386 protein-coding genes, 7 tRNA genes, 3 rRNA genes, 1 other RNA gene and 7 pseudogenes (2 of these 404 running past the window's edge) are annotated in these 461,373 nt (G+C 59.0%); 233 read left to right on the top strand and 171 right to left on the bottom strand.

Annotated features, from left to right (window positions below; all coding sequences use genetic code 11):
• Positions 1-273 carry the 5' end (the start) of a GlxA family transcriptional regulator gene (locus tag ATI14_RS02625; protein WP_231124351.1) on the bottom strand. It extends 741 nt beyond the left edge of the window, so 273 of the gene's 1,014 nt are visible here — the first part of the coding sequence; it begins with the start codon at positions 271-273; its stop codon lies off the left edge, out of view.
• Between the two features lie 54 nt (positions 274-327).
• Here ATI14_RS02625 and ATI14_RS02620 point away from each other — a divergent pair, with 54 nt between their 5' ends.
• Positions 328-1,059 (top strand): DJ-1/PfpI family protein, encoded by a 732-nt coding sequence (locus ATI14_RS02620; protein WP_080520273.1) that lies wholly within the window; start codon positions 328-330, stop codon positions 1,057-1,059.
• A gap of 296 nt (positions 1,060-1,355) precedes the next feature.
• On the opposite strand, the gene ATI14_RS02615 is transcribed toward ATI14_RS02620, so the two are convergent.
• On the bottom strand, positions 1,356-2,315 hold the full coding sequence (locus tag ATI14_RS02615) for a GlxA family transcriptional regulator (protein ID WP_080520272.1): 960 nt from the start codon (positions 2,313-2,315) through the stop codon (positions 1,356-1,358).
• A gap of 442 nt (positions 2,316-2,757) precedes the next feature.
• Between ATI14_RS02615 and ATI14_RS02610 the strand changes: the two genes are divergently transcribed.
• A complete protein-coding gene (locus ATI14_RS02610) occupies positions 2,758-3,144 on the top strand; it encodes a nuclear transport factor 2 family protein (RefSeq protein ID WP_016973812.1) in 387 nt (128 codons plus the stop codon).
• A gap of 338 nt (positions 3,145-3,482) precedes the next feature.
• Here ATI14_RS02610 and ATI14_RS02605 read toward each other — a convergent pair whose 3' ends face one another.
• From ATI14_RS02605 to ATI14_RS02590, 4 genes are all read right to left on the bottom strand, one after another.
• A complete protein-coding gene (locus tag ATI14_RS02605; RefSeq protein WP_080520271.1) occupies positions 3,483-3,965 on the bottom strand; it encodes a copper chaperone PCu(A)C in 483 nt (160 codons plus the stop codon).
• Positions 3,965-4,570 carry an SCO family protein gene (locus ATI14_RS02600; RefSeq protein ID WP_016973810.1) on the bottom strand — a complete coding sequence of 202 codons (606 nt, stop codon included), beginning with the start codon at positions 4,568-4,570 and terminating at the stop codon, positions 3,965-3,967. Before ATI14_RS02600 ends, ATI14_RS02605 begins: the two co-directional genes overlap by 1 nt.
• A 367-nt stretch (positions 4,571-4,937) precedes the next feature.
• The gene (locus ATI14_RS02595) at positions 4,938-5,678 is read right to left on the bottom strand and encodes an SDR family oxidoreductase (protein WP_080520270.1); all 741 of its coding nucleotides are present in this window, start codon (positions 5,676-5,678) and stop codon (positions 4,938-4,940) included.
• Positions 5,679-5,942: 264 nt separating this feature from the next.
• Entirely contained in the window at positions 5,943-6,932 is a 990-nt protein-coding gene (locus ATI14_RS02590) for a GlxA family transcriptional regulator (RefSeq protein WP_016973808.1), read from the bottom strand.
• A 356-nt stretch (positions 6,933-7,288) separates the two neighbouring features.
• Between ATI14_RS02590 and ATI14_RS02585 the strand changes: the two genes are divergently transcribed.
• The 4 genes from ATI14_RS02585 (at position 7,289) to ATI14_RS02570 (ending at position 14,782) form a co-directional block, all read left to right on the top strand.
• Positions 7,289-8,563, top strand: coding sequence for an MFS transporter (locus tag ATI14_RS02585; RefSeq protein ID WP_080520269.1), 1,275 nt, complete (start codon positions 7,289-7,291; stop codon positions 8,561-8,563).
• A 162-nt stretch (positions 8,564-8,725) separates the two neighbouring features.
• Positions 8,726-9,901: an efflux RND transporter periplasmic adaptor subunit gene (locus ATI14_RS02580; protein WP_080520268.1), complete on the top strand. Its 1,176-nt coding sequence runs from the start codon at positions 8,726-8,728 to the stop codon at positions 9,899-9,901.
• A 175-nt stretch (positions 9,902-10,076) separates the two neighbouring features.
• Positions 10,077-13,262: an efflux RND transporter permease subunit gene (locus ATI14_RS02575; protein ID WP_080520267.1), complete on the top strand. Its 3,186-nt coding sequence runs from the start codon at positions 10,077-10,079 to the stop codon at positions 13,260-13,262.
• A gap of 14 nt (positions 13,263-13,276) precedes the next feature.
• Positions 13,277-14,782, top strand: a complete 1,506-nt coding sequence (locus tag ATI14_RS02570; RefSeq protein ID WP_080520782.1) for an efflux transporter outer membrane subunit — start codon at positions 13,277-13,279, stop codon at positions 14,780-14,782.
• 315 nt (positions 14,783-15,097) lie between these two features.
• Here ATI14_RS02570 and ATI14_RS02565 read toward each other — a convergent pair whose 3' ends face one another.
• Complete coding sequence (locus ATI14_RS02565) at positions 15,098-15,598, bottom strand: GNAT family N-acetyltransferase (protein WP_080520266.1); 501 nt, start codon at positions 15,596-15,598, stop codon at positions 15,098-15,100.
• A gap of 756 nt (positions 15,599-16,354) precedes the next feature.
• Here ATI14_RS02565 and ATI14_RS02560 point away from each other — a divergent pair.
• The 4 genes from ATI14_RS02560 to ATI14_RS02540 all read left to right on the top strand — a co-directional run bounded on the left by ATI14_RS02560 (position 16,355) and on the right by ATI14_RS02540 (position 21,023).
• Positions 16,355-17,086, top strand: a complete 732-nt coding sequence (locus ATI14_RS02560; protein WP_025110493.1) for an SDR family NAD(P)-dependent oxidoreductase — start codon at positions 16,355-16,357, stop codon at positions 17,084-17,086.
• A 610-nt stretch (positions 17,087-17,696) separates the two neighbouring features.
• Positions 17,697-18,335 carry a putative natural product biosynthesis protein gene (locus ATI14_RS02550; protein WP_080520265.1) on the top strand — a complete coding sequence of 213 codons (639 nt, stop codon included), beginning with the start codon at positions 17,697-17,699 and terminating at the stop codon, positions 18,333-18,335.
• The gene (locus ATI14_RS02545) at positions 18,335-18,748 is read left to right on the top strand and encodes a DUF2946 domain-containing protein (protein WP_080520264.1); all 414 of its coding nucleotides are present in this window, start codon (positions 18,335-18,337) and stop codon (positions 18,746-18,748) included. The genes ATI14_RS02550 and ATI14_RS02545 overlap by 1 nt, the downstream gene beginning before the upstream one ends.
• 97 nt (positions 18,749-18,845) lie before the next feature.
• Positions 18,846-21,023, top strand: coding sequence for a TonB-dependent siderophore receptor (locus ATI14_RS02540; RefSeq protein ID WP_080520263.1), 2,178 nt, complete (start codon positions 18,846-18,848; stop codon positions 21,021-21,023).
• A gap of 87 nt (positions 21,024-21,110) precedes the next feature.
• Here the strand turns inward: ATI14_RS02540 and ATI14_RS02535 are convergent, their stop codons facing one another.
• Positions 21,111-21,401 (bottom strand): c-type cytochrome, encoded by a 291-nt coding sequence (locus ATI14_RS02535; protein WP_080520262.1) that lies wholly within the window; start codon positions 21,399-21,401, stop codon positions 21,111-21,113.
• Between ATI14_RS02535 and ATI14_RS02530 the strand changes: the two are divergent.
• The 8 genes and pseudogenes from ATI14_RS02530 to ATI14_RS02495 form a co-directional block, all read left to right on the top strand.
• Positions 21,384-21,599 (top strand): annotated as a pseudogene (locus ATI14_RS02530) (IS3 family transposase); the annotation flags it as partial. The gene ATI14_RS02535 and the pseudogene ATI14_RS02530 overlap by 18 nt on opposite strands.
• Before the next feature lie 159 nt (positions 21,600-21,758).
• Positions 21,759-25,061 carry a site-specific DNA-methyltransferase gene (locus ATI14_RS02525; protein ID WP_080520261.1) on the top strand — a complete coding sequence of 1,101 codons (3,303 nt, stop codon included), beginning with the start codon at positions 21,759-21,761 and terminating at the stop codon, positions 25,059-25,061.
• Positions 25,062-25,238: 177 nt separating this feature from the next.
• On the top strand, positions 25,239-28,364 hold the full coding sequence (locus tag ATI14_RS02520) for a DEAD/DEAH box helicase family protein (RefSeq protein WP_080520260.1): 3,126 nt from the start codon (positions 25,239-25,241) through the stop codon (positions 28,362-28,364).
• Positions 28,365-28,775: 411 nt separating this feature from the next.
• On the top strand, positions 28,776-32,066 hold the full coding sequence (locus ATI14_RS02515) for a helicase-related protein (RefSeq protein ID WP_080520259.1): 3,291 nt from the start codon (positions 28,776-28,778) through the stop codon (positions 32,064-32,066).
• Complete coding sequence (locus tag ATI14_RS02510; protein ID WP_080520258.1) at positions 32,063-32,743, top strand: DUF4391 domain-containing protein; 681 nt, start codon at positions 32,063-32,065, stop codon at positions 32,741-32,743. The genes ATI14_RS02515 and ATI14_RS02510 overlap by 4 nt, the downstream gene beginning before the upstream one ends.
• Positions 32,744-32,786: 43 nt before the next feature.
• Positions 32,787-34,679: a site-specific DNA-methyltransferase gene (locus tag ATI14_RS02505; protein WP_080520257.1), complete on the top strand. Its 1,893-nt coding sequence runs from the start codon at positions 32,787-32,789 to the stop codon at positions 34,677-34,679.
• Positions 34,680-34,698: 19 nt separating this feature from the next.
• Complete coding sequence (locus tag ATI14_RS02500) at positions 34,699-35,076, top strand: hypothetical protein (protein WP_231124350.1); 378 nt, start codon at positions 34,699-34,701, stop codon at positions 35,074-35,076.
• The gene (locus ATI14_RS02495) at positions 35,073-38,132 is read left to right on the top strand and encodes a type III restriction-modification system endonuclease (protein ID WP_080520256.1); all 3,060 of its coding nucleotides are present in this window, start codon (positions 35,073-35,075) and stop codon (positions 38,130-38,132) included. The genes ATI14_RS02500 and ATI14_RS02495 overlap by 4 nt, the downstream gene beginning before the upstream one ends.
• Positions 38,133-38,839: 707 nt before the next feature.
• On the opposite strand, the pseudogene ATI14_RS31580 reads toward ATI14_RS02495, so the two are convergent.
• A pseudogene (locus ATI14_RS31580) lies at positions 38,840-39,076 on the bottom strand (hypothetical protein); the annotation flags it as partial.
• Between the two features lie 249 nt (positions 39,077-39,325).
• Here ATI14_RS31580 and ATI14_RS31575 point away from each other — a divergent pair.
• From ATI14_RS31575 to recD (ATI14_RS02465), 4 genes and pseudogenes are all read left to right on the top strand, one after another.
• Positions 39,326-39,565, top strand: a pseudogene (locus ATI14_RS31575) (ATP-binding domain-containing protein); the annotation flags it as partial.
• 458 nt (positions 39,566-40,023) lie between these two features.
• Positions 40,024-43,494: an exodeoxyribonuclease V subunit gamma gene (gene recC / locus ATI14_RS02475; protein WP_080520255.1), complete on the top strand. Its 3,471-nt coding sequence runs from the start codon at positions 40,024-40,026 to the stop codon at positions 43,492-43,494.
• Positions 43,491-47,165, top strand: coding sequence for an exodeoxyribonuclease V subunit beta (gene recB, locus ATI14_RS02470; RefSeq protein WP_080520254.1), 3,675 nt, complete (start codon positions 43,491-43,493; stop codon positions 47,163-47,165). Before recC (ATI14_RS02475) ends, recB (ATI14_RS02470) begins: the two co-directional genes overlap by 4 nt.
• Complete coding sequence (gene recD / locus ATI14_RS02465; RefSeq protein ID WP_080520253.1) at positions 47,162-49,255, top strand: exodeoxyribonuclease V subunit alpha; 2,094 nt, start codon at positions 47,162-47,164, stop codon at positions 49,253-49,255. Before recB (ATI14_RS02470) ends, recD (ATI14_RS02465) begins: the two co-directional genes overlap by 4 nt.
• Here the strand turns inward: recD (ATI14_RS02465) and ATI14_RS31360 are convergent.
• The 3 genes from ATI14_RS31360 to ATI14_RS02455 form a co-directional block, all read right to left on the bottom strand.
• Positions 49,243-49,407 (bottom strand): hypothetical protein, encoded by a 165-nt coding sequence (locus ATI14_RS31360; RefSeq protein WP_165448250.1) that lies wholly within the window; start codon positions 49,405-49,407, stop codon positions 49,243-49,245. The genes recD (ATI14_RS02465) and ATI14_RS31360 overlap by 13 nt on opposite strands.
• 25 nt (positions 49,408-49,432) lie before the next feature.
• Positions 49,433-50,107 carry a hypothetical protein gene (locus tag ATI14_RS02460; protein ID WP_080520252.1) on the bottom strand — a complete coding sequence of 225 codons (675 nt, stop codon included), beginning with the start codon at positions 50,105-50,107 and terminating at the stop codon, positions 49,433-49,435.
• Positions 50,108-50,252: 145 nt separating this feature from the next.
• On the bottom strand, positions 50,253-51,128 hold the full coding sequence (locus tag ATI14_RS02455) for a helix-turn-helix transcriptional regulator (protein ID WP_080520251.1): 876 nt from the start codon (positions 51,126-51,128) through the stop codon (positions 50,253-50,255).
• A gap of 102 nt (positions 51,129-51,230) precedes the next feature.
• Between ATI14_RS02455 and ATI14_RS02450 the strand changes: the two genes are divergently transcribed.
• The 6 genes from ATI14_RS02450 (at position 51,231) to ATI14_RS02425 (ending at position 57,541) form a co-directional block, all read left to right on the top strand.
• The gene (locus tag ATI14_RS02450) at positions 51,231-51,506 is read left to right on the top strand and encodes a hypothetical protein (RefSeq protein ID WP_080520250.1); all 276 of its coding nucleotides are present in this window, start codon (positions 51,231-51,233) and stop codon (positions 51,504-51,506) included.
• 74 nt (positions 51,507-51,580) lie between these two features.
• The gene (locus ATI14_RS02445) at positions 51,581-52,411 is read left to right on the top strand and encodes an HNH endonuclease (RefSeq protein WP_080520249.1); all 831 of its coding nucleotides are present in this window, start codon (positions 51,581-51,583) and stop codon (positions 52,409-52,411) included.
• Between the two features lie 154 nt (positions 52,412-52,565).
• Positions 52,566-54,830 carry an McrB family protein gene (locus tag ATI14_RS02440; RefSeq protein ID WP_080520248.1) on the top strand — a complete coding sequence of 755 codons (2,265 nt, stop codon included), beginning with the start codon at positions 52,566-52,568 and terminating at the stop codon, positions 54,828-54,830.
• Positions 54,831-54,833: 3 nt separating this feature from the next.
• On the top strand, positions 54,834-56,426 hold the full coding sequence (locus tag ATI14_RS02435; RefSeq protein ID WP_080520247.1) for a nuclease domain-containing protein: 1,593 nt from the start codon (positions 54,834-54,836) through the stop codon (positions 56,424-56,426).
• A gap of 42 nt (positions 56,427-56,468) precedes the next feature.
• The gene (locus tag ATI14_RS02430) at positions 56,469-56,984 is read left to right on the top strand and encodes a hypothetical protein (protein WP_231124349.1); all 516 of its coding nucleotides are present in this window, start codon (positions 56,469-56,471) and stop codon (positions 56,982-56,984) included.
• Complete coding sequence (locus ATI14_RS02425; RefSeq protein WP_080520246.1) at positions 56,981-57,541, top strand: hypothetical protein; 561 nt, start codon at positions 56,981-56,983, stop codon at positions 57,539-57,541. The genes ATI14_RS02430 and ATI14_RS02425 overlap by 4 nt, the downstream gene beginning before the upstream one ends.
• Positions 57,542-58,114: 573 nt before the next feature.
• On the opposite strand, the gene ATI14_RS02415 is transcribed toward ATI14_RS02425, so the two are convergent.
• Positions 58,115-59,146, bottom strand: coding sequence for a helix-turn-helix transcriptional regulator (locus ATI14_RS02415; protein WP_080520244.1), 1,032 nt, complete (start codon positions 59,144-59,146; stop codon positions 58,115-58,117).
• A 95-nt stretch (positions 59,147-59,241) separates the two neighbouring features.
• Positions 59,242-61,332 (bottom strand): AAA family ATPase, encoded by a 2,091-nt coding sequence (locus ATI14_RS02410; RefSeq protein ID WP_080520243.1) that lies wholly within the window; start codon positions 61,330-61,332, stop codon positions 59,242-59,244.
• A gap of 157 nt (positions 61,333-61,489) precedes the next feature.
• On the opposite strand from ATI14_RS02410, the gene ATI14_RS31820 reads away from it, so the two are divergent.
• Positions 61,490-61,621, top strand: a complete 132-nt coding sequence (locus ATI14_RS31820) for a hypothetical protein (RefSeq protein ID WP_257788443.1) — start codon at positions 61,490-61,492, stop codon at positions 61,619-61,621.
• Positions 61,622-61,633: 12 nt separating this feature from the next.
• Here ATI14_RS31820 and ATI14_RS02405 read toward each other — a convergent pair whose 3' ends face one another.
• The 6 genes from ATI14_RS02405 to ATI14_RS02380 all read right to left on the bottom strand — a co-directional run bounded on the left by ATI14_RS02405 (position 61,634) and on the right by ATI14_RS02380 (position 69,418).
• On the bottom strand, positions 61,634-62,284 hold the full coding sequence (locus ATI14_RS02405; RefSeq protein ID WP_080520242.1) for a HEPN domain-containing protein: 651 nt from the start codon (positions 62,282-62,284) through the stop codon (positions 61,634-61,636).
• 122 nt (positions 62,285-62,406) lie between these two features.
• A complete protein-coding gene (locus ATI14_RS02400; protein ID WP_080520241.1) occupies positions 62,407-62,745 on the bottom strand; it encodes a YkvA family protein in 339 nt (112 codons plus the stop codon).
• Between the two features lie 82 nt (positions 62,746-62,827).
• Positions 62,828-64,936 carry a dynamin family protein gene (locus tag ATI14_RS02395; RefSeq protein WP_080520240.1) on the bottom strand — a complete coding sequence of 703 codons (2,109 nt, stop codon included), beginning with the start codon at positions 64,934-64,936 and terminating at the stop codon, positions 62,828-62,830.
• Positions 64,933-67,170: a dynamin family protein gene (locus ATI14_RS02390; RefSeq protein ID WP_080520239.1), complete on the bottom strand. Its 2,238-nt coding sequence runs from the start codon at positions 67,168-67,170 to the stop codon at positions 64,933-64,935. Before ATI14_RS02390 ends, ATI14_RS02395 begins: the two co-directional genes overlap by 4 nt.
• Positions 67,167-68,924, bottom strand: coding sequence for a dynamin family protein (locus ATI14_RS02385; RefSeq protein WP_080520238.1), 1,758 nt, complete (start codon positions 68,922-68,924; stop codon positions 67,167-67,169). The genes ATI14_RS02390 and ATI14_RS02385 overlap by 4 nt, the downstream gene beginning before the upstream one ends.
• Before the next feature lie 71 nt (positions 68,925-68,995).
• Entirely contained in the window at positions 68,996-69,418 is a 423-nt protein-coding gene (locus tag ATI14_RS02380; RefSeq protein ID WP_058410007.1) for a hypothetical protein, read from the bottom strand.
• 429 nt (positions 69,419-69,847) lie between these two features.
• On the opposite strand from ATI14_RS02380, the gene ATI14_RS02375 reads away from it, so the two are divergent.
• Genes ATI14_RS02375 through ATI14_RS02365 form a run of 3 tightly spaced genes read left to right on the top strand, consistent with a single transcriptional unit; the run spans position 69,848 to position 75,767 of the window.
• Complete coding sequence (locus tag ATI14_RS02375) at positions 69,848-71,149, top strand: hypothetical protein (RefSeq protein WP_080520237.1); 1,302 nt, start codon at positions 69,848-69,850, stop codon at positions 71,147-71,149.
• Positions 71,146-73,137, top strand: a complete 1,992-nt coding sequence (locus tag ATI14_RS02370; RefSeq protein ID WP_080520236.1) for a phospholipase D-like domain-containing protein — start codon at positions 71,146-71,148, stop codon at positions 73,135-73,137. Before ATI14_RS02375 ends, ATI14_RS02370 begins: the two co-directional genes overlap by 4 nt.
• Positions 73,134-75,767 (top strand): DEAD/DEAH box helicase, encoded by a 2,634-nt coding sequence (locus ATI14_RS02365; protein ID WP_080520235.1) that lies wholly within the window; start codon positions 73,134-73,136, stop codon positions 75,765-75,767. Before ATI14_RS02370 ends, ATI14_RS02365 begins: the two co-directional genes overlap by 4 nt.
• Before the next feature lie 659 nt (positions 75,768-76,426).
• Here the strand turns inward: ATI14_RS02365 and ATI14_RS02355 are convergent.
• From ATI14_RS02355 to ATI14_RS02245, 22 genes are all read right to left on the bottom strand, one after another.
• A complete protein-coding gene (locus ATI14_RS02355; protein WP_080520234.1) occupies positions 76,427-77,641 on the bottom strand; it encodes a helix-turn-helix domain-containing protein in 1,215 nt (404 codons plus the stop codon).
• An 18-nt stretch (positions 77,642-77,659) separates the two neighbouring features.
• A complete protein-coding gene (locus tag ATI14_RS02350) occupies positions 77,660-78,337 on the bottom strand; it encodes a hypothetical protein (protein WP_080520233.1) in 678 nt (225 codons plus the stop codon).
• Between the two features lie 379 nt (positions 78,338-78,716).
• The gene (locus ATI14_RS02345) at positions 78,717-79,973 is read right to left on the bottom strand and encodes an integrase domain-containing protein (protein WP_080520232.1); all 1,257 of its coding nucleotides are present in this window, start codon (positions 79,971-79,973) and stop codon (positions 78,717-78,719) included.
• 752 nt (positions 79,974-80,725) lie between these two features.
• Positions 80,726-82,990: an nSTAND3 domain-containing NTPase gene (locus tag ATI14_RS02340; protein WP_080520780.1), complete on the bottom strand. Its 2,265-nt coding sequence runs from the start codon at positions 82,988-82,990 to the stop codon at positions 80,726-80,728.
• Between the two features lie 141 nt (positions 82,991-83,131).
• Complete coding sequence (locus ATI14_RS02335) at positions 83,132-83,977, bottom strand: hypothetical protein (RefSeq protein ID WP_165448249.1); 846 nt, start codon at positions 83,975-83,977, stop codon at positions 83,132-83,134.
• A gap of 304 nt (positions 83,978-84,281) precedes the next feature.
• The gene (locus ATI14_RS02330; RefSeq protein WP_080520230.1) at positions 84,282-85,424 is read right to left on the bottom strand and encodes a hypothetical protein; all 1,143 of its coding nucleotides are present in this window, start codon (positions 85,422-85,424) and stop codon (positions 84,282-84,284) included.
• A gap of 179 nt (positions 85,425-85,603) precedes the next feature.
• The gene (locus ATI14_RS02325) at positions 85,604-86,854 is read right to left on the bottom strand and encodes an AAA family ATPase (RefSeq protein WP_080520229.1); all 1,251 of its coding nucleotides are present in this window, start codon (positions 86,852-86,854) and stop codon (positions 85,604-85,606) included.
• 170 nt (positions 86,855-87,024) lie between these two features.
• On the bottom strand, positions 87,025-88,098 hold the full coding sequence (locus ATI14_RS02320) for a PIN domain-containing protein (RefSeq protein ID WP_080520228.1): 1,074 nt from the start codon (positions 88,096-88,098) through the stop codon (positions 87,025-87,027).
• A 1,071-nt stretch (positions 88,099-89,169) separates the two neighbouring features.
• Entirely contained in the window at positions 89,170-89,865 is a 696-nt protein-coding gene (locus tag ATI14_RS02310; RefSeq protein ID WP_080520227.1) for a hypothetical protein, read from the bottom strand.
• 16 nt (positions 89,866-89,881) lie between these two features.
• Positions 89,882-91,243 carry a tyrosine-type recombinase/integrase gene (locus ATI14_RS02305; RefSeq protein ID WP_080520226.1) on the bottom strand — a complete coding sequence of 454 codons (1,362 nt, stop codon included), beginning with the start codon at positions 91,241-91,243 and terminating at the stop codon, positions 89,882-89,884.
• 156 nt (positions 91,244-91,399) lie between these two features.
• On the bottom strand, positions 91,400-91,690 hold the full coding sequence (locus ATI14_RS02300) for a hypothetical protein (protein ID WP_080520225.1): 291 nt from the start codon (positions 91,688-91,690) through the stop codon (positions 91,400-91,402).
• A complete protein-coding gene (locus tag ATI14_RS02295) occupies positions 91,690-92,970 on the bottom strand; it encodes an AAA family ATPase (protein WP_080520224.1) in 1,281 nt (426 codons plus the stop codon). The genes ATI14_RS02300 and ATI14_RS02295 overlap by 1 nt, the downstream gene beginning before the upstream one ends.
• Positions 92,967-93,377, bottom strand: a complete 411-nt coding sequence (locus ATI14_RS02290; protein WP_080520223.1) for a virulence-associated protein E — start codon at positions 93,375-93,377, stop codon at positions 92,967-92,969. The genes ATI14_RS02295 and ATI14_RS02290 overlap by 4 nt, the downstream gene beginning before the upstream one ends.
• A 2-nt stretch (positions 93,378-93,379) precedes the next feature.
• On the bottom strand, positions 93,380-93,670 hold the full coding sequence (locus ATI14_RS02285; RefSeq protein ID WP_080520222.1) for a hypothetical protein: 291 nt from the start codon (positions 93,668-93,670) through the stop codon (positions 93,380-93,382).
• On the bottom strand, positions 93,667-93,849 hold the full coding sequence (locus ATI14_RS31115) for a hypothetical protein (protein ID WP_080520221.1): 183 nt from the start codon (positions 93,847-93,849) through the stop codon (positions 93,667-93,669). Before ATI14_RS31115 ends, ATI14_RS02285 begins: the two co-directional genes overlap by 4 nt.
• Positions 93,850-94,226: 377 nt before the next feature.
• Positions 94,227-94,481, bottom strand: a complete 255-nt coding sequence (locus tag ATI14_RS02275) for a helix-turn-helix transcriptional regulator (protein ID WP_080520220.1) — start codon at positions 94,479-94,481, stop codon at positions 94,227-94,229.
• Between the two features lie 112 nt (positions 94,482-94,593).
• The gene (locus ATI14_RS02270) at positions 94,594-95,463 is read right to left on the bottom strand and encodes a hypothetical protein (RefSeq protein ID WP_080520219.1); all 870 of its coding nucleotides are present in this window, start codon (positions 95,461-95,463) and stop codon (positions 94,594-94,596) included.
• Positions 95,464-95,527: 64 nt separating this feature from the next.
• Positions 95,528-96,769, bottom strand: a complete 1,242-nt coding sequence (locus ATI14_RS02265) for a tyrosine-type recombinase/integrase (RefSeq protein ID WP_080520218.1) — start codon at positions 96,767-96,769, stop codon at positions 95,528-95,530.
• Between the two features lie 165 nt (positions 96,770-96,934).
• Positions 96,935-97,331, bottom strand: a transfer-messenger RNA (tmRNA) gene (ssrA, locus tag ATI14_RS02260).
• 104 nt (positions 97,332-97,435) lie between these two features.
• Positions 97,436-97,714, bottom strand: a complete 279-nt coding sequence (locus ATI14_RS02255) for a hypothetical protein (RefSeq protein ID WP_016973785.1) — start codon at positions 97,712-97,714, stop codon at positions 97,436-97,438.
• Positions 97,715-97,850: 136 nt separating this feature from the next.
• A complete protein-coding gene (locus ATI14_RS02250) occupies positions 97,851-100,661 on the bottom strand; it encodes an FAD-binding and (Fe-S)-binding domain-containing protein (protein WP_016973784.1) in 2,811 nt (936 codons plus the stop codon).
• A 71-nt stretch (positions 100,662-100,732) separates the two neighbouring features.
• Positions 100,733-102,427, bottom strand: coding sequence for a lactate permease LctP family transporter (locus tag ATI14_RS02245; RefSeq protein WP_016973783.1), 1,695 nt, complete (start codon positions 102,425-102,427; stop codon positions 100,733-100,735).
• Between the two features lie 241 nt (positions 102,428-102,668).
• Between ATI14_RS02245 and ATI14_RS02240 the strand changes: the two genes are divergently transcribed.
• The gene (locus ATI14_RS02240; protein ID WP_016973782.1) at positions 102,669-103,436 is read left to right on the top strand and encodes a GntR family transcriptional regulator; all 768 of its coding nucleotides are present in this window, start codon (positions 102,669-102,671) and stop codon (positions 103,434-103,436) included.
• Between the two features lie 28 nt (positions 103,437-103,464).
• Here ATI14_RS02240 and smpB read toward each other — a convergent pair whose 3' ends face one another.
• Positions 103,465-103,947, bottom strand: coding sequence for an SsrA-binding protein SmpB (smpB, locus tag ATI14_RS02235; protein ID WP_016973781.1), 483 nt, complete (start codon positions 103,945-103,947; stop codon positions 103,465-103,467).
• Between the two features lie 167 nt (positions 103,948-104,114).
• Between smpB and ATI14_RS02230 the strand changes: the two genes are divergently transcribed.
• Positions 104,115-104,549, top strand: coding sequence for a type II toxin-antitoxin system RatA family toxin (locus ATI14_RS02230; protein ID WP_016973780.1), 435 nt, complete (start codon positions 104,115-104,117; stop codon positions 104,547-104,549).
• Entirely contained in the window at positions 104,542-104,844 is a 303-nt protein-coding gene (locus ATI14_RS02225; RefSeq protein WP_016973779.1) for an RnfH family protein, read from the top strand. The genes ATI14_RS02230 and ATI14_RS02225 overlap by 8 nt, the downstream gene beginning before the upstream one ends.
• Positions 104,845-104,907: 63 nt before the next feature.
• Here the strand turns inward: ATI14_RS02225 and ATI14_RS02220 are convergent, their stop codons facing one another.
• Positions 104,908-105,435 carry an outer membrane protein assembly factor BamE gene (locus ATI14_RS02220; RefSeq protein ID WP_016973778.1) on the bottom strand — a complete coding sequence of 176 codons (528 nt, stop codon included), beginning with the start codon at positions 105,433-105,435 and terminating at the stop codon, positions 104,908-104,910.
• Positions 105,436-105,533: 98 nt separating this feature from the next.
• Here ATI14_RS02220 and fur point away from each other — a divergent pair, with 98 nt between their 5' ends.
• A complete protein-coding gene (gene fur / locus ATI14_RS02215) occupies positions 105,534-105,938 on the top strand; it encodes a ferric iron uptake transcriptional regulator (protein WP_003194220.1) in 405 nt (134 codons plus the stop codon).
• 85 nt (positions 105,939-106,023) lie between these two features.
• Here fur and recN read toward each other — a convergent pair whose 3' ends face one another.
• Positions 106,024-107,697: a DNA repair protein RecN gene (recN, locus tag ATI14_RS02210; RefSeq protein WP_016973777.1), complete on the bottom strand. Its 1,674-nt coding sequence runs from the start codon at positions 107,695-107,697 to the stop codon at positions 106,024-106,026.
• A 254-nt stretch (positions 107,698-107,951) separates the two neighbouring features.
• Between recN and grpE the strand changes: the two genes are divergently transcribed.
• From grpE to ATI14_RS02170, 8 genes are all read left to right on the top strand, one after another.
• On the top strand, positions 107,952-108,512 hold the full coding sequence (gene grpE, locus ATI14_RS02205; protein WP_016973776.1) for a nucleotide exchange factor GrpE: 561 nt from the start codon (positions 107,952-107,954) through the stop codon (positions 108,510-108,512).
• 102 nt (positions 108,513-108,614) lie between these two features.
• A complete protein-coding gene (gene dnaK / locus ATI14_RS02200) occupies positions 108,615-110,531 on the top strand; it encodes a molecular chaperone DnaK (RefSeq protein ID WP_016973775.1) in 1,917 nt (638 codons plus the stop codon).
• 318 nt (positions 110,532-110,849) lie between these two features.
• Entirely contained in the window at positions 110,850-111,974 is a 1,125-nt protein-coding gene (gene dnaJ / locus ATI14_RS02195) for a molecular chaperone DnaJ (RefSeq protein ID WP_016973774.1), read from the top strand.
• A 9-nt stretch (positions 111,975-111,983) separates the two neighbouring features.
• Complete coding sequence (gene dapB / locus ATI14_RS02190) at positions 111,984-112,790, top strand: 4-hydroxy-tetrahydrodipicolinate reductase (RefSeq protein ID WP_016973773.1); 807 nt, start codon at positions 111,984-111,986, stop codon at positions 112,788-112,790.
• Positions 112,791-113,048: 258 nt separating this feature from the next.
• Positions 113,049-114,185, top strand: coding sequence for a glutamine-hydrolyzing carbamoyl-phosphate synthase small subunit (carA, locus tag ATI14_RS02185; RefSeq protein WP_016973772.1), 1,137 nt, complete (start codon positions 113,049-113,051; stop codon positions 114,183-114,185).
• A 105-nt stretch (positions 114,186-114,290) separates the two neighbouring features.
• Positions 114,291-117,512, top strand: a complete 3,222-nt coding sequence (gene carB, locus ATI14_RS02180; protein WP_016973771.1) for a carbamoyl-phosphate synthase large subunit — start codon at positions 114,291-114,293, stop codon at positions 117,510-117,512.
• Entirely contained in the window at positions 117,509-117,985 is a 477-nt protein-coding gene (gene greA / locus ATI14_RS02175; protein WP_016973770.1) for a transcription elongation factor GreA, read from the top strand. The genes carB and greA overlap by 4 nt, the downstream gene beginning before the upstream one ends.
• 28 nt (positions 117,986-118,013) lie before the next feature.
• On the top strand, positions 118,014-118,418 hold the full coding sequence (locus tag ATI14_RS02170; protein WP_026083148.1) for a hypothetical protein: 405 nt from the start codon (positions 118,014-118,016) through the stop codon (positions 118,416-118,418).
• A 9-nt stretch (positions 118,419-118,427) separates the two neighbouring features.
• On the opposite strand, the gene ATI14_RS02165 is transcribed toward ATI14_RS02170, so the two are convergent.
• Positions 118,428-118,736 carry a YhbY family RNA-binding protein gene (locus ATI14_RS02165; RefSeq protein ID WP_010206607.1) on the bottom strand — a complete coding sequence of 103 codons (309 nt, stop codon included), beginning with the start codon at positions 118,734-118,736 and terminating at the stop codon, positions 118,428-118,430.
• A gap of 106 nt (positions 118,737-118,842) precedes the next feature.
• Here ATI14_RS02165 and rlmE point away from each other — a divergent pair, with 106 nt between their 5' ends.
• The 16 genes from rlmE (at position 118,843) to ATI14_RS02085 (ending at position 135,065) form a co-directional block, all read left to right on the top strand.
• Positions 118,843-119,493 (top strand): 23S rRNA (uridine(2552)-2'-O)-methyltransferase RlmE, encoded by a 651-nt coding sequence (gene rlmE / locus ATI14_RS02160; protein ID WP_016973768.1) that lies wholly within the window; start codon positions 118,843-118,845, stop codon positions 119,491-119,493.
• A gap of 200 nt (positions 119,494-119,693) precedes the next feature.
• Positions 119,694-121,604 carry an ATP-dependent zinc metalloprotease FtsH gene (gene ftsH, locus ATI14_RS02155; RefSeq protein WP_026083147.1) on the top strand — a complete coding sequence of 637 codons (1,911 nt, stop codon included), beginning with the start codon at positions 119,694-119,696 and terminating at the stop codon, positions 121,602-121,604.
• A gap of 8 nt (positions 121,605-121,612) precedes the next feature.
• Positions 121,613-122,464 (top strand): dihydropteroate synthase, encoded by an 852-nt coding sequence (folP, locus tag ATI14_RS02150; protein ID WP_016973766.1) that lies wholly within the window; start codon positions 121,613-121,615, stop codon positions 122,462-122,464.
• 16 nt (positions 122,465-122,480) lie between these two features.
• Positions 122,481-123,818, top strand: coding sequence for a phosphoglucosamine mutase (glmM, locus tag ATI14_RS02145; protein WP_016973765.1), 1,338 nt, complete (start codon positions 122,481-122,483; stop codon positions 123,816-123,818).
• A gap of 66 nt (positions 123,819-123,884) precedes the next feature.
• A complete protein-coding gene (gene tpiA / locus ATI14_RS02140; protein WP_016973764.1) occupies positions 123,885-124,640 on the top strand; it encodes a triose-phosphate isomerase in 756 nt (251 codons plus the stop codon).
• Between the two features lie 4 nt (positions 124,641-124,644).
• Entirely contained in the window at positions 124,645-125,028 is a 384-nt protein-coding gene (secG, locus tag ATI14_RS02135) for a preprotein translocase subunit SecG (protein WP_080520217.1), read from the top strand.
• Between the two features lie 22 nt (positions 125,029-125,050).
• Positions 125,051-125,136: transfer RNA gene (locus ATI14_RS02130), tRNA-Leu, on the top strand.
• Between the two features lie 96 nt (positions 125,137-125,232).
• Positions 125,233-125,309: transfer RNA gene (locus ATI14_RS02125), tRNA-Met, on the top strand.
• 140 nt (positions 125,310-125,449) lie between these two features.
• Entirely contained in the window at positions 125,450-125,908 is a 459-nt protein-coding gene (gene rimP / locus ATI14_RS02120; protein ID WP_032806314.1) for a ribosome maturation factor RimP, read from the top strand.
• A 47-nt stretch (positions 125,909-125,955) separates the two neighbouring features.
• Positions 125,956-127,437 (top strand): transcription termination factor NusA, encoded by a 1,482-nt coding sequence (nusA, locus tag ATI14_RS02115; RefSeq protein WP_016973763.1) that lies wholly within the window; start codon positions 125,956-125,958, stop codon positions 127,435-127,437.
• Between the two features lie 27 nt (positions 127,438-127,464).
• On the top strand, positions 127,465-129,987 hold the full coding sequence (gene infB, locus ATI14_RS02110) for a translation initiation factor IF-2 (RefSeq protein ID WP_016973762.1): 2,523 nt from the start codon (positions 127,465-127,467) through the stop codon (positions 129,985-129,987).
• A gap of 159 nt (positions 129,988-130,146) precedes the next feature.
• Positions 130,147-130,542: a 30S ribosome-binding factor RbfA gene (gene rbfA, locus ATI14_RS02105; protein ID WP_016973761.1), complete on the top strand. Its 396-nt coding sequence runs from the start codon at positions 130,147-130,149 to the stop codon at positions 130,540-130,542.
• 3 nt (positions 130,543-130,545) lie between these two features.
• Entirely contained in the window at positions 130,546-131,463 is a 918-nt protein-coding gene (truB, locus tag ATI14_RS02100) for a tRNA pseudouridine(55) synthase TruB (RefSeq protein WP_016973760.1), read from the top strand.
• A gap of 115 nt (positions 131,464-131,578) precedes the next feature.
• The gene (gene rpsO / locus ATI14_RS02095; RefSeq protein WP_003177875.1) at positions 131,579-131,848 is read left to right on the top strand and encodes a 30S ribosomal protein S15; all 270 of its coding nucleotides are present in this window, start codon (positions 131,579-131,581) and stop codon (positions 131,846-131,848) included.
• A gap of 196 nt (positions 131,849-132,044) precedes the next feature.
• Entirely contained in the window at positions 132,045-134,150 is a 2,106-nt protein-coding gene (gene pnp, locus ATI14_RS02090) for a polyribonucleotide nucleotidyltransferase (protein WP_016973759.1), read from the top strand.
• 294 nt (positions 134,151-134,444) lie between these two features.
• A complete protein-coding gene (locus ATI14_RS02085) occupies positions 134,445-135,065 on the top strand; it encodes a BON domain-containing protein (protein ID WP_016973758.1) in 621 nt (206 codons plus the stop codon).
• 204 nt (positions 135,066-135,269) lie between these two features.
• Here the strand turns inward: ATI14_RS02085 and ATI14_RS02080 are convergent, their stop codons facing one another.
• From ATI14_RS02080 to dksA, 13 genes are all read right to left on the bottom strand, one after another.
• On the bottom strand, positions 135,270-138,206 hold the full coding sequence (locus ATI14_RS02080) for a DUF748 domain-containing protein (RefSeq protein WP_080520216.1): 2,937 nt from the start codon (positions 138,204-138,206) through the stop codon (positions 135,270-135,272).
• Between the two features lie 87 nt (positions 138,207-138,293).
• Entirely contained in the window at positions 138,294-139,310 is a 1,017-nt protein-coding gene (locus tag ATI14_RS02075) for a class I SAM-dependent rRNA methyltransferase (protein WP_016973756.1), read from the bottom strand.
• Positions 139,311-139,422: 112 nt separating this feature from the next.
• Positions 139,423-141,360 carry an acetate--CoA ligase gene (acs, locus tag ATI14_RS02070; RefSeq protein ID WP_016973755.1) on the bottom strand — a complete coding sequence of 646 codons (1,938 nt, stop codon included), beginning with the start codon at positions 141,358-141,360 and terminating at the stop codon, positions 139,423-139,425.
• Between the two features lie 105 nt (positions 141,361-141,465).
• Positions 141,466-143,130 carry a glucose-6-phosphate isomerase gene (gene pgi, locus ATI14_RS02065; protein WP_016973754.1) on the bottom strand — a complete coding sequence of 555 codons (1,665 nt, stop codon included), beginning with the start codon at positions 143,128-143,130 and terminating at the stop codon, positions 141,466-141,468.
• A gap of 239 nt (positions 143,131-143,369) precedes the next feature.
• The gene (gene panC, locus ATI14_RS02060) at positions 143,370-144,221 is read right to left on the bottom strand and encodes a pantoate--beta-alanine ligase (protein ID WP_016973753.1); all 852 of its coding nucleotides are present in this window, start codon (positions 144,219-144,221) and stop codon (positions 143,370-143,372) included.
• Positions 144,218-145,018 carry a 3-methyl-2-oxobutanoate hydroxymethyltransferase gene (gene panB / locus ATI14_RS02055; RefSeq protein WP_016973752.1) on the bottom strand — a complete coding sequence of 267 codons (801 nt, stop codon included), beginning with the start codon at positions 145,016-145,018 and terminating at the stop codon, positions 144,218-144,220. The genes panC and panB overlap by 4 nt, the downstream gene beginning before the upstream one ends.
• Positions 145,019-145,382: 364 nt before the next feature.
• A complete protein-coding gene (gene folK / locus ATI14_RS02050) occupies positions 145,383-145,868 on the bottom strand; it encodes a 2-amino-4-hydroxy-6-hydroxymethyldihydropteridine diphosphokinase (RefSeq protein ID WP_016973751.1) in 486 nt (161 codons plus the stop codon).
• A gap of 2 nt (positions 145,869-145,870) precedes the next feature.
• Complete coding sequence (locus ATI14_RS02045; RefSeq protein ID WP_016973750.1) at positions 145,871-147,274, bottom strand: polynucleotide adenylyltransferase PcnB; 1,404 nt, start codon at positions 147,272-147,274, stop codon at positions 145,871-145,873.
• Positions 147,275-147,984: 710 nt separating this feature from the next.
• Positions 147,985-149,415: a sigma-54-dependent transcriptional regulator gene (locus ATI14_RS02035; protein ID WP_016973749.1), complete on the bottom strand. Its 1,431-nt coding sequence runs from the start codon at positions 149,413-149,415 to the stop codon at positions 147,985-147,987.
• Positions 149,416-149,437: 22 nt separating this feature from the next.
• The gene (locus ATI14_RS02030) at positions 149,438-152,392 is read right to left on the bottom strand and encodes a sensor histidine kinase (RefSeq protein ID WP_016973748.1); all 2,955 of its coding nucleotides are present in this window, start codon (positions 152,390-152,392) and stop codon (positions 149,438-149,440) included.
• Positions 152,376-152,552 carry a hypothetical protein gene (locus ATI14_RS02025; RefSeq protein ID WP_003176118.1) on the bottom strand — a complete coding sequence of 59 codons (177 nt, stop codon included), beginning with the start codon at positions 152,550-152,552 and terminating at the stop codon, positions 152,376-152,378. Before ATI14_RS02025 ends, ATI14_RS02030 begins: the two co-directional genes overlap by 17 nt.
• Positions 152,553-152,614: 62 nt before the next feature.
• Positions 152,615-153,502 (bottom strand): tRNA glutamyl-Q(34) synthetase GluQRS, encoded by an 888-nt coding sequence (gluQRS, locus tag ATI14_RS02020; RefSeq protein WP_080520214.1) that lies wholly within the window; start codon positions 153,500-153,502, stop codon positions 152,615-152,617.
• 84 nt (positions 153,503-153,586) lie between these two features.
• Entirely contained in the window at positions 153,587-154,027 is a 441-nt protein-coding gene (dksA, locus tag ATI14_RS02015) for an RNA polymerase-binding protein DksA (RefSeq protein ID WP_026083092.1), read from the bottom strand.
• Positions 154,028-154,347: 320 nt separating this feature from the next.
• On the opposite strand from dksA, the gene ATI14_RS02010 reads away from it, so the two are divergent.
• Both ATI14_RS02010 and sfsA read left to right on the top strand, forming a co-directional pair.
• The gene (locus ATI14_RS02010) at positions 154,348-155,520 is read left to right on the top strand and encodes a pyridoxal phosphate-dependent aminotransferase (protein WP_016973745.1); all 1,173 of its coding nucleotides are present in this window, start codon (positions 154,348-154,350) and stop codon (positions 155,518-155,520) included.
• On the top strand, positions 155,520-156,233 hold the full coding sequence (gene sfsA, locus ATI14_RS02005; protein ID WP_016973744.1) for a DNA/RNA nuclease SfsA: 714 nt from the start codon (positions 155,520-155,522) through the stop codon (positions 156,231-156,233). Before ATI14_RS02010 ends, sfsA begins: the two co-directional genes overlap by 1 nt.
• Here the strand turns inward: sfsA and ATI14_RS02000 are convergent.
• A complete protein-coding gene (locus ATI14_RS02000; protein ID WP_016973743.1) occupies positions 156,230-156,547 on the bottom strand; it encodes a Rieske (2Fe-2S) protein in 318 nt (105 codons plus the stop codon). The genes sfsA and ATI14_RS02000 overlap by 4 nt on opposite strands.
• A 155-nt stretch (positions 156,548-156,702) precedes the next feature.
• On the opposite strand from ATI14_RS02000, the gene ATI14_RS01995 reads away from it, so the two are divergent.
• The 3 genes from ATI14_RS01995 to ATI14_RS01985 are packed head-to-tail and all read left to right on the top strand — an operon-like array spanning position 156,703 to position 159,382.
• Positions 156,703-157,581, top strand: a complete 879-nt coding sequence (locus tag ATI14_RS01995; protein ID WP_016973742.1) for a heme/hemin ABC transporter substrate-binding protein — start codon at positions 156,703-156,705, stop codon at positions 157,579-157,581.
• A complete protein-coding gene (locus tag ATI14_RS01990) occupies positions 157,578-158,615 on the top strand; it encodes a FecCD family ABC transporter permease (RefSeq protein WP_016973741.1) in 1,038 nt (345 codons plus the stop codon). Before ATI14_RS01995 ends, ATI14_RS01990 begins: the two co-directional genes overlap by 4 nt.
• Entirely contained in the window at positions 158,615-159,382 is a 768-nt protein-coding gene (locus ATI14_RS01985; protein ID WP_016973740.1) for a heme ABC transporter ATP-binding protein, read from the top strand. Before ATI14_RS01990 ends, ATI14_RS01985 begins: the two co-directional genes overlap by 1 nt.
• A 244-nt stretch (positions 159,383-159,626) precedes the next feature.
• Here the strand turns inward: ATI14_RS01985 and ATI14_RS01980 are convergent, their stop codons facing one another.
• From ATI14_RS01980 to ATI14_RS01970, 3 genes are all read right to left on the bottom strand, one after another.
• The gene (locus tag ATI14_RS01980; protein ID WP_016973739.1) at positions 159,627-159,899 is read right to left on the bottom strand and encodes a TfoX/Sxy family protein; all 273 of its coding nucleotides are present in this window, start codon (positions 159,897-159,899) and stop codon (positions 159,627-159,629) included.
• 204 nt (positions 159,900-160,103) lie between these two features.
• Positions 160,104-160,448 carry a pentapeptide repeat-containing protein gene (locus ATI14_RS01975; protein ID WP_016973738.1) on the bottom strand — a complete coding sequence of 115 codons (345 nt, stop codon included), beginning with the start codon at positions 160,446-160,448 and terminating at the stop codon, positions 160,104-160,106.
• A gap of 93 nt (positions 160,449-160,541) precedes the next feature.
• The gene (locus ATI14_RS01970) at positions 160,542-162,098 is read right to left on the bottom strand and encodes a bifunctional aminoglycoside phosphotransferase/ATP-binding protein (protein ID WP_016973737.1); all 1,557 of its coding nucleotides are present in this window, start codon (positions 162,096-162,098) and stop codon (positions 160,542-160,544) included.
• 118 nt (positions 162,099-162,216) lie between these two features.
• Between ATI14_RS01970 and mrcB the strand changes: the two genes are divergently transcribed.
• The 20 genes from mrcB to yfiB all read left to right on the top strand — a co-directional run bounded on the left by mrcB (position 162,217) and on the right by yfiB (position 189,591).
• The gene (mrcB, locus tag ATI14_RS01965) at positions 162,217-164,547 is read left to right on the top strand and encodes a penicillin-binding protein 1B (RefSeq protein WP_016973736.1); all 2,331 of its coding nucleotides are present in this window, start codon (positions 162,217-162,219) and stop codon (positions 164,545-164,547) included.
• A 16-nt stretch (positions 164,548-164,563) separates the two neighbouring features.
• A complete protein-coding gene (locus tag ATI14_RS01960; RefSeq protein WP_016973735.1) occupies positions 164,564-165,298 on the top strand; it encodes a tetratricopeptide repeat protein in 735 nt (244 codons plus the stop codon).
• Positions 165,298-165,627, top strand: a complete 330-nt coding sequence (locus ATI14_RS01955; RefSeq protein WP_016973734.1) for a YqcC family protein — start codon at positions 165,298-165,300, stop codon at positions 165,625-165,627. Before ATI14_RS01960 ends, ATI14_RS01955 begins: the two co-directional genes overlap by 1 nt.
• 431 nt (positions 165,628-166,058) lie before the next feature.
• Entirely contained in the window at positions 166,059-167,783 is a 1,725-nt protein-coding gene (locus ATI14_RS01950; RefSeq protein ID WP_031320339.1) for an acetolactate synthase 3 large subunit, read from the top strand.
• A gap of 2 nt (positions 167,784-167,785) precedes the next feature.
• Positions 167,786-168,277 carry an acetolactate synthase small subunit gene (gene ilvN, locus ATI14_RS01945; protein ID WP_003176102.1) on the top strand — a complete coding sequence of 164 codons (492 nt, stop codon included), beginning with the start codon at positions 167,786-167,788 and terminating at the stop codon, positions 168,275-168,277.
• 45 nt (positions 168,278-168,322) lie between these two features.
• Positions 168,323-169,339 carry a ketol-acid reductoisomerase gene (gene ilvC / locus ATI14_RS01940; RefSeq protein WP_003194132.1) on the top strand — a complete coding sequence of 339 codons (1,017 nt, stop codon included), beginning with the start codon at positions 168,323-168,325 and terminating at the stop codon, positions 169,337-169,339.
• A 144-nt stretch (positions 169,340-169,483) separates the two neighbouring features.
• The gene (gene pssA, locus ATI14_RS01935) at positions 169,484-170,341 is read left to right on the top strand and encodes a CDP-diacylglycerol--serine O-phosphatidyltransferase (protein WP_016973732.1); all 858 of its coding nucleotides are present in this window, start codon (positions 169,484-169,486) and stop codon (positions 170,339-170,341) included.
• 63 nt (positions 170,342-170,404) lie between these two features.
• A complete protein-coding gene (gene msrP, locus ATI14_RS01930) occupies positions 170,405-171,418 on the top strand; it encodes a protein-methionine-sulfoxide reductase catalytic subunit MsrP (protein WP_016973731.1) in 1,014 nt (337 codons plus the stop codon).
• Positions 171,418-172,038 carry a protein-methionine-sulfoxide reductase heme-binding subunit MsrQ gene (msrQ, locus tag ATI14_RS01925; protein ID WP_016973730.1) on the top strand — a complete coding sequence of 207 codons (621 nt, stop codon included), beginning with the start codon at positions 171,418-171,420 and terminating at the stop codon, positions 172,036-172,038. The genes msrP and msrQ overlap by 1 nt, the downstream gene beginning before the upstream one ends.
• Before the next feature lie 545 nt (positions 172,039-172,583).
• Positions 172,584-174,120, top strand: a 16S ribosomal RNA gene (locus tag ATI14_RS01915).
• 82 nt (positions 174,121-174,202) lie between these two features.
• Positions 174,203-174,279: transfer RNA gene (locus tag ATI14_RS01910), tRNA-Ile, on the top strand.
• 30 nt (positions 174,280-174,309) lie between these two features.
• Positions 174,310-174,385 (top strand) — tRNA-Ala (locus ATI14_RS01905).
• Between the two features lie 247 nt (positions 174,386-174,632).
• Positions 174,633-177,524: ribosomal RNA gene (locus ATI14_RS01900) — 23S ribosomal RNA — on the top strand.
• Between the two features lie 155 nt (positions 177,525-177,679).
• Positions 177,680-177,795: ribosomal RNA gene (gene rrf, locus ATI14_RS01895) — 5S ribosomal RNA — on the top strand.
• The 16S, 23S and 5S rRNA genes sit together here with 2 tRNA genes alongside, the layout of an rRNA operon.
• 143 nt (positions 177,796-177,938) lie before the next feature.
• Entirely contained in the window at positions 177,939-181,391 is a 3,453-nt protein-coding gene (gene recC, locus ATI14_RS01890; protein ID WP_080520596.1) for an exodeoxyribonuclease V subunit gamma, read from the top strand.
• Positions 181,388-185,062, top strand: a complete 3,675-nt coding sequence (gene recB, locus ATI14_RS01885) for an exodeoxyribonuclease V subunit beta (protein ID WP_016968851.1) — start codon at positions 181,388-181,390, stop codon at positions 185,060-185,062. Before recC (ATI14_RS01890) ends, recB (ATI14_RS01885) begins: the two co-directional genes overlap by 4 nt.
• Positions 185,059-187,128 carry an exodeoxyribonuclease V subunit alpha gene (gene recD / locus ATI14_RS01880; RefSeq protein WP_020372567.1) on the top strand — a complete coding sequence of 690 codons (2,070 nt, stop codon included), beginning with the start codon at positions 185,059-185,061 and terminating at the stop codon, positions 187,126-187,128. The genes recB (ATI14_RS01885) and recD (ATI14_RS01880) overlap by 4 nt, the downstream gene beginning before the upstream one ends.
• Before the next feature lie 141 nt (positions 187,129-187,269).
• A complete protein-coding gene (gene yfiR / locus ATI14_RS01875) occupies positions 187,270-187,836 on the top strand; it encodes a regulatory sequestration protein YfiR (protein ID WP_017255868.1) in 567 nt (188 codons plus the stop codon).
• Positions 187,833-189,095 (top strand): diguanylate cyclase DgcN/YfiN, encoded by a 1,263-nt coding sequence (gene dgcN, locus ATI14_RS01870; protein WP_080520595.1) that lies wholly within the window; start codon positions 187,833-187,835, stop codon positions 189,093-189,095. The genes yfiR and dgcN overlap by 4 nt, the downstream gene beginning before the upstream one ends.
• 4 nt (positions 189,096-189,099) lie before the next feature.
• Positions 189,100-189,591, top strand: a complete 492-nt coding sequence (gene yfiB / locus ATI14_RS01865; RefSeq protein WP_080520594.1) for an outer membrane lipoprotein YfiB — start codon at positions 189,100-189,102, stop codon at positions 189,589-189,591.
• Positions 189,592-189,707: 116 nt separating this feature from the next.
• Here the strand turns inward: yfiB and ATI14_RS01860 are convergent, their stop codons facing one another.
• Positions 189,708-190,655 (bottom strand): LysR family transcriptional regulator, encoded by a 948-nt coding sequence (locus tag ATI14_RS01860; protein WP_016971853.1) that lies wholly within the window; start codon positions 190,653-190,655, stop codon positions 189,708-189,710.
• A gap of 129 nt (positions 190,656-190,784) precedes the next feature.
• Between ATI14_RS01860 and ATI14_RS01855 the strand changes: the two genes are divergently transcribed.
• From ATI14_RS01855 to ATI14_RS01820, 7 genes are all read left to right on the top strand, one after another.
• Positions 190,785-192,302 (top strand): CoA-acylating methylmalonate-semialdehyde dehydrogenase, encoded by a 1,518-nt coding sequence (locus ATI14_RS01855; protein WP_016971852.1) that lies wholly within the window; start codon positions 190,785-190,787, stop codon positions 192,300-192,302.
• A 15-nt stretch (positions 192,303-192,317) separates the two neighbouring features.
• Complete coding sequence (mmsB, locus tag ATI14_RS01850) at positions 192,318-193,205, top strand: 3-hydroxyisobutyrate dehydrogenase (protein ID WP_016971851.1); 888 nt, start codon at positions 192,318-192,320, stop codon at positions 193,203-193,205.
• An 899-nt stretch (positions 193,206-194,104) separates the two neighbouring features.
• Entirely contained in the window at positions 194,105-198,619 is a 4,515-nt protein-coding gene (locus tag ATI14_RS31505; RefSeq protein ID WP_208634723.1) for a BapA/Bap/LapF family large adhesin, read from the top strand.
• 213 nt (positions 198,620-198,832) lie between these two features.
• On the top strand, positions 198,833-200,203 hold the full coding sequence (locus ATI14_RS01835; protein WP_100217175.1) for a TolC family outer membrane protein: 1,371 nt from the start codon (positions 198,833-198,835) through the stop codon (positions 200,201-200,203).
• On the top strand, positions 200,200-202,383 hold the full coding sequence (locus ATI14_RS01830; RefSeq protein WP_016973155.1) for a type I secretion system permease/ATPase: 2,184 nt from the start codon (positions 200,200-200,202) through the stop codon (positions 202,381-202,383). The genes ATI14_RS01835 and ATI14_RS01830 overlap by 4 nt, the downstream gene beginning before the upstream one ends.
• A 26-nt stretch (positions 202,384-202,409) precedes the next feature.
• Positions 202,410-203,600: a beta-barrel domain-containing protein gene (locus ATI14_RS01825; protein ID WP_051032804.1), complete on the top strand. Its 1,191-nt coding sequence runs from the start codon at positions 202,410-202,412 to the stop codon at positions 203,598-203,600.
• Positions 203,601-203,614: 14 nt separating this feature from the next.
• Entirely contained in the window at positions 203,615-204,499 is an 885-nt protein-coding gene (locus ATI14_RS01820; RefSeq protein WP_016973153.1) for an alpha/beta hydrolase family protein, read from the top strand.
• Here ATI14_RS01820 and ATI14_RS01815 read toward each other — a convergent pair.
• From ATI14_RS01815 to ATI14_RS01805, 3 genes are all read right to left on the bottom strand, one after another.
• Positions 204,496-207,546, bottom strand: coding sequence for a Mur ligase family protein (locus ATI14_RS01815; protein WP_177007938.1), 3,051 nt, complete (start codon positions 207,544-207,546; stop codon positions 204,496-204,498). The genes ATI14_RS01820 and ATI14_RS01815 overlap by 4 nt on opposite strands.
• A 224-nt stretch (positions 207,547-207,770) precedes the next feature.
• Positions 207,771-207,971, bottom strand: a complete 201-nt coding sequence (locus ATI14_RS01810; RefSeq protein ID WP_016971017.1) for a hypothetical protein — start codon at positions 207,969-207,971, stop codon at positions 207,771-207,773.
• A 556-nt stretch (positions 207,972-208,527) separates the two neighbouring features.
• Positions 208,528-208,872, bottom strand: coding sequence for a cupin domain-containing protein (locus ATI14_RS01805; protein ID WP_016971018.1), 345 nt, complete (start codon positions 208,870-208,872; stop codon positions 208,528-208,530).
• A 346-nt stretch (positions 208,873-209,218) separates the two neighbouring features.
• Here ATI14_RS01805 and kynB point away from each other — a divergent pair, with 346 nt between their 5' ends.
• The gene (gene kynB, locus ATI14_RS01800) at positions 209,219-209,869 is read left to right on the top strand and encodes an arylformamidase (protein ID WP_016971019.1); all 651 of its coding nucleotides are present in this window, start codon (positions 209,219-209,221) and stop codon (positions 209,867-209,869) included.
• Positions 209,866-210,723, top strand: a complete 858-nt coding sequence (gene kynA, locus ATI14_RS01795; RefSeq protein ID WP_016971020.1) for a tryptophan 2,3-dioxygenase — start codon at positions 209,866-209,868, stop codon at positions 210,721-210,723. Before kynB ends, kynA begins: the two co-directional genes overlap by 4 nt.
• Before the next feature lie 139 nt (positions 210,724-210,862).
• Here kynA and ATI14_RS01790 read toward each other — a convergent pair whose 3' ends face one another.
• The 4 genes from ATI14_RS01790 to antA form a co-directional block, all read right to left on the bottom strand.
• Positions 210,863-212,251, bottom strand: a complete 1,389-nt coding sequence (locus ATI14_RS01790) for an amino acid permease (RefSeq protein WP_017256007.1) — start codon at positions 212,249-212,251, stop codon at positions 210,863-210,865.
• Between the two features lie 71 nt (positions 212,252-212,322).
• The gene (gene antC, locus ATI14_RS01785; protein WP_080519985.1) at positions 212,323-213,330 is read right to left on the bottom strand and encodes an anthranilate 1,2-dioxygenase electron transfer component AntC; all 1,008 of its coding nucleotides are present in this window, start codon (positions 213,328-213,330) and stop codon (positions 212,323-212,325) included.
• Positions 213,331-213,368: 38 nt separating this feature from the next.
• Positions 213,369-213,860 (bottom strand): anthranilate 1,2-dioxygenase small subunit, encoded by a 492-nt coding sequence (gene antB / locus ATI14_RS01780; protein WP_016971023.1) that lies wholly within the window; start codon positions 213,858-213,860, stop codon positions 213,369-213,371.
• Complete coding sequence (gene antA, locus ATI14_RS01775) at positions 213,860-215,251, bottom strand: anthranilate 1,2-dioxygenase large subunit (RefSeq protein WP_080519984.1); 1,392 nt, start codon at positions 215,249-215,251, stop codon at positions 213,860-213,862. The genes antB and antA overlap by 1 nt, the downstream gene beginning before the upstream one ends.
• Positions 215,252-215,439: 188 nt before the next feature.
• Here antA and ATI14_RS01770 point away from each other — a divergent pair, with 188 nt between their 5' ends.
• The gene (locus tag ATI14_RS01770; RefSeq protein WP_016971025.1) at positions 215,440-216,432 is read left to right on the top strand and encodes an AraC family transcriptional regulator; all 993 of its coding nucleotides are present in this window, start codon (positions 215,440-215,442) and stop codon (positions 216,430-216,432) included.
• 44 nt (positions 216,433-216,476) lie between these two features.
• On the opposite strand, the gene ATI14_RS01765 is transcribed toward ATI14_RS01770, so the two are convergent.
• On the bottom strand, positions 216,477-217,352 hold the full coding sequence (locus tag ATI14_RS01765) for a LysR family transcriptional regulator (RefSeq protein WP_016971026.1): 876 nt from the start codon (positions 217,350-217,352) through the stop codon (positions 216,477-216,479).
• 114 nt (positions 217,353-217,466) lie between these two features.
• Here ATI14_RS01765 and ATI14_RS01760 point away from each other — a divergent pair, with 114 nt between their 5' ends.
• Genes ATI14_RS01760 through catA form a run of 3 tightly spaced genes read left to right on the top strand, consistent with a single transcriptional unit; the run spans position 217,467 to position 219,868 of the window.
• Positions 217,467-218,594 carry a muconate cycloisomerase family protein gene (locus ATI14_RS01760; protein ID WP_016971027.1) on the top strand — a complete coding sequence of 376 codons (1,128 nt, stop codon included), beginning with the start codon at positions 217,467-217,469 and terminating at the stop codon, positions 218,592-218,594.
• Between the two features lie 12 nt (positions 218,595-218,606).
• Positions 218,607-218,897, top strand: coding sequence for a muconolactone Delta-isomerase (gene catC / locus ATI14_RS01755; protein ID WP_016971028.1), 291 nt, complete (start codon positions 218,607-218,609; stop codon positions 218,895-218,897).
• A gap of 41 nt (positions 218,898-218,938) precedes the next feature.
• On the top strand, positions 218,939-219,868 hold the full coding sequence (gene catA / locus ATI14_RS01750) for a catechol 1,2-dioxygenase (protein ID WP_016971029.1): 930 nt from the start codon (positions 218,939-218,941) through the stop codon (positions 219,866-219,868).
• 126 nt (positions 219,869-219,994) lie between these two features.
• On the opposite strand, the gene ATI14_RS01745 is transcribed toward catA, so the two are convergent.
• Positions 219,995-220,468, bottom strand: a complete 474-nt coding sequence (locus ATI14_RS01745) for an Lrp/AsnC family transcriptional regulator (protein ID WP_016971030.1) — start codon at positions 220,466-220,468, stop codon at positions 219,995-219,997.
• Positions 220,469-220,612: 144 nt separating this feature from the next.
• Between ATI14_RS01745 and kynU the strand changes: the two genes are divergently transcribed.
• Together kynU and ATI14_RS01735 are read left to right on the top strand one after the other, a co-directional pair.
• The gene (gene kynU / locus ATI14_RS01740) at positions 220,613-221,863 is read left to right on the top strand and encodes a kynureninase (RefSeq protein ID WP_016971031.1); all 1,251 of its coding nucleotides are present in this window, start codon (positions 220,613-220,615) and stop codon (positions 221,861-221,863) included.
• A 138-nt stretch (positions 221,864-222,001) separates the two neighbouring features.
• Positions 222,002-223,408: an amino acid permease gene (locus ATI14_RS01735; protein WP_016971032.1), complete on the top strand. Its 1,407-nt coding sequence runs from the start codon at positions 222,002-222,004 to the stop codon at positions 223,406-223,408.
• On the opposite strand, the gene ATI14_RS01730 is transcribed toward ATI14_RS01735, so the two are convergent.
• Positions 223,354-224,244, bottom strand: coding sequence for a LysR substrate-binding domain-containing protein (locus ATI14_RS01730; protein ID WP_016971033.1), 891 nt, complete (start codon positions 224,242-224,244; stop codon positions 223,354-223,356). The two genes, ATI14_RS01735 and ATI14_RS01730, sit on opposite strands and share 55 nt — an antisense overlap.
• A 189-nt stretch (positions 224,245-224,433) precedes the next feature.
• On the opposite strand from ATI14_RS01730, the gene ATI14_RS01725 reads away from it, so the two are divergent.
• The 5 genes from ATI14_RS01725 to ATI14_RS01705 all read left to right on the top strand — a co-directional run bounded on the left by ATI14_RS01725 (position 224,434) and on the right by ATI14_RS01705 (position 229,476).
• Entirely contained in the window at positions 224,434-225,198 is a 765-nt protein-coding gene (locus tag ATI14_RS01725; RefSeq protein WP_016971034.1) for a sulfite exporter TauE/SafE family protein, read from the top strand.
• A gap of 123 nt (positions 225,199-225,321) precedes the next feature.
• A complete protein-coding gene (gene mdaB, locus ATI14_RS01720) occupies positions 225,322-225,912 on the top strand; it encodes an NADPH:quinone oxidoreductase MdaB (RefSeq protein ID WP_016971035.1) in 591 nt (196 codons plus the stop codon).
• Between the two features lie 30 nt (positions 225,913-225,942).
• A complete protein-coding gene (locus ATI14_RS01715) occupies positions 225,943-226,839 on the top strand; it encodes a LysR family transcriptional regulator (RefSeq protein ID WP_016971036.1) in 897 nt (298 codons plus the stop codon).
• A gap of 103 nt (positions 226,840-226,942) precedes the next feature.
• On the top strand, positions 226,943-227,836 hold the full coding sequence (locus ATI14_RS01710; protein ID WP_016971037.1) for an NAD-dependent epimerase/dehydratase family protein: 894 nt from the start codon (positions 226,943-226,945) through the stop codon (positions 227,834-227,836).
• Between the two features lie 194 nt (positions 227,837-228,030).
• Positions 228,031-229,476 (top strand): SulP family inorganic anion transporter, encoded by a 1,446-nt coding sequence (locus tag ATI14_RS01705; RefSeq protein ID WP_016971038.1) that lies wholly within the window; start codon positions 228,031-228,033, stop codon positions 229,474-229,476.
• Here ATI14_RS01705 and ATI14_RS01700 read toward each other — a convergent pair whose 3' ends face one another.
• Positions 229,477-229,869, bottom strand: a complete 393-nt coding sequence (locus ATI14_RS01700; RefSeq protein WP_016971039.1) for a lysozyme inhibitor LprI family protein — start codon at positions 229,867-229,869, stop codon at positions 229,477-229,479.
• A 257-nt stretch (positions 229,870-230,126) separates the two neighbouring features.
• Between ATI14_RS01700 and ATI14_RS01695 the strand changes: the two genes are divergently transcribed.
• The 4 genes from ATI14_RS01695 (at position 230,127) to ATI14_RS01680 (ending at position 234,361) form a co-directional block, all read left to right on the top strand.
• Complete coding sequence (locus ATI14_RS01695) at positions 230,127-231,476, top strand: GntT/GntP/DsdX family permease (protein WP_231124397.1); 1,350 nt, start codon at positions 230,127-230,129, stop codon at positions 231,474-231,476.
• Between the two features lie 12 nt (positions 231,477-231,488).
• Positions 231,489-232,349, top strand: coding sequence for a MurR/RpiR family transcriptional regulator (locus tag ATI14_RS01690; protein WP_016971041.1), 861 nt, complete (start codon positions 231,489-231,491; stop codon positions 232,347-232,349).
• A 1-nt stretch (position 232,350) separates the two neighbouring features.
• Positions 232,351-233,817, top strand: a complete 1,467-nt coding sequence (locus ATI14_RS01685) for an N-acyl-D-amino-acid deacylase family protein (RefSeq protein ID WP_016971042.1) — start codon at positions 232,351-232,353, stop codon at positions 233,815-233,817.
• A 175-nt stretch (positions 233,818-233,992) separates the two neighbouring features.
• A complete protein-coding gene (locus ATI14_RS01680) occupies positions 233,993-234,361 on the top strand; it encodes a glyoxalase superfamily protein (RefSeq protein WP_016971043.1) in 369 nt (122 codons plus the stop codon).
• Between the two features lie 199 nt (positions 234,362-234,560).
• Here ATI14_RS01680 and ATI14_RS31940 read toward each other — a convergent pair.
• The 3 genes and pseudogenes from ATI14_RS31940 to ATI14_RS01665 all read right to left on the bottom strand — a co-directional run.
• Positions 234,561-235,154 (bottom strand): annotated as a pseudogene (locus ATI14_RS31940) (methyl-accepting chemotaxis protein); the annotation flags it as partial.
• Positions 235,155-235,415: 261 nt separating this feature from the next.
• A pseudogene (locus ATI14_RS31935) lies at positions 235,416-236,480 on the bottom strand (methyl-accepting chemotaxis protein); the annotation flags it as partial.
• Positions 236,481-236,645: 165 nt separating this feature from the next.
• Positions 236,646-242,339, bottom strand: a complete 5,694-nt coding sequence (locus tag ATI14_RS01665; protein ID WP_080519983.1) for a membrane-targeted effector domain-containing toxin — start codon at positions 242,337-242,339, stop codon at positions 236,646-236,648.
• Between the two features lie 176 nt (positions 242,340-242,515).
• On the opposite strand from ATI14_RS01665, the gene bamJ reads away from it, so the two are divergent.
• Positions 242,516-243,133: a BamJ family beta-barrel-assembly machinery protein gene (bamJ, locus tag ATI14_RS01660; RefSeq protein WP_016971046.1), complete on the top strand. Its 618-nt coding sequence runs from the start codon at positions 242,516-242,518 to the stop codon at positions 243,131-243,133.
• Positions 243,134-243,263: 130 nt separating this feature from the next.
• On the opposite strand, the gene ATI14_RS01655 is transcribed toward bamJ, so the two are convergent.
• The 3 genes from ATI14_RS01655 to ATI14_RS01645 all read right to left on the bottom strand — a co-directional run bounded on the left by ATI14_RS01655 (position 243,264) and on the right by ATI14_RS01645 (position 245,161).
• Entirely contained in the window at positions 243,264-243,521 is a 258-nt protein-coding gene (locus ATI14_RS01655) for a PA4570 family protein (RefSeq protein ID WP_003194088.1), read from the bottom strand.
• Between the two features lie 161 nt (positions 243,522-243,682).
• Positions 243,683-244,024, bottom strand: coding sequence for a zinc ribbon domain-containing protein YjdM (locus tag ATI14_RS01650; RefSeq protein ID WP_016971047.1), 342 nt, complete (start codon positions 244,022-244,024; stop codon positions 243,683-243,685).
• A 168-nt stretch (positions 244,025-244,192) separates the two neighbouring features.
• On the bottom strand, positions 244,193-245,161 hold the full coding sequence (locus ATI14_RS01645) for a polyprenyl synthetase family protein (RefSeq protein WP_010206495.1): 969 nt from the start codon (positions 245,159-245,161) through the stop codon (positions 244,193-244,195).
• A 239-nt stretch (positions 245,162-245,400) separates the two neighbouring features.
• Between ATI14_RS01645 and rplU the strand changes: the two genes are divergently transcribed.
• From rplU to ATI14_RS01605, 7 genes are all read left to right on the top strand, one after another.
• Positions 245,401-245,715 (top strand): 50S ribosomal protein L21, encoded by a 315-nt coding sequence (rplU, locus tag ATI14_RS01640; RefSeq protein ID WP_007950961.1) that lies wholly within the window; start codon positions 245,401-245,403, stop codon positions 245,713-245,715.
• 34 nt (positions 245,716-245,749) lie between these two features.
• A complete protein-coding gene (rpmA, locus tag ATI14_RS01635; RefSeq protein ID WP_003176049.1) occupies positions 245,750-246,007 on the top strand; it encodes a 50S ribosomal protein L27 in 258 nt (85 codons plus the stop codon).
• A gap of 194 nt (positions 246,008-246,201) precedes the next feature.
• Positions 246,202-247,425, top strand: coding sequence for an Obg family GTPase CgtA (cgtA, locus tag ATI14_RS01630; protein WP_016971048.1), 1,224 nt, complete (start codon positions 246,202-246,204; stop codon positions 247,423-247,425).
• A gap of 111 nt (positions 247,426-247,536) precedes the next feature.
• Positions 247,537-248,655 (top strand): glutamate 5-kinase, encoded by a 1,119-nt coding sequence (proB, locus tag ATI14_RS01625; RefSeq protein WP_016971049.1) that lies wholly within the window; start codon positions 247,537-247,539, stop codon positions 248,653-248,655.
• Between the two features lie 16 nt (positions 248,656-248,671).
• Positions 248,672-249,136: a CreA family protein gene (locus ATI14_RS01620; protein ID WP_016971050.1), complete on the top strand. Its 465-nt coding sequence runs from the start codon at positions 248,672-248,674 to the stop codon at positions 249,134-249,136.
• 100 nt (positions 249,137-249,236) lie between these two features.
• Complete coding sequence (locus ATI14_RS01615) at positions 249,237-249,719, top strand: glutathione peroxidase (RefSeq protein WP_016971051.1); 483 nt, start codon at positions 249,237-249,239, stop codon at positions 249,717-249,719.
• A 291-nt stretch (positions 249,720-250,010) separates the two neighbouring features.
• Entirely contained in the window at positions 250,011-251,114 is a 1,104-nt protein-coding gene (locus ATI14_RS01605; protein ID WP_016971053.1) for an NADH:flavin oxidoreductase, read from the top strand.
• A 111-nt stretch (positions 251,115-251,225) separates the two neighbouring features.
• Here the strand turns inward: ATI14_RS01605 and ATI14_RS01600 are convergent, their stop codons facing one another.
• The gene (locus ATI14_RS01600) at positions 251,226-252,404 is read right to left on the bottom strand and encodes a glycosyltransferase family 4 protein (protein WP_016971054.1); all 1,179 of its coding nucleotides are present in this window, start codon (positions 252,402-252,404) and stop codon (positions 251,226-251,228) included.
• A gap of 54 nt (positions 252,405-252,458) precedes the next feature.
• Complete coding sequence (gene cysZ / locus ATI14_RS01595; protein ID WP_016971055.1) at positions 252,459-253,226, bottom strand: sulfate transporter CysZ; 768 nt, start codon at positions 253,224-253,226, stop codon at positions 252,459-252,461.
• Between cysZ and ATI14_RS31345 the strand changes: the two genes are divergently transcribed.
• Together ATI14_RS31345 and trxB are read left to right on the top strand one after the other, a co-directional pair.
• Positions 253,225-253,380 carry a hypothetical protein gene (locus tag ATI14_RS31345; protein ID WP_016971056.1) on the top strand — a complete coding sequence of 52 codons (156 nt, stop codon included), beginning with the start codon at positions 253,225-253,227 and terminating at the stop codon, positions 253,378-253,380. The two genes, cysZ and ATI14_RS31345, sit on opposite strands and share 2 nt — an antisense overlap.
• 127 nt (positions 253,381-253,507) lie before the next feature.
• Positions 253,508-254,470, top strand: a complete 963-nt coding sequence (gene trxB / locus ATI14_RS01585; protein ID WP_003194076.1) for a thioredoxin-disulfide reductase — start codon at positions 253,508-253,510, stop codon at positions 254,468-254,470.
• Positions 254,471-254,625: 155 nt separating this feature from the next.
• Here the strand turns inward: trxB and ATI14_RS01580 are convergent, their stop codons facing one another.
• From ATI14_RS01580 to ATI14_RS01555, 6 genes are read right to left on the bottom strand one after another with little or no spacing between them, the layout of a single operon-like run.
• Positions 254,626-254,964, bottom strand: a complete 339-nt coding sequence (locus tag ATI14_RS01580) for a HopJ type III effector protein (protein WP_016971057.1) — start codon at positions 254,962-254,964, stop codon at positions 254,626-254,628.
• Complete coding sequence (locus ATI14_RS01575) at positions 254,957-255,253, bottom strand: DUF1244 domain-containing protein (RefSeq protein WP_016971058.1); 297 nt, start codon at positions 255,251-255,253, stop codon at positions 254,957-254,959. The genes ATI14_RS01580 and ATI14_RS01575 overlap by 8 nt, the downstream gene beginning before the upstream one ends.
• Before the next feature lie 24 nt (positions 255,254-255,277).
• A complete protein-coding gene (gene folX, locus ATI14_RS01570) occupies positions 255,278-255,649 on the bottom strand; it encodes a dihydroneopterin triphosphate 2'-epimerase (protein WP_003194073.1) in 372 nt (123 codons plus the stop codon).
• Positions 255,650-255,651: 2 nt separating this feature from the next.
• Positions 255,652-256,212: a GTP cyclohydrolase I FolE gene (gene folE / locus ATI14_RS01565; protein ID WP_016971060.1), complete on the bottom strand. Its 561-nt coding sequence runs from the start codon at positions 256,210-256,212 to the stop codon at positions 255,652-255,654.
• Positions 256,213-256,232: 20 nt separating this feature from the next.
• Positions 256,233-256,943: a dihydromonapterin reductase gene (folM, locus tag ATI14_RS01560; protein ID WP_016971061.1), complete on the bottom strand. Its 711-nt coding sequence runs from the start codon at positions 256,941-256,943 to the stop codon at positions 256,233-256,235.
• A 57-nt stretch (positions 256,944-257,000) separates the two neighbouring features.
• Positions 257,001-257,561: a putative antibiotic biosynthesis monooxygenase gene (locus ATI14_RS01555; protein WP_080519982.1), complete on the bottom strand. Its 561-nt coding sequence runs from the start codon at positions 257,559-257,561 to the stop codon at positions 257,001-257,003.
• 215 nt (positions 257,562-257,776) lie between these two features.
• On the opposite strand from ATI14_RS01555, the gene ATI14_RS01550 reads away from it, so the two are divergent.
• The gene (locus tag ATI14_RS01550; RefSeq protein WP_016971063.1) at positions 257,777-258,733 is read left to right on the top strand and encodes a MerR family transcriptional regulator; all 957 of its coding nucleotides are present in this window, start codon (positions 257,777-257,779) and stop codon (positions 258,731-258,733) included.
• A 2-nt stretch (positions 258,734-258,735) separates the two neighbouring features.
• Here the strand turns inward: ATI14_RS01550 and ATI14_RS01545 are convergent, their stop codons facing one another.
• Positions 258,736-259,341: a hypothetical protein gene (locus ATI14_RS01545; RefSeq protein ID WP_016971064.1), complete on the bottom strand. Its 606-nt coding sequence runs from the start codon at positions 259,339-259,341 to the stop codon at positions 258,736-258,738.
• A gap of 58 nt (positions 259,342-259,399) precedes the next feature.
• On the bottom strand, positions 259,400-259,867 hold the full coding sequence (locus ATI14_RS01540; RefSeq protein ID WP_016971065.1) for a PAS domain-containing protein: 468 nt from the start codon (positions 259,865-259,867) through the stop codon (positions 259,400-259,402).
• Between the two features lie 130 nt (positions 259,868-259,997).
• On the opposite strand from ATI14_RS01540, the gene ATI14_RS01535 reads away from it, so the two are divergent.
• Entirely contained in the window at positions 259,998-260,453 is a 456-nt protein-coding gene (locus ATI14_RS01535; protein WP_016971066.1) for a flavodoxin, read from the top strand.
• Here ATI14_RS01535 and ATI14_RS01530 read toward each other — a convergent pair.
• Positions 260,434-261,330 (bottom strand): LysR family transcriptional regulator, encoded by an 897-nt coding sequence (locus ATI14_RS01530; RefSeq protein WP_016971067.1) that lies wholly within the window; start codon positions 261,328-261,330, stop codon positions 260,434-260,436. The genes ATI14_RS01535 and ATI14_RS01530 overlap by 20 nt on opposite strands.
• 98 nt (positions 261,331-261,428) lie before the next feature.
• On the opposite strand from ATI14_RS01530, the gene ATI14_RS01525 reads away from it, so the two are divergent.
• The 7 genes from ATI14_RS01525 (at position 261,429) to ATI14_RS01495 (ending at position 269,184) form a co-directional block, all read left to right on the top strand.
• On the top strand, positions 261,429-261,800 hold the full coding sequence (locus tag ATI14_RS01525; protein ID WP_016971068.1) for a CidA/LrgA family protein: 372 nt from the start codon (positions 261,429-261,431) through the stop codon (positions 261,798-261,800).
• On the top strand, positions 261,790-262,476 hold the full coding sequence (locus ATI14_RS01520) for an LrgB family protein (protein WP_016971069.1): 687 nt from the start codon (positions 261,790-261,792) through the stop codon (positions 262,474-262,476). Before ATI14_RS01525 ends, ATI14_RS01520 begins: the two co-directional genes overlap by 11 nt.
• A gap of 140 nt (positions 262,477-262,616) precedes the next feature.
• Complete coding sequence (locus ATI14_RS01515; protein ID WP_016971070.1) at positions 262,617-263,399, top strand: class II aldolase/adducin family protein; 783 nt, start codon at positions 262,617-262,619, stop codon at positions 263,397-263,399.
• Positions 263,399-264,304, top strand: a complete 906-nt coding sequence (locus ATI14_RS01510) for an alpha/beta fold hydrolase (protein ID WP_016971071.1) — start codon at positions 263,399-263,401, stop codon at positions 264,302-264,304. Before ATI14_RS01515 ends, ATI14_RS01510 begins: the two co-directional genes overlap by 1 nt.
• Positions 264,305-264,493: 189 nt before the next feature.
• Positions 264,494-265,405: an SDR family oxidoreductase gene (locus tag ATI14_RS01505; RefSeq protein ID WP_016971072.1), complete on the top strand. Its 912-nt coding sequence runs from the start codon at positions 264,494-264,496 to the stop codon at positions 265,403-265,405.
• Positions 265,406-266,023: 618 nt separating this feature from the next.
• A complete protein-coding gene (locus tag ATI14_RS01500; RefSeq protein ID WP_080519981.1) occupies positions 266,024-267,799 on the top strand; it encodes a DUF1302 domain-containing protein in 1,776 nt (591 codons plus the stop codon).
• Positions 267,800-267,825: 26 nt separating this feature from the next.
• Positions 267,826-269,184 carry a DUF1329 domain-containing protein gene (locus ATI14_RS01495; RefSeq protein WP_080519980.1) on the top strand — a complete coding sequence of 453 codons (1,359 nt, stop codon included), beginning with the start codon at positions 267,826-267,828 and terminating at the stop codon, positions 269,182-269,184.
• Positions 269,185-269,262: 78 nt separating this feature from the next.
• Here ATI14_RS01495 and ATI14_RS01490 read toward each other — a convergent pair whose 3' ends face one another.
• Entirely contained in the window at positions 269,263-269,451 is a 189-nt protein-coding gene (locus ATI14_RS01490) for a hypothetical protein (protein WP_016971075.1), read from the bottom strand.
• Between ATI14_RS01490 and ATI14_RS01485 the strand changes: the two genes are divergently transcribed.
• The gene (locus ATI14_RS01485) at positions 269,441-271,936 is read left to right on the top strand and encodes a LuxR C-terminal-related transcriptional regulator (protein ID WP_080519978.1); all 2,496 of its coding nucleotides are present in this window, start codon (positions 269,441-269,443) and stop codon (positions 271,934-271,936) included. The genes ATI14_RS01490 and ATI14_RS01485 overlap by 11 nt on opposite strands.
• Positions 271,937-272,016: 80 nt before the next feature.
• On the opposite strand, the gene ATI14_RS01480 is transcribed toward ATI14_RS01485, so the two are convergent.
• Positions 272,017-272,892, bottom strand: a complete 876-nt coding sequence (locus ATI14_RS01480; protein ID WP_080519977.1) for a helix-turn-helix domain-containing protein — start codon at positions 272,890-272,892, stop codon at positions 272,017-272,019.
• Positions 272,893-273,030: 138 nt separating this feature from the next.
• On the opposite strand from ATI14_RS01480, the gene ATI14_RS01475 reads away from it, so the two are divergent.
• Positions 273,031-273,933, top strand: coding sequence for a DMT family transporter (locus ATI14_RS01475; protein ID WP_016971078.1), 903 nt, complete (start codon positions 273,031-273,033; stop codon positions 273,931-273,933).
• Positions 273,934-274,053: 120 nt separating this feature from the next.
• Here ATI14_RS01475 and norR read toward each other — a convergent pair whose 3' ends face one another.
• Entirely contained in the window at positions 274,054-275,601 is a 1,548-nt protein-coding gene (norR, locus tag ATI14_RS01470) for a nitric oxide reductase transcriptional regulator NorR (protein ID WP_016971079.1), read from the bottom strand.
• 147 nt (positions 275,602-275,748) lie between these two features.
• Here norR and hmpA point away from each other — a divergent pair, with 147 nt between their 5' ends.
• Positions 275,749-276,930, top strand: coding sequence for an NO-inducible flavohemoprotein (hmpA, locus tag ATI14_RS01465; protein WP_016971080.1), 1,182 nt, complete (start codon positions 275,749-275,751; stop codon positions 276,928-276,930).
• 211 nt (positions 276,931-277,141) lie between these two features.
• A complete protein-coding gene (locus tag ATI14_RS01460; protein ID WP_016971081.1) occupies positions 277,142-277,648 on the top strand; it encodes a disulfide bond formation protein B in 507 nt (168 codons plus the stop codon).
• Between the two features lie 473 nt (positions 277,649-278,121).
• On the opposite strand, the pseudogene ATI14_RS31900 reads toward ATI14_RS01460, so the two are convergent.
• A pseudogene (locus tag ATI14_RS31900) lies at positions 278,122-278,412 on the bottom strand (hypothetical protein).
• Between the two features lie 27 nt (positions 278,413-278,439).
• Here ATI14_RS31900 and cyoA point away from each other — a divergent pair.
• The 6 genes from cyoA to queC all read left to right on the top strand — a co-directional run bounded on the left by cyoA (position 278,440) and on the right by queC (position 284,075).
• On the top strand, positions 278,440-279,381 hold the full coding sequence (cyoA, locus tag ATI14_RS01450; RefSeq protein ID WP_031319762.1) for a ubiquinol oxidase subunit II: 942 nt from the start codon (positions 278,440-278,442) through the stop codon (positions 279,379-279,381).
• A gap of 3 nt (positions 279,382-279,384) precedes the next feature.
• Complete coding sequence (gene cyoB / locus ATI14_RS01445) at positions 279,385-281,403, top strand: cytochrome o ubiquinol oxidase subunit I (protein ID WP_016971083.1); 2,019 nt, start codon at positions 279,385-279,387, stop codon at positions 281,401-281,403.
• Between the two features lie 3 nt (positions 281,404-281,406).
• Complete coding sequence (locus ATI14_RS01440; RefSeq protein WP_016971084.1) at positions 281,407-282,033, top strand: cytochrome o ubiquinol oxidase subunit III; 627 nt, start codon at positions 281,407-281,409, stop codon at positions 282,031-282,033.
• Entirely contained in the window at positions 282,033-282,374 is a 342-nt protein-coding gene (gene cyoD / locus ATI14_RS01435) for a cytochrome o ubiquinol oxidase subunit IV (protein WP_010206434.1), read from the top strand. Before ATI14_RS01440 ends, cyoD begins: the two co-directional genes overlap by 1 nt.
• A gap of 11 nt (positions 282,375-282,385) precedes the next feature.
• A complete protein-coding gene (cyoE, locus tag ATI14_RS01430) occupies positions 282,386-283,273 on the top strand; it encodes a heme o synthase (RefSeq protein WP_016971085.1) in 888 nt (295 codons plus the stop codon).
• A gap of 103 nt (positions 283,274-283,376) precedes the next feature.
• Entirely contained in the window at positions 283,377-284,075 is a 699-nt protein-coding gene (queC, locus tag ATI14_RS01425; protein ID WP_016971086.1) for a 7-cyano-7-deazaguanine synthase QueC, read from the top strand.
• Between the two features lie 128 nt (positions 284,076-284,203).
• Here queC and ATI14_RS01415 read toward each other — a convergent pair whose 3' ends face one another.
• Together ATI14_RS01415 and ATI14_RS01410 are read right to left on the bottom strand one after the other, a co-directional pair.
• Positions 284,204-285,082, bottom strand: a complete 879-nt coding sequence (locus ATI14_RS01415) for a queuosine precursor transporter (protein ID WP_016971087.1) — start codon at positions 285,080-285,082, stop codon at positions 284,204-284,206.
• Positions 285,069-285,674: a helix-turn-helix transcriptional regulator gene (locus tag ATI14_RS01410; protein ID WP_016971088.1), complete on the bottom strand. Its 606-nt coding sequence runs from the start codon at positions 285,672-285,674 to the stop codon at positions 285,069-285,071. Before ATI14_RS01410 ends, ATI14_RS01415 begins: the two co-directional genes overlap by 14 nt.
• A gap of 241 nt (positions 285,675-285,915) precedes the next feature.
• On the opposite strand from ATI14_RS01410, the gene ATI14_RS01405 reads away from it, so the two are divergent.
• The 4 genes from ATI14_RS01405 (at position 285,916) to ATI14_RS01390 (ending at position 290,569) form a co-directional block, all read left to right on the top strand.
• On the top strand, positions 285,916-287,271 hold the full coding sequence (locus tag ATI14_RS01405) for a serine hydroxymethyltransferase (RefSeq protein ID WP_016971089.1): 1,356 nt from the start codon (positions 285,916-285,918) through the stop codon (positions 287,269-287,271).
• A gap of 97 nt (positions 287,272-287,368) precedes the next feature.
• The gene (gene ptaA / locus ATI14_RS01400) at positions 287,369-288,460 is read left to right on the top strand and encodes a pyoverdine biosynthesis transaminase PtaA (RefSeq protein ID WP_016971090.1); all 1,092 of its coding nucleotides are present in this window, start codon (positions 287,369-287,371) and stop codon (positions 288,458-288,460) included.
• Positions 288,461-288,527: 67 nt separating this feature from the next.
• Positions 288,528-289,226 carry a helix-turn-helix transcriptional regulator gene (locus tag ATI14_RS01395; RefSeq protein WP_016971091.1) on the top strand — a complete coding sequence of 233 codons (699 nt, stop codon included), beginning with the start codon at positions 288,528-288,530 and terminating at the stop codon, positions 289,224-289,226.
• A gap of 143 nt (positions 289,227-289,369) precedes the next feature.
• Positions 289,370-290,569 carry an MFS transporter gene (locus ATI14_RS01390; protein WP_177007937.1) on the top strand — a complete coding sequence of 400 codons (1,200 nt, stop codon included), beginning with the start codon at positions 289,370-289,372 and terminating at the stop codon, positions 290,567-290,569.
• A 49-nt stretch (positions 290,570-290,618) separates the two neighbouring features.
• On the opposite strand, the gene ATI14_RS01385 is transcribed toward ATI14_RS01390, so the two are convergent.
• The 5 genes from ATI14_RS01385 to ATI14_RS01365 all read right to left on the bottom strand — a co-directional run bounded on the left by ATI14_RS01385 (position 290,619) and on the right by ATI14_RS01365 (position 294,381).
• A complete protein-coding gene (locus ATI14_RS01385; RefSeq protein WP_016971093.1) occupies positions 290,619-291,335 on the bottom strand; it encodes a hypothetical protein in 717 nt (238 codons plus the stop codon).
• A gap of 198 nt (positions 291,336-291,533) precedes the next feature.
• A complete protein-coding gene (locus ATI14_RS01380; protein WP_016971094.1) occupies positions 291,534-291,788 on the bottom strand; it encodes a Txe/YoeB family addiction module toxin in 255 nt (84 codons plus the stop codon).
• Positions 291,785-292,039, bottom strand: a complete 255-nt coding sequence (locus tag ATI14_RS01375; protein ID WP_016971095.1) for a type II toxin-antitoxin system prevent-host-death family antitoxin — start codon at positions 292,037-292,039, stop codon at positions 291,785-291,787. Before ATI14_RS01375 ends, ATI14_RS01380 begins: the two co-directional genes overlap by 4 nt.
• Positions 292,040-292,147: 108 nt before the next feature.
• Positions 292,148-293,398, bottom strand: coding sequence for a 2-aminoadipate transaminase (locus ATI14_RS01370; protein ID WP_016971096.1), 1,251 nt, complete (start codon positions 293,396-293,398; stop codon positions 292,148-292,150).
• An 89-nt stretch (positions 293,399-293,487) separates the two neighbouring features.
• Positions 293,488-294,381 (bottom strand): LysR substrate-binding domain-containing protein, encoded by an 894-nt coding sequence (locus ATI14_RS01365; RefSeq protein WP_016971097.1) that lies wholly within the window; start codon positions 294,379-294,381, stop codon positions 293,488-293,490.
• Positions 294,382-294,525: 144 nt separating this feature from the next.
• Here ATI14_RS01365 and ATI14_RS01360 point away from each other — a divergent pair, with 144 nt between their 5' ends.
• Positions 294,526-295,554, top strand: coding sequence for an amino acid ABC transporter substrate-binding protein (locus ATI14_RS01360; RefSeq protein ID WP_016971098.1), 1,029 nt, complete (start codon positions 294,526-294,528; stop codon positions 295,552-295,554).
• Here ATI14_RS01360 and ATI14_RS01355 read toward each other — a convergent pair whose 3' ends face one another.
• From ATI14_RS01355 to ATI14_RS01335, 5 genes are all read right to left on the bottom strand, one after another.
• Positions 295,555-296,568, bottom strand: coding sequence for a sensor domain-containing diguanylate cyclase (locus ATI14_RS01355; protein WP_026082903.1), 1,014 nt, complete (start codon positions 296,566-296,568; stop codon positions 295,555-295,557).
• A 189-nt stretch (positions 296,569-296,757) separates the two neighbouring features.
• Positions 296,758-297,066, bottom strand: coding sequence for a helix-turn-helix domain-containing protein (locus ATI14_RS01350; protein ID WP_031319764.1), 309 nt, complete (start codon positions 297,064-297,066; stop codon positions 296,758-296,760).
• 8 nt (positions 297,067-297,074) lie between these two features.
• Positions 297,075-297,416: a type II toxin-antitoxin system RelE/ParE family toxin gene (locus ATI14_RS01345; RefSeq protein WP_031319766.1), complete on the bottom strand. Its 342-nt coding sequence runs from the start codon at positions 297,414-297,416 to the stop codon at positions 297,075-297,077.
• A 189-nt stretch (positions 297,417-297,605) separates the two neighbouring features.
• On the bottom strand, positions 297,606-299,501 hold the full coding sequence (locus tag ATI14_RS01340; RefSeq protein WP_016971101.1) for an alkaline phosphatase D family protein: 1,896 nt from the start codon (positions 299,499-299,501) through the stop codon (positions 297,606-297,608).
• Between the two features lie 87 nt (positions 299,502-299,588).
• A complete protein-coding gene (locus ATI14_RS01335) occupies positions 299,589-300,374 on the bottom strand; it encodes an MlaA family lipoprotein (protein WP_016971102.1) in 786 nt (261 codons plus the stop codon).
• Between the two features lie 162 nt (positions 300,375-300,536).
• On the opposite strand from ATI14_RS01335, the gene ATI14_RS01330 reads away from it, so the two are divergent.
• Entirely contained in the window at positions 300,537-301,247 is a 711-nt protein-coding gene (locus tag ATI14_RS01330; protein WP_016971103.1) for a response regulator, read from the top strand.
• Complete coding sequence (locus tag ATI14_RS01325) at positions 301,244-302,563, top strand: ATP-binding protein (RefSeq protein ID WP_016971104.1); 1,320 nt, start codon at positions 301,244-301,246, stop codon at positions 302,561-302,563. Before ATI14_RS01330 ends, ATI14_RS01325 begins: the two co-directional genes overlap by 4 nt.
• Before the next feature lie 89 nt (positions 302,564-302,652).
• On the opposite strand, the gene ATI14_RS01320 is transcribed toward ATI14_RS01325, so the two are convergent.
• The 3 genes from ATI14_RS01320 to ATI14_RS01310 form a co-directional block, all read right to left on the bottom strand.
• Entirely contained in the window at positions 302,653-304,896 is a 2,244-nt protein-coding gene (locus ATI14_RS01320; RefSeq protein ID WP_080520105.1) for an ATP-binding protein, read from the bottom strand.
• Entirely contained in the window at positions 304,893-305,507 is a 615-nt protein-coding gene (locus ATI14_RS01315) for a biliverdin-producing heme oxygenase (protein WP_016972019.1), read from the bottom strand. The genes ATI14_RS01320 and ATI14_RS01315 overlap by 4 nt, the downstream gene beginning before the upstream one ends.
• 195 nt (positions 305,508-305,702) lie before the next feature.
• A complete protein-coding gene (locus tag ATI14_RS01310; protein ID WP_016972018.1) occupies positions 305,703-306,080 on the bottom strand; it encodes a response regulator in 378 nt (125 codons plus the stop codon).
• A gap of 255 nt (positions 306,081-306,335) precedes the next feature.
• On the opposite strand from ATI14_RS01310, the gene ATI14_RS01305 reads away from it, so the two are divergent.
• Both ATI14_RS01305 and ATI14_RS01300 read left to right on the top strand, forming a co-directional pair.
• Positions 306,336-307,277, top strand: coding sequence for a phosphoribosyltransferase (locus ATI14_RS01305; RefSeq protein WP_031320003.1), 942 nt, complete (start codon positions 306,336-306,338; stop codon positions 307,275-307,277).
• A 43-nt stretch (positions 307,278-307,320) separates the two neighbouring features.
• Entirely contained in the window at positions 307,321-307,695 is a 375-nt protein-coding gene (locus ATI14_RS01300; protein WP_016972016.1) for a c-type cytochrome, read from the top strand.
• A 6-nt stretch (positions 307,696-307,701) separates the two neighbouring features.
• On the opposite strand, the gene ATI14_RS01295 is transcribed toward ATI14_RS01300, so the two are convergent.
• On the bottom strand, positions 307,702-308,160 hold the full coding sequence (locus ATI14_RS01295) for a hypothetical protein (protein ID WP_026082906.1): 459 nt from the start codon (positions 308,158-308,160) through the stop codon (positions 307,702-307,704).
• 287 nt (positions 308,161-308,447) lie between these two features.
• On the opposite strand from ATI14_RS01295, the gene ATI14_RS01290 reads away from it, so the two are divergent.
• From ATI14_RS01290 to ATI14_RS01275, 3 genes are all read left to right on the top strand, one after another.
• Positions 308,448-309,656, top strand: a complete 1,209-nt coding sequence (locus tag ATI14_RS01290) for a DUF262 domain-containing protein (protein ID WP_196775082.1) — start codon at positions 308,448-308,450, stop codon at positions 309,654-309,656.
• Positions 309,657-309,660: 4 nt separating this feature from the next.
• Positions 309,661-310,188 (top strand): HEPN domain-containing protein, encoded by a 528-nt coding sequence (locus ATI14_RS01285; protein WP_016972012.1) that lies wholly within the window; start codon positions 309,661-309,663, stop codon positions 310,186-310,188.
• A 1,589-nt stretch (positions 310,189-311,777) separates the two neighbouring features.
• Positions 311,778-312,086, top strand: a complete 309-nt coding sequence (locus ATI14_RS01275) for a DUF3077 domain-containing protein (RefSeq protein ID WP_016972009.1) — start codon at positions 311,778-311,780, stop codon at positions 312,084-312,086.
• Positions 312,087-312,224: 138 nt separating this feature from the next.
• Here ATI14_RS01275 and ATI14_RS01270 read toward each other — a convergent pair whose 3' ends face one another.
• The gene (locus ATI14_RS01270; protein WP_016972008.1) at positions 312,225-312,596 is read right to left on the bottom strand and encodes a PH domain-containing protein; all 372 of its coding nucleotides are present in this window, start codon (positions 312,594-312,596) and stop codon (positions 312,225-312,227) included.
• Positions 312,597-312,704: 108 nt separating this feature from the next.
• Between ATI14_RS01270 and ATI14_RS01265 the strand changes: the two genes are divergently transcribed.
• A complete protein-coding gene (locus ATI14_RS01265; protein WP_016972007.1) occupies positions 312,705-313,340 on the top strand; it encodes a LysE family translocator in 636 nt (211 codons plus the stop codon).
• Here ATI14_RS01265 and ATI14_RS01260 read toward each other — a convergent pair.
• Together ATI14_RS01260 and ATI14_RS01255 are read right to left on the bottom strand one after the other, a co-directional pair.
• On the bottom strand, positions 313,337-313,666 hold the full coding sequence (locus ATI14_RS01260) for a hypothetical protein (protein WP_016972006.1): 330 nt from the start codon (positions 313,664-313,666) through the stop codon (positions 313,337-313,339). The genes ATI14_RS01265 and ATI14_RS01260 overlap by 4 nt on opposite strands.
• A gap of 83 nt (positions 313,667-313,749) precedes the next feature.
• Positions 313,750-313,834: transfer RNA gene (locus ATI14_RS01255), tRNA-Leu, on the bottom strand.
• A 108-nt stretch (positions 313,835-313,942) separates the two neighbouring features.
• Here ATI14_RS01255 and queA point away from each other — a divergent pair.
• The 6 genes from queA to ATI14_RS01225 all read left to right on the top strand — a co-directional run bounded on the left by queA (position 313,943) and on the right by ATI14_RS01225 (position 320,016).
• Complete coding sequence (gene queA / locus ATI14_RS01250; protein WP_016972005.1) at positions 313,943-314,992, top strand: tRNA preQ1(34) S-adenosylmethionine ribosyltransferase-isomerase QueA; 1,050 nt, start codon at positions 313,943-313,945, stop codon at positions 314,990-314,992.
• A gap of 5 nt (positions 314,993-314,997) precedes the next feature.
• Positions 314,998-316,113, top strand: coding sequence for a tRNA guanosine(34) transglycosylase Tgt (gene tgt / locus ATI14_RS01245; protein WP_003175976.1), 1,116 nt, complete (start codon positions 314,998-315,000; stop codon positions 316,111-316,113).
• Between the two features lie 43 nt (positions 316,114-316,156).
• Positions 316,157-316,495, top strand: a complete 339-nt coding sequence (gene yajC, locus ATI14_RS01240; RefSeq protein ID WP_003175975.1) for a preprotein translocase subunit YajC — start codon at positions 316,157-316,159, stop codon at positions 316,493-316,495.
• A gap of 62 nt (positions 316,496-316,557) precedes the next feature.
• Entirely contained in the window at positions 316,558-318,426 is a 1,869-nt protein-coding gene (secD, locus tag ATI14_RS01235; protein WP_016972004.1) for a protein translocase subunit SecD, read from the top strand.
• Between the two features lie 9 nt (positions 318,427-318,435).
• Entirely contained in the window at positions 318,436-319,350 is a 915-nt protein-coding gene (gene secF / locus ATI14_RS01230; protein WP_016972003.1) for a protein translocase subunit SecF, read from the top strand.
• A 123-nt stretch (positions 319,351-319,473) separates the two neighbouring features.
• Positions 319,474-320,016 (top strand): glycine zipper 2TM domain-containing protein, encoded by a 543-nt coding sequence (locus ATI14_RS01225; RefSeq protein ID WP_017253550.1) that lies wholly within the window; start codon positions 319,474-319,476, stop codon positions 320,014-320,016.
• 187 nt (positions 320,017-320,203) lie between these two features.
• On the opposite strand, the gene suhB is transcribed toward ATI14_RS01225, so the two are convergent.
• Entirely contained in the window at positions 320,204-321,019 is an 816-nt protein-coding gene (suhB, locus tag ATI14_RS01220; protein ID WP_003175971.1) for a type III secretion system regulator SuhB, read from the bottom strand.
• Between the two features lie 145 nt (positions 321,020-321,164).
• Between suhB and trmJ the strand changes: the two genes are divergently transcribed.
• The 20 genes from trmJ to ATI14_RS01120 all read left to right on the top strand — a co-directional run bounded on the left by trmJ (position 321,165) and on the right by ATI14_RS01120 (position 339,180).
• A complete protein-coding gene (gene trmJ / locus ATI14_RS01215; RefSeq protein ID WP_016972001.1) occupies positions 321,165-321,935 on the top strand; it encodes a tRNA (cytosine(32)/uridine(32)-2'-O)-methyltransferase TrmJ in 771 nt (256 codons plus the stop codon).
• Positions 321,936-321,937: 2 nt separating this feature from the next.
• Entirely contained in the window at positions 321,938-322,723 is a 786-nt protein-coding gene (gene cysE, locus ATI14_RS01210) for a serine O-acetyltransferase (protein ID WP_016972000.1), read from the top strand.
• Positions 322,724-323,011: 288 nt separating this feature from the next.
• Positions 323,012-323,503, top strand: coding sequence for a Fe-S cluster assembly transcriptional regulator IscR (iscR, locus tag ATI14_RS01205; protein WP_003194020.1), 492 nt, complete (start codon positions 323,012-323,014; stop codon positions 323,501-323,503).
• Between the two features lie 50 nt (positions 323,504-323,553).
• Positions 323,554-324,768, top strand: coding sequence for an IscS subfamily cysteine desulfurase (locus tag ATI14_RS01200; RefSeq protein ID WP_016971998.1), 1,215 nt, complete (start codon positions 323,554-323,556; stop codon positions 324,766-324,768).
• A gap of 99 nt (positions 324,769-324,867) precedes the next feature.
• Positions 324,868-325,254, top strand: a complete 387-nt coding sequence (iscU, locus tag ATI14_RS01195; protein WP_003175965.1) for a Fe-S cluster assembly scaffold IscU — start codon at positions 324,868-324,870, stop codon at positions 325,252-325,254.
• Positions 325,255-325,283: 29 nt separating this feature from the next.
• Positions 325,284-325,607, top strand: coding sequence for an iron-sulfur cluster assembly protein IscA (iscA, locus tag ATI14_RS01190; protein ID WP_003175963.1), 324 nt, complete (start codon positions 325,284-325,286; stop codon positions 325,605-325,607).
• A gap of 8 nt (positions 325,608-325,615) precedes the next feature.
• Positions 325,616-326,137: a co-chaperone HscB gene (gene hscB / locus ATI14_RS01185; RefSeq protein ID WP_016971997.1), complete on the top strand. Its 522-nt coding sequence runs from the start codon at positions 325,616-325,618 to the stop codon at positions 326,135-326,137.
• Between the two features lie 53 nt (positions 326,138-326,190).
• Entirely contained in the window at positions 326,191-328,053 is a 1,863-nt protein-coding gene (gene hscA / locus ATI14_RS01180) for a Fe-S protein assembly chaperone HscA (protein WP_016971996.1), read from the top strand.
• A gap of 3 nt (positions 328,054-328,056) precedes the next feature.
• Positions 328,057-328,398 (top strand): ISC system 2Fe-2S type ferredoxin, encoded by a 342-nt coding sequence (gene fdx, locus ATI14_RS01175; protein ID WP_016971995.1) that lies wholly within the window; start codon positions 328,057-328,059, stop codon positions 328,396-328,398.
• A gap of 14 nt (positions 328,399-328,412) precedes the next feature.
• Positions 328,413-328,616: a Fe-S cluster assembly protein IscX gene (iscX, locus tag ATI14_RS01170; protein ID WP_016971994.1), complete on the top strand. Its 204-nt coding sequence runs from the start codon at positions 328,413-328,415 to the stop codon at positions 328,614-328,616.
• A gap of 92 nt (positions 328,617-328,708) precedes the next feature.
• Positions 328,709-329,134, top strand: a complete 426-nt coding sequence (gene ndk / locus ATI14_RS01165) for a nucleoside-diphosphate kinase (protein ID WP_016971993.1) — start codon at positions 328,709-328,711, stop codon at positions 329,132-329,134.
• 29 nt (positions 329,135-329,163) lie between these two features.
• On the top strand, positions 329,164-330,312 hold the full coding sequence (gene rlmN / locus ATI14_RS01160) for a dual-specificity RNA methyltransferase RlmN (RefSeq protein WP_080520106.1): 1,149 nt from the start codon (positions 329,164-329,166) through the stop codon (positions 330,310-330,312).
• Between the two features lie 12 nt (positions 330,313-330,324).
• A complete protein-coding gene (pilW, locus tag ATI14_RS01155; RefSeq protein ID WP_016971991.1) occupies positions 330,325-331,083 on the top strand; it encodes a type IV pilus biogenesis/stability protein PilW in 759 nt (252 codons plus the stop codon).
• Positions 331,083-332,060: a RodZ domain-containing protein gene (locus ATI14_RS01150; RefSeq protein ID WP_016971990.1), complete on the top strand. Its 978-nt coding sequence runs from the start codon at positions 331,083-331,085 to the stop codon at positions 332,058-332,060. The genes pilW and ATI14_RS01150 overlap by 1 nt, the downstream gene beginning before the upstream one ends.
• Positions 332,061-332,062: 2 nt before the next feature.
• Positions 332,063-333,172, top strand: a complete 1,110-nt coding sequence (ispG, locus tag ATI14_RS01145) for a flavodoxin-dependent (E)-4-hydroxy-3-methylbut-2-enyl-diphosphate synthase (protein ID WP_016971989.1) — start codon at positions 332,063-332,065, stop codon at positions 333,170-333,172.
• Positions 333,173-333,195: 23 nt separating this feature from the next.
• Positions 333,196-334,485, top strand: coding sequence for a histidine--tRNA ligase (hisS, locus tag ATI14_RS01140; RefSeq protein WP_016971988.1), 1,290 nt, complete (start codon positions 333,196-333,198; stop codon positions 334,483-334,485).
• Between the two features lie 41 nt (positions 334,486-334,526).
• The gene (locus tag ATI14_RS01135; RefSeq protein WP_016971987.1) at positions 334,527-335,168 is read left to right on the top strand and encodes a YfgM family protein; all 642 of its coding nucleotides are present in this window, start codon (positions 334,527-334,529) and stop codon (positions 335,166-335,168) included.
• Entirely contained in the window at positions 335,161-336,312 is a 1,152-nt protein-coding gene (bamB, locus tag ATI14_RS01130) for an outer membrane protein assembly factor BamB (RefSeq protein ID WP_016971986.1), read from the top strand. The genes ATI14_RS01135 and bamB overlap by 8 nt, the downstream gene beginning before the upstream one ends.
• Before the next feature lie 134 nt (positions 336,313-336,446).
• Positions 336,447-337,916, top strand: a complete 1,470-nt coding sequence (gene der, locus ATI14_RS01125) for a ribosome biogenesis GTPase Der (RefSeq protein WP_016971985.1) — start codon at positions 336,447-336,449, stop codon at positions 337,914-337,916.
• A 115-nt stretch (positions 337,917-338,031) separates the two neighbouring features.
• Positions 338,032-339,180: a pyridoxal phosphate-dependent aminotransferase gene (locus ATI14_RS01120; RefSeq protein WP_016971984.1), complete on the top strand. Its 1,149-nt coding sequence runs from the start codon at positions 338,032-338,034 to the stop codon at positions 339,178-339,180.
• Positions 339,181-339,368: 188 nt separating this feature from the next.
• Here ATI14_RS01120 and leuA read toward each other — a convergent pair whose 3' ends face one another.
• The 4 genes from leuA to ATI14_RS01095 all read right to left on the bottom strand — a co-directional run bounded on the left by leuA (position 339,369) and on the right by ATI14_RS01095 (position 344,598).
• Positions 339,369-341,048 carry a 2-isopropylmalate synthase gene (gene leuA, locus ATI14_RS01115; protein WP_016971983.1) on the bottom strand — a complete coding sequence of 560 codons (1,680 nt, stop codon included), beginning with the start codon at positions 341,046-341,048 and terminating at the stop codon, positions 339,369-339,371.
• Positions 341,049-341,472: 424 nt separating this feature from the next.
• Positions 341,473-342,294, bottom strand: coding sequence for a M23 family metallopeptidase (locus tag ATI14_RS01105; protein ID WP_016971982.1), 822 nt, complete (start codon positions 342,292-342,294; stop codon positions 341,473-341,475).
• 3 nt (positions 342,295-342,297) lie between these two features.
• Complete coding sequence (gene xseA / locus ATI14_RS01100) at positions 342,298-343,677, bottom strand: exodeoxyribonuclease VII large subunit (RefSeq protein ID WP_016971981.1); 1,380 nt, start codon at positions 343,675-343,677, stop codon at positions 342,298-342,300.
• A gap of 30 nt (positions 343,678-343,707) precedes the next feature.
• The gene (locus ATI14_RS01095) at positions 343,708-344,598 is read right to left on the bottom strand and encodes a LysR family transcriptional regulator (protein WP_016971980.1); all 891 of its coding nucleotides are present in this window, start codon (positions 344,596-344,598) and stop codon (positions 343,708-343,710) included.
• Between the two features lie 99 nt (positions 344,599-344,697).
• On the opposite strand from ATI14_RS01095, the gene ATI14_RS01090 reads away from it, so the two are divergent.
• The 4 genes from ATI14_RS01090 to guaA all read left to right on the top strand — a co-directional run bounded on the left by ATI14_RS01090 (position 344,698) and on the right by guaA (position 349,458).
• Positions 344,698-345,465 (top strand): sulfite exporter TauE/SafE family protein, encoded by a 768-nt coding sequence (locus ATI14_RS01090; protein WP_016971979.1) that lies wholly within the window; start codon positions 344,698-344,700, stop codon positions 345,463-345,465.
• A gap of 75 nt (positions 345,466-345,540) precedes the next feature.
• Positions 345,541-346,089 (top strand): hypothetical protein, encoded by a 549-nt coding sequence (locus ATI14_RS01085; protein ID WP_016971978.1) that lies wholly within the window; start codon positions 345,541-345,543, stop codon positions 346,087-346,089.
• Between the two features lie 241 nt (positions 346,090-346,330).
• A complete protein-coding gene (gene guaB / locus ATI14_RS01080) occupies positions 346,331-347,800 on the top strand; it encodes an IMP dehydrogenase (RefSeq protein ID WP_016971977.1) in 1,470 nt (489 codons plus the stop codon).
• A gap of 80 nt (positions 347,801-347,880) precedes the next feature.
• Positions 347,881-349,458, top strand: coding sequence for a glutamine-hydrolyzing GMP synthase (gene guaA, locus ATI14_RS01075; RefSeq protein ID WP_016971976.1), 1,578 nt, complete (start codon positions 347,881-347,883; stop codon positions 349,456-349,458).
• A 202-nt stretch (positions 349,459-349,660) separates the two neighbouring features.
• Here the strand turns inward: guaA and treR are convergent, their stop codons facing one another.
• Entirely contained in the window at positions 349,661-350,365 is a 705-nt protein-coding gene (gene treR / locus ATI14_RS01070; protein ID WP_016971961.1) for a trehalose operon repressor, read from the bottom strand.
• A 218-nt stretch (positions 350,366-350,583) separates the two neighbouring features.
• Here treR and treP point away from each other — a divergent pair, with 218 nt between their 5' ends.
• From treP to ATI14_RS01045, 5 genes are all read left to right on the top strand, one after another.
• Positions 350,584-352,026 carry a PTS system trehalose-specific EIIBC component gene (gene treP, locus ATI14_RS01065; protein WP_017253556.1) on the top strand — a complete coding sequence of 481 codons (1,443 nt, stop codon included), beginning with the start codon at positions 350,584-350,586 and terminating at the stop codon, positions 352,024-352,026.
• A gap of 122 nt (positions 352,027-352,148) precedes the next feature.
• Positions 352,149-353,795, top strand: a complete 1,647-nt coding sequence (treC, locus tag ATI14_RS01060; protein WP_016971960.1) for an alpha,alpha-phosphotrehalase — start codon at positions 352,149-352,151, stop codon at positions 353,793-353,795.
• 72 nt (positions 353,796-353,867) lie between these two features.
• Entirely contained in the window at positions 353,868-355,088 is a 1,221-nt protein-coding gene (locus tag ATI14_RS01055; RefSeq protein ID WP_016971959.1) for a maltoporin, read from the top strand.
• Between the two features lie 163 nt (positions 355,089-355,251).
• Entirely contained in the window at positions 355,252-357,783 is a 2,532-nt protein-coding gene (gene ptsP / locus ATI14_RS01050; RefSeq protein ID WP_016971958.1) for a phosphoenolpyruvate--protein phosphotransferase, read from the top strand.
• Between the two features lie 2 nt (positions 357,784-357,785).
• The gene (locus tag ATI14_RS01045; RefSeq protein ID WP_016971957.1) at positions 357,786-358,064 is read left to right on the top strand and encodes a PTS sugar transporter subunit IIB; all 279 of its coding nucleotides are present in this window, start codon (positions 357,786-357,788) and stop codon (positions 358,062-358,064) included.
• Positions 358,065-358,232: 168 nt separating this feature from the next.
• Here ATI14_RS01045 and mltF read toward each other — a convergent pair whose 3' ends face one another.
• Positions 358,233-359,693, bottom strand: coding sequence for a membrane-bound lytic murein transglycosylase MltF (mltF, locus tag ATI14_RS01035; protein WP_016971956.1), 1,461 nt, complete (start codon positions 359,691-359,693; stop codon positions 358,233-358,235).
• A gap of 287 nt (positions 359,694-359,980) precedes the next feature.
• Between mltF and purL the strand changes: the two genes are divergently transcribed.
• From purL to ATI14_RS01015, 4 genes are all read left to right on the top strand, one after another.
• Positions 359,981-363,877 carry a phosphoribosylformylglycinamidine synthase gene (gene purL, locus ATI14_RS01030; RefSeq protein ID WP_016971955.1) on the top strand — a complete coding sequence of 1,299 codons (3,897 nt, stop codon included), beginning with the start codon at positions 359,981-359,983 and terminating at the stop codon, positions 363,875-363,877.
• Between the two features lie 4 nt (positions 363,878-363,881).
• On the top strand, positions 363,882-364,193 hold the full coding sequence (locus tag ATI14_RS01025; protein WP_016971954.1) for a YqfO family protein: 312 nt from the start codon (positions 363,882-363,884) through the stop codon (positions 364,191-364,193).
• 364 nt (positions 364,194-364,557) lie between these two features.
• The gene (locus tag ATI14_RS01020; RefSeq protein ID WP_016971953.1) at positions 364,558-365,127 is read left to right on the top strand and encodes a DUF6036 family nucleotidyltransferase; all 570 of its coding nucleotides are present in this window, start codon (positions 364,558-364,560) and stop codon (positions 365,125-365,127) included.
• Positions 365,111-365,563: a hypothetical protein gene (locus tag ATI14_RS01015; protein ID WP_016971952.1), complete on the top strand. Its 453-nt coding sequence runs from the start codon at positions 365,111-365,113 to the stop codon at positions 365,561-365,563. Before ATI14_RS01020 ends, ATI14_RS01015 begins: the two co-directional genes overlap by 17 nt.
• A gap of 177 nt (positions 365,564-365,740) precedes the next feature.
• Here ATI14_RS01015 and nagE read toward each other — a convergent pair whose 3' ends face one another.
• The 7 genes from nagE to ATI14_RS00980 form a co-directional block, all read right to left on the bottom strand.
• Complete coding sequence (gene nagE / locus ATI14_RS01010) at positions 365,741-367,447, bottom strand: N-acetylglucosamine-specific PTS transporter subunit IIBC (RefSeq protein WP_016971951.1); 1,707 nt, start codon at positions 367,445-367,447, stop codon at positions 365,741-365,743.
• 25 nt (positions 367,448-367,472) lie between these two features.
• The gene (gene ptsP, locus ATI14_RS01005; protein WP_016971950.1) at positions 367,473-369,983 is read right to left on the bottom strand and encodes a phosphoenolpyruvate--protein phosphotransferase; all 2,511 of its coding nucleotides are present in this window, start codon (positions 369,981-369,983) and stop codon (positions 367,473-367,475) included.
• A gap of 29 nt (positions 369,984-370,012) precedes the next feature.
• Entirely contained in the window at positions 370,013-371,023 is a 1,011-nt protein-coding gene (locus tag ATI14_RS01000; RefSeq protein WP_016971949.1) for an SIS domain-containing protein, read from the bottom strand.
• Positions 371,016-372,122, bottom strand: coding sequence for an N-acetylglucosamine-6-phosphate deacetylase (gene nagA, locus ATI14_RS00995; protein ID WP_016971948.1), 1,107 nt, complete (start codon positions 372,120-372,122; stop codon positions 371,016-371,018). The genes ATI14_RS01000 and nagA overlap by 8 nt, the downstream gene beginning before the upstream one ends.
• Before the next feature lie 10 nt (positions 372,123-372,132).
• Positions 372,133-372,891: a GntR family transcriptional regulator gene (locus ATI14_RS00990; protein WP_016971947.1), complete on the bottom strand. Its 759-nt coding sequence runs from the start codon at positions 372,889-372,891 to the stop codon at positions 372,133-372,135.
• A 261-nt stretch (positions 372,892-373,152) separates the two neighbouring features.
• Positions 373,153-373,656: a L,D-transpeptidase family protein gene (locus ATI14_RS00985; RefSeq protein ID WP_016971946.1), complete on the bottom strand. Its 504-nt coding sequence runs from the start codon at positions 373,654-373,656 to the stop codon at positions 373,153-373,155.
• A 35-nt stretch (positions 373,657-373,691) separates the two neighbouring features.
• Positions 373,692-374,240 carry an NUDIX hydrolase gene (locus ATI14_RS00980; RefSeq protein WP_016971945.1) on the bottom strand — a complete coding sequence of 183 codons (549 nt, stop codon included), beginning with the start codon at positions 374,238-374,240 and terminating at the stop codon, positions 373,692-373,694.
• A 146-nt stretch (positions 374,241-374,386) separates the two neighbouring features.
• On the opposite strand from ATI14_RS00980, the gene ATI14_RS00975 reads away from it, so the two are divergent.
• From ATI14_RS00975 to purT, 5 genes are all read left to right on the top strand, one after another.
• Positions 374,387-374,989 (top strand): CoA pyrophosphatase, encoded by a 603-nt coding sequence (locus tag ATI14_RS00975; RefSeq protein ID WP_016971944.1) that lies wholly within the window; start codon positions 374,387-374,389, stop codon positions 374,987-374,989.
• Positions 374,990-375,024: 35 nt separating this feature from the next.
• Entirely contained in the window at positions 375,025-375,549 is a 525-nt protein-coding gene (locus tag ATI14_RS00970) for a gamma carbonic anhydrase family protein (protein ID WP_016971943.1), read from the top strand.
• On the top strand, positions 375,546-375,761 hold the full coding sequence (locus ATI14_RS00965) for a DUF1289 domain-containing protein (protein WP_017255206.1): 216 nt from the start codon (positions 375,546-375,548) through the stop codon (positions 375,759-375,761). Before ATI14_RS00970 ends, ATI14_RS00965 begins: the two co-directional genes overlap by 4 nt.
• 149 nt (positions 375,762-375,910) lie before the next feature.
• Entirely contained in the window at positions 375,911-376,378 is a 468-nt protein-coding gene (locus tag ATI14_RS00960; RefSeq protein ID WP_016971941.1) for a VUT family protein, read from the top strand.
• Between the two features lie 69 nt (positions 376,379-376,447).
• Positions 376,448-377,629 carry a formate-dependent phosphoribosylglycinamide formyltransferase gene (purT, locus tag ATI14_RS00955; protein ID WP_016971940.1) on the top strand — a complete coding sequence of 394 codons (1,182 nt, stop codon included), beginning with the start codon at positions 376,448-376,450 and terminating at the stop codon, positions 377,627-377,629.
• Between the two features lie 45 nt (positions 377,630-377,674).
• Here the strand turns inward: purT and ATI14_RS00950 are convergent, their stop codons facing one another.
• From ATI14_RS00950 to ATI14_RS00935, 3 genes are all read right to left on the bottom strand, one after another.
• Positions 377,675-378,985, bottom strand: a complete 1,311-nt coding sequence (locus ATI14_RS00950; protein ID WP_016971939.1) for an MFS transporter — start codon at positions 378,983-378,985, stop codon at positions 377,675-377,677.
• A gap of 348 nt (positions 378,986-379,333) precedes the next feature.
• Positions 379,334-380,572 (bottom strand): transporter associated domain-containing protein, encoded by a 1,239-nt coding sequence (locus ATI14_RS00940; protein ID WP_016971938.1) that lies wholly within the window; start codon positions 380,570-380,572, stop codon positions 379,334-379,336.
• Between the two features lie 12 nt (positions 380,573-380,584).
• A complete protein-coding gene (locus ATI14_RS00935; protein ID WP_016971937.1) occupies positions 380,585-381,397 on the bottom strand; it encodes a cytochrome C assembly family protein in 813 nt (270 codons plus the stop codon).
• A 235-nt stretch (positions 381,398-381,632) separates the two neighbouring features.
• On the opposite strand from ATI14_RS00935, the gene ffh reads away from it, so the two are divergent.
• The 10 genes from ffh to thrC all read left to right on the top strand — a co-directional run bounded on the left by ffh (position 381,633) and on the right by thrC (position 390,531).
• Positions 381,633-383,009 (top strand): signal recognition particle protein, encoded by a 1,377-nt coding sequence (gene ffh, locus ATI14_RS00930; protein ID WP_016971936.1) that lies wholly within the window; start codon positions 381,633-381,635, stop codon positions 383,007-383,009.
• Between the two features lie 252 nt (positions 383,010-383,261).
• Positions 383,262-383,513 carry a 30S ribosomal protein S16 gene (rpsP, locus tag ATI14_RS00925; protein ID WP_016971935.1) on the top strand — a complete coding sequence of 84 codons (252 nt, stop codon included), beginning with the start codon at positions 383,262-383,264 and terminating at the stop codon, positions 383,511-383,513.
• A 5-nt stretch (positions 383,514-383,518) separates the two neighbouring features.
• A complete protein-coding gene (gene rimM / locus ATI14_RS00920) occupies positions 383,519-384,055 on the top strand; it encodes a ribosome maturation factor RimM (protein ID WP_016971934.1) in 537 nt (178 codons plus the stop codon).
• Positions 384,037-384,810, top strand: a complete 774-nt coding sequence (trmD, locus tag ATI14_RS00915) for a tRNA (guanosine(37)-N1)-methyltransferase TrmD (RefSeq protein WP_016971933.1) — start codon at positions 384,037-384,039, stop codon at positions 384,808-384,810. The genes rimM and trmD overlap by 19 nt, the downstream gene beginning before the upstream one ends.
• 45 nt (positions 384,811-384,855) lie before the next feature.
• Positions 384,856-385,206 (top strand): 50S ribosomal protein L19, encoded by a 351-nt coding sequence (rplS, locus tag ATI14_RS00910; protein ID WP_003175895.1) that lies wholly within the window; start codon positions 384,856-384,858, stop codon positions 385,204-385,206.
• An 81-nt stretch (positions 385,207-385,287) separates the two neighbouring features.
• Positions 385,288-385,701 carry an acyl-CoA thioesterase gene (locus ATI14_RS00905; protein ID WP_016971932.1) on the top strand — a complete coding sequence of 138 codons (414 nt, stop codon included), beginning with the start codon at positions 385,288-385,290 and terminating at the stop codon, positions 385,699-385,701.
• 127 nt (positions 385,702-385,828) lie between these two features.
• Positions 385,829-386,725 carry a site-specific tyrosine recombinase XerD gene (gene xerD, locus ATI14_RS00900; protein ID WP_016971931.1) on the top strand — a complete coding sequence of 299 codons (897 nt, stop codon included), beginning with the start codon at positions 385,829-385,831 and terminating at the stop codon, positions 386,723-386,725.
• Between the two features lie 163 nt (positions 386,726-386,888).
• A complete protein-coding gene (locus ATI14_RS00895; protein ID WP_016971930.1) occupies positions 386,889-387,620 on the top strand; it encodes a thioredoxin fold domain-containing protein in 732 nt (243 codons plus the stop codon).
• Between the two features lie 129 nt (positions 387,621-387,749).
• The gene (locus tag ATI14_RS00890) at positions 387,750-389,054 is read left to right on the top strand and encodes a homoserine dehydrogenase (RefSeq protein ID WP_080520108.1); all 1,305 of its coding nucleotides are present in this window, start codon (positions 387,750-387,752) and stop codon (positions 389,052-389,054) included.
• 67 nt (positions 389,055-389,121) lie between these two features.
• Complete coding sequence (gene thrC, locus ATI14_RS00885) at positions 389,122-390,531, top strand: threonine synthase (protein WP_016971928.1); 1,410 nt, start codon at positions 389,122-389,124, stop codon at positions 390,529-390,531.
• Positions 390,532-390,608: 77 nt separating this feature from the next.
• On the opposite strand, the gene ATI14_RS00880 is transcribed toward thrC, so the two are convergent.
• The gene (locus ATI14_RS00880) at positions 390,609-390,830 is read right to left on the bottom strand and encodes a hypothetical protein (protein WP_016971927.1); all 222 of its coding nucleotides are present in this window, start codon (positions 390,828-390,830) and stop codon (positions 390,609-390,611) included.
• Positions 390,831-391,135: 305 nt separating this feature from the next.
• On the opposite strand from ATI14_RS00880, the gene ATI14_RS00875 reads away from it, so the two are divergent.
• On the top strand, positions 391,136-391,420 hold the full coding sequence (locus ATI14_RS00875; protein ID WP_031319984.1) for a DUF3509 domain-containing protein: 285 nt from the start codon (positions 391,136-391,138) through the stop codon (positions 391,418-391,420).
• A 181-nt stretch (positions 391,421-391,601) separates the two neighbouring features.
• On the opposite strand, the gene ATI14_RS00870 is transcribed toward ATI14_RS00875, so the two are convergent.
• Both ATI14_RS00870 and ATI14_RS00865 read right to left on the bottom strand, forming a co-directional pair.
• Positions 391,602-392,486, bottom strand: coding sequence for a TIGR02285 family protein (locus ATI14_RS00870; protein ID WP_016971925.1), 885 nt, complete (start codon positions 392,484-392,486; stop codon positions 391,602-391,604).
• Positions 392,486-393,685 (bottom strand): CaiB/BaiF CoA transferase family protein, encoded by a 1,200-nt coding sequence (locus ATI14_RS00865; RefSeq protein ID WP_016971924.1) that lies wholly within the window; start codon positions 393,683-393,685, stop codon positions 392,486-392,488. Before ATI14_RS00865 ends, ATI14_RS00870 begins: the two co-directional genes overlap by 1 nt.
• Before the next feature lie 149 nt (positions 393,686-393,834).
• On the opposite strand from ATI14_RS00865, the gene ATI14_RS00860 reads away from it, so the two are divergent.
• Both ATI14_RS00860 and recJ read left to right on the top strand, forming a co-directional pair.
• Positions 393,835-394,377, top strand: coding sequence for a YaeQ family protein (locus ATI14_RS00860; RefSeq protein WP_016971923.1), 543 nt, complete (start codon positions 393,835-393,837; stop codon positions 394,375-394,377).
• 175 nt (positions 394,378-394,552) lie between these two features.
• Positions 394,553-396,262: a single-stranded-DNA-specific exonuclease RecJ gene (recJ, locus tag ATI14_RS00855; protein ID WP_016971922.1), complete on the top strand. Its 1,710-nt coding sequence runs from the start codon at positions 394,553-394,555 to the stop codon at positions 396,260-396,262.
• Between the two features lie 133 nt (positions 396,263-396,395).
• Here recJ and ATI14_RS00850 read toward each other — a convergent pair whose 3' ends face one another.
• From ATI14_RS00850 to ATI14_RS00835, 4 genes are all read right to left on the bottom strand, one after another.
• Complete coding sequence (locus ATI14_RS00850) at positions 396,396-397,682, bottom strand: virulence factor family protein (protein WP_016971921.1); 1,287 nt, start codon at positions 397,680-397,682, stop codon at positions 396,396-396,398.
• Entirely contained in the window at positions 397,682-400,324 is a 2,643-nt protein-coding gene (gene mprF, locus ATI14_RS00845; RefSeq protein WP_080520109.1) for a bifunctional lysylphosphatidylglycerol flippase/synthetase MprF, read from the bottom strand. The genes ATI14_RS00850 and mprF overlap by 1 nt, the downstream gene beginning before the upstream one ends.
• Before the next feature lie 279 nt (positions 400,325-400,603).
• A tRNA-Met gene (locus ATI14_RS00840) sits at positions 400,604-400,680 on the bottom strand.
• Between the two features lie 207 nt (positions 400,681-400,887).
• Positions 400,888-400,964 (bottom strand) — tRNA-Met (locus tag ATI14_RS00835).
• Between the two features lie 280 nt (positions 400,965-401,244).
• Between ATI14_RS00835 and dinB the strand changes: the two genes are divergently transcribed.
• A complete protein-coding gene (gene dinB, locus ATI14_RS00830) occupies positions 401,245-402,303 on the top strand; it encodes a DNA polymerase IV (protein WP_016971157.1) in 1,059 nt (352 codons plus the stop codon).
• A 130-nt stretch (positions 402,304-402,433) separates the two neighbouring features.
• On the opposite strand, the gene ATI14_RS00825 is transcribed toward dinB, so the two are convergent.
• From ATI14_RS00825 to ATI14_RS00810, 4 genes are all read right to left on the bottom strand, one after another.
• Positions 402,434-403,387 carry a hypothetical protein gene (locus ATI14_RS00825; RefSeq protein ID WP_016971156.1) on the bottom strand — a complete coding sequence of 318 codons (954 nt, stop codon included), beginning with the start codon at positions 403,385-403,387 and terminating at the stop codon, positions 402,434-402,436.
• Positions 403,388-403,407: 20 nt separating this feature from the next.
• On the bottom strand, positions 403,408-405,123 hold the full coding sequence (locus tag ATI14_RS00820; RefSeq protein ID WP_016971155.1) for a proline--tRNA ligase: 1,716 nt from the start codon (positions 405,121-405,123) through the stop codon (positions 403,408-403,410).
• A gap of 211 nt (positions 405,124-405,334) precedes the next feature.
• Positions 405,335-406,867 carry an AmpG family muropeptide MFS transporter gene (locus ATI14_RS00815; protein WP_016971154.1) on the bottom strand — a complete coding sequence of 511 codons (1,533 nt, stop codon included), beginning with the start codon at positions 406,865-406,867 and terminating at the stop codon, positions 405,335-405,337.
• A 43-nt stretch (positions 406,868-406,910) separates the two neighbouring features.
• Entirely contained in the window at positions 406,911-407,225 is a 315-nt protein-coding gene (locus ATI14_RS00810; RefSeq protein ID WP_231124429.1) for an MGMT family protein, read from the bottom strand.
• A 202-nt stretch (positions 407,226-407,427) separates the two neighbouring features.
• Between ATI14_RS00810 and ATI14_RS00805 the strand changes: the two genes are divergently transcribed.
• From ATI14_RS00805 to groL, 5 genes are all read left to right on the top strand, one after another.
• Positions 407,428-408,435, top strand: a complete 1,008-nt coding sequence (locus ATI14_RS00805; RefSeq protein ID WP_016971152.1) for a DUF481 domain-containing protein — start codon at positions 407,428-407,430, stop codon at positions 408,433-408,435.
• 127 nt (positions 408,436-408,562) lie between these two features.
• Positions 408,563-409,294: a HugZ family pyridoxamine 5'-phosphate oxidase gene (locus ATI14_RS00800; protein WP_016971151.1), complete on the top strand. Its 732-nt coding sequence runs from the start codon at positions 408,563-408,565 to the stop codon at positions 409,292-409,294.
• A gap of 66 nt (positions 409,295-409,360) precedes the next feature.
• Positions 409,361-409,837, top strand: a complete 477-nt coding sequence (locus ATI14_RS00795; protein WP_016971150.1) for an FxsA family protein — start codon at positions 409,361-409,363, stop codon at positions 409,835-409,837.
• A 247-nt stretch (positions 409,838-410,084) separates the two neighbouring features.
• Positions 410,085-410,381: a co-chaperone GroES gene (locus tag ATI14_RS00790; RefSeq protein ID WP_016971149.1), complete on the top strand. Its 297-nt coding sequence runs from the start codon at positions 410,085-410,087 to the stop codon at positions 410,379-410,381.
• A 50-nt stretch (positions 410,382-410,431) separates the two neighbouring features.
• Complete coding sequence (gene groL, locus ATI14_RS00785; RefSeq protein ID WP_016971148.1) at positions 410,432-412,081, top strand: chaperonin GroEL; 1,650 nt, start codon at positions 410,432-410,434, stop codon at positions 412,079-412,081.
• A gap of 75 nt (positions 412,082-412,156) precedes the next feature.
• Here the strand turns inward: groL and ATI14_RS00780 are convergent, their stop codons facing one another.
• The 3 genes from ATI14_RS00780 to ATI14_RS00770 form a co-directional block, all read right to left on the bottom strand.
• Positions 412,157-412,534 carry a hypothetical protein gene (locus ATI14_RS00780; RefSeq protein ID WP_231124410.1) on the bottom strand — a complete coding sequence of 126 codons (378 nt, stop codon included), beginning with the start codon at positions 412,532-412,534 and terminating at the stop codon, positions 412,157-412,159.
• 258 nt (positions 412,535-412,792) lie between these two features.
• Positions 412,793-414,091 (bottom strand): sensor histidine kinase, encoded by a 1,299-nt coding sequence (locus tag ATI14_RS00775; RefSeq protein ID WP_016971146.1) that lies wholly within the window; start codon positions 414,089-414,091, stop codon positions 412,793-412,795.
• A complete protein-coding gene (locus ATI14_RS00770; protein ID WP_016971145.1) occupies positions 414,081-414,779 on the bottom strand; it encodes a response regulator in 699 nt (232 codons plus the stop codon). The genes ATI14_RS00775 and ATI14_RS00770 overlap by 11 nt, the downstream gene beginning before the upstream one ends.
• 249 nt (positions 414,780-415,028) lie before the next feature.
• Here ATI14_RS00770 and colR point away from each other — a divergent pair, with 249 nt between their 5' ends.
• The 5 genes from colR to ATI14_RS00745 all read left to right on the top strand — a co-directional run bounded on the left by colR (position 415,029) and on the right by ATI14_RS00745 (position 418,799).
• Complete coding sequence (gene colR / locus ATI14_RS00765) at positions 415,029-415,712, top strand: two-component system response regulator ColR (protein WP_003175870.1); 684 nt, start codon at positions 415,029-415,031, stop codon at positions 415,710-415,712.
• Entirely contained in the window at positions 415,702-416,982 is a 1,281-nt protein-coding gene (locus ATI14_RS00760; RefSeq protein WP_016971144.1) for a sensor histidine kinase, read from the top strand. Before colR ends, ATI14_RS00760 begins: the two co-directional genes overlap by 11 nt.
• Before the next feature lie 188 nt (positions 416,983-417,170).
• Entirely contained in the window at positions 417,171-417,851 is a 681-nt protein-coding gene (locus ATI14_RS00755) for a class I SAM-dependent methyltransferase (RefSeq protein ID WP_016971143.1), read from the top strand.
• Positions 417,852-417,855: 4 nt separating this feature from the next.
• Positions 417,856-418,575 carry a lipopolysaccharide kinase InaA family protein gene (locus ATI14_RS00750; protein ID WP_016971142.1) on the top strand — a complete coding sequence of 240 codons (720 nt, stop codon included), beginning with the start codon at positions 417,856-417,858 and terminating at the stop codon, positions 418,573-418,575.
• Entirely contained in the window at positions 418,572-418,799 is a 228-nt protein-coding gene (locus ATI14_RS00745) for a hypothetical protein (RefSeq protein ID WP_016971141.1), read from the top strand. Before ATI14_RS00750 ends, ATI14_RS00745 begins: the two co-directional genes overlap by 4 nt.
• Before the next feature lie 205 nt (positions 418,800-419,004).
• Here ATI14_RS00745 and ATI14_RS00740 read toward each other — a convergent pair whose 3' ends face one another.
• From ATI14_RS00740 to ATI14_RS00730, 3 genes are read right to left on the bottom strand one after another with little or no spacing between them, the layout of a single operon-like run.
• Complete coding sequence (locus tag ATI14_RS00740; protein WP_026083001.1) at positions 419,005-420,102, bottom strand: DUF1513 domain-containing protein; 1,098 nt, start codon at positions 420,100-420,102, stop codon at positions 419,005-419,007.
• A gap of 2 nt (positions 420,103-420,104) precedes the next feature.
• Positions 420,105-421,169, bottom strand: a complete 1,065-nt coding sequence (locus ATI14_RS00735) for an imelysin family protein (protein WP_016971139.1) — start codon at positions 421,167-421,169, stop codon at positions 420,105-420,107.
• 31 nt (positions 421,170-421,200) lie between these two features.
• Positions 421,201-422,628: a di-heme oxidoreductase family protein gene (locus tag ATI14_RS00730; protein WP_016971138.1), complete on the bottom strand. Its 1,428-nt coding sequence runs from the start codon at positions 422,626-422,628 to the stop codon at positions 421,201-421,203.
• A 139-nt stretch (positions 422,629-422,767) separates the two neighbouring features.
• Here ATI14_RS00730 and ATI14_RS00725 point away from each other — a divergent pair, with 139 nt between their 5' ends.
• Positions 422,768-423,331, top strand: coding sequence for an NAD(P)H nitroreductase (locus tag ATI14_RS00725; protein ID WP_016971137.1), 564 nt, complete (start codon positions 422,768-422,770; stop codon positions 423,329-423,331).
• 126 nt (positions 423,332-423,457) lie between these two features.
• On the opposite strand, the gene ATI14_RS32100 is transcribed toward ATI14_RS00725, so the two are convergent.
• The 8 genes and pseudogenes from ATI14_RS32100 to gap form a co-directional block, all read right to left on the bottom strand.
• Positions 423,458-424,213: a methyl-accepting chemotaxis protein gene (locus tag ATI14_RS32100; RefSeq protein WP_370589126.1), complete on the bottom strand. Its 756-nt coding sequence runs from the start codon at positions 424,211-424,213 to the stop codon at positions 423,458-423,460.
• Positions 424,214-424,315: 102 nt separating this feature from the next.
• Positions 424,316-425,323 (bottom strand): annotated as a pseudogene (locus tag ATI14_RS32095) (methyl-accepting chemotaxis protein); the annotation flags it as partial.
• A 412-nt stretch (positions 425,324-425,735) separates the two neighbouring features.
• Positions 425,736-426,137 carry a YbaN family protein gene (locus tag ATI14_RS00715; protein WP_016971135.1) on the bottom strand — a complete coding sequence of 134 codons (402 nt, stop codon included), beginning with the start codon at positions 426,135-426,137 and terminating at the stop codon, positions 425,736-425,738.
• 160 nt (positions 426,138-426,297) lie between these two features.
• The gene (locus ATI14_RS00710) at positions 426,298-426,906 is read right to left on the bottom strand and encodes a biliverdin-producing heme oxygenase (RefSeq protein WP_016971134.1); all 609 of its coding nucleotides are present in this window, start codon (positions 426,904-426,906) and stop codon (positions 426,298-426,300) included.
• Between the two features lie 135 nt (positions 426,907-427,041).
• Entirely contained in the window at positions 427,042-429,606 is a 2,565-nt protein-coding gene (locus tag ATI14_RS00705) for a TonB-dependent receptor (protein WP_016971133.1), read from the bottom strand.
• A gap of 116 nt (positions 429,607-429,722) precedes the next feature.
• A complete protein-coding gene (locus tag ATI14_RS00700; RefSeq protein ID WP_016971132.1) occupies positions 429,723-430,691 on the bottom strand; it encodes a FecR family protein in 969 nt (322 codons plus the stop codon).
• A gap of 73 nt (positions 430,692-430,764) precedes the next feature.
• On the bottom strand, positions 430,765-431,283 hold the full coding sequence (locus tag ATI14_RS00695) for an RNA polymerase sigma factor (protein WP_016971131.1): 519 nt from the start codon (positions 431,281-431,283) through the stop codon (positions 430,765-430,767).
• A 212-nt stretch (positions 431,284-431,495) separates the two neighbouring features.
• On the bottom strand, positions 431,496-432,497 hold the full coding sequence (gap, locus tag ATI14_RS00685) for a type I glyceraldehyde-3-phosphate dehydrogenase (RefSeq protein WP_016971130.1): 1,002 nt from the start codon (positions 432,495-432,497) through the stop codon (positions 431,496-431,498).
• 221 nt (positions 432,498-432,718) lie between these two features.
• Between gap and edd the strand changes: the two genes are divergently transcribed.
• The 4 genes from edd to ATI14_RS00665 all read left to right on the top strand — a co-directional run bounded on the left by edd (position 432,719) and on the right by ATI14_RS00665 (position 437,838).
• Positions 432,719-434,545, top strand: coding sequence for a phosphogluconate dehydratase (edd, locus tag ATI14_RS00680; RefSeq protein ID WP_016971129.1), 1,827 nt, complete (start codon positions 432,719-432,721; stop codon positions 434,543-434,545).
• Positions 434,542-435,498, top strand: coding sequence for a glucokinase (locus ATI14_RS00675; RefSeq protein WP_080520092.1), 957 nt, complete (start codon positions 434,542-434,544; stop codon positions 435,496-435,498). Before edd ends, ATI14_RS00675 begins: the two co-directional genes overlap by 4 nt.
• Before the next feature lie 152 nt (positions 435,499-435,650).
• Positions 435,651-436,382, top strand: coding sequence for a response regulator (locus tag ATI14_RS00670; RefSeq protein WP_016971127.1), 732 nt, complete (start codon positions 435,651-435,653; stop codon positions 436,380-436,382).
• Complete coding sequence (locus ATI14_RS00665) at positions 436,372-437,838, top strand: ATP-binding protein (RefSeq protein ID WP_016971125.1); 1,467 nt, start codon at positions 436,372-436,374, stop codon at positions 437,836-437,838. Before ATI14_RS00670 ends, ATI14_RS00665 begins: the two co-directional genes overlap by 11 nt.
• Before the next feature lie 61 nt (positions 437,839-437,899).
• Here ATI14_RS00665 and ATI14_RS00660 read toward each other — a convergent pair whose 3' ends face one another.
• Positions 437,900-438,829, bottom strand: coding sequence for an AraC family transcriptional regulator (locus ATI14_RS00660; RefSeq protein WP_016971124.1), 930 nt, complete (start codon positions 438,827-438,829; stop codon positions 437,900-437,902).
• A 328-nt stretch (positions 438,830-439,157) separates the two neighbouring features.
• On the opposite strand from ATI14_RS00660, the gene ATI14_RS00655 reads away from it, so the two are divergent.
• Complete coding sequence (locus tag ATI14_RS00655; protein WP_010208042.1) at positions 439,158-439,499, top strand: antibiotic biosynthesis monooxygenase family protein; 342 nt, start codon at positions 439,158-439,160, stop codon at positions 439,497-439,499.
• Between the two features lie 41 nt (positions 439,500-439,540).
• Positions 439,541-439,786, top strand: a complete 246-nt coding sequence (locus tag ATI14_RS00650) for a hypothetical protein (protein WP_031319777.1) — start codon at positions 439,541-439,543, stop codon at positions 439,784-439,786.
• Between the two features lie 144 nt (positions 439,787-439,930).
• Here ATI14_RS00650 and ATI14_RS00645 read toward each other — a convergent pair whose 3' ends face one another.
• Positions 439,931-440,551, bottom strand: a complete 621-nt coding sequence (locus tag ATI14_RS00645) for a flavin reductase family protein (RefSeq protein WP_017255478.1) — start codon at positions 440,549-440,551, stop codon at positions 439,931-439,933.
• A 187-nt stretch (positions 440,552-440,738) separates the two neighbouring features.
• Here ATI14_RS00645 and ATI14_RS31815 point away from each other — a divergent pair, with 187 nt between their 5' ends.
• On the top strand, positions 440,739-440,867 hold the full coding sequence (locus tag ATI14_RS31815) for a hypothetical protein (protein ID WP_256346025.1): 129 nt from the start codon (positions 440,739-440,741) through the stop codon (positions 440,865-440,867).
• 100 nt (positions 440,868-440,967) lie between these two features.
• Here ATI14_RS31815 and ATI14_RS00640 read toward each other — a convergent pair whose 3' ends face one another.
• The 4 genes from ATI14_RS00640 to ATI14_RS00625 all read right to left on the bottom strand — a co-directional run bounded on the left by ATI14_RS00640 (position 440,968) and on the right by ATI14_RS00625 (position 447,418).
• Positions 440,968-442,287 carry an MFS transporter gene (locus ATI14_RS00640; RefSeq protein WP_016971121.1) on the bottom strand — a complete coding sequence of 440 codons (1,320 nt, stop codon included), beginning with the start codon at positions 442,285-442,287 and terminating at the stop codon, positions 440,968-440,970.
• Positions 442,288-442,558: 271 nt separating this feature from the next.
• Positions 442,559-443,884 carry a sigma-54-dependent transcriptional regulator gene (locus ATI14_RS00635; protein WP_016971120.1) on the bottom strand — a complete coding sequence of 442 codons (1,326 nt, stop codon included), beginning with the start codon at positions 443,882-443,884 and terminating at the stop codon, positions 442,559-442,561.
• On the bottom strand, positions 443,878-445,644 hold the full coding sequence (locus tag ATI14_RS00630) for an ATP-binding protein (RefSeq protein WP_016971119.1): 1,767 nt from the start codon (positions 445,642-445,644) through the stop codon (positions 443,878-443,880). The genes ATI14_RS00635 and ATI14_RS00630 overlap by 7 nt, the downstream gene beginning before the upstream one ends.
• A gap of 250 nt (positions 445,645-445,894) precedes the next feature.
• On the bottom strand, positions 445,895-447,418 hold the full coding sequence (locus tag ATI14_RS00625; RefSeq protein WP_016971118.1) for a fumarate hydratase: 1,524 nt from the start codon (positions 447,416-447,418) through the stop codon (positions 445,895-445,897).
• A 333-nt stretch (positions 447,419-447,751) separates the two neighbouring features.
• Between ATI14_RS00625 and ATI14_RS00620 the strand changes: the two genes are divergently transcribed.
• Together ATI14_RS00620 and ATI14_RS00615 are read left to right on the top strand one after the other, a co-directional pair.
• A complete protein-coding gene (locus tag ATI14_RS00620) occupies positions 447,752-448,684 on the top strand; it encodes an iron-sulfur-binding ferredoxin reductase (protein ID WP_016971117.1) in 933 nt (310 codons plus the stop codon).
• A 30-nt stretch (positions 448,685-448,714) separates the two neighbouring features.
• Positions 448,715-449,464 carry an enoyl-CoA hydratase-related protein gene (locus tag ATI14_RS00615; RefSeq protein ID WP_016971116.1) on the top strand — a complete coding sequence of 250 codons (750 nt, stop codon included), beginning with the start codon at positions 448,715-448,717 and terminating at the stop codon, positions 449,462-449,464.
• Between the two features lie 151 nt (positions 449,465-449,615).
• On the opposite strand, the gene pyk is transcribed toward ATI14_RS00615, so the two are convergent.
• Entirely contained in the window at positions 449,616-451,067 is a 1,452-nt protein-coding gene (pyk, locus tag ATI14_RS00610; RefSeq protein WP_016971115.1) for a pyruvate kinase, read from the bottom strand.
• 175 nt (positions 451,068-451,242) lie between these two features.
• On the opposite strand from pyk, the gene ATI14_RS00605 reads away from it, so the two are divergent.
• On the top strand, positions 451,243-451,617 hold the full coding sequence (locus ATI14_RS00605) for a tetratricopeptide repeat protein (protein ID WP_016971114.1): 375 nt from the start codon (positions 451,243-451,245) through the stop codon (positions 451,615-451,617).
• 220 nt (positions 451,618-451,837) lie between these two features.
• Positions 451,838-452,197, top strand: coding sequence for a PilZ domain-containing protein (locus ATI14_RS00600; protein ID WP_016971113.1), 360 nt, complete (start codon positions 451,838-451,840; stop codon positions 452,195-452,197).
• A gap of 61 nt (positions 452,198-452,258) precedes the next feature.
• On the opposite strand, the gene ATI14_RS00595 is transcribed toward ATI14_RS00600, so the two are convergent.
• The 6 genes from ATI14_RS00595 to ATI14_RS00570 are packed head-to-tail and all read right to left on the bottom strand — an operon-like array spanning position 452,259 to position 458,929.
• Positions 452,259-453,590: a DUF58 domain-containing protein gene (locus ATI14_RS00595; RefSeq protein WP_016971112.1), complete on the bottom strand. Its 1,332-nt coding sequence runs from the start codon at positions 453,588-453,590 to the stop codon at positions 452,259-452,261.
• Positions 453,591-453,597: 7 nt separating this feature from the next.
• Complete coding sequence (locus ATI14_RS00590; RefSeq protein ID WP_016971111.1) at positions 453,598-454,593, bottom strand: AAA family ATPase; 996 nt, start codon at positions 454,591-454,593, stop codon at positions 453,598-453,600.
• Positions 454,590-455,747, bottom strand: a complete 1,158-nt coding sequence (locus ATI14_RS00585) for a DUF4350 domain-containing protein (RefSeq protein WP_016971110.1) — start codon at positions 455,745-455,747, stop codon at positions 454,590-454,592. The genes ATI14_RS00590 and ATI14_RS00585 overlap by 4 nt, the downstream gene beginning before the upstream one ends.
• Positions 455,747-457,273 carry a DUF4129 domain-containing protein gene (locus tag ATI14_RS00580; protein ID WP_016971109.1) on the bottom strand — a complete coding sequence of 509 codons (1,527 nt, stop codon included), beginning with the start codon at positions 457,271-457,273 and terminating at the stop codon, positions 455,747-455,749. Before ATI14_RS00580 ends, ATI14_RS00585 begins: the two co-directional genes overlap by 1 nt.
• Positions 457,260-458,240: a stage II sporulation protein M gene (locus tag ATI14_RS00575; protein WP_016971108.1), complete on the bottom strand. Its 981-nt coding sequence runs from the start codon at positions 458,238-458,240 to the stop codon at positions 457,260-457,262. The genes ATI14_RS00580 and ATI14_RS00575 overlap by 14 nt, the downstream gene beginning before the upstream one ends.
• Positions 458,237-458,929: an RDD family protein gene (locus ATI14_RS00570; protein ID WP_031319775.1), complete on the bottom strand. Its 693-nt coding sequence runs from the start codon at positions 458,927-458,929 to the stop codon at positions 458,237-458,239. The genes ATI14_RS00575 and ATI14_RS00570 overlap by 4 nt, the downstream gene beginning before the upstream one ends.
• A 167-nt stretch (positions 458,930-459,096) precedes the next feature.
• On the opposite strand from ATI14_RS00570, the gene sbcB reads away from it, so the two are divergent.
• The gene (sbcB, locus tag ATI14_RS00565) at positions 459,097-460,524 is read left to right on the top strand and encodes an exodeoxyribonuclease I (RefSeq protein ID WP_016971106.1); all 1,428 of its coding nucleotides are present in this window, start codon (positions 459,097-459,099) and stop codon (positions 460,522-460,524) included.
• 93 nt (positions 460,525-460,617) lie between these two features.
• On the opposite strand, the gene mvaT is transcribed toward sbcB, so the two are convergent.
• Positions 460,618-460,992 (bottom strand): histone-like nucleoid-structuring protein MvaT, encoded by a 375-nt coding sequence (mvaT, locus tag ATI14_RS00560; protein ID WP_016970296.1) that lies wholly within the window; start codon positions 460,990-460,992, stop codon positions 460,618-460,620.
• Between the two features lie 349 nt (positions 460,993-461,341).
• Between mvaT and purU the strand changes: the two genes are divergently transcribed.
• A protein-coding gene (purU, locus tag ATI14_RS00555; RefSeq protein WP_005790961.1) for a formyltetrahydrofolate deformylase crosses the window boundary here: on the top strand, positions 461,342-461,373 show its 5' portion. 817 nt of this gene lie beyond the right edge of the window; the window shows 32 of its 849 coding nt (coding positions 1-32); its start codon is at positions 461,342-461,344; its stop codon lies off the right edge, out of view.

The raw sequence follows: 461,373 nt of genomic DNA, 5'->3' as shown, positions 1-461,373 counted from the left end.
GTGGGCTAGCTCAAGACGGTCGAGGCCGTACCGCACATGCATATCAAAGCTAGCGGCCCGAATTGTCCGCTCGGGTGCGCACACCTCCACCTCGTATGCGTTGCTGTTATCAACCTTAGAGGCCAAAGCGAAAACCTGATAGGCGATACCAAAGTCCAACGGCACCACGTCATTCAATACCAGAACCGCAATTTTATGCACGGCGTTGACTCCTGCTCTCAAAATTAAATAACTGGCAGAAAACGATCGTTTGATGTCGTTTAAGCCACTCACGTGTAGCGTCTTGCAGGAATACTCTTTAGTCAACTACGACGAGAGGAGACGGTAATGACTGATGAGCTGAGCAATAAGATTCAAGACCGCCAACTGCAGATTGGCATGGTAATTTTTCCTGGCTTTACTCTGCAGGATTTGGCTGGCCCACAGACGGCGTTCGGCCTTCATGCCAAAACTCACATAATCTGGAAGACCATGGAGCCCGTTCCCACGGACATGGGCGTCACCATGAATCCCACGATCACGATTGATGACGTTCCAGATAACCTAGACGTGCTGTTCGTCGCAGGTGGCGGAGGAACCCCTGAAATCATGAAGGACCGGGAGTTGCTCGATTTCATTGCTCGCGCAGGACAGACTGCCACCTATGTAACCGCCGTATGCACAGGCTCTGTACTTCTTGCTATGGCGGGCCTATTGGAGGGCTACCGTGCAGCGACCTACTGGCCTTTCTACGAACCCCTCATAGCACTGGGTATTGAGCCGAGCTACGAACGGGTATGCGTCGACAGGAACCGAATCACAGGTGGCGGTGTAACGGCAGGTATCGACTTTGCGCTGAAGGTCATCGCCGAGCTTAAAGGCCAGGACGCGGCAGAGTTTACTCAGCTTGTGCTCGAGTACGACCCGCAGCCGACAATGAACTCGGGGAATCCACGTACCGCGCGGCCGGAGATCGTCGCACAGATAAAGGGTCTGTGGGGGAGAACTGACGAGGCTGTGAGAGTCGCGAATGAGCATATGGAGCGTCGAGCGCAGTTATCAAAACTAGCTCCCGCGTGATCGTTGCTCTGTAACGTTGTTCTCGGTGGACCTTGATCAGTCATTTCTGCGCCATGCCGCGGTGTCGCTCTAGGGTCAGTTCCTAAGCTGGCGTCAAGTTCAAGCATATAGCCCCGCGCGTACCTACGCGCGGGGGTTTTACGTTTAGAGTTGGCTCATTAGTGGCCCATTTGTAAGCACCCACGTGAATGCCATCTTTACAGTCCGTCGCACGTTTCGGCTCCTTTTGAATGAATGGATTCAGCATTCTCAAGAGCCATAAGTCAGCGGGTGCATCCAGGATGAGTTCGGCTTCGCTATGTACCGCTATTGATTATCGAGCACTCAACACTCAACCGATTCTTGCGGCGGACATACTGCGGTGAATATCCATGCAGTCGAACGAACGCCCTACGCATCCGTTCTGGGTCAGTAAAACCGACCGCCTGAGCAATCTGCTCGATCGGCTCGCTGCCTTCTTGCAGACGTAAACACGCCGCTTCGACGCGCAAGCGTTCCACTGCTTTAGCTGGTGTTTCACCTGTCTCTCGGCGGAATGCTCGTCCGAATTGTCGCAGGCTCAATCTCGCCGCATCGGCGAGTCTCTCAATGGGCAACTCCTCGGCCAGATGCTCTCTCGCGAATTTCAACGCAATACGGATGCGATCTGACTTTGGCTCCATTTGTGACATCGCAGAAAACTGTGACTGGCCACCAGGCCGTCGATATGGAACGACCAGCAATCTGGAGACATCGCGCGCGACATTCACGCCCATATCTTTCTCAATCAGGGCGAGGGCCAGATCGATCCCGGAAGCGATGCCGGCCGACGTCCAGATGTGCCCGTCCTCAATAAAAATATTGTCCCCCTCAACCTTGATGCGGGGAAAACGCGATTGCAGTAGTGCGGTGTGATTCCAGTGCGTCGTGGCCCACCGATCGTTCAACAGCCCGATTTCCGCAAGCAAGAACGCCCCGGTGCACACGCTGGCGACTCGCGAAGCGTTGACGATCAATTGCCTTGCTGCGGCGAGATTCTCTGCTGTCAGCATTGGCTCGACTTCGCCACCCACAAAAATCACGGTGTCAAAGGTGTGCTGGCAAACTGGAGTAGTTTCGACCGGAAGGCCTGAATTACCAATAACCGATCCTCCGGAGTGCGATACGACACGAAGCTCATACGGCTTATGACCAACAGCCGTCGCCACTTGATTGAATGCAGACAGTGGCCCAGCAAGATCGAGGGCATCGTGACCAGGGCAGACAAAAAATCCAATTCGGTACGTCGCAGCTCAGCCCCAGCGTTTTAAGTCTCAGATTAACGGGAACCCTAGTGTAATACCACGGAGCTTGGCGCGCTTCATGGCTTTTAATAGCGAGATTTATTGGCTTAAAGTGAGGGATAAACGTCGTTTTCGTTTCCCATACTCCTACGTAAAGTTGGTGACACGAACATCATGAGCGACGGTTGTAATGCTCGCTTTTACAGGTTCGCAGGCGGCGCAGTAGAGCACTAAGAATCACCAATGTTTTAGTCCAATGCTCGTAAGGCAACGGCTTGAGTACGCTTACTCAGGAGTGGGCCCGCTAGGTATGAATGCATCGTTTCCAAGCCAGGGGAGGAGCACTCGTTGTAGCAAACATTTTGGTGATCGCGGTACGTGACTCTGCGAGGCCCATAAACACCCACATTTCGCTAGAAAGCTACGAGGGTTCAACATGACTTTGCATATAAAACCTGTCGCCACGACTGAATACGACGATGTAATTCAGGCAGCTCAAGCTTATATTGACGGTTATCGCTCTGGGGACATCGCTGGAATTGAGAAAGCCTTCCACGAAGACGCGATAATGTGGGGCTACACCGGCGATGAGCTGCTTCAAGGTCCAGCTGTTCCTGTATTTGCTAGTTTCTTCAAAGCACTGGGCGCTTCGCCGAACACCCGCAGTCGCCTGGATATCTTGGCTATCGCCCCCACAGCTGCAGTTGTCCGAGTGGACATGGAGAATGACGTTTTGGGCGCGAGCTTCCACGACTTTCTCTCGCTGCTCAAGATCGACGGTCAGTGGAAAATAATCTCGAAGATATTCCAACGATACGCCTAAGCAAGCGACGGAGCCGCATCGGATAAATTTAGCCCGTCAGATGCAAGATCCTCGTCCTCTAAGCCGATGCTAAAAGGCTTGAGCGCGCTAGCCTGAGGTGCATCGCAACCAGACGAGGGTCGCGCGCGAGGTCACCTGAGATAAGCCAGCAATTTTTTGTTGTGTTACACGCACGAAGGTAGCTAAGGCAAAAAACTCTTTGCCTTAGCTTCATGCCGAATCTACTCGATAAACGCGGCCAGCGAATCCGACAACGGGGCTGGCGGCGTCGCCCAGTTTGAACGCTCGTCACGGTCAGCCACTTTCATCTACTGGCGCTCGTCGTTGAAACTATCGATTCATTTTGCGTCATCAGCCATATTTAAAGCTCGCGCGGTGGCCTCAACCTTGATCGATTCCTTCTCGCCCTTGGCGTTCTCTACCGTAAGATTCACAAGCACCTGGTCACCTTCTTTTACCTGTTTCATCAGGTCAATAAGCATAATGTGATAGCTGTGGGGATCCAGGATGACTGCTTTGCCAGCAGGCAAGGCGACGAACTCTACTGGTTGCATGCGCATCACGTCGTTCTTGATTGTCGACTGGTGAACTTGCACGATTTTCGCCACCGGTGACTGGGCACTGAGCAGCTTGCTGTCGCTGCTTGCAGTTATTGTCATGAACGCACCAGTCGCTTGTTGTCCTGGCACTGTCGCGCGAACCCATGCGCCCTCTATGTACGTTTGGGCTGAAACCTGGAAAGCCAGCCCTAATAGAGAAAACCCAAGTACGATCTGTTTAACGTGTTGATTTATATTGGTCAAATTTGGACCTGAATACATTAGCAAATCTCCATGAGTGTAATCAGATCTTCTGCACATTGTTGTGCCGAAAGTGCTTGAGAAAATCCAAGGCGTAGCGTTCCTTGGTAGTCATACACATAGCTCGTCGATGAATGAGTAAGTGTATATGTTGATCCAATCGGTACTTTCTCGTAAAACACGCCAAACTCTTTGGCTGTAGCCGCTGTTTCTTCTAGTGTTCCGTAAAGAGCGATAAATGACGGATCAAAAGTTTTTACATAGGCGTCTAGGACGGCTGGTGAATCCCGCTCGGGATCGAGCGTAATAAAGATAACCTGAAGAAAGTAGCCGTCCTTATCCATCATTTTTTTGATTTTAACTGCACGAGCCAAGGCGGTGGGGCAGACTGCCGGACATTGAGTGAATCCAAAAAAAATCATGGGCATCACGCCTCGATAGCTTGAAAGCGTTCTTACCTCGCCGTCGGTGTCTTTTAGCCGGAATGTGCGCCCAAGAATTTTATTACTTAAGTCTTTGCCGTATTTGTACGATAGCTCACCTCGGGTATCGCATCCTGCCAGCATGCCGATACCTAGAAGTCCCATGCCTGAAATCACCTTACGGCGAGTCAACAAAACGCTCATTGATTCAAGCCTCTTTATACGAAAAAAACCACAAATTGGATTAACAAGTCTTCTTTGAATTATTACTTCATACATTGATCATGTGCTGCCGATGGATAATACATCGGTTCAGGTCGAGCTGATCACTAGTGCGATTGAATTGAGGGTGTTGTCTCTAATGCTTTTGACGGCGCCTCAACTGTAAAACGTGGTTCGTCTAACTGGGTGTTCGCGAAAAAAAGATTTAAGTTCCCCAGTCACCCAACTAGAATGACTGCTGGAAATCAGCCCGAACTACCAAGTTCTTTAGCCCCGTAATGGCGTTCAGTCTTACTAGCAAGGTGCCTGGGGTAACTAGTCAGAGAGTCTGTAGGTAGATAAATCAGGACTACGCGTTTACGCCCCCGTCCACGCTTAACCCGGTGCCGGTGATGTGTTTAGCGCTTGGGCTTGCGATGAACGCGACCGCCACTGCGACATCCTTCCCAGTACCGTATCGGCCTAATGCTGAATGAGCCCTCATCGCATCGGCACCATCACCATCGGCTGGGTTCATATCAGTGTCCGTAGGTCCAGGATGCACAGTATTAACGGTGATGCCACGCGGTCCTAGCTCACGAGCAAGTCCTCGTGTAAAGGAAAGTAGGGAGGACTTGGACATGGAATAGACTGTGACCGATTCAAAGGCCACACGCTCCGCCAGACAGGAACCGATATTGATGATTCTTCCGCCCTCTCCAAGATAGGTAATGGCTGCTTGAGACGCCAAGATCACTGCTCTAATGTTTACGGCGATGATCTGGTCTATCTGATCCAGCGGCATTGTCTCTAGCGGGCAAATAAAAGCGACGCCCGCATTGTTTACTAGTATGTCCAACCCTCCTAAAAGCCTAGCTGCCTCATGTACAGAACGCGTAGCTGCTTGGGGATCCGCACTATCGGCCTGGATAGGGAAGGCTTTAACGCCCAATCCCTCAATTTCTTTGGTCAGTTCCTCCGCCGCATCCCCAGAGCGAACATAGCTGAAAGCAATATCAGCTCCTTTTTCTGCCAACTCGATAGCGATAGCTGCGCCAATACCTCGTGCAGCGCCAGTGATGAATGCACGTTTGCCTGAAAGTTCTTTCATGACTGTCCCATTAGTAGATTTGAGATTTACCGCGACCATTCGGGGTCACTAAACCCAGAAGCTGAAGCTTAAGCGTCACTAGCGCTTTGCAAAACGACTTAGTCCCCTCGATTTACGCCATACGGTTTAGTCGAACTTGTTTCCCCTTCCGAAATTAGAATCTACTGATGAGGCGGCTTTAAGAGGAATAGACTTTCGGTACAGCGCTCAAATACGCCGTTGCAACGGGGATTGCGCCGAGCGCAATGAACCCTGAGCGGGCAGTTAAGACACTTCAGCCTCAACCGTAACCTCATAAGCGCTAACACCCTGATGTGCGGCCAGCCGTCTGATGCTTTGAGGAGGGTGCCCGATAACTCTGATGAAGGCTCTGCGCATCCGCTCCGGATCCTTGAAGCCAACCGAGTGTGCTATCAGTTCGATCGGTTCCGCCCCACGTTCAACGCGCAGCCTCGCGACCTCGACACGCAAACGCTCCACAGCTTTAGCGGGTGTTTCCCCCGTTTCCAGCAGAAAGGCTCGACCAAATTGGCGCAAGCTGAGGCAAGCAATTGATGCCAAATGCTCTGTTGATAGCTGTTCGTTTAGATGCTCTCGCATGTAGGAAAGCACCTCCCTCATGCGATCCGTCGTCGGCTCCATATCGGCCATGGCCGAAAATTGTGACTGCCCTCCTGGCCGACGGTGGTACACGACCATGGCGCGGGCGACCTCATGGGAAACAGCATTTCCCAGATCTTCCTCAATCATGGCCAGCGCCAGATCGATTCCCGCAGAGATGCCAGCAGACGTCCAGATGCCACCATCCTTCGTAAATATATGATTGGGCTGTACCCGCACCTTCGGAAAATTGCGTTGCAATCGCGCGGTCTGCCTCCAGTGTGTAGTAGCCCTGCGACCGTCTAACAGGCCCGCCGAAGCCAATAGAAAAGCCCCGGTGCAAACACTCGCAACTCGCCTAGTACCTTTCGCGGCCGCATTAGCGAGGTGGTCCGACACCATGGGGAGGTCATAGGGTTTGGAAAAAGCCTTACCGCCGACCACTATCAACGTATCGTACGGGCTTGATCTGATCTTCTGACTCCTTACTTCTAGACCAGACGAACTCATCACAGGACCGCCCGACAACGAAACCACCGAACAGCAGTAGGGATCTGGTACCCCAATCTCTTTAGCGATCTCAAAGGCCGCCAGCGGACCGCTGAGATCCAGAATCTGAAACTCGGGAAAGACCAGGAAAGCGATGTCACGCATGGAATTACCTTCTTAAAAAATCATAGATCCTGCTCGGAATTACTGTTCCCCGCCAGCGTCCTATTGGCCGATTTTCGTAACGCTGGCCCCAAATCATCCTCTAAAAATTTTATGGCGAAAAGAGCAAAAAACCCTCAAAAAACGTCATCGTTTTTGTTCGCCTCTCAGTCCCGCTTCGCTATCAGCCTTCCTGTTTGTGACACCTGCTCCTAATGCAACCCGACGACCAAAAAGGAGGGAACTAAGTCCTTTCTCCCGCCATAAGTGACGTAGAGAATGCTCCAGTTTCTCAACAGGAGAGTCGTCATGGTTGTAAGGGCAGACAGCTCGAACCGTCTTGACTGGAGGCGGACACAATGAGCACATCAAAATTATCGGAAGACATTTCAGCGTTAGAAAAGTCATCAAGCCCGCCGAATGTGGCTGTGCTGGCAATAGCCCAGGGTTTGTTCACGGCAGCCATCGCAATCGATCTCACGTTGACCGGTTTGACGGGATATCAGCTCGCACCCGATAAATCGCTTGCGACTCTGCCCTTTGCACTCATCACCGTAGCAGGCGCGATTGCGACATATTTCGCCTCTACTCTGATGCAGAAAATAGGTAGGCGGCGTGGATTTGTACTAGGTGCCCTCACCGGCGCGATAGGCGGATTGATTTCCGTATGGGCAGTTTTCCTAAACTCTTTCTGGCTGTTTTGCATGGGGACAGCCGCCGTAGGTATTTTTCAAGCGTTTGCCCAGTATTACCGATTGGCTGCGACAGATTCGGAACCTGACAATCGCAAAGCGCGCGCGATCTCGTTGGTGCTTGCGGGCGGAGTGATCGCCGCTTTTCTTGGGCCTTTGTTGGCGAGTTGGAGCACAGATTTGTTCCCAGTCCTATTCGCCGGCTCGTACTTGATGGTATGCCTGCTGGGCCTTGCCTCCGCAGCATTACTTTGGCTGGGTTACCAAGATGCACTTCCAGAACCATTGGAACTGCATGACCACGAACAGCCGCCACGCAAATTACTCACAATATTCAAGCAACCTATTTCACTAGCGGCACTCTCGAATAACGTTATTGGCGGCGTGGTGATGATGTTCATCATGACCGCGACACCGCTGGCTGCTGTCGCCAGCAATCACTCCATAAATGATGGCGCCAGCATTATTCAATGGCATTTAGTGGGTATGTACGCGCCGTCACTATTCGCTGGGCGCCTGATTGCCCTATTCGGATTGCCTCCGATTTTATTCCTGGGAATGGCACTAAGTGCAGCTTGCGGATTGATTGCACAGTTTTCGGACAGCTTGACCGCGTTCTATATCGCGCTTCTTTTTTTAGGCGTCGGGTGGAATTTTATGTTTGTTGGTGGCACAACCTTATTGACTTCCTCCTACTACCCCTCCGAAAAGGCCAGGGTGCAGGGAGTGGCAGAGTTTATTCAATATACATTCACTGCATTTTCCACTTTGGCCGCCGGCCCCATATTGCAATTACTTGGCTGGAAGGGCATGAATAATATTGTTTTTCCGCTAATCGCGGTATCCGCGGTTATTACCTTAAGGTGGATGCGTGCCGACCGCAGAACAAAAATCGCCAATGGCGAACGCGTTCTAGACAATGAAAACAGGTCGATGACGTGATTTTTCACGCATGCCGTGCACTGTAAAAAAGTCGCGGTGTTGCTGGAGAAGCAAAAACCTTGGCTTCCAAGAAGCGCCATTTCATATTTCATGCGAATTAGCCATCGGAAGTTGGCATTCACACAACAGTCAAGCTAGAACAGGAATAACTTCGGAGTAATTATGAGCGCTAATTCCAAACCCCGCATTAGGCTGGCACTTTATTCGGCAGGCATGCTTTGTATTTCCGGAGTCATTGCCTTTAGTGTGGTCGATAGCTCAGAGAAAGCTGTAGCACAGGAAGGCCCGCTCCCAATCCAAGAGGTAGATGTCGCGGTCGTTAAAAGAGAAACCGTTACCGACTGGCAAATCTATTCTGGCCGATTAGCAGCGGTGGAAAAAGTTGAGGTTAGGCCGCTGGTAGCAGGAACCATAACGGACGTCAACATACATGACGGCCAATTGGTTAAAAAAGGGGACACTCTGTTCGTCATCGATCCACGACCTTACCAAGCACAAGTCGAACGAGCTAAGGGGCAGGTTGCAGCAGCTCAGGCTCGCGCCGCGTATACGAAAAGCGACTGGGAGAGGGCACAGCGCCTAATTGCCGAAAATGCAATAGCGAAACGTGACTACGATGAAAAAAACAACGCAGCATTGGAGGCCAGTGCCAATCTTAAGACTGCTGAAGCGGCGCTGGATGCCGCTAAAATTGATCTCGGCCATACCCAGATTACAGCTCCAATTTCTGGTCGCGTATCGCGGGCAGAAATAACACTTGGAAACATCGTAAACGCCGGGGCAGGCGCGGCGCCTTTAACGATGCTTGTCTCTGTGAACCCCATTTACGCAGAGTTCAACGCTGATGAGCAGACTTATCTTAAGTACATCAACAGACTCGGCAATAAGGCTACTGTTCCGGTTGATCTAGGGCTTGCAGATGAGACAGGGTATTCGCGCCGGGGAGTCATCCAATCCGTAGACAATGAACTCGACACTACCTCAGGCACTATCCGCATGCGTGCACGGTTTGACAACGCTGATGGCACCATGGTCCCGGGGCTATATGCGCGTGTAAAAGTGGGCGGCAGTGAGCCATACGCGGCCCTCCTTATTGATGATGCGGCAATTGGCACCGATCAAGATAAGCGATTTGTCTTGGTCGTGGGCAAGGATGACCATATTGTTTATCGCCCGGTAGCGCTGGGAAATCTACAAGGCAATGATCGCATTATCACGTCCGGACTCGAAGAGGGCGAACGGGTGGTGGTAGGCGGTATTCAGCGAGTCCGTCCAGGGGAGCAGGTTCTAGGAAAGATAATTCCCCAAAGTGACGCTCAGGCTAGAAACGCTCACTGACCCACGACAGCACTAACTAAAATTCACCAATAAACAATGAATGCCCCTCAGGCACTTAGGATTTATTGGTCCGTGCATTGATTATAAAACAGAGTGCATCCTTAAGCGTCCTGTTGTCTTTTTAACCCTCAAGCAGCGCTGAGAGAAAGTAGCCGCCTCACTTAAAGAGTCATTAATGAACATATCAAAGTTCTTCATTGATCGTCCGATCTTTGCGGGCGTACTATCCGTGGTGATCCTGCTTGCAGGGTTGATAGCAATATTTAAACTGCCGATTTCTGAGTATCCAGAGGTCGTTCCGCCCTCGGTCACAATCAGCGCACAGTATCCTGGAGCGAACCCAAAAGTCATTGCCGAGACAGTTGCTGCGCCGCTTGAGGAAAAAATCAACGGCGTTGAGAATATGCTGTACATGCAGTCTCAAGCGAACAGTGACGGCAACCTGACCATCACTGTAACTTTCGCATTAGGAACTGACCCGGACTTGGCTACCCAGTTGGTACAGAATCGAGTCAATCAAGCATTGCCACGACTGCCCGAAGATGTACAACGATTGGGTGTTACTACGCTCAAAAGCTCTTCTTCATTAGTTCTTTTTCTGCACCTCGTGTCGCCGAATGATCGGTACGACACAACGTATTTGAGAAACTACGGCCTACGGAACGTCAAAACGCGCTTTGAGCGGATACCTGGCGTTGGCCGTGTCGATATGTGGGGGGCAGGTGACTACGCAATGCGTGTGTGGCTTGATCCGCAGAAGGTAGCACAGCGTAATCTCACCGCCTCGGAGATTGTCACTTCCATTCAAGAACAGAATATTCAGGTTGCTGCGGGTGCCGTTGGTGCTGCGCCCTCTTCGCCGGGTACTGCAGTACAGCTGACAATCAATGCCCAGGGTCGCTTGAAGACCGTCGACGAGTTCCGCGACATCGTTCTCAAAACTAGCCCGAATGGCGCAGTTACTCATCTGCGGGATGTCGCCCGAGTCGAACTCTCTGCGGCTGAATACGGATTGCGTGCGCTGCTGGACAACAAACCCGCCGTCTCCCTCGCCATCTACCAATTGCCTGGCGCTAACGCGCTGGAGATCTCTGATCAAATCCGCGCTGCACTCAAAGATCTCAGCGCTGATTTCCCTCCCGGCCTGGATTACAGGCTTATCTACGACCCCACTCGCTTCGTGAAGTCGAGCATTCAGGCGGTTATAGAAACACTGCTCGAAGCCATCGCACTGGTGGTCGTGGTCGTCATTGTGTTCCTCCAATCATGGCGTACAGCGATCATTCCTTTGATCGCTGTACCGGTGTCCATCATCGGTACCTTTGCGCTCTTGCTGGCCTTCGGCTTCTCGATCAATGCCCTGTCGCTTTTCGGAATGGTGTTAGCCATTGGTATCGTCGTTGACGATGCCATCGTTGTGGTTGAAAACGTGGAGAGGAACATAGCCAGCGGTCTGACCCCGAGGGACGCCACGTATAAAGCCATGCAAGAGGTCAGCGGCCCCATCATTGCTATCGCACTCACGTTGGTTGCTGTATTTGTACCGTTGGCATTTATGAGCGGTCTCACGGGCCAGTTCTACAAGCAGTTTGCAATGACCATTGCGATCTCTACGGTGATCTCTGCTTTCAACTCACTCACGCTCTCTCCAGCCCTCAGCGCACTACTTTTGCGTAGCCACGACGCTAAGCAAGACGCCTTAACGCGGGTGATGAATAAGCTACTGGGCGGTTTTTTTCGAGCATTCAACAAGGTTTTTAATCGTGGCTCGGAGCAATACTCGAAAGGCGTAACAGGCGTCCTTAAGCGCAAGGGCAGCATGCTGGTTGTTTATGTGGTTCTTCTGGGACTCACGGCGGTTATGGGGAACGTTGTGCCTGCTGGGTTCATTCCCATGCAGGACAAGGAGTACTTGGTCACCATCGCCCAGCTTCCCAATGGCGCTTCTCTTGACCGTACGGAAGAAGTGATTCGCCAGATGAGCGAAATAGTCATGAAGCAGCCGGGCGCAGCTCACGCAGTCGGCTTCCCTGGCATGTCCGTTAACGGATTCATGAACAGTTCTAGCGCAGGGATTGTCTTTGTCCCCCTCAAGCCTCTCAGCGAACGTACATCGAAAGATGAGTCCGCCGCGGCCATCGTCGCATCCCTTAACCAAAAGTTCGCCAGTATCAAAGGAGCCTATGTCGCAGCCTTTCCACCGCCTCCAATACTCGGGCTTGGCACACTGGGTGGCTTCAAAATGCAGCTGGAAGACCAAGGTAGCCTCGGGTATGAGGAGCTTAACAAGGCCGCTCAAGCATTCATGGCCAAGGCTGCAGTGACCCCGGAGCTTGGTGGGTCACTGACAAACTATCAGATCAACTTCCCGCAGCTAAACGTCGAGCTAGACCGTGTGAAAGCCAAACAGCTGGGCGTGTCCGTTACCGATGTATTCAAGACCATGCAGGTATACCTTGGCTCCTTGTATGTGAATGACTTCAACAGTTTTGGCCGTGTATATCAGGTACGAGTGCAGGCCGACGCACCGTTTCGTCAGCGAGCAGATGACATCCTTCAGCTGAAAACCAGAAACGACCGTGGAGAAATGGTGCCCCTATCGTCTCTGGTTCGTATCACCCCAACCTACGGTCCGGACATGGTGGTTCGGTATAACGGCTACACCGCAGCGGATATTAACGGCGGCCCAGCGCCGGGCTATTCGTCTGGCCAGGCCCAAGCAGCAGCAGAGCGCATTGCAGCCGAGGTGTTGCCTCAAGGCGTAAAATTCGAGTGGACTGAGCTGACTTACCAAAAGGTTTTGGCAGGTAATGCCGGTATGTGGGTCTTCCCTGTCAGCGTCCTGCTCGTATTCCTCGTACTGGCCGCACTGTACGAAAGCTTGACCCTCCCTTTGGCGGTAATCCTGATCGTTCCCATGAGCATCTTGTGCGCACTCACGGGGGTGTGGCTCACGCAGGGAGACAACAACATCTTTACCCAGATCGGGTTGATGGTATTGGTCGCATTGGCTTCCAAAAACGCCATCTTGATCGTCGAGTTCGCCAGAGAACTAGAGCACGACGGGTACACGCCGCTGAAGGCAGCCATTGAAGCGAGCCGCTTGCGTCTCCGACCAATTCTCATGACTTCGATCGCCTTCATCATGGGCGTTGTTCCACTGGTGTTTTCCACTGGTGCGGGCTCAGAAATGCGCCAAGCCATGGGGATCTCGGTGTTTTTCGGCATGTTGGGCGTGACCCTGTTCGGTCTCGCACTGACACCTGTCTTCTACGTGGTCCTGCGTACGCTGGCAGGTGGCAAAGTACACGTGGCTCAAAAAGACGCGCCTCACCTGACAACGGAAGCATTGGACGCATGATCGGAGCCAAACGAATGATCCAATTACCCAAAAAGTCTATTTTTGGACTGCTAACTTCCTCAGCGCTGCTATTCCTTCTATCAGCATGCTCTGTGGAGCCGACATACAACCGCCCCGACGTCCCGACTCCGCAGGCGTTCAAGGAAGCTTCGGCTGAACAGAAGCAAGCATCATTGCCCAAGGATAGCGCCTGGAAAAACGCTGAACCGGCCGATGCCGAGCATCGTGGGGAATGGTGGCTAGTCTTTGGCGATCCGGTGCTAAACGACCTGGAGCGGCATGCCGCAGAGGCTAATCAGAATCTGAAGGCGGCTGCCGCACGAGTCCAGCAATCGAGAGCCTTGACCCAATCAGCCCGAGCCGGATGGTTCCCATCTCTAGATGCGGGATTTGGTCCTACGCGTGAACGCCTGTCTCCTGCCTCACAATTGTTGTCTGACGATGCGAGTGGGTCCACGCAGACTCTTTGGCGGGCGCAGGCGACAGCCTCTTACGAGGTAGACCTGTTCGGGAAGGTGGATTCACAAGTGAACACCGCGCTCGCTAATCAAGCACAGAACGAGGCGCTGTATCGTTCTGTGCTGTTAGCCCTCCAAGCTGACGTGGCTAAAAATTATTTCGAGCTGCGTGAGTACGACAACCAACTTCGACTATTTCGTCGCACGGTCACCCTGCGTGAAAACACCCTGAAATTAGTAGAGGGGCGATTCAAAGAGGGCGACATAAGCGAACTTGACCTCTCGCGAGCGCGCAACGAACTATCGACCGCGAGGGCGGACTCGGTAGGGATCGCACGGTTGCGTGCGACGTCAGAACATAGTCTTGCAGTGTTGTTGGGTAAGTCTCCTGCCGACTTCGACTTCCCTGACTCACCTATAGAGCCCATCGCGACCCAGGTGCCTATCGGGTTACCATCAGCCCTACTGGAGCGCCGTCCAGATATTGCTGCCGCCGAGAGAGCTATGGCCGCGGCTAACGCACAAATCGGATTGGCGAAATCAGCATTTTTCCCGCGGCTTAACATAAATGCCGCCGCCGGCTTCGAGTCGTCATCGCTGGGGAATTTGTTCGACTGGTCGACTCGGTCTTTTCTACTAGGCCCCCTTGCGGGAACGGCGCTGACGTTACCGATATTTGATGGTGGTCGGAGGAAAGCAGATCTCGCCTCTGCAAGGGCTCGATACGACGAGCAGGTTGCGAAGTATCGGGAGCAAGTATTGGTGGCCTTTAGAGAGGTAGAAGACAACCTTGCAGATCTGAGGTTGCTCGATGATCAGAAAGGTAATCAAAGCGAAGCTGTTGCAGCATCAAGACGGACAGAGCGACTTTCTAAAACTCAGTATGAAGAGGGGCAAATTAGCTATTTGGAAGTTATCGATGCTCAGCGCCAGGTCTTACAAACCGAACTGCAACTGAGCCGTCTGACGGGCACTCAGGCCATTGCAACGGTGAGCCTGATTAGAGCCTTAGGTGGGGGGTGGGACCGAGCCGACGCTAACATTGCCTCCAATGAGCGTTAGCGGTGATCACGCAGCCTGAACGGCTTTGAATTGCTCATAAAAAGCGGGTCAACTTGACCCGCTTTCTATGCTTCAAACCCAACGGAAATTTCTCGGCCAGAGCCAAACCGCAGTAAGCATCCGCTCACACACCTTGCCTAATTAGACGGGCGCCTACCTGTCGCAAGGTTGCACTCCAGTTGACTACGCGTTTGCATTCGATTTGACCTTTCATTGTTAGCGTCCGGCGACCTGACCTAGGTACTTGGCACCGATCGCCTGAATGCAGGAGTCTCGCAATCTGTTTTCCCGGAACGCTTACGCAAAAACCGCAACCTACAGTTCACGTACCATCACCAAGTCTCGGTGGACATCATCGCCGCATTGAAAACTGGTTTCTCCTACTGTCAAAAATCCATTACGTTGGTAGAAGCCTATTGCGCGGGCATTCTGATCATTCACCGTGAGCCGGATACGATCTGAAATACCAGTAAGAGTCGCAGTTAAGAGGAGTTGTGCGGCACCGGTTCCATGGTGTTTTGAATCGACATAGCATCGCTTCAACTCAGGGATGCCATCCGCCAGTGGGATGTTTAATCGATCTGGTTTGTAGTCGACCAAACTGAAACCCACGATATCTCCGGCTTTCTCCAACACTCGCGCCTCTTGGCTTGACGTATCCAGCGCGATCTGAAAACAACGCGCGGTCAGATTTTCGCTGATGTAGCGCTCCAGTTCTTCTGCTGGAGTGTCTGCTGGGCACGCCAGTGAAAAGGTAGCCTTCGCGATTTTACTCATGCCCTCTGAGTCACCGATTACCGCTGGACGCACACGCATTCATCGCTCCTTGGATTGGTAGATATTAGCGCGTACCGACGACTGAGGAGGCAGCTACGCAACTCAAGTGTTACGAAATGAGCCTATGGAATGCAAGCTTGTCGAGAGTCCATGAGCACGAATAATGATCAAGCAAGGAGCCTCGGCCGGACTACAACAGAACTGTGAGGTCAGTTCGTATGCGTCCGCCGAAGGCACGTTGCATGCCTAAGCAGATATGCGTCGCCGATCCTCATTGCTTATATCCCGGGCGAGTAGCTCAACTTCGTACAAGCCGCCAATCGAGTGCCGTGCCTAACAAACCGCAGCCAGCCGGAACTGGTCTTGGACCCTTCGCGAACTTAGGATTCTGAGCTAGGGCTCAGCTCCTCGAAGCAGGGATTCTTGACGGAAGAAACCTGCAGTTTGGTGCCGCCGTAAGTGGGCCATCCCGTGACCGGTAATGAGGGAAAAATGTCGTTTCCGCCTCCTGCAGTCAGACGTAGAGTCGACGTTCGAACGGTAAGATTGACTCATCCTCATCCTGGAGAAGGACACTCATCACCGTTCAGGCGCTTCAACGCAAGGAAACGAGAAATGGCCAAAAAGTGCTTGGGATTCCAGCGGACCACCCGATGTTTGCAGCGATCAAAAGCGGCTATGAGAGTCATGGCCCCTCATGACGACCTGCCAAAAAGTAGCGCATCGAAGATTGCGATTTTTTTGACCTAGACCGCTTAAAAACAAAGCGAAACTTTCTAATAGGTAAATGCATGTATGAGCGAGAAGACATTGTTATTGACAGGTGCCAGTCGTGGCATCGGCCATGCCACCGTCAAACACTTTCAAGCCGCTGGGTGGAGGATTTTCACCGCCTCTCGCCAGGACTGGGTCGCTGAATGCCCATGGGCCGAGGGCTTACTCAACCACATTCATCTTGATCTCGAAGATATTGATAGCGTCAGTGACAGCCTGGCGGCCATCAGGGAAAAATTGGGCGGACGCTTGGATGCATTGGTAAACAATGCAGGAGTTTCGCCTAAGGGGCCTGAGGGGACACGACTTGGTGTTCTGGAGTCCGACTATGCAACCTGGATCAAGGTCTTCAATGTCAATCTGTTTTCTACGGCCCTCCTTGCGCGGGGGCTGTTTGATGAATTGAAAGCTGCAAAAGGCAGCATCATCAACGTTACCTCTATTGCAGGATCCAAGGTGCACCCGTTCGCAGGTGTCGCTTATTCCACATCTAAAGCTGCGCTCTCCGCCCTGACTCGGGAAATGGCCTTTGATTTTGGCCGACATGGCGTAAGGGTCAACGCTATCGCACCTGGAGAAATCGAAACCTCAATACTGTCCGCAGGCACTGCGGAAATCGTTGAACGGCTAGTGCCGATGAACCGGCTGGGCAAACCTGAAGAAGTTGCCTCGCTCGTCTACTTCCTTTGCACCGGTGGCGCTTCTTATGTAAACGGCGCAGAGATTCACGTTAACGGTGGCCAGCATGTCTAACGTTAATGGCCGGATCTGAGAGTGTTAAGCCATAGTGAAAAAAGGTCCTGTAGCAGCAGTTTTCCACGTGGCGATTCGGCTTAGGGCATGGCAGATGATAGGGCTCGAACTTGTTGGTGGCGGTCAGTTTGCTCTGCATCGGGCAGCCATAATCCGGCACAGAGCATGGACTTCACTGACCGTTCAACCCGTGGTTGGGCCGGTAGTCTTTGCTGCCTATTCTGTCCTGTGGCGAAGTTGAGCATCGCCTTACTTTTCTGCCTGACCTCGCTACTACGAATTGGACAAAAGCCGCGCTCTAGTCGCGAGATGCACTGCAAGGCAACCCTCTGGATACTCCTGATCCTCAGCCCATCCTCGAGCTTTCCCTCAGTTAACGCTTCCAAGGGGGCTGGCTCGATTTGTCTGCCACCGCTCGTTTTTTGTCGTCCGTTTACGCTAGGTCGTCGCTGCAGCGACTGCCGGTGAACGCCGCCCAATCGTCTTGTAGAGAAGGCAGTATGTCTCGCGTTATTAATCACTCCGGTTGCAGTTCTAGTGCTCCCGAAGGTCTGACTTTCAGTTTTCCTGCATTCAATAAATCGCAAGCGGCGATGGCATGGAGGCTGCTATGCGCTCTGTAGTTATTCCTTCAGGCGTTTCGCGGCTGGTTAGCAAAACGTCGCGCATAAACAGTCGTGGCGACTTCCTATTGCCGTTTCCAGACTATCCCTGCAACGCACGCAGCTTTGTTCAACTGGATGCCAGATTGCTGCCTTATTGGCATACGTTGTTCGATGTGTGTCCGGGGCTGCTCAAGCTAGATCCACCAGATGGCTTGAACATATTTCGCAGTTTTATGGCCTGGGCGTACCGCAATCATCCGTCGCTGAATTGGACTTACTACCTGAGTGTCTGCCGTTGGTTACTCACGTCGACCTATCGGGCGCACATCCACGAAGAACACATTGATGCCTTCATGACTGCGGCAGCGGCCCGGTGGATAAATACTGACGATAGCCAAGCACGAGGACTGGTGTTGGCTTGGCAAGGCTCGCCGATGAGGGTGTTTGACTGGAAAGTAGCGCCTCGTTCTATCGCTGGTGTTGACCCTGAAAAAGAGGATTTCCCACCGGCACTCTGGGATTTTTCCTGGTGTCCTCTGACGGGGAAAGGGGGTGCCGGGTTTCGACGGTGGTTGCCCATCCCCGAATACGAGCGGCAGACGCAGGTATCGAAGGCTGCGCGTGATGAGCAGAAGCCCTGCTAATGCGTAAGCGTCACATTATCGGAGCATGGCTGAGCCTGTTCGCCATACTGATGATTTTTGCCGGCCCCCTGATCAGTCAGGGGATCAGCCTTTCCCATGGCAAAAGTCAACCAATGAGCATGGCTGGCATGGAGTGCCACGACATGCTTGGCACGAGCCAGAAGTCTCAACATGCCTCTGCCGGCAAGACCCATGATCTGGTCGTGTGGGAAAAATGCGGATATTGCTCTCTTCTGTTCCAGCATCCCGCTCTCGCCGACTCAAACCTGTCCAGTTTTCAACTTAATGTTCCACCGTTACAGCTTTTTTATACTCACATAATTCCCCAGCAAGCAGCGCCACCGATATTCCTCGGTGCAAGAAGCCGAGCGCCACCGATTCGATCGTTGAACGTCATACCCACTTTTGGCTGAACGCGCATTGCCGACTCTGCATCGACCGGCTTTTGAGTCCGCCGACGCCGAATCCCTCTGCGCGTTCTGCTTCAAATGACTTTTATCGGAAGATCCCATGTACTCGGACAAGAACGGGCCGCTGTTTTACATTGATCCATCGCGTCTGCGTTGGCGCCATGCCTTTTGCGTGTTTCTGGGGCTAGCATTACCGGTCATTGCGCACCCACAAGACGGTGCCGTGGATGTACCCCCAACATCCGATCAATCACAGATTTTGACGTTGGAAACCATAAACGTTTCTGGGGCGCGTGAAGGCTACAGCGCACCCTCTTCTGCGTCGGCCACTCGCACCGACACGCCCCTGGTCGAAGTTCCGCAATCCGTGCAAGTTGTCACGCAAACGATGCTCAAGGAGCAGGATAGTCATTCGCTTGCTGACGCGCTGGTTAACGTCTCAGGGGTAAGAGCAACCAAGCCGCAAGAGGCACTGTTCGCTCAGCCAATCGTGCGTGGTTTTCCGGCGGAAATTTACATGAACGGGCTGCCTGCATTTGGCGGCACGGCAGCGAGCATCGACCCGACCAGCCTCATAGGCACCGAGCGCATTGAGGTACTCAAAGGCCCAACATCAGCGTTGTACGGCGGCGGTATCGGCGCACCGCTGGGTGGTTTGATCAACGTAGTGTCTAAACGGCCCGAGACCGAGCCAAGTGCACTGCTGTCGATGCGCACCGGTAGCTTCGGCACAGTGAATCCTTCGCTGGATCTCAACACACCCATCGGCGACAAGGTCGCCGCACGGATTACCGCCGACTATCAAGAAAACGACAGTTGGATTGATCATGTCAACGGCCATCAGTGGTCGATACAACCAAGCATCGCTTTCCAGCTATCGCCAGAGACTGAGTTGTTACTGCGCGGCCAATACGAGAATCGCAGCCAGGTCGAATATTCCGGCCTGCCAGCCGCTCAAGCATTGAGCGGGCAGATAGATCGCAACGCCTTCCCAGGAGCGACCAACGGACAGCCTCACACCACTATCGAGAATCGAACAACCACCGCCGAGCTCACGCATGAGCTTAATGACGACACACGACTGACCGTCACCGCTCAGTATTACGAGGGCAAAGTTCGTGATTATGGCAGCCTTGTATATCCGGACCTTCTGGGACCGAATCCCACGACACCCACGGTTTACCCGATATTCAAGCTCTACCTGCCCACGAACATCCGGGAAAGCACGCTGGATACCAACCTAGGTTCCAGAGTCGAATCACTGGGTGGAGATCATGAGTTGCTGGTTGGTATCAGTTACGACAACACTCACTTCAGCTCGGGGATGTCCGACATTGAACTCATCGGCGAGCTTGACCTTGCCAATCCGGGATATGGGATTTCCTACGGCGCGACGCCCGACACAATCGTGTCCCAGACCAACCGTTACGAGACGAAGGCTTTATACGTTCAGGATCAAGCGACCTATGGCCGTTTGCACTTGTTGGGGTCGTTGCGATTGACCCAGCTCGACATCAACCAACAAGAGCAAGGTGTAGATACTTCATATCATCGTGTGACACCACGTTTTGGCATCACTTATGACCTGACCGAAAGTCTTGCGCTCTACGCGGCGTATTCCACCGGTTTCAGGGGGGCGTTCAACTTTACTGGTAACGAGGCGCCCAAGCCTGAGCTGTCTCGCAATTATGAGGCGGGCGTCAAACTGGCGTTCAACGATCTGGGCATTTCTGGCACTCTCGCCATGTTCGAGCAGACGCGTCGTAATGTGTCCACCCCTGATCCTGACCCTACCTACGCGATTCTGGGTTATTCGGTGCAGAGCGGCGAACAACGCGCTCGCGGAGTAGAAGCTGATCTGGTTTGGGAACCGACCCCCGCTCTTTCATTGCTGGGCAACTACGCCTACACCCAGGCAGAAATCACAGAGGACAACTCGATTCCGGTCGGTGATGGACTGCCTCGCGTACCGCGGCACAGCGGTCGCCTCGCAGCCCGCTATCGGATACTTGACGGCGCCGCCAAGGGACTGGGCTTCGGTGCTGGTATTACAGCACTCAGCGCGCGTGAGTTAACCCTACCTAATACGGTATCCGTCCCAGGCTACGCACTGCTGGATGCGCAGACTTCCTACGATTTCGACCGCTACACGATCTCGGTTTCGGCGGTAAACCTGACAGGTCGCAAAGTCTTTGAGACCTATCAATATATGGGCTCTCCAGTGGTACTACCCACTCAACCACGTTCAGCTTACCTGACGCTAACGGCCCGCTTCTAAAGACACCGTCATGATCGATATGCCGTCGTTCCGCGGCCGTAGATAAGAGCGGGTGGGTGGCAGCAAGCTGCCATCCCTGCCGCAACCTTACTTAGACATCCAAGCAATCACGGCTTTGTAATCTTCTTCGCTACAGTCCATGCACAATCCCCGTGGCGGCATGGCCTTGAAGCCCTCGGTCACGTGCTTGACCAATGCGTCGGTGCCTTGCTCCAAGCGGGGTTTCCAAGCCACTTGATCACCTTTTTTTGGATCCATGGGTGACTGGCCGTTATGGCACATAATGCAGGAGTGGTTGAACCCCGCTTCAGGCTCTTTGGCGGCATAAACATTTGAGACTACGTGAATCGGCCCGGGTTTCGCCGAGGCAACTGTCATGACAATGCCGTGGTCGAGAGCTTTTTCCAGCTTCTAAAGCGGGAATGGATCAAGCGGAAAATTTACACCACGCGTGAAGATGCTCGTAGTGATGTGTTCGATTACATCGAGATGTTCTACAACGCACAACGTCGTCATGGTTTCAACAATCAGCTGTCGCCTGTAGAGTTTGAAAAGTGTTACTTGCAAGGTGTCTAGAGAGTCCGGGGCGATTCACCAGGCCAAACCGAGCGGCCCCAAAACATGGATATATAGTCAGTCAATCATTAGAATTTCAGCACTTCGCACAAGCGCGGCGAACCGCCTTGCCGGCTGCTGCCGCGGCGGTCTCGCCTAACCTATTTTCTCGGAATCACAATGACTCCCCCAAGTCCGTTTGATCAGCTACGACAGTTCCTCAAGGATATGTTCCAGTTCGAGGAGCACGACCTGGATTTTGGCATCTACCGTATCACCCGCATGAAGCGTCAGTTCATCCAGGCCTTCATCGATGGTGAGGACGAAAACAGCCTACGTAGCACGGTATCGCGCGCGCTGGGTAGCGTGCAGAACAGTCAGAGCACCACGGCCCGCAATTGGCTGGCAGCTTTCGCCGCACAGTTCGGCGACATGGGCAGGCCAACGTGGCAGGCCGTCGAAGCCGATCCTGCCGACGAAGCAGCGCTGGGGCGTTTGAAGAGCCTGTTCGGTATGCCAGTGCTCAGCGATGAGCAGCGCCAACAGGCAGAGGCACAGCTGCGTACTTTTCTGGAGACCCGCCAGCTCTCTGCCGAGCAGTTGGAAACGCGCATATACAACCACCTGCTGAATTTCTTCGAGCTGTACTACCAGAACGGCGATTTTGGCTACAACACCCGTGCCGCTAGCACCTTCAAGATGCCATACGAGGCCGATTACAACGGCTCCGACACCCTTTTCCATTGGAAGCACAAGGACAGTTACTACATTAAGACGGGCAACGGCTTTCACAGCGTGCGCTGCGAGGTCTATGGCAAGTGGCTGGAGTTTCGTCTGACCTCTAGTGGTGACAAAGTGGCAGAAAGCTCAACGCGAAATAACAACAAGGAAAGTGCCTGTAAGCACTACCGGCTACTGGATATCCAGCCGGTCGAGGAGCAGGGCGCCGACGGGAATGCGCGGACCATTTGGCAGTTGCGCTTTGCTTTGGCGGAAAGCTCCACGCCCAAGGTTGAGCTGTATCGCTCCATCTGGCAGAGCGTATTCGCGGGTGATGAAACTGATCTCACGCCCTACCTGTACAAAAAACCAGGCAAGGGCGAGGAAGAGCCGGACACACCGCTGTTCAACGATCTCAAAGATGATTTCGACAAGGCCGATGGTGGCCAAGTCAAGGGCATTGGCCAACTGAGGCTTACTTTTGACCAGTACATTCAGGAACTGGCCAAGCGAGGAGAGTTCGCTGACCTTGGCAGCAATGCCGGCGAGCGGAGCGAAGAGCTGAACAACGATTGGGTGGCCATCGCCCTCTGGCAACTGGACCGCAACCTCAACAAATTTTACGTCGGTAACGACGCCGACTACTTCATACACAAAGACCTGCAGGGCTTTTTGACCAGAGAGAAATCGCGCTTTATCAAACAGGTGGTCTTTTCTGATCTCAATGCTCTGCTGCATGCCGGCGAGGACAACGCTACGGTGTTGATCGCCCGTGCCTTTAACCAGGTGGCCGATACTCTGATTGGTTTCCTGGCAGCCATCGAGAGCTTCCAGAAAGGGCTGTTCGAGCTGAAGAAAAAAGTAGTGGACACCCACTACCTGATCTCCGTGGGCAAAATCCCAGTGCATTTTCATGCTCGGGTTTTTGCCAACCAGGACCAACGCGACGAGTGGCGCGACACTTTCAAGCTGGAAGTGGAAGCCGCTGCAGATCTAGTCGCCCATCCAACCTTGGTGGTAGATACCAGCCTCTACCTCGACAGCGATCTGGAATTTCAGGATGACCTGCTCAGCTTGCCGGAGTTCGACAACCTGGACGAGCAGATTAATGGGGTGCTGATCAACTCGGAGAACTGGCAAGCGCTGAATCTACTGCAGGAAAAGTTTCGCGAGCAGATTAAGTGCATCTATATCGATCCGCCCTACAACACGGGTGGTGATGGATTCCTATATAAGGACAGCTTTCGGCACTCGAGCTGGGCGTCGATGATGGGGCAAAATCTCGCTTTAGCTAAAGCGCTAATGCCGCGCGATGGTCTATTATTTTCATCTATTGACTCTAACGAAAAGTCATCTCTTCAGGCTGTCCTGAAGAGTGTGTTTTCTGAATTTCCAACGCTAGAAATTATCCGCTCTACTGGTACGCCAACTGCCCAAGGCACAACGGGGCTAAGCAACACTTACGACTCTATTCTTATCGCTGCAAAAGAAGAAAAAGCAAGTCTTCAAGGTCTTCCTCTCTCTGAGGAAGACCGGAGAATTTATAACAAGCAAGATTCAAAAGGTAGATACTTGACTCGATCTCTTCGAATGACGGGAGAAGAGGATCGACGTGAAGATCGTCCTGACATGTATTACGGGGTTGAGGCTCCTAACGGGGATATGGTTTACCCCATTGGTCCTGGCGGTTATGAAAGCCGCTGGAGGCTTAAAAAATCTGAATATCTTTCTAGATTAGAAGGGGATTTGGTCGAGTGGAAAAATACCTCTTCCAACGAGGACGATGGTGAGGAGGATGGAGATGGGAGCAGTTTGGAAATATCTAAAGACTCGACGGAGCCGTTCTCCTCTTGGAAGCCATATATAAAATTCTACATGCCTGAATCGAAAACTGTTCAAAATATATGGTCTGACATTGAGGGGAACAAGAAAGGAAAGCGAGATCTTAAAAACATAATGGGGCATATTGCTAGGCTTACTCCTAAGCCTATTGATCTTGTGAAGAGGGTTGCAGTTATATCTACGCAGCCCGGTGATTATGTTCTCGATTATTTTGGTGGAACAGGCACGACTGCATGCTCCATTCTTAAGCTGAATTCCGAAAGTAACGGTTCCGCACAGCGAAGGTGGATGCTTTGCGAAATGGGCAGTGTCTTCGATGTCGCGCGAAAAAGAGTGTGTCGTTCGCTTTTTTCCCAAAGCTGGGAATCTCAAAAACCTAAGGATAGCGGTCAAAGTGGCACGTTAGGTTGCGTGAAAGTCCAAACTTTCGAGCAATACGAAGACCTCCTCGACAACCTGCAGTCGGTCTGGGATGAAGCATCATTGCCCAAGCAGATTCCGGTAAAATACCTGTTCCGCCCCGAGCAGAATCAGTTGATCAGCACTCTGGATCTGTCGCGACCATTCGCCCAAACATTGTGCATTGGCAAGGATCGCCAGGAAAAGACTATCGATTTGATGGAGACCTGGTGCTATCTACAGGGCTACTGGGTGCGCTCGCGGCGGGTCTATCGAGAGTTTGATCGTACCTATCTGGTGTTGGAAACCACCCATGGCACCCTGGTGGTGTTCCGCGATATCGACCCGGCCGAGGACGACACAGCTAACCTGAGCGCCATCTTGGCCCGTTATATCGATGAGCAGGGCGCCAGCCTTATCCAGCAACTGGAGCTGAATTTCGATGCCGACTTGCGCCGGCTGGCTATCGATACCCGGCTGATCCAGGCTAGCGATTTTCTGCGAGGAGTGCACTGGCATTGAGCCGCGACCTGCTGAGGGCCTGCCCATCTGCTATAGCGCAATTTCCACAGCCTGCGTTTGCGTTTTCTGACTGTTGTGGTCAAGCAACGCCGCTGTGCATGCGTTACTCCGACACGCTGAGCTACAGCGACCAGACCGACAGCGCTGCATAAAGCAGGGAATTAACCGAGAATCCCGATGGAACTGAAACTATACAACCACCTCAAGCGCGCCCTGTTAGGCGAGTTCGCCGGCCGTGCGGAAAATCATGACAGAGGCTACCAAAAGCAGGTCGAGAACTTCGCTAGCAGTCAGGCCAGCGGTTTACGCCGGCCTGTCGCACGTAAGATCCAGAAATGGCTGGACGACTATAACCAGTTGCTGTCTCGCACTTTCAGTCTTCGTTACTACCAGATCTTGGCGCTGTACTTCACTGAGTGTGTGCTGGAGCAGAAACGCGCCGGAACGGACTTCGCTGAGCAGAAGGCTCTGGTGTACTGGATGGCTACCGGTAGCGGCAAGACGCTGTTGATGCACCTGAACGTGCTGCAGTTCATCGAGCATATAGGCGGCGGCTCGGCATTCGACGAACTGCAGATCATCCTAACCACTCCGAGTGTGAACCTCATCGAGCAGCACGAGCGTGAACTGGGAGAGGTAGTTCGCCAACTCAATCGGCTCTACAACAATCGTATTAAGTTGACCGTAGCAACCACTGGCGCGCTACTGAACAAGGAGCCGGGCTTCTTCAATTTGCCGGACAGCAGCCGGCTGTTTCGCCTAGTGCTGGTGGACGAGGGGCATATAGGTCTGGCCGGCGGAGGCAAAGATCTCGGCGCCTTCAAGCAATTACGCGAGGATTTGCTCAGGCCAGCCAACAGCTTTCTGTTTGAGTACTCAGCAACCTACCATGGCATCGCCGACAAACATATCCGCGATTACGAAGAGCAGATCGTCTACGACTACAACTATTACCGTTTCTTCAAGGACGGCTACGGTAAGGACTATGCGCTGCAGAGCTTGGCCGACGACCGTTTCGCCGATACCGGTAAGAGCGAGGCACCTTTCTTCACTGCGACGTTTGACAGCTTGCAGGACAAGTTGCGGGCCCATCAGCGCCTGAGCATAAGCCAGGCACAGGGGACCGGTGAACTGCCCTTTGGCGGGCAGTTTCCACACCGTCCTTTGCTGGCTTTCATGGGCAACACGGTGGAAGACCCGAAAAATGAGGGAAGGCTGGACAAGGGCGGCCAGGGTACTGACGAGGTGTCGGATATCCGCAAACTACTAGTCTGGCTGGCCCGTCTGACACAAGGTGAGCGGGAAAACTGTTCAGCGATATTCAATGGTCACTATCAGGGTAAGTTGACGCTGACTCGTTGTCCTGGCGTGAGCGACGAGATCTGGCTTTCGTGGGGTGAAGATGAATACTGGGGGCTGATCAACGTCGGCAACGGCGACAAGTTTTTCAACGACAGCGAAAAACACCCGCAGCTGCGCCATGGCAATGGCGATTCGTTGATCACGCTACGCAAGGCCCCCATTGTAAACATTCGCTATCACTTTACTTCGGTGGATGATCCGACATCACCGATTAACGTGCTGGTGGGCAGTCGAAAGTTCGCTGAGGGATGGAACTGCTATCGGGTTTCGATCATCGGATTGATCAACCTAGGCTCTAGTAAGGGCAACAAGATCATCCAGATATTCGGTCGTGGTGTGCGCTTACTGGGGTTGCAGGGTGACGGCAAGCGACAGAACCCGGGGCACTGCACTAGCTATGCTGAACTGCTCGCTGACGGCTCTCCCGAAAAGCTGCTGCGCCGGTTAGAGACCTTGAACGTCTTTAGCTTGAATCGTTCTTGGCTGGAAACCTTCCTGAAAGCGCTGGAGCAGGATCTGCCGGTTCTCTCTGGCCCCTACACTTTGGATGTAAGGCCAGCGGTGGTTCAGGTCGGCACGTCAAAGCAGAGGCGTCAACCTGTTGAGTTCTCTGAATATCAGAACAATCTGCAGGCCTTCAAAGTAGGTCGAAGCGAATTCGACTCGCCGCTCCGCATCCTGCTTGACGATGAGCATGCCTGGCATTGGGAATATATCAGTGACAGCCAAAGATGCAGCGGACATTTACGCCCGCAGCGCTTCAGCCTGGACTATCGATCAGACCCTTCCCGGCCTGGCGAGAATCTGGTGCGTGCACTGATTGACTGCCTGCACCAACGCAATGCCTTTTTATCGAGTGGCGATCTGCAAAGCCGCTTGCTAGGTTGGAGCCGCCAGCAGCGCGTGCAGCTGTATCGACGCAATATGGCGAACTGCAAACCGATGACGTTGATTGACCTATTACCGGCGGTTGAGAGCGTTCTGTACGAAAGCCACTTTGACGACCGAAGCTGGCCAGTGGTCGAGCGTCTGCTCGACGAGGTACAGCGTGACCTATTGGAAAAAATATTCCACAAAGTCCGTTATGACATCGACAAACGTCAGTACCGGTTCGGGCCGGTTCGCCAAAACTCTCCAGGTGTGCCGGGGGACTTTATCGACCGTTATACGGTGGTTTGCGAGTTTGATAGCAACGAAAAGAAGGAAGCATTCGAGCAAGATGCCAAAGCGCTCGAAAAGCTTCGGCTGGATTTGGGGGAGTCGCGCGGTCACTACCATATCTACGAGCCACTTCTCCACGACGCGACCGACAAGCTACTGCACAAATACAAGCTGAAGCGTATCGGCATATCCCCAGATAGTCTCAATGCTGGCGAACGCAAGTTCCTGCAGGACATCTTGGAGTTTATTGAGGTCAATTACCCTCGGGATCGTCGCGAGTTTTATCTAATGCGTAACGTCGAGTCTCTGCGCTCTATTGGGTTGTACCTTGATGGTGAAACACGCGTTTTCTATCCAGACTTTGCTCTATGGATCGTTGACGATAAGGCCAACAAAACCACTCTGGCTCTGTTCGATCCAAAAGGGCAGAGCGGCATCATGCGCGAGGATGATTTGGGTCTAAGTGGTGGTTCGGCCATGAATGATAAGGTGCGAGTAGCAACCGGCGTCCAGTTGCCTGAGCTCGCTCAGGAGCTGACAAATCGAACCAAGCGCAAGTGGGCCGTTCATTCGTTCGTTCTGTTGCGTGACTCATCCCCCTTGGGTAAGTGGCGTGGAGCCTCTCCCACGAACCAAGAGATGGTCTTTGCAGAGAGAATGATCCATCAAAATGTCCTGCGTTTGGACTGGCACCTTAAGAATGAGCTAGGTCAAGCGTCAAGCCCGCTAAGAAATGGGGATACGTACCTCAGTCGAATTTTTGAACGACTCGCGCAGTGAGATAGATAAAGGGATCGAAATTTCACTTTGAGGTGTGCTGACGGATCTGGTCGGCTTTGGCTGTAGAGCGCTATGCCACTGTGTCATCTGACAAAAAAAAGAGGGAGACTAGGCTCGCTCTTTTGGTAGTGCGGCTGCCGATGCAGGCGGGGTGAGATAACACGGTGGTTCAGTGGTGTTGATTAAGCCAGCGGGAATCAAGTCTGTCATGGGGTGGGGGCAGCCAGTGCTTGCCTGGCTGCTTACGAGCTACAGGGATGTAGGGTGATGTCTTCACAGCCTTCGTTAATGCAACGTTGCTACCATTTACCTGTAATTTTGCCTACGCGGCAATTGGCAGCCAGTAATCCGTGATATTCGTTGCAGGCTCCATGATAATCCCCCTCAGCTCGCATAAAGGGATTCCTTCATATGGAACTGATCGACAACATCAACACCCTCCTTGGGGAAAACCTCAAAGGTATGCTCAAGCCGGGCTCGAAGCTGAAGATTGCTGCTTCATGCTTTTCGATCTACGCCTATGTGGCGTTGAAGAAGGAGCTGGAGAGCATCGACTCCCTAGAGTTCATCTTCACCTCGCCAACCTTCGTCCCTAACGAGGCCAGCGACAAGATCAAGAAAGAGCAGCGTGAGTTCCATATTCCTAAGGCTGAGCGCGAGCGCAGCCTGACCGGCAGTGAGTTTGAGATCCAGCTGAAGAATCAGCTCACGCAAAAGGCCATCGCTAGGGAGTGCGCTGACTGGATACGCCGCAAGGCCACCTTCCGCTCCAACCGTGGCCAGGCTCCGATGCAGCCCTTTATCGGTACGCACTCTACGGCAGGGGACGCCGTCTTTATGCCCGTTCAGGGCTTTACCGCTGTCGATCTGGGTTACCAGAAGGGCAATGCGCTCTCGAACATCGTGACCCGTTTCGATGAGCCGGCCCATACCGGCATGTTTCTTAATTTGTTTGACCAAATCTGGAGTGACCCGGATAAGCTTGAAGATGTGACCGCGCGGCTCTGCGAGCACATCGCTTCGGTATATCGGGAGAATGCCCCGGAGCGCATCTACTTCTTGATGCTCTACAACATCTTCCGCGAGTTCCTAGAGGACGTAAACGAAGACGTGCTGCCCAACGACCGCACCGGTTACCAAGACAGCCTGATCTGGCAGAAGCTGTTCAACTTCCAGCGCGACGCGGCCACCGGTCTGATCAACAAGCTTGAAACCTACAGTGGCTGCATCCTGGCCGACAGTGTGGGTTTGGGGAAAACCTTCACTGCGTTGGCGGTGATCAAGTACTACGAGCTGCGCAACAAATCTGTCCTGGTGCTCTGTCCTAAGAAGCTCGCCGACAACTGGCTGAACTACAACCGCAACCTTAAAACCAACATTTTCGCCAAGGATCGCTTCAACTACGACGTGCTTTGCCATACCGACCTGACCCGCACCCGTGGAGAGTCGCTCGGCATTCCGCTGGATCGGGTCAACTGGGGCAACTATGACCTGGTGGTGATCGACGAATCACATAACTTCCGTAACAACGACGTCTACAAAGACAAGGAGACCCGTTACCAGCGGCTGATGAATCAGGTGATCCATCAGGGCGTGAAAACCAAGGTGCTGATGCTTTCGGCGACCCCGGTTAACAATCGTTTCAGCGATTTACGTAACCAGCTGGCCTTGGCCTACGAAGGCGACAGCGATAACCTCAACGATAAGCTGCGTACTGAGAAAGACATCGACGGCATATTTCGCCGCGCTCAGGCGGCCTTCAATGCTTGGTCGAACCTACCACCGGAAAAACGCACCGCTGCGGCAATCCTTAGTACTCTGGATTTCGATTTCTTCGAACTGCTCGACAGTGTGACCATTGCCCGCTCACGTCGGCATATCGAAACCTTCTACAACACCGCCGACATTGGCAGTTTTCCGGAGCGCCGCAAGCCGCTGTCCTTTCACTGCCCACTTACCCAACGTGAAGATGTCATCGGCTTCAACGAGATCTTCAATCAACTCTCGTTACTCAAGCTCGCCGTGTATGCCCCGGTCAGCTACATCCTACCCAGCCGGATGAAGAAATACGAAGAGATGTACGACACCGAAGTGGAGGGCGGCAGAGGCAAGCTCAAGCAGGTCGACCGTGAGAGAAGCTTGCAAGCTTTAATGACCACTAACCTGCTCAAACGCCTGGAAAGCTCAGTCGAATCCTTCCGTCTGACCCTGAAAAACCTACAGGTGACGCACCGCGCGGCATTAGACAAAATCGCCACCTTCAAGAAAACTGGCCTTGCCAGTGACTTCGCCGACGTTACTGCAGCCTTTGAAGATGCTGACTTTGATGATGATATCTTGCCATTGCCCGGGGACATCAGCATCGGCAAGAAAATACAGATCAGCCTGGAAGACATGGATGTGCCTTCCTGGGAGCAAGACCTTCAAAGCGATTTGTTGTTCATTGATGAGTTGCTCGCCGAGATGGCTAAGGTCACGCCTGCCGATGACGCCAAGCTGCAGCACCTTAAAACCCAGATCACCAGCAAGCTGGCCTCGCCGATTAACTCCGGCAATCGCAAAGTGCTGATCTTCACCGCCTTCTCCGATACCGCCAATTACCTCTACGACAACCTCGCCGAGTACTTATTGCGCACTCATCAGGTTCATTCGGGCAAGGTTACGGGGAGCGATGCCCCAAAATCCACCTTGGGCAACATGCAGGGCAGCCGACAGACCTATGACTTTCAAGGGTTGCTCACGCTGTTCTCGCCGCGCTCCAAAGAGAAGGCCGCCATCTATCCAGATGAGCCGCGAGAGATCGATATCTTGATCGGCACTGACTGCATCTCCGAAGGCCAGAACCTGCAGGACTGCGACTACCTGATAAATTACGACATTCACTGGAACCCGGTGCGGATTATCCAGCGCTTTGGGCGTGTGGATCGGATCGGTTCGCAGAATGCCAGCATTCAGCTGGTCAACTACTGGCCAGACATCAGCCTGGATGAGTACATCAACCTGAAGGAACGGGTTGAAAACCGCATGATGATCGCTGACGTCACTGCCACCGGCGATGATAACGTGCTCAATGCCCAGGCCAATGACGTGGCCTACCGCAAGGAGCAGCTGCGTCGCCTGCAAGATGACGTGATTGAGATGGAAGACATCAAGACAGGCGTCTCCATCACCGATCTTGGCCTCAATGACTTCCGTATGGATTTGCTCAACTACATCAAAACCAACGGCAGCCTTGAGCATGTTCCCAACGGCATGCACGCCGTTGTGCCTGCGCGGAAAGAGATTGGTCTACTGCCTGGCGTGATTTTCACCCTGCGTAATCGCAACAAGGGTTCCAGCCTTAATCAACAGAATCGCCTGCACCCCTTCTATTTGATCTACATCAGCCTGGCAGGGCAGATAATCAGCGATCAAACCGAAGCCAAGCGCTTATTGGATCTAGCTCGCAGCGCCTGTAAGGGCTACAGCCAGCCGATACCGGAGGCCTACCAGTTGTTCAACCAGGCCACGCAGGACGGGCGAAATATGCGGGTTTATTCTGACCTGCTTGACCAGGCCATTCGCTCGATGATCGACGTAAAGGAAGAGCGGGACATCGATAGCCTGTTCAGCGGCGGTAAAACCACGGCCTTGGTGGATACTATCTCCGGGTTGGATGATTTCGAGTTAATCAGCTTCATTGTTGTTCAGGGCGTGGTATGAGCCAGGCTGACATCCCTCCAGCACTATTCAGCTTCCCGGCCCAGGCCAGGGTTGCTCGCGTGGTGCCGAAGAACAAAATCTACGAGCACGGTCCGGTGAGTTCGGCGTTGCGCGATAAGTTTGTCGGCCAAGTCGAGCAGATAACCTGGGCCTACAAGCTGGCACCCGAAACCATTAACCTGCCAGCACGCGGTGGTGTGGCGGAAATCCAGATATTCGACATCGTGCAGAAAGTCTCCGAGCTGGATAAAGACGTACTGCGTGCAATTGACCGTGCCATCCCGCTTCCGATCATCTTTCAGTTGCACCATGAGCAACATACCCGCATGGTGGCGGCCTTTAAGCGCCCCAGCGAAGCCGATACCAGCAAGTGGGTGGTTGACGGCTACTTTGCGGGCAACTGGTTGCCCATCGACAGCCCTCGCCAGCCTCTGGCTGTAGCGTTAGATCTGCAGGGGCTTTACGAGCAGCTGCTGCGCTCTCTATTACCGAATTCGGCTAGATCGGGCGAGAGCCTGCCCGAGCAATTGGCGCGGCTAAACCGCTTGCGTAGCTTGCACAGTGAGCGTGCCAAGCTGGATGCCCGCATGCATAAAGAAAAGCAGTTCAACCGCAAGGTGGGTCTCAACGCCAAGCTGCGGGAAATCCAGAATGAAATCGCCGAGCTGAGTGCCTAAATTTCAGTTCGCGCCAAGCACTTATAGATATACAGGAAGTCCCATGGACAAGCTGAAAATGCACTCTTCCAACCTGACCGAAGCCAATATAGCCAAATTGGCCGAGCTGTTCCCCAATTGTATTACCGAGGCGCGCGATGCCAAGGGCAAGCTGAAACAAACGGTCGACTTTGATCTGCTGCGTCAGGAGTTGTCTTCGTCCATCGTCGAAGGGCCGCAGGAGCGTTATCAGTTAAATTGGCCGGGGAAGCGTGAGGCGTTGCTGACTGCCAATGCCCCGATTGCAAAGACGTTGCGTCCTTGCAGAGAGGACAGTGTTAATTTTGATACTACGCAAAACCTCTTTATTGAAGGGGATAATCTTGAAGCGTTAAAGCTTTTGCAGGAGGTTTACCTCAATAAAGTTTCTCTTATATATATCGATCCGCCCTATAATACTGGGGGGGATTTTATTTACGAGGATGACTTTGCAGAGGATGTTGATACTTATTTGTACCGGTCTAATCAGAGGAGTGAGATTGGCGATAGAATGATTGCTAATCCAGAAAGCAATGGCAGGATACATTCGGATTGGCTGAGTATGATTTATTCAAGATTGCGATTGGCTCGGAGCTTATTAAGGGATGATGGTTTAATATTCATTTCAATTGATGATAATGAGCAGGCAAACCTACAAAAGGTTTGTGATGAAATTTTTGGTGAAAGTAATTTTCGCGGTAAGGTTTCTCGCGCTACCGGTACGCCAAGTGGTCAGGGGCATGGGATTTTAGTAAATGAAGTTGATTTCATTCTGATTTACTCTAAATCTGAGGAGGCAACTTTATATGGTTTGCCTTTTACTGCCGACGACCAGAAAATTTATGATCAGCAAGATAAGTTCGGTCGCTACCTCACTCGAACCCTGAGGAAAACTGGTGGCGAGGATCGACGTGAAGATAGGCCTACAATGTATTACGGCGTTGAAGCCCCTGATGGAGAAAAAGTTTTTCCGATAGGACCTGGCGGATATGAAAGTAGGTGGCGCTGTGGCCCGAAAAGCTATGAGGAGCTTAAAAGTAATAACTTGATCGAGTGGAAGCAGGTTGTCGAGAGCGGGGTGCAGGTATGGAAGCCATATCAAAAGTTTTATTTGGAGGGACGCCTGAAGCAGCCGTCAAATCTCTGGCAAAACATAGAGGGCAATAAGAAGGCGTCGATAGATATAAAAGGTCTATTCGGGGCCAAGGTTTTTGACACTCCAAAGCCACTTGAGTTGATTAAGCGCTGTATTTCAATTGGAATGCAGTCGGATGGTATTGTTGTTGATTTTTTTGCCGGATCAGCTACAACGGCGCATGCGGTTATGGCTCTTAATGCTGAAGATCAAGGTACTCGTAGATATGTGATGATCCAGCTGCCAGAGGCGTGCCCTGAAGATAGTGAAGCTTATAAAAATGGATATTCCAAAATATCTGATATAGGAAAAGAGCGAATTCGGCGCGCAGGCACCAAAATTAAAGCCGCAAACGCTATGACTGTTCCAGACCTCGATACGGGGTTCCGGACTCTAAAAGTCGATACTTCCAATATGAAGGAGGTTTACTACAACCCGGATGCTGTCAGCCAAGACCTGCTTTCCGATCAAGTAGACAATATCCGCGAAGACCGCACCGCCGAAGATCTGCTGTTCCAGGTACTGCTGGACTGGGGCGTCGATCTGGCCCTTCCGATCAGCCAGCAAAGCATTTTTGGCAAGACCGTTTTCTTCGTCGACGGTAACACCCTGGTTGCTTGCTTCGACACCGGCATTGACGAGGACTTTGTTAAACAGCTCGCCGGACATCAGCCATTGCGCGTGGTGTTCCGTGACTCCGGGTTTGCTAGCGACAGCGTGAAGATTAACGTCGAGCAGGTATTCAAGCTACTGTCGCCGGCTACTGAAATCAAGACCCTTTGACCGACAGGGAGCCGCCGCTATGGACAATCAACCACTGACACAGTTGCAGCAACGTCTGGATGCGCTGGTGCAGTGTGTACCAGATGAGAGTATGGAGTTCTGGTTCGCTCGCGACCTGCTGGAACCTTTGGGTTATGCCAATTGGGAGAGCTTTCTCTCCGCGATCCAGCGTGCTATGACCTCATGTGAAAGCACAGGATACGAATCGTCTGATCATTTTCGTGGCGTCACGAAAATGATCGAGATCGGCAAGGGCGGTCAGCGCAGGATCAATCCTGAGGTGCTGCCGGCTGAAGAGGATATTCGCATGCTGGAGCGACGAGTGACGTCGGAAGAAAAGAAAATCGCCAAACAGGCTCCTAAATTGCTATCGGATTATTCGGGTGCTGACGTATGAAACTGAAATTTAAACAGCAGCCATACCAAACCCAAGCGGTAGACGCCTTTGCCGATTGCTTTGCTGGTCAGCCCAAAGCCTTGGGTGTGAGCTATCGCATTGACCCAGGTGTAAATCCTGCAAAACCCGTTACGTCACAGCAGATTGACCTCTATAGCGTGCAGAACTCTGCCGAGCCAACCGAAGTTGGCTTCAAGAATGCTGAGCTGGCTCTTAGTCCAGCTCAATTGTTGGAGAACGTTCAGGCTGTGCAGCGTCGGCAAAATTTGCCGCTGTCTTCTGCGTTGTTGAAAGACAACAAAACCGGTTGCCCGATCAACCTCGATGTCGAGATGGAGACTGGTACCGGCAAGACCTACTGCTATATCAAGAGCATGTTCGAGCTGAACAAACGCTTTGGCTGGAGCAAGTTCATCGTCGTGGTGCCGAGCATTGCTATCCGCGAGGGTGTGTACAAGTCGCTGCAGATTACCGCTGAGCACTTCCTGGAAAGCTACGGCAAGAAGGCGCGGTTTTTCATCTACAACTCCAAGCAGCTGCACAACCTGGAGAGCTTTTCCTCGGATGCTGGCATCAGCGTTATGGTTATCAACGTCCAGGCGTTTGCAGCCCGTGGTGCTGACCAGCGACGGATCTACGAAGAGCTGGACGACTTCCAGTCACGCCGCCCCATCGATGTGATCAAGGCCAACCGGCCGATCCTATTTCTCGATGAGCCGCAGAAGATGGAAGGGGCCAAGACGCTGGCTTCCTTCAGTGAGTTCAATCCGCTGATGATCGTGCGTTACTCGGCTACGCACAAAACCGAGTACAACAAAATCCACCGCCTCGATGCTTTGGACGCCTACAACCAGAAGCTGGTGAAGAAGATCAATGTGCGCGGCATTACGATCAAGAATCTGACCGGCACCAACGCTTACCTGTTTCTGCAGGACATCGAAGTCTCCACCAACAAGCCGCCAATGGCGCGAGTTGAGTTTGAGGTCAAGCAGAACAGCGGCATCAAGCGGGTGATGCGTAAGCTCGGTCGTAACGACAACCTGTATGACCTGTCCGGTGGGCTGGATCAGTACAAGGGATATGTAGTTGCCGACATCGATGCGCGTATCGATGCCTTGAGTTTTATCAATGGGGTAGAACTGTTCGCTGGCGATGCCGTGGGCAACGTGGATGAGGTTGCCATGCGACGTATCCAGATACGCGAGGCAGTCAAGGCACACTTCCAGAAGGAGATGATGCTTTTCAGTCGTGGCATCAAGGTGCTCTCGCTGTTCTTTATCGATGAAGTTGCTAAGTACCGGCAGTACGATGAAACCGGAGAGGTGACGGGGGAGTACGCGCAAATCTTCGAGGAGGAATATAACGCCTACCTGACCGAAGTGATGACGCTGGAAGACACGACTTATAACCGCTATCTAAAAGGTATCCAGGCCCGGCAGACGCACAACGGTTACTTCTCTATCGATAAGAAGAGTAAGCGCCTGGTCGATCCCTCGGTGGGCAAAAAGGCTACCGAGACCGATGACGTAGATGCCTACGACCTGATCCTCAAGGACAAAGAGCGACTGCTGTCATTTGCTGAGCCGGTGCGTTTTATTTTCTCGCACTCGGCATTACGCGAGGGTTGGGACAACCCCAATGTCTTCGTCATCTGCGCCCTGAAACACAGCGATAACACCGTCTCACGCCGGCAGGAAGTCGGGCGTGGCATGCGTTTGTCTGTGAATCAGCTGGGCGAGCGTATGGACAACCCGGCCACGGTGCACGAGATCAACGAGCTGACCGTGGTAGCCAGTGAAGGCTATAAGGAGTTCGTCAGTGCGCTGCAGAAAGATATCAGCGACTCCCTGTCTGCTCGTCCACGTATCGCTGATGAAAAATACTTCACCGGCAAGGTATTGCAGACCTCTGGTGGAGACATAGAAGTCACGCCGCAACTGGCCAAGCAGATCTACAAATACCTGTTGAAAAACGACTATACCGACGATAACGATCAGATCACCCAGACCTACCATGACGCCAAGCGTGAAGAGCAAGTGGCTGAACTGCCAGCCGAGCTGCAGCCTTATGCCGAGCAGGTTTTCCAACTGATCGATAGCGTGTTCAGCGCCGCGCAAATACCGGATATTGGTGACGACCGCAAAGCAAAGCTCAATCCGCTGAACTCGAATTTCGAGAAGAAAGAGTTTCAGGCGCTGTGGAACAAGATCAACCGCAAGGCGGCCTACACCGTTCACTTTGAAACTGATGAGCTGGTAGGTAAATGCGTGGGTTGGTTGGATAAGGAGCTACGGGTCAAGCCGATGCAGTACATCATCGAGCGTGGCGCCCAGCTGGAAAATGCCAGCTTCGACGATATGAAGACCGGCACTGCCTTCAAAATCGCCGAGAGTTCGACAGAGAAGTACACGCACTCCGTTCATTCGGTGGTGAAATATGACCTGATCGGCAACCTAGCGGAATCTACGCAGCTGACGCGCAGCACCATTGCCAGCATCCTCAAACGCTTGAATGTAGCCGTGTTCAGTCAGTACAAAACCAACCCTGAAGACTTCATTGCCAGGGCTGGTACGTTGATCAACGAGCAAAAGGCGACAGCCATCGTTGAGCACATTGCTTACGATCCGGTGGACGAAACTCATAGCTCCGATATCTTCAGCACCGAGAAGCTGCGTGACGACTTCAGTAAGGCGTTTGAAGCCAAGCATCACGTCTACGATTATGTGTTCACCGACTCCAACATCGAACGGAAATTCGTTCAGGAGCTGGATGCCAGCACCGAAGTTGCGGTGTACGCCAAGCTGCCGAAGAGCTTCTTCATCCCAACCCCTGTCGGCAACTACAACCCCGACTGGGCGATAGCCTTTCAGGAAGGCAAAGTGAAACACGTTTACTTCGTCGCCGAGACCAAGGGCTCGATGTCTTCACTTGAGCTGCGCGATATCGAAAAATCCAAAATCGCCTGCGCTCGAAAGTTCTTCGCCAAGATCACTTCGGATCAGGTGAAGTACCAGGTGGTCGACGGGTATGGGGCTTTGATGGACTTGGTGAAGTGATGAGTGAGGGATGCTTTGATGAATGATTTCGCACACAACAGGTAGTGCGTAAGGAGTTAGTTGTAGATATCTTCTGAGTTTTTAGAGCGGTAATGAAAAGCCACAGGGGGGGCGTGGAGGTGTGCTTTCTCGTGACTGGTGGTCTATGTCCAGTAGGATGCCACCCGCTGCAATCTTCGCTCACGAAACCCTGGATGATACGTCGCTGGCTCGGTTGTCATTGATGACAAAAAATAAGTGAGTGCCTGTATCGACGACCGCCAGGGGCGGTCTATCGGACGGAGTGAATCTAGGAATAAAAGGTAACCCCTTCAGCCAACGATACGCAGCCTTCACTGCCCACAACCACATAATCCAATATTTGGGTGCCTCTCATGCTGAGGGCGCCCTTGAGGATCGTGGTCAGCGTGTAAACGGCTTGGCTCGAGACTATGCGGCGCTTGGTCGACAGGGTTCACGCTGTTAAGATTGGCTCCACGCTTTTCCGTCTTAAAGGGGGCGGAGGAGAATAGAAGCCCCGGCGTTTACGAACCGTCGGGGTTTTGCTTTTTTAGCGCGTGCGGACCCGGGACTGTCCTTAAGGTTAGATCAGCCATTTCCTGATGCATCGGTACAACTGGATTCGGCCTCATCAATTTAACGATGGGGTGCCGCCAGCACAGGCCGAGAAAAAGCTTAACGTCGTGTCCGGGATCAGTTGACCACTACATCCCACCGGCGACCCCTCCGACCAGGCCACCTAAAATCGCTCCGGCAATACTGCCAATAGTGATCCCGACCGGCCCACCGACCACACCGATTACCGCACCGGCTTCCGCCGCCTATAATGCGCCGGCGGCTCCACTGGCGGCACCGCCGGCGACCCCAATTAATCCACCCGCTTGTTTACCGATATTTTTCGTGACGACACGTCCAGAGTTGCAGCTAGGGCAGGGGGCATACATACGCAAATCCTCCAATGATGAGCGTGCTCAGCCAAAAGCAGGCACGCCAAATTCCCTGCCGCAGTCAATACGGTAGGGTGTTCATCGAGGTGATAAAGGTTTGAAATTTTGTTGAACTGAATTCAGATCGAATTAGGGAGCGTCTCGTCTCGAAAAAACTGTCTTGGAGCAAGTGATTTGGTTTTTTCTAAGTCGAATCGCCCATACCGATGAAGAATTTGGTATCACGCGACAACCTGTCTGCAAGTTGCGATGAGGGTGCACAAGTCTCAAGGCTCGGAATTCAGCCATACCGCGTTGGAATTGCCTGATGTGCTGAATCCCGTGCTGACCAAGTAGCTTTTATACACCGTAATCACACGAGCCAAGGGCTGGTTCAGCCTGGTCGAGGCCAGGCCGAGGGAAGGTGCCGTGAGTCACAATGTGCAGCGTATCGGCGGGCTGGCGCCGCAATTGCAGGCTGAGCTGGAGAAGCGTCAGCGAACCTGAGTGGGGGCGTTGAAGCAATTGTAACCGGCATACTGCGCTTCGATAGTGACCTTGGCCAGCCATGGTCGAGCTCACTGCTTGTACGGTAATGGTGAAGTTGGCTTGAGGGCCGGCGGTAGTAACTACACGTTGCATGAAGGTTAGGTAGGTTTTTATGGGGGCAGGCTCAAGTGAGTGGTGATGAACCCCGTGGACTGTCAACAAACAGCACAGATTTTTACGCCTTTTCATTTATTTCTAACTGTCGTCTCAGCAGAAACGGTTGGGGATGTGCGTGAGTAGTTGACCTGTGCAAACCCCCAGCATTTGCTCTCCTCCTTGGGCAACCTATGCTCGGCCCATGTAGATGGTTGTGTTGACCTTCTTCAGGCTGGTGGCGTGTAACAATATCGTTTTAAAGTGATGGCCTTTTGCTGCTCTGTACCACAGAGCTGCGTATTCAGATCTGAGGGTGGCGTATGCAGGATGCGGACTCGTTGAAGCCCGGCTTCATGATTATTCACGGCAATCGCTTGGACGATTTGCGTGAGCTAGCGGTGAGCTGGATGCAGCGCTACCCGTTGGCCCCTCTGGAAAACGAAGTCGTGCTGGTGCACAGCAACGGCATTGCTCAATGGTTGAAGCTGGCGCTGGCTGAAGATCCGGATAACGGTGGCTGCGGTATTGCAGCAGCGTTGGATGTGCAACTTCCTGCGCGTTTCCTGTGGCAGGCTTACCGGTCTGTCTTGGGGGCCGAGACAACCCCCGAGTCTTCGCCGCTGGACAAGACTGCACTGAGTTGGCGTCTGATGCGCTTGCTGCCTCAATTGCTCAACAAAACCCATTTCAGCAGCTTGCAGCGTTTCCTTCAGGGGGATGACGATCAGCGCAAACTCTACCAACTCTCCGAGCGGCTGGCGGACCTGTTTGATCAGTATCAGGTCTATCGAGCCGATTGGCTGCAGGATTGGGCGGCCGGGCGTGATCAGCTAACGCACATCAAAGGTGGTGTGAGAGCGCTGGATCCCGACAACCTGTGGCAGGCGGAGCTGTGGCGCGAAATATTGGCGGATGTAGGCGAGGGCGCTCTTGAGCAGAGCCGTGCCGGTGTTCACAAGCGTTTTGTCGCACGCCTGCGTGAAGCAGGGCAGCCCCCTAATGGTTTACCTCGGCGTGTGGTGGTGTTTGGCATTTCATCTATGCCGGCACAGGTTTTGGAAGCCTTGGCCATACTCTCGCGCTACAGCCAAGTGTTGCTGTGTGTGCACAACCCTTGTCGCCATCACTGGGGCGATATCGTCGCTGACAAAGACTTGTTGGGCCATGCCTATCGCCGTCAGCCAAACAGAAGTGCCTCTATGGCGACGAGCCAACATGGCCAGCCTTTGCTCGCCGCGTGGGGTAAGCAAGGTCGCGACTACATCAATTTGCTCGACCACTATGACGAGCCGACGAGTTATCGACACCTGTTCGAGGGCCTAAACGGGGGGCGTATCGACCTGTTCAATGACGAGCCACCTTCAAGCCTCCTAGGTCAATTGCAAAGCGACATTCTTGAATTGCGTCCTTTGGCTGAAACTCGCGAAGTGTGGGGCCCTGTCGATGTTGCACAGGATCGTTCGGTACGCTTTCACGTGGTCCACAGTGCGCAGCGTGAAGTGGAAGTGTTGCACGATCAGTTGCTCGCTCGCTTCAGTGCCAATCCTGAGCTAAGCCCGCGTGATGTGATTGTGATGGTGCCGGACATCAATGCGTATGCACCGCATATCGAGGCCGTGTTCGGTCAGGTGCCGCGTCATGACCCTCGTTATCTGCCCTTTACCCTGGCCGACCAGGGGCAGCGTGGCCGCCAGCCATTGCTGATCGCCCTCGAACACTTGCTTAAACTGCCCCATAGCCGCTTCGCCGTCAGCGATATTCTCGACCTGCTGGATGTGCCGGCGCTGCGGGCGCGCTTCGGCATCAAGGAAGCGGATGTGCCGATCCTGCAGCGCTGGATCGACGGTGCCGGTGTGCGCTGGGGCCTCGATGCGCAGCAGCGCGAAAGCCTGGATATGCCTGCGGGCCTGGAGCAAAACACTTGGCGCTTTGGTATGCGCCGCATGCTGTTGGGCTACGCGGCCGGTCAAGGGCCTGAACTGAATGGAGTCGAGCCCTATGACGAGGTCTCTGGCCTGGAAGCCACACTGGCGGGACCTCTGTTGACCTTGCTCGATCACCTGGAAATTGCCCGTGAGGACCTGCAGCAGCCGGTCACGCCAGTACTCTGGGTCGAGCGCCTGCAATCGCTGTTGAAGGTGTTCTTCCGCCCGGTGGGGGATGCCGAAGAGTTGCTGGTCAACCAATTGCTCAAGCTGCTCGATGACTGGCTCCGCACTTGCGAGTCCGCGCAGTTCGCCGAGCCCTTGCCATTGAGCGTGATGCATGAGACCTGGCTTTCCGGCATAGAAGAGGGCGGCTTGTCGCAGCGGTTTCTCGCCGGTGCAGTGAACTTCTGCACGTTGATGCCGATGCGTGCGATCCCGTTCAAAGTGGTGTGCCTGCTGGGCATGAACGATGGTGACTACCCGCGTCAACAGTCTCCTGTCGACTTTGACCTGATGCGCAACGATTACCGCCCCGGTGACCGCTCCCGCCGTGAAGATGACCGCTACCTGTTGCTAGAGGCGCTGTTGTCGGCCCGAGAGCAGCTTTACATCAGCTGGGTTGGCCGCAACATCCGCGACAATAGCGAGCGTGTACCCTCGGTGCTGATCGGTCAGCTGCGTGATCACCTGGCCAGTGGCTGGCGATCGGCGCCGCCTGGGTCGCTGCTGCATGCCTTGACCCAGGAACATCCGCTACAGCCTTTCAGCGCGGCCTACTTTGCCGACCAGCCCGGGCCTGATGGACTGTTTACCTATTCCCATGAGTGGCGTGAGGTGCATGAGTCGCGGGCGGAGGAACTCTCGGTCGACGTATTGCCAAAGCTCGCGCAAGACACGCCATTGACCCTGCGCCAACTGGCTGGGTTTGTACGCGACCCCGTGGGGGCATTCTTCCAGCAGCGGCTCAAGGTCAATTTCGACAATGACGAATTGACCAGCCGTGACGACGAAACCTTTCAGCTCGACGGCCTTGAGAACTGGCAACACCAGGACCGACTCAGCCAGGCGCTCAAGCGTTGGGTAGAAGAGGACTACCGACCTGAGGACGCGGTGGCCGAGCTTGATCTGCATGTGCAGCGTTTACAGCGTGAAGGCAAGTTGCCTCTGGGCGGCTTCGGCACGTTGAGCGCATCGGCATTGGCCGAGCCACTGCCGGACATGCTGGAGCGTTATCACGCGCAGTTGCAGGCGTGGCCGGAAATCGAGGAGGGCCAGACCGCCGCAACGATCGCCGCGCACGAACCGCCCCCTGGATTGAGTGACTGGCTGGGTGGCATTCGCCGCAATGCCCAAGGTGAGCGAGCCTACTTGCAGCTGGACAGCAAGAAGCTATGCAACGACGACAGTTGGCGCTGGCACAACCTGGTTCGCCCCTGGGTGCGCCATCTGGCATTGCAACTGAGTGAACCTGGCTGCACCACGATTCTGGTCAGCTTGAACGGGGACGTAGTGTTCCGGCCAATGCCGGCGCAACAGGCGCAGGAACAGTTGCAGTCGCTGCTCGACGCCTGGGTGGCGGGCATGCGTGAGCCGCTGCCGGTCGCCTGCAAAAGCGCATTCGCCTGGCTCGAGGAAGCGGGGGAAGGCGGGAAAGACAGCGACGCGACTTCCGAGAAAGCCCGCGAGACGTTCGAGGGGGGCTACATGCGCACTGGAGAGGCGGACAGCTCTTTCGCCTTGCGCCGTGCGTACGCGGACTTCGACCAACTGTGCGCCTCCGGTCATTTCGCCTCATGGGCCACGCGCCTGTATGGAGGACTGTTCAATCATCTTTCTTCGAGCCGCGCAGGGAGCGACCAATGAAACCGCTAAATCTCAACCCCCTCGACTTTCCCTTGCATGGCAGCCGATTGATCGAGGCGAGTGCCGGTACTGGCAAAACCTTCACCATCGCCTTGTTGTACGTGCGTCTTGTGCTTGGTCATGGAGGTGAAGCCGCCTTCAAGGACCTGCTGACACCACCGCAGATTCTGGTCGTAACCTTTACTGATGCCGCGACCCAGGAACTGCGCGACCGTATTCGTGCGCGTTTGACCGAAGCGGCGCGGTGCTTTCTGGAACCTGAGCGCGAACACGACAAGCTGCTGCAGCAACTGCGTGCCGAATATCCGCCGCAGGAATGGCCCGATTGCGCGTGCCGGCTGCAACTGGCGGGTGAGTGGATGGATGAAGCAGCGGTCTCGACCATCCATGGTTGGTGCTATCGGATGTTGCGTGAGCATGCCTTCGACAGTGGCAGCCTGTTCACCCAGACACTGGAAACCGATCAGAGCGAATTGCTGGCCGAGGTTGTCAGGGATTATTGGCGTCGGCACTTCTATGAATTACCGGTGGAGCAAGCCCGAGCCATCGGTGATTGTTTCAAAAGCCCACAGGACCTGGGGGATGCACTCGGTTCGTTGCTGACGCGCCGGGACGCGACCTATCAATACAAAAACCAGCCCCTTAAAGCACCTGGCTCGTTGCAGGCGTTACTCAAGGAGCCTGGCGAATGGTACGCAACGGTCGGTGACCTGGAGCGTAACGCTCGCAAGCTTTGGCTTGAACATCAGAAAGAGCTCGAGGAGGTGTTGCGCAGCATTCGTCCTCACATGAATGGCAATACCTACAGAAAAATCGATCAGGATGACGTCTTCAACGGTCTCCTGAACAAGTTGGCACATTGGTCCAGAGGGCAACCTGCGCCGCATAACGTGCACGCCTTCGGCCAGGCCGGCATAAAACTCAAGGGCAAGGCCGTGGTGCCCAAGCATCAGGCGTTCGAGGCGATCGACCTGTGGGTCGAACAGCGCGACGCCAAAGTGGATATCCGCGCCCAACTGCTGCTGCACGCCTTGCATGAAGTGCGCGAGCGCTTCGATGAAGAAAAGCGCCGCGGTGCCGAAATCGGTTTCGACGACCTACTCAATCGTCTTGACCAGGCCTTGCAAGGCCCGTCGGGCCCGCGTCTGGCCGAGACCATTCGCAAGCAGTATCCGGTTGCCCTGATCGATGAATTCCAGGACACCGACCCGGTTCAATACCGGATCTTTGAAACCATTTACCGCATTCCCGACAACCTGAGTGAGTGCGGCCTGTTCATGATCGGCGACCCGAAACAGGCGATTTATTCCTTCCGTGGCGCGGACATCTACACGTACCTCCAGGCACGCGAGGCCACAGCTGGCCGTCATTACACACTGGGGACCAACTATCGTTCCACCAAGGCGATGGTCGACGCGGCCAACCACTGCTTCCGGTTCGCTGAAGCCCAGCCTCGCGGCGCCTTCCGGTTTGCCACAGAAGACCAGGGCAACCCGGTGCCGTTCAACACCGTCCAGGCCAATGGGCGCGACGATGTGTTGCAGATCAAGGGTACGGATCAACCTGCCTTGACGTTCTGGCAGCTGGAAACCGAGGGTGTGGTCAATAACGCCACCTACTTGCGTAAAGCCGCTGACGCCTCGGCATCGGCGATTCAGGCCTGGCTTGATCCCGCTGCAACCGAGTGTTCCGGTTTGCTGAAAGACAATGGTGAATTCGTCGCCTTGCGGCCCGCCGATATCGCCATTCTGGTGCGCAATCGCAAGGAGGCCGAAGCCATCCGCAAAGCCTTGGCGCATCGACAGCTGGCCAGCGTCTATCTCTCGGACAGGGACTCGGTCTTCGAAAGCGAAGAGGCCAAAGACCTGCTGTATATCCTGCGGGCTTGCGCTCAACCCACCAGCGATCGGCTGGTGCGTGCGGCAATGGCGACCCGCAGCGTCGGGCTGTCATGGCAAATCCTGGAACAATTGAACCAGGATGAGTTGTTCTGGGAGCAACAGGTGCTGCTGTTCCGCGATTTTCGGGTGTTGTGGCAACAACAAGGCGTGCTGCCGATGCTGCGCAAGCTGCTTGCCACGTTCAAGGTGCCGGCCCGTTTGCTTCTTGACGATCAGGGTGAGCGGCGCTTGACCAACCTGTTGCATCTGGCCGAATGGTTGCAACGCAGCGCCGCCGAACTCGATGGCGAGCATGCGTTGATCCGCCACCTGGCCGAGCAGGTCGATGGCCAGAGCGAAGAGGAAATTCTGCGCCTGGAAAGCGATTCGGACCTGATCAAGGTCATCACCGTGCACAAGTCCAAGGGCCTGGAATACCCATTGGTGCTGCTGCCGTTTGCCTGTAGCGCCAGGGCGATCGATGGCCGAAGCACTACACCGCCCATGTTCCACGACGACAAGGGGCTGGTGATCGAGCTGATCAAGGGCGATCTGGCCAAACCGGCTCAGGCGCTTGCCAACGATGAGCGTATGGGCGAAGAGATGCGCCTGCTCTACGTTGCCCTGACGCGAGCCCGTTATGCCACCTGGATCTGTGTGGCGCCTCAGGGCTCCAGGGCAGGAGGTACATCGACGGATCTGCACAAGGCCGGTTTGGGCTACATGCTGGCAGGCGAGAAGCCGATCGCCGCGGCGCAACTGCCCGGCGTGGTCGAGGCCTTGGCCAGCGGCTGCACGGACATCGCGGTGTGCGCAGCGCCGGTGCCGTCCTACGATGTGCATGCGGCGCCAGCGCCACCGTCGGTGGGGCCGGCATTGCGCCCTTTGCACAAGCTCGCGGCGAACTGGTGGATTGCCAGTTACTCCGCCTTGGCCATTGCTGACGGCAATGTCCTGATGGGGGCAGAACCGGGTGTCAGTCTTGAGCCTGCGACTGCGCTGGAAGCAAATTTGCAGGAGGAAGACGAAGCTGAAACCTTGCCAGCAGGGGTTGGGATTCACGGTTTTCCGCGGGGGGCGGGCCCGGGCACCTTTTTGCACGGGTTGTTCGAATGGGCCGGCCGCGAAGGCTTCGCCAAGACTGCTGGCGAAGCTGAAACCCTGCACAACACCGTTGCCCGACGCTGCAACCTGCGTGATTGGGAGACCTGGATCGAACCTCTGTCCGCTTGGCTGGGCAGCTATCTGAATGTGCCACTGCGATTCAACGGCACCCAGTGCAAACTCTCGACCCTGAGCACCTATCAGGTAGAAATGGAGTTCTGGTTTTCCAGCCGATCCGTAAACGTTCAGCGCCTTGATGCGCTGGTGCGGCAATACACGTTGGGCGGTGCGCCGCGTCCCGTGCTGGCCTCCAACGAGTTGAACGGCATGTTCAAAGGCTTCATCGACCTGACGTTTGAACATCAGGGTCGCTACTACGTGGCGGACTACAAATCCAACTGGCTGGGCAGCAACGACCAAGCCTACGACGCCGAGGCGATGGCCGAGACCATGCTGGACAAGCGTTACGACCTGCAGCTGTGTCTGTACCTGCTGGCCTTGCATCGCCAGCTCAAGCTGCGCCTTGCTGGGTATGACTACGAACAGCACATGGGCGGGGCGGTGTACCTGTTCGTCCGTGGACACCAGGCGCCCACCCATGGTGTGTATTTCGAACGACCGCCACGGCAGTTGATTGAACAACTGGACCAACTCTTCATGGGCCAACACGCGGAGGCCAGCGCATGAGCCAGACCCTTAAGCAACTGAGCAACAGCCAACGCAACGTTGGTCACCCGCCGTTGTTCGTTGGCGATGCCGACAGCAGCGAGCTGCTGCATCAACTCGACAATTGGGTGAACCGAGGCTGGTTGCGCGCACTGGATCGCTCATTCGCCACCTTCATACTTGAACAGGATCCCCAGGCCCAGGCCAGTGTGTTGCTGGCCGCCGCGATGACCAGTCATCAACTGGGTCGCGGGCATTCCTGCCTGGATCTGGTCGCTACCCTGCAAGCGCCTGACTTTGTGTTGTCGTTACCTCCTGAAGGGGAGGAGGGCGGCCAATTACCGTCGCAATGGTTGCTGGGCCTGGATGTCGCGCAATGGCGCCGGGCGTTGTGCTTGAGCACGATGGTGGAGGATCGGGACGAGCCGCAGCGATTCCCGGAGCGGCCGCTGGTGTTGACCGGACAGCGTCTGTACCTGCGTCGTTACTGGAACTATGAGCGCAGCATTGCCCAGGCGCTGAGCGCCCGTTTGAGCGTGGACGCGGTAACACCGGAAAAACTTTCCAGTCGGCTCGATGCCTTGTTCCCTGACACCTTCAAAGTCAACGATGAACGCCACAGCGACTGGCAAAAAATTGCTTGCGCACTGGCGGCGCGAGGCAATTTCAGTGTGATCACTGGCGGTCCGGGCACAGGCAAGACCACCTCGGTGGTGCGTCTGCTGGGGCTGCTGCAAACCCCCGCCGTAGAGGACGGAAAACCTCTGCGAATTCGTCTCGCCGCACCCACCGGCAAGGCCGCTGCGCGCTTGTCAGAATCCATCGGCAAAGCCGTCCGTGAGTTGCCTGTCAGCGCCGCGGTGCAGGAGGCGATCCCGACGGATGTTTCCACATTGCACCGTCTGTTGGGCAGTCGACCGGATTCGCGCAACTTCATTCACCACCGCGATAAACCGCTGGAACTGGATGTGTTGGTGGTCGATGAAGCATCGATGATTGACCTGGAAATGATGGCTTGCTTGCTCGATGCCTTGCCTCGGCAGGCGCGCTTGATTCTGTTGGGTGACAAGGATCAGCTGGCATCGGTGGATGCAGGCTCCGTGTTGGGCGACCTTTGTCGCAACGCTGAAGCCGGCGGCTATAGCGAGCAAACAGTTGCCTGGCTGGAAGCCCACAGTGGCGAGTCGGTCAGCGCTCCGGGGTTGCAAATGGCAGTCGGTGCTGGCGATCCGCTGGCCCAGCAAACCGTCATGCTGCGCTACTCCCGACGCTTCGACGCCCAGCAGGGCATTGGGCGTCTGGCCAAGCTGGTCAATGAGAAAAACGCCGCCGAAGCACGAAGCCTGCTTGATCAGCAATTGCCTCAGCTGTTCAACCTCAAGTTGCGAGGAGAGCATGATGCCGCACTCACCGAGTTGATTATCAATGGCAAAGGCGATGCTCCTGGTTATCGCCATTACCTTGAGCAGCTACGAGACCAGCGTCCTGCGAAAGACACTCCCTGGGATAGTGCCCTCTGGGCCGGTTGGGCTGGCAAAGTATTGAGCGCGTTTGATGAGTTCCGTCTGCTCTGTGCGCTGCGTCGCGGGCCTTGGGGTGTCGAGGGACTGAATCAACGAGTGGCCGCCGAACTGCGCCGCTGTGAGTTGTTGTCGGGGGACCAGGGTTGGTACGAAGGGCGACCTGTACTGGTCACCCGCAATGATTACAGCCTGAGCTTGATGAATGGTGACATCGGCATTGCCCTCTGGGTACGAGGTCCCTCCGCAGAAGGGGTTCTACGTGTGGCCTTCCCACGAAACGATGGCAGCGGCGGCGTACGTTTCGTGATGCCGAGTCGGTTGGTGGAGGTCGAGACGGTATTCGCCATGACGGTGCACAAGTCCCAGGGTTCGGAGTTCAACCATACGGCTCTGGTATTGCCCGACGCGTTGAACCCGGTGTTGACCAAGGAACTGTTATACACCGCCATCACCCGTGCCAAACAGTGGTTCAGCCTGGTCGAAAGCAGTCCGGGTGTGTTTGAAGGGGCGGTGAGTCGCAATGTGCAGCGCACCAGCGGCCTGGCGCTGCAACTGCAAGACGAACTGGGGAAACTTCAACGCACCTGAGTAGGTGCGTTCAGGCATTTGTAGCCTGGGTACTGAGCTTCAGCGGTGACCTTTGCCATGGCAGAGGTCACCGCCTGAACAGTAATTGTGAAGTTGGCTTGGGGGCCGGCGGTAGCAACCATACGTTGCATGAAGGCTTTGTAGGTTTTCATGGCGCTGTCCTTGATGGCGATGGGATTACGCTGCTTCACCGTTGCCGCGTTTGCTGGTGATCTTTACCGCTCGACCGAGCGCGAAGAGCACCATGTCGATGTTCACCACGAATCCAGGTTCGGCATCCTGACGCTCTTTGAAGTGCACGCAGAGCCAGCGTTTGTAGCGTTCGATGCAGGCGACATCCTTGTCCCAGTTGATCTTCTTGCGAATGGTCTTGACCTTGGAAAAGTTTGGGTCGTTGATCTGCTCATAGAGTTCGAAGGCTCGAAGCACGTGCTGATCGACAATGGATTCCGCGCGATCAGCCAGGTGCCGACCGAACTGTCTGAATACCTGGCCTGGGCCGTTAGTTAGCGATGTTGGTCTGACATCGGCTGCACCTTTGATGATGTGCGCCACCTTTTGCAGGTCGCCATTTTTCCAGACCAGGGCGTAGAGCAGCTTTTCCAGAGGAGTTTCCAGTTTGGCGCTGAGGTCCGCATGCAAGCGAAGATCGTTGCCAACCTTAGTCATGAGGGAACTGATGTCGTGGTCCGTCAACTTCAACTGCAATTCTGGGTACTTGTTGCGGTCCATCTGCCATTTTTCCAACAGGGGATCGGACGTCAGTATCTTTTGCAGGTCGGACAGTTTGTCGGCGTTCAGTATCTCGGTGAACGTAGTTTCCACCAGCTTCAGGGCTTCCAGATTATTCAATATCGCGTTCTCTCGTGGGGTCTGATACAGAGCTTGATTCACTCGTGCGACAGATCATGTCGCACTGCGTCAGGGCTCGGTATTTTTTGGAGTCGAGTGCCAGCGGCAAGGTTGTCGCGAACAGGGCAGTCGAAAGGGACCGGTATCAGTCATACAGCCAGGGTTTCAACTCCTTCAGGTTCTCCACCACGATCTGTTGCGCCTCTGGTTTCGGGTCCATGTTCTTTGGATCAATCTGATAGCGCTGCAACACATACTTGACCAACGCCTGGCGACAGGGAATCTGCAGTCGCCCATCGACCATCCCGAAATCCTCCTGGATTATCGCTTTTTGCATCACCGTCAGACGCTCATCGGGTTTGATGATGACGTTGACTTCGCTATTCCACTGGTCGTCGTCCGAGAAGCCATTCTCGGTCTCGCCGTCCATCAGTTCAGGAACCCCACGCAGTCGACTCAGTACAAAGTCTCGGTACTCGCGGTTTTTTTCGCAGTAAGCACGCACATGCCAGCGCATACCTGTGTAAACCAGCGTATGCGGCGCAATAGTTCGCCCTTCAGGCTCGGGACTGTTTAGTGAGACGTAGTCGATGTCCAGACGTAGATGCTCCCGGCAAGCCTTGAGCAGTGGTCGCAGTATCTCAGCCTTGATTGAGCGATCAGGCACCTCCAGTACTTTGGTGTGGGCGTAGGCTAACGCCAGCCCCTCAACGTGTGGCGCTCGAGCATTGTTCTGGTAAAGCAGGTGTAGGTAGGCGCTGGCGCTGTCATCGATGAACAGTGGCTTGAATTGTTTGCTCGGCACGTAACCCTTGATCTGTCGATCATATGTAAGGTTTTTAGGCGCATGCTCGGTGATGTAGGTGTTGATGTCCTTGGATGCTTGCTGACGGCTGATGCCGAAGCTCTGCGTCAAGTGCACCGTGGTCAGCCGGCCTTCCCACCACGCGACAGTTTCGATCAGTCGGTAGCGAAGGGCAAGGTCCCAACGGACCTGCGCGATGGTTTGCTTGCGTTTCATGTCGCCTCCATGTGAGTGAATACTTTACCTGTATAAGTCTACATTCTAGACGTGTCGTTTAACACTACATATCGTGACTCTGGCAAGTTTGGAGTTGACGACATGAGGGACATGTTTATGGATGGTTGGGATTGGACGGCGTCGGTAGCGATGCTGATGCTGTTGATGATCCTGCTGATGCTTTTGGTGCAGTATCTGCAGACTAACAAAGCCTGGAGATTGCTCGAGCATTGGCATGCGACCACGAAGGAGCGCCAGCAGCGGCTGAGCTGGCACACCGAAGAGAATCGCGAGTTGAAATCGGCGCTTCGGGCGGAGAAGGCTCATGTGGAGCAGTTGCAGCGCAAGGTGGAGATTCTGCAGGCTTTGCTGCCCTAGGTGTGAGGCACGAGGGCCTTGGTGCAAGGCCCCGTGATTTGGCTCCGATACGGTGTAGACATTAGGAGGAGTACATGCTCGATTCGCTGGAGATTTGCAGGCTTCTGGAAGGCAACGGTTACAGCAGGAAGTACGAAAGAGCCTATGCGCGGGGTTATGTGCACCCGGGGCTTGAGCATCCGCTATTCGTCAAGCATTACGCCACCGGCCGAAGCGTTGGGCGCCAGCCATTGGTGCTGCATCCGGCATACCGGAAATCGGCGCATTGGGCGCAAATCAAGGCGCTGACGCGGGGAGTACCCAATGAGACTTACAAAAGTACCAGCCTGGAAGCGTTTCCGTTTGCGCCGGGCTCGACCAGCAAAACCGGAATCGCAGTCAATGTGGCTAATGTAGACGACTTGCTCAGTTTGTTTGGCGTGCTTGGCGGTGAGTTGGTGAGCATCGAGAAGCAGGTGGAAGACGAAGTCAGCCTGATTGAGCTCTTCGAGCAATCACCTACTGGGCAGCAGATCGGTACGACTGAACGTGAGGCCATCATCCGAGCGCGAGTAGGACAAGGCGTCTATCGCCAGGCGCTGCTCGAACATTGGCAAGGTTGTGCTGTTAGTGGTTTTGCGCTCGCTTCCATGCTGCGCGCTTCACACATCAAACCATGGCGTGACGCCACGCATCTGGAGCGCCTCGATCCCTTTAACGGATTGCTTCTGACACCGAACCTGGATCAAGCCTTTGACCTGGGACTAATCAGCTTTACCGAAAAGGGCGATATTGTAATTGCGCAAGCCCTGACCACTGAACTGCACCTGGCGCTTGGTATTAACCCGCAATGCCGATTGCGTAGCCTTCATGACCGTCATTTGAGCTACTTGGCCTGGCATCGCGAGCACGTATTCTGCGGCTAGTGGCTCGTGTTAATCGTTTGCCTGAAAGGTGATGGGCCAGAAGCCAGTGTTACAGGCTGGATTCTCCTAGGAGGTGGTGTAACTCCGCATGCAAATATTTAGCAGATACGGTATTGGGCGCGGTCGCCCAACAAGACAATAAGGGGCATGACTGGTGGCGGTAGATCTGAAGGATAACGCAAATCTGAAGGCAGCCTGTGAGGCGGTATTGGCTCACAATCGTGAGCTGCCTTGGTATCAGAGCTGGCTGAAAAAGCTGTCGGAGTTCCTTCGTAAAGTACAAGACGCTGATCAGGAGGAGTTTTGTAGTACAGCGTTTCAAGAGCTGCTGTGGGAAAGTGAGGTCATTACAAAAACGGGTATGGGCACAGTCAATGTGTCAGAGGTGATCGCCGATCCTGGAGTCGCCAAATGCCTTTGGAGTATTCGGGCATCGCTCAAAGCTGGTGATGTTCACCTTCATGATCAGGTGCTCAAGGAAGGCTGGCGCGAGTTGAACCAACTAGTTGCTCCTCCCCTTGTGCGACGCAATCCGAGGCTTAAAAAGTATCGTCTTTTTGCAGCGTTGTGCCCAACTGAACTGACCACACTCGCTCACTACCCGAAGTTGCGTACTTTGGCTTCGTTGATAGGTGTGGGAGGCACGGAGCGTGAGCTTTCTCTGCATCGGAGTGTGCTTGAGCGCCTGGACGATGTTTTGGGTGAACGAGAAAAAGGACTATCAATACCGACGCTGGAGCGCATGACTCTGCCTTGGCTGCTCTACATGAAATTCGTAAGAGAGCAGGAAGCCGAGGCCACGGAAATCGCAGACCCCGCTACAGGTCAGGAGCGCTTGAATCCTTTACCAGCTGAGCGCCGACGTCGCGGCATGCTCGCCATCGGTGGTGGTATCGCGACCATCAGGGCGATTATTGAGTTCGCCAAAGAGGGATGCAAGCGAGAAGATTTGGTGGAGCACATGCGCTCGATCAACCCAAGTCACGCGACTTCGAGTATCCGAACACAACTCAATTCACTCATTGCCGAATGGGGTGTTCTGCGCGCTCAAGGCGACGAGATCCATCTGACGCCGCGAGGTGAGGGACTGCTGGAGACTGGCGAGCCTGATGAAGTCTCGGACTGGCTGCTGACCCGCGTTCTTGGGTTTGATCACATGCTCTATGCATTGCACAGCGGTCCAATGTCCGTCAGTGCGTTGAATGAAGCGTTGAGAAAGGTAAACACCGGATGGACCAGCGATCGGGCATTGACCAGTCTGACCTTTTGGCTGCGTGCCCTGCAATTGGTCGAAACCCGTGCAGACAAACTGCAGCACCTGACCGAGCTCGGTGAGGCCTGGGCAGCGCAAATCCACTGGGAGCCCCAATCACTTACTTCAGACCCTGGGGCTGTTTCAACCAGCGCGGTGCCATCCAGTGGCGAAGGTGTGCCGTTCGAGCGCCCTTCGCTGGAAACCATCCTGCGTAGTTTTCCCGAAGATATCGCCTTTCCGATCAGCCTGGTGGCTCGTCTTGATGCAGGACTCTGGAGTCATCCGCGCCGCCATTTTGCTGTCCTTACCGGGCTCAGTGGCGCCGGTAAAACGGTACTCGCTCGAGGTTATGCGCTGGCGTTGCACGAGGGGCAAAGCCAGCCATCAGAGGGACTGCTTACAGTCCCTGTCCAGCCTGGCTGGCATGATCCCTCTTGCCTGCTGGGTTACGTCAATCCATTGAATAGCGAGAGCTACGTACGCACGGCATTCGTCGATTTCCTGCTTAGGGCCAGTGCCGACTCCGAACGTCCATATACTGTTGTGCTGGACGAAATGAACCTGTCGCACCCGGAGCAATATCTGGCACCGCTGCTTTCGGCCATGGAGACAGGTGGCCACATTGAGCTCCATGCTCAGGATAATGACATCAGCGGCGTGCCGGCGACCATCACGTACCCGAGTAACCTGGTGATCATTGGTACCGTGAATATGGATGAAACGACACACGGCCTGAGCGACAAGGTGCTCGACCGGGCGGCAGTGATTGAGTTCTGGGAGATCGACGTTGAAGCGTTCCCCGGCTGGAAAACCAGTGCTTTGCCTGAGGCGAAAATTACCAAAGTCCGTGACACGCTCAAGGGGCTGGTCAAGGCCTTGCGCCCGGCACGCCTGCATTTCGGCTGGCGCACAATCCACGATGTCATTGGTTACATCGAGCAGGCCGGACGCGGCGGTGTGATTGATTTTGATGCGGCACTGGATCAAGCCATCTACGCCAAAGTCCTGCCCAAACTGCGCGGTGAAGACACACCTCGGGTTCAGGCTGCCTTCGCAGACTGCCGTACCTTGTTGCGGGATATGAAGCTGGAGGATTCGGCAACCAAAGTCGGCGAGTTGCTGGATGATTTGCGTTCTTTGGGTTCCGCCCGGTTCTGGCGCTGAAACATGGCGATTATCCGATGCGTTGACAAACAAGGCAGCATGTTTACCGTCAGCCCCGAAGCCTTGGCTTCGGGCTTCATGGAGCGCGGCACTTATTATTTCGAGATTGTCCCCGGGTCCCGCTTGTTTGTTGATGATGAACCGTTGGAAAGCTCGCGCCATGAGGCATTTGATGCATGGCGATGGGAGCCGGGTTTTTATGCGGGCAAAGTCGTCGCTGAGTTGATTGATACTGACGGCAAGGTTTTAGCGACCTACCACTTTGATGTGGCTCCGGATCAAAACAAGCTCGGCGAGACTTCGTTTGCCGCGATGTTCGACGAGCTCCTTGCCTTCGATATACGTTTGCTGATGGGCAACGAGTACGCCCGGTTGGAGGTGGGTCGGGAAGGTCTGACCAGCAACCCGCACCTGCAATATGCCCGACTGAAACGTTATGGCCCGGCGTTGTTGTCAGCGTTTACCGAAGTCTTGCGCAAGCCGCTGACACGGCTGCACCGAGAGCGAACATTACGGCCAGCGCATCAATTGCGTCGTATTGATCGCCAGACCCTGCGACGCGCCTTGCAAGACCCTGCGGCGACGGCGTTGCTCTATAACCTCGAACCGGCCAATACCAGCGGTGAGGTGTTGCACTTTGATGTGCCCACTGTGTTCGAGGACCTGGATAATCCGGCCAATCAGGCGTTGGCTGTTGTCCTTGGCGAAACCCTGCGACGCAGCCGATACGTCATTGCCGCCTTGCTAAAGATCATTGATGGAGAGGGCGATACGGGGGCTCGCTCCGCGTTGACTCCTCGGCTTGGACGGCGGATTGAGTTCCTCGAAGGCTTGCACAGTGACCTTCGTAGAATTCAACGCAGGGAGCCGTTCTGCTCTCTGCGCCAGCCTCGAATTTCCGCTGCCGGGCTCAACGCGGTTTCCGCTCATCCTGCTTACGCTCGGGCCTATCGTCATGGATGGTACGTGCTGCGCCCTGGTATTGACGGCAGTAGCGAGGGAGAGCGCTTATGGATCAGCCCGACATGGGAGATATACGAGCGTTGGTGCTACCTCCAGGTGGTGGCCATGATGAAGTCGATCTATCCCGACCTGCAGTGGCGTGATTTTTGGCCCGGTTCACGCGTGGACGTCGTACGTTGTGAAGGGAGGGGGGCTGAGACTCAGGTCGATGTCTGGCTACAGGTGTGCTGCCCGGCGTTCGACCAAAAAACCAGTCACGGTTTTTCCAGCATTTCTGGAGAGCGCCGTCCCGACATTGTCGTTACGGTGGAAAGCCCGGCGGGGAGCTCGTTCATTGTGATGGACGCCAAGTACCGAGTTGAGCGCAAGTGGGTACTGGAGGGCATGGTGTCGGCGCATTTGTACCGGGACTGCTTGCGCTGGAAGGGCCGCAAGCCGGATTTATCGATATTACTGGTGCCTCGCTCAGGAGGTGCGCCATTGTTGGAGACGATGACGTACCAGAAAGCCAATGGTGTTGGCGTCGCGGTGCTGAGCGTTGAACACAACGGATTGCAAACGGTGTTAAAACCCTTTGCAAGGGGCTGCACAGATTCAGAATCAGTGGAGCTTTTTATGGCTGCAACTCCTTAGCCACTGAACTGAAACTTACGTAACGCTCAAAAAGGAAGCGCAATGACAACAATAATTGCAAAGGCCCAAGCCGAGCTGGAGCTTGCACTAATGCAAGCCGAAAGTGATTCCATGGCCAGCAGCGATCTTTATATCTGGTTGCGCGAATGCGGTCTGTCGCCCGAAATCGCTGTACGAGTCAAAGAGCTGCTCAACGTGACTCAGCGCATCGGTAACAAGGTTGTTTCCATCGGCAAGCTGATCGTAATGAAGTTGCGCGACTTCATTACGGCGCATAAGAATCTGGCCATTGGCACCGTGTTGGGTGCTGCTATCGCTTCGCTGATCGCTGCGATTCCGTTGCTCGGTTCGATATTGGCGCCATTGGGGGCACTGCTTGGCGTGACGATCGCGGCCACCGGTCATCAACGCGATAAGCATCCGGACGGGAACGGCAGAGGGGTGAGCCTGGAGGAGCTTCCGCAGAACCTTATCGAAATGGCCCGGACGTACTTTGATCTGTTCATTGAGACGCTCCAGATCATCATGGCTGAATTTTCTTCGGCGAAAACATCATGAGTCGGCCATCGAAGATCAGCAAAAAGCAGCTGCTCAAGGTCATCGATGAGCTTGAGCGTGCCCCCCACGACCGTGTACGCATCCTGGGGGAGGTTGGCATCAGCACGCTCGGTATCGGCCTCGGTGCCGCCGCAGCTGGCACGGTGGCGAGTATCGCGGGTGCGACCAGTATTCCGGTCCTCACCGCCGCCGCCGGTTGGGTCGGTGTCACTGCCGTGGCGGCGACGCCACTTGGCTGGGCACTAGGCGCTGCGGCAGCCGGTGGTGTTCTGGCCTACGGCGTCTCGCGCTGGATTCGCGGCGGTGCGATGTCAGAGGGGCGCAAGCAGGAATTGTTGTTGGTCTACCAGGAGCGGTTGGCCGGGATGGAGGCCAAAGAGCGCATGGGGGCGGTCACGCTGTTGGACAAGTCCGGTTTTATTTCGTCACTTCGTGAGGTGATCGAGAAAGATGTCATCAGTGCCGATAAGGCGCTACGGCTGATCGAGGCGGTGGAAGGCGGAAAGTTGGCGTTGCCTGAGGCTTATCGATTGGTCAATGGGCTCTTGCTGGAGTAGTGCGCGCAGGGTGCAGTCCTCAGCAAAGCGCCGATGAGTCATCCGATCACGACACGTCTTGTCGCGCTTCGCCCTCATGCTCGCCTCATCAGCAGGACGAATGGTTTACACCGAACCGAACCGCTTGAGTCAGGCAACCATAAGGGACAGCAGCATGAAAAATCTGTTCGCAATTATTGGCGTCATCGTCGTTGTAAAAAAAGGCTACGAGTTCTTCCGTGAATACAACGAGATGAAACAGGAACTGGACAAACGCGCCGGTGATTCGGCCTGACGCCGTGCAGCGTCGACGATTTCATTTTTCTACGACTGACGGGTTATCTCCATGCCTTGGCCGCCCCATCCCTTCACATTCACCTGTCCCCAATGCCACTGGAAAAAAACAACGGTGCCGCCCAGCGATACGCTGCGTGAGGGGATCGACTGGTTTTCCATTTGCCCCTCATGCCGACACACTGCATTGGATGTACGGCCGGCTTCTCGGCTGGAAATTTTCAAGGCCAGGCTGGTGCGACCGTTTCGCTAGAACCCGCAAAGTGCATTGATCCGCCAGTCTGGAACCCTCCTGGCGAGTTACACCAGGCTCGCCTTGCCTTCCTCCTGTTCGTACGCTGCAGCCGCCCTCCGCAATGTGTCTCCCATTTGCTGGCGCAACTCCGGCGGTTCCCGCACGACCAACGAATCACCCAAAGACAAAATCCACCAGTGCAGCTGCCAGGTATTGTTGACGGTCGCCTGCACCTGAAAACCATCCGACAGCGCCTCTAGCACCATGTCCGTGCTCAAGGGCGTTTCACGAATCATCCTTGCCTGGTGTTCGCTCACCCAGGCCTTGAACCGGATCTTCTCCGGTTTGCCAAACTGCAAGGCGTCGGTGGCCAAGTAGGTTTGCAGTTCGAACGTCTCCAGCCCTTGGCACGGAGTTTCGAGTACCGTTACCGCGCGAAAGCGATGCACCGCGAACTGACGGACATCGGTATAGGGCGCAGCGGTGGCGATGAGATAGGTGATCAGCCCACGCTGGACAATCGCCAGGGGGTTGAGAGTCAGTTCACTGAGTTTGTCGGTGTGTGCCGAATAGTACTGACAATGGACTTGCTGTTCGCTGATCAGGGCGTGTTGCAGTGCTTCCAGCGTTTCTGCCTGGATTTCCGGCGCTCGAAGATTGAAATCCGGTCGAACGCTCGCCACTTTGTCGGGCCAGCGGGCAGCGGGGTTGCCGTCTTCGAGGCCTTTGAGTTTTTGCCGGGCATGTTCGAAACGCGGTTCCAGCACGCTCAACATGCTGCCCGGAAGGAGCGGGCGCACGGCATCTTCGACCAGCGCCAGACTTACGGCTTCAGTCAAGGTGATGCCCTGCAACTCGACGCTCACGCCCGGCTTCCAATACCAACCGAAGGGCGTTCCTCCATCGTTGCACTGCAACGGAAACACCAGGGACAGGTCACGCAGGTCGCGCTCGATGCTGCGGCGGCTGATGGAGTAGCCTGCGGTCGTCAGGCGGGTCAGCAACTCACTCACTGTGATACCAGGGGCGCGTTTGGGAAGCTGTTGCAACAACTCCCATTGACGACTCAACGCGGTATGGATCTTGGCTGATGGCAAGAGAAATCATCCTTGTAATATTGAAGCTGGCCTGTGGCTAGCGAATTTGCCGGGTTGTCTGCCTATCGGCGACAACCCGGCAACCTTTAGTCTGGTTAATGTATGAAACCGATTGGGCGCTGTTGCCCGGCGGATTTGAGTCGGCACTCGGCCAGCAACGCCCCCGCCAGCTCGTCGGCACTGGCGAATGGCTTGAAACGCCCTCGGCGCGCCACTGCCGCAAAGTCACCCGGGGTCAGATGCGCCTCACCTCGCAAGCGATTGGCTGCGCTGTGCTGCGGGTCTTTCAAGGCCAGCGCTTTCAAGTGTGCGGCAAACAACGCCAGGGCCTGGGCGGTGACCAGGTAACCGAAATGTACCTTCAGATCGAAGCGCCGCAAGGAAGCCTCGTCCAGGTCTCGGATCAGGTTGGTCGAGGCAATGAACAGCCCTTGATAGCTCTCCATTTGCGTGAGCATTTCATTGACCGCGGTCACCTCCCAGCTCTGCCGCGCCTTGCGTCGGTCCTGCAAAAAACTGTCAACCTCATCGAGCAGCAGCACTGCGTCTTCCTGATGCGCGCGCTCGAAGGCGCCCGCCAGATTCTGCTCCGTCATTCCGACATAGGGTGAAACCAGGTCGGAGACGCGCTTGACCATCAACGGCTTGCCCAACTCTTGCGCCAGCCATTGGCCAAAGGCAGTTTTACCGGTACCTGGCGGGCCGTAGAAGCACAGGCGTGCCTGGGGATGGACGCGCAGTCCGTCAACCAGACCGTCAAGAGCGTGGTCGGCGTTGATCCATTGCGGTGAGTAGAAGGTGGGCAAGCTGCTACCACCGTCTTGTTGCAGCTTCTCGAGGCCTTGTGCTTTCAGCGTGCCGTCGACGATGCAACGGATCGTCGTGTCCAGCGTCTTGCTGGCACGGTTTCCTACGCTGCGGCCTACTCGTACGGCTCGCTCCAGCACCGCCGGTGTCACCTGTTCATGGGCACTGAGATGCTCTATCAACTGATCACTCAACTTGCCCCCGCCACACTCACGCAGCATCTGCTTGCGCTGCGCCAAGGGCGGGTTGGGGATCTCGATCACCAGATCGAAGCGACGTATATGTGCAGCGTCGATAGCCTCAATGCTATTGCTCAACCAGAAACACGGCAGCGCATTCTCCTCCAGCATGCGATTGATCCAACCCTTCTGCGAGCGACTATGAGCGTCGGTGCTGGCGGTTTGAAAGATGTCTTCGATCTCATCCAGTACGAGCAGGGCCCGTTGCGAGCGCAGCACGCTATTGGCCGCGCGCAGGGAGCACAGACGCTGTTTTGCATGCACGGGGTCGCCATCGCTGTCCGTGCAGGCCACTTCATAAAGCGCGCTGCTCAGGCTCTTTGCGAGCAGTCGACTGAGCTGAGTCTTGCCGGTGCCTGGCGGACCATAAAGCAGAATGTTCACGCCTTGACGGCCCTGTGCCAAGGCTTTGGCCAAGTAGCGTTCGGCGATGTTCAGTGGCTGTTTGATGTGTCGGTAGTGCTCCAGGCTCAGGCTGCCTGGCGGACTCAGGCGGAAGGCATAAGCAAACAAATCCAGTGATGTGCCTTTGCTGAATCGCAGCAGGCCGGGAAGCTCCTGATTACTCACCGATAACATCGAACTCAGTGCTGTTGAGGCGCGGGAATTGCTCCCGACCTCCAGCAAGCCCGCCCGGATCAGGGGGCTATTACTCGCCAGGCAGGCCTCGACCTCGGGGAGTTGCAGGCCCAACAATACCGCGAGGACTTTCATGGCACGGTTGAATCCCACCATGCCCAACTGATCGGTAGCATCACAGAGCACCGGGTCGATATGCATCAGTACGCAGAAACCCAGTACCCGCAACTCTTCCTCTTCCAGTCCCAACAATGTCCCCAATGCCTCCAGATTGCTCCCCAGGCGATCCGGGTAAGGTGTATCCAGATTGCTTGCCTCGAAAGCGCGAGCGGCTCGACGCAGGGCCGACAAGGCTTGCGGTTGGCTGTACTCGTCTCGGTCTACCCATTTGGTCAGGCCAACCTCACGGGCCAGATCATCATCGTTGAACCCGTGTCGACTGATTAAATTCCGATGCCCCCCCAGGTCCAGCAGCAGTTGGAAACTCCACTTCAGCGAGAGTGCACAAGTGTCGGCAGCGCGACGGCTGTCGTGGGCGAAGGGGGTGAGTCGGGTACCCATGCTGAATCTCCTGATGCTGTGGAGGAGGCAGGATGGGATGAGGGCTGGTCAGAATGTGTCGTGGTAACAGTGGTCAGTGAGTGTTCAGGCTCGACACAATCTGTCGTGCCTGACTCTTAGTCTGGAATCCACAAAATGGACCAGAGAGGGATGAGCAATGCTGAAGAACGTGCTGGCAACAGTGGGTCTGGTCGTGGTGCTCAAAAAGAGCTTTGATCTGTACCAGAAGTACAAGCAAATGGAACGAGAGAGCGATATTTGGCGTAAGGCAGCCACTGGCGGGGATTGATTCACTTTCCACTCAAGCCTGCACGACCGGATAGCATGCGTCCCCCCAGAGCGTGTCGGGATTTTCCAGCATCAGATGGATGATTAACGGCACCAACTTGCCAAGCAGCTTCCCGCAATCGCGCAATTGTGGTCGGTTGATACTGCTATCCCAGGTCGCACCGCCGTGCATGATCTGATTGCGCAAGGTGTAGATGCGATTGAACAGCACCGCGAGTACATCGGCAGTATCGCGTTGTGCCAGAGCGGACTGTGCTCTGCGTCGGCCGTCGGCGAAACGTTCGCTCCATTGTTGCTCGGTGATCTTGCCATTCTGGTGATCCCAGAAGCTCTGAAAAACGTATGGGTTATCCAGCAGCACACGGATGCTTCCGGAAAACTCGGACCATACCAGCGTCTCTATCTGCCGCTCGCGATCTAGATCGCAAAGCTTGCGCAGAAAGGCACGGAAGGTTTCCTGTTCGGATAACCGATAGTTCTCGTCGATGTCAGTTGCGTAGGCGGCGTTGAAGGCAATCCACAGGAAAACGAAACGACCGTCGGGATCATCAGCTTGTTCGGCGCGTTGCAACCAGCTCAAGGACCGATGCACACGCAATGTCAGGTTGACGTGATGGTTGTCGCGTTCAAGTCGGTGGCGCGCCTTGAGGGTTTGGTAATCCATGAGATTGACTCTTCAGGAGAGATGGAATGGGGTGTGTCATGGTTTGTGGCCATGCCATGACGCTGACGGTTGCGCTGAAGCCTTACCCCAAGCGGGACCTGTAGTAAGGCTTCCCGGTCAGATCAGGAAAACCACTGCTTCAGTGTTTCCTTCGCCTTGGTCACGTGTTCTGCCTTGATATGAGTAGCGGTCGCTGCCAACGCTGCGCACAACACGCCGATGTCGTCGGTGTAGCCCACGATTGGCGTGATGTCGGGGATGACGTCGATCGGAGAGATGAAATAGCCGAGCGCACCATAAATGGTGGTTTTTGCCCAGGTGGGCGTGTCTGAGTCGGTTGCGGCGTAGTACATCTTCAGTGCGGGTTCTAGTGCCGCCTCGCCAGCGTATTTCGCATAGTTTTTAACTTTGTCCCAGAACGAGTCGTCTGAGTAATCCTTTTCAAATGCGTTGTCTGACATGGGTTTCTCTCTACGGTCATTGGTTTTGACGAGGGTTGTGTGATCAAGATGGACGGTGAAGTGGTTTTCGCCAAACCCGCCTCTATACCTCTGTTTCGGGCACTTCCGCAGTCAGCCGGACGGCATCGCTGAAGTCCTCGAACAGACGTCGTGACTCCTTGAGCCAGCGCTCCAATGGTGCTGTATCCAGTTTGCTGTCGAGTTTGTCGATGGGGCCGAGCATTCGCTCATAAACATCCTTGCCACCGATTTCCAGGCTGTCGAGTCGTAGTCCGTTGATGGCGGTTTTTTGTGTACGCATCGCGCTGATATCTGCCTGAATGGCATCGTCATACATCGAGAAAACTTCGCGCAGTCGCCCATCGAGGTGTTGCCGCGCATCACCTTGTAGGTTGATCCGGGAGAAATACTCCAGAAGTGGCACGTCTCGATAAGCCACTTCGTTGCGCAGGGTGGAGCTGTACGCACTGATCCCGACAACCACAATTCCCTCGGATTGCAGGATGTCCTGGACCTCATCCATGACGTACTCGATGTCGTCTTCGGACTTGAGGTCGGCCTTGGTCAGAACGACATAGACCGACCGCTGCTCGACGCCAATCTGTTGGATAAAGTCCAGGTCTGAGTCAGGCACCGTGCCGTTGGAGTCGAGGCCGATCAGCCAGATGATCGCGTCGGACTGCTGCGCAAACTGGATGGCAGTGCGTTTGTCACCCTGACTGTGTTCGGCCGCCGTCGCCGGTGGGTTGTAGCCGGGTGTGTCGATGAAGCAAATGTTGCTGAAGTAGTCAGGGTTCATCTGAACACCCACGCACATGAACGGCATCAGGCTCTTCAAGTCGAAACTGAACGAATTGATGAAGGCATGGGAGATGCTTTTGTAGAAGTCCACATCCAGTTTGATATGGCCACCGTTCGCGGAGTACCCGCGAATCATCCGTTCATCAGTCGCCAGCACGTAGCTGGGGATAGCGGTGACTGGCTGCATACCGACCGCCAGGCGCACCTCGGGGTCACGGATGAAACTGTTGATGAACTCGGACTTGCCGCTGCTGAAGCCACCGACAATGCCGACGATGGTGCGCTCATGAACGTCTGGAAAGCCTACGAGCAAGGCCAGTTCCTGCTGGATCGACTGCAACATTGTGAGGGCCTTGGCTTCGGCGGCCAGGGACGATTCATTGTCTGCGAACACCATGTAATCGTTCGCCAGCAATTCTCTGAAACGGGCCAGGCCAGCGCTTTCCCGAGGGCGAGCGGCGAGCAGCCGGGAGATGAGCTGGAAGCGCGTCCAGGTGTCCCCGTGGTGTTGATTCAACGCTTGAAATTCGTCCGCCAACTGAGCGTGCTGTTGTAGCTCATCTTCATGGATCTGTTGCAGTGTTTCGTGCGCCTTGATGCTGGCTTGCAGTTCCAGGCGAGTCTGTTCCAGTGTCTGCTCAAGAGCCTGACGTTGCGACTCGACGGTATTGCGTTCCTGTTCCAGTCGGGCATGTTGCATCGACAGACTGTCGAAGCGTTCGCGCGCCTGCTCCTGGTCGCGCTGATGCTGGTCGAGGGCCTCTTCCAGCGACTGCTGCACACCTTCGAGTGTCTGTCGGGTGCTGGTCAACTCGGCAGCGGTGTTGGCCTGGCGCTCGGTCAGTTGTCCATGTTCCGCTGTCAGGGTTTCAAGGCGCGCCAGGGTGTTCTGGTGCTCTTGGGTCAGCGTCTCATGACGTTCATCCGCCGCCTTGAGCGCTTCGGCACCGGCGTGCAATTCAAGTCGCGCTTGCTCGAGGTTTTGTTCGAGGACGTGGCGAGCGTCCTCAATGCTGTTACGTTCCTGCACCAGTTGCGCATGCCGCGTCGACAAGGTGTCGAAGCGCAGCCGCGCCGTCTGTTGAGCGTGCGTATGCTCAGTATTGGCCTGCTCCAGCGACTGCTGCACAGCGTGCAAGGCTTGCCGGGTGTCGGTCAGCTCGGCGGCGGTGCTGGCCTGGCGTTCGGTCAGTTGCCCATGGTCGGCAGTCAGCGTCTCAAGACGCGCCACTGCGCCCTGATATTCGCGGGTCAAGGCATAGTGCTGATCATCCGCAACCTTGAGAGTTTCGACCACACCGTCACGCAGCAGCTTGCGACGCCGGATGAACAACTGGCCGAGTTTATCCAGTTGGGTCATCAGCGCTGGAGGAAACAATTCAGTCTTCATGCCGCCTCCAGTTCCTTGGCCATGCGTTGCAGGCGGTCCAGGGTCAGAAGAGTATTTTCGACCTGTTCTTCCAGCTGTTCCATCCGCGCCTGCATATCCTGGAAAAATGCACTGCCGTAGGAGGGTGGAAGCTTTTCAGTCACGTCCTCCGCCAAATGACGGATTTGCTTTTTGGCCTGTCCCTTGAGGCCATCCAGAAGATGCCGGGCATTGTGCAGGAACTCTCGTGCCTCATCGTCCAGCAGGTAACTGCCAGTGCCTTTGAGTTTGCTCAGTTCCTGGCTGCTGAGTTCAAAAACGGGGAGCTTGAGGCGGGCAGCCAGACCTTGGTTGGTTCGGATGATCAACGCGGTGTCCAGGTCATCGCCAAGGTGACGCCTGGCGACCGCGGTCGATTCCTTGACTAGGTTGTCGCGAAACTTTTTAGTCAGGGCATCGCTTGTGCTTTTCAGGGTGCCTGTCAGACCTTCGGCAAACTCCTCCAGCTCGTTGCATACCTGGCGCCAGAACAACTTGAATACGGTGTAGTGGTGGGTTTCCTTGCCGCCACCCCAACCCCAGTTGGCAAATTTTGCCACGATGCTGTCGCGCACCACCTCTCTGGATTTCGACTCTTCACTAGCGGATGCACCGACCTCCTTAAGCGTGGAGCGATAAGCAGATTCAAGTTCCTTTGTGAGATCCTTTTTCAGATCCTCGCAAAACTCTTTTGCGCAATTGGTCAATACGTTATCGAGCTCGTAGGTGCCCACTACCATCAGGCTGTCCAGCTTGCGCCGCTGAGCCTTCAGGTCCTCAATATCGGCATTGCGGACTTCCTGATACTTGGCCTGGGTAAAGTTCAGCAAGTCGGCCCGGAACGCTTCCAGTGCCGAGGACTTGGCGCGAATGAGCTCCTCGCGCCGATCTTCGATAATGCGGTCCTTCTGCGCGCGGACACTGTCCAGCACCGCCCGCAGCGCTTCGGTGTTGGCCAGCAGGTCGAGATTGCCTCGGCAACGTTCGGCATGCTCTGGCGTAAAGAAGTCAGGGTAATTCGCTTGAAGGTTTTCCCACGCCTTCTGCTCGCCACTGTCCCAATCGTTCTGTTGGTCAAAACGAACCGAAAGGCTGTGGCACATGCCCGAGGTATGCAGGACCTTGCCGGCGCCTTTATCAATCAGATTGTCGAAAGTCGCACCGATCTCCGGATGCTGGACCTTCAAGCGTTGCAGGGTATCGACCATGTGCGCGCTGAGCGTCTGAGTGATCTTGTCCAGCGATCCCTGAAGCGTTGGCTGGCGGGTGTCGCTGCCATACAGCTGGTTGTCGACCTGGCTGGCGATCAACACCAGTTCCTGGACACCCTCTTTCTGAGTGATCCGGCTCATCATCTCGATGTCCTGCTCACTGAGGAACTGGCCGGCAGGGCTGACGATAAAGACCACATCGCAATTCTTGAGCAAGGCTGTCGTACGTTCTTCGCGGGACTGCACAGGGTCATTCAGGCCCGGGGTGTCAATGATGCGCACGTTACGCAACGAGTCCAGCGGCAGGAAGATATCGACGCTTTTGGTCAACGGCATGTAGTTGCCGCCGACGCCGACATAGTCCAGCAGCTTGTCGGCCAATGACTGAGCATCAGTTGCCTGCAGGCGGCCCAGGCTGTCGAGGGATCTGAAATCGACATTGGAGCTGCGAATGCTCTGCCACTGGTCATGGGCAGCCGCCAGCGCATGTTCCCCTTGCAGGGCTCGCCGGGCAGTTTTCTCGACGTCAGCATGGAACTGCGCGTCTTCTACGTGTCGGCCACTGCGCTGACGGCGCTGGCTCAGCGTTTCGTAGGCGCGAGACTTTTCTTCGCGAAGTCGTTGCTCGTAACGCAGGGCGTTTTGCTCGATATTTTCCCGATCAGCCGCGCTGTAGAACTGAACCTCGGCCCCGAAGGTGTCGCCATGGGTCAGGGTGGTCAGCGCAGCGGTCATCGGGGTGGCAGCCCTTGGCAGAATCGCATGACCGTCGAAGATCAGAGCGTTGAGCAATGAAGACTTGCCGGCTTTTACTCGACCCACGACGCCGATCTGCAGCAAACGATTCTCTTCGACTAATTGGCTGAAGGCTATGTCCAGGTCTTCGGTGCTGTCTATGGCGTGCTTGCGCAGCCATTGAGCGATGTCTTTTTCCAGCTCAGGGTTGTACTTTTCCATCCATTGATGGAGGCGTTGGTTTAGATCCAGGACGTGTTGTGCGTTCATTGCTGCGACTCGTAGAGGGCTTGTTTGGCGAGTTGTTGCAGTTGTTCTCTGGCGCGGGTCAGTAGCGCGATCTGATGCTCGGCCGCCTCGGCATCGTGATTGCGGCTGGCGACCAGTTCATCAATGAGCTTCTGTTTTTCACCGATTTCGCGCTCGAACTCCACGCTGACTTGAGTCACCAGCACTTCCATCTGTTCGGCGAGCAGGACCGGCAGTCGATCCCGCAACTCGCGTTTAACCGAAGGAATGATTTCATTGGTCACTTTCTGGCGGAGTTGGTCACGCTGACGCCCCTCATTAAGGAAGGACAGAATCTGCGGAAGAAAGATGATGGCCAGTTCGATCAGTGGATTGACTACGGACGTAGTGACTGCCAGCACGGTGGCCAGGCCTTGATAGCTCACTTTGGGTAGCGGGTTTCCGTCCTTCCAGCCACTTTCTTGTTTCAGTCTTTCCAGTTCGTTTGTATTGCGTGCGGCCAGCGATTTGCTCCAGTTGCCCAGGGCCTCTCCGGTTTTTTGCAGGGTGCGGTTGATCCTGTCGGTGATCTGGTCCAGCCAGTTGGGATCATTGCTGAACTGGCCCATGCTCTTGCCCAGGTCACCCACGGCTTGCGCAAAGTCGGTGACGACGGAGCGACTGAGAATGTCCATCTGCTCCTTAATGGTGCGGGTCATCGAGCTTCGGACCACTTCGGATACGATCCGCGAAAAAGCTTCCTGATTACCCGCCAGACCGGCGCTGACCAGTTCCGACTGTGCGTTATCAAGTTCACGGCCGACCGCGTTGAGGCAGCTGTCGACGGCGCGGTCCAGCTGCTTGTCGCGCAGGTCTTCAAGAATGCCGTCGCGCTTGCGCTCGATCTGCCGAATACCATTGGCCAGCTCGCTCAGGGCATGTTGATTTTCGGCCTGGTTCTTTTTCAGCGAGGTCAGCGCAAGGTTGATCTGGTTAAGCAGTGAATGGGTCAGATCTTTCAATCGATCTTCAAACACCTGGCGAACGATTTGTTCGGGTTGCAGGCGCGCAAGCACTTCGGCCAGTTGGATATCTCCGTCGAGTCCTACCTTGATCAGGGGGCGCGTGTCGACAAAGTTGATCCGGATCTGCTCGTCGATCAGTTCCGCGACTTCTTGCACTTGCTCGTCCGAGCGCAGGTTGACCTTGTTCAGCAGGAAGGTGAAATCACGCCCGTAAGTCTGCAGGTCATCCAGTTGACGCAACATCGACTGAGTGATGTTGCCGTCTTCCACGCTGGTCACCACGATGAAGTGCACGCCGCGGGGCAGGTAGTACGCGATTGCTTTGTTGTGGTTGGCCAATGAGGAGCCGAACCCGGGCATGTCAACCAGCACCAGTGAGGGCGAGGCTTTGAGTCGCGGGTTATCCAGGTACAACTGAAGGTGGGTGAATTCGTTGGCGCGAGTCTTGATACCGGCAAGAGCGCTGACGCCCAGGCGCTCACTGCTACCATCCAGGCGAATGGCCAGGAGATGCGGGTCATTGCTGTAGCGCAACTCAGTGGCCAACTCGGTTTCGGGCGTCAGGCCTATACCCAGGACGTTTTCGCCAAGGAAAGCGTTCAGCAAGCTGCTCTTGCCAGCGCTGAACGCACCAATGACGGGGACGAGCAGTTCGGTATGTTCGATATCGTTCTGCAGCTGCGTCACTTCATCGGGCTGGATCGAGGTTTCTACAATGAGCGGCAGGATAGATTTCAGATAGTTGAGGTAGGTACTTTGGGTTTTCAACATGATCAGTACGAATCCTTGCGTATATCAAAAAAGTTTATGGGCATCGTTGTGGGTGAGGGGCTCCAGTCGTTTCACAACTTGAGCTCCCTCCATTCATAGCCGTTGTATTTCTCCCAGACTGCGCCGTTCTCAAAGTGCAGGTACACCCGCCACTCATCCGGATTGACCTGGATTTCTCCACCAATACGGGCGCAGTTACCGAACTCTGAGCGTAGAAAGCTCTCCAGTTGCTGATAAAACGCATCGGGCAACCTGGAGCTGCCGGAGACGTAGCAAGACGATCCATTGGCAAAAAGGCTGCAGGGTTGAACGCTTGACCATAGCGTCGCCGTTGCCTGGTCTGGATGTTTCTTGCTCCAGTCCAGAGCGAACCTGTGAAGCAGGACATGCCAGTTTCCGTCGGCGTACTCACCTTCAATCCCCCACATGTCGATGGCCAGGAACAAAGTGGGCTGCTTCGAGCGTTTCTGCGACGGATAGAAGGACTCATGCATGGGAATATCTCTCGCTGGTTCAGAAGTAAAACAAGACGAGTAAATGTCGAACATGCCCGCGACATATTGTGTCGCGCGCGACGTCTGGATCGTATAAACAGCGGTGTGTAGCACTCACCGCGAAGTCAGCCGGGTTGTGGCCAGTCGTTCAGCGGCAGGGCAGCGGGGTACGAGAAGAGAGATGAGGCGTGGATAAATCAGAATGGCCACAGACATTCGCAACTTCCTTGTGCGTGTAAGCGTGAGTGCCTGCGAGAGAGATCTACTGCACGATATCGGCATGGGGCAGACAAGCTTTAGTTGAGACTTGTAATGTCGATCATGGAGTCCCTCCGAAGCTACATGGACGGGATTGTGGCATTTTGCTACCGTTGCCGGCGATGCGCCAGCTCAAATGCTGACTCGCTGCAAACGCAAAGGAAGCCTTTTATGAGCATGACCTGGGGACTCTCTGGTCCTGAACAATTGGACGGCGAGAGACGCACCCGCACGCTTGATATTGGCGCCGCAGTGCGTGAGTACAACGAGCGCGCTGTCCCTGGCATGGGCGGCGTGTGGTACGCCAAACAGCTGTTTTTGGCGATGCTGGGTATAGCGCTCGCGCAGAAGTTGTGCGAACGCAAGTCGAATGTCTCGAACATTAATGCGGCCAACGCCATTGAAGCGTTGGGCTGCTACTACGCGCTCAAACAGAACAAAGGCCAGGGTGATGCCCGGGTGCGGGGTTCGGAGAAACTGCGTGGCAAGGCGAATTTCGACTTCAAGACCCTGTGCAAGCCAGGGTTCTATGTCAGCCAACCGATGCGAATGGGGACCGGCCAGGCATTGTTGGCCCTGGGTCTGGTGCGCGCGCAGGGTGAACGATTCAATGCCTTTACCTGCACGGCCTTTGGTCATGAATTCGTTAACGCCTGCTGTGGGGATGACGGAGCGCTGTTAGAGGAGTTGGTGCAGTGGGCACTACGAGGCGATTCTGTAGATAGGTTGAAAGGCCCCGTTTCCGGGCTGCTCTCGCCTCTGCAAGTATTACCCGCACAGGCCCGTGCGCTGTTGTCTCGCCGTATCGATGCGGAACTCTCGCCAGCCAGCGGTGGCTTGCGACGTGCAGCCATACGTGGCTGGGTACGGGCTCGTCACGCCATGTCGGAAGCTGTGTTCGATTGGGCCGAGCGACCCGATGAAATCGACCCCGAACACTGGAACGACTTGCATTATGGCGCTCTGTTTTTTCAAGTGCAGGATGCCGCCTACGACGTGCTGAACGCGGTGGAGCAACACATGGCGGTGTTGAGCACGCAGCGGTTCGAGTTAGGGAGTGTCCTGCCCGAACGCATCTCGACGCACATCACTCACTTGCGCGAAATGGCCCGATTGTTCCTGGATAACCCTCAGCGGCAGCGAACCGATCCTGTCGCCTCGACCTTCTGCCATGAGTGTATAGATCCTGATAGTTCGATCCTGTTGGCCAGTCTGGTGAGCCGCGACGGTCGGGTTCTGCGCCTGCAAGGCAACGACATTCTGCCTGGCGGTGCGTTCCAGTATCAGGTTTTGGAGGTCGATACTGGCCAGGCTGTTATCGAGGCCCAAGGCGAGGCTTCCCAAGCCGCTCTGCCAGCCTGGATTTCCCATCGCGTAGGTCGCTTGCATCGATTGGACCTGGATCTCCAGGGCCAATTGAGCGCCTGGCTCACCCCGGCTCCAGCAGTAGCCATTGAAGAGGTAAGTCTATGAGTCATGCTCCTGCCTCTCTGGCCAAACACTTCGAAACGCCGGACGGTTTTACTGGCCACTTCGGTTGGCTGTGCGGCTTCTCGGCTGACGACAGGTTTCTCAACGATGCGCTTGAGCGTTTCAGCCACCAGCAAGCCAATCAGCGTGCCTATGCCGGGGAAACGCTATTGGCACTGATGCTGGACCCGCGCGCGATCCAGATTACCCCGGTCGAAGTGCCGGGCCTGTTGCATTTACCTTGGGCGAAAGCCGATTTGCCATTCAACCTGATGCACGCCAAGGTCGCGGTGCTGGGTTACCGCAGCACTGACAAGAGTGACGCCTGGTGTTTGCGTTTGCTTGTGTCCACCGGCAACTGGACCCGGCAGACATTAGAGCAGAGCCTTGACCTGATCTGGCGCCTGGACCTGTGCAGCGACGAACTGGTAGTACCCACCGAGGCAACGCAGCAGGTCCGGACAGATATCTGCAGCGCCTGGAGTTTACTGCTGTGGCTACGTGAGCATTACGACGACCGTGCACTGCTCGCCAACCCGCTGACAGCCAAGGCCGTGGCGGATATGGATGCGATCCTGCTCAAACAGGTCAAGCCGAAAGCTTCCGGATTGAACGCACGTTTCTTCGATAACCGAAAAGCGTCGCTGCTCGCCCAACTGCCAGCCCGAGTCGTTTATGCCTCGGGTCGAGAAACGGCGCGTAACTACTTGGCCATGGGCTCGGGTTTTTATGAGTCTTCAATGCCCGGTGAGCATGCATCGGTCCCGTTGAGCATCATCAGGCGCTTGCGCGGTGAAAAAGGAGAACCGCGTCTGCTGACGGCGACCAGCACTGTAGATCTGTTTATCAACGAGGCGAGCTGCCAGGGCATTGCAACGGCAGCCGCGAAATTGACGGCTGCCAGCGTCAGCGTACGACCTGCGGCTAAGCCGGCCTACTTTCCTGACGTGCAAAAACGCACCTTGCATGCCAAGTTCATTTTCAGCGCCAGCGAGACCCGGCATTCGGAAAAAACAGCCAGCCCATGGCTGTACCTTGGCTCGGGCAATCTCACCCGGCAAGGCTTCACCCTGAAGATGGGGCGATCGACGGGCAACCTTGAGGCCGGGGTGGTATTCGCTCCGACGCCTTTGAACTGGTACCCGGCAAAATCGGGGGGCGCTGATCCCGAATCGATTGGTTATTATCTGCCGATTCAGTGGGAGCAGGAATGCGTCCCTGAGACGCTGCAGCAAGGCAAGGATCTTGAGGTGGGGAGCGAGGTGTTCAGCGCAGCGCCCGTGGCTTACTTGAAGTGGCGGGACACGGATACAGCAGAGCAAGGCTGGTTGAGCGCCGATGATCGCTCGCGGGGCGATTACTCAGTGCTGGATACGTCGCGACAGCCTTGTGCATATGTTGAGGGTCAAGGCTTCGCCTGGTGCGGACCACGACCGCGGCAGGTGGTTGTCAGTTGGCAAGAGGCGGGTGCAACGCATGTCATGACGGTGCCAGTGCTGGATGGGTTTGGCCGATTGGCGGCCACCGAGCTGCCAGAAATCAGCCTGGAGGATGCGTGGATGCAACTCGACAGTTTTCCACAGTCGCCCAGTGAAGAAGAACTGCCCGACGCGTTCGACGATAGCAAGCGCTCTGCCGACAAACAGGGAACCATTGCGCCAGGAAAAGAAGCGGCGCGTTACCCGATCCGGCAAATGATGGAACTAATCGAAGGCATCGCCGCGAAACAAACTGCGTTGGAGCCTCGGGATTGGCCGGTGTGGTGTGCCCGACTGGAGCAGTCGCTCATTCAGGCCGCCGGTTGCGGGTTGTTGCAGCAGTTTCTGACACTCGAAATCAACCCCATCCATGCCTTGCGTCAACCTGCGTTCAGGCCTCGTTTTGCCGAGACAGTGGACCATCCGGAAGGGCTGCGCTACGAAAACGCACTGAGCAATATCGAGGCCCATTGGAAACTCGACACCTCACACCCCCTGGGAGTCCTGCCATGAAACGGGTCGCCTTCAGTTGGGCAGCCGTTGCGGCTTCACTGCGTGAGCGGGCGATGCAACAGCAACAATTTGCAGATGACGCAGGTGAGGCGGCTGCGCATCTGAATCCAGGCCAGCGAGCCAGCCTGCATGCGTTGGCCGATCGAATTGGCGAACACGGGGTAGTGCTGGCCGACGAAGTGGGTATGGGCAAGACCCGTATCGCTGTCGAGTTGATTCGCGCAGTCAAGGACGCTGGCGGTCGAGCCGCCGTCATCGCCCCGCCAGGGCTGGGCTATCAGTGGCAGGCCGAGTTGAAACTGGGAGGCGTTACAACTCCCGCTATGTTGCGTGGTCTGCTCGGCTACTTTGAAGCCAGAAGTGCCGAAGAGGTCCTTGATAAAAAGCCATGGTTTCAGGAGCCAATCCTGGTGCTGTCCCATACCTTTGCCAACTGGCGTATGGGCGAGAATGCAACGCGCTGGCGCAGAGAGTTGGTGCCGGAAGTCTTCGCACGCTGGCGCAAGGAGGCAGGTTTCAAGTATCCAAATGGCTACCACCTGTCAGGCTCTTATGATGAAAGGGTCAAGCGAGCCGCTGCCAGCATTGTGGCGCGTATCAGCGAAGACGCCGCGCACCCCGCTTACACCTGGTTGACTGACGTCACGACCGGGCATGCCTGGCCAAACCCCGATACTCACACCAATTACCGCAGCGGTACTCCTCATCGGAGTTGGCTTGAACAGGTGGTCGGGTTTGGCCTGGGCTCCTTCGACCTGCTGGTGATCGACGAAGCCCACAAAAGTCGCGGCACCGACAGCGGCCTGAGCCGGTTGCTCGGTAACCTGGTGCAGGGAACTCAGCACAGCCGTCGCTTGTGCATGACAGCGACTCCTGTGGAGCTGGATGTCGAGCAATGGCGGCAAACCTTCGAACGGCTTGGTCTCGACGAAAAAGTGCGCGATCAACTTCAGCCTGTGATCAACGACTTTGCGCAGGCCATCCGTCATCTACGCGCTCATTGGCGTTCCAGCGACACGGCCCGTCAACAATATCAGGCTGCAGCCAGTGCCTTTCAAACGACGTTGAGCCCCTATCTGCTGCGCCGGGATAAACGTGAAGACGCCGACGTTTCACGCTTCGCCCAAGAAACTCAGGGGGAAAGCTATCGCAACACCCAAAAGTCCGTCAGTGTGGATGTACGCACGCTGAAGTTACCTTGGAGACAGGCCGTGTGCGCAACCGAGGCGCTGTCCGTGGCCTCGCGACTGGACGAAAACTCAACGGCAAAACGCTTGCGATTGACCCTAGCCAATGGGCATGGCATCGCTGACCTACTGGCGCAAATTAATGAACCAGCGGAGCCTTCTGCCCTGCCGGATGAGGGACAGTCCAGCGCGGTCGATGACAAGCGCCAGCAACGCGTGCAGTGGTGGTTGAAGACGGCTGCGCAGGCGTTTCAGAATCCCCACCACTTGTTTGAGCACCCGGCAATCCTGGCCACCATCACGGCCATCGAAGCCGCACACGAGCAAGAGGAAAAGGTGCTGGTGTTCGGCCGTTTCACCGCACCCATGCGGGCCTTGGTCCGGCTGCTGAACGCGCGTGAAATGCTAAGTAGCCTTGAGGCCGGCCGTTACTGGCCGCAGAGCGTAATCCATGCTCGTGCCGACGAGCCCGATGACCATTCGGAATGGGCAGCAGTGGAGATTGCGCACCGTCAGCTGAATTGCCGGCTGAAACTCAGCTCCATCCCTGAGCTGCTGGCCAATCAATACAGTACCCACAGCACACGTCGTGAGCAGCTACGCCGGCGTCTGCTCGGCTGGTTGGATGCGGGACTGCCCGAACATGAGCAGGTACCCCGCGCGATGTTCAAACACCTTCAGGAGGCTGAGCTCAACAAGGATCTGGTGGGCACCGCCGAGAAACATCCCGTAGCGCTGTTTACCCGGGCGATCCTCGACTTCACTGGCGGGGACGTCGAACATCTGACGCCTGAGCAAGCGTGCACCGCCTTTTGCCAACTACTGAGCGCTGCCGGCGACCAACACACGGACGATAATCCTCACACACCGGATACCGGCGAAATTGCGTTGCAATGGGAACTGCTACTCGCCCGTCTACAGCCTGAGTTTGCCCACCAGGAGGGTGGTTTCGCTCGCCTGATGTACGGCGGCACTGAACAATCTACCCGCCGCTTGTTGCAACTGGCTTTCAACCGCCCGAACAGCTTTCCCCGTGTTCTCGTGGCCCAATCCACCGTCGGCCGCGAAGGCCTCAACCTGCATCTGGCATGCAAGACCGTCATCCTCATGCACCCGGAGTGGAACCCCGGGGTAGTCGAACAACAGATCGGCCGAGTCGATCGAGTGGGCAGTCATTGGAGTCGCCGGCTGTGCGAAGCGCTGGCGCGGGGGAGTCCAGCGGCAGAGTTACCGCGCATTGATGTGCATCCAGTGATCTTTCGAGGGACTTACGACGAGCATAACTGGCAGGTCCTGTTGGAGCGTTGGGATGACCTGCGTGCTCAGCTACATGGAGAAGTGATTCCTGCTCGAGAGGCAGAGGGAGATTTGGAGTACGAGGAGGTGTTGGCGCAATTGCAGAAAAGTGCGCCTTGTTTTTCGCCGTTGGGGCGAAATATTTGAATCGGTCTCAGCTCTCCATCGGCCTCTCAAGGTAACTTGTATGGGGCCATCTCCATCACTGAGGAGTAATCCTTGTCTTTCGGTTTTCCGCTTTGAGCTGGCGATCAGAGAGTCATGAGGCTCTCCATGCTTATGCGCTACTGGAAGGAATGGTGCCGCACTTCAATTACTCAGATGGGGATAATAGTGCGCAGAAGCTGCTCTAAGTTGTGGGGTCGCGCTCGCGAAAGAATTTGCATCTGTTTTCGGAACCGGTCGTAAAAGGGGAGGATACGACGTGTATGCGCCCACGCGAATGTTAGCAGCTTGTGTATTAAACTACGACGACGTGTGAGACGAAGTAAGTTTTTCTGTTGGTTTACTGATTGCTGTTTTTTGGTGATGGTGTGGTTTGTGGATCGTGCTCTATTTGAGGGGCTGGCTTTTGCAATTCCACGGGCATTGTTAGACGGGAGATCAGGCTTATTTTTTATAAGTTCTGCAACGACCCCGAAAATGATTACCCCAACCATAATGATCAGTAGTGCGGTGAGACCTAAGTGTCTTCACCAGCGGGTGACCGAAATCAGAAAATTGAGATGTCGATGCTGTTATGCGCCCGGGTACCACGCCTTGCGTGATTAAATCGGTTGCCACTTATACGGCAGCAACTGATCTTTTTATGATGATTTCTTAGGGAAGTGTAAGACCTTTTGATGGCCGTTGGCTATAGTTGAGTTGCTTGTTTTCGAACTGGAAGTTCGAAGTCGAAGGTCCAGCACTCTATCTTTGCTGCTCGTTGAAAAGTAGTCTTTAGGTAAGTTGCATAGTCTCTCAAGCCTAGCGGTGGGTAGGCCTAATTCGTTTCTCAACTGATCCTTTGATAGAATTTTGTTTTCCACAAGCATTTGTACGCTGCGTGAAAGGAGTTTTGGCTGCTCAAAAGGTATTGAGTCGTCTAGTGGTTCTGACTTAACCCATCCCCGAGCTGACCTAGCTTTCCAAAGTCTTATACCTGCTTCAGGGGAAACCAGCTCCAGATCAATGCACCTCTTGATCATTGAGGCAATTGAAACATTCCATCGAGGTTTCATTGAGTGGAAAGTATCCAGCGTCGCGTAGCTGACTTCGTGACTAAAGCTCTCCGCAGGCATTAGAAACGCGCTCGCAAAACGGTGAGCCTGTCTTTCAATTAAGTCATAATGACTCAAGTATTGTTCATTAGAAATTTTGCTATGGAGTACGATATGTCCAAGTTCGTGAGCAGCGTCAAACCGATTCCGCACGGGAGCGGCTTTGTCTGCGGCAAGGAGTACATAGGGGCGGTTATCAACTAACGACCATTTCGAAATTCCATCCATTTTTACATATCCGATTTCGTCCCTTGCTACAATCACCCCTGATTTCTCAAGTGTGTGGACTACATCTTTTATTGGTCCATTTCCGAGGCCCCATTTTTCTCGGAAATTAGTGGCAAGCCGCTCAATGTCAGAATCATCGATCAGACGTGCGTCATCACCCTCGAAAAGTGGGATATCGACAGGCGGAAATTCTAAGGCCTCCTGAAGTTTGTATGATATCTCCTCAAGCCAGTTAAGACGAACTCGTCCGATTTCCCAAGACGACTTATGAGTGCTCACCTGGCTTCTATAGAAGCTAGGATTGGTTTTATGGCCCTGAACGGGAGCTTCCAGTAGCCATTTTTCTGTTGTGAAAAATATCTCGCAAAGGCGGTTGAAGCTTTGAGCTGATGGGCAGCTGTCGCCTTTTTCCCACTTTGATATATTGCCTGCCGCGCACTCCAACTTTTCAGCTAGTTCAGTCTGCGTCATATCTGCAGAAAGGCGGAGCTGTTTGAGGCGTTCAGGTTTAAAACCTTGAATACCTATGCGCATGATACATGTACCTCAACGCTATTGATCATCTTCTAAATCAGTCTTTTCTTCTTCACTCCGCATCCTAATACGGAGTTTTGGCCATACGGAATCATCAGACTCATCATCAGCTTCGTCTTCGTAGCTCAACAGAAGTTCCTGAACCGTGCACCATAAGTGGAACTTATCTAGATTGTTGGCATAAGGCACTGCAATCATCAGTCCTTGCGGCTTTGATTGGTCTAGGGTGCTTTTGGTAGCGGGCGACAAAGGAGCTATGATGAGATTCAGGCTATCCGTGGCCAGCTTACCTAGCAGATCTTGGCCTTCGAACAAGTCTGGATTTCTCTGGAGGTGCTCCAGATACGTGTTCAATCTCGAATTCTTAAGCCGACCTTTTGAGGGGCGGATTTTCTTCCGCCATGGTACGACCGATGCGGTGATGAGTGTACTTCCTGCTTTAAGCAGGGCAAATTGTTCCCCGTTGTGGGATGCGGAGACACAATTACCTTGCCAAGAGCTCTGACCGATCAACACGTCCTGCACGAAGAAATTTCGATCTTGTGCGAGCTTTCGATGTGTTGGAAGGTTCCGAAGGCCTTTGCTCTGTTCAAAAGCACGCTCATACGCCAGGTTGACGGCGTCCACGAGCTCCTCAACCTGGCCTTTTGAGGCCTCGGTTCTCAAAAAACGCAGAATATCTTGTTTTAGTGACATTGGGCTCTCCGATCGAGGATCTTCTTAAAGCGGAATTTATCACTAATTTTCTTCCTTTAGAAGAGCCGATCTAATCGCCGGGAGCTAGTAAGACCTTTTTTGTAGGCTTGGCCTTGATTGGGATGACCAGAGATGCCAATACACCCTGCGCAACCAGTTGATTCGTGGCGATGCAACCTGGGATAGCAGCGTCAACCGGGCGCAATTGCGTGATTGTGGGAATTGGTCTCACTGGTGATTGTGCTGATGCTCGATAACCCACGCACGCTCTGAGGAGTCGTCTGTCTCCCGGTGGTTAGAATCAAGTTCTTTGGGGTTGAACATTTTTGTACATAGACATGTTCAGTGTCCATGCGGGGCCATATCTCGCCGTAACTTGCTATCGCATCGAAACGACTTTCAGGCCTTTGGTTCCTTGAATGGCTGAAACTGAAAGGCTGCCAGTCGCAGCATGCTGAATGTGCTCGCTCCACCAGGCCATCATCGGGCGTCTGCGCTCGATGTAGTCCGCTCGGTTATAGGCGCTGCGAACCTCGTCTTTATCGACGTGGGCAAGCGCTACCTCGATCAGCTCCGGATCCCAGCCGTGTTCGTTGAGGATAGTACTGGCCATGGAACGCATACCGTGGCTCACCAATCTACCTTCAAATCCCATACGTTTCAGGGCCATGTTCGCCGTCTGACTGTTGCAATGATCCCGTGGGTCTCTGTCAGCTGGGAACACGTATTCTCTGTGGCCGCTGTAGGGCTTTATTATCTCCAGCAGAGCAAGTGCGTGTTCGGTCAGTGGTATGACGTGCGCACGTCGCTTCTTCATCCGCTCCGCTGGGATCGTCCAGATTTTCTTGTCTAGATCGATGTCAGTCCAGGATGTCGTAGCGGCTTCCGCTGGGCGAGTCATTGTGTGAAGTTGCCATTCGATCAGGCAGCGCGTTGTTCTTTTTATGCTCGCATTAGCAATGGCAATCATCAGCTCTGGCAGTTCTTCCGGACGGAGGGCTGCCATGTTTTGTTTTTTCGGTTTCTTGAAAACGGCCCGAATACCACTGAGCGGGTTGGCGAAGATCATTCCCGAGTTCACGCCGTAGGTCATGATCTCGTTAAGTCGTTGGGTCAGTCGCTTCACTGTCTCCAGGCTGCCTTTAGTTTCCAAAGGGCGCAGCAGCTCGATGACCCTCGGGGCATTGATTTGCGAGATAGGTGTTGTTCCCAGCGATGGAAAGACATGCAGTGTGAGTGAGCGCCAGATGTCTTCGGCATAAGCTTGAGTCACAGAATCCTTTTTCAGTTCAAACCAGGCAGACGCCACGTTCTCGAATGTGTGCTCGGTTGCCTGTCTTTTTGTCTGCTCCAGCTCGCTACGTTGTTCTTTCGGATCGATGCCCTGAGCGAGAAGCTCTCTGGCTTCGACCGTTTTCTTCCTGGCTTGCGAGAGCGAGAGTTCTGGGTAGGTGCCGAGGCCCATATTGATGCGGTTTTTGGTAATCGGCTGCCGGTAGTTGAAGTTCCATAGCGTAGAGCCATTAACCCTCACACGCAGCTGTAGACCGTCTCCATCACTGAGGACGTAGTCCTTGTCTTTCGGCTTTACCGCTTTGAGTTGGCGGTCAGAGAGGCGGGTGGCTTGGGCGCACATGAGGTGTTCCATGACATCAATTGGTATTCCAAAAATTACCACTGAAGGGCTTGGAATACCATCTGGAATACCCGATGTCGTGGATTGTGCCGGACGTCAATGGACGCCGGTAGACCCAAAAGCCTTGATTTTGCTGGGTTTCAGGCACAAAAAAAGACGTCCGTGGACGTCTTTAGATGATTGTTTGGTGGGCCGGGGCCGTTTGAACTTGGTTGTAATGTTCAAGTAATCATTGGGGTTTGTCTGCTTAAAGGACTCAAGGCATACACGTTGGCATACATGCTGCCCGCGCCTGTGAAGCTTCCGGCAGCAAAAATGACTAGCTATGGATTATTCGCAGGGTCATAACCTCAAATCACATTTCTACAACTGGATTACTACTCGTTACGCTAGCGGTTGGACTCCTCGTTGAGCAGTTGAACCGATATGAGAAGGTGTGCATCCGACTTGACTACCTCGTTGCGTCGTCATCTTCCCAGGGACACGCATCCGACTTAAACGGTCATTTGCGTTCGCGCTGACTGGCAGTTTTCATTTATTGGGGGGGCAAACATTAATGGGGTGCGTCAGTCAGAGCGAAAGGGCTGCCTCCGGCCAATAGCAGCCGGTCGCTAAAGGCTGCTTTCGGCCAATTGCTGCCATTCGTGACAGACAGAAGTCGGCCAAATTTAAACCTTGAAAGTGCCTAGAATCTTAGGTCGAATCAAATCCATTATATTATCCATCCGCAATATTAATTCAGGATAAATGGTTTAATCTCGCGAAAACAAATCGTCAATTGGATCGATAGCACTGAATGTTCGCTCGGACCAATTCGTGCGTTGATCTCTATAAGACTCATAATCTGGCTCATGCTCTGGCTCATTAAAATATTTATCATAGAACTTATCCACATCAACCAAATCCACAACACTATCAGCAACGCCTGATGAGTTATTAGCACCCAACTCGGCAGCCTTTTCATCCATTAGCTCAATAAATTTTCTGCGCGCTGCTGTTTGCGAGCCACCATCAGAAAACACTTCTGCATCTGGGAACTCATCTTCAACTGACGCGATTAGATAATCCGTGACGACTTGATCATATGAATCATAAAGCGATTGATGCTCTACAACTTCAAAGCATGCGACAAGCTGACTTAATATTAGTAATTCGTCATGATTTGGGTCATTGTCGAAGGCTTCATCCAAGAATGCTTCCACAGTCATTTTATCAACATTCCCACTGCGCAGCGCCCATAACAGTACTCGTGCCGATGCCAGGAAGGATCGGCAGCACTTCTCTCCGCCAATAAAACTAATAGCTTTTAAGAGACCTTGGTCAGATAAGCTAAATTTATTGCCAAGCTCAGACCTTGCAATGCATAATTGAGCTACAAATTCGGCGGTAGATCCAAGGAAATTAATATCTAAAACGGATGAAAAAACATGACCTGTCACTTCGGTCGCCACGCCGGTGCTGATTATTTTATTATCATGCATATCCTTCAGCGTCTTCAATGAAGATTGTGTCTTCAGGCTACCAAAACACTGCCGCAAAACAGGGGGGTTACTGGCATATCTGTTGAATATAAAGTCACCTAAAGACGGGTTGAACAACCGAACAAAAGGCTGATTTTCGCCTAATATTAATCTCGTTAGCATCGAACCAGATAGGTGGCGGAGGTTTATTATAAAATCTTTTTTCCCAGTAAGACTGGCGGCTCCTGGACTCTCTAGATATCGCGCAAATGCCTCTGAAAGCTCAGGCTCAGTAATCACGCGCCCGTTCATAGCGACCAGCAAAACCAAGGCACGACCACAGTCATCTAGTTGCGCTTGAAATGGATGATCCCAGACCTGAGACGGATCATCTAGCAAACCAGTTGTATGAGCCCAGTAAGACTCAGATGTGACATCCTCCAATCGCTGGGCATCGGTAATAAATCGGATTAGCCGAGGATTAAAATTTCTATGATCAATAATAATTCGATAACGTTTATGCGAGTACAAGTGCTCCACGTACTCAGCATCTATTTCAGAATGCCAGATATGATTGTAAAGAATTCTAGCCTTATCAATCTTTTCCAAGGATTCAAGGGTAATCTCAAACTCATTTCTATTTATATTTGAGTTATGGAAAACATCGTTTAAGATTCGCCCCTGATTGAGAATAGTAGTTCGAGATGTCAATACGAATCGCTTTTTGGGGTTTTTGACTATACGCCTAATAAAACCTACAATTTTGGCGCCCTCATGGCCAGAAAGCGCTTCTAAGTAATTGCGACCCAAAAAGTCATCAAAATAGAAAATTTGCTTTGAGTCAGGGTCAAATATGCTCTCGGCCTCTTTAATGTCGTCAGAAATAACCGAGAGCTCAAAGCCGTCCGCGACGTACTGTAAAATTAGCTGTCCAGCCAATGTTGTCTTGCCAATGCCAGCTGGACCAGTGATGATAACAACACTCGTAGATTCCAGTTTATCAATCGCTTGATTATGATTTGCTGTGGCTACATACAGCTTAGAGGCCTCAATTATCTCGCCAAGCTCAAACTGGCTCCTATCATGTATGGGCTTATTAAGCATATACGCAAGAACATTTGAGCTAGCAATCCAGAGCTTATAGTGTCGTCTTTCAACATCTGGATATTTCGCGAGCATATCACTCAAATCCTGTCGACCCAGTATATCCGCCGGAGACAAAACAAAAGGTGAAAGCTTCTGCATCAAAATTTTCTTATCATTCAATGAGAGCGAGTGAGACAAGGCTAAGATATATCGACTTGGCGATAATTTCTGAACTTTAAGGCTTTCAGAATCTGCAATAGATTTAACGAGCTTTTCTAACGGCGTCGAAATCCAATGCTTACACTGGAGAATCCACTCATCCCCCTCGGACCTAAAAAAGCGCCCATCCACTCCCGCGTCACGTCCGGGCTTGAATCTTTCGAATCTAACCCCTTCCCTTGCGCTTAGCAGGTCAGCGCAAAAGACTTCGAACTCTTTATCGTTTAGCCGCGAAAAATCGTAATCGCTCACAAAAGCCTCGCTCAGAAATGCACCACATGCCAATGAACCGCTCAGCATGAGATTGTAGTTGTTGGAAGCTGCAAATGAGCCATCGCAGTGATAGCCGCAATGATGCGTGCTTCCTTGGGCTGGTGAGCCATTTGAAAGCCATCATTGAGGCCACCTAGAGGACGCTCCATTGGCCTGCTGATCGTGCTCTTCTAGTAAAAAGGTGAGATAGCTGCGAGCAAGGTTGCAATACAGGCGCGCCTCGTGAGGCTGAATCGCGATGCCTTCTTTTAGATCGGTTCCGTGGCGGACGCCGCCTCCCGTCGGCGATGAAAGGTAGCCGTGCAATGTCGTCATCCAGGTCAGAATACTTTCCTGCGCCTTGCCCCGCTCCCGTTTTCTCATCTCGTTGATGATTGGCCCGAAATACTTCCCCTGAATCGTCACTGTGTCCTCGCCCATACCCCGAAAGGCTGTCGTGATCGACTCCAGAAGGAAAAGAGTTTCTTGAACCGCGCGCCGGCCCTGACCTGCATCGAGCAGCCGTTCAGACTCTGCCAGGCATTCGTCGATAAGCGCGTGGGCCTGTTCATCTAGCGAGGGTGCCAAACGCGGTACAGTGATCGGCGTGTAAGCGCGCGTTGCGATTAAATCAGGCAGTTGAATTTCATAGCCCGCATCATGCTCCGCCATGATGGCGTTGATAATTTGGAGGTCTGGCACGCCCAGTCCGGACTGTTCGAGATCTACGCAGCAGTTCCAAAAAGCCTCGATAAACAAAGGCGCATTCTCAGCCGAGCTATCCATGAGCCGAGATAAATCACTCCACGCCCAGTCCGGACTGCTGCTTCGACCAGTCCCGCCGAAGCCGTTTTTGCATTGCTCAACTACTTGCCATACATTCCCCTGCGATGCAATTTTTTCAATCAGATTATAAAAATCACGGACGACGCCTTGCGGGATTGGCCCCGGGGATTTGAAACGCCACGACTTATCGAACTTTAGCAATTCATCTGTCCTCACAATCATTCAGAAACCCGTGTTTAGTGGCCGCCCCAAAGTACAACAGGCACCTAAACTTTCAAAGTTCAGCGCTTCCGAATGGCCGTTCATGGCCGTTAGCGATCACTTCGGGTTGCTCAGAGACGCCTCCAATCGGGCTAGCCTGGGGTCGAAGTCAGGCAAAAAAAGAAACGACGTGATTTTGCCCTGTGGGCGACACAGGACGGGAAATCTTACTTGCTGATCCTCTGTAGCCCTGGATGAATAACTTTCAGCTGTTCAGCTGGAGTGGGTGAGACACGTACTCGAACTACTTCACGACTCGGACGTTGATATTGAATCGACGGCCGTGCGCGTCAATGGTCATCTTTCCCTCGCCTTCAGTCGCACCCGGTGGCAGTTTATTGGACATAATGAGTACGGAGCTGCCATCGGCAGTAAGCTTTCGGATGAATATTAGATCTGCGTCATATGGAGCTTCGGGCTTCTGCTCGGTATTGCTGTAGTTCCAGCTTGCCTGTTTCAGCATGACATTCATTGAACCATTGTCTCGATACTCCTTACCGTCCCACTCTTTTCGGAACTGTCGCCCGCTTAGGCTAACTTCCAAAATATCGTTTTCTTTCATTTTAAAGCCGAAGCTCTTCGACAGCCCTGGCTCGCTTAGATCTTTTGCTGAATTGAAAAGAAGTTGATCAATAGTTTCCGGCCCGTCGACGACATTGACTTCAACGGTCCTGGTCACAATCTTGCTCGCGAGAGCCTTCACGTTGACTGGAGTAGAGTTCGGAATGAAAATGCTATCTAACTGTACGGCAAGCGTTAGCGAATATTTTCCTGCTATTCTTCCGCGAAACGTAAGGGCGTTAGGCGGGTTCATATTCGGTTGATCTTTAGAGTACGTGCCATTGATATCGATATCAGTATTGCTTACCAAAGGCTGAAAAAACGACTTGAAATTTGAGTGCTCCTGGAAGGCCTGAATTCTGTAGATGGATGTGTAAGCTGTGCCGTCGCCGCTGGGGATTGGGACAAGCGGATAAATCAGCTTGCCATCTTTGTTGAAAGCATAAATAAAGACGGAATCCTCCGATGGATTCACGGTTACCTCCAGCGGATTGGTGGTCGAGGTACGCTGCCGTTGATAATCGTAAGCGCTCCCCCTCTTCTGGCTCGTATGAACAGTTACTAGCTCTGGCACAACGATGACATCTGAAGGAATAAGTTCCTCTAGGTTAGATATGACGCCATCCTTGTTGATGGGCTCTACCGTAGGGACTTTCCAATTATTTTTCATAAAGTCGTAGAAGTTGCTGGCCTTCAACGCCGAATTTCCTCCCAATATATCGCTGGTCTCATTTTCCCCGACCGGGCTCAGTACATATATTGATTGGGCACATGCCGTCGAGGAAAACATGGTCGAGAGCAACAGCGCAAACAACAATCTCATCATGTGGAATTCTCCTTTTTTAGTAAGTTTATCGCCCAGCACTTATATCTAATCATGCGCAGAAAATTTCGCCCTTACCGACAGCGGCATCATCCGAAATACTGGTAATCGATGTCCGCTTTTGGCCGATTGCGGCCTCTCGCGAAGGGCAGCTATCGGCCATTCATCACGATTTTTAAGAGTTATCTCACGAAGTTCTTCTTAATAACTTTTGATTTGCTAGGGTCTTTTTTTAACATGAGCTTGATACACATCAGGTACATAGGGTCCCGGACGGTGTAAGCTCCTGACTGCTCGTTCCTGATCAAAAGAGGACTGTCACCAGCGGCGAGATCGGAAAGGATATTACCTATCCCCATATGTTTTACAGCAGTACTAGGGAATTCAATCCTGATCCGCTTATCAATGTCGTTCGCATCGAATTGGTGGCTCGAAATCCGGCCTATACAATAGATCGCTTGGTTTCTACGAGCAACGGTCGTGTCACGGCTATTTAGATGCCCTTCGATGGCTGTATAGCAAGATCGGAGCCCGCTGAGCAACCATTCTTCGTCGGCTCTTTCTAGCAGTTTCGTGTCATAGGTCCAATTGTTGTCCTCTATTTCATGGGCGAGCGCTTCACAATATTCATGAACACGTTGTGCTATGCCTAATGTCACCGACCAAATATGATCAGCGACCTCAATGTACTGCGGTCCGGTGAGGAGAATATCGAGCTGAGCAAACCCCTTTCTGATTACTTCTTGGACTTGCCCCGAGTCAAGTCCTTCGACCTTTCTTATCTCGAATATACGATTGGCGACGGAATCCGAGTTCTTAGTTTCACGAAAATACTGTAATACACCGTTAGGAACCCCAACGATAAGGAAATTGATGTTGCACTGAGAGTAACGACTATCGTCTAACAGAATGATCAGATCAGCTAGCTCAGACATCCGCTCAGGCGTATCAAAGATAGACTCAAGGTTATCGAGAACGATAATTTTCTTCTGCGCTCTCCCGGCAGCGCCACTATCTGCGAAAAGCCGAAACGCCTTGAGTAGTGGATCTTCTTGCGCAACGGTATAGCTATCAGTGTGCTTCAGCGCTCCCTTTAGGAACGCCGCGCTCACTTCCGCAGCTTTCTCTTCGCTATATCCAAGCTTTGACGCCGTGCCAGGCTCTGTGATCGCGCCGCATATTTCTTCGGTGATAGACTTGTTTCGAGAGGCATTCGCACAGTTCGCCACCACGTAAGGTAAGTCGTTCTTAGCGAGGGCGACTTTAAACAACCACGTCTTACCGTTCCCACTCTCGCCGAATAACAGGGTGTGACTGTGCCTGCCCAACGCCCGCGCAAGGTCTTTCTCCAGCCTAGGACGGGCAACGTACATTGCTGGATTAAGCTCCCTTGCTCGCGGCGTAAAGACCTCGTTAATTGCTTTCCTGCTCATATTGCTTCCATTATTGGGTTATTAAAGTCGGGATCAGAAAATATGAAAAAATCTTGACCTGATCCCCAGTTCATAATTTTTCGACTCTAATTTCTTCGAACTTAATTAGTCTCGTTTAAAATTTATTTACTCTTCAGAAACTAATATCAAAATCCCTCAGCGCTGAGAATTTAGTAGTAGTCTTCTGTCCCGTTTTCTTCAACCGAAACTTCGATCCCGCCACTTAGTCCAGTAACGTAAATTCCTAAATTCTGTATCTCAAAAACGCCACCGTCCACTTGGTAGGAAAGTTCTAGCTCGACGGTTAGATCTAGCTTTCCTTCTTCCTCTCTGGTCGAATCATCAAATGTGTAGACCGTACCTGACTCTCTGTCATAGGTGCCGTTATTAAAGTCGGGGCCGGTGACAGTAACTAAATACTTTACCTCTATATCAAACGAGATCTGGCAGGTCTCATCATCAATATGAATTATTGATGGCTCGAAGTCGCTCACCTCTGAAACAGTCAAGCTTTCTACTTCCGCATCTTCCCAGCTTGACGAATTATAGATATCCGCTGACTCGACCTGATTTATAATTTCTTGATTGATTGTGTTCCTCTCGGCCTCTATTAGATTTTTTATAAAGTCTGAGCGTTCTTGGTCGTGTGCGTTATACAGGTCGAGCAGTTTGCTAAGACTTTCAATAATTATAAATCTGGGATTTTCTAGGCAGAATGCTATGAGGTCCTTATCTTCTGAAACGACGTAAATTTCTTCCTGATCGCGAAGATGTCCTTTTAGAGCAAGCATAGTAAAGGCATCGGGAAATTCTGTTTTCTTTTTTCCTTCTTGAAAAGGTGCTTCCCTTTCAAAATACATCCTGATTAATTCATCGGGATCGACTTTACTCAGATCAAGTACGGTAGTGTTTGATTCATCCAGAAAGTCTGAGAACACTTTCAATGCATGACTCTCCACATCATCTTTGTCGAATTGAGCAAAAAGGCCGCTGATCGCCGCGTCAGTTGAATGAGTCAGAATCTTCGCTTTTCGTCTGAAATCTTTTACTCCGTTCAGCGCTTCACGAATGTGGTCGGAAATTTTTCCATCGACCTCGCGAACCACAATCGTACTAGTGATGTGGTTTAGCTCGCCATCGCTGCAAATTTCTTTGAATGATTCGATTGTACGAGACGAAAACTCAAGACCTGCCTTTACGAAGAACTCCGTGTCGATGAAAACGTTCCGTGTCTGAAGAGGCATAGGTGATGCTCCGCTGATGGCGATGTGCCTACGTGGATCCTCGCTTGAGACATGAGTAGATGCAAGTGCTTTGCTCTGAACGTTTTCTACCCGCTTCTAGAGCTGGTATCCACCAATGCAACAAAAGGGGTACAGAATTATCCTTTCCATAATCTGGACGTCCGCTCATGGCCGATTGTGTTGAAAAAGTCGGTTTGTCCAAAACGCTCGGAGACTGATAGGTAAAAACACCTGTTTTGCGTGCTGCTATGTGAAATTCGAGTCGTGAACCTTCTGCCAAAAACACAGATTTCAATCTCGGGCGCGAACTTTTCTACCGTGGAAACCGAAGCCGACTTTTTCAACGCAATCGGCCGAATACAGACTACCAATCGCAACCGCTGTCTGCCCGTGCTCTACCGTTCATCGCTACGTAGTGCACTGGCCTGTTTTATCAAAAAAATGAAGTCATCGTATGGCGATACATGTGCTTTTTTTGTTATTGCTTTGAGATAGTGGTGGGCGGCATGGCTTGGTCGGCCCAGGCCGTTTTTTGTTACCCGGTAGCAGTCGATTTTGTTACCCATGCTGTTACCCAACTCAGGTAAAAAGGTCTGCGGCGGGTAACAAAAATGGAGCCGCGCTACGACCTAGTTACAAGTCCGAGAGCCCGGCGGGCTAGAGCGTTGAGCTATTGTTTAGTACGCCACTGATACTCGTCATTGGTGGCTAATATTTCTGTTACCCAAATTTCAAAAGCTTTAGCTAGAGGCGCAGCGCGGCGCGCAATGCCCACGCTGCAAGAAGAGCCAGGAGGGACCCAGGATAGGGGGGGAGGGGCATGCCCCTCAAAAGCTATCGGGTGGCCTTTCAGTTGCAACTGCAAAGGGTTGTACTGAAATCTGACGGGAGTGATATCTACGGCGATAGGGCGGAATGAATTACTGTCGTGTGACTTCGTCACGGCAGCGCTGCACGGGCACACCGTCATGTAGTGCGTACAACCCCACGTGTTTTGTGTGCGTGTCGTGCGTATTAGCAGCGCCGACCAAAGCAATCGTTAGGGTCAGCGCTGCATGAGTGTGGTGCGGTTTACGCCCTGGAGATATTCAGACCTACATTCCTTAGTTCATCTGCTAGCGCCTGAGTTTCGGCATCGCCCAGCGCCTCGTCGCGCAGCCAGGGTATGGGCGCGTCGAGCATCTTAATACTGGTGGTATCGCGTTGAACCTTGTAGCTGTTAGGAATGGCGAAGTCCGCTACACGGATTTGCTTGAGCATGCTGGTCGCTAGAAATTCACCAGCGCCCAGAGCGTGTAGCGTTCGATCCGCAGCACAAGCATCTGCCATGGGGCCGCCGATTTCGGCCAAGACTTGAATGTAGCGGTTGATAGCGTCGTGGCGGATTTCTTTTAGCCAGGCAATGGTTCGTTCACGGCGCTCTTCTTTGAGCTGTTTAACTTCGGCCAACCTATCGGCTCGTTTTTCGGTGAGTATTCTGATTGCGATAGTAGCAGCCTGGCCGTCCTCGATTGCCTGGCGGCTAGCGCGCTCTAATTCTTCCTCGCGAGCGTTCAGGTCCGCGACATCCGCCGTGGTCTTGCACACGAATGCCATAGCCCTACGCTCCGCACGCTCGTGGCTCAGTTCGTCCAGTTGTGCTGCGATGGTATCGGCTACCTGTGAGGCGGTCTCAGCACGCTGAATGTCGCTGCTGATCTGCTCGATGATGGCAAAGCCTTCGGAGATGGCTTTGCTCAGGTCACTGATCTTCTTGGGTGCTTTCATGGTTTGACCTCCAGGGTCAGTTATTGGTGTGTGGTTTTTTGCAATGGTGTGGACGTTGGTCATGCGTAATTTCCCGGCCTTCGCCGATTAACCTCCTCCCTTGGGATGGATGGGGGGAATCGTTGGAGGCTAAGCCGTCTGCGGTCTGCATGGGTGATGCCTCTCCCGCGTGTCCCGCATATGTCTCAATGTGCAAGGCCATGAAGCCATGCCCATCAAGGTGCTGATGCCACGTCTCCAGGGCCTTGCGTTTCATTCCCTCGGCAGTGGTGTGGATGTAGGTTGCATCGAGGTCTTTCATGGCGTGGTTCAACAGCATCTCGCCCACCATGTAATCCACCCCCAGATCCGCCCACGCGGTGCGTGCCACCTTGCGCAGGTCATGACTCGACCATTCGCCCTTGGTCATCCCCTTGAACAAGGTGCTGGCCGTGGACGCGCTAATAGCCCCACCAGCGCGCCCCGGGAACAGGAATGGCCCTTGATACCCAGTAGCCTGTTGAGCGGCCTGGTAACGCTCGATCAGAGCGCAGGCTTGCTCGGTCAGTGGCAACGTGTGCTCGGCCTTAGTCTTGGTGTCCTCTGCTGGGATAAACCATTGGCGTGTGGTGAGGTTGAGGTTCTTCCAGCGGGCCTGCCGGGTTTCGCCCAGTCGGGTGCCGTGACAGAGCATCATCAGGGCAAGCATGGATTCCAGCGGCGCAAGCTCGATCCGTTCGGCCAGGTCGTGCAGCAGCGCTGGCAGGTCATCACCACGCAACCGAGCAGGCTTGGGCTTGATCCGGGTTTGCACAAAGTCGGTGTACTTGAGGTCAGCCACGGGGTTGATAACCAGCAGTGCCAGGCGAGTGGCTTGCCGGAACGCCACCGCCAGCACGCCGTAGACCGAACGCACGAACGACAGCGCGAAACGCTCTTGCATCGGCCACATCAGCAGGCGGTCAAGGCTGGCCCGGTCGAGGCTGGCCAGCTCCAGCGCTTTTAGCCGGGGCACCAAGTGGCAACGTAACGCGGACTGGGCGCTGGCCTTGCGCTTGGTGGACAAGCCACGGTCACGGCTCATGCGGTCGGCGTACCAGGTCAGCACATCACCCACCTTGGTCCAGCTGGTGGTGGTCGAGGTGGCATCCGGGTCAATAGAGCGTCGGGCGAGGATGGCAGGCAAAGTGGTCTGCATCAGCTTGGCATTGATGCCGGGATAGTTTCCGGCCTTACCCCACTTACCGCGCACCACGACGTGCCAGGCGCCCTTGGTGCGGTCGGTGGTTGAATAGCGGAAACGCAACTCGGGATAGCGGTGATCGCGCAACTGGCGCACAGGGCCAGCGGCTTGCTTGCGTATCTCGGCATCGGTGATGTTTACGTGCAGCGTGTTCATGATTCCAGTCTCTGAGTTTGCGTCCGCCATTGGCGGGAGTTAATGCGTTCAAATTTGAGCCCATCTCTGGTACCGATCTGGTAACGGTGCGAGCGTTAGTGGTCTTTCACCATTGGTGGATGGAGCAGATCCGCGCCATCCACCAATGGCGGGAACCTAGGCAAGGTCCGCGTCCGGCCAGCGCCACAGGGCTGCATTGAGGGCTTCCGCCCGGGTCATTGGCTCCCCAATCATCGTGCAGAGCGGTTTGCCGTCGCGCATGACCCGCCAATGGCAGCGGCGCTCAATCCCGTCATTCGAGGCCAGCTCAGCCAGCAGTTCGAGTCGGTGGTTTTTGATGTAGGCGCGCACCTGGTCATTGAGCTTGCTTGCGGGCGAAACCCGAACACGCTTTCCGCTCAATTTCGCCGAAAACCCGAGATTGAGCAGGTAGGCGAGAGCGGCCATCAGACTTCCTCCGAATCGTCATCGGTGAAGTTCTGCGGAGGTGCCTTACTGATTAAGCTGTTCCAGTCGTGCCCTTTTTCTCCAGTCGGGCCCATGTCTAAGGGTGGGCACAACTGGCCGTCAGAGGGCACGACTGGAGGGAATGCCGCGAACTGACCTTTCGCTTGAGGGAGCGACCAGCTCACAATTGTGTCGCCGCCAAAGCCGGACCGGGCTGTCACTACTGAGAGTCGCTCACGGGCGTTGCGGATCTGCTTTTGCGTATAGCCGTTGCCGGTCATCAGTCTTTTGGCTTCTTTCCCGGTCAGGGGCCCCGCGCTCAGGATTCGTCGGAGTGCTTCGGCTGGATCATCAGCATCATCCAGGCGATCTTCGTCGACCGACTCAACGTCACCCAGAATGTCCCGCGCCGATCCCTGTATCAGATCGCCCCACGCAACGTGCGTCGTTTCAATGCCTCCGTCGATGGTGCAGGGCTCGATGGTGTAGGACACGCCACCTTCGTCGGTGCCGATGTTGGACTTGGCCCGCGCCAACACCCTTGCATCAGAATCTTGCTGTTTGGCGGCGACCAGAACCGTTCGGGCCAGTGCCGAGAAGGCTTGCGAACCGATCACACGATCAGCCGGCGAGGATCCAGCGCCCCCCTTGGCAAAGTGGCTGATACCGACAACGGCGCAGAGATTTGCCTCGGCAAAGTCCACCACGCCTTGCAAGCCACGGCGAACGTCATTGGCCTTGTGCATGTCCCCTTTCACGGCACTGACCACTGGATCGAGCATCAGCAATGACACACCGCCCAAATCACGCACGGTGTCGCGCAGCAAACCAATATCGTTTGATGGGTCGAAGGGGTCAGCCTCGCCTTTAGCGTTGAGGCGCCCTTGAATAATGTGTACCCGGTTCACGTCAGCGCCAGCCGCGATCAGGCGCGGCACCAGCGTGTCTGCCGGGTCGTCTTCGCTCGACCAAATCAGAACATTGCCGCGCTCTTGGCAAAGCTCACCGTCTGGCCAGCGTCCGCCTGTGGTGATGGTCGCGATCAAGCTAATCAGCAGGGTAGTTTTCCCGGTACCGCCAGCCCCCGCGAGTATGTGCAACTTGCCTTTGGCCAACCAGCCAGGCCACAGCCAGCGAATGGCCACCGGTTTTATATCGGCTGCGCTGACCGCGTTTACCTTCCAGACGGCGGGGACTGTTGGCAATACTTTGAGGTTTGCCCCTTTGAGCGGCTTGTTCAGCTCCTCCCATTGCTCGGCGAACCTATCCTTATTGTTCATTTAACCCCCAGACGCTGTTTGGCGAGGTTGAAACGCTGCAGATCGTCGCCGGACAACTTGCCGTTATCGAGCAGCGCCTTTCCGATCAGGTAGACGGTGCGCTCATGTTCAATGGCCTGCTTACTTGGTCCGCGACGTGGCTGCTTTGTACCAGGGAATAGGTCGCGCAACTCCAGCCCAATTGCCGAAACAATCTCCTGAGCGGTACATCCGGCCCAGCACTTGAGCAAAAGAGTGCCGTCTGATGTTTCGGTTATTGCTAGGCTTGGGGATTTGTCGTCATGCGCAGGGCAGCACGCTTTCCATTTGTTAGTGCCGGAAGCTTTAACTTTGTCGAGACAACTAAGAACTTTATCCAGGCAAGCCGATCCCGCCAGCGCAACTTGGCGCTGCTTTAGAGTGGTCATGTTTATTTCCCGGGAATGAAGTCGTTAGTTTTTTCTAATTTTCCCAGCACGGAATAAAGCGCAGCTCTGGCGCTTTCAAGTGTATGGCTCACCATAAAGGCGCTATTGCCTTCAAGTGGAATATCCCCAACAGCCGCCTCTGTGAGGACATCCATCACACTGCCAATTAGGTCCGAAGCAATATACAAAGCGTTTTCAGCATCAATGTCGGGGTTGACGCTAAATACTTGTTGTTTATTGTGAGCGTGGGCAGGAGAAATAAAACAAACTTCGATAGTAGTCAGATGTTTCACTGTGCGCCTCCGGTCAACATGGCTTCAAAAAAGCGGGCACGGGTCATTTCGGCGTTGTAACGCTGATGGCGAACTTTGAGGCTGGATTTGCTCTTGAGTTGGGCGACAGCGCGAGCACGGTGACGCTCGACTTTGTTATGGACTTCGGACGGAGTAAGGCTGAAAAGACGGGTAAGCATGGGTGACGCTCCTTTTGCTGAGGAGCTGCCACATTCGTTACCAAGCGAATGGGTGGCAGCTGTACGCGGGTTGGTAAACCGGGGCAAAAGGAACCCGGCAGACCCGAGGGTCTCCCACGCACAGCCGCCATAAAACGGAAATGCGGACGCAAAAAAAGCGCCTGCAATCGTAATAGGGGCGCTGTTGCGCCTTTTGCTGATCGGGTTACCAAGCCCGGTCGCTGAATTTGCAGCGACCGCAAGACGATAACTGCTAAAGCTATCACTGGCAACCGATTTCGGCAGTCGTGCCCTTGTGCCCTCAGTAGTGCCCAGCCTGGGGCATGGGCACGACTGCACAAAAAGGGCACGACTGGAGCGGATAACGTTTGGGCCGCTCACTGTTGCACCCCCCCAGAGTGGTCGCCTTGGGCTTTGTCCCGAGCGGCAATCTTGGATTGCAGCCAGGCTTCAACTTCGGCCACGACGTAATAAACAGCCGATTGGCGGGAGTCACCGTCCTTGATGGGCTTGGGGAAGGTTAGGTCTTTCGTTTGGAGCTTGGCGAGGCCCGAGCGGGTCATTCCAAGCCATTGCCAAAGCGCGGATTGTCGGATTAAGCCTTTGCTTAGTGCTGGGTGATTTAGATGCATTCATATGCCTCCATCCGGTTGAGGCCTGCTACGTTATGCACCCGGTCCGTCGGAGTCATTGCAATTGCAAAAGTATTTTTGTCGCCCGTGATGAGTGCGGTCAGGTCTCCTGCTACTCGTACCTTTTTTTCACAAAGTCGCGCCAGCTACTGGCCGCTGCAAACGATTTCTTCAGGCTGTCCTCGCTCATTCCTCTATAGGTTTTCTCAGGCAGAATTTTTTGCAGTTCTTCTATCAGATGTTCATCGTTGCGTAGTTTTTTCCCAAGCTCGGCGCGCAGCTCATAGATCATTTCGTGCATCGCCGAAATAATTAGCCGCATACATGGCTTGTCTTCCCCTGGTACGTCGTCGCTGGATGATGAATTAACTTGTTTGCGAATTCTTCGATTTGGATTGAAGTGGTCTGGATCGTCAGTGAATGGGCTCATGCCCACTAACACCGTTTCATCTTCGACTCCGGGGAACTCATCGCAGTAACTATGAACGGCGCGCTGGTATTTTCCGGTTTCGATATATTGAATTACATTTTGTTTTGACTGGCGTATTTCTTGTAACGTGTAAAGCCTGACGAAGTGCTGGTCTGTCAGATGCTCTGGCTGCCCATTAGAACGAACTGCCATAACTAGATAGTCAAAAGTTCTTAATGTTGGCAGCCTTTGCTGTCCGAGGATAGCCCATTCAGCCATTTTAAGTATTCCGCCCTCTCGAAGCGGGAACGGCAAAGCTTGAATTGGGGATTTGAAGCCATTATCCCGACCTGGCCTCATCTGCGGCTCGTCTTCGCAGTCTGGGAAAAAGAAATAAAATGATTTATCAAGGTAAGCGGTCTTATCTTTTGGATGAAATTTAATGTATGACGGGATGACGCCGCAATTGACAAGTTCTTGCATTAGTGAATCGCTAATTTCCTCGTTGATCTTACCTTTGGTAATTTCGGATAGTTTTTTAATGGCTAATTTTTCGCTTATATAGTCAGGCATGCTTTCATGGCTTCTAATATTTAACATTGCAAGATGAGATGTCTAGTATTGGTATTACCTGGAGTTACTGCGCTTTTTTGAATTCCACAACGTTACCTGCTGCCAGCTTGTCAAGATGGTCTGCATACCACTGCATCATGGTCGTCCGTTGCGCCAGGTACTGAGCTTTGTTGTACACGCCTGCAATGCCGTCTTTGACGTGTGATAGCTGAGCCTCAATGTGGTTCTCGTCGAAGCCGTGTTCGTTGAGGATCGTGCTGGCGATATGGCGGAACCCGTGGCCGGTCTGCCGACCTTCATAACCGAGGCGGCGCAGGGCCATCAGGAATACCGTATTGGAGCGTGGCTTGGTGGTGTCGCTACGGCCAGGGAATAACAGTAGGTACGCACCTGTGAGGTTTTGAAGATCGCGCAGCAGGTCGACGGCTTGGCGTGGTAGGGGAACTGCATGCTCGCGACGACGCTTCATTCGTTCGGCGGGAACGGTCCACAGGCAACCATCTAGATCGAACTCGGACCAGCGGGCCTCACGTAACTCAGACGGTCGGCAGGCGAGCATAGACAGTAGGTGCAGACCGATACGAACGTCTGCCGCGCTCGGGTACGCTCTGATCGCTCGTAACAGAGGCGGCAGCTCGTCGGTTGAAACATGGGCATAGTTTTCTGCGGGTTTAGTCAGCAAAAATTTGTGCAGACCTTCAAGCGGATTGTGAGTGGCGCGCCCGGTAACGCGGGCTAGGTCGTAAATTTCCCTGCACATGCCACGTACCCGACTGGTCTGCTCGACAATGCCGGTCTGCTCCATACCGCGCAGGAGCTCCATCCACTCCATGGGCAGGACACCTTGATAGGGTCTCTTACCAAAGACTGGGAACACATGCAGTTCCAGAGCGCCGATGGTCCGGGTTGCAGTGCCTGCACTCCAGCCTTTGCGCTTGTTGGCGTACCACTCGCGAGCCAGATGTTCGAACGTGTTGTTGGCCGCCTCAAGTTCTGCGGCTTTTTTGGCTCGCTGAGTGGCAAGCATGCTGCCGTCTTTTGCCGTGCCGTTGCGCAACTCTGCTGCTTTTTGGCGTGCCTGCTCGCCGGTTAACTGGTGGCTACCTTTGCCGTAACCTCCCAAGCCTAGCCAAGACCATTTGCCATCGGCTTTTTTGTAGCGCAGCTCCCAGGACTTCTGCCCAGTGGGCTTAACGCGCAGATAAAGACCGGCACCATCTAGCTCCCGGTAGGTGCTGGCCTCTGGCTCAAGGCTGGCCAGAGTGGTATCAGCCATAGGACGGCGCTTTATCTCCGAACGCTTCATTTGTGTATGCCCTAGTTTCAATATTTAGGCGAGCATACAAGCAGGCATACACAGGGTGCAATGCTGTACGGGATCATTCATAAGCGTCCAGACACAAGAAAGCCCGCACGGGGCGGGCTTCTTGGGGTGTTTCCGATCATGTGGGAGCATATGGAAACTAGTATTTGGTGGAGCCGGGGGGATTTGAACCCCCGTCCGCCAGTACTCCGCTGTCGGTACTACATGCGTAGCCGTTTCTATTAAGTTAACCCTCAGCGACCCGAAGGGCAGGGTGCTTTGGGCGAGTTGTGTAAGTTTTAGCCGCTTCGTCCACAACGTACTGCACGGCGATTCTGTTCTATATGACAATCACTTTGGGTTTACAGACATCCCCTGGTGATTGCTGGACCCGAAGGTACCAGAAGCTCAGGGCTAAGGCTGCTTACGCAGCGAGAGCGAATTCCTGGCCGTAGTTTTCGTCATTGGCAACTATAAGAAGTTGCAACAGTGGATTTACGAGTTCTGTTACCAACTCGGCATGCACCTAAAGTTTCGCGACCGGCGTCGAATCCTAAACGGCCCCGTGCTTGTAACTCGTTGTTTCTTGGAGAGTGACAAGCTTGTGCAGTGTACGCCAAACCTGTGCAGAAGGCCAACCCGAAGGTTGGCCGTGGGCGAGTGAAGGGCTTATTGGCCACCTTTCTCGCTGTTCTGCAGATCCTGAAGGGCCTTGGAGGTGATCTCGATGCACTTCTTGTCATCGCCGGCGGCGTGAGCGGCCTTGGCTTGGGACACGGCGGTGTCGATTTCGCCCTTTTTGCCACTGGTATCAGTCGCGAGCAGGGCCTGGCCGTTGTTGATTTTGTCGAGGTTGATCTTGCACAGATCAGGCTCGCCGGCCGCGAAAACAGGGGAGGCCAACATCGCAGCGGTAATGAACAAGCCAGCAAGAGCGGAACGCTTCATAGGGTATCTCCTTGCGAAAAAGGGCTCGACGCTGCTGGCGTTGAGGGCCTGCCAGCGACATCACTGTTGAGCCTCGTTCGCCGAGGCCTATGCAGATGACTGCGCCGGCGCGCAGGGGTTCTGTTTTTTTGCAGGTTTAATGGGCCCGGGCCTGGGTGACGCGGTCCACGAGGTACACCAGCCCGTGATAATCGATGCCGCCATACTGGCTCAGGCCGATTTCGCAGGTGCGGCTGGTGGAGATGCCCTCGCTGCAATGTTGCACGGCATCCTTGAGGGTGCGCAGTGAGTGGGCGTTGAGCTCCGGCGTGGTGAAGCCCTTGTCGCCGGCAAAGCCGCAGCAATGGATGCCTTCGGGGATGACCACGGTGTTCGAGCAGCGCCGGGCGAGGTCGATCAGGGCCTGGCTTTCGCCCAGGTGTTGAGTGCTGCAGGTGACGTGTACCGCTATGGGGGCTTCCTGTGGGGTGAAGTCGAGGCGGTCCATCAGGTGCGTGCGGATGAAACGTACCGGGTCGTACAGGTCCAGGCGCGTTTCGCCGAGGTCTTGCACCAGCCGCAGGGTGCACGGGCTGGTGTCGCAGTAGATGGGGTCGAGGCCGCCACGGCTGGCGTGGAGCAGGGCGCCGATCAGTTCCTGGCGCTTGTGTTCGGCTTGTTCGGCGTAGCCTTTGGAGGCGAAGGGCTGGCCGCAGCACAGGTTGTCCTGATTTTCTGGGAAGACCACTTGGTAACCGGCTTTTTCCAGGAGCGCTCGGGTTTTGTCGTACAGCGACATCTGCTCTTTATCGCCCGCCGCCGGGCCCATGGCGCGTGAGACGCAGGCGGCCAGGTAGACCACGCGCGGGCGCTCGTCATTGACCGTGGGGCTGAAGCGGATGGCTTTTTCCGGCTGCGGCATGGCGTCTGTCCATTGTGGGACTTGGCCTTTGGACAACTGCGTGATTTTTGCCGACAGCTTGGTCAGTCGCGGTGCACCCAGCAGCATGCGCGCGCCATTGGCGACATGGAGGGTAAAGCGTGCCCCTTGCAGTGCCGTGGCGAAATGGCTGGCGAGCCAGTCGGCGGTTTTCGTACGGTCAGCGTCATGGCTGCGCAGCTTTTTCACCAGGTCGCCGGTATTGATGCCTACAGGGCAGCGTTGGGCGCATAACCCTGTGGCGGCGCAGGTGTCGATGCCTTGGTAGTGGTAAGCCGCTTCCAGTTCAGTAGTGTCGACGCCTGCACGTTTCTTTGCCTGGATATCCCGCCAGATCACGATGCGCTGGCGCGGGCTCAGGGTCAGACCTTTTGATGGGCAGACCGGCTCGCAGAAGCCGCATTCAATGCACTTGTCCACAAGCTCGTCGGCCGCCGGCAATGGTTTGAGGTGCTTGAGGTGGATTTGCGGGTCGTCGCTGAGCACCACGTCCGGGTTGAGGATGCCGTTAGGGTCGAGCAGGCGCTTGAGCTGCCACATCAATTGATAGGCCTCGCTGCCCCATTCCAGCTCGACAAACGGCGCCATGTTGCGGCCGGTTCCGTGTTCGGCTTTCAGCGAACCGCCGAATTCCACCGCCACCAGCTGTGCCACGTCGTCCATGAATGCTTGATAGCGTGCGACTTCTTCGCTGCTGTTGAAGCCTTGGGTGAAGACAAAGTGCAGATTGCCTTCCAGGGCGTGTCCGAAAAGGATGGCTTCGTCGTAGTGATGTTTGTCGAACAGTGCGATCAGGCGGTTCACGCCGATGGCCAGTTGTTCGACCGGGAAGGTCACGTCTTCGATGATCACCGTGGTGCCGGTCTTACGCACGGCGCCGACGGCGGGAAAGGTGTCTTTGCGGATGGCCCACAGGCGTGCGTTTTCCAGCGGATCCTCGGTGAAATCGACCTGTTTCTCCACGGGGAAAGGCGCCAGTGACGCCATGATCCGCGCCCGTTGCTCTTGTAATAATGACGACGACGCCGCGCGGGATTCGATCAGCAGTGCGCAGGCATTTTCCGATAGTTGTTGTACGAAAGCGGGCATGCCCGGCTTGTTTTGCACCGAGCGCAAGCTGCGCCTGTCCAGCAGCTCAACCGCCGAGACGGGTTGGGTTTTGAGCACGGTGACGGCATTGCAGCAGGTTTCGACATCCGGAAACACAATCAACGCCGAGGCTTTGTTCGGGTGGTCGATGACGGTGTCGTAGGTCACGGCGCTGATAAAGCCCAGAGTGCCCTCGGAGCCCACCAGCAAATGGCTGAGGATATCCAGCGGCTCATCAAAATCCACCAGGGCATTGAGTGACAGGCCGGTGGTATTTTTCAGACGGTATTTGTGACGAATTTTTGCGGCCAATTCAGTATTGGCCCGCGTCTCGCGGCCGAGTGTTGCCAGGCGTTCCAGCAGCGTGTTGTGTTGTTGACGAAAGGCGGCGACGCTGGCGGCGTCTTCGGTGTCCAGGCGGCTGCCGTCCGCCAGCACGAGGCGAATGCCCGCCAGGGTGTGGTAGGTGTTTTGCGCGGTGCCGCAGCACATGCCGCTGGCGTTGTTGGCAACGATGCCGCCGATTTTGCAGGCGTTGATCGAGGCCGGGTCCGGCCCGATCTTGCGCCCGAACGGCGCCAGCCACGCATTGGCCTGGGCGCCGATCACGCCGGGTTGCAGACGGATCTGGGTGCCTTGGCCGCGAATTTCGCGGCCGTTCCAGTTATCGCCCAGCACAATCAGCACCGAGTCACTGATGGCCTGACCCGACAGACTGGTTCCCGCGGCGCGGAAGGTCACCGGCACGCGGTCGCGTTGGGCCAGTTGCAGCAATGCCACCACTTCATCTTCCGACTCCACGCGTATCACCAACTGTGGGATGAGTCGGTAAAAGCTGGCGTCGGTGCCGAAGGCGAGGGTGGAAAGAGAGTCGTCGAAACGTCGATCTTTCGGGATCAGGTGTGCGACGTCGTGCAGAAAGGCAGCAGGCAGGCTCATCGGTCCTCCAGAAATGGCAGACGCCGGAACCGTGGTCCGGCGTCGATTCTTACCCTGTGACGTGCTGGCGTTTAGTGCACCAGCATACCGGTGAACCAGTAGGCCTGCGCCAGCGTGATCAACCCGACGAGGGTGGCAAAAAACAGGCTGTGCTTGAGGGTAAAGCGGAACAGATCGGATTCCTTGCCCACCAGGCCAGTGGCGGCGCACGCCACCGCGATCGATTGCGGCGAGATCATCTTGCCGGTCACGCCGCCGCTGGTGTTGGCGGCTACCAGCAAGGTGTCATTGACGCCGATCTGGTGAGCGGTGGTGGCCTGCAGCGAGCTGAACAGCGCGTTGGAGGAGGTGTCGGAACCTGTCAGAAAAACCCCCAGCCAGCCGAGGAAGGGCGAGAAGAACGGGAAGGCAGCGCCCGTCGCGGCGAGTACCAGCGCCAGGGTCGAGGACATGCCGGAGTAATTGGTGACGAAGGCGAATGCCAGCACCATGCCGATGGACAGAATCGGCCAGCGCAGTTCGTAGAAGGTCTCTTTTAAAGTGGTAAGACCAGTTTTGACGTCTATTTTCAGCACCAGCATCGAGATCAGCGCAGAAAAGAAAATCGCGGTGCCGGTGGCCGAAATGGGGTCCAGCTTGAACACGGCCGGGATGGCGGTCGGGTTGGTGACGATGGGGGCGACCTTGATCACCATCTGGTCCAGGTGCGGGATCGCAAAACTGAACACCCAGCTGTACATCGAACCGCCGGCGGCGAACATGGCCTTGAAAGGTTTGAGCGTCCAGATCGTCACCAGTACGGTGAGGATCAGGAACGGCGACCAGGCTTTGAAGATTTGCCCAAGGCTGTAAGGCGAGGCAATGGTTTGGCGCGGCTGGCCAAAGCCACCGGCGCTGGCGGTGATGGCTGCGCTGGAAGTCGCGCCGGCAATCTGTGCGCCGGCGGTGCGTTTGGGCTGCCAGATTTTCAGGAACAGGGTCAGCGCGATCAGGCTGGCCAGGGCCGAGGTGATGTCCGGCAGCTCCGGGCCGATGAAGTTGGAGGTGAAGTATTGGGTGACGGCAAAGCTCAGGCCTGCAACCAGCGCAGCCGGCCAGGTTTCGCGAACGCCGCGCAGGCCGTCCATCATGAACACCAGCCAGAAGGGCACGAAGAGCGACAGCAGTGGCAGTTGGCGGCCCGCCATGGCGCCGATCTTGAACGCATCGATGCCGGTGACTTGCCCCGCGACAATGATCGGAATGCCCAGCGCGCCGAAGGCGACGGGTGCGGTGTTGGCGATCAGGCACAGGCCGGCGGCGTACAGCGGGTTGAAACCCAGGCCCACCAGCAGCGCGGCGGTGATTGCCACGGGCGCACCGAAACCGGCCGCACCTTCGAGGAAGGCGCCGAAGCAGAACCCAATCAACAGCACCTGCAGGCGCTGGTCGTCGGTGATCGACAGGACCGAGCTGCGGATGATCTCGAACTGGCCGCTTTTGACCGTCAGTTTGTAGAGGAACACGGCGGCGACGATGATCCAGGCGATGGGCCACAGACCATATGCAAAGCCGTAACCGGCGGCGGCCAGCGCCATGTCCACGGGCATCTGGAAGGCAAAGATTGCCACCAGAATCGACAGCGCGAGGGTGATGCTGCCGGCCACATGGCCTTTGAGGCGAAACACGGCCAGGGCCAGGAAGAAGAAAACGATCGGAATAACGGCCGCCAATGCGGACAGGCCGAGGCTGCCGAGAGGGCTGTAAAGCTGTTGCCAGGTTTGCATAGTGGGGTGGCCCCTGATTGTTGTTGTTTGTTCAGCTTGGATAATTGGTAATACCAATTTACAGTCGCTGTGGGCTAGAGTAAAAGCCTTGGCAGGGGTGTGTCAATTTGCCGCCCGCGAAACTTTGGTCGAAGGCGAGTGCTGATCGGTTGAATCGGAGGCGTTCTGATAGGTGCCGCAGGCGCGGCGATAGGCCAGAATAGAGGGCCCGGCGAGTGGTCGGGATTGTGGAGAGTGAGTTATGGGGTTTGATCAGGTGCGTCAGCGCCGTTTGTCTGACGATATTGTCGAGCAGCTTGAGGGCATGATCCTTGAGGGCACGCTGAAGTCGGGCGAGCGCTTGCCGGCTGAACGCGCTTTGGCTGAGCAGTTTGGTGTGTCGCGCCCGTCGTTGCGCGAGGCGATCCAGAAGCTGGCGGCCAAGGGGTTGTTGGTGAGTCGGCAGGGTGGCGGCAACTACGTGGCCGATTCCCTGGGGTCAACTTTCAGTGATCCGCTGTTGCACCTGTTGGAGAACAATCCCGAGGCCCAGCGTGATTTGCTGGAGTTTCGTCAGACCCTGGAAGCGTCTTGTGCCTATTACGCGGCATTGCGTGCCACCGAGGTTGATCGCGAGCGGCTGACGGCGGCGTTTGAGGCGCTTCAGGATTGCTATGCGCGTGCCGATCAAGTGTGCCGGATGGAAGAGGGCGCTGCGGATGCGAGGTTTCACCTGGCCATCGCCGAGGCCAGCCATAACGCGGTGTTGCTGCACACCATTCGCGGGCTGTTCGATTTGCTCAAGCGCAACGTGGTGACCAATATCGGCGGAATGTATCAACAGCGTACGGAAACCCGCGACATGCTGATCAGCCAGCATCGGGATTTGTACCTGGCGATTATCGAAGGGCGGGCCGAGCAGGCGCGGGAAGTTTCAACACGTCACCTGCTGTATGTGCAGGAAGTGTTGGAGGAGGTGCGTCAGGAAGTTCAGCGCGTGGCGCGAGCGGAACGACGTAAAGGTCTGTAGCCCGCGAGGGGCTACATCGTCACAAGGATCAGTCTTCCTTGCCCTTGTTGCGCACGGCGCGATGCAGCTCGCGGTTGGAGTCGCGCTCGCGCTCGGTGTCGCGCTTGTCGTACTCCTTTTTGCCCTTGCCCAATGCAATCTCGCATTTGACCAGGTGCTTGCTCCAGTACCAGGACAGGCAAACGCAAGCGTAGCCTTTCTGCTGTACGGAGGCAGCGAGCTTTTCCAGTTCGCGTGCGTTGAGCAACAGCTTGCGCGTGCGCACCGGGTCGGCAATCACGTGGGTGCTCGCGGTGGTCAGCGGGGTGATATGACTGCCCAGCAGCCAAGCCTCGCCATCTTTGAGCAATACGTAGCTGTCGACCAACTGCAGCTTGTTGGCGCGCAGACTTTTTACTTCCCAGCCGGCCAGGACCAGACCAGCCTCGAACCGATGTTCGATGAAGTAATCGTGTCGCGCCTTTTTGTTTTGCGCGATGGTCCCTGTGGGGTGTTTCTTTTGTTTAGCCATAGGGGCGGCATTATAGGGAGTTGCGAGCGTGTCGGCTACGGTCAACCTGCGTGCTTGAGCGTGTTGGACGAATCCCGGACAATACCGGCAGTTCTTTGGTTTTTTTCTCTCGCGGATCGGGCTGTTCTTTCGCGATGTTTGCCTCAAGCAGTGGAAGTAACGCTCACATGACGACGCATATTCAACGTTCGGCCTTACTGCCTTATCCGGCGCAGGCGCTCTACGACCTGGTCAACGACGTGGCGCGTTACCCGGAATTCCTGCCGTGGTGCTCTGCCGCTGAAGTGTTGGAGAGCAGCGATGAACACATGGTTGCCAGTGTCGGGGTGGCCAAGGGCGGTTTGAGCCAGCACTTTGTGACGCGCAACGTGCTGGTACCCGGGAAATCCATTGAAATGAATCTGCAGGAAGGCCCGTTCACCCAGTTGCATGGCGTGTGGGTGTTCAAGGCGCTGACGGACAAAGCCTGCAAAATCAGCCTGGACCTTTCTTTTGATTATGCGGGGCCGATCGTGCGAGCGACGTTGGGGCCTTTGTTTAATCAGGCGGCCAATACGCTGGTCGACGCGTTTTGCCAGCGGGCCAAGCAACTGCATGGTTGAGATTGAAGTGGTATTTGCCGCTGAGGATCGCCAAGTGTTGTTGGCGTTGGCGGTGCCCTCTGGCACGAGCTTAAGGGCGGCGGTGGAGGCGTCCGGGATAGCGGCGCAGTTTCCGGCGTTGGTGTTGGCTGATTGCCCGTTGGGAATATTTGGCAAGGTGATTGCCGACGCTGAGGTCCGCGCGGTTCAACCGGGCGATCGGATTGAGATTTACCGGCCTTTGCTGGCGGACCCCAAAGAGGTGCGCAGGCTGCGCGCAGCCAAGGCGGCGATGGCCAGGAAACAAGAATTGTAAGCAGGTTAATCGACAGGCAACAAAAAGCCCGGCATGCCGGGCTTTTTGTTGAGCGCCGCAAAATTATTGCGGGCTGGTGTCCAGAGGCTGCGGCGTCGGGACAGGTACTGCTTGTACGCCGTCGACGTCTTTCTGGATGGTGTCCAGCAAGGAGCCAGGCTTGGCCGGTACTTCGGACTTCGGCTTCTCTGTGCCCTGCGCAGGCGCAGTCACGTTGGTGCCGTTGTCCTTGCCGAGCAGGGCTTCATCACGGCTCACGCCGGGCATGAAGTCACCGGACAGGCTAACAAGCTGGTCATTGCCATTAAAAATGACGCTGACACGCTCCTGCTGGCGTTCACCGCCACCAGGCTGGATGCTGTAGAGATAATCCCAGCGATCGGCATGGAAAGTGTCGGTCAGCAGGGGGTTACCCATGATAAACCGCACTTGCCGTCGGGTCATTCCCGGGCGTAACTGGTCTATCATGTCCTGCGTGACGACATTGCCCTGCTGGATGTCGATTTTGTAAACCCCGGGGAATGAACAACCGGCGAGTGCGAGCAGTCCCACAAAGGTGAAACTGGTTAGCAAGAGCTTGGTGTTTTGCATCGGTGGGCGACTTCCACTATCTTGGCTGGGACAACGTAAACGCCGATCATACCCGTATTAAGAGAAGCTGCGAAGCAGCATCCGCGAGAAAGCTAACCATGGTTGAAAATAGCGAACTACGCAAAGCCGGTCTTAAAGTGACTTTGCCGCGAGTCAAGATTCTACAAATGCTCGATTCTGCTGAGCAGCGCCACATGAGTGCCGAGGATGTTTACAAGGCGCTGATGGAGTCTAACGAGGACGTTGGCCTGGCCACGGTTTACCGTGTGCTGACCCAGTTTGAAGCCGCAGGGCTGGTGGTTCGTCATAATTTCGACGGCGGTCATGCAGTGTTCGAATTGGCTGACGGTGGTCATCACGACCACATGGTTGATCTGGATACCAACGAGGTTATCGAGTTCACCAGTCCGGAAATTGAAGCGCTGCAGCACAAGATTGCTGAGGAGCATGGCTTCGATTTGGTGGACCATAACCTGGTGCTGTACATCCGTAAGAAAAAGTAAAAATCGCCGCAGATGTGCTCTGCGAAACGATGGAAGGCGACCCTTGGGTCGCCTTCGTGCTTTCTATAGAGAGGAAAATGCCCGCTTAAGCCTTGGCGGCCACAACCATTTTTTTCGCGTGCGCCAGGGACTCTTTGGTCAGGTCGATACCGCCCAGCATCCGCGCCACTTCTTCCACGCGTTCCGACTTGTTCAGTTTCGACACGGCTGTATGCGTTGCATCGCTCCCGCGTACCTTGTGTACAAACAAGTGCTGATGCCCTTGGGCGGCCACTTGCGGCAGGTGAGTCACCGTCAGTACCTGGCCTCTATCCCCAAGGCGGCGCAACAACTGCCCAACGATCTCGGCGGTCGGCCCGCCAATCCCCACGTCCACTTCGTCAAATACCAGTGTGGGCACCCGCGAGGTCTGCGCCGTAATGACCTGGATCGCCAGGCTGATCCGCGATAGCTCGCCACCGGATGCCACTTTGGCCAAGGCCTTGAGTGGTTGGCCGGGATTGGCGCTGACCAGCAGTTCCACCTGTTCAAGCCCATGGGGTTGCAGCTCATTACTGGCGTTGGTACGCAACTCGATGGTAAAGCGCCCTCCTGGCATGCCCAGCCGCTGAATCTCCTGTTCCACGGCGCCGGCCAGGCCTGTGGCAGCCTGATGGCGCAGATCGCTCAACTCGCGAGCCTTCTCTTGATAGTGACGAGCAAAAGAAGCGAGTTCTTCGCCAAGCCGCTCAATGGATTCGTCATTGGCGTTCAGGGTTTCGATTTCATCCAGCAGCTTCTGCTGCATTGTTGCCACTTCGGTGGGCTGGATTCGGTGTTTGCGCGCCAACGTATAAATGGTGTCCAGGCGCTCTTCAATTTCCTGCAGGCGCGCCGGGTCGGCATCGAAATGATCCAGAAAGCGGTTCAGCTCGCCGACGGCTTCTTCTACCTGGATTTGCGCGCTGGTCAGCAGGGTCGTGGCCTCACTCAGGGAGCCGGACCCGCTGTTCACGCTGGACAGCCGGTTGAGGCTGGCGGTCAGTGCATTAAGGACATTCCCCGAATCGCTTTCGCTGCATTGCTCCACCACCTGGCGGCAAATGCCCAGCAGGGTTTCGGCGTTGGTCAGGTTCTTGTGTTCCTGCTCCAGTTGCTCCAGTTCGGTTTCACCCAGGCCCAGGCTTTCCAGCTCTTCAAGCTGATAGCTGAGCAGTTGATGGCGAGCGCGCTGCTCGTCGCCGGAATTGGATAGGCGCTCCAGCTCCTGGCGTGTCTGCCGCCAGCGCTGGGCCGCGAGCTGCACCTGACGGGCGAGATCGGTGGCGCCTGCATATTCGTCGAGCAGCCGGCGATGAGTGTCGGTTTTCAGCAGGGATTGGTGCTCATGCTGGCTGTGAATATCGATCAGCAGTTCGCCCAGGGATTTAAGGTCGCCCAGGGGGCAGGGTGTGCCGTTGATATAGCCGCGCGAACGCCCTTCGGCAGTGATGACCCGGCGCAGGATGCAGGGGCCTTCATTATTAAGGTCGCGCTCGGCCAGCCAGGTTTCGGCTTCAGGGATGTCTGCCAGGTCGAAGGTGGCCAGGATGTCGGCCTTGTCGGCACCGGGGCGCACCACGCCGCTGTCGGCGCGATCGCCCAGCGTCAGGCCCAGGGCGTCGAGCATGATCGACTTGCCGGCGCCGGTTTCGCCTGTGATTACGCTCATCCCGCGATCCAGTTCCAGGTCCAGATGTTCAACGATGGCGTAGTTGTGTACGGACAGGTGCACGAGCATGACGGCCGCTCCCAGGCTTGAGGTCTGGTTATTTATACAGTGTTTTGTTTGGCGCTGACAATCCTGGCGCTTAGCTCGATTTGCTTGATTGCGTGGATTATTTAGTGCGAAGAGGAATGAGCGGCTCGGAATTGATCGACGTCACTTGAAAGACTTTTGGTAACGCCTGCGCCCTTGAACCTGGAAATTGTGGCCCCATATACCGGAACAGAAGCGCGAGTTGAGTTCGCGCATGATTTTGAAAGGAGAAATCTATGGCTGACGAACAGACGCAGGATACGCAAACTCCAGACGCCAATTCGGCTGCCGGTGATGAACTGGCGACTCGTGTGCAAGTGCTCGAAGAGCAATTGGCCGCTGCGCAGGATCAGTCTTTGCGTGTTGCCGCCGATCTGCAGAACGTCCGCCGCCGTGCCGAGCAGGATGTAGAAAAAGCTCACAAATTCGCGCTGGAAAAATTCGCCAACGACTTACTGCCGATCATCGACAGCCTGGAGCGTGGCCTTGAGTTGTCCAACCCGGATGACGAAAACATCCGCCCGATGCGCGAAGGGATCGAACTGACCCTGAAAATGTTCCAGGACACCCTGAAGCGTTATCAGTTGGAAGCGGTCGATCCGCAAGGCGGCGAGCCGTTCAATGCTGAGCACCATCAAGCCATGGCCATGCAGGAAAGCCATGATCTTGAGCCGAACAGCGTGTTGAAAGTGTTCCAGAAGGGCTACCTGCTCAATGGTCGCCTGTTGCGCCCGGCAATGGTGGTTGTGAGCAAGGCTCCGGCACCTGTTGCACCTTCTATTGATGAGCAGGCTTGAAATCAGTCGTAACGGCCCCATCTATAAGTCAAGCGTTTAAGTGCTACCGCAGTTAGCCACCACTGCTGCGGCAACCAAATTAAAGTTTCGGGAGAGTAAATCATGGGCAAAATTATCGGTATCGACCTGGGGACCACCAACTCCTGCGTCTCCGTACTGGAAAACGGCGTAGCCAAAGTTATCGAAAACGCCGAAGGCGCGCGTACTACGCCGTCGATCATCGCTTACGCCAACGACGGTGAAATCCTCGTTGGTCAGTCGGCCAAGCGTCAGGCTGTCACCAACCCGCACAACACGCTGTACGCGGTAAAACGTCTGATCGGCCGTAAGTTCGACGAAGAAGTCGTACAGAAAGACATCAAGATGGTCCCTTACAAAATCGCCAAGGCCGACAACGGTGACGCTTGGGTAGAAGTAAACGGCCAGAAAATGTCGCCGCCGCAAATCTCGGCTGAAATCTTGAAAAAGATGAAGAAAACCGCCGAAGACTACCTCGGTGAGACCGTGACCGAAGCGGTTATCACCGTTCCGGCTTACTTCAACGACAGCCAGCGCCAGGCGACCAAAGACGCCGGCCGCATTGCGGGTCTGGACGTAAAACGCATCATCAACGAGCCAACCGCAGCCGCTCTGGCTTACGGCATGGACAAGGCCAAAGGCGACCACACTGTGATCGTTTATGACCTCGGTGGTGGTACTTTCGACGTCTCCGTGATCGAAATCGCTGAAGTTGACGGCGAGCACCAGTTCGAAGTGTTGGCCACCAACGGCGATACCTTCCTGGGTGGTGAAGACTTCGACATTCGTCTGATCGACTACCTCGTTGACGAATTCAAGAAAGAAAGCGGCATGAACCTCAAGGGTGACCCGCTGGCCATGCAGCGTCTGAAAGAAGCCGCTGAAAAAGCCAAGATCGAGCTGTCGTCCTCGCAGTCGACTGACGTGAACCTGCCGTACATCACTGCAGACGCCACCGGTCCCAAGCACTTGAACGTGAAAATCTCGCGTTCCAAGCTCGAAGCGCTGGTTGAAGACCTGGTTCAACGCACCATCGAGCCTTGCCGCACTGCGCTGAAAGACTCCGGTATCGACGTTGGCTCGATCAACGACGTGATCCTGGTGGGCGGTCAGACCCGTATGCCACTGGTTCAGAAGCTGGTGACCGAGTTCTTCGGCAAAGAAGCCCGTAAAGACGTGAACCCGGACGAAGCAGTCGCCATGGGTGCTGCCATCCAGGGTGCGGTACTGGCCGGCGACGTGAAAGACGTGCTGCTGCTGGACGTCAGCCCGCTGACCCTGGGTATCGAAACCATGGGCGGCGTGATGACTGCGCTGATCGAGAAAAACACCACGATTCCTACCAAGAAATCGCAAGTGTTCTCGACTGCCGATGACAACCAGGGCGCTGTGACCATTCACGTGCTGCAAGGTGAGCGTAAGCAAGCGGCTCAGAACAAGTCCCTGGGCAAGTTCGACCTGGCCGAGATTCCACCTGCTCCACGTGGTGTGCCGCAAATTGAAGTGACCTTCGACATCGACGCCAACGGCATCCTACACGTCGGCGCGAAAGACAAGGCGACCGGCAAAGAGCAGAAGATCACCATCAAGGCCAACTCCGGTCTGTCTGATGAAGAAATTCAACAGATGATCCGTGATGCCGAGACCAACGCTGAAGCGGACAAGAAGTTCGAAGAGCTGGCCGGTGCCCGTAACCAGGGCGACGCGCTGGTTCACTCGACGCGCAAAATGATCTCCGAAGCGGGTGACAAAGTGACCGCTGAAGAGAAGACCGCGATCGAAGCCGCAGTGGTTGCCCTGGAAGCCGCCGTTAAAGGCGACGACAAGGCTGCCATCGAAGCCAAGGTTGAGGAGCTGTCGAAAGTCTCCGCGCCGGTTGCCCAGAAAATGTACGCCGAGCAAGGTCAGCCGGCTGACGGTGCTGCACAGCACGCAGAGCCTGAAGCCAAGCACGACGATGTTGTCGATGCCGAGTTCGAAGAAGTCAAAGACCAGAAGTAAGTTGGTCGCCCGGTTGACCGCTATCAAGCGGTGACTGGTAGGATGTCGCCGCGCGGGAGCTTGCTCCCGCGTTGGCGTGTCTGGGGTATGCGAATTTTTACAACATGCGACAGCGTTCGGGTGTTGGCGGTGTGATCGGGAATGCTCCTGCTTTCCGAGCAGTAAATACCGCACTTTTGGCCGGGTCCCTGGCTAAAAAGCAGTAATGACCAGGATCGTTGAATTGACGTGAGTTGGGTCCGGGCCTGTATTGGGGCTCAACGAGTTTGGCAAGGCTCAGGAGGGTCTCGCCGAACGTCCTTAAGAGTGCAAAGACTTATGGCAAAGCGTGACTATTACGAAGTATTGGGTGTGGAGCGCGGCTCCAGCGAGGCGGACCTGAAGAAGGCCTACCGTCGCCTGGCGATGAAGCACCACCCGGACCGTAATCCGGATAGCAAAGAATCCGAAGATTTGTTCAAAGAGGCTAACGAAGCCTACGAATGCTTGAGCGATCCCAATAAGCGCGCGGCCTACGACCAGTATGGTCATGCCGGTGTCGACCCGAGCATGGGCGGCGGCGGTGCCGGTTTTGGTGGTCAGAACTTCTCCGACATTTTCGGCGATGTGTTCAGTGACTTCTTCGGCGGCGGCCGTGGCGGTCAGCGTGGTGGCGCCCAGCGCGGCAGCGACTTGCGTTACACCCTGGAGTTGAATCTGGAAGAAGCCGTGCGCGGCACCAGCGTCAATATCCGCGTGCCGACGCTGGTCAACTGCAAGCCGTGCGACGGCTCGGGTGCCAAAAAAGGCTCCTCGCCGATCACCTGCCCAACGTGCGGCGGTATCGGTCAGGTCCGCATGCAGCAGGGCTTTTTCTCGGTGCAGCAGACCTGTCCGCGCTGCCATGGTCAGGGCAAGATCATTTCCGACCCGTGCGATTCCTGCCACGGCGAAGGCCGTGTCGAAGAGTACAAAACCCTGTCGGTAAAAGTGCCGGCTGGCGTGGACACCGGTGATCGCATTCGCCTGTCGGGCGAGGGCGAGGCGGGCACTCAAGGTGGCCCGACGGGCGATCTGTACGTGGTGATCAATGTGCGTGAGCACTCGATCTTCCAGCGTGACGGCAAGCATCTGTTCTGCGAAGTGCCGATCAGCTTTGTTGATGCGGCCCTGGGTGGCGAGCTGGAAATTCCGACGCTGGACGGTCGGGTCAAGCTCAAGATTCCGGAAGGTACGCAGACCGGCAAGCAGTTCCGCATCCGTGGCAAAGGCGTTGCGCCGGTACGCGGCGGTGGTGCCGGCGACCTGATGTGCCGTGTGGCGGTGGAAACACCGGTCAACCTGAACCGTCGTCAGCGCGAGCTGCTTGAAGAGTTCCGTGGGTCGATGGAAGGGGATGACTCCCACTCGCCGAAAACCGCGGGCTTCTTCGACGGCGTTAAGCGTTTCTTCGGCGACTTGTAAGGAATCAGTATGCGACGTATAGCCGTGATGGGCGCTGCAGGGCGCATGGGCAAGACGCTGGTCGAGGCAGTGCAGCAGCGCTCGCCGGCTTCCGGGCTGACGGCGGCGATTGTTCGCCCTGGCAGCACCTTGATCGGCGCGGACGCCGGTGAGTTGGCGTCGCTGGGGCGCATCGGCGTTTCGCTGTCGGGCAACCTGGAGCAGGTGGCGGACGAGTTTGATGTGCTGATCGACTTCACCCTGCCTGACGTGATGCTGAAAAACCTGGCGTTCTGCCGCAAGGCGGGCAAGGCGATGGTGATCGGCACCACAGGCTTGAGCGCTGAGCAGAAGCAGCTGCTGGTAGAGGCGGGCAAGGATATTCCGGTCGTCTTCGCAGCCAACTTCAGCGTGGGTGTGAACCTGTCGCTGAAATTGCTGGATCTGGCGGCGCGCGTGCTGGGTGATGAAGCGGATATCGAGATCATCGAAACCCATCACCGCCACAAGATCGACGCACCGTCGGGCACTGCGCTGCGCATGGGCGAGGCCATTGCCGATGCGCTGGGGCGTGACCTGTCGAAAGTGGCAGTTTACGGGCGTGAAGGTCATACCGGGGCGCGTGCGCGTGACACCATTGGTTTTGCGACCGTGCGCGGTGGCGATGTGGTGGGTGATCACACGGTGCTGTTCGCCACTGAAGGCGAGCGCCTGGAAATCACGCACAAGGCCTCCAGCCGCATGACATTCGCCAAGGGCGCGGTGCGTGCTGCGCTCTGGCTGGAAGGGCGAGAGCCTGGTCTGTACGACATGCGCGACGTGCTGGATCTGCACTGATCAGTAGTTAAAACCGGGCCTTAAGCATCTGTTTGGGCCCGTTTTTTGCCCGCCAGGCGACGTCCTGTCGCAATCCCGCGCCTTTAAGGCTCATTAGCGGTGGACCCAAAAAGCCTTTTTCTGTAAGCTACAGCTTTAGTGTGTTCACTAAAAGCGCGCAGAATAATTCAGTGAATAAGCGGAGTGACGTGTCCATACGTCACTCCGCTTTTTTACACCTGCGATCGCCCTTTCAGGCTTTATTTACGGGAGGTCTTCTTGACTAAGCCAGCCATACTCGCCCTTGCTGATGGCAGCATTTTTCGCGGCGAAGCCATTGGAGCCGACGGTCAAACCGTTGGTGAGGTAGTGTTTAACACTGCCATGACCGGCTATCAGGAAATCCTTACCGATCCTTCCTACGCCCAACAGATCGTTACCCTGACCTATCCGCACATCGGCAACACCGGTACTACACCGGAAGACGTCGAGTCTGATCGCGTCTGGTCGGCCGGTCTGGTGATTCGTGACCTGCCACTGGTTGCGAGCAACTGGCGTAACACGATGTCGCTGTCCGATTACCTGAAAGCCAACAACGTTGTGGCAATCGCAGGTATCGACACGCGCCGCCTGACACGCATCCTGCGTGAAAAAGGTTCGCAGAACGGCTGCATCATGGTCGGTGACAATATCTCCGAAGAGGCGGCGATTGCCGCAGCGCAAGGTTTCCCTGGCCTGAAAGGCATGGACCTGGCGAAAGTTGTCAGTGTTAAAGAGAAGTACGAGTGGCGCTCCACTGTCTGGGACTTGAAGACCGACAGCCACGCGACCATCGAAGCCGGCGAGTTGCCTTATCACGTTGTCGCTTATGACTACGGCGTCAAGTACAACATCCTGCGCATGCTGGTCGAACGCGGCTGCCGCGTGACCGTGGTCCCGGCGCAAACCCCGGCCAGCGACGTGCTGGCCCTGCAACCGGACGGCGTGTTCCTGTCCAACGGCCCGGGTGATCCTGAGCCTTGCGACTACGCCATTCAGGCGATCAAGGACGTGCTGGAAACCGAGATTCCGGTATTCGGCATCTGCCTCGGTCACCAACTGCTGGCCCTGGCGTCCGGCGCCAAGACCCTGAAAATGGGTCACGGCCACCACGGTGCCAACCACCCCGTACAAGACCTGGACACTGGCGTCGTCATGATCACCAGCCAGAACCACGGTTTTGCGGTGGATGAAGCCACCTTGCCGAGCAACGTGCGCGCCATTCACAAGTCGCTGTTCGACGGCTCCCTGCAAGGCATCGAGCGTACCGACAAGAGCGCGTTCAGCTTCCAGGGCCACCCTGAAGCGAGCCCGGGCCCGAACGACGTAGCGCCGCTGTTCGACCGTTTCATCAATGAGATGGCCAAGCGACGCTGACTGAGCGGCCTGCGGGCGGCCCTGGTTTTCGGTGGCCCCCGCCGGCTCATCAAAGATTGTTCAAGACGGCTTGCCGACTGACCTGCGGATTTGAGTGACAAACCCATGCCAAAACGTACAGACATAAAAAGCATCCTGATTCTCGGCGCTGGCCCGATCGTGATCGGCCAGGCCTGCGAATTCGACTACTCCGGCGCCCAGGCCTGTAAAGCCCTGCGCGAGGAGGGCTACCGCGTCATCCTGGTGAACTCCAACCCGGCCACCATCATGACCGACCCGGCCATGGCCGACGCCACCTACATCGAGCCGATCAAGTGGCAGACCGTTGCCAAGATCATCGAAAAGGAGCGTCCAGACGCTCTGCTGCCAACCATGGGTGGCCAGACCGCGCTGAACTGCGCCCTGGACCTGGAGCGCGAAGGCGTCCTGGAAAAGTTCGGCGTAGAGATGATCGGTGCAAACGCCGATACCATCGACAAGGCTGAAGACCGTTCGCGTTTCGACAAGGCCATGAAATCCATCGGCCTGGCGTGCCCACGTTCGGGTATCGCCCACAGCATGGAAGAAGCCAACGCGGTTCTCGAAACCCTGGGCTTCCCGTGCATCATCCGTCCGTCCTTCACCATGGGCGGCACCGGTGGCGGTATTGCTTACAACCGTGAAGAGTTCGAAGAAATCTGCGCTCGTGGTCTGGATTTGTCGCCGACCAAAGAGCTGCTGATCGACGAATCCCTGATCGGCTGGAAAGAGTACGAGATGGAGGTTGTCCGCGATAAGAAGGACAACTGCATCATCGTCTGCTCCATTGAAAACTTTGACCCGATGGGTGTGCACACCGGTGACTCGATCACCGTGGCGCCGGCACAGACCCTGACCGACAAGGAATATCAGATCCTGCGTAACGCCTCTCTGGCGGTACTGCGCGAGATCGGCGTGGAAACCGGTGGTTCCAACGTTCAGTTCGGCATCTGCCCGAACACTGGCCGCATGGTCGTGATCGAAATGAACCCGCGTGTTTCCCGTTCGTCGGCCCTGGCCTCGAAAGCCACCGGTTTCCCGATCGCCAAGGTCGCGGCCAAGCTGGCCGTGGGTTACACCCTGGACGAGCTGTCGAACGACATCACTGGCGGCAAGACCCCGGCGTCTTTCGAGCCGTCCATCGACTATGTCGTCACCAAGCTGCCACGCTTTGCCTTTGAGAAATTTGCTCAGGCAGACGCCCGTTTGACCACTCAGATGAAGTCGGTCGGCGAAGTCATGGCCATCGGCCGTACGTTCCAGGAGTCCCTGCAGAAAGCCTTGCGTGGCCTGGAAGTCGGCGTGTGCGGCCTGGACGAGAAGCTCGACCTGAGCAACCCGGAAAGCATGAGCGTGCTCAAGCGTGAGCTGACCGTGCCGGGCGCCGAGCGTATCTGGTACGTGGCTGACGCTTTCCGCGCCGGCATGACCGTCGAAGACATCTTCGGCATGAACATGATCGACCCGTGGTTCCTGGTGCAGATCGAAGATCTGATCAAGGAAGAAGAGAAGGTCAAGACCCTGGGTCTGGCCAGCATCGACCGCGACATGATGTTCCGCCTCAAGCGCAAAGGCTTCTCCGACCAGCGTCTGGCCAAGCTGCTGGGCGTGACCGAGAAAAACCTGCGTACCCATCGCCACAAGCTGGAGATCTTCCCGGTCTACAAGCGCGTTGACACCTGCGCCGCCGAGTTCTCCACCGACACCGCTTACCTGTACTCCACCTACGAGGAAGAGTGTGAAGCGGCGCCGTCCGGTCGCGACAAGATCATCATTCTGGGTGGTGGCCCGAACCGCATTGGCCAGGGTATCGAGTTCGACTACTGCTGCGTACACGCCGCGCTCGCCCTGCGCGACGACGGGTACGAGACCATCATGGTCAACTGCAACCCGGAAACCGTCTCCACCGACTACGACACCTCCGATCGCCTGTACTTCGAACCGGTCACCCTGGAAGACGTGCTGGAAATCGTACGCGTCGAGAAGCCCAAAGGCGTGATCGTCCAATACGGCGGCCAAACCCCGCTGAAACTGGCTCGCGCGCTTGAAGCGGCTGGCGTGCCGATTATCGGCACCAGCCCGGACGCCATCGACCGTGCTGAAGACCGTGAGCGCTTCCAGCAAATGGTTGAGCGCCTGAACCTGCGCCAGCCACCAAACGCCACTGTGCGCAGCGAAGACGAAGCCATCCGTGCCGCCAGCAAGATCGGCTACCCGCTGGTGGTGCGTCCGTCCTACGTGTTGGGCGGCCGGGCGATGGAAATCGTCTACCAGGAAGAAGAACTCAAGCGCTACCTGCGCGACGCGGTGAAAGTGTCCAACGACAGCCCGGTGCTGCTGGACCACTTCCTCAACTGCGCCATCGAAATGGACGTGGATGCGGTCTGCGACGGTACCGACGTGGTCATCGGCGCGATCATGCAGCACATTGAACAAGCGGGTGTTCACTCCGGTGACTCGGCCTGCTCGCTGCCGCCGTACTCGCTGCCGGCGCACATCCAGGACGAGATGCGCGAACAGGTCAAGAAGATGGCGCTGGAACTGGGCGTGGTCGGTTTGATGAACGTTCAGTTGGCGCTGCAAGGCGAAGACATCTACGTCATCGAAGTCAACCCGCGCGCTTCGCGTACCGTGCCATTTGTTTCCAAGTGCATCGGTGTGTCCCTGGCGATGATCGCTGCTCGCGTGATGGCCGGTAAGACCTTGAAGGAAATCGGTTTCACCAAGGAAATCATTCCAAACTTCTACAGCGTGAAAGAGGCGGTCTTCCCGTTCGCCAAATTCCCGGGTGTTGACCCGATCCTGGGCCCGGAGATGAAGTCCACCGGTGAAGTGATGGGTGTGGGCGATACCTTCGGTGAGGCGTTCGCCAAAGCCCAAATGGGCGCCAGTGAAGTGCTGCCGACCGGCGGTACTGCATTCATCAGCGTGCGTGACGATGACAAGCCGCTGGTTGCAGGCGTGGCCCGCGATCTGATCAACTTGGGCTTCGAAGTCGTGGCCACCGCCGGGACCGCCAAGCTGATTGAAGCTGCCGGCCTGAAAGTGCGCCGCGTCAACAAGGTGACGGAAGGCCGTCCGCATGTGGTCGACATGATCAAGAATGACGAAGTCACGCTGATCATCAACACCACCGAAGGTCGCCAGTCGATCGCGGATTCGTACTCCATCCGTCGTAACGCCTTGCAGCACAAGATCTACTGCACCACCACCATTGCTGCTGGCGAAGCCATCTGCGAAGCGCTCAAGTTCGGTCCGGAAAAGACCGTACGTCGCTTGCAGGATCTACACGCAGGATTGAAGGCATGACCAAATACCCAATGACTGTCCAGGGCTTCAAAGCCCTGGAAGAGGAGCACGCCCACCTGACCAAGGTCGTCCGTCCGAAGCTGAGCCAGGACATCGGGACGGCCCGCGAGCTGGGTGACTTGAAGGAAAACGCCGAATACCACGCTGCCCGCGAGCAGCAGGGTATGGTCGAGGCGCGTATTCGTGACATCGAAGGTCGCCTGCAGAACTCGGTGGTCATCGATGTGACGACCATTCCGAAGACCGGCAAGGTGATTTTCGGCACGACCGTGGAAATCGCCAACGTTGAAACTGACGAAAGTGTGGTTTACCACATCGTTGGCGAAGACGAAGCTGACTTCAAACTCGGCAAAATCTCTGTCGGTTCCCCACTGGCCCGTGCCTTGATTGCCAAGGAAGAGGGTGATGTGGTGGTTGTTAAAACGCCAGGTGGCGTAACCGAGTACGAGATTGTTGAAGTTCGTCACGTCTGAAAGGCGGCGCCCGCTTCGTGCGGGCGCCATGCTTTGGCAGCTCTCCCAGATGCTCTGGGTGGGCGGCCTGTGGTTGTTGCACATTGGCGTGTTGCCGGCGTTGGGTCTGATTGGCTTGGCGCCGTTGCTGATCGATGAGGTTGATGGATTGCTTAGTGCGTTGCTGGTGGGTTTTGCAGCGGCGTGCGTAACGCTCCAGGTGCTGGTGCTGATCAAGGCCGAGGGCTTGGAGAGTTTGTGGCGGGATATTCGCGGCCAACTGCTGTTGATGGCGCTGTATGCGTGCGCAATGTTTTGCGTGGTGCATATGTGGCTGCCGGAAGCGTTGCGCTGGCAGCTATTCAGCTATCTTGTGCTAGGGTTCTCCGGTCTGGTGCTGGTTTTGCAGCCCGCGCCAGGATGGAGTGGCAGGGCGCGCGAAGCACGCCCATGACCCTTTTTGTTACTTGAAGCGGTGTACGTTCGACAGTTGCTTGTTGACGCTGAAGTTCTTGCGATACAGCAGCGCCATCTTGCCGATGACCTGAACCAGGTCTGCTTTGCCAACCTTGCACAGTTCTGCGATGGCAGCCAGGCGCGCTTCGCGGTCGAGGATGTTGACCTTGATCTTGATCAGTTCATGATCGTTCAATGCGCGTTCGAATTCGGCTAACACACCTTCAGTCAAACCGTTGTCTGCCACAATCAGAACTGGTTTCAGATGGTGGCCAATGGATTTGTACTGTTTCTTCTGCTCTTGAGTGAGCGGCATAATCTGACCCCTGCGTCTGATCTTGTAAAAAGCGGCGGCCAGTTTACCCGAGCGAGTCCGGGACCGCCCAGTTAATCACGACCCGTTTTATTTTTCGAGGTGGCCCGTGGCCCGTTCCAAAACCAGTCTTAAGTGGCTACAAGAACATTTCAACGATCCTTACGTCAAAAAGGCGCAGAAGGACGGCTACCGTTCCCGAGCCAGCTACAAGCTGCTGGAACTGCAGGACAAGGACAAACTGTTTCGCCCCGGCATGAGCGTGATTGACCTGGGCGCGGCCCCGGGTGGCTGGTCCCAGGTGGCCAGTCGTCTGATTGGCGGGCAAGGCCGGCTGATCGCGTCCGACATCCTTGAGATGGACAGCATCCCGGATGTGACCTTTGTTCACGGTGACTTTACCCAGGACGCCGTGTTGGCTGAAATTCTGGAAGCCGTGGGAAATTCGCAGGTAGACCTTGTGATTTCCGACATGGCCCCCAATATGAGTGGATTACCGGCTGTTGATATGCCGCGAGCCATGTTCCTGTGCGAGTTGGCGCTGGATCTGGCGGGTCGGGTATTGCGTCCGGGAGGCGATTTCCTGGTCAAGGTCTTCCAGGGGGAAGGTTTTGACGAGTACCACAAGAACATCCGCAAGCTGTTCGACAAGGTGCAGATGCGCAAGCCGGACTCTTCCCGGGACCGGTCTCGCGAGCAATACCTGTTGGCGCGAGGGTTCCGCGGTATCGAAGGCGCCGCGAGTGAAGAGCGTCTTTAAGGGTTTTAAGGAAGGCGATAGGTTTTTTTATGTCGCTTTCGTCACGAAGCTTTACGAATATTGTGTAGTCAAAGTTTCACAAAGGGTTACAGACGGCGCCTGCCAGAGTTGTAGGTAATGTAGTAAGTTAGGCCGGTGAATATCATGCGAAGCGCGCGCCAGTAGCGGAGCTTGCTTCAGAGGGTAGTTAATTGAACGATATGGCAAAGAATCTGATCCTGTGGTTGATCATCGCGGCTGTCCTGGTGACGGTGATGAACAACTTCTCCAGCCCTAACGAGCCGCAGACCCTCAACTATTCCGACTTCATCCAGCAAGTTAAGGATGGCAAGGTCGAGCGCGTGGCGGTTGATGGCTACGTGATTACCGGCAAACGCAATGATGGCGACAGCTTCAAGACCATTCGTCCGGCCATTCAGGACAACGGTCTGATCGGCGATCTGGTGGATAACCACGTGGTTGTGGAAGGCAAGCAGCCTGAGCAGCAGAGCATCTGGACCCAGCTTTTGGTCGCGAGCTTCCCGATCCTGGTGATCATTGCCGTGTTCATGTTCTTCATGCGCCAGATGCAAGGTGGTGCAGGGGGCAAGGGCGGGCCGATGAGCTTCGGCAAGAGCAAGGCGCGCCTGCTGTCGGAAGATCAGGTGAAAACGACTTTGGCTGACGTCGCCGGTTGCGACGAAGCCAAGGAAGAAGTGGGTGAGCTGGTTGAGTTCCTGCGTGATCCGGGCAAGTTCCAGCGCCTTGGTGGCCGCATTCCTCGCGGTGTGCTGATGGTTGGTCCACCGGGTACCGGTAAAACCTTGCTGGCCAAGGCCATTGCCGGTGAAGCCAAGGTGCCTTTCTTTACCATTTCCGGTTCTGACTTTGTCGAAATGTTCGTCGGTGTCGGTGCCAGCCGTGTTCGCGATATGTTCGAGCAGGCCAAAAAGCACGCGCCGTGCATCATCTTTATCGATGAAATCGACGCCGTTGGTCGCCATCGTGGTGCCGGCATGGGCGGTGGTCATGACGAGCGTGAGCAGACCCTCAACCAGTTGCTGGTCGAGATGGACGGCTTTGAAATGAATGACGGCATCATCGTCATTGCGGCCACCAACCGTCCGGATGTGCTCGACCCTGCGTTGCTGCGTCCTGGCCGTTTCGACCGTCAGGTGGTGGTTGGCTTGCCGGACATTCGCGGTCGCGAGCAGATTCTGAAAGTGCACATGCGCAAAGTCCCAATGGGTGATGACGTGGCTCCGGCCGTGATTGCCCGTGGTACCCCAGGCTTCTCCGGTGCCGATCTGGCTAACCTGGTCAACGAGGCCTCCTTGTTCGCTGCCCGTACCGGCAAGCGCATCGTCGAGATGAAAGAATTCGAGCTGGCGAAAGACAAGATCATGATGGGCGCCGAGCGCAAATCCATGGTCATGTCCGAGAAAGAAAAGCAGAACACCGCTTATCACGAAGCCGGTCACGCCATTGTTGGTCGCGTTGTGCCTGAGCACGACCCGGTCTACAAAGTGTCGATCATTCCTCGTGGTCGGGCATTGGGTGTAACCATGTTCCTGCCGGAAGAGGATCGTTACAGCCTCTCCAAGCGGGCTCTGATCAGCCAGATCTGTTCGTTGTACGGCGGCCGTATTGCCGAAGAGATGACGCTTGGCTTTGACGGTGTGACTACCGGCGCTTCCAACGACATCATGCGTGCCAGCCAGATTGCGCGGAATATGGTGACCAAGTGGGGGTTGTCGGAAAAACTCGGCCCCTTGATGTATGCCGAGGAAGAAGGCGAGGTGTTCCTGGGTCGTGGTGGTGGCGGTCAAAACGCCAGCTTCTCCGGTGAGACAGCCAAGCTGATCGACTCTGAAGTGCGGAGCATCATTGACCAGTGCTACGGCACGGCCAAGCAGATCCTGACCGACAACCGCGACAAGCTGGATGCCATGGCTGACGCATTGATGAAGTACGAAACCATTGATGCCGACCAGATCGACGACATCATGGCGGGCCGTACTCCACGTGAGCCTCGGGACTGGGAGGGTGGTTCGGGTACTTCGGGCACGCCGCCTGTTGTACAAAATGAACGCCCGGAAACCCCAATTGGCGGCCCTGCGGCTGACCTCTAAGGTTTGAAATGACTTCTGTGTTGTCCTCTACCCGGTTGCCTTGCGGCAACCGGGTTCTTGATTTGGCCCAAACACACGTTATGGGCATCCTCAACGTAACCCCAGACTCGTTTTCCGACGGCGGTCGCTTCAATCAGTTGGATGCCGCGATGCGTCACGCCGAAGCGATGGTGTTGGCGGGGGCGACGCTCATAGATGTTGGCGGTGAATCCACTCGACCTGGCGCGCGTGTTGTTTCTCCTTTGGAAGAGCTGGAGCGAGTGGCGCCGATAGTCGAGCGTATTGCCCGCGAGCTGGATGTCATTATTTCCGTCGACACGTCTACGCCGGCCGTGATGCGCGAAACTGCGCGCCTCGGTGCTGGCTTGATCAATGATGTGCGTTCCCTTCAGCGCGACGGTGCGCTCGATGCTGCTGCGGCAACCGGTTTGCCCGTATGCCTGATGCACATGCTTGGCGAGCCCGGCAATATGCAGGACAACCCCCATTACGACGACCTTGTTGGTGACGTAAGCGGGTTTCTCGCGGAGCGAATCGCTCAATGTGCTGCGGCCGGAATACCGCCTGATCGGATCGTCCTTGATCCCGGGTTTGGTTTCGCCAAGACCCTGCAACACAATTTAAGCCTGTTCAAACATATGGAATCCCTGCATGCCCTTGGTCGGCCCTTGTTGGTTGGTGTTTCGCGCAAGAGCATGATAGGGCTGGCCTTGAATCGCCCTGTGGGTGAGCGGCTATATGGCGGTCTTGCGCTGGCAGCGCTTGCGATGACCAAAGGTGCGCGTATCTTGCGTGTGCATGACGTTGCCGAGACTGTAGATGTGGTTCGCATGATTGCCGCTGTAGAATTCGCCGAATAAGAATGATGGAGCACTTATGACTAAAAAATACTTTGGCACCGACGGTATCCGTGGTCGGGTCGGCGAATATCCGATTACTCCTGATTTCATGCTCAAGCTGGGCTGGGCCGCGGGTATGGCATTCCGCAGCATGGGCGCGTGCCGAATCCTCGTGGGCAAAGACACCCGCATCTCGGGGTACATGTTTGAATCCGCCCTGGAGGCGGGATTGTCCGCTGCCGGTGCTGATGTGATGTTGCTGGGGCCGATGCCGACGCCTGCCATTGCTTATTTGACGCGTACCTTTCACGCGCAGGCCGGTATCGTGATCAGTGCCTCGCATAATCCGCACGATGACAACGGCATCAAGTTCTTCTCAGGCCAGGGCACCAAGTTGCCGGACGAGATCGAGCTGATGATCGAAGAGCTGCTGGATGCGCCGATGACGGTGGTCGAGTCCAGCAAGTTGGGCAAGGTGTCCCGTATCAACGACGCGTCCGGCCGTTATATTGAATTCTGCAAAAGCAGCGTGCCGACCAGCACCAATTTTGCCGGGCTCAAGATTGTTGTCGATTGTGCCCATGGTGCGACCTACAAGGTGGCTCCGAGTGTATTCAAGGAGTTGGGCGCCGATGTGACGGTGCTGTCGGCTCAGCCCAATGGCCTGAACATCAACGACAACTGCGGTTCCACCCATATGGAGCAGTTGCAGGCAGCCGTCTTGGCTGAGCATGCCGACCTGGGTATTGCCTTTGATGGCGACGGTGATCGTGTCCTGATGGTGGATCACACCGGCGCAGTGGTCGATGGGGATGATCTGCTGTTTATCATCGCTCGCGACCTGCATGAGCGTAACAAGCTGCAAGGCGGTGTTGTCGGTACGCTGATGAGCAACCTCGGTCTTGAGCTGGCCCTGGCGGAACTTGGCATTCCTTTTGTGCGTGCCAATGTGGGTGATCGCTATGTGATCGCCGAGCTGCTGGAGCGCAATTGGCTGGTGGGTGGCGAGAACTCAGGCCATGTTGTCTGCTTCCAGCACACCACTACAGGTGATGCGATTATTGCTGCGCTGCAGGTGCTGCTGGCTTTGCGTCGCCGCGACGAGAGCCTGGCCCAGGCGCGTCAGGCTTTGCGCAAATGCCCGCAGGTTTTGCTGAATGTGCGTTTCGCTGGCGGTGAAAATCCAATTGAACACCCTGCTGTCAAGGACGCCTGCGAGCGCGTGACTCTGGCAATGGCGGGGCGTGGGCGGGTGCTGCTGCGCAAGTCCGGCACAGAGCCCTTGGTGCGTGTCATGGTCGAAGGTGAGGACGAAGTACAGGTTCGTGGCCATGCCGAAGACCTGGCAAAACTGGTAACTGAAGTTTGCGCTTGAATTCGGCTTGCCAGTGATGATGGGGTTGGGTAACATCTGCGCCCACTTTGACCGACGAGGTACAGCATGCGTCGCACTATGGTAGCTGGTAACTGGAAGATGCACGGTACCCGCGCCAGTGTCGCCGAGCTGATCAACGGCCTTCGTCACTTGGCATTGCCAAGCGGTGTCGATGTCGCGGTTTTCCCGCCTTGCTTGCATATCAACCAAGTGGTTGATGGCTTGAAAGGCAAGTCGATCCAGGTCGGCGCGCAGAACTCTGCGGTGGAGCCGATGCAAGGTGCGTTGACCGGTGAGATTTCGCCGAGTCAGCTGGTTGATGCGGGTTGTTCCTATGTGCTCGTCGGGCACTCCGAGCGCCGCCAGATGATGGGCGAGCGTGATGGGACACTCAATCGCAAGTTCGCAGCGGCACAGGCTTGTGGTCTGATTCCGGTGTTGTGCGTAGGGGAGACCCTTGCAGAGCGCGAATCGGGCAAGACTCTTGAAGTTGTCTCGCGTCAGCTGGGCAGCATCATCGAGGAGTTGGGTGTAGGTGCGTTTGCAAAGGCTGTCATTGCTTACGAGCCGGTCTGGGCCATTGGCACCGGGCTGACTGCAACGCCGCAACAGGCGCAGGATGTGCACGCAGCCATCCGCGCGCAGTTGGCGGCAGAGAATTCTGAGGTCGCGCAAGGTGTGCGGCTTCTATACGGCGGCAGCGTGAAGGCGGCCAATGCGGTCGAACTGTTCGGCATGCCGGATATCGATGGGGGGCTCATTGGTGGAGCTTCCCTGAATGCAGATGAGTTCGGTGCGATCTGTCGCGCCGCGGGAAACTGAAAAAATGCTGGAAACAGTCGTAGTCGTTTTTCATCTGTTGGCTGCCCTGGGCGTAGTTGCCCTGGTTTTGTTGCAACAGGGTAAAGGTGCGGATGCTGGTGCGTCTTTCGGTGCAGGTGCTTCAAATACTGTGTTCGGAAGCCAAGGTTCCTCTACCTTTCTTAGTAAGTTTACTGCTATACTTACCGCAGGTTTCTTCATAACCAGCTTAGGGTTAGGTTACTTTGCTAAAGAGAAAGCTCATGTGCTGACTCAAGTAGGTTTGCCAAACCCGGCAGTGTTGGAAGTACCAAAAGCAAAACCGGCTTCTGATGATGTCCCGGTGCTTCAAGAGCAAAAGTCGGCTACTCCAGCGACTGACGTACCTCCAGCTCAAGAGCAAAAGTAAGAAGGGTTGTAAACGCTGTATTGCCGAGGTGGTGGAATTGGTAGACACGCAACCTTGAGGTGGTTGTGCCCATAGGGTGTAGGGGTTCGAGTCCCCTTCTCGGTACCAATTATCAGGAGAGCCCGCTGTTGCGGGCTTTCTTGTAGGTGGAAGGTTACATTGACCCTTTAGGGGATCGGTCGTATACTTCCGCCCCAGCTTTGTCGCGGGGTGGAGCAGTCTGGTAGCTCGTCGGGCTCATAACCCGAAGGTCGTCGGTTCAAATCCGGCCCCCGCAACCAGTTTTAGCGGAGCCCCTTTTAAGGGGCTTTTTGTTAGCTGGACACTTTCAACGCCGCTGTTCGACGGCGTTTCAAGGATGGGCGTTTCGCCCATTTTTTTATTTTGCACAGCATGCACATACATGCACGAGGGGGTTCAGGTGTCGAGCAAGCTAGAAGAGTTGCAGGCCTTGTTGGCCCCGGTGGTCGTGGCCCTAGGCTATGAATGCTGGGGTATTGAGTTTTCGGCTCAAGGTCGCCACTCAATGTTGCGCGTTTATATCGATAAAGAGGGCGGCGTGCTGGTGGACGATTGTGCCATTGTCAGCCGTCAGATCAGCGGTGTGCTGGATGTTGAAGATCCTATCTCCGTTGAATACACCCTCGAAGTTTCCTCGCCAGGCATGGAACGCCCACTGTTCACTATTGATCAGTTTGCAAAATTTGCCGGTGAACAAGTGAAGATCAGGCTGCGTTCTCCCTTTGAAGGGCGGCGCAACTTTCAGGGCCTTCTGCGCGGTGTAGAAGAACAGGATGTCGTGGTGCAAGTAGAAGACCATGAGTTCCTGTTGCCGATCGATATGATCGACAAGGCCAACATTATTCCCAGTTTTGACTGAGACGCGGATCCCGCGGATCCAATGGCTTGCGAAAGGCGAGGCGTACGATGAGCAAAGAAGTACTGCTGGTTGTTGAGTCGGTATCCAATGAAAAGGGCGTACCGGCAAACGTGATTTTTGAAGCGCTGGAGCTGGCTTTGGCCACGGCTACCAAAAAGCGTTTTGAAGACGAAGTTGATCTGCGTGTGGAAATCAACCGCCACACCGGTGCCTATGAGACTTTCCGTCGCTGGACGGTCGTCGAAGAAGCCGATCTTGATGATCCGGCCATCGAAACCTGGCCGAGCAAGGCTGCCGAAACGCACCCTGGCGCCAAGGTCGGTGATGTCGTCGAAGAAAAGATCGAATCGATCGAGTTCGGCCGTATTGCTGCACAGACCGCCAAGCAGGTCATCGTGCAGAAGGTTCGCGAAGCCGAGCGCGCTCAAGTCGTTGACGCCTATCGCGAACGCCTGGGTGAAATCATCTCCGGCACCGTGAAAAAAGTCACCCGCGACAATGTGATCGTCGACCTGGGCAACAACGCCGAAGCGTTGCTGGCCCGTGAAGACATCATCTCCCGCGAAACCTTCCGTGTGGGAGTGCGTCTGCGTGCACTGCTCAAGGAAATCCGCACCGAGAACCGCGGCCCGCAGCTGATCCTGTCGCGCACCGCGCCGGAAATGCTGATCGAGCTGTTCCGTATTGAAGTGCCGGAAATCGCCGAAGGCCTGATTGAAGTCATGGCTGCGTCCCGCGACCCGGGTTCGCGTGCGAAAATTGCGGTCCGCTCCAAGGACAAACGCATCGACCCGCAAGGCGCTTGCATCGGTATGCGCGGTTCGCGCGTCCAGGCGGTGTCGGGCGAATTGGGCGGTGAGCGTGTGGACATCGTGCTGTGGGACGATAACCCGGCGCAGTTCGTGATCAACGCCATGTCGCCGGCTGAAGTGGCGGCAATTATCGTTGACGAAGATGCCCATGCCATGGACATCGCCGTTGGCGCAGACAATCTGGCTCAGGCCATTGGTCGTGGTGGTCAGAACGTGCGTCTGGCCAGCCAACTGACCGGCTGGACCCTGAACGTGATGACCGAATCGGACATCCAGGCTAAGCAGCAAGCTGAAACCGGTGACATCCTGCGCAACTTCATCGAAGAGCTGGAAGTCGATGAAGAGCTGGCACAGGTGCTGGTAGATGAAGGCTTCACCAGCCTGGAAGAGATTGCCTACGTACCGTTGGAAGAAATGCTCAACATCGACGGCTTTGACGAAGACATCGTCAACGAGCTTCGCGCTCGGGCCAAGGATCGTTTGTTGACTAAAGCCATCGCTACTGAGGAAAAGCTGGCAGACGCCCATCCGGCCGAAGACCTGCTCTCGCTTGAGGGTATGGACAAGGATTTGGCGATGGAACTGGCGGTGCGCGGCGTAATTACCCGCGAAGACCTGGCCGAGCAGTCTATTGACGATCTGCTCGACATCGACGGCATTGACGATGATCGTGCCGGCAAGTTGATCATGGCCGCCCGAGCCCATTGGTTCGAGTAACTAGGCGCGGCCTGAGGAGAGAAGTGCATGACGCAAGTCACGGTGAAACAACTGGCCGATGAGGTCAAAACACCGGTAGAGCGCCTGTTGCAGCAGATGCGTGAGGCAGGTCTGCCGCACACCGCCGCCGATGAAGGTGTGAGCGACAGTGAGAAGCAGTCTTTGCTGACTCACTTGAAGAGCAGCCACAAGGCGAAAGTGGAAGAACCGCGCAAGATTACACTGCAGCGCAAAACCACCAGCACCCTTCGTGTTGCGGGTAGCAAAAGCATCAGCGTTGAAGTGCGCAAGAAGAAAGTCTTCGTACAGCGCAGCCCGGAAGAAATCGAAGCCGAGCGCAAACGCGAGCTGGAAGAGCGTCGCGCAGTAGAAAATGCTGCTCGTCAGAAGGCTGAAGAAGAAGCCAAGCGTCGCGCCGAAGAAGAAGCGCGTCGCCAGCCTGCTGCTGCGCAACCTGCTGCCGCTGAAGCCGTTGCCGAGCCTGTTGCGCCTGTTGAAGCTGTGCGTGAGGCCGCTCCGGTTGCCGCCGCACCGGCTCCTGCAACTGAGCGCAAGCGTGAAGAGCCGCGCCGTCCTGATAAACCACGTGCTGACGATAACAATCGTCGCGGCGGTGGTGGCGATGGCGAGCGCAAAAACGCTCCGCATCGCGCTTCGGTCAAAGAGAAAGCGCCCGCTCCACGGGTTGCCCCACGTACTACCGACGAAGAAAGCGATGGCTTCCGTCGTGGTGGTCGCGGCAAGGCCAAGCTGAAAAAACGCAACGCCCACGGTTTCCAGAGCCCAACCGGCCCTGTCGTGCGTGAAGTGAAGATCGGCGAGACCATCACTGTTGGCGACCTCGCTCAGCAGATGTCGGTCAAGGCTGCTGAAATCATCAAGTTCATGTTCAAGCTGGGTACTCCGGCCACCATCAACCAGGTACTGGATCAGGAAACTGCTCAACTGGTTGCTGAAGAGCTGGGCCACAAAGTGACCCTGGTCAGCGACACCGCCCTGGAAGATTCCCTGGCCGAGTCCCTGAAGTTTGAAGGTGAAGCCGTATCCCGTGCGCCGGTTGTGACCGTAATGGGCCACGTTGACCACGGTAAAACTTCCCTGCTCGACTACATCCGTCGTGCCAAGGTTGCAGCTGGCGAAGCCGGCGGCATCACCCAGCACATCGGTGCATACCACGTTGAAACCGATCGTGGCATGGTGACGTTCCTCGACACCCCGGGTCACGCCGCGTTTACCGCAATGCGTGCCCGTGGTGCCAAGGCGACCGACATCGTGATCCTGGTGGTTGCAGCGGACGACGGCGTGATGCCGCAAACCATCGAGGCTGTTCAGCACGCTCAGGCGGCTGGCGTTCCTCTGGTGGTTGCAGTGAACAAAATCGACAAGCCGGGCGCCGATCTCGATCGCATCCGTAGCGAATTGTCGGTTCACGGCGTGACTTCCGAAGAGTGGGGTGGCGACACTCCATTCGTACCGGTCTCTGCGAAGATGGGTACCGGCGTTGACGAACTGCTCGAAGCCGTTCTGTTGCAAGCCGAGGTTCTGGAATTGACCGCTACTCCATCGGCTCCTGGCCGTGGTGTTGTAGTTGAATCCCGCCTCGACAAGGGCCGTGGCCCGGTTGCGACCGTCCTGGTTCAAGACGGTACCCTGCGCCAGGGCGACATGGTGCTGGTCGGTTCGAACTACGGCCGTGTACGTGCGATGCTCGACGAGAACGGCAAGCCAATCAAGGAAGCAGGTCCTGCTATCCCGGTCGAGATCCTCGGCCTGGACGGTACTCCGGACGCTGGCGACGAGATGAGCGTGGTTGCCGACGAGAAGAAAGCCCGTGAAGTGGCTCTGTTCCGTCAAGGCAAGTTCCGTGAAGTCAAACTGGCCCGTGCTCACGCCGGCAAGCTGGAAAACATCTTCGAGAACATGGGCCAGGAAGAGAAGAAGACGCTTAACATCGTCCTCAAATCTGACGTACGTGGTTCTCTCGAAGCGTTGAACGGCGCCCTGAACGGGCTGGGTAACGACGAAGTGCAAGTGCGCGTTGTCGGTGGCGGTGTCGGTGGTATTACCGAGTCCGACGCCAACCTGGCACTGGCTTCCAACGCTGTACTGTTCGGCTTCAACGTGCGTGCCGATGCCGGCGCTCGCAAGATCGTCGAGCAGGAAGGCCTGGACATGCGTTACTACAACGTCATCTACGACATCATCGAAGACGTCAAGAAAGCCCTCACCGGCATGCTTGGCAGCGACGTCCGGGAGAACATCCTGGGTATCGCCGAAGTCCGTGACGTATTCCGCTCGCCGAAATTCGGCGCGATCGCCGGTTGCATGGTGGTTGAAGGCACCGTGTACCGTAACCGTCCAATCCGTGTACTGCGTGAAGACATCGTTATCTTCGAAGGCGAGCTGGAATCCCTGCGCCGTTTCAAGGATGACGCTTCCGAAGTACGTGCCGGCATGGAGTGCGGTATCGGCGTCAAGAGCTACAACGACGTCAAGGTTGGCGACAAGATCGAAGTCTTCGAGAAGGTTCAGGTTGCTCGCAGCCTCTAACTCGCGCACTTCCGGAGCCACGCGGCGTGTGGGCATGCAGATGCCCCGCGCAGCGTACGGACTCTAAACGCAACGCCCGGTCTGGCTTTTGTCAGGCCGGGCGTTTGCCGCTTTCAGACCCCACGGGTTTCACCGTGTGGCAGTAACAGGTAACAAGACATGGCAAAAGAATACAGCCGTACCCAGCGTATCGGCGATCAGATGCAGCGCGAGCTGGCCCAACTGATCCGTCGCGAAGTCAAAGACCCGCGCGTAGGCCTGGTCACCATCACCGCCGTTGAAGTGAGCCGTGACGTGGGTCACGCCAAAATCTTCATCACCGTGATGGGCCAGGACAGCAGCGAAGAAATCGCACAAAGCATCAAGGTGCTCAACTCGGCAGCAGGCTTCCTGCGCATGCAGTTGGCCCGTGAAATGAAACTGCGCAGTGTTCCGCAGCTGCACTTCCACTACGACGAAAGCGTCGTGCGTGGCGCGCACCTGTCGGCACTCATCGAGCGCGCCGTGGCTGAAGACAGCCAGCACCCGTCCACACCTGAAGACGCCAAGGAGTAAGCGGTGGCTCAGGTCAAACGTATCCGTCGCAATGTCAGCGGCATCATTCTGCTCGACAAGCCCATTGGTTTTACCTCCAATGCCGCGTTGCAGAAGGTCCGCTGGCTGCTCAATGCCGAGAAGGCAGGGCACACCGGCAGCCTCGACCCCCTGGCCACCGGCGTGTTGCCGTTGTGCTTTGGCGAGGCCACCAAGTTCTCGCAATACCTGCTCGATTCCGACAAGGGTTACGAAACCCTCATGCAGCTGGGCAAGACCACCACCACGGCTGACGCCGAAGGTGACGTTTTGCAGGTTCGCGACGTGACCGTTGGTCGTGCTGATATCGAAGCCGTTTTACCCGCTTTTCGCGGGCAAATCAGTCAGATACCGCCGATGTACTCGGCGCTCAAGCGTGATGGCCAGCCTCTTTACAAGCTGGCGCGTGCCGGTGAAGTAGTGGAGCGTGAAGCGCGTTCTGTTACTATTGCGCGTCTTGAATTGCTCGCCAGTGAGGGCGACACCGCGCGATTGTCGGTGGACTGCAGCAAAGGCACCTATATTCGTACCCTGGTGGAAGATATTGGTGAGCAACTGGGCTGTGGTGCATACGTTGCAGAACTGCGACGTACTCAAGCCGGACCTTTCACCCTGGCTCAGACGGTCACGCTGGAAGAGTTGGAAGCGGTACACGCCGAAGGCGGCAATGAAGCGGTTGATCGCTTCCTGATGCCATCGGACAGCGGTTTGCTCGACTGGCCATTGCTGCATTTTTCGGAGCACAGCGCGTTCTACTGGCTCAACGGCCAGCCGGTACGTGCCCCGGACGCTCCGAAGTTCGGCATGGTGCGGGTACAGGATCATAATGGTCGCTTCATCGGGATCGGTGAAGTGAGCGAAGACGGGCGCATCGCGCCGCGTCGACTGATTCGGTCAGAATGACCGAACGAGGGTGGCTGTTAACAGGCACGGTCACTTCTCATTTTTAGATACAGGGATTTGTCCCTGGCCTGTTGAGATCACCCTTTGGGTGGTTTCCTGAAAAAAGGATTGCCTCATGGCTCTCGACGTTCAAGAAAAAGCACAAATCGTTGCTGACTATCAGCAAGCTGTTGGTGACACTGGTTCGCCAGAAGTGCAAGTTGCACTGCTGACCCACAACATCAACAAGCTGCAAGGTCACTTCAAGGCCAACGGTAAAGATCACCACTCCCGTCGTGGTCTGATCCGCATGGTAAACCAGCGCCGTAAGCTGCTGGACTACCTGAAAGGCAAGGATCTGGGTCGTTATCAGACTCTGATCGGTCGCCTGGGTCTGCGTCGCTAATAAGCGATTGCGCTAGAGGTTGGTTGTCTGCCGTGTGTCAGTGGGATTCCCGCTGGCCCATGGCAGGCTCCCAGCCTCAAGTTTTATCTGGATACACGTTTTACCCTGGACGAGCGTCGGGCCGATTCCCGGCATTGCCCAAGAATTTCGCAAAGAAGACAAGTTCCCCCAAGAGCCACAAAGAAGGTAGGACACCGTGAACCCGGTTATCAAAAAATTCCAGTTCGGTCAGTCGACCGTTACCCTCGAGACAGGCCGTATCGCCCGTCAAGCCTCCGGCGCAGTGCTGGTCACCGTTGACGACGACGTTACCGTTCTGGTGACCGTGGTAGGCGCCAAGACCGCTGACCCGAGCAAAGGCTTCTTCCCTCTGTCCGTTCACTACCAGGAAAAGACTTACGCTGCCGGTAAGATCCCTGGCGGTTTCTTCAAGCGCGAAGGCCGTCCTTCCGAGAAAGAAACCCTGACTTCCCGACTGATCGACCGTCCGATCCGTCCGCTGTTCCCGGAAGGCTTCATGAACGAAGTGCAGGTAGTCTGCACCGTCGTTTCCACCAGCAAGAAGACCGATCCGGACATCGCTGCGATGATCGGTACCTCGGCTGCCCTGGCCATCTCCGGCATTCCTTTTGATGGCCCGATCGGCGCTGCCCGTGTTGCGTTCCACGAAAGCACCGGCTACCTGCTGAACCCGACTTACGAGCAACTGAAAGCATCGAGCCTGGACATGGTCGTTGCCGGTACCTCGGAAGCCGTATTGATGGTTGAGTCGGAAGCCAAAGAGCTGACCGAAGACCAGATGCTGGGCGCCGTACTGTTCGCCCACGACGAGTTCCAGGCTGTTATCAAGGCTGTCACCGAACTCGCTGCCGAAGCCGCCAAGCCAACCTGGACCTGGGCTCCGCAAGCTGAAGCGACCGAACTGCTGGGCGCAATCCGCTCCGAGTTCGGCGCTGCCATCTCCGACGCCTACACCATCACCGTCAAGGCCGACCGTTACGCTCGCCTGGGCGAGCTGAAGGATCAGGTTGTGGCCAAGCTGTCCGGTGAAGAAGGCCAACCTTCCTCCAGCGACGTCAAAGCGGCTTTCGGCGAAATCGAATACCGCACCGTTCGCGAAAACATCGTTAACGGCAAGCCACGTATCGACGGTCGCGACACCCGCACCGTGCGCCCTCTGAACATCGAAGTCGGCGTTCTGCCGAAGACTCACGGTTCGGCGCTGTTCACCCGTGGTGAAACCCAGGCCCTGGTCGTCGCGACCCTGGGCACCGCCCGTGACGCACAACTGCTGGACACCCTGGAAGGCGAGAAAAAAGACCCGTTCATGCTGCACTACAACTTCCCTCCGTTCTCGGTGGGCGAGTGTGGTCGTATGGGTGGCGCTGGCCGCCGCGAAATCGGTCACGGCCGTCTGGCCCGTCGTTCGGTACAGGCCATGCTGCCTGCTGCTGACGTGTTCCCGTACACCATCCGTGTCGTGTCGGAAATCACCGAGTCCAACGGTTCCAGCTCCATGGCTTCCGTTTGCGGTGCTTCCCTGGCACTGATGGACGCCGGTGTGCCGATGAAGGCGCCGGTTGCCGGTATCGCCATGGGTCTGGTTAAAGAAGGCGAGAAGTTCGCCATCCTGACCGACATCCTGGGTGACGAAGACCACCTGGGCGACATGGACTTCAAGGTAGCCGGTACCGCCAAAGGCGTGACCGCGCTGCAGATGGACATCAAGATCAAGGGCATCACCGAAGAAATCATGGAAATCGCTCTGGGCCAAGCCCTGGAAGCGCGCCTGAACATCCTCGGTCAGATGAACCAGATCATCGGTCAGTCCCGTACCGAACTGTCGGAAAATGCTCCGACCATGATCGCGATGAAAATCGACACCGACAAAATCCGTGATGTTATCGGTAAAGGCGGCGCGACCATCCGTGCGATCTGCGAAGAGACCAAGGCCTCGATCGACATCGAAGACGATGGTTCGATCAAGATCTTCGGCGAAACCAAGGAAGCGGCTGAAGCAGCTCGTCAGCGCGTTCTGGGTATCACCGCTGAGGCCGAGATCGGCAAGATCTACGTTGGTAAGGTTGAGCGCATCGTCGACTTCGGCGCGTTCGTCAACATCCTGCCGGGCAAAGACGGTCTGGTGCACATCTCCATGCTGAGCGACGCTCGCGTTGAGAAAGTGACCGACATTCTGAAAGAAGGCCAGGAAGTGGAAGTGCTGGTACTGGACGTGGACAACCGCGGCCGTATCAAGCTGTCCATCAAGGACGTAGCAGCAGCCAAGGCTTCGGGCGTTTAATTACCCCGCGCTTCAAGCTGAAAAAAAGGACTCTTCGGAGTCCTTTTTTATGAGCGCCGGAAAGTGCCGAAAAATCATGCGTTTAATTAAAGTCAAAAGCCGCAACTTGCATGCAGGCACGATAGCGTTCATGCAACTTGCACGATTCCGAAAATTGTCGGTTTTCATAACTTGTTGTTTTATAAGGATTAAATTTGCGAGCAAGACTTGGCACACTGCCTGCAATAACCCTGTTAACGCTGCAGCATCAAGCTCCACACGCCGCAGACTTTTTATAAAACAGGAGTTACTCGTATGAAGAAGTTCGCTCTCGCTACTGCTACCGCTCTGACTCTGGCCATGGGTGCTAACGTAGCCTTTGCTCAGACTTCCCAAGCCCCTATGACGTTGGCGGCAGGTGAAGCTACCAAGGCTAAAGAAAGCGTCTCGGATACCTGGATCACCACCAAGGTTAAATCCGACCTGCTGACCGAGAAGGGCATTCCTGGTTCGGACATCAAGGTTGAAACCAACAAAGGTGTGGTTTCCCTGTCCTCGACAGTCGCTATCTCCGATTCGCAGAAAGCCACTGCTGTAGCGATCACCAAGAAAATCAAAGGCGTAACCGCTGTTTCGGCTGACGGCCTGCTGGCCGGCGGCGCTACCAAGGCAGACAACGTCGACAAAACCAAAAGTGCAGCCGCCGGTGCCAAAGAAACCACCTCTGACACCTGGATCACTACCAAAGTGAAAGCTGACCTGGTGACCGAGAAAGGCATTCCGGGTACCGACATTAAAGTTGAAACCAATAAAGGCGTGGTTTCCCTGTCATCGACTGCTGCAGTGACCGAAGCACAGAAGACAACCGCAGTAAACATCGCCAAGAAAATCAAAGGCGTTAAAGCTGTATCGGCCGATGGCCTGAAAGCAGAGTAACGCTGAACAATTCGTCTGAACGAGACGGCGGCGGCTCAGGGTGAGTCAGATATCCACCCGATGCACCTCTGGAGTTCATGCGACCGACCACACGGATGTGGTCATTACAGGCCCCGGCACTTGTGTCGGGGCCTGTTCTATTGTGGGCTGGAACATATTCGTCAGATCAACAAAGACTCTTGTGGGAGCGCTGTGGCTGAGTAGTTACTCGGCATCCAGATGCATCGGTGTCACCACTCGACCATCTTTCTCCGCCTGCCCCAGGTTGGCATCAATGAAATACACCCGGTCGTCTTCCAGCTGCCCTTTATCCACCAGGTAGTCCTTGATCGCGCTGGCACGGTCCTGGCCCAACTGGCGCAGCAAGACGTCGCTGGCCCCCCAAAACTTGATCAAACCATCACGCAGCTTGGCTGTGCGGTCGTCGCTGCTCAAGTCTTTCCATTCCGCCGGCGGCTGTTGTTTCAAGCGGGTGCGATAGATGCCTTCGAGCAAAGGCGCCTTTTCCTTTTCGGGAACCACCAGCAATGAAGCCTGGGCTGGAACCTTGTCGCCGCGGCGCTGAAGAATCTTGTAGTAGTTGTACTGGTATTCACGTTCCAGGCGTTCTGCCGCGATGAACGGGCCGTCGCTGCTGGCCGCCGCTGTACCTTCAATTTCCAGGCGCAGGGTAGGGCGTTCTTTCAGCGCCTTGGCCAGTGTGTTGAGCGCGCCCTCGGCGTCTTTGCTCAGCTCGCTGGAGCCGGCAGCGAAGGAAACGTTACCCAAATCCTCCGAGCCGCCCCCGGTAATCAACCCACCAATGAACTTGAACGGCGCCGTCGCCGCGCGCACCACCAGGTTACGCAGGGTCTGCCACACAATCGGCATCACGCTGAATTGCGGGTTGTTGAGGTCGCCGGACACCGGCAGTTCGATGGAGATTTTGCCGTCAGTGTCCTTGAGCAACGCAATCGCCAGGCGAATCGGCAGGTCCACGGCGTCGGCGCTGTCGACCTTCTCACCCAGTTGCAGCTGTTCGACCACCACTTTGTTTTCAGCCTTCAACTGACCTTTGGTGATCACATAGTGCAAGTCGAGGTTCAGACGGCCTTTGCGGATACGGAAACCGGCAAACTTGCCGGAATACGGCGTCAGCGTGGTCAGTTCTACGCGTTTGAAGCTGGTGGCGATATCCAGGGCCGCCATCGGATCGAATGGATTGACACTGCCTTTGATGGTCACCGGCGCATAGCGGTCCACCTTGCCCTTGATGTCGACGCTGGCCGGTTTGGCCTGGCGGCTGTCGATGGTGCCGATCTGCCCGTTGAGCTGTTGAATCGCCGTGGCGAAGTTGGGCGTGAGGCTGAAGTCGGCAAAGTTGGCCGAGCCGTCGTTGATTGCAATCTGGCCAATATGAATGCCCAGCGGCTTGTCTTTGCCGGCGGCCGGCTTGGCGGCTGCGGACTTGGCGCCGGTGTCGGCCGGTTGTGGAATCAACAGGTCATCGACGTTGGTGGTGCGGTCATCATTGATCATGAAGCGCGCATACGGCTGCAGCAGGTTCACCTTGTCGATCGACAGGCTGTCGCCGTGTTGGTAATTCACGCCTTCGAGTACCAAGCGCTGCCATTTCACGAAGTCGCGGGTCTTGAGGGTGTCCAGTGTGTGCAACTGGTCAACCTGCGCCCGGCCGGTGACTTGAAGCGCCAGGGGCTCGGTGCTTTTCAGGTTCACGTCCAGGTTGCTGCCGAGCATGCCGCTGCGCAGTTCCAGGCGAATAAACGGGCTGATGTAGGCCTGAGCGACTCGCAGGTCAATGTCCTGGGTGTTCACTTTCAGCTTGGCGCTGACCGGGTTGAGGTTGACCTCGCCGGTCGCCTGGATCTTGCCCTGTTTGCCCAGGCCGCTATCGACCTTCAGGTTAAAGGGGCTGCCGTTGAGGCTGTCGAAATTCTGTACATCCACATTCAGCGGGCCGAGTTCCAGTGCAACCTCGGGTTTGACCTGACGGTCTGCCAAGTGCACTTGATAGTTGCGCAGTTGCACATCCTTGAGCAGCACCTGCCAGGGTTTGCTCGGCGCGGCAGGTTCTGCCTTGGGCGAGTCGGCGGTGGCAGGGGCTGTTACCGGCTCTGGCTTCTTGGCGGGTTTGCTCGGTTGGCTGGCGAACAGTTTCTGCCAATCCAGTTGGCCATCGGCTTCGCGGGCGGCCCAGGTTTCCAGTTTGTTGCTGCGAATTTTGCCGACAACCACTTGCTGCTTGGCCAGGTCCACCGTGGTGTCACTCACGTCCAAGCGTTCGAGGCGCACCAGCGGGCGGCCGTCCGGTGCCTTGATGGCAAATGGCGCGATGCTGGCGGCAGTGTTAGTCAGGTTCAGCTCGGTTTCTTTGGCCAGGCTGAATTTGTAATCGGTGCTGAAGTTCAGCACGCCGTTCTCAAGCACCAGCGGCACCGCGTCACGCACGTAAGGCCACCAGGCTTTCATCTTGCCGTCGGTGACTTTCAATGTGCCTTCTGAGGTGATCGGCACCAGGCTGAAATTGCCTTTCCAGTCAATCTGCCCGCCCTCGGGACCAGCCGCCACCAGGGTCATGTCGGCGTTGTCTTCGGGCAAGGTGCTGAGGTTTTTCAGCTCGAAGTCGAGTTTGTCGTAGAGAAATTCGATCGGCTCGCTGGGGCGCAGGTCCTGGAAGTGCACATAACCGCCGGCCAGCTTGATGCTGTCGATGCGCAGCGGGAAGGGTTTGGCGTCCGGATCGGTCGGAGTCGGCTCGCTCGGTGGCAGCTTGAACAACTGCGCCAAGTTCAACTGGCCGGATTTGTCGAACAGCACTTCGGTCTTGGGCTGATCCAGTTGCACGTCGGCCAGGTGCAGGGCGCGGGTCCACAGGCTGTCGATTTGCAGGTTGGCGTAAAGGCGTTCGAAACCCACTTGTTCCTTGCCCGGTTCGCCGATCTTCAAGCCCCACAACGTCAGTTCCAGGCTGAAGGGGTTGAGCTCGATGCGCTCGATACGCGCGGGCGTCGTGGCGTAATTGGCCAGTTGCTGGTTGGCAATACGAAGGGCAATGCCGGGCAAAATCAAAAAGCCCAGCAAGCTGTACAGGGCAAGCGCAGTCAACAAGGCGCCGATGGCGCGAATCAATCCTTTGGGCATGGGTGACGCCATCTATGTCAAACGAGAGTGCCTTGGAGTATGGCACGGGTTTTCGGTTCCGAAGAACCCGGCCTTTCGAGACAAGTCTTACAGTTGCAGGATAAGGGTCTTCAACGGCGGCTGCTGATCCTGTGACGGAAAGTCCGCCCCTGGCTTCATGACTTGCCACTCGCGTACCGGTCGCCCGGCCTTTTCGGCGCAGCGCAGCACCTGTTCCCGCCAGTCATCCATGCTGACTTTTGCCAGGTTGTTGCAGCAGATCAGCACGCCATTGTCGGCGGTGGCCAGCAAGGCGGGCTTGAGCAGACTCTGGTAATCACGCAGCAGGTCGACGGTGCCGAATGCGCTCTTGGCCCAGGCCGGCGGATCGAGCAACACCAGGTCATATTGACGCGGTTCAAGGCGGGGGTACCTCGGCAGTTTCTGACCGCGGCGCTGGGTGATCGGCAGGCCCGCCAGTTGGCGAATCGCCGGGAAATAGTCGGACTGCACGAACGCCATTGCCGGCAGTTGCGGGTTCAACAGGCCGTTTTCGCGACCCACCGCCAGGTTGCCTTCGGCAAAGTCCAGGTTGCACACCTCACGCGCGCCACCGGCCGCCGCGCTCAAGCCTACGCCACAGGTGTAGGCGAACAGGTTCAGCACGCTTTTGCCGGCGCTGTGGTCCTTGACCCAGCCGCGGGTGTTGCGCAGGTCCAGGAACAGCAGCGGGTCTTGCCCGGCGTGGCGCCCGCGCACTCGGTAATTGAGGCCCCATTCGTGGCCGACCAGGTCTTCCAGTGCCGCAGGCTCGGCGCGGTACACCGTGTCTTCACGGTCGATGCGCGAGTTGCCACGGGAGCGGTCGTTGTAGACCAGCAGCAATTCCAGGCCCATGAACTGGTTGATCAGCTCATGCAGCTCGAGCAAGTCAGCGGTTTGCAGCGACTGGTGAAAGCTCTGCACCAGCAATTGCGGGCCGTAGCGGTCGATGGTCAGGCCGCCGGCGCCTTCCTGGCTGCCGTGGAACAGCCGGTAGCAGTCGGTGCCCTGGGCGTGCAGTTCGTTGATCAGGTCCTGGCGGTAATTGAGGGCGGCGCGCAGCGCCTGATTCAAGGGAGACATGGAGCGCGCCTTGCTGGGTAAATGGGGGCGCGGAGTTTAACAGCTATGGGCCGCCGGCTACATCCGCGCAAAGCGGTCGCCCCCGGCGCGAACCGGCCGGGGGCGTTCGGGGTTAACGGTTCAGGCGTTTGTCGATCAGCCCGTCGACCACGCTCGGGTCGGCCAGGGTCGAGGTGTCGCCGAGGCTGTCCAGTTCGTTGCAGGCGATCTTGCGCAGAATCCGCCGCATGATCTTGCCCGAACGGGTTTTCGGCAGCGCCGGTGCCCACTGGATGAGTTCCGGCTTGGCGAAGCTGCCGATTTCCTTGCTGACCAGCTCCAGCAGATGTTTTCTCAGCTCGTCGCTGGGCTCGATGCCATTCATGGGCGTGACAAACGCGTAGATGCCCTGGCCTTTGACGTCATGGGGGTAGCCGACCACCGCGGCTTCGGCCACTTGGTCGTGCAGCACCAGCGCGCTTTCCACCTCGGCGGTGCCGATGCGGTGGCCGGACACGTTGATCACGTCATCAATGCGCCCGGTGATCCAGTAGTCGCCATCCTCGTCGCGGCGCGCGCCGTCGCCGGTGAAGTAATAGCCGGGGTAGGGTTTGAAGTAGGTGTCGATCATGCGCTGCGGGTCGCCATACACACTGCGAATCTGCCCCGGCCAACTGGCTTTGATCGCCAGCACACCGCTGGCGGCGCCTTCCAGGACCTTGCCTTGCTCATCCAGCAGCACGGGTTGCACGCCAAACATCGGTTGGGTCGCGCAGCCGGGTTTGATGCGTTGGGCGCTGACCAGCGGGCTGAGCATGATGCCGCCGGTTTCGGTTTGCCACCAGGTATCCACAATCGGGCAGCGTTGTTCGCCGACGGCGTTGAAGTACCAGTCCCAGGCTTCCGGGTTGATCGGTTCGCCGACGCTGCCGAGCAGGCGCAGGCTGGCGCGCGAGGTGTTCTCCAGCGGACCGTGGCCTTCGCGCATCAAGGCGCGCAGGGCTGTGGGCGCGGTGTAGAAGATATTCACCTGATGTTTATCGATAACTTGCCAAAAGCGCGAGCTGTCGGGGTAACTCGGCACGCCTTCGAACATCAGCGACGTCGCACCGTTGGCCAAAGGGCCGTAGACGATGTAGCTGTGACCGGTGACCCAGCCCACGTCGGCGGTGCACCAGAACACTTCGCCGTCGCGGTAGTCGAGCACGTATTTGAACGTCATCGCCGCTTGCAGCAGGTAACCGCCGTTGGTGTGCAGCACGCCCTTGGGTTTGCCGGTGCTGCCGGAGGTGTAGAGGATAAACAGCGGGTCTTCGGCATCCATCGGCTCGGGCGGGCAGTCGTCGCTGGCGGCGTCCACGGCCTGTTGATACCTGAGGTCGCGGCCTTCGCTCCAGTTCACCTTGGCGCCGGTGCGTTCAACCACCACAACCGTGCTGACGTTCGGGCAACTGGCGAGCGCCTTGTCCACGTTCTGCTTGAGAGCCACCGGCTTGCCGCCACGCACGCCTTCATCGGCGGTAAACACCGTGCGGCAGTCGGCGTCGAGGATGCGGTCGCGCAGGGCATCCGGCGAAAAGCCACCAAACACCACCGAGTGCACGGCGCCAATCCGTGTGCAGGCCAGCATGGCGTAGGCCGCTTCCGGAATCATCGGCATATAGATGCACACCCGATCGCCTTTCTTCACGCCACGGCTTTTCAGCACATTGGCCAGGCGGCTGACGTTTTGGTGAAGTTGGCGGTAGGAGATTTTTGACGCGTTTGCAGGGTCATCGCCTTCCCAAATGAAGGCCGGCTGATCGGCGCGTTGCGCCAGGTGGCGGTCGATGCAGTTGTAGCTGACGTTCAGCTGGCCGCCGGCGAACCATTGGGCAGCGCCAGTCTTGATGTCTGACTGTTGCACGCTGTGCCAGGGTTTTATCCAGTCAAGAAAGCTGTTTGCCTGCTCGGCCCAGAAGGTGTCGGGGTGTTCGATGGATTGGCGATAGAGGCGCTTGTAGTCCTCTTGACTGAGTTGCGCAGCCCGGCGAACGGCATCGGCGGCGGGGAATGTGCTGATATCGAACATGAGCGGTCCTTATTCTTGTTTTGGCGACAAGACATAAAGATGCACGCAGTGGCAGGAGGGTTCAAGGCCAACGTCCAAACGGACGTTGGCCCTGGATGACCGGCTTCAGCCGCGGTGACGACCGCGGAAGTAGTTGATCAGGCCCTGGGTCGAGGCGTCCTCGGCGGAGGTTTCCTCGGCGCCGGTCAGGCGGTTGTAGACGCCCTTGCCCAGCTCTTTGCCCAGCTCCACGCCCCATTGGTCGAAGGCGTTGATGCCCCAGATCACGCTCTGCACGAACACTTTGTGCTCATACATGGCAACCAGCGCGCCCAGACGGCGCGGGCTGATACGCTCAACCACAATGGTGTTGCTCGGGCGGTTGCCCGGGATCACCTTGTGCGGCGCCAGTTTCTGCACTTCGGCTTCCGGCAGGCCCTTGTCGCGCAATTCGGCTTCGGCTTCGCTGCGAGTCTTGCCGAGCATAAGCGCCTGGCTTTGCGACAGGCAGTTGGCGTACAGCCACTGGTGGTGGTCGGAGACCGGGTTGAAGCTGACGATCGGCACAATGAAGTCGGCCGGGATCAGTTGAGTCCCCTGGTGCAGCAACTGGTGGTAGGCGTGCTGACCGTTGCAGCCCACACCGCCCCAGATCACCGGGCCGGTATCGGTGGCCACCGGCGTGCCGTCCTGGCGCACGCTCTTGCCGTTGGATTCCATGTCCAACTGTTGCAAATGTTTGGTGATGTTACGCAGGTAGTGGTCGTACGGCAGGATCGCGTGGCTCTGCGCGCCCCAGAAGTTGCCGTACCACACACCCAGCAAGCCCAGCAGCACCGGCATGTTCTGCTCGAACGGGGCGTTCTGGAAGTGCTGGTCCATGGTGTAGGCACCGGACAGTAGTTCCTTGAAGTTGGACATGCCGATGGCCAGGGCAATCGGCAAACCGATGGCGGACCACAGCGAATAACGGCCGCCAACCCAGTCCCACATCGGGAAAATGTTTTCTTCGCGGATGCCGAAGGCCACGGCTGCCGCGTTGTTACTCGATACGGCGATGAAGTGGCGGTACAGCTCGGCTTCCGAACCACCCTGAGCCAGGTACCACGCGCGGGCGGCCTGGGCGTTTTTCAGGGTTTCGAGGGTGTTGAAGGATTTCGACGAAACGATGAACAGCGTGGTCTCGGCACGCAGCTTCATGGTCAGCTCGTGGAACTCGCTGCCGTCGATGTTAGCCAGGTAGTGGCAGCGCACGCCTTTGTGGGCGTAGGACAACAGCGCTTCGGAGACCAGCTCCGGGCCGAGGAACGAGCCACCGATGCCGATGTTCACCACGTCGGTGATCGGCTTCTCGGTGTAACCACGCCACAGGCCGTCGTGGATGCGGCCGACCAGATCGGTGATCTGGTTCAGCACCTTGTGCACGTCCGGCATGATGTTCACGCCGTTCACCGACAGTTTGTCGCCCACCGGGCGGCGCAGAGCGGTGTGCAGGGCCGGGCGGCCTTCGGAGGAGTTGACCGGCTCGCCCGCGTACAGCGAGTTGATCGCGTCTTTAAGCCCGACTTCATTGGCCAGGCCCACGAGCAAATCGCGGGTCTCACCGGTAATCAGGTTTTTCGAGTAATCGAGGAAAAGCCCGCAGCTGCTCAACGTGAATTGGGAAAAGCGCTGGGGATCGGCATTGAACGCTTCGCGCATGCTGAAATCCTGCATGGCTTGGCGATGTTGATTGAGCGCTTGCCAGGCGGGCAGAGCGGTAACGTCATGAGGAGTGCGGTAGTACGCCATCGCTGCGGGTTTCCTTTTATTACGGGGACTGCCTTTAGGACACTTCAAAGTCCGGAACGTCCAGACTTTCATCAGGCTGGGTTCCAGACAGCGCTAACCAAGAGCGCAGGGCGATTACATTAAACCTAGCGTGTCGATATGTCTTGGCTTTGTCTGCGCTGTAGCCGGTACTTTTTTATACCGGCACAGCAGGCAGGGCAACAGGCGCGCTGTTTTAAAGCGGCAAAAGACGGGATGGGTCAGGCCAGGTTCAGGTGCAGGTTGTCGATCAGGCGGGTCGCGCCCAAGTAGGCGGCCACCAGAATCACCACGTCGCGGTCCTCGGCAGTGGCCGGGCGCAGGTGCGTGCCCTGGCGCACTTCGAGGTAGTCCAGGCGCAGGCCGGCGGCCTCGATCTGTTGGACTTGCTCGGCACGCAACTTGGCGAAATCACGCTCGCCGCCTTTGATGGCGCCTGCTATCTGGCTGAGGCTGCGGTACAGCACCGGGGCGATGGCCCGTTGCTCCTCGGTCAGGTAACCGTTGCGCGACGACAGCGCCAGGCCGTCGTCGGCCCTCACGGTCGGCTCGCCGATGATCTGGATCGGCATGTTCAGGTCATGGACCATGGCGCGAATGACCGCCAATTGCTGGTAGTCCTTCTGGCCGAACACGGCCATGTCCGGCTGGACCATGTTGAACAGCTTGCTCACCACCGTGGCAACGCCCTCGAAATGCCCGGGACGGCTGGCGCCGCACAAGCCTTCGGACAATTGTGGAACACTGACGCGGGTCTGGCCGGTCATGCCGCCGGGGTACATTTCCTCGACGGTAGGCGCGAACAGCAGGTTGCAGCCGGCTTGCAGGAGTTTTTCCTGATCGGCCGCCAGGGTGCGCGGGTACTTGTCGAGGTCTTCACCCGCGCCGAATTGCAGCGGGTTGACGAAAATGCTCGCGACCACAAAGTCCGCCTGCTGCGCGGCCTTGGTCACCAGGGTGGCGTGGCCGCTGTGCAGGTTGCCCATGGTGGGCACGAAACCAATGCGTTTGCCGGCGCTGCGGGCGTGGGCGACGGCGGCCCGCAGTTCGCGTACGGTTTTGACGGTGTTCATGCGGAAAACCCGTGTTCGGCGCCCGGGAAGGTCACGGCTTTGACTTCCGTGACGTAAGCGCTCAGCGCTGCCTGAATGCTGTCCTGGCCCGCCATGAAGTTCTTCACAAACTTTGGCGCGCGGCCGGTCAGCGACAGGCCGAGCATGTCGTGCACCACCAGCACTTGGCCGTCGGTGTCTGCACCGGCGCCAATCCCGATAACGGGCACTTTGACCGCTTGGGTGATCTCGGCGGCCAGTTCGCTCGGCACGCATTCCAGCAGAATCATTGCCGCGCCGGCCTGTTCCAGGGCGATGGCATCGGCCCGCATCTGGCGCGCCTGGGCTTCGTTGCGGCCCTGGACCTTGTAGCCGCCGAGGATGTTCACCGACTGCGGCGTCAGGCCCATGTGCACGCACACCGGCACGCCGCGTTCGGCCAGCAGGCGAATCGAGTCGGCCAGCCATACGGCGCCTTCAATCTTGACCATATGCGCACCGGCCTGCATCAGCTTGCCGGCGTTCTGGAAGGTTTGCTCGACGGTGGCGTAACCCATGAACGGCAAGTCGGCGATGATGAACGCGCCGTTGTTGCCGCGCTTGACGCTGGCGGTGTGGTACGCGAGTTCATCCGTGGTCACTGGCAGGGTGCTGTCATTCCCTTGAAGAACCATGCCCAGGGAGTCGCCTACCAGCAACACTTCGACACCAGCCTGGCAACTGGCGTGGGCGAAGGTGGCGTCGTAGCAGGTCAGCATGGTGATTTTTTCACCTTTGAGCTTGAGGCTCTGCAAGGTGGTCAGGGTAATGTCTGGCATGAAAAGGGTCCTCAGTCAGGCGCTTGGAAACAGCGAGTAACGCGCGTGAGTCTTCGTTTATACAGGCGCACTGTCTTGAGAGCAGTGCTTATAAGGCCTGGATTGCGCCCTTTAGCGCCGGGTTGGCGGCAGCGGGACGCCTATAGTCGTGATGAGGACACGGGAAGTCAATTGGATGTGTTACCGCATTGTTACGAGTGGGGTGTTACCCGTGTTACTGATGCGATTCAGCCGGATTGATCGGCTATTCAAGACAGGATTGATCACCTGTGGGAGCTGGCTTGCCTGCGATGCAGGCGACGCGGTCGATCAGGCAAACCGAGGTGATGCTATCGCAGGCAAGCCAGCTCCCACATTGACCGAGTCAGTCTTGGGGCAGGCGTTCCAGGCCGACAAACGGGCAGGCGGCCAACAGTTCGCTGAGTGTTTTACCGTCGGGCAGTGGCAGATCGGCGGGTGCGAGCTCAGCCAGCGGATACAACACGAATGCCCGCAGGTGCATCTGATAATGCGGCACCTTCAGGCGCGGCTCGTCGATCAGGCGGTCGCCGAACAGCAGGATATCCAGGTCGAGCGTGCGCGGGCCCCAGCGCTCAAGGCGCTCGCGGCCTTGGTCGTTCTCGATGGCTTGCAGCGCATCGAGCAGGTCCAGGGGCGCGAGGTTGCTGTCCAAAGCCGCTACCGCGTTGGTGTAGCGCGGCTGGCCCGGTAGCAAAGAGTCACTTTGGTAAAACGCCGACACGCCGGCGAGGGTGGTGCCCGGCAATTGCGCCAGCGCCGTGATGGCGTCACGCAATTGCTGGTCCGGAGCCGCCAGGTTGCTGCCCATGCCGATATAGATGCGTTCCACGTTTATTCGCCCACGGCGCCCGAGGCATCGGCGCTGCGTTTGCGCTTGCTGCCGGAGCTGCGGCGACGTTTTTTCGGACCTGTGCCTTCCCCGTCGCCTTTGCCGCCCAGGTCGCGAATCATGTCGCGGCGCTGGCTGTCATTGGCATCCTGATAGTCGGTCCACCAATCGCCCAGGCCGTCGGTCTGCTCGCCGGCGCTTTCACGCAGCAGCAGGAAGTCGTAGCCGGCACGGAACCGCGGGTTGTCGAGCAGCAGGTCGGCGCGTTTGCCGCTGCGACGTGGCAGGCGCTCCTGCATGTCCCAGATCTCGCGGATCGGCATCGTGAAGCGTTTTGGAATGGCGATGCGCTGGCACTGTTCGGCAATCAGCTCGTGCGCGGCTTCCTGCATGGCGGGAATCGGCGGCATGCCACGGTCTTGCAGGCGCAGTACGCGTTTGGGCAGGGCCGGCCACAGCAGGGCAGCAAACAGGAACGCCGGGGTGACCGGTTTGTTCTGTTTGATGCGCAGGTCGGTGTTGATCAAGGCTTCGCTGATCAGGGTGTGGGTGTATGTCGGGTTGTATTCCAGTGCCTCGGCGCTGGCCGGGAACAGCGGGTCGAACAGCTGCAGGTCGACGAGCATCTCAAACGTGTCAGCGGCGTAGCCCGAGAGGAACAGCTTGAGCACTTCTTCGAACAGGCGCGCCGACGGGATTTCCCGCAGCATCGGTGCCAGCTCGCGAATCGGCGCGGCGGTGTGCTTCTCGATGCCGAAATTCAGCTTGGCGGCAAAGCGCACCGCACGCAGCATGCGCACCGGGTCTTCCTGGTAGCGTTTTACCGGGTCGCCAATCAGGCGGATCAGGTTGTTGCGGATGTCGTGCACGCCATTGGCGTAATCAAGAATGCGCTCGCTGACCGGGTCGTAATACAGGGCGTTGATGGTGAAGTCGCGACGCTGCGCATCTTCTTCCAGGGTGCCGTAGACGTTGTCGCGCAGGATGCGGCCGCTCTCGTTGCGGGAAGACTGATTGGTGTCTTCCTCTTCATCGTTTTGCGGGTGGCCGGCGCGGAAGGTCGCCACTTCAATGATTTCGCGACCGAAGTGAATGTGGACCAGCTTGAAGCGGCGGCCGATGATCCGCGCATTGCGGAATTCGGCACGCACTTGCTCGGGCGTGGCGCTGGTGGCGACGTCGAAATCCTTTGGCGTGATATTGAGCAACATGTCACGTACACACCCGCCCACCAGATAAGCCTGGTAGCCGGCGTTCTGCAAACGTTCGACGATGTTCACTGCATAACGGCTGAATTGAGCACGTTGCAGCGAATGCTGGCTGCTGTTGAGCACTTCAGGCGTGCTGCGTTTGTGTTGCGTACGACGCAAGGGAGAACGGAATGACTGGAACAACTTCTTCAGCATGGGATGCACTGTTTGAAGGAATGTTCGGCCATAACGAAGAATGACCGCATGATGGGCGGGGATTCTAGCATTTAGTCAGGGGATGGTGTAGGAACAAGCTGCAGGCCTTGCGCCATAAGCCTTAAATCGATGAACGCGCTGCTTTTAAGGCGGAAACTACAAGGGGAGCCGAAGCTCCCCCAGAAGTAGTTGCGTGCTCTATTTTTATTATTGATTGCGGGCTTCTTGTTTTTGTTGATCGCCCTCGCCATGAAGCTTCACCTTCATGACACTCCCAATCGGGAGTCAAGAGCAAACGGATTGCTTTGGTCGCTGTGTTGCTGATCTACGATCCAACCAGTTCAGGCTCTGCCTTAGGGCAGTTTTTGTTGTTCTCGGCCTGGTTGCGGGGCAAGCCCCAAATGCAACGCCTCTCCAAAAGAATCAGTTAGCTGCGCCTCCGCCGTGTTGTTTTTGTTATGCGTGAGTCGATTCGTCTTATTTTTATTGTCAGGTACAAAGCTTGTTATTGTTTTTGTACTAAGCATATAGCAGGGTGCGTGCCAACTTTTGTGCCGCCCAGCAAAACCGGGGGTTTGAAGCGGTTCCATCTTTACAGGAGGCGAAAAAAAGCCGGGGCTTCGTTACCGTAAGCCCCGGCTTTTGTTACGTGAAAATTCAGCGGTAACAGTTTTTTCACATCTGAGGGTGTTACCTGTGGGGGCGCACCCTCAACTCTCGCTGGCCACTCCGGTCTTGCGCCGTGGAATGCCCAGGCGCTGGCGCCGTTCCCACAGGCATTTACGGCTCACGCCCAGTTTGCGCGCCAGTTCGGTTTCGGTCATGTGGTCCTGATGTTCCAGGACGAAATGCTGGAAGTAGTCTTCCAGTGACAAATCTTCCGTCGGCTCATGGCTGGTATTGTTGCCACCGCCCTGTTGTGGGGCCAGGCCGATGAAATCGTCGTCTTCCAGGTCGCTCAGCTCGATATCGATACCCAGCAGTTCGGCAGAGATTTCCGGGCTTTCCGATAGAATCACCGCACGCTCGACCGCGTTTTCCAGTTCCCGCACGTTACCCGGCCAGGAGTAGTGCCGAATCGCCTGCTCGGCGTCCGGGGCAAACTTGAGGTCGGTGCGGTTGATGCGGGCGCTCTGGCGCAGCAGGAATGCGTTGGCGATCTCGTTGACGTCAGCGCCACGCTCGCGCAGGGCCGGCAATTTGAGGGCGATCACATGCAGGCGGTAATACAAGTCTTCACGGAACTGGCCGATCTTGGCCAGGCTCTTCAGGTCGCGGTGGGTGGCCGCGATCAGGCGCACATCCACCTTCTGTGATTGCACCGACCCTACGCGGCGAATCTCGCCTTCCTGCAACACGCGCAGCAACCGCGCCTGCGCTTCCAGGGGCAGCTCGCCGATTTCGTCGAGAAACAGCGTGCCGCCGTCAGCGGCTTCGACCAAACCTGCACGCCCGGCGCTGGCGCCGGTAAACGCGCCTTTTTCGTGGCCAAACAGCTCGGACTCGATCAGGGATTCAGGGATCGCCGCGCAGTTCACCGAAATCATCGGCGCCTTGGCGCGTTTGGACAGGTTGTGCAGGGCGCGGGCCACCAGTTCTTTACCGGTGCCTGACTCGCCCTGGATCAACACATTGGAGTCAGTCGGGGCGACTTTGCGGATCTTGCCGTACAGGTCCTGCATGGGCGGGCATGAGCCGATGATGCCGATCTCGCCGTTGCTGTTGTCGACACCCGGCTTGTCGGCGGCCTTGCCGGCGGGCCGCTGCTCGGCGGGCGCGCTGCCGGCCGGCTGACGGTCACGCAGGATGCGCGCTACGGCTTGGAGCATTTCGTCGTGGTCGAAAGGCTTGGCGATGTAATCCACCGCGCCCATCTTCATGGAGTCCACCGCCGAGCGCAGGCTGGCGTAGCTGGTCATGATCAGCACCGGAGTGCCCTGGCCAAGCTTGATCAGCTCGGTACCCGGCGCGCCCGGCAGCCGCAGGTCGCTGACAATCAGGTCGAACGTGGGAATGCTGAAACGCTCCTGGGCTTCCTGCACCGAGCCGGCTTCGCTGACCTGGTACTGATTACGTTCAAGCAGGCGACGCAAGGCAGAGCGGATAATGGTTTCGTCTTCGACGATCAAAATGTGCGGCATTGATTCAATTCTCTCGACGGTCTCAGTTCACAGCGGACGTCGCTTCGACATGACGCGGCAAGGTCACCCGAATACGGGTGCCGCGTTGGCTTTCAAGGTCAGCCGGGCTGTCGATGGTGATTTGTCCATAATGCTCTTCAACGATGGAATAGACCAGTGCAAGGCCCAGACCGGTACCTTCACCCGGATCCTTGGTGGTGAAGAAAGGTTCGAACAATCGGTCCATGATGTTCTGCGGAATACCACTGCCTTCGTCTTCGACGATCAGATCGACCGTGTGCTCGAAAGCCTCGCTCTTGACGCGTACCGCGCTGCCGGCCGGGGTTGCGTCGCGGGCGTTTGACAGCAGGTTGATCAACACCTGCGCCAAGCGTTGGGAGTCACCGTCAACCCAATGGTCCGGGTCGCACAAGTTAAAGAACTGTACTTCGAAATTGCGCCGGTTCAAGGCCAGCAGCCCAATGGCATCCTGCGCCACTTCAGCGAGGCACACCGCCTCGTCCTGATTCTGATGCGCGCCCGCGTGGGCAAAGCTCATCAGCGACTGCACGATGCGTGAAACGCGCTTGGTCTGTTCGAGAATCTGCCCGCTGATTTCGGTGATTTCGTCGTCTTCCTCGCGCTCCTCGCGCAGGTTTTGCGCCAGGCACGCGATACCGGTGATCGGATTGCCGATTTCATGGGCCACACCGGCTGCCAATCGGCCAATGCTCGCCAGGCGCTCGGAATGCACCAGTTTGTCTTCGAGCATCTGGGTTTCGGTCAGGTCTTCCACCAGCAACACCAGGCCACTGTTACCGGGAGCCAGGGGCTCGTCGATGGCGGCTTTGTGCAGGTTGAGCCAGCGGGTCTGGCCGTCGAGGGCCAGATGCTGTTTGTGCAGATGCTCATCGGGCAGGTTGATAAAGCCTTGCAGCAGTTCTTTCCACGGCTCGCCCAGGGTGTTCAGGCGCGAACCGACCACCCGTTGCGCGGCGATGCCGGTGAGTTCTTCCATGGCCTTGTTCCACATCAGGATCTCTTGATCCTTGGCCAGGGAGCACACGCCCATCGGCAGTTCCTGCAAGGTCTGGCGATGGTAACGGCGCAAGGCGTCCAGCTCGGCGGCGAGGCCGGTGAGGCGCGAGTGGTAATCCTCCAGCCGGCTCTCGATGAAGTGGATGTCTTCGGTCACATAGTTTTCGCCGCCCGCCTTGTAAGGCAGAAAGGTTTCCACCATGTCCTGAGACACGCTCGGCCCCATCAGGCCGGACAGGTTGGCCTCGATCCGGTCGCGCAAACGACGCAGCGCATACGGGCGCCGTTCGTCGAATGGCAGGTAAAGGTCACGCAGCGCCTGCTCGACTTCCTTCTGCGCCGCTTTCGCGCCCAGGGGCTTGGCCAGTTGCGTGGCGAATTCCTGAGGCGAAGCGGCATGCAATTCGCGGCGTTGCGGGCGGCGTACGTTGTCCACCGCACAGGCTTCGGCAGCGCTGGTTTCTTCCGGGCTGGCGTTGGTGAACAGCGAAATCAGGGTGAACATCAGCACGTTGGCCGCCAGCGACGCGATGGCCGCCATGTGCCAGCTGGTGTCGTCCAGCACGTAGATCATGTTCAGCAGCGGAATGTAGAAGCCCTGCAGATTGCCGACCAGCGGCAACAGCATGGTGACCATCCACACCAGAATCCCTGCCAGCAGCCCGGCGATAAAGCCACGCCGATTGGCCGTCGGCCAGTACAGCACCGACAACACGCCCGGCAGGAACTGCAAGGTGGCGACAAACGCGACGATGCCAAGGTTGGCCAGGTCCTGCCCGGCGCCCAGCAGCAGGTAGAACGCGTAACCGGCCATGATGATCGCGACGATCAGCGCGCGGCGCGTCCATTTCAGCCAGCGGTAGATATTGCCCTCGGCGGGCGGCTGGTACAGCGGCAGCACCAGGTGGTTGAGCGCCATGCCCGACAGGGCCAGGGTGGTCACGATGATCAACCCGCTGGCGGCGGATAAACCGCCCACGTAGGCGAGCATCGCCAGCGCCGGGCTATTGGCTGCAATGCCGATGCCGAGGGTGAAGTATTCGGGGTTGGTGGTGGCGCCGAGCTTCAGGCCGGCCCACAGAATCAGCGGCACCGCCAGGCTCATCAGCAGCAGGAACAGCGGCAAACCCCAGCTGGCGCTGACCAGCGAGCGCGGGTTGAGGTTTTCGGTGAAGGTCATGTGGTACATGTGCGGCATCACGATTGCCGAGGCAAAGAACACCAACAGCAGGGTGCGCCACGGGCCTTCTTGCAGCGGCGTGTGCAGGGCGGCGAGGGCGGTCTGGTTCTGCAGCAGCCACAGTTCGAGTTGTTGCGGGCCGTCGAACACGCCGTAAAGCGCATACAGGCCGACGCCGCCGATGGCGATGAGCTTGATCACCGACTCGAAGGCAATCGCAAACACCAGCCCTTCGTGTTTCTCGCGGGTGGCGATATGGCGCGAGCCGAAGAAAATCGTGAACAGGGTGATCAGTGCACAAAACGCCAGCGCCACGCGATGTTGCACCGGCTCGCGGGTCAGGATGCTGATGGAGTCGGCCACGGCCTGAATCTGCAAGGCCAGCAACGGCAGCACGCCGATCAGCATGAAGATGGTGGTGAGTGCGCCGGCCCAGGTGCTGCGAAAGCGAAAGGCAAACAAATCCGCCAGGGACGATAGTTGATAAGTGCGGGTGATTTTCAGGATCGGATACAGCAACACCGGCGCCAGCAGGAACGCACCGGATACGCCGAGATAGCTGGAGAGAAAACCATAGCCGTACTGGTAGGCCAGGCCCACGGTTCCGTAAAACGCCCAGGCGCTGGCGTAAACGCCGAGGGACAAGGTGTAGGTCAGCGGATGGCGAATGATCGCCCGCGGAATCATTCCGCGCTCACTGATCCAGGCGACGCCGAACAACGCCGCCAGGTAGGCGGCGCTGATCAGCAGCATCTGGGTGAGGCTAAAGCTCATCGGCATCTTTTTGGCTCTGCAGGATGAAGGTCACGACGATCAATATCAGCCATAGCAGATAAGGGCGGTACCAGGCGCCCGTGGCGTCGATCCACCAATCCATGATGGCGGGGGAAAACAGGTAGATCCCGACGACCAGCAGCAGGACCAATCGATAGATGTACATGTTGGCCTCTGATTGAAAAACTGCGGCGATGGTAACGGATGGTGGCCAAGCTGCAAGCGCCTTCAGCTCAATTGCGCTTCGGCCAGCGTGAGTGTGCGCGGGATCTTGCCGGCATCCCAGTGCACGATGCCCCAATCCAGCAATTCCCGCGGGCTGGCGTGCAGCAACTCGTCACCGGGTTGCTGGCCGAGGGCGCGCAAGGCTCTCACCAGCAAAGGCGTGGCCTGGTCCGGTGTCAACGGCGGGGAGCGGTAGGATTTGCCCAGCTTGTTACCGTCCGGCTGGGTAATCAGCGGCACGTGCAAGTAACGCGGTTGGCGCAGGCCCAGCAGTTCCTGTAAATACAGCTGGCGCGGCGTGGAATCGAGCAGGTCGGCGCCGCGCACGATGTCGGTGACGCCTTGCCAGGCATCGTCAAGCACCACCGCGAGTTGATAGGCATACAGACCGTCGCGGCGACGGATGATGAAGTCGCCGGAATCGCGGCCAAGGTGCTGTCGGAACTCGCCTTGCACACGGTCAGTAAAATGGTATTCCAACTCCGGGACGCGCAAGCGAATCGCGGCGTCTTGCTGATCGTGGTCGGCATTGCGGCACAGGCCGGGGTAAATCCCGTGGTAAGGCTCCAGCTGCTTGCGCGAGCAGGTGCACGCGTAGGCCAGGCCGTGGTTGAACAGGTCATTCAGCACTTTGGCGTAGGCTTCGTGACGTTCGCTTTGTCGGACCAGTTCACCGTCCCACTCGAAGCCGTAGCTTTCCAGGGCGTGCAGAATCGCTGCCTGCGCGCCGGGTTCTTCACGGGGTGGGTCGAGGTCTTCCATGCGCATCAGCCAGCGGCCTTTGTTGGCGCGGGCATCGAGGTAGGAGGCGAGGGCGGCTACCAGCGAGCCGAAGTGCAAGTGGCCGCTGGGCGTGGGGGCGAAACGCCCGATATAGGTAGAGGCTGTCATGGGCCGGATACTACTGGAAAATCGGCAAACGCCAGAAACAAAAATGGGGCGTTTTCACGCCCCATTCGTTCAGTTCGGCACGGATTACTTGCCGACCTGTTTTTCCTTGATTTCAGCCAAGGTCTTGCAGTCTACGCAGAGGTCCGCGGTTGGGCGGGCTTCCAGGCGACGGATACCGATTTCGACGCCGCAGGATTCGCACCAGCCGTATTCTTCGTCTTCGATCAGTTGCAGCGTTTTGTCGATTTTCTTGATCAGCTTGCGTTCACGATCACGGGCGCGCAGTTCGAGGGCGAATTCCTCTTCCTGGCTGGCACGGTCGGCCGGGTCCGGGAAGTTGGCGGCTTCGTCCTTCATGTGGTCAACCGTACGGTCGACTTCCTGCATCAAGTCCTGCTTCCACTTTTGCAGGATCTTGGTGAAGTGCTGGCGCATGGGCTTGCCCATGTACTCCTCACCCTTCGCTTCGACGTAAGGTGTGAAGCCACTAAGGCTCTGCTGCTGTTGCTTTGCTTGGGTGGACATGAATAGACCGCCTCTCACTCTTCTAATCCATTGCGCAGGATTGCAACGTCACCGACACCTGCCGGCCCTGCGGCTGCAAGCGGGCGAACTTACCAGATAGATTCGGGGTGCGCCACTCCCGGTTGTCGAGGGGCCATCATGCCGGGGTTGCAAACTGCAACGGCCCGCCATGGCTGGACATGTAACGCCTCGAATGTTGATTTTAGTCGTTTTGCGCGCGCTTGCCCGGGCCGCCTGAGCGGCCGGGCAGGCAATAGAACATGTTTTACCGCGCGGGTTCGGTAGAATCCTGATTTTGTCCTCTCGCTTAAGGAAGGCTAATGGCTCAGCCCTACAGTGCGCGCAGTCGCGCCATCGAACCTTTTCATGTCATGGCGTTGCTGGCGCGGGCCAATGAGCTGCAAGCGGCCGGCCATGACGTGATCCACCTGGAAATCGGCGAGCCGGACTTCACCACCGCCGAGCCGATCATTCAGGCCGGCCAGGCCGCGCTGGCCAACGGCAAGACGCGCTACACCGCCGCCCGCGGCCTGCCTGAGTTGCGCGAGGCCATCAGCGGTTTCTACGCGCAGCGTTACGGCCTTAACGTGGACCCCGAGCGGATCCTGATCACCCCCGGTGGCTCTGGCGCACTGTTGCTTGCCAGCAGCCTGTTGGTCGATCCGGGCAAGCACTGGCTGTTGGCCGACCCGGGCTACCCGTGCAATCGCCATTTCCTGAGGCTGGTGGAAGGTGCGGCGCAACTGGTGCCGGTCGGCCCGGATGTGCGTTACCAATTGACCGCTGAACTGGTGGCCAAACACTGGAACCAGGACAGCGTGGGCGCACTGGTCGCGTCGCCAGCCAACCCGACCGGCACGATCCTCACGCGTGATGAATTGGCCGGGCTGTCGAATGCAATCAAGGCGCGTGACGGCCACCTAGTGGTCGACGAGATTTATCACGGCCTCACTTACGGCACCGACGCCGCGAGCGTGCTGGAAGTCGACAACGATGCCTTCGTCTTAAATAGTTTTTCGAAGTATTTCGGCATGACCGGCTGGCGCCTGGGTTGGCTGGTAGCTCCCCCTGCGGCCGTCGGCGAATTGGAAAAACTCGCGCAAAACCTCTACATCAGCGCCCCAAGCATGGCCCAGCACGCGGCATTGGCCTGTTTTACCCCACAAACCCTGAGCATTCTGGAAGAGCGCCGCGCCGAATTCGGCCGCCGTCGTGACTTCCTGTTGCCTGCCCTGCGCGAACTCGGGTTTGGCATTGCCGTGGAGCCGGAAGGCGCATTCTATTTGTATGCCGATATCAGCGCGTTTGGTGGAGATGCCTTCGCGTTCTGCCGTCATTTCCTCGAAACCGAGCATGTCGCGTTTACCCCCGGCTTGGACTTCGGGCGTTATCAGGCAGGCCATCATGTGCGTTTTGCCTACACGCAGAACCTTGATCGCCTGCAGGAAGCAGTGGAACGCATTGCCCGTGGCCTGCAGAGCTGGCACGCCTGATGCGCTTTCATCCTCCTCTTGAAGAAGCGCGGCTTATTCGCCGTTACAAGCGTTTTCTCACCGATATCGAAACCGTTACCGGCGAATTGTTGACCATTCACTGCCCGAACACCGGGTCGATGCTCAACTGCATGGTCGAAGGCGGGCAGGTCTGGTTCAGCCGCTCCGACGACCCGAAGCGCAAGCTGCCCGGCACCTGGGAAATTGCCGAAACACCGCAAGGCCGGCTGGCGTGCGTCAACACGGCTCGTGCGAATCAGTTGGTCGAAGAAGCCTTGCGCGCCGGGGTGATCACTGAGCTGAACGGTTTCACCGCGTTGAAGCGTGAAGTCCCTTACGGTCAGGAGAAAAGCCGCATCGACTTTCGTTTGGATTACCCGCACGGCGCCGCGTACGTGGAGGTCAAGAGCGTCACCCTGGGTTTCGATGGTTCGGCGGTGGCGGCATTTCCCGACGCGGTGACGCAACGTGGCGCCAAGCATTTGCGCGAGTTGGCGCACCTGGCGCGCGAAGGCATACGGGCGGTGCAACTGTATTGTGTGAATCTCTCGGGGATTGAGGCGGTGCGCCCGGCGGTGGAAATCGACGCCGGATATGCCGCCGCCCTGCGCGAAGCCAAGGCGGCCGGAGTAGAGGTGCTGGCTTATGGCGTGCGGGTGACGCCGGAAGAAATTGTCGTCGATCGCCGCCTGGATGTGTGGCTCGGCGACTAGAGTTCCACCCACAGGCCGTGTTCATCTTCGCGGCCGGGCAGGGCGGTGAGGTGTTGGCCGGCGCAGGGGCCGGCGATGCATTCGCCACTTTCAATCAGGAATAGCGCGCCGTGGGTGGCGCACTGGATCAGGCTCGCGCTGGCATCGAGAAACTGGTCGGGCTGCCACTCCAGTGGAATGCCGCGATGGGGACAACGGTTGATGTAGAAGTAGGCTACGCCGCCACGGCGCACGGCCAGCAGCTTGCAACCGTCGATCGTGAAACCGCGGCTGCTGTCTGGCGCGAGACTGTCTGAGGGGCCGAGAAACTTCATATCGATCCTTAAGTGCCTTGACGTTCAAATGCAAACAATTATCAAATGCCCGCTTCGCCCATCGCTGACCGGGTGCTCAGTACGATGCCAGACAGGTTCCTTCTGTCACATCGCTGAGTGTTTGAGCAGCCCTGCCCCTGGAAGGAAACCCTGTTATGCGTCTGAGTACCAGCGCTATTGCGCTTGTTGCCTCACTGCTGGTCAACCACGGGGCTCAGGCCTCTGAACTGCCACAACGCTGGGTCAGTGCCGGCGGGGCGCTTTCGGAATGGGTGACGGCGCTGGGCGCCGAGTCGAAGTTGGTGGGGGTCGATACCACCAGCCAGCATCCGGAATCACTCAAGGCGTTGCCGAGCATTGGTTATCAGCGGCAATTGTCGGCTGAAGGCATCCTGAGTTTGCGCCCGCAGGTGCTGATCGGCACCGAAGAAATGGGCCCGCCGCCAATACTGTCGCAGATCCGCAGCGCGGGTGTTCAGGTAGAAATGTTCTCGGCCCAACCGGATTTGCCGACCTTGAAAGGCAACCTTCAGCACTTGGGCAAGTTGCTCGGTAACGAGGCCGGGGCCGACGAATTGTTTACCGGATATGAAGAGGCGCTGAACCAGCAAAAAAGCTGGGTCGCCAAGGCCCAGGCCTCGCAAAAGGCGCCGGGCGTGCTGTTGTTGCTGGGACACGCGGGGGGCAAGCCGCTGGTCGCGGGTAAAGACACGGCGGCCGATTGGATGCTGCAGCAGGCCGGCGGGCATAACCTGGCGACCCACACCGGCTACAAACCGTTTTCCGTGGAGTCGCTGGCGGGGTTGAGCCCGGACGTATTGGTATTTGCTGATCGTGCACTGACCGGCGACGCAGCGCGGGCAGCCCTGTTCAAGGAAAACCCGATTTTGGCGTCGACGCCTGCCGCGAAAAATGGCCGGGTCTTTGAGTTGGACCCGACTTTGCTGGTCGGCGGGCTCGGCCCGCGGCTGCCGCAAAGCCTGGTAACACTGTCTGCCGGATTTTACCCGTCCCAGGCTAAACCCGCCCCATGACCCCCTCTGTTAAACCGAAAACGCTGTTCATCGGGCTGACGCTGCTGTGTGGTTTGGCGATTTGGCTGTCGTTGGCGCTCGGTCCGGTCAGCCTGCCGTTGCTGGATACGCTCAAGGCCGCCTTGCGCTTGATGGGCGTGCCGATTGAGGCGCAAGGGCTGGAACAGGCCGAGTTGATCCTGGGCCAGATTCGCCTACCGCGCACGTTACTCGGCCTGGCGGTGGGGGGCGTGCTGGCGTTGTCGGGCGTGGCAATGCAAGGGTTGTTTCGCAACCCGCTGGCGGACCCGGGGTTGGTCGGGGTGTCCAGCGGCGCGGCGTTGGGGGCGGCTATCGCGATTGTCGGCGGAGCCTTTTTTGGTGGGTTGCCGGACGCGTTCGGGCCTTACCTGTTATCGTTGTGTGCATTTCTCGGCGGGCTGGGCGTCACGGCGCTGGTGTATCGCCTCGGACGGCGCAACGGGCAGACCAACGTCGCAACGATGCTGCTCGCCGGTATTGCCCTGACGGCGCTCGCCAGCTCGGCGGTGGGCTTATTTACCTATTTGGCGGATGACGCCACGTTGCGCACCCTCACGTTCTGGAACCTGGGCAGCCTCAATGGCGCCAGCTATTCGCGGTTATGGCCCTTGCTGCTGGTGAGTGCCGGCGTGGCGCTGTGGTTGCCGCGTCGGGCCAGGGCGTTGAATGCGTTGTTGCTCGGTGAGTCCGAGGCCAATCATTTGGGAATTGAAGTTGAAGGGCTCAAGCGCGAGCTGGTGTTCTGCACGGCCCTGGGTGTGGGCGCGGCGGTGGCGGCGGCGGGGATGATCGGGTTTGTCGGGCTGGTGGTGCCACATCTGGTGCGCTTGCTGGCGGGGCCGGACCATCGTGTGCTGTTGCCTGCATCGGTGCTGGCGGGGGCGAGCCTGTTGTTGTTCGCGGATTTGGTCGCTCGTCTGGCCTTGGCACCCGCAGAACTGCCGATCGGCATCGTGACTGCATTCATTGGTGCGCCATTCTTTCTTTACCTGTTGTTGCGAGGGCGTGCCTGATGCTGCGTGTGGAACAACTGCAGATCCGGCGCGGGCGCAAAACCGTGCTGTCGGATGTCACCCTCGACCTGTTGCCCGGTGAAGTGCTGGGCGTGCTGGGGCCCAATGGCGCGGGCAAAAGTACGTTGCTCGGCGCGTTGTGCGGGGAATTGTCGCCGGATCAAGGCCGCGTGTGGCTGGACCAGCAGGCGCTGAGCGACTGGAGCGGCCCGCAGCGTGCCCAACGGCTGGCGGTGTTGCCGCAGTCGTCGACCCTGGATTTCGCGTTTCGTGTCGAAGAGGTCGTCGGTATGGGCCGTTTGCCTCACCAGACAGGGCGGGTGCGGGATGATGAAATCATCGAGGCGGCGTTGCAGGCGGCGGATGTCGGGCATTTAAGTGGTCGCAGCTATTTGGCGTTGTCCGGCGGTGAACGCCAGCGCGTGCATCTGGCGCGAGTGCTGGCGCAATTATGGCCGGGGGAGGCGGGGCAGACGCTGTTGCTGGATGAGCCCACGTCGATGCTGGATCCCTTGCATCAGCACACGACACTGCAAGCCATCCGCAGCTTTGCCGACCGCGGCGCGGCGGTGCTGGTGATCCTGCATGATCTGAACCTGGCTGCGCGTTACTGCGACCGCATTTTGCTGTTGGAAGATGGGCGCCCGCATGCCCTGGCCACGCCGCAGGAGGTGCTGAGGCCGGAGCCGCTGAAGGCGGTGTTTGGGCTGGACGTGTTGGTGCAGCCGCATCCGGAGCGTGGGCACCCGTTGATTATTGCGCGCTGAAATTCACTTTTCCCCAGGCAAAAAAAGACCCGGCAAGAGCCGGGTCAAATAACCGTGATTAGCCTGATGAGGAGATAATCTGAGAGTCCGAACCAATGGTCTTTCAGTTATCGGCTGATCTCGCGATCAGTTGTGATAATCATAACGATTCTCATTTGAGAGTCAACCTTTGTTTTTCTGCATTGCCCGAGTTTTGTTAAATGTCTGTTTGCGGTGCCCGAAAACGCGGGGCTTGTTTACCGATTTAATTTTTCTGACGCGCCGAAATGGCATCCAGCTGGCGGTTCAAGGCTTCCTTGCGCTCCGTCGGGATGTCATTCCAGTGCACGTCCATCAACGCGCCTTCAATGGCATACAGCAAAACTTTCGACGCCCGAAAGCCGCGAGTGCGTACGGCCCGGTAGGCATCGACCGCGCCCAGGCGGCGCAAGTCGGAAGCGCTGTGGATGCCCACCGCATGCAGCCACTGCGCTGACGTCTTGCCGAGGTTTTTCAGGTGTTGCAGCTCATCGTTCATCAAGCCTCCTTGCGACGGCCGAATGGTGCGGTGGGTATCGTGACCAGGCAAGCCTGAAAAAGAGTGTAGCGCTCAGTAGGAAAAGCGTGGTTCTTTGGTCAGGAACGGCTGAAAAGCTTATAAGAATGCTTTGGGGGATTTCATCGTGCGCAGGCGGGAAACGCCCGGCCCGCTTGGGATGGAGCCGAGAGTTTGGGCGAGAGGTTACCGGGTGCGATAGCGCAGGCGAGTCCCGAAATTGACCGACATGAGGATTTCGTCGGCGGTCAGATCGGGGGAGAAGTAGGCGCCGGAGATTTGCGCATGGGCCAGGCTGGCACCTTCCAGTGAGCAGTCGCGCAAGTCGAGGCCGCGCAGGTCAGCGGAGCGGAAGTAGGCGTCGGTGAAATCGACGCCGGTGGCGTTCAGGTCGCGCAGGTCGAGCCCGCGAAAGTCGCCGCCTCGCATGTCGATGACACCGTCTTTGGGGCGTTCCTCGTTGAAGCCGCGGATATCGTCTTTATGCAGGAGCGCGTAGAGCGGGGTATCAAGAAGCTTGGGCTGACTCATGATGGCGACTCCCGTTGGAATTATGACGCCATTATAGTGCCACTATTGCTGGGCCGTGCACCGAAGATCGGTGACACGGCCAAGAAATATTTCTTACAAGCCCGGCAAGCACTGACGAATGTGAGCCACTAGCGCGTCCAGCGTGCCGGTCTCGTTGGTTTCTACACGCTTGCTGATCAACAGCTCTTCAGCAGTCAACGGGTCACGACTGGCGTGCTGGGCCTCAATAATGCTCAGCGTTGCGTCGGACGGATCGTTTTTGTCTGCCTGACGTTGTGCCAGCCAACTGGCGATAACGGCTTGCGGTGCATTGCAATCCAGAATCAGGAATGGCGCGCCTGTGGCCTCGGCTATGCCGGCGGCAGCATCGCGCTGGCCGCGTTTCAGGAAGGTGGCATCCAGTACCACCGGGTAGCCGGCGCGCAGCACGATACCGGCGATTTCATTCAGGCGCGCGTAGGTTGCGGCGCTGGCGTCGGCAGCATAGATGCCGGCTTCAGGCGTGTTCTCCACCTTCTGCTCTCCGAACAGGCGCTTGCGCTCAACGTCCGAACGCAGGCGCACGGCGCCGAGCGCCTCCACCAGGCGCATCGCAACGTGGCTTTTGCCGACGGCCGAAACCCCGTGGGTAATCGCCAGGAAACGCGAAGGAATGGTGCTGTAGCTTTCCGCCAGGTTCGCGTAGTTGCGGTATTGGCGCAGAGTGGTGGCGCGTTGCACCGGGTCGGCTTCGCTCGGCATGCTGAACAACGAGACCTTGGCGCGCACCAGGGCCCGGTAGGCTTTATAGAAATTCAGCACTTCCAGGCCTTGATAGTCGCCGGTCAGCTCCAGGTACTGGCTGATAAAACGGCGGGCCAGGGATTTGAGGCCGCGGTCTTCAAGGTCCATCGCCAGGAAGCCGGTGTCGGCGTACACGTCGGTGAAGCGGAAAGGCTCGTTGAATTCGATGCAGTCGAAAATCACCACTTTGCCATCGATCAAGGTGGCGTTGCCCAAGTGGATATCGCCATGGCATTCGCGGGTGAAGCCGGCGAGTTTGCGCTCCTCGAACAGCGGCTTGAGGCGCTCGAAGCTGCTTTCAGCCCAAGCCTGCAAGGCTTCGAGCTGGGCCAGATCGGCTTTTTCGCTGAGGAAGGGGCGGATTTGTTCGAAGTTCTGGCGCACTGGCGCCATGACTTCATTCGGCGTGCCGGCGGGGTGTTCCTGCGGGACTTTTGGCGCGGTCAGGTGAAAGTGCGCGATCTGCCGGGCCATTTCATCGATGTGCGCGCTGGTCAGTTCGCCATTGGCTTGCAAGGTGCTGAGCATCTGGCTTTGCGGGAACTGGCGCATTTTCAGGGCATATTCGATGACCGGACCGTCGCCACCCAATTGCGGGTTTTCGGCAGTGCCGGTGATCGGCAACACTTCAAGATACAAATCTTCGGTGAGGCGCGCGTTGAGGCGCAGCTCTTCGTTACAGAAGTGGCCGCGATCCTCCAGAACGGTAAAGTCGAGGAAGCCGAAGTTCATCGGCTTCTTCAATTTATAAGCATAAGGACCGGTCAGGATCACCCAGGAAATGTGGGTTTCGATGACTTGAAACGCTTCAACCGGGTGAGGGTATAAAGCCGGGTTTTGCAGGGCAGCGATCAGGGACTGGCTCACGGGCGATCCTTCAAAGTCTGGGGGAAAACATGGCGGGCATTATGGCCGCTACGAGCGGTCGTGCAAACCGCTGTCCGGCTCATGTTGATCATCAATAAAGTGCGTATAATCCGCCGCCATGACTCGAACCCGATCTCCCCGTTCCCGTAAAAAACCTCCTTCCCGTGGCCTGCGCCCGTGGCTGGGCTGGGCGCTCAAGCTCAGCCTCGTGGGCCTTGTGGTGCTCGCCGGCTTTGCGGTGTACCTCGACGCTGTGGTCCAGGAAAAATTCTCCGGCAAGCGCTGGACCATTCCGGCCAAGGTGTACGCCCGCCCGCTGGAGCTGTTCAATGGCCAGAAGCTGAGCAAGGAAGACTTCCTCACCGAACTGGATGCCCTGGGCTATCGCCGTGAACCCGTGAGCAACGGCCCGGGCGCAGCCGCCGTGAGCGGCAATACCGTTGACCTGAATACCCGCGGCTTCCAGTTCTATGAAGGCCTGGAAAAAGCCCAGCCGGTGCGGGTGCGCTTTTCCGGCGATTATGTTGCCGAGCTGTCGTCTCTCAATGGCGCCAAACTGCCGGTTGTACGCCTGGAACCCCTGCTGATCGGCGGCATTTACCCGAAGAATCTTGAAGATCGCATCCTGATCAAGCTCGATCAGGTGCCGCCCTACCTGTTGGAAACCCTGATTGCCGTAGAGGACCGCGACTTCTATAGCCACTGGGGCGTTTCGCCGAAGTCGATTGCCCGCGCGGTTTGGGTCAACACGTCCGGCGGCAAAATGACCCAGGGCGGCAGTACGCTGACGCAACAACTGGTCAAGAACTTCTACCTGACCAACGAACGCAGTCTGACCCGAAAACTCACCGAAGCCATGATGGCGATGCTGCTGGAGCTGCATTACAGCAAGCAGGAAATCCTTGAGGCGTACCTCAACGAGGTGTTCGTCGGCCAGGATGGCCAGCGCGCGGTGCACGGTTTCGGCTTGGCCAGCCAGTTCTTTTTCGGTCAGCCGCTGTCCGAGTTGAAGCTGCACCAGGTGGCATTGCTGGTGGGCATGGTCAAAGGGCCGTCCTATTACAACCCGCGCCGCAACCCCGAGCGCGCGCTTGAGCGCCGCAACCTGGTGCTCGATGTCCTTGAGCAGCAGGGTGTCGCGACCGCAGAGCAAGTGGCTGCCGCGAAGAAAATGCCACTGGGTGTGACCACCCGCGGCAAGCTGGCCGACAGCTCCTTCCCGGGCTTTATCGACCTGGTCAAACGCCAATTGCGGGAAGACTACCGCGATGAAGACTTGACCGAAGAAGGCCTGCGAATTTTTACCAGTTTCGACCCGATCCTGCAGATGAAAGCCGAGGCGTCCGTCAACGACACCTTCAAGCGTCTGACGGGCCGCAAAGGCGCCGATGAAGTTGAGGCGGCCATGGTGGTCACCAACCCGGAAACCGGTGAAGTCCAGGCCATGATCGGCAGCCGTCAGGCCAGTTTTGCGGGGTTCAACCGTGCGCTGGATGCGGTGCGGCCGATCGGCTCGCTGGTCAAACCGGCGGTCTATCTCACCGCGTTGGAAAAACCGAGCAAATACACCCTGACCAGTTGGCTGTCGGATGAGCCGCTGTCGGTCAAGCTGGCCGACGGCCAGGTGTGGACGCCGAAAAACTTCGAACGTCGCTCCAACGGTACGATTTTCCTCTACCAGGGCCTGGCGCATTCCTACAACATTTCCACCTCGCGCCTTGGGCTGGAAGTGGGTGTGCCGAACGTGCTGAAAACCCTGGGGCGCCTGGGCGTCAACCGCGAGTTCCCGGCGTTCCCGTCGATGCTGCTGGGCGCGGGCGCCATGACGCCGATGGAAGTGACCACGATGTACCAGACCATCGCCAACGGTGGCTTCAATACACCGATGCGCGGCATTCGCAGCGTGCTGACCGCCGAGGGAGAGCCGCTCAAGCGCTATCCGTTCCAGATCCAGCAACGTTTTGACGCAGGCTCGATCTACCTGATCCAGAACGCCATGCAGCGCGTGATGCGCGAGGGTACCGGGCGCTCGGTCTACAACGTGCTGCCGGCGAACCTGACCCTGGCGGGTAAAACCGGTACCAGTAACGATTCACGGGACAGTTGGTTCGCAGGGTTTGGCCAGGATGTGCTGGCGGTGGTGTGGCTGGGCCGTGATGACAACGGCAAGACGCCGTTCACCGGCGCGACCGGCGCATTGCAGGTGTGGACAAGTTTCATGCGCAAAGCCGACCCGCTGCCGCTTAATATGCCGCAGCCGGATAACATCGTTCAGGCGTGGATTGACCCGCACACGGGACAGGGCTCCGATGCCAACTGCCCGGGCGCGGTGCAGATGCCGTATATTCGCGGCAGCGAGCCGCCTGCCGGCCCTGCGTGCGGTGGCGGTGGCGGTGCCCCTGCCAGTGCGGAGTCGGTGATGGATTGGGTCAAGGGCTGGATGAACTAAGCGAAGAGGGTTTCAAGTGAACAAGTGGTGGATTCCAGCTATTACAGCTCTGGCTTTGCTCAACGGTTGCGCCAGCGTGCAGCGCGGCTCGATTCCCGTGGTGGATTCGAGCACCAGTGTTTCCAACAATGACCGTATCTCGGCCACTGGCGGTTTCCGCCAGACCGTGACGACACGTCCGGCTCAAGCCAAGGCTCAGGCCGTGCCGCAGGATTCGGGCGTGGTCGTGATGGTGCCGGGCGGTGGCGCAACCACGTCGGCGCCGATCAGTGCCGAGCCGTGGACTCCAGGCCCAAGTACGTCGGGGCCGGTTGATTCCACGCCGATCCAGACGGCGCCGATCAATCAGGGCGCTTACAGCATGCCGTCGGCGCCGAGCGGCGTTCCGTCGTCTTCCAACTCCGGCGGCCTGTCGGCTGACGAGCAACTGGACGGCCCGGTGTTGGCTTTGTTGACCACCGCCCAGCAGCAACAGGCCGGTGGCGACTTGAATGGCGCATCGTCAAGCCTTGAGCGCGCCCAGCGTGTGGCGCCTCGTGAACCGCAAGTGCTGTATCGCCTGGCCCAGGTGCGCATGGCCCAGGGCGATGCGCCGCAAGCTGAGCAATTTGCCCGTCGCGGCTTGAGCCTGGCCAACGGTCGTCCTGACCTGCAAGCCAACCTCTGGGCCTTGATTGGGGATGCGCGTGCCGCCCAGGGCGACGCTGCCGGCGCTGCCCAGGCTCGGCAAAAAGGCAAGGTTACTTACTGATGGATGCGCGTTTTCCCGCGATTGCCGAACAGCTGTTGCTGATCGAGCGTGAATTGCGCGTGCAGGGCTGGTGGGACGAGGTGTCCCCCAGCGTTGAGGCGCTCAGCAGTGTCGAACCCTTCTCGGTCGACACGCTGGACTTCCACCAGTGGCTGCAGTGGATCTTCCTGGTGCGCATGAAGCAGATTCTTGAGCAGGACCTGCCCCTGCCCAATGCCTCAGGAATTCTGGAAATGGCCGAGATGGTCTATGCCGATCGCCCGCGCGAGAGCCTTGGCTTGCGTAATGCGCTGAAAAAGTTCGATCAATTGATCGTCGACGCTCGTTAATTGCCTGACTGCCGGTTTTTCCGGCAGTCTTGCGCACATTTCTACCGCTTGACGACATTCAGGCGAGTTTTATCCCTCCTCAAAGCCCTTTCTTCTACGTTCTCATGCGCTTAGTTGGAAAAAAGCGCAATTATTGCTTGACTTGAACGGCCTGAAACAGAAGAATCCAAAGTCCGCTGTATCGGGACTGCCAGAAGCAGGCCCGCTCAGCAGATCATGAGGCGCACATCCGCGCCGACCTGTAACACCCGCAACGCGTTACCTCGCGCTGGGTGGGAAAAGCCCGCAACACTTGGGACGATCCCAATACTTGCTCAGTCAGTGCTGACGTAGTCGGCGACCACCGTCGCTCATGCTCTGTTGAGAAGTAAACCTATTAAGACCCGTCGGTTTTCAACGGACGGTATTCTGGCGTTTTAGAGGTGAACAACGTGGAGCTTTTATCTGGCGGTGAGATGCTCGTCCGCTTTTTGCGTGACGAAGGCGTCGACTATATCTACGGGTACCCAGGTGGTGCTCTGCTGCATGTTTACGACGCACTGTTCAAGGAACCGGCTGTTAACCACATCCTGGTTCGCCACGAACAGGCCGCGACCCATATGGCTGACGGTTACGCCCGTGCCACCGGTAAAGCCGGTGTGGTACTGGTAACGTCCGGCCCAGGCGCAACGAATGCCATTACCGGCATCGCGACTGCCTATATGGACTCTATCCCGATGGTGATCATTTCCGGCCAGGTGCCCAGCACCATGGTGGGGACCGATGCATTCCAGGAAACCGACATGATCGGTATCTCCCGGCCGATCGTGAAACACAGCTTCATGATCAAGCATCCATCGGAAATCCCGGAAGTCATGAAAAAGGCCTTCTACCTCGCACAGTCCGGTCGCCCGGGCCCTGTGGTGGTCGACGTGCCAAAAGACATGACCAACCCGGCTGAGAAATTCGAATACGTCTTCCCGAAAAAAGCCAAGCTGCGCTCCTACAGCCCGGCCGTACGCGGGCACTCGGGGCAAATCCGCAAGGCCGCAGAAATGCTGCTCGCGGCCAAGCGCCCAGTGCTGTACTCGGGTGGCGGCGTAATTTTGGGCGGCGGTTCCGCACCCCTGACCGAATTGGCCAAGCTGCTCAACCTGCCGGTGACCAACACCTTGATGGGCCTCGGCGCATTCCCGGGTACGGACCGTCAGTTCGTCGGCATGCTCGGCATGCACGGCAGCTACACCGCCAACCTGACCATGCACCACGCCGACGTGATCCTGGCCGTGGGCGCGCGGTTCGATGACCGTGTGATCAACGGCGCGAGCAAATTCTGCCCGAACGCCAAAATCATCCACATCGACATCGACCCGGCGTCCATCTCCAAGACCATCAAGGCCGACGTGCCGATCGTAGGTCCGGTTGAAAGCGTATTGACCGAAATGGTTGCCGCACTCAAGGACATCGGCGAGACGCCGAACAAGGAATCCGTCGCCAGCTGGTGGAAGCAGATTGACGAGTGGCGCGGCGATCGCGGTCTGTTCCCTTACGACAAGGGCGACGGCAGCATCATCAAGCCACAAACCGTGATCGAAACCCTGTGCGAAGTGACCAAGGGCGACGCCTTTGTGACCTCCGATGTAGGCCAGCACCAGATGTTCGCCGCGCAGTACTACAAGTTCGACAAGCCTAACCGCTGGATCAACTCCGGTGGCCTGGGCACGATGGGCTTTGGTTTCCCTGCGGCCATGGGCGTGAAACTGAGCTTCCCGGACACCGACGTTGCTTGCGTCACCGGTGAGGGCAGCATCCAGATGAACATCCAGGAACTGTCGACGTGCCTGCAGTACGGCCTTCCAGTGAAGATCGTCTGCCTGAACAACGGCGTACTGGGCATGGTTCGCCAGTGGCAGGACATGAGCTACAACAGCCGTCACTCCCATTCCTACATGGAATCGTTGCCGGATTTCGTCAAGTTGGTTGAAGCCTATGGCCACGTCGGCATTCGTATCACCGATTTGAAAGATCTGAAGCCGAAGATGGAAGAGGCGTTCGCCATGAAGGACCGTCTGGTGTTCCTGGATATTCAGGTGGATACCAGCGAGCACGTCTACCCGATGCAAATCAAAGACGGCTCTATGCGCGACATGTGGCTGAACAAGACGGAGCGTACTTAATCATGCGGCACATTATCTCCCTGCTTCTGGAGAACGAACCCGGCGCTCTGTCTCGTGTTGTCGGCCTGTTTTCGCAACGCAACTACAACATCGAAAGCCTGACCGTGGCCCCAACCGAAGACCCGACCCTGTCGCGTCTGACGTTGACCACCGTGGGTCACGATGAGGTGATCGAACAGATCACCAAAAACCTCAACAAGCTGATCGAAGTGGTCAAGCTGGTCGATCTGTCGGAAAGTGCCCACATCGAGCGCGAGCTGATGCTGGTTAAAGTCAAGGCCACGGGTGCCCAACGTGCCGAGATCAAACGGACTACCGACATTTATCGCGGGCAGATCGTTGATGTAAGCGCCAGCGTTTATACCGTTCAACTGACCGGTACAAGCGACAAGCTGGACAGCTTCATCCAGTCGATCGGGACGGCCTCGATTCTGGAAACGGTACGCAGTGGTGTCACCGGGATTGCCCGTGGCGACAAAGTACTCAGCATCTAACCCATTAGTGAATGGCCTTACGGCCTGGATATATAGAGGAACCTCATGAAAGTTTATTACGATAAAGATTGTGACCTGTCGATCATCCAGGGCAAAAAAGTCGCCATCATCGGCTACGGCTCCCAGGGGCACGCGCAAGCTTGCAACCTGAAAGACTCCGGCGTTGACGTGACTGTCGGCCTGCGTAAAGGCTCGGCCACTGTTGCCAAGGCTGAAGCTCATGGCCTGAAAGTGACCGACGTTGCTTCCGCCGTTGCGGCTGCCGACCTGGTCATGATCCTGACCCCGGACGAGTTCCAGTCCTCGCTGTACAAGAACGAAATCGAGCCGAACATCAAGAAAGGCGCCACCCTGGCCTTCTCCCATGGCTTCGCGATCCACTACAACCAGGTTGTTCCACGTGCCGACCTCGACGTGATCATGATCGCGCCGAAAGCACCGGGCCACACCGTGCGTTCCGAATTCGTCAAAGGTGGCGGCATTCCTGACCTGATCGCGATCTACCAGGACGCATCGGGCAATGCCAAAAACGTTGCACTGTCTTACGCCGCTGGCGTGGGTGGCGGTCGTACCGGCATCATCGAAACCACCTTCAAGGACGAGACCGAAACCGACCTGTTTGGCGAACAAGCCGTTCTGTGCGGCGGTACCGTTGAGCTGGTTAAAGCCGGTTTCGAAACCCTGGTTGAAGCCGGCTACGCGCCGGAAATGGCCTACTTCGAATGCCTGCACGAACTGAAGCTGATTGTTGACCTCATGTACGAAGGCGGTATCGCCAACATGAACTACTCGATCTCCAACAACGCCGAATACGGCGAGTACGTGACTGGCCCGGAAGTGATCAACGCCGAGTCCCGTCAGGCCATGCGCAACGCCCTGAAACGTATTCAGGACGGCGAGTACGCCAAAATGTTCATCAGCGAAGGCGCAACCGGCTACCCTTCGATGACCGCCAAGCGTCGTAACAACGCCGCTCACGGCATCGAAGTCATCGGCGAGCAACTGCGCTCCATGATGCCGTGGATCGGTGCCAACAAGATCGTCGACAAAGCCAAAAACTAAGTCGTACGCATCAATAGAAAACGCGGCCTAGGCCGCGTTTTTTCGTTTGGGGGCGGGTTCTGGTATAAAGCTGCATCGTTTGCGGGCGAACACGTGCCGCGAGTATTTGTCGAATTCTTTTCACACCGTTGCAAGGTAAAGTCCATGACCGAACGTCCCGAAGAGCCAAACCAGGCCTCTGACGCCGATAGCCTGCTACCGATCGATGAGCATGTCGAAGAAGGGCATGATGCGGAAGGTCGCAAGGTCCGGCATCGTGGCATCTATCTGCTGCCCAACCTGTTTACCACGGCGAACCTGTTTGCCGGTTTCTATTCCATCATCAATTCCATGAGTGCCCAGAGCGCGCTGGCGGCGGGTGATGCGGCGAGTGCCAGCAAGTACTTTGGTTTTGCTGCCATCGCCATTTTTGTGGCCATGGTGCTCGATGGTCTTGATGGCCGTGTTGCACGCATGACCAATACCCAAAGCGCCTTCGGGGCCGAGTACGACTCGTTGTCCGATATGGTGGCCTTTGGTGTAGCGCCGGCGTTGCTGGCCTTTGCCTGGGCGCTGGGGGATATGGGCAAGGTTGGCTGGATGGTCGCCTTCATTTATGTCGCAGGTGCTGCGTTGCGCCTGGCGCGCTTCAATACTCAAGTGGGCACTGCCGACAAGCGTTACTTCATCGGCCTGGCCAGCCCGGCGGCGGCGGGTGTAGTGGCGGGCATTGTTTGGGCATTCAGTGACTACGGCATCCAGGGCTCGAAGATGTCATTCCTGGTGGCGTTGATGGTGGCGGCGGCCGGCATGCTGATGGTCAGCAACATCAAGTACAACAGCTTCAAGGAGTTCGACCTCAAGGGGCGTGTGCCTTTTGTAGCGATTCTGGTGGTGGTACTGGTATTTGCCGTTGTGTTCAGCGACCCTCCGCGCATTTTGCTGTTGGCGTTCCTGGTGTATGCGGCTTCGGGGCCGATTCAGTATTTGCTGCACCTGCGCCGCGACAAAACATTGTCTTAATGTAATTTCCCCCATACTCCGCAGTCTATTGGTGCATCAGTTCTCCAATGCTGCGGAGTTGCCATGTTAATCAAATTGCCCAAAGCGTCCGATTGCCATGAATCGGATATCACGCCTGAATCATTCTATCTCTCTCGCCGTAGCTTGCTCGGTGGTGCACTCGCTGGCGTTGCCGCCAGCGCGCTGCCACGTTGGGCCAGTGCCGAAGAGGCTGCGCGTTATGTGGATGTGGAGCCTGGCAATGCGCCGAGCTGGTTTGCCGAGAAACTGCCGGGCACGAAATGGCAGGCGGTGACCGTGAAGGACGAAGCTATCACGCCGTTCAAGGACGCCACCCACTACAACAATTTCTATGAGTTCGGTACAGGCAAGGGCGACCCGGCCGCAAATGCGGGGTCTCTCAAGACTGAGCCATGGAGTGTTGTGATTGATGGTGAAGTAGGCAAGCCAGGGCGTTATGCGCTGGAAGACTTCATGAAGCCTTATCAGCTCGAAGAACGGATCTACCGTTTACGCTGCGTTGAGGCGTGGTCGATGGTCATTCCGTGGATGGGCTTTCCCATTTCAGCCTTGCTTAAGCACGTTGAGCCGACCTCAAACGCTAAATACATCCGTTTTGAAACCTTGCAGGATCCAAAAAGCATGCCGGGGCAACGTTCAAACTTTGGTTTGATCGATTGGCCTTATGTAGAAGGGCTGCGTTTGGATGAAGCGATGAATCCGCTGGCGATCCTTGCCGTTGGTATGTATGGGCGGGAACTGCCTAATCAAAACGGCGCGCCGTTGCGTTTGGTGGTGCCGTGGAAGTATGGCTTCAAGAGTGTGAAGTCCATCGTACGAATCAGCCTGGTAAGCGAGCAGCCGAAAACGACCTGGCAGAGCATTGCCGCGGATGAGTATGGGTTTTATGCGAATGTGAACCCGACGGTTGATCATCCTCGCTGGACTCAAGCGCGGGAGCGCCGTTTGCCGAGCGGGCTGTTCAGTCCAAATGTGCGCGAGACGCAAATGTTCAATGGCTACTCGGAGGAGGTTGCTTCCCTCTATACCGGTCTCGATCTGCGGAAGAACTACTGATGCGCTATCCGATCTGGCGCATCGGCGTCTTTATAGCAGCAGCGGTGTGGCCATTGTTCTGGCTATATGAAGCGTGGAGTTCTGTTCTGGGGCCGGATCCCGGAAAAGTGCTGGTTGATCGGCTTGGCTTGGGTACGTTGATTCTGTTGTTGATCACGTTGGCGATGACGCCACTGCAGAAGCTTAGCGGTTGGGCGGGGTGGGTAGCGGTACGCCGGCAGTTGGGGTTGTGGTGTTTCGCCTATGTCGTGCTGCATTTAGCGGCCTACTGCGTATTTGTGCTTGGGCTGGACTGGTCGCAACTGGGTGTGGAGTTGCGTAAGCGGCCTTACATTATTGTGGGGGCATTGGGTTTTCTCTCTTTATTAGTGCTCGCGGTGACCTCGAACCGTTACAGCCAGCGTCGGCTGGGAAGTCGATGGAAGAAGCTGCACCGTTTGGTCTACGTGATTCTTGGGCTCGGTTTGTTGCACATGCTGTGGATTGTGCGAGCTGATCTGAAAGAGTGGGCTATTTACGCATCCATAGGTGTGCTGCTTTTGATACTGCGGATTCCTCCTGTCATGCGCCGAATCCCTCGGCTTATTGCGAAAAAACCACTTTCCACGACAAAAGCGTAATTAGGGGTTGACGGCAGATTCTGGAAGTCTATAATTCGCCCCACTTCCGGCGCAGTCGAAACGGAAAACTCCTTGAGTTTCAATGAGTTAAGTAGGTTTCGATAGCGAGTTGCTTCAGTCCATCGAAGCCCAGAAGGAGTTGATAGAGCGGTGTTGTTTGGCTCTGTTAACGTTTCGATCCTCTCGGTCGAAAGCGGAGAAAAAGAGGTGTTGACAGCAGCGTGTAACGCTGTAGAATTCGCCTCCCGCTAACGAGAGATCGGAAGCGCAAGTGGTTGAAGTTGTTGAAGAAATCTTCGAAAGCTTCTGAAAATAATCACTTGACAGCAAATGAGGCTGCTGTAGAATGCGCGCCTCGGTTGAGACGAAAGATCTTAACCAACCGCTCTTTAACAACTGAATCAAGCAATTCGTGTGGGTGCTTGTGGAGTCAGACTGATAGTCAACAAGATTATCAGCATCACAAGTTACTCCGCGAGAAATCAAAGATGTAACCAACGATTGCTGAGCCAAGTTTAGGGTTTCTTAAAAACCCAAAGATGTTTGAACTGAAGAGTTTGATCATGGCTCAGATTGAACGCTGGCGGCAGGCCTAACACATGCAAGTCGAGCGGTAGAGAGAAGTTTGCTTCTCTTGAGAGCGGCGGACGGGTGAGTAATGCCTAGGAATCTGCCTGGTAGTGGGGGATAACGTCCGGAAACGGACGCTAATACCGCATACGTCCTACGGGAGAAAGCAGGGGACCTTCGGGCCTTGCGCTATCAGATGAGCCTAGGTCGGATTAGCTAGTTGGTGAGGTAATGGCTCACCAAGGCGACGATCCGTAACTGGTCTGAGAGGATGATCAGTCACACTGGAACTGAGACACGGTCCAGACTCCTACGGGAGGCAGCAGTGGGGAATATTGGACAATGGGCGAAAGCCTGATCCAGCCATGCCGCGTGTGTGAAGAAGGTCTTCGGATTGTAAAGCACTTTAAGTTGGGAGGAAGGGCAGTTGCCTAATACGTAACTGTTTTGACGTTACCGACAGAATAAGCACCGGCTAACTCTGTGCCAGCAGCCGCGGTAATACAGAGGGTGCAAGCGTTAATCGGAATTACTGGGCGTAAAGCGCGCGTAGGTGGTTTGTTAAGTTGGATGTGAAATCCCCGGGCTCAACCTGGGAACTGCATTCAAAACTGACTGACTAGAGTATGGTAGAGGGTGGTGGAATTTCCTGTGTAGCGGTGAAATGCGTAGATATAGGAAGGAACACCAGTGGCGAAGGCGACCACCTGGACTAATACTGACACTGAGGTGCGAAAGCGTGGGGAGCAAACAGGATTAGATACCCTGGTAGTCCACGCCGTAAACGATGTCAACTAGCCGTTGGAAGCCTTGAGCTTTTAGTGGCGCAGCTAACGCATTAAGTTGACCGCCTGGGGAGTACGGCCGCAAGGTTAAAACTCAAATGAATTGACGGGGGCCCGCACAAGCGGTGGAGCATGTGGTTTAATTCGAAGCAACGCGAAGAACCTTACCAGGCCTTGACATCCAATGAACTTTCCAGAGATGGATTGGTGCCTTCGGGAACATTGAGACAGGTGCTGCATGGCTGTCGTCAGCTCGTGTCGTGAGATGTTGGGTTAAGTCCCGTAACGAGCGCAACCCTTGTCCTTAGTTACCAGCACGTTATGGTGGGCACTCTAAGGAGACTGCCGGTGACAAACCGGAGGAAGGTGGGGATGACGTCAAGTCATCATGGCCCTTACGGCCTGGGCTACACACGTGCTACAATGGTCGGTACAGAGGGTTGCCAAGCCGCGAGGTGGAGCTAATCCCATAAAACCGATCGTAGTCCGGATCGCAGTCTGCAACTCGACTGCGTGAAGTCGGAATCGCTAGTAATCGCGAATCAGAATGTCGCGGTGAATACGTTCCCGGGCCTTGTACACACCGCCCGTCACACCATGGGAGTGGGTTGCACCAGAAGTAGCTAGTCTAACCTTCGGGAGGACGGTTACCACGGTGTGATTCATGACTGGGGTGAAGTCGTAACAAGGTAGCCGTAGGGGAACCTGCGGCTGGATCACCTCCTTAATCGACGACATCAGCTGCTCCATAAGTTCCCACACGAATTGCTTGATTCATTGAAGAAGACGATAAGAAGCAGCCCGAAATTGGGTCTGTAGCTCAGTTGGTTAGAGCGCACCCCTGATAAGGGTGAGGTCGGCAGTTCGAATCTGCCCAGACCCACCAATTTTGTGTGGGAAACGCCTGTAGAAATACGGGGCCATAGCTCAGCTGGGAGAGCGCCTGCCTTGCACGCAGGAGGTCAGCGGTTCGATCCCGCTTGGCTCCACCACTACTGCTTCTGAAGTTTTAAAGCTTAGAAATGAGCATTCCATCAGTGTGATGGTGAATGTTGATTTCTAGTCTTTGATTAGATCGTTCTTTAAAAATTTGGGTATGTGATAGAAAGATAGACTGAACGTTACTTTCACTGGTAACGGATCAGGCTAAGGTAAAATTTGTGAGTTCTCTTAGTTGAGAAATTCGAATTTTCGGCGAATGTCGTCTTCACAGTATAACCAGATTGCTTGGGGTTATATGGTCAAGTGAAGAAGCGCATACGGTGGATGCCTTGGCAGTCAGAGGCGATGAAAGACGTGGTAGCCTGCGAAAAGCTTCGGGGAGTCGGCAAACAGACTTTGATCCGGAGATGTCTGAATGGGGGAACCCAACCATCATAAGATGGTTATCTTGTACTGAATACATAGGTGCAAGAAGCGAACCAGGGGAACTGAAACATCTAAGTACCCTGAGGAAAAGAAATCAACCGAGATTCCCTTAGTAGTGGCGAGCGAACGGGGACTAGCCCTTAAGTGGCTTTGAGATTAGCGGAACGCTCTGGAAAGTGCGGCCATAGTGGGTGATAGCCCTGTACGCGAAAATCTCTTAGTCATGAAATCGAGTAGGACGGAGCACGAGAAACTTTGTCTGAATATGGGGGGACCATCCTCCAAGGCTAAATACTACTGACTGACCGATAGTGAACTAGTACCGTGAGGGAAAGGCGAAAAGAACCCCGGAGAGGGGAGTGAAATAGATCCTGAAACCGTATGCGTACAAGCAGTGGGAGCAGACTTTGTTCTGTGACTGCGTACCTTTTGTATAATGGGTCAGCGACTTATTTTCAGTGGCGAGCTTAACCGAATAGGGGAGGCGTAGCGAAAGCGAGTCTTAATAGGGCGTCTAGTCGCTGGGAATAGACCCGAAACCGGGCGATCTATCCATGGGCAGGTTGAAGGTTGGGTAACACTAACTGGAGGACCGAACCGACTACCGTTGAAAAGTTAGCGGATGACCTGTGGATCGGAGTGAAAGGCTAATCAAGCTCGGAGATAGCTGGTTCTCCTCGAAAGCTATTTAGGTAGCGCCTCATGTATCACTGTAGGGGGTAGAGCACTGTTTCGGCTAGGGGGTCATCCCGACTTACCAAACCGATGCAAACTCCGAATACCTACAAGTGCCGAGCATGGGAGACACACGGCGGGTGCTAACGTCCGTCGTGAAAAGGGAAACAACCCAGACCGTCAGCTAAGGTCCCAAAGTTATGGTTAAGTGGGAAACGATGTGGGAAGGCTTAGACAGCTAGGAGGTTGGCTTAGAAGCAGCCACCCTTTAAAGAAAGCGTAATAGCTCACTAGTCGAGTCGGCCTGCGCGGAAGATGTAACGGGGCTCAAACCATACACCGAAGCTACGGGTATCACGTAAGTGATGCGGTAGAGGAGCGTTCTGTAAGCCTGTGAAGGTGAGTTGAGAAGCTTGCTGGAGGTATCAGAAGTGCGAATGCTGACATGAGTAACGACAATGGGTGTGAAAAACACCCACGCCGAAAGACCAAGGTTTCCTGCGCAACGTTAATCGACGCAGGGTTAGTCGGTCCCTAAGGCGAGGCTGAAAAGCGTAGTCGATGGAAAACAGGTTAATATTCCTGTACTTCTGGTTATTGCGATGGAGGGACGGAGAAGGCTAGGCCAGCTTGGCGTTGGTTGTCCAAGTTTAAGGTGGTAGGCTGAGATCTTAGGTAAATCCGGGATCTTAAGGCCGAGAGCTGATGACGAGCTAACTTTTAGTTAGCGAAGTGGTTGATGCCATGCTTCCAAGAAAAGCTTCTAAGCTTCAGGTAACCAGGAACCGTACCCCAAACCGACACAGGTGGTTGGGTAGAGAATACCAAGGCGCTTGAGAGAACTCGGGTGAAGGAACTAGGCAAAATGGCACCGTAACTTCGGGAGAAGGTGCGCCGGTGAGGGTGAAGGACTTGCTCCGTAAGCTCATGCCGGTCGAAGATACCAGGCCGCTGCGACTGTTTATTAAAAACACAGCACTCTGCAAACACGAAAGTGGACGTATAGGGTGTGACGCCTGCCCGGTGCCGGAAGGTTAATTGATGGGGTTAGCTAACGCGAAGCTCTTGATCGAAGCCCCGGTAAACGGCGGCCGTAACTATAACGGTCCTAAGGTAGCGAAATTCCTTGTCGGGTAAGTTCCGACCTGCACGAATGGCGTAACGATGGCGGCGCTGTCTCCACCCGAGACTCAGTGAAATTGAAATCGCTGTGAAGATGCAGTGTATCCGCGGCTAGACGGAAAGACCCCGTGAACCTTTACTATAGCTTTGCACTGGACTTTGAATTTGCTTGTGTAGGATAGGTGGGAGGCTTTGAAGCGTGGACGCCAGTCTGCGTGGAGCCATCCTTGAAATACCACCCTGGCAACTTTGAGGTTCTAACTCAGGTCCGTTATCCGGATCGAGGACAGTGTATGGTGGGTAGTTTGACTGGGGCGGTCTCCTCCTAAAGAGTAACGGAGGAGTACGAAGGTGCGCTCAGACCGGTCGGAAATCGGTCGTAGAGTATAAAGGCAAAAGCGCGCTTGACTGCGAGACAGACACGTCGAGCAGGTACGAAAGTAGGTCTTAGTGATCCGGTGGTTCTGTATGGAAGGGCCATCGCTCAACGGATAAAAGGTACTCCGGGGATAACAGGCTGATACCGCCCAAGAGTTCATATCGACGGCGGTGTTTGGCACCTCGATGTCGGCTCATCACATCCTGGGGCTGAAGCCGGTCCCAAGGGTATGGCTGTTCGCCATTTAAAGTGGTACGCGAGCTGGGTTTAGAACGTCGTGAGACAGTTCGGTCCCTATCTGCCGTGGACGTTTGAGATTTGAGAGGGGCTGCTCCTAGTACGAGAGGACCGGAGTGGACGAACCTCTGGTGTTCCGGTTGTCACGCCAGTGGCATTGCCGGGTAGCTATGTTCGGAATAGATAACCGCTGAAAGCATCTAAGCGGGAAACTAGCCTCAAGATGAGATCTCACTGGAACCTTGAGTTCCCTGAAGGGCCGTCGAAGACTACGACGTTGATAGGTTGGGTGTGTAAGCGCTGTGAGGCGTTGAGCTAACCAATACTAATTGCCCGTGAGGCTTGACCATATAACACCCAAGCAATTTGACTACTCTAAGGAGCATCAGATTGCGGTGTGTGAAGACGAAATGAACCGAAAGTTCGACGCTCACAAAGCACCGAAAGCTGTCACATACCCAATTTGCTGAAGCGAGGCATACGCCACGACTCAGTACCCGAATTTCTTGACGACCATAGAGCATTGGAACCACCTGATCCCATCCCGAACTCAGCAGTGAAACGATGCATCGCCGATGGTAGTGTGGGGTTTCCCCATGTGAGAGTAGGTCATCGTCAAGATTAAATTCCGAAACCCCAATTGCGAGAGCAGTTGGGGTTTTGTTTTGGGCGGTCGGAAAGATAGCTAACATCCCAATTCCGCCAACAACTGCCCACAGTGCTAAAGTCGCACCCTCGATTTTGCTTTTCCCAAGGAAGCCGTTATGCCGGATGCGACGTCCCTCAGCGCTGGATTCATGGTGGTTCACGGCAACCGCCTGGACGAACTGCGCAGCCTGGTGGTCAGTTGGATGCGCCGCTATCCACTGGCGCCTTTGGAAAATGAAATCGCTTTGGTACAAAGCAACGGTATCGCCCAGTGGCTAAAACTGGCCTTGGCCGAAGATCCTGAAGAGGATGACATGGGCGGCTGCGGTATCGCGGCAGCAATCGACGTGCAACTGCCCGGCAGTTTCATGTGGCAGCTCTACCGCATGGTTTTGGGCAAAGATGAAATTCCGCAAAAGTCCCTGCTCGACAAAGCTCCGCTGACCTGGCGCCTGATGCGTTTGCTTCCGGAGCTTATCAACCAACCGCACTTTGAGCCGCTGCAACGCTTCCTCACCGACGACACCGACCTGCGCAAACGCTACCAACTCGCCGAACGCCTGGCCGATCTGTTCGACCAATATCAGGTCTATCGCGCCGACTGGCTCGAAGACTGGGCCGCAGGCCGCCACCAACTGCGCAATGGTCGTGGTGAGTCCAAGCCGCTGAACCCTGCCAACTGCTGGCAAGCCGAATTGTGGCGCGCACTGCTGTTGGATGTAGGTGAAGAGGGCATGGCCGAAAGCCGCGCCGGCGTTCACCAGCGCTTCATCGAGCGCATTAACACCGTTGAGCAAGCCCCCCATGGCTTGCCGTCCCGGGTGATCGTTTTCGGTATTTCTTCGTTGCCTGCGCAAGCACTGGAAGCACTCGCCGGCCTGGCGCGTTTCAGTCAGGTCCTGCTCTGTGTACACAACCCTTGCCGTCACCATTGGTCCGACATCGTCGCCGACAAAGATTTGCTGCGTAACGAATACAAGCGTCAGGCGCGCAAGGCTGGCATGCCGGTCACCATCGACCCGCAAACCCTGCACCAACATGCCCACCCGCTGTTGGCGGCCTGGGGTAAACAGGGCCGCGACTACATCAGCCTGCTGGACAGTTACGACAACCCCAACAGCTACCGCGCCGCCTTCCGCGATGGCCGCATCGACCTGTTCAGCGACAGCGAGCCCACCACGCTGCTCAACCAACTGCAGGACGACATCCTCGAACTTCGCCCGCTCAACGAAACCCGTGAGCTATGGCCTGCAGTGGATCTGGGGCGTGACACCTCAATCCGCTTCCACATCGCCCACAGCGCCCAACGCGAAGTGGAAATCCTCCACGATCAACTGCTCCAGCGCTTCAGCGCCGACCCCGCACTGCGCCCGCGCGACATCATCGTCATGGTCCCCGACGTCGACAGCTACGCGCCGCACATCCGCGCCGTGTTCGGCCAGCTTGAGCGAAGTGATCCGCGCTTCATCCCGTTTACCCTCACCGATCAAGGCCAACGCGGCCGTGACCCGCTGTTGATCGCCGTCGAGCACCTGCTGAAACTCCCGGACAGCCGCTTTCCCGTGAGCGAAATTCTCGACCTGCTCGACGTTCCCGCTCTGCGTGAACGCTTCGCCATCAAGGAACGCGACCTGCCGACGCTGCACCGCTGGATCGAAGGCGCCGGCATCCGCTGGGGCCTCAACGCCGAACAGCGTGCAGGCCTTGGCCTGCCAAGTGAGCTGGAACAAAACAGCTGGCGATTTGGCCTGCGCCGCATGCTGCTGGGTTATGCCGTTGGCACCGGTATTGCGTGCGACGGCATTGAGCCCTACGACGAAATTGGTGGTCTCGACGCTGCCCTCATCGGCCCGTTGGTTGCTTTGCTGGACGCGCTAAACGACGCTCATCAGGCGTTGTCACAACCGGCAACACCACCGGAATGGGGCGAGCGCCTGCAACGCCTGATGCAGTTGTTCTTCTTGCCCAGCAGTGAGCATGACGATTACCTGCTGAGCCAGCTCGAACAACTCAGGGAAACCTGGCTGGAAACCTGCGAGTCCGTCGGGCTGCAGGATGAGTTACCGCTCACCGTAGTCCGCGAAGCCTGGTTGGCCGGTTTGGACCAGGGGCGACTGTCCCAGCGCTTTCTGGCAGGAGCTGTCAATTTCTGTACTTTGATGCCCATGCGCGCCATCCCGTTCAAGCTCGTTTGCCTGCTCGGCATGAACGACGGCGACTATCCGCGCGCGCAACCCCCGCTGGACTTCGACCTGATGGGCAGCGACTACCGGCCCGGCGACCGCTCGCGCCGTGAAGACGACCGCTACCTGCTGCTCGAAGCCCTGCTGTCCGCCCGCGACCAGCTCTATATCAGCTGGGTGGGCCGCAGCATTCGCGACAACAGTGACCGACCCGCCTCGGTATTGATCGGCCAACTGCGCGACCACCTCGCCAGCGGCTGGCACAACGCAGACACAGAGGTACCCTTGCTGGACGCGATGACCCAGGAACATCCGCTCCAGCCGTTCAGCGCGCGCTATTTTCACGAAGGCGACCCGTTGTTCAGCTACGCCCGCGAATGGCAGTTACTGCATGAAGCGACGGACGTCCCTGCAACAGAACGCGAGCTGGCACAGCATCAGCAAGAAGAACCCCTGACCCTCGGCCAGTTGCAGGATTTCCTGCGCAACCCGGTCAAGCACTTCTTCAGCCAGCGCCTGAAAGTGTTCTTCGAAGCCGCCGAAGTGCCGCTCGCCGATGAAGAGCCCTTCGTCCTCGACGCGCTTCAACGCTACAGCCTCAGCGACAGCCTGCTCAACGCTGCACTGGCTCAACCCGGTCACATCGACCAGGCCCTCAACGCCCAGGCCCTCCGTCTGCAAGGCAGTGGGCTGCTGCCTATGGTGGGTTTCGGCGAATGCCTGCGCAATGAGCTGGTCGAGCCGCTGCCCGATCTGTTGCAACGTTATCAACAACTACTCGCGCTGTGGCCAACGCCACATCCCGCAGCAGAACCGATCAATTTTGAGCATCAAGGCATCCAGCTGGAGGGTTGGATCAGCGGTTTGCATCGACGCAGTGATGGCGGATTGTTGAGCGTCACCACCATCCCCAACAGCATCGGCTCGATCAAAACGCGCAAGTGGCATCGCCTGATCCGCCCCTGGGTCAACCACGTAGTAGCGTGTGCCTGTGGCCTGCAACTCAGCACCGGTCTGGTTGCCAGCGACGACACCTTGCTATTGGCGCCGCTGGATAAGTCCAGCGCCGAGGAAATCCTTGGCAACCTGCTCCTGGCCTGGCACGCCGGTATGCGCAAACCGCTCCCCGTCGCGGTCAAAACCGCCTTCGCCTGGCTCGGCCAAACCGACCCCGCCAAGGCGCAGGCCGCCGCGAGCAAGGCTTACGAGGGTGACAGCATCAACACCGATGGTGAACGCCGTGAAACCCCGGCGCTCACTCGCCAGTTCCCGGACTACGCCACGCTCATCGCCAGCGAAGAATTCGAAGGCTGGGCCGAAACCCTGTATCGACCGCTGATCAATGCATCCTGGCGATCACTCAGCGGCGAGGAGGCCAGCGCATGACCAGCAAACCCTTGGCCCTGGCCTTCCCGCTCACAGGCAGCCAGCTGATTGAAGCCAGCGCGGGCACCGGCAAAACGTTCACTATCTCGGCGTTGTACCTGCGCCTGGTACTCGGCCAGGGTGGCGAAGAATCCGGCTTCGGCCGCGAGCTGTTGCCGCCACAAATCCTGGTGGTGACGTTTACCGACGCCGCCACCAAAGAGTTGCGCGAACGCATCCGCATTCGTCTGGCCGAAGCCGCACGGTTCTTTCGCGATGAAATCCTGCAGCCAGACGCCCTGATCGCCGACCTGCGCGAGCAATACCCGGCCGAGCAATGGGCCGCCTGCGCAAATCGTCTCGACATCGCCGCCCAATGGATGGACGAGGCCGCCGTCTCGACCATCCACAGTTGGTGCCAGCGCATGCTGCGCGAACACGCGTTCGACAGCGGCAGCCTGTTCACCCAGACCCTGGAAACCGACCACAGCGACTTGCTCGGCGAAGTGCTGCGCGACTACTGGCGCCTGTTCTGCTACCCGATGCACGATGACGCGCTCAACTGGGTGCGCACCAACTGGGGCGGCCCTGCCGCGTTGATGCCACGGGTGCGCGCACTGTTCGGCAGCGAACGGCCAACCGATGAAACCCGCGAGCCCGCCGAGCTGATCACCGCATGCCTGCAAGAGCGCCGCGAAGCCCTGACAGCCATCAAGGCGCCCTGGCAACAATGGGCCGCCGAGTTGCGCGACATCTGCCTGCAAGCCGTGGCCGCCAAAGCCGTCGACGGTCGCAAGATGCAGGCTCGCTTCTTCGAACCCTGGTTCGAAAAAATCAGCGCCTGGGCCTCTGACGAAACCCTGGAACAACTCGACATCGGCACCGGCTTCACTCGCCTTACCCCCGACGGCATGGCCGAAGCCTGGAAGGGTGAGCCCCCGCAGCACCCCGGCATCGACGCCATGGCCAACCTCAAAGCCAGCCTCGACGCCTTGCCAACGCCCGACGCGGCCGTGCTGCAACACGCCGCCGGCTGGGTCGGTAAACGTTTCGAAGAAGAAAAACGCCGCCGCGCCGAAATGGGTTTCGACGACATGCTCACGCGCCTCAACGCCGCCCTGCAAGCGGACGGCGGCGAGCGACTGGCCAGTGTGATTCGCGAGCAATTCCCGGTGGCGCTGATCGACGAATTCCAGGACACCGACCCGGTGCAATACAGCATCTTCGACAGCATTTACCGCATCGAAGAAAACCACACAGACAGCGGCCTGTTCCTGATCGGCGACCCCAAGCAGGCGATCTACGCCTTTCGCGGCGCCGACATCTACACCTACTTGCGCGCCCGCCAGGCCACCACCGGCCGCCATCACACGCTGGGCACCAACTTCCGCTCCAGCCATGCGATGGTCGAAGCGGTAAACCATGTATTCCAGCGTGCCGAAAACGGCCGTGGCGCCTTTCTGTTCCGCGAGCCGAATGGCGACAACCCTGTGCCGTTCCACTCGGTGCTGTCCCAAGGCCGCAAGGAAAAATTGCAGGTCAACGGCCAAACACTTCCGGCGATGAACCTCTGGCACCTGCCCACGGATCAGCCGATTTCCAACGCGCTGTACCGCCAACAGCTGGCAGGCGCCTGTGCCACACAGATTGTTGAATTGCTCAACGGCGGGCAGCAGGGCACAGCGGGGTTCCTGCAGGCGGACGGCAGCTTCAAAGGCGTGCTGCCGTCAGACATCGCCATCCTCGTGCGCGATGGCAAGGAAGCCCAAGCCGTGCGTGCCGAGTTGGCCGCTCGTGGCGTACGCAGTGTTTATTTGTCCGACAAGGATTCGGTCTTCGCCGCCCAGGAAGCCCATGACCTGCTGGCCTGGCTCAAAGCCTGCGCCGAGCCGGACGTCGAACGACCACTTCGCGCTGCGCTGGCCTGTGTCACCCTGAACCTGTCGTTGCCGGAACTGGAGCGTCTGAATCAGGACGAACTGGCGTGGGAAACCCGCGTGATGCAGTTCCGCGGCTACCGCGCGATCTGGCGCACTCAGGGCGTGCTGCCGATGTTGCGTCGCCTGCTTCACGACTTCAAGCTGCCGCAAACCTTGATCGCTCGCAGCGACGGTGAGCGGGTTTTGACCAACCTTCTGCACCTCAGTGAGTTGTTGCAACAAGCCGCGTCAGAACTCGACGGCGAGCAAGCGCTGATCCGTCACTTGGCCGAGCACCTCGCGCTGTCGGGGCAGGCCGGTGAAGAACAGATCCTGCGCCTGGAAAGTGACGAGCAACTGGTCAAGGTCGTGACCATTCACAAATCCAAAGGCCTGGAATACGACTTGGTATTCCTTCCCTTCATTTGCTCGGCCAAACCGGTGGACGGCAGCCGCTTGCCGCTTCACTACCATGACGACAACGGCAAATCCCAAGTCAGCCTGCGCCCGACGGCCGAGCTGATCGCCAGGGCTGACGACGAGCGCCTGGCCGAAGACCTGCGTCTGCTCTATGTCGCGCTGACTCGCGCCAAACACGCGTGCTGGCTCGGCATTGCCGACCTCAAACGCGGCAACGGCAGCACCTCGGTCCTGCACCTCTCGGCCCTGGGCTATCTGCTCGGCGCCGGTGCGTCGCTGGGTGAATCCGCCGCTCTGGCGCGTTGGTTGCTGGACCTGCAGGAAGGCTGCCCGGCCATCCATTACGCCACAGTGCCCGACGCGCAAGCCGTCCTGTTTCACCCGCCACGCAACACAGACACGTTACTCGCGCCCCTGCTGCCCAAACGCAAGGCCGCCGAAAATTGGTGGATTGCGTCCTACAGCGCGCTACGCATCGGCGACAGCATGAGCGCCGCCAGCCTTGAAGCACCGGAAAGCCCACAGGCCCAGAAGCTGTTCGACGATGAACGCCTTGACCCGCAGGCACCGCGCGAAGTGGCGGCGTCCGGCGGCGACATTCACCGTTTCCCACGCGGTCCTAATCCCGGCACCTTCCTCCATGGCCTGCTGGAATGGGCGGGCGAGGAGGGCTTCAACGTCACCCCGCAGGCGATTGAAAAAGCCGTCGGCGCGCGTTGCAACCGGCGTAATTGGGAAGGCTGGATCGTCACCCTCGGCACCTGGCTCGGTCAGTTGCTGGAGGCCCCGCTGCCTGTGGATAACGGCCACGTCACCCTCTGCAGCCTGCAGCAGTATCAGATCGAAATGGAATTCTGGTTCGCCAGCCACAAGGTCGACGTGCTCGCCCTCGACAAGCTGGTATGCCAGTACACCCACAACGGCATGTCCCGCGTGGCCGCCGAGCCGGTCTTGCTCAACGGCATGTTCAAAGGCTTTATCGACCTGACGTTCGAACATGACGGCCGTTATTACGTGGCCGATTACAAATCCAACTGGCTCGGCCCTGACGATTCGGCCTACACATGGGAGGCCATGGATCAGTCGATCCTCGATCATCGGTATGACCTGCAATACGTGCTCTACCTGCTGGCCCTGCACCGCCAACTGAAGGCACGCCTGCCCGGCTACGACTACGACCGCCACGTCGGCGGCGCGCTGTATGTGTTCCTGCGCGGTACTCAGTCGGCCAGCAAAGGGGCGTATTTCACCCGGCCACCACGCGAGCTGATCGAAGGCCTGGATTTGCTGTTCCAGGGCAAGTCCATCCCGCCCAAGGCTGAGCCCGCCTGGGAACAAGGAGTGTTGCTATGAGCCTCGCACCGTTACCGCTGGAGGCACTCATGCCCCTGAGCCACGCCGCCGACCTGGTGCAACTGCTGGAGCGTTGGGTAGACCGAGGCTGGCTGCGCGCCCTGGACAAAGCCTTCGTTGGCTTCCTGCACGAGCTTGATCCGCAGGCCGACCCGCTGGTGTTGCTGGCCGCCGCGTTGACCAGCCACCAACTGGGCCATGGTCACGTGTGCCTGGACCTGTTCGAGACCCTCAAGGCCCCGGATTTCGCCTTGTCGTTGCCGCCTGAAGGCGACCTGCAAACCGGCGCCATGTTGCTGCCGTCGCAATTGCTCGACGGGTTGGACGGCGCCCACTGGTGCCACGCGTTGGCATCCAGCCCCTTGGTCGCACTGGCCGTTGACGGCAGCGAGTCAGCCCAAAGCCGCCCGCTGGTGTTGTCGGGCAAACGCTTGTACCTGCGCCGCTACTGGACCTACGAACGGCGTATCGACAGCGCTCTGCGCCAGCGCTTGGCCACCCGGGAAAACGCTGCCGCTGACTTGCCGCAACGCTTGAACAGCCTGTTCGACCAGCCCCCGCCCGATGGCGTGATCGACTGGCAAAAACTCGCCTGCGCCCTGGCCACGCGAGGGGCTTTCAGCATCGTCACCGGCGGCCCCGGCACCGGCAAAACCACCACCGTGGTGCGCCTGCTCGCGCTGCTGCAAGCGCCCGCCGTGGAAGCGGGCAACCCGTTGCGCATCCGCCTGGCCGCGCCGACCGGTAAAGCCGCCGCGCGCCTCACTGAATCCATCAGCCAGCAAGTGCTGTCGCTGAAAGTGCCGGCCAGCGTGAAGGAAAAGATCCCGACCCAGGTCACCACCGTTCACCGCCTGTTGGGCAGCCGGCCGGGCACGCGGCACTTTCGTCATCACCTCGCCAACCCCTTGCCTTTGGACGTGCTGGTGGTGGACGAAGCCTCGATGATCGACCTGGAAATGATGGCCAACCTGCTGGACGCTTTGCCGCCTCACGCGCGTTTGGTGCTGCTGGGCGACAAGGATCAACTCGCGTCGGTAGAGGCCGGCGCCGTACTCGGCGACTTGTGCCGTGACGCCGAAGCCGGCTGGTACAACCCCGACACGCGCCAATGGCTGCAGGCTGTCAGCGGCGAAAGCCTCGTCTCCAGCGGCCTGCAGGAAGACGTCGACGGGAGCCACCCGCTGGCTCAGCAAGTGGTGATGTTGCGTTACTCGCGGCGCTTCGGCGAAGGCAGCGGCATTGGCCAATTGGCGCGCCGGGTCAACCAGCAAAATGCCGAAGAGGCCCGAAAACTGCTGGCCGCCCGCAGCCACGATGACCTGTTCTGCGTCAGCCTCAAAGGTGAGCACGACCACGCCCTGGAGCGCCTGGCGCTGGACGGGCAGGGCGACGGCGCCCAAGGGTATCGCTTCTACCTGAACCTGCTGCACAGCGCGCGCCCGGCTTTCGACACCCCGCGCGACGATCCGGCCTGGACACACTGGGCGCAACAACTGCTGCAAGCCTTCGACGCCTTTCAACTGCTCTGCGCCGTGCGCAAAGGCCCGTGGGGTGTAGAAGGGCTGAACCTGCGCATCACCGCCGCGTTGCGCAAAGTGCGGCTGATCGAAGGCGACGACCAATGGTACGAAGGCCGTCCGGTGCTGATGACCCGCAACGATTACGGCCTGGGCCTGATGAATGGCGACATCGGCATCGCCCTCAAACTGCCTGAAAGCGACGGAGGGCCTCAGGTATTGCGCGTGGCTTTCCCACGCAACGATGGCCAGGGCGGCGTGCGTTTTGTACTGCCCAGCCGTCTGAATGATGTGGAAACCGTGTACGCCATGACAGTGCACAAATCCCAGGGCTCGGAATTCACCCACACCGCGCTGATCCTGCCGGATGCGCTTAACCCGGTGCTCACCAAAGAGCTGATCTACACCGGCATCACCCGCGCCAAACGCTGGTTCAGCCTCATAGAAACCCGTGGCGGCGTGTTTGAAGAGGCGGTGCGGCGCAAGGTCAAACGCCTGAGCGGGTTGATGCTGGAGCTGGATGCAGCGCCCGACGAAACTGACTGACAGGTCACTGAATATTTCTGATTCAGCTGTCTGATTTTTCTGGAAAAATAGCGCGCCCCGCGAAAACCCTGCTTCGTGGGGTTTTCTGCCGCTGTGCTATCGTTGCGGCATCACCTTGAAAACACCTGAGAGTATTGCTGCATGAACGTGGCTGTCTCGCCCGCAGAGCGCAGTTTGAGCTGGAGACGCATGTTACTGGTGGCGCTGCTGTGCCTGTTCGTGCAACGGGCGTTTGCCCAGACGCCCAGCCTGGCAGACCACCGCGCCCAGGCAGTGACGCAAGTGGTACTTGGCATCCTCAGCTACGCGCGTTGGCCGGTGGAGCCCGTGCAACTGCGGTTGTGCATCGTCGGGCCGACCCAATACACCGACGACCTGGTCAAAGGCACCACCCAGGCCACCGGCCGCCCGGTAGTGGTGCGGCGTTTGTTGGCCGACAATCCCGATATCGTCAGTGCCTGCGATGCCGTGTACATCGGCAAACTCTCCGATGCCGAGCGCAGTCGCCTGTTCGCTTCCTTGATCGGCCACCCGGTGCTGAGCATCAGCGAAGGCGGCGACCAATGCACGGTCGGCAGCCTGTTCTGCCTGCGTGTGGCGGATGAGCAAGTGTCGTTCGAGGTCAACCTGGACTCCGTCGCCCGCAGCGGCGTGCGCATTCACCCCAGTGTTTTGCAGTTGTCGCGACGTCGAGCGCCCGCGCCATGACCCCAGTGAAAGCGCGGCCGACGCTACGTTCGGTCATTGGCCGTGGGCATCTGGTCCTGGCGCTGGTGGCGGTGGCTCTGGCCAGCGTGTCGCTGACCCTGCTCGGCGTTTTGGCGCTGCGCGTTTACGCCGATCACAACCTGCACCTGATTGCGCGCTCCATCAACTACACCGTGGAAGCAGCGGTGGTGTTCGATGACAGCTCGGCAGCCACCGAGGCGCTGAGTTTGATCGCCTCCACCGAGGAAGTGGCCCAGGCCGAGGTGTTCGACGCCAATGGCAAGTTGCTCGCGCAATGGATACGGCCGGACACGGGCATGTTGTCGCGGGTTGAGCTGGGCCTGGCGCACGCCTTGCTCGAACAGCCGATCAACCAGCCGATCCTGCACCAGGGCAAAACCATCGGCAGCATCCATGTGGTCGGCCATGGCGGCAGCCTGCTGCGCTTTCTGCTCAGTGGCCTGGCGGGCATCTTGATCTGCACTGCCCTCAGCGCCTGGGTGGCCCTGCACCTGGCGCGGCGCCTGCTGCGTGGCATCACCGGGCCGTTGCAACGGCTCGCCGCCGTGGCCCACGCTGCCCGCAGCGAGCGCGACTTTGACCGCCGCGTGCCACCGGCGCAGATCGCCGAACTCGACAGCCTGGGCAGCGACTTCAACGCCCTGCTCGGCGAGATGGAGGCCTGGCAAAGCCACCTGCAAAGCGAGAACGAAACCCTCGCTCACCAGGCCAGCCACGACAGCCTGACCGGCTTGCCCAACCGTGCGTTCTTCGAAGGCCGGCTGATCCGCGCCCTGCGCAGCGCCGCCAAGGTCAACGAGCAAGTGGCCGTGCTGTTTCTCGACAGCGACCGCTTCAAAGATATCAACGACAACTTCGGCCACGCCGCCGGTGATGCCGTGTTGGTGGCCGTCGCCGAGCGCGTGCGCGCGCAATTGCGTGAAGACGATTTGGTCGCACGGCTGGGGGGCGATGAATTCGCCATCCTGCTGGCGCCGTTGCACAAGGCCGAAGACGCCCGGCGCATTGCCGACAAGATTATCGCCAGCATGGACGTACCGATTGTAGTGCCCGGCAACACCCAGGTATTGACCTCCCTCAGTATCGGCATCGCCATCTACCCTGATCATGGCGCCACTCCCGGCACCTTGCTCAATGCCGCCGACGCGGCGATGTACCAGGCCAAGCGGCTGTCTTCGGGCGGCCAGCACACGGCGGAGGCGGAGCCTGCCGCTGCCAATGTTCAACACAGGAGTTGATCCCTTGTTCTCTACTGCGCGTTTTATGTTTATCACCCTGCTGCTGGCCTTCCTGGCCCTCGGCGGCTGCCAGACCGCGCCGCCCAAGGGCCTGACCCCGGCGCAAGTCGCCGTCCTCAAGCAGCAAGGCTTTGAGCTGACCGACGAAGGCTGGGCGTTTGGCCTGTCCGGCAAAGTGCTGTTTGGCAGTGATGTGGAAAGCCTCAACACAGCCAGCACCGACATCGTCGAGCGCATCGGCAAGGCCCTGGTCAGTGTGGGCATCGAACGCGTACGCGTGGACGGCCACACCGACGCCTCGGGCAAGGAACCCTACAACCGGCAACTGTCCCTGCGCCGCGCGAAAAGCGTGGGCAAGGTGCTGACGGGGGTGGGCATGAAAGAAGAAAGCATCCAACTGCGCGGCCTGGGCAGCAGCGAGCCGGTGGCGTCGAATGCCACGGCGGCAGGGCGTACCGAAAACCGGCGAGTGTCGATAGTCGTCATCGCTGACTAGCCGCCCCCGTTCCAGCTTGAAATGCAATCCAATGTGGGAGCTGGCTTGCCTGCGATAGCGGTCCATCAGCAAGGAATGTGCTGACTGACCCACCGCCATCGCAAGCCAGCCAGCCTTTAGTCCGCAAACCGCATCTCTCTTGTCTCCCCCATCAACAACCCCTGATTCTGCTCCGTCACCTCCCGGATGTAGTCCCACAGCAACGTAATCCGCTTCAACTTCCTCAAATCCTCCCGGCAGTACATCCAGAACTGCCGTGTGATCGCAATCTGCTCCCCCAGCACCGGCAGCAACCGTGGGTCCTGCGCCGCCAGAAAGCACGGCAGTATCGCCATCGACCGCCCTTGCTGCGCCGCCACGTACTGCGCGATCACGCTGGTGCTGCGCAAACTCGCGCTGGCGCCGGGCACTACGTTCGCCAGGTACAGCAACTCCGAGCTGAACGCCAAATCATCCACATAGCTGATAAACGGATGCTCAGCCAGATCCGCCGGTTTGCGGATCGGCGGGTGTTGGTCGAGGTATTCCTGGGTCGCGTACAGCTGCAATTTGTAATCGCATAATTTGCAGCACACATAGGGCCCGTGTTCCGGGCGCTCCAGGGCGATGACGATATCGGCTTCGCGCTTGGACAGGCTGATGAAGTGGGGCAGGGGCAGGATGTCCACCGAGATGGCCGGGTAGGTGTCGACGAAATGGCTCAATTGCGGCGTGACGAAAAAACTGCCGAACCCTTCGGTGCAGCCCATGCGCACGTGGCCGGACAACGCCATGCCGGAGCCGGACACTTGTTCGCAGGCCATGTGCAAGGTGCTTTCGATGGATTCCGCGTACCCCAGCAAACGCTGGCCTTCGGTGGTCAGCACGAAGCCGTTGGTCCGGGATTTTTCGAACAACAAGGTACCGAGTGACACTTCCAGTGAGCTGATGCGCCGCGACACCGTGGTGTAGTCCACTGCCAGGCGCTTGGCGGCCACGCTGGCCTTGCGGGTGCGGGCCACTTCGAGGAAAAACTTCAGGTCATCCCAGTTCAGGGAGCCTAGTGACGTGATGTTTTTTTGCATATTGGTCCGGCTTTTATGTGCGTTCTTATTAGAGATTTGCACATCTATACTCGAAAAACAGTCCGAACGCCTCATTCCCAAGGCGATTCACGCGCCTTGTCTCTGCATAACTACAAGATTGGAGACCACATGAACGCTTCTGCCGATATTTCCGTGCAACAGGTCAAGTTGCTGATCAATGGTGAATGGGTCGAGTCCAACACCACCCACTGGCAAGACATCGTCAACCCGGCCACCCAAGAGGTGCTGGCCAAAGTGCCGTTTGCCACCGCCGATGAAGTCAACGCCGCCATCGACGCCGCCCATCGCGCCTTCCAGACCTGGAAGCTGACGCCGATCGGCGCGCGCATGCGCATCATGCTCAAGCTGCAAGCCTTGATCCGTGAACACTCCAAGCGCATCGCCGTGGTCCTCAGTGCCGAGCAGGGCAAGACCATTGCCGATGCCGAGGGCGATATTTTCCGTGGCCTGGAAGTGGTCGAACACGCGTGCTCCATCGGCACCCTGCAGATGGGCGAGTTCGCTGAAAACGTCGCCGGTGGTGTCGACACCTACACCCTGCGCCAGCCGATCGGCGTGTGCGCGGGCATTACCCCGTTCAACTTCCCGGCGATGATTCCGCTGTGGATGTTCCCGATGGCCATCGCGTGCGGGAATACGTTTGTCCTCAAACCGTCCGAGCAGGACCCACTGTCGACGATGCTTCTGGTTGAGCTGGCGCTGGAGGCCGGGGTGCCGGCGGGCGTGCTCAACGTGGTGCATGGTGGCAAGGACGTGGTGGATGCGCTGTGCACCCACAAAGACATCAAGGCCGTGTCTTTTGTCGGTTCGACCGCTGTCGGCACTCACGTGTACGACCTGGCCGGTAAACACGGCAAGCGCGTGCAATCGATGATGGGCGCCAAGAACCACGCCGTGGTGCTGCCGGACGCCAACCGCGAACACACCCTCAATGCCCTGGTCGGCGCCGGTTTTGGCGCGGCGGGCCAGCGTTGCATGGCCACCTCGGTGGTGGTGCTGGTGGGGGCGTCCAAACAATGGCTGCCGGACCTGAAAGCATTGGCGCAGAAACTCAAGGTCAATGCCGGTAGCGAAGCGGGCACCGATGTGGGCCCGGTGATTTCCAAGCGCGCCAAGGCACGCATTCTGGAGCTGATAGAGAGCGGCGTGAAAGAAGGCGCCAAGCTGGAGCTGGATGGCCGCGACATCAAGGTGCCGGGCTTCGAGCAAGGCAACTTTGTCGGCCCGACCCTGTTCTCGGGTGTGACCACCGATATGCAGATCTACACCCAGGAAATCTTCGGCCCGGTGCTGGTGGTGATTGAGGTTGCGACTCTCGACGAGGCCATCGCGCTGGTCAACGCCAACCCGTTCGGCAACGGCACCGGCCTGTTCACCCAGAGCGGTGCGGCGGCGCGCAAATTCCAGAGCGAAATCGATGTGGGCCAGGTCGGCATCAATATCCCGATTCCGGTGCCGGTGCCGTTCTTCAGCTTCACCGGTTCGCGCGGCTCCAAGCTCGGCGATCTGGGCCCGTACGGCAAGCAAGTGGTGCAGTTCTACACCCAGACCAAAACCGTCACCAGCCGCTGGTTCGATGACGACACGGTCAACGATGGCGTCAACACCACCATCAACCTGCGCTGATTCCGGGAGACGACCATGAACATTGCATTTATCGGCCTGGGCAACATGGGCGCGCCGATGGCCCGCAACCTGATCAAGGCTGGGCACGCGCTGAACCTGTTCGACCTGAACCAAGCCGTGCTCAAGGAACTCGCCGAACTGGGCGGCACCATCAGCGACTCGCCGCGTGATGCGGCCACCGGCGCTGAACTGGTGATCACCATGCTGCCCGCCGCCGCCCACGTGCGCAGCGTGTGGCTCAATGAAGACGGCGTGCTGGCAGGCATCGGCAAAGGCGTGCCGGCGGTTGATTGCAGCACCATCGACCCGCAGACCGCGCGCGATGTAGCGGCTGCTGCGGCCAGGCAAGGCGTGGTGATGGCCGACGCGCCGGTCTCCGGCGGCACCGGTGGCGCCGCAGCAGGGACGCTGACCTTCATGGTCGGCGCCACCCCGGAACTGTTCGCCACCCTGCAACCGGTGCTGGCGCAGATGGGCCGTAACATTGTGCATTGCGGCGACGTCGGCACGGGCCAGATCGCCAAGATCTGCAACAACCTGTTGTTGGGCATCAGCATGGTCGGCGTCAGCGAAGCCATGGCCCTGGGCGACGCACTGGGCATCGACACTCAGGTGCTGGCGGGGATCATCAACAGCTCCACCGGGCGCTGCTGGAGTTCGGACACTTACAACCCTTGGCCGGGCGTGATTGAAACGGCGCCGTCGTCCCGGGGTTACACAGGCGGCTTCGGTGCCGACCTGATGCTCAAGGATCTGGGGTTGGCTACCGAGGCTGCACGCCAGGTGAAACAACCGGTGATCCTTGGCGCCGTGGCTCAGCAGTTGTACCAATCGATGAGTCAGCGCGGGGAAGGCGGCAAAGACTTCTCGGCTATCATCAACAGCTATCGCAAACCCCAATAGGGATTTTCCGGGGCCCGCGTCGGGCGGGTCCCCGGGTTTTTGGTTGATACAGCGCTCCTCCCTTTCAAGGTCATTCTGCGCCTGCCGCTCGCCCCCTCTTTTTGAGAATACCTTCTTCTTCCGTAAATGGCGGAGGCCTCTTTGCGCCCTGAAATTAATACACCCTATATACCTATATAGGCTTCAGTTATTACTAATCGACTAACTAGTTGGCGTAAACTTTTAGGTGCTGAATGTATTGCTGAAATATGATTTTACAAGTTTGTAATATTGATGAAGGGTGCCTGTTTTTTATAACGGTCTCGTCACTCGGTTCGCAGTGGGAGAGTGCTTCGTTATCATGCTGTGATAATGGATTAATACACAATGTGCGATCAGTGTGCGGTGAGTGTTTTGTTTAAAGGCTCATGTTTAATGTGTGTTTAGTTTTCCCTTTGATGTTGACTATCGCCTCGTTAGTATCGGCCTCGCGGGCGTTGTCGGCGGCGTCATGTCTCGAGAGTTCCCGCTCAATCGTTGTACTTTTTAAAGTTGTGCAGGTGTGTCAGAGATGGCTAACGAAAGGAATCGTACATCGGGTATCCCCGGGCACTCGGCCACATCGGCCGACGCTGCCCGGGAGCTTGAAAAGGCCCGTCTCGCGGCCCGCCATCTCTCCCGATTACTTGATCTCTGGGCTTGCGGGCATACCAGCCCCTCTCCTGAATCCGCGCCAACACGTTGCACGTCTGAGTGGGTCGACGTGCAACCGCGTGAAGAAACCGGCGTGGGTTGACTCGCGCGGATTCTGAACAGCCCTTCAATAACGCAACAACACGTTTAGTGCTCGGCGGTCATGACCGCCGTGGGCATTCGCTCGCGCTGAACTCTGCGTGTCCATCGATAGAAACGGGTGAAAGATGAAAAACATAACAATTGTCGACAAGGCGACGGGGACGGCGACGGAACATGCCTTTGGCAATGCCAGCCTTAAAGGAACCAGCATTGTAAAACTGCCCTTCGGACCGGAAAACGTTCAAACCTTTCAACAATCCGGCCAGAACTTGGTGGTCACTCTGAAGTCTGGAGAAACCGTCACTATTCAGAACTTTTTTGTGGTGGGCGCCGACGGCGCGACGAACCAACTGGTTCTGGAGAACGCCGACGGAACACTGTTGCTGGGCAACTATTCCACCCCGTATTCGGGCTTCAACTTTACCCAGATTTCAACTCTTGACGACTTGGGCGTTGCCGCCATCGCCGCCGACAGTTCGATCCCGAGCTGGGTGCTGTGGGGGCTGGGGATTCTTGCTGTAGGCGGTGCCGCAGCGGCCATCGGTGGTGGCGGGGGTGGGGGCGGTCATCATGATGCACCGCCGCCCGTCACGCCGCCCGCGACACCGCCAGGGGCGGCGGGCGGGTTGTCAGTGAACAGCGCGGGCACAGTCCTCAACGGTAAGGGCCAGGGCGGTACCACCGTGACGGTCAAGGATGCTGCCGGCAATGTGATCGGTACCGGGACTGTCGGTGCAGACGGTAATTTCCAGGTCAACCTGGGCACGCCGCAAACCAATGGCGAAACCCTGCAGGTGGTCCTCAAGGATGCGTCGGGCAAAGAGTCGGTGCCAGCTACGGTTGTAGCGGGTGACACGACCGCGCCTGCTGCCGCCACAGGGCTGGAAGTCAGCCCTGACGGCACCATTCTCACCGGCAAGGGCGAACCCAATGCCACTGTCACCATCACCGACGCCAACGGCAACGTGATCGGTACCGGCACGGTGGGGGCTGACGGCAATTTCCAGGTCACCCTGACTACGCCACAAACCAACGGCGAAACCCTAAACGTCGTCCTCAAGGATGTCGCCGGCAATGAATCTCCCGCCAGCCCCGTTGTGGCCGGTGACACCACCGCGCCCGCCGCGCCAACCGACCTGACGATCAGTGCCGACGGCGCAACGGTCAGCGGCAAAGGTGAGCCCAACACCGCAGTGACCATCAAGGACACCGGCGGCAACGTGATCGGCACCGGAACTGTGGGAGCCGACGGCACCTTCCAGGTGTCACTCAACACCCCGGCGACCGAGGGCGAGAGCCTGCAAGTCACCCTGACCGATGGCGCCGGCAATCAATCGCTTCCCGGTGGCCTGCTGGTTGCAGACATTGAAACGCCGCTGGCGCCCAGGAACCTGTCGATCAGCGAAGCGGGCGACACCCTCAGCGGCGAAGGCTCGGCCAATCACGACGTCACGGTGCTCAACGACGCCGGCGAAGTGGTCGGCACCGGCACCGTGGGGGACGACGGTACCTTCGTACTTCAACTCAATTCATTGCATGTCAACGGCGAGCGCCTGAGGGTTTTCCTCAAAAACTTTTCCGGCAAGGAGTCGCTGCCAGGCACCGCGTTCGCGGGCGACACCATCGCTCCCGACGCCCCGACCAACCTGGCGGTCAGCCCGGAAGGCACCACCGTCAGCGGCAAGGGCGAGCCCCGCGCGACCGTTACCGTCAAGGATGCCGACGGCAACGTCATCGGCACCGGCACCGTGGGTGACGACGCCAACTTCCAGGTCACCCTGGACCCGCCTCAAGTCAACGGCGAAACCCTCAGCGTCACGCTGACGGATGCGTCGGGGAACGAGTCTGTTCCGGCTACCGTGGTTGCGGTTGATATAGACGACAACGATGCCGATGCCGATGCCGATGCCGATGCCGATGCCGATGCTGATGCCGATGCCGATGCCGATGCCGATGCTGATGCTGATGCCGATGCCGATGCTGACGCTGACGCTGACGCTGACGCCGATGCCGATGCCGATGCCGATGCTGACGCCGACGCCGACGCCGACGCTGATGCCGATGCCGATGCCGATGCCGACGCTGATGCTGATGCTGATGCTGATGCTGATGCTGATGCCGACGCTGATGCTGATGCTGATGCCGACGCTGATGCTGATGCTGATGCCGATGCCGATGCCGATGCTGACGCTGACGCTGACGCCGATGCGGATGCGGATGCGGATGCGGATGCTGATGCTGACGCCGATGCCGATGCCGATGCTGACGCCGACGCTGATGCCGATGCCGATGCCGATGCCGACGCTGATGCTGATGCCGATGCCGATGCCGATGCCGATGCCGATGCTGACGCCGATGCCGATGCCGATGCCGACGCTGATGCCGATGCCGATGCCGATGCTGATGCCGACGCCGATGCTGATGCTGATGCTGATGCTGATGCTGATGCTGATGCCGACGCTGATGCCGATGCCGATGCCGACGCTGATGCCGATGCCGATGCCGACGCCGACGCCGACGCCGATGCCGATGCCGATGCCGACGCCGACGCCGACGCTGATGCCGACGCCGACGCCGACGCCGACGCCGACCTCGAAGCCTTCGACGACCTCGCCACCAGTGAAGTGACGATCAAACCCGTCACCTCCAATACCAACCTGGCCGATATGCGTGTCTTCACCCTGTTGGGGATCGGCGGGATCATCCTGGGCGATCACACCAAAACGCAGGAATTCTCGGTCTCCGAGGGGGCCACTGGCACGCTGAACCTGCAGTTCGCCCAGGCGGATCTGGTCTCACTGTTGGGCGGTGGTTTCACTGCGATTCTGGAAGTGAGCGACGGTGCCGGTGGCTGGCTGCCGGTTCAACAAGGCAGCAACGGTTCGGGCTTGCTCGACCTGCTGGGCCTGTTCGGCCAAAGCTCCAGCGCCAAGATCGAAGGGCTGGAAGCCGGGCAATACCGCTTCACCCTCAAGCTCGATCCGAACCTGGTGAGCATTGGGGCGGGTGCGACGGCCAACTTGAGTGTCACCCACGAAAGCCTGACTGATTTCACCGGCGAAGCGGGGCCGGAAATTTCCGGCAACGTCATCACCGACCCAGGCGTAGGCGGCCAACCGGATGTGCCGGGCAATGGCGGGCCGGTGAAGGTGCAGGTTGAGGTCGGCGGCGAGTTCGTCGATGCCGATGCCACCACCGGTACGGTGCTGCAAGGTCAATACGGTCAACTGACGATCTTCGCCAACGGCGACTACAAGTACACCCCGAATGGCGATATCGCCAACATCGGCAAGGTGGATGCTTTCGAGTATCACCTGGTCAATGGTGCCGGCGGTTCGGCTTCAGCCACCTTGTACGTGCGCATCGACAGCCCAAGTGTCGACGTGACCTGGAACGATGCCAACCCATCGGCGCCGGGGGTTATCAACACGGTTGCCAACGATGACCTGGGTTCGGCGCAGATCGAGATCGTCAACCTGGTGACCGAGACGACCGCACCGTCCTTGACCTACAACCTGCCGGCACTTGGCACGGGAACGGGAACGGGGCAAGTCATCGTCGTCGCGGCAGATTCCACCGCTGTGTTGAAAGTCGATGTCAGCGCCACCGGCATTACGCTGTTGCCGACCACCACCGTCAACTTGCAAAAGCTGATTGACGGTACGTGGACTACGGTGCAGACCACCACCGAAGCGTCGCATACGTTCACCGGGCTGGACGCCGGTTCGTATCGCGTCACCGGTTCGACCGGGTCGGTGCTGTCGCTGAGTGCAATCACGATTGCCCAGAAACTGACCACCACTTCGCTCACGCAATTTGTGACGGGTGACATGGCCAATGCCACGGGTGATCTGTTGGCTAACAGCCTGTCGGGGCCGGATGTGCTCGGCTCGCCGCTGACGGTGTTGAGTGTGCTGGTGAACGGGGTCTACGTGATTCCCGGGCAGACCGGGGCGAAAGTTGAGGGTGAGCATGGCACGCTGACCGTGTTTGCCGATGGCAAGTATGTCTACACCCCGCATGCCGGCCTGACGCTGGATGAGATTGGCCAGGTGGATAAGTTCACCTACAAGCTCACCACGCCAACCGGGCAGTCAGACACCGCCGACCTGTACGTCCGCATCGACTCGCCAGACCGCGACCTGGTCTGGGACGACGCCAACCCGGGTGCGCCCGCCACTGAAGGCGCTGGATTTGCCGCCGCCCACAGTGCGGTGGACCAGGCGGCGGATGACGGTGCCAACGCTGACGCAGACCACCACGATGCCGTGGCGGTCGATGACACCGACTTCACCCATGTCGATGCTGGCACGGGGGCGGATGGGTTGCTGTGGGAGGGTGGCGATGCGGCCATCAACCTCACCGACCTGATCGGCAAAGTCAGCGGTGTGCACAGCATCGACCTGAATGACGTCAGCGCGGTTGACCTGACCCTGAGCCTTGAAGACCTGGTGTCCATCACCGGGCCTGAGTCGGATCGTTTGATGATCCAGGGCGACGACCAGGACAGCGTGCACCTGACCGGCGACTGGTCGAGCGGTGTGACCCAGGTAGAGAACGGTCTGGAGTACGTGGTCTACACGAGCCCCGAAGATCAGACCCATCAGCTGTGGGTACAAAGCGGCATCAACGTGGTGTAACGCCACCCCCGACGACCGGGCCGTCTGGCCCGGTTTTCATCACCAACGGTCGTGCAGCAACAGCGCGTGACGGATGTGTGTCACGCGCCGTTGTTGTCCCCATCCGGTTTGACAACAGTCAGGTGAATTGCAGTGAGGCATAAGAGTTTGGCCACCCAATTGTCTGCCGCAGTGTTGGCAGGCGCACTGATCGCGCCAGGGATTGAGCCGGTCATGGCCACGTCGCTTCTGGACGACGAAGAACGCGTCAACATCATCAGCCCCAGCAACCTGGGCACGAATTTACCGGGAGGGCCAACGGGCGTCAGCGCACCGGTGGCACCCCAACGCAACATCCCGAACAACCTCGACCTCACACGGGCCATTCAGTTGGCCGTGGAATGGCACCCGGCTATTGCCGAGGCGATCGGGCAGCTTTACCAACAAAACGAGAACGTGAACATCGCCCGTTCCGGCTATTACCCGCAAGTCAGCGGCGGCTTCAATTCGGGTTACGACAGCGGCCTGAGCGGCAATGGCCAGAGCCGTGCGTTTTCCTTGTCGGCTTCGCAGATGCTCTACGACTTCGGCAAGGTTTCAAGTTCGGTGGACAGCGCGCTGGCAAGGGTCAGTGGCAGCCAGGCGGCGATCTTGCTGTCGATTGACCAAGTGGCCCGCGACACCTCGTTCGCGATGATCGAACTGCAACGCTCGCAACGTCTGGTGACCCTGGCCCGTGAGCAAATCGACGGCATTTCGGCGATTGCCGAGTTGGCCAAAAAACGCAGCGACATGGGCGCCAGCACCCGTTCCGACCTGATCCAGGCACGCTCGCGGGTTGAAGCTTCCATGGCCACCCAGCAGCAATTCAGCGCGCAATTCAATCGCTGGCGCAGTGCCTTGAGCAGCCTGCTCGGCGCGCAGTCGCCAGTGAGCGTGTCCGGCGCGTTTCCCTCCTCGTTGGAAAAGTCCTGCGTGGGCGTGATGCCCGATGAAGCGGTCACCCCCACGTTGCTGATCGCCCAGGCCCAGCGTGTGGACGCGTTGGCACTGATCGCCCAGGCCCGCGCCGAAGCCTTGCCGACCGTATCGCTGGACCCCTCGATCACGCATTACCTGGACAACAACGACGACAGTAACCTGCCCGGCGGCCGCGATCGCACCCGCTATGGCGTGTTTCTCAACGTGAAGATGCCGCTGTATCAGGGCGGCGCCATCACCGCGCGCAAATCTGCCGCACAACAGGCACTGCGTTCTGCGGACGCGGCCAATGACGCCGCGCGCCTGGCTGTTCGTCAAGGGTTGCTGGAGGCGCGTGACCAGATATCCAGCCTCTCCCAACGTCTGTCGACCCTGGATTTTCGTGAGCGCAGCATCTCCGAAACCCGCGACCTGTACCGCCAGCAGTACCTCGAACTGGGCACGCGGCCGCTGCTCGACTTGCTCAACGCCGAGCAGGAAATCCACCAGGCGCGCATGGACCGCGAAAACACCGCGGCCGACTTGCGGCGCCTGAATATCGACTGCCTGTACAACACCGGCGGGCTGCGCACGGCGTTCCATTTGGACAACAGCACCCTGCAGGGTGTGGAGATTCGGCCATGAATGAAGCCGTGAAACTTGACGATGACCTGAGTGCAATCCAGACGCCTTTCACTGCACCGCCAGCGTTTGATTACGAGGTGTGGCTGGAGGCGATACTTACGGTTGCCCGGCATTATCGCCTGGAGTGCTCGGCACAGAGCGTGCGCTTGGCGGCGCAGTGGACCGACAGTGCGTCGGTGGAAGAGGTGGTGCGGCGCATGGCGCGCCAGGCCGGTTTGAACTGCGTGATCGCCGACTTTTCTGCTTCGACCTTGATGCAGCGCCAGTTGCCGTTGGTGTTGCAGTTCGATGACGGCCAGGTCGGCGTGCTGCAAACCCTGGGTGAAGATGACACTCTCGGCATCGCCTACAGCGGCGATGGCGGTTTGCAAAGCCTCCTGGGCCGTCGCGAGTTGCTGGAGCAGGCGCGCAAGGTTGTGATCCTGCGGCCCATGGGCGCGGTGCGCGACACGCGGGTCGACGACTACATCAAGCCGTATCAAAAGAACTGGTTCAGCAGCATCGTGCTGCGTGACCTGCGGCCCTACGGCTATGTGATGCTTGCCTCATTGGTGACCAGCGTGCTCGGCCTGGCCGGGGTGCTGTTTTCAATGCAAGTGTATGACCGCGTCATTCCCGCAGAATCCATGCCCACCCTGTACGTGCTGTTCGGTGGCGTGATGCTGGCGCTGGTCTTCGATTTCATCATGCGCATTACGCGCGTGCGTATCACCGACATGCTCGGCAAACGCGCCGACCTGAGGGTGTCGGACCTGGTGTTCGGCCACGCGATTCGTCTGCGCAACAGTGCGCGACCCAAGTCCACCGGGTCGTTTATTTCCCAGCTCAAGGAGCTGGAGCAACTGCGTGAACTGATCACCTCCAGCACCGCGACGGCGTTGGCGGACTTGCCGTTTTTCCTGCTGTTTCTGGTGATCTACTGGATGATCGCCGGCCCGCTGGTGGCGGTGCCCTTGGTGGCCGTGCTGTTTCTGGTGGTGCCGGGCCTGCTGGCGCAAAAGAAACTCGCGGCGTTGGCCAGCGAATCGATGCGTGAAGCCTCGCTGCGCAGCGCAATGCTGGTGGAAACCGTGCAGGGCCTGGACGACATCAAGGCGCTGCAAGCCGAGCAGCGCTTTCAGCAACAGTGGAACCATTACAACGCGACCTGCGGCGATGCCAGCCTGCGTTTGCGCATGCTCACCAACAAACTGGTGGCGTGGAGCAACAACGTACAGGGTTCGGTGTTTGCCGTAGTGGTGGTGTTCGGTGCACCGATGGTCATGGCCAGCGACATGACCACCGGTAGCTTGGTGGCCGCGTCCATCCTCGCATCGCGGATGATGGCGCCGATGTCGCAGATCACCCAGGTGCTGACCCGTTGGCAGCAGGCCAAGGTGGCCCTGCACAGCCTGAACCGCATCATGGAATTGCCGGTGGACCACGCCGAAGGCAGCAAGCGTGTGCATCTGCCGGTGCTCACTGGGCATTACGTGCTGAACCAGGCGGCATTCCAATATTCCGAGGATGCACCAGTGCCGGCACTGCGTGTGGCGGATCTGCAGATACAGCCCGGTGAGCGCATCGCCATTCTCGGCCGTAACGGCGCGGGCAAGTCCACGTTGTTGCAGGCACTGGCCGGGATGCTTGACCTCAAGGCCGGCAGCATCAGCCTCGATGGCGTCGCCCTCGGGCATATCGACCCCGCGGACGTGCGCCGTGACGTGGGCCTGATGACCCAGAACTCGCGGCTGTTTCACGGCACGCTGCGCGACAACCTGATCATGGGCGCGCCCCATGCATCAGACCAAGAAATACTCCAGGCCCTGGCCCTGACCGGCGCGGCTGATTTCATCGGCAAATTTGCCGACGGCATGGACCACATGATTCTCGAAGGCGGCCTCGGGCTTTCCGGCGGGCAGCGCCAATCGTTGTTGCTGTCGCGCTTGATCATTCGCCAGCCGCACATCGTGTTGCTCGATGAACCCACCGCCTCCCTCGATGAGGCCACCGAGCGCCAATTGATTCAACACCTCGACCGCTGGGCCGCTGGCCGCACGCTGATCATCGCGACGCACCGCATGAGTGTGCTGAGCCTGGTGAACCGCATCATCGTGGTCGACAACGGCCAGATCATCGTCGATGACAGCAAGGACAACGCGATTGCCCGGCTGTCCAAACCCAAGGGGAAAACCCAGTGAAAACCCAAGCGCCGAAAAGAATTGCGCTGCTCGCCAGCGAAGACGAAGGCACCGGGCACGGCCATGAGGGGGTGGATGACAGTACGGTGCTGCGCTCCACACGGGTGGTGCTGTGGGTGCTGGTCATGCTGATGGTGTTTGGCGCCTGGGCCTATGTGTTTGAAGTGGATGAAGTGTCCACCGGCAGCGGCAAGGTCATTCCCACGTCCCGCGAGCAAATCATTCAGTCGCTCGAAGGCGGCATCGTCACCGAGTTGAATGTAGGGGAGGGCGATATCGTCAAGCTTGGGCAAACCCTGGCCAGGCTTGACCCGACCAAGACTGAATCCAACTTCGATGAAAGTGCCTCCAAGTACCGTGCGTCCCTGGCCAGCGTGGCGCGCTTGCAGGCTGAGGTGAGCGGCAAGCCGTTGGTGTTCCCGCCGGAGCTGGCGCGCTATCCGGCGCTGATCGGCGCGGAAACCGACCTGTTCAACACCCGGCGCAAAGGCCTGGAGGAATCCCAGGCCGGCGTGCGTTCTTCCCTCGGGTTGGTGCGCAGTGAACTGGAGATCACCGAGAACCTCGCCAAGGTCGGCGCGGCCAGCAATGTCGAGGTGCTGCGCCTCAAACGCCAGAAAGCCGAGCTGGAGTTGAAGCTGACCCAAGCCCGCTCCGATTACATGGTGCGGGCCGGCGAGGACCTGGCCAAGGTCAATGCCGATGTCGAGACGTTGTCGTCGGTGATGCGCGGGCGTTCCGACTCGGTCACCCGCCTGACCCTGCGTTCGCCGGTACGCGGTATCGTCAAGGGCATCGAGGTCACCACCATCGGCGGGATCATCCCACCCAACGGGCGCCTGATGCAGATTGTGCCGCTGGATGAGCAGCTACTGATCGAGGCACGCATCTCGCCAAGGGACATCGCTTTCATCCACCCCGACCAGGTCGCCAAGGTCAAGATCACCGCCTACGATTACGCGATTTATGGCGGGATGGACGGCAAGGTGGTGACCATTTCTCCCGACACCATTCAGGACGAGGTCAAACCCGAGGTGTTCTACTATCGCGTGTTCATCCGCACCGATGCCGACACCTTGAAAAACAAGGCCGGCAAGGCGTTTTCGATCGTGCCGGGCATGATCGCCTCGGTGGACATCAAGACCGGCCAGAAGACCGTGCTCGACTACCTGATCAAGCCCATGAACCGCGCGCGCGAGGCACTGCGCGAGCGCTAGGGGAGGGGGCGGCAATGGGCAAAGCTCTTGTGTTCGGGTTGGCCATGGCTTGTGCGTCGTGGGCGCAGGCTTTCGATGACGCTACGGCGCCACTGCCCTGGAACACCCGCGCCGACAGGGCCACCTGCACCGAGCCTGCCTCGGCGCTGTGGGTCGAGTTCGCCGGGGGCACTGCGTGTATGCGTTACTTCGCCGGCGGCACCCTTGAGCGTGCGCCGACGGTGATCGTGATGTTCCATGGCGACCGCACGGCCGAGATGCATCGCGCGCCGCAGGCGATCGCGGGCAACACCCTGGCCGCCAAAGTCGCCCAGGCCCGGGCGATGAGCAAGCGCGCGGCGGTGCCGGTGGTCATTGTGGCCCGGCCCGGCACTTATGGGTCCAGCGGCGACCACGGGCAACGGCGTCAGGCGCAGGAATTCATGGCCCTCAATGGGGCGCTGGATGAATTGCGCAAGCGTTATGGCATCGGGCAATTCGTTTTACTCGGCCACAGCGGCGGGGCCACGGCCGCCGCCGCGCTGTTGACCCTGGGCCGCACCGACGTGAAATGCGCGGTGATGACCTCGGGAGCCTTCTCGCTGGTCCAGCGTGCGCAGATGATTCGCCAGAGCAAGGGCCTGCCGTCAAAGCCCGGGCGTGATACCAACGGGTTGCTGCACCCGTATGACCCGGCTCAACATATCGATGGCATTGCCGTTGCGCCGCAACGGCAGTTGTTTGTGATCGGCAGTGTTGACGACAAGGTCGCGCCGTTTGCCCTGCAGGAGGGTTTTTATCAGGCACTCAGGCGTGCCGGGCATCCTGTGCAGTTGATCAAGGCCCAGGGCGTACCGAAGGCCTTTCATCAATTGCGTAATGACATTGGGCTGAAGACCGCCGCCCGTTGCGCGGGTTAGGCCGGTACTGTCTGTTCGCGGGTGGCCAGCCGCTCGCACAGCTGCGACAGCCCCGTCCCGCCTGAGCTTTTCACCATCACCCAATCCCCGGACTGAAACCACTGGCCCGGGTCCTTCGTCAATACCTGGGTCAACGCCTTGGCCTGTTCGAACCACTGCACCGACAGCTCACCGCGCAGTGCCAGGTACAGCGCGTGCATCAGAGGGCCGCAAAGCACCACATGCCGCGGTGCCACGGCCCGCAGCGCGTCAGCCAGTTCCAGGTGATAGTGCTGGGCGTCGGCGCCGAGTTCGAGCATATCCCCCAGTACCAGCACGCGGTGACGCGGGGCGATGGGCAGGTCGGCCATGGCACGCAGGGCTGCGCTCATGGAGCCCGGGTTGGCGTTGTAGGCGTCATTGATCAGTTGAAAATGGCCGTCGGCGCATTTGATCGACAGGGTATTGCCACGCCCTTCGACCGGCATGAAGGTGCCCAACGTCGCCAATGCTTGCTCGGCTTCAAGGCCGGCCGCAGACAGCGCAGCCAGCACCGCCAGCGCGTTGAGCACCATGTGTCGCCCGCGAGCCTGCAGGCTGAAATCAAGCGGTTTGCCGGCGTAGCGTGCCTTGACGATCACCTGGTTTGCCTCGCTGGTGCAATCGAGCAACCGCAGGTCGGCCTCGGCGTGTTCGCCAAAGCTGATGACGTGCAACCGCGCGGTTTGAGCGGCTTCGGCGAACAGCGCGTAGTGCGGCATGTCACGGCTGAGCACGGCATGCCCGCCGGGGGCCATCGAGCGGAAGATCGCGCTTTTTTTACGCGCCAGGTTTTCCAGGGTGCCGTGATATTCCAGGTGCGCCGGGGCGATCCCGGTGACCACAGCAATGTGCGGCCTGACCAGTTCGGAGTTGATTGGCATGCGGCCCACGGCCATTTCCAGTACCCAGAATTTTGCCGGCTGGGTCATGCTCGCCAGGTTCCAGGCAATGCCATGGGGCAGGTTGGCGTTGGCCTCGGTCTGGCCCACGTCGCCCCAGTGTTTCAACGCGTGGGCCAGCATCGCGACCACGGTGGTTTTGCCGAAGCTGCCGGTCACGCCGAATACCTGCCCGGCAAAATGCCGCCGGGCGTGGCGGCCCATTTGCAGCATGGCATCGCTGGTGTCGGCGACTTGCAGGACGGGCAGGCCGCTGTCCAGGTAGGGCGTGGGGTCTACGCACATGAATGCGGACGGGCGGCGTTCGGCGCTGGCCTGAGCCCAGCGTTGCGCCGATTGGGCTTCATTGGGGCCGACCTTGCTGGGGTGGCGACTGAGGATGCGTTGTGGCTTGAAGAACTGCATGGAGGGCGTCAACCCGCTGGCGCGCCAGCCGTTCGGTGGCTGGCTGGCCCAGGTTCCCAGCGTCACTTGGGCCAGGGTGTGGGCGTCCCAGGTCCGGTCCGGGGTGGTTTGCGTTTCGACCTTGCCCACCTGGGGCGCGCCGTCCAGCAGGTAACGGTGATAGGCGATCAGCCCGGAAAGGTAGTGCTCTACATCATCAATGCGGACCCGGAACGCATGATGGCGGATAAAAAAGGCCCCGGCGATGCGCGCCGGGTTGGCAAAGTACATCGCCAGTTCCGGCCAGAAATAGCCGTTGAGCAGGTAGCGGGCGCGATGGTGCAAGGCGCAGTAGAACGCGTGCAGGTCGATCTCGTTAAGCAGGTGGCGCAACTCGGGTTGCCCGGCGATGCGCGCAAGCATTTGTTGCGCGGCCATCATCAATTCCAGCAAGGTCGGGAACGTGGTGATGCGTTGCTGCACAAAGCCCAGATAGCCGACAACGTTGTTCAGGCCAAAGCGAAAATACTTTTCGTCGGGACGGTAGCGGGTCAGTTCGTTCACGCAGTAGCTGAGCCAGTGGTCGTGCTCGCGCCAATGTTCTTTTTCGATGAAATAGTCGAACGCTTTCTCCACCACCGCCAGCCAGCGTTCGTTGCCGGTCAACCCATACAGGCGCATCAGGCCGAAGGCGGCTTCGCCGTCGTAGTAGATGATTCGAAACGGCGCTTTGACGCTCAGGTCCTGTGCATGCAAGACGTGCACAAAAGCGCCGCTGGCAGGGTCCTGCATCCAGGCCATGCCATTGGCGAGCGCTTCAAGCAGCGGCAGGTGATGACGAGTGCCGGTGGCTTCGCTGTACTTGACCAGCGCCAACAGGCACACCGCATTGCCACCCAGTTTGATCTCATCGCCGGTATCGGTGAGAAACGCCGCCACACTGCCATCGGGGAGCAAATAGGGCCTGATCAGCACCTGGGTGAGATGTTCCAGCGAGCGGTCGATAGCCGCCTTCAAGTGTGGGTCGCCGGTCAGCGCCCAGGCCTCGATCATCGAGTAGGTGGTGCTGGCATGGCGCAGGGTGTTGTAGGTGTTGATGGCCCGGTCGAAACACGGGAAGTAGCCATAGATGAATTGCCCGCTGTCTTGCACCTGTGTGCTCAGGTAGCGGGAGGCGCTGTCGATGCAGGCCCGCACGGTGTCGGGGGCAAGGGGGCCCAGTGTGCGCCAGCCGGTTTCCAGCCCGTTGCCATTCAGTGCATGCGCCTCGCCATCTTCGGCGCAGAACACACCTGTGGTGCTGAAAACGAAGACGCAGGTTTCCGGCGTCAGGCCGGCGAGGATGTCGGCGGTGGGGGTTGCGGCAAACCGGCGACGAGCGTAGGCGGCGAAGTTTTTCGGGTTGAAGGTGGCGTGGGCAATGTCGCTGCCGCCATACAGGATGGCATTGGCGTTCAGTTCCTGTTCGGTGATGGCCAATCTCAGGTCGCTGTCGAGGGCGATGCCTTGCCTGAAGTAATTGCGCTTGTGACGTTTGAGGCGCTCATTGAGCTTGGCCCACGTGATGGGGGTCACGTTGAATGCCCGTTCCACACGAATCCAGAAACGCTCGGGGTGACAGGTCCCTTGGGAAATGGCTTGGTCGTAGCGGCGTTGCAGTTCAAGGGCACCCGCTTGCCAGGCGTGCTCAAGGCTTTGCGCCGTAACATGAAAAACCTGTGCACGTTGTGTCGTGTCACTCATTGAAAAGAACAAAGTGCAGGGTTGTGAGGCGTCTGATGAGACAGAAAATCCATGAGTGTCTTTACTCAAAAGCGCATGACAAGCAAGCAATTGCTGTTTCACAGGTACAGATCTCCATGTGTCAATAACGTGGCGACAAGCGATGACTACGTAGAGTTATAAGGGTATATCCGTCTAACGCAGGCCAAGTTATTTGTGGTAAAGGCACTAAATCCATTTATATATCAAGAATACAACGAGGCCTCCTCCTGGGCGGGTTCGCGGGCAGGCGAAGTGGTTTGACTTTCATAGTGTTGAAGATGATCACGAATCAGCTTGCGAATGACCTGAGAAATAGTAAGGTCAACTTCCTCGGACAACGACTCCAGCCGCTGCTTGGTGGGTGAGTCGATGAGGATGGTCAGACGCGTTGTTTTATCAGGCATTTTATTTATCCTTTTACAGAAGGCGCGGTCTCAACTGCCGCGTGCAGTACGTACTGAAGTAGGTGATTAATCCTTAGAAAAATCCAGTGGAGTTGTAACCCTGTGCGTTGGAAGTCTAATTCAAATCACTGAGTGTTTGCCATGGGGCAGTGGGGAAACTTGCGAGAATGTGAAGTTCTGCACCTTTCGCCAAGCCGCTTATTATCATCCCGTTATAATCCTGTGAAACTCGGATATTAATGAGGTTTCCAGAAAATTATACGAAGCAGTCGGGGCTGTCAAAAGCCAATACTATCTATTACTAAAGTAGTGTTTGTATTGAGTGGTAAGTGTGATCAGGTAGTTTTTTGCATCATGACATGAGTTTTTTTCAAGAAGTTACTCTTCACAATATTCTGTCACAAAATACTAATTGCTTGTTTCGAGTTGTTGGGGGTGATATTCAGAAGTTGTAACGTAAATGCGGGGGGGGTTGTCGCTGGGTGCAAAAGCGATGTACAGCGCAGTGGCAGGTTCTGATCAAAAAGGGGCCAGGGCGACCCCTCTTGGGGGGCGGTCAAGCAAAAACGAAATACTTGCGCACGGTCTCTACTACCTCCCACGTCCCCTTCATCCCTGGCTCGACCACAAAGATATCCCCGGCCCGCAGGTGAATCGGCTCCAGACCTTCGGGCGTGATGATGCAGTAGCCTTCCTGGAAGTGGCAGTACTCCCACTTCACGTAATTCACGTACCACTTGCCCGGCGTGCAGATCCAGGTGCCCATGATCTTGCTGCCGTCTTCGCTGGTGTAGGCGTTGAGGTTGACGGTGTGCGGGTCACCTTCGAGTTTTTCCCATTTGCAGGCATCCAGGACCGGCAAAGGGTGGGTGTCGCGCAATACGGTGATGGGTTGGGTCATGACGGCTCCGAGGCAGGGAATGGAAAGAACCACCCTAAGGCCTGGGACATTGCTTCAGTGGTCTGAACTCGACATCGGGATGCCCAGAAGCGCAGGCGCCATGAAAACCTGTGGGAACCGGGCTTGCCCGCGATAGCGGAGTGCCAGGCGATAGATAGGCAACCTGTGCCGCCGCCATCGCGGGCAAGCCCGGCTCCCACAGGGACGCGTATGTGACAGATATAGGCGTGAATCAGCCAATTCCTCGCAGTAAGTGCGAAAGATTTCCCGCATGGCGCCAGAATTCGCAAGAAAATTCGCAACCGGCCCTCGTATCATTCTCCTCAGAACGAGTGAGAGCCTTGAAATGAACCCAATAAAAACGTGGTGGGATATCAGCCCGCCCTTGAGCACGGCGACGCCGACCTGGCCGGGCGATACGCCGTTTAAGGAAGAACGCGTGTGGCAGTTCGGCCCGGAGTGCCCGGTGAATGTGGGGCGCGTGACCTTGTCGCCGCACACCGGCGCCCATGTGGATGCGCCGCTGCATTACAGCGCCGACGGCGCGCCGATTGGCGAGGTGTCGCTGGACGTGTACATGGGCCCGTGCCGCGTGGTGCATTGCCTGGGCAGCGGCGCGCTGGTCCAGCCCCATCAGTTGGAAGGGCGTGTGGATAACTTGCCGGAGCGCGTGCTCTTGCGCACTTATGCACAGGCGCCGCTGACCGAGTGGGACTCGAACTTCGCCGCCATCGCCCCGCAAACCATTGAGCTGCTCGCCAGCCTGGGCGTGCGCTTGATCGGCATCGACACACCGTCGCTGGACCCGCAACAGTCCAAGACCATGGATTCCCACACGGCTGTAGCCCGCCATGGCATGGCGATTCTCGAAGGCATCGTGCTCGATGACGTACCGGAGGGCGACTATGAACTGATCGCGCTGCCGTTGCGGTTTGCCCACCTTGACGCGAGCCCGGTCCGCGCCATTCTCCGCCCGCTCAAGGAGCCCACGCGATGAGCCAGTGTCCCTTCTCTGCCGATTACCAACCCCCGGAAGAATGGCATAACGCCGAGCTGAATTTCTCCGAGTCCATGAGCTATGGCGACTACCTGGACCTGGGCAAAGTCCTCAGCGCCCAGCACCCGCTGTCGCCGGACCACAACGAAATGCTCTTCATCATCCAGCACCAGACCTCCGAGCTGTGGATGAAACTGATGCTCCACGAACTCAAGGCCGCCCGCGAACACGTACGCCTGGGCGAGTTGCCGCCGGCATTCAAGATGTTGGCGCGGGTGTCGCGGATTTTCGATCAACTGGTGCACGCCTGGGCGGTATTGGCGACCATGACCCCGTCGGAGTACAAGGCGATCCGCCCGTTCCTCGGGCAGTCGTCGGGGTTCCAGTCGTTCCAGTACCGCGAGATCGAATTCATCCTCGGCAACAAGAGCGCGGCGCTGTTGCGACCCCATGCCCATCGACCGGAGCTGTTGAACGAGTTGAAAGTGGCGATTGCCACGCCGTCGCTGTATGACGAGGCGATCAACCTGATGATCAAGGCCGGCCTGGCGATTGATCCCAAACGCGCCGAGCGCGACCCGACGGCGGCCACGGTTCACGATGACTCCGTGGAGGCGGCGTGGCGTGAGGTGTATCGCGACCCGAGCCGGTATTGGGATTTGTATCAGTTGGCCGAGAAGTTTATCGACCTGGAAGATTCGTTCCGCCAGTGGCGTTTCCGGCACGTGACTACGGTGGAGCGGATTATCGGTTTCCAGCCGGGAACCGGCGGCACCGAGGGCGTGGGTTACCTGCGCAAGATGCTCGACACGGTGTTGTTTCCCGAACTGTGGCGAGTACGTTCCACGCTCTAACAAAAAAGCCCCGGAAAACCGGGGCTGATCGTTCCCACGCTCTGCGTGGGAATGCCGCTCTGGACGCTCTGCGTCCGCTCTAAAGTGGTGACGCGGAGCGTCACGGGATGCATTCCCACGCGGAGCGTGGGAACGATCATCATGCTCTCGAATTTCTCATCCGCAGTTTGTAGGCCACATAGATAATCCCCACCCACACCGGCATCGCGTACACCGACTCGCTGATCCCCGGAATCGCCAGCATCACGCTGATGATCATCACCATGAACGCCAGGCACAGGTAGTTGCTGAACGGGAACCAGAAGGTCTTGAACGATGGCGTCACGCCTTGCACGGCCATGGCCTTGCGGAACTTGATATGGGTGATGCTGATCAGCGCCCAGTTGATCATCAGCGAGGCAACCACCAGCGCGAACAGCAGCTCCAGCGCACTCTTTGGTGCCACGTAGTTGACCACCACGCACAACATCGTCACCAACGCCGAAATCGCCAGGGCGCGGATCGGCACGCCTTGCTTGTTCAGCTTCATCAGGGATTTTGGCGCATCGCCTTGCTCGGCCAGGCCGAACAGCATGCGGCTGTTGCAGTACACGCCGCTGTTGTACACCGACAGCGCGGCGGTCAGCACCACGAAGTTGAGGATGTGCGCGGCGGTGTCGTTACCGATCAGCGAGAAGATCTGCACAAACGGGCTGCCACTGTAGGCATCGCCCGAGGCGCCAAGGGTTTGCAGCAATTGATCCCATGGGTACAGCGACAGCAGCACGGTCAGAGCGCCGACGTAGAAAATCAGGATCCGGTACACCACCTGGTTGATCGCCTTGGGGATCACCTTGCGCGGCTCGCTGGCCTCGGCGGCGGTGATGCCCACCAGCTCCAGGCCGCCGAACGAGAACATGATGAAGGCCATGGACATCAACAGCCCCATGCCGCCATTGGGGAAGAACCCGCCGTGGCTCCACAGGTTGCTGACGGTCGCTTGCGGGCCGCCGGTGCCGCTGAACAGCAGGTAGCAGCCGAGCACGATCATGCCGACAATCGCCACCACCTTGATGATCGCGAACCAGAACTCGGCTTCACCGAAGAACTTCACGTTGAGGGTGTTGATCAGGTTCACCGCGACAAAGAACACCAGCGCGCTGACCCAGGTCGGAATCTCCGGCCACCAGAACTGAATATACTTGCCCACCGCCGTCAGCTCGGCCATGCCCACCAGCACATAAAGTACCCAGTAGTTCCAGCCTGCCAGGAAGCCCGCATAGCCGCCCCAGTACTTGTGCGCGAAGTGGCTGAAGGAACCGGCAACCGGCTCTTCGACGATCATTTCGCCGAGCTGGCGCATGATCAGGAATGCGATGAAGCCGGCAATCGCATAGCCGAGGATCATCGACGGCCCCGCCGACTTGAGCACCCCGGCCGAGCCGAGGAACAACCCCGTGCCGATCGCCCCTCCCAAGGCGATCAGTTGAATGTGCCGGTTCTTCAGGCCACGCTTGAGGCCCACCGGGTTAACCATGTCATCCGCCATCAACATTCCCTTCTACTTGTTTTTTTCAGGGTGAATGCACGCCGCACCCGCCCCTCAAAACTTCTGAGGGGTCAGATATTACTCTGCGTAAACTTTTCGTAATACAGCTGAACGCCATCAAGTGCCTGATCTGCCAGCCATTGCTGGACGGATTCGACCATTGGACGGGGGCCGCACAGGTACATATCCGCCGATCTGTCCCGCAATTCGGCCAGGTCGAAATGTTCGGTGAGGTAACCGCGCTTGCCGGGCCACTCGGGCGGGGGCGCGCTCAGCACTTCGGTGTAACGAAAGTCGGGAATTTTCGACGCGTAGGCTGCAATGCGAGTGGCCTCGCACAAATCCTCGGCACCCCGCACGCCGTAATACAGATGCACGGGCTGGTTGCAGCCGCTGGCGGCCAGCTCGTCGAGCATGCCCAGCAAGGCTGACAGCCCGGTACCGCCCGCCACCAGCACCAGCGGTTTGCTCACATGGCGCAGGTAAAACGCGCCCAGTGGCGCTTCCATTAAAAGCGCATCGCCGACCTGGCAGCGCTCGCGCAGGTAGTTGCTCATCACGCCGTCGGGTAACAGGCGCACCAGAAACTGCAACGGGTTGCCCGGAAGGTTGGCGAAAGAGTACGACCGCCAACTGTCGGTGCCGGGAACCGACAGACGGGCATATTGGCCGGGCAGAAAATCCAGCGGGTGTTCCAACTGCACCTGCAGGATCGCCGTGCTGGCCGATACCTGCTGCACCGCGCTCACCGTGCCGCGCACCTGCACCGGGCCCGGCGCATTGCACAGGCTGGAATCAAAATCGAAGTAAAACGCCGCGTCGGATTTGACCCGAGTTTGGCAACTGAGCATTTTGCGTTGTTGCAGGTCGAGGCTGGAGAGGGCTTCTTCGTCCACATAATCCTGGGTGTACTCGCCGGACTCGCAACGGCCCTGGCAGGTGCCGCATACGCCTTCACGGCAATCGAGCGGGATCTTGATGCCATGGCGCAACGCGGCATCCAGCAGGATTTCATTCGCGCCCACCGGAAAAAACAGGGTCTTGCCGTCGGCAAAACTGAAGGCCACTTTGTGATTCATATTCCAAGCTCCCTCGCCACAAGGTGTGGTTTGCCGGGTTAGAGGTGATAGAAATCCAGCACCGAGTTGATGGTGTCGTTGAGCAACAACGCGTGCTTGCGGGTGATCAGCCAGCTGTCGCCACTCGGCTTGAGGCTGTAGGTGGCGTGCCCGTAGAACTGCTCCGACGTGGCCAGGCGATAGAACAGCGTGTGCCAGTTCAGCCGCACTTGCAGCGTTCCATCCGGCTGTTCGGCCACGCGCACGTTGTTGATCAGGTGCAAGGTGCGCGGCATCGGGGTGGCTGAGGCAGCCTTGCCGGTGCGCAGGCGAAATACCCGGTCTTCAAGGCCCGAGCGGTTGGCGTAGTAGATCAGCGACATCTCGCGCTTGGGGTCGCGGGTGAAGACGTGTTCCGAGTCCCATTGCGGCAGGTGGAATTCGCTCTGCGGGTCGAACAGCTGCACATACGCATCCCAGTCCTGGGCGTCGCACAGCTCGGATTTGCGGTAGAAAAATTGCTCAATGCGGTACTGCAATTGGGCATTCATCATTCCACCTCCCGCACTGTCAGCGCCTGTTTGTCCAAACCCTTGAGCAGGAACTGCTGCCAGTTGCGGTGCTGGTTGACGTACAGCCCTTCATGGGTGAATTCGGTGCCGGTCATGGCGGGCTGGATGCCGAGGGCTTCGCTGTTGGGCGTGGGCCCGGTTTCCCAGCGGTGGCTGCCACGCGAGATGTCGCTCCAGCGCTCCAGCCGCCCCTGGAAGCCGCGTTGGGCTTCGCGGAACTCCACCAGGTCATCCGGCGTGCCCATGCCCGACACGTTGAAGAAATCCTCGAACTGGCGGATGCGATTTTCGCGGTCGGCATCGGATTCGTTCTTCACGCCCAAACACTGGCTGATGATCTCGGTCTTGTTCCACGCTACGGGGCGGATGATGCGCAGTTGCGAGCTGATCTGATCGAGGAAGAACAGGTTCGGGTAGATATTCAGGTTGCGCAGACGGTGCATCATCCATTCGGCTTTCTGCTGGCCGTGCTCCTGCACCAGGCGCGGCATGATGGTGGCGTAGCCGGAGCGCACCGTCGGGTTGGGCATGTCGCTGAACAGCACGCTGTGACCATTGTTGAAGGCGAACCAGCCGTCATCGGTATTCGCGTCGCCCGCGCCGAGTTTGCTGTAGTCCAGCGTGGTGCCTGGGCCGGTGCCGTTTTCGCTGTTCACTTGCTGGCGGTGCTGCACCGTGGCCACGTAGTTGTAGTGCACGGTGCTCACGTGATACCCGTCCAGCCCGTTTTCGTTTTGCAGCTTCCAGTTGCCGTCGTAGGTGTAGGCGGATTTGCCCGGCAGTACCTCAAGCTCGCCGGTGGCGGACTGCGCGACCATCATGTCGAAAAACACTTTGGCGTCGCCCAGGAAGTCTTCCAGGCGGTCGGTGCCCTTCACGTCCAGGCTGATAAATACAAAGCCCTTGTAGCTCTCGATGCGTGCTTTTTTCAGGCCGCGCGTGGCTTTGTCGAACCCTTCCGGGTATTCCCCCGGCGCCTTGACCTTCACCAGTCGCCCGTCGCTTTTGTAGCACCAGGCATGGAACGGGCAGGTGAAGGTCGACTGGTTGCCCTTGCCCACGCGGGTGAGGGTGGTGCCGCGATGCTGGCAGGCGTTGATCAGCGCATTGAGCTGGCCCTCGCCATCGCGGGTGATGATCATGGGCTGGCGCCCGGCGCGCATCGTCACAAAGTCGTGGTTATTCGCCAATTCGCTTTCGTGGCAGGCGTAGATCCAGTTTTTCTCGAAGATCAGTTCCATTTCCAGATCAAACAGCTCGGGCTCGGTGAACATGTCTCGCGCAATGCGGAACACTTCGTCCACAGGCCGAAAATCCAGGCAGCCTTCGATAAACGTTTTCCACTGCTCGACGCTTTTTGCACCACTCATGGGAGGCACCTTTTTTGTCAGGGGCTAATCGGTGGCTCATTTAAGTCGGCGAGATCGGACGCGGGCTATCCGCTTAATGGGAGAAGCTGGGCCAAATAATTGGGGCGGGTGCCGTGCGGTGGCGCAATACGCTACTGTGATTAAACAGACGCGCCGCCAGAGCGCGCGATAGCCGTGGGTGCCCCCTGATGAGTAGCCATACACGCGAAATCCATATTCAACGCTTCGACCTGGAAGGCGCCTGCAGCTGGATGTCCGGCATCTGCGGCCCGCATCGGCTGGCGACGGCCACACCCGAGCGCCTGCGCTTTCACCACAGTGCCAACGTGTTCAAATCCCGCGCCACGACGCTGGGCGTGATCGAGTACGGCACCGACGTGACCATCGGCATTGAGGATGCCGAGCGTTTCAGCAGCTACAGCCTGAGCCTGCCGCTGGTGGGCGAACAGGAGTTGAGCAAGGGCGGCGAGCGCCTGAGCTCCAACCGTGATCAAGGCGTGATCCTGGCGCCCAATGAACACCAGGTGCTGGCGATTTCCGGTGACTGTCGCAAGTTGCAGGTGGTCATTACCCGGGCGGCGATGAGCGAGTCGCTGGAAGGCTTGCTGCAACGTCCCCTCGAGGCGCCGCTGCGTTTTGAACCCGTGATGGACGCGGTGGGTGGTGCGTCGGCGTCGTGGTGGCGCATGGCGCGTTATTTCATCGCCGAACTGGAACACGGCAGCGAGTTATACGAGCAGGCGGCCTTTACCCGCGACCTGGAAAGCTCGCTGATCAAGGGGTTGATCCTCGCCCAGCCGAACAACTATTCGGAGGAATTGCGCGACGTACTCGGCGTGAAACTGCCGCATTATTTGATCCGTGCGCGCCGGTTTATCCACGCCCATGCCCGTGAGGCGGTGCATCTGGAAGACCTGGAAGCGGCGGCTGGCGTGTCGCGGTTCAAGCTGTTCGAGGCTTTTCGCAAATACTTTGCGCTGTCGCCCATGGCGTATTTGAAGAAGTACCGGCTGGGGGCTGTGCGTCAGGAAATGCTGGAGCAGGGCTCTACCCGCACCATCTCTGAAATCGCCTTGGGTTGGGGGTTTACCCATTTGGGACGGTTTTCGGCGGAGTATCGCAAGCTGTTCGACGAGTCGCCGAGCCAGACGCTGCAACGCAAGCGCCTGCGCAGCCTTTGAACCCCATGAAGCTCCCACATTGGAAAGAGGGTGGCTTTGAAATCTCAGATCAGCTCTTCCACCAGTTGCAAACAATGACCAAGCCCCGGCGACTGGTCATTCATCCGACGGCTCAAAATAATCGGCGAGGTCGCCGTGGCCTCCACAATCGGCGTGTAGCCAATATCCGCCCGGTGCAGCACCTGCACCGACGCCGGTACCAGCGTCACGCCCATTCCCGCGCCCACCAGCCCGATGGCCGTTTGCAACTCGTTGGTCCACTGCGCCACCTTGAGGCTCAAACCGTGCGCGTCGAACAGTGCGATCACATGGTCGGCATAGCTGGGGCGCGGGTTGCCGGGGTACAGCACAAACGGCTCGGCGGCCAATTGGGCGAGGGTGGCGGGGGCGTCCAGCAGCGGGTGGCCGGCGGGCAGCACGGCGACCAGTCGGTCCTCCACCAGCACACGCTGGACGATGGCCGGGTCGTCGATGCGAATGCGCCCGAAGCCCACATCGATGCGCCCGGCCTTGAGTGCTTCGACCTGCTGCAACGTGGTCATTTCCGACAAGCCCAACTCCAGTTCCAACGCCTCATGGTTGCGCAGCCGCCGGATCAATTCCGGCAGCACGCCGTACAGGGTCGAGGGCGCAAAGCCGATGCCGAGCCAGGTCTTTTCGCCCAGGCCGATGCGCCGTGTGTTGTCGCAGACCTTGCCCAGCTGTTCGAGCAGCACATTGCAGTGGTCATAAAAAAACCGCCCGGCCTCGGTCAGCCGCAGCGGCCGACCACGCTCGAGCAACATCACGCCCAACTCATCTTCCAGTTGCTGGATCTGCCGACTCAACGGCGGCTGGGCGATGTGCAGGCGTTCGGCTGCGCGGGTGAAGTTGAGGGTTTCACCCAGCACCTGAAAATAGCGCAAGTGACGCAGTTCCATGACGGCTCCTTTCATACCTTGAAGGTATTGTGCGAGACCCATTCTATATTGGAAGCCTTAAAAAATACGGCACAGAATCGACGCAAATCTATAAAGAACCCCACGGGTATAGCCATGCCGATTTGCGCCATCGAGTCGATCGACACGATCATCGTCGACCTCCCGACCATCCGCCCGCACAAGCTGGCGATGCACACCCTGCAACACCAGACGCTGGTGATCATCCGCCTGCGTTGCGCCGATGGCATTGAAGGCATCGGCGAGGCCACCACCATCGGTGGCCTGAGCTACGGCAACGAAAGCCCTGACAGCATCAAAATCAATATCGACCGCCACTTCGCGCCGCTGCTGATCGGCCAGGATGCGAGCAATATCAACGCGGCGATGTTGCGCCTGGAACGCAGTATTCGCGGCAACACCTTTGCCAAGTCCGGTATCGAAAGTGCCTTGCTCGATGCGCTGGGCAAACGCCTGAATCTGCCGGTCAGCGAACTGCTCGGCGGCCGCGTGCGCGATGCCTTGCCAGTGGCCTGGACCCTGGCCAGCGGCAACACTGAGCAAGACATTGCCGAGGCGGAAAAGATGCTTGACCTGCGCCGTCACCGCCTCTTCAAGTTGAAGATCGGCGCCGGTGATGCCAGCCGTGATCTGGCCCATGTGATTGCGATCAAAAAAGCTTTGGGCGAGCGCGCCAGTGTGCGTGTGGACGTTAACCAGGCCTGGGATGAAGCCGTGGCCCTGCGCGCGTGCAAGGTACTTAGTGACAACGGCGTCGACCTGATTGAGCAACCGATTTCGCGCAACAACCGCGGCGGCATGGCGCGGCTCAACCTGTCGAGCCCGGCGCCGATCATGGCCGATGAGTCTATCGAATGCGTGGAAGACGCCTTCAACCTGGCCCGCGAAGGTGCGGCCTCGGTGTTTGCGCTGAAGATCGCCAAAAACGGCGGCCCGCGTGCGGTGTTGCGCACGGCGGCGATTGCCGAAGCGGCGGGCATCGGCCTGTACGGCGGCACCATGCTCGAAGGCGGCATTGGCACGCTGGCCTCGGCGCATGCGTTTCTCACGCTGAACAAACTGGCGTGGGGCACCGAGCTGTTCGGCCCGTTGTTGCTGACTGAAGACATCCTCGCCGAGCCACCGGTGTATCGCGATTTTGAGCTGCACGTGTCCACCGTGCCGGGCCTGGGCCTGGCCATTGATGAAGAGCGCCTGGCGTTCTTTCGCCGCGACAAACACTAAGAGGCGCCTGCCATGTTGTTCCACGTAAAAATGACCGTGAACCTGCCACTCGACATGCACCCCGAGCGTGCGGCGGTTTTGAAAGCCGAAGAGAAAGCCCTCGCGCAACGCCTGCAACAGGAAGGCAAATGGCGCCACCTGTGGCGCATCGCCGGGCACTACGCCAACTACAGCGTGTTCGACGTGGGCAGCGTGCAGGAACTGCACGACCTGCTGATGCAACTGCCGCTGTTCCCCTACATGGCCATCGAAGTCAACGCGCTGTGCCGCCACCCTTCGTCGATCCATGAGGACGACCGCTGAGCCTGTTTCCACGCTAATAACGACAAGATGAGGATTGCACCATGTCCATCCGGATTTCCCAGACTGCCCACGCCCAGCGCTTTCTCGAAGAAGCCAGCGGCAACCTCAACGACAGCGGCAACCCGCGCGCCAAGGCGCTGATTTACCGGATCCTGCGGGACACGGTGAACATCATCGAAGACCTGGAAGTGACCCCGGAAGAGTTCTGGAAGGCGGTCAATTACCTCAATGAGCTGGGCAAAAACCAGGAAGCCGGTTTGCTCGCGGCCGGATTGGGCCTGGAGCATTACCTGGACTTGCTGATGGACGCCGCTGACGAAGAGGCCGGCAAATCCGGCGGCACCCCGCGCACCATCGAAGGCCCGTTGTATGTGGCCGGTGCGCCGTTGAGCCAGTACGAAGCGCGACTGGATGACGGCACGGATGCCGCCGTGCCGCTGTTCATGCGCGGGCAGGTGCGCGACACGCAAGGCAAACCGTTGGCGGGGGCGATTGTGGATGTGTGGCAGGCCAATACCGGCGGCACCTATTCGTGGTTTGACCCGGCGCAATCCGAGTTCAACCTGCGCCGTCGCATCCAAACCGATGCCCAGGGCAACTACCGTTTTCGCAGCATCGTGCCGTCGGGTTACGGCTGCCCGCCGACCGGCCCGACCCAGCAGTTGCTCGACCAACTGGGGCGCCACGGCCAGCGTCCGGCGCACATTCACTTCTTCATCTCGGCACCGGGGCATCGACACCTGACCACGCAGATCAACCTGTCGGATGACCCGTACCTGCATGATGATTTTGCCTATGCGACGCGGGATGAGTTGATTGCCGAAATTCGCTTCAGCGACGACCTGCAGTTGGCGCGGGAATTTGGCGTGGAAGGGCGGTTTGCGCAGATTGAGTTTGACTTTGAGTTGCAGCCAGCGGCGGCGCCGGTAGAGCAGAAGCGCATGCAGCGCGTACGCGCCCTCGAAGACTAAACACGACCTGATCGTTCCCCCGCTCCGCGTGGGAATGCCGCTCTGGACGCTCCGCGTCCGCTGTTAAAGGCGCGACGCGGAGCGTCACAGGATGCATTCCCACGCGGAGCGTGGGAACGATCGTCCTTACTTGCGGATGACCAGATCCAACACCTCATCCCGATCCTTGATCTTCTGCAGCACGATCTCCGAGCGAATATCCACCACCCCCGCCGTGCGGTTCAGGTGGTTCACGATAAAGTCCGAAAAATGCTTCAAATTCCGCGCCTGCACCCGCAACACATAGTTGCTCGCGCCGGTGATCACGTACGCACTGGCCACCTCGGGCCAGCCCTGCACCTTCTTGATGAACGTCTCGTGCCAGTCCTCCACATCCTGGCGCAGCGACAAGTGCACGATGGCCTCCAGCTCGATCCCCAACTGCTCGGCATTCAGCACTGCGCGGTAGCCGCTGATGATTCCCTCGCTCTCCAGCAGGCGCAAACGGCGCAGGCAGGCGGAGGGCGACAGCGCGACTTTTTCCGCCAGTTCCTGGTTGCTGATACGGCCATCCTGTTGCAGGAAATGCAGGAGGCGCAGGTCGGTGGCGTCGAGAATCATGGTTTGAATAAATCCGCGTGTTTTGAGGGTAAATTCGAATTTCCTACAGCTTAATTAGCCTGTTGCCAGTTACTTTGCACGAAAATTCTCTAAATCTTCGTTCATTATTGGGGCCATCTTCACTCATAAAAAGCAGGAGCGCTCATGACCACTCGCAGCCATTGCCAAGCCCTTGATGCCAGGGACCCGTTGGCGCCTTTGCGTCAGCAGTTCGCGTTGCCGGAGGGCGTGATCTACCTCGACGGCAACTCCCTCGGCGCACGCCCGTTGGCGGCGCTGGCGCGGGCGCAGCAGGTGATCAGCGATGAGTGGGGCAATGGGTTGATTCGCAGCTGGAACAGCGCTGGCTGGGCGGAGTTGTCCTTGCGCCTGGGTAATCGCCTGGCGCCGCTGATCGGTGCGCGCGACGGCGAAGTGGCGATCACCGATACCACCTCGATCAACCTGTTCAAGGTGCTCAGCGCCGCATTGAGCGTGCAGCGCCAACGCCAGCCCAAGCGCAAGGTGATCGTCAGCGAGGCGAGCAATTTCCCTACCGACCTGTACATCGCCGAAGGCCTGGCCGAGTTGCTGCAACAGGGTTACTCGCTGCGCCTGGTCAACCGTCCGGACGAGCTGCCGCAGGCCATCGACGCCGACGTGGCGGTGGTGATGCTCACCCACGTCAACTACAAGACCGGCTACATGTACGACATGCAGGCCCTCACCGCGCTGACTCACGAATGCGGCGCCCTGAGTATCTGGGACCTGGCGCACTCGGCGGGTGCGGTGCCCATCGACCTGCACGCGGCTTGCGCCGATTACGCGATTGGCTGCACCTACAAATACCTCAACGGCGGGCCGGGCTCCCAGGCGTTTGTGTGGGTCAACCCGGCGTTGGTGGACGTGGTGCGTCAGCCGTTGTCGGGTTGGTTCGGGCACACGCGGCAGTTCGCCATGGAGCCTGCCTATGCGCCGAGCGCCGGCATCGCGCGCTACCTGTGCGGCACCCAGCCGATTACCTCGTTGGCGATGGTTGAGTGCGGCCTGGAGATTTTTGCCCAGACCGATATGGCCAGCCTGCGCGCAAAATCCCTGGCGCTCACCGACCTGTTTATCGCCTTGGTAGAAGCTCGCTGCGCCGCCCACGAACTGGTGTTGATCACCCCGCGCGAACACGCCAGACGTGGCAGCCATGTGAGCTTCGAACACCCTGAAGGGTATGCGGTGGTTCAGGCCCTGATCGCCCGTGGCGTGATCGGCGATTACCGCGAGCCGCGCATCATGCGGTTCGGGTTTACGCCGTTGTACACAAGCTTCACCGAGGTATTCGACGCCGTGGAAATCCTCGGTGAAATCCTCGACAACGGCACCTGGGACCAACCGCAATTCAAAGTCCGCAACAGCGTTACTTAAAGCACAACACAAATCCAATGTGGGAGCTGGCTTGCCTGCGATAGCGATAGTGAATTCACCACCGCCATCGCAGGCAAGCCAGCTCCCACAAGGTTCAGCGCCAGCAACAACCATCACAATAATAAAGGGGCACACCACGTGACCACGCCAGACACCGGCTTTGCAGAGATCACCCACCGCGAACTGGGCCTGAGGCGCCAGCTCACTTCCGGCCAGATGAGCATGATCGCCATCGGTGGCGCCATCGGTACTGGGCTGTTCATGGGCAGCGCCTACGCCATCGGTTACGCCGGGCCCAGCGTGCTGCTGAGCTACGCCATCGGCGCGCTGATTACCTTGTTGTTGATGGGCTGCCTGGCAGAGATGACGGTAGCGCATTCCACCTCGGGTTCGTTTGGCGCCTACGCCGAGTTCTACATCAGCCCGCTGGCCGGGTTCCTGGTGCGTTACGCCTATTGGGCGGCGATTGTGCTGGCGGTGGGCGCCGAGGTCACGGCGGTGGCGATGTACATGAAGTACTGGTTTGCCAACGTGCCGGAGTGGGTGTGGATTGTGTCGTTTTCCAGCGTCCTGATCCTGCTCAACGCGATCAGCGTGAAGACCTTCGGCAACTTCGAATACTGGTTTTCCACGATCAAGATCAGCGCCATCGTCGGCTTCATCATCCTCGCCGTGTACGTGGTGTTTGGTTCCGGCAACCCTGACTACGGCGTGCAGAACTACACGGCCCACGACGGTTTTTTCCCCCATGGCCTGAGCGGCATGTGGATCGCGGTGATCGTGTCGATCTTCAGCTACCTCAGCGTGGAGATGATCGCCGTGGCCGCCGGTGAAGCGGCCGACCCGGAACAGGCGGTGAAAAAAGCCTTCCGCGCGACCATCGTGCGCCTGGTGGTGTTCTACCTGCTGACCCTGGCGCTGATGCTCGCTATCGTGCCGTGGAACCAGGCCGGGCAGACTCAGAGCCCGTTTGTCACGGTGATGCAGACCATCGGCATTCCCGGCGCCACCGGGGTGATGAATTTCGTGATTCTGATCGCGGCGCTGTCGGCGATGAACAGCCAGCTCTACATCACCACACGCATGATGTTCAGCCTGTCCCGTGCGGGGTTTGCCCCCAAAGCGATGGGCGCGCTGAGCAAAAGCGGCATTCCGTTGAACGCGCTGCTGCTGTCCAGCTCGGGCATCGCCCTGGCGACGCTGTTGAACGTGGTGTACCCGGAAAGCTCGTTCACTTTGATGATGGCGATCTCGATGTTCGGCGCGATCTTCACCTGGTTCATGATCTTCCTCACGCATTTCTTCTTCCGCCGTTACCGCAAGCGCCACGGCGGGCCGGCGCTGTCGTTCCAACTGCGGTTGTTTCCGTACAGCACCTTGCTGGGGCTGGTGTTGATGGGCGCGGTGATGATCACCACTTATTTCACCGAGGCGTTCAAGATGACCCTGGTGTTTGGTGTGCCGTTCCTGCTGATCCTGTCGGCGGTGTACTACGGGTTCTTCCGCAAGGGCAGGGCCAAGGCGTCGAACAAGGCTTTGGCGTAACCCGGCAATTGCTCGAACGAGCGCGCGCAAAGCAGGAGCTTTCGGCAGGCCCAGTCTTCGTGCAACGGCTGGGCTCTGAAACGCTGCGCCGGTGGCCAGCGCTCCAGTGCCGCCTGAGGCACAATTCCCAGGCCCGCGCCGCCGCAAACCATGCGAATCAACCCGTCGAACCCCTCGGCGCGGATGCGTGTTTGCAGGCGGAAACCGGCGTGCAAGGCCTGTTCTTCGAGGTAAACCGTCAGGGCGCTGTTGGCGGTCAGGCCGACGAAGTCGTGTTGCAGGCTGTCGATGAAACTGCCCCCCGTGAACGGATGATCCAGCGGCGCGATCAGCACCAGCGGGTCGTCGCGAAAGGGCAGGGTTTGCAGGCCGTGGGTGTCTACCGCGTCGGAGATGATGCCCAGGTCCGCCGTGCCCTGGCGCAAGGCCTGAGCGATGCGCAGGCTGGGCCATTCCTGCAGGTCGATATCGAGGTTGGGGTGTTCGCGTAAAAAGTCCGCGAGCAATTCCGGCAGGTATTCGCTGAGCGCCGTGGTGTTGCACAGCAGGCGCACTTGGCCTTTGGCGCCGCTGGCGTATTCGGCGAGGTCCTGTTGCAGGTGCTCGGCTTGTTGCAGCAGCAGGCGCGCGTGACGGGCCAGGGCTTTGCCTGCGGGGGTTGGCGTGACGCCTCGGCGGTTGCGTTCAAGGAACTCGATGCCCAGCGACGCTTCCATCGCCCGGATGCGCGCGCTGGCGGCGGCCAGGGACAGGTGGCTGCGGGCCGCGCCGGCGGTGATGTTGCCGGTGTCGAGGATGTGCAGGTAGAGGCGCAGGTCGATCAGGTCAAAGTGCATGGCTTTGTTTCTCGGGTGATATGACAGGCCTCATCGCGGGCAAGCCCGCTCCCACATTTGGAGGTGTGAATACATTCACATGTGGGAGCTGGCTTGCCTGCGATGGCAATTTCAGCCTCATGCAAAACAAGAGGCTGCCTCAGTATATGGCGAATTTCACGGCCCCTCGAAATCCCCCACAATCCCCCCATGAATACCTTCCTCGCGTTCTACCAGGATATCGGCCCCGCCCTGACCCTGCTGGTGTTCGGCACCTTCCTGCTGGCCGGCACCGTCAAAGGCGTCATCGGCCTGGGCTTGCCGACGGTTGCCATGGGCCTGCTCGGCCTGGCTATGTTGCCGGCGCAGGCTGCGGCGCTGTTGATCATCCCGTCCACGGTCACCAACCTCTGGCAACTGGCCTTCGGCGGGCACCTGGGCGAGTTGATCAAACGCCTGTGGCCGATGCTGCTGTTGATTTTTCTCGGCACCGGCCTCGGCACATTGGGGTTGGGCATGGACGGCGGGCAGTGGGTGGTGCGGGCCTTGGGCGGCGCGTTGCTGGTGTACGCGTTGAGTGGTTTGTTTTTGCCCACGTTCAAGGTCAAGCCGCTAACCGAGCGTTGGTTGGGCCCGTTGTGCGGTGTGATCACGGGCCTAATCACTTCGGCCACCGGCGTGTTCGTGATTCCGGCGGTGCCGTACCTGCAAGCCTTGGGTTTGAATCGCGATCAACTGGTGCAGGCGCTGGGGTTGTCGTTCACCGTGTCTACCCTGGCGCTGGCCGCCGGGCTGGCGTGGCGCGGCGCCCTGGGCGGCGGTGAAATCAATGCATCCGTGCTGGCGCTGGTGCCGGCGTTGTTGGGGATGTGGCTGGGCCAGGCGGTGCGCCAGCGCATCAGCGCGGTGTTGTTCAAGCGCGTGTTTTTTGTCGGCATGGCATTACTGGGTGGGCACTTGCTGATCGGCGGCTAAATCAAGAGTCACGGTTTATTCGTGCGTTTTGGTCAAATGTATTTTGCGGCGCCGCCGCTTATTCCTCAGGGGCAATGTCGATAGCCTGCCGGCAGACATTTCCAACCTCTGCGGATGCCCTCCATGAAAAAAATCCTCCTGCTTAACGGCGGCAAGCAGTTCGCCCATTCCGACGGCCGCTACAACACCACCCTGCACGACGCTGCCGTAGCCGTGCTCGACCGCGCCGGCATTGACGTCAAAACCACACATATCGACGAAGGCTACGATGTGGCCGAAGAAGTGGCGAAGTACCTTTGGGCGGACGTGATCATCTACCAGATGCCCGGCTGGTGGATGGGCGCGCCGTGGATCGTCAAAAAGTACATCGACGAAGTCTTCACCGAAGGCCACGGCAGCCTGTATGCCAGCGACGGCCGCACACGCTCCGATTCGTCGCAGAAATACGGCAGCGGCGGCCTGATCCAGGGCAAGCAGTACATGCTGTCGCTGACCTGGAATGCCCCGCAGCAAGCCTTCGACGACCCCACCGATTTCTTTGAAGCCAAGGGTGTGGACGCGGTGTATTTCCCGTTTCACAAGGCCAACGAATTCCTTGGCATGACCGGCCTGCCGACCTTCCTGTGCGTGGACGTGATGAAGCGCCCGCAGATTGAGGCCGACGTGGCGCGTTACGAACAGCATCTGGCGCAGGTGTTCAATTTCTCGGTGTAAGCTGCCAGCAACCGATAAAGAGGACAGCCTGTGAAAGCCCGATCCGATGAGCTACAGACCTTCGTCAGCGTGATTGAGTGCGGCTCGATTTCCGCTGCGGCGGAGCAGGTCGGGCAGACGCCGTCGGCGGTCAGCCGCACCTTGTCGCGCCTGGAAGCCAAGCTCGACACCACGCTGATCAACCGCACCACGCGGCGCATGGACCTGACCGAAGAGGGCAAGTATTTCTTCGAACAGGCCAAGGTGATCCTGGCGCAGATGGATGAGCTGGAAGAACGCCTGTCGTCGCGCCAGAAAAAACCGGCCGGGCGGCTGCGCATCAACGCCGCCGTGCCGTTCATGCTGCACGGGCTGATGCCGTACATTGCCGAGTTTCGCAGCCTTTACCCGGATATCCAGTTGGAGCTCAACAGCGATGACCTGATTATCGACCTGCTGGAGCAAAGCACCGACATCGCGATTCGTATCGGCATCCTGGCCGACTCCACCCTGCATGCGCGCTTTCTCGGTTGCACGCCGCTGCACATCCTCGCCAGCCCCGACTACCTCCAGCAATACGGCACGCCGGCGACGGTGGCGGAGTTGGCGGAGCACATCTTGCTCGGCTTCACCCAGACCGAAACCCTCAACCATTGGCCGCTGCGCCATGTGGAAGGCGACCGCTGGCTGATCCAGCCGGGCATTGCCGCCTCCAGCGGTGAAACCGTGCGGCATCTGGCGCTGGAAGGGCAGGGCATTTGTTGCCTGTCGAATTTCATGACCAACGCTGACATCGAGGCCGGGCGCCTGGTGCCGATCCTGGAAGCGTTCAACAGCGGCTATCGCCAGCCGATCCACGCGGTGTTCTACCGCAACTCGCAATTGGCCCTGCGCATTCAGTGCTTCCTGGACTTCATTCAAGCCAAGCTTGTGCGCTATGCCTGCTGATTCGTGATATTTGCGCAAGAGTGATTTGGGCGGCGGGGGCTTATTCCGCGCCCGGCAGGGCTGGATACTGGACCCATCACTTACCCACGCAGGAGAGTTCTCCATGAACGTATTCGTTACCGGCGCAGCAGGTTTTATCGGCGGTTCCATCGCCACCGGCCTGGTCAAGGCCGGCCATACCGTCACCGGCCTGGTGCGCAGCGCCGAGCAAGCCGCTGAAATGAGCGCATTGGGTATCACCCCGGTGATCGGTACCCTGGATGACGCGGCCGTGTTGACCGAGCAGGCGCACAAGGCGGACGCGGTGATCAACGCCGCCAGCAGCGACCATCGTGCGGCGGTGGAAACCTTGCTGGCCGCCTTGAAAGGTTCGAACAAAGCGTTTCTGCACACCAGCGGTTCGAGCATCGTGGGCGATGCGTCGGGCGGCAAAGCCAGTGACGTGATCTATTTCGAAGACAACTTGCCGGAGCCAACCGTCGACAAGGCCGCTCGTGTGGCCATCGACAACCTGATCCTCGCCGCCGCCGAAGACGGCGTGAACTCGGCGGTGATCTGCAACACGCTGATTTACGGCCACAGCCTGGGCGTGAAGCGTGACAGCGTGCAGTTGCCGCGTTTGCTCAAGCAAGCGCGCAAGAGCGGTGTGGTACGCCACGTGGGCACCGGGCAAAACATCTGGTCCAACGTGCACATTGAAGACGTCGTGGCGCTGTACCTGCTGGCGCTGACCAAAAACGTACCGGGCACGTTCTACTTTGTGGAAAGCAGCGAGGCTGCGTTTGTCGACATGACCACCGCAATTGCCGAGGCGCTGAACCTGGGCAAACCCCAGGACTGGCCGCTGGCCGAGGCGGAAGCCGAGTGGGGCTATGAAATGGCCAACTATGGCCTGGGCTCCAACAGCCGGGTGCGCGGCAAGCATGCCCGTGAACTGCTGGGTTGGGTGCCGAAGCGTACGTCGGTGGTGGAGTGGATTCGCCACGAGATGGTCTGATGTTCGCTTAGCACCGAGGTGCTGCCATCGCAGGCAAGCCAGCTCCCACAGTTGACCGAGTTCCAGCTTTGGAATGCAGTCAGTGTGGGAGCTGGCTTGCCTGCGATGCAGACCACTCGGTCCCCCAGGCTAGCCCCTCCCGCCGCAATTCCGTACCATCCCCCGCCTTATCCCCCGCATTACCCTGGTACCTCATGAACCTCACCCGTTTGCGCGCCGACGCCCTGGCCGGCCTCACTACGTCTTTTGCGCTGCTGCCCGAATGCATCGCCTTTGCCCTGGTCGCCCACCTCAACCCGCTGATGGGCCTCTATGGCGCGTTTATCATCTGCACGCTCACCGCGTTGTTCGGCGGACGGCCGGGGATGGTATCCGGCGCGGCAGGTTCGATGGCGGTAGTGATCGTCGCGCTGGTGGTGCAGCACGGCGTCGAGTACCTGCTGGCCACCGTGCTGCTGGGCGGCCTGATCATGATCGCCTTCGGCGCCCTGCGCCTGGGCAAACTGGTGCGCATGGTGCCGCACCCGGTGATGCTCGGCTTCGTCAACGGCCTGGCGATCATCATCGCGCTGGCGCAACTGGAGCATTTCAAAAGCGGCGACAGCTGGCTCAGTGGTACGCCGCTGTATGTGATGACCGGGCTGGTGCTGGTGACCATGGCTATCGTCTACCTGCTGCCGCGCCTGACCCGTGCCGTGCCGCCCGCGCTGGTGGCGATCCTCGGTGTGGGCCTGGCGGTGTACCTCCTCGGCCTGCCAACCCGCACGTTGGGCGACATGGCCCACATCGCCGGCGGCCTGCCGAGCTTCGCCTTGCCGCAAATCCCCTGGACCCTGGAAACCCTCGGCATCATCGCGCCTTACGCGTTCTTGATGGCGATGGTCGGCCTGCTGGAAACCTTGCTGACCCTGAACCTCACCGACGAAATCACCGAAACCCGTGGCTACCCCGACCGCGAAAGCGTGGCGCTGGGCGCGGCGAATATGGTGTCTGGACTGTTCGGCGGCATGGGCGGTTGCGCGATGATCGGGCAAACCGTGATCAACCTCAGCTCCGGCGGGCGCGGGCGTTTCTCCGGGGTGTTTGCCGGGGTAATGATCCTGCTGTTCATTCTGTTCCTGTCACCGATGATCGAGCGGATTCCGCTGGCGGCGCTGGTGGGGGTGATGTTCGTGGTCTCCCAGCAGACCTTCGCCTGGGCCTCCTTGCGGGTGATCAACAAGGTGCCACTCAACGATGTGCTGGTGATTCTGGCAGTGACGGTGATCACGGTGTTCACCGACCTGGCCACGGCGGTGCTGTGCGGCATCGTGATTGCGGCGCTCAATTTTGCCTGGCAACAGGCGCGGGAGCTGTACGCCGATGAACATCTGGAAGCCGACGGCAGCAAACTGTATCGCCTGCACGGCACCTTGTTCTTTGCCTCGACCACGCCGTTTTTGAATCAATTCGACCCGGCCAACGACCCGGCCCAGGTGACGCTTGATTGTCGTCACCTGAGCTTCGTCGACTACTCGGCGATTGCCGCATTGATGACCCTGCGCGAGCGCTACACCAAGGCCGGCAAGCATTTGCGGGTGCTGCATTTGTCGGAGCGCTGCAAAAAGTTGCTTAAACGCGCCCGGGTGCAGCACGACTGATTACAACGGCAGCAAGCCTTCCAGTTCGGCGGCGCGGGTCTGGGTCATGTCCAGCACGCAGGCGGCGCCGTTGACCTGATCGATGGTGCCGCCGCTGGCCGAGCCCATGAAGCCGCAGTTGGCGTCGCGGTATTTGATCCACAGGCGCTGCACGTCCTGCAGTTGCTGCTTCTTGGCGCCTTCCTGAACCTTGATCGCGGCCTGGTAAGCCTTGTTCAATCGCGCGTCCTGCACCTTGGTTTCGTTGACGTTGCACGCGACCATCGCCGCCGTGGTGTTGGCGCCGTCCAGGCATTTGGTCAGCGCCGGGTTGTCTTCGGCGGACGCTGTACCGCAAAGGCCCAGGAACAGGGCGCTGGCGATCAAGGGAGAGAGCAGGGATTGACGATTCATTGTTGGTTTTCCTGGTGGGAGGGTGGGCGACAGGCGTGCGCTTTCTATGACTGGACCTGTCGTTTCTAGTTTCCGCGCCGTTTAAATTTCATGTAAGAACGCCCCCCGAATTTTCATCCGTGGTTGCCGGGCATATCCGCAAGCGACAGCGCTTGTCTGTGGGCGAAAATTACTTTCATAAAAATTGAAAATCCTCCTCGGTAATGATTTATGAGTTTCACAACCAATTCGACGTGACCCTTTCCGAGGAGTACCGCATGGCCGCATCACCGGGCTTGGGGCTGTTGGCGTATGCCGCCATCGCCATCATTGCATTGATCGTGCTGATTGCACGTTACCGACTCAACCCGTTTATCGTCATCACCCTGGTTTCCATTGGTCTGGCGCTGATGGCCGGGATGCCGGCGGACACCATCATGGGCTCGTACGAGGCGGGCGTCGGTAAAACCCTGGGGCACATCGCTTTGGTGGTGGCGCTGGGCACCATGCTCGGCAAGATGATGGCCGAGTCCGGTGGCGCCGAGCAGGTGGCGCGCACGCTGATCAACCGGTTTGGCGAGCGCAATGCCCACTGGGCCATGGTGTGCATCGCGTTTCTGGTGGGGCTGCCGTTGTTCTTCGAGGTCGGTTTTGTGTTGCTGGTGCCGATCGCCTTTACGGTGGCGCGCCGCGTGGGCGTGTCGATCCTGATGGTCGGCTTGCCCATGGTCGCCGGCTTGTCGGTGGTGCACGCGCTGGTACCGCCGCACCCGGCGGCGATGATGGCGGTGCTGGCGTACAACGCGTCGGTCGGGCAGACCGTGCTGTATGCGATTCTGATCGGCATTCCCACGGCCATCATTGCAGGCCCGCTCTACGCCAAGTTCATCGTGCCGCGCATTCAGTTACCGGCGCAAAACCCGCTGGAACGCCAGTTCATCGACCGCGAGCCGCGCACCCGGTTACCGAGTTTTGCCATGACCATGGGCACTATCCTGTTGCCGGTGGTGCTGATGATGATCGGCGGCTGGGCCAATGTGCTGTCCACGCCGGGCACCGGTTTTAATCAGTTCCTGTTGTTTATCGGCAACTCGGTGATCGCCTTGCTGGTGGCGACGCTGGTGAGTTTTTACACACTGGGGCTGGCCCAGGGGTTCAACCGTGAGTCGATCCTCAAGTTCACCAACGAATGCCTGGCGCCGACCGCGAGTATCACCTTGCTGGTGGGCGCGGGCGGCGGCTTGAACCGCATTCTGGTGGACGCGGGCGTGACCCATGAAATTCTCGGTCTGGCCCATGCCTTCCATCTGTCGCCGCTGGTGATGGGCTGGCTGTTCGCCGCGCTGATGCGGGTCGCCACCGGCTCGGCGACAGTGGCCATGACCACCGCGTCCGGTGTGGTGGCGCCGGTGGCGATGGGCCTGGGTTATCCACACCCGGAACTGCTGGTGCTGGCCACCGGTGCAGGGTCGGTGATCTTTTCCCACGTGAACGACGGCGGCTTCTGGCTGATCAAGGAATACTTCAATATGACGGTGATCCAGACCTTCAAGACCTGGACCGTGCTGGAGACCCTGATTTCGGTGGTCGCCTTCGGTCTGACTTACGGCCTGTCCTGCATTTTGTAACCCGGAGCCCCCATGGACATCCTCTACCAGATCCGCGCCCGTCAGGATTCCTTCAGTGCAGGCGAGGGGCGTATCGCCAAGTTGATGCTCGATGACGTGGGCTTTGCCGCGTCGGCCAGCCTGGAGGCGCTGTCGCAACGGGCCGAGGTCAGCACCGCCACCTTGTCGCGGTTTGCGCGCAGCGTGGGTTGCCGGGATTTGCGTGATTTGCGCCTGCAACTGGCGCAGGCCAGTGGTGTGGGCAGCCGCTTTCTCGACCCGGCGGGGTTGCCCGAGCAGTCGGCATTTCATCGGCAGATTCTCGGCGATATCGAAGCGACGTTGCGTCAGCACCTGTCGGGGTTCAACCAGGCGAGTTTTGCCGATGCGGTCAGCCTGCTGGGCAAGGCGCGGATGATTCATGCGTTCGGCATGGGCGGCCCGTCGAGTCTGTGCAGTGATGAGTTGCAGGTGCGGCTGGTGCGTCTGGGCTATCCGATTGCCGCCAGCCACGACCCGGTGATGATGCGCGTGACGGCGGCGACCCTGGGGCCCGAGCATGCGTTGATCGTGTGTTCGCTCACGGGCCTGACGCCCGAACTACTGGACGTGGTGGCGCTGGCCCGCAACTACGACGCGCGCATCATCGCCATCACCCTGGCCGATTCACCTTTGGCCCGCTTGGCGGACGTTGTGCTGCCGCTGCAACCGGCCGAAACCAGTTTTATCTACAAGCCCACCGCGGCGCGCTACGGAATGCTGCTGGCCATCGACCTGCTCGCCACCGAGCTGGCGTTGGCCCTGCCGGACGACAACCAGGAACGCCTGCGCCGGATCAAGCTGGCCCTGGACGATTATCGCGGCGGCCCTGACAGCCTGCCGCTTGGAGACTGATATGAAGTACGACACGCTGATTCGCCAGGCGCTGATCATTGATGGCAGCAACACCCCGGGTTACGTGGCGGATGTGGGGCTGCGTGACGGGCGTATCCAGACGATCGGAGACCTGTCGGCGGCGACGGCCGAGCATGCAATCGACGCCACTGGCCGCGTGCTGGCGCCGGGGTTTATCGATGTGCACACCCACGATGACACGGTGGTGATCCGCCATCCGCAAATGCTGCCCAAGCTCACGCAGGGCGTGACCACGGTGATCGTCGGCAACTGCGGCATCAGCGCGTCCCCGGTGAGCTTGCGCAGCGATCCGCCCGACCCGATGAACCTGCTCGGCAAGCGCGAGGCCTTCACTTACCCACGTTTTGCCGACTACCGCGCGGCGGTTGAAAACGCGCATCCGGCGGTCAACGTCGCTGCATTGATTGGCCACACGGCGCTGCGCAGCAACCATATGGACGACCTGTATCGCACCGCCACGTCGGATGAAATCGCTGCGATGCGCGTGCAATTAAAAGAAAGCCTGGAAGACGGCGCCCTCGGTTTATCCACAGGCCTGGCGTACGCCAGTGCGTTCAATGCCGAGACTGACGAAGTACTGCAACTGAGTGAAGAACTCACCGCATTCGGCGCGGTGTACGCCACTCATTTGCGCAGCGAATTCGAGCCGGTGCTGGAGGCGATGGACGAAGCCTTTTTGATTGGCCGGCATGCCAAGGCACCGGTGATCATTTCCCACCTCAAGTGCGCGGGAGCGGGAAATTGGGGGCGCAGCCCGCAGTTGTTGGCGGCGCTTGAGCGAGCGGCGAAAACCCACCCGGTGGGGTGTGATTGTTACCCCTACGCGGCCAGCTCTTCGACGCTGGATCTCAAGCAGGTCACCGATGCGTTTCGCATCACCATCACCTGGTCCACGCCACACCCCGAAGTGGGCGGGCGCGACTTGCAGGCTATTGCTGCCGAGTGGGATGTTTCGCTGCTGGAAGCCGCACGTCGCCTGCAACCGGCGGGGGCGGTGTATTACGGGATGGATGAGGCGGACGTGCTGCGCATTCTCGCGCATCCGCTGTCGATGGTGGGGTCGGACGGGTTGCCCGAAGACCCGTTCCCGCACCCGCGTTTGTGGGGCGCTTTCCCACGGGTACTGGGGCATTTCAGCCGCGATGTGGGGTTGTTTCCGTTGCACACGGCGGTGCACAAAATGACTGGCTTGTCCGCTGCCCGCTATGGCTTGGCTGAACGCGGCGAAATCCGTGAAGGGCACTGGGCTGACCTGGTGTTGTTTGACCCGCTGCGGGTGCGTGATGTGGCGGATTTCAAGGAACCGCAGCGCGCGGCAGAAGGCATTGAGGGGGTGTGGGTCAATGGCGTCTTGAGCTACCGCGACGGCCAGGCAAATGGTCAGCGGTCGGGCCGGTTCCTGGCGCGCAGTGGGGATTTGCGTGGCGGGTTCGAGGGCGGGCGGTAGACCGGGTTATCGTTCATCACAGGCAAGCCAGCTCCCACAGTCGACTGCATTCCAGGGCTGGAACTCTATCAACTGTGGGAGCTGGCTTGCCTGCGATTGCAATCTGTCATCCAGCACGAGAAACCCTCTATAGTTGTGTTTTTTCAGGCAAGGAGGCGGCTGCATGCACTTGGGAATGCACTTGGGAAAAGTAACCCCCATTCTGCGGATTTTCGACGAAGCCAAAGCGCTGGAGTTCTACGTCGACTTCCTGGGCTTCAAGGTGGATTGGCAGCATCGCTTCGAGGCGAACTTCCCGCTGTATCTGCAGGTGTCGTCTGGCGAGTGCGTGCTGCATTTGTCCGAACACCATGGCGATGCTTCGCCGGGGTCTGCAGTGCGCATTCAGGCGCAGGGTGTGGACGCGTATCAGCAGCTGTTGCTGGGCAAGGAATACCGGTACGCCAAGCCGGGGGTTGAAGAAACGCCGTGGGGCTCGCGTGAGATGAGCATCAGCGACCCGTTCGGGAATCGGCTGGTGTTTGTTGAGGAAGGCGAGGGCTGAGTGAAGGCCCACCTCACGGAGGGCCGAGTATGTCCAGGTTTGCCCTTGTGGCGAGCGGGCTTGCCCCGCGTTGGACTGCGTAGCAGTCCCATTTTTTTGGGGTCGCTGCGCAACCCAACGCGGGGCGAGCCCGCTCGCCACAGTGACAATGTTTGGACTTAATACCGTCGGCTTTCAAAGACCCTGAAAGGGTTTGTTCTTAAACCCGAAAATGGCTGACCATCTGCTGCAACTGGCTACCCAGTCGCGCCAGTTCCACACTCGACTTGGCCGTCTCATCGCTCGCCGTGGCGGTCTGCTCCGACACGTCACGCACGTTCACAATACTGCGGCTGATCTCTTCCGCCACGGCGCTTTGCTGCTCGGCCGCTGCGGCAATCTGCTGGTTCATCGACTGGATATTCGACACGGTGCGGGTGATGTTCTCCAGCGATAAGCCCGCCTTGCGCGTGAGGTCCACACTGCTGTCGGTGAGGCTGCGGCTGTTGTTCATCACCGTAGCCACTTGCTGGGTACCATTTTGCAAACCGGCCACCAGGCCTTCGATTTCTTCGGTGGATTTCTGCGTGCGCTGGGCCAGGCCGCGCACCTCATCGGCGACCACGGCAAACCCACGCCCGGCTTCACCGGCGCGCGCCGCTTCGATCGCCGCGTTGAGCGCCAGCAGGTTGGTTTGTTCGGCCACGGCCTTGATCACGTCCATCACGCTGCCGATCTTGTTGCTCTCTTGTTGCAGGTGGGTCATGGCGTCGGTCGAGCGCGCCACTTCCGCGGCCAGGCGTTCGATCTGGGCGATGGCTTCGGCTACCACTTTGTCGCCTGCGCGGGCTTGACCATCGGCATCGGCAGCGGCCAGGGAGGCCTGTTCGGCGTTACGCGCCACTTCCTGCACGGTGGCGGTCATTTCGTGCATCGCGGTGGCCACTTGATCGGTCTCGATCTTCTGGCTGTTCACGCCGGCGCTGGTTTGTTCAGTCACGGCAGACAGCTCTTCGGCAGCGCTGGCGATTTGTGTCACGCCGTCGCGAATGCCGCTGATCAGCTCGCGCAAGGTGGTGCCCATGCGCTGGATGCCTTGTTGCAGCACGCCCAGTTCGTCACGGCGGGTAACCTGGATGTTGTGGCTCAGGTCGCCCGAAGCAATGCGGTCCACCACCGCGAGGGTGTCCTGGATCGGGCGAGTAATCTGGCGAGTGATGACCAGCGCGGCGATCACGCCGACCAGCAGTGCCAGCAGGGTGCTGATCAGTTGCAGGCTGCGGGCCTGGGCGCTTTCGGCGTCGCGACGCTCCAGTTGAATGTCGTAGAGCTTTTCGCTGATCGAAACGATGTCGGTGCCTTGGGTGGTCATTTCCGCACGGGCGGTCACGATGTTGGCGTTCGCCGCCTTGTAACTTTGCACGGCACTGCGATAGGCGCCGAGTGCGGTTTCCAGTGACGCCAGAGCGCTTTGCTGGCTGCTGCCGAATGCGGCGCCGAGGCTTTTCAGGCTGCCGATGGCTTTCTCGATCTGCGCGGCGGCGCGGGCTTCGGTTTCCGCGCTGACGTTGTTCGTGTAGCCACGCACTTCGTAGCGCGCCAGCTGAAAGTCTTCCTTGGCATTGCTCACGGCCTGGTATTGGGCGAAGCGCTCGGGGCTGTCGGCCATCTGCTGCACGCTTGTTTCCAGAGCGTTGATCTGCGCGTTGGCAATGTCGGCTTTGTCACCCATGACTTGGCGTGCGGCAGCACCATTACGGTAGGCCTCGCGCATCTTGTTCAGGGATTGCTGGTAGGCGGTGATGACAGCCTTTTGCTCGTTGAGCAGCTTGAGGTTTTCCGGGCTCTTGAAGGTGTCGAGCAGCTTCTGTTGCTGAGCGGCGAAGGCGTCGAGGTTGGTCTGTACGTTCTGCGCCACGGCTTCGTCGCCGTTGGCCAGCATGTATTGCAGGCGCACGATGCGCAGTTTGGTCAGCGAGGCGTTGAGCTGAGTGATGTCGCTCATCCAGTTGCTGCGGTCGATCAGGCTTCCCAGGCTGGTCCAGCCGGTGAGTGCCAGGATCGACGTAAGGACCAGCACCAGGCCGAAGCCCAGGCCGAGTTTGAGGTTGACGCTGATGTTACCGAACCAGCTGTTCATCTATTGCTCCCTGAAGGTGATATCTGTCTGCTGGACGGTGTTGTTGTTTGAGCCAGCCAAAGTGTGTAGGTGGGTATCGGCGGCGAGGTGTGAATCTGAAATGGCTTTTTGGGCGGATGGACAAAATGCACACCCTGCCCGATGAACGGGCAGGGTGCCGGCAGGTTATCCGGCTACTTGTGTCAACCCCATGCCTCTTGGCGGTGGCGACTTGAGCGCCTCGATCAATTGAGAGAGGTAATGGAAACGCAGAGGGCTGAAGGATTCCCAGCGCTCAACGAAATACTGGCCCTTTTCGTCGATTTGAATCGGCGTGGTGAGAATTTCATTGCTGCGTGAGAAGTGCACCAGGTTGGCCTCGCCGTCAGTGGGGCGCTCGATGAAGAACTGCCCGGGGGACGTCAGCTTGCTGCGGTCCGGCACCGGGGCGGCGGGGGGCAGCGGTCGCCCTGCAATGCCTACTTCAACGCGGTAGTCACTGCGCAAAGCCACGCCGTAGAGGTCGTCAACCATCTGCCAGCCACCGCTGTGCAACGGTTTGGCCAATGATGGCGCGGTATCACGCACATGCAGGCTGACGGCATCCTGCAACTGTGCGATACCGGGTACGCCGACGTACATGTCCGTGTGCGCACTGCCCATGAACGCCACCCATTTATGCGGGCCAAGGGCTTGTTGGTCGGCGCTGATCACTTGGTTGGCAAAGTAGCTGAACAGCCGGGCGCGGGTGTTATCCCCGCTGAGGCCTTTGATGTGATAGCTGGCGGTGCAGTCCAGTGCGCGGATGCGGATCCCGTGCTTGTTGGCTGCCTTGACGACTTGAGTAAAGGTGTCCGGGCCTCTGTATTGCGGCATGTGACCGGCGTCCAGACTTAGCAGGTAATGTTCCAGAATGGGCGGCATTTTCAGCGTGCGCTGGTAAGTCTCCAGCGCGGCCTGGTGCAGGTCGGTGAGCAGATGCTCCATGTATAGCGTCTTGACCCCCTGTTTTTTCAGGAGCTTGAAGTTGTCGATCAGCAGCCGTTTGCTGGCGCGGGCGCTGTGGGCTTCGCCAATGACCAGCCCGAGTTTTTGTTGGTACAGCCGCTCGATGAACACGGTTTCACTGCTGGTGGTGGCCAGGTTCGCCGGCAAACTGCGCGGGGGCAATGTGAGCTCGTTGAAAAAAACCTTGGCTTTGTCCGAAAGCCGCTGCCGGGTTTGGCTGAAAGTGGATTGCGCGGCAGCATGTCGGGGGGTGGCAATTGAGTAGCGAGTGTCGAGGCCGCGATGGGTCTGCCTGATCAGGTTGATATCGCTGCGAATGCCCGAGGGCAGGTCGAACTCGGCGTAATGGCTGGCAGCGCCCGCCGGTGTGCCCGACGTACTGGGTCTGCGCAACGTAGCGTGGATGGTTGGCAGGGCCAGGGTGAAGTCACCGCGGGATTGCAGGCTGGTGGCGGTGTCGGGCCACACGCCGATGCGTTGGCCGGGTGCGGCGTCTTCGACCCGCAGGGCCGGAGTGTTTTGTAGATCTGCCAGGCCCGCGACCTGTTCATAAGTGCCCAGGCGGCTGGAGTCCACCAGCGCCACCCAGCCTTCGCCGGGGTTGTTTTTCAGGTTTTGCTCAATCACCGAGTGGGAGTAGACATTGCGCAGCTTGCTGCTGCGGGGAATGAAGCGCGGACCATCCCCCAGAGCCAGTACGTGCTCCATATGGTACGAGGCGGACCCGTCGATGCCATCGATGGCGATATTCAAGCGTTGGGTTTCCAGCAGCAATTTTCGATAAGTGAAGGGCGCATCGGCCGTGAGCCCCAGGGCTTGATCGACTTGCATCAGATGCCGCTCGATCTGTGCCAGCGCCTGGGCCTTGTTGCCGCCGAGCTGGTTGTTGAGGACCTTCAGCTTGCGATGGAACAGGTCGCGGGGCAGGTTTTCGATGTAGACGCGCTTGAGCCCCTGTTCGGCCAGCGCAGGCAATTGTTCGATCAACAGTTGCTTGCTGGCGATGGAGCTGTCGAGGGCGCCGATGATCAGGCGTTTGTTGCGATTGAACAGGGACTTGAGGATATCCACAGGTGCGGTATCGACCGCGAACACGGGCAAGGGGGATTTGGGCGCCGCAGCGGGGAACGCCGGGAAGAAGGCGTCGGCACGCTGGTTCAGCAGTTCGATCTGCTTGGCATACGCCGTGCGCAAGGGGGCCGCTTGGTTGAAGGCATTACCTTGTGCGGCACCGCCATATTCGGCCCCCATCTCCTCCAGGCGGGCCTTGAACTCCGGGTCGAGCATCGCGCGGAAGGTCTTGGCTTGCTCGGGTGCGACGTCGAATGCCTCCAGTGGGCTGCTCTCGTCGGCCAACAGTTTTTCGTATTTCTTGCGCCCGCCACCGACCACACCGGAACGCACCCATTGGCCGTCGGCATTGCGGTTGACCAATCGTGTGGTGGACAGCAACTGGCCGCTCTGCGGGTCATGGCGATACAGCAAATAACGGCCCAATGCATCCGGGGTGTGTGACGCCCATAGTGAGTTTCCGTCGAACAGCACCGGCTGCATGCCCTCGGGTTTGAGCATGTCTACTTGGCTGATCACTGCGTTGTCGGCAGCTTGTGTGCTCGTGCGAATCGTCGGACGCAGTGACTTGAAGGCGCCCTTCAATGCCGGACGCGCGTCGAACAACAGCGCCCCGCCTACATTGGCCAGGTAGCCGAGATAGTGCTGCAGGGCGCTGTCTGTGTCGTTATGGTGGTAGGCGTTGAGGGCGAGCATGGCGTCCTTGAAGGCCAGTAGCCCGCCCAGGGTCAGGCTGAGCAGCGGGAACGGCATGGTGGCGACCGCGGTCAGCCACTCGACGCAGGTCCACAGAATGCCAGTGATCATCTGGAGCCGATTGACTGTTGTCGCGTGCACGTCATCGATCTTGCGTTGCAGGTTCATGTTGTAGAACTCATAGCGCAAATCGGTCAGTGGCGTGGTGTGCTGGATGCTGTCATGCCGTGCAGGGCTCGGGGTGGTGCGGTCGATTTCGACCGGCAACCCTTCACGAGCGGTATTGAGGAACTGCGCAACCCGTGCCATGGACGGCAACGGTACCCGCGCGCCCCAGTAAGCGGGCATGCCCTCGACTTTTTTGAGCAGGTAGTTGAACAGCCTGGCCTCGCGCCAACAGATGCCATCCGGCGCATCAGGGGTGTAAAGCAGTATCGGGTTGTCGCCGTGGCTGAACAGGTAGTTGCCGATCACCCAGTCTCCATCAATGGACAGTCGGTGCACCCTGTAGGTGTTGCGCTCGGTGTTGCCGCTGTCGCAAAGCCCGTCGATGGCCTTCTCCAGCCAGGCCAGGTCACCCGGAGTGAGATGCCCTTGCAGGCAGGACTCCAGAGCCGCGCTTTTCATCTGCAGTTGCACGATGGCCAGCACGGCAGTGCGTCGCTCGTCATAGCCTGGGCTGTCACTGTTTTGCAGGCGTCGGCGGATTTCGTCGGTGTAGCGTTGACCGATCCAGACGCCCGTGACGGAGCGTGCAACGTTCTGCGCTGTCAACGGGCTCAGGTCTACGTTGGGCGGGCCGCGGAAGGTCGCGGAGGTTGAGAATTTTTCATTGAGAAAGCCGATGCCGTCTTCATACCCATCGCGATACAGCGTGGTGTACGACACCGGCGTCGCCGCAGCGCCCACCAGTGGTCTGGGGGCATAAGCAAATACTGTATCCGGGTCAATATCGTTTTGCTGGCGACCTAACAGCCGGTTGAGACTGAGCCTGGCTTGGTCATGCAGGTAGCGCTCGAACGCAGGGACGCTGGATTCAGCGTCTGGCCTTGCGTTATAGACACGCAGTGCGCCGGCCGCATCGTCGGCCAGGCTTGCCAGGCGGCTGCGATCATTGACAGAGGCCGTGCGGTACCAGGCCGGCGAGCTGAACTCGTAGTCATCCAACTGTGTCGTCAACTGGTGCGCGGCGATCGCTTCCAGGCAGTCGGCATAGGTGCACGGTTTGCCAAAAGTCACTTCCAGGTGCTCGTTGGCATCAGGGCGCAGGCTGATACTGCGCAGGAAGTCACGCATCTTTGGTCTGAAACGCTGCGGCACCTGCTCCAGCAGGTAGTCGCTCATGGTGCGCCCCTTGAGGCGGGCCTTGCTGTCCGTCCAGCCGATGATATGGGTCTGGCATTCGCGCAGTGTGTTGAATGCGATGAACTGCCGGGCGCTCGGTGCGTCGGGCGTACACAGTAGGAGGCGCTTGACCTGGCCCTGGCCGTCATCTTCGCGCAGCAGCCACAGGTCCTTGAGTTGTGCGCCGTGGAGCAGCACGGTCTGGGCATGCAACGGTTGGCGTGTGTTTTTTTGCAGGTCTTCAAAGCGTTGGAAATCGGCCGGGCTCAGATGGCCTTGCAGCCGGGCGACGTTGGCCATGAGCACCAGGCGCTGATCGAAGAGCCTCCGTGCCGCCAGTTTGATTTGTGGAGCGGCCAGTGCTGTTTTCAGCGTGCTGGCGAAGTCCAGGCGCGGTTGCAGGTCTTGCAGCAGCGTGAGCAAGGTTGGCAGGTTGAGGTGAGCGTGGGCGGCGCCAAGCGGCGCTCCGGCGTAGTTTAAGGTGCTGCGTTCGAGGAACGCCGAACCGGGCGTGCTGTCGCCGGGGTGCAGGCCGCGCAGGGTCAACTCCACCAATGAGCGTTGTTGGTTGTAGGTGCCGACCTGAGGCACGCTGCGAGGGGTGGTGATGTGCAGCAGGTCCGGGTCCAGGTCGTGGATATCCAGCTCATCGGCCAACTGCTCGGCCCATTGATGGCGGGCCAGGGCTTGAGGTGTCGCGGCGGGCCCGAACAGATCAAGGAAAGCCTGGCGAGCCCTGTTGTAGTGGTGCAGGTGCTGGTCGATGGTTGCGCGCTCGAGCGTGTTGGCGCTGCGATACCAGTCGGGCAGGGCATTGAACAGGTCGCGCTCCAGCAGGCGCTGGGCGCGAAATTCCAGGCGCGGCGTGAGGTCGGGCAGCGCGGCGTGGAGAGCGTCGTCGAGGTGCTGCTTGAGTTGGGTCGCGTTCAACTGAGCGTTTTCCGCCAGGGTCAGGGCGTAATGGATATCTTTTTTGCGCTTTTCGAGCAGGGCTTGATAGACGTATTCGAACAGCGGTTGACCCGTGATCGGTTGCAGTGCCAGCGGCCAGATATCGGTGACGGTCAAGTGTTGATACCGCACCGGCAAATGACGGCTGAATTCAGCGTGGCCGCTGCGCAGGGTCATGGCTTGCAGCAGGCCCCGGTCGAGGTCTTGCAAGGTGGCGAAGGCTTCCAACCCCCGCGAGGGCGTGAAGAGCAGCACCGGACCGACGCTCGTGTTGCCGCTCAGGCTGTCAACCGTCGGGTTGGCCTGGCGTGTCAGCACGAACGCCCCGGCGAACTCGATGCGCTCGTCCTGGTAATCGAAGGTCAAGGCGTACAGTCCGGGACGAAAAGTCGGAGGCCGGGAGCAGTCTTCGAGCATTTGCAGGTCGAGGGGCGATAGCAGCGCATCACTGACGTTTAGCCGTGTTTCCTGTTCCAGCGCTTTGATGCCGGCGGTGTCGGTCAGATAGGTCTTGCGGCTCTGGCCATTGACAGTACTGGTGTCATCCAGATCTTGCAGTTGGGTGTCGAGGCGGGTTTTCAACTGGCTCAGTTGGCTGGGGTCAGCCAGGTCCAGCGCCTGGTAAAAGGCGCTGGCCTGAGTCATGTAGGCCTCGTTGATGCGCTTTAGGGTGGTGTTGAGGGTGTCCAGGGCCAGCCGCTCGGCTGGCAGGGTGGCGGGGCGTCTGCTGTAAGGGCGCAGCGTCGGATCGATTTCCAGTAGATGGTTATGGATATGTTGCAGGGCAGGGGAGTGATTCGGCGTACTCATCGGTAGGGTCCCAGGGTGATGAATGGAATCATCAGCATGGGGGGCGGCGGCATGTGCCCGGCTGTAGATAGCTATGCCGTGGCGCTCATCAAGGTTGGGTGTTGTGTGCTAGTCTGCTGGCCCTTTTAGATCTGGAGGGCGCGGAAAATCGTGCCCTCCTACAGCGGAGCACCTTCATGTCCGAAGTTAATCTGTCCACCGACGAAACCCGCGTCAGCTACGGTATTGGCCGCCAACTGGGCGACCAACTGCGCGACAACCCGCCACCGGGCGTGAGCATTGACGCCATCCTGGCCGGCCTGACCGACGCTTTCGCCGGCAAGCCAAGCCGTGTTGACCAGGAGCAAATGGCGGCCAGCTTCAAGGTTATCCGCGAAATCATGCAAGCCGAAGCGGCTGCCAAGGCTGAAGCGGCTGCTGGCGAAGGCCTGGCCTTTCTGGCTGAAAACGCCAAGCGTGAAGGCATCACCACCCTGGCTTCCGGCCTGCAATTTGAAGTGCTGACTGCCGGTGATGGCGCCAAGCCAACCCGTGAAGACCAAGTGCGTACCCACTACCACGGCACCCTGATCGACGGCACTGTGTTCGACAGCTCCTACGAGCGCGGCCAGCCTGCAGAATTCCCGGTGGGCGGCGTGATCGCCGGCTGGACCGAAGCCCTGCAACTGATGAATGCCGGCAGCAAATGGCGCCTGTACGTGCCGAGCGAACTGGCTTACGGCGCTCAAGGCGTGGGCAGCATCCCGCCGCACAGCGTTCTGGTGTTCGACGTCGAGCTGCTCGACGTTCTGTAAGACCTGCTTCCCCGCTGTAGGTGGGGGCGGGCTTGCCTGCGATAGCATCACCTCGGTGAGACGTCAGACCGAGTCGTCTGCATCGCGGGCAAGCCCGCTCCCACAAAAAGCTCAATCCCGCAGGCTGGGCTCATGGATGAAACTTGCCATTCAACTCAGTGGCCGGGCGCAACGCTCGGGCATAGCAGAATAGAAACAGGTTACGCACGACCTCCTTCAGCACCCCAGGCTCACTGGAACTCAGGCCATTCACGTCCAGGTCACCCTGGTCCTGCAGCTCATTCAGCGCTTCTTCTTCCAGCACCGCACAGACTTCACCGGTTTCCCGATGCAGGATCCGCAGATAAGGGTGTGGGCGGTCCAGCCAGGCATCAATCAAATACGTCATGAGTCATTCTCCTTGATAAGTTTCCAATGAGAATAATTCTTATTCGTGGAATAGCAAGTGCCTATTGGCGGATTCTGGATTTTTCTGTGTGGATATTGCGCGGGATCAACGGGGAGGGCGAAACGCCATCCCGCGACGGGCGCGGGATGGAGGCAGCAGAATCAGACTTTGCGCACGAACTCGGACTTGAGCTTCATCGGTCCGATACCGTCGATCTTGCAATCGATATCGTGGTCGCCGTCGCACAGGCGGATGTTCTTGACCTTGGTGCCGACCTTTACAACCAGCGAAGTGCCTTTGACCTTGAGGTCTTTGATCACGGTGATGGTGTCGCCGTCCTGCAGGACGTTGCCGACAGAGTCTTTTTTCACGGTTTCATCGCCGGCTGCTTCGGCCTCGCCGCTGGCGGACCACTCATGGGCGCATTCCGGGCAGATCAGCTGGGCGCCGTCTTCGTAGGTGTATTCGGAATTGCATTTCGGGCAGGGTGGCAACGTGCTCACTAAAGCTCCTATAGAGTCAGGATGGCTAAAAGTCGCACATTATATAGGGTTTATTGCCCGTTGGGGGCGCCTCAGGACCTTGTGGGAGCCGGGCTTGCCCGCGATAGCGACAGTGAATTCACTAAAGTCATCGCAGGCAAGCCAGCTCCCACAGGAAGCGGGGCCGTATCAGTGAGTGCGGGCTACCGCAAACTCGCTCAGCTCAACCAGGGCATCCCGGTATTCGCTGGCCGGCAGGGCTTCCAGGCACTGGATGGCACGGGCGACATAATCGCGTGCCAGTTGGGCGGTGTATTCCAGCGAGCCGGACGCTTCCACGGCGGCGCGGATGGCTTCCAGATCCTCGATCCCGCCTTTCTGGATCGCCTTGCGCACCAGAGCAGCCTGTTCCGGCGTGCCTTCGCGCATGGTGTAGATCAACGGCAGGGTCGGCTTGCCTTCGGCCAGATCGTCACCGACGTTCTTGCCCAGGGTTTCGGCGTCGCCCTTGTAGTCGAGCAGGTCGTCGACCAGTTGGAACGCCACGCCCAGGTGGTCGCCAAAGGTGCGCAGGGCTTCGGCCTGTTCAGCCGTAGCACCGCACAGGGCTGCGGCGCTGTGGGTGGACGCTTCGAAGAGCATCGCGGTTTTGCCGCGAATCACTTCCATATAGGTTTCTTCGGTGGTGCTGGCGTCGCGAACCTTCGACAGCTGCAACACTTCACCTTCGGCAATGATGCGTGTGGCTTGTGAAAGAATCTTCATCACCGGCATCGAGCCCAGTTCGACCATCATTTCGAACGAGCGCGAATACAGGAAATCGCCCACCAGGACGCTCGGGGCATTGCCCCACATTGCATTGGCGGTCTCGCGGCCACGGCGCATGCCGGACATGTCGACCACGTCGTCATGCAGCAGGGTGGCGGTGTGCAGGAATTCGATAGTGGCGGCCAGCAGGCGCAGGTCGTCGCCTTCGCGGCCCAGGGCCTTGCCGCACAGCAACACTAATAAAGGACGCAGGCGTTTGCCGCCGGCCGACGTAATGTAGTCGCCAATTTTGGAGACCAGCGGCACTTTAGAAGTCAGCTGCTTCTTGATGATGCCGTCGACGGCGCTAAAATCGTCCGCGACCGCGCGGTAGAAGGCTTGGGGTTGCATCAGCGACAGTCGCTCCAGAAGGGTTGCGCGGCATGCTAGGACCCTGACCCCGCAGTGTCAAGGCGCGTTAGACGGCCCCTTGCAACACCCATTTACCTTGCGTACAATCGCGCACCCTGAACTTCCTGGGCAGCACCTGCCTTACGCAATTGCATTCGGGACGTCCATCCCATGCAGCCATGCCAGCCAATACCTTTTCTTATAAAGCGCTGGGTGAGCAGGATTATCGGAGAAATACCATGTCGTACGCAGTAATTGTTACTGGTGGCAAGCAATACAAGGTCGCCCCAGGTGAATACCTGAAGATCGAAAAACTGGAAGTCGCTACTGGCGAATCCGTTACCTTTGATCGCGTTCTGTTGGTCGCCAATGGCGATGACGTGAACATCGGCGCTCCAGTTGTTGCTGGCGCTACCGTTGTGGCTGAAGTGATCTCCCAAGGTCGTCACGATAAAGTCCGCATCATCAAGTTCCGTCGTCGTAAGCACCACATGAAACGTATGGGCCACCGCCAGTGGTACACCGAGATCAAAATCACCGGTATTCAGGCTTAATTTCAGCCTAATTCCTCACTAGGAGAATTGACTCATGGCACACAAAAAAGCTGGTGGTAGTACCCGTAACGGTCGCGACTCAGAAGCCAAACGCCTTGGCGTGAAGATGTATGGCGGCCAGAAAATCATTCCGGGCAACATCATCGTGCGTCAGCGCGGCACCCAATTCCACGCCGGTTACGGTGTTGGCATGGGTAAAGATCACACCCTCTTCGCTAAAATCGAAGGCGTGATCAAGTTTGAAGTAAAAGGCGCTTTCAACCGCCGTTACGTGAGCGTTGTCGCCGCTTAATTGCGCGATCGCTGGAAAAGCCCTGTCTCGCGACGGGGCTTTTTCGTTTGTGGGGTGAGTCTCTTGCAAAGCTGTTTGTGATGGGCGAAAGCAGCAGGATTTGCGATGGTTGCTTGAGGTCGCTGCGCTCATTTTTGCAAGAGTCTTATGTCTTGGTTTCTTAAGCTCGTCCATGCGACGAGAGGCGTTTTGTTATGAAGTTCGTTGATGAAGTTTCCATCCGAGTAAAAGCAGGCGACGGCGGTAACGGTTGCATGAGTTTCCGTCGCGAAAAATTCATCGAAAACGGTGGCCCCAACGGCGGCGATGGTGGTGACGGCGGTTCCATCTACATGATGGCCGACGAAAACCTCAACACCCTGGTCGACTACCGTTACACCCGGCATTTCGATGCCGAGCGTGGCTCCAACGGCGGCAGCACCGACTGCACCGGTAAAAAAGGCGAAGACCTGGTACTGCGCGTACCGGTCGGCACCACGATCATCGACTCCGCCACCCAGGAAGTCATCGGCGACCTGACCAAGGCCGGCCAGAAGTTGATGGTTGTGCAGGGCGGCTGGCACGGTCTGGGTAACACCCGATTCAAGTCCAGTACCAACCGTGCGCCGCGCCAGACCACGCCGGGCAAGCCGGGTGAGCAGCGTGACCTCAAGCTGGAAATGAAAGTACTCGCAGACGTGGGCCTGCTGGGCCTGCCGAATGCCGGCAAAAGTACCTTCATCCGCTCGGTTTCGGCCGCCAAGCCGAAAGTCGCCGACTACCCGTTCACCACCCTGGTGCCGAACCTGGGTGTGGTCAGCGTCGATCGCTGGAAAAGCTTCGTAATCGCCGACATTCCCGGCCTGATCGAAGGCGCTTCCGATGGCGCCGGCCTGGGGATTCGCTTCCTCAAACATTTGGCCCGTACCCGTTTGCTGCTGCACCTCGTCGACATGGCACCGCTGGATGACACCAGCGCACCGGATGCCGCCGAAGTGATCGTCAGCGAACTGACCAAGTTCAGCCCGGCCCTGGCCGAGCGTGATCGCTGGCTGGTGCTGAACAAGTGCGACCAGATCCTCGAAGAAGAGCACGAAGCACGCGTCAAGGAAATCGTTGACCGCCTGGAGTGGGAAGGCCCGGTCTACGTGATCTCGGCCATCGCCAAAGAAGGCACCGAGCGCCTGACCCGCGACATCATGCGCTACCTGGAAGACCGCGCCGACCGCCTGGCGGCCGACCCGGTGTTCAAGGCCGAGCTGGCCGAGCTTGACCAGCAGATCGAAGACGAAGCCCGCGCCCAGTTGCAGGCTCTGGACGACCAGCGTGCCCTGCGCCGCAGCGGCGTGAAGTCGGTCCATGACATCGGCGACGATGATTGGGACGAAGAAGACGTGGATGATGAAGACGGTCCTGAAATCATTTACGTGCGCGACTGACCGGTTGCGATAAACTCAAACGCCGCTCTCTGGAGCGGCGTTTTGGTATCCGGGTATAACGTTTTGGGCGACGCTGGGTCGCGTACAGCCCTCACTCTAAGGTTGAAGATGATGCGGAGCAAAGTGACAGGTGCGCAGCGCTGGGTCGTAAAGATCGGAAGTGCGCTGCTGACGGCGGACGGCAAAGGCCTGGATCGCGCAGCGATGAGCGTTTGGGTCGAACAGATGGTGGCCTTGCATGAAGCGGGCGTGGAATTGGTGCTGGTATCGTCCGGGGCCGTTGCCGCCGGGATGAGCCGCCTCGGCTGGACCGTGCGACCCAGCGCGATGCACGAACTGCAAGCCGCCGCCGCCATCGGCCAGATGGGCCTGGTGCAAGCCTGGGAATCCAGCTTTGCCGAGCACGGCCGCCACACCGCGCAGATCCTGCTGACCCACGACGACCTGTCCGACCGCAAGCGCTACCTCAACGCCCGCAGCACCTTGCGCGCCTTGGTGGAGCTGAAAGTCATCCCGGTGATCAACGAAAACGACACCGTGGTGACCGACGAAATCCGTTTCGGCGACAACGACACCCTGGCCGCGCTGGTCGCCAACCTGGTGGAAGCCGACCTGCTGGTGATCCTCACCGACCGCGACGGCATGTTCGACGCCGACCCGCGCAACAACCCCGACGCCCAGCTTATCTACGAAGCCCGTGCCGATGACCCGGCGCTGGACGCCGTGGCCGGCAGCGTCGGCGGCGCCCTTGGCCGTGGCGGCATGCAGACCAAGTTGCGCGCTGCGCGCCTGGCCGCGCGTTCCGGTGCCCACACCATCATCGTCGGCGGGCGCCTGGAACGTGTGCTGGACCGCCTCAAGGCGGGTGAACGCATCGGCACGCTGTTGTCGCCGGAACGCGGCATGCTCGCAGCGCGCAAACAATGGCTGGCCGGTCATCTGCAAACCCGCGGCACGCTGGTTCTGGACGACGGTGCTGTGTCAGCCTTGTCCCAGGGCAACAAGAGCTTGCTGCCGGTGGGCGTCAAACTGGTGCAGGGCAGCTTCCGCCGTGGCGAGATGGTGGTGTGCGTGGCGCCGGACGGTCGTGAAATCGCCCGTGGCCTGGCCAACTACAGCGCCCTGGAAGCGCAGAAGATTATTGGACAATCGTCTGACGCCATTGTCGGATTATTGGGTTACATGGCAGAGCCGGAGCTGGTTCACCGCGATAACCTGATCCTGGTCTAAACAAAAGGAATAAACGATGCGTGTCATGAAGGGATTGCTCGGCTTGCTGCTGGCGCTGCCGCTGCTGGCCTCGGCCGAGGAAATCGGCCAGGTGTCGACCGTGTTCAAGTTTGTCGGCCCCAACGACCGCATTGTGGTCGAAGCGTTTGATGACCCCAAGGTTGACGGCGTGACCTGCTACCTGTCGCGTGCCAAGACCGGTGGCGTCAAAGGCGGCCTGGGCCTGGCCGAAGACCGCGCCGAAGCCTCGATCGCCTGCCGTCAGGTGGGCCCGATCCACTTCAAGGGCGAGCTCAAGGACGGCGATGAAGTGTTCAAGGAACGCACCTCGCTGGTGTTCAAAACCATGCAGGTCGTGCGCTTCCTCGACAAGAAGCGCAACACCCTGGTTTACCTGGTTTACAGCGACCGTTTGATCGAAGGCAGCCCGCAAAATGCGGTCACGGCCATCCCGATTCTGCCCTGGCCGACTGCGCAATAACCGGCGGGCGAGTTTTTCAATCGGTGTCTATGATTGCAGGCTTGTGGCCTGTAATCTCAAAAGCTGCAACGCGAAAAACATGGGATATCTGGAGTTCGTCATGAGTGCTTTCCACGACCTGAAACTCAAAGCTTTAGACGGTCATGAGCTGCCGCTGGCGCCCTTCAAGGGGCAAGTTGTGCTGGTGGTCAACGTGGCCTCCAAATGTGGCTTGACCCCGCAATACGCGGCGTTGGAAAACCTCTATCAGCAGTACAAGGACCAGGGTTTCACCGTGCTGGGCCTGCCGTGCAACCAGTTTGCAGGCCAGGAGCCGGGCACTGAGGAAGAAATCCGCGAGTTCTGCAGCCTGAACTATGGCGTCAACTTTCCGCTGGGCAGCAAGCTCGACGTGAACGGGCCCGACCGCCACCAGTTGTACCGTTTGCTGGCGGGCGAGGGCGCCGAGTTTCCCGGGGACATCACCTGGAACTTCGAGAAATTCCTGCTGGGCAAGGACGGGCGTGTACTGGCGCGCTTCTCGCCGCGCACCGCACCGGATGATCCAGCGATCGTGCAGGCCATCGAAAAAGCCCTGGCCTGAATAGCGGGATTGTTGTGGCAAGCAGGCTTGTTGTGGCGAGCGGGCTTGCCCCGCGTTGGGCTGCGCAGCAGCCCCAATAAACTCACTGCGGTTTTTCAGACACTCGGAGGTGCATGGTTTTGGGGCCGCTTCGCGCCCCAACGCGGGGCAAGCCCGCTCGCCACATACAAGTCAGCGCTTCTTCGCCTCCCGCGCTTTTACCCCTTAATCACCCAAATCAATAGTGCTTCCGCACGCGGCGCACTCGCCATATTATCCACATCATAAATCCCCCCTTCCGTGGAGTGTTCCATGCCTGTCCAAGCCTTGTTCAAACCTTTCCAGCTCGGCGCTCTGCAACTGTCCACCCGCGTGGTCATGGCGCCGATGACCCGCTCGTTCTCCCCGGGTGGCGTGCCCAATTCCAAGGTCATCGAGTACTACCGTCGCCGTGCGGCTGCGGGCGTGGGCCTGATCGTCACCGAAGGCACGGTGGTCGGTCATCCAGCGTCCAACGGCTACCCGAACGTGCCGCATTTCTATGGCGAGGCCGCGTTGGCGGGCTGGAAGAAAGTGGTCGACGCGGTACACGCCGAAGGCGGCAAGATCGTTCCGCAACTGTGGCATGTGGGCAGCGTGCGCCGCATCGGCACCGAGCCGGATGCCAGTGTTCCCGCCTATGGCCCGATGGAAAAGCTCAAGGACGGTAATGTCGTGGTGCACGGCATGACCACCCAGGACATCAAGGACGTGATCAACGCCTTCGCCCAGGCCGCCAAGGATGCACAAAGCATCGGCATGGACGGCGTGGAGATCCACGGCGCCCACGGCTATCTGATCGACCAGTTCTTTTGGGAAGGCAGCAACCAGCGCACCGACGAATACGGCGGCAGCCTGGCCAACCGTTCGCGTTTCGCCATTGAGCTGATCCAGGCCACCCGCGCCGCCGTCGGCCCGGACTTTCCGATCATCCTGCGCTTCTCCCAGTGGAAGCAGCAGGACTACACCGCGCGCCTGGTGCAAACCCCGGAGGCCTTGGGGGAATTCCTCAAACCGTTGGCCGACGCCGGTGTGGATATTTTCCATTGCTCCACCCGTCGTTTCTGGGAGCCGGAATTCGAAGGCTCCGACCTCAACCTGGCCGGCTGGACGCGCAAACTCACCGGCAAGCCGACCATCACCGTGGGCAGCGTCGGCCTCGATGGCGAGTTCCTGCAGTTCATGGTCAACACCGACAAGGTGGCGCAACCGGCGAGCCTGGAAAAACTGCTGGAGCGCCTGAACAACGACGAGTTCGACCTGGTGGCCGTGGGCCGTGCGCTGCTGGTGGACCCGGATTGGGCCGTGAAGGTGCGCGAAGGTCGTGAAGGCGACATTCTGCCGTTCAGTCGTGAGGCGTTGACGAGCCTGGTGTAAGCAGAGACAGGTTTGACGCCATCGCGGGCAAGCCCGGCTCCCACAGTGGAACGCATTTCCCTGTGGGCGCCGGGCTTGCCCGCGATGGCGATCTGACGGCCAACACCTGCGTCAGATCAAGCGCGACTGCCCTGCAATCACCGGCTGCTCGCCGCATACCCCACGCAACTGCCGTTCAAACTGCTCGATAATCGCCGGCCAGCCCTGGCGACTCGCGTGTTGGCGGGCGTTCAGGCGCATGCGACGCAAACTTTCCGCGTCTTCCAGCAACCAATTGGCTGCATCGCAAAACGCATCCTCATCCCCCGGCATCGCCAGCACGCCGTTGTAGCCATGGCGAATATGCTGGGTCGCGGCCGCCTGGTCGTAAGCCACCACACCCAACCCTGACGCCATGGCTTCGAGCACCACGTTGCCAAAGGTTTCGGTCAGGCTGGGGAACAGGAACACATCCCCCGAGGCGTAATGCCGCGCCAGTTCCTCACCGCGCAAAGTGCCGCAGAAAACCGCTTCCGGCAGTTCCTTTTCCAGCACGGCACGTTGCGGGCCGTCGCCGACGATGATCAGTTTCATCTGGCGCAGCGGGTAGGTGTCCTGCAGGGTTTCGAAGCAACGCTTGAGCAGCCCCAGGTTTTTTTCCTGGGCCAGCCGGCCCACATACAGCACGGCGGTCTGCTCGTCGTTCAACGCCCAGCTTGTGCGCAGCGCGCTGTCGCGCTTGGCCGGGTGAAACAATTGGCTGTCCACGCCGCGGGCCAGCATGCCCAGGCGTTCGAAACTGCGACGCTCCAGCTCCAGGCGCTGGCTGGCGCTCGGCACCAGGGTCAGGGTCGAACGGTTGTGAAACCAGCGCAGGTAATGGGTGACCACACGGCTCAGCAGGCTCAAGCCATATTGATTCGAATATTGCTGGAAGTTGGTATGAAACCCGCTGACCACACTGATTCCCAGACGCCGCGCCGCACGCAACGCAGACAACCCCAGCGGCCCTTCGGTGGCGATGTACAGCACGTCCGGGCGCTGACGGGTCCAGCGGCGCAACAGCTTGTGCATCGACGACTGCCCCCATTGCAACCCAGGGTAACCCGGCAGCGGCCAGCCGCGGCACAGCAGCAATTCATCATCGCTGGGGCGGGTCTGGTCGGCGCCCTGGCGGGGGCGCACCAGCTCGACTTGATGGCCCCGCGCGCGCAAACCGTCACACAGGCGGCCAAGGGTATTGGCCACCCCGTTGATCTCCGGCGGGAAGGTTTCGGTGATGAGGGTGATGTGAAGCGAGGCTGTCGTCATGACCCACAGTGTCACCGTGGGCCATGTCGTCATTGTGTCATCGGGATGATGGATTTATGACTTGGTCACTTTTTGTTGCTGTGCCATCGCCTCGGCGCCTTGTTCGCGCACCCAGAACAAGGTTGCCCCGGCCACTGCCGCCGGCATCATCAGCAGGTTGACCACTGGCACCAGCAACACCAGGTATACAATCCCGCCGAAGCTCATGCTCTGCCAGCGTTTCTGGCGCAGCCAGGCGAGCATTTCGTTCCAGCCCAGCTTGTGGTTGTCGGCCGGGTAGTCGATGTACTGGATCGCCATCATCCACACGCCGAACAGCAGCCACAGCGGCGCAGCAACCAGGTTGACCACCGGAATGAACGACAGGATAAACAGGCCGATGGCCCGGGGCAGGAAGTAACCCAGCTTGCGCATTTCCCGCGCCAGGGTGCGCGGGACCATGGCCACCAGTTCGCCCCAGCTGAATGCCGGGAAGTCATCGGTGCCGCGCACCACCACTTCGACTTTCTCCGAAAGAAAGCCGTTGAACGGCGCCGCGATGATATTGGCCAGCATGGTGAAGGTGAAAAACACCATCAGCACCACCAGCACCACGAACAAGGGCCAGAGGATATAGCTGAAGAAACTCAGCCAGCTCGGCAGCGTCGGCATCAAGTGGTCGACCCACAGGCTGAATTGATGGCCAGCGAAGTAGATCAAACCGACGAACAGCACCAGGTTGATCGCCAGCGGCAGCAGCACAAACAGCCGCAGGCCGGGGCTCAGCACCAGTTTGAGGCCTTCACGCAGGTATTGCGGGCCGGAAAGAGCAGGGGCGGGCATGGAGAACTCCGAGCAGGATGACGAACGCGCCGACCTTACCGACTTTGTGCCAGCGGCGAAAGCTGCGACATCAACGGTAACAAAGGTGTCGATCAACCGGTTCAATTGCATAGAGATCGCCTATGAGCTGGATTGTCATTCCGTATTTCCTTAATCTTGCCCCCCTCTATACGCTGCACCCATTATTTTCAGGACGTGCGAGTTCAAGCCTTCCCCAAGTGCTTCGCAGTCCTTTTTTATTCCAGCCGCCTTGTGGTCCGGGCGGTCGACAGGAGTGAGTCATGTCTGATACCCGTCATTCGCGAGTGATTATTCTCGGTTCCGGCCCTGCCGGTTACAGCGCTGCCGTCTACGCTGCCCGGGCCAACCTCAAGCCGCTGCTGATCACCGGCATGCAGGCGGGCGGTCAGTTGACCACCACCACCGAAGTCGACAACTGGCCGGGCGACGTTCACGGCCTGACCGGTCCGGTGCTGATGGAACGCATGAAAGAACACGCCGAGCGCTTTGAGACCGAGATCGTTTTCGACCACATCAACAAAGTCGACTTCTCGAAAAAGCCTTACAGCCTGACCGGCGACAGCGGCGTCTACACCTGTGACGCGCTGATCATCGCCACCGGCGCCAGCGCCCGTTACCTGGGCCTGCCATCGGAAGAAGCGTTCATGGGCAAAGGCGTTTCGGCCTGCGCGACCTGCGACGGTTTCTTCTACCGCAACAAGCCGGTGGCTGTGGTCGGTGGCGGTAACACGGCCGTGGAAGAGGCGCTGTACCTGGCCAACATCGCCAGCACCGTGACCCTGGTTCACCGCCGCGAGACCTTCCGCGCCGAGAAGATCCTGATCGACAAGCTGCACGCCCGTGTCGCTGAAGGCAAAATCATCCTCAAGCTCAACGCCACCCTGGACGAAGTCCTGGGCGACAACATGGGCGTGACCGGTGCCCGCCTGAAAAACAACGACGGCAGCTTCGACGAGCTGAAAGTCGATGGCGTGTTCATCGCCATCGGCCACACCCCGAACACCTCGCTGTTCGAGGGCGTGCTGGAAGCCAAAGACGGCTACCTGGTGGTGCAGGGAGGCCGTGAAGGCAACGCCACCGCCACCAACATCGAAGGCATCTTCGCCGCCGGTGACGTGGCTGACCACGTGTACCGCCAGGCCATCACCTCGGCCGGCGCCGGTTGCATGGCGGCCCTGGATGCCGAGCGTTACCTCGACGGGTTGAAGGACGCTTCGTTCTAAACCGTAGAAACAAAAAAACCGGCTGAGAGGCCGGTTTTTTTATGCCCGCAATTTGATCAACAACACAAATCAAATGTGGGAGCTGGCTTGCCTGCGATAGCGGTGTATCAGTCACCACCGCCATCGCAGGCAAGCCAGCTCCCACAGAGGTCGAATCAGCGGCGGGTCAGGGGCTGTGCGCTGAACTTCACACCGGCCAAACCATGGGCAATCAACGCACGAATATTACCGTGATCGCTGCCCTCAGGCGTCGCCACCACTGAACGGTAATGCTCGCCAAACGCCAGCAGCGCTTCCTGGTCGCTCAGGCCTTCCAGCAGCGCCAGGCCCAGGGTCTTGCACGAGCCTTCGTTCTGGCCGGCGGCATTTTCCACGTCGCCGTTGGTAAAGGCTTGGGGCTGGTAGTCGTAACCGGCGGCAACAAACGCCAGGGTGTCGGCAAAAACATGTTCGCCGCTGTTGAGGCTGGCACGCAGGGTGTTCAAATCAGTCATGGGGTTTTCCTTTGGCGAACGCCGCTTGTTGATCGGCGCTGGCTTCTTTCTGGTATTGGGCTTTCCACTCGGCGTACGGCATGCCGTACACCACTTCGCGGGCGTCATCGAGGCTCAGCTCGATGTGGCGCTCGTCGGCCTCGGCCTTGTACCACTTGGACAAGCAGTTGCGGCAGAAGCCCGAGAGGTTCATCAGGTCAATGTTCTGCACATCCTTGCGGCTGTCCAGGTGCGCCACCAGCCGGCGGAAGGCGGCGGCTTCGAGTTCGAGGCGTTGTTGATCGTTCATAAGGCTCACTGAAAATCCGGAGGGTTAGCGGCTGGCCGCCAGGGTAATCGAAACCGACTCGGCAAACCGCAGCGCGTGGGGTTTGTCCACTTCGACTTCGGCGTACAGCACCGACTCATTGCTCATCACCAGGTCCAGCAATTCCTGGGTCAGGCGCTCCAGCAAGGCAAAGCGGTTGCCTTCGACGTGGGCGATGATCGCCTTGGTGATGGTGCGGTAGTTCAGCGCGTGGTCGATGTCATTGTCGCGCACGGCTTCCTGGGCGGCATACAGGATGGTCAGGTTGATCAGCACGTCCTGCTTGTTGAGGATCTCGTCCTCGTTGATGCCGATAAAAGTGCGCAGGCACAGGTCCTTGACCCGGATGCGCGCCATGCCTGGTTGAAGTTGTGGCATTGCTACTTGCTCCGTCCGATCAGTTGCAGGAACTCCATGCGCGTGGTGTTCGACTCGCGGAACGCGCCGAGCATCACCGAGGTGTTCATGGTTGAATTCTGTTTTTCCACGCCGCGCATCATCATGCACATGTGCTGGGCTTCGATCACCACGGCCACGCCGGCCGCCTGGGTCACCTGCTGGATGGCGTCGGCAATTTGCCGCGTGAGGTTTTCCTGTATCTGCAGGCGCCGCGCGTACATATCCACAATGCGCGCCAGCTTCGACAGGCCCAGTACCTTGCCGGTCGGAATGTAGGCCACGTGGGCCTTGCCGATAAACGGCAACAAATGATGCTCGCACAACGAGTACAACTCGATGTCCTTGAGGATCACCATCTCGTCATTGTCAGAGGCGAACAGCGCGCCGTTGACGATGGTGTCCAGGTCTTGCTCGTAGCCGTGACACAGGTATTGCATGGCCTTGGCGGCGCGCTTGGGCGTGTCGAGCAAGCCTTCGCGCTCCGGGTCTTCGCCCAGGCTCTTGAGAATTTCGCGGTAGTGTTGTGGCAGGGACAAGGTCATACAACATCCTCACAAACGGCTTACTTGATATGCCGCCCGCCGTTGACGGTCAGGGTGGTACCGGTGACATAGGGGTTGTCCAGCAGGTAACGCACGCTCTGGTAGATCACCTCGGGCCCGGGCTCAATGCCCAGCGCCGCCTTGGCCAGCACCTTGGCGCGGTAGGTCGCGTCGTCGCCGTCGTTGAACATCACCATCGCCGGGGCGATGCCGTTGACCTTGATCAACGGCGCGAACTGGGCGGCAAACGACAAGGTGAGGCTGTCGAGCCCGGCCTTGGTGGCGCAATAGGCGATGTGCTGGCGGCTGCCCTTGCGCACCACGTCGTCGCTGATGTGCACGATGTCGGCCGGTGTCGAGCGTCGCAGCAAGGCTGAACAATGCAGGTTGATCAAGTACGGCGCAAGCATGTGCACGCTGAACATGTCGCCGAATGCGCGGCTTTCGTCGCCGGGCGTTTCTGCGACCCAGGCCGAAGCGTTGTGGATGATCGCACGCAGGCTGTCGGTGTGGGTGTGCAGTTCGGTGATGAAGGCGAGAATCCCCGCCTCGCTGGAGAAGTCGGCAAACACGCCGACCGCGCCACGCTTGCGCAAGGCGTCGACGCCCGGGCGTTCGCTGCGGTAGCTGAAAATCACCGGCTGGCCTTCGTCCAGCAAGCGCTCGGCGCAATGCAGGCCGACGCGCTGGCCGGCACCGGTGATCAGGATCGGGGCGTCTGTTGCTGTCATGGGAGGCTCAAGTCGCTGGCAGGTGGAAACTATACCAGCGACCGGCCACCCCTGTACTCAAGCGGCGGCTTCGGTGGCCTTGGCGCGTGGCGGCGCGGGATGCAGCCAGCTCGCCAGCAGGTGGGTCGACAGCGGGATGAAGAAATAAACCATCAGCGGCGTGACTGCCAGGGTGCTGACCAGCACGCGGGTGAACAGGTCCAGTTCGCCCAGCAGCGGGCCCAGGCCGAAATTGAACAGCAGCGACACCGGGAAAAACGCCAGCCAGATCGCCACCGCCTGTTTCCAGCGCGGCGGCCTTGCGCCCACGGCGCCAAACCAGCCGTCGATGCCACTCACGCGATGTTCGGACGGGTCGGCAAACAACTCGCTGCCACGGCTCAGCCACGCACTGCGCGAGGCGGAAAACTCCCAGGCATGCAGGGTTTTTTCATCGGCGAAACGGAAGATGATCTGGAATTCATCGTCATGGGGCGGCGGTGCCAGCACGCCGGAACCCAGGTAACCGGGGAAGTCGGTGGCCAATTGCTCGCCTTCGCGCAGCCAGGCCATCAGTTCTTCGTAGCGCCCTTTGGCCACGCGGCGCGCAACCATCAAGGTGACGGGAGAGGTAGACATTGTGTATCTCCAAATAAACGGGTGCGCAGAACCGGGTAGGTGGCGCACGAACGAAGCTGCGGGGTGGTGCAGCGACGTGGCAAAAACAGGCAAGGATTATTCCTGTTTTGGCTGAATACGCCAGAGACTTCGGACGGATCGCCGCAGCCCTTGTATCGGTTAACCCAATCGGCGTTAAATGGGATCCAAGTTCAAGCAGATATTTCCTACCTCCAATGCCTGAAATCATTGCTCCTCAGCGTAGGGCCGCAACCGACAGTCACGCTGATTCCGAAGCGCTGTTTCCGATTCGCGAAGTGGCACGTCTGACGGGCGTCAACCCGGTCACCTTGCGTGCCTGGGAGCGTCGCTACGGTTTGATTCAGCCCACGCGCACCGAAAGCGGGCACCGATTGTATTCGGGCACCGATATCGACACCGTGCACCGCATTCTCGACTGGATCGAGCGGGGCGTGGCGGTCAGCAAAGTGGGCAAGATCCTCGCGCGCGATGAGCTGCGCAGCACGCCGGCCGCGACCTCTCGAGTCGATACCGAACTGGAATGGCACCAGTGGCAAGCGCAGTTGCGCCAGGCCGTCGGCGCCTTTGATGACCGCCAGCTGGACCGCTTGTACGGCCAGATTCTCGCCACCTATTCAACGGCCGTGGTATTTCAAGACATCCTCATGCCGCTGTGGCAGCAGTTGTTGCGTCACCATGGCAGCTTTGGCCAGGCCAGCGAGTGGCTGTTCTTCGATAATTTCCTGCGCGGCCGCACGGCCCAGCGCCTGCAAATGATCTGTGCGTGTGCCGCGCCCCGCGTATTGCTGTCGGCGATTGCCGGCGAGTGCCGGGAGCTGGAACTGCTGGTGGCGGGCCTGTTGATGTCCAGCGAAAAACTGGCGGTAAAGGTATTGGGGATGGGGCAACCGTTCGATGAATTGACACTGGTCTGTGAAAAGACCCGGCCGCACGCCCTCGTACTGTTTTCCAATCGCGCGCCTGGCAGCGAGCTGCCATCAAAACTCAATCGGCTGGCACTGACGCTCGACTGCCCGTTGCTGCTGGCCGGTGATGCGTCGGATCTGGCCGAACCCAACCTTACAGGTTCGCCCGTCGGTTGCCTGGGCAACGACGCCCGCTGGATGCAGCGCCGCTTGCAGCAATACCTGAGCGGGCAGCTGGATACCTGACTTCAGGCGTGAACGTGGGGGTGAACCAGCCGATGCTGGTGCAGAATGAACTGGCGCAGGCGCTCGATTTCATCCGCATCGCTCTGGTTCAGGCGGTAGGCGAACAAGCCGCGGGCGGTTTCGCGCTCCAGCGTGCCGCGCAGGGCAATGCGCTCGTAACCGGAAGGGCTGAACCACAGCGAAAAGGTTTTCGGCGCCTTGATCCGGCCACGAATCTCGATCAGCACACCTTTGAACGACACTTCATGCACCCATAACGCGGCCGGGTTGCCGCGTACGTTTTCCAGCGCCACCGGTGATTCCAGCGCCAGGCGCCATGGCCGAATCATCGGGCCGTCCTCGAAAATGCTCGGCACGCCCAGACGCAGATGCACCGCGTGAAACTCGTCTTCCACCAATTGCAGGGGAAAGGTGAGTTGCTGGTTATCGAATTGCGCCTGGATGGTAACGTTCTCGTGAGCGGCGAGCCGCGTGAGCAAATCGCGAATCTGTGCTCCGCCGTTGACCGTCAGGCTCGACCATGCATCCCGCACGTTGAGTTGCGGGTTGTGCTGCATGTCCTGGATGAAATCCAGTTCGTCCTGCGTCAAAAGAGCATCACGGTGCATTGATCTGGCTCAAGGGTGAGACATTGAAATGCCATTATCGCTCTAAAGGCGGCATTTTTTACAGTTTGTTAACTCCGCTCGTCGCCTTGAGCGCCGCCAATTCGTCTTTCAGGGCGGCGACTTCGGCTTCCAGCTGTGCAACCCGTTGCTGGGCCTTCACCTGAGGGGTGACGTCTTTCTGAACACCGACGAAATACGTCTGCCGGTCAGCCTCGTTGTACACCGTGGAAATCGACAGCTCATTCCAGAACGGCGTGCCGTCCTTGCGGTAGTTGCGCAGGATTTCACGGCACGAACCGCCGCTGTCGAGGGCCTCGCGAATGGCCATCAGCCCCGGCTGGTCGCGGTCACCGGACTGCAGAAAGCGGCAATCCTGATACAGGATGTCGTCCAGGTGGTAGCCGGTCATGCGCTCAAAGGCGGGGTTGGCGTAAATCAGCGGCTTGTCGCGGCCCTCCCGTTCGGCGATGGTGATCCCGTCGTTGGAGGCGTTGACCACCATTTGCATGAGGTTGGCGTTGATCATCGAGCGGTCCATGGCTTGTTTGGAGGAGGTTTGAGTGTATGGCATGGGGTAAATGTTGCGCCGATCACGCTGAAATATTTACCCCAGCTGCTAATATCCCACGCTTTCGCTCAACGACAGGATCAGATTGATGAAAGTCGCCATCCTTTCCGGCTCGGTCTACGGCACGGCTGAAGAAGTCGCCCGCCACGCCGCCGGTATCCTCAACGCCGCCGGTTTCGAGGCCTGGCACAACCCGCGCGCCACCCTGGCCGACGTGCAGGCCTTTGCCCCCGAGGCGTTTCTGGCGGTGACCTCGACCACCGGCATGGGCGAATTGCCCGACAACCTGCAACCCCTGTATTCGACTATCCGTGACCAATTGCCCGCCGCCTGGCGCGGCCTGCCGGGTGCCGTGATCGGCCTGGGCGATGCGAGCTACGGCGACACCTTCTGCGGCGGCGGTGAGCAAATGCGTGAATTGTTCGGCGAGCTGGGCGTGCGCGAAGTGCTGCCGATGCTGCGCCTGGACGCCAGCGAAAGCGTTACCCCGGAAGCCGACGCCGAGCCGTGGCTGGCCGAACTGGTCACTGCACTGCGCGGCTGACCGGAAACTCGCGCAGCAACGCCAGCCAGGCCTGGGCGGCTTTCGACAGATAAGCGCCTTCACGCCAGATAAAGGCAATGTCCCAGCGCAGGTAGTCGGGTGCCTTGAGGGTCAGGCGCACCAGGCCAGGTCGCACCAGCCCGCGGGCGACCACGCTGGGCAGCAGCACCACGCCTTGGCCGGCGGCGACCAGCGCGGCCAAAAAGTCCGCTTGACCGCTGCGCCCGATTTCCCTGGGCGTGAAGCCCAACTGCTGACAGGCCTGCATCAGGCGATCATTGAGTACAAAGCTGCGCTGGTACATCAGGAACGGTGTGTCCGCCAGTTCTTCCAGGCGCACCTGGGCGTTTTGCGCCAGCGGGTGATCCATCGGCAGCAACGCATCCAAAGGCTCATCGCAAAAGGCCTGCCAGGCGAAGGCCGGATCGCTGGGCATCAGGCTGCCGCCCACATCCAGTTCACCGTTCAAAATCGCTCGCTCGATGTTGCGGCTGCCGTCTTCCAGCAGTTGGATGGTCACATTGGGGTAGCGCCGGCGGTATTCGGCGTACAGGCCGGCAAACAAGGTGTCGCCCGCCAGCAACGGCAGGCCCAGGCGCAGTTCGCCACGGGTCAGTTGCTGCATGTCATCCAGCTCGCTGAGCAATTCCGACTGCAAACGCAACATGGCTTCGGCGCGTTGCAGCACCACTTCGCCGGCGGCGGTCAGGCGGATCTGCGAGCCCGTGCGCTCCAGCAACGGTGTGCCGAGGCTTTGCTCCAGCTGCGCCACTTGTTTGCTGACGGCGGACTGGCTGATGTGCAGGGTTTTACCCGCTTGAGTAAACCCACCGCGATGAATGACTTCGACAAAACTGCGCAGCTGTTTGAATTCCATGGGCCCAATTCCAGTTTGGAATAGCTGGCAGTCTAACAATTCGCTGTGGGGATGGGAGTGGCGTCTTTAAAATGAGCGTCTGCGAGGACCCAAAGCCCATGAAACGTTTCACCCGTTTGCTGACCGAACTGCTCATTTTGCTCGCCATCTACCTGCTGGGCTGCGAGTTGTCGGTGTGGTTCGCCTGGCCGATTCCTGGCGGCGTGGTGGGGCTGGGCCTGTTGTTGGCCACCTTCGCCAGCGGGTTGGTCAAGCCCGCCGCGCTGGAGTTGGGCGCGGGCGTGTTGATGGCCGAGATGCTGCTGTTTTTTATCCCGGCGCTGATGAGCCTGCTCGACTACGGTGGCCTGCTGCGCAATGACGGCTGGCGCATCCTGTTGGTGATCGGCTTCAGTACCTTGTCGGTGATGCTGGTGACCGCGTTTACCGTGGAAATGGTCTGCCGCTGGAGGCTGCGCCGTGAAGCTTGAGCTGATGCCGGTGTTCTGGCTCGCCCTGACGCTGGGCGCCTACGCTTTCAGCCGCTGGATTTACCGGCGCACCGGGCGTTATGTGCTGTCCCCGCTGATTCTGGTGCCCGCGCTGCTGCTGGCGGTCGCCGTGCCGATGAAAACCGCCTACGCCGAATATTCCGCCGACACCCATTGGCTGATGCTGGTGCTGGGCCCGGTGACTGTGGCCTTCGCGGTGCCGATCTGGCAACAGCGGCGGTTGCTGGCGCGCCATTGGTCGGCATTGTTGCTGGGCATGGTGGCGGGCAGCGCGGCGTCCATCGCCACCTCGTTCGGGCTGGCCAAGGCGCTGGCGCTGGACAGTTCGGTGACGATGTCGTTGGTGCCGCGCTCAATTACCACGCCGTTCGCCATGCCGGTGTCCTCCGACCTCGGCGGCGTACCGGAGCTTACCGCGGTATTTGTGATGTTCACCGGCGTGTTCGGCGCCATGCTCGGTGGCGTGTTGCTCAAGTGGCTGCCGCTGCGCACACCTCTGGCGCGCGGCGCCCTGTTTGGTGTGGGCGCACACGGCGCGGGGGTCAGCCGCGCACGGGAAGTGGGCGGTGAAGAGGGCTCGGTGGCGGGCCTGGTGATGGTGTTGACGGGCTTGCTCAACCTGTTCGCCGTGCCTTTATTGGCGGCGCTTCTCTGACGCGAGCGGGTCTATTCTTCTCTCTGACTCGCTCAGTCATCAAGCTGGCTGCCAAGGCGACTCCTTGGGCCACGCGGTCTGACTAGACTGGCCCTTCACTCAAAAAAACAATAAGAACGTGCACCAAGGAGGTCATTGTCGTGAGCCTAGCCCCTGTTCAATCGTCACAGAGTGTCAAAGACCAGGTCAGCGCTGCCGAGTGGCAAGCCCGTGTCGACCTCGCCGCTTGCTATCGCCTCGTGGCGCTGCACGGCTGGGACGACCTGATCTTCACCCACATCTCGGCCAAAGTGCCGGGCACCGAAGATTTTCTGATCAACCCCTACGGGCTGATGTTTCACGAAATCACGGCGTCGAGCCTGGTCAAGGTCGACCAGGCCGGCAACAAGCTGATGGACAGCCCCTACGAGATCAACCCCGCCGGCTACACCATCCACAGCGCCATCCATGAAGTGCGCCACGACGTCACCTGCGTGTTGCACACCCACACCGCCGCCGGTGTGGCGGTAGCCGCGCAGAAGCAAGGTGTGCTGCCTATCAGCCAGCAATCGATTTTCGTGCTGTCGAGCCTGGCCTATCACGCTTACGAAGGTGTGGCGCTGAACCACGAAGAGAAGGCGCGGTTGCAGGCCGACCTGGGTGAAAACAGCTTTCTGATGCTGCACAACCACGGTTTGCTCACCTGTGGCAGTACCATTGCCGACACCTTCCTGATGATGTTCACCTTCCAGCGTGCCTGCGAAATTCAGGTGCTGGCGCAAAACGGCGGGGCCGAGCTGATTGCCATCGGGCCGCAGATTCTCGCCGGGGCGAAGGCGATGGTGGCAGCTGTCACAAAGAGCGCTCAAGGTATGGGAGGCGCGCTGGCCTGGCCGGCGCTGCTGCGTAAACTCGACAGCCAAGACCCCGGGTATAAAAGCTGATGCCACTCGCCGAGATCCCGCTCAGAGCCTGGCGTAAACGCAGTCAGGTGTTCGTCTTTCGTGGCCGCAGCATCCGCTACTGGGTGGCCGGGCAGGGCGAGCCGTTGCTGTTGATCCATGGTTTCCCCACGGCCAGCTGGGACTGGCATTACCTGTGGCAACCCCTGGCCCAGCGCAACCTGGTGATCGCCTGCGACATGCTCGGGTTTGGCGAGTCGGACAAACCGGTGGACCACGACTATTGCCTGCTGGAACAGGCCGATTTGCAGCAGGCGTTGCTCGACCACCTGCGTGTTGAGCAACCGGTGCACCTCCTCGCCCATGATTATGGCGACAGCGTTGCCCAGGAATTGCTGGCCCGTCATTACGAAGGGCACCTCAACGTCGCCAGTTGCGTGTTCCTCAATGGCGGCCTGTTTCCGGAAACCCATCGCCCGGCACTGGTGCAAAAACTCCTGCTTAGCCCGCTGGGCTGGATGATCGGGCGGGCCTTCGGGCGCAACGCGCTGTCCAACAGTTTCAGTCAGATTTTCGGGCCGAACACCCGCCCCAGCGAAAGCGCGCTGGATGACTTCTGGAGCCTGATCAATTGCAATGACGGCACACGGATCCTGCATAAACTCATCGCCTACATCCCCCAGCGCCGGCGCCTGCGCGAACGTTGGGTGGCCGCGATGCAGCGTGATGACGTGCCCTTGCGGGTGATCGACGGCGAAGTCGACCCGATTTCCGGCGCGCACATGGTGGAGCGTTATCACCAACTGGTGCCCCACGCCGACACGGTGCTGCTGGCTAACATCGGCCATTACCCACAGATCGAGGCGCCGGTGCTGGTGCTCAAGCATTACCTGGCGTTTCGCGAACGGATCGCCGGGCCCGTATGGGAACTGGCTTGCCAGCGATAGCCTCGCCGCGGTATCCGCAAAGACCGCGTTGCTTGCATCGCAGGCAAGCCAGCTCCCACATGGGCCCGGCCCTTGTCACATCATCCCTCTGCCTTATCGAGCACTATTCAGCCCCGGCCGACTTTATTGTGACCCGGAGCTGTGTGCCTGACACTCAACCCATTCCCATTGTTGCCAGCGGAGTTCGGTATGAGTGAGTCAGTGCAGTTCCAGGATAAGGTCGTGATCGTCACCGGTGCCGGCGGTGGATTGGGCCGGGCGCATGCGCTGCTGTTCGCCAGACACGGCGCCAAAGTGCTGGTCAACGACCTGGGCGGCTCGACCCAGGGCGAGGGCGCCAATGCCTCCGCTGCCGACCGCGTGGTGGCCGAGATCCGCGAGGCGGGCGGCATTGCCGAAGCCAACCACGACTCCGTGACCAGCGGCGACAAAATTGTGCAAAACGCCCTCGACGCGTTCGGACGAGTCGATGTGGTGGTCAACAATGCCGGCATTCTGCGCGACAAGACGTTCCACAAAATGGACGACAGCGACTGGGACCTGGTTTACCAGGTGCATGTCGAAGGTGCCTACAAAGTCACCCGCGCTGCGTGGCCGCATTTGCGCGAGCAGGGTTATGGCCGGGTGATCTTCACCGCGTCCACTTCGGGCATCTACGGCAATTTCGGCCAGTCCAACTACGGCATGGCCAAGCTCGGGCTGTATGGTTTGACCCGCACCCTGGCGCTGGAAGGACGCAAGAACAACATTCTGGTGAATGCCATCGCCCCCACCGGCGGCACGCGCATGACCGAGGGCTTGATCCCGCCGCAGGTGTTTGAGCGCCTCAAGCCGGAGCTGGTCAGCCCGCTGGTGGTGTACCTGGGCAGCGAAGCCTGCCAGGAAACCTCGGGGTTGTTTGAAGTGGGCGGCGGTTGGATCGGCAAGACCCGTTGGGAGCGCAGCCTCGGTGTGGGTTTCGACCCCGAAGCCGGTTTTTCACCGGACGACGTGGCCGCGCACTGGGCGCAGATCTGCGACTTTGAAGGCGCCGCGCACCCCAGGGACAATATCGAGGCCTTGAAGGAGATGATGGCCAACTTGCAGAAGTTCAGCCTCTGATCGTTGCTTGAACTTCACTGAATATCGCGGGGCGCCAGTGGCGCCCCGTTTTATTGCGCGCATAAAAAAGGCCGCTGCAAAGGCAGCGGCCGAAGTAAGACGTTGGATCAAGGAGCGACAAATCAACGTCAGTGAACAGCGGTAATAGATTGAAACATTGGATCAATCCATTGGAATCGGACTTTTCCTGCGATGGAGCAAGCGGGCCATTTGCCCTGAAAGTGCGTCAAGAATAGACGGTTGTAACAAAATGAGTAATAGCCATTCAGGACAAGGACTGTTACACAAAACGTAATGATCGTTCCCATGCTCCGCGTGGGAATGCCTCTTCGGACGCTCCGCGTCCGTGGCCACATAACGTCCCAGGTCTGTGAAAGGGTGACGCAGAGCGTCACGGGCGGCATTCCCACGCAGAGCGCGGGAACGAGCGCTATCCATTCTCCTGATAGCTGCCCATCTACCTGATCCATGGCTTCGCCCAAACCCCGTCCAAAGGGGCTGTTAATCCTTTCGGGCGACAACGCGAATACCTCCTTGGTGCGCTTATCCCTCCCGACAGGCGGCAGTAGGGTGGGGCCTTCTGTCACTCACCGGGGAAGACGCATGACAAAAACAACAATGCGCGCCATCTTCACGCCACAGGCGCTCGCGGCGGCGGTTGCACTGGGCTGCTGCGCCCAGGCGCAGGCTGTTTCGTTCAACATTGGCGAGATCGAAGGGCAATTCGATTCATCGCTGTCGGTCGGCGCCAGCTGGGGCATGCGCGATGCCGACAAAAAGCTGGTGGGCACTCCCAACGGCGGCACGGGGCAGGCCTCCACCGGTGATGACGGACGGCTCAACTTCAAGAAGGGCGAAACTTTCTCCAAGATCTTCAAGGGCATTCACGACCTGGAACTCAAGTACGGCGACAGCGGTGTCTTCGTGCGCGGCAAGTATTGGTACGACTTCGAGCTGCAGGACGAAGACCGCGAGTTCAAACAGATCAGCAACCACCACCGCGACGAAGGCGCGCGTTCATCCGGCTATGAGCTGCTCGATGCCTTCGTCTATCACAACTATTCCATCGGCGACCTGCCGGGCAACGTTCGCGTGGGCAAGCAGGTGGTGAGCTGGGGCGAGAGCACGTTTATCGGTAACTCGATCAACAGCATCAACCCGATTGACGTCTCGGCGTTCCGCCGTCCGGGTGCCGAAATCAAGGAGGGCCTGATTCCGGTCAACATGCTGTTCGCCTCCCAGAGCCTGACCAATCAGCTGTCGGTGGAAGGTTTCTACCAATTGAACTGGGAAAACACCGTGGTGGATAACTGCGGCACCTTCTTCGGCAATGACGTGGTGGCCCACGGCTGCAACAACAACTACACCGTCGGCAGCCCGGCGATTGCGCCGTTGCAACCGGTGGCGGCGCGGTTTGGCCAGGGCTTTCAGGTCACCCGCGAAGGCGTGGTGGTGCAGCGTGCCAATGATCGCGAGGCCCGCGACGGCGGCCAGTTCGGCGCGGCCTTGCGCTGGCTCGGCGATGACACCGAGTACGGCCTGTACTTCATGAACTACCACAGCCGCACGCCCACCGTGGGCACCATCACCGCCAACACCAACCTGGCGACCATCGGGCGTATCGCCGCCACCGCCAACGCCATCGCGCCCGGTTCCGGCGCGGGCCTGGCCCAAAGCACCATGCTTGGCCGTGGCCAGTACTACCTCGATTATCCGGAAGATATCCGCCTGTACGGCGCCAGCTTCTCCACCACCTTGCCCACCGGCACGGCGTGGACCGGCGAGATCAGTTACCGGCCCAACGCGCCGGTGCAACTCAACACCACCGACCTGACCCTGGCGCTGGTCAACCCGATTGCCGGCAACACCGCCTCGCCGATCCGCAGCTCGTTCGGCTCGGACAACGCGGGCTACCGCCGCAAGGAAATCACCCAGATCCAGAGCACCATGACCCAGTTCTTCGACCAGGTGCTGGGCGCCGAACGCCTGACCCTGGTCGGCGAAGCCGCCTTTGTGCACGTCGGTGGCCTGGAAGCCAAAACCAAACTGCGTTACGGCCGCGACTCGGTATACGGCGCCTACGGGTTCCAGGGCGATACCGACGGTTTCGTCACCGCCAACTCCTGGGGTTATCGCGCGCGGGCAATCCTGGACTACAACAACGTGTTCGCCGGGGTGAACCTCAAGCCCAACCTGTCCTGGTCCCATGACGTGAGCGGCTACGGCCCCAACGGCATCTTCAACGAAGGCGCCAAGGCCATCAGCGTCGGCGTGGATGCGGACTACCGCAACACCTACACCGCAAGCCTGAGTTACACCGACTTTTTCGGCGGTGACTACAACACCCTGACCGACCGCGACTTTATCGCCCTCAGCTTCGGCGTGAACTTCTGACCTGGTTTAAAGAAGGACAACAACCTATGCGCAAGATGATTGCAGTGATGGCCCTGAGCGTGCTGGCCGCCAATGTCATGGCGGCGGTGTCGCCGGAAGAGGCCGCCAAGCTCGGTACTACCTTGACGCCGGTCGGTGCCGAAAAAGCCGGCAACGCCGACGGCTCGATCCCGGCCTGGACCGGCGGCATTCCAAAAAACGCCGGTGCGGTCGACAGCAAAGGCTTCCTCGCCGACCCGTTCGCCAACGAAAAACCACTGTTCGTGATCACCGCCGCTACGGTGGACAAGTACAAAGACAAGCTCTCCGACGGCCAGGTGGCGATGTTCAAGCGCTACCCCGAGACCTACAAAATCCCGGTGTACCCGACGCACCGTACGGTCAACCTGCCGCCGGACATTTACGAATCGAATAAGCGCAGCGCCCTGAACGTGCACACCATCAACGACGGCAACGGCCTGGAAAACTTCACCGGCAACCGTTACTACGCCTTCCCGATTCCGAAAAATGGCGTGGAAGTGTTGTGGAACCACATCACCCGCTACCACGGCGGCAACCTGCGCCGCATCATCACCCAGGCCACCCCGCAAACCAACGGCAGCTACACGCCGATTCGCTTCGAGGAAGAAGTGGCGGTGCCCCAGGCCATTCCGGATATCGACCAGGCCAAGGCCGCCAACGTGCTGAGCTATTTCAAGCAGTCGGTCACCGCCCCGGCGCGCCTGGCGGGCAACGTGTTGCTGGTGCACGAAACCCTCGACCAGGTGAAGGAGCCGCGCCTGGCGTGGATCTACAACGCCGGCCAGCGCCGTGTGCGCCGCGCGCCGCAAGTGTCGTATGACGGGCCGGGCACCGCCTCCGACGGCCTGCGCACCACCGACAACTTCGACATGTTCTCCGGCGCTCCCGACCGCTATGACTGGAAACTCGTCGGCAAAAAAGAAATGTACATCCCTTACAACAGCTACAAGCTCGACTCGCCGACGCTCAAGTACGACGACATCATCAAGGCCGGTCATATCAACCAGGACCTCACCCGCTATGAACTGCATCGGGTGTGGGAAGTGGTCGGCACCGTCAAGCCGAGCGAGCGGCACATCTACGCCAAGCGCCACATGTACATCGACGAAGACAGCTGGCAGGTCGCGCTGGTGGACCACTACGACGGCCGTGGCCAACTGTGGCGCGTTGCCGAAGGCCATGCGCAGTTCTACTACGACCATCAGGTGCCGGCCTACACCGTGGAAACCCTGTACGACATCATCGCCGGACGCTACATCGCCCTGGGCATGAAAAACGAAGAGAAGAGCAGCTTCGTGTTCGGCTTTGCCGCCAAGGCGGCGGATTACACCCCGGCGGCGTTGAGGTCCGAGGGCGTTCGCTGATCTTCATCTGACATTCAGCCAACCGGCGGGAGCCGGGCTTGGTGGGAGCTGGCTTGCCTGCGATAGCATCACCTCGGTTCACATGAAATACCGAGTCGTCTGCATCGCAGGCAAGCCAGCTCCCACACAAGCCAGCTCCCACATTGGCTTTCGTGCATAGCCTTCAATCACCCCGCTGAATACTTCTTCAACAACCGCCAACCACAGGACTAGGGTAGGCGGCAGGTTGCATAACAATAAAAAGCAGGATGCAGCAATGACCGCCATGACACGCCTCCTGGACCGTCCTGGGTTCATGCCCCGGCTGTCCGCCCATCACCTGTTGCGCCCCCGTCTCGCCGAGCCTTTGCTCGCCGCGCCCGCGAGGGTGAAGCTGTTGTGCGCGCCGGGTGGCAGTGGCAAGAGTGCGCTGCTGGCCGAGTGTGCCCTGCAGGCGCCGGCGGGGTGCCAGGTGTATTGGCTGCCGCTCAATGGCGGCATGCTGGGCGCCGGGGATTTCTGTTCGCGGCTGGCACAAAACCTCGGTCTGGCCTTTGTGGATGAAGCGACCTTGCTGATGGACCTGGGGCGCTGGCAAAACACCGGGTGGGTTTTCCTCGATGACTTCTGCCGCCAACCGGCCCCCGAGCTGGACGCCTTGCTCGACCGCTTGCTCAGCGCCAGCAGCCCGGCGCTGACCTGGTGGCTGGGCGCGCGGCGACGGCCGGTGTGTAATTGGCCGCGCCTGTTGCTCGATGACGAGTTGTTCGAGTGTGGCGAGTTGTCATTTCGCCCGGTCGAAATTCAACAACTGCTGAGCGCCGGGCAAAACGTCGACACGGTCATGGGGTTCAGCGCCGGCTGGTGCGCTGGCGTGCGCATCGCGTTACTGGGCGACGGCCACCCCGACAAAACTCTGCTCGACTACCTGCAGCACGAACTGTTCAGCACCTTGCCCGCCGAGTTGGCCGAGGCCTGGCGCGTGCTGGCCTATTTGCCGCGCTTTAACGCGAGCCTGTGTGAGCACTTGTTTGGCGCGGGCGACGGTGATCACTACCTACGGGATCTGCAGGCGCTCGGTGCATTTATCCAGCCATGGGAAGACACCAGCGATTGGCTGCAGGTCTTCCCGCCCCTGGCGCGGTTGCTGCGCGATGAGCCCTGGCCGGCCAAGCGATCGTGGCACCGGCGCGCGTGCCAGTGGTTCACCGCCGAGCGGGATTGGCAGGCGGCGTTCGAACAGGCGCTGCAGGCCGAAGAATACGAAGTGGCGGTGAGCCTGTTGCAGCACTTCAGTTTTGAAGACCTGTTCCGCCAGCAAAACGCCGTGCTGTTGCTGCGCCTGCATGAAGAACACGGCGATGAGTTGATGCTCGGCTCGGCGCAGTTAGTGGGGTTGGTGACGGCAGCCTTGTTGTTTGCCGGGCGCTTTGAGCAGGCGGGTCGCTGCATCGACCAACTGGCCCGCTTCGCCCCGCAGCCGACGGCGGCGCAACAGCAGCATTTGCTGGCGCGCTGGCAGGCGCAATGGGGCTGGTTGCTGCATTTGAATGGCGACGCCGAACGCGCCCGCGCGCACTTTCTCGAAGCGTTGCAGGCCCTGCCCGACAGCGCCTGGACGTCACGCCTGATGTGCCTGTCGGGCCTGACCCAGCAAGCCTTGTTGCGCGGCGAGCTGGAAGTGGCCCAGGCCCTGAATCGCGAGGCGCTGTGCCTGGCCCGTGCCCATGGCTCGCTGGTGCTGGAAGCCTTGCTTGAACTGGACCACGCCCAACTGCTGGAGCAGCGCGGTGCACCGTATCGCGCGCAAAGCCTGTTGGAAAACGTGCAGGCGATGCTTGACCGGCAGCGGCTCAAGGCCGGGCCCCTGGTGGGGCGGATTGCCTTGCGGCGCGGCCACGTGGCGTTGCGACAAGGGCACGACGCACTGGCCACCGAGTGTTTTCAGGCGGGCCTGAAGCTGTGCCTGTACAGCCAGGACAAGCGCGTGCTCTACGGTTTTCTCGGCCTGGCGCTGCTGGCTGCCAACCATGGTGATTACGCCCAGGCCTTTGCTCACCTGCGTGAAGCCGAGCGGCTGATGCAACAGCGCCACGTGCCGGACACGGTGTACCGCGCGGTGTTGCTGCTGGTCAGCGGGCATTTCTGGCTGCAGCAGGGACGCGCCGAATTGACCGTGGAAGCCGTGCGCCGCGTGCTGCGCCACTTTCGCGGCCCGCAAGCCCGGCAAGCGCCGCCGGCCACGCTGGAACTGATCCCGCGCCTGGAATATCTGCTGGTGCTCGCCGAGGTGAAACTGGGTTGCGCCGACCAGCCCGTCGCACGTCTCAAGGCCTTGCTTGAAACTGCACAACTGCGCGGCATGTTGTGCCTGGAAACCGAATTGCAACTGGTGCTGGGAGAAGTCGCCTGGCAGGTGGGGGATTCGGGTTTGGCGCGCCTTTCCCTGCAGACAGGCCTGAACCTGGCGGCGCGTTGCCAGGTGCAGCAGGCCGTTCGCGAGCTGCGGTTGCGCTCGCCGGGGCTGTTGAGTGAGCTGGGCCTGGAAACCCAGGCATCCCCCACCGGCGCTGCCGAAAACCCCTTGAGCCAACGCGAGCTCGAAGTGCTGCAATTGATCGCCCTGGGCAATTCCAACCTGGAGATCGCCGACCGGTTGTTTATCTCCCTGCACACCGTGAAGACCCACGCGCGGCGCATCCACAGCAAGCTGGGCGTGGAGCGAAGAACCCAGGCGGTGGCCAAGGCCAAAACCCTCGGCCTGATGGCCTAGCTTATTGTGGCAGTGAGGGCTTCTGTGGCGAGCGAGCAAGCTCGCTCGCCACAAAGGCGGCCGTGCCTTTCTCAAGTGGGTCAGCCGCAAAAGGCCTGGCGATACTCCCCGGGTGTGGCGCCCATGGCCTGGCGAAAACGATGGGTAAAGTGGCTGGCGCTGGAGAAACCGCACAGCCACGCAATCTCGCCCAAGGGCAGTGTTCCGCCACGCAACAGGTGTTGCGCGCGTGTCAGGCGGCGTGCCAGCAGGTATTGATGGGGCGGCAAGCCGAAGCTTTGGCGAAACATCCGTGCGAAGTGGTATTCCGACAGCGCACACAGCCCGGCCAATTGGCCGAGGCTGATCGGGTCTTGCAAATGATGGTCGATGTACTCCACCAACAGCCGCCGCTGGTGCGCCGCCAAGCCGCCTTTAAGGCGTAAACCTTCACGCGCGCCGACCTGGCTGAGCAGGGTGTGGCTGAGCATTTCATGGGCCAGGCTGCTGGTCAGCAAGCGCTCGGCGGGCTCGTGCCAGTTGAGGGCGATCAATTGGTGAAAACGCCGCGCCTGGGCGGCGTCTTCCAGAAAGGTGCTTTCGCGCAACTGCAATTCGCGGGGCTCGCGGTCGAGCAACGTGACGCAGCCAAGGGCAAATTGCTCCGGGCTGAAATACACGTGGGCCAGGCGGATTTCACCGTTGATCACCCAGGCCGACTGATGTTCTGCGGGCAGGATGCACAGCTTGTCGGGCCCGCCCTTGGTGCCCGGTCGATCCCGACGAAACGTGCCGGTGCCGCCGCCGATGTAGCACGACAAGGTGTGATGGCCGGGCGCCTGGTAATCCTGGGAATCGTGGTGGTTGCTCCACAAAGCCGCAGACAAGCCGTCACCCAGCTCGGCGCACGCTTCGAGGCGTGCATGGGGCGAGCGGTTAAGGGCTTGAAAGACTTGCAGGGAGTGCAGATCAGGCATGGTGTGTGTTCTCCGACACCTTGCATCCTACTCCCGGTTACGGCTGCTGTGATCCCGCCAGCCGACAAAAGCGCAAGAATGTGCAAGAGATCAGCCGCGCTGGCGGGGGACACTGTGGCTCAATCGACGGAGCCCGCTATGAACCTTTTCCTGTATTTACTCACCGTGCTGATCTGGGGCACCACCTGGATTGCGTTGAAATGGCAACTGGGCGTGGTGGCGATCCCGGTGTCGATCGTCTATCGCTTCGGGCTTGCGGCGCTGGTGCTGTTTGCGCTGTTGTTGCTCAGCCGCAAATTGCAGGTGATGAACCGGCGCGGGCATTTGATTTGCCTGGCCCAGGGCCTGTGCCTGTTTTGCGTGAACTTCATGTGCTTTCTCACGGCCAGCCAGTGGATTCCAAGTGGTCTGGTGGCGGTGGTGTTTTCCACGGCCACGCTGTGGAACGCGTTGAATGCGCGGGTGTTCTTCGGCCAGCGCGTGGCGCGCAATGTGCTGATGGGCGGCGCACTGGGCCTGCTGGGGCTGGGCTTTCTGTTCTGGCCGGAACTGGCGGGGCACACCGCAAGCCCTGAGACCCTGATGGGGCTGGGCCTGGCGCTGCTGGGAACCATGTGCTTTTCGGCGGGCAACATGCTGTCGAGCCTGCAACAGAAGGCGGGGCTCAAGCCACTGACCACCAATGCCTGGGGCATGGCGTACGGCTCGGCGATGCTGGCGACCTATTGCGCGGTGCGCGGTATTCCATTTGAGATGGACTGGAGCCCGCGCTACCTCGGCGCGCTGTGGTACCTGGTGATTCCGGGCTCGGTGATTGGCTTTACCGCCTACCTCACGCTGGTCGGCCGCATGGGGCCGGAGCGTGCGGCGTATTGCACGGTGCTGTTCCCGGTGGTGGCGCTGAATGTGTCGGCGTTTGCCGAGGGCTATCAGTGGACCGCACCGGCGCTGGTGGGGTTGGTGCTGGTGATGCTGGGCAATGTGCTGGTGTTTCGTAAGCCCAAGCCTTTGAACCCGGTCTTCAAGGCGAAGGCAATCTAATGTGGGAGCTGGCTTGCCTGCGATTGCAGTGTGTCAGCCAACTCATCTCTTAATGAAGCACCGCTATCGCAGGCAAGCCAGCTCCCACAGTTGACTGAGTTCCTCCCACATTTGGCGGGCTTATTTGAGGCCCAGGCGCTTGGCCATGCGCCCGAGGTTGGCGCGGTCCAGGCCGAGTTCGCGGGCGGCGCTGGCCCAGTTGTGCTGGTGGCGCTCCAGGCAGGCGCTGATGAGCTGGCGCTGATAGTGCTCGGTGGCCTGGCGCAGGTCGCCGCTGACGGCGGGGAGGGGCTCGGCCTGCGCTTCGATCACCGGCGGCGCGCTGATGTCGGGCAACTCCAGGTCCTGGGCGCTCAGGCTCAAAATCTTCGGGCGTTCGCGACAGTTGCCCAAGGCTTTGAGCGCGCTGCGGCCGATCAAGTGTTCCAGCTCGCGCACATTGCCCGGCCAGTTGTAGGCGAGCAGCGCGGCTTGGGCATCGCTGGTCAGGCGCAGGCTGCCCAGGCCCATGCGTGAGCGGTTCTGTTCGAGGAAAAACCCCGCCAGCAGCAACACATCGCGCCCGCGTTCACGCAGCGCGGGTACTTGCAGCGGGTACACGCTGAGGCGGTGGTAGAAGTCGGCGCGGTAGCGGCCATTGCGCACTTCCTCTGCAAGGTCGCGGTTGGTGGCGGCGATCAGGCGTACGTCCACCTGGTGTTCCTTGTCCGAACCCAGGCGTTGCAGCTGGCCGCTTTGCAGCACGCGCAACAGCTTGGCCTGCACGGTCAGCGACAGCTCGCCCACCTCGTCCAGAAACAAGGTGCCGCCATTGGCCAGCTCGAACTTGCCGCGCCGCTCGTTCAGTGCGCCGGTAAACGCGCCGCGCACATGGCCGAACAGCTCGCTTTCCACCAGGGTTTCCGGGAGGGCGGCGCAGTTGAGGCTGATCAGCGGTTTGTCGGCGCGTGATGACGCGGCGTGGATGGCCTGGGCGACCAGTTCCTTGCCCACCCCGGTTTCGCCGGTGATCAGCACGGTCAGGTCGCTGCCGCCCACCAGTTTGATTTCTTCCACCAGGCGTTTGTGCGCCTTGCTCTGGCCGATCATTTCCTTGTGCTGCTGGCCGCTGGCCTGGCGGTAAATCTCGGCGCGCTGGTGTTCGTCTTCGGCACGCAGCGCCAGGCGTTCGATACGCTCGGCCACATTGACCGTGGCGGCGGCGAGGCTGGCGAAGGCTTGCAGGGCGTCCAACTCGACGCGCTCGAACCGCTCGGTGTCGAGGGCGTCCAGCGTCAACAGGCCCCAGGGCTTGTCGTCGATAAACAGCGGGCAGCCCATGCAGTCGTGCACTTCCAGATGCCCGTGCAGGCCATCGACGAGGCCGTCGTAGGGGTCGGGCAATTCGCTGTCGCTGTCGAAGCGGGTAGGGCCGGGGCTGCTCAGCAGGATGTCAAAGCGCGGGTGTTCGCTGACCTTGAAGCGCCGGCCGAGGGTGTCGGGGCTTAAGCCGTCCACTGCCAGCGGCACCAGCCACTCGCCGTCCAGGCGCAATAACGCGGCGGCGTCGCACGGCAGCAGGGCGCGCATGGCTTGCAACAGGCGGCGGTAGCGTTCGCCTTCCGGCAGTTCGCGGGAGAGGTCGGCGACCAGAGGCAGCAGAGTAGTGAGCAGTGATTGCGCAGTCATAATGACTCCTTGTAGTCCTTATGACTATAAGGTGTAGGAAGTCATATTGACTACAATATATTTAAGTCATTGAAATATAACGATTAATAAGTTGGCATGAATACTGACTCACTCAAGGCAATCCGTGAAGAGACCCAGGAGTCTGCCATGCTGAGTGCCCAAGACCGTGCCATCGTCAAATCCACCGTGCCCCTGCTGGAAAGCGGTGGTGAAGCGCTGATCACTCATTTCTACCGGATGATGCTCTCCGAGTACCCGGAAGTTCGCCCGCTGTTCAACCAGGCCCACCAGGCCAGCGGCGACCAGCCCCGCGCCCTGGCCAATGGGGTGCTGATGTACGCGCGGCACATTGACCAGCTCGACCAGTTGGGCGACCTGGTGGCCAAGATCATCAACAAGCACGTTGCCCTGCAGATTCTGCCGGAGCATTACCCGATCGTGGGTGCTTGCCTGCTGCGCGCCATTTCCGAAGTGCTCGGGGAAGAGATCGCCACCCCCGAGGTCATGAGCGCCTGGGGTGCCGCCTACGGCCAACTGGCGGACATATTGATTGGCGCTGAAGCCGCCATCTACGACGAGAAAGCCCAGGCACCGGGCGGCTGGCGCGGGGCGCGGCCGTTTGTGCTGGTCAAGCGCGTGGAAGAAAGCGACGAGATCATCTCCTTCTACTTTGCCCCGGTGGATAACGGCCCGATTCTGGCCGCCGCACCGGGCCAGTACATCGGCTTGAAGCTGGTGCTCGATGGCGAAGAAGTGCGCCGCAACTATTCGCTCTCGGCCCTGAGCGATGCCGGGCTGTACCGTATCAGCGTCAAGCGCGAAGCGGGTGGGCGGGTGTCCAGTTACCTGCATGACCAGATGCACGTCGGCGCGACGATCGACCTGTTCCCGCCGTCGGGTGAGTTCACCCTGGCTGCCAGCGACAAACCGCTCGTGCTGATCAGCGGCGGGGTGGGCATCACGCCGACACTGCCGATGCTCGAGGCGGCGCTGGCCACCGAGCGGCCGGTGCACTTTATCCACTGCGCGCGTAATGGCGGGGTGCATGCGTTCCGCGACTGGGTGGATGGTTTGGCGGCCAGGCATCCGCAACTCAAACGTTTTTACTGCTATGCCGAAGATGACGGCGTGAGCCCGGCGGCAGACAAGGTGGGCATGTTGAGCCAGGAGCAACTGGCGGCGTGGTTGCCGCAGGATCGGGACCTGGATGCTTACTTCCTGGGGCCTAAAGGCTTCATGGCGGCGGTCAAGCGGCACCTCAAGGCGTTGGGTGTGCCGGAGAAACAAAGCCGTTATGAGTTCTTTGGCCCTGCGGCGGCTCTGGAATAAGGTTTAACCGGCATACCGAGTCGGCGCCATCGCGGGCAAGCCCGGCTCCCACAGGGAATCGCATTCCAATGTGGGAGCCGGGCTTGCCCGCGATGGCGCCCGTACAGCCACACTATTTCCGGCAGATAATCCTCATTTAACCCCCTTCTGTTTTAACCATGCTCTGTGTGTAAACTTGCCGGCATTGGCATAACGACAAAGGGATACGGGGATGAGTGACGAATTGCGTTTGGGCAGGGAGCGGCGCTTTCTGGTGTTGCTGGGCATCATCTGCCTGGCGTTGATCGGTGGGGCGCTGTACATGCAGGTGGTGTTGGGCGAGGCGCCGTGCCCGCTGTGCATCCTGCAGCGTTACGCGCTGCTCTTGATCGCGATCTTCGCGTTTATCGGCGCGGCCATGCGCAAAAAGGGCGCGGTGACCCTGTTCGAAGGGTTGGTGGTGCTCAGTGCATTGGGTGGCGTGGCGGCGGCCGGTCATCATGTGTACACGCAGCTCTTCCCCGAGGTCAGCTGCGGCGTCGATGTGTTGCAGCCGATTGTGGACGAGCTGCCGCTGGCCAAGGTCTTCCCGCTGGGCTTCCAGGTCGATGGCTTCTGCAGCACGCCGTACCCGCCGATCCTGGGCCTGTCCCTGGCGCAATGGGCACTGGTGGCCTTCGTACTGACGGTGATCCTGGTGCCGCTGGGCATTTACCGCAATCGCCAACGCAACGTCTGACACATTCAGCAAAACGCCCCGGTCCTTCTTCAAGGTAGGCCGGGGCGTTTTGCGTTGTGGGGATTTGTGAAAGGGCTGTGACGAGGGGCAACTTCAGGTGCGCGCAGCGTGCGACATGTTGTCACACGGACGTTGTCGCAGGACGTTTCTGACGCGCCGAATTGGCGCATAAATTTGCATCCATCAGCCAATTTGTGCTGTCAGTTCATGGTTTCAGGGACAGCACAAACCGCTTGGGGTTCCAGCCCTTGGCTGATGTCTGAATGCCTTGTTTTATGGGGACTTGGATCCGTTTGCCATGCCCTTACAGGCTGTAAGGGAAGAGGCCTTGCCGCTAATAACACGGCATTTTTTGTGGTTTTTGTTGCGAATCCAACGCGATAAGATCGCGAACCTTTGCAGGAATGGTGAAGGATTATTGCTGGAATCGATAAAAATTATTTCTTTATAAGACATGGTTTATACATCGCTAGCTAACTACAATCGCCCGCACTGAATGTCCGGTGCTGTTCAATATTTGAGCATTGGAGCGGTCGAGGGGCAGATGGATGGCTCTGTGCGACCCCAGGTTCCGGCAGCCTTTCAACTTTCCGCACCAAATGGAATTGGTCTGTAACAAGGCCTTTAACCACGAAATCGAATAAGAACTCACCGCAGGTCCGTGAAACGTACAGTTATGACGTGACGGGCAGGCTCTTATTCAATCGAAGAGAAATGCCAACCCTTGGCAGGGTGAAGTGTTGGCGATCAAAACCCAACTGCATTGCGCAAGCTGCTTTAGAGGTCGTGAGATGAGTAAAAACAGGTACCCCCGATTACTAGGCTTTTTGCCGCTGATTGGCATGCTGTTAATGCTGGGAGGCTGCAAGTGGACCTTGCTCGACCCAAAAGGACAGGTCGGCCTGGATGAACGAAACCTGATCATCACCGCTACCCTGCTGATGCTGCTGGTCGTGGTCCCTGTGATCATCATGACCTTCGCCTTCGCCTGGAAATACCGCGCGTCGAACACCAGCGCCACTTACGCGCCGAAGTGGTCGCACTCCACCAAGATCGAAATCGCCGTGTGGCTGGTGCCGATCCTGATCATCATTGCCCTGGGGTATGTGACCTACAAGTCCACCCACGCGCTGGATCCGTACCGTCCGCTGGAATCCGACGTCAAGCCGATCAACATCGAAGTGGTCGCGCTGGACTGGAAGTGGCTGTTCATCTACCCGGACCTGGGTATCGCCACCGTTAACGAAATCCAGTTCCCGGAACACACTCCGCTGAACTTCAAGATCACCTCCGATGCCGTGATGAACTCGTTCTTCATCCCAGCCCTGGGCGGCCAGATCTACGCGATGGCAGGCATGCAGACCAAGCTGCACCTGATCGCCAACCAGAAAGCTGAAATGGAAGGCATCTCCGCCAACTACAGCGGCGCTGGCTTTACCGGCATGAAATTCAAAGCGATCTCGACTAGCCAGGAAGATTTCGACGCCTGGGTAGCCAAAGTCAAGGCCGCACCTAAACAGCTTGATCAAGCTGAATACGACGCCCTGGCCAAACCAAGCCAGAACAACCCTGCCGCCCTGTACTCCGCGTACGAGCCGAACCTGTTTCAGAAAATCGTCGACAAGTACGAAGGTATGAAGCCAGGCAAGCCGGTCAAGCACGAGAAGAAAGAAGTGGCCGCGGTTGAAGGTTCCGACATGGGCTCGCATTCAACTGCTGGGGCAGAGGAGTAAACGATGTTTGGTAAATTAAGTTGGGATGCGATCCCGTTCCACGAGCCGATCGTGATGGTGACCATCGCCATGATCGCGCTGGGTGGTCTGGCACTCGTAGCAGGTATCACCTATTTCAAGAAATGGTCCTACCTGTGGACCGAGTGGCTGACGTCGGTCGACCACAAGAAAATCGGCGTCATGTACGTCATCGTTGCCATGGTCATGCTGCTGCGTGGTTTTGCCGACGCCATCATGATGCGTACCCAGTTGGCCATGGCCACCGAGGGTTCGCCTGGCTACCTGCCACCTGAACACTATGACCAGATCTTCACCGCTCACGGTGTGATCATGATCATCTTCATGGCGATGCCATTCTTCACCGGCCTGATGAACCTTGCCTTGCCGCTGCAGATTGGTGCGCGTGACGTTGCCTATCCGTTCCTGAACTCCCTGAGCTTCTGGCTGCTGGTTTCCGGCGTGGTGCTGATCAACGTGTCCCTGGGCGTCGGCGAATTCGCCAAGACCGGTTGGGTTGCGTATCCGCCACTGTCGGGCATTCAGTACAGTCCGGGTGTGGGTGTGGACTACTACATCTGGGCGCTACAGTTATCAGGGCTCGGGACGACATTGACGGGGGTCAACTTCCTGGCCACCGTCCTGAAAATGCGCGCCCCTGGCATGAAACTGATGGACATGCCGATCTTCACCTGGACCTGCACCTGGGCCAACGTCCTGATCGTGGCTTCGTTCCCGATCCTGGCCGCTACCATGGCGCTGCTGTCGCTTGACCGTTACCTGGATTTCCACATTTTCACCAATGAACTTGGTGGCAATCCAATGATGTACGTGAACCTGTTCTGGGCATGGGGTCACCCTGAGGTGTACATCCTGATCCTGCCGGCGTTCGGTATCTTCTCCGAAGTAATCTCGACCTTTACCGGCAAGCGCCTGTTCGGTCACCACTCGATGGTTTACGCATCGGGCGCAATTTCCGTACTGGGCTTCATGGTATGGCTGCACCACTTCTTCACCATGGGCTCGGGTGCGAGCGTCAACGCCTTCTTCGGTCTGGCGACGATGCTGATTTCCATCCCGACGGGGGTGAAGCTATTCAACTGGTTGTTCACCATCTACCACGGCCGTTTGCGCATCACCAGCCAGGTTCTGTGGACCCTGGGCTTCATGGTGACCTTCGCCATCGGCGGTATGACTGGCGTACTGCTGGCCATCCCGGGTGCTGACTTCGTCCTGCACAACAGCCTGTTCGTGATCGCTCACTTCCACAACGTGATCATCGGTGGTGCTGTATTCGGTTACATCGCCGGTTTCAGCTTCTACTTCCCGAAAGCGTTCGGCTTCAAGCTGCACGAAGGTTGGGGCAAGGCTGCATTCTGGTTCTGGATCTCGGGCTTCTTCGTCGCATTCATGCCGCTCTATGCACTGGGCTTCATGGGCATGACCCGTCGTCTGAACGCTACCACCAACCCTGAGTGGGTGCCGTACCTGTACGTCGCCATGTTCGGTGCGGTGATGATCGCTGTGGGTATCGCCTGCCAGCTGATCCAGCTGTACGTCAGCGTGCGTGACCGCAAGCAAAACCTGTGCGAATCCGGCGACCCATGGAATGGCCACACCCTGGAATGGTCGACTTCCTCGCCACCGCCGTTCTACAACTTCGCCGTGATCCCTACCGCGAACACCATTGATGCGTTCACCGAAGCCAAGGAAGACGGTACTGCGTACCAGAAGCCGAAGCACTACGAACCGATCCACATGCCAAACAACACCGCCACTGGCGTGGTGATGGGCGGCCTGCTGACCGTATTCGGTTTCGCGATGATCTGGCACATCTGGTGGCTGGCAATCGTGAGCCTGGTGGGCACTATCGGTTACTTCATCATTCACGCTGCCCGTGATGATCAAGGCTACATGGTGCCGGTCGAGACGATCGAGCGCATCGAAGCCGAGCAGCACGCTCGCCTGGTAGCCGAGAAGAAGATTCCGGCCAACCGTGTAGAAACCTCGTTGGAACAGGCTTAAACCATGTCGAACTTAGTGACCAATGCTGGACACGCCCATGTCGATGACCATGGGCACGATGACCATCACCACGACTCGGGGCCAATGACCGTCTTCGGTTTCTGGCTCTACCTGATGACCGACTGCATCTTGTTTGCGTCGATCTTCGCGGTGTACGCGGTACTGGTAAACAACGTAGCGGGTGGCCCGTCGGGCCACGACATCTTCGAACTGCCTTACGTGCTCGGCGAAACCGCCTTGCTGTTGTTCAGTTCGATCACCTACGGCTTCGCCATGCTGGCCTTCTACAAGGGCAGCAAGAAGGGCGTACTGAGCTGGTTGGCACTGACCTTCCTGTTCGGCCTGGGCTTTATCGGCATGGAGGTCAACGAGTTCCACCTGCTGATCTCCGAAGGCTACGGTCCGCACCGTTCCGGCTTCCTGTCCGCGTTCTTCACGCTGGTAGGCACCCACGGTCTGCACGTATCCGCCGGCCTGCTGTGGATGGCGGTGATGATGTATCAGGTCAATAAACACGGCCTGACCAACACCAACAAGACTCGCCTGAGCTGCCTGAGCCTGTTCTGGCACTTCCTGGACGTGGTCTGGATCTGCGTCTTCACCGTTGTTTACCTGATGGGGACTCTGTAATGGCTAATGCACACTCCCATGACCATGACAGCCATGATGCGAGCCACGGCAGCGTTAAGTCCTACGCGATCGGCTTCATCCTGTCGGTAATCCTGACGCTCATCCCGTTCGGTCTGGTGATGTACCCGACCCTGCCGAAGTCGATCACCTTGATGATCGTGCTGGCATTCGCGGTGATTCAGGTGCTGGTTCACCTGGTGTACTTCCTGCACCTGGATCGTTCCAAAGAGCAGCGCGATAACGTGATCGCGTTCGTGTTCGCAGGTCTTGTGATCCTGCTGCTGGTTGGCCTGTCGATATGGATCATGTTCAGCATCCATACGTTCATGATGGCGAAGTGAGGTAAGACCCGATGTCGCTTAAGCACTTTATCCAAATCACCAAACCGGGGATCATTTTCGGTAACGTGCTTTCTGTGGCAGGCGGTTTCTTCCTGGCCTCCAAGGGGCATGTCGATCTGGCCATTTTCCTGGCTGCAATGATCGGCACGTCCCTGGTGGTAGCTTCCGGTTGTGTCTTCAACAACTGCATCGACCGCGACATCGACATCAAGATGGAACGCACCAAGAACCGCGTGCTGGTACAGGGCCTTATCTCCCTGAAGCTGGCACTGCTGTTCGCGACCGTCCTGGGTGTTGCCGGTGTGGCCCTGTTGTACAAGGTGGCCAACCCGTTGGCGGCGCTGTTTGCCGTGATCGGTTTTGTCATCTACGTCGGCCTTTACAGCCTGTACCTCAAGCGCAAGTCGGTTCACGGCACGCTGGTGGGCAGTCTGTCGGGGGCGATGCCGCCGGTGATTGGTTATGTGGCTGTAACCAATAGCTTCGACATGGCCGCGCTGGTGCTGCTGGTGATGTTCAGCCTGTGGCAGATGCCGCATTCCTATGCCATCGCGATCTTCCGCTTTAATGACTACCTGGCTGCGTCTATTCCGGTTCTGCCGGTGAAGCGTGGCATCCAGGTGGCCAAGAAACACATCCTGCTCTACATCCTGGCCTTCCTCGTGGCGACCTTGATGCTGACCTTCAGTGGCTACGCCGGCATGAGCTACCTCGCCGTCGCAGCGGCCATGGGCATGTACTGGTTGTACATGGCCTGGACCGGCTACAAGGCGGTGGATGACACCGTCTGGGCACGCAAGCTGTTCGTGTTCTCGATCTTCACCATCACCGCGCTGAGCGTGATGATGTCTCTGGATTTCCAGGTACCCAAAGAGCTGTTGCTGACCTACGCACACTGAGTCAATGAGTCGTAAAAACCCCGCCTTCGAAAGAACCGCGGGGTTTTTTATGGCCGGGCATTTAAACTGTTCCCACTTTTTTCAACCTGCAGGAAGCAACGCAATGACCAAAAAAGCCGTGATGGTGTTCAGTGGCGGGCAAGACTCGACAACTTGCCTGATCCAGGCACTGCCGTTGTATGACGAAGTGCACTGCATCACCTTCGACTATGGCCAGCGCCATGTGGCGGAAATCGAAGTCGCGCAGAAGCTCGCCAGGCAGTTGGGCGCCACCGTCCACAAAGTCATGGACGTGTCCCTGCTCAACGAACTGGCCATCAGCAGCCTGACCCGCGACAACATCCCCGTGCCGACCGTGGACAGTTCGGGCGGCAGCCTGCCGAGCACCTTCGTGCCGGGGCGCAATATCCTGTTTCTCACGCTGGCATCGATCTATGCCTACCAGGTGAAGGCCGAAACCGTGATTACCGGCGTGTGCGAAACCGACTTCTCGGGCTACCCCGACTGCCGCGACGAATTCGTCAAAGCCCTGAACAAGGCGCTGGAACTGGGCATGGAATACACGCTGCGCCTGGATACCCCGCTGATGTGGCTGAACAAGGCCGAGACCTGGGCACTGGCCGACTACCACGGCAAGCTGGACCTGGTGCGCGAACAGACCCTGACTTGCTACAACGGCATCCTCGGCACCGGCTGCGGCAACTGCGACGCGTGCAACCTGCGTGCACGGGGTTTGAATGAGTATTTGCAAGACAAGGCGGCAGTGATGCAAAGCCTGAAGCAGAAGTTGCAGCTGAGCTAGCGTGTAAGGGCCGTACTCGATCAAAAGTGGGAGCTGGCTTGCCTGCGATAGCATCACCCCGGTAAATCTGAAACACCGAGGTGTCTGTATCGCAGGCAAGCCAGCTCCCACATTTAGCGCGAATCACATCAGGCAGCAGTACCGCTGATCCAGCGCTTGAACAACGCGCGCGCGCCATAGGCGGGCAGGATGTTGAAGAACGCAAAGCCGACTTTGATCGCGATCTGCACATAGATCATGCTCAGGATATCGCTGGTCTGCATGGCGCCGTAGAAGGCGATAAAGCAGAACAGGAAGCTGTCGATAATCACCGCGAAGAACGTGCTGAGGAAAATACGCAGGTACAGGTATTTGGAATTGGTCAGCTCTTTGATCTTGCACAGCAAGTACGAGTTGATGTTCTCGGACACCAAAAACGACACCGAAGACGCCACCAGTACCGACGACACTTGAATGATCACGTCGTTGTAAGGCCCATCGAGTTTCCAGCCCGGCAGCCCCGGCAGGAAGGTCGAGCCGTAGAGCAGGATGATGATCATCGCGTTGCTGGCAAACGCAAACAGAATGGCCCTTCTGGCCAGGCGCAGGCCGAACTGCTCGTTGAGCAGGTCCACAATCAAAAAGGTCAGCGGGTAAAGAAAGGTGCCCGGCGTGACGATGATGCCCATCGACTCAAGATAAATCGGCTTGGTCGCGGCAATACTGGTGAAGATATAAAACGTGAACAGCAACAGGTTCAGGATGATGTAGATCATCCAGGAGTTTTCGTTGCGATCGTTTATGTCGTAGGCCGTGAGCGAACCGCCCTGCGAATAAAACTTCTTGTACATGCTCTTCACTTCCATTTTGTTGAGGTTGTCCATGATTTCGCTGTTGATCACTTCGCTCAGCTTGATCTTGATGACCTTGCCGGTGGCAATCACCATGATCACCGCCAGGCTTTTTTCATTCTCAAAGCCCAGCAGTTTGTATTTGCTGTTTTCCAGGCCCGCTTCATACGTGGTCATTGAAGCGCTCCTCGATGATGTCGCCGACCACACACAAGCGTTCTGAGCTGGCGCAGGGTTCGAGGGTGATGAACATCTTTTTGGTTGCCCGGTCGTACACCAGCTTTTCCTTGCCGGGGCTCGACACGCCTTTTTGCACGATGAGCAAATCGCCGGGCTCGTTGGCGCCGGGAATGGCGCGCTCAAGGCGCACGCCGATCAGGTTGTGGGACGTACCGAAGTAGTAGGTCAGGGGGTACAGCGTGGCCAGTTCGCCAATGCGCTTGTCGAGGTTCTGGAGCACCAGGCTTTCCTTGAGAATCGGCACCGCCGCCGGGTTCATGTTGCCCTGGGGCGACACGCTGCTCTCAATGGTTTCCTTGGCTTCAAAATCCACCGTCTCGATTTCATCGTAAGAGATGCCAAAGAAATCGGAAATTTTGCGGATGGTCGACTGCTGTACGTTCACGACCTTGCCTTCCAGGATGTTGTAGATGGTGGTCCTGGTCAGGCCGGCAGCGCTGCTCAACGACAGCTGCGTTTCGCCACGGCTTTTGATCAAGTACTTGATGTTGCTCTTCAAGTGCTCGGTTTTTTCCCGTTTGTGTATCACGTACTCACCACTTCCCTTTAGTTATAAACGTCCATTCACACCGTCAGGCGTCACGGCGGCGGGAGTGTTGCACGCGTCGGCCACAAGAATAAAGGCCTGGATGCTCTGCGATGCGGCTTCGGCAGGGGCGGGGAATCGCAAAAATGAACATTTCATTTGGAAAATGTTTAATTTACTGTTTAATTGATCAGCCCGGTTCAGGACGAATCGGCCCGCAACACCAAGGAGGGGAACCGCACCGATGGCAGTCAACACCGCACCACTTAACGATCAGGCCGGCCTGTTGCGTCGTGGCATCGCCGATCTGCACGCCGAAGACGCTGAGCTCGCCAGCCTGCTGGACGCCGAAGTCGCGCGGCAGCACCGCACGCTCTCCCTGATTGCTTCTTCCAGTGCCGTCAAACCGGGGACGTTGGTCGCCTGCGCGTCGGCCTTGGTCAATGTGACGGTCGAAGGCATGCCAGGCAAACGCCACAGCCCCGGCTGCGAGAACGTTGACCGGGTCGAAGCCCTGGCCATTCGTCGCGCGCGGGAGCTGTTCGACGCGCACTACGCCAGCGTGCAATCACACTCGGCCTCCAGCGCAATCGCCCAAGTGCTTTCGGCGCTGCTTGAGCCCGGCGACACCTTGCTCGGCATGGCCCACGACCACGGCGGCGACCTCGCCCTCGGCAGCCCGGCGGTGTTCACCGGCGCCTATTACAAAGCCCTGCGCTACGGCACCACGCCAGAAGGCCTGATCGATTATGAGCAGGTGCGAAGCCTGGCGCTGGCCCATCGACCGCGCATCATTCTGTGCGGCGCATCGGCCTATTCGCGGGTGGTGGATTTCGAGCGGTTTCGCGCAATTGCCGATGAGGCGGGCGCCATCCTGCTCGCGGATATTTCCCACATCGCCGGGTTGGTCGCGACGGGTCGGCACCCGAACCCGATCAATGCTGCCCACGTCACCGTTACTTGCACCCACAAGCAATTGGGCGGGCCCCGTGGCGGGTTGATTCTCTCCGGACGCGACGCCGACACCAAAGTGCCCGGCCTGCGCTCGACCTTCAGCCGCGTCCTCGATCAAGCCGTATTCCCGCGCATGCAGGGCGCGCCGGCGATGAACGTGATCGCGGCCAAGGCGGCGGCGCTGGGCTACGCGAAATCAGCCGGCTTCGATGCCAGCATGGGGCGGGTTCGTGCACTGGCTGATGAATTGGCTGACGGGTTTCAAACCCAGGGTTATGCGGTGGTGGGCGGGTGCAGCGACAATCACACGGTGTTGATTCGCCTGCAGGGCGCCATGACCGGTGCCATCGCCGAATCAGCGCTCGCAAGCTGCGGCATCATGGTGAACAGGCACTGTGTGCCGGGAGAAATGCGCCCGACGGCGGTCGCCAGTGGCTTGTGCATGGGCAGCGGGTCCATGGCCCAGCGCATGCTCGATCGCGACGACTGCCGCCAGGTGGTCGAGCTGGTGTGCCTGGTGCTCGACAGCGTGACGCCGCTGGGCGAGCAGGATTACCACCTGGAACCTGCGGTGCGCGAGCAACTGCGGGCCGAGGTGGAAGACCTGTGCGCGCGCTACCCTTTTGCTGACTATCTGGAGGGCTGACGCTCGGGCACGCGGTTAAATATGCCGGGGCTTGCCTCGTCATACTTCTGTGTACGAACCGTGCGAATTCATTTCCCGCCTGCCAGGAGTTGTCACCATGGTCAGCGTCAGTCGTCGTTCGATCCTCGCCCTCGGCGCTGCGCTTCCCGTGCTGGGGCACCTCGATTGGGCGTCTGCCAGCCCGCAGTCGAACGCATCTGACCCGGTGTTGCTCAACTACAACGAAAGCCCCTACGGCCCCTCAAAGGCCGCTCGTGAGGCGATGCAGCGAGGCATTGCGCGGTCTGGTCGTTACCCCTATCCGGACATGTACGCGTTGGCCGCCTTGTTTGCCGCACAGCAAGGTATCCACGAAGAGCAAGTGGCCGTGTTTGCCGGCTCCATGGCGGCATTGCGCTACGCGGTGCTGGCATTCACCAACGCGTCGCGTAGCCTGGTCATGGCCACGCCCTCCTACGAGGTGCCGCGCCAGGCGGCCGAGTCTCACCGCGCCAGGGTGCATGAAGTGAACCTGGATACCCGGCACGCCCATGACGTTTCTGCAATGCTCGCCGCTGACCCTCAGGCGGGCATGCTCTACCTGTGCAACCCCAATAATCCGACCGGCACCCTGACGCCAACCGAGGCGATCCGCCACGCGCTGGCGAACAAGCCGGAAGGCTGTGTGCTGGTGGTGGATGAAGCCTATATCGATTTCGCCGACAGCCCGAGCTGCGTGAGTTGGATCAAGGATCACGACGACCTGCTCGTGCTGCGCACCTTTTCAAAAATCTACGGCATGGCCGGCGCCCGACTGGGCCTGGCGATCGGTCACCCGGCGTTGCTGGAACGCCTCGCCGAATTTGGCGGCGACAATGTGCCCGCGGCCTCAACGTTGCTTGGCGCGAGGGCGAGCCTGGAAGACCTCAATCTTTTGCCACAGCGCAAGGCACTCAACACACAGGTGCGCACGGAAACGCTGGCGTGGCTCAAACGCCGCGGGTTTACCTGCACGACGTCACAGAGCAATTGTTTCATGATCGATGTGAAGCAGCCTGCCGAGCAGGTTGTTGAGCAACTGGCGGCGCACAATGTGATGGTCGGGCGGGTCTGGAAAGAATGGCCGCAGTGGGTGCGGGTGACGGTGGGCAGCCGGCAGGAGATGGCGCGCTTTCGCGAGGTGTTCGCCGCTCAGGTGGTGAACGTTTGAACGCTCTGGACAGCCCGGCCGGGCATGCTTCATTCTCGCGTCTGATCACGCATCAAGGACGATACCCATGCGCCGCAAGGGCCCACCCGACACCAACACCTCCCTGTTGCCCGACGAGGTGCACACACTCCTCGATACCGAGCTGAGCCGCCGCGGGCTGGGGCATTTCGAGGTTTACCAGTGCGGGCCGACACTGGATCAAGCCGAGATCATTTCCAACTACCCCGAGGCCCTGGAACCGTCCGACACGGCCGATGATTTCTACCGGCGCGGCGAGCTGGTGTCGCTGACCCGCAAGCGCATCAAGCCGTTTTTCTGGAGTGACGAAAACCTGCTGGCCGACGAGGCCGCGCCGGTGCCGGGCCCGTGCAAGCCGGTGGGCGAGGGGGCGAGTTTCATCGTGCATGGCAACCAGGGGTTTTATTCGGTACTCAACCTGTGCAGCTTCGGCGACGAGGAACAGTTTCGCCAGACGGTGCTGGCCCATCAGAGCGAGCTGCAGATGCTGCTGGTGTCGGTGTATGACGAGGCCCTGGAGACCCGCGCGGCCGTCGAATCGCCGAGCGTTTTGACGCCGCGGGAAACCGAAGTGTTGTCCTGGGCCAGCCTGGGCAAAACCTACAACGAAGTGGCGCAGTTAACCGCCATGACCTCGCACACGGTGAAGTTTCACATGAAAAACATCTTCGCCAAGCTGGAGGTCAGCAACGGTAAGTCGGCGATTCGCAAGGCCTTGCAACTGGGCTATATCCGCCACCCGTCATAGGGCTACCTGTCCTTTCGGGCAGCTTGTTGGCGCGGCGGTGCTGCTTTAGGTTGCGCAGCTATCGGGCTCGACGCCGCAGACGCCGGCGCCGCCATTGCGAAGGGATTCCCCATGACACATCACCGCTACCGTGTGCCCCGCTGATGGGCACTTTCCACGCATTGCGCAGCCTGAATGCCCGGCTGCGATCGCTGTTCATGATCACGCTGGTGTTCCGCATGGGCACGCTGGCGTTTCCTTTTTACGCGGCCTATCTGATTCATCAGCACGCCATCTCACCGGGCACCGCCGGCTTGCTGGTGGGCGTGTATGGCGCGGGTGCGTTGTGTACGGACCTGATTATCGGCGCGGTGATCAAGCGGTTCACGGCCAACCGCGTCATTCTCGGTTCCCTGCTGTTCAACGCTTTGCTGTTGCTGCTCATCCCTTCGGTGGACGAGGTTGCGGTGCTCTTCGTGTTGTCGTTCTTGTGGGGCGCCTGCTACGAAGCGTTTACTCCGGCGACGTTTTCCGAGACGGTGGCGAACAGCACGCTGGAAACGCGCAAAGTGGCGTTTTCCTGCAACCGGCTGGCGATCAATATCGGCATGGCCATCGGGCCGCTGCTGGGCAGCCTGGTGTTCCTGCATCATGCCGATGCGGTGTTCTACATCAATGCGGCACTGTCGCTGCTGGCCTTCGGCGCGTGCCTGGGATGCGAGCGCTCATCGGCACAGACACAAGACGTGCCCGCTGCCAGCCAAGGCGCCGGCTTGCCGGATATCGCGCCCCACGAGCGTTCGCGGCTGCTGGTGATCCTGCTGGCGGCCTTGCCGGTGCACGTGGCGTACGCGTTGCCACCGACCATTCTGTCGGCCTACATCATCAACTACACCGAGCTGCCGGCGTATTACGTGGGCGTGTTGTTTTTCATCAACGCGGCGCTGGTGATCCTGTTCGAGGTGCCGATCAACCTGCGCATGGCCCACCTGTCGAGCAGCCGCTCGCTGGTCGCCGGCTTCCTGTTGGCCGGTGTGGGATTCTTCCTGATGGGATTCGGTGAGGTGGGGGCGTTGTTGATGCTGGCCACGGTGTTGTGGAGCCTGGGTGAGATGATTATTTTCCCGGGCATCACCCACTACGTCAGCAGCATTTCCAGCCGCGCCACGGTGGACCGCAACCTGGGTTATTACTCGGCGGGTGTGAATATCGGCGTGATGCTCGCGCCATCGCTGGCGTTCATGTTGATGTCCCGGCCTGCGTTGCCGTCGCCGTGGTGGCTGGCGGGGTGTGTGTTGCTGGTGTTCGCCATCGCCGTTGGGGTGATGAAAAGCTCGGCGGTGTTATGGAACAGAGAGGCGTAAAGGCTACAGGGCGCGCCGCACTGCGTGCGCGCCGTGATCGCCGGGGCGCTTACTGCGCTGCGATGGTGTAGCCGTCAAACGCGCTCTGCTGTTGCAGGGCGGTGACGATGCTCTTGCGCGATACCGCCTGCTCGACGCCGCTGTTGTCGACGAAGGTTTCGCTTTCCAGCTCGGCTTCGCTGCCTTCGCCCACGAAGGTGAAGCCGAGGAACTCCAGCGCCTCGCGGTCAACGTTCAGCCTGGAGCGCGGCGTGCGCAGCGGCAGGGTGACGCTGATGCCATCCTTGCTGATCACAAACACTTCGGCTTCTTTCTTAGGGCGCGAGGCCTTGCCTTTGCCGGCGCTTGGGTTGCTGATGGCCTGATGGCTCTGGTTCAGCACCTTGAGGGCCAGGCCGTAGACCAGTTCCTGAAACTCGGGGTCGTCCTTGAAGCTGGACAGGATGCGGCTGATCGAAAACTGGCTGCTGAGGTTTTCCAGGGCCGCGTTGTCGGCCGCTTCGGCATCCTTCAATTGCTTGAGCTGGCCCATCAAGTCGTAAGCCTTGTCGTCGTCAAAGGCGTCGTGGGCCTGGCGGATGGCCACGCGCAGCTCACGGATCTGGTCGCTTTCCTTGGAGGTGTGGAAGGCGTCCAGCACCATCTCGCTGATAATCTTGGCCGCTGGCACATGCTGTGAAAGATTGATGGCGTTTTCGTATTCAGCCTTGGATTGCAAGGCGACCACGGATTCTTCGAGGGATGTTTCGGTGTAAGAATCGGACATTGAAATTTCACTACTTCAGTAAACGGGAGACAAAAAAGCGTCGCGCATTTTCAGGGGGGAGGGGTGTCAGGTCAAGGCAGCACAATGCCGTTATCCCGAAACGCCGCCTACTGCGATCAGCATGTCGGGCGTGCTCAAACAGCAGCGGGCGCATTGCCTGGCGCAAATGTGTCGTTGATTGCCGGGTAGGGTGTCGGGTCAGTAGTGATAGCGACACATCAGGATCTGTACTTCATCGTCCTCGATGCCATAAACGAGGCGATGTTCTGCGGTGATACGCCGTGACCAGAAACCGCTCAGGTTGTGCTTGAGCGGTTCCGGTTTCCCAACGCCTTCAAAAGGGTCTCTCTGGATGGCTTTGATCAGCAGGTTTATACGCTTTAACCCTGTCTTGTCATTCTGTTGAAACCAGAGATAGTCGTCCCAGCCTTCAGGGGTAAAGAGTATTTTCATTCCTCAATCAGCCCCCTGGGTTTGGCTTTGCCGGCCCGCAAGCTATTGACGGAGTTGATCAGGCGTTCGGCATTTTTAGGTGAGCGCAGCAGGTAGGCTGTCTCTTCAAGAGCGTTGAATTCTGATAATGAGATCATCACCACGGGCTCACCTTTTTGGCGCGTAAGTAACAGTGGGATGCGATCTTCGTTGACGCGGTCCATCGTTTCAGCCAGATGAGCGCGTGCGTTGGTGTAGTTGATGGTTTCCATGCTGCTGTCCTCGTGTAGTGGTTGAAACGTACAGAAATACGTACATATCTTCAAGGCGCAGCTTATGAACGGTCGCTGAGTGGCATTAACCACGACGGATACGGATCACTATTCAAGCTGCCGCAAGCACGACTCAAGAATATCCAGCCCTTCCTCCAACACTGCAGGCTCAATGGTCAGCGGTGCCAGCAGGCGGATGATGTGCCGCGACTTGCCGCTGGGCATCAGCAGCAAGCCGGCCTCGCGCGCCAGGCTCAGTAATTGGGTGAGTTGTTTGGGTGCGGGCGTGCCATCGGCATTGGCCAGTTCGATACCACGCATGGCGCCGACGCCGGTCAGCCGCCCCAGGTACGGCGACAAACCTTGTGCACGCCAGGCCTGATAACGGCTGACGATAGCTTCTTCCTGTTGCGCACCCCAGGTGCTCAGGTGCTCGTCGGTCATGGCGTCCAGCGTGGCCAGGGCCGCCGCGCAGGCAATCGGGTTGCCGGAATAGGTGCCGCCCAGGCCGCCTTTGGGCAGGTTGTCGAGCAGGGTTTTGCGTCCGACCACCGCGCCCAATGGCACGCCGCCGGCGATGCTTTTGCCGAGCAGGATCAGGTCCGGCTCGATGCCCAGGCGCGAGAAGGCAAAGCGTTGGCCGGTACGGCCGAAGCCGGACTGGATTTCATCGGCGATCAGCACAATGTTTTTCTCGTCGCAAAAGCGCCGCAGGGCTTGGGCAAATTCACTATCCAGCGCCAGAAAGCCGCCTTCGCCCTGCACCGGTTCGATGATGAAACAGGCTACATCTTCGACGTCGATTTCTACGCTGAACAGGCGCTCCATCGCCTTGAGTGCTTCAGCGCAGGTTACGCCGTTATCGGCGCTGGGGTAGGGCAGGTGATACACCGGGCCGGGTAGTACGCCGACCTTTTGCTTGTAGGGCGCCACCTTGCCGTTGAGGTTGAGGGTGGCCAGGGTGCGCCCGTGGAAGGCGCCGTCGAAGGCGATCACGGCGGTACGGCCGGTGGCGCCGCGCACGATCTTCAAGGCGTTTTCCGCCGCCTCCGCGCCGCTGTTGGTGAGCATGCCGCTGACGGCGTAGTCCACCGGAATGAAGTCAGTCAGACGCTCCATCAATTCGATGTAAGGCGCGTGAGGCACGGCGTTGAACGCGTAGTGAGTCAGTTTCGTCGCTTGCTCCTGAATCGCCTTCACCACGCCGGGGTGGCAATGACCCAGGTTGAGCACGCCGATGCCGCCGACGAAATCGATATAGCGTTTGCCCGTGGTGTCCCAGACCTCGGCATTGCTGCCGTGGCTGAGGCTGATGGGGTGAACGATGGAAATCGACTGGCTGATGGTTTCGCGGCTCATGAATCTCGGACTCGGCAATGACGGGCGTCTTTTTATCTAAGCTGCGCCGCGGGTAGGGCCGCAAACGAAATAAAGTCGCCGGGTCATTATTAAAAGTCGGGATGTGCCTTGATGTAGCTCACCATCCAGTTCAGGAAGGCTTTGACTTTCGGGATGTCGCCGGCGTGTTCGGCGTGGGCGATAAAGTGCGCGCCGGCGCTGGGCATTGCGTAGTTCCACGGGATGGTCAGGCTGCCGCTGGCCAATTCTTCGGCCACCAGATACTGCGGCACCAATGCCACGCCATAGCCCGACTGCGCGGCGCGAATGCACATGTAGAACGTGTCGAAGCGCGGGCCGTGGTAGCTGTTCTGCGAATGCAGGCCCTGCTCCAGGAACCATTCGTGCCAGGCCTCCGGGCGCGAGGTGCATTGCAACAAGGTGTGGCGTGAAGAAGCATCACTGCCCTCGGCGACAAACCCCGGCGCGCATACCGGCACTACGGCTTCGCGAAACAGTTCGATGCACGTCGCCCCCGGCCACGAACCCTGGCCGAAAAAAAACGCGATATCGGCCTTGGCCTGCAGCACGTCGAAGGGTTCCAGTTCGTTGCGCACGTCCAGGTGGATATTCGGGTGGCGGGCCGCGAAATCCTTGAGCTTGGGCACCAGCCAGCGGTCGCCGAAAGTGGGTTGGGTGGCGATGCGCAGCACTTCGGTTTCGCCGCCGTAGGTGAGGATGTAACGGCTGGAAATGTCGACCTGGTTGAGAATTTTGCGCACTTCGTCCAGGTACAACGCACCCGCGGGGGACAGGTACAAACGCTGACGCACCCGCTCGAACAGGTTGTGACAGAGCATTTCTTCGAGCTGCGCCACCTGTTTGCTCACGGCGCTCTGGGTCAAGTGCAGCTCTTCGGCGGCGCGGGTGAAGCTCAGATGGCGGGCGGCGGCTTCGAAGCACTGCAAGGCGGTCATCGAAGGGGTCAAACGTTTTGAAATCATGCAGTTCATTCCAAACAGGAAGGAGCCTTTGCCTAAAGGTCGTTTGTGGCAGGTGGGTAAAGCCGTCGATACTGCCCGGCAACACTATAAACCGGCGCGGGCTGTGCGGCGCCGAATAATAAGGAATGACAGGGAGTGCCTCGCATGAAAAACCTCAAGACCACTTTGGCCGCGATTATTGCAGCCGCATCCCTGGGCCTGGCGGCCAGTGCCCACGCCGGTGCGACCCTGGATGCAATCCAGAAGAAAGGCTTTATCCAGTGTGGCGTCAGTGACGGCCTGCCCGGCTTCGGTGTGCCGGACAGCACCGGCAAGATGACCGGCATCGATGTGGACGTGTGCCACGCCGTGGCCGCGGCGGTGTTCGGCGATGCCTCCAAAGTAAAATTCAGCCAGCTGACCGCCAAGGAGCGTTTCACGGCGCTGCAGTCGGGCGAGGTCGATGTGATCTCGCGCAACACCACCTGGACCAGTTCGCGCGACGCCGGCATGGGCCTGGTGTTCACCGGCGTGACCTACTACGACGGCATCGGTTTTCTGGTGAACAACAAGCTGGGCGTCACCGCCGCCAAACAGCTGGACGGCGCCACCGTATGCCTGCAGGCCGGTACGACCACCGAGCTCAATGTGTCGGACTATTTCCGCACCCACGGCATGAAATACACGCCGATCACCTTCGACACCGCTGACGAAAGCGCCAAGGGCCTGGAGTCCGGACGTTGCGACGTGCTGACCACCGACCAGTCCGGCCTCTACGCGCAACGCATCAAAATGGCCCACCCCGATGAGTTCGTGGTGTTGCCGGAAGTGATTTCCAAGGAACCGCTGGGGCCGCTGGTGCGCAAAGGCGATGACGAGTGGTTCAGCATCGTCAAATGGACGCTGTTTGCCATGCTCAATGCCGAGGAAATGGGCATCAATTCCACGAACGTCGAAGAGCAGGCCAAAACCACCAAAAATCCCGACATTGCGCGGTTGTTGGGCGCCGATGGCGAGTACGGCAAGGATTTGAAGTTGCGCAAGGATTGGGTGGTGCAGATCGTCAAGCAAGTGGGCAACTATGACGAGGTGTTCGAGCGCAATATCGGCCAGGGCAGCGTGCTGAAGATCAAGCGCGGGCTCAATGCGTTGTGGAGCAATGGCGGCATCCAGTACGCGCCACCGGTGCGCTGATCACTCCGACACGGTGTCCTTTCCTGCCGCCTTGGCGCGGTACAGCGCCTGATCGGCGCGTGCCATCAAGGCGGCAGGGGGTTCACCGCTGCGCAACTGTGCCACACCCAGGCTCAGGGTGACGTTGAAGTCACCCACGGCGGGCATCTGTGAGAGGTGTTGGCGAATACGCTCTGCAACGGTTTTCGCCTCGTCCAGGCTGCTGTCGGGCAGCACCACCATGAATTCGTCGCCGCCCCAGCGCGCCAGCAAGTCACCCGGGCGCATGCAGCCTTCGAGTCTTTTCACTACGCTGATCAGGGTTTGATCACCCACGGCGTGGCCATGCTTGTCATTGATCGGCTTGAAGTCGTCGATGTCCATGGCGACCAGCGCCACCGGTATCCGGAAACGTTCGGCGCGGTCACATTCTGCCAACAGCACTTTTTCCAGACGATAGCGGTTGGCGACAAGGGTCAGGGGGTCGCGCTCGGCCAGGGAACGGTTTTCATCGAGTTGTGCTTGCAGTTGCTGGTTGACCCGAGACAGCTCGCGCGTGCGTTCGGCCACCAGTGCTTCAAGGGATTGGTTGCGCTGTTCAAGCTGTTCGATGGAGCTTTTGCGCAAGTGAATATCACGGTGGGCACCGACCATGCGAGCCACCGAACCGTCGGGGTTACGCGCAATCACGTAGCCACGGTCTTCGATCCACAGGTAGGTGCCATCTTCTTTGCGACAGCGGTATTCGGTTCGGTAGTGGGGCGCGCGCTGGCTGATGTAATCATCAAATACCCGCATGACATGAGGGTAGTCCTCGGGGTGAATCACGCTTTCCCAGGTGTGCACATTGTTATCGAGGGAGTGGCGGGGATAGCCGAGCATTTCGTACCAGCCGGGGTTGCGATACACAAAGCCGGTGTTGGCGTTCCAGTCCCAGATACCGTCGCTCACCAGCTCCATGACGGCGTGGAGCATGTCGGAATTGAGGTCGGAGAAGTCATTCCTCAATGGGTTGTTATCAGATGTATCGTCCATCCTCTTGCTTCCCTGCGTGCGCCGGCTTTGAGACCGGTCTTCATTGACGCCCAGACTCCGTGGCTGACGCTACTGTACAACGGGGGCGGCGGGGTTTGAATAGGGTGGATGTACTGCTTTAGTGGGGGACCGGTGAACTGATCCGTTGTTCGATGGCGCAAGGTCGTCGCGATCAACGCCCTCGATGCACTAAATCACCGAGAGTCTTGCATCACTATCAGGCACAAGGCGCACTTCTACCCGTTGACCCAATGCCCTGGCCGCGCTTGCAAGAGTGGCCAACGTCATGCCTGCGTCGTTTTGATCCAGCGCTCTATCCACTGCTGTGCGACTGGTGTGCATGCGCTCTGCCAACGCTTTCTTACTGACTTTTTGCGCTTTCATCACTTCTGCCAATTGCCATGCGATAACGCGCTTCAACGCGGCGGCAGTCACTTCTTCCAGAAGCCCTTCTTCGCTGAGAAAGTCATCGAGGCTGGAGCCGATATGTTTGTTCATGAGAGGCCTCATAGCTTGTTCTTTCTATGTCTTGCAGTGTTCAGGTCGACTAACGGAGTTTTTTGACTTTTTTTGATGAGACCGTGCAGTAACACCCTGTCGCTATTCACCAGCGTAAAGACGACACGTGCGATGTTTACACCCAACTCGGTCCGAATTTCCCAAAGCCGAGGCTCCAGCTTTCTTACGAGTGGCATTCCCAGCGGCCAACCGAATTGAACCGACTTGATATCGGTGCCTATGAATCTCCTGGCTTCCCTGGGCAGTTCCATCAGCCATTCCCGCACGGGTTCGTTTCCCGCCTGCGTTCGGTAAAAAACAACGCTAAGCACAACAGGTAGATCGTTCACAGAGAGTGCACCAAAATAGGTTCATGTGGCAATCGGCGATTGAAGGGCTTTTTGCAAAGACCAGCCGGAACCTGACACTTTCTTCAAGGCGCAGGAGTATTGAAAATATTCAAGAAGTTTCCATAAAAACAATGCCTTGTGATGTTTCTGAAATCTTGATGAGAGAAGGGTTTTGCTGATGTAGGAAACTTAGTTGGGCGCAACCATCCTCGTCCTCGGCCTTCCATCTGCGTTGTGCTGGTAAATCGCCTCCGGCTGGCCCTTTTCATTGAAAAACACCTGGCCGATTCCTGCCGAATTCCACAGCCGCTCTCCTGCCTCGGCATGTTCGGGAATATGCGGCACTACCTCCATGGCGCGGCGACGGGTGAACCCGTTAAGCGGCGAACGGGGTGAATAAAGCCAGCGGTTGAGGCGGTCGAACCATACCAGCAGGCGGGGCGGGAATTTATTCTTGATGCCGCTGCTGGTGATTTGCCAGATCCTGGGGCCGGCGTTGCGGTGGCGGACCAGTACTTCATAAACGAATGAGTAATGCACGTCGCCCGACAGAATCACGTAGTTCCCCGGCGTGCGCGAGTGGCGGAAAATATTGAGGATCACCTGTGCCGCGCCGCGATGAGCCATCCAGTTTTCGGCGTCCACCAACAACGGGTGACCGCACCAGCTGAAGATTTTTTGCACGGTCTCGATCAGCTTGACGCCAAACACCGGCGCCGGCGACACGATGATGGCCGAGGGGTGGTCCAGCAACGCCTGTTGCAGTTCGCTCAAAGCTTCCCAATCGAGCAGCCCGGAGGGTTGTTTGAGGGTGAACTCGCTGCGCCAGCGCCGGGTGCGGGTGTCGAGTACCACCAGCGCCGGGGTGGTGGGCAACACGTAGTGCCAATGCTGGAACTTCAACAGTGATTCGATCAACTCATCCTGTGCGGTTGCGGCGAGAGGGGCGTTTTGCACGCCGGTTGTCAGCGTCCGGGTTTGACTGATCAACTCGCCAAACACATCCGGCTGGTTACCCCAGCCCTGACACAGCAGGTAAGCGAGCAGGGCGTTGCCGATGATGCGTTTGGAAAACGGGTGGCCATACGCGGTTTGTTCCCACTGGGCGCTGAGATTCCAGTCGTCGGTGATGTCGTGGTCGTCGAAGATCATCAGCGTGGACAGGTGGGCGAAGACGCGCGCGACACCCGGCAGCCCGTCGCGAAAGCGCTCAACCTGCACCTGTTCACGGGCATAACGTGCCCGTTCCTCGCCACTCAACTGTGGCGGTTGCGGGGCGATCAGCGTCCAGGGGGCGGGCGACCACGCCAGCAAATACATGGCAATGACTTCAGCAAAGGTCACCAGGTGATTGTCTGCGGTGCTGCTGGTGAAGATCGGCTTCTTCACGCCGCCGAAAAAACGCTCGCGCAGCGTCTCGTTGCTGTCCAGCGCCGGCAACAGGTCGGCGCGATGGTAATAGCTGGCGCGGTGCCCGTAGAGGCTGGTGCTGTCGTTTACCACGGCGCCTTCCAGGTATTCGTCAAACAGGCCCAGGCGCGCGATCAACGCATGAATCGCCCGCAGCATGGGGCCTGCAACATCATCGGCGTAGATCTGGTCGCCGCTCATCATCAGCAGGGCCGGGCGTTCGGCAGTGGTATGTGCATCGGCCAACAGCTTGTCGACGCACAGCAAACCTTCTTCGGCGCGGTGATGGGGTTTGCGGCACGAGCCGTGCACCAACTGATGAATTCGGCGGTGCAGCACGAAATTCGGGTAACGAGTGCCCGTGTGCAATAGATGAGGTGCCCATTCGGCGATTCCGCGGCCTTCGATCAGCAGGTCATAGCCGATGAACGCGTCCTGAGGCAGCGCATCATCCAGCGCCACATCGATCAGGTGGAGGACGGCATGATGCCCCACGGCTACGACCTGGCACTGGTTTTGGTCCAGGGTGATATCAACCGGCAGGCCTTCGACGTACAACCTGAGTGTCAACGCCAGTTCACGGCTGCCGGCCAGCCACAGCACCAGGCGCCGGGGTTCGAGGCGGCGCAGCATCGGCCCGGCGAGGACGTCGGGCAATGTGTCGGCGTTTGGCATGCAGGCAAAGGCTCCACTCAGGATCTAGCCGGCGAGGTTAGCGTACGGGATGTCGGCATTTTGTTAAGCGACAGCGCCGCATCTGTATCAAAAATCGTCATTGCCCTTGGCGCAGTCGTTTGGCGCAGGGTTCGTGGCGCCTTCCTTGCCCTCCAGCACAAACGCTGCGCGATGTTCGGCCACCACGTTACGTAATGCGCTGTAGTAATCCGGCAGTTTTTGCAGGCTGTCGGTGAGCGGCAACAACGACGCCCGCGTGTCCACGGTGCCACCCACCATGCTGACGGTGCCGAGGGTTTGCACGGTGTCGCTGTCGCCCAGCGGCGATACCAGGAAACTCAAGACCTTGCCGGCGGCATCGCGGCTGTTGCCCGTGCCCAGCAGCGGCAACTCGACGATCGGCCCGTTGCCCATGCCCCACACGCCAAACGTCTGGCCAAAGTCGGCGGTATGGCGCGGGATGCCCAAGCGGTCGGACACATCAAACAAACCCACCACCCCTACGGTGGTGTTCACGGCAAACCGTCCCAGGGTATTGATCGAGCGGCGCGGGTTGCCTTGCAACAGGTCATTGATAAAGACCTTCGGCTCACTGAAGTTGGTGGCGAAGTTATGCACACCCTGCTGGAAAAAATCCGGCAAGTAGCGGTAGCCGCGTGCCACCGGCGCCAGTGCGTAATCATCCACCACGCGGTTAAACGCGAAGACTCCGCGGTTGACCGACTCGGCCGGGTCATACACCGGGTAACTCACCTGCGCGCAATGCGTGGTGGTTTGCACGTTGGCCGGGCTGGCGCAGCCTGTGAGGTAAGACACGGTCAACAGCAGCACGGCCTGGCGAGCCAGGTGCTGGGGGTAGGTGAGCGAGCGCATGGTCAGTCTCCGCAAAAGGGAGGCCGATGCTGGCAGCCGCTTCTTGCGCAAAGATGTCTGGTTTATTGCGCCGTTGACGTTTTATTGCACGGTTGAAATATATGACGCGCCACGCCGAATGGTTTTAGATAGCCCCTCGACCAACCCATGTGATGTGTTCCGGTGAGCAACCTTTTGATCGTGGACGATGACCTTGAAGTCCTCGCGCTGCTGAAGAAATTTTTCCTGCAACACGGCTATACGGTCGAGACCGCCGCCAGTGGCGCGGGCTTGTGGGCGGCCATGGAGCGTGAGCCGGCAGACTTGATCATCCTCGACCTGATGCTGCCCGGCGACAACGGCCTGCTGCTGTGCCAGCGCTTGCGCCAGGAATACGCGACCCCGGTGATCATGCTGACCGCCATGGGCGAACTCAGCGACCGCGTGGTCGGCCTGGAAATGGGCGCCGACGATTACCTGAGCAAACCCTTCGACGCCCGTGAGTTGCTGGCCCGGGTGCGCGCGGTGTTGCGCCGCGCCGGCGAGAGCCGGGCGCCGGTGGGCGAGGTCGCTCGCCCGTTGATCCGCTTCGCCGGTTGGCAACTGGACCTGACGCGCCGCGAATTGCGCTCGCCTGACCAAGTGATGATCCCGCTGTCCTCCGGCGAGTTCGACTTGCTGCTGGTGTTCGCCGAACACCCCCAGCGCGTGCTCACCCGCGAGCAATTGCTGAACCTGTCACGCGGTCACAGCCACGATGCGTTCGACCGCAGCATCGACGTGCAGGTCAGCCGCCTGCGGCGCAAGCTGGAATTCGATACCAAGCGCCCGGCGATGATCCGCACCGTGCGCAACGGCGGCTACCAATTCACCGCCAACGTGACCCGCTCATGAAGCGCCTGCCCCGCGACACCGTGGCGCGCTGGATCGCCCTGACCATTTTGCTCGCCATGTTCACCGCGCTCGCATTCAACGCCTTGTTTGTGCAATTGGCCGGTGTGTGGGCGCGGCCGCCCCTGACGGAAATCGGCTTGCTGGAAAAAATCGCCGTGGTGGTGCGGGCGGTGGAAGCGTCCGAGCCCGCCAGGCGTGAGCACCTGACTCAAGCGGTGGGTGATGAGCAGTTCAGCGTGACGTGGGCCACCGAGCGTGAAACCTTTGGTTTGCCCGAGCAGCTCGAGCCGGACTTTCACTCCGGCGATGAAGTCTTCAAGCATCTGCTGCCCGGCCCGCCGCGGTTGATGGCCGGCTACGAACCGTCCGACTGGCCGGATGGCAAGGGCCACTATGCGTTGGTCGTGCGGTTGGTCGACCATTCCTGGTTGATGTTCAGCGCGCAGTCGCGCAGTTGGGGGCTGGGGGAGGGCCAGCGCAGCCTGATCGTGCTGCTGCTGGTCTTGATTTCCACCGCCCTGGTGACGCTGGTGGCGACCCGGCGCCTGGCGCGGCCGCTGCAGCAGTTTGCACAGGGCGCACGGCGCTTTGGCTCGGACTTTCGTGCGCCGCCCATCGAGCCGGTCGGGCCCCATGAAATCCGCCAGGCGATCCTCGCCTTCAATGGCATGCAGGCGCAGTTGCAGCACTTCATTCAGGACCGCACGCAAATGCTCGCGGCGATTTCCCACGACCTGCGTGCGCCCCTCACACGGTTGCGGTTGCGTGGCGAATTCATTGAGGACATCGACCAGCAGCAACGGCTGTTTCGTGATGTGGATGAAATGCAGGCAATGATCAACACCGCCCTGGAATTCTTCCGCGATGACGCGCGCCTGGAGCAAGCGACCCAGCTGGATCTGGCGGAACTGCTGCAAACCCTGATCGACGACTACCGCGACCAGAACATCGAAATCAGCTTTCGTGGCCCGCCACGTCTGGTGTATTGCGGCCGGCCATTGGGCCTCAAGCGTGTCATCACCAACCTGGTGGAAAATGCCATCCACTACGGCACGGCCCCGGAAATTGAGCTGCTGTACATCCCGGGCGAAGTGGTCATTCACGTGCTGGATCGCGGCCCCGGCATCCCTGCCGAGCACCGGGAACAGGTGTTCCTGCCGTTCTATCGCCTGGAAGGCTCGCGCAACAAAAGCACGGGCGGCGTAGGGTTGGGGCTCTCCACGGCGCGGGCGATTGTGCTGGAACATGGCGGCACGCTGACCCTGGCAGAACGCCAGGGCGGCGGGTTGGTGGCGGTGATTGTGTTGCCCGTGTGACCCGCAAGATTTGTAGGGCAAACAGGCTTGTTGTGGCGAGCGGGGCAAGCCCGCTCGCCACAACCAGAGCAGGCTTGCTTGCCAAAGCGTCAGGTGTGTGAATCCCCGGCCACCTTGGGCACCGTAAAGCGGAACTCGCTGCCACGGCCCACCTCACTTTCAGCCACAATCTTGCCGCCGTGGGCCTGGACGATGCCCTGCGTGATGTACAGCCCCAGTCCGCTACCGGTGGGGTTGTTTTCGGTCTGGGTCCAGTAGCGATCAAACACATGCGGCAATTGTTCCGGCGCAATGCCTTCGCCGGAGTCGCGCACCGAGAACACAATCTCTTCGCCATTGCTCATGGCACTGATGCCGATATTGCCCTGGCGCGGGGTGAACTTGATGGCGTTACCGATCAGGTTCGACAGCACCTGGAACAGGCGCTCCGGGTCGGCGTGGATCTGCAGGCCGGGTTCGGTGTTGAACGACAGGTCGATGCCTTTTTCCATCGCCAACGGCGCGAGCAGCGAATAGGCCTCTTCGAAAATCTGGCTGACGTCCAGCGGCACCGGCTTGACCACATAGCGCCCGGCTTCGATTTTCGAGGTGTCGAGCAAGTCCTCCAGCAGCACGTTCATGCGCCCGGCGGCTTGCTGCATGGTGTCGATGGCCGAGGAAATCCGCCGCGACGTGTGTGGGCCGTCGGAGCTGAAGGCTTTTTGCATCATGCCGCAGAGCATCGAAATGACGGTCATCGGGTTGCGCAGGTCGTGGGACACCACCGCCACCAGCTCGTCACGCGCACGCACGGCTTGTTGTTCGCGCAGCACCTGGCGCGCCAGGTCGTTTTCCAGGGCCGAACGGCGCAGGTCGTTGGCGGCAAACAGGTCGCCGTGGCTCCACTTGGTGGAGATGCCGGCCATTTCCACCTTCCAGATTTCAAACGAAGTCCGTGGGCGGAGGCGCAGGCCAGCGTCGGAATTTTCCAGGTCGAGCGGCTTGTTCGGGTCGCCGCTCCAATTGATGTTTTCTTTGACTTCCGGGCGGAACCACATCACACCGTTGTCCACCGGCTTGGGCAGGCTCATGGCCAACACGCCGCTGGCCACCTGCTGGAAGTCGACTGCAGGCGGGTACACCGAAGCCAGATTGTGGCTGGAAAACACCGGCTCGCCGGTTTCGATCAACCATTTGTGCAACGCCCGAATCTGCGCCGGCTCCGGGCAATTGCCGTAGCGGTGCAGTTGCTTGTCTTCGATGATCGCCACGCCGCCGGACAGGGTCAGGTCCATCAGCCATTGGGGTTGCTGGGCCAGGCCATCAAATACGTTTTCGTCGGACGCTTTCATGGCCTGCGTGAGAGAGGCCAGGGTCTCGACTTTTTCTTCGCGCTGGCGGCTCAAGTCCAGGGCTTCCATGGCGCTGATCTGCAGCGACAGCACCTGGCCGATGGTCTGGCACGCAGTGCGCAAGTCGTTCGGCACCATCAAGGGCTCGCGGTTGCCGCAGCTGATCAGGCCCCACAGCTTGTCGCCCTTCATCAGCGAGATGCTCATGGACGACAGCACGCCCATGTTTTGCATGTACTGGCAGTGAATCGGCGACACGCTGCGCAGGGTGGCAAAACTCAAGTCCAGCGGCTGGTCGTTGTCCGGGCGCAGTTTGGGCAGCAGCGGTACTGGTTCGTAGGCCGCGTTCGGAATGATGCGCAGCCAGTTGGTGCGATACAGCTCGCGGGCTTGCTCCGGGATGTCGGACGCCGGGAAAAACAGCCCGTTGAACAGCTCCATGGACGGTGCCGACGCTTCGGCAATCACCTGGCCATGGCCTTCGTCTTCAAAGCGATAGATCAGCACCCGGTCGTAACCGGTCATGGCCTGGATTTCATTCACGCTGATTTCGTACAGCGCCTGCAGGGTTTTCGCCGACTGCAAACGTTGCAGCATTTTCCCCAGGTCACTGGTGCGACCGTTCAGCGCGCGCGGTTTGAAATCTTCAAGGCGCGGTTCGAATTCCAGCACCAGCACGTTCTGATGGCGATGCAACAGGCCCTCGAACTCGGCGCCGTTGAGCGTGACGTGTAGCGGCGGCGCGTCGAAAAACGTGTTGTTTTCAGCCATGGCCTGCACGGCCCGGGCATGTTCGGCGCCGAGCAGCGTTTGCAACGGCTGGCCCAGCAACGCCTCCGGCGCGTGGCCGAACAAGGCGCCGACGTTGGCGCTGATCTGCACGATGTTCAGCTCGGGTTCCGACAAGGTCAGCAGCACACCGTGAGGCTGAATCGCCCCGGGAAAGCGAATGGGCTCGTCGGCGCAGTTGGCAAGCAGCTCTTCAAAATCTTCGGGTTTCATAGCAGTACCTCCTGGCGGTCGAGCCATTGCTCAAAGCCGCTGAATGTCGAACGGGCCGCGTCCACCGCGCGCTGTTTGGCGTGCGCGTCCAGCGGCAGGCGGCCCAGGTAATCGAGAAAATCTTTCCAGCGTCGGCCCGTGTCGGCGCCATACACATTCAAAAACGCACCGCCGTTGTCCGCGTCGATGCCCAGGCGCTGGGCCATTTCGCGACGCAGTACCTGGCCGCCCAGCGTTGCGCCTTCCAGCACATACAGGGCGCCAAGGCAGGCGGCGGGGGTATCAAAGACGGGCAGGTCGGAACAGGCGGGCAGGGCGCTGATGGCGTCATCGTTCAGGCCGAGGGCGTGCAGGTCGCTCACCAGCGTCGGGGTTTTCACACGCAGCGTCTGGTCAAAGCCGTCGGGTATCAAGCCACTGTCGTACAGCGCCGCTTCCATGGGCCGATAAAACCCGTAGTACGCCTCGACCAAACGCTGGTACCAGCCGGCATCCAGGCGCTCGGAGAAAAACGGCAGGCGCTTTTCCAGCGCTACATGCAGCAAGCCGGTGCCTGTGCGCAACGCTTCCAGCAATGAGGGCGCACCAACGTCATGGGCCTGTGAATGCATTCAATGAGCTCGAACTGTGGGCCTTCCGGCCATGAATGACGCGTGGAAATGGGCGACGATTCTACACAACTCATGGCCGTCAGCTGAACGCACAGGGCGAAAAGGCTGACCGGCGGATCAGAAAAGTCGCTCCTTGCATCACTAATGACCGCAGGGCACCGCTTCAAGTTCGGTTTAAGTGATATCGCAGCGACATCAGTGCAACGATCCTTGTTGGGTCAACGCGGTTTGTACACACTCCAGCAAATGCTCGGCACTCCACGGTTTGGGCAGGAACCGCACACTGCCGCCCAACTGCGCCGCCAGCTTGGTATTGCCCGACGTCAACACCACCGGCACCGACGGCCAACGATGGGCCACCACCCGGCTTAAGTCATAACCATTGAGCAAACCCGGCATCTGGATATCGCTGACAATCAAGTCCACCGGGTCGTCTGCCCGTTCGAGAAAAATCATGCCTTCGTCGGCCGAAGGGAACGAGGTGACATGCGCACCAAAATCCTCCAGTACGTCCACCATTAACGAGCGAATGATTTCGTCGTCTTCCAGCACTAAAATCGATGGCTGAGCCATGATTCTTACTCCACCATCAGGGTTCATAAAGGTGGAGTGGGGCGGCATTGCAAGAGTTTCGGTGACCAGGAATTTTTGCCGATGGATGGTCATATAGACGTGTTTGACGTTCAGTTGTCCCGGTAATCCGGGCTGTCGTGCGGCGGTGGTTTTGCGTTTCATCAGGAATAAATGGCGGCCTTCAGGCGTTGTTCATCAACAAGTGCCTGCCACCGGCGCTGAAATTTCTGACCCTAGCCCAAAAAGACCGCGCCTTTGAACCGACCCGTGCTGCCCATTTCCTACGAACATCTGGACCGCTGGATTGCGTCCTTGCAACCGGCGTTGCTGGACGAAGCGTTCACCTGCGTGATCGGCATCCTGCGAGGCGGCGGGCCACTGGCGTTGATGGTGTCTCACGTCACCGGCGTCGCCCCGGCGTTTCTGCGCTACCAGCGCGCCGACCGCAGCGTGGCCTGGGACTCGTCAATCCCGATTCCGCCGCCTGGCAGCAAAGTGTTGTTGTGCGAAGACATTGCCGGCAGCGGCAATACCCTCAAAGACTGCTCCAATTTCCTGCAACGCCAGGGCCTGAGGGTAAAAATTCTTACCGCCGGGTTCGACGACCTGAGCGCCACACGACCTGATTACGGCATCGACGGGCGCGGCTATTTTCTGCAGTTCCCCTGGGAGCGTCAGGCGCGCACCACCGCCTACCGCGACCACTGGCAGGAAACCCGTGGCGGGCGCACCGGCGAGTTGGCCCAGGACCACGAATACGATGCCTATGCCATCGACCTCGACGGCATCCTGTTGCCCGACATCCCCGAAGCGCAGTACGCCGCCGACCTGCAAGGCGCGCTGTTGCAACGTGACCGGTTGGCGCCTTTCGAACACCTGCCCGCGCTGGGCCAGGTCAAAGCCATCGTCACCGGCCGCCCGGAAATGGACCGCGCCCGCACGCAAGCCTGGCTCGACCGCCATGGCCACGGCGACAAACTGTTGATCATGCGCGACACCACGCGCTACAGCGACACCCCCGCACACGTCGCTGCCCACAAAGCCAGCGCGACCCTGGCGCTGGCCTGCACCCACTTCGTGGAAAGCGACCCGGTGCAGGCGATTCTGATTGCCCAGCAAGCGCCTCTGTTGCGCGTGATCTGGTGGGACGCCCCCTCCCGGCAAGGTCGCCTGCTCGGTGCAGCGCAGTGGGGTTGATACAGGCATAATCGGCTCACTGTTGCCTGCTGTGGAGCCCTTCATGAAGTACGCCTTGCTGACACTCGCCCTGATCTTCAACACCGCCCCGGCTTTTGCGGCCGGCGATGCCGAGGCGGGCGGCAAACTCTTCAGCAAGACCTGCGGCGGCTGCCACAGCATCGGCGAAGGCGCGCGCGGCGGGTTCGGGCCGGAACTGAATGGGATCATCGGCCGGCCTGCCGGGACCACCACCGACTATCAATATTCCGACGCGATGAAGAACTCGGGCGTGGTGTGGACGCGGGACAAACTTGCGGCGTATATCGAAGCGCCGAAAAGCGTGGTGAGCGGCACGCGGATGATTTTTTGGGGGATCAGTGATCAGGAGAAGATTGAGAATATTCTGGCTTACCTTGAAACCTTTCAGGCCAAGTGATCGCTTTCACCCTTTTTGTAGTAACACCACACCGTTGAAGGTGTGGGTGCAGCAATCGCAAAATGGCTTCATCTTTTCGGGCGTCAACTGCGGGTTAACCTTTTGCAGCACACCTTCTTCATCGACCCATAGGCCGCTGTAGTAGGTGGACTCATCCGTTCGCACGTACTCCTTCTTGTCGTGTGCATGTAACGCAACCATCCAGAACACCGGCTCCGGGCGGTCCAGGCGGGCGTTGGCTTCGCTGAAAACCTTGCCCCACGGCTGGCCGACTTTGGACAGTAGAAATCGGTAGAGCGGCGTGTAATCAAAACCGTGGCGCTGGTGGCTGTGCATTGAGCCCCGGGTGGGCAGTGAGCGCTTTTGTCTTTTGGTGTGTCGTTCATAGCGATAAGCGAAGCAGCTGCCGTGGTGCACTCCATGGGTTCGGGTGTTGACGGAGCGGTAGAGGAGGGGCTTTTTCATGGCATCAGACGTCCTTCTTGGGTGGCCAGGTGATGGAGGCTGTTTTCGAGTGCGAAGGACGAGCTAGCCGAACCGAGAGAGGGCGTGCAACGTATTCTCATAAAAGGCGTTTGTCCAATTCTCAAGCTTTTCCTGCTCATCTTAAAGCTCGAAGTGGTATTTTGATGGCTATTTGCTATTCTCTTCCTCGGCCGATGTGCGCAAGAGTGAAAGGCTTAGGCTGTTTGTACTTCAATAGCTTGTTAGAATCTTTAATAAGTTGTGTCAATACTTCAGGACTTTTTGATATGGTTGATATGGTTGATTTGGAATTTGAAGGCGCTCCCTCTAATGAGGATATGGATGTGTTAATAATTGACGAAGAGTCAGACTCAGGTGATGACGATTTTCAAATAGATGAGTATGATCTTACCGCAACACCTAATGACTTTAATGTGATGACTATAAATAGCTTTATTGAGTCAGGTTCTATTATTATACCTGGATTTCAAAGGAATTTTGTTTGGGATATTAAAAAGGCGTCAAAGTTAATTGAGTCACTGTTGTTGGGGTTGCCAGTTCCTCAACTTTTTTTGTATGAAAGTGCTAGAAATAAATTTCTTGTTATTGATGGGCAGCAGCGAATGATGTCCATATTTTATTTTATAAAAAAGAGGTTTCCGAAGAAAGAAAAGAGGGCGGAAATCAGGAAGATATTTACTGAGTATAATGGCATTCCAGAAGAGATTTTGGAAAGCGATGAATACTTTCAGCCTTTTAGGTTGGTGCTGTCAAAGTCGGCTGATGCGGTTAAAAATAAATTTCACGGACTGAATTATTCTACACTTGGCGATTATAGAGCTCAGTTTGATCTTCGGCCAATTCGAAATATTATTGTTAAGCAAAACTCACCAAAGGACGGTGATTCGGCTATCTATGAAATTTTTAACCGCTTGAACTCAGGTGGTGTGAATCTCAAACCTCAAGAAATTCGAGCATGCTTATACCATTCCAAGTTCTTTTCGATGGTGTCTAGACTTAACTATAATTTGAGTTGGAGACGAGTCTTAGGTATGGAGAATCTTGACATTCATATGAAGGATAACGAGTTACTTCTTCGCTGCTTCGCAATGGCCGATGCGTATACAGAGTACAAACCTTCTCTTGCAGCATTTCTAAATATCTTTTCAAAAAAAGCTAAGCAGTTTGATGACGACCACGTTCTGTGGTTGGAGTCGGTTTTCGAAAGCTTTCTGGAAGCGGTTGATGATGTGAAGGCAGAACTGTTTGTTACAAAGTCGGGAAGATTCAATATTTTCATATTTGAGTCGTTATTCTCCGTTCTTTTCAATAGATTAGGTCATGGTGAAACGAAAATTACCGCGGTTGTGAATGGAGAAACTGTCCGGCATATATTTGAGGATGAAGAGTTTGCTGCTGCGTGTATCGCTGGTACGATGAAAACTACGAACGTGCGGAAGCGTTTCGAAGTGGTCGAGCGATATCTTGGAGTGTAGGACAATGGATGTGGTTCATATGCTTTATTCTCAGGTCAGAGAGCTGGATGATTTCCTACTTGGAAATGGTGAAGTATCGCTGAAGTCTGTGGCTGATTCTAATTTTCGAAAATCTATACTTCTTGCTTCTGCTAGTTTTTTTGAAAAAGAAGTTACTGACTTGGTTCTGGATTACACAAAGAAAATTACAAATAATGATAGTCGGCTTGTTTCATTTGTTCACAAGAAAGGATTGACAAGGCAGTATCATAGTTTGTTTAGTTGGGAGGCAAAAAACTGTAATGCATTTTACGCTTTGTTTGGTGAGGAGTTTAAGGCTTATTTTAGCGATTTGGTAAACCAAGATCAGGCGTTAGAGGGGGCTGTAAAGTCTTTTATTGAAGTTGGAGCTGAAAGAAATAGATTGGTTCATCAAAATTTTGGAAGTTATACAATTGAAAAAACCTCAGAGGAGATTTTTGGGATGCATACCAATGCTTTGCGATTTGTACAAAAGCTTCGCGAGGCTTTAGATTTAAAAGCAACAGAGTAAAGTGAATTTAGAAGTTTGGTTTTTCGAAATGCGAGGATTATAATACTTGTGAAACAGTTAGGCAGGTTGATCTTGATCTTGATCTTGATCTTGATCTTGATCTTGATCTTGACCTTGCATTTGAGATTCTATGTAGGGGCAAGACATGAGGTTATGACTGTTTCATGTGTGGAAGATATATCGTCGCATCCTTTTGCACAAAATTGTAGGTCTCGGGTAATTGTGCATCTCTAGATGCCCGTATTTGAATATCTCTCCATCTAGTATTCCGCGAGTTAATTTTATGGAGTCTATTTCATAAAGCTCACTGAGGCAAAACCAAGTATTCAGGCTTAAGCACTAGCAACGGCCTAACGTTAGTCGAAGTACCGGGTAAGTATTTCCGCTCTGACAACCGTGATCGTTGCGATATCTATGACCTTTTGATGTGGTCTTCACTGCAATAACTCTTGTTTCGCTTGAGCCAAGAATCACCAGATATTTATTTCTGGTTGAGCCGTCTGCGAACATAAAATTGTTATGAGCTAAAATAGTTCCAGGCTTCAATTCAGGTTCTCATGGTCGCTATAAGTTCCTCTCGGTCTCTTATCGAGTCGATCAAGTGCTCAAAATCTTGTTTGCGTAATGACATTGAATATGGAATGAGTTTTTGTTTGCGTTTTTCGATTTCATAGATCTGATGCCATGGCAGATTTTCTAATTATGTACACTCAACCATTTCGTCGGCGGAGCTTTTTCGGAATTCTTTTGCGAGGGCAATCAGTATCTTTAGTTTGCGCTTAGAAAAATCGGCATAATCGAAAACAATGAGCGCATTTGCTGTTAACATTTTTTTTTTTTTTGCGAGCATGTACCAAGTGGAACTCGCAATTTCCTAGCCAATCATAGTCGGGATTCTCCAGCTCATTATGAAGCTTTACTGGTACCGGGCCCATAGGCCACACTAAATAATCCAAGCCTGTGACGGACAGCCCAGTATCATCTATGATGAGTAAAGTCTAGGAAATACAGAAGCTTATAAAGCTTCGTTTTTCCTAGCTTTCGAGTATTAAGGGAAAAAACTTCACCGCCTGGATGGGTTTTTCTCGTTCGTGGTTAATTAGCACCGCTCAAGAATAGCCGTAACCAGAGATTTGCACGAGTGACGAACGCACGTTTCGACGGGCGGGCGGAAATGCTTGGGGGGGAAATGCTTCGCGAGCTGATGCTGGTCGCGAGAAATTTCTTGTCACAAGGCTTCACTTTTCTTGTCGGATATTTTGGGGCTAGTTTTCGCATGTCGCTGCCTAGCAGCGACCGGGCCTGGAAACCCGTGGAACAATAGCGCACAGGTGCCACTATCTTTATCGCGATTGTTGGTGTTTTTGTGCCAGCATATCCGTGTTATGGCGGTTGTGCGCGGGAGACTCTCGGGTCTGCCGGGTTCCTATTGTCCCGGTTTTCCAGCCTGCGCATAGCTGCCACCCATTCGCCTGGAAACGAACGTGGCGGCTCTTCTCTACATTAGGAGCTAAATCCATGAGCGTTTCTGACAGGTCATACCTTCGTAACACTGCAACCGGCACTCCGGCTGAATCCGGAGGTGCCCAATGATCAACCCACCCCTCAACAAAACCCTCGGCATCATCACTTTCTCCACCTGCGGCAATCAACCCAACCTGCACCGCCTTTTCCGCGTCAACGCTGGTGTGCCTATTCGCGAAGCCTTGGAGCATGCCTCCGAGCTACTGCACTGTTCCAAAATGCTCGCGCTGGACGCTGCCATGGACACGAGCGCGGATCGTTATGCCTGGGCCGCCCATTATTTGGGGGAGATGGCGAAGGCGGTGGTGGATGATTTGGCGAATGGGATGTTGCCGAATGGGGTGATGGAGGAGGGGGATGCTGTTGGTGTTTAGGCTGATGGTTTGAGGGTGTGGCGGCTGGCGTCTTCGCAGGCAAGCCAGCTCCCACATTTGATGGTGTACACCCGTTGAATCAGCCTTGGCAGTGAAAGAGACCTTGGGACGCCAAGGTCTTTTTTTTTTGCCTGTTGGTTAGCTCAGCAGGTGGCTGGAAATGATCCGGGAGATTTCGACGATTGAGGTCTTGCCGGTGAATTCGAACTTCACTTTGCCCAGTGACGAAAAGTAAATTTCCAGCTCCGAGTCCAGGTCAAACGTGCCGGACGTTTCCACCGAGTACGCCACGATATTTTTGTACGGCAGCGAGGTGAAATCCTTCTTGCTGCCGGTGATCCCCTGCACGTTCACCGCGATGATGCGCTTGGTGGTGAAGACCACGCCGTCACGCATGGCCTTGTAGGCGTCGATCACTTCTTCGCCGTCGAGCAACAGCGCCGAGACGCGTTCGGCATATTCGTTGTTTTGCTTGAGCTTGAAGAAGCCTTTGTTGTTGAAGTCGATCATGGGCCTGCCTCGTGGGTGTATGCCGTTTTGCGGGTGAATCTGTATCTAACGGCCTGCTTTTCAACACCCTACCATGGCCGCCGGCACAACAAATCAGGAGCGCCTCCCATGCCCGAACTGTCCAGCTTGCTCGCCTACGGCCTGATCTCTCTCGGCATGGTGCTGACGCCCGGTCCGAACATGATTTACCTCATTTCGCGCTCAATCTGCCAGGGGCGCACGGCGGGTTTGATTTCGCTGGGCGGCGTGGCGTTGGGGTTTGTGGTTTACATGCTGTGTGCGGCGTTGGGGATCACTGCGTTGGTGATGGCAGTGCCTTTTGCCTACGATGCGTTGCGAATCGGCGGCGCGTTGTATCTGATTTATCTGGCGTGGCAGGCCCTCAAACCGGGTGGCCGTTCACCTTTTCACGTGCGGGATTTGCCCCAGGACAGCCCGCGCAAGCTGTTCATGATGGGCTTTGTGACCAACCTGCTGAACCCTAAAGTGGCGGTGATGTATTTGTCGTTGCTGCCACAGTTCATCGACCCGAACGGCCATGGCAGTGTGCTGACGCAATCGTTGATATTGGGCTTCACGCAGATCGCAATCAGCGTGAGCGTTAACTCAGTGATTGCCATCATGGCGGGCTCCATCGCGGTGTTTTTCGTGACTCGGCCGAAATGGCAAGTGGTGCAGCGCTGGCTGATGGGCTCGGTGTTGATGGGGCTGGCGGTGCGGATGGCGGTGGAGGGGCGGCGTTAAAGGATGGCTTTCAAGTAATCCTTGAGTGCGTTGAGTGGGGCGTTGAGTTCTTCGAGCGTCGACGCCTGGTGCGCATCCACCGCAAGCCGTTGCAGCTCGCGGCCCATCACGGTCGTGGCGCCGCCCAACGCATCGAGCGCCAATGCCAGGCACTGATCCAGCTTCACATGTATTTCGGCCAGATTCCCCTGGCGCACCAGCAACCCAAACACCTCGCGGTCATGCCCTTCCATCACCGGGTCATCGCGCAAAATCGGGCTGCCTTCGTCCGTCTCATACGCCAGTTTCAAGGCAAACAACGCAACCGCTTCGAGCAACAATTCCATGGTCCCGCTACCTCCACAGCCGCGCCGGTCACTTTTCGACAGGCGAAAAAAAAGACCTTGAATTTCAAGGTCTTTTTTTAAGATGGTGCCCCGAGGGAGACTCGAACTCCCACTCCTTTCGAAAACGGATTTTGAATCCGCCGCGTCTACCAATTCCGCCATCAGGGCTCAATGGCGGCGAAGTATAGAGAGGTGATTACCGTTGGTCAATCACGTTTCATGGTCAATTTTCACTATTTCCGCTAGACTTCCCGGCCCTGCTAGACGAACCCCATCATGCGCGTTGCTGACTTTACTTTTGAGCTCCCTGATTCGCTGATCGCTCGCCACCCTTTGGCCGAGCGTCGCGCCAGTCGACTGCTGACCCTGGACGGGGTGAGCGGTGCCCTCGCACACCGTCAATTCACTGATTTGCTTGAGCATTTGCGCCCAGGCGATCTGATGGTGTTCAACAATACCCGGGTGATTCCGGCACGGCTGTTTGGCCAGAAAGCGTCCGGCGGCAAGCTGGAAATTCTGGTGGAGCGGGTGCTGGACAGCCATCGCGTGCTGGCCCATGTGCGCTCCAGCAAGTCGCCGAAACCGGGTTCGAGCATCCTCATTGATGGCGGTGGCGAGGCCGAGATGGTCGCGCGCCATGATGCGTTGTTCGAACTCAAGTTCGCCGAGGAAGTGTTGCCGCTGCTTGAGCGCGTCGGCCATATGCCGTTGCCTCCTTATATAGACCGCCCCGACGAAGACGCGGACCGCGAGCGCTATCAAACCGTTTACTCCCAGCGCCTCGGTGCCGTGGCCGCGCCGACCGCCGGGCTGCATTTTGATCAGCCGCTGCTGGACGCGATTGCCGCCAAGGGCGTCGAAACCGCCTATGTGACCCTGCACGTGGGGGCCGGCACGTTTCAGCCGGTGCGTGTGGATAAGATCGAAGACCACCATATGCACAGCGAGTGGCTCGAAGTCAGCCAGGAAGTGGTGGATGCGGTGGCGGCGTGCAAGGCGCGCGGCGGTCGGGTGGTTGCCGTGGGCACCACCAGCGTGCGTTCCCTGGAAAGCGCGGCGCGCGATGGCGTGCTCAAGCCTTTCAGTGGCGACACCGATATCTTTATTTTCCCGGGCCGGCCGTTTCATGTGGTCGATTGCCTGGTGACCAACTTCCATTTGCCCGAATCCACGCTGTTGATGCTGGTGTCGGCATTTGCCGGTTACCCGGAAACCATGGCCGCTTATCAAGCCGCCATCGCCAACGAGTACCGTTTTTTCAGCTACGGTGATGCGATGTTTATCACCCGTAACCCGGCGCCGCGCGGCCCAGAGGAAACCTTATGAGTCGTATGTCGTTTGAATTGTTGGCCACGGATGGCAAGGCTCGTCGTGGTCGCCTCACGTTCCCGCGCGGCACAGTGGAGACCCCGGCCTTCATGCCGGTGGGCACTTACGGCACCGTAAAAGGCATGCTGCCGCGCGACATCGTCGCCACCGGCGCCGAAATCATCCTCGGCAATACCTTCCACCTCTGGCTGCGCCCGGGCACGGAAGTGATCAAGAAGCACGGTGACCTGCATGACTTCATGAAGTGGCAGGGACCGATCCTGACCGACTCGGGTGGTTTCCAGGTGTTCAGCCTGGGCGCCATGCGCAAGATCAAGGAAGAGGGCGTGACCTTCGCCTCGCCGGTGGACGGTTCCAAAGTGTTCATGGGGCCGGAAGAGTCGATGCAGGTTCAGCGCGACCTGGGCTCCGACATCGTGATGATTTTCGACGAGTGCACCCCGTACCCGGCGGACGAAGACGTGGCGCGGATCTCCATGGAGCTGTCGCTGCGTTGGGCCCAGCGCTCGAAGAATGCCCACGGCGACAACACGGCGGCGCTGTTCGGTATCGTCCAGGGCGGCATGCACGAAAGCCTGCGCAAACGCTCGCTGGAAGGCTTGGACAAGATCGGCTTTGACGGCCTGGCCATCGGCGGTTTGTCGGTGGGCGAGCCCAAACACGAGATGATCAAGGTGCTGGATTACCTGCCGGGCCTGATGCCGGCTGACAAACCTCGTTACCTTATGGGCGTTGGCAAACCGGAAGATCTCGTAGAGGGTGTGCGCCGCGGTGTGGACATGTTCGATTGCGTGATGCCAACCCGTAATGCCCGCAATGGGCATCTGTTCATCGATACAGGCGTGCTGAAGATCCGTAACGCGTTCCATCGCCATGATGATTCGCCGCTGGATCCCACCTGTGACTGCTACACCTGCCAGAACTTCTCCCGTGCTTATCTGCACCATCTGGACAAGTGCGGGGAAATGCTGGGTAGCATGTTGAATACCATCCACAATTTGCGCCATTACCAAGTCCTGATGGCTGGTTTGCGCGAGGCTATTCAACAGGGTACATTGGCCGCCTTCGTCGATGCCTTCTATGCCAAGCGCGGGCTCCCTGTGCCGCCCTTGGACTGAGATTTGCGACCCTAAGATTCACTATTTGCAACTGGAGTGCTAAATGAGCTTTTTTATCTCTAATGCCATGGCTGACGCCGCTGCGCCTGCCGCTGCCGGCCCAATGGGCGGTGGTTTTGAGTGGATTTTCCTGGTCGGCTTCCTGGTCATCTTCTACCTGATGATCTGGCGTCCACAGGCCAAGCGCGCCAAAGAGCAGAAAAACCTGCTGGGCAGCCTGCAAAAAGGCGACGAAGTTGTGACCACTGGCGGCATCGCCGGCAAGATCACCAAGGTTTCCGATGCTTTCGTGGTTCTGGAAGTCTCCGACACCGTAGAAATGAAGTTCCAGAAGGGCGCCATCGCCGCCACGCTGCCAAAAGGCACGCTCAAAGCGATCTAAGTAACAACCTTTACCAATCGACGGGGCGCGCAAGGCGCCCCGCGTTATAAGCGGGCGGCGTGATGCTGAACAAATACCCTCTGTGGAAATACGTACTGATCCTGGCGGTGCTGGCGATCGGTTTTATTTATTCCGCTCCCAATCTTTATCCTGATGACCCGGCGATCCAGATCACTGGCGCCAGCACTTCGCTGCAAGTCAATCAGGCTGACCTGGACCGCGCGAGCAAAGCGCTCACTGACGCGGGCATCCAGGTTAAAGCGGCAACATTGGCGGCTGATGCGAAGGGCGGCTTGTTGCGCCTGACCAAGGCAGAAGACCAATTGCCGGCCAAAGACGTCGTGCGCAAGGCCATGGGTGACGACTACGTGGTCGCGCTCAACCTGGCACAGACCACGCCAAAATGGCTGCGCAGCATTGGCGCGCACCCGATGAAGCTGGGTCTGGACTTGTCCGGTGGTGTGCACTTCCTGCTGGAAGTCGACATGGACAAGGCCCTCGATGCCCGCCTGAAAGTCTACGAAGGCGACGTGAAGAGCCTGCTGCGCAAAGAGAAACTGCGCTATCGCAGCCTGCCGCAGCTCAACGGTGCCATCCAGCTGGGCTTCTCTGACGAAGCGTCCCGCGAACAGGCCCGCGCCCTGATCCGCAAGAATTTCAATGATTTCGACATCGTACCGGCTGACCTGAATGGCCAGGCCGTACTGCGTCTGGCGATGAGCCCGGCGAAGATTGCGGAAATCCGCGAGTACTCCATCAAGCAGAACTTGACCACGGTGCGTAACCGCGTCAACGAGCTGGGTGTGGCCGAGCCGATCGTTCAGCGTCAGGGTGCCAACCGCATCGTGGTTGAACTGCCGGGCGTACAGGACACCGCTGAAGCCAAGCGTATCCTGGGTAAAACCGCCAACCTGGAATTCCGTCTGGCGGCCGAGCCGGGTGCTACCCGTGCCACTGCCGAGGAATTCGAGTTCCGCGAAGGCAACCGTCCTCCGGCGCTGATTGAGCGTGGCTTGATCATCACCGGTGACCAGGTAACCGACGCCAAGGCCGGTTTCGGCGAGCACGGTACCCCTGAAGTGAACATCCGTCTGGATGGCCATGGCGGCGAGTTGATGAGCCGCGCCACGCGCAGCAACGTCGGTCGCAGCATGGCGGTGATCTTCATTGAGCAGCGCCCTGTCACCACTTACACCAAGCAAGTGGTGGATGGCGTCGAGAAAGACGTACCGGTGCAGACCTTCAAGGAAGAGAAGAAGATCATCAGCCTGGCGACCATTCAGTCGCCGCTGGGTGCTCAATTCCGCATCACCGGCTTGAACGGTCAGGGCGAGTCGTCCGAGCTGGCGCTGCTGCTGCGTGCCGGTGGCCTGGCTGCCCCGATGTACTTCGCTGAAGAACGTACCATCGGCCCGAGCCTGGGTGCCGACAACATCACCAAGGGTATCGATGCAGCCTTGTGGGGCATGCTGTTCGTTTCCCTGTTCATCATCGCCATCTACCGCTTCTTCGGCATCATTGCCACCGTGGCCCTGGCGGGCAACATGGTGATGCTGCTGGCCCTGATGTCGCTGCTGGGCGCTACGCTGACCTTGCCGGGTATCGCCGGTATCGTACTCACCATGGGTATGGCGGTAGACGCCAACGTGCTGATCTTCTCGCGGATTCGTGAAGAGATTGCCGCGGGCATGACCGTACAGCGTGCAATCAACGAAGGCTTCGGCCGGGCATTTACCGCGATTCTCGACTCCAACCTGACTACGTTGCTGGTCGGCGGGATTCTCTTTGCCATGGGCACCGGCCCGGTCAAAGGCTTTGCGGTAACCATGTCCCTCGGTATCTTTACCTCGATGTTCACGGCCATCATGGTGACCCGCGCAATGGTCAACCTGATCTTTGGCGGGCGTGACTTCAAGAAGTTGTGGATTTAAGGGGCTGCCATGTTACGTACAATCAACTTCATGGGCGTTCGCAACGTTGCGTTCGGCGTCACTGTGCTCCTTACCGTTCTGGCGCTGTTCAGCTGGTTCCATAAGGGTCTGAACTACGGTCTGGACTTCACCGGCGGTACGCTCATCGAGCTGACCTACGAGAAGCCGGCCGACGTTACCCTGGTACGCAGCGAGCTGGTCAAGGCCGGCTATCACGAAGCCATCGTGCAGAGCTTCGGTGCGACCACCGACCTGCTGGTGCGTATGCCGGGCGAAGATCCGCAACTGGGTCACCAGGTCGCGGACGCCTTGCAGAAGGTCGGCGGCGATAACCCGGCGTCGGTCAAGCGCGTCGAGTTCGTGGGCCCGCAAGTGGGTGAAGAGCTGCGCGACCAGGGCGGCCTCGGCATGCTGATGGCGCTGGTTGGCATCATGATCTACCTGGCTTTCCGCTTTCAGTGGAAGTTCGGTGTCGGCGCCATCGTGTCGCTGATCCACGACGTCATCGTGACCGTGGGTATCCTGGCGTACTTCCAGGTGACCTTCGACCTCACTGTGCTGGCGGCCGTATTGGCGATCATTGGTTACTCCCTCAACGACACAATCGTGGTATTCGACCGGGTTCGCGAGAACTTCCGTGTATTGCGCAAGGCTTCGCTGATCGAGAACATCAATATCTCCACCACCCAGACGCTGCTGCGGACCATGGCGACGTCGATCTCCACCTTGCTGGCGATTGCCGCGCTGATGATCTTCGGTGGCGACAACCTGTGGGGCTTCTCCCTGGCGCTGTTCATCGGCGTGTTGGCGGGTACCTATTCGTCGATCTACATCGCCAACGTGGTACTGATCTGGCTGAACCTCAACAGCGAAGACCTGATTCCTCCTGCCGCTACCGGCAAGGAGGTCGACGACCGCCCTTGATGGGTGTTTGTTGATCTGCTGTTACAAAGAAGGCGCGAGTATTGAACTCGCGCCTTTTTTTTTGCTCCAAGGCTGGGTATAGCGCGGACGTTTCGGTCCGTTTGTGATGGTCAGGAGGTTCACGTGAACAAGTCGTTACTGGTTGGTGCGGTATTGGGTGCTGTCGGTGTGACTGCCGGGGGTGCTGTTGCCACCTACAGCCTGGTAAAAAGCGGCCCTGAGTATGCGCAAGTGCTGGCGGTGCAGCCGGTGAAAACCCAGATCAAAACCCCGCGTGAGGTCTGCAGAGACGTCACCGTGACCCGGCAGAAGCCGGTGCAGGATCAGCATCAAATCGTCGGTACCGTGGTCGGTGCGCTGGCGGGTGGCCTGTTGGGCAACCAGGTCGGTGGCGGTAACGGCAAAAAGCTAGCTACCGTGGCTGGCGCGGTCGGTGGTGGTTATGCGGGTAACAAGGTTCAGGAAGGCATGCAGAACCGCGATACCTACACCACGACGCAACAGCGTTGCAGCACCGTCAACGACATCAGTGACAAGGTTGTCGGTTATGACGTGCGCTACAACCTCGATGGCAAGGAAGGCTCGGTGCGTATGGATCGTGATCCGGGTGGCCAGATTCCAGTGGATAAAGAAGGTCGTTTGATTCTGGGTCAGAACCAGCAGTAAAGCTGGCATCAATTCAAGGGTGGGAGCTGGCTTGCCTGCGATAGCGGTGGGTCTGCACTTCTTCAGCTGGCAGGCAAGCCCTCATCGCAGGCAAGCCAGCTCCCACATTGGATTGTGTTTGCTGTTGGGATATCAAACTCCAGGCATAAAAAAGCACCCCTCGGGGTGCTTTTTTGTGCTCGCTCGCTTAACGCTTCAGCGAAGCCGGCAGGTGTGGCTGGATAGCCGTCAATACTGCCTTGAAGCATTTGGTGTTGCCGGCCACCACATGGCCTTTTTCCAGGAAATCGTGACCGCCGGTGAAGTCGCTCACCAGGCCGCCAGCTTCCTGGATCAGCAGGGCGCCTGCAGCCATGTCCCACTCGGACAGGCCTGACTCCCAGAACGCATCGAAACGGCCAGCGGCCACATAGGCCAGGTCCAGGCTCGCAGCGCCCGCGCGACGGATGCCGGCGGTCTGGCCAACCAGGGCGCGGAACATGCCCAGGTAGTTTTCCAGGTTGTCCATCTGGTCGTCACGGAACGGGAAGCCGGTACCCAGCAGGGCGCCGTCGAGGCTGGTGCGGCCGCTGACGCGCAGGCGACGACCGTTCAACTGGGCGCCACGGCCACGGCTGGCGGTGAATTCTTCCTGGCGAACCGGGTCCAGAACAACAGCGTGCTCCAGGCGGCCACGGTATTTGCAGGCAATGCTCACGGCAAAATGCGGGATACCGCGCAGGAAGTTGGTGGTGCCGTCCAGTGGGTCGATGATCCACAGGTAGTCTTCGCCTTCGCCGCTGCCTTTGTGCAAACCGGTTTCTTCACCGAGGATGCCGTGGGTAGGATAGGCCTTGCGCAGGGCGTCGATGATTTTCTGTTCGGCGGCGCGATCCACCTCGGATACGTAATCCTTGGCGTCTTTTTCGTCGACCTTGATGGTATCCAGGCGCTCGATGGAGCGGAAGATCAATTCACTGGCGCTGCGGGCGGCGCGCAGCGCGATATTCAGCATGGGCTGCATGGATGTGTCACCTAAGGTTGTTAAAGAAAGCCGGGCATTCTAGCAGAAACTTTCTTCAGGTGAAGGACGACGTTAGCTTTCATGGCATAACCTTAGGCTGTTCTGTAAGATTTGCTCCCCTTTCCCGTGTCCGAGAGCGCCTCCCTTGCTGCAAAACATTCGTGTCGTCTTGGTCAATACCAGTCATCCCGGCAATATCGGCGGGGTGGCGCGAGCCATGAAAAACATGGGGTTGACGCGCCTGGTGCTGGTTGACCCGCGCGTGTTCCCGCATCACGAAGCGGATGCCCGTGCCTCCGGCGCCAATGACCTGCTTGAAAAAGCTCAGGTCGTCGCCACTTTGGAAGACGCCTTGGTCGGCTGCAATCTGGTGCTGGGTACCAGCGCCCGTGATCGTCGCATCCCCTGGCCATTGCTGGATCCGCGTGAGTGCGGGACCAAAGTGGTGGAAGAGGCGGCCGGCGGTGCTGAAATCGCCTTGGTCTTTGGCCGTGAAGACTCCGGCCTGACCAATGAAGAGCTGCAGCGATGTCATTACCACGTGCACATTCCATCAGACCCTGATTTCAGTTCGCTGAACCTCGGGGCGGCGGTGCAGGTGTTGAGTTATGAAGTGCGCATGGCCTGGCTGGCCGCTGCCGGCCAGCCAAGCAAGGTAGAGAAGGAAGAGGTTGCTTCGACCAAAAGTGGCGAGTTGGCCACCATGGACGAGCTGGAGCGGTTCTATGAGCACCTGGAGCAAACCCTGGTGGCCATCGAATTCCTCGATCCTGAAAAACCACGCCACTTGATGGCACGCCTGCGTCGCCTTTACGGGCGCAGCTCGGTCAGCCGGGCAGAAATGAATATATTGCGTGGCATCCTCACGGAAACCCAGAAAGCGGCCCGTGGTGAGCTGCTTAAGCGGAAGGATTAAAAATGTTCGAGCGTTTGCGAGAAGATATCCAGAGTGTTTTCCACCGTGACCCGGCGGCGCGCAACGCCTTTGAAGTGCTGACCTGCTACCCGGGCATGCACGCGATCTGGATTCACCGTCTGTCCGGCGCCCTGTGGGGCATGGGCTGGAAGTGGCTGGCGCGGCTGGTGTCGAACTTCGGTCGTTGGTTGACCGGGATCGAGATTCATCCCGGCGCAAAGGTGGGTCGTCGCTTCTTTATCGATCACGGCATGGGCATCGTGATTGGCGAGACCGCCGAAATTGGCGACGACGTGACCCTCTACCAGGGTGTGACCCTGGGCGGCACCAGCTGGAACAAGGGCAAGCGCCATCCGACGCTCGGCGATGGCGTCGTGGTAGGGGCGGGCGCCAAGGTATTGGGCCCGTTCACGGTCGGTGCGGGCGCCAAGGTCGGTTCCAATGCGGTTGTGACCAAAGCCGTGCCGCCTGGTGCGACTGTCGTCGGCATTCCGGGGCGCATCATCGTCAAGCCTGAGGCTGGCGACGAGCAAGAAGCCAAGCGCAAGGCCATGGCCGAGAAGATCGGTTTTGATGCTTACGGGGTCAGTGAAGACATGCCTGATCCGGTGGCGCGAGCCATTGGCCAGTTGTTGGATCACCTGCAGGCAGTCGATGGCAAGCTGGACGGTATGTGCGGCGCGCTGAAAGACTTGGGCAGCCCTTACTGTGCGAAAGATCTGCCTGAGCTGCGTGAAGAGGACTTCGCCGAGATCAAGGATGAGGCCGCCACTACCAAGGCTGGCTGAATACGGTCTTCTGTGGGAGCTGGCTTGCCTGCGATAGCGGTGGGTCGGCAACCCATAGGCTGCCTGGCAGAATGCTATCGCAGGCAAGCCAGCTCCCAAATTTACTCTCCATTGGTCTCACAATCCTGACTCCGGCCCTGTTCCTGCTGTTCGTCCCCACCCCATCCTGCTATGATTCGCGCGCCCTTTTTACGGGTAATCCTGACTAAAGTACTAGGTCTTATAGTTGACTTAAATACTCGGGAATCGCATACTTGCTCCCATTCTGAAACACCTTGGTACTTGTCCATGAGACTGACTACAAAAGGCCGATACGCGGTGACCGCCATGCTTGACCTGGCCTTGCACGCGCAAACTGGGCCGGTGTCCCTGGCCGATATCTCCGAGCGCCAAGGCATTTCCCTGTCCTACCTCGAGCAACTGTTCGCCAAATTGCGCCGCAGCAATCTGGTTTCCAGCGTGCGTGGGCCGGGTGGCGGCTATCAATTGTCCCGCGACATGCAGGGCATTCAGGTAGCCCAGGTGATCGATGCGGTGAATGAATCCGTCGATGCCACCAAATGCCAGGGTTTGGGTGATTGCCATGCCGGCGACACCTGCCTGACGCACCACTTGTGGTGCGACTTGAGCCTGCAGATCCATGAGTTTTTGAGTGGTATCAGCTTGGCTGATCTTGTAACCCGCCGTGAGGTGCAAGAAGTAGCCCAGCGTCAGGACCAGCGCCGTTGCAACACCAAGGCGCCGCGTCTGGACAAGATTGAAGCGTCCGCCGTCGAGTGACAGCCGAAGAGCTAACGGCACGCCAGCCAGCCTGATTTAGGAGAAAGTCCATGAAATTGCCGATTTACCTTGATTACTCTGCGACCACCCCGGTTGATCCGCGTGTCGCGCAAAAGATGAGCGAATGCCTGCTGGTTGACGGAAACTTCGGCAACCCGGCCTCCCGTTCCCATGTGTTCGGCTGGAAAGCCGAGGAAGCGGTCGAGAACGCTCGTCGCCAGGTGGCTGACCTGGTTGGCGCTGACCCGCGCGAAATCGTCTGGACCTCCGGTGCCACCGAGTCCGACAACCTGGCAATCAAGGGCGCGGCGCATTTCTATGCGACCAAAGGCAAGCACCTGATCACCACCAAGATTGAGCACAAGGCTGTCCTCGACACCATGCGCCAACTGGAGCGTGAAGGTTTCGAGGTCACCTACCTTGAACCCACCACTGACGGTATCGTCACCCCGGCCATGATCGAAGCGGCCCTGCGTGAAGACACCATCCTGGTTTCCGTGATCCACGTAAACAACGAAATCGGCACCATCAACGACATCGCAGCCATCGGCGAACTGACACGCTCCAAGGGCATTCTGCTGCACGTCGACGCGGCTCAGTCCACCGGCAAGGTGGATATCGACCTGTCGAAGCTGAAAGTCGACCTGATGTCGTTCTCCGCCCACAAGACCTACGGCCCTAAAGGCATCGGCGCGCTGTACGTGAGCCGCAAGCCGCGTGTGCGTATCGAAGCCACCATGCACGGCGGCGGTCACGAGCGCGGCATGCGTTCGGGCACCCTGGCGACCCACCAGATCGTCGGCATGGGCGAAGCCTTCCGTGTAGCCAAGGAAGACATGGCTGCCGAAAACATTCGTATCAAAGCCCTCAGCGACCGCTTCTACAAGCAGGTCGAAGGCCTTGAAGAGCTGTACATCAACGGCAGCATGACCGCCCGTGTACCGCACAACCTGAATTTGAGCTTCAACTACGTCGAAGGCGAGTCGCTGATCATGGCGCTCAAGGACCTGGCGGTTTCGTCCGGTTCGGCCTGCACCTCGGCGTCCCTTGAGCCTTCGTACGTGCTGCGCGCCCTGGGCCGCAACGACGAACTGGCACACAGCTCGATCCGCTTTACGTTCGGCCGCTTCACCACCGAAGAACAAGTCGACTACGCCGCGCAGAAAGTCTGCGAAGCCGTCAACAAGCTGCGCGTTCTGTCGCCGCTGTGGGACATGTACAAAGACGGCGTCGACATTTCCAAGATCGAGTGGGCGGCACACTAACTATAGAAGCCGCCACCCCAGCTCTGTAGGAACGTGGCGGAAAACGCAGGCGTTTTTACAGGGTTCCAGAGCGGCCCTGATGAGTGAGGATTCAGTACCATGGCTTACAGCGAAAAGGTCATCGACCACTACGAAAACCCGCGCAACGTCGGCAAGATGAACGCGGAAGACCCTGATGTCGGCACCGGCATGGTCGGCGCTCCGGCATGCGGCGACGTTATGCGCCTGCAGATCAAGGTCAACGACGCTGGCGTTATCGAAGACGCCAAGTTCAAGACCTATGGCTGCGGTTCGGCCATCGCCTCCAGCTCCCTCGCCACCGAGTGGATGAAAGGCAAAACTCTGGATGAGGCTGTGACTATCAGCAACACCCAGCTGGCCGAAGAGCTGGCCCTGCCGCCAGTGAAAATCCACTGCTCCGTACTCGCCGAAGACGCCATCAAGGCGGCCGTTCGCGACTACAAGCAGAAGAAAGGCTTGATCTAAGCAATTTGGCGACGAGTAAGGAGTCAACGATGGCTATCAGCATGACAGAAGCGGCTGCGCAGCACATTCGCCGCTCCCTGAATGGGCGCGGTAAAGGTGAGGGGATTCGTCTGGGTGTTCGCACCACGGGCTGTTCCGGCCTTGCCTACGTGCTGGAGTTTGTCGACGAGGTGGTCGCGGAAGACCAGGTGTTCGAAAGTCACGGCGAGAAAGTGATCATCGACCCTAAAAGCCTGACCTACCTGGACGGCACCGAACTCGATTTCGTCAAGGAAGGGTTGAACGAAGGCTTCAAGTTCAACAACCCCAACGTGCGCGGTGAATGTGGCTGCGGCGAAAGCTTCAACATCTGAGGCTATTCGTGGGTACTCCTTGTCATTTCGCTTTATTCGAGCTGCAGCCGAGCTTTCGGCTGGACCTTGAGCAGCTTGCTGCGCGCTATCGAGAACTGGCGCGTGGCGTGCATCCGGACCGCTTTGCCGACGCTTCCGAGCGTGAGCAACGCGTGGCGCTGGAGAAATCCGCCAGCCTCAACGAAGCCTATCAGACGCTGAAAAACCCGCCCAAACGCGCGCGCTACCTGCTTGCGCTGAACGGTGGCGAGTTGCCGATCGAAGTCACGGTGCACGACCCGGACTTCCTGATGCAGCAGATGCAATGGCGTGAAGAACTCGAAGAGTTGCAGGACGAAGCCGATCTGGCGGGTGTTGCGGTCTTCAAGCGTCGCCTGAAAACGGCCCAGGACGAGCTCAACGAAAGCTTTGCGGCCTGTTGGGATGACGCGGCGCAACGCGAGCAGGCCGAACGCCTGATGCGGCGCATGCAGTTCCTCGACAAGCTCTCCTACGAAGTGCGCCAGCTAGAAGAGCGCCTCGACGATTAACCCCGTGTGCTGCCCGTGATGCACGCCTGATAGACAGATAAGACCTGATTACCATGGCCCTACTGCAAATCGCCGAACCCGGCCAAAGCCCTCAACCGCACCAGCGTCGCCTGGCGGTCGGGATTGACCTGGGCACCACCAATTCCCTGGTTGCTGCCTTGCGCAGCGGCCTGTCCGAGCCTTTGCCCGACGCTGATGGCCAGGTGATCCTGCCGTCTGCCGTGCGCTACCACGCTGATCGCACGGAAGTGGGGGAGTCGGCCAAGCTGGCCGCCTCTACCGACCCTTTGAATACCGTGCTGTCGGTCAAGCGTTTGATGGGGCGTGGTCTGTCCGACGTCAAGCAACTGGGCGACCAGCTGCCGTACCGCTTTGTCGGTGGCGAATCCCACATGCCGTTCATCGACACCGTCCAGGGCCCGAAAAGCCCCGTGGAAGTGTCGGCCGATATCCTCAAGGTGCTGCGCCAGCGTGCCGAAAAGACCTTGGGTGGCGAGCTGGTCGGTGCGGTTATTACTGTTCCGGCGTATTTCGATGACGCTCAACGCCAGGCCACCAAGGACGCGGCAAAACTCGCCGGCCTGAATGTGCTGCGTCTGCTCAACGAGCCGACTGCGGCTGCCGTGGCTTATGGCCTGGACCAGCATGCCGAAGGCCTTATCGCTATTTACGACCTGGGCGGCGGCACCTTTGATATTTCGATCCTGCGCCTGACCGGCGGTGTCTTCGAAGTGCTGGCCACTGGCGGCGACAGTGCCTTGGGCGGCGATGACTTTGATCACGCCATCGCGGGCTGGATTATCAGTGGTGCTGGCTTGTCCGCCGATCTGGATCCGGGCGCACAGCGTAATCTGCTGCAAACCGCCTGCGCCGCCAAGGAAGCGCTGACCGATGCGGCTTCTGTCGAAGTGTCCTACGGTGACTGGTCGGCTCAACTGACCCGCCAAGCCTTCGATGCCTTGATCGAGCCGATGGTCGCGCGCAGCCTTAAGGCTTGCCGTCGCGCCGTGCGTGATTCCGGTATCGAGTTGGAAGACGTCGGCGCCGTGGTCATGGTCGGTGGTTCCACGCGCGTGCCGCGCGTTCGCGAGGCAGTTGCTGAGGCCTTTGGTCGCCAGCCGCTGACTGAAATCGACCCGGACCAGGTGGTTGCCATTGGTGCTGCGATCCAGGCCGACACACTGGCCGGCAACAAGCGCGAGGGTGGCGAACTGCTGCTGCTTGACGTGATTCCGTTGTCCCTGGGGCTGGAAACCATGGGTGGCCTGATGGAGAAGGTGATTCCGCGCAACACCACCATCCCCGTCGCCCGCGCTCAGGACTTCACCACTTACAAAGATGGCCAGACGGCCATGATGATTCATGTGCTGCAAGGCGAGCGCGAGCTGATCAGCGACTGCCGTTCCCTGGCGCGTTTCGAGTTGCGCGGTATCCCGGCGATGGTCGCGGGTGCGGCGAAGATTCGCGTGACGTTCCAAGTCGACGCTGACGGCCTGTTGAATGTAGCCGCGCGCGAGCTGGGCTCGGGCGTCGAAGCCAGTATCCAGGTCAAGCCGTCCTATGGCCTGACCGACGGCGAAATCGCCAAGATGCTCAAGGATTCGTTCCAGTACGCCGGTGATGACAAGGTCGCCCGTGTATTGCGCGAGCAGCAAGTCGACGCCCAGCGCCTGCTCGAAGCGGTGCAGGGCGCCCTTGAGGCTGACGGCGAGCGGCTGTTGGATGCCGAAGAGCGCATGGTCATCGACCTGCAGATGCAGGAGCTGGCCGAACTGATGAAAGGCAACGATGGTTATGCCATCGAACAACAGACCAAGCGCCTGTCGCAAGTGACCGATGCTTTTGCCGCCCGTCGTATGGACCAGACGGTAAAAGCCGCCCTGGCGGGACGCAACCTGAATGAAATCGAGGAATAATTAATGCCGCAGGTCATTTTTCTGCCACACGCCGAGCACTGCCCGGACGGTATGGTCGTGGAGGCTGAGACCGGCAAGTCCATCCTCGAAGTTGCCCATGACAACCACATCGAGATTGAAAGCGCCTGCGGCGGTGTCTGCGCCTGCACCACCTGTCACTGCATCATCCGTGAGGGGTTCAACACCCTGGAAGAAGCTGACGAGCTGGAAGAGGACTTCCTGGACCGCGCGTGGGGGCTGGAGGCGACTTCTCGCCTAAGCTGTCAGGCAAAGGTCGGAACGGAAGACATCACCGTCGAAATTCCGAAATATTCCCTCAACCATGCCGCCGAAGCGCCGCATTGATTCAAGGAAATGTCATGAGCCTGAAATGGGTTGATGTACAAGAAATCGCTATACAACTTGCTGAAGCTCATCCTGAGGTCAATCCTCTTACCGTGAACTTCGTCAAGCTGCGCGACCTCGTAATGGCGCTGCCGGAGTTCGACGACATCCCGAACCGGGGTGGCGAAAAAGTCCTGGAGGCGATTCAGGGTCTGTGGATCGAAGAAGCAGACGACTGACCTGTCTTTTTACGCAGTTAGGCAATACCCGATAACCCGCGTATAATTCGCGGGTTTAATTTTTCGTAAATTACCGTTTCTGGAGTTACACCATGGCTGTTCAACGTACTTTCTCCATCATCAAGCCTGACGCTGTTGCAAAAAACGTCATCGGCGAGATCACCACTCGTTTCGAAAAAGCCGGCCTGAAGGTTGTAGCTTCGAAACTCAAGCAACTGTCCAAGGCTGAAGCTGAAGGCTTCTACGCTGAGCACAGCGCTCGTGGCTTCTTCGGCGACCTGGTCTCCTTCATGATCTCCGGTCCTGTGGTTGTTCAGGTTCTGGAAGGCGAAAACGCTATCGCTCTGAACCGTGAGCTGATGGGCGCTACCAACCCTAAAGAAGCGGCTGCCGGCACCATCCGTGCTGACTTCGCCGAGTCCATCGACGCCAACGCTGTTCACGGCTCGGACTCCGAAGCTGCTGCTGCTCGCGAAATCGCTTACTTTTTCGCTGCTACTGAAGTAACCGCTCGCTAAGCATCGGCTTAAAGAGTGAGGGTGAATCCATGACTACATCGACTGTTAAAACCAACCTGCTGGGTCTGACTCAGCCGGAAATGGAGAAATTCTTCGACTCAATCGGGGAGAAGCGTTTCCGTGCCGGTCAGGTAATGAAGTGGATTCACCACTTTGGCGTCGACGATTTCGACGCCATGACGAACGTCAGCAAGGCCCTGCGCGACAAGCTCAAGGCCATTGCCGAAGTTCGTGGTCCTGAAGTGGTCAGCGAGGACATCTCCAGCGACGGCACCCGTAAGTGGGTGGTGCGCGTGGCGTCCGGCAGCTGCGTCGAGACCGTTTACATTCCCCAGGGCAAACGTGGCACCTTGTGCGTTTCGTCCCAGGCAGGCTGTGCCCTGGATTGCAGTTTCTGCTCCACCGGCAAGCAAGGCTTCAATAGCAACCTCACGGCCGCCGAAGTGATCGGCCAGGTGTGGATTGCCAACAAATCCTTTGGCAGCGTCCCGGCGACCGTCGACCGTGCCATCACCAACGTGGTGATGATGGGCATGGGTGAGCCGCTGCTGAACTTCGACAACGTCATCTCCGCCATGCACCTGATGATGGACGACCTGGGCTACGGCATCTCCAAGCGCCGCGTGACCCTGTCGACCTCCGGCGTGGTGCCGATGATCGATGAGCTGGCCAAGCACATCGACGTCTCCCTGGCGTTGTCGCTGCACGCACCCAATGACGCATTGCGTAACCAATTGGTGCCGATCAACAAGAAGTATCCGCTTAAGATGCTGCTCGAGTCTTGCCAGCGCTACATGGCGACCTTGGGCGAAAAGCGTGTGTTGACCATCGAGTACACCTTGCTCAAGGACATCAATGACAAGGTCGAGCACGCGATCGAGATGATCGAGTTGCTCAAGGACACCCCGTGCAAGATCAACCTGATTCCGTTTAACCCGTTTCCCCATTCTGGCTACGAGCGGCCGAGCAACAACGCCATTCGCCGTTTCCAGGATCAACTGCACCAGGCAGGTTACAACGTCACCGTCCGCACCACCCGTGGTGAGGACATCGACGCCGCCTGTGGCCAATTGGTAGGGCAGGTGATGGACCGCACCCGCCGCAGCGAGCGTTATATCGCCGGACGCGAAGTGAATGCCGCCGGCGATTTACCGCTGATTGCTGTGAATCGAATCTGAGAGAGGATCTCTATGCCCTTGCGCCTTGCGCTGCTTTTGCTTGTTACCGGTCTGGTGGCCGGTTGTGTTTCATCGGGCGATGACCGCCCTTTGCAGACCGGTAAAGGCCGTGACGAGGCGCGAGTTGCCTATGTGCAACTGGGTTTGGGTTATCTGCGCCAGGGCATGAGTGAACAGGCCAAGGTGCCGTTGAAAAAGGCCCTTGAACTGGATGGCGACGACGCCGATGCCAATGCGGCGCTCGCCTTGGTGTTCCAGGCTCAGGCCGAACCTGAACTGGCTGATCAGTATTTTCTCAAAGCCCTGGCTTCACGTCCTGCTGACTCGCGGCTGCTGAACAACTACGGTAGCTTCCTGTTTTCACAGAAACGTTATGACCAGGCTTCCCGTTATTTCCAGCAGGCCTCCACCGATACCCTCTACCCGGAGCGGTCGCGGGTGTTCGAAAACCTTGGGGTGACCTCGATGCGCCTCGGCCAGCGTGAAAGCGCGCGCCAGCAACTGGAAAAAGCCCTGCATTTGAATGGTCGCCAGCCACGCGCGCTGCTCGAAATGGCTGAGATGTCTTACGAAGACAGGCATTATGTGCCGGCACGTGACTATTACGAGCGTTTTAGCCTGCTCAGCGGGCAAAATGCACGTAGTCTATTGCTCGGTGTGCGCCTGGCGACGGTTCATGAAGAACGCGACACGGCCGCACGTTTTGGCCAGCAACTCGAACGACTCTATCCCGGTACGCCGGAATATCAGCAATACCTGTCGGAGCAATGATGAAAGCGGCGCACCCGGAAGTTGTAGCAGCTAATCGCGTAAACCCAGGCGAGACCTTGCGTCAGGCCCGCGAAAGCAATGGTTGGTCGCTGGCGGAAGTGGCCCTCAAGCTCAATTTGACCGCCACGTCCCTGGCTAATCTGGAAGCTGGCGCGTTCGACAAGCTGCCTGGGCATACTTTCGCCCGCGGCTATATCCGCGCCTATGCCAAGTTGCTGGGCATCGACCAGGCCGTATTGGTCCAGGAATTCGACCAGTTCACCGGTACCGACTCTCAGGGCAGCAATGTGCACGGTTTGGGGCGTATCGAAGAGCCGGTGCGGGTTTCCCACACAATTTTGCGAATTGTCAGCCTGTTGCTGTTGATTGCGGTGATCGGCGGCGGTTTCGTGTGGTGGCAGGACCAGACCACCCAGCGCGCCAAAGACCTGACCAGCAACGCCATGGAGCACGTCGAAGTCGAAAGCGCCGACGGCACCACGCAGATTCATCCGCTGGACGAGCCGGAAGACCAGGCCGTTGCTGAAGGCCAGGCTGCGCCGCAAGCCCCGGCAACCGCCGAACAGCCGGCGACCGAAGCGAACCCGGCACCTGCTGCGGTGCCGGCTCCGGCGGCCCCCGCGACTCCGGCAGCGCCAGTGGCTCACGCGCCGGCTGCTCCTGTGCAGACCCCAGCGCCGGCCGCTCCGGCAGCGCCGGTTGTTTCCGCGCCCACCACACCTGCGTTGATCGCTGGTGACGGCCATATCCAGATTACCTTCATCGCTGACTGCTGGACGCAAGTCACCGATGGCAATGGCAAAGTGCTGTTTAGCGGTCTGAAGCGTAAGGGAGATACGCTGGATCAAGGCGGCAAGCCTCCTTTGACGCTGCGTCTGGGCTTTGCCCGTGGCGCGCAAGTGGCCTACAACGGCCAGCCTGTGGACGTGGCGCCGTTCACCAGTGGCGAGACTGCTCGCCTGAAGTTGGGACAATAGTCATGCACGGCGAATCTCCAATCAAACGTCGCGTATCGCGCAAGATCTGGGTCGGCTCGGTGCCGGTGGGTGGCGATGCCCCCATCGCCGTACAAAGCATGACCAATAGCGACACCAATGATGTGGCGGCCACCGTTGCCCAGATCAACCGTCTGGAAGCTGCCGGTGTCGACATCGTGCGGGTTTCCGTGCCGGACATGGACGCGGCCGAAGCGTTCGGCCGCATCAAGCAACTGGTCAAGGTGCCGCTGGTTGCCGACATTCACTTCGACTACAAGATCGCGTTGCGCGTAGCCGAACTGGGTGTGGATTGCCTGCGCATCAACCCGGGCAACATCGGTCGCGAAGACCGCGTGCGCGCAGTGGTTGACGCTGCCCGTGACCGTGGCATTCCCATCCGCATCGGCGTGAACGCCGGTTCCCTGGAAAAAGACCTGCAAAAGAAATACGGCGAGCCGACCCCGGCAGCTTTGGTCGAGTCCGCACTGCGCCATGTTGAGCACCTCGAACGCCTGAATTTCCAGGACTTCAAGGTCAGCGTAAAGGCTTCCGACGTGTTCATGGCGGTAGAAGCGTACCGCCTGCTGGCCAAGGAAATCGTGCAGCCGCTGCACCTGGGCATCACAGAAGCGGGCGGTTTGCGCTCAGGCACAGTGAAATCTGCGGTGGGTCTCGGTATGCTGCTCGCCGAAGGGATAGGCGATACCATCCGCATCTCCCTGGCGGCAGACCCGGTAGAGGAAGTGAAAGTCGGTTACGACATTCTCAAGTCCCTGCGTTTGCGTTCCCGCGGCATCAATTTCATCGCCTGCCCGAGCTGTTCGCGGCAGAACTTCGACGTGGTGAAAACCATGAACGATCTGGAAGGGCGCCTTGAAGACCTGCTGGTGCCGCTGGATGTTGCAGTGATCGGTTGCGTGGTCAACGGCCCGGGTGAAGCCAAAGAAGCGCACGTAGGCCTGACTGGTGGCACGCCGAACCTGATTTACATCGACGGCAAGCCGTCGCAAAAGTTGACGAATGACAATCTGGTGGATGAGCTCGAAAAGCTGATCCGCGAGAAAGCGGCCGAAAAGGTCGCGGCTGACGCAGCGCTGATCGCGCGCGGCTGATTGAACGAATTTAAGGATCAGATGTGAGCAAGTCTCTGCAAGCCATTCGTGGCATGAACGATATCCTGCCGGAGCAGACGCCACTGTGGCGCTACTTCGAGAACACGGTCGCGCGTCTGCTGGATACCTACGGTTACAAGCAAATCCGCATGCCGATCGTCGAATTCACCGAGCTGTTCAAGCGCTCCATCGGTGAAGTGACCGACATCGTCGAAAAAGAGATGTACACCTTTGAAGACCGCAACGGCGACTCCCTGACCCTGCGTCCGGAAGGCACTGCCGCGTGTGTGCGTGCCGTGCTTGAGCATGGCCTCACCGGCGCGGGCCAGCCGCAGAAACTGTGGTACATCGGCCCGATGTTCCGTCACGAGCGCCCACAAAAGGGACGTTATCGCCAGTTCCACCAGATTGGCCTGGAAGTCTTCAACATCGACGGCCCGGATATCGACGCCGAGCTGATCGTCCTGACCTGGCGCCTGTGGGGCCTGCTGGGCATCCGCGACGCGGTCAAGCTTGAACTCAACAGCCTGGGCACCAGCGAATCTCGTGGTCGCTACAAGGTGGCGCTGGTCGAGTACCTGACGGGTCACCTGGACAAGCTGGACGAAGACAGCCAGCGCCGTCTGAAGACCAACCCGTTGCGCGTCCTGGACACCAAAAACGCCGACACTCAAGCCGTACTGGTCGACGCGCCGAAAATGGCCGACTACCTGGACGACGAATCCCGCGCGCATTTTGAGGGCCTCAAGGCTCGCCTGGATGCCGCCGGTATTCCGTTCGTGATCAACACCAAGCTGGTGCGTGGCCTCGATTACTACAGCAAGACCGTGTTCGAGTGGGTCACCGACAAACTGGGTGCCCAGGGCACCGTGTGTGCCGGTGGTCGCTACGACGGCCTGGTTGAGCAGATGGGTGGCAAACCAACCACGGGTGTGGGTTTTGCCATGGGGATCGAGCGGTTGATTTTGCTGCTGGAAACCCTGGAACAAGTCCCGGAAGAAATCTCCCGTCAGGTGGATGTGTACCTGTGCGCCTTTGGCGAGGCCGCCGAGCTGGCTGCCCTGGCCTTGAGCGAAAAAGTGCGCGATCAGCTGCCAAACCTGCGGCTGCAGATCAATGCCGGCGCCGGCAGCTTCAAGAGCCAGTTCAAGAAGGCCGACAAGAGCGGCGCGCTGTATGCGCTGATCCTCGGCGATGACGAGCTGGCCCGGCAGGTGATAGGTTTCAAACCCCTGCGTGGCCAGGGTGAGCAACAGAACATTGCCTTTGATGCGCTCGCCGCGCACTTGGCCACCTGCGTCGTGCAGGGTTGAAGCTGTCGAACAGCCGAATTTAGCGATTAAGGAGTATTGGGGTGTCGAGTACTGATGATGAGCAACTGGCCGAGCTGAAGGACTGGTGGCAGCGTAACGGCAAGCCACTGGTGACCGGCGGTCTGCTGGCGTTGGTGGTGGTGTTCGGCTGGCAAGCCTGGCACAAATATCAGGCCAACCAATCCCAGGGTGCCTCGATTCTCTATCAGCAATTGCTGGAAACCACGCTGACGCCCGACGGCAAGCCTGACCCTGCCCAAGTGGCGGACCTGGCCGGCAAGCTGAAAAACGAATTTGGCGGTAGCACTTACGCCCAGTATGGCAGCCTGTTCGTCGCAAAAGTCGCGGTCGATACCGGCAAGCTGGATGACGCAGCCACCGAGCTGAAAGCCATCGCTGACAAGCCGGCCAACCCGACCCTGGGTGAAATCGCACGGCAGCGCCTGGCGCAGGTGCTGGCGGCACAGAACAAGGCTGACGAAGCACTCAAACTGCTCGACGGCGATGCTGACAAGGCATTTGTGGCCACTCGTGAAGAGCTCAAGGGCGACCTGTTGGTCCAATTGGGTCGTACCGACGAAGCCCATGCTGCGTACCAAAAAGCCAAGGCGGCGCTGTCTGATGAAGCGGCAGTCGGTGGCTTACAAATCAAGCTGGACGACTTGGCCAAAGGGGATGCGTGACGTGATCCGTTGGAAACATGCAGCATTGCTGGCTCTGGCCGTTCTGGCCGCGGGTTGCAGCAGCAACAGTAAAAAAGAACTGCCTCCGGCCGAGCTGACCAGCTTCAAGGAAGAAGTGGTCCTGCAAAAGCAATGGAGCCGCTCCGTCGGTGACGGTCAGGGCGATCTCTACAACCTGTTGCAGCCGGCAATCGACGGCGACAACATCGTGGCCACTGACTCCACCGGCGTTGTTATCGCCATGGATCGCATGAACGGCGACGTGAAGTGGAAGAAAGATCTCGAACTGCCGGTTTCCGGTGGTGTGGGCGTCGGCTACGGCATGGTGCTGGTCGGTACGCTCAAGGGCGACGTTGTTGCTCTGGATTCGGCGACCGGTGAAGAGAAATGGCGCGCTCGCGTGACCAGTGAAGTGTTGGCTGCACCGGCCACCAACGGCGATGTTGTCGTTGTGCAAACCCAGGATGACCGTGTAATTGGCCTGGATGCCGCCACGGGCAACCAGCGCTGGTTGTACGACAGCACCCCGGCGGTACTGACGCTGCGCGGCACCAGTGGTCCGATTGTGACCAATAACCTGGCCGTTGCGGGCCTGTCGACCGGTAAAGTGGTCGCCCTGGACACCCAGAACGGCGTGCCGGCCTGGGAAACCCGTGTGGCGATCCCGCAAGGTCGCTCCGAACTGGACCGCGTAGTGGACATCGATGGCGGCTTGCTGCTGTCGGGCGAAACCATTTATGTCGCCACCTACCAGGGCCGCGTTGCCGCGCTGGACCTGCAAAGCGGCCGCATCAACTGGCAGCGTGATGCTTCCAGCTATGCCGGTGTCGCCCAAGGGTTTGGCAGCGTCTACGTAAGCCTTGCTTCCGGCACAGTTGAAAGTGTCGACGAGCGTTCCACCACTGCACTGTGGAGCAACGACTCCTTGGCCCGTCGCCAACTGTCGGCCCCGGAAGTGTTCTCCAGCTACGTAGCGGTTGGTGACTTTGAAGGTTACCTGCATCTGCTGAGCCAGGTGGACGGTCGCTTTGTCGGTCGCGAGCGTATCGACAGCGATGGCCTGCGTGCTCGTCCGCTGGTCGTGGGTAACATGCTTTATGTGTTTGGCAACAGCGGCAAGCTGGAAGCCCTGACCATCAAGTAAGAACTATGCTTGGGGTAACACCCAGGCGGCCCCGCTTCGGCGGGGCATGCGGCATTTGATTATGCTGCCCCGAGCACCAGCCGCTGCCTTGCAGCGGCTTTTGTATTTTCTGAAATAACGAAGTGGAGAGCCGCATGGTTCCCGTAATCGCCCTGGTGGGCCGACCTAACGTCGGCAAGTCCACCTTGTTCAACCGCCTGACCAGGACTCGTGACGCCATCGTCGGCGACTTGTCCGGTCTGACCCGTGATCGCCAATACGGTGAGGCTAAGTGGCAAGGGCGCTCCTACATCATTATCGACACCGGCGGTATTTCCGGTGACGAGCATGGCATGGACGAAAAGATGGCCGAGCAGTCGCTGCTGGCCATTGAAGAAGCCGATGTCGTGCTGTTCCTGGTGGATGCCCGTGCGGGCTACACCGCTGCCGACCAGATGATTGGCGAGCACCTGCGCAAGCGCAACAAACGCTCCTACGTAGTCGCCAACAAGATCGACAACATCGACGCTGAGCTGGCCCGCGCCGAGTTCAGCCCGATGGGCCTGGGTGATGCGATCCCTATCGCCGGTGCCCACGGTCGTGGTATCAGCCAGATGCTGGAAATTGCCCTGAGCAGCTTCCCGAAGGATGACGCCGAGGAAGAAGAGGGTGAAGAAGAAATCGTCGCCGAAGGTGAGGAAGCCAAGCGCATTCCTGGCCCAAGCGAAAAAGACGGTATCAAGATCGCCATCATCGGTCGCCCGAACGTCGGCAAGTCGACGCTGGTCAACCGCATGCTCGGTGAAGAACGGGTGATCGTCTACGACCAGCCCGGCACTACCCGCGACAGCATTTACATCCCGTTCGAACGCAACGAGGAAAAGTACACGCTGATCGACACCGCCGGTGTGCGCAAGCGCGGCAAGATCCACGAGGAAGTTGAAAAGTTCTCGGTGGTCAAAACCCTGCAGGCGATCAAAGACGCCAACGTGGTGATCTTCGTGATGGACGCCCGCGAAGGCGTGGTGGACCACGACCTCAACTTGCTGGGCTTTGCCCTGGAAGCCGGTCGGGCACTGGTGATCGCGATCAACAAGTGGGACGGCATGACGCCAAGCGAGCGCGATTTCGTCAAGATCGAGCTGCAACGCCGCCTGTTCTTCGTTGAATTCGCCGATATCCACTTCATCTCGGCCTTGCACGGCACTGGCGTGGGTAACCTCTATGCCTCCGTACAGAACTCGTTCAAGTCTGCGGTTACCCGCTGGCCGACCAACCGTCTGACCCAGATTCTGGAAGACGCCGTGGGCGAGCACGCGCCGCCGATGGTCAACAACCGCCGGATCAAACTGCGTTACGCCCACTTGGGTGGTGCCAACCCGCCGATTATCGTGATTCACGGTAACCAGATCGAGAAGGTGCCCAAATCCTACGTACGTTACCTGGAAAACACTTACCGCCGTGTCTTGAAACTGGTCGGCACGCCGATCCGTATCGAGTTCAAAGGTGGCGAGAACCCGTACGAAGGCAACAAGAACACTCTGACCGACCGTCAGGTGAACAAGAAGCGCCGTTTGATGACTCACCACAAGAAGGCTGACAAAAAGCGTCGCGACAAACGCTGATTTCGACCTCGCAAAAAGGGCTCTTGATGAGCCCTTTTTTTGTGGGCGACGGTTTGTGCCTTGACCCGGTGAAGCGCGCAGCTTAAAACGTGGGGCTCACCTGCAGGGGCCACCGATGATCACCAGCAAGCTGCCGAATGTCGGCACGACCATTTTCACCACCATGTCGCAACTCGCCGCCGAAACGGGCGCGCTCAACCTGTCCCAGGGCTTCCCCGACTTCAATGGCCCCCAGGGCTTGCTCGATGCGGTAGGCAAGCATATCGCCCTCGGCCATAACCAATACGCACCGATGACCGGCCTGCCGGTGTTGCGGGAGCAGGTGGCCGCCAAGATCGCCCGCAGCTATGGCGCCACTGTCAATGTCGACAGCGAAGTGACGATCACACCTGGTGCCACCGAGGCGATTTTCTGTGCCATTCAGGCGGTGATTCGCAATGGCGATGAAGTGATTGTGTTTGACCCCAGCTACGACAGCTATGAGCCGTCGGTCGAGCTGGCCGGTGGCCGCTGCGTGCATGTGCAACTGAGCCTGAACGGCTTCGCGCTGGACTTTGAAACCCTTGAAGCCGCGCTGTCACCGCGTACACGCATGATCATCCTCAATTCCCCGCATAACCCCACCGGCGCCCTGATCAGTCGCGCCGAGCTGGACCGGTTGGCTGAGCTGATTCGCGACCGTGATATTTATCTGGTCAGCGATGAGGTGTACGAACATCTGGTGTTCGATGGCGTGTCCCATGTCAGCGTGCTCGCCCATGAAGAGTTGTATCAGCGCGCGTTTGTGGTCAGTTCCTTCGGCAAAACCTACCACGTCACGGGCTGGAAAACCGGCTACGTCGTCGCGCCACCGGCCCTCACGGCCGAGCTGCGCAAGGTGCATCAATACGTTAACTTCTGCGGTGTGACGCCTCTGCAATACGCATTGGCCGATTTCATGGCCGAGCACCCGGAACACGTCGAAGCGCTGCCGGCGTTCTACCAGGCCAAGCGCGACCTGTTCTGCGACTTGCTGGCGCCGTCGCGCTTCAGCTTTACTCGAGTGGCCGGCACTTACTTCCAACTGGTGGATTATTCCAAGATCCGTCCGGATCTGGATGACGTCGCCATGTCGTTGTGGATGACCCGCGAACATGGCGTGGCGACGATTCCGGTCTCGGTGTTCTATCAGCACCCGCCTCAGGGCCAGCGCCTGGTGCGCCTGTGCTTTGCCAAACGCGAGGAGACGCTGCAACAGGCAGCGGAGAAACTATGCGTGATCTGACTGTCGACAGTTTTTGGTTTGCCTGACGGGCCGCCATCGCGGGCAAGCCCGCTCCCACAGGGGAATGCATGCCAACTGTGGGAGCGGGCTTGCCCGCGATGCGGCCCTCACAAACACCACAAAACTAACAGTCCAAAAAAAGGCCCCGGGATTCGCATCCAGGGGCCTTTCGCATTTCAGCAGTCAGCTTACGCCGCCTTGGCTTCCTGCTGGCTCAGCGAGCGGTTCAGTGCGCTGAACAGCGCCTTGAAGCTGGCGGTGGTGATGTTTTCATCAATGCCCACGCCATGCACTGGGCGCTCGCCATTTACACGCAGTTCGATGTACGCCGCGGCCTTGGCATTGGTACCCGCACCGATGGCGTGTTCGTTGTAATCCATGATCTCCACGCCAATCGGCAGGCCAGCCACCAGTGCTTCCAGGGCGCCGTTGCCTTTGCCTTTCCAGTGCAGGTTGGTTTCGCCCTGGCCTTTGCCCGAGACTTCCACCTCGACAAAGCTGTTGCCGTTCTCTTCCTGCAGGCGATGGCTGACCAGCGCATACGGCGTGTTGGCTTGCAGGTATTCACGCTGCAGCAAGGCGTAGATCTGCGGTGCGGTCATCTCCAGGCCCACGCGGTCGGTTTCAGCCTGTACCACTTGGCTGAATTCGATCTGCATGCGGCGCGGCAAGCTGATGTCGTACTCCTGCTCCAGCAGGTAGGCGATGCCACCCTTGCCCGACTGGCTGTTCACACGGATCACCGCTTCGTAGCTGCGACCGATATCGGCCGGGTCGATCGGCAAGTACGGCACTTCCCACAGGGCGTCGTCTTTCTGCTGGGCGAAGCCCTTACGGATTGCGTCCTGGTGGGAGCCGGAGAACGCGGTGTGTACCAGGTCGCCGACATACGGGTGACGTGGGTGCACCTGAATCTGGTTGCACTCTTCGACGACTTTGCGCACGCCGTCGATGTCGGAGAAGTCCAGCTGCGGGTCCAGGCCCTGGGTGTACATGTTCAGTGCCACGGTCACGAGGTCGACGTTACCGGTGCGCTCGCCGTTGCCGAACAGGCAGCCTTCGACACGGTCGGCGCCGGCCATCAGGCCAAGCTCGGTGGCGGCCACACCGGTGCCACGGTCGTTGTGGGTGTGCAGGCTGATGATCACGCTGTCACGACGGTTGATATGGCGGCCGAACCATTCGATCTGGTCGGCATAGATGTTCGGCGTGGCGCACTCCACGGTGGCCGGCAGGTTGAGGATCACCTTGTGTTCAGGCGTCGGGTTCCATACCTCAATGACCGCATCGCACACTTCTTTGGCGATCTCCAGTTCAGTGGCGCTGAAGGTTTCCGGCGAGTACTGGAACGTCCACTGGGTTTCCGGCTGTTGGGCGGCGTATTTGACGAACAGCTTGGCCGCGTTGACCGCGATGGCTTTGACGCCGTCCTTGTCCTGGTTGAACACAATGCGACGGAAGGATGGCGACGTGGCGTTGTACAGGTGAACGATGGCTTTTTTCGCACCGCGCAGCGACTCGAAAGTGCGCGCGATCAGGTCTTCACGGGCCTGGGTCAGCACCTGGATGGTGGTGTCGTCCGGGATATGGCCTTCTTCGATCAGGGTACGCACGAAGTCAAAGTCGGTTTGCGAGGCGGATGGGAACGATGCTTCGATTTCCTTCACGCCGACCGCTACCAGAGTCTTCCAGAAACGCAGCTTTTTCACCGCGTCCATCGGCTCGATCAGCGACTGGTTGCCATCACGCAGGTCGGAACTGCACCAGATCGGCGCTTGGGTGATGGTCTTCGACGGCCAGGTGCGGTCTGGGATATCGATAGTCGGGAACGCGCGGTACTTCGAAGACGGGTCTTTGAGCATGCTCATCGGGAAATCCTTTGTTTAGGGGCCGAGAAGAGGCGGCCTGCCATAAGCGTTTATTAGGGATAAAGCAGAAGACGAGGCAGATCGATTCAGCCTGGCAGTCGTGCGCTGACAAGGCACAGGCTGCGGTGCTGGCGGAGCTGAATGAGGGTGTGAGAGGTTTTCATAAGCCCAACCCTAACCGCCGGGGTGAAAGATGGCAAGCAGTCGAGAAAAATTGAGAGAAGTTCTGCTGTATGCGTAGGAAACGAGATTTTGTTGCTTTATTTGTGGATTAGTCGTGTTTTGTTTGCGTGGCATTTGTCAGCTGCGCAATAGTGTCGACTGGCCTGGCGCCATCGCAGGCAAGCCAGCTCCCACAGTAAAGGTATTCCCCCTGTGGGAGCCGGGCTTGCCCGCGATGAGGCCAGTGGCCTCACCCTTCATATCAAGGTTGGAACGCGCCGATAAAGATCGCCGGGTCAACCCGTGCGTCATTGAGGCTGATGTTCCAGTGCATGTGTGGCCCGGTCGCGCGGCCTGTCGAACCCACCTTGCCCACCACCGCGCCGCGCGGCAGTTGCTCGCCGACTTTCACGTCGATCTTCGACATATGACAGAACATGCTGATAAACCCCTGGCCGTGGTCGACAAACACCGTATTGCCATTGAAGAAGTAGTTGCCGGTCAAAATAACCTTGCCCGCCGCCGGCGTCTTGATCGGCGTACCGGCACCGACCGCGAAGTCCAGACCCGAATGCGGGTTGCGTTCTTCGCCATTAAAGAAACGACGCACGCCAAACTTGCTCGACAATGGCCCGTTCACCGGTTTGTCCAGCAAAAGGTTGCTTGGCGTGTTCGGGCTGAAGCTGCGGTAGGCCTTGAGCTGCACGGCCAGTTCGCCCTCGATGCGCTTGAGTTGCGCCGGGTCGGGGTTCACCTGGCTTTTGTTCTTCAGGGTGATGTGCTGCTCGGGGTATTTTTTGAAACCCACCACGAACGGCAGGTTTTTCCCGGCGCTGGTGATGCGTTCGGTGCCGGGTTTGACGGTCAGCGGAATCCCCACGATCGCCAGCCAATTGTTCTGTTCCTTCACCACCAGCACTGGCCGATTCAGGTACGTGGCCTTGGGGGCCGTGGCCGACGTGCCGAGGTCGACCACCGCCACGCCGCCGGGCACCGGCTTGTTCAGCAGGCGCGTGATGTAGCTGTCGGCGTGGGCGTTGAGGGACAGGCAAACGAGCATCAACAAGCTGAGAAAACGTGGCATCAGTCAGTCCAGTAACGAAAGGGTGACGGGCGTCAGGTGGTTGTCTTCCACCCGCACCTGCAATTGGCCTTCGCCCAGTCGCGCGGTCAGGCGCTGGCCGGTATGGGTTTGCGCAGCGTTGCGAATGGCTTGGCCGCGTTCGTCCAGCAAGATGCTGTAACCACGGCCCAGGGTTGCCAGCGGGCTGACCACCTGCAGCGTCTGCACCTGGCTTTGCAGTTGCAGGCGGCGCGCCTTGAGGCCTTCGCGCATGGCCCGGGGCAGGCGTTCGGCGAGGCTGTCCAGGCGTTGGCGCAGCAGGGCCAACTGACGGCCGGGGTGTTGGCCGGCGAGGCGGGTTTCCAGGCGGATCAGGCGCTCGCGACGGGTATTAAGGCTGCGCTCGAATGCACGACGCAGGCGCATGTCCAGGTCATCCAGGCGCTGGGCCTGCTGGCGCAGGCGTTCGCCGGGGTGGCGCAGGCGGCGGGCCATGCCTTCCAGGCGCAGGCGGTCGTGGGCGAGACGGTTGCGCATCAGCATCACCAGACGCCGGTGCAGGTTTTCAACCTGGCGCACGAGGTGGCTGGCGTCTGGCGCGAGCAGTTCGGCGGCGGCGGAGGGCGTCGGGGCGCGCACGTCCGCCACGAAGTCGCTGATGGACACATCGGTTTCATGGCCAACGGCGCTGACGATGGGCGTGACGCACGCGTCAATCGCACGGGCCACGGCTTCTTCGTTAAAACACCAAAGGTCTTCCAGCGAACCGCCGCCACGGGCCAGGATCAGTGCATCAAAGCCCCGTGCATCCGCCAGTTTCAACGCGCGCACAATCTGGGAAATGGCTTCGCGGCCCTGCACGGCGGTCGGGATCAGGGTCAGTTCAACGTTGGGGGCGCGGCGGCGGAATACGCTGATGATGTCGCGGATCACCGCGCCGGTCGGCGAGCTGATAATCCCAATGCGGCGAGGGTGCGCCGGCAGCGGCACCTTGCGCTCGGCACTGAACAGGCCTTCGGCGCTGAGCTTTTCCTTCAACGCATCGAAGGCCAGGCGCAGCGCGCCGTCACCGGCCGGCTCCACCGTATCGAGGATCAATTGGTAGTCGCCGCGCCCTTCGAACAGTGAGACCTTGCCGCGCACTTTCACCGCCAGGCCATCCTTCAACGCCTGGCGCACCCGCGCGGCGTTGTTGCGAAACAGCGCGCAACGCACTTGGGCGCCGCTGTCCTTGAGGGTGAAATACACGTGGCCGGAGGCCGGACGGGCTAGGTTGGAGATCTCGCCTTCGACCCAGATATTGGTAAACACGTCCTCCAGCAACACCCGCGCACGGCCGTTGAGCTGGCTGACAGTCAGGACTTCACGGTCCAGGCCCAAACGGGCAAACGGGTCTTTAATCATGAGAAACGATCTTTAGTCATGGGCGGCAGTTTATAGGCATTCGCGCAGGGTTTGGCAGAATTGCTCGACCAGCGCGCTGGGTGCCTGGGCACAGGCCAGAGCCACGGTGCTGAGGCAGTCCGGGTCGGCCAGGGGTAAAAAGCGCACGTTGGCAGGGGCGATGTCCTGCATGGATTTTGGTAACAAGGCAATACCGAAGCCTGCCTGGATCAGCTGCAACTGGGTGGTCTTGCGTGACATCACCCGCGCCGCCTTGGGGAAAAATCCTGCACGCATGCACAACTCGGCTGACAGGTAACTCAGGCCGCCGCGCTGGGGGTGGGGTATCGAGATAAACGCTTCGTCCTTGAGTTGCGCCAGTTCGACCGGTGAGTTGCTGTGCGCCAGCGGGTGATTCGGCGGCACAGCGAGTAACACTTGCTCACTGTATAAAGGCACCACACGCACCCCTTCACGTTGGCGCAACACCGGCAGGCGCAACAGCCCGACCTCCAGGCGACCGTCGGCGATTTCCTCCAGTTGCGCTTCGGAGGAGAGTTTGGCGATGTCCAGCGACGCCCCCGGGCAGCGCTCCAGCCACGCGCCAATCCCCCGCAACAAGGCCCCGCTCATCGGCACAGTGCTCGAATGGCTCAAGCGCAAAGTGCCCAACTGGCCATTGCCGACCTGCGTGGCCAATTCGCTGGCCTTGAGCAGCTCAGTCAAAAGGTTACGCGCCCTCGGGTAGAACGCCTCACCGGCTGCCGTCAGCCGGGGCTGGCGGGCCGTGCGTTCGAACAGCGGGGTTTGCAAGCGGGTTTCAAGCTCCTTGATCTGCCGGCTCAGGGCCGATTGCGCGATAAACAGACGCTCGGCGGCGGCGCTGAAGCTGCCGCTGTCGGCGATTTCGACGAAGTAGCGCAGTTGGCGGGTGGAGATCACGCGTCATGCCTTTTCGAGATGGGTGGAGGGCTTTGAAGATATTAGTCGCAACACTCGAGGATGGCTAAAGTCAGGGGCATCTCTTTCAAGGAAAAATCCATGGGCCTGGTTGAACTGATGAGCCAGTGGTCGTTCGGCGGCGGGCAATGGTTGGCGATCGGCGCCGGCATCGTGGCGGCTTACGTTGTGTTCGGCATTGCCGGCTTCGGCACGGCATTGGTGGCGGGACCGATCCTCATCCTGTTCATGCCGCTGTCGAAGATTATCCCGCTGCTGGTGCTGCTGGATTTCGTGGCGGCGTTTGGCAACCTGTTGCAATCGCGACGGGATGTGGATAAGCCGGAGCTGTTGCGGCTGCTGCCATGCATGGCCATTGGTTGCACGCTGGGCGTGGTGTTTTTGCTCACCCTGCATTCGGATCTGTTGTTGCTGTTGATGGGGCTGTTTATCAGCGCTTATGCGATTTATACCCTGGCGGTGAGGGCTCGGCCCGCGCAGCTGTCAAAAGGTTGGTCGATTCCCATGGGCACGGTCGGCGGCTTGTTTGGTGCATTGTTTGGCAGTGGCGGCTTTTTATACGCGATCTACCTGAACAGTCGTCTGCCCAAGGACGCGGCGCGCGCCACCCAGAGTGCGTTGATCAGTTGCAGCACGGTGGTGCGCCTGAGCCTGTTCCTGATGGCTGGAGTGTATGCAGACTTGCCGCTGCTGATGCTGGCGCTGTGCCTGTTGCCGGCGATGGCATTGGGGGTGTGGTGGGGACGCAGGCTGGCGATGCGCATGTCCCGCGAGGCGTTTGTGCGGTGGGTGACGTGGCTGGTGTTGGCCAGCGGGGTTGCCTTGATCGGGCGTTACTTGAGTACTTGACCTGTGTGGGGTAGGGATTAAGCTGCCAGCCTTTAGGGCCCCTTCGCGGGCAAGCCGCCACACCGCAGGACTCTCATGAACTCCCAAAGCATCCTTGTCCCGAAAATCTCCACCTTGCCCGTCCACGAACCCCGCGCCCGGGCAATCGTGCGCTGGCTGGTGCGCAAGAACATTATCAAGGAAGAGCTGACCACCTGTGGCCGCACCGGCAACCGCATGGGCTATGCCCTGGCCGATGGCGCCCGCGCCGTGGTGCTGCATCCCGAGGCGTTGCCGTTCAGCGAGCCGATCAACGGCCTGGAGATCATCTACAAACGCTGCATCTACACGCCGGCCAAAGGCTTTCTCGAGGAGGCTGGCTGCCCGGAATGCCTTAAAGAAGTCGGCGAAGCCCTGTTCGAAAGCCTGGAAGACTGGATGCCCGGCCACACCGACAACTTCACCTGCCCGCTGTGTGGGCATGAAGATGACATCAACGGCTTTCTGTTCCTGCAGGAATGCGGGTTTTCCAACCTGGGCTTTATCTTCAATAACTGGGCGGAAGCGGGGTTCAAGCAGAGCTTTATCGACGAATTTGCCGATTGGCTGGACCAGAAGATGAGTTGGGTCAAAGTCGAGCTTTAACCCATCTGTGATCGTTCCCACGCTCCGCGTGGGAATGCATCCTGTGACGCTCCGCGTCACGACCTTAAGAGCGGACGCAGAGCGTCCACGGCGGCATTCCCACGCAGAGCGTGGGAACGATCAGTGTTTAAAAAATATCCATCTATCAGTATTACCAAGTTTGTCAGAGTTTTACATTGAGCCGGACTGGGTGCATGTATATAATGGCGCGCTTCCATTTTCCCGCTCGGGAGCCCCCGCGATGCTGCGTATCAGCCAAGAAGCTCTGACATTCGACGACATTCTCCTAGTGCCCGGTTATTCCGAGGTGCTTCCTAACGAAGTCAGTCTCAAGACCCGCCTAACCCGTGGCATCGAGCTGAATATTCCCCTTGTTTCCGCTGCCATGGATACCGTCACTGAAGCCCGTCTGGCCATCGCCATGGCTCAGGAAGGCGGCATCGGCATCATCCACAAGAACATGACCATCGAGCAGCAAGCTGCCGAAGTGCGCAAGGTCAAGCGTTACGAAGCCGGTGTGGTGAAAGATCCCATCACCATCGAGGCCGACGCCACCGTGCGTGACCTGTTCGACCTGACCCGCCTGCACAACATCTCCGGTGTTCCCGTGCTGCACGATGGCGACCTGGTCGGCATCGTCACTTCCCGTGACGTGCGTTTCGAAAACCGTCTTGAAGTCACCGTCCGTGAAGTGATGACGCCCAAAGAGCGTCTGGTCACTGTCAAGGAAGGCGCCGACAAGAACGACGTGCGCGAACTGTTGCACAAGCACCGCATCGAGCGCGTGCTGATCGTCGACGACAAATTCACCCTCAAGGGCATGATGACCGTCAACGACATCGAAAAAGCCAAGGCTTACCCGTTGGCCAGCAAGGATGACCAGGGTCGTCTGCGCGTTGGCGCGGCGGTCGGTACCGGTAAAGATACCGGTGACCGCGTTTCGGCCCTGGTGGCTGCGGGTGTTGACGTGGTGGTGGTCGACACCGCCCACGGTCACTCCAAAGGCGTGATCGACCGCGTGCGTTGGGTCAAACAGAATTTCCCTGATGTACAAGTGATCGGCGGCAACATCGCCACCGGCGCTGCCGCCAAGGCTCTGGCCGAAGCGGGCGCGGATGCGGTCAAGGTCGGTATCGGCCCTGGCTCGATCTGCACCACCCGTATCGTTGCCGGCGTGGGCGTGCCGCAAATCAGCGCCATCGCCAACGTCGCCGCTGCCCTTGAAGGCACCGGCGTGCCGTTGATCGCCGACGGCGGCATCCGTTTCTCCGGTGACCTGTCCAAGGCCATCGTCGCCGGTGCTTCCTGCGTGATGATGGGCTCGATGTTCGCCGGTACCGAAGAAGCGCCGGGCGAGATCGAGCTGTTCCAGGGCCGTTCGTACAAGGCTTACCGCGGCATGGGTTCGCTGGGCGCCATGTCCCAGGCGCAAGGCTCTTCCGATCGTTACTTCCAGGACTCCTCGGCAGGCGCCGAGAAGCTCGTACCGGAAGGCATCGAAGGCCGTGTTCCTTACAAGGGCACCCTGAGCGCCATCATCCATCAACTGATGGGCGGCTTGCGTTCCTCGATGGGCTACACCGGTAGCGCCAACATCGAAGAAATGCGCACCCAGCCAGAGTTCGTGCGGATCACCGGCGCCGGCATGGCTGAATCCCATGTACACGACGTGCAGATCACCAAGGAAGCGCCAAACTACCGCGTAGGTTGAGGCTTCCAGCAAAACGTTAAGTAACCGGGGCTGTTCTTCAGCCCCGAGTTGTTTCTGATTCATTAGACGAGACTGACTTCATGGCCCTCGACATTCACGCCCACCGCATCCTGATCCTCGATTTCGGTTCCCAGTACACCCAGCTGATCGCCCGCCGCGTGCGTGAAATCGGCGTGTACTGCGAACTGCATCCGTTCGACATGGACGACGAAGCGATCCGCGAATTCGCACCCAAAGGCGTCATCCTCGCCGGTGGCCCGGAGTCCGTGCACGAAGCCAACAGCCCGCGTTGCCCGCAAGCCGTATTCGACCTGGGCGTGCCCGTCTTCGGTATCTGCTACGGCATGCAGACCATGGCCGAGCAACTGGGCGGCAAGGTTGAAGGTTCCGAATTGCGTGAATTCGGTTATGCCCGTGTGGACGTGGTCGGCAAGAGCCGCCTGCTGGACGGCATCGAAGACCACGTCGACGCCGATGGCCTGTTCGGCCTCGACGTGTGGATGAGCCACGGTGACAAGGTCACCCGGATGCCGGAAGACTTCCACATCCTGGCCAGCACCCCGAGCTGCCCGATCGCCGGCATGTTCAGCGACGAGCGTCGTTACTACGGCGTGCAGTTCCACCCGGAAGTGACCCACACCAAGCAGGGCGGCCGCATCCTGTCGCGCTTCATCCTCGACATCTGCGAGTGTGAAGCCCTGTGGACCCCGTCGAAAATCGCTGAAGACGCCATTGCCCAAGTTCGTGCCCAAGTCGGCACCGACAACGTGCTGCTGGGCCTGTCCGGCGGCGTTGACTCCTCCGTGGTGGCTGCACTGCTGCACAAGGCCATCGGCGACCAGCTGACCTGCGTCTTCGTCGACAACGGCCTGCTGCGCCTGCACGAAGGTGAGCAAGTGATGGCCATGTTCGCCGAGAACATGGGCGTCAAGGTGATCCGCGCCAACGCCGAGGACCAGTTCCTCAACAACCTGGCCGGCGAGTCCGACCCGGAGAAGAAGCGCAAGATCATCGGCCGCACCTTTATCGACGTGTTCGATGCCCAGTCGAGCAAACTGGACAACATCAAGTACCTCGCCCAGGGCACCATCTACCCTGACGTGATCGAGTCGGCCGGCGCCAAGAGCGGCAAGGCCCACGTGATCAAATCCCACCACAACGTGGGTGGCCTGCCGGAGGAAATGAACCTCAAGCTGGTAGAACCGCTGCGCGAACTGTTCAAGGACGAAGTCCGCCGTCTGGGCCTGGAACTCGGCCTGCCGTACGACATGGTCTACCGCCACCCATTCCCGGGCCCGGGCCTGGGCGTGCGTATCCTGGGTGAAGTGAAGAAGGAATACGCCGACCTGCTGCGTCGCGCCGACCACATCTTCATCGAAGAGCTGCGCAAGGCCGACTGGTACCACAAGGTCAGCCAGGCGTTCGTGGTGTTCCAGCCGGTTAAATCGGTTGGCGTGGTCGGCGATGGCCGTCGTTATGCGTGGGTTGTTGCACTGCGCGCCGTAGAAACCATCGACTTCATGACCGCGCGCTGGGCACACCTGCCGTACGAACTGCTGGAAACTGTCAGCGGCCGTATCATCAATGAGATCGAAGGCATCTCGCGCGTGACGTATGACGTGTCGAGCAAGCCGCCGGCGACGATTGAGTGGGAGTGATCCTGCGGTAGCAGGTGAGCGCTGAATAACAAAACCCCGGCCATGTGCCGGGGTTTTGTGTTTCTGGTGCGCGATGAGTCAAACACCACTAACCCGATGTGGGAGCTGGCTTGCCTGCGATGGCCTCACCTCGGTAAGGCTTGATACCCAGGCGTCTGCATCGCAGGCAAGCCAGCTCCCACATTTTGATCTCTGTTTGAGACTAGCGCCGTGCAATATCCGAAAAGTAAAACTTATCCAACGTATGCCGCGACTCGGTGTACTCGAACTGCCGACCGTCCTGCAAAAACGTCTGGTTACTCACCACGATCACATGGCTTTGCCCGTCAAGGTCCAGGTGTGCCTGGTCGTCTTTGCTGCGGGGCAGGGCTTCGATGGTGCGTTGGGCATAGGCGATTTGCAGCTGCAGCGTCTGTTCGATAAACGCGTAGATCGACTGCTCGGCAATCGAGCGGTCGAGGCCCGGGATCACGTCGGCGACGAAGTGGTTGATGTCGAGGATCACGCGTTTGCCGCCGATGTGGCGTATGCGTTTGATGCGGGTGATCAGCGTGCCGGGCTCGGCTTCGATATGTTGCAGCAATGAGCCACCCAGCGGGATCTGGCTGAATTCGACCACTTCGGTGCGGATGTCATCGCCCAGGTCGGCGTGGGTTTCGTGGAAGCTGACGATGCCGCCCAGTTGGAACTCAATCGGGTTCGGCGACAGCACGAAGGTGCCCTTGCCGTGGATTTTTTGCGCGAAACCACGCTCCTGCAATTGCTCTATGGCGCGACGAACGGTGCCACGGCTCGCCTGGTAGGCGTCCATCAATTCGGTCTCGGAGGGAAGGCGCGTACCGCGTTGCAGGCGTTCGGTGGTGATGCTGGCAAGCAGATCCGTGTAGATCTGGTTGTATTTACTCATGGTGGTGGCTCTGTGCCGTATTTGCATTCAAGGCAGGAACCTTAGTGGCAGAGGTGGGGTTTGTCCATTCAACCCTTGGATAAGTATGCCTACCTAAAATAAACAATTTGTAACTCGTACAGACGAGTTGTTGCTTTAACTCGTCTGTACGAGTACTTTTGCTTTCGGCGTGCTGCCAATGACTGCCCCCAATAAAAAAAACCAAGTGGAAACCAAGCATGAGCCACGACTATTCAACCATTGCCCACGAGATTCTCGAGAACCTCGGAGGCAGCGACAACCTTGAGCAAGCTGCCCATTGCGTGACCCGCCTGCGCCTGGCGCTCAAGGACCCGAGCCGGGTCAACAGCAGTGCGCTGAACCAGGTCGACCTGGTCAAGGGATCGTTTTTCACCGGCGGCCTGTTCCAGGTCGTGATCGGTCCGGGCGAGGTGGAGAAAGTCTACGCCGCCCTGCGCGAAGCCACCGGCCTTGCGGTCTCCACCATCGCCGACGTCAAGCAGAAGGGCGCCGACAAAACCAACGCCATGCAGCGTCTGGTGCGCGTGTTTTCCGATGTGTTCATGCCGATCCTGCCCGCGCTGATCATCGCCGGCCTGTTGATGGGCGTGAACAACCTGATGGGCGCCAAGGGCATGTTCATCGAGGGCAAGACGCTGCTGGAGGCCTATCCGAACCTGGATGGCCTGTGGAGCCTGATCAACCTGATGGCCAACACCTCGTTCGTGTTCCTGCCGGCGCTGGTGGGCTGGTCGGCGGCTAAGCGATTCGGCGGCAGTGAAATCCTCGGCATCGTGCTGGGCCTGATGCTGGTGCACCCGGACCTGCTCAATGCCTGGAACTACGGCAAGGCCGTGGCCGGGCTGGACGGCCAGAGCCTGCCGTACTTCGATATTTTCGGTTGGTTCAAGATCGAGAAAGTCGGCTATCAGGGGCAGATCCTGCCGATTCTGATGGCGGCTTATGTGATGAGCGTGATCGAAAAATGGCTGCGGGCCCGCGTGCCGAATGCAATTCAACTGCTGGTCGTGCCGATCACCACCATTGTTGTCACCGGCGTGCTGGCGCTGGCGGTCATCGGCCCGGTGACCCGTCACCTCGGCATCCTGATCACTGAGGGCGTGGTCACCCTGTTCGACCTGGCGCCGATGCTCGGCGGTGCGATTTTCGGCCTGTTGTATGCCCCGCTGGTGATCACCGGCATGCACCACATGTTCCTCGCCGTGGACCTGCAGTTGATCTCCACCCAGGGCGGTACCTTTATCTGGCCGATGATTGTGATGTCCAACCTGGCCCAGGGCAGCGCCGCCCTCGCGGTGTTCTACACCACCCGCAACGCGCGGGACAAAAGCATGGCCTCGACCTCGGCGATTTCCGCGTATTTCGGCATCACGGAACCGGCCATGTTCGGCGTCAACCTGCGCTTCAAGTTCCCGTTCTACTCCGCGCTGCTGGGCTCGGCGCTGGGCAGCATCTTCCTGTCGATGAACAAGGTACAGGCGTCGGCCATCGGGGTCGGTGGCTTGCCGGCGTTTATCTCGATCCTTCCGCAGTACATCCCGGTGTTTGTGATCGGGATGGTCATCGCGATGGTCGTGCCGTTTGTTTTGACCTGTGCGTTGAGCATGAAGATCGTTCGGCCTGGATACCGGGTCGCCTGATCGACCGCTTTCGCGAGCAAGCCCGCTCCCACCTGGATTTGTGAACACATTCAACGGTGGGAGCTGGCTTGCCTGCGATGAGGCCCTGAAAGCCAGCACACCAATAACTGAAGGAACCCACCATGCAAGACTGGCAACACTCGGTGATCTACCAGATCTACCCAAAAAGCTTTCACAGCCACGCGGGTAACGCCACCGGTGACCTGCTGGGTATCGTGGACAAGCTCGACTACCTCAAATGGCTGGGCGTTGACTGCCTGTGGATCACTCCGTTCCTGCGCTCGCCGCAGCGCGACAATGGTTATGACATCAGCGATTACTACGCCATCGACCCCAGCTACGGGACCATGGCCGATTGCGATTTGCTCATTGCCGAAGCGGCCAAGCGCGGCATCAAGTTGATGTTGGATATCGTGGTCAACCACACCTCCATCGAGCACGAATGGTTTCAGCAGGCGCGCAGCAGCCTCGACAACCCGTACCGCGACTTCTATATCTGGCGCGACCAGCCGAACAACTGGGAGTCCAAGTTCGGCGGCTCTGCCTGGGAATACGAGGCGCAAACCGGCCAGTACTTCCTGCACCTGTTCGACCACACCCAGGCCGACCTGAATTGGGACAACCCCAAGGTACGCGCCGAGGTGTTCAAGCTGATGCGCTTCTGGCGCGACAAAGGCGTGGGCGGTTTCCGCCTGGACGTGATCAACCTGATCTCCAAGCCTGCCGATTTCCCCGAAGACAACACCGACGGCCGGCGCTTCTACACCGACGGCCCGAACGTGCACGAATACCTGCAGGAAATGCACCGCGAAGTCTTTGAAGGGCATGACCTGATCAACGTCGGCGAGATGTCGTCCACCAGCCTCGAGCACTGCATCCGCTACTCGCGGCCGGAGTCGAAAGAGCTGTCGATGACCTTCAACTTTCATCACCTGAAAGTCGATTACCCGAACCTGCAGAAGTGGGTGAAGGCCGACTTCGATTTCCTGCAACTCAAGCAGATTTTCTCCGACTGGCAACTGGGCATGCAGGCCGGTGGCGGCTGGAACGCGCTGTTCTGGTGTAACCACGACCAGCCGCGCGTGGTCTCGCGCTTTGGTGACGACGGCGAGCACCGTGTGGTCTCGGCGAAGATGCTCGCCACGGCGCTGCACTTCCTCCAGGGTACGCCGTATGTGTACCAGGGCGAAGAGCTGGGCATGACCAATCCGGGGTTCAACACGATTGAGCAATACCGCGACGTGGAGACGCTGAACATCTTTCGCCTCAAACGCGATGCCGGTGAATCCGAGGCGTCGAGCATGGCGGCGATCATGCAGAAGTCTCGCGACAACGGTCGCACGCCGATGCAATGGAGCGCCGAGGCGAACGCCGGCTTCAGCACGGGCGAACCGTGGATCGGTATTCCGGCCAACGCGGCGCAGATCAACGTCGCCAGCCAACTGGATGACCCGGATTCGGTGCTGCATCACTACCGCGCGCTGATCGCTTTGCGCCGCCACGAGCCGCTGATTCAGGAAGGCGTGTACCGCCAGTTGCTGCAGGACCATCTGCACGTCTGGGCTTACCTGCGCGAAGGCCATGGCGAGCGCTTGCTGGTGCTCAACAACTTCTACGGCACGCCGTGCGAAATCCAGCTGCCCGATCACGTGATCAACCCGTCGCAGACGCCGCGCCTGCTGATCAGCAACTACCCCGACAGCCCGCCGCTTACCGGCACGCTGCTGCTGCGCCCTTACGAATCGTTTGTGCTGCACCTCAAGGACTGAGACCCGCTTCAACCCCTGCCCGGGAGTGCAGGGGGCTTGACCCAAAACATAATAAAAATATCGGAGTGCTTCATGAGAACAACAATAAAGCTGGGCCTCATTGCGTCTTGTCTCACCGCACCTTTCGCCGCCCAAGCCCTGGAATTTGCCGGTTACCTGCGCAGCGGCGCCGGCACTTCAACGGGCAGCGGCAAGCAGCAGTGCTTCCAGTTGCCGGGGGCACAATCCAAATACCGGCTGGGTAACGAATGCGAGCAGTATGCGGAGCTGGAATTGCGCCAGGACCTGCTGACCCTCGACGACGGCTCGGTTCTCAGCGTGGATGCCATGGCCTCGCTGTACAACAAATACGATCGCGACCTGAGGTTTCAGGGCGAAGACAACGGCTCGGCGCGCATGCCGCAGATGTATGCGCAGTGGTCCAACCTGCCGAGCCTCAACGGTGGTTCGGTGTGGGCCGGTCGGCGTTACTACAAACGAAATGACATCCACATTTCCGACTTCTACTACTGGAACCAGAGTGCCACGGGCGGCGGCGTGGAGGACGTGAAAATCGGCGACCTCAAATACAGCTACGCCATCTCCCGCAAGGACAACCTGTACCAGAAGGAATACGCGACCCGTCACGACTTCAACGTGGCAGGTTTCAAGACCAACCCCGGCGGCGAGCTGGAATTCGGTTTGAGCTACATCGACAAAGCGGGCGGTCGTGACGCCAACAGCGGCTGGGCGATTACGGCGCAGCACGTGCAAAAACCTTTCCTGGGCGGCAGGAACAAGTTCGCCTTGCAGTACGGTGAAGGCCCCGGCACCGGCTTGGGTTACACCGGCGACACGACCCTGGACAAGAGCAGCAAAAGCTACCGTGCCGTGGAATTTTTCGACTGGCAGGTGACCCCGCGTTTCGGCGGGCAGGTTGAGGCGGTGTATCAGAAAGACATTCGCCCGGGCTCGTCGGACCAAACCTGGATGTCCGTCGGCGTGCGCCCGACCTATGCGATCACTGAGCAGTTCAAGCTGGTGACCGAACTTGGGCACGATCAGGTCGAGGCCACCGGTGGCACGCGCAAGCTGAGCAAATTTACCTTCGCCCCGACCTGGTCGCCCAACGGCCCGGATTTCTGGGCGCGACCTGAAGTGCGTTTGTATTACACCTACGCCAGCTGGAACGAAGCCGCCAAGCGCGCGGCGAATGAGCTGGCGGCGGGTTCGGCGTTGTCCGACACCGGTGCCTACGGCACGGCGCGGCATGGGTCCAACTTTGGTGTGCAAGTCGAATACTGGTGGAAATAAGAATGTGGGTGTACGCGGACTAATGTGGGAGCTGGCTTGCCTGCGATGCAGGCGACTCGGTTTTTCATCAGGACCGAGGTGATGCCATTGCAGGCAAGCCAGCTCCCACACTGGATCGCCGTTCGCCCTATGATTTTTACAGAACAAAACAGCAGGTGAAGTCATGACCACAACGCAACCCCTGGAATTGCTGGCGCCCCTGTCCGGGGTGCTGCTGGCGCTGGGCAAGGTGCCCGACCCGGTATTCGCCAGCCGCCTGATCGGCGACGGCCTGTGCATCGACCCGACCACGCAGACCCTCTGCGCGCCGTTGGCCGGTGTGATCAGCAATATTCAGGACAGCGGTCATGCCGTGAGCATCACCGACGACAACGGTGTGCAGGTGCTCCTGCACATTGGCCTGGACACGGTGAACCTGGCAGGCCAGGGCTTCACGCGGCTGGTGCAGGAAGGCCAGCGCGTGGAGGCCGGGCAGCCGCTGATTGAATTCGATGCCGACTACGTGGCGCTCAATGCCCGCAGTTTGCTGACCTTGATGCTGGTGGTCAGCGGCGAGCCGTTTGTGCTGCTGGCGCAGGATAACGAGCTGGTGGAACTGGGTCAGCCATTACTGCAAGTCTCGCCGGGTAATGCGGTAGAAGAAGCCACTGAAGAGGAGGGCGACGCCCTGTTCTCCAAGCCGCTGACCTTGCCCAACGCCAACGGCCTGCACGCCCGCCCGGCGGCGGTATTTGCCCAGGCGGCCAAGGGTTTTAACGCGAGCATTTACCTGCACAAGCAAACCCAGAGCGCCAACGCCAAATCCCTGGTGGCGATCATGGCCCTGCAAACCGTGCAGGGCGATACCTTGCAGGTGAGCGCGGCCGGTGAGGATGCCGACGCCGCGATCAAGGCGCTGGTGACCTTGCTGGCCGAGGGCTGCGGCGAGACGGTTGCGGCGGTGGCAGAAGTGGTTGAGCCCGTGACACCCGTGTCGTCGGCGACCTTGCTGCGTGGCGTTTGTGCTTCGCCGGGCTCGGCCTTTGGCCAAGTGGTTCAGGTAGCGGAACCCGAGCTGACCATCACTGAACAAGGCGCCGGTGAGCCCGCCGAGCGCGCTGCGCTGGAGCGCGGCCTGCTGGCGGCTACCGAGGCGCTGCAAGCCTTGCAGGCCAAGGCGGCCGGCAGCGCTCAGGCCGAAATCTTCCGCGCCCATCAGGAACTGCTCGAAGACCCGACCTTATTGGAGCAAGCCCACAGCCTGCTCGCCGAAGGCAAAAGCGCCGCGTTTGCCTGGAACAGCGCCACACTGGCCACGGCCAGGCAGTTCCAGGCATTGGGCAATGCGTTGCTCGCCGAGCGCGCGGCGGACCTGGCCGATGTCGGCCAGCGTGTGCTGAAACTGATCCTGGGTATTCAAGACAGCGCCTGGGATTTGCCGGACCGCGCGATCCTGATTGCCGAGCAACTGACCCCTTCGCAAACCGCCAGCCTCGATACGCGCAAAGTGCTGGGTTTCGTTACCGTCGGCGGCGGCGCGACCAGCCACGTCGCGATCCTCGCCCGGGCCCTGGGGCTGCCGGCCATTTGCGGCGTGCCCTTGAACGTGCTGACGCTGGCCAACGGTAAACAAGTGTTGCTGGATGCCGACAAGGGCGAACTGCACCTGGACCCGAACCTGGCGGAAATCGAACAGCTGGAAGCCACGCGACAACAGCAGATTCTGCGCCGTCAGCGTGAAGTGGCGCAGGCGTCTCTGCCGGCCACCACTCGCGACGGGCATCATGTTGACGTCTCGGCCAACGTTGCTTCGTTGCAAGAGGTGGAGCAATCCCTGACCCTCGGCGGCGAAGGCGTCGGCCTACTGCGTTCGGAGTTTCTGTACCTGGACCGCAACCGCGCGCCAAGCCCCGAGGAACAGGCCGGTACTTACACCGCTATCGCCCGCGCGCTGGGGGCTGAGCGCAACCTCGTCGTGCGCACCCTGGATGTCGGCGGCGACAAACCGTTGGCTTATGTGCCGATGGAGGCCGAAACCAACCCGTTCCTCGGTTTGCGCGGCATTCGTCTGTGCCTGGAGCGCCCTGAGCTGTTGCGCGAACAATTTCGCGCGATTCTCGCCAGCGCCGGTTTTGCGCGCCTGCACATCATGTTGCCGATGGTCAGCCTGCTGTCCGAACTGCGCCTGGCGCGGCAGATTCTGGAAGAGGAAGCGCTGGCGCTTGGGCTTACCGAGCTGCCGAAACTGGGCATCATGATCGAAGTGCCATCCGCCGCGTTGATGGCGGATGTGTTTGCACCTCACGTGGATTTTTTCTCCATCGGCACCAATGACCTGACCCAGTACACCCTGGCCATGGACCGCGACCACCCACGGCTCGCCAGCCAGGCTGACAGCTTTCACCCGGCCGTGCTGCGTCTGATCGCCACCACGGTCAAGGCGGCGCACGCCCATGGCAAGTGGGTGGGCGTGTGCGGCGCGCTGGCGTCCGAAGCCTTGGCGGTGCCGGTGCTGATCGGGCTGGGTGTGGATGAATTGTCGGTCAGCGTGCCGTTGATCCCGACTATCAAGGCCACCGTACGCGAGCTGGACCTGGCCGACTGCCAGATCATCGCCCGCCAGGTGCTGGGCCTGGAAGAAGCCGCCCAGGTGCGCGAGGCCTTGAGCCAATACCACGCGGCCACCGTTGAATCCTCACCTGTTCTGGAGCACTGAGCATGTTCGATAAATTGCAGCGGGCGTTCTGGAAAGCCCTGACACCGGATTTGATCGCCGAAACCGTGGCAGCGCCGCAGCAGAGCGCATTGCCGGCGGATGTGCTGGCGGCGTTGGGCGGGGCGGATAACCTCAAATCGCAGCAGCCTGTGGCGCTGACGCGGGTGCGCGTGCAGTTGCAGGACGTTGCGCGGCTGGATGGCGCGGCGCTTAAAGCGGCGGGTGTGCCGGGCGTGATGGTGTTGACCGGCGGTGTTGTACACCTGATCACCGGCCTCTAAGGCAACAACAATCCAATGTGGGAGCGGGCTTGCCCGCGATTGATCGTTTGATCGTTCCCACGCTCTGCGTGGGAATGCATCTTTGGGCGCTCTGCGTCCGCTTTTAAAGTCGTGACGCGGAGCGTCACAGGCGGCGTTCCCACGCAGAGCGTGGGAACGATCAGCGTTCTAGAGCTGTGGGTTATCTTCCGGCGGCTTGGTTTTATCCACACCCGGCACATGCAGGTTGCCTTCCACCACCTGGTTGCCTTCCAGCTGCGGCTGGGTCACCCAGGTCAGAATGTCGTAGTAACGCCGGATGTTCGCCACAAAGTGCACCGGTTCCCCGCCGCGTGCGTAGCCATACCGCGTCTTGCTGTACCACTGCTTCTGCGACAGGCGTGGCAGCATTTTCTTCACGTCCAGCCACTTGTTCGGGTTCAGCCCTTCGCGTTTGGCCAGTGTGCGTGCATCGTCCAGGTGCCCGGTGCCGACGTTGTAGGCCGCGAGCGCGAACCACGTACGATCCGGTTCGGCGATGCTGTCGTCCAATTCATCCTTGATCTTCGCCAGGTACTTGGCGCCCCCCATGATGCTTTGCTTGGCATCCAGGCGGTTGGACACGCCCATCGCCTGGGCGGTGTTCTGGGTCAGCATCATCAGGCCGCGCACGCCGGTCTTGGAGGTGACGGCCGGTTGCCACAGCGATTCCTGATAGCCGATGGCCGCCAACAACCGCCAATCGACCTTTTCTTCCTTGGCGTAGGTGCGGAAATGCTTTTCGTATTTGGGCAGGCGCTGCTGCAAATGCTGGGCGAAGGTGTAGGCGCCCACATAGCCGAGTACATCAACGTGCCCGTAATAGCGGTCTTTCAAGCGCTGCAGGGTGCCGTTTTTCTCGACCTTGTCCAGGTAGCTGTTGATCTCGTTGAGCAAGCTGTTGTCTTCGCCCGCCGCCACGGCCCAGCTCTGGTTGCTGGCGTTGCCGAGGTCGAACGCCACACGCACGTTGGGGAAGTACACCTGGTTCATCGCGACTTCGTTGGAATCCACCAGGGTCAGGTCGATTTGCCCTTCGTCGACCATGCGCAGTAAGTCGACAACCTCAACGGCGTCGGACTCTTCGTATTCAATTGCGGGATTCTGCTTTTTAAGCGCCGCCAATTGCTCGGCGTGGGTGCTGCCCTTGAGCACCATGATCTTCTTGCCCACCAAATCCGCCGCGTTGGTCGGGCGGGACTGGCCGTTGCGATAGATGATCTGCGGGGTCACTTCCAGGTAAGGGTGGGAGAAACGCACCTGTTGCTCACGTTGCTCGCTGCTCACCAGACCGGCGGCAGCCAATACCGGACCGTTGGGTTTGCCCAGCTGGCCGAACAGGTCGTCGAGGTTGTCGGCGGTCTCGATTTCCAGCTTTACACCCAGATCGTCGGCAAAGCGCTTGACCAGTTCGTACTCGAAACCGGTCTCACCGTTGCGGTCCTGGAAATACGTGGCGGGGCTGTTCCGGGTTATCACCCGCAATACGCCATCCTCCTTGATTCGCTCGAGCGTGCTGGGTTTATCAACACAGGCGCTGAGCATCAGGAAGAGTCCGGTTGCGAGGAGCCATTTGGCGCATCGCGGGCGCAAAGCAGTAGGGGAGAACATCTGCGCAGTATACGCAAACGCCCCCCCGCGCCATATCTCGACAGCAGGGGACTTGTCTGCTAGCGCCCGCAAAACCGGGCTGCAGCCCGCAGAAATGCGGGTTGGCGCGGGTTTGTGACGGTTAAAATAACTGCGCGCCTGCCCCCGTAAAATGCCCCGATAGCGTGCAAACCGTGCCAACTGACGTTCGGCAACGGCCAGCGGTGCCGTTTCGGGTGCCGTTGGCGGCGGTTTACGCTAGAATGCACGGCCTCAAAGCACACCCCCTTCCCGAGGCTGTCCCGAAGATGTTGATCCTGCGCGGCGCTCCTGCCCTTTCTGCCTTTCGCCACAGCAAACTCCTTGAGCAACTGAGCCAAAAGGTTCCAGCTGTTACAGGCCTGTACGCTGAATTTGCTCACTTCGCCGACGTTACCGGCGTGTTGACCGCCGACGAACAGCAAGTGCTGGCACGCCTTCTGAAGTACGGCCCAAGCGTTCCCGTTCAAGAGCCGACCGGCCGCTTGTTCCTGGTTCTGCCGCGGTTCGGCACCATCTCGCCCTGGTCGAGCAAGGCCAGCGACATCGCCCGCAACTGTGGCCTGGAAAAAATCCAGCGCCTGGAGCGCGGCATCGCCTTCTACGTCGCCGGCCAGTTCAGCGATGCCGAAGCCGAGCTGATCGCCAGCAGCCTGCACGACCGCATGACCCAGATCATCGTCAGCCAGCTGGAACAGGCTGCCGGCCTGTTCAGCCATGCCGAACCCAAGCCGCTTACCGCAATTGATGTGCTCGGCGGTGGCCGCGCCGCCCTCGAGAAGGCCAACACCGAGCTGGGCCTGGCGCTCGCCGAAGACGAGATCGACTACCTGGTCAACGCCTTCAACGGTTTGAAGCGCAACCCGCACGACATCGAACTTATGATGTTCGCGCAGGCCAACTCCGAGCACTGCCGTCACAAGATCTTCAACGCCAGTTGGGACATCGACGGCGAAAGCCAGGAAAAAAGCCTGTTCGGCATGATCAAGAACACTTACGTGATGCACAGCGAAGGCGTTCTGTCGGCTTATAAGGACAACGCTTCGGTGATCGTCGGCTCCGTCGCCGGCCGTTTCTTCCCGGACCCTGAAACCCGCCAGTACGGCGCGGTGCAGGAGCCGGTGCACATCCTGATGAAGGTTGAGACCCACAACCACCCGACCGCGATTGCCCCGTTCCCGGGCGCAGCCACCGGTTCCGGCGGCGAAATCCGTGACGAAGGTGCGACCGGCCGTGGCGCCAAGCCAAAGGCAGGCCTGACCGGTTTCACCGTGTCCAATCTGCAGATCCCGGGCTTCGAACAGCCGTGGGAAGTGCCGTACGGCAAGCCTGAGCGCATCGTGACCGCGCTGGACATCATGATCGAAGGCCCGCTGGGCGGCGCCGCGTTCAACAACGAATTCGGCCGTCCGGCCCTCACCGGTTATTTCCGTACCTTCGAACAGTCCATCACCACTCCGCGTGGCGATGAAGTGCGCGGCTACCACAAGCCGATCATGCTGGCCGGCGGCATGGGCAACATCCGTGAAGAACACGTCAAAAAAGGCGAGATCCTGGTCGGCTCCAAGCTGATCGTGCTCGGCGGCCCGGCCATGTTGATCGGCCTGGGCGGCGGCGCGGCTTCCTCCATGGCCACCGGCACCAGCTCGGCAGACCTGGACTTCGCTTCCGTACAGCGCGAAAACCCGGAAATGGAGCGTCGCTGCCAGGAAGTCATCGACCGTTGCTGGCAGTTGGGTGACAAGAACCCGATCAGCTTCATCCACGACGTCGGCGCCGGTGGTTTGTCCAACGCCTTCCCGGAACTGGTCAACGACGGCGACCGTGGTGGCCGTTTCGAACTGCGCAACATTCCAAACGACGAGCCGGGCATGGCCCCGCACGAAATCTGGAGTAACGAATCCCAGGAACGCTACGTACTGGCCGTTGGCCCTGAAGACTTCGCGCGCTTCCAGGCCATCTGCGAACGCGAGCGCTGCCCGTTTGCCGTGGTCGGCGAAGCCACTGCCGAGCCACAGTTGACCGTGACCGACAGCCACTTCGGCAACAGCCCGGTGGACATGCCGCTGGAAGTGCTGCTGGGCAAGGCCCCGCGCATGCACCGTTCGGCCGTGCGTGAAACCGAGCTGGGCGATGATTTCGACCCGAGCAAACTGGACCTCACCGACAGCATTGAACGCGTGCTGCACCACCCCGCCGTGGCGAGCAAAAGCTTCCTGATCACCATCGGCGACCGCACCATCACCGGCCTCGTTGCCCGTGACCAAATGGTCGGCCCGTGGCAGGTTCCGGTGGCTGACGTTGCCGTCACCGCTACCAGCTTCGACGTCTACACCGGTGAAGCCATGGCCATGGGCGAGCGTACCCCGCTGGCCCTGCTGGACGCCCCGGCGTCGGGCCGCATGGCCATTGGTGAAACCCTCACCAACATCGCCGCGTCGCGCATCGGTAAATTGTCCGACATCAAACTGTCGGCCAACTGGATGTCCGCTGCCGGCCACCCCGGTGAAGACGCGCGCCTGTACGACACCGTTAAAGCTGTCGGCATGGAGTTGTGCCCTGAGCTGGGCCTGACCATTCCGGTGGGCAAGGACTCCATGTCCATGGCCACCCGCTGGAACGAAGACGGTTCGGACAAGAGCGTCACCTCGCCGCTGTCACTGATCGTCACCGGTTTTGCGCCGGTCACCGACGTGCGCCAGACCCTGACGCCGCAACTGCGCATGGACAAGGGCACCACCGACCTGATCCTGATCGACCTCGGCCGTGGCCAGAACCGCATGGGCGCCTCGATCCTCGCGCAAACCCATGGCAAGTTGGGCAAGCAGGCACCGGACGTCGATGACGCCGAAGACCTCAAAGCCTTCTTCGCGGTGATCCAGGGCCTCAACGCCGACGGCCACCTGCTGGCTTACCACGACCGTTCCGATGGCGGCTTGCTGACCAGCGTGGTGGAAATGGCCTTCGCCGGTCACTGCGGCCTGAACATCGTGCTCGACAGCGTTGCCGAGGATGCGTCCGAAATCAACGGCATCCTGTTCAACGAAGAGTTGGGTGCGGTGATCCAGGTTCGCCAGGACGCAACGCCAGACGTACTCGCCCAATTCAGCGCCGCTGGCCTGGACGACTGCGTGGCGGTGATCGGCCAGCCGATCAACAACGGCGAAATCAACATCTCGTTTAACGGCGATACGGTATTTGCCGGCCAGCGCCGCCTGCTGCAACGCCAGTGGGCCGAGACCAGCTACCAGATCCAACGCCTGCGCGATAACGCCGACTGCGCCGAGCAGGAATTCGACGTGATCCTGGAAGAAGACAACCCGGGCCTGAGCACCAAGCTCAGCTTCGACGTCAACCAGGACATCGCCGCGCCTTACATCAAGAAAGGCATCCGCCCACAGGTTGCCGTGCTGCGTGAGCAGGGCGTCAACGGCCAGGTGGAAATGGCGGCCGCGTTCGACCGTGCCGGCTTCAACGCGATCGACGTGCACATGAGCGACATCCTCGCCGGTCGCGTTGACCTCAACGAGTTCAAAGGCCTCGTCGCCTGCGGCGGTTTCTCCTACGGCGACGTGCTGGGTGCCGGTGAAGGCTGGGCCAAATCGGCGCTGTTCAACAGCCGTGCCCGCGACGCGTTCCAGGGCTTCTTCGAACGCAACGACAGCTTCACCCTGGGTGTGTGCAACGGTTGCCAGATGATGTCCAACCTCAGCGAACTGATCCCGGGCAGCGAGTTCTGGCCGCACTTCGTGCGCAACCGTTCCGAGCAGTTCGAAGCCCGTGTCGCCATGGTGCAGGTGCAGGAGTCCAACTCGATCTTCCTGCAAGGCATGGCCGGTTCGCGCATGCCAATCGCCATCGCCCACGGTGAAGGTCACGCTGAATTCTCCAGCGAAGAAGCGTTGCTGGAAGCCGACCTGTCCGGTTGTGTGGCCATGCGTTTCGTCGACAACCACGGCAAGGTCACCGAGACCTACCCGGCCAACCCGAACGGCTCGCCGCGCGGGATCACCGGCCTCACCAGCCGCGACGGTCGCGTCACCATCATGATGCCGCACCCGGAGCGCGTATTCCGCGCCGTGCAAAACTCGTGGCGCCCGGAAGAGTGGAACGAAGACGGCGCCTGGATGCGCATGTTCCGCAACGCCCGCGTGTGGGTGAACTAAGACGGTGTACAAGCTCGCCTTCTTTGTGCCCGCAAGCCATGTGGAGACGGTGAAAACCGCCGTCTTCGCAGCGGGCGGCGGGCGCATCGGCAACTACGACAGCTGCGCCTGGCAAGTGCTGGGCCAGGGCCAATTCCGCGCGATGGACGGCAGCCAGCCGTTTATCGGGCAGATTGGCCAGGTTGAAGTGGTTGAGGAATGGAAGGTTGAGCTGGTGGTGGCGGATGAATTGATCGTGGCTGTCGTGGCTGCGCTCAAACTGAGCCACCCGTACGAGACACCGGCGTATGAGGTGTGGCAGTTGGCGGATTTCTGATTCGCACGCTGCAAAAACAAGAAACCCGCTGGGCCAGTTTGGTCAGCGGGTTTTTTGTTGCCTGCCAGTGCCTCATCGCCGGCAAGCCGGCTCCTACAGTGAGACGCGATCAACTGTAGGAGCCGGCTTGCCGGCGATGGCGTCCGTACAGGCGCCGCAGACCTTTCCGATAAACCTTTCAGGTTGTCCCTCGGAACCTCGCTCAATAGCCTTCTTCGGTCGCTGTCGACTCAGTGATCGGGATCTAATTTCAAGGCCCGTCCAGCAACAACGCTCTCGGGTTTGATATTCAATGATGGAATTGCCAGATACCGTCGCTCCACGCGTAAATACAAGTAGTCCCCTAGGGAAAGCCCTGGTTTCAATGTTCAAATCCATCGAAGTGGAATTGATGCTTGAAGGGGCTGAAGCTGGCTCGGTCAAGGTCATTGTCTTCGGCGGTTGTGCTGTTCATTTATACACGCACCACCGTATTTCCACGGATGTTGATGCGGAGATTTATTGCGCGAGCTTTAGAAATAAGCTGCGCCTTCAGACACTGTTGGCGGAATTTCCAGAGCAGTTTTTCGATGAACGATCTGGGCGCGTCATGGAGCTGAACTACGACCTCCAATACAACACTAGCTTTGGCCCGCTGCACGAAGACTACTGGGAACGAAGTCTTCCCCTGGATGAGTTTCCTGCACAATCCGCACTGCACTTGCATATAGCGGCACCTATCGACATTGCCATCTCAAAATTGGCTAGAGCTACCGATCAGGATGTAAGCGATATCATGGCGCTGCTCAGGGCGGGCTTCATTGTGACCACTGAGCTCCGTCGGCTGGCATCGCAGGCGATTGATATGTATGTTGGAAACAAAGAACCACCCAGGTCCATTCTGACCAATATTTTGCATGATTATCTGGAGACAGCAGATGGCGAAGCCTTTTAACGCTCCCGTCCTCTCGTCCGCGTTGGACACGCTGGTTAAAAGCCCTTTGAATCAGGCCGATGATGAGGCGCTGGTAAGTGCAGCGAAAGCTGTCTGGTACTCTGACGCGAACCTTGTCGGTGAAGTGAAGAGCTTTCTAGAGGCTCACTCCAGTGAATTGGAGCTTCGTCGCGCGGGGTATCTGCTGGAGCGCTTCACACGCTTTTCGTGTGTAACGGATAGCCGGGTTTTGGAAGCCTTGCACGCTATTGAGCTGTTTGCAGCGACTGCTTCCAAGCAGGATGTGAAGCCTTTGGGCGTAGTTGCACTGCGCAGCCGCCGTGATGAACTGGCGGTGTCCTGGGGACTGAGTGAGGGGCTTGGTTTGAAGGTTCAAGCACTGATGCCGTTTCAGACTCGCCATTACGAAGCGAAGCAGCGTGGGGCGTCTGCCTAGGCGGAAAAAGCAAGAAGAGCCTGAGTGTAAAGCGCGAAACCCGCTGGGCCAGTTTGGTCAGCGGGTTTTTTGTTGGCTGTGAAATCCCATCGCTGGCAAGCCGGCTCCTACAGAGAGAGCGCGGTCAACTGTAGGAGCCGGCTTGCCTGCGGTGGGGGCAGCTCAGACAGGGATGATTTAAACCCTGGCCCCGACCTCACGGCCACTGACCAACCGCTCCAACGCCTCACCCAATCCCAACGCTTTGTCACCGATCAACAGGTGCCAAACGCCGCTTTCCATCTGGCTGACCCCTTGGCAGCCCAGCGCGGTCAGATCGGTTTCTGACAGCACCGAATCATCCCCCAATTCCACCCGCAACCGGGTCATCGCCACGGCTTCCAGCTGGCGCACATTCCCTCGGCCGCCCAGTGCGTTCAGCCATTTCTCGGCTTCTTGCACATTTACCGCAACCGGCTTATCCACAGGCGCAACGCTCACAGGTGCAGTGGCAACAAACGACGGCATGGCCAGGCGAATCTCATCGGCAATGCTATCGGCCATCGGCCCGACCACCACCTGCAAACTGCCGCCATTACCGGGCCGAACCACGGCCATGGCGCCCAGCGCTTTCAGTTCGGCATCCACGGCTTTGTTGCGATCCACCATGTCCAGACGCAGACGCGTGGTGCAGGCACCGACGCTCAGCAAATTCTCTGCGCCACCCAAGGCCTGGATGTACGCCGTAGCTCGCTGGTTATCACTCATCACCTCAGCCTGCACCACCTGGATATCTTCACGCCCAGGCGTCTTCAGGTTGAACCGGCGAATGCAGTAGTTGAACACGCTGTAGTAAATCACCGCGTACGCCAACCCGACCGGGAACACCAGCCAGCCGTTGGTGGACTTACCCCAACCCAGCACCATGTCGATAAACCCGCCGGAGAAGGTAAAGCCCAGGTGGATGTTCAGCAGGTTGGTGACCGCCATCGACAGGCCTGTCAGCACCGCGTGAATCAGGTACAAAAATGGCGCGAGGAACATGAACGCAAATTCAATCGGCTCAGTCACCCCGGTCAGGAACGAGGTCAGTGCCATCGACAGGAAAATCCCGCCCATGACCTTGCGGCGTTCCGGCAGTGCATTGCGGTACATCGCCAGGCACGCAGCCGGCAGACCGAACAGCATCACCGGGAACATACCGGTCATGAACTGGCCGCCTTTGGGGTCGCCGGCGAAGTAGCGGGTCAGGTCGCCGGTCACCACGGCGCCAGTGGCCGGGTCGGTGAAGCTGCCGAACACAAACCACGCCATATTGTTGAGAATGTGGTGCAGGCCTGTGACGATCAGCAGGCGGTTGAACACGCCAAACACGAACGCACCGAAGCTGCCGCTTTCCATCAGCAGCACGCCGAAGCTGTTGATGCCGTGCTGGATCGGCGGCCAGATCAGGCCGAAGATCACGCCCAGCGCAACTGCCGAAAACCCGGTGACAATCGGCACAAACCGTCGCCCGCCAAAGAAGGCCAGGTACTCCGGCAGCTTGATGTCCTTGAAGCGGTTATACAGCCCGCCCGCCATCAGGCCGCTGGCGATACCGGCGAGCATGCCCATGTTGATGGAGGTGTCCATCACCTTGAGCGTGGAGATCATCACCAGATACCCGATGGCGCCAGCCAGGCCCGCTGTGCCGTTGTTGTCGCGGGCGAAACCCACGGCAATGCCGATGGCGAAGATCAGCGCTAGGTTGGCGAAGATCGCCTGCCCGGCGTCGTGCATCACCGCGATGTTCAAAAGGTCAGTGTCACCCAGGCGCAGCAAGAGGCCGGCGATCGGCAGGATTGCGATCGGCAGCATCAGTGCACGGCCCAGGCGTTGCAGGCCTTCGATGAAATGTTGGTACATGGCGAGTCTCCTTTTCTTGTTGTTGTCAGCTCAGCGGCCAGTGGTGTTGACAGGCTTGGCGAACGGCCTTGGCGCTGCTCAGGTCGAGCAGGCCCTGGCTCAATTGCCGGCATTGCGCCGCGTCCAGGTGGCGGACGCGGTCCTTGATTTCACCGATTTGCAACGGGCTCACCGACAGCTCGCTGACCCCCAGCCCCACCAGCACGGGCGTGGCCAACGGGTCGGAGGCGAGGGCGCCACACACGCCGACCCAGCGCCCGTGTTTTGCAGCGCCGGCACAGGTCTGGGCGATCAGCCGCAGCAGCGCCGGGTGCAGCGCATCGACACGCGCGGCAAGGCCGGCGTGGTCGCGGTCCATGGCCAGGGTGTACTGGGACAGGTCATTGGTGCCGATGGACAAAAAGTCTGCGTGCCTGGCGAGTTGCTCGGCCATCAGCGCGGCGGCGGGCACTTCGATCATCACGCCCAGTTCCGGGCGCTGGGTCAGTTCCAGCTCGGTGCACAGTTCATCCAGGCGCTGACGGATCTGCAGCAGCTCATCCACTTCGCTGACCATCGGCAGCAGGATGCGGCAACGCTCCAGTGGCGACACTTGCAGCAGTGCGCGCAGTTGCTGGTCGAGCACATCAGGGCGTACTTGCGCCAGGCGAATCCCGCGCAAGCCCAGCACCGGGTTGGCTTCAACAGGGAGTGGCAGGTAGTCGAGCTGTTTGTCGCCGCCCACGTCAATGGTGCGGATGATCACCGACTTGTCGCCCATGGCGTCCAGCACGGCCTGATAGGCCTGGCGCTGTTCCTGCTCATCCGGCGCGGTGCGGCGGTCGACGAACAGAAATTCGGTGCGCAGCAGGCCAACGCCATCGGCGCCGTTTTCCAACGCCACCTGAGCTTCGGCGCTGGACGCCACATTGGCGGCCACTTCGATGGTTACGCCGTCGGTGGTGCGCGCCGGTTGTTGGGCCTGAGCCTGTTGCTGTTGGCGGCGCAGCTTTTGCGCATCGCGAATCTGGTGCACTTCGGCGTGACGCGCCTCACTGGGCGACAGTTCCAGTCGACCGTTGGCGGCGTCCAGCACCACGCGCTGGCCTTGAGGAATGTCGAGCACTTCGCTGCCCAAGGCGACTACACACGGCAAGCCTTTGCCACGGGCGAGGATTGCCACGTGAGACGTCGCGCCGCCTTCGGCCATGCAGATGCCGGCCGCGTCCTGGGCACTCAGTTGCAGCAGGTCCGACGGGGTCAGTTCATGGGCGCTGACGATTGCGCCCGGTGGCAATTCGAAATGCCAGGCCTCACCCAGCAGCGCGCGCAACACTCTTTGTTGCAGGTCGCGCAGGTCATTGGCGCGCTCGGCAAACAACGGTTTACCCAGCGCCAGCAACACGGCGCATTGAGCCTGGATCGCATCGCGCCAGGCGTGGGTGGCCGCGCTGCCATTTTCGATGGCGCCGGTGGCGGCTTCCAGCAGGGTCGGGTCTTCGAGCAGGGACAGATGCGCCGCGAAGATCTCTTCTTCCTCGACGTTCCTGCGCTGGCGGGCGTGCTCCAGAGTGTTGCGGATTTCACCGCGCACATGTTCCAGGGCCGTGTCCAGGCGTTGCAGTTGTTCATCAGCAGCGTGGTGGCCGGGGTCTTCCGGCAGTTCGATGCCGGTCAGGCGCAACAACGGCCCGCAGACCAGGCCCGGTGCCGCGCACACCCCTTGCAGCACACCGGCTTCGGTATTCAGTTGGCGCGCAGCCACGGCCACCGGCGCGTGGTGTTCTTCCTGAATGGCAGCAGACAAGGCCGCCACCAATGCCTGCAACGCAGCCTCGGCATCTTTGCCGCGACAGCTCACGCGCACCTCGTCGCCCTCGCCAATCCCCAACCCCAGCAAGCCAATCAGGCTGTCGCATGCGGCGGATTTGCCGGCGTAGTGCAGATGGGCCTGGCTGCTGAAACCTTGCGCGGTCTTGCGGATCAATGCGGCGGGGCGCGCATGCAGGCCGCCACGGTGGGTAATGCGCACGCTGGCGCGCACTTCGGTCACCGAGTTATCCACAAGCGCCGGTTTCGTGGCGCTCGAACGCGTCACAATTCGCAACAACGGCTCGCCGACCTTGACGCTGTTGGCGGCGATCGGCAGCAGCTCATAGCCATCGCCATTGGTCAGGATGATCAGGCTGACCAGGCTTTTGCACTGGCGCGCAATGCGGTCCAGATCAAACTGCACCAGCGCCTGGCCTTGCGTTACCCGCGCGCCTTCCTTCACCAGCAATGCAAAGCCTTCGCCGTTGAGTTCCACCGTGTCGATGCCCACATGCATCAAGAGTTCGGCGCCGTTTTCAGCACGGATGGTCAGGGCATGCCCGGTGCGCGCGACATGGATGATCACCCCGTCACACGGTGCGTGCAGGCAGTCGTTCAGCGGGTCGATGGCAAGGCCGTCGCCCATGGCGCCACTGGCGAACACTTCGTCGGGAACGTCGCCCAGGGTCAGCACCGGGCCGCTGAGCGGGGCGCTGAGGGTCAATTCATTATTGTTGTAGGACATGGGCACGGTACTCATCAGGAAAACGCGACTCAGTGAGTGCGGGTAACTTTGCTCAGGTGACGCGGCTGGTCCGGGTCCATGCCCCGGGCAACCGCCAGGCCTGCAGCCATGACGTAAAAGCTTTGAATCGCCAGGATCGGGTCCAGGCTCGGGTGTTCGGCGCGGCTCAGGGTCAAGTCGCGTTCGGCGACATCGTCGGGCGCGGCCAGCAATACACGGGCGCCGCGCTGGCGCATGTCGGCGGCCAGGCTTAACAAGCCAGCCTGTTCGGCACCGCGTGGGGCGAACACCAGCAGCGGGTAGTTTTCGCCAATCAGGGCCATCGGCCCGTGGCGCACTTCGGCGCTGCTGAAGGCTTCGGCCTGGATCGCCGAGGTTTCCTTGAGCTTGAGCGCGGCTTCCTGGGCGATGCCGAAACCGGCGCCACGGCCGATCACGATCAGGCGTTGGCTGTCGCGCAAAGCCTCGATGGCAGCAGACCAGTCCTGCGTGGCGGCTTCACGCAAACCTTCGGGCAACGCCTGGCAGGCTTGCAGCAGCAACAGGTCCTGGTTCCAGTGGCCGATCAACTGCGCGCTGGCGCTGAGGGTGGCGATAAAGCTTTTGGTCGCGGCCACGCTGTGTTCCGGCCCGGCACACAGCGGCACGTGGAATTCACAGGCGGCTTCCAGCGGCGAGTCTTCGGCGTTGACCATAGAAATGCTCAGGGCCCCGCGTTTGCGCAGCAGGCGCAGGCTGTTGACCAGGTCCGGGCTTTGCCCCGACTGGGAGAAACCAAAGGCCACTTGGCCGCTGACCTTCAACGGCGCTTGCAACAAGGTCACCACCGACATCGGCAGCGACGCCACCGGAATGCCCACGTGCTGCATGGCGAGGTAAGCGAAGTAACTGGCGGCGTGGTCCGAGCTGCCTCGGGCGATGGTCATCGCTACTTGCGGCGGCTGGCGGCGCAGGCGGCCGGCGACTTCTTCCAGCATCGGGCCCAGGCGTTGCAGTTGCGCCGCGACGGCGTCAGAGGAGGCCAGGGCCTCTTCAAGCATTTTTGAAGTCAATGGTGTCTCCTTCGACCATTACGTCGGTGAGTGTCAGGGAGCGGTCCAGGCGCACGCAGTCGGCAAAACTGCCGGGTTGCAGGCGGCCGCGTTCTTCCAGGCCCAGGTAGTCCGCAGGAAATTGCGACAGGCGTTGTGAGGCTTCGCTGATCGGCAGGCCGATTTTCACCAGATTGCGCAGCGCCTGGTCCATGGTCAGCGTGCTGCCGGCCAGCGTGCCATCGGGCAGGCGCACACCGCCCAGGCATTTGGTCACGGTGTGGCTGCCCAGCTTGTATTCGCCGTCGGGCATGCCGGCGGCGGCGGTGGAATCGGTGACGCAATACAGGCACGGGATCGAGCGCAAGGCCACGCGCATGGCGCCGGGGTGTACGTGCAGCAAATCCGGAATCAATTCGGCGTACTTGGCGTGGGCCAGCGCGGCGCCGACGATGCCCGGTTCGCGGTGATGCAGCGGGCTCATGGCGTTGTACAAATGGGTGAAGCTGGTGGCGCCGGCAGCGAGGGCGGCCACGCCTTCTTCATAGCTGCCCAGGGTGTGGCCGATTTGCATGCGGATCCCGCGTTCGCTGAGGGCGCGGATCAGGCCGTCGTGGCCGGCAATTTCCGGGGCGATGGTGATCACGCGAATCGGCGCCAGACGCAGGTAGGCCTCCACCTCGGCCATCAGCGCGGTGTGGGCGAAGTTGGGCTGGGCGCCGAGTTTTCCCGGATTGATGTAGGGGCCTTCCAGGTGCACGCCGAGTACACGCGCGCTGGCGGCAGGACGTTTCTCGCAGAAGGTACCCAGCTCGCCGAGCACGCGGGAGATTTCGTCCACCGGCGCTGTCATGGTGGTGGCCAGCAGCGACGTAGTACCAAACCGCACGTGGGTGCGGGTGATGGTTTCGAACGCGGCGGTGCCTTCCATGATGTCTTTGCCGCCACCGCCGTGTACGTGCAGGTCGATAAAGCCTGGCAGCACGTAAGGCAGGTCGTTTTCAGCCGGGTCGCAAGGCACGCCTTCGATGGCAGTCACCTTGCCGTGCTCGTGCACCAGGCGGCCACGAACCCAGCCGCTGGGCGTGAGGATGTTGTCTTCGGACATGGGCAGTTCTCTAAATTCGCAGTTCAGCGGAATAGTCGTGGCGGCGCAGCTCTGCGACGAAGTCGTAGTAGTCGTTGCGGCAGTAGGTGTCGGTGATTTCAATCGGCGTGTTGTCGGCGGTGTAGCCCACGCGGGTCATCAGCAGCATGGCGGTGCCGGGGGCGATGCCGACCAGTGCGGCGAATTCGTCCGAGGCGTTGATGGCCTGCACATGTTGCAGGGCGCGGACGATGGGCTTGCCGATGCTTTCGAAGTATTCGTACAGCGAACTGCCCAGCGCCTGCGGCTGTGGCAATACCGACGCGGGGACGACGGTCATTTCAATCGCCATCACGGTGTCATCGGCTTTGCGCAAACGCTTCATGCGCGCCACTTTGTCGCTGGTCGACAGGCACAGGCGGATCAGTTCTTCGTGGGTTGGCGGGGTGATATCACGTTCCAGCCATTGGGAGCTGGGCACGAAGCCCTTGAGGCGCAGCATCTCGCTGAACCCGGAAAGGCGCGACAGCGGTTGCTCAAGGCGTGGCGTAATAAAGGTGCCGGAGCCCTGGCTGCGGCGGATCAGGCCTTGGGCAAACAACACTTCCAGCGCTTTGCGCGCGGTTACCCGTGAAATGCTCAGTTGTTCACTGAGTACACGCTCCGAGGGCAGCGCCTGTTCGGACGTCCACTGGCCGGCGTGGATCGCCGCTTCCAGTTTGCGCGCCAATTGCAGGTACAGCGGCGTGGATTGTTTGTCGTCGGGGCGCAGGCCCAGGATGGGGTTCATGTGTCGTTTTCCGATGCGTTATTGAAGTGTTGTCGCCCGGTATTGGCCGGAAATTAATACCACTTAAATACCATGTCAATGCAGCCAAAACCGTGCAAAACAACGTTTCAGGGCGCTGCGATGGGGCGTGCCATCAAGTGGTATTAGAGAGGTCTTTGTTGCGCGCAGAACAGCGCAGCCCGGTGCGGTGAACTGGTATTCACCGGCAGGCGCCGGGCAAGGCAGGAATTATTTTCGAATTATTTTACGAACGGTCGCGAATTACGGCCGGATCTCGATCATGGTGCCGTCTTTGACCAGGTTCCAGACTTCACGCATGTCCACATTGCGCATGCCGATGCAGCCGTCGGTCCAGTCCAGGGTGTGAAACCACTGCTCGGGGTATTCCTCGGAGTCGGGCGTACCGTGGATCATGATCATGCTGCCCGGTTTCACCCCTTCGCGGCGCGCGCGGGCAGCGTCGCTGATATTGGGGTAGGAGATGTGCATGGCCAGGTTGAAGCGGTCGCTGGTCTTGCGCCAGTCGATCCAGTAGAAGCCTTCCGGCGTGCGGCGGTCGCCCTCGACCAGCTTGGTGCCTTTGGGGTTGCGGCCCAGGGAAATGCGGTAGGTCTTGAGCGGCTTGCCGTCATTGATCAACTGCAATTGGTGGGCGGACTTGAGCACCAGAATTTTTTCGACAGGTTTGCCGCCGAGAATTTGCACCGTGGAGGCAGAAGAAAAGGCCGCGAATGACAGGCAGATCAGAGCGAGCAACAGACGCATTGACACATTTTCCCTTGGCGGCGATCGGCCGGTTTTTATTCGGTGGGTTTGCCCATGGGCGGTACAGCTTCGCTGCGCACCGGGAACGCTTGCTGGCGGCGGTCGGCGAAAAAGTATTCTAGAGTACGCCCGACCGTGCGGAAAGCCAGCTCGGACCAAGGGATGTCAGCTTCATCGAACAGCTTCACTTCGAGGCTTTCGGGGCCGGCGGCGAAGTCCAGGTCCACCAGCTCGGCGCGGTAGAAAATATGCACCTGGCTGATGTGCGGCACGTCGATCAAGGTATAGATGTTCAGGTTGCGCACGCGGGCGCAGGCTTCTTCCAGGGTTTCGCGGGCGGCGGCCTGTTCCACGGTTTCGCCGTTTTCCATAAAGCCTGCGGGCAGGGTCCAGTAGCCCAGGCGCGGCTCGATGGCGCGGCGGCACAGCAGCACTTTGTCGCCCCACACGGGCACGGTGCCGGCGACGATATTGGGGTTCTGGTAGTGGATGGTCGAGCAGTGGTCGCACACGTAGCGCAGGCGGCCGTCGCCTTCGGGAATGCGTTGGGTAACCGGTTTACCGCACTGGCTGCAGAAGTTCATGCTGGGGTTCCTGGAGAGTGGGCCTATCTTGGCGTGGCGGGCAGGGCCCTGCAAGTTGTCGTTTCGCGACATGCGCCGGGTTTTGGGGTTGGGCGCCCGCCAGCTTTGGTGCATGATGCAAGGTAGCCAACAGACCGAGATGACTCATGCTGGACGAGCTACTTCGCCGGGTAAGCAACCACACCCCCCACACGCTGGAAACCGACGGGCGTTTCCCCGAGGCCGCGGTGCTGGTGCCGATTACCCGCAGTGACGAACCCGAGCTGATCCTGACCCTGCGCGCCAGCGGCCTGTCGACCCACGGCGGCGAAGTGGCGTTCCCCGGCGGGCGCCGCGACCCTGAAGACCCCGACCTGATCTTCACGGCCCTGCGTGAGGCCGAAGAGGAAATCGGCCTGCCGCCCGGTCTGGTTGAAGTCATCGGCCCGTTGAGCCCGTTGATTTCGCTGCATGGCATTCGGGTCACGCCCTATGTCGGCGTGATTCCCGATTACGTCGAATACCTGGCGAACGATGCCGAGATAGCCGCCGTTTTCAGCGTGCCTCTGGACTTTTTCCGACAGGACCCGCGCGAACATACCCACAGAATCGATTACCAGGGCCGCAGTTGGTATGTGCCCAGTTACCGGTTCGGCGAATACAAGATCTGGGGGCTGACGGCGATCATGATCGTCGAGTTGATCAACCTGCTCTATGACGACGCCAAGATCAGCCTGCACCAGCCGCCCAAGAGCTTCATCAATATCTAAGCCATCGCTTGAATGGCCAGCCGTGAGGAAACACCATGAAATACCGCCTGGGCGACGCCCGCGTCGAGACGCATCCGAAAAGCTGGGTGGCGCCGAACGCCACACTGGTCGGCAAGGTCAAGCTGGAGGAGGGCGCCAACGTCTGGTTCAACGCGGTACTGCGTGGCGACAACGAACTGATCCTGATCGGCAAAAACAGCAACGTGCAGGACGGCAGCGTGATGCACACCGACATGGGCTTCCCGCTGACCCTGGGCACCGGCGTGACCATCGGCCATAACGCCATGCTGCACGGTTGCACGGTGGACGATTACAGCCTGATCGGCATCAACGCGGTGATCCTCAACGGCGCGAAAATCGGCAAGCATTGCATCATCGGCGCCAATTCGCTGATCGGTGAGGGTAAGGAAATTCCGGACGGTTCGCTGGTGATGGGCTCGCCGGGCAAGGTCGTGCGTGAGCTGACCGAGGCGCAGAAAAAAATGCTTGAGGCCAGCGCCGCGCACTATGTGCATAACGCGCAGCGCTACGCGCGTGATCTGGCTGAGCAGGAAGAATGAGCCCGATTGAACGCCCCGTCGCCTCGCCGTGTGTGAGCATTTGCGCGCTGGATGATGACGATATTTGTACTGGCTGCCAGCGCACCGTGGACGAGATCACGCGCTGGAGCCGCATGGACAACGCCGAGCGCCGGGTGGTGTTGGGGTTGTGCCATGAGCGGGCGAAGGCGAGCGGGTTGGTGTGGATGATGCCCGGGAAGTCGGCCAACTGATAGATCGCTATCGCAGGCAAGCCAGCTCCCACAGTTTTAATTGTGAATACCTTCAAATGTGGGAGCTGGCTTGCCTGCGATGAGGCCCTGCCAGACGACATCCCTGTAATTGTGTACCCTGTGCGGCATTACCCACAGGTCCATCCTCCATGCTCTTCCTGATCGCCTACATCAGCAGCGTCGTGCTGATCAATTTCGCCTTCTCCACCGCCCCGCACCTGGACGTCATCTGGTCCGCCTGGGGCGGCCTGGTCTTCATCCTGCGCGACATGGTGCAAACCCGTTTTGGCCATGGCGCAATCATCGCCATGCTGGCGGCGCTGGTGCTGTCCTACGTCACCTCCGACCCGGCCATCGCTCTTGCCAGCGCCACGGCGTTCGCGGTGTCCGAATGCATCGACTGGCTGGTGTTCAGCATCACCAAGCGCCCATTGCATGACCGCCTGTGGATCAGTTCGGCGCTGAGCATTCCCCTCGACACGTTTATCTTCTTCGGCCTGATCGGCGCGCTCACGCCTGCCGTGGCGGGCACCGCGCTGGTGTCCAAATTCGCCGGGGTCACGGTGGTGTGGTTGATCATGGCGTGGCGCCTGCGCAAACGGGCCGTCGCCAACTGAGGCCAATTTTTACAGTTCATGTAAAATGCCGGCCTTTCTCCCCATGATCCGCTCCCCTGAGGACCTGAGATGACCCGAATCGGAACTCCATTGTCGCCAACCGCGACCCGCGTTTTGCTGTGTGGCTGCGGTGAGCTGGGCAAGGAAGTGGTAATCGAACTGCAACGCCTGGGCGTTGAAGTGATTGCCGTGGATCGCTACGCCAACGCGCCGGCCATGCAGGTTGCGCACCGTAGCCATGTGATCAACATGCTCGACGGCGCCGCCCTGCGTGCCGTGATCGAAGCCGAGAAACCGCACTTCATCGTGCCGGAAATCGAAGCCATTGCTACCGCCACTCTGGTGGAACTGGAAGCCGAAGGCTTCACCGTGATTCCGACCGCGCGCGCCACGTCGCTGACCATGAACCGCGAAGGCATCCGCCGCCTGGCCGCCGAAGAGCTGGACCTGCCGACCTCGCCGTACCACTTCGCCGACACCTTCGAAGACTACAGCAAGGCCGTGCAGGACCTGGGCTTCCCGTGTGTGGTCAAGCCGGTGATGAGTTCGTCGGGCAAGGGCCAGAGCCTGCTGCGCAGCGCGGATGACGTGCAGAAAGCCTGGGACTACGCCCAGGAAGGCGGGCGTGCCGGTAAAGGCCGCGTGATCATCGAAGGTTTTATCGATTTCGACTACGAAATCACCCTGCTGACCGTGCGCCACATTGGCGGCACCACCTTCTGTGCGCCGGTGGGCCACCGTCAGGAGAAGGGCGACTATCAGGAGTCCTGGCAGCCGCAGGCCATGAGCCCGGTTGCGCTGGCTGAATCCGAGCGCGTTGCCAAAGCCGTGACCGAAGCCCTGGGCGGCCGTGGCCTGTTCGGCGTGGAGTTGTTCATCAAGGGTGACCAGGTGTGGTTCAGCGAAGTCTCGCCGCGCCCGCATGACACGGGTTTGGTGACCCTGATTTCTCAGGATTTGTCGCAGTTCGCGCTGCACGCCCGCGCCATTCTGGGCCTGCCGATTCCGTTGATCCGTCAGTTCGGGCCTTCGGCTTCAGCGGTGATTCTGGTGGAAGGGCAGTCGACCCAAACCGCATTCGCCAACCTCGGCGCAGCCTTGAGCGAGCCGGACACGGCGTTGCGTCTGTTTGGCAAACCGGAAGTGAACGGCCAGCGCCGCATGGGTGTGGCGTTGGCGCGGGATGAGTCGATTGAAGCGGCCCGAGCCAAGGCGACCCGTGCTTCGAAGGCTGTCGTCGTAGAGCTGTAACCACCCGCTGATCGTTCCCACGCTCCGCGTGGGAACGATCATCTATCAGGCGACCTTGTTCAAATCGTTATCCCGCGTTTCTTTCAGGCACAGCACAGCGATCAAACTGAGCACCGCTGCCGCCGACACATACCCGCCCACATAACTCAGCCCGCCCATCGCTACCAGCTTGGTCGCGAAGAACGGTGCCGCCGAAGCGCCCACAATCCCGCCCAGGTTATACGCCGCCGAAGCACCGGTATAACGCACACGGGTCGGAAACAGCTCCGGCAACATTGCGCCCATCGGGGCAAAGGTCACGCCCATCAGGAACAGCTCCAGGCTCAGGAACAGCGCAACCGCCCAGGTCGAACCGTGGGTCAGCAGTGGCTCCATGGTGAAGCCCGAAAGGATGGTAAGAATCGCACCCGCAATCAGCACCGGCTTGCGCCCGAAACGGTCACTGGCCCAGGCGGCAATCGGCGTTGCCAGGCCCATGAACAGCACGGCAAAGCACAGCAGGCCGAGGAAGGTTTCGCGGCTGTAGCCCAGGGTCGACACGCCGTAGCTCAGGGAAAACGCCGTGGTGATGTAGAACAGCGCGTAGCACACCACCATCGATGCGGCGCCCAGCAAAACCGGGGCCCAGTGTTGGCTGAACAGCTCAACCAGCGGCACCTTCACCGGCGCCTGTTTGGCCACGGCGTTGGCGAACACCGGCGTTTCATGCAGCTTCAAGCGTGCATACAGGCCGACCATCACCAACGCAGCGCTGAGGATGAACGGAATACGCCAGCCCCAGCTGCGGAACTGTTCATCGTTCAGGCTCATGGCCAGAATCAGGAACAAACCGTTGGCCGCCAGAAAGCCAATCGACGGGCCCAATTGCGGGAACATGCCGAACCACGCCCGTTTGCCCTTCGGTGCGTTCTCGGTGGCCAGCAACGCCGCGCCGCCCCATTCCCCGCCAAGGCCCAGGCCCTGGCCGAAACGCAGCACGCAGAGCAGGATCGGCGCCCAGGCCCCGATGCTGTCATAACCGGGCAGCAAGCCGATCAGCGTGGTGCACACGCCCATCAGCAGCAGCGAGGCGACCAGCGTGGATTTACGCCCGATGCGGTCACCAAAGTGGCCGAACAGCGCCGAGCCCAGTGGGCGGGCGATAAAGGCAATGCCGAAGGTCAGGAACGACGCCAGCATCTGCGCGGTGCCGGACGTCTGCGGGAAAAACACCGGGCCGATGACCAGCGCGGCGGCTGTGGCGTAAATGTAGAAGTCGTAGAACTCGATCGCGGTGCCGACGATGCTCGCGGTCGCGACCCGTGCGGTGGAGTTGCTCGGGGCGGCGGTGGCGGCCTCGTTATAGGTGGTGCTCATTGAGGTATCCCTGACGGTCATTGCACGTGTGGTCGCGGTTTTTTATTGGTCGAACACCCTGGGGTCGGGGTGTGCGCGGAGCGGCTCGGGATGGGAGCAAACGCCGGTCAGACATTAATGCGGTGCGCCGACGCGCTGGGTGCGGGTAGCACGCGGTCGGGCGGGGCTCTGGTAAGCCGTGGCGATTATAGGAAGGGGTTTGCGGATCCAACAAGTAGCTCAAGCGCTGCAAATCAAAATGTAGGAGCTGGCTTGCCTGCGATGGCACCACCTCAGTATCACTGATACACCGAGGTGCCTGCATCGCAGGCAAGCTAGCTCCCACACAAGCCAGCGCCTACGCAGGGGTCAGGCGGCGACAGGCACTCGGCTGGTGTGCCAGATCAGCACCTTGCTGACGCGGTTGTCTTCGGTCTCGAGGATTTCCAGGCGGTAGCGGCCGATTTTCAGGCACACGGCGCAGTCAGGAATGGTTTCCAGTGCTTCGGTGACCAGGCCGTTGAGGGTCTTGGGGCCGTCGCTGGGCAAGTGCCAGCCCAGGGTTTTGTTGAGCTCGCGGATCGAGGCGGCACCGTCAATGATGTAGCGCCCGTCGGGCTGGGCCTCGATGTGCGGGTTATCCACAGTCTGATCGCTTTCGAATTCGCCGACGATTTCTTCGAGGATGTCTTCCAAGGTGACGATGCCCAGCACTTCGCCGTACTCGTCCACCACCATGCCCAGGCGGCGCTGCTGCTTGTGGAAATTCAGCAATTGCAGCTGCAGGGGCGTGCTTTCCGGGACGAAATAGGGTTCGTGGCAGGCGGCGAGCAGGGCTTCTTTGGTCAGGCTGGCATCGGGCAGCAGGTGCTGGATCTGCCGGGTGTTGAGTACGGCCTGAACCTGATTGATATCACTGTGAAACACCGGCAGGCGTGTGCGCTGGGAAGTGCGCAGCTGCTCGATGATGTCTTCCACCGGGTCATCCAGGTTGATGCCGTCCACTTCGCTGCGCGGCACCAGGATGTCGTTCACCGTAATGTTGTCCAGGGCATGAATGCCGGGCATGCCGGGGGTGCGGCCTTCATTGGCTTCGGGCTCGGGCTCGTCGTCATGGTCGGGCTGGGGCTCGTCACTCTTCTTCACCACGCCGGATTTGCGCGCGAACGGGCGCAGCAGCAACAGGCTGATGCCGTTGAGCAGCCAGGCCAGCGGGTAGAGAATTTTCAGCGGCACGCCCAGCAGGGAGTTGCCGAAGCCCAGCACCGCTTGCGGGTAGCGAATGGCCAGGGTGCGCGGCAGGTAATCGGCCAGGATCAGCAAAATGGCGCAGGAGATCAGCCAGCCCAGCCATGGCCCATTCTGCGCCCAGGCGTAGATGGCCAGCAGTGTGCACAAAATAACCACGGCAGCGCGGCACAGGCTGTTGCACAGGATCAGGCTGTTGCGTGGAAAGCTCAGGCGGGCGGCGGCCTTGTCACCCTGACGTGTACCGGGGCGCAGGGCCAGCAAGTGTTGTTGCGCGGCTTCGATGGCGGTAAACAGCGCCGCCCACAAAACCAGCAAGGCGATTACCGCGAGCATCGGCCCAAGGGGCAAGTTGTCCATGATCGCTGCCCGTCAGATATGCAGGATGTATTCGCGAACCAGCTTGCTGCCGAAATAGGCCAGCATCAGCAGGCAGAAACCGGCCAGGGTCCAGCGGATCGCCTTGTGCCCGCGCCAGCCGAGGCGGTTACGCCCCCACAGCAACACGCTGAACACCACCCAGGCCAGGCACGCCAGCAGGGTTTTGTGCACCAGGTGCTGGGCGAACAGGTTTTCGACGAACAGCCAGCCGGAGATCAGCGACAGCGACAGGAGCGTCCAGCCGGCCCACAGGAAGCCGAACAGCAGGCTTTCCATGGTTTGCAGCGGCGGGAAGTTCTTGATCAGGCCGGACGGGTGCTTGTTTTTCAGCTGGTGGTCCTGCAGCAACAGGAGCAGCGCCTGGAATACCGCGATGGTGAACATGCCGTAGGCGAGGATCGACAGCAGAATGTGGGCGAGGATGCCCGGCTCCTCATCAATGACCTGTACGGTGCCGGTCGGTGCGAATTGCGCCAGCAGCACCGTCAGCATCCCCAGCGGGAACAGCAGTACCAGCAGGTTTTCGACGGGAATCCGGTAGCAGGCCAGCAGGGTCAGCGCGATGACAGCGGCGGCGATCAGGCTGGCGGCGCTGAAGAAATCCAGGCCCAGGCCGACCGGCGTCATCAAATGGGTAAACAGGCTCGCGGCATGGGCCAGCAGGGCCAGTACGCCAAGGCCGACCAGCAGGCGTTTGTCCGCCTTGGTGCCTTGGGCAAGACGAGTGCCTTGATAGAGGGTCGCAGCGGCATACAAAATGGCGGCGGCGAGGCTGGGTAGCAAACTGGGTGACAAGGGGACCATAAATCCTGATAGACAAGCCCGAAAGGCGCTGAGTTTGGCATACCCCTGCGTTCCACGAAAGACTCCCGGGCCAGACAGCGGGTGTGCACCGGCGCAGTCTTCGCTATAATCCGCGACCTGCCCACGCCACAGGCTCGCCGAGCGCTGTTTTTAACAGCGATTTACCACAGCCTGGGCCGCCATTACCTCGGTCTACCACTGCACTTCGCTGAATGGGGGCCTGAAAGGATCGCGCATGTTTGAAAACTTGACTGACCGTCTCTCGCAGACGCTGCGCCACGTAACCGGCAAGGCCAAGCTGACCGAGGACAATATTAAAGACACCCTGCGCGAAGTGCGCATGGCGCTGCTGGAAGCCGACGTGGCCTTGCCTGTGGTCAAGGATTTCGTCAACTCGGTCAAAGAGCGCGCGGTGGGCACCGAAGTGTCCCGCAGCCTCACTCCGGGCCAGGCGTTTGTGAAGGTCGTCCAGGCCGAACTCGAAAGCCTGATGGGGGCGGCCAACGAAGATTTGAACCTCAGCGCCGTGCCGCCGGCCGTCGTATTGATGGCCGGTCTGCAGGGCGCGGGTAAAACGACCACCGCCGGCAAGCTGGCGCGCTTCCTTAAAGAGCGCAAGAAAAAATCCGTGATGGTGGTATCGGCCGACGTGTACCGTCCAGCGGCCATCAAGCAGCTGGAAATGCTTGCAGGCGAAGTGGGCGTGACCTTCTTCCCGTCCGACCTGAGCCAGAAGCCGGTCGACATCGCCAATGCAGCCATTAAAGAAGCCAGGCTCAAGTTCATCGACGTGGTCATCGTCGATACCGCCGGTCGCCTGCACGTCGACGAAGAAATGATGGGCGAGATCAAGGCGCTGCATGCCGCGATCAACCCGGTCGAGACGTTGTTCGTGGTCGATGCCATGACCGGCCAGGACGCCGCCAACACTGCCAAGGCCTTTGGTGACGCACTGCCGCTGACTGGCGTGATCCTCACCAAGGTCGACGGCGACGCCCGTGGCGGTGCCGCGCTGTCGGTGCGGGCCATCACCGGCAAGCCGATCAAGTTCATCGGTATGGGCGAGAAGAGCGAAGCGCTCGAGCCGTTCCACCCTGAGCGTATTGCCTCGCGCATCCTTGGCATGGGCGACGTGCTCAGCCTGATCGAGCAGGCCGAAGCCACCCTCGACAAGGACAAGGCGGACAAACTCGCCAAGAAACTGAAGAAGGGCAAGGGCTTCGACCTCGAAGACTTCCGCGACCAGTTGCAACAAATGAAGAACATGGGCGGCCTCGGCGGCCTGATGGACAAGCTGCCGAACATCGGCGGTGTGAACCTGGCGCAAATGGGCAACGCCCAGGGCGCGGCAGAGAAGCAGTTCAAGCAGATGGAAGCCATCATCAACTCCATGACCCCGGCCGAGCGCCGCGACCCTGAGCTGATCAGCGGTTCGCGCAAACGCCGGATCGCCCTGGGGTCCGGCACCCAGGTGCAGGACATCGGTCGCTTGATCAAGCAGCACAAGCAGATGCAGAAGATGATGAAGAAATTCTCCGCCAAAGGCGGTATGGCCAAGATGATGCGCGGCATGGGTGGGATGTTGCCCGGCGGCGGCATGCCCAAAATGTAAAGAATTCGAGCGGGGGCCTCGCTCCTGCTCCGACCCACAGGGATGTGGGATCTCCAGCAAACCCGCCATCTGGCGGGCGCTGACTCGCCGTTTTAACCGACGGCTCTATGGCAGATCTGAGTGGCACGCCTATAGGCGCCAGAAAAAGACATTTGCAAAAGTCCGGATATTCCTTAGAATATGCGGCCTTTCGGGCACCTATGCCCGCTGTGCATTTAGATTTGCAGCACCGACTACAGGAACGATGTTCACATGCTAACAATCCGTCTTGCCCTTGGCGGCTCCAAAAAGCGCCCGTTTTACCACTTGACCGTAACTGACAGCCGCAACCCGCGTGACGGCTCTCACAAGGAACAAGTTGGCTTCTACAACCCGATCGCTCGTGGTCAAGAAGTCCGCCTGTCCGTGAACCAAGAGCGCGTAGCCTACTGGCTGAGCGTTGGTGCACAGCCTTCTGAGCGTGTTGCCAAGTTGTTGAAGGACTCGGCTAAGGCCGCAGCCTGAGCAATATGAACGCGACGCCAGCTGTTGCTGATGATTTGATCGTTATCGGCAAGATTTACTCGGTTCATGGCGTTCGCGGCGAAGTGAAGGTGTATTCCTTTACTGATCCGACTGAAAACCTGTTGCAGTACAAAACCTGGACGCTCAAGCGCGAAGGCAGCGTGAAACAGGTCGAGCTGGTCAGTGGACGCGGGAGCGACAAGTTCCTGGTCGCAAAGCTCAAGGGTCTTGATGATCGTGAAGAAGCTCGTCTTCTGGCTGGTTATGAGATCTGCGTGCCGCGAGACCTGTTCCCTGAATTGACCGACGGCGAGTACTACTGGTACCAGCTGGAAGGTCTGAAGGTTATTGATGGACTGGGGCAATTGCTCGGGAAAATCGATCATCTTCTGGAAACCGGCGCCAATGATGTAATGGTGGTCAAGCCTTGCGCTGGCAGCCTGGATGATCGCGAACGCTTGTTGCCCTATACGGAGCAATGCGTGTTGGCCGTCGACCTGGCGGCGGGCGAGATGAAGGTGGAATGGGACGCGGACTTCTAAGCGTGGCTAATTTGCGCATTGAAGTGATCAGTTTGTTTCCCGAGATGTTTTCCGCCATCAGCGAGTACGGCATCACCAGTCGGGCGGTGAAACAGGGGCTGTTGCAGCTCACCTGTTGGAACCCGCGAGACTACACGACGGATCGACATCACACTGTGGACGATCGCCCATTTGGCGGTGGCCCGGGCATGGTGATGAAGATCAAGCCCCTGGAAGATGCGTTGGTTCAGGCCAAGGCCGCCGCCGGGGAGAAGGCGAAGGTAATTTACCTGTCCCCTCAAGGCCGTCAGCTGAAACAGGCTGGGGTCCGCGAACTGGCGAATGAGGAAGCATTAATCCTGATTGCCGGTCGCTATGAAGGCATTGACGAGCGGTTTATTGAAGCTCATGTCGATGAAGAGTGGTCGATTGGGGACTATGTCCTGTCTGGCGGTGAGCTGCCGGCGATGGTCCTGATAGATGCGGTTACACGACTGCTGCCTGGAGCTTTAGGGCATGTGGACTCCGCGGAGGAAGATTCCTTCACGGATGGTTTGCTGGATTGCCCGCACTACACCCGACCGGAGGTGTATGCGGATCAGCGTGTTCCCGACGTATTGCTAAGTGGCAATCACGCACACATCCGGCGTTGGCGTTTACAGCAGTCCCTTGGTCGGACCTATGAACGACGCGCCGATCTTCTGGAAAGCCGCTCGCTTTCTGGAGAAGAGAAGAAGCTGCTCGAGGAATACATCCTCGCGCGGGACGATAGTTAACAACGTATCGATGGTAGGTCCATTGACTTACCTTAGGAGCACAGCATGACTAACAAAATCATCCTTGCACTCGAAGCAGAGCAGATGACCAAAGAGATCCCTACCTTTGCCCCGGGCGACACCATTGTCGTTCAGGTGAAAGTGAAGGAAGGCGACCGTTCGCGTCTGCAAGCGTTCGAAGGCGTGGTAATCGCCAAGCGTAACCGTGGTGTGAACAGTGCTTTCACTGTTCGTAAAATCTCCAACGGTGTTGGCGTAGAGCGTACTTTCCAGACCTACAGCCCGCAAATCGACAGCATGGCCGTCAAGCGTCGCGGTGACGTACGTAAAGCCAAGCTGTACTACCTGCGTGACCTGTCCGGTAAAGCAGCTCGCATCAAGGAAAAACTGGCTTAAGTCCAGCTTCCCGATGCAGAAAAAAGCAGCCTACGGGCTGCTTTTTTGTGCCTGAAATTTGTCCACTTCCGGTATTTGTTTATGACCACCCGCCTTGAAGAAATCCAGCGCCGCACTGACTTGTCTGTTACCCACGTGACCAAGGCTGTGTTCCCGCCGACCACCAACCACCACAACACGCTGTTCGGTGGTACTGCGTTGGCCTGGATGGATGAAGTCTCGTTTATCACCGCCACACGTTTTTGCCGCCTGCCGTTGGTGACGGTGTCGACTGACCGTATCGACTTCAACCATGCGATCCCGGCCGGTTCGATCGTTGAGCTCATCGGCCGTGTGATCAAGGTCGGCAACACCAGCCTCAAGGTGGAAGTGGAAGTGTTCGTCGAGAGCATGGGCGCCGATGGTCGGGAGAAGGCGATCCAGGGTGTGTTCAGCTTCGTGGCCATTGATGCTGACAAGCGTCCGGTACCGGTGCTGCCAGGGTTTGTTGACTGATCCAAAACCGAGTTGCGGCCGTCGCAGGCAAGCCAGCTCCCACATGGGATCGACAACAATCCAGTGTGGGAGCCGGCTTGCCTGCGATAGGATCTACCCGTCATTAAAGTAACCAGCCTGAGCCCCCATGCCCGCCATTGACCACCCCTTGATCGACCGCTTCCTCGACGCCCTCTGGCTGGAAAAAGGCCTGTCAGACAACACCCGCCAGGCCTACCGCAGCGACCTGGCGCTGTTCAACGGCTGGCTACAGGAAAAAAACCTCGAACTGGCCAATGCCGGCCGCGAGCTGATCCTTGATCATCTGGCCTGGCGCCTGGAGCACAACTACAAACCGCGCTCCACGGCGCGCTTTCTTTCGGGCGCACGTGGCTTTTATCGCTACTTGCTACGGGAAAAACTGATTGCTGTAGACCCCACCCTGCAAGTCGATATGCCGCAACTCGGCAGGCCGCTACCCAAATCCCTGTCGGAAGCCGACGTCGACGCCTTGCTCGCCGCTCCCGACCTGAGCGAAGCCATCGGTCAGCGTGATCGCGCCATGCTCGAGGTGTTGTACGCCTGCGGTCTGCGCGTGACTGAACTGATCAGCCTGACGCTCGAACAGGTCAACCTGCGCCAGGGCGTGTTGCGCGTGATGGGCAAGGGCAGCAAGGAGCGGCTGGTGCCGATGGGGGAAGAAGCGATTGTGTGGGTGGAGCGCTACATGCGTGATGCCCGTAGTGAACTGCTCGGCGGGCGGCCCAGCGATGTTTTGTTTCCCAGCCTGCGTGGCGAGCAGATGACGCGCCAGACCTTCTGGCACCGCATCAAGCACCAGGCCAGGGTTGCCGGGATCGGCAAGGCACTGTCGCCCCACACGTTGCGCCATGCGTTTGCCACCCATTTGCTCAACCATGGTGCGGATTTGCGTGTGGTCCAGATGCTGCTGGGCCACAGCGATTTATCCACCACCCAGATCTATACCCACGTCGCGCGTGCCCGCTTGCAGGACATGCACGCCAAGCATCATCCGCGAGGCTGAAAACATTCGGTAAAAAGCCAATTTATCCCGCTGCGGGCTGCCGTTGCGCCCAACTGTGGTAGGCTTTGCCGGTTAGCAAAGGGGACGGTCAACCTTGTGTTTACAGCGCCGCGTTTCCAGGCGGTGTTCCTTCCCGTCCCTGCATCTGCCTTCAGGAGTTCCCATGCGCTTGACCCAGATTATTGCCGCCGCAGCCATTGCGTTGGTTTCCACCTTTGCCTTCGCCGATGACGCCGCCGAGCAGACCATCCGCAAGAGCCTGGCCAGCCTGCAACTCGATACCCCGATCGAGAGCATCGGCGCAAGCCCCATGGCCGGCCTGTATGAAGTCAAGCTCAAGGGCAGCCGCGTGCTGTACGCCAGTGCCGACGGCCAGTACATCGTTCAGGGTTACCTGTTCCAGTTGAAAGACGGCAAGCCGGTCAACCTGACCGAAAAAGCCGAGCGCCTGGGCGTGTCGAAGCTGATCAACGGCATCCCGGTAGCTGAAACCGTGGTGTATCCGGCCATCGGCGAAACCAAGACCCATATCACTGTGTTCACCGACACCACCTGCCCGTATTGCCACAAGCTGCACGCCGAAGTGCCTGCGCTGAACAAGATGGGTGTGGAAGTGCGCTACGTAGCTTTCCCGCGTCAGGGCCTGGGCTCGCCGGGTGACGAGCAACTGCAAGCCGTTTGGTGCTCGGCCGACAAGAAAGCCGCCATGGACAAGATGGTCGATGGCAAGGAAATCAAGGCGGCCAAATGTGCCAATCCGGTTTCCAAGCAGTTTGCGCTGGGCCAGTCAATCGGTGTGAACGGTACACCGGCCATCGTTTTGGCGGATGGTCAGGTAATTCCGGGCTACCAGCCGGCCCCACAAGTTGCCAAACTGGCGTTAAGTGCCAAATAAACCAGCATCGTCGAACCTTTGACGATCATGGCCCGTTGATCAGTCAGCGGGTCATTAATTGAAAGCCGCAGTTGTGCGGCTGTTTTCCACGGCCGACCTCGCGTCGGCCGTTTCATGGGGAGTTCTTCAGTGAAACCGGTCAAAGTAGGCATCTGTGGGTTAGGGACCGTCGGTGGCGGCACCTTTAACGTACTTCAGCGTAATGCTGAGGAAATTTCCCGCCGTGCAGGTCGCGGGATTGAAGTGGCGCAAATTGCCACGCGTTCGCCAAAGCCTCAGTTCCAAACGACCGGTATTGCGATTACCAACGATGTATTCGACGTCGCGACCAACCCTGAAATCGATATCGTCATCGAGCTGGTCGGCGGCTACACCGTGGCCCGTGAGCTGGTACTCAAGGCCATCGAGAACGGCAAACACGTCGTCACCGCCAACAAGGCGCTGATCGCCGTGCACGGCAATGAAATTTTCGCCAGGGCCCGCGAAAAGGGCGTGATCGTAGCGTTCGAAGCTGCTGTAGCCGGTGGTATCCCGGTGATCAAGGCGATCCGTGAAGGCCTGTCTGCCAACCGCATCAACTGGGTCGCCGGCATCATCAATGGCACTGGTAACTTCATCCTCACCGAAATGCGCGAGAAGGGCCGTACCTTCGAAGACGTGCTGGCCGAAGCACAGGCCCTGGGCTACGCCGAAGCCGACCCGACCTTCGACGTGGAAGGCATCGACGCCGCCCACAAGCTGACCATCCTGGCGTCCATCGCTTTCGGTATCCCGCTGCAGTTCGACAAGGCCTACACCGAAGGCATCACCCAGCTGACCACTGCCGACGTGAACTACGCCGAAGCCTTGGGTTACCGCATCAAGCACCTGGGCGTGGCGCGCAGCACACCGGCCGGTATCGAGCTGCGAGTGCACCCGACGCTGATCCCGGCCGACCGCCTGATCGCCAATGTCAATGGCGTGATGAACGCGGTAATGGTCAACGGTGACGCTGCCGGTTCGACCCTGTTCTATGGCGCCGGTGCCGGCATGGAGCCGACCGCATCTTCCGTGATCGCCGACCTGGTGGACGTGGTTCGCGCCATGACCAGCGACCCGGAAAACCGTGTGCCGCACCTGGCCTTCCAGCCGGATTCGCTGTCGGCCCACCCGATCCTGCCGATCGAAGCCTGCGAAAGTGCCTACTACCTGCGCATTCAGGCCCAGGACCACCCGGGCGTGTTGGCCCAGGTGGCCAGCATCCTGTCGGAGCGTGGCATCAACATCGAATCGATCATGCAGAAGGAAGTCGAGGAGCAAAACGGCCAGGTGCCGATGATCCTGCTGACCCACCGCGTGCGCGAGCAGCACATCAACGACGCCATCGCCGCCCTGGAAGCCCTGCAAGGCGTGGTCGGCCCGGTGGTGCGGATCCGTGTCGAACACCTGAACTAATGGTTTTGCTGCAAGGGCCCCGCAGGTTCGGCGGCCCTTGTTCGAAAATGCTCTAGAGGAGCCAGTCATGCGTTACATCAGCACCCGCGGCCAGGCACCGGCCCTGAATTTCGAAGACGTCCTGCTGGCAGGCCTTGCCACTGACGGCGGCCTGTACGTGCCGGAAAACCTGCCACGCTTCACCCAGGAGGAAATCGCGTCCTGGGCCGGCCTGCCGTACCACGAGCTGGCCTTCCGCGTGATGCGCCCGTTTGTCACCGGCAGCATTCCGGATGCGGATTTCAAAAAGATTCTGGAAGAGACCTATGGCGTGTTTTCCCACAACGCCATCGCGCCACTGCGCCAGCTGAACGGCAATGAGTGGGTACTGGAGCTGTTCCACGGCCCGACCCTGGCGTTCAAGGATTTCGCCCTGCAACTGCTGGGTCGCCTGCTTGATTACGTGCTGGAAAAGCGCGGCGAGCGCGTGGTGATCATCGGTGCCACCTCGGGTGACACCGGCTCCGCGGCCATCGAAGGTTGCAAGCACTGCGAAAACGTCGACATCTTCATCCTGCACCCGCACAAGCGCGTGTCGGAAGTGCAGCGTCGCCAGATGACCACCATCTTTGGCGAGAACATTCACAACATCGCCATCGAAGGCAACTTCGATGACTGCCAGGAAATGGTCAAGAACAGCTTTGCTGACCAGAGCTTCCTGAAGGGCACGCGCCTGGTGGCGGTGAACTCGATCAACTGGGCGCGGATCATGGCCCAGATCGTCTACTACTTCCACGCCTCCCTGCAGCTGGGCGGCCCGTCGCGTTCGGTGTCGTTCTCGGTGCCCACCGGCAACTTCGGCGACATTTTTGCCGGTTACCTGGCGCGAAACATGGGCTTGCCGATCAACCAGTTGATCGTTGCTACCAACCGTAATGACATCCTGCACCGCTTCATGAGCGGCAATCAGTACGTCAAGGAAACCCTGCACGCCACGCTGTCGCCGTCGATGGATATCATGGTGTCGTCGAACTTCGAACGCCTGCTGTTCGACATGCACGGTCGCAATGGCGCGGCGATTGCCGGCTTGATGGACACCTTCAGGAGCGGCGGCGGTTTCAGCGTGGATGAAGAGCGCTGGACCGAAACCCGCAAGCTGTTCGATTCCCTGGCCGTGGACGACGCGCAGACCTGCGAAACCATCGCCGAGGTCTATGCCCAGACCGGCGAGTTGCTTGACCCGCACACCGCTATCGGCGTGAAGGCCGCGCGCGAATGCCGTCGCAGCCTGGACATTCCGATGGTCATTCTCGGCACCGCCCACCCGGTCAAATTCCCGGAAGCGGTAGAAAAGGCCGGTGTGGGCAAGGCGCTGGAGCTGCCGGTGCATTTGGCGGATCTGTTCGAGCGTGAAGAGCGTTGCACCGTATTGGCCAATGACCTCAAGGCAGTGCAGGCGTTTGTGAGCCAGCATGGCAACCGGGGCAAGCCGTTGTAAGGCAACCCGCGTCGACAAAAACGCCGCTTTCCCTTCCTTGGGTCAGCGGCGTTTTTTTTGGCAGGCCCGGTCGAGCGTTACGAGAATAGTTTTTGTGCAACCACTATTACGGTGCCCACCGCCGCGTAGAAACCAGTGGCTATACCCACGGGGTACCAGAACGTCTCACAGGTAATTTTCAGAGACTCTTTGTTGAGTTTGTTTTGCTCTGCATTCATACGTGCTATTTCAGCAAAAATCCGTGAAACCTCCGCGTGCATTCTGTCTGTCGACGTCTGCTGTTCATTTTGTTCTGCCATCGTATTCATCCTTCGCAATAAGGGCCTTTTGACATGCGCTTTCTCTCTACTTAACAGCGCCCACCGAGTATAGGTTTCACCTTCAGCCTCAGCCCTCGGCCAACCCCAAAACAGCCGCCCATTGCGTAAGCAGGTATGTGCGCCGTTTTTTCGTTGTCATGTTGCAAGTGCATGCTGGAACCCGTCACCCCCTGACGGCCCCATAAAGACGATAAAGCGAACTTTCCTACGTCACAAACAGTCACTTAGGATAGATGCAGCTCCCGTTGAAACGATTGTTCCCGAACTATTGAGTGGTGATCGAGATGGAAAGTATCAGCCTATTGCTCGAAGAAGCACTGAGCCCTTATCAGGTTACGCTGACCACCTCCGGTGTGCAGGGCGAGTGCCTGGTGACCGTGAAGAACCCTGCTGGCGCCATTGTCGTCGAACGTGAGGTTGACCGGGCGCAACTGACGGACAAGCGCGTGCTGGTGGATGTCGTGGATTGCCTGCTGCGCGATATTAAAATCGCCGAAGGGCGCCTGGAACCTTCTGTCATCGCGGCCCTGCGCAATGCCGCCCAGACTCGCGGCGACGCCCGCGCATGAAGAAAAGTTTATTTGAGGAAACTTCCTACAGCATGGCCGGTCAGATTTTTTAACGGCAAGAGCAAACATTGTGCTCCGGTGTTTGTGGCTTGTTGTACTGGTCTTTGTAGGCCACGTTTAACCCCGAAGTGTCTCCCCACTCTTCGGGGTTTCTTTTTGCCTGAAATTTGCCCGTGATTGCTCAGGGTTCCGGTGCCTCCTGGAAAAAACTCGGGTTATCCCTGAGGTAGCGCTCGCGCACCGCCGGGTCCAGCCATGCAGCGTAGGATTGTTGAACCTGTTCCGGTGGTATCTCACGCAACGCCTGATTAATGCGCTGTATGGCCTGGCGACCTGCGGGTGTGTCCGAGCAACCCACGTGGGTGTGCTGGTAAGGCGCGGCGCCTTTGATGGGGTAGAACATCAGGTCCTGGGCAGCAATGCCCTGTTGCATGGCGTGATAGCGGATTTCCGGCGGGTAGCCCAACACCGCTTCCAGCCGACCCAGACGCTGCATCTGCAACAGGCTGCCAAGCGCATCATTACCGTAATGCAGCGCTACCGTCTGCGGCGCCGCGCGTTTGATCTGTTCGTCAATCAGTGGGCCGTAACTGCGCTCGGCGGTGGCGCCGATCCGGGGCCGATGAGCGTCGAGAAAGGCTTGCAGGTCGAACTGGCCTTCGGCAATAAACGAGGCCATGGCTTCCTGCTGGCTGCGTCGCAGGGTCACCCCATTGCTGACCACCACGAACGCTTCGGCGGAAAACACGATGTACTGCGCACGTTCGGGCGTCCACAGCAGCGAAGGATCGCAGGTAAGAGCGTCCCCCCGCAGCATTTGAATGCCACGGGCGCGATTGACGTGCATCACCTGGTGGCGGTACTCCGGCAGGCGCTGGCTGAGTATCGGCAACAGTTGATCCAGCGCCCCCTGGCCTTTTTGCGGGCCGTCGAAGATGGTCAGCGGCGGCAAGTCGCGCAGAAGCCAGGTCAGTGTGTCGGCGGCGCTGGCCGGGAGTGACCCGGCAGCGGTCATCGCGGCGCCCAGGCAAAGTCGAATCAGCCAGCGTTGGGCACGGCGTACCATCAAATCGCGCCATCCTCGCGCAATCGGGTGATGGCAGCGGTGTCGTAACCCAAGCCACTGAGCACATTGCTGTTATGTTCACCCAGTTGCGGCCCGACCCATTCGCAGCTGCCGGGCGTGTCCGACAATTTGGGCACGATGCCTGGCATCTTGAAGTCCTTGCCGCCCGGCAGTTGGGCTTTGAGGAACATCTCCCGCGCCAGAAATTGCGGGTCGCCCAGCATGTCTTCGGCGCTGTAGATGCGGCTGGCGGGCACTTCGGCTTTGTTCAGAACCTCGACCACCTGCTCCAGCGGCAGCGAGTTAACCCAGCGGTCGATCACGCCGTACAGCTCATCGCGGCGGTTGTCACGCCCATCATTGCTGGCCAATTGTGGATCGCTGGCCAAATCCTCACGCCCGATGGCCGACATGAAACGCTTGAAGATTGCATCGCCATTCGCGCCGATCTGCACGTGTTTGCCGTCGGCACTGGTATGGATCGAAGAGGGCGTGATGCCGGGCATGATGTTGCCGGTACGCTCGCGGATGAAACCGAACACGTCGAATTCCGGGATCATGCTTTCCATCATCGCGAAAATGGCTTCGTACAGTGCTACGTCCACCACCTGGCCAAGCCCGCCGTTGACCTCACGATGACGCAGCGCCATCAGCGCACCGATCACGGCCCACAAGGCGGCAATCGAGTCACCGATGGAAATCCCGGTGCGCACCGGCGGACGGTCCTCAAAACCGGTGATGTAGCGCAAGCCGCCCATGGACTCACCGACGGCACCAAAACCTGGCTGGTCCTTCATCGGCCCGGTCTGGCCAAAGCCCGAAAGACGCACCATCACCAGCCTTGGGTTCAACGCGTGCAAGGTTTCCCAGCTCAGGCCGAGTTTTTCCAGCACGCCGGGGCGAAAGTTCTCGATCAGAATGTCGGCGTCCGCCAACAGTTGTTTGAGAATCGCCAGGCCGTCCGGGTGTTTAAGGTTCAGGGTCAGCGACTTTTTGTTGCGCGCCTGCACGAACCACCACAGCGAGGTGCCTTCATACAGCTTGCGCCATTTGCGCAAGGGGTCGCCGCCGTCCGGGGATTCGACCTTGACCACCTCGGCGCCGAATTCGGCACAGATGCGTGACGCAAACGGGCCGGCGATCAGGGTGCCCAGTTCGATGACTTTCAGGCCGGCAAGTGGTTTGGCATTAAACGACATGAGGATCCTTAGCGAGCGGGGGCGGTGGTTGTGATGCCTTTTAACATAGGCGAGTGGCCCAGGGATAAGGATGATGCAGCGCAGTATTCGTTGAATGACCCCGCCATCGGTTAGACTGGCCGCCTTTCCCAGTCTCTAGAAGCCCGTTCATGGCCCAGCCGTCCACGACCTACAAATTCGAACTCAACCTCACCGACCTCGACCGTTCGGTGTACGAGAGCGTTAAACAGACCATCGCCCGCCACCCTTCGGAAACCGAAGAGCGCATGACCGTACGCCTGTTGGCCTACGCCCTTTGGTACAACGAGCAGCTGTCGTTCGGCCGTGGCCTGTCAGATGTAGACGAACCCGCCCTGTGGGAAAAAAGCCTGGATGACCGGGTTTTGCACTGGATCGAAGTCGGCCAGCCTGACGCCGACCGCCTGACCTGGTGCTCGCGTCGCACGGAGCGCACCAGCCTGCTGGCCTACGGCAGCCTGCGTGTGTGGGAAGGCAAGGTGGTGCCGGTGGCCAATAACCTGAAAAACGTGCACATCGCTGCGGTACCGCAGGAAGTTTTGGAGACGTTGGCCAAGGACATGCCTCGCGTGATCAAGTGGGATGTGATGATCAGTGAAGGCACGATGTTCGTGACCGATGATCGCGGCCAGCACGAAGTGCAACTGCAGTGGCTGGCTGGCGAGCGCGGCTGAACCTGACTGAGCAGGTTTATGTGGGAGCTGGCTTGCCTGCGATAGCGGTGTATCAGCAGCAGATGCTCCAACTGACCCACCGCTATCGCAGGCAAGCCAGCTCCCACAGTTCATCTGTGTTGTATTCAGAATTGCTGTTTAACCGTCCCACCAGAAGAGAAGCTTTCGTCACCCCATGCGTATCGATCCCCGCCCGTTGCCCGATGTCCTGCCGTTTCTCGGTGAATTGCCGCCGCTGTTGACTCGCCTCTATGCTGCACGCGGGGTGCAGTCCGAAGCCGAGCTGGACAAAAGCCTGGCGCGCCTGATTCCTTATCAACAGCTCAAGGGCATCGACGCGGCGGTGGATTTGCTGGTGACGGCCCTGGAAAAACGCCAGCGCATTCTGATTGTGGGCGACTTCGATGCTGATGGCGCCACGGCCAGCGCTGTGGGCACTCTGGGCCTGCGTTTGCTCGGTGCGGCCCACGTCGATTACCTGGTGCCGAACCGCTTCGAGTACGGCTACGGCCTGACCCCGGAAATCGTCGCCGTGGCCCTGCAGCGCGAGCCGCAGTTGCTGATCACCGTGGACAACGGCATCTCCAGCGTCGAAGGCGTGGCGGCGGCGAAAGCGGCTGGCTTGCAGGTGCTGGTCACCGACCACCACTTGCCGGGTGACGCGTTGCCGGCGGCTGACGCCATCGTCAACCCGAACCAGCCGGGCTGTGAATTCCCGAGCAAGGCCCTGGCCGGTGTCGGCGTAATCTTTTATGTGCTGATGGCCCTGCGCGCGCGCTTGCGCAGCCTCGGCTGGTACGACAACACGCCGCAGCCGAACATCGGTGAGTTGCTCGACCTCGTTGCCTTGGGCAGCGTTGCCGACGTGGTGCCGCTGGACGCCAACAACCGCATCCTCGTGCACCAGGGGCTGGAGCGTATTCGCGCCGGGCGTGCGCGGCCGGGGATCAAGGCGATTCTTGAAGTGGCCAAGCGCGATGCGTCGCGTATTACCTCCACCGACCTGGGTTTTATTCTCGGGCCTCGGCTCAATGCCGCCGGGCGCCTGGATGACATGAGCCTGGGCATCGAATGCCTGCTCACCAGCGACGTCGCTGCCGCGCGGGAAATGGCGGCGCAACTGGACGGCATGAACCAGGACCGCAAATCCATTGAGCAAGGCATGCAGCGCGAGGCGCTGGCCCAGCTCAAGGATTTGCCGGTGGAGTCGATGCCCTACGGTTTGTGCCTGTTCGACCCGGAATGGCACCAGGGCGTGATCGGCATTCTGGCGTCGCGCATGAAAGAGCGTTACTTCCGCCCGACCATCGCCTTCGCCGACGCCGGTGATGGCCTGCTCAAGGGCTCAGGGCGCTCTGTGCAAGGTTTTCACATCCGTGATGCCCTGGCAGTGGTTGCCAGCCAGCATCCCAACCTGATCGCCAAATACGGCGGCCACGCCATGGCGGCCGGTCTGACGTTGCCCGAGGAAAATTTCCCACTCTTCGCCGAAGCCTTTGATGCCGAGGTGCGCAGGCAATTGCGTGAGGAAGACCTCACTGGGCGGTTGCTGTCCGATGGCACGCTGGCGGTGGAAGAGTTTCACCTGGAACTGGCGCGTGCGCTGCGACACGCCGGGCCGTGGGGGCAGCACTTTCCCGAGCCGTTGTTTCATGGCGTGTTTCAGCTGGTGGAGCAGCGCGTAGTGGGCGAGCGTCACCTGAAAGTGGTGCTCAAGAGCGAATGCGGCTCCGTGAAGCTCGATGGCATTGCGTTTGGCGTGGATCGCGATGTATGGCCGAATCCGACCGTGAAGTGGGTGGAGTTGGCCTACAAGCTGGATGTGAACGAGTTTCGTGGCAACGAAACCGTGCAGTTGATGATTGCGCACATCGAACCGCGCTAGATCTCAACAACACCACAAAACAAATGTGGGAGCTGGCTTGCCTGCGATAGCGTCACCCTGGTGCGTCAGTTACACCGCGGCGATGCCATCGCAGGCAAGCCAGCTCCCACAGTTTGGTGTGTGCAGCCTGGACTTACTCGGCTTTGTCCTTGGCCTGATGCTTCACGATGATGTCCACCAACCGCTTGGCCAGCGCCGGGTAGTTCTCGTCAAAGTGGTGACCGCCTGGCAGTTTCACGGTTTCACCCACGGCGGTCTTGTCGGTGCAGCCACTCTCGTCGACCTCTTCGGCACCGTAGATGCACACCACCTTGTCCGCCGGCAGCTTGGCCATTTCCGGGCCGGTCGCCGCTTCTTTGCCGGCGTTGCCCAGCCAGCCTTCCACTTCGATCTCAAAGCTGCCGGTGCGGGCGAAGGCCAGCAGGATGATTGCGTCCACACGCTGCTGCTCGTTTTCCGGCAGGCGGTTGTAGATGGCCGGCAGTACGTCTGCGCCGAACGAATAGCCCGTCAGCACAAAGCGTTTGGTGCCCCATTTCTGCCGATAGTGCTGCATCAGCTCGGTGAGGTCCTTGGCGCTTTGCTCCGGGGTTTTGTGCTGCCAGTAGTAGCGCAGGGTATCGATGCCGACCACCGGGTAACCGATCTTGGCCATTTCACCGGCGACGTCACGGTCCAGGTCACGCCAGCCGCCATCACCGGAAAGGAACAGGGTGACGGTGTCTTTGGCTTGGCCGGCCGGTACTTCAACCACCGGAATCGCCAGGCCGCCGTTGTCCGAGCCGACCAGTTGCTTGCGCAGTTCGTTGTTCAGCACCTGCGGGTAATGGATGTCGTAGTCGCTGATGCTGGTGGTTGCGCGCGGGGTGTCGCGTACGAAACTGGCGGCATCATCGTCAGGGTTATCGTTCCAGGCCACCAGCCAACTGCCATGTGCAGCGGTTTTCGGCAGAGGATCCTTGCAGCCTTCCTGCGTCATGGCGAAGCCGACAGAGATGGCGTTGGCCTTGTCGTCGCTCTGTGCCGCCAGCCAGCGCCAGGCCAGGCTTGCACCAGGGCCAATACCGCTGACCAGGGTGGCCGGGCCTTTAAGCTGGGCCAGGGCGCTTTGCAGTGCCTGCTCCTGCAGCTTGCAGTCGTCTTTTGGCAGGATGACTTGAACGATTTGCGCCGAGCCGCCCTGGCTCAAGGCAATCAGTTGGCTATCGGTCAGGGTTTCATCGGCCATCACGGCCACTGCCACACGGGCTTTTGCCGAACCGTTGGGCGTTACACGGGTCATCACCGAGCCGTCTGCCTGGGGCAGTTGCTCCAGGGTCGGCTGTGGGGCGGGGCGGTTCCAGTACCAGAAGCCACCCGCCGCGATCAGCGCGAGCAGCACTACAAAGGCCAATACATACCGCCAGGAGCGTCGAATCATCAGCGTTTCACCAATCCAGTCAAGCCGCCTGCGATCAGGGCGGCGGTGTCGGCCAGTGCCACCAGCGGATCAAGTCCTGCGGGCACGGCCATATAACGGGGTTCCCAGTCGGGCTGGAACTTGTCTTTGAAGCGGCGCAAACCTTGGAAGTTATACAACTGCTCGCCGCGACGGAACACCATTGAGCCCAAACGCTGGGTCAACGGCGCGCCACGACGGGGCTGCAGGCCCGACAACGGCACCATGCCGAGGCTGAAGCGGGCGTAATCATGGTTCTTATAATGTTGAATCAGGCCAACCATCATGAATTCCATGGTCAGCTTCGGCGCGTCGGGGTGGGCGCGCATCAGGTCGAGGCTGGCCAGGTCGTGGTTGTAGGTTTCGAGCAGGTTGGCGAAGGCCACCGGGCGCCCTTCGAAACGAATGATCGCAATACGAAAGTGCTTGAGGTAGTCGTCGCTGAAACGCCCGAGCGAGAAGCCTTTTTCCCGCACGTTCTTGCCGGTCAGCCAGGCGTCGGAGATGACTTTCAGCTCATCCATGGGCGCCTGGCCTTGATCGAAGATCTCCAGCGACAGGCCGTCCCGGGTGCCACGGTTCCAGGTGTAGCGCAGGTCCTTCATCTCTTTGCCCTTGGCTTCCAGGTCAAAGCGTTTCAGGTCCACTCGGGCTTCTTCGCCCAGCTTGATCGCGGTCAGGCCGATGTCCATGTAGTACGGCAGGTTCTCGGCGCGTACCTGATAGAACACCGGGCGAGCGTGATGGATGTCGCACAGGTCACGGAACTGCCAGATCATCTCGGCGCGCGGCTGGGTCGGGCCGATCGGGTCGTACAGGGCCACCAGGCTGCGCCCACGGCGGGCGTACATCAGGAAGGCTTCGTCGTTGGGATGAAACAGCAGCGCCTTGTCACCGGTCAGTGCCAGGCCGCCGTCGGGTTGGGAGGAGGCCATCAGGATCCTGGTGGCGCGCTCCAGTTCATCCGGAGTCGGCAGGTGAATCACCGGGCGTGCGGTGCGCAGCAGCCAGGTCAGCGAGACGATCACCAGCAGCACGGCCGCACCCAGCAACGAACGCAAGCCACGGGGGGCGTTGGCGTCTAGGGTGAACTGCCACCACAGTTGATGGCTGTACGGCACGTCCTGATAGGCAAACAGCAGCAGCCAGATCGAGGCCCCGAGTACGCACACGCTGGCCACCAGGTACAGCGGCGAGAATGGCAGCTCGGTCAGGCGGCTGGCGCGGTAGAACGAGCGGCGGAAGATGGCCAGCAGCACTGCCGTCATGATCATCAGGCTGGCTTCTTCCCAGTCAAAACCTTTGAGCAGGGAGAGCAGGGCGCCGGCCAGCAGCAGCACCATGGTCAGCATCCAGGCGGCGGACAAGCGCCGACGCAGGCCCTGAGCCAGCAGCAGGCACAGCACGCCGATCAGGCTGGCACCGAAGTGCGAGGCGTCAATCAGGCGGTGGGGAATCAGGAAGCCGATGTTTTCCAGGCGTGAGTCGATTTCCGGCGTGGCGCCGGAAAACAGCAGGACCACGCCGGACAAAAAAACCAGTACGGCCAGCACCGGGGCCGCGAAGCCCGAGGCTACCCGCAGGCTCTGCTGGGTCTGGAACAGACGCTGTGCTTCGTTGACCAGCAGGAAGATGCAGGCGATCAACAGTGGCAACACCACGTAGATCATCCGGTACAGCAACAACGCGGCGGCCAGTGGCGCGGCACCGAGCTTGTCGGCAAAAGCGGCCAGCAGGATCGCTTCAAAGACGCCTACGCCGCCTGGCACATGGCTGAGCACACCGGCCGCCAGTGCCAGCAGATACACCAGCAGGAACGGGCCGAACGGCGGCGCTTCCGGCAACAGCATATAAAGGACGGTGGCAGCAGCGGCCACATCCAGCGCGGTGATGATCAATTGCAGAAAGGTCAGGCGGCGACCCGGCAGGCGCAAGGTGCGGCGCCCGGCCTTGACCAGCAGGTTGTCCGGGTAAGGCTGTTCCGGCAGGCGGCGGCGATAAATGCCGATGCACAGCGCGGCCGACAATAACAGCACGGCGCCGGCGATGCTGCCGAGCAGGCCTTGGGACACATGCAGATAAGTAGACGCGGCAGGCAGGTTGCTCAATGTCGCCAAGGCGGCCAGCGGCGGCAGGGCGGTGCCCAGCGCCAGGCTGGCGAATACCGTCATGTGCGCCACTTCTGCAGCCCCGATACCGTGGCGTGCATAGAGGCGGTAACGCACCGAGCCACCCGAGAGCATCGACAAACCAATGGCATTGCCGATGGCGAAGGCGGTGAAGCCGCCCATGGCCAGGGTCTTGGCCGGCAATTTCACCCCGGCGTAGCGCGCGCCGGAAAATTCATAGCCCAACAAAATGATGAAACCGGCGACGGCTGCGGCGAATGCGCCGAGCAAGGCCGGCTTGGGCACTTCCAGGATCGAGTCATGGAGGGCGTAAAGGTCAAGCTCCAGCAATAAATGCCGGCAGGCGATCAGGGCGATTGCGAACAGCAACAGAGTAACGGCCAGCCCGATCGGCTGACGGTACTTGCTCAACAGATCCAGCCAGCGCAAACGGGTGGGAGCGATCGGTTGTTCTGCTGTGACGGTGTCTTGTGGTTCAGACGAGTTGGCGCGCATCAATCACCTCGTGGATTGTGCGCGACAGGATGGAGGTATCCAGCCAAGTTACCAATCCCTATGGACAAAATAATTACAAATATTAACGCGTATCGCCGGGGGCGGCGACAGCGGCCATTGGTCGTAGAGGGTAGCGCTTGAGCATTGAGCATAGCTTGCAATGAGATGGACTCTACAAACCGTGTGGGGTTTCATGAAAGATGCCATGCCATTGTTTCAGAAGAACTTTTTAGCCGGATACAAAAAAGGCCACTCTTTCGAGTAGCCTTTTTTGATGTTTGGTTGCGGGAGCCGGATTTGAACCGACGACCTTCGGGTTATGAGCCCGACGAGCTACCAGACTGCTCCATCCCGCGTCTGTGGGCGGCATTCTACAGTCCAGCGGCGAGGTGTCAACCGTTAATGGGGGGGTGGGGCAAATTAGTCTGAATCGGCGGCCGAATGCGAAGCGTTGACGCTAAGTGCAGGCTGGGCAAAGATTTTTTTGTCTTACAATTTTTGTACAGAGCAAAAACAGGCGCGCACAAAAAAGGCCACTCTTTCGAGTAGCCTTTTTTGATGTTTGGTTGCGGGAGCCGGATTTGAACCGACGACCTTCGGGTTATGAGCCCGACGAGCTACCAGACTGCTCCATCCCGCGTCTGTGTGTCGGCATTCTACAGAGGAACGCAGGTGTGTCAACCTGTGAATCGAAGAAAAGCGCTTGTGGTTCAATCGGTTAGCGCTCCAAAGACGCTGTTGATCTGGCGCGGGGCCAGTCTGGACAAGGGTTTCAGCTCTATCGGGACGGTGAGTTCAATTGAGAAAATAAATTCATCCGTAAAATTTCCTACCGCTCGAACGGAAGATTCAAACTACTGGTGCTATATACAGGGGTGAATGCGATACTGACCATCCGTTGGTTTACACCCTCTGTTTATATGACGCAGCGCAAAATCATCCACGTCGACTGTGATTGCTTCTACGCCGCCATCGAGATGCGTGATGACCCGAGCCTGGCGCAAAAGCCGCTGGCGGTTGGCGGCTCGGCGGATCGGCGCGGGGTGATTGCGACCTGCAACTACGAGGCGCGGGCTTATGGCGTGCGCTCGGCAATGTCGTCGCGTCATGCCCTGAAACTGTGCCCGGACCTGACCATCGTCAAACCGCGCATGGATGCCTATAAAGAAGCGTCGAAGGAAATCCAGACGATCTTTCGCGACTACACCGACCTGATCGAGCCGTTGTCGCTGGATGAAGCCTACCTGGACGTGTCCGACAGCCCGCATTTCGGCGGCAGCGCCACGCGCATCGCCCAGGATATTCGCCGCCGCGTTTCCAACCAGCTGCACATCACCGTGTCTGCCGGTGTGGCGCCAAACAAGTTTTTGGCCAAGATCGCCAGTGACTGGAAAAAACCCAACGGCCTGTTTGTGATCACCCCCGATCAGGTCGAGGATTTTGTGTCCCAGTTGCGCGTGAGCAAGCTGCACGGCGTTGGCAAGGTTACTGCGGACAAGCTGGCGCGCCTGGGAATTGAAGACTGCCTGCAACTGCGCGAGTGGAACAAGCTGGCGCTGGTGCGCGAATTCGGCAGTTTTGGCGAACGACTCTGGAGCCTGGCTCGTGGGATTGATGACCGTGTGGTGCAGAACGACAGCCGTCGGCAGTCCATCAGTGTGGAAAATACCTACGATGCGGACCTGCCGGATCTCTCAAGTTGCCTGGCAAAACTGCCCGAGCTGATGGAAACCCTGGCCGGACGCATGGCGCGCATCGACAGCAGTTACCGTGCGGGCAAGCCGTTTGTGAAGGTGAAGTTTCATGATTTTACCCAGACGACGCTGGAGCAGGCCGGGGCAGGGCGGGACTTGGAGAGTTATCAACAGCTGTTGACGCAGGCGTTTAACCGGGGTGGCAAACCGGTACGGTTGTTGGGGATTGGGGTGAGGTTACTTGATCTGAGCGCCGGCAACGAACAACTCCAGTTTCCCTGGTAAAAACCGCAGATAAAACTGTGGGAGCTGGCTTGCCTGCGATAGCGGTGTAACAGTCAAAGTATCAGTGACTGACATTCAGCTATCGCAGGCAAGCCAGCTCCCACCGTTGTATTACGGTGTTGCCAAAACCTCAGCGAGCGCCGGGGTCCGCCACCAGTCGCCCCGCATCCTTGGTCAGCGCCTGCAGAAACTCCTGCTGCAATTCCGGATCATTGCGGGTCAGTTCGATCAGGCTTTGCTCAAGCTCGCTGGCTTCCTCTTCCAGACCCAGCTCAGACAGACGCTTGACCCGGTGCACCCACTGGTTGACTTCGTCGTCTTCCAGGTCGTCGTAGATCAGGCCGTGGGCTTCCAGCAACTTGCCGCGCAGGGTGTTGCTGATGGCCAGGGTCGAATCCGAATGCACATCGTCCTGGCCGTCTTCCACGCTGATTTTCAAGGTGGTGATGCGGTTCAGGTCGTGCTCGGCAAAGGGGCTGTCCAGCAGGTTCAGGCGCAGCACGCCGTCGCGGTCGGTGGTCAGGTCGAAGGTTTGTTTGCCGGCGGTAACCTGTACCGGGCGTTCGCTCCAGGGCAGGCTCGAATACTCCGTGCGCTTGTCGCGCTGGACTTCATCGATGCCCGCCAGGTTCTGCTGCGCACGGCCGTGGGATTGCACGTTCATGAACGGGTTGATGCCGTCCACGCCGTAGCTCAGCCAGTCGCGGGTCATGCTGGTGGGCAGGTTGCCGAGGGCAAAGATGTTCGCCACGTTAGCCCCCGCGCCCGCCACCAGGGCGACCGCACCCAGGGGCATCTCATAGAGTTTGCGCCAGGGTTGGTAAGGGGTGTAACGATCGTAACGGCGGGTGACTTCGAACTCAGTGACCTCAAAGGTCTTCTGCTCGTGAATGCGAACCCGGCGTTGCGGCAATTCCAGCACTTTGGGTTCACCTACATCGATCTGCAGGCTGTGGTCGAGCAATTTGCGCTCGACCCGTTCCTCGTGCTCACTGCGTTGCGACATCTGGTTGGCGCAGCCGCTGACCAGCAGGGCGCCGCACAAGGCGGCGCCCCCCAGGGCTCTGGTGTTTCGCTTGAACATGACTTCTCTTGATCTGGTTTTCAGCGACGAATACGCGCCTGAAGGAAAGACAGCACGTCAGCCACCGGCAGCGGTTGGGCTTCGGCTTCGGTCCGGCTCTTGTATTCCAGATTGCCATCCGCCAGGCCGCGGTCACTGACCACGATCCGGTGCGGGATGCCAATCAGTTCCATGTCGGCGAACTTGATGCCCGGGCTGGTTTTCTTGTCCCGGTCATCGAGCAGCACTTCAAAGCCGGCAGCCGTCAGTTCGGCATACAGTTTGTCGGTGGCTTCGCGTACCAGTTCGGTTTCATAACGCAGCGGTACCAGTGCAATCTGGAACGGGGCCAGGGCGTCACTCCAGATAATGCCTTTCTCGTCGTTGTTCTGCTCAATGGCTGCGGCCACCACGCGGGATACGCCAATACCGTAGCAACCCATTTCCAGGGTGATCGGCTTGCCGTTCTCGCCCAGCACTTCGCACTTCATCGCCTTGCTGTACTTGTTGCCCAGCTGGAAGATGTGCCCGACTTCGATGCCGCGCTTGATTTCCAGGGTTCCCTTGCCATCCGGGCTTGGGTCACCGGCGACCACGTTGCGCAGGTCAGCCACGGTCGGAACCGGCAGGTCACGCTCCCAGTTCACGCCGAAGTAGTGCTTGTCGTCGATGTTTGCGCCGATACCGAAGTCGCTCATCAGCTCGACCGAGCGGTCGATGATGATCGGCAGCGGCAGGTTCAGCGGGCCGAGGGACCCTGCACCGGCGCCAATGGCGTCGCGCAGTTCGGCATCGGTGGCCATGACCAGCGGGCTGGCCACGCCAGGTTGCTGGGCAGCCTTGATTTCGTTGAGCTCATGGTCGCCACGGATCACCAGCGCGATCAGCTTGCCTTCTTCTTCGGCGCGCACGATCAGGGTCTTGATGGTCTTTTCAATCGGCAGATTGAATTTCTCCACCAGGGCCGCGATGGTTTTGGTGTCTGGGGTATCGACCAGGCGCAGCTCTTCAGCCGGTGCGGCGCGGGAGGTTTCCCGTGGCACGGCTTCGGCTTTCTCGATGTTCGCCGCGTAGTCGGAACCGTTGCTGAACACGATATCGTCTTCACCGGACTCGGCCAGCACGTGGAACTCGTGGGAACCGGCACCGCCGATGGAACCGTTGTCGGCTTCAACCGGGCGGAATTTCAGGCCCAGGCGCGTGAACACGTTGCAGTAGGCGGTGTGCATGCGGTCGTAGGTGACCTGCAAGGACGGCTGGTCCGCGTGGAACGAATACGCGTCCTTCATGATGAATTCGCGGCCGCGCATCAGGCCGAAACGCGGGCGGATTTCGTCACGGAACTTGGTCTGGATCTGATACAGGTTCAGCGGCAGCTGCTTGTAGCTGCTCAGCTCGTTGCGCATCAGGTCGGTGATCACTTCTTCATGGGTCGGGCCGGCGCAGAAATCGCGGCCATGACGGTCCTTGAAGCGCAGCAGCTCAGGGCCGTACTCTTCCCAGCGCCCGGATTCCTGCCACAGCTCAGCCGGTTGGGTGCTCGGCATCAACACTTCCAGAGAGCCGGCGGCGTTCATTTCTTCACGCACGATGGCTTCGACCTTGCGCATCACCTTCAAGCCCATGGGCAACCAGGTGTACAGGCCCGAGGCCAGTTTGCGGATCATGCCGGCGCGCAGCATCAGCTGATGGCTGATCACAACCGCGTCGGAAGGCGTTTCTTTCTGTGTGGCGAGCAAATATTGACTGGTACGCATGGTAGGCCGTTGTCGGTTGCTTGGACTTGAAATGACTCTGGATTGTACGGGCGGTTGCCGCTGGAGTACAGGCGTGAGGTTGTGGGGTGTTTTTGTTGGCGCAGGGCTTTTGTGGGAGCTGGCTTGCCTGCGATGGGATCACCGTGGTGTATCAGATACACCCCGTCGTCTGCATCGCAGGCAAGCCAGCTCCCACATTGATCGAGTCGTGTCAGTCTTCTTGTGGAGGATTCAACCGAATCCGGCGGCTTTCCTGGAACCAGTGCAATGCAATCAGGAACAGCGTCGGTACACCCAGCAGGCAGGTGATCAGGAAGAAGTTGTGATAGCCGAACTTCTCGACCATCACCCCCGAATAGCCGCCGATCAGGCGTGGCAGCAGCAGCATGATGGAGCTGAGCAGCGCGTATTGGGTGGCGGAGAACTTGAGGTTGGTCAGGCTCGACAGGTAGGCGACGAACGCTGACGTGGCCAGGCCCGAGCTGAAGTTGTCCAGGGAAATGGTGAAGATCAGCATCTGCAGGTCGGGGCCCATGTCGGCCAGCATCACGAACAACAGGTTGGTTGCCGCCGACGCCACACCGCCGATAAACAGGATCGGCAAGATGCCGAAACGCACGATCAGCAGGCCGCCCATGCCCGCGCCGAGCAGGGTCATGATCAGGCCGAAGATCTTGCTGACCCCGGCGATCTGGTCCTTGGTGAAGCCCTGGTCGATGTAGAACACGTTGGCCATCACGCCCATTACCGTGTCGGACATGCGGTAGGTGGCAATCAGCCCGAGCAGCAGCAGGGCCTGCCAGCGGTAGCGCACGATAAAGTCGTTGACCGGCGTCAGCACCGGCGCCAGGCCGCGGCGGCCCATGGTCGACAGGCACAGCGTGGTCAGGAGGATATAGAGAATGGCGCGCAGAAAGGCGCGGTCTTCCATCAGCAGTTCCCACAAGCTCACGCCGTGGAACAACACGCTGGCGAAATCGGTGTTGTACAACTGGGTGAACATGGCCGGTACCGACACCAGCAACACGATCAGTACAAAGACCGAGACCAACTGATGGGCAAAGCTGTAACGCCCGGCCTGCAACTGCGTGCGCAGTGGCACGTTGGGTTCGCGCATGAACAGAGTGGTCAGCAGCGCCGGAATCATCAGCACGCCGAACAGCACGTAAGTGCCGGTCCACGCCGAGTGTTTATAGTTGAAACCGGTCGAGCCGAAACCTTCGGCAAAGAACAGCGCGCCGGCCGTGGCGAGCAGTGCGGCAATGCGATAACCGGACATATAGCTGGCGGCGAGGGCGGCCTGGCGGCTGTCATCGGCAATTTCCAGGCGGTAGGCGTCCACCGCGATGTCTTGAGTGGCAGACGCGAAGGCGACGATGACGGCAATCGCGATCAGCCAGGACAGGTGCTTTTGCGGGTCGCAGAAGCCCATGCCGATCAGCCCGAGGATCACCAGCGTCTGGGCGAGCACCAGCCACGAACGACGCCGCCCCAGTTTGCCGAGCAATGGCAGGCGCCATTGGTCGAGCAGCGGTGACCAGACCCATTTAAAGGCATAAGCGAGGCCGATAAGGCTTGCATAACCAATGGTCTCGCGAGCCACACCGGCCTCGCGCAACCATACGGAAAGCGTCGAGAACACCAACATGTAAGGCAAGCCAGCGGCGAAACCAAGCAACAACAAGACTAACGTCGAAGGGCTGGCATAGGCGGCGAGCGCGGCGCGCCAGGTTTTACGGGGCATGGGCTGGAGTCTGCCTCAGATTTGCGGAAACAAAGCGCGCACTCTAACCGCTGTGCTCTACCGGGCGCCAGCCATGACGCTGAATATCAACGCGATTGTTCAGGATACTGACACCTTCGCTGCGTAAACGCGCACGTTGCTCGTCCCCCGAGGCGCTGCCCACCGGCAGACTTATCCGACCACCGGCACCCAGTACGCGGTGCCACGGCAGCCGGGTATCCTCCGGAAGCTGGCTCAGAATGCGCCCCACCCAGCGCGCCGCGCGGCCCAGCCCGGCCAGGTGCGCCAGCTCGCCGTAACTCACCACGCAGCCTTCGGGTACCTGCGCCAAGGTCAGGTACAGCGCCGTGCGGCGCATTTCGGCGGGCGTTTGCGGGGTTTCGGCGGGTTGATTCACTGTGGGCACATCCGTTGAGATCGTCGGCATTTTTGTGAGAAACGTCTGTAAATATCGCAGACGGCACTGAACTCAATACAAATCCCTGAGTCAGTCCTTGCTCAGACGTTATCTAACACGATAATGGCGCCTTTTTTGTCAAAACTTGAGCCCCGATCTGCTTATGTTGTCCAGAACCCTGCTGTGCCTTGCTGTTTTCAGCGCCTCCACGCCCTTGCTGGCCGATACCGTCTGGTTGAAGAACGGCGACCGCCTGACCGGCAAGATCAAGCTCTTCGACGGCGGCAAGCTGTTGATCCAGACCGATTACGCCGGCGCCATTCCGGTGGACTGGAAGCAGGTCAAGACCCTGGAAAGCGATCAGGAGTTGCTGGTCAAGCAGGATGCCTACACGGGCGAAAAGGCCAAATCCCTCAAGGCGGCGGATGATGGCAAAGTGGTGCTGGCCAACGGCGAAGCGCCCAAGACCGTGGAGTTGGCGAGTATTCAGCAGATCATCAAGCCCAAGCCTGTGATCGAAGACCTGGTGTGGAAGGGCAATGTCGACCTGGCGCTGGACTACAAGCGCGCCGACAAAGACACCAACGATTACGACATCGACTTCAAGACCACCGCCCGCCACGGCCAGTGGCGCCACACGGCTCAAGGTGAGTACAACCGCGAATTCCAGGACGACGTCACCACCACCGACAACTGGGCGCTGGAATATGACCTGGACCGCTTCATCACCGAACACTGGTTCTGGCAGGGTCGCCTGACTTACAAGCGTGACAAGGTTGAAGACCTGTCGCGCCAGCGCACGGTCGGTACCGGCCCGGGCTATCAGTTCTGGGACGATGAGCTGGGCGCGTTCTCCCTCGGTTCGCTGCTGAACCGCACCGATTACCAGTATTCCGACGACCGCAAATCCAACTTCTACTCCCTGGCCATGAAATGGAGCTACAACCGCTATCTGGTGGGTAAGACCGTGGAGTTTTTCACTAATGGTGAATTGGGTAAACCGCTTGCCGGCCCGGCCGACTATTCCCTGGATGCGGAAATGGGCCTGCGCTACAAAGTCACCGAATGGGCCTCGCTCAACCTCAAGGCCGAGCGCGACATCATTAATGGCGAATCTCAAAGCAGCTTGAACAAGACCCGCTACACCGCAGGCTTTGGCGTGGCCTGGTAACCCCTCTGCAACAACGCCCGGCAAAACCTGCCGGGCGGCCTCTGGCAACCTGCGCAGATATTGATTACCTTGTGTTGAGATCCATTCCCATATGGTGTGGGCGGCCGGATACCCGAGGAGTCATACGTTGAGCGCGCACGTTGCCAAGAACGCCCGAGAGCTGTTGCTCAAGGAATACCGTGGGGCTCTCTCCACACTGTCCAAAGCCATGCCCGGCTTTCCTTTCGGCTCGGTCGTGCCTTATTGCCTCGACGAGCAGGGCCGCCCGGTCATCCTGATCAGCCGCATCGCCCAGCACACTCATAACCTGCAAAAAGACCCCAAGTGTTCATTGCTGGTCGGCGAGCGCGAGGCCGATGACGTGCAAGCGGTAGGGCGCCTGACTTACCTGGCCGAAGCCGAAAAGATCGGGGGCGAAGCCGCGATTGAAGCCGCCGCCGAGCGTTATTACCGCTATTTCCCCGATTCCGCCAACTACCACAAGGCCCACGACTTCGATTTCTGGGTGCTCAAACCGGTACGCCACCGCTACATCGGCGGTTTTGGTGCGATCCACTGGGTGGATCAGCTGACCCTGGCCAACCCATTCGCGGGCAAGGCCGAACGCAGCATGATCGAACACATGAACAGCGACCACGCCAAGGCCATCGCCCACTACGTCGAACTCACCGGTTTGCCGACCACCGAGCCGGCACAACTGGCCGGTATCGACAGCGAAGGCATGCACTTGCGTATCGGACAATCCTTATATTGGTTGCCGTTTGCAGAGTCTTGCAACACGCCGACACAAGTCCGCGAAGCCCTGGTTTCATTGGCTCACGCCGAGGTCTGGCCGAAAAAAGAGCCTGCCAGCGCTTGAATTCACGAAATGGCGACGTCATCTAAGGTGGACTGGCAAGGCATTCTTGCGTTGAGGAACCTTTTGATGCGCCCTTTTTTATTGCTCTTTCTGCTGTTTCCGGTGTTGGAGCTGTTCGTATTCGTACAAGTCAGCAGTGCGATCGGGTTTTTCCCGGCGCTGCTGTTGATCATTCTCGGCTCGATGCTCGGCGTTCTGGTGCTGCGTGTCGCCGGCCTGGCCACGGCACTGCGTGCCCGTGAAAGCCTGAATCGCGGCGAATTGCCCGCCCAGACCATGCTCGAAGGCCTGATGATGGCCCTGGCCGGGGGCTTGCTGATTTTGCCGGGCTTTATCAGCGACGTGGTGGGTTTGGTCATGCTGCTGCCGGTCACCCGCAAGCTGCTGGCGGGCAAGATGCGCCAGCGTGCCGAAGAGGCCGCCATTCGCCAGCGCGCGTTCGCCGACGACCTGCAACCCCGTGGCGGTCCGGCTCCGCGCCAGCCGCTGGGGCGTGAAGGCGACGTGATCGAGGGCGAATTCGAACACCGCGACAGCAAATAACCGCTGCACCGGCACGGCACCTTCGGGTGCCGTGCTGCATTTACCGCCCGGCGGGCACAAAAAATTTCCGTCTCGGCCCCTTGTAATAAGCTTATGCGCCCTTATGTAACGGTCACCGCAAGGTTTCTGGTGGCGACACCGGACAGACTTCAGCGTCTTGCCTGACGAGACGCGACCGGCACAGCCGGAATACAACCTGCCGGTACTGACACCGGCCGATGAAAAACACAATTAGGAGAGATCGACAATGAGCAAGCTTCGTCCTCTGCACGACCGCGTCGTTATCAAGCGCAGCGAAGAAGAAAAGAAAACCGCTGGCGGTATAGTTCTGCCAGGTTCGGCTGCTGAAAAAGCCAACCACGGTGTGATCGTCGCTGCAGGCCCGGGCAAGACCCTGGAAAACGGTGAAGTACGTGCTCTGGCCGTTAAAGTCGGTGACAAGGTTGTATTCGGCCCTTACTCCGGCAGCAACACTGTGAAAGTTGACGGCGAAGACCTGCTGGTGATGGCTGAGAACGAGATTCTCGCCGTACTGGAAGGCTGATTTTCCCGCTCATTTTTCCGTTACTCCAAAGTATTTAAGGATTATCGATCATGGCTGCTAAAGAAGTTAAATTCGGCGATTCCGCCCGCAAGAAAATGCTCACCGGTGTCAACGTGCTGGCTGACGCAGTAAAAGCGACCCTGGGCCCGAAAGGCCGTAACGTGATCATCGAGAAGAGCTTCGGCGCTCCGACCATCACCAAGGACGGCGTTTCCGTAGCCAAAGAAATCGAACTGGAAGACCGTTTCGAAAACATGGGCGCGCAGCTGGTCAAAGACGTTGCCTCCCGTGCCAACGATGACGCAGGCGACGGTACTACCACCGCTACCGTTCTGGCTCAGTCGATCGTCAACGAAGGCCTGAAAGCCGTCGCTGCCGGCATGAACCCGATGGACCTGAAACGCGGCATCGACAAGGCGACCATCGCCATCGTCAAAGAGCTGAAGAGCCTGTCCAAGCCATGCGCCGACACCAAGGCCATCGCTCAGGTAGGCACCATCTCCGCCAACTCCGACAACTCCATCGGCGACATCATTGCCGAAGCCATGGAAAAAGTCGGTAAAGAAGGCGTGATCACCGTTGAAGAAGGCACTGGCCTGGAAAACGAACTGTCGGTTGTTGAAGGCATGCAGTTCGACCGTGGCTACCTGTCCCCGTACTTCGTCAACAAGCCGGACACCATGGTTGCCGAGCTGGACAGCCCGCTGATCCTGCTGGTCGACAAAAAGATCTCCAACATCCGCGAAATGCTGCCAGTACTGGAAGCCGTTGCCAAAGCCGGCCGCCCACTGTTGATCGTTTCCGAAGACGTTGAAGGCGAAGCCCTGGCAACGCTGGTTGTGAACAACATGCGTGGCATCGTTAAAGTCGCAGCCGTCAAGGCTCCAGGCTTCGGCGACCGTCGCAAGGCTATGCTGCAGGACATCGCCGTGCTGACTGGCGGTACCGTTATCTCCGAAGAGATCGGCCTGAGCCTGGAAAGCGCCACCCTGGAAAACCTGGGTAGCGCCAAGCGCGTGACCATCTCCAAAGAAAACACCATCATCGTTGACGGTGCTGGCGTTGAGCAGGACATCCAGGCTCGCATCACCCAGATCCGTGCCCAGGTTGCCGAAACTTCGTCCGACTACGACCGTGAAAAACTGCAAGAGCGTCTGGCCAAACTGTCCGGCGGCGTTGCAGTGATCAAGGTTGGCGCCGGTTCCGAAGTTGAAATGAAAGAGAAGAAAGCCCGCGTTGAAGACGCCCTGCACGCAACCCGTGCAGCCGTTGAAGAAGGCGTGGTACCTGGCGGTGGCGTAGCGCTGATCCGTGCTCTGGAAGCCATCACCGGCCTGAAAGGCGACAACGCCGACCAGGACGTGGGTATCGCTGTTCTGCGTCGCGCTGTTGAAGCACCGCTGCGTCAGATCGCTGCCAACTCCGGCGACGAGCCAAGCGTTGTGGTCAACGAAGTCAAGAACGGCAAAGGTAACTTCGGTTACAACGCTGCGACTGGCGAGTACGGCGACATGATCGAAATGGGCATCCTGGACCCAACCAAGGTAACCCGTTCCGCGCTGCAAGCAGCATCCTCCATCGGCGGTCTGATCCTGACCACTGAAGCGGCGATCGCTGAAGCACCGAAGAAAGAAGGCTCGGCTGGCGGTGGCGGTATGCCAGACATGGGCGGCATGGGTGGCATGGGCGGCATGATGTAAGCCAGCCTTACCCGGCGAATAAAAAACCCCGCCTGCAGTGATGCAGGCGGGGTTTTTTTATGGGCTTTTAATGATTCAGCCGATCGAACGACGCCTCAGCAGCTTCTTGAAGGTCATGCCGCGCGCCAGCGTCAGTCGGGCATGCGGCACAAATGCCAGGGGTTGCGGTGCAACAGCTTGGTCGAGTGGGCGAGGGACAGGCAGGTGCGCGAGTTTTTCAGAGCAGGCACGCCTGGGACGCTCCCAATTGCGGTACACCACGATACCCAGCCGTTGCAGGGTGCCGGCGTAATAGTCCTGGGCGTTGAGCTTGGCGGAATAACGGCTGCCGCACCCGGCGGACAGGTAGGGCACCGCCTGGCTGAAGGCGAATGCGTTGTTTGCCAGCAGCGAAATGACGGCGATGCGCAGTGGCACCATCAGCCGTGGCCAAGGCTTTTTTGGGGGACGCATGAACGGGCTCTCCAACCTGAAATTCTGGTGCGCAGGTTACGAGAGATGGGAATGCCTCACTGTCACAGGCTGTAACACAGGCCTTTGTAAGGTCTGATCACTGTGGTGAGCGGGCTTGCCCCGCGTTGGGCTGCGCAGCGGCCCTAAAACCATCTGTGCAGGTTTACCTGACGATACGCGGTGACCTTTATTGGGGCTGCTGCGCAGCCCAACGCGGGGCAAGCCCGCTCGCCACAAGTTTCTCGTATAAAAGGCTGATTATCGAGGCCGTAGGGGCAGGACCAGGCTCATTCGCGCGCCGCCAAGCGGGCTGCGGGTAACCGACAGCTCACCGCGGTGCCATTGGGTCGCGCGTTTGGCCAGGGCCAACCCGAGGCCGAAGCCGCCGGGCTCATCGCCACCCATCGAGAGCCGCACAAACGGCTCGAAGATTTTCTCGCGGTTTTCCGCGAGCACGCCGGGGCCGTCGTCGTCCACATGCAGCACCACATGGTGCTCTCCGTGATAGGTAGCGCTCACGGACACCTGGTCGCGGGCGTAAGTAATGGCATTGCTCAGCAGGTTGCGCACGATCAGGTGCAGCAACGCGCGGTCGCCGACCAACTCAAGGTTCGCCGGCTCGGTATCAAGGCTCAACCGCCGGTGGTGGTCGTCCAGCAAGGCGAATTCGTGATGAAGCCAGTCGCGCAGGTCTATCGGTTCGTACTGCAGGTCGGTGGGCGCGCTGGCCAGGCGGGCGAATGCGAGGCTGGCGCGCACCAGCGCCTCGAGTTCTTCGACGTCGGTTTGCAAGCGCTCTTGCAGCCGGGTGCGGGTGAGCGGGTCTTCGCTTTTTCCCAACAGCGTCAGGGCAAAGCGCATGCGTGCCAGCGGCGTGCGCAGTTCGTGGGAGACCGCCTGGGAGACTTCGCGATGGCGGTCGTTCATGGCGCTGATGTCCTGGGCGTGCTGCTGCAGGGTCAGCAGCAACGGCGTCCATTCCTTGCCCATGGCGGGCAGCATGGCGTTGGGTGTGCGCGCCAGTGTCGCGAGGCAGCCATTGAGGGTGTTCAGGTCGCGTCGGCGACGGCGGTGCGTGCGAATGCCCAGCCCGATCAGCAGCAGTACCGGCAGGCCCGCGACGGCGGCGGTAAGCCAGTAAACCGGGAATTTCAGCAGGTCCTTGACCTCGGCCGTGCCCCACATCGGGCCGAACTGGATCAGGGTTTTGTCGTCGAGCGGGAAGTAGGAAACATCCTCGTCGCTGTTCAGGGCCGGTTGCCGATGTTCCAGCATGACCAGCGCTTCCGGCGGCAACACCACTTCATCCAGCGTCACCAGATGCACCGGGTACTGGAAGTGCGCACGCAGCGTGCGCATGCGCGCTTCGCGCTGGTCGGCAGGCACGCCCTTGAGCTGCTCGGCCACCAGGTAGCCGGGCCCGGCCATCAAACGCAAAAAACTGTCCTGGCCGACGAACACCGACGCATTGGCACACAGCCACAGCAGATACAGGGTCAGGCCCGCCCAGCCCGTGGCTGCGACGGCGACCATCCAGGGGCGCACCTTAGACAGCATTCGGCGCCTCCTGCGGGATCTCGACAAATAAATAGCCCTGAGCCGTGATGGTCTGGATGGTCACCGGGCATTCCAGGCTCATCAGCTTTTTGCGCAGGCGCGAGACGCGCATATCCACGGAACGGTTGAGGCCGTCATATTCCAGACCGCGCAAACTTTGCAGGAGTCTTTCCCGGGTCAGCAGTACGCCGCAATGGCGGGCGAAGATCGCCAGCAACTCGAACTCGGCCACCGAAAACTGTAAGGGCGTGTCATTGAGCCAGGCGAAATGGCTGTTCAGGTCCAGTCGAAACCCGCCCCATTGGTAATAAACGCGCGGGGCTTGCGGGTGGCGGCGCAGCAACGAGCGGATCCGCGCCAGCAACAGCAGCGGGTCGACGGGCTTGACCACGTAATCGTCCGCCCCGAGGTTGAACCCGGTGAGTTGCTCGGCGTTTTCATCCAGCGCGGTCATCATCAGGATCAGGCCGGGGTAACGGTCGCGAATCTGCCGGCACAGGGTGAAGCCGTCGATGCCCGGCAGCATCACATCCAGAATCAGCAGTGCCGGTTTTTCATCGAGGATGCGCTGGGCGGCGCGGTCGCCCCGATGCTCCACCGCGACGGTAAAGCCTTCGGCGCGCAGAAACTCGGCCGTCAGTGCGGCGAGAGGGCGGTCATCTTCAATCAGCAGCAGGGTGTCGGACATGAACAGTAAAGCCGTCGCCGGAGGATGGGCGCAAGTGTTACGCCCTGAGCCTCGCGCAGGCAAGGGTGAGGTCGGCGATTTTCGCCCTGACACTGTCGTCAGTTTGTGAAGCTATAGTGAAAATCTCGTTCAACCCAAAAATCGGTTGAAAACCCTTATCGATGCCTCCTCAAGGTCTATCCCTGAGCCACACTTGGCCTTAAGCTGCGCGAGCCAACACGGCCGTTACCGCGTACGGAGACACTGCCCATGCGAATTCTATTGGTTGAAGACAACCGCGATATTCTGGCCAACCTGGCCGATTACCTGGGGTTAAAGGGTTATACCGTGGACTGTGCGCAGGACGGTTTGTCGGGCCTGCACCTGGCCGCCACCGAGCATTATGACTTGATCGTGCTCGACATCATGCTGCCGGGCATTGATGGCTACACGCTGTGCAAACGCCTGCGCGAAGACGCCCGTCGCGACACGCCGGTGATCATGCTCACCGCCCGCGACCAACTGGATGACCGGCTGCAGGGCTTCAAGTCCGGCGCCGATGACTACCTGCTCAAACCCTTCGCCCTGTCGGAGCTGGCCGCACGCATCGAAGCCGTGCTGCGCCGGGCCCAGGGTGGCGGGCGCCGCGCGCTGCAAGTCGGTGATCTGAGCTATGACCTGGATACCCTCGAAGTCACCCGCGAAGGGCGCCTGCTCAAGCTCAACCCGGTCGGCCTGAAGCTGCTGGCGGTGTTGATGCAAAAAAGCCCGCACGTATTACGCCGGGAAATTCTTGAAGAAGCGCTGTGGGGCGACGATTGCCCGGACAGCGACAGCCTGCGCAGCCACGTCCACCAATTGCGCCAGGTCATCGATAAACCGTTCGCCAAGCCACTGCTGCAAACCGTGCACGGCGTAGGGTATCGCCTGGCCGAGGGTCGTGATGGAGTTTAAGCAAAGCCTTGCCCAGCGGATCATCATCGCCTTCGCGTTGATGAGTGCGCTGGTGGCAGGGGCGTTCGCCATGGGCATTGTCGCGACGGTGCACCTTGTAGAAGAAAAGTTGATTTCGGCAGGCCTTGGCGGTGACTTGCAACGCCTGCTGTTGATGGACAGTGTCGAGGACTGGAACCACCGGCCCGAGCCGGACCAACTGTTCTATTTCAGCGGTGGCCCCGGCGATTTCGAGTTGCCCAAGGATTTGCGGCATCTGGAACCGGGCTTCCATGAGGTGTTTCGCGAAGCGCTGTCGTACCACGCCATGGTTGAAGTGGTGGACGGCCGGCGGTATGTGCTGCTGCAAGACCAAAGTGATTTCGAAGAGCGCGAGCGCGTGCTGTTTGCCGTGGTGCTGGTGGGTTTTGTACTGAGCCTGGCGCTGGCGGTGTTCCTCGGCTGGGTGCTGGCGCGCAAGGTGATGGCGCCGGTGGTGCGTCTGGCCCGCCAGGTGCGGCATCGCGACCAATTGCTCGGCCTGGCCCCGCCCTTGGCGCCGGATTATGCCGCGGATGAAGTCGGTGAACTGGCCGTGGCCTTCGACGCCACCCTGGGCCGCCTGCGCCAGGCGTTGAATCGTGAGCAGATGTTCACCAGCGATGTGAGCCACGAGTTGCGCACCCCGTTGATGGTGCTGGCCAGCTCCTGCGAGTTGTTGCTGGAAAACCCGGCCATCGACCAGCGGGGCCGCAACCAGGTGCAGCGCATCGCCCGTGCGTGCGAGGAAATGCGCGAACTGGTGCAAACCTTCCTCATGCTGGCCCGCGCCAAGCACGATGACGCGGCCATGTCGCCGCAAGTGAGCCTGACCCAGGTGGCTGAAGATTTGCTCGGGATCTGGCGCGATCCCATCGAGCAAAAGGGCCTCGAGCTGATTTATCTGCCGGGGAACCCTCTGGATACACGCTACAACACCACCTTCCTGCACGCGGTAATGGGTAACCTGCTGCGCAATGCCTTGCACTACACCGAACAGGGCTTTATCCGCCTGACCCTGGAACCCAGTGGTTTCGTGGTGGAAGACTCCGGCGTCGGCATTCCGGAAGACAAGCGTGAAGCGATGTTCGAGCCCTTCGTGCGTGGCAGCGAAAAGCGCGGTGACGGATTGGGGTTAGGGTTGTCGCTGGTGCAACGGATCTGTGAAAGCCAGGGCTGGAGCGTCAGTTTGAGCACCATGGAACCCAATGGCTGCCGCTTCCACGTGGAGTTGAGCCAGATCAAACCCTGACCGGGAGGCCTGCCGTTATCCTGCCAGAAATCACCGCAATTCGGCGAAGATGGCCCCATGCTATTGCTTGTATCTGTAAAGTCTTGAAATGTATACGATTGGACAGGACAAGTTTTTCACAACGAGTTGACCTGTTGATCACAGTTCGCTGCTTAAGGTTGTAGGCATCAGCAACTGGAGATCCGTTGATGTCTACCCCGACCAAGCTCGAATTTTCTGACAAGTACGACGATCAGCACGCGCAGAATTATTTGCTCAAGCATCAGGACAATCTGGCTCGCCGGCTGTCCCACAAACGCGACGAGCAATTGGCACGTGGCGCACTGGCCATGGCGGGTGAGCCGGGCCTGGTACTGGACCTGCCTTGCGGCGCCGGTCGTTTCTGGCCATTGTTGGCCGAGAAACCCAACCGGGTGATCATCGGCGCGGACAATTCGGCGTCGATGCTGAAGGTGGCAACTGCCGCCCAGCCTGCGGACGTGGTCAAACGGGTACGTCCTTTGCAGACTTCTGCATTTGATATCGATTTGCCAGATAACTCGGTCGACAGCATTTTCTGCATGCGCTTGATGCACCACATTGGTAATCCTGAGCACAGACTGGCGATACTGGGGGAGTTCCAGCGCGTTACCCGTGACAGTGTGATCATTTCGTTGTGGGTCGATGGCAATTTCAAAGCCTGGAAACGCAAGCGTGCCGAAGTAAAACGTCGCAAGAAAGGTGAGCAGGAAGGTTACCAAAACCGGTTTGTGTTACCGGCTGCTACTGTCGAGGCAGAGTTTGAGCAGGCCGGTTTCCGTGTTCAGGAATCCCTGGACTTCATGCCGCTCTACGCCATGTGGCGAGTCTATGTATTGCGTAAGAGGTAACAGGATGGCAGTTGAGTGCGTAGTAGGCAGTCATGTAGCTCCCGAAGAACGATTTGATTTTTTCTGGCGCCTTCAAGGCGATTGGGTCGAGGAGCCCAACCGTCGGCGCGGTGGCGAAAGCGGTGTACAGCGGGTAACCAGCCCAAATGGTCGATTGCTCTACAGCAAGCGTCAGACCGGGCATATCTACCGCAGTTGGCTTCACCCGTTCGGGCGCCCGACGGTGTTGCGCGAGCGCGATGCCCTCAAGGGTTTGCGGTCGTTGGATGTGCGTGTTCCGGAACTGGTGTTCTGCGGCGCGCGCCCCGACCCTGAACACCAGTGGAAAGCCTTGCTGGTGACTGCGTCGCTGGACGGTTTCGACGAGATCGAAAACTGGTACGCCGCAGGTGGCCGTGAGCAATACGGCGAGTTGGTGCATGAGCGTGTGCTCAAGGAATTGGCCGGCACCCTGGCGCGTATGCACAAAGGCCGCTGGCAGCACGGTTGCCTGTACATCAAGCACATCTTTGTACGGGTGACGGGCGAGGGCGACTCGGCCAATGTGGAAGTGGCGCTGCTGGATTTTGAAAAGTGCCGCCAGCGCCTGACCGCTTATCGGGCCGCTTCCCACGATATGCTGCAATTGCGCCGCCATTCGTCGTGGAACGACACTGACTGGAAAAAACTCAGCTACTTTTACGAGACGGCGTTTGGCAGCGCTATCAAGGGTTTAACCAGATGAAGCTAGAAATAGCACGAGGTTTGTTCCTGGTCGCGGCGTTGGGCATTTCAGCCCTCGCCCTGGCTGCGTGGGAACTGCCTCGCACACAAGTGCTGCAGGCGGCGCAAGGCGGTGGGCAATGCCCGCTGCCGCGCGTTGCCAAGGCGAGTGTGGCGGTCAAACCCGATCATGAACTGTTGCTGTTCATGTTTGGGATGTCGCAAGGCATGAGGCCGCAGAGTTGAACAGATTCAAACCCCCCGAGAAGGGCCTTGCGATGCGAGGCCCTTTTTTTTGCCCTGATTTTGCGTGTGCATCCTAACCGGTTAAAGGTGGGAGCTGGCTTGCCTGCGATGGCGTCGCGGCAGTGCAACTGATACACCGAGGTGAATGCATCGCAGGCAAGCCAGCTCCCACACAAGCCAGCTCCCACAGACAAGCGGGTCCGTTTTAAACCAGGTGCAGGTGGTTGTCCCAAAACCCTGCCGGCAACTCCAGCGGCTTGGCCATCAACGGCTTCTGGCGGCAATCGTAGTACCGGCAGCGGCCCTGGCCCGAAGTGACCACAAACCCGTCCGCCACCGCGCCCACGCCGGCGCAATCCGGCAGCGGGCCATCCAGGCGCAACTCGCCACTGTCCATGTCCCAGATAAAAAACCGGTTCCCACGTGGCGCCGTCAACGCCACCAGGCGTAATTCACTGTGCACCGCAACACTGGCGGTGTAATGCCCCATCGCCTGCAACTGCTCATCGGCGACGGGAAATGCCACGAACGGCTGCCCCGGTCGCTTGATCGCAAGCAGCTCGGAACGCTCCTGGGACGGCCCCATGAACTGCTGCCCGGTGAGGATCGTGCCATCGCTGGCGATCCCCATATGCCGCACGCTGTTCATCTGCTGGCCGAGGGTTTCCTTGCTGATCAGGGTACCGTCGCGGTGCATCAAGACGAGGCTCGGCTCCATGGCGTTGAGGTTCATTTCCACCCGGCTTTCGGCTTCGGTGCGAATGCCGCCGTTGGCCACCACCAGGGTTTCGCCGTCGGGCATCCACGACACCTGATGCGGGCCGATGCCGTGGGTGGAAATCTCCCCGCTGTGCACCAGCCTCTCGCCTTCGAACCGATACACACCGAGCAAGCCACGGCCGGGGTCGGAGGTGTCGTTTTCGGTGGTGTACAACCAGTCACCGCTCTTGTGGATCACCGCGTGGCCATAGAAATGGCGATTGGCGTGGGAGGTGATGGTTTGCAACAGCGCGCCATCGCGCAGGTCGATCAAGTAGCTCTCGGTGCCCGGGCGACGGGCGACAAACAGCGCAATCGGCAGCGTCGGGTGGTTGATGATGTCGTGGCAGCGCTGGCCGACCTGGGTGGCAAACACCTGCTTGCCGTCCAGGCGAAAGCCCACAGCGTAGTGTTTGCCATCGGCATCATCGCGCGCCGACAGCAGCAGCGGGCCCCTGTCCTTGCTTTTAAACAGCGTCCAGCCACCCAAAGTGAGCGCGCTGAGTAACGCGCTGCCAACCGCCAAAGCCTGTCGCCTGAGCATCATCAGTCACCGTCGTTGGCGTTAAAGCCCAGTTGGATGCCCAGCGCTTTGGCCAGTTCGCCTTCGTGCAGGCGGTGGACCACGTTGAGGCTGTCGTAGAGGTCGTTGAGCTGTTGGCGCCCGGCGTCGTCGGCCAGCAATTCATTCAGCGTGCGCTGGTTGCTGGCAAACAGTTTGAGGGACGCGGCGTAGGCGGCGTCGATCTTGTCGGCCAAGGGCTTTTGCTCGGCCGGCAACAGGCCGCGCAGGCCTTTGTTGTCAACGCCCACCCACACGGTCTGGGCCGCGGCGAGGCTGGCCTCCAGGCTTTGCAGGGACGACTGGCTGCGCCACGCATCGGCCTGGAACGGCTGCGGGATGCCCTTGGTCTGGCGGCCCATCGGTGTGCCGAGTTTTTTCTTCAGGGTATCCAGCGCCGTGACCTGAACGCGCAGGAGGTCGGCGATGGCTTCGTGGGAATCAGCGTAGCGCTGGTTCGGAAACTTGGTCATCTGCGCGAGCATGCCGTCGGTGCTGTTCCAGCTCGCCAGGATCTCTTCGGCCAGGGCTTTCTGGCGCTCGCCAATCGCCACCAGCAGCGGGCAGTAGCGGGCTTTCTGGGCGTCGTCGGCGACGTCGGTCTTGGCGTCGTAGAGGATGTATTCGTAGGCCGACAGGCCTTGCACCACCACGCTGGATTTGGCCAGGGCGGCGCCGTCGATCTGCGGCTGCGCGGTAACCAGTTGCTCAACCTGGCGACCGACCAGGTTTTTCTTGTCCGGCCAGAACTGCACTTGCCACGAACGGTTGCCCTCGGCCAGCGGCCCGATGAGCAGCGGTTGCAACTCGGCCCAGGCTTTTTGCGCGTGGAGGAAGTCGGCGCGGGCGGTGTCCAGGCTCTCCTTGCCCTGGCAGTAGGCCAATGCACTCACGGCCAACTGGCGGTCGGCTTCAACCCAGCGGCTGTAGGTCGGCAGGATCACTTGCTTGGCGATGGCCGCCGAGGTGACCGCTTGCGGGTCCTGGGGCGAGCACGCGCCGAGGGCGAGGGCGGCCAGGCTGGTGAACAACAACTTGGGACGGAACATGTCGAGCTCCCTTCTGTAATTGTGGCAACGCTTATAAAGAGTTCAGGAACGCCAGCAACGCAGCGCGCTGCTCGGCATTGAAGGACAACACATGCTGCTGCGCCGCTTGGGCTTCGCCGCCATGCCACAGCACGGCTTCGAGCAAGTTGCGGGCGCGGCCGTCATGCAAAAACTGGGTGTGGCCACTCACGGTTTGCGTGAGCCCGATGCCCCACAGCGGCGGCGTGCGCCAGTCGCGGCCACCGGCCTTGAATTCATTGCGGTTGTCGGCCAGGCCTTCGCCCATGTCGTGCAACAGCAAATCGCTGTAGGGGCGAATCACCTGGTTGGCCAGCTCAGGTTCGGAGGCTGTCGCCGCCGTGGTGAACGAGGGCTTGTGGCAACCCTGGCAACCGGCCTGATAGAACAGGTTTTTCCCGGCCAGCACCTGCGGCGTGTTGACGTCACGGCGGGCCGGCACGGCGAGGTTGCGGGTGTAGAACAGCACCAGGCGCAGGATGTTATCGCTGACCTCCGGCTCGCCGTCGGGGCCGTTGCCGTTGGGCGCCTGTTTGCAGGCGACTTGAGCGTCGGTGCAGTCATCAAAGGGTCTCAGGGACGTGGTGAGGCCCATATCACCAGAAAACGCGTGAACATTTTGTTGATTGAGCGTGGGTTGCCCGGCTTTCCAGCCGAAACGTCCGAGCACGGTTTGTTGTCGGGCGTCATCCCAGACCCAATTGGCGCGGCCGACCAGAGCTTCCTCGTCGGCGGTTTTCGGGTCGGTGTTGCGCAGGATATCGGCGTCGCTGATGGCTTCGAGCAGACCCAGGCCGATCATCGGTGGCGCGATGCGCGCGGAAAAAAGTGTATTCGGATGCATCGGGCCATAGCCGAGCTGGGTGATTTGCAGGTCCGGCTTGCGCAACTCCACCACCGTGCCGTCCTTGAAGGTCACATGGACGGGCGTGTAATCGACCCGCACCTTGCCTTCGGGGGTCACACCCGGCACGGCCATGTCTTGCAGTTGCCCGCCGTAGACCGGCTCGGGCACCACGCCGACCTGCTCGATCAGCCGGGTATCCACGGGCGTCGCCGGAATCGACAGGCGCACCAGCATCGACACCGCATTCGGCGCGTCGGGCAGAGGCGGGTGGCCACGGCCGTCCTTGATGTGGCAGTTCTGGCAGGCGTTGGTGTTGAACAGCGGGCCCAGGCCATCACGCGCGGTGGTGGTGGACGGTGCGATCACCCAGGGGCTGCGAAAGAAACTGTTGCCGACGCTGAAGTCCAGGCGGCGGGTGGGCGCGAGGTTGGCCGAGGGCAGGGAGAATGCGTTCTGGTCACGCTTGTTCACAGTCGTCGCGCCGCCCGCGCGTGATTCACCCGGCTCGGCCTTGGTGAAACGCGGGGCGTCGTCGCAGGCGGTCAGGCTCAAGGCCAGCACTGCTGCGCACAGGCGAAATGGCGAACGGAACATCGAGTTTCCTGGACGGGGGCTGAAAATAAGGTCGCAAAGTCTAACAGGGCAGGGCGGATTGAATAAGAGCAATTATCGTTTGGTCCAATCCGATCCATTCCCGCTAGAATGGCCGCACATTTTTCTCTGGAGGTGGCCAATGCAGGCTCTCGACGCTTTGCTCAACCGTGTTTCCGTGCCGCGTTTGCTGGAGCCGGCACCGACCCAGGAGCAGCGCGACGTGCTGTTCGCCGCCGCCATGCGCGCGCCCGACCACGGCCAGTTGCGCCCGTGGCGTTTCCTCACCGTGGAAGGCGCTGCCCGTGAGCAAATGGGCACGTTGCTGGCTGAAGCCGCCCGCTTGCAGGACGCCGACGCACCGCAAGCCGCCATCGACAAGGCTCAGAACGGCCCGTTGCGTGCACCGCTGGTGGTGGTGGTGATTGCCCGCTTGCAGGAGCACTTCAAAGTGCCGAAGTCCGAGCAACTGCTGGCCGCCGCCTGCGCGGCGCACGGCATCCTGCTGGCAGCGTACGCCCAGGGCATTGGTGCGGTGTGGCGAACGGGGGAGTTGTCCTACTCGGCACACGTCGCCAAAGGTCTGGGGCTGACGGCGGATGAAGAAGTGATTGGCTTCCTCTATTTGGGCACGCCGCAGAACCCGCCGCGTGTGGCGGCCAAAGAAGATGTGGCGGCGTTTGTGCAGGCCTGGCCGGGGCTGTAATCCCGGCACAATCCTGCTTTGTGTGGGAGCTGGCTTGCCTGCGATGGCGGTCTGTCAGTCAATGAATGTGTAACTGAATCACCGCCATCGCGGGCAAGCCCGCTCCCACAGGGATCTTCATTGGGTTTACACCTTGAACTGATCCATCAGCGTCATCTGCTGGGTCGCCAGGGCATTCAACTGGCTGCTGATTGCCGCCGATTCGGTGGCCTGGCCCGTCAGGGTTTCAGTCACGGTACGGATCGCCGAGACGTTGCGGTTGACCTCTTCGGCCACGGCGCTCTGTTGTTCGGCGGCGCTGGCGATTTGCAGGTTCATGTCGCTGATCACCGTCACCGCCTCACTGATCTTGCCCAGCGCTTGCACGGCCTGATGGATCTGCCCGGCATTGCTTTGTGCCTGATGCTGGCTCGAATGCATCGTCGCCACCACGCCGCGCGTGCCGCTCTGGATGCGTTCGATCACCAGGCGAATTTCTTCCACTGAATCCTGAGTGCGCTTGGCCAGGTTGCGAACCTCGTCGGCCACCACCGCAAACCCGCGCCCGCTTTCACCGGCGCGTGCCGCTTCAATGGCCGCGTTAAGCGCCAGCAGGTTGGTTTGCTCGGCGATGCTGCGGATCACTTCCAGCACCGAGCCGATCTGCTCGCTGTTCACCGCCAACGCTTCCACTTCGGTTACTGCCTTGCTGACTTCTTCGGCGAGGGTGGTGATGTCGCGGGTGCTTTGCTCGATGATCGACAGGCCTTCACGCGCCGATTGATCCGCCCCGCGCGCCGCGCTGGCGGCGTTGGAGGCACTGTTGGCGACGTCATGGGCGGTGGCGCTCATTTCATTGGACGCGGTGGCCACCTGGTCGATTTCGCGGAACTGCACTTGCATGCCTTCGCTGGTTTGGCGCGCGATGGCCGAGGACTGATCCGCCGTGCCACGCGCTTCGGTGATGCTTTGCTTGATCTGTGCGATGGTCGGTTGCAGCTTGTCGAGGAAACGGTTGAACCAGTTCACCAGTTCGCCCAGCTCATCTTTTTTGCTGTAGGCCAGACGCTGGGTCAGGTCGCCTTCGCCGCTGGCGATATTTTTGAGCATGGCGGCCACGCTGTTGATGGGGCGGGTGACACCGGTGGCGGTCAGCCAGATCAGCAGCAAGCCGAGCAGGGCGGCAGCGGCGCCGACCAGCAAGGCCTTGAGGGTGCCGCTCGCCTGGGCCTTGTCGAGTACGCCTTGCAGTTTCAGGGTGTCGGCCAGCATGACGTCCTTGGGCAGCTTGATCACGATGCCCCACGACTTGGCGTCGGCAATCGGCTTGACCGGGTAGACCTCGCGAATGGTGTCGTCCTGTTCGCGGATCATCGATGTGTCGCCGCTCAGCATCTGTACGATCTCTTTGCCCTCGGCGCCAATTGTGTCGATCAGGTTCTTGCCGACCTTGTCGGGCTGGCCGCTGTAGGCGGCAATCAAGCCGGTGCTCGACAGGATCTCCAGGTGCGCGGCGCCGTCGAACAGTTCTTTTTGCGCGGCGTCGGTCACGGCCTGCAGCGTGTTGAGGGCGATGTCGATGCCGACCACACCAATCACTTTGCCGTCCACCAGCAGTGGCAGGGCGATGGTGGTCATCAGCACGGATTTGCCGGCCACATCATCGGCGTACGGGTCGAGCAGGCAAACGTTGCGGGTATCCCGTGGGCAGGTGTACCAAATGTTGTAGGGCGTACCGCTGAGATTCGGGGTGGTTTTGGTCAGGTCATCTTCGACCATGATGGTGTTCAGGCCTTCGCCACCGGCGCGGCTCCAGTAGCTGGAGAAGCGGCCCTTTTCATTGGAAACGCGAGCCTTGTCGTCGATGAACTCACTGTCCTTGCCGTCCAGCCCGTTGGGCTCGAACGACAGCCACAGGCCCAGCACGTTGCTGTTGCGCTCGAAGGTGGTCTTGAGGCTCTGGTTGAGTTCTTCACGCAGCGCCCCGGCGTCGAGCCCGCGTTTGGCTGCCATGGCGCGCAGCCCTTTGATCTGATCGGCCAGTGCCGTGACCACGGTGAGTTCTTCGCCAAAGGTTTTCTGCAGGTGCACCGCCTGCTCGGCAGCCTTGGCTTGCAGCAGGTTCTGCACGCTATGGGTGAGCATTCTCGAGCTTGAATCGCTGACCAGGTGGTTGTTCTGGTCGGCCTCGTACAAGTTGATGCCAACCACCAGCGCAATCACTCCCAGGAGGCAAAGGCCGGACAACAGCACGATTTTCAGGCGGATGGAGAGGGTGTCGAACATAGGTTCACTCGCGATTGGACTTGTTTGAATGCACGCAGGGCGAGCCAAATCCATTCGGCGCTATGTCCGGAACATCGGCGTAGGAGGTTGTTTCATGAGGGGCAGGCGATGAGCGGTAGACAAATCCCTGCAGGCAGCGTTACACGGGGGCTGCGAGGCGTTCCGGGCGTGACCAGATCCACAGGTTGCCCAAACCCATTCCCGCGATGGCCAGGTAGATCGGCCAGCCGTGGTCGAGCATCACCAGCATCAAACCGGCGCACACCAGCATGCTCACGGTGGCGCTGACCTTGGCACGGCGCGCGATGATCTTGCCGTTGCGCCAGTTGAACAGGATCGGCCCGAAGAGGCGGTGGTTTTCCAGCCAGGCGCTGAGGCGCGGCGAGCTTTTGGTCGCCGCCCAGGCGGCGAGCAGGATGAATTCGGTGGTGGGCAAACCCGGGATGACAATCGCCACCAACCCGATACCCAGGCTGACGTAGGCCAGCAGGCCGAAGAGGAGCTGCGCGATTTTCGAGGGGGGTTGGGGTTTGCGGGTCATGGCTTCGTGTACATGAAGAACTGCAAAAAGTCAGATCAGAACGGGGTCAACCTGTGGGAGCTGGCTTGCCTGCGATTGCATCGGCTCGGTTTGGCAGGCAGACCGAGGTGACCGCATCGCAGGCAAGCCAGCTCCCACAGGAATCCCTTTTTACAGGGGGTTACGCCAGTTCAGGGGCGTTAGCGTACGCCTGTTCCAGCAGCACGGTGAAGCGCACGAACGCATCGATCGCACCTTTCTCCGCGGCGGCTTCTTCTTCGGCGCTGAATTCCAGGCCGTCGAGGGTGCGGGTGAAGCTCTTCCAGCCTTCGGCGCGACCACCGGCCGGCTCGCCCAGGTGGCGGGCGCCGAAGGTTTCGCTCAGGCCCAGGCCCACGGCGCGTTTGATCAGGAACGCGGCGCCGAGCTTGGAACCTTCGGACACGAACAGCCAGCCCAGTGCTTCTGCCTTGCTCGGGTTTTTCACGGCGCCGGCGACCGGTGCCGGTACTTCAGTGTCCAGGTCGCCCAGGTCCAGTTTGGCGGCTTCGGCGCGGCAGCGGGCGGCCAGATCGGGGACGATCGCTATCAGCTCGGGGTCGTTGTACAGGGCCACCAGTTCCGACTGGAACAGGTATTGCGCCACCACGAAGCGGGCAAAGTTGGCCCGGGTTTCGAACGGGGCGTGGGCTTTGACCAGTGCGTCGAGCTTGGTGTGTGGCGAGTGAGTGATCTGGTTCAGGCGCTGGGAGCGCAGGCTCGGGCGTTCTGCGGTGGGGGAAGCGGTCATCGGTAAAGTCCTTGAGAAGGGAAGCGCCTTGTGGCTCTACAGAGAGCCGTTATCAACAAGACGTTTAAGAAGACGTGGCACAGTAAAAAATCCTCACCCCGCCGGTGAAAGGCCGGCAGGGTGAGGCGGGCGTTATCAGATGTCCCAGATCAGGTTGATCGCAAAGTTGCGGCCCGGCTGGGTCAGGCGGTCGAGGTTGGCAGGTGCGGTCACACCGGCTTCGCCGACGCCGTCGTAGCTGCGCACGTCATCCCAGTTCCAGTACTTCTTGTCGGTCAGGTTGTAGACGCCGCCGTTGATGGTCACGTCGTTTGTGACCTTGTAGAAGGCGGTCAGGTCGAGCACGCCAAAGCCCGGGGTCTTGAACGGCGCGCTGGTGCTGCCGTCGGGGGCGTGGAAGGTGGTGCTGTCCACACGGTTTTGCTTTTTCACCAGGGTCCAGCTCAGCAGGCCGCCGTAGTTGTCCTGGTCGTAGCCCAGGCCGAACACGCCCTTCAGCGGGTTGACGCTGTTGAGCGGCTCGCCGTTGTCGTCGTTACGGCCATAGGTGTAGCCCACCGAACCCTGGGTATACAGGCCTTGCGGGGCGCCGAACGCATCCAGATTCAAGCGGCCCTTGGCCTCGATGCCCTTGATGGTGGCGTGCTTGATGTTGTTGGCTTCGAACTGCTGCACGGTGCCGCCGGCGACGGAGGCGTCTTCGTCGATGAAATCGCGGTATTTGTTGTAGAACACGGCGATATCGAACGAGCCTTCGTCGAAGTTGCCGCGAATTCCGGTTTCCACGCCTTTGCTGGTTTCCGGCTTGAGGTCGGGGTTCGGCTCGACGGTGTAGCCCTGTTGCAGGTTCTCAAAACGGCCGTACAAGGCCTTGGCCGATGGGGTGCGGAAACCTTCGGCGTATTGGCCGAACCAGGTGTAGTTATCGGTCAGCGCGTAGGTCAGGCCGAATTTTGGCGTGACGCGGTGCCAGGTTTTATCCGAGTCGCTGTGGTCGTAGATCCGTGTCGGGTCAACCGTGTTGAGGAACTCGTCGGTCAGCTTGGGCTTGAGCTGGGTGTAGTCGTAGCGCACCGCTGGCAGGAAGGTCCATTTGCCCCAGGCGATCTGGTCCTGGGCGAACAGCGAATAGGTGTTGATGGTCGGGTCCGGGAAGTCGCTGGCTTTTTTCACGCTGTCGGCCGCTGACGGGCTTGGTGCGCCGATGGCCGTGCAACCACTGCCGACGGCCAGGCAAGTGGCGGCGCCTTCGCGGGAGCCGGTGACTTTTTGCTGTTTCAGGGTGGTGCCGTAGGTGACCTGATGATCGGTCTCGCCGAGGCTGAAGGCCTTGTCCAATTGCGCGTCGAAAACCCACTGTTTTTCTTCATACAGGGTGTTTCGGGTACGCAATACGCGACGCGATGGTTGGTAGATCTCGGCAGTGGTCTGGTCGGTCTTGGCGATCTGGTAGTTGAGGCTGGTCTTGATGTGATCGGCAATCGGCGAGTCGAGGGCAAAGCGGTTTTCAATGGCGAAGCGTTCGCGGGTGATGGTGTCGTTGCCCGAGCGCGCGCGGTAGAAGTTAAAGCCGCGGCCGCCGGTGAACGGGCCGCCGACGGCGTTTTTCAGGTCGACGTCGCGGTCGTCCTTGAACTTCTCGTAGGTCAGACCCAGGCGGTTGTCGTCGCCGTAGTTCCAGCCCAGTTTGGCCAGCACGTTGGTGGTGCGCGCATCCTCCGGGTTGGCGCCGGTGCGGGCCAGGCCGGTGGCGTTGTTGCCGTCGTAGGATTCCATTTCATGGCCGTTGCGCTGGCTCAGGTGCAGCAAGCCGTCGAAGTCCTGCACGCGGCCGGCCACGGTGCCGGAGGTCAGCCAGCTGTCATCGGCCGAGCTGTAGCCGGTTTTCAGGCGGGCGCCGTAGTCCTGGCCGGGCTTGATGATGTCGTCGGGGTCGAGGGTGAAATAGCTCACGGCGCCGCCGATGGCGCTGCTGCCGTACAGGGCCGACGCCGGGCCGCGGAGGATTTCCACGCGCTTGACGATTTCCGGGTCGACGTAATTACGGCGGGTTTTGGCGTAGGGGCCGTTGAAGAAGTTGTCCGGTACTTCCACACCGTCGACCTGGGTCAGAATGCGGTCGCCGTCGATGCCGCGAATGTTGTAGCCGGCGTTGCTGGCGCGGGTACCGGCGCCGCCCACGGAAACGTTGGGCTCGTAGCGCACCAGTTCGCGGATCGTGTTCACGTTGTCGCGGTCCAGCTCCTGGCGATCATGCACGGTGACGGTGCTCGGCACGCTGTTCACGTCCTGCTCGGTGCGGGTGGCGCTGATGGTGACCTGCTGCAGGTTGACGGTGCTGCCCGCCGCACGCTTCTCCAGCACGATGTTGTTATTGCCCAGTTTGCGGTAGCTCAGGTTGGTCCCCACCAACAGCCGGTCCAGGGCTTTTTCCGGCGTCAGCGCGCCGCGTACGCCAGGGGACGACACACCCTGGCCCAGCTCGGCCGGCAGGCCGACTTGCCAGCCGGTGACGGACGTGAAGGCATTCAGCGCCGAAACCAGCGGCTGTTGCTCGATGCTGAACGTGTAATTGCCGTGGCTGCGCGCGACCGGCTCGGCGGCGGTGGCGGCCATGGCGGGCGCGCTGGCCAGCAGGATGGCGGCGGTCAGCAGGGACAGAACGGGCGAAGAAGACCGGCGGTTGAAACGAGAGGACATCGAGAGCGCTCCGGAGGTACGAATCTTATAGTTGCGAACCGAACCAAATAGGAATCAGTTGCATTGGCTAAGACGAGACGTACCATCGGTCGCTATCGAGTAAAAATAATTCTCATTTAGTTCAGGATCACCAGCGCCGGGTATTCCGAGAGCTTGGCCGAGGTGATGTGCGCCAGCGAGCGCACCACGTCCAGCGGCTGGTCTAAGCGGTAGTTGCCGGTGACGGCGGTGCTGGCGAGTTTGTCGTTGTTGTTGACGATCCAGCCCGGGTAGTAGCGGCGCAGCTCGGCGAGCACTTCGCTCATCGGGCAGTTTTCGAATACCAGCCGGCCCTGGACCCACGCCAGGTCTTTGCTCGCGTCGAGCCGGGCGGGCTGGCCGAAGCCTTTGGGGCCGATGCGGATACTTTCACCGGCGCTCAAGCGCACGCGGGCGTCGTCGAACGTGTTGCTCAGGTCCACGTCGCCGCGCTGCACTTGCACCTGGGCTTCGCCGTTGAGGTAGCGCACGGCGAAGTCGGTGTCGCGTACGCTGGCGCGCACTGGCCCGGCGTCGATTTCCAGCGGCAGGCCACGACTGGGCGCCACTTCGAAAAACGCCTCGCCCTGATACAGGCGAGCCACGCGTTGGTGGTCCTTGATGCTGCTGGAAAACGCCGAGTTGGTGTTCAACAGCACTTTTGAGCCGTCGTCCAGTTGCAGGCGCTGACGTTCGCCGACCACGGTGAGGTGGTCCGCTTGCAGGCGCACGGGCAGGTTGCTGAAGCTGAACAGGCCGATCAACAGCACGGCGGCGGTGGCCAAGGGTTTCCAGTGCGGTTTGATGCGGCGCAAAAACGTTGGTTTGCGCGGCGCGGCGAGGGCCACGGCGGCACTGTGCACCGGCGCGCCACCCCAGGCGGCCTGGGCTTTGCTGAAGGCGTGCGCGTGTGCCGGGTCGCTGGCCAGCCAGGCGTCAAACTCGGCCTGCTGCCCGGGCTGCGGGCACTGCAAGACGATCAGCCAGTCCAGGGCCTGGTCCATCGCCGTGTCTTGCAGCACCTCACGAGCCAGCTCATGGGGGCGCAGTTTATTCGGGTCCGTCACGGTGTTCCTCGGGTCTTCGCCACGTTTTATTCATTGTTCCTGCAGCCTGGATCGACGCTTCTGTCGGGGAAGCTTAAGGCTGATCCAGCCGCTCGGCCACACCTACACAGATGGCCATGATCAATTTCAGTTCCTTTTGCACGGTGCTCAACGACACCTGTAACTGATCGGCGATCTCCTGATAGCTGCACCCGTGCAGGCGGCTGAGGATGAAAATCTGCTGCTGGCGGGCGCTCAACTGGCCGAGGCTGACGCTCAGGTGCTCAAGCAATTGCTCGGCCTGGGTGGCGTCTTCGGGCGTGCTGATGGGGGCGGCAACGCTTTGCAGGACGTCCAGCGGGACATCTTCCTGCAGCGTGCGCGCTTGAATCCTGCGCGAACGCAGGTGATCCAGCGCCAGGTTGCGTGCGGTTTGATAGACGAAAGGTTCGAGGTGATCGATCGGCCGCTCGCTGAGGGCCCGGGTCACGCGCAGGTAGGTCTCCTGCAACAGGTCCTCGGCGGTGCTGTGGTTATTCACCATCCGCTGCAAGGTGCGAAGCAGAATCACCCGTTGGGTGAGAAAGACGTGGTTGAAGCGAGATTGGCTCACAGTGATACCAGACCGAGATGCAGTTAATGATAATGCTTATCATCAACTGAAATGGCAAGTGGCACTTTGAGATGGCGCGAAGATCCTTTTGGGGGCCTGGCTCATGTGGGAGCTGGCTTGCCTGCGATACAGGCACCTCGGTTGTTCAGTGACACCCAGGTGATGCTATCGCAGGCAAGCCAGCTCCCACACAAGCCAGCGGCGGCAGGAAATTACTCCGCGTTGCAGAGCGCCAGGCAGTTATCCAGCATGCGGTTGGAGAAGCCCCACTCGTTGTCGTACCACGCCAGCACTTTCAGCAATTTGCCACTGACTTTGGTGTGATTGGCGTCAAAAATCGACGACAGCGGGTTGTGGTTGAAGTCACTGGAAACCAGCGGCAGGGTGTTGTAGCCAAGGATTTTCGAGTGCTGGCTGGCTTCTTTAAGCAAGGCGTTGACTTGCTCGGCCGTGGCGTCTTTCTTCAGTGTGACGGTGAGGTCCACCAGCGACACATTGATCACCGGTACACGCACGGCCATGCCGGTCAGCTTGCCTGCCAGTTCCGGCAGCACCAGGCCCACCGCTTCGGCGGCGCCGGTCTTGCTCGGGATCATGTTCTGGGTGGCCGAGCGCGCGCGGTACGGGTCGGTGTGGTAGACGTCGGTGAGGTTCTGGTCGTTGGTGTAGGCGTGAATCGTGGTCATCAGGCCGCTTTCGATGCCCAGCTCGCGGTGCAGCACCTGAGCCACGGGTGCCAGGCAGTTGGTGGTGCAGGAAGCGTTGGAGATGATCTGATGGGATTGACGCAAGATGTCATGGTTCACGCCATAAACCACAGTGGCGTCCGCGCCCTTGGCCGGGGCGGAGATGATCACCTTGCGGGCGCCGGCGGTAATATGGGCGGCAGCCTTGTCGCGATCGGTGAACAGGCCGGTGCATTCGAACACCACGTCGATCTTGTGCGCAGCCCACGGCAGGTCGGCGGGGTTGCGAATGGCACTGACGGCGATCCGGTCACCATTGACGGTCAGGCTTTCCTGATCGTGGGCGACCTCTGCTTCGAAAGTGCCGTGTACGGTGTCGTATTTGAGCAGATGGGCGTTGATCGAACTGTCGCCCAGATCGTTGATGGCGACGATCTGCAGATCCTGGCGGTAGCCTTGGGTATACAGTGCGCGCAGGACATTACGGCCGATACGGCCAAAACCATTGATTGCGATACGAAGAGTCATTGGAAAGTGCCTGTCGTCGATTTGTTGTAAGAATTACAAGATTATTCGCATAAAAATAGAAAACAAGCCTTTTTAGTGGCAATATTTTGTTCAATCTACAACGAGTGACCTGAATCAACTGGTCCGATGATGCAAACGACACCCTGCCATCCCATGCGCTGCGGGCGTTTGATCAGCATAGACACTCAGGTCGCCACATCCGTTAGCCTGGAGTTCTACACATGCATCCCCGCGTTATTGAGGTCACCGAACGGCTTATCGCCCGCAGTCGTGCAACCCGCGAGGCTTACCTTGCGCTCATTCGCGGCGCTGCCAGCGACGGTCCGATGCGCGGTAAGCTGCAATGCGCCAACTTTGCCCACGGCGTGGCCGGTTGCGGCACTGAAGATAAAAATAGTCTGCGCATGATGAATGCCGCCAACGTGGCAATTGTTTCGTCATATAACGACATGCTCTCGGCGCACCAGCCGTACGAACATTTCCCTGAACAAATCAAGAAAGCCCTGCGTGAAGTCGGCTCGGTCGGCCAGTTCGCCGGCGGCACCCCGGCCATGTGCGACGGCGTGACCCAGGGCGAGCCCGGCATGGAGTTGAGCCTGCTCAGCCGTGAGGTCATTGCCATGTCCACGGCGGTAGCGCTGTCCCACAACATGTTCGACGCCGCGCTGATGTTGGGCATTTGCGACAAGATCGTGCCCGGCTTGATGATGGGCGCGCTGCGCTACGGTCATCTGCCGATGATCTTCGTACCGGGCGGGCCAATGCCGTCGGGTATCTCCAACAAGCAGAAGGCCGACGTGCGCCAGCGCTACGCCGAAGGCAAGGCCACCCGCGAAGAGCTGCTGGAATCGGAGATGAAGTCCTACCACAGCCCCGGCACCTGCACCTTCTACGGCACCGCCAACACCAACCAGTTGCTGATGGAAGTGATGGGCCTGCACTTGCCGGGCGCCTCGTTCGTCAACCCCTACACGCCGCTGCGTGACGCGCTGACCCGCGAAGCCGCGCACCAGGTCACACGCCTGACCAAAGCCAACGGCAGCTTCACGCCGATCGGCGAGATCGTCGACGAGAAGTCCATCGTCAACTCCATCGTGGCCCTCAACGCCACCGGCGGTTCCACCAACCACACCCTGCACATGCCGGCGATCGCCATGTCGGCGGGCATCATTCTGACCTGGCAGGACATGGCCGACCTCTCCGAGGTGGTGCCGACCCTGTCCCACGTGTATCCGAACGGTAAGGCCGACATCAACCACTTCCAGGCGGCGGGCGGCATGTCGTTCCTGATTCGCGAACTGCTCGAAGCGGGCCTGCTGCACGAAGACGTCAACACCGTGGCCGGCAAGGGCCTGAGCCGCTACACCCAGGAGCCGTTCCTGGTGGACGGCGAACTGATCTGGCGCGACGGCCCGATCGAGAGCCTCGACGAAACCATCCTGCGCCCGGTAGCGCGTGCGTTCTCGCCGGAAGGTGGCCTGCGCGTGATGGAAGGCAACCTTGGCCGTGGCGTGATGAAGGTCTCGGCCGTGGCCCTCGAGCACCAGATCGTCGAAGCACCGGCGGTGGTGTTCCAGGACCAGCAGGACCTGGCCGATGCGTTCAAGGCCGGCCAGCTGGAAAAGGATTTCGTTGCGGTGATGCGCTTCCAGGGCCCGCGCTCCAACGGCATGCCCGAATTGCACAAAATGACCCCGTTCCTCGGCGTGTTGCAGGACCGCGGCTTTAAAGTCGCGTTGGTAACAGACGGGCGAATGTCCGGCGCCTCGGGTAAGATCCCCGCCGCGATTCACGTCAACCCCGAAGCCCAGAGCGGCGGGCCGCTGGCGCGAGTGCAAGATGGCGATATCATTCGCGTCGATGGCGTGAAAGGCACCCTGGAGCTTAAGGTGGACGCCGAAGAATTTGCAGCGCGCACGCCTGCCACGGGCCTGTTGGGCAATAACGTGGGGGCCGGTCGCGAGCTGTTTGCATTTATGCGCTTGGCCGCAAGCTCCGCAGAGCAGGGCGCCAGCGCCTTTACCTCTGCCTTGGAGACGCTTAAGTGAAGCTTGCGCTGGTCGGTGATATCGGGGGCACCAATGCCCGTTTCGCGTTGTGGCGCGATCAGGAACTGCATTCGATCCGCGTGCACGCCACGGCGGATCACAGCAGCCCTGAGGAGGCCATCAAGGTCTACCTCAAGGAAGAAGGCCTGGAAATCGGGGACATCGGCGCGGTGTGCCTTTCCGTCGCCGGGCCGGTGAGCGGGGATGAATTTAAATTCACCAACAATCACTGGCGCCTGAGCAAAACTGCGTTCTGCAAAACCCTGCAGGTCGATGAGCTGCTGCTGGTCAATGACTTCACGGCCATGGCCCTGGGCATGACCCGCCTCAAGCCCGATGAGTTTCGTGTGGTCTGCGAAGGCACGCCGGAACCATGGCGCCCGGCCGTAGTGATCGGGCCGGGCACCGGCCTTGGCGTCGGCACCTTGCTGCATCTGGGTGAAGGCCGTTATGCGTCGCTGCCGGGCGAGGGCGGCCACGTTGACCTGCCGCTGAGCAGCCCGCGTGAAACCCAACTGTGGCAACACATCTACACTGAGATCGGCCACGTCAGCGCCGAGACTGCCTTGAGTGGCGGCGGCTTGCCGCGGGTGTACCGCGCGATCTGCGCGGTCGATGGCCACGAACCGGTATTGGACACGCCCGAAGCCATCACGGCCGCGGGCCTGGCCGGCGACCCGGTGGCCATGGAGGTGTTGAACCAGTTCAGTATCTGGCTGGGCCGTGTGGCGGGTAATAACGTGCTGACCACCGGTGGACGCGGTGGCGTGTATATCGTGGGCGGAGTGATTCCGCGGTTTGCCGACTTCTTTATCAACAGCGGCTTTGCCAAGAGTTTCAGCGACAAGGGTTGCATGAGCGACTACTTCAAGGGCATTCCGGTGTGGCTGGTGACCGCGCCGTATTCCGGGTTGACCGGGGCGGGAGTCGCACTCGAACAAGCTTTTGCGTAGGGGCTGATGGCCTCATCGCAGGCAAGCCAGCTCCCACAGTTGACCGGGTTCAAGCCCTGGAATGCAGTCAAGTGTGGGAGCTGGCTTGCCTGCGATAGGACCTCAAGAGCAACAAATGTCTTAAGCTTGGCCATAACAACAAGGAGGCCCCCGTGAGCGTAACCAGTAAATCCATTCTCCTCGTCGACGACGACCAGGAAATCCGCGAATTGCTGCAAACCTACCTCAGCCGCGCCGGTTTCCAGGTGCGGGGTGTGTCGGACGGCGCGGGGTTTCGCCAGGCCATGAACGAGGCGCCGTGCGACCTGGTCATCCTTGATGTGATGTTGCCCGACGAAGACGGTTTCAGCCTCTGCCGCTGGATCCGCCAGCACCCGCGCCAGGCGCAGGTGCCGATCATCATGCTCACCGCCAGCTCCGATGAAACCGACCGCGTGATCGGCCTGGAACTGGGCGCCGACGACTACATCGGCAAACCCTTCAGCCCCCGCGAGTTGCAGGCGCGGATCAAGGCCTTGTTGCGCCGCGCCCAATTCGGCCAGGAACGCAGCGGCGGCGATGTGTGGGTGTTTGACGAGTGGCGCCTGGACATGATCAGCCACCGCTTGTTTCATATCGACGGCGAAGAAGTGATTCTTTCCGGCGCCGACTTCGCCCTGCTCAAGTTGTTTCTAGACCACCCCCAACAGATTCTCGACCGCGACACCATCGGCAACGCCACCCGTGGCCGCGACTTGATGCCGCTGGACCGCATTGTCGACATGGCCGTCAGCCGCTTGCGCCAACGCCTGCGCGACACGGAAAAACCCCCGAGGCTGATCCGCACCGTGCGCGGCAGCGGCTATCAACTGGCAGCCAGCGTGGTTGCCGGCAATGCCCACTGAGCATTTGACCGAGCGCCGCCGTTTTCCGGTGCCGCGTTCGCTGCTCGGGCGGATGCTGCTGCTGACCTTGCTCGCGGTGCTGTTCGCCCAAGCGCTGTCCAGCGTGATCTGGGTGTCGCAACTGCGCGCCACCCAGCTCGAAGGCCTGGTCACCAGCGCCCGCAGCCTGGCGCATTCGATGACTGCCAGCGTGAGTTATTTCCGTTCGTTGCCGGTGGCCTATCGCCCGCTGGTCCTTGATCAACTGCGCAGCATGGGCGGCACCCGCTTTGTGGTGACCCTCAACGACCGCCCGCTGGACATGCAGATTCTGCCGCAAACCCCGCGCAAACAGGCGGTGCTGCAAACGGTGGACGAAGTGCTGCGCCAGACCCTGGGCAGCGACGTGCACATTTCGGTGGAGTTCGTCAGCGCCGAAGACCTGCGCATCTTCAATGCCGGTTTGAAACTCGATGAGTTGCCACGCTCCTGGGCGCATTACGCGCTGACCCTGGAGCCGGTGAACCCGCCGGTGCTGGTGACCCAGATCCAGCTGGCGCCGGGCGAATGGCTGTACATCGCCTCGTTGTTGCCTGAGCCCTACACCAGCCTCGAAGAACAGGGGCTGCCGTCCCAGCAGGTGTGGTTTATCGTGCTGACCAGCGGCTTTTTGCTGCTGTTCATCGGCCTGTTGGTGCATTGGCAGAGCCGGCCGCTCAAGCGCCTGGCGCGGGCCGCCCGGGACATGTCGTTGGGCGCCGACGTGGAACCGGTGGCCGAGGGCGGCGGCAGCGAAGTGGTGGAAGTGGGCCGTGCGTTCAATGCCATGCGCGAGCGCATCAGTCGCTACCTGACCGAGCGCAGCCAGCTGTTCAGCGCCATTTCCCACGATTTGCGCACCCCCATCACCCGCCTGCGACTGCGGGTTGAACTGCTGGAAGACGACAACCTGCAAACCAAGTTCGGCCGCGACCTGGACGAACTGGAGCTGCTGGTAAAAGGCGCGCTGCAGTGCGTAAAAGACACCGACATCCACGAAAACATCGAGCCGGTGGATTTGAACCATGTACTCGATTGCCTGGTGGAGCCCTACCTGGCGCCCAACGGCAATGGCCGCATCACCCAGGACGGTCGCGCGCTGACGACTTACCCGGGCAAGCCGCTGGCGCTCAAGCGCTGCATCGGCAATCTGATCGACAATGCGTTGAAGTACGGGCAGAACGCGCACCTGCACATCGAAGACGATGGCGCTGAATTTATCCTGCATGTGGATGATGAAGGCCCGGGCGTGCCGGAGCAGCGGTTGGAGCAGGTGTTTGAACCGCACTTCCGGCTGGCCGGGCAGCAGCAGGGTTACGGCTTGGGGCTGGGCATTGCGCGCAATATTGCCCACAGCCATGGCGGGGAAGTGAGTTTGCAGAATCTGCGTGAGGGTGGGTTGCGAGTGACCTTGCAGCTACCCCGCACTCTGGACTGACTTCACACAGAACCCATGTGGGAGCTGGCAAGCCAGCTCCCACAGTTTGATCATCGGTGTGTCATACGCTCTGGCGCATCCGGGCCAGGTCGCGCAAAGGCGGTGCGCCAAACAACCGGCTGTATTCCCGGCTGAACTGCGACGGGCTTTCATACCCCACCCGATACCCCGCCGCCGAGGCTTCCAGCCCTTCGGCAATCATCAACCGCCGTGCTTCCTGCAAGCGCAACTGCTTCTGATACTGCAACGGGCTCATCGCCGTTATCGCCTTGAAGCGGTGATGCAAGGTCGAGACACTGAGGTTCACTTCCTTGGCCAAATCATCAATGCGCAGCGGTTGCTCATAGTTGCCGTTGAGCCACTTGATCGCTTGGCTGACGCGATGGCTCTGGCTGTTGGCCACGGCAATTTCGTACAACCGATAACCCTGCGGCCCACGCAGCAGCCGGTAAAGGATCTCGCGGTTGATCAACGGTGCGAGCATGGCGATGTCTTTGGGCGTGTCCAGCAGGCGTGCCAGGCGCAGTACGGCGTCGAGCAACTGCGCGTCAATGCGGTCCACGTACATGCCGCGCGACGTCGGGCGCGAGGGCACGCCCATCGGGCCGGCTTCGGCGATCAACGCCGTCAGCTGCGCCGGGTCGATATTGATGCGCACCGACAGGTTGGGGTCTTCGGGCGTGGCCTCCAGGATGCGCCCGGCCACCGGCATCGCCACCGAAAACACCAGGTAGTTGAGCGGGTCGTAGGCGAAGATTTCGTCCGCCAGGCGCACTTCCTTGCTGCCACTGGCCAGGATGCACAGCGCGGGCTCCACCAGCACCGGCATGAAATCACGTGGGGTGTTGTGGCGGTTCAGGTACAACGAAGTGATCGCAGTGCCGTAGGAACCGTCTTCCCAGGTGTGGCGGTGCACGATGCTGGCCAGTTCGGCGCGCTGCTTTTCCATCTCGGCATCCAGCGGCAGGGATTTATGTTCAGGCGACGACATGGGGCGACCTCTGCAGGCTTCTTTGATGGGTTCAGCTTAGCGGCGGCTTTTCAAAAAGTGTTACGTCGATTCTGCACAATCCTTGCCTGATCCTGCGACAGGTCGTGAATCAGGCAAGGGCAGGGCCTGTCATCTGCCTGAAACACTGAACATGGGCCTGGAATAAACCTGGCGGGCCAAACGTCGTCTCTATGCATCTCGCAGGATTGTGCAATAAGCCTGCAGGAATTGACTAACCGCGGCCACGCACGCGCCGTTATCTTTGATCCTGTGGCAACACGCCCTCACAGTGCTTGCCGAGCATCACTTCTCAACGGGAGAGTCGAACATGTCCACCCCCATTCCCGCGAGCCATATGGCCTTTATCCGCGCCCGCACCGGGTGCAGCACCGAACTGGGTGCACGCTTGAGCAGTTTGATCGAACCGGGCCGTCAGGCTCAGGGTTGCCTGCAATTCTCGTTGCAGCATTCCCAGGTCGACCCCGATGTATGGCTGATCTCGGGTTTCTGGAGCAGCGAGCAGGCGATGAGCGCCTACTTCAATTCTCCGGCCCTGATGATCTTTACCGAGCTGCTGAACGACATGGTGGTCCGCAGCATGGACTTCCAGACCTTCACCGATGCATCCGCTGCACACGCCTACGGCGAGTACCTGCAACTCGCCGGTTGAGGGTTACAATGGCCGACTTTCCATTGGCCAGGACCCGCAACATGGCACGTAAACAATTTGCCCACCACGAAGCCGTTTCCGCCGTAGTGCCGGGAGAAGGTGGCTACAGTGCCGCCGTCGCCGTCAAGGCACTGGATGGCATGGGCGCACCGCAGTTTCACAAGATCCTTGATGGGCAGAAGTTCAAGACGGCTTCCGATGCCGATGATGCCGCGACGTTGCAGCTTGAGTGCCTGGTCGATGTGGACCAGGACGGTCAACTGACGTGGGCAACTGCCGCTAACTGAATGATCAACACACATCAAATGTGGGAGCCGGGCTTGCCCGCGATAGCGGAGTGTCAGCTAATGCATAAGTTGGCTGACCCACCCTCATCGCGGGCAAGCCCGGCTCCCACATTGGTCTGAGCAGTTTGTTGATCAGTATTCCAATCAACGAGGCCGATACATCTTGAACAACGCCTCCGGCCCCAGCTGGAAGTAATCCGCCGGCCCACCCCCGCGCAGGATCGGCTCGGCAGCGGCGGTGTCGTAAATGCCATCCTTGAGCAGCCACTTGGCAATGTGCACCGCAACCACCTCGCCCAACACCAGCCAGCTCGGCACCAGTGCCTTGTCGGCGCGCTGCAACTGAATGATTTGCGTGACCTTACACTCGAACGCCACCGGACTCTCGCCCACTCGTGGCACGCCCACAATTTTCGAAGCCACCGGCGTCAGCCCGGACAATTCGAATTCGTTCACCTCGGGCGATACCGCCGCACAACTCTGATTCATCTGCTCGGCCAACGGGCGGGTGGCCAGGTTCCACACAAACTCGCCGGTCTGTTCGATGTTGTTCAGGCTGTCTTTACGCCCGACGCTGGAAAAACCAATGATCGGCGGAATGTAATTGAACGCGTTGAAAAAGCTGTAGGGCGCCAGGTTCAGGCGGCCTTCCGTGTCGTGGGAAGAAATCCAGCCAATGGGCCGTGGGCCGACGATGGCATTGAACGGATCGTGAGGCAGGCCGTGGCCGTTGGCAGGTTCATAGAAGTGGATATCGTCAGGCATGGCCGGGGTTCCTGCTGCTAGCGTCGATGAAGTGGCCATACTATGGAATTTTCATTCATCGCCCACCTATTTTTCACAGCGCTGCCTTCAGTCTGCGCCGGAGGTCAAGTCGACCCATTGAGAGACTGAGCTTTGGAGCCTTCCTCCCTATGAATAAACTGCCTCAGATACCCTGGTGTTCCGGGTGATGAAAGTCCGCGCAACCACCATGGGTTCATCTGACGTGTTGGCGGCGGTGCTGGTGGTGATGATTGCGGGAGCGTTGTATGCGCAGCGCCGGTATGTGAGCCGTGACACTGTTTGGAACACGCTATAGAACGAAATGTGGGAGCGGGCTTGCCCGCGAAAGCGGAGTGTCAGTCACTGGGTTCAGTGCTGATAAACCGCCATCGCAGGCAAGCCAGCTCCCACATTTTTTAGTCAGTGGTGATGCGCGAGTGTTTACGGGTGTCCTTCATGGTCGCATAAACCGCCAGCGAAATCGCAATGCACGCCGTCACATACCAGTAATACCCCGTCTCCATGCCGATGCTCTTGAACCACAGCGCGATGTATTCGGCGGTACCGCCGAAGATCGACACGGTCAGGGCATACGGCAGGCCTACGCCCAGAGCGCGGATTTCCGTCGGGAACAGCTCGGCCTTCACCACCGCGTTGATCGAGGTGTAGCCGCTGACGATGATCAGCGCCGCCATGATCAGGAAGAACGCGCCCCACCAGGTCTGGATGGTGTGCAGGGTACTGAGGATCGGCACGGTGAACAGGGTGCCGAGGATACCGAAGGCGATCAGGATTGGCCGGCGGCCGACTTTATCCGACAAGCCTCCAACCAGCGGCTGCAGGCACATGAACAGAAACAGCGTCGCCGCCGAGATGGTGGTGGAGTCGGAGATGCTCATGCCGACCGTGTTCACCAGGTACTTCTGCATGTAGGTGGTGTAGGTGTAGAACGCCAGCGTGCCGCCCATGGTCAGGCCGACCACGGTGAGTACTTCCTTGGGGTGACGCATCAAGGTGCGCATCGCGCTTTCCTTGGCTTTTTCCTTTTTCGTGAACGACTCGGTTTCTTCCATGCCGCGACGCAGGAACAGCGCGACCACCGCGCAGAGTGCGCCGATGGCGAACGGGATGCGCCAGCCCCAGGCGTACAGCTGCTCGGTGGTCAGCACTTGTTGCAACACAATCAGCACCGCCAGGGCGATGAGCTGGCCGGAGATCAGCGTCACGTACTGGAAGCTGGAGAAGAAACCGCGACGTTCCTTGGTCGCCATTTCACTCAGGTAGGTGGCCGATGTGCCGTACTCGCCGCCAACCGACAGCCCCTGCAGCAAACGGGCGAATACCAGCAGGATCGGCGCACCGATGCCGATGGTGTCATAGCCTGGTGTGAGGGCAATCAGCAGCGAGCCGAAGCACATCAGCAATACCGAGGCCATCAGCGCGGCCTTGCGGCCTTTGTAGTCGGCGTAGAGGCCCATCAGCCAGCCGCCGATCGGGCGCATGATGAAGCCCACGGCGAAGATGGCGGCGGTGTTCATCAACTGGGCGGTGGAGGAACCGGCGGGGAAAAAGGTTTTGGCGAAGTACAGCGAGAAGGCAGCGTAGACGTACCAGTCGTACCACTCGACCATGTTGCCGACCGATCCGCTGAAGATCGACTTGATCCGGCTGGACGTGGTGCGTTCTTTCGCCGGCGCGGCCGCCGACCCCAGAGGCAAGGCGTTGGAGTTATCCATTGAAGGATCCTTCATCTAATTGTTTTTGTGGAGCCGCGTCAGCGCAGCCTGGTTCGGGCTATAGCAGAAGCTGTGCCAGGTAGATGAAGGCCCGGTTTAGAAGGGTTGGCGGATTTTTTTGAGCGGAAAGTTGCTGATGATTTTCAGGTGGTGAGCGGAAATCCGCTTATGGCGGCTGACCCTATCGCAGGCAAGCCAGCTTATTCACAGATCAAAAATGTGGGAGCGGGCTTGCCCGCGATAGCGTCTTACAGACAACGCGAGATTCGACCTAGAGGAACGAATCCCGCACCAACCCATGCCGCTGCATCTTCTCATTGAACGTACGCCGCGGCAGTTGCAACTCCGCCAGCACCGCCTTGATATCGCCCTTGTGCCGCATCAGCGCAGCCTTCAGGCAATGGGCTTCGAAAGCCTCCTGCTGCGCCGCCAGGGATTGCCCGGCCTCGACGCCTTCCGGCTCCGGTTCGCCCAGGCCCAGTACCTGGCGTTCGGCGGCGTTGGCCAATTCACGCACATTGCCCGGCCAGTCATGGCTGAGCAGGCGCCCCAGTTGCGGGCCGCTCAAGGGGGTGGCACTGCGGCCCAGACGCTCGGCGGCACTGTGGGCAAAGTGCTCGTAGAGCAACGGAATGTCTTCGCGGCGCTCGCGCAAAGGCGGCAGGCGCAACTGCGCAACGTTCAGTCGATACGCCAGGTCTTCGCGAAACCGCCCGGCGCGGGCCTCGTCCAGCAGATCCGGCTTGGTGGCGGCGATGATGCGCAAATCCACATGAATGCTTTGGTTGGAGCCCAGTCGCTCCAGCTTCTGTTCCTGCAACACCCGCAGCAATTTCACCTGCTGAGCCAGCGGCATGCTTTCGATTTCGTCGAGAAACAGCGTGCCGCCATGGGCATATTCCAGCTTGCCGATGCGCTTGCCCTGAGCGCCGGTGAACGCGCCGCTTTCGTGGCCGAACAACTCGGCTTCGAACAGCTGCTCGGGGATGGCGGCGCAGTTGAGTGCGACAAAGGGTTTCTTCGCGCGCGGCCCGAAATCATGCAGGCAGCGCGCGACCAGCTCTTTGCCGCTGCCGGTCTCGCCACGGATCAACACGTTGACCGGCAAGTTCGCCAGGTCCAGCACTTGGCGGCGCAAGGTTTGCAAACCCCGCGACACGCCGAGCAAGGTTGATTCCAGCTGTGCACGCTGGTCGGCCTGTTGGTGCAGGCGACGGTTTTCCAGAATCAGCCCGCGTTTATCCAGTGCACGGCGCAAGCCGTTGAGCAGGGCGTCGGGGCTGAAGGGTTTTTCCAGAAAGTCGTAGGCTCCGTCGCGCATGGCCTCCACGGCCATCGGTACGTCGCCGTGGCCGGTGAGCAGGATCACCGGCAAGTCGGCATCCCGGCGCTGCACCTCGGCGAGCAGCTCCAGGCCGCTGAGGCCGGGCATGCGCACGTCGCTCAGGATCACGCCGGGGAAATCCCTGGGCAGTTGCGCCAGGCATTCCTCGGCGCGGCTGAACAACTGCACCTCAAACCCCGACAGGCTCAGCCATTGCTCAACGGCCGTGCGAATACTGGCTTCATCATCGACCACAATCACCGCGTTCAACATAGGTCGGGCGTCTCCAGCGCGATAGGCAAGGTCAGGGTAAACACCGCGCCGTCGCCGCGGTTGCCCGCGATCAGGCGGCCGCCCAATTCGTGCACGATAGCGTAGGACACCGCCAGCCCCAAGCCGAGCCCGTCGCCCACCGGTTTGGTGGTGAAGAAGGGGTCGAACACGCTGTTGAGGTGCTCTTCGGCAATTCCGCCGCCGCTGTCGCTGACGGTCAGGCGCCACAGCTGCTGGTCGGCGTGCAGACGAATTTCCAGACGTTTGCGCGGCGTGTCGGCCATGGCGTCGAGGGCGTTGCGCAGCAGGTTGATCAGCACTTGCTCCAGGCGAATGGCGTCGCCGCGCACGAGGGCCGGACGAGTCAGGTCGAGCACCACGCCGATGGCCTCGTCACGCAAACGTGCGTCGAGCAAGTGCAGGGACTGGTCGACCACCGTGGCCAGGTCGAGCTTCTCGCGCAGGCCACTCGGGCTTTTACGTGCGAACGTCTTGAGGTGGCCGGTGAGCGCGGCCATGCGCGTGAGCATGTCGTCCAGCGGCGTGAGCGCCTTGTAGGCGTCGTCCACGCGGCCATGGTCGAGCAGCAGGCGCAAGGTCGCCAATTGCATGCGCTGGGCGGTCAGCGGCTGGTTGATTTCATGGGCAAGGGCGGCCGACATCTGCCCCAGCGCCGCCAGCTTCGCCGATTGCACCAGGCCGTCCTGAGCGGTGCGCAGGGCCTGGGTGCGTTCTTCCACGAGTTGTTCGAGTTCTTCGCGGCTGCGCTGGCGCAAGCGGGCGAGGCGCCAGCGTTGGGTCAAAAACAGCAGCAGAAACACCAGTGCCAGCCAGGACCCTGCAGCCGCAAGCCCTGCATTGCGTTGGTCTTCAAAAGCGAACTGCGGCTTGCGCAACAGGTGCAGGGTCCAGCCCTCGGCTTTTAGCGGCAGGGATTCCCAGATGTAATTGGCGTTGCCGTCGGGGCCGTTGACGCGCATCAAATGGCTGTTTTCGTCGAAACGTTGCAGCGTCTGGCTGTCCAGCGGTTGCAGGTGTTTCTTGTCGTACTGGCGGGTGGCCTTGAGTTCGGCAAGGTCGCCGGCCGACAGCGGGCGCAGGTTGCGGTAGCGCCAGCCGGGCTGGTTGGCGATAAACACGATGCCCCGTGCATCGCTGACCAGCAGCAGGTCGTTGCCCTGTGCCCATTCGCGTTCCAGCTCGGGAAACTCCAGTTTCACCACCATTGCGCCGAGGAACTGCTCGTGTTCATCCACCACTGCGCTTGAGAGAAAGTAGCCGGGGATGCCGGTGGTCACGCCCACGGCGTAAAAGCGCCCGGTGCCCTGGCTCAGCGTCTGGCTGAAGTAGGGGCGAAACGCGTAGTTGTGCCCCACATAACTGCTTGGCAGGTTCCAGTTGCTCGCGGCCACGGCCAGGCCGGTACGGTCCATCAATTCCAGGGTGGACGACTGCGCTGCGCCGTTGATGCGCTCAAGCTTGCGGTTGAGCACGTCTTGAGTCCTGGCATCCACCGGGTTTTTCAGGGCGCTGATCATTTCCGAGTCCAGCGCCAGCACGGCGGGCAGGGCGCGGTAACGTTCGATCAAGGTGTGCAGCGAATTGGCGTACAACGCCAGTTGTTGATTGGCACGGGCGGCGTCGTCCACCAGCGCCTGGCGCTCGGCATGCCGCGTGGCCAGGGCCGCGGCCAGCACCGCACCGGCGATGATCAACAGGGAATAGAAGGTCAGGCGCAGGGGGCGAGGGATCACGATCATACGGTGAGGGGCAGGCACGGTAAGGGAGTGCACCATACCATGCACTGCCGGGATCTTGTGGTCAGCCCGCTTTTGTGGGAGCTGGCTTGCCTGCGATGGCATCACCTCGGTATCACTTGAAAACCGAGGTGATGCCATCGCAGGCAAGCCAGCTCCCACATGTCCGAGTTCATCATGACAATAGCTGCTGCCATAAAAAAGGCGACTGGGCCATGGGGCCGCAGTCGCCTTTATTCTTGCAGGGAGGTGCTTACTGCACTTCTACCGCCAGGCTTTCACTGATCTTTTTCTGCCAGATGGCAGGACCGGTGATGTGCACGGATTCGCCTTTGCTGTCGACAGCAACGGTGACCGGCATGTCTTTCACGTCGAACTCGTAGATCGCTTCCATGCCCAGTTCGGCGAAAGCGACAACGCGCGACTTCTTGATGGCTTGCGCCACCAGGTAAGCGGCGCCGCCCACGGCCATCAGGTACACGGCCTTGTGGTCCTTGATCGCTTCGATGGCGGTCGGGCCGCGCTCGGATTTGCCGATCATGCCCAGCAGGCCGGTTTGCTCCAGGATCTGACGGGTGAACTTGTCCATCCGCGTTGCGGTGGTCGGGCCAGCCGGGCCAACCACCTCTTCGCGCACCGGATCAACCGGGCCGACGTAGTAGATGAAGCGACCCTTGAGGTCCACCGGCAGGGTTTCGCCCTTGTTCAGCATTTCGACCATGCGCTTGTGCGCGGCGTCGCGGCCGGTGAGCATCTTGCCGTTGAGCAACACGGTTTCGCCCGGCTGCCAGCTCTGCACTTCTTCCGGGGTCAGGGTGTCGAGGTTGACGCGGCGGGCCGACGGGCCGGCTTCCCAGACGATTTCCGGGTAGGCGTCCAGCGGTGGCGCTTCCAGCGACGCCGGGCCCGAGCCGTCGAGCACGAAGTGCGCGTGACGGGTGGCGGCGCAGTTGGGGATCATGCACACCGGCAGGGAGGCGGCGTGGGTCGGGTAGTCCATGATCTTCACGTCGAGCACGGTGGTCAGGCCACCCAGGCCCTGGGCGCCGATGCCCAGCTGGTTGACCTTCTCGAACAGCTCCAGGCGCATCTCTTCGATACGGTTCTGCGGGCCGCGCTTTTTCAGCTCGTGAATGTCGATGGACTCCATCAATACTTCCTTGGCCATCACCGCGGCTTTCTCGGCGGTGCCGCCGATGCCGATGCCGAGCATGCCCGGTGGGCACCAGCCGGCGCCCATGGTCGGAACGGTCTTCAATACCCAGTCGACGATCGAGTCGGACGGGTTGAGCATGGCCATTTTCGACTTGTTCTCGGAACCACCGCCCTTGGCCGCTACGTCCACTTCCACGGTGTTGCCCGGGACGATGGAGTAGTGGATGACTGCAGGGGTGTTGTCCTTGGTGTTTTTACGCGCGCCTGCCGGGTCGGCCAGGATCGATGCACGCAGGACGTTTTCCGGCAGGTTGTAGGCGCGACGCACGCCCTCGTTGATCATGTCGTCCAGGCCCATGGTGGCGCCATCCCAACGCACGTCCATGCCTACGCGCACGAACACGGTGACGATACCGGTGTCCTGGCAGATCGGGCGGTGGCCGGTGGCGCACATGCGCGAGTTGATCAGGATCTGGGCGATGGAATCACGGGCCGCTGGCGATTCTTCGCGCAGGTAGGCTTCGTGCATGGCCTGGATGAAATCCACGGGGTGGTAGTAGGAAATGAATTGCAGGGCGTCGGCAACGCTCTGAATCAGGTCGTCTTGCTTGATCACGGTCATGAGTCGCGCTCCTCTATAAGGGAACATTCAATAAAGGTGGCGCCAGTGTTGCATCGGTCGGCTGGAGCCACCTTTCCAAGGCACGCCAAAGTGGTGCAGGCGCGACGCTAAAAAGGCGCGGCAGTATAACCCGGCTCGGTGGCCGATACACCCGACTATGGTCAAACTCTGATGAGTGTGAACACAGGGCCGATGTGGGAGCGGGCTTGCCCGCGAAGGCGGTGTGTCAGCCAGCGTGGGGGACCTGATAGTCTGCTCTCGCGGGCAAGCCCGCTCCCACAAAAAAGCTGCCGGCGTTATCGTTGGCGAACATTCGCGTTGTTTGAGAGTTATATGCCTGAACTGCACGTCGGCGAACGCCACTGGTCGGTCTCCACCGGCAGCAATTTGCTGGACGCCTTGAATCAGGCGGGCGTTGCCGTGCCTTATAGCTGCCGCGCGGGCAGTTGCCATGCGTGCCTGGTGCGCTGCGAGGGGGCGGTTGAGGACAAGCAGTCCGACGCCTTGAGCCCGGCGCAGCGTCAGGACGGCTGGCGTTTGGCTTGCCAGTGCGCAGTTGCCGGGGATTTGAAAATTGAAGCCTTTGACCCGCAGCGTGACGGCTTGCCCGCGCAAGTTATCGGCATCGATTGGCTGAGTTCGACAGTACTGCGCCTGCGTTTGCAGCCGGAACGTGGCCTGCGCTACCGCGCCGGGCAGCATCTGGTGTTGTGGGCGGGGCAGGTCGCGCGGCCTTATTCCCTGGCCAGTTTGCCCCAGGAAGAGCCGTTTTTAGAGTTTCACCTCGATTGTCGCCTGCCCGGCGAGTTCAGCAACGCCGCGCGGCAGTTGGCCGTAGGCGATCACCTGCGGTTGGGCGAGCTGCGTGGCGGCGCGCTGCAATACGACCCTGACTGGCAGTTACGCCCGCTCTGGCTGCTGGCCTCGGGCACCGGCCTCGGGCCGTTGTGGGGCGTGTTGCGCGAGGCGTTGCGCCAGGATCATCAGGGCGCCATCCGCCTGATTCATCTGGCCCATGATGCGCAAGGGCATTATTTGGCCGAACCCCTGGCGGCGCTCGCCGCGCAGCATCCGAACCTCACGGTGGAGCTGTGGACGGCGGCGCAGTTGTCTCAGGCATTGGCACAACTGCGGCTTGTTTCGCGGCAAACTCTGGCTTTACTCTGCGGGCACCCCGCCCATGTCGAGGCGTTTTCCAAGCGCCTGTTTCTGGCGGGACTGCCGCGCAATCAACTGCTGGCTGATGTGTTCCTGCCCCGTGGTTGAGCGCTGAACTTTACAGCCGCGAGATTCGCCATGACCGACGCCATCCTGCTGCACCGCGAACGCGGGCTGCTGACCTTGCAGCTCAACCGTCCCGACAAGAAAAACGCCCTGACCCGCGCCATGTACACGCAACTGGCCGAGGCGCTGGACGTGGCGGATGCGGATGCAGATGTCCGTGCGGTGCTGATTCAAGGCAGCAGTGACTGTTTCACCGCCGGTAATGACATCGGCGACTTCCTCGAGCAGCCGCCCAGTGATCTCGACAGCCCGCCGTTTCACTTCATGACAAGCCTGATTAACTGTCGCAAACCGGTGGTTGCCGGTGTGGCGGGTTCGGCAGTGGGTATCGGCACGACACTGCTGCTGCATTGCGACCTGGTGTACATCAGCCGCGATGCGCGGCTGCGTATGCCGTTCGTCAATCTGGGGCTGTGCCCGGAATTTGGTTCAAGCCTGATTCTGCCGCGACTGCTGGGGCACGCGAAGGCGGCTGAGTTGTTGCTGCTGGGTGAAGGGTTTACCGGAGAGCAGGCGGCCGAGTGGGGAATTGCCACCGAGGCGTTGGGCAGCGGCGAGGCCGCGTTGGCTAAGGCGCGGGAAATGGCGGGGCGCTTTGAAACCCTGGCACCCGGTGCGGTGCAGGTGACCAAGCAATTGATGAAAAGCGTGGACCGCCAGCAGTTGCGGCAGGTGATCGAGGAGGAGGGCGCGCTGTTTGTCCAGCGGCTGAAATCACCCGAGGCGATTGCGGCGTTGTCGGGGTTTATCGCTCGACGCTGATGACGCTATCGCAGGCAAGCCAGCTCCCACATTGGAATGCAGTTAACTGTGGGAGCCGGGCTTGCCCGCGATGAGGCCCGAACCGGCAACATAAAACTCCAAGGCATAAAAAAGCCCCGAACCAGTCGGGGCTTTCTCATTCAACGCTCAGTCAAACCTGCGGGTCGCCCACGTGCAGGATCTTCATGCCATTGGTGCCGCCGGTGGTGTGGTAGCTGTCACCCTTGGTCAGGATGACCCAGTCGCCTTTTTCCACAACGCCGCGCTTGACCAGTTCGTCGATGGCCGCCTGGCTGACTTCATGCGGCGGCAACGAAGCCGGGTCGAACGGTACGGTGTACACGCCACGGAACATCGCCGCGCGGGCCTGGGCTTCGCGGTGCGGGGTGAACGCGTAGATCGGCACCGACGAACGGATACGCGACATGATCAACGGCGTGTAGCCACTTTCGGTCAAGGCGATGATCGCTTTAACGCCCGGGAAGTGGTTGGCGGTGTACATGGCGGCCAGGGCGATGCTCTGGTCGCAGCTTTCGAACACTTTGCCGATGCGATGGCTGGAGGTCTTGCTGGTCGGGTGCTTTTCGGCGCCGACACAGATACGCGCCATGGCCTGCACCGCTTCCAGCGGGTAAGGGCCGGCAGCGCTTTCAGCCGAGAGCATCACGGCGTCGGTGTAGTCGAGCACGGCGTTGGCCACGTCGGACACTTCGGCGCGGGTCGGCATCGGGTTCTGGATCATCGACTCCATCATCTGGGTCGCCACGATCACCGCTTTGTTGTGACGGCGTGCGTGCAGGATGATCTTTTTCTGGATGCCGATCAGTTCGGCGTCACCGATTTCCACGCCCAGGTCGCCACGGGCAACCATCACGGCGTCGGAAGCCTCGATCAGGTCGTCGAGGGTTTCGTCGTCGGCCACGGCTTCGGCGCGTTCGATCTTGGCGACCAGCCAGGCGGTGCCGCCGGCTTTGTCGCGCAACTGACGGGCATATTTCATGTCAGCGGCGTCGCGCGGGAAGGACACCGCGAGGTAGTCCACTTCCATTTCGGCAGCGAGCTTGATATCGGCCTTGTCTTTGTCAGTCAGGGCCGGTGCCGTCAGGCCGCCGCCACGACGGTTGATGCCTTTATGGTCCGACAGCGGACCGCCGATGATCACGACGCAGTTCAGTTCGGTATCGGTCGCGGTCTCGACGCGCATTACCACACGGCCATCGTCCAGCAGCAGTTCGTCGCCGACGCCGCAGTCCTTGACCAGGTCCGGGTAGTCAATACCCACGACTTGCTGGTTGCCTTCGGTCAGCGGGTGGCTGGTGGAGAAGGTGAACTTGTCACCGATCTTCAGCTCGATCCGCTTGTTGGCGAATTTGGCGATACGGATTTTCGGGCCTTGCAGGTCACCCAGCAGCGCCACGAAGCGGCCGTGCTTGGCGGCCAGGTCACGCACCAGCTTGGCGCGAGCCTTGTGCTCGTCCGGGGTGCCGTGGGAGAAGTTCAGACGGGCAACGTCCAAACCAGCCAGAATCAGCTGTTCGAGGACTTCCGGCGAGTTACTGGCCGGGCCAAGGGTGGCGACGATTTTGGTACGACGGACGGACATGCACAGACTCCTGAGTTCAAGCGCTGGGGAAGGCTACTATGCTCTTTCGTTGTAGTCATTGTTCGTTTGCACTACTTATCGACGATCGGCTTGTTTTTGCTGCGGATGAATCGATGAACATCCTTGAAGATTTTTGACGAGGGGTCGATACACTGCACAAGACAGGAGAACCCTCATGCGAATTTTGCTCGTTGCTGCCCTGGCCGTCAGTGTTGTCGGCTGCACCCGATGGTCGATGGACCACCATTTGAACAACGCTTACCGTGCCTACGGGGTGGGTGATTGCGAGCGCGTCACCCTGGAATTGTCCCAGGTAGACCGCGAGAGCCGCAGCCGCCGTTATGTGCAGCCTGAGGTCTCAATGCTGCGCGGGCAATGCCTGGAACGGCAAAAATTGTTCGTCGATGCCGTGCAAACCTATCAGTTCATCATCAGCCAATACCCTTCCAGTGAGTACGCCTACCGCGCCCGCGCCAGGCTGGACACCCTGCAGCAACTGGGTCATTACCCCGGCGCCAGCGTTGCACAGCCGCGCCCGGCGTCGTTGTGATGATGTTTGTCATCCTATAACTGGCTCGTTGCCAGTCTTGGGCTATGCTTTGAATGTTCGTTTGTACAAGTTTCTGTTCGAGCGAATGCGAGGCCCGGATTCGGCAGCAGTGTCGTGACTCAACGCAGTGTGTCGTCACACCGAGATCCAGGGAGAGCGGGCTTCGGCTCGTTCCGAATCACTGGCCCGGCCAAACATGGCCATTGGATGGCGAACTCACATGTTTAACCACCGACGAATTGAGCGGCACCAATTACCCTGTTTTCTGCAGGTATTCAATCGCCTCACCGACAAGCCCATCGGTTTTTTGGGGAATGTTTCGGAGAACGGGCTGATGTTGATCAGCCAGTTGCCGATGATGGTCGACGCGGAGTTTGAGTTGTGTTTAAAAATTCCGGGCCCGGACGGCGAAGTCCAGACCATTGACCTGACGGCTACCTGCTTGTGGAGCCATGAGGACGTCAATCCCCAGCACTATGATTCCGGGTTCAGCATGGTTCAGGTGCCTGATGAATACAGGCAATTGATCGCTGCCTTGTTGAATTACTTCAGTTTTGATCCCTTGCAGGCATCCGCCTAGCAATCCTGCGTTTTCGGACCTGTGCGGGGCTTTCGCCTCGACGCAGATCCGATGTCAACTTTTAGAACACCCCGGCTTTTTTCCAACCCAGATAACGGTTAACCAGCGCAGCCCCCAGTTGCGAAGGTGCCGTATCCAGTACTGACAAGCCATGGGCCTTCAGTCGTTCATGCAACTCGTCGCGGGTATTGAGGTAATCGACCGCGCCACTGTAGGCCAATGCTTCGGGCAATGTTTGCACCGAAACCTGACGCAGCTGATCCAGAACCTCTTCTCGCAGGCTGGCGACCAGCACTCGGTGCTGGCGGCCGATGCGGTTGACTGCCGTCGTCAGCGCTTCATCGTCCTCATCCCGCAGGTTAGTGACTACGATCACCAATGCCCGACGTTTTTGCCGCGCCAGCAGTTGGCTGGCGGCGGCTTGGTAGTCGGCCGTGCGGCGCGTGGTGTCGAGGTCGTAAACGGCATTGAGCAACAGGTTCAATTGCCCGCTGCCCTTGATCGGCGCCAGATAGCGTGGCTTGTCACTGGCGAACGTGCACAAACCCACGGCATCGCCCTGGCGCAGTGCAACATAGCTGAGCAGCAGGCAGGCGTTGAGTGCGTGGTCGAAGTGCGAGAGTTCGCCGTCCTGGCTGCGCATGCGGCGACCACAATCGAGCATGAACACGATCTGTTGATCACGCTCGTCCTGATATTCCCTTGCGATGGGCGTGCGCTGGCGAGCGGTGGCTTTCCAGTCAATCTGGCGCAGGCTGTCGCCTTCGCGAAATTCACGCAGTTGATGGAATTCCAGGCCCAGCCCCCTGCGCTGGCGCTGCTGCACGCCGAGTTGGCTCAGCCAGTTATCCACGGCCAGAAGTTGCGCACCGTATAGTTTTGCAAAATCCGGGTAGACACGCGTGGCATCGTTGGCCTCGACAAACCGCCGCGCCGACCACAGCCCAAAGGGGCTTGGCAGGTAGATTTCACAGCGGGCAAACGTGAAGTGCCCACGGCGCAGCGGGCGCACGCGATAGCCTAGCTCGCCGTGTTCGCCGGGGCGCAGTTCGATGGTTTGGGGCAGGTTTTCCACACTGAGGCCGTCCGGGACATGATCGAAAACCTGAACCGTCACCTGTTGAGGGTAGCCATGGGTGAGGCGCAGGCGTACCTCGCTCCAGCGACCGAGTGCCAGGCTGCCGGGCATTTGCCGGTGCACGTCTACAGTGGGCCGTCGACGCAAGCGCACGGCGTCCAAAAATGCCAGCAATGACAGGGCCAGCAGCAGGCCCCAGGCTATCGAGTGCAAGGTATCGGGCACCTTGAACTGCAGGGCTGTCGCCACGCCGAGCAGGGTATTGAGGCCCAGCAACACGCCCAGCCAGCTCAACAGCAATCGTGTGGGTTTCATGGGCGGTTCACTGGCGGGGTGCCGGTATCTGGTCGAGCATTTGCTTGAGCACCTGATCGACCTCAAGGCCGTCAATGTCCAGTTCCGGTGCAATGCGCACCCGATGACGCAATACCGCCAGTGCACAGCCCTTTATGTCATCGGGGATGACGAATTCGCCACCCCGCAACAACGCTCGGGCGCGGGCACCCCGAACCAGGGCGATGGAAGCACGCGGGCCGGCACCGATGGCCAGTCCTGGCCAGGTGCGCGTGGCGCGGGCCACGCGCACGGCGTAGTCGAGAACCTGCTCATCCAGCGTCAGTTCACTGGCGATCTGTTGCAGGTGAAGCACGTCCTGCGCCTGCAGCACGGTGCGCAGTGGTTGCACATCCAGCATGTCGGCGCGAGAGGAACGCGTGACTTCGCGCACCATGTCCAGCTCCTGCTGCGCGTCGGGGTAATCCATGCGCACCTTGAGCATGAAACGGTCCAGTTCGGCCTCTGGCAGGGGATAAGTGCCTTCCTGTTCGATGGGGTTCTGGGTTGCCAGCACCATGAAGGGCTGGCCGATGGGCAGCGCCTCCCCCTCAAGGGTGACCTGGCGTTCCTGCATGGCTTCAAGCAGCGCGGCCTGTGTCTTGGCGGGCGCGCGGTTGATTTCGTCGGCGAGCAACAGGTGCGTGAACAGCGGGCCCTTGCGCAGCTTGAATTGCTCGGTGTGCAAGTCGTACACGGCATGGCCGGTAACGTCACTGGGCATGAGGTCGGGTGTGAACTGGATACGTGCAAAGTCCCCTGCGAAACACCTGGCCAGGGCGCGCACCAAAAGCGTCTTGCCAAGGCCCGGTACCCCCTCCAACAGAACATGCCCGCCGGCGATCAGCGCGGTGAGCACATCTTCAATCACCGGGTCCTGGCCGATGACCGCCTTGCGCAGTTCAATGCGCAGGGCTTGTGCTTGCTGGCTGGCCTGTTGAATGGCTTCGCGGGTGGGGGCTGCGGCTGCTGGAAAATCGCTCATAGGGCATTCCTGAGGGTTTGCAGGCACGCCACCTGACGGCTGAAATCGGCGCTGTTGAGCCGTTTTTCCGGAAGTGGGCCAAGGGCCTGACTGATGACGTGAGAAGGTTGGCGCGTCAGGCGTTCGAGTACCTGCCACTGTTGAGCGGTATCCAAATGTTCAAAGCCTGGGTGGCGACGCCGGGCAGCGCGCTGGATGTCACGTTGCAGGGCTTGCAGCAGGGTGCATTGGCCGCTGCGTCGCAGCAGAAAATCTGCGCTGGCTTGCAAGTGTTCCCGCAATTGCCGGCGTGCCTTTGGCGTTGGGGCCTGGATCGGCCCCTGGCGCATGCCTGCATGCCACAAGGCGAGGGCAATCAGCGCGATAAGGGCTGTCAGCGCCTCGGGGAAGTAGCGCATCAGCAATGTCAGCAGATCATCTGTGTCACTGTTGAACAACAGGGTCACGTCCGTCCCCTGGTTGAGGTACCAGAGCAGCCAGGCATTGTCGTGTTTGCCGATGTTTGCGTTTTTCCACAGGTCGCTGTCGGTAATGACCGTTACGGTCCCGCGTCCGAAATTGCGTTGCATCAGGTGGCTGGATCTTGCGCTGTTGGCAGAGAACTGCGCCACGTGCGTGGGGTCGGCAAGATTGAAGTCGGTATCGAAACTGAAATAGGCCGGTGCGGTTTCGTTGTCGATGTACAGTTTGGTCAGGTCTGGCGCTTTCTTTTTGCGCGGGGAGGCGGGTACATCCGTGGCCTCGCTCAATGTCTGGTGGATGCCCACACCATCAAGCAAGAGGTCGCCACTGTGGCCGGTTTCTTCATCCCATAACGCTTCGGCGACCAACAGCAGATGGCCGCCGGATTTCGCCCAGCTCAACAGCTGCTCCACCTGAGGTGGAGTCATGTTGCTGCGTTCACCCAGCAATAGCAGGCTGTTGGCCGTGGCGGAAAGATCATCAAGTCGTTCAAGCCCATTGGCATGTTCAACGCTCATGCCTTGCTGGCGCAGAAAGTACTCAGCTGCCAGATACGGGTTCGCCAGGGCTTGCGGCGAGGGGCCGCGATCCACGACTTCGTCATATGGAATTGCTTTTTTCCAGGCATAGAGGGCGCCTGCCCCCAGCAGGCACGCGAGCAATAATCCTGCCCAGAGCAGGGGCCGATTCATCAGGAGGCCTCCGACGCAAACAAGGCCCGCCAATCACTGCACAGTTGTTGCTGGGCCGAGGCCGGGGGGAGGTGATGGCCATAGGCAAGGCGTTGCCAGTGATGGGTCAGGTCGTCGCTGAATGCCAGCAACTGCGGTTGCTGCAGGCGGTGCACACGCTCCAGTATCTGGCCTTCGGTATCTGCGTTGCTTAGTGGCAGATTGAAATCGTGCAATAACCGGCTGAGCAGGCCGCGGTACAACAGACCCAGGGCCTCCCGGGGTTGGGTGTCCCAGAGTTTTTCGGCTGTGGTGGCGATGTCCTCCGGCAACGTTTCGATACCCAGTTCCAGGCCGAACATTTGTTTGGGCGCAGGGTTGGCTTCCTTCGGTTTGCGCCCTCCACGACGGCTGACAAACGCTTGCAGCCAACCGCGGTAGTGCCATGCGAACAGGGTGATAACACCGATGAGGAGGCTCCACAGCAGTATTTCCAACCCTTGGGCAACCTGTTTGAAGGTGTTGCTGTTCAGGTTGTCGAGCAGTGCCTGCAGCCACGCCGGTAATTTTCCTTCTCCGTGGGTTTTGCTTGCAGGGGGCGTTTTTTCTTCGCCGAAACGGTAACGGGTAACGGTTTCCGGATTTTTGAAAGGGGGGTGTTCCAGCTGTGTCTTGATCGATTCGCGGGCAGCCTGAGTGCTTAGTGGCCTGGTAGCGCCGGGTTCCTCGGCGAACGCTTTAGGACTGGTCTGCACCAGCATCAGCCCGATCGCGAGCAGCAATAGCGCCTTAACGTTGCTCAAGCGCTGGCGCAACCGGCGGAACGCCAGTTCAAGATCCCAGGCCTCCAGCACCGTGCGCCGGTTGAGGTAGAGGCTGAAGCCGCAGGCCACGTAGATGGGTTCCCAGAACACCAGGACCACTGCGTAAAAGGCGTTGCCCAGATGCTCAAGCCATAGCCCTTCCGCGCCGGAAGCGAGCGCGAGCCTCTGCCAGTCCCAATCCAGTTCAAGCTGTTCAGGAATGAACAGATAGAACAGTGCCATGCAGCCAAACCACAAACCGATTTCCATGTGCATACCCAAGACGGTCAACCAGCGCGCGGCACCGGCGTTGCGCTGCAGCAGCACGCCCAGGCGTTGTTGGCGGGCCTGCCCGTCAAGCCCTTCGAGCTGGCTGACCGGCAGCACAAAACTGCGGCTCAGGCTGAGCCGCCGCCAGGTCAGGCTGGCGAACAGTTGGCTTTTCAACAGGCGTGGCCAATGCTTCACCGCCTGCCTGGCGCTGGGTACCTCGCCAAAGAGGGCCTTGGACAGAATGTAGAGCGGCAAGCGGTCGAAGGCAGGCTTTAACCACCAGAACAGAAACACTGCGGTTGACGGGTAATCCCAAAGCAAAACGGTCAACACGGCAAAAATCGGCAGGCTGACCAGCGCCCAGGTGCTCATCAACAGCAGGCGGTGCTCCCGAGCCATGAGCACGCCAAGGTCCATGGCCTCCCAGGTTGTGCGGGGCCGAATCACTACGCTCGCGTCACTCAGGCGCATGAGAAGTCCTGCCGGCGAAAATCAGGTAGGCGGCTACCAGCAACCAAAGTGCGGTCCCCACGAGGTATTTGACCCAGGGAGCAAGGCTTGTCGTGGATGACCAGTAAGCTTCGATAAATGCGGCAATCAGCAGGAATATCATCACGCCGCAGAGCATTTGCACGCTTTTGCGGGCGGCCAGTCGCAGGGATTCGCTTCGGGTCAGTGCCCCCGGGGCAATCAATGCCCAGCCCAGTTGCAAACCCGCCGCCCCCGCCAGGGCGATGGCGCTTAGTTCGAAGGCCCCGTGGCCGATCACAAATGACCAGAAGGTCTGGCCATAGCCGATTTCGGTCAAGTGGCCGGAGACTGCGCCGATGATCAAGCCGTTGAACACCAGGAAGAACACGCTGCCAAGGCCGAACAGCAACCCGGCGGCAAAGGTCTGGAAGGCAATGCCGATGTTATGCATCACGTAGTAGCCAAACATCATCCAGTCTTCGCTGGACGCACGCTCGGCGGCGCGACCCAGTTGGCTCGCGTCGGGGTCGTACATGCTTTGCATTTCGGCGACTTGCTGAGGGCTGATGATGCTGTAGACGAGGTCCGGAAACAGATAAACCAGAAGAGCGATGCTCGCCAGGCTGCCAAAGAACAGGATGCTCGCGATCAACACGAAGCGCCATTGCTCACGCACGAGACGAGGAAAACCGGCCAGTACGAAGCCCAGCACATTCGCGCCCAATCGGCTGCGATGGCGATACAGTTGTTGGTGGCCACGCAGGGCCAGCTGTTGCAGCGGGTCCACCAGATAACTGCTGTAGCCGCGCTCCTCGGCCAGGGCGAGATGTTGGCACAAACGTCGATAATGATAAGGGAACCGGGCCATGTCACCGGCCTCGGCTTTACCTTGCTCCAGCTGTTTAAGCTGCGCTTCAAAGGCTTGCCATTCCGGTTGGTAGCGGCTTTCGAACAGGCTCTGTTTCATGTGGGCCCCAGCAAACCGCGAGCAACGCCGTTGAGCTGTTCCGCCGCCCGCGCTGGTGGGACCTGCAAGGGTGTGGCGAGAATGGCGGCCAGTTCGTGTACCCGCTCGGCAGATAATTCGCCTTGGCGTTCAGCAAATCCGAGGATGGCGCGCTGTTCACTCAGGTCCAGCGCGAAGGGCAGCCGCAGGGCACTTGCCTGAGGTATCTGTGGGCGGGGCAGGGGCCGCTCGCGGTAAACCACCAGGGTGCCGGCGGCCAGATCGCCCAGGCGTTTGAAGTGAGGGTGTTGCAGGCAACTGATGGCGCCGGTGAAGTAGCCGAAGGGCAGCATGTCGACGAAGCGCAGCAGGTTCCGGATCAGCGACGCGGACCAGCCAACCGGTGTGCCGTCGTCCTGGATCACGCGCAGGCCCATCACCTGTTTGCCGGGTGAGCAACCCTGATTGAGCACTTCAAACAGCACCATGTACCACCAACTGATCAGGAACAGCAGCAATGAGCCCAAGCCGATGCCAATGTTGCCGAGCAGTGCCAGCGGCACCAGCAGAATCCCCATGATCAGGCCGCGCGCACCCAGGTCGAACGCAAAGGCGAGCGCGCGCGGCAGCAAGCCGGCGGGGCGCAAAGGCAGGTCGATGCCCTCCGGGGTCTCGATCTGGTAACGGGTATCCAAAAGGGCTGTTGGCATTGCGGTCCCTGGCAGTGCGAAGCGGTTGAGAGACACGGATGCTAGCAGTGTCAACGTGGGAAGCAACCATCCAAGGTTTTACTGGATATTTGTACAGTAAAGGTATTGCTGGCCCCGAGCGGCTCCCAGCGCCTAGACTTTGTCGGTCTTCAGCACAGGAACAGCCCGTGACCACTATTTTCTGGTACGACTATGAAACCACCGGCATCAACCCGCGCAGTGATCGTCCGTTGCAGGTTGCCGGTATTCGTACTGATCTTGAACTCAACGAGGTCGGTGCGCCGGTCAACCTGTATTGCCGGCCTGGGGACGATATCCTGCCTCATCCGGCCGCCTGCGCGATTACCGGCATCACGCCTTCCATTCTCGCCGAAAAGGGGCTGGCCGAAGCCGATTTCATGACCCGGGTGCATGCCGAGTTGGCTGCTCCGGGAACGTGCGGTGCCGGGTACAACACTTTGCGCTTCGATGATGAAATGACGCGCTACAGCCTGTACCGCAACTTCTTTGACCCTTATGCCCGTGAGTGGCAGGGCGGCAACAGCCGCTGGGACTTGATCGATGTGGTTCGCACCGCGTACGCGCTGCGCCCCGAAGGCATTGTGTGGCCCGAGCAGGACGGGCGCGTCACGCTCAAGCTTGAGCGCCTGACCGAAGCGAATGGCATCGATCACGGCCAGGCTCACGACGCTTTGTCGGACGTGCGGGCAACGATTGCGCTGGCACGGTTGGTTCGCGAGAAACAGCCCAAGCTGTATGAGTGGCTGTTTCAACTGCGCAGCAAGCAACGGGTGATGGATCAGGTGCGTCTTTTGCAGCCGATGGTACATATTTCCGGGCGTTTTTCTGCCGAGCGCCATTACCTGGGGGTGGTGTTGCCACTGGCCTGGCACCCACGTAATCGCAATGCGCTGATTGTGTGTGACCTTGGGCTAGATCCCCAGGGGTTGCTGGATCTGGATGCCGATACGCTGCGCCGACGTCTCTACACGCGCCGTGAGGACCTCGCCGAAGGTGAACTGCCGGTGCCGCTCAAGTTGCTGCATATCAACCGGTGCCCGGTCGTTGCGCCATTGAACGTGCTGCGGGCGCAAGATGGTGAGCGGCTTCAGTTGGATATGGACGCTTGTCAGGCTCGGGCGCTGCGACTAACTGACGCACAGGAAGTTTGGCGTGACAAGTTGGCGGCCATTTACGCCGACGAAGACTTCGCGCCGAACAATGATCCGGAGCAGCAGCTCTATGACGGTTTTATCGGCGACCGTGACCGTCGCTTGTGTGAACAAGTACGTGCCGCTGAACCTGAAGATCTTGCGCGTCAGCAGTGGCCATTTGATGATCATCGGTTGCCCGAATTATTGTTTCGCTACCGCGCCCGGAACTTTCTCCACACCTTGAACAGCGAGGAGCAAGAACGCTGGAAACTTTTCTGTCAGCAGCGTTTGTCAAATGCTGAGTGGGGAGCACCGAATACCCTTGAGGCATTTAAGCTGGCGCGTGAGGAGTTGGCTGTTAGTGCTACATCGTTTCAGTGTGGGGTGCTGGATCAATGGCAGGAATATGCCGACTCTTTAGCGGCTCGTCTGGGGCTCTAATCGGGTTAGTAGTTACAGGACATTCGAACAATAAAAAACGCCAGCAAGCTGGCGTTTTTTATCGATGGCGTGTCAGGCAATGCCTGGCATGGCTTAGCCCAGCAGGGTAGCCCAGCCTTCAACCACGTCACCGCCCCACTTGGCTTTCCACTCTTTCAGCGTCTTGTGGTTGCCACCTTTGGTTTCAATCACTTCGCCGTTATGCGGGTTCTTGTATTGCTTAACCTTGCGAGCACGCTTGGTGCCGGTAGTTTTCACGGCGCCACGTGGAGCTTTAACTTTCGACTCCGGATCCAGCAGTGCGATGATGTCACGCAGGGATTTGGAGTATTCACCCATCAGGGCGCGCAGTTTGCCTTCGAATTCCAGCTCGGTTTGCAGCTTGTCGTCTTGAGACAGGTTCTTCAAACGGGCTTGCAGCTCTTTGATAGCTTCTTCGGTGGCACGGTATTCGTTGATCAGAGACATGTGGACTACCTTATGTAGAGCGCTGATTGACAGAGGGAGTGGCCCAATAATAGTCAGGCAATTTCACCAAGTAAACATTTAAGGAAGCATTTATGTGAATTACTTTGAATGTTTGTGGCAACGCTATGCAATCGAGTTAATTAATAGGTGGTATGCCTAAAGATCGTCTGGCTTATTTGGATGTCTGACCAAACGTTCCGTTTACGGTCATTACCCGTCGCGATAAAACCTTACGCTATTTAAGGGTGTCGTCCGGGGTGGGCAGCAGATTAAACCGTAATGAATACTGCAGTTTTTCTTCGCAATCGCTAGAATGGCGGCCTTTGCGAAGTTCTGGAGTTTTCCCCCAATGCGCACTTTTCGGCTGGTGATTGCTTGCCC

It is taken from the genome of Pseudomonas tolaasii NCPPB 2192 (assembly GCF_002813445.1).
GTDB classification, from domain to species: domain Bacteria; phylum Pseudomonadota; class Gammaproteobacteria; order Pseudomonadales; family Pseudomonadaceae; genus Aquipseudomonas; species Aquipseudomonas tolaasii.
This window is presented reverse-complemented; position numbering and strand designations above follow the sequence as displayed.

Coding starts and splice junctions, on each gene's coding strand:
- ATI14_RS02620 (WP_080520273.1), top strand. CDS start 328: ATGACTGATGAGCTGAGCAATAAGATTCAAGACCGCCAACTGCAGATT.
- ATI14_RS02610 (WP_016973812.1), top strand. CDS start 2,758: ATGACTTTGCATATAAAACCTGTCGCCACGACTGAATACGACGATGTA.
- ATI14_RS02605 (WP_080520271.1), bottom strand. CDS start 3,965: ATGTATTCAGGTCCAAATTTGACCAATATAAATCAACACGTTAAACAG.
- ATI14_RS02600 (WP_016973810.1), bottom strand. CDS start 4,570: ATGAGCGTTTTGTTGACTCGCCGTAAGGTGATTTCAGGCATGGGACTT.
- ATI14_RS02595 (WP_080520270.1), bottom strand. CDS start 5,678: ATGAAAGAACTTTCAGGCAAACGTGCATTCATCACTGGCGCTGCACGA.
- ATI14_RS02590 (WP_016973808.1), bottom strand. CDS start 6,932: ATGCGTGACATCGCTTTCCTGGTCTTTCCCGAGTTTCAGATTCTGGAT.
- ATI14_RS02585 (WP_080520269.1), top strand. CDS start 7,289: ATGAGCACATCAAAATTATCGGAAGACATTTCAGCGTTAGAAAAGTCA.
- ATI14_RS02580 (WP_080520268.1), top strand. CDS start 8,726: ATGAGCGCTAATTCCAAACCCCGCATTAGGCTGGCACTTTATTCGGCA.
- ATI14_RS02575 (WP_080520267.1), top strand. CDS start 10,077: ATGAACATATCAAAGTTCTTCATTGATCGTCCGATCTTTGCGGGCGTA.
- ATI14_RS02570 (WP_080520782.1), top strand. CDS start 13,277: ATGATCCAATTACCCAAAAAGTCTATTTTTGGACTGCTAACTTCCTCA.
- ATI14_RS02565 (WP_080520266.1), bottom strand. CDS start 15,598: ATGCGTGTGCGTCCAGCGGTAATCGGTGACTCAGAGGGCATGAGTAAA.
- ATI14_RS02560 (WP_025110493.1), top strand. CDS start 16,355: ATGAGCGAGAAGACATTGTTATTGACAGGTGCCAGTCGTGGCATCGGC.
- ATI14_RS02550 (WP_080520265.1), top strand. CDS start 17,697: ATGCGCTCTGTAGTTATTCCTTCAGGCGTTTCGCGGCTGGTTAGCAAA.
- ATI14_RS02545 (WP_080520264.1), top strand. CDS start 18,335: ATGCGTAAGCGTCACATTATCGGAGCATGGCTGAGCCTGTTCGCCATA.
- ATI14_RS02540 (WP_080520263.1), top strand. CDS start 18,846: ATGTACTCGGACAAGAACGGGCCGCTGTTTTACATTGATCCATCGCGT.
- ATI14_RS02535 (WP_080520262.1), bottom strand. CDS start 21,401: ATGACAGTTGCCTCGGCGAAACCCGGGCCGATTCACGTAGTCTCAAAT.
- ATI14_RS02525 (WP_080520261.1), top strand. CDS start 21,759: ATGACTCCCCCAAGTCCGTTTGATCAGCTACGACAGTTCCTCAAGGAT.
- ATI14_RS02520 (WP_080520260.1), top strand. CDS start 25,239: ATGGAACTGAAACTATACAACCACCTCAAGCGCGCCCTGTTAGGCGAG.
- ATI14_RS02515 (WP_080520259.1), top strand. CDS start 28,776: ATGGAACTGATCGACAACATCAACACCCTCCTTGGGGAAAACCTCAAA.
- ATI14_RS02510 (WP_080520258.1), top strand. CDS start 32,063: ATGAGCCAGGCTGACATCCCTCCAGCACTATTCAGCTTCCCGGCCCAG.
- ATI14_RS02505 (WP_080520257.1), top strand. CDS start 32,787: ATGGACAAGCTGAAAATGCACTCTTCCAACCTGACCGAAGCCAATATA.
- ATI14_RS02500 (WP_231124350.1), top strand. CDS start 34,699: ATGGACAATCAACCACTGACACAGTTGCAGCAACGTCTGGATGCGCTG.
- ATI14_RS02495 (WP_080520256.1), top strand. CDS start 35,073: ATGAAACTGAAATTTAAACAGCAGCCATACCAAACCCAAGCGGTAGAC.
- recC (WP_080520255.1), top strand. CDS start 40,024: ATGCAGGATGCGGACTCGTTGAAGCCCGGCTTCATGATTATTCACGGC.
- recB (WP_080520254.1), top strand. CDS start 43,491: ATGAAACCGCTAAATCTCAACCCCCTCGACTTTCCCTTGCATGGCAGC.
- recD (WP_080520253.1), top strand. CDS start 47,162: ATGAGCCAGACCCTTAAGCAACTGAGCAACAGCCAACGCAACGTTGGT.
- ATI14_RS31360 (WP_165448250.1), bottom strand. CDS start 49,407: ATGAAAACCTACAAAGCCTTCATGCAACGTATGGTTGCTACCGCCGGC.
- ATI14_RS02455 (WP_080520251.1), bottom strand. CDS start 51,128: ATGAAACGCAAGCAAACCATCGCGCAGGTCCGTTGGGACCTTGCCCTT.
- ATI14_RS02450 (WP_080520250.1), top strand. CDS start 51,231: ATGAGGGACATGTTTATGGATGGTTGGGATTGGACGGCGTCGGTAGCG.
- ATI14_RS02445 (WP_080520249.1), top strand. CDS start 51,581: ATGCTCGATTCGCTGGAGATTTGCAGGCTTCTGGAAGGCAACGGTTAC.
- ATI14_RS02435 (WP_080520247.1), top strand. CDS start 54,834: ATGGCGATTATCCGATGCGTTGACAAACAAGGCAGCATGTTTACCGTC.
- ATI14_RS02430 (WP_231124349.1), top strand. CDS start 56,469: ATGACAACAATAATTGCAAAGGCCCAAGCCGAGCTGGAGCTTGCACTA.
- ATI14_RS02425 (WP_080520246.1), top strand. CDS start 56,981: ATGAGTCGGCCATCGAAGATCAGCAAAAAGCAGCTGCTCAAGGTCATC.
- ATI14_RS02410 (WP_080520243.1), bottom strand. CDS start 61,332: ATGGGTACCCGACTCACCCCCTTCGCCCACGACAGCCGTCGCGCTGCC.
- ATI14_RS31820 (WP_257788443.1), top strand. CDS start 61,490: ATGCTGAAGAACGTGCTGGCAACAGTGGGTCTGGTCGTGGTGCTCAAA.
- ATI14_RS02405 (WP_080520242.1), bottom strand. CDS start 62,284: ATGGATTACCAAACCCTCAAGGCGCGCCACCGACTTGAACGCGACAAC.
- ATI14_RS02400 (WP_080520241.1), bottom strand. CDS start 62,745: ATGTCAGACAACGCATTTGAAAAGGATTACTCAGACGACTCGTTCTGG.
- ATI14_RS02395 (WP_080520240.1), bottom strand. CDS start 64,936: ATGAAGACTGAATTGTTTCCTCCAGCGCTGATGACCCAACTGGATAAA.
- ATI14_RS02390 (WP_080520239.1), bottom strand. CDS start 67,170: ATGAACGCACAACACGTCCTGGATCTAAACCAACGCCTCCATCAATGG.
- ATI14_RS02385 (WP_080520238.1), bottom strand. CDS start 68,924: ATGTTGAAAACCCAAAGTACCTACCTCAACTATCTGAAATCTATCCTG.
- ATI14_RS02380 (WP_058410007.1), bottom strand. CDS start 69,418: ATGCATGAGTCCTTCTATCCGTCGCAGAAACGCTCGAAGCAGCCCACT.
- ATI14_RS02375 (WP_080520237.1), top strand. CDS start 69,848: ATGAGCATGACCTGGGGACTCTCTGGTCCTGAACAATTGGACGGCGAG.
- ATI14_RS02370 (WP_080520236.1), top strand. CDS start 71,146: ATGAGTCATGCTCCTGCCTCTCTGGCCAAACACTTCGAAACGCCGGAC.
- ATI14_RS02365 (WP_080520235.1), top strand. CDS start 73,134: ATGAAACGGGTCGCCTTCAGTTGGGCAGCCGTTGCGGCTTCACTGCGT.
- ATI14_RS02355 (WP_080520234.1), bottom strand. CDS start 77,641: ATGCGCATAGGTATTCAAGGTTTTAAACCTGAACGCCTCAAACAGCTC.
- ATI14_RS02350 (WP_080520233.1), bottom strand. CDS start 78,337: ATGTCACTAAAACAAGATATTCTGCGTTTTTTGAGAACCGAGGCCTCA.
- ATI14_RS02345 (WP_080520232.1), bottom strand. CDS start 79,973: ATGTGCGCCCAAGCCACCCGCCTCTCTGACCGCCAACTCAAAGCGGTA.
- ATI14_RS02330 (WP_080520230.1), bottom strand. CDS start 85,424: ATGATGAGATTGTTGTTTGCGCTGTTGCTCTCGACCATGTTTTCCTCG.
- ATI14_RS02325 (WP_080520229.1), bottom strand. CDS start 86,854: ATGAGCAGGAAAGCAATTAACGAGGTCTTTACGCCGCGAGCAAGGGAG.
- ATI14_RS02320 (WP_080520228.1), bottom strand. CDS start 88,098: ATGCCTCTTCAGACACGGAACGTTTTCATCGACACGGAGTTCTTCGTA.
- ATI14_RS02310 (WP_080520227.1), bottom strand. CDS start 89,865: ATGAAAGCACCCAAGAAGATCAGTGACCTGAGCAAAGCCATCTCCGAA.
- ATI14_RS02305 (WP_080520226.1), bottom strand. CDS start 91,243: ATGAACACGCTGCACGTAAACATCACCGATGCCGAGATACGCAAGCAA.
- ATI14_RS02300 (WP_080520225.1), bottom strand. CDS start 91,690: ATGGCCGCTCTCGCCTACCTGCTCAATCTCGGGTTTTCGGCGAAATTG.
- ATI14_RS02295 (WP_080520224.1), bottom strand. CDS start 92,970: ATGAACAATAAGGATAGGTTCGCCGAGCAATGGGAGGAGCTGAACAAG.
- ATI14_RS02290 (WP_080520223.1), bottom strand. CDS start 93,377: ATGACCACTCTAAAGCAGCGCCAAGTTGCGCTGGCGGGATCGGCTTGC.
- ATI14_RS31115 (WP_080520221.1), bottom strand. CDS start 93,849: ATGCTTACCCGTCTTTTCAGCCTTACTCCGTCCGAAGTCCATAACAAA.
- ATI14_RS02275 (WP_080520220.1), bottom strand. CDS start 94,481: ATGCATCTAAATCACCCAGCACTAAGCAAAGGCTTAATCCGACAATCC.
- ATI14_RS02270 (WP_080520219.1), bottom strand. CDS start 95,463: ATGCCTGACTATATAAGCGAAAAATTAGCCATTAAAAAACTATCCGAA.
- ATI14_RS02265 (WP_080520218.1), bottom strand. CDS start 96,769: ATGAAGCGTTCGGAGATAAAGCGCCGTCCTATGGCTGATACCACTCTG.
- ATI14_RS02255 (WP_016973785.1), bottom strand. CDS start 97,714: ATGAAGCGTTCCGCTCTTGCTGGCTTGTTCATTACCGCTGCGATGTTG.
- ATI14_RS02250 (WP_016973784.1), bottom strand. CDS start 100,661: ATGAGCCTGCCTGCTGCCTTTCTGCACGACGTCGCACACCTGATCCCG.
- ATI14_RS02245 (WP_016973783.1), bottom strand. CDS start 102,427: ATGCAAACCTGGCAACAGCTTTACAGCCCTCTCGGCAGCCTCGGCCTG.
- ATI14_RS02240 (WP_016973782.1), top strand. CDS start 102,669: ATGGGGTTTGATCAGGTGCGTCAGCGCCGTTTGTCTGACGATATTGTC.
- smpB (WP_016973781.1), bottom strand. CDS start 103,947: ATGGCTAAACAAAAGAAACACCCCACAGGGACCATCGCGCAAAACAAA.
- ATI14_RS02230 (WP_016973780.1), top strand. CDS start 104,115: ATGACGACGCATATTCAACGTTCGGCCTTACTGCCTTATCCGGCGCAG.
- ATI14_RS02225 (WP_016973779.1), top strand. CDS start 104,542: ATGGTTGAGATTGAAGTGGTATTTGCCGCTGAGGATCGCCAAGTGTTG.
- ATI14_RS02220 (WP_016973778.1), bottom strand. CDS start 105,435: ATGCAAAACACCAAGCTCTTGCTAACCAGTTTCACCTTTGTGGGACTG.
- fur (WP_003194220.1), top strand. CDS start 105,534: ATGGTTGAAAATAGCGAACTACGCAAAGCCGGTCTTAAAGTGACTTTG.
- recN (WP_016973777.1), bottom strand. CDS start 107,697: ATGCTCGTGCACCTGTCCGTACACAACTACGCCATCGTTGAACATCTG.
- grpE (WP_016973776.1), top strand. CDS start 107,952: ATGGCTGACGAACAGACGCAGGATACGCAAACTCCAGACGCCAATTCG.
- dnaK (WP_016973775.1), top strand. CDS start 108,615: ATGGGCAAAATTATCGGTATCGACCTGGGGACCACCAACTCCTGCGTC.
- dnaJ (WP_016973774.1), top strand. CDS start 110,850: ATGGCAAAGCGTGACTATTACGAAGTATTGGGTGTGGAGCGCGGCTCC.
- dapB (WP_016973773.1), top strand. CDS start 111,984: ATGCGACGTATAGCCGTGATGGGCGCTGCAGGGCGCATGGGCAAGACG.
- carB (WP_016973771.1), top strand. CDS start 114,291: ATGCCAAAACGTACAGACATAAAAAGCATCCTGATTCTCGGCGCTGGC.
- greA (WP_016973770.1), top strand. CDS start 117,509: ATGACCAAATACCCAATGACTGTCCAGGGCTTCAAAGCCCTGGAAGAG.
- ATI14_RS02170 (WP_026083148.1), top strand. CDS start 118,014: ATGCTTTGGCAGCTCTCCCAGATGCTCTGGGTGGGCGGCCTGTGGTTG.
- ATI14_RS02165 (WP_010206607.1), bottom strand. CDS start 118,736: ATGCCGCTCACTCAAGAGCAGAAGAAACAGTACAAATCCATTGGCCAC.
- ftsH (WP_026083147.1), top strand. CDS start 119,694: ATGGCAAAGAATCTGATCCTGTGGTTGATCATCGCGGCTGTCCTGGTG.
- folP (WP_016973766.1), top strand. CDS start 121,613: ATGACTTCTGTGTTGTCCTCTACCCGGTTGCCTTGCGGCAACCGGGTT.
- glmM (WP_016973765.1), top strand. CDS start 122,481: ATGACTAAAAAATACTTTGGCACCGACGGTATCCGTGGTCGGGTCGGC.
- tpiA (WP_016973764.1), top strand. CDS start 123,885: ATGCGTCGCACTATGGTAGCTGGTAACTGGAAGATGCACGGTACCCGC.
- secG (WP_080520217.1), top strand. CDS start 124,645: ATGCTGGAAACAGTCGTAGTCGTTTTTCATCTGTTGGCTGCCCTGGGC.
- nusA (WP_016973763.1), top strand. CDS start 125,956: ATGAGCAAAGAAGTACTGCTGGTTGTTGAGTCGGTATCCAATGAAAAG.
- infB (WP_016973762.1), top strand. CDS start 127,465: ATGACGCAAGTCACGGTGAAACAACTGGCCGATGAGGTCAAAACACCG.
- rbfA (WP_016973761.1), top strand. CDS start 130,147: ATGGCAAAAGAATACAGCCGTACCCAGCGTATCGGCGATCAGATGCAG.
- rpsO (WP_003177875.1), top strand. CDS start 131,579: ATGGCTCTCGACGTTCAAGAAAAAGCACAAATCGTTGCTGACTATCAG.
- ATI14_RS02085 (WP_016973758.1), top strand. CDS start 134,445: ATGAAGAAGTTCGCTCTCGCTACTGCTACCGCTCTGACTCTGGCCATG.
- ATI14_RS02080 (WP_080520216.1), bottom strand. CDS start 138,206: ATGCCCAAAGGATTGATTCGCGCCATCGGCGCCTTGTTGACTGCGCTT.
- ATI14_RS02075 (WP_016973756.1), bottom strand. CDS start 139,310: ATGTCTCCCTTGAATCAGGCGCTGCGCGCCGCCCTCAATTACCGCCAG.
- acs (WP_016973755.1), bottom strand. CDS start 141,360: ATGTTCGATATCAGCACATTCCCCGCCGCCGATGCCGTTCGCCGGGCT.
- pgi (WP_016973754.1), bottom strand. CDS start 143,130: ATGGCGTACTACCGCACTCCTCATGACGTTACCGCTCTGCCCGCCTGG.
- panC (WP_016973753.1), bottom strand. CDS start 144,221: ATGAACACCGTCAAAACCGTACGCGAACTGCGGGCCGCCGTCGCCCAC.
- panB (WP_016973752.1), bottom strand. CDS start 145,018: ATGCCAGACATTACCCTGACCACCTTGCAGAGCCTCAAGCTCAAAGGT.
- ATI14_RS02045 (WP_016973750.1), bottom strand. CDS start 147,274: ATGCTGAAGAAGTTGTTCCAGTCATTCCGTTCTCCCTTGCGTCGTACG.
- ATI14_RS02035 (WP_016973749.1), bottom strand. CDS start 149,415: ATGCCGCACATTTTGATCGTCGAAGACGAAACCATTATCCGCTCTGCC.
- ATI14_RS02030 (WP_016973748.1), bottom strand. CDS start 152,392: ATGCCGATGAGCTTTAGCCTCACCCAGATGCTGCTGATCAGCGCCGCC.
- ATI14_RS02025 (WP_003176118.1), bottom strand. CDS start 152,552: ATGTACATCTATCGATTGGTCCTGCTGCTGGTCGTCGGGATCTACCTG.
- gluQRS (WP_080520214.1), bottom strand. CDS start 153,502: ATGACAGCCTCTACCTATATCGGGCGTTTCGCCCCCACGCCCAGCGGC.
- dksA (WP_026083092.1), bottom strand. CDS start 154,027: ATGTCCACCCAAGCAAAGCAACAGCAGCAGAGCCTTAGTGGCTTCACA.
- ATI14_RS02010 (WP_016973745.1), top strand. CDS start 154,348: ATGGCTCAGCCCTACAGTGCGCGCAGTCGCGCCATCGAACCTTTTCAT.
- sfsA (WP_016973744.1), top strand. CDS start 155,520: ATGCGCTTTCATCCTCCTCTTGAAGAAGCGCGGCTTATTCGCCGTTAC.
- ATI14_RS02000 (WP_016973743.1), bottom strand. CDS start 156,547: ATGAAGTTTCTCGGCCCCTCAGACAGTCTCGCGCCAGACAGCAGCCGC.
- ATI14_RS01995 (WP_016973742.1), top strand. CDS start 156,703: ATGCGTCTGAGTACCAGCGCTATTGCGCTTGTTGCCTCACTGCTGGTC.
- ATI14_RS01990 (WP_016973741.1), top strand. CDS start 157,578: ATGACCCCCTCTGTTAAACCGAAAACGCTGTTCATCGGGCTGACGCTG.
- ATI14_RS01985 (WP_016973740.1), top strand. CDS start 158,615: ATGCTGCGTGTGGAACAACTGCAGATCCGGCGCGGGCGCAAAACCGTG.
- ATI14_RS01980 (WP_016973739.1), bottom strand. CDS start 159,899: ATGAACGATGAGCTGCAACACCTGAAAAACCTCGGCAAGACGTCAGCG.
- ATI14_RS01975 (WP_016973738.1), bottom strand. CDS start 160,448: ATGAGTCAGCCCAAGCTTCTTGATACCCCGCTCTACGCGCTCCTGCAT.
- mrcB (WP_016973736.1), top strand. CDS start 162,217: ATGACTCGAACCCGATCTCCCCGTTCCCGTAAAAAACCTCCTTCCCGT.
- ATI14_RS01955 (WP_016973734.1), top strand. CDS start 165,298: ATGGATGCGCGTTTTCCCGCGATTGCCGAACAGCTGTTGCTGATCGAG.
- ilvN (WP_003176102.1), top strand. CDS start 167,786: ATGCGGCACATTATCTCCCTGCTTCTGGAGAACGAACCCGGCGCTCTG.
- ilvC (WP_003194132.1), top strand. CDS start 168,323: ATGAAAGTTTATTACGATAAAGATTGTGACCTGTCGATCATCCAGGGC.
- pssA (WP_016973732.1), top strand. CDS start 169,484: ATGACCGAACGTCCCGAAGAGCCAAACCAGGCCTCTGACGCCGATAGC.
- msrP (WP_016973731.1), top strand. CDS start 170,405: ATGTTAATCAAATTGCCCAAAGCGTCCGATTGCCATGAATCGGATATC.
- msrQ (WP_016973730.1), top strand. CDS start 171,418: ATGCGCTATCCGATCTGGCGCATCGGCGTCTTTATAGCAGCAGCGGTG.
- recC (WP_080520596.1), top strand. CDS start 177,939: ATGCCGGATGCGACGTCCCTCAGCGCTGGATTCATGGTGGTTCACGGC.
- recB (WP_016968851.1), top strand. CDS start 181,388: ATGACCAGCAAACCCTTGGCCCTGGCCTTCCCGCTCACAGGCAGCCAG.
- recD (WP_020372567.1), top strand. CDS start 185,059: ATGAGCCTCGCACCGTTACCGCTGGAGGCACTCATGCCCCTGAGCCAC.
- yfiR (WP_017255868.1), top strand. CDS start 187,270: ATGAACGTGGCTGTCTCGCCCGCAGAGCGCAGTTTGAGCTGGAGACGC.
- dgcN (WP_080520595.1), top strand. CDS start 187,833: ATGACCCCAGTGAAAGCGCGGCCGACGCTACGTTCGGTCATTGGCCGT.
- ATI14_RS01860 (WP_016971853.1), bottom strand. CDS start 190,655: ATGCAAAAAAACATCACGTCACTAGGCTCCCTGAACTGGGATGACCTG.
- ATI14_RS01855 (WP_016971852.1), top strand. CDS start 190,785: ATGAACGCTTCTGCCGATATTTCCGTGCAACAGGTCAAGTTGCTGATC.
- mmsB (WP_016971851.1), top strand. CDS start 192,318: ATGAACATTGCATTTATCGGCCTGGGCAACATGGGCGCGCCGATGGCC.
- ATI14_RS31505 (WP_208634723.1), top strand. CDS start 194,105: ATGAAAAACATAACAATTGTCGACAAGGCGACGGGGACGGCGACGGAA.
- ATI14_RS01835 (WP_100217175.1), top strand. CDS start 198,833: ATGGCCACGTCGCTTCTGGACGACGAAGAACGCGTCAACATCATCAGC.
- ATI14_RS01830 (WP_016973155.1), top strand. CDS start 200,200: ATGAATGAAGCCGTGAAACTTGACGATGACCTGAGTGCAATCCAGACG.
- ATI14_RS01820 (WP_016973153.1), top strand. CDS start 203,615: ATGGGCAAAGCTCTTGTGTTCGGGTTGGCCATGGCTTGTGCGTCGTGG.
- ATI14_RS01815 (WP_177007938.1), bottom strand. CDS start 207,546: ATGAGTGACACGACACAACGTGCACAGGTTTTTCATGTTACGGCGCAA.
- ATI14_RS01810 (WP_016971017.1), bottom strand. CDS start 207,971: ATGCCTGATAAAACAACGCGTCTGACCATCCTCATCGACTCACCCACC.
- ATI14_RS01805 (WP_016971018.1), bottom strand. CDS start 208,872: ATGACCCAACCCATCACCGTATTGCGCGACACCCACCCTTTGCCGGTC.
- kynB (WP_016971019.1), top strand. CDS start 209,219: ATGAACCCAATAAAAACGTGGTGGGATATCAGCCCGCCCTTGAGCACG.
- kynA (WP_016971020.1), top strand. CDS start 209,866: ATGAGCCAGTGTCCCTTCTCTGCCGATTACCAACCCCCGGAAGAATGG.
- ATI14_RS01790 (WP_017256007.1), bottom strand. CDS start 212,251: ATGGCGGATGACATGGTTAACCCGGTGGGCCTCAAGCGTGGCCTGAAG.
- antC (WP_080519985.1), bottom strand. CDS start 213,330: ATGAATCACAAAGTGGCCTTCAGTTTTGCCGACGGCAAGACCCTGTTT.
- antB (WP_016971023.1), bottom strand. CDS start 213,860: ATGAATGCCCAATTGCAGTACCGCATTGAGCAATTTTTCTACCGCAAA.
- antA (WP_080519984.1), bottom strand. CDS start 215,251: ATGAGTGGTGCAAAAAGCGTCGAGCAGTGGAAAACGTTTATCGAAGGC.
- ATI14_RS01770 (WP_016971025.1), top strand. CDS start 215,440: ATGAGTAGCCATACACGCGAAATCCATATTCAACGCTTCGACCTGGAA.
- ATI14_RS01765 (WP_016971026.1), bottom strand. CDS start 217,352: ATGGAACTGCGTCACTTGCGCTATTTTCAGGTGCTGGGTGAAACCCTC.
- ATI14_RS01760 (WP_016971027.1), top strand. CDS start 217,467: ATGCCGATTTGCGCCATCGAGTCGATCGACACGATCATCGTCGACCTC.
- catC (WP_016971028.1), top strand. CDS start 218,607: ATGTTGTTCCACGTAAAAATGACCGTGAACCTGCCACTCGACATGCAC.
- catA (WP_016971029.1), top strand. CDS start 218,939: ATGTCCATCCGGATTTCCCAGACTGCCCACGCCCAGCGCTTTCTCGAA.
- ATI14_RS01745 (WP_016971030.1), bottom strand. CDS start 220,468: ATGATTCTCGACGCCACCGACCTGCGCCTCCTGCATTTCCTGCAACAG.
- kynU (WP_016971031.1), top strand. CDS start 220,613: ATGACCACTCGCAGCCATTGCCAAGCCCTTGATGCCAGGGACCCGTTG.
- ATI14_RS01730 (WP_016971033.1), bottom strand. CDS start 224,244: ATGCACTTTGACCTGATCGACCTGCGCCTCTACCTGCACATCCTCGAC.
- ATI14_RS01725 (WP_016971034.1), top strand. CDS start 224,434: ATGAATACCTTCCTCGCGTTCTACCAGGATATCGGCCCCGCCCTGACC.
- mdaB (WP_016971035.1), top strand. CDS start 225,322: ATGAAAAAAATCCTCCTGCTTAACGGCGGCAAGCAGTTCGCCCATTCC.
- ATI14_RS01710 (WP_016971037.1), top strand. CDS start 226,943: ATGAACGTATTCGTTACCGGCGCAGCAGGTTTTATCGGCGGTTCCATC.
- ATI14_RS01705 (WP_016971038.1), top strand. CDS start 228,031: ATGAACCTCACCCGTTTGCGCGCCGACGCCCTGGCCGGCCTCACTACG.
- ATI14_RS01700 (WP_016971039.1), bottom strand. CDS start 229,869: ATGAATCGTCAATCCCTGCTCTCTCCCTTGATCGCCAGCGCCCTGTTC.
- ATI14_RS01695 (WP_231124397.1), top strand. CDS start 230,127: ATGGCCGCATCACCGGGCTTGGGGCTGTTGGCGTATGCCGCCATCGCC.
- ATI14_RS01690 (WP_016971041.1), top strand. CDS start 231,489: ATGGACATCCTCTACCAGATCCGCGCCCGTCAGGATTCCTTCAGTGCA.
- ATI14_RS01685 (WP_016971042.1), top strand. CDS start 232,351: ATGAAGTACGACACGCTGATTCGCCAGGCGCTGATCATTGATGGCAGC.
- ATI14_RS01680 (WP_016971043.1), top strand. CDS start 233,993: ATGCACTTGGGAAAAGTAACCCCCATTCTGCGGATTTTCGACGAAGCC.
- ATI14_RS01665 (WP_080519983.1), bottom strand. CDS start 242,339: ATGAGTACGCCGAATCACTCCCCTGCCCTGCAACATATCCATAACCAT.
- bamJ (WP_016971046.1), top strand. CDS start 242,516: ATGTCCGAAGTTAATCTGTCCACCGACGAAACCCGCGTCAGCTACGGT.
- ATI14_RS01655 (WP_003194088.1), bottom strand. CDS start 243,521: ATGACGTATTTGATTGATGCCTGGCTGGACCGCCCACACCCTTATCTG.
- ATI14_RS01645 (WP_010206495.1), bottom strand. CDS start 245,161: ATGCAACCCCAAGCCTTCTACCGCGCGGTCGCGGACGATTTTAGCGCC.
- rplU (WP_007950961.1), top strand. CDS start 245,401: ATGTCGTACGCAGTAATTGTTACTGGTGGCAAGCAATACAAGGTCGCC.
- rpmA (WP_003176049.1), top strand. CDS start 245,750: ATGGCACACAAAAAAGCTGGTGGTAGTACCCGTAACGGTCGCGACTCA.
- cgtA (WP_016971048.1), top strand. CDS start 246,202: ATGAAGTTCGTTGATGAAGTTTCCATCCGAGTAAAAGCAGGCGACGGC.
- proB (WP_016971049.1), top strand. CDS start 247,537: ATGCGGAGCAAAGTGACAGGTGCGCAGCGCTGGGTCGTAAAGATCGGA.
- ATI14_RS01620 (WP_016971050.1), top strand. CDS start 248,672: ATGCGTGTCATGAAGGGATTGCTCGGCTTGCTGCTGGCGCTGCCGCTG.
- ATI14_RS01615 (WP_016971051.1), top strand. CDS start 249,237: ATGAGTGCTTTCCACGACCTGAAACTCAAAGCTTTAGACGGTCATGAG.
- ATI14_RS01605 (WP_016971053.1), top strand. CDS start 250,011: ATGCCTGTCCAAGCCTTGTTCAAACCTTTCCAGCTCGGCGCTCTGCAA.
- ATI14_RS01600 (WP_016971054.1), bottom strand. CDS start 252,404: ATGACGACAGCCTCGCTTCACATCACCCTCATCACCGAAACCTTCCCG.
- ATI14_RS31345 (WP_016971056.1), top strand. CDS start 253,225: ATGGAGAACTCCGAGCAGGATGACGAACGCGCCGACCTTACCGACTTT.
- cysZ (WP_016971055.1), bottom strand. CDS start 253,226: ATGCCCGCCCCTGCTCTTTCCGGCCCGCAATACCTGCGTGAAGGCCTC.
- trxB (WP_003194076.1), top strand. CDS start 253,508: ATGTCTGATACCCGTCATTCGCGAGTGATTATTCTCGGTTCCGGCCCT.
- ATI14_RS01580 (WP_016971057.1), bottom strand. CDS start 254,964: ATGACTGATTTGAACACCCTGCGTGCCAGCCTCAACAGCGGCGAACAT.
- ATI14_RS01575 (WP_016971058.1), bottom strand. CDS start 255,253: ATGAACGATCAACAACGCCTCGAACTCGAAGCCGCCGCCTTCCGCCGG.
- folX (WP_003194073.1), bottom strand. CDS start 255,649: ATGCCACAACTTCAACCAGGCATGGCGCGCATCCGGGTCAAGGACCTG.
- folE (WP_016971060.1), bottom strand. CDS start 256,212: ATGACCTTGTCCCTGCCACAACACTACCGCGAAATTCTCAAGAGCCTG.
- folM (WP_016971061.1), bottom strand. CDS start 256,943: ATGACAGCAACAGACGCCCCGATCCTGATCACCGGTGCCGGCCAGCGC.
- ATI14_RS01555 (WP_080519982.1), bottom strand. CDS start 257,561: ATGTCTACCTCTCCCGTCACCTTGATGGTTGCGCGCCGCGTGGCCAAA.
- ATI14_RS01550 (WP_016971063.1), top strand. CDS start 257,777: ATGCCTGAAATCATTGCTCCTCAGCGTAGGGCCGCAACCGACAGTCAC.
- ATI14_RS01545 (WP_016971064.1), bottom strand. CDS start 259,341: ATGCACCGTGATGCTCTTTTGACGCAGGACGAACTGGATTTCATCCAG.
- ATI14_RS01540 (WP_016971065.1), bottom strand. CDS start 259,867: ATGATCAACGCCAACCTCATGCAAATGGTGGTCAACGCCTCCAACGAC.
- ATI14_RS01535 (WP_016971066.1), top strand. CDS start 259,998: ATGAAAGTCGCCATCCTTTCCGGCTCGGTCTACGGCACGGCTGAAGAA.
- ATI14_RS01530 (WP_016971067.1), bottom strand. CDS start 261,330: ATGGAATTCAAACAGCTGCGCAGTTTTGTCGAAGTCATTCATCGCGGT.
- ATI14_RS01525 (WP_016971068.1), top strand. CDS start 261,429: ATGAAACGTTTCACCCGTTTGCTGACCGAACTGCTCATTTTGCTCGCC.
- ATI14_RS01510 (WP_016971071.1), top strand. CDS start 263,399: ATGCCACTCGCCGAGATCCCGCTCAGAGCCTGGCGTAAACGCAGTCAG.
- ATI14_RS01505 (WP_016971072.1), top strand. CDS start 264,494: ATGAGTGAGTCAGTGCAGTTCCAGGATAAGGTCGTGATCGTCACCGGT.
- ATI14_RS01500 (WP_080519981.1), top strand. CDS start 266,024: ATGCGCGCCATCTTCACGCCACAGGCGCTCGCGGCGGCGGTTGCACTG.
- ATI14_RS01495 (WP_080519980.1), top strand. CDS start 267,826: ATGCGCAAGATGATTGCAGTGATGGCCCTGAGCGTGCTGGCCGCCAAT.
- ATI14_RS01485 (WP_080519978.1), top strand. CDS start 269,441: ATGACCGCCATGACACGCCTCCTGGACCGTCCTGGGTTCATGCCCCGG.
- ATI14_RS01490 (WP_016971075.1), bottom strand. CDS start 269,451: ATGGCGGTCATTGCTGCATCCTGCTTTTTATTGTTATGCAACCTGCCG.
- ATI14_RS01480 (WP_080519977.1), bottom strand. CDS start 272,892: ATGCCTGATCTGCACTCCCTGCAAGTCTTTCAAGCCCTTAACCGCTCG.
- ATI14_RS01475 (WP_016971078.1), top strand. CDS start 273,031: ATGAACCTTTTCCTGTATTTACTCACCGTGCTGATCTGGGGCACCACC.
- norR (WP_016971079.1), bottom strand. CDS start 275,601: ATGACTGCGCAATCACTGCTCACTACTCTGCTGCCTCTGGTCGCCGAC.
- hmpA (WP_016971080.1), top strand. CDS start 275,749: ATGCTGAGTGCCCAAGACCGTGCCATCGTCAAATCCACCGTGCCCCTG.
- ATI14_RS01460 (WP_016971081.1), top strand. CDS start 277,142: ATGAGTGACGAATTGCGTTTGGGCAGGGAGCGGCGCTTTCTGGTGTTG.
- cyoA (WP_031319762.1), top strand. CDS start 278,440: ATGAGTAAAAACAGGTACCCCCGATTACTAGGCTTTTTGCCGCTGATT.
- cyoB (WP_016971083.1), top strand. CDS start 279,385: ATGTTTGGTAAATTAAGTTGGGATGCGATCCCGTTCCACGAGCCGATC.
- ATI14_RS01440 (WP_016971084.1), top strand. CDS start 281,407: ATGTCGAACTTAGTGACCAATGCTGGACACGCCCATGTCGATGACCAT.
- cyoD (WP_010206434.1), top strand. CDS start 282,033: ATGGCTAATGCACACTCCCATGACCATGACAGCCATGATGCGAGCCAC.
- cyoE (WP_016971085.1), top strand. CDS start 282,386: ATGTCGCTTAAGCACTTTATCCAAATCACCAAACCGGGGATCATTTTC.
- queC (WP_016971086.1), top strand. CDS start 283,377: ATGACCAAAAAAGCCGTGATGGTGTTCAGTGGCGGGCAAGACTCGACA.
- ATI14_RS01415 (WP_016971087.1), bottom strand. CDS start 285,082: ATGACCACGTATGAAGCGGGCCTGGAAAACAGCAAATACAAACTGCTG.
- ATI14_RS01405 (WP_016971089.1), top strand. CDS start 285,916: ATGGCAGTCAACACCGCACCACTTAACGATCAGGCCGGCCTGTTGCGT.
- ptaA (WP_016971090.1), top strand. CDS start 287,369: ATGGTCAGCGTCAGTCGTCGTTCGATCCTCGCCCTCGGCGCTGCGCTT.
- ATI14_RS01395 (WP_016971091.1), top strand. CDS start 288,528: ATGCGCCGCAAGGGCCCACCCGACACCAACACCTCCCTGTTGCCCGAC.
- ATI14_RS01390 (WP_177007937.1), top strand. CDS start 289,370: ATGGGCACTTTCCACGCATTGCGCAGCCTGAATGCCCGGCTGCGATCG.
- ATI14_RS01385 (WP_016971093.1), bottom strand. CDS start 291,335: ATGTCCGATTCTTACACCGAAACATCCCTCGAAGAATCCGTGGTCGCC.
- ATI14_RS01380 (WP_016971094.1), bottom strand. CDS start 291,788: ATGAAAATACTCTTTACCCCTGAAGGCTGGGACGACTATCTCTGGTTT.
- ATI14_RS01375 (WP_016971095.1), bottom strand. CDS start 292,039: ATGGAAACCATCAACTACACCAACGCACGCGCTCATCTGGCTGAAACG.
- ATI14_RS01370 (WP_016971096.1), bottom strand. CDS start 293,398: ATGAGCCGCGAAACCATCAGCCAGTCGATTTCCATCGTTCACCCCATC.
- ATI14_RS01365 (WP_016971097.1), bottom strand. CDS start 294,381: ATGATTTCAAAACGTTTGACCCCTTCGATGACCGCCTTGCAGTGCTTC.
- ATI14_RS01360 (WP_016971098.1), top strand. CDS start 294,526: ATGAAAAACCTCAAGACCACTTTGGCCGCGATTATTGCAGCCGCATCC.
- ATI14_RS01355 (WP_026082903.1), bottom strand. CDS start 296,568: ATGGACGATACATCTGATAACAACCCATTGAGGAATGACTTCTCCGAC.
- ATI14_RS01350 (WP_031319764.1), bottom strand. CDS start 297,066: ATGAACAAACATATCGGCTCCAGCCTCGATGACTTTCTCAGCGAAGAA.
- ATI14_RS01340 (WP_016971101.1), bottom strand. CDS start 299,501: ATGCCAAACGCCGACACATTGCCCGACGTCCTCGCCGGGCCGATGCTG.
- ATI14_RS01335 (WP_016971102.1), bottom strand. CDS start 300,374: ATGCGCTCGCTCACCTACCCCCAGCACCTGGCTCGCCAGGCCGTGCTG.
- ATI14_RS01325 (WP_016971104.1), top strand. CDS start 301,244: ATGAAGCGCCTGCCCCGCGACACCGTGGCGCGCTGGATCGCCCTGACC.
- ATI14_RS01320 (WP_080520105.1), bottom strand. CDS start 304,896: ATGAAACCCGAAGATTTTGAAGAGCTGCTTGCCAACTGCGCCGACGAG.
- ATI14_RS01315 (WP_016972019.1), bottom strand. CDS start 305,507: ATGCATTCACAGGCCCATGACGTTGGTGCGCCCTCATTGCTGGAAGCG.
- ATI14_RS01310 (WP_016972018.1), bottom strand. CDS start 306,080: ATGGCTCAGCCATCGATTTTAGTGCTGGAAGACGACGAAATCATTCGC.
- ATI14_RS01300 (WP_016972016.1), top strand. CDS start 307,321: ATGAAGTACGCCTTGCTGACACTCGCCCTGATCTTCAACACCGCCCCG.
- ATI14_RS01295 (WP_026082906.1), bottom strand. CDS start 308,160: ATGAAAAAGCCCCTCCTCTACCGCTCCGTCAACACCCGAACCCATGGA.
- ATI14_RS01290 (WP_196775082.1), top strand. CDS start 308,448: ATGGTTGATATGGTTGATTTGGAATTTGAAGGCGCTCCCTCTAATGAG.
- ATI14_RS01285 (WP_016972012.1), top strand. CDS start 309,661: ATGGATGTGGTTCATATGCTTTATTCTCAGGTCAGAGAGCTGGATGAT.
- ATI14_RS01275 (WP_016972009.1), top strand. CDS start 311,778: ATGATCAACCCACCCCTCAACAAAACCCTCGGCATCATCACTTTCTCC.
- ATI14_RS01270 (WP_016972008.1), bottom strand. CDS start 312,596: ATGATCGACTTCAACAACAAAGGCTTCTTCAAGCTCAAGCAAAACAAC.
- ATI14_RS01265 (WP_016972007.1), top strand. CDS start 312,705: ATGCCCGAACTGTCCAGCTTGCTCGCCTACGGCCTGATCTCTCTCGGC.
- ATI14_RS01260 (WP_016972006.1), bottom strand. CDS start 313,666: ATGGAATTGTTGCTCGAAGCGGTTGCGTTGTTTGCCTTGAAACTGGCG.
- queA (WP_016972005.1), top strand. CDS start 313,943: ATGCGCGTTGCTGACTTTACTTTTGAGCTCCCTGATTCGCTGATCGCT.
- tgt (WP_003175976.1), top strand. CDS start 314,998: ATGTCGTTTGAATTGTTGGCCACGGATGGCAAGGCTCGTCGTGGTCGC.
- yajC (WP_003175975.1), top strand. CDS start 316,157: ATGAGCTTTTTTATCTCTAATGCCATGGCTGACGCCGCTGCGCCTGCC.
- secD (WP_016972004.1), top strand. CDS start 316,558: ATGCTGAACAAATACCCTCTGTGGAAATACGTACTGATCCTGGCGGTG.
- secF (WP_016972003.1), top strand. CDS start 318,436: ATGTTACGTACAATCAACTTCATGGGCGTTCGCAACGTTGCGTTCGGC.
- suhB (WP_003175971.1), bottom strand. CDS start 321,019: ATGCAGCCCATGCTGAATATCGCGCTGCGCGCCGCCCGCAGCGCCAGT.
- cysE (WP_016972000.1), top strand. CDS start 321,938: ATGTTCGAGCGTTTGCGAGAAGATATCCAGAGTGTTTTCCACCGTGAC.
- iscR (WP_003194020.1), top strand. CDS start 323,012: ATGAGACTGACTACAAAAGGCCGATACGCGGTGACCGCCATGCTTGAC.
- ATI14_RS01200 (WP_016971998.1), top strand. CDS start 323,554: ATGAAATTGCCGATTTACCTTGATTACTCTGCGACCACCCCGGTTGAT.
- iscU (WP_003175965.1), top strand. CDS start 324,868: ATGGCTTACAGCGAAAAGGTCATCGACCACTACGAAAACCCGCGCAAC.
- iscA (WP_003175963.1), top strand. CDS start 325,284: ATGGCTATCAGCATGACAGAAGCGGCTGCGCAGCACATTCGCCGCTCC.
- hscA (WP_016971996.1), top strand. CDS start 326,191: ATGGCCCTACTGCAAATCGCCGAACCCGGCCAAAGCCCTCAACCGCAC.
- fdx (WP_016971995.1), top strand. CDS start 328,057: ATGCCGCAGGTCATTTTTCTGCCACACGCCGAGCACTGCCCGGACGGT.
- iscX (WP_016971994.1), top strand. CDS start 328,413: ATGAGCCTGAAATGGGTTGATGTACAAGAAATCGCTATACAACTTGCT.
- ndk (WP_016971993.1), top strand. CDS start 328,709: ATGGCTGTTCAACGTACTTTCTCCATCATCAAGCCTGACGCTGTTGCA.
- rlmN (WP_080520106.1), top strand. CDS start 329,164: ATGACTACATCGACTGTTAAAACCAACCTGCTGGGTCTGACTCAGCCG.
- pilW (WP_016971991.1), top strand. CDS start 330,325: ATGCCCTTGCGCCTTGCGCTGCTTTTGCTTGTTACCGGTCTGGTGGCC.
- ATI14_RS01150 (WP_016971990.1), top strand. CDS start 331,083: ATGAAAGCGGCGCACCCGGAAGTTGTAGCAGCTAATCGCGTAAACCCA.
- ispG (WP_016971989.1), top strand. CDS start 332,063: ATGCACGGCGAATCTCCAATCAAACGTCGCGTATCGCGCAAGATCTGG.
- bamB (WP_016971986.1), top strand. CDS start 335,161: ATGCGTGACGTGATCCGTTGGAAACATGCAGCATTGCTGGCTCTGGCC.
- der (WP_016971985.1), top strand. CDS start 336,447: ATGGTTCCCGTAATCGCCCTGGTGGGCCGACCTAACGTCGGCAAGTCC.
- ATI14_RS01120 (WP_016971984.1), top strand. CDS start 338,032: ATGATCACCAGCAAGCTGCCGAATGTCGGCACGACCATTTTCACCACC.
- leuA (WP_016971983.1), bottom strand. CDS start 341,048: ATGAGCATGCTCAAAGACCCGTCTTCGAAGTACCGCGCGTTCCCGACT.
- ATI14_RS01105 (WP_016971982.1), bottom strand. CDS start 342,294: ATGCCACGTTTTCTCAGCTTGTTGATGCTCGTTTGCCTGTCCCTCAAC.
- xseA (WP_016971981.1), bottom strand. CDS start 343,677: ATGATTAAAGACCCGTTTGCCCGTTTGGGCCTGGACCGTGAAGTCCTG.
- ATI14_RS01090 (WP_016971979.1), top strand. CDS start 344,698: ATGGGCCTGGTTGAACTGATGAGCCAGTGGTCGTTCGGCGGCGGGCAA.
- ATI14_RS01085 (WP_016971978.1), top strand. CDS start 345,541: ATGAACTCCCAAAGCATCCTTGTCCCGAAAATCTCCACCTTGCCCGTC.
- guaB (WP_016971977.1), top strand. CDS start 346,331: ATGCTGCGTATCAGCCAAGAAGCTCTGACATTCGACGACATTCTCCTA.
- guaA (WP_016971976.1), top strand. CDS start 347,881: ATGGCCCTCGACATTCACGCCCACCGCATCCTGATCCTCGATTTCGGT.
- treR (WP_016971961.1), bottom strand. CDS start 350,365: ATGAGTAAATACAACCAGATCTACACGGATCTGCTTGCCAGCATCACC.
- treP (WP_017253556.1), top strand. CDS start 350,584: ATGAGCCACGACTATTCAACCATTGCCCACGAGATTCTCGAGAACCTC.
- treC (WP_016971960.1), top strand. CDS start 352,149: ATGCAAGACTGGCAACACTCGGTGATCTACCAGATCTACCCAAAAAGC.
- ATI14_RS01055 (WP_016971959.1), top strand. CDS start 353,868: ATGAGAACAACAATAAAGCTGGGCCTCATTGCGTCTTGTCTCACCGCA.
- ptsP (WP_016971958.1), top strand. CDS start 355,252: ATGACCACAACGCAACCCCTGGAATTGCTGGCGCCCCTGTCCGGGGTG.
- ATI14_RS01045 (WP_016971957.1), top strand. CDS start 357,786: ATGTTCGATAAATTGCAGCGGGCGTTCTGGAAAGCCCTGACACCGGAT.
- mltF (WP_016971956.1), bottom strand. CDS start 359,693: ATGTTCTCCCCTACTGCTTTGCGCCCGCGATGCGCCAAATGGCTCCTC.
- purL (WP_016971955.1), top strand. CDS start 359,981: ATGTTGATCCTGCGCGGCGCTCCTGCCCTTTCTGCCTTTCGCCACAGC.
- ATI14_RS01020 (WP_016971953.1), top strand. CDS start 364,558: ATGTTCAAATCCATCGAAGTGGAATTGATGCTTGAAGGGGCTGAAGCT.
- ATI14_RS01015 (WP_016971952.1), top strand. CDS start 365,111: ATGGCGAAGCCTTTTAACGCTCCCGTCCTCTCGTCCGCGTTGGACACG.
- nagE (WP_016971951.1), bottom strand. CDS start 367,447: ATGTACCAACATTTCATCGAAGGCCTGCAACGCCTGGGCCGTGCACTG.
- ptsP (WP_016971950.1), bottom strand. CDS start 369,983: ATGTCCTACAACAATAATGAATTGACCCTCAGCGCCCCGCTCAGCGGC.
- ATI14_RS01000 (WP_016971949.1), bottom strand. CDS start 371,023: ATGCTTGAAGAGGCCCTGGCCTCCTCTGACGCCGTCGCGGCGCAACTG.
- nagA (WP_016971948.1), bottom strand. CDS start 372,122: ATGTCCGAAGACAACATCCTCACGCCCAGCGGCTGGGTTCGTGGCCGC.
- ATI14_RS00990 (WP_016971947.1), bottom strand. CDS start 372,891: ATGAACCCCATCCTGGGCCTGCGCCCCGACGACAAACAATCCACGCCG.
- ATI14_RS00985 (WP_016971946.1), bottom strand. CDS start 373,656: ATGCGTCTGTTGCTCGCTCTGATCTGCCTGTCATTCGCGGCCTTTTCT.
- ATI14_RS00980 (WP_016971945.1), bottom strand. CDS start 374,240: ATGAACTTCTGCAGCCAGTGCGGTAAACCGGTTACCCAACGCATTCCC.
- ATI14_RS00975 (WP_016971944.1), top strand. CDS start 374,387: ATGCTGGACGAGCTACTTCGCCGGGTAAGCAACCACACCCCCCACACG.
- ATI14_RS00970 (WP_016971943.1), top strand. CDS start 375,025: ATGAAATACCGCCTGGGCGACGCCCGCGTCGAGACGCATCCGAAAAGC.
- ATI14_RS00965 (WP_017255206.1), top strand. CDS start 375,546: ATGAGCCCGATTGAACGCCCCGTCGCCTCGCCGTGTGTGAGCATTTGC.
- ATI14_RS00960 (WP_016971941.1), top strand. CDS start 375,911: ATGCTCTTCCTGATCGCCTACATCAGCAGCGTCGTGCTGATCAATTTC.
- purT (WP_016971940.1), top strand. CDS start 376,448: ATGACCCGAATCGGAACTCCATTGTCGCCAACCGCGACCCGCGTTTTG.
- ATI14_RS00950 (WP_016971939.1), bottom strand. CDS start 378,985: ATGAGCACCACCTATAACGAGGCCGCCACCGCCGCCCCGAGCAACTCC.
- ATI14_RS00940 (WP_016971938.1), bottom strand. CDS start 380,572: ATGGACAACTTGCCCCTTGGGCCGATGCTCGCGGTAATCGCCTTGCTG.
- ATI14_RS00935 (WP_016971937.1), bottom strand. CDS start 381,397: ATGGTCCCCTTGTCACCCAGTTTGCTACCCAGCCTCGCCGCCGCCATT.
- ffh (WP_016971936.1), top strand. CDS start 381,633: ATGTTTGAAAACTTGACTGACCGTCTCTCGCAGACGCTGCGCCACGTA.
- rpsP (WP_016971935.1), top strand. CDS start 383,262: ATGCTAACAATCCGTCTTGCCCTTGGCGGCTCCAAAAAGCGCCCGTTT.
- rimM (WP_016971934.1), top strand. CDS start 383,519: ATGAACGCGACGCCAGCTGTTGCTGATGATTTGATCGTTATCGGCAAG.
- trmD (WP_016971933.1), top strand. CDS start 384,037: ATGGGACGCGGACTTCTAAGCGTGGCTAATTTGCGCATTGAAGTGATC.
- rplS (WP_003175895.1), top strand. CDS start 384,856: ATGACTAACAAAATCATCCTTGCACTCGAAGCAGAGCAGATGACCAAA.
- ATI14_RS00905 (WP_016971932.1), top strand. CDS start 385,288: ATGACCACCCGCCTTGAAGAAATCCAGCGCCGCACTGACTTGTCTGTT.
- xerD (WP_016971931.1), top strand. CDS start 385,829: ATGCCCGCCATTGACCACCCCTTGATCGACCGCTTCCTCGACGCCCTC.
- ATI14_RS00895 (WP_016971930.1), top strand. CDS start 386,889: ATGCGCTTGACCCAGATTATTGCCGCCGCAGCCATTGCGTTGGTTTCC.
- thrC (WP_016971928.1), top strand. CDS start 389,122: ATGCGTTACATCAGCACCCGCGGCCAGGCACCGGCCCTGAATTTCGAA.
- ATI14_RS00880 (WP_016971927.1), bottom strand. CDS start 390,830: ATGGCAGAACAAAATGAACAGCAGACGTCGACAGACAGAATGCACGCG.
- ATI14_RS00875 (WP_031319984.1), top strand. CDS start 391,136: ATGGAAAGTATCAGCCTATTGCTCGAAGAAGCACTGAGCCCTTATCAG.
- ATI14_RS00870 (WP_016971925.1), bottom strand. CDS start 392,486: ATGGTACGCCGTGCCCAACGCTGGCTGATTCGACTTTGCCTGGGCGCC.
- ATI14_RS00865 (WP_016971924.1), bottom strand. CDS start 393,685: ATGTCGTTTAATGCCAAACCACTTGCCGGCCTGAAAGTCATCGAACTG.
- ATI14_RS00860 (WP_016971923.1), top strand. CDS start 393,835: ATGGCCCAGCCGTCCACGACCTACAAATTCGAACTCAACCTCACCGAC.
- recJ (WP_016971922.1), top strand. CDS start 394,553: ATGCGTATCGATCCCCGCCCGTTGCCCGATGTCCTGCCGTTTCTCGGT.
- ATI14_RS00850 (WP_016971921.1), bottom strand. CDS start 397,682: ATGATTCGACGCTCCTGGCGGTATGTATTGGCCTTTGTAGTGCTGCTC.
- mprF (WP_080520109.1), bottom strand. CDS start 400,324: ATGCGCGCCAACTCGTCTGAACCACAAGACACCGTCACAGCAGAACAA.
- dinB (WP_016971157.1), top strand. CDS start 401,245: ATGACGCAGCGCAAAATCATCCACGTCGACTGTGATTGCTTCTACGCC.
- ATI14_RS00825 (WP_016971156.1), bottom strand. CDS start 403,387: ATGTTCAAGCGAAACACCAGAGCCCTGGGGGGCGCCGCCTTGTGCGGC.
- ATI14_RS00820 (WP_016971155.1), bottom strand. CDS start 405,123: ATGCGTACCAGTCAATATTTGCTCGCCACACAGAAAGAAACGCCTTCC.
- ATI14_RS00815 (WP_016971154.1), bottom strand. CDS start 406,867: ATGCCCCGTAAAACCTGGCGCGCCGCGCTCGCCGCCTATGCCAGCCCT.
- ATI14_RS00810 (WP_231124429.1), bottom strand. CDS start 407,225: ATGCGCCGCACGGCGCTGTACCTGACCTTGGCGCAGGTACCCGAAGGC.
- ATI14_RS00805 (WP_016971152.1), top strand. CDS start 407,428: ATGTTGTCCAGAACCCTGCTGTGCCTTGCTGTTTTCAGCGCCTCCACG.
- ATI14_RS00795 (WP_016971150.1), top strand. CDS start 409,361: ATGCGCCCTTTTTTATTGCTCTTTCTGCTGTTTCCGGTGTTGGAGCTG.
- ATI14_RS00790 (WP_016971149.1), top strand. CDS start 410,085: ATGAGCAAGCTTCGTCCTCTGCACGACCGCGTCGTTATCAAGCGCAGC.
- groL (WP_016971148.1), top strand. CDS start 410,432: ATGGCTGCTAAAGAAGTTAAATTCGGCGATTCCGCCCGCAAGAAAATG.
- ATI14_RS00780 (WP_231124410.1), bottom strand. CDS start 412,534: ATGCGTCCCCCAAAAAAGCCTTGGCCACGGCTGATGGTGCCACTGCGC.
- ATI14_RS00775 (WP_016971146.1), bottom strand. CDS start 414,091: ATGCTGTCTAAGGTGCGCCCCTGGATGGTCGCCGTCGCAGCCACGGGC.
- ATI14_RS00770 (WP_016971145.1), bottom strand. CDS start 414,779: ATGTCCGACACCCTGCTGCTGATTGAAGATGACCGCCCTCTCGCCGCA.
- colR (WP_003175870.1), top strand. CDS start 415,029: ATGCGAATTCTATTGGTTGAAGACAACCGCGATATTCTGGCCAACCTG.
- ATI14_RS00760 (WP_016971144.1), top strand. CDS start 415,702: ATGGAGTTTAAGCAAAGCCTTGCCCAGCGGATCATCATCGCCTTCGCG.
- ATI14_RS00755 (WP_016971143.1), top strand. CDS start 417,171: ATGTCTACCCCGACCAAGCTCGAATTTTCTGACAAGTACGACGATCAG.
- ATI14_RS00750 (WP_016971142.1), top strand. CDS start 417,856: ATGGCAGTTGAGTGCGTAGTAGGCAGTCATGTAGCTCCCGAAGAACGA.
- ATI14_RS00745 (WP_016971141.1), top strand. CDS start 418,572: ATGAAGCTAGAAATAGCACGAGGTTTGTTCCTGGTCGCGGCGTTGGGC.
- ATI14_RS00740 (WP_026083001.1), bottom strand. CDS start 420,102: ATGCTCAGGCGACAGGCTTTGGCGGTTGGCAGCGCGTTACTCAGCGCG.
- ATI14_RS00735 (WP_016971139.1), bottom strand. CDS start 421,169: ATGTTCCGTCCCAAGTTGTTGTTCACCAGCCTGGCCGCCCTCGCCCTC.
- ATI14_RS00730 (WP_016971138.1), bottom strand. CDS start 422,628: ATGTTCCGTTCGCCATTTCGCCTGTGCGCAGCAGTGCTGGCCTTGAGC.
- ATI14_RS00725 (WP_016971137.1), top strand. CDS start 422,768: ATGCAGGCTCTCGACGCTTTGCTCAACCGTGTTTCCGTGCCGCGTTTG.
- ATI14_RS32100 (WP_370589126.1), bottom strand. CDS start 424,213: ATGCAAGTGCAGTTCCGCGAAATCGACCAGGTGGCCACCGCGTCCAAT.
- ATI14_RS00715 (WP_016971135.1), bottom strand. CDS start 426,137: ATGACCCGCAAACCCCAACCCCCCTCGAAAATCGCGCAGCTCCTCTTC.
- ATI14_RS00710 (WP_016971134.1), bottom strand. CDS start 426,906: ATGACCGCTTCCCCCACCGCAGAACGCCCGAGCCTGCGCTCCCAGCGC.
- ATI14_RS00705 (WP_016971133.1), bottom strand. CDS start 429,606: ATGTCCTCTCGTTTCAACCGCCGGTCTTCTTCGCCCGTTCTGTCCCTG.
- gap (WP_016971130.1), bottom strand. CDS start 432,497: ATGACTCTTCGTATCGCAATCAATGGTTTTGGCCGTATCGGCCGTAAT.
- edd (WP_016971129.1), top strand. CDS start 432,719: ATGCATCCCCGCGTTATTGAGGTCACCGAACGGCTTATCGCCCGCAGT.
- ATI14_RS00665 (WP_016971125.1), top strand. CDS start 436,372: ATGCCCACTGAGCATTTGACCGAGCGCCGCCGTTTTCCGGTGCCGCGT.
- ATI14_RS00660 (WP_016971124.1), bottom strand. CDS start 438,829: ATGTCGTCGCCTGAACATAAATCCCTGCCGCTGGATGCCGAGATGGAA.
- ATI14_RS00655 (WP_010208042.1), top strand. CDS start 439,158: ATGTCCACCCCCATTCCCGCGAGCCATATGGCCTTTATCCGCGCCCGC.
- ATI14_RS00650 (WP_031319777.1), top strand. CDS start 439,541: ATGGCACGTAAACAATTTGCCCACCACGAAGCCGTTTCCGCCGTAGTG.
- ATI14_RS00645 (WP_017255478.1), bottom strand. CDS start 440,551: ATGCCTGACGATATCCACTTCTATGAACCTGCCAACGGCCACGGCCTG.
- ATI14_RS31815 (WP_256346025.1), top strand. CDS start 440,739: ATGAAAGTCCGCGCAACCACCATGGGTTCATCTGACGTGTTGGCGGCG.
- ATI14_RS00640 (WP_016971121.1), bottom strand. CDS start 442,287: ATGGATAACTCCAACGCCTTGCCTCTGGGGTCGGCGGCCGCGCCGGCG.
- ATI14_RS00635 (WP_016971120.1), bottom strand. CDS start 443,884: ATGTTGAACGCGGTGATTGTGGTCGATGATGAAGCCAGTATTCGCACG.
- ATI14_RS00630 (WP_016971119.1), bottom strand. CDS start 445,644: ATGATCGTGATCCCTCGCCCCCTGCGCCTGACCTTCTATTCCCTGTTG.
- ATI14_RS00625 (WP_016971118.1), bottom strand. CDS start 447,418: ATGACCGTGATCAAGCAAGACGACCTGATTCAGAGCGTTGCCGACGCC.
- ATI14_RS00620 (WP_016971117.1), top strand. CDS start 447,752: ATGCCTGAACTGCACGTCGGCGAACGCCACTGGTCGGTCTCCACCGGC.
- ATI14_RS00615 (WP_016971116.1), top strand. CDS start 448,715: ATGACCGACGCCATCCTGCTGCACCGCGAACGCGGGCTGCTGACCTTG.
- pyk (WP_016971115.1), bottom strand. CDS start 451,067: ATGTCCGTCCGTCGTACCAAAATCGTCGCCACCCTTGGCCCGGCCAGT.
- ATI14_RS00605 (WP_016971114.1), top strand. CDS start 451,243: ATGCGAATTTTGCTCGTTGCTGCCCTGGCCGTCAGTGTTGTCGGCTGC.
- ATI14_RS00600 (WP_016971113.1), top strand. CDS start 451,838: ATGTTTAACCACCGACGAATTGAGCGGCACCAATTACCCTGTTTTCTG.
- ATI14_RS00595 (WP_016971112.1), bottom strand. CDS start 453,590: ATGAAACCCACACGATTGCTGTTGAGCTGGCTGGGCGTGTTGCTGGGC.
- ATI14_RS00590 (WP_016971111.1), bottom strand. CDS start 454,593: ATGAGCGATTTTCCAGCAGCCGCAGCCCCCACCCGCGAAGCCATTCAA.
- ATI14_RS00585 (WP_016971110.1), bottom strand. CDS start 455,747: ATGAATCGGCCCCTGCTCTGGGCAGGATTATTGCTCGCGTGCCTGCTG.
- ATI14_RS00580 (WP_016971109.1), bottom strand. CDS start 457,273: ATGCGCCTGAGTGACGCGAGCGTAGTGATTCGGCCCCGCACAACCTGG.
- ATI14_RS00575 (WP_016971108.1), bottom strand. CDS start 458,240: ATGAAACAGAGCCTGTTCGAAAGCCGCTACCAACCGGAATGGCAAGCC.
- ATI14_RS00570 (WP_031319775.1), bottom strand. CDS start 458,929: ATGCCAACAGCCCTTTTGGATACCCGTTACCAGATCGAGACCCCGGAG.
- mvaT (WP_016970296.1), bottom strand. CDS start 460,992: ATGTCTCTGATCAACGAATACCGTGCCACCGAAGAAGCTATCAAAGAG.